We start from the raw sequence: 461,373 nt of genomic DNA on the forward strand, positions 1-461,373 counted from the left end.
CACCATAGCTGCGTAACGCTTATCCGGTCCTAAGTAGCCGACCTTGATGGTCGTTCCATTCAGATTCCCCGCCTGCGCCAGATCGGTACCCTGGTGCTCCTTACCCACTTTGTCGAGGCCGCCGGCAACCGGGTTGGTGACGGAAACGGTGCGCACATAAGCCGGTGGCACCTCTACGCCAGAGGCCGCGGAGCTTGCCTGAGCCACCGCCTGCTGATCGACGCACGCAGCGAAGCTCTCGCGCGCCCACGGCTCGGCGAATACCCCAGCCTCAGACAGCGTCAGCGTATCCGTTAGCTCGCCTACCATTGGGGTAGCTTCATAGGAGTCCTCCCCTGACTCACTTTGATTCCGGTCAAGCCAGTCAGGGGTTGCATTGGCGGCGTCGACCACGCGCAGTGCCCCCTTATCTACCAGCTTGTGCGCGTCAGCATCCGCTGGCCACACCACAACGTGGTCCTCGGCTGGCGCATCCCCAAAGTATTTTTCGTTCGCTTTGAGGATAACCTCGCCCTCATCGCCTATCTTGTCGATGACATAGGGGCCAAAAGACACTTGCAGTTTTGGATCGAGTTGATCCTTTGCCACAGAGAAGCCATACCGCCATGCCTGGGCAACTGGATCTAGCGCTTGCATATCTTCGGCTGCCAGCGCCGCATTAAGCTCCTCAAGGCTCAACCCAGCCTTTTCTGCCAGCGCATGGGCGGGCATGACCGTTCCGGCGCCAAACATATGGCGCCAGCGCTGCCCCTGATCCTTATTAAAGGTCAACGTAAACGATTTGCTGTGGGGTTCGCAGCTGAAATTCGCAATGTCATTCATCAGCGGCATATGGGAGGCGAATTCAGCCGGATGGGTGCCGGCAACGTAAGTCAAATAGTAATCATCACAGGTCACGGGAGTGCCATCGGAAAAGACGGCATCCTCGGCCAAGGTCAGCTGGACGCTGCGCTGGTCGCTGCCCTCAGCGGGCGGGAGCTCTTCCGTTTCTACTAGGTCTGCATTGGGGATCAATTCGCCCGCGGGACCAGGTACGAAAAGGCCAGGATATAGGCGCGTGGATAACAGTCCGGCGGAGCTGGCAGAACCAAAGGAGGTGCCTGCGTTGGTAGTGGCCAGACGGGAATTTACCTGGTACCCAAAGTATCCATAGGATTCTGGTTCCTGGGGCGCAGCCGAAGACTCATCCTCGCCACCCTGCCCGCTGCAGGCAGATGCAGCCAGGGCGAGTGCGGATACGCATGAAGCAAGGGCCCGCCTCCCCCTATGACGTCCTCCAGAACTGCTCTTTTCCTTAAGCATGGTTATGTGCCCTCACTTCAGCTAGCGATCCGCCTGAATTTTACTACCGGAAGTTACCTGCCTGGCCGCCACGTTGCGCCAGGGTGTCCGGTGGACTCCGCCGATTCGGCCTCATTGCCAGCCGGGGTGGACTGAGCACTTACTGGCGAAACCACGGTGCGCCCCGCTGCGGGTGCGTCATCTTCTGCAGCACCCTTCTCATCCTTACCAGCACGGTAGTCCGCTACTCGCTTATTGTGGCGCTTAGTCTTCTTGGACATATTGGCGAAGGTGACAACCAATGGCGTAGCGAAGAAGATGGAGGAGAAAATACCCTCAACCACACCGATGAGCTGGATGAGTGCCAAATCGCGCAGGGTACCAATGCCCATGAGCCACACGGCCACCACGAAGAGCGCGATAATCGGCAGCGCAGAAATCACCGAGGTAGAAATCGAGCGCATGACCGTCTGGTTAATCGCCAGGTTCGTCAGCTCAGCAAAGGTCTTCTTGCGCTGTCCCTCCAGGCCTTCCGTGTTCTCGTTGATCTTGTCAAAGACGATGACCGAGTCATACATGGAGAAGGTCAGGACGGTAAGCAGACCGATAATGACAGCAGGGGAAACCTGGAATCCGAAGAGCGCATAAATGCCGGCAATAATCACGCCGTCTGCAATCAGGGCGATGATAGCGGCAAAAGCCATGTTCTTCTGCAAGCGAATGGCCACATAAACGGTGGCAGCTACCAAGAAGACCAGCATGGCGATAAGCATGCGCTGGGTAATGGCAGAACCCCAAGACTCAGATACCGTGGACGAACCGATGGCATCCGGGGTGGCCTTACCTTCTTCATCCTTCGGCTTAAAGTCCTCGTAGATAGCGGTACGAGCCGCATTCACCTCTTCTTGGCTGAGGCGTTCGGAGACAATCTCCAAGGTCTCGGAGTTGCCGGAGCCTACGATATGTACCTGCTCGGGTTCTACGCCGCTGGAATCTTCAAAGACGCGTCCTACTTCTTCTTCCTTAAGGTCCCCTGCCGGCATGGACAGCGTAGTGCCGCCTTCGAAGTCAATCGAGAGGCTGAAGCCGCGAATTAGGATTGCGGCCACGGCCGCCACGATCAGCGCGGCGGTGATGCCGTACCACAGCTTGGTGCGGCCAATGAAGTCATAACCGCGCTCATCCTCGTAGAGGCGGTCCATTCGGGAAATCTTGTGCTTAGTCGAAACAGCCATGCTTATTTCTCCTCATCTTCCGCAGCATCAACGGGACGTGCGGTTCCTGCGGCAGTATGTGCTGCCGTTTCTGTGGTGGCTGCCTCCTTGGTTGCGGAGGTTTTAGTGGAGCCTGCTTTGCGATGCCCCGAGCCGAAATAGCCGCGTTCACGACGCTCTTCCACCAAGGCGTAGATACCGCCAAGGCCGTTCATCGAAGGCTTGGCTGCAGCTGGACGGCGGCCCACCAACTGCATCAGTGGTGCCATAACCAAGAAGGATACGACAAGGTCGAAGACCGTGGTCAGGCCCATGGTAAAGGCGAAGCCCTTAACCTCACCGATGGCGAGGAAGTAGACCACTACGGAGCCGATGAGGGTCACCGCGTTACCGGTCACGATGGTCGCACGAGCACGCTCCCACGCCTTTTGCGTAGCGGAGCGGAAAGTGCGTCCCTCTAGCAGCTCATCCTTGATGCGTTCGTAGTAGACCACGAAGGAGTCAGCCGTTGCACCCACACCGATGACCAGACCGGCAATACCGGAGAGATCCAGTGAGTAGCCGATCCAACGACCCAGCAGCACCAAAGCACCATAGGTCAACAGGCCAGAAGAAATGAGGAAGACGAGGGAGACGCCGGCCAGTGCGCGGAAGTAATACAGCGAATAAGCCATCACGAGTACCAAGCCGACTAGGCCCGCGATAAGGCCGGCCTGCAGGGCGGCCTTACCCAGTGTCGGCGGAATGGACTCAATGGTACCGCCCGGCTCGCCATTTTCACCGGCGAAGGACAGCGGCAGTGCGCCATACTTCAAGTTATTGGCCAGGTTCTGTGCTTCCTCCTGGCTGAAATCACCAGTAATAGAGGTTGCGGACCCAACTGGAGTTGCGCCCTGGATCACCGGTGCAGAGATAACTGCGGAGTCAAGGGTAATGGCGACTTGGTCGTTGAGGTGTTCCTTGGTGAGGTCCGCCCACGTCTGGGAACCGTTTGGTCCATCTCCGGTCTTGAAAGAGAAGTTGATCTCCATTTGGCCGGTTTTGTTGTTCATACCGCCTTCGATAGGACCATTGGTATTGATCTCATTGCCGGTTAGGCGGGTGCCATTTTCATCCTTGATGCCGTTAAGAAGTGGCGCGGGCTCGAGGACGTACGGGTTGCCCTTGGAATAATCACAGGTAACAAATGGCTTAGCCGGATCGTCCGCGCCAGCCAGCGGATCGGTATCGCCCTGACAGGTCATCAGCATCGAAGCTGCGGCTTGGGTCGTCGGATCCTCGGACTGGCGGTCCTTGAGCAACATCTCCGTGATTTCATCACGGCGCTTCGACTGCTCAATGGAGTTGCTTGGCTCATCCAGGGGCTTAGCGCTGACCTTTGGAGCCTTCTTCTCCTTTGGCTTCTGTCCGGTCATCTGCGCTTCCTGCGCAGAGATGGCCTTGACGCCTTGATCCATCTGCTTGTTCGCTTCGTCTGCGCTTAGCACGCCATACTTTACCCAGCGGTTGGCCATGTCTTCTAGCTCCTTATTGAGCTTGCCCATATCCGGCATGGATGGCTTAGCCACTGGGCGGAAGAAGAGCTGCGAGGTCTTACCTACGGCCTGTGCTTGGGAAGCGTCCTCTCCTGGCACGGTAATAACCAGGGTATTGCCGTTAATGACAACCTCAGAGCCAGAAACGCCCATACCATTGACACGCTGTTCCAAGATGGTGCGTGCTTGTTTGAGCTGGTCCTGAGTGGGTTCCTCGCCTTGCGGAGCAAGCGTTACGCGAGTACCGCCCTGCAGGTCAATGCCGAGCTTCGGCGTGCTTTGACGGCTACCAGTAAGAAAGATAAGCGCATAGATAACAACCACAATGAGGACGAATAACGCGATAGCGCGCTTCGGCCATTGGCGTTGGCTATTTTTCATAGCGCGACGGGGTGATGCGGACAACGATAATCTCCTGTGCTGCTTATAACAGGGTGCTTAGACAATAAATACGGCCCGACCGGATGGCGCAGGCACGTCAACAACGCACAATCGTACGTCATGAGACGGAATTTTCCTTAACGAGGGCCAGATAAGGCCCAAAGTGTGATGGGGTCTACGCTCCACAAAGTTCCCACCACCTAGCAAACGTTAAGATAACTCTCAGGAAAGACGGGGTTAGTTCTTCCCCTCGCCGCCGAACGGAGGGACATTCTAATCAGGCAGGTTATCTTCCGTATCGCCTTGTGCTTCCCCAGCAGCCGCAGGGCGCTCGAGCTTATTGGCCTCCTGCTCGGTGCGAATCACGGCCATCTTGTCAAAAGTAACCACCACTCCTGGGGCAATTTCTAGATCCACATCCTTGTCACTGGTGTTACGCACCACGCCGTGTACACCGCCCGCGGTAACGATGGAATCGCCCGGCTTGAGGGAGTTTTGTAGGGCCTGCATATCATTTTGGCGCTGGCGCTGCTTTCGCATGGCCATGAAGGAGGGGATGACGAACAGGATGCCAATAATGATGAGAATGATGATTTCCATAGCTCCCTAGTGTGCCAGACGGAAGTGAACACAAAAACCCAGAGTGCTTGACCAAGCAGGCTGGCGCCTGGAATTAAAACAGGCCGGCTGCCCCCTCAGGAGGAGTTAGCCCCAAGTGCCGCCACGCGGCGGCGGTAGCTACGCGGCCGCGTCCTGTCCGCGCAATCATTCCCGCACGCACCAGGTAGGGCTCACACACCTCCTCCACCGTCGAGGGCTCCTCGCCCACCGCAATGGCAAGGGTGCTCACGCCGACCGGTCCGCCGCCGTGCCCCTTAATTAAGGCATCGAGTACCGCCCGGTCCAAGCGATCGAGGCCCATTTCATCCACGTCGAAGACCTCGAGCGCCCCCTGGGCCGCACTAAGATCAATCAGACCCGAGCCGTTGACCTCGGCATAGTCGCGAACGCGGCGCAACAGACGGTTAGCAATACGCGGGGTGCCACGCGAACGAGAACCAATTTCTACCGCTGCATCATGGTCAATATCTACGTCTAAGATGTGCGCCGCACGCTTAATCACCTGAGTTAAGTCAGCCGTGTCGTAGTACTCCATTTGCGCAGTAAAGCCGAATCGATCACGCAGGGGGCCAGTAAGCATGCCGGCGCGGGTTGTAGCCCCTACCAGGGTAAAAGGCGGGATTTCCAGCGGAATGGAGGTAGCACCAGGCCCCTTGCCTACGATGACGTCAATACGGAAATCTTCCATCGCCATATACAGCATTTCTTCTGCTGGCCGGGCAATGCGGTGGATCTCATCGATGAAAAGCACGTCGCCTTCCATCAGATTTGAAAGCATGGCGGCCAAATCGCCGGCGCGCTCTAAGGCAGGCCCCGAAGTCATACGCAGCGAGGTCCCCAACTCCTGGGAAATAATCATCGCCATGGTGGTCTTACCCAGGCCAGGCGGGCCAGAGAGCAGAACGTGGTCCGGCGTAACTCCACGATTCTTAGCGCCTTTGAGCACCAAGGAAAGCTGCTCGCGCACCTTGGGCTGGCCTATAAACTCATCTAGCGACTTCGGGCGCAATGACCGCTCAATATCATGTTCCTCGGAGTGTGCGGTCGCTTCGACGTCGCTATTGCGCTGCGAATAATGCGCCGCGTCGATGCCGTCGGGGAGGTTAAATTCGGTGCGCTCAATATCGGACATGATTGTTCAGCCTTCCTGCCTGCCGTTACTTTTTCTTGCCCAGCTGCGCTAGAGCCGCACGCAAGAGGGAAGACGTATCGGCATCAGGGTTCTCCGCGTATGCCGCTTCCACCACAGGCCGCGCTCCCTTATCAGTAAACCCAAGACCAATGAGCGCTTCCGTCACGCTTTCTACCACGGCCCCGCCGGCTGGCGCGACGGCGGTATCGCTGGCACCTGCAGTAGAGGGCTCGCTTGGCGCAAAGGCCGCCACCTTATCTTTCAGCTCCAATGCCAAGCGCTGAGCCATACGCTTACCGACGCCCGGGATAGATTGCAGCGCCTTCACGTCTTCCGCACCAATTGCAGCTGCGAGCTCCCCTGCGCCCATGACCGAAAGCGCCGCCAAAGCAAGCTTTGGTCCGAGCCCCGACACGGATTGCAGAACTTGGAACATCTCGCGGTCCTCATCAGCGCTAAAGCCATAAAGAGTCAGGGAGTCTTCCTTGACCACCAAGTTGGTGAGAACCGTAGCTGCTTCCCCGCGGCGCAAAGTGCCCAGCGTTTTTGGGGTGGCCAAGAACTTGTATCCCACGCCTGCACAATCGATGACCCCATGGTCGAGTCCAATATGGATTACCTCTCCACGCAGTGCAGCAATCATTGGCTTCCTATCCTTTTCTCTCAGTAAATTTCTCTACCGCTTCTTAGCTTGTCCGCGCACGCCACTTGTCTTGGCTCCAAGCCCAAGACCATTCTGGTCCATCCGCGCAATGGCAGGGGCGCGCCAGCAATGACACACCGCCAAGGCGAGTGCATCGGCGGCGTCGGCAGGCTTGGGCGGCTCCGTCAACCCCAGAATACGGGTGATCATAGCGGTCATCTGCTTTTTATCGGCGCGTCCATTTCCAGAGATTGCCTTTTTCACCTCGGATGGGGTGTACATATACACCGGAATATCGCGCTCAGCTGCAGCCAGCACCAACACCCCTACCACGTGGGCAGTTTGCATGACCGTGGAGACCTGGCCGCGTTCGAAGACTCGCTCGATCGCTACCACATCCGGCGTATAGTCATCCATCCATTCTTTCGCTGCCACTGAAAGACGCAGGAGGCGCTCCGTTAAGTCTTTATCGCTAGGGGTACGAACCACACCTACAGAAACCGGGAGAATTGCTCGGCCGCGACCAGCTTGAACCACGGAAAGTCCGCAACGCGTCAAGCCTGGGTCAATCCCCATTACGCGCATTCCTTCTAGGTTCATCTCTCCCCCATTGTCATGTCAGCGCCTTATCGCACCGCCTACTGCCCCCATTATGGACTACACACAGGTGTTCTACAAACGTAGTAGTCCACCCCACCATAGCGAAGCGCCGGCAGCGCCTCCGGCGAGCAATTCTCGCGGAGCGCTCCCGGCGCTACATAGCCGCCGCTCTTGCGGCGAAGAGGTGATTAACCCTCGTTCAACTCGGCTAGTACCTCATCGGACAGGTCCATGTTGGTGTAGACGTTTTGCACGTCATAGCATCAATGAGGCGGAAAATCTTCTTGGCATCATTGGCATCAAGCGGCACCTCAACAGAAGCGCGGAAGTCATTATCAGAGTCATCGACCTCAATATCGGCTTCCTTGAGCGCGTCCTTAACGGCCTGCACATCCGTCGGAGCGCAGACGATTTCGAACTTCTCGCCCTGGTCCTTTACCTCTTCCGCGCCAGCTTCTAGCACGGCCATCAAAACATCGTCTTCCGTCAGCTCGCCCTTTTCTATTAGGACGTAGCCGGTACGGGTGAACATATAGGCCACGGAGCCGGATTCGCCCAAGTTGCCGCCGTTTTTAGACATAGCGGTACGCACGTCGGTCGCCGCACGGTTGCGGTTATCCGTAAGGCACTCAATGAGCATGGCCACGCCGTTGGGGCCATAGCCTTCGTACATGATGGTTTCCCAGTCGGCGCCGCCGGCTTCCTCACCGGATCCACGCTTGCGAGCACGCTCAATATTGTCATTGGGGACGGAGGCCTTCTTGGCCTTCTTGATCATGTCATCAAGGGTTGGGTTAGCCGCTGGGTCACCACCGCCGGTGCGGGCCGCCACTTCGATATTCTTGATCAGCTTGGCAAATTCCTTGCCACGCTTTGCATCGTTGGCAGCCTTCTTATGCTTGGTAGTTGCCCATTTCGAGTGGCCTGACATGTAGTCCCTTTCTAATCGGGTGCTGAAACTGGTGGCAATTATACGTGTGCTGCATGAATGCGTGAAAGCGACCCCCTTATAAGCGGGGCATATTTACACGTTGTGCCAATTGCCATGGGCGGAGCCGCTGCCCAGCTTTTCATCCAAGAAGCGCGTGAGGCCCTCTTGATTGACCAACGCCACCAATTCGCCCTCCTCCGTAAAGAGCTTGCCGCGCGCAATTGCCGTTCCTTGAAATGCTGAGGGTGATACTTGCTCATATAAGAGCCATTCATCCACGCGAATAGGACGCAGGAACCAAATGGCATGGTCGAGGCTGGCCAACTGCACTTTCTCTCCCTGATGCGGAAGGAGCGCGGAGCGGATGAGAGTCATATCCGACATGTAGGTCAGCGCGGCGCGGTGGAAAGCCGGATCCTGCGGAAGCTCACCGGTATTGCGAAACCAGATATGACGAAATCCTGCACCGGTGCGTTCCGCTGCCACAGGGGCTCGGCCTTCCTCTGGTACCAAGCGGATATCCCATTCCTCCCACTCTTTGAGGATGATGCGGGTGGAGTAAGGCGCACCGCCACCGGAACGAGCTGTTTCTTCGGGCCCAGGTACCTCCGGCATGGGATCTTGGTGCTGCGGTCCGCAGTCCCCGTTGCGGTGGAAGCTCGCCATGGCAGAGAAAAGTAGCGTGCCCCCTTGGTAGGCGCGTACCTGCCGGTTGGCAAAGGATCTACCGTCCCGAATGCGCTCGACCCGCAACTCAATCGGCCGGCTCGCGTCACCAGGCCCCACAAAATAGCCGTGCAGGGAGTGGACCTCTTTCCCGGAAACGGTGCGTTGGGCCGCAGCCACTGCTTGGCCAGCAATATGTCCGCCGAAAGTACGCTCAATCCGCGACTCCACCGCCGGGCCACTAAAGACATCGTCCGCTCCCGTTTCCTCTATGTTCAAAATCTCGCGGATGGCCGCCATCTCCACACTCCCAATGTCCTAAATCACTACCGCTAGCAATTGTCGTCCACACTACTAAAAGGTCGAGCCGCCGATTCCTTTTCTCATTATCTCTCCCCCATTTTTTGGCATAAGTGGAAGAATTTTCTAGAAGAAACTATGTCCGCCACCGAAGTGAGCGCTCTTTGAATAAAGTCTTTTGGGTGAAACGCCTCGCTTCTGTTCCTGCAGTTTGGATTGGGTGGGTTATCGCCCGCCTGTGCCTTGTATATCTACTCAAGATTGACCACAGTCCCAGGGGCGATGTCGCATATTATTTTGCGGGTATCTACGGCGACGACCCAACTCAAATGACCGAGTACCCTCATGCAGGCACGTGGCCTACGGTGCTTTTGGGGTGGCTCACCGGTGAAAATATCACCGCTTTCTATATCGGCTTTACCATCATGACGCTGCTTGTCGACGCCGCGTTTTTAGCCCTGCTGCTGCGCCACCATCCCACCCAACCGCGCGCTTTTTGGGCCGCTTGGTTCTGGGTTTTCTTCGGCACCGCGGCCGGCCATGCCTTTGTGTGGCGCCTCGATATTTTCCCCGCCCTAGCCGTCGCCGGAGCAGCCGCCCTTCTGGCTACCCATCCCCTTATTGCCTCGGCGTTACTGGGCTTTGCCACCACCATGAAGCTTTGGCCCGGAGTGCTCGCCGCAGGCTTAGTGGGCCGCTTCAATAGGTCTGCGACCTGGCAACGCCTGCTCGTCTTCTTCTGCACCATCATTGCAGTCTGCGCCATAACGGTTGCCACCTGTGGCACCGAACGCTTACTTTCACCTTTAAACTACCAGGGCGTGCGCGGTCTCCAGTTGGAGTCCATCCCGGCGACCTTCCTGTTGCTGCAAGCGCATCGCCACCCCGGCCGCTGGGATTTGGGCTACGCCGCTTCCAAGAGCTTTGAGATCTCCGGGCCCGGCGTGGATACCGCCATCAGGTGGAGCACCATAGCGATCATTATCATCCTGGTGTTTGCGGTGGGATGGGCGCTCTACCGGCTGTGTGCCGGCGGATGGACTACGCGCACCACCATGGCGTTCTTTAGCGTTATGGTCTTGCTCCTTATCGCGACCAATAAGGTTTTCTCCCCGCAATACATCGTCTGGCTCGGCCCGCTGCTTGCAGTGGTGATCCGCCAGCGACTTCCACAAGGGTTTACTACCTTGCGGGTAGTCCAGCGCCTGCTAGCGGTCTGCGCCATTATCGCCGCTGCGCTGGGTACTTTGGTCTATCCGTTTAACTACGACTACATCTGGCATTACGTGGGCGAGAATATGTTCCCCGTTTATCTCTTGGTGGCCCGCAATATTCTCATCGTGGTTATGGCCATCATTGGGCTTATATGGTTTGCGCTCGAGGTGGCGCTGGCTGGAAAACTGGAACGCCCAGGAATTCACCAGCCACACGCGCCAAGCGCCCTGGCACAGCCGGTTTTACGCCGCCGAGGCGGCCGGCACTCGCTTCGGTCATAAAACCGCTCAGCAGGCTACTCAGCCAGCATGTAGTCAAAGTATTCCGGCAGCTTTGCGGTGCCGCCCAGATGGAAAAGCCGCACCGCAGGGCGCAGACGCAAAGCGCGAGTATCGCTGACCGCTTCGTTATAAAAGCGGTGGGCGAGCTGGATTCGCCCTTCGGCGTCGGCAAGCGCGGCGGGGCGGCGCTCTGCGGGAAACTCTTGCACAATGGCGGCAGAAAGCTCCCGCTCGGCCAGCGTGCGCGGTTCGAAGTGGCCTTGGTAGAGTTCGGTGGATTCGGCTCTTTGGGCCAGGGCCGCCAGCCCTGGTGCTACTGCCGCTGTGACCGCTGCCCTGCGGTCTAGGGCCGCCTGTAGCTGTGCCAGCGAGGCATCGGTGCGAATGTGCAGTGAGTTGAGCCGCTGAGCGGTAAAAAGCGCCCAGGAGCCCACGATGATGAGCAGAAAGAGGACTAGCGCAATTTCAATGGCCATTAGCGCTTCACCCTCACCTTGGTTCCGTCCTGGACGGTTTCATAGACCTGCATAACAGCTGCTGCCACATGGTCCCAGTCATACGTGCTGGCACGCTCGACGCCATTGCGTGTCAGCCGAACCCGGTACTCGGCATCATCAAGCACCTCACTTAAGACGCGCACCAGATCTTCACTATCCTCATTGCGGAAGAGTGCGCCGGCAGGCTCATCAGAATCGGCGTTGCACACCGCGCGGAAGGCTTCAAGGTCAGAAGCAACTACTGCCGCGCCGGCCGCCATGGCCTCTACTAACACAATGCCGAAACTTTCGCCCCCGGTATTTGGGGCCACGTATACATCGGCGCGGCCGAGGATCTCGGCCTTTTCGGCATCGCTGACTCGGCCGACAAAATCTACGCCTTCTACCTCGCGAGCACGGCCGCCACCCATGATGGTAACGCGGAGGGGGTGGTCTATCTGGCGGAGCGCACGAAGCAGGATATCCAGCCCCTTGCGCGGCTCGTCGAGCCTGCCTAAGAAGACTACTTCTAAAGGATCTCCGGGGGCCTTGGCTGGGCTGCGGCGCCGTGCCTGCGCGTATACCGATGTATCCACGCCGTTGGGAATGAGGACTGGGTCTCCGCCCAATTGCTCCACCTGCCAGCGGCGCGCCATATCTGAAACCGCGATACCGCCGCGGATCTTTTCCAAAAAAGGCGCGAGGAAAGGCTTGGCAAGGGTCAAGACCAGCGAGCTCGACGCGGAGGCGTGATACGTGGCCACCAACGGTCCCTGCGCTACGGCCAGCGCGGTCATGGAAAAGCTCGGGGAATTGGGCTCATGGATGTGCAAAACATCAAAGTCGCCATCTTTGATAAAGCGTTTGACCTTGCGCGTTACCTGAGGTCCGACGGACAGGCGGGCCACCGAACCGTTATAAGCAATGGGAAAAGCCGGGCCTCCCTTGACCACAAAATCAGGCAGCGGCGTGGAGTCAGAAGCGGGGCCGATGACTTGAACATAGTGCCCTTGCTCTATATATACAGTGGCTAGATCAAGGATATGGGCTTGAACTCCGCCCGGTTCATCAAAGGAGTAGGGGCACACGATGCCGATCCGCATTATTTCTCGCCTTCCTGCCGTGCACCAGCGTGGCGGCTATCACGGGCCTTGTGCGCGGCGCGCGCTTGCCGACGCCTCTCAATATCGACATTCCACTGCGGCTGCAGCATATGCCAATCCTCCGGATGCCGGCGAATATTGGCAGCGAAGCCATCGGCCATGCGTTGCGTAGTCTCTTGTACGTTTGTTACCTCAAGTTCCGGAGACACCGATAGGCCCCAGCCCTCTCCCTTAAACCATGAGTGCACCACATGGAGGGCGGCACCAGTCTCCAGCGCAAGGCGGGCGGGTCCGGCGGCCATATTGGCCTCCTCCCCCATGAAATCTACGCTCACACCACTTCGAGTCAGGTCACGCTCGGCCAGCAGGCACACCACGCCGCCAGCTTCTAATACTTCTTTGAGGCGAGCAAAAGGCGAGGCTTCGCCTCCGGTGAGGGGAAGGACCTCAAAACCGAGGGTTTCGCGGTAGTCCACAAAGGCGTCGAAAAGCACTGCGGGCTTCAAGCGCTCTGCGACAGTGGTGAACTGGCCATAGTGGCCCACGAGGAAGACACCCGCCATATCCCAATTACCCGAATGTGGGAGGGCCAAAATAGTGCCGCGTCCGGATTGAGCGGAAGCATCAAAATGCTCGAGACCTTCCAAGCCGCTGAGCAAGCGCTCGTGCAGGCTGGCATCGCCGTGCATAGCCGGCAGGCGGAAGGCCTCCATCCAATAGCGCATATAGGAGCGAACGGAATCGCGTACCAGCGCGCGGGTAACGTTTTCCGGCCCCACCACCCGGGCAAGGTTGCGGCGCAAGCCTTCCATTCCGCGGCCATTGCTGCTGGCAAAATCTGCGCCCCACCGAAACAGCGTGCGCGCAATGGGCTCAGGCAGCCGACGCACCACCTTCCACCCCGCGAGGTAGCCCGCCGCGGAGAGGTCTTCTTTATCCCACATGGTGTTAAAACCTCCTGGTTTTTCGGTGGTGCTCAGCGAGCTAGTGCTGCTCCTGGCGGGCAGCGATGACCATGCGCTGGCACACGGTAAAGATGGAGCCAACGGCAAGGATCCACAGCGCTACCTCGATAGCATGCGGAACGCCAAGGCCCTCAAGGCCAATGCCGCCCAAGCCCAAGAGAAGCCGCTCAGGGCGCTCGATGAGGCCGCCGACCATCTTGAATCCAGACGCCTCTCCCCTAGCCTTGATATAGGAAATGACCTGAGAACATACCAAGGTGACAAAGCAAGCGATGACCGTAATGCGGGAAGAATCCGCGGAATAAATCAGCCACCACGCAATAGCGCTAAACAAGGCACCATCGGTGATTCGATCGCAGGAAGCATCCAAGGTCGCGCCAAAGGCGGTGGCTTTGCCAGTCAGACGCGCCATGGTGCCGTCGAGCATGTCAAAGGCAGCAAAGAGGCCGGATAATACGGCAGCGGAAAACAGGTGACCGGTAGGAATGAGGATCACCGAAATAGCAATGGTGACAATGGTTCCCACAATAGTCACCACATTCGGGGTCAGGCCCAGCTTTAAAAAGGCCTTCGCTATAGGTTCCACCACCACGGCGGCGGGCTTTCGCCCATGCACGCTAAGCACGCGAATCCTCCTCTTCCATCTCGCGCCAACCTTCTGCCAGCACGCGGCGTGTATCCTGCAGAAGCTGCGGTAATACCTTAGTCCCATCGAGGACAGTCATAAAGTTACTATCCCCAGGCCACCTTGGCACCACATGCAGGTGCAGGTGATCTCCCACGGAGCCTCCTGAAGAGCGCCCCAAGTTCAAACCTACGTTAATGGCCTCGGGGTGAGAGACGCGTTTGAGTACCCGGATAGCCTTTTGCGCAAACTCCATCAGCTCTTGAGATTCCTCTTGCGTTAGGTTCTCAAGCTGAGATTCTTTACGGTACGGCACCACCATGAGGTGTCCAGCGTTGTACGGAAAGAGGTTTAGCAATGCATAAACACTCTTGCCACGGGCGATGATGAGCCCGTCTTCGTCGCTACCCTGCGGGGCGGCAACGAAGGGGTCCTCAGAGCGCTTGGCTATATAAGCCATGCGATAAGGTGCCCACAGCCGCTCTAGACGGTCCGGTTCGCCCGCGCCTGAGTCAACGAAGGTCCCCTCCGCCGCTCCATTGTCGAAAGCGGCGGAGCTTTTGGTCTCGCGCGTCTTTTTAGCGTCGGGCACTGATGAGCTCTTCAGTCGGCTGCTCGTTATTGCGTTCTGCGACCCACGCAGTGATGAGCTCCACAGCCTCATTCACCGGCACACCATTGACCTGGGTGCCATCTAGGAAGCGGAAGGACACGGCGCCGGCTTCCACATCGCGAGCACCGGCGACCAGCATGAATGGGACCTTTCCGGTGGTGTGATTGCGAATCTTTTTCTGCATGCGGTCATCGGAGGTATCCACATCGGCGCGGATTCCCTTCTGGCGCAGCTGTGCGGCAACTTCTTCAAGGTGCGGGGAGAATTCATCGGCCACCGGGATGCCCACCACCTGGTGCGGAGCCAGCCAAGCTGGGAATGCGCCAGCGTAGTGCTCCAGCAGCACACCAAAGAAACGTTCAATGGAGCCAAAGAGCGCACGGTGAATCATGATCGGGCGCTTCTTTGTTCCGTCCGAAGCGGTGTATTCCAGCTCGAAGCGCTCGGGCAAGTTGAAGTCCAATTGCACGGTAGACATCTGCCAGGTACGGCCAATGGCATCGCGGGCCTGGACCGAAATCTTTGGACCGTAGAAAGCTGCGCCTGCTGGGTCCGGTACCAGCTCCAAGCCAGACTTTTCCGCGACCGACTGCAAGATGGAAGTCGAGCGCTCCCAAATCTCGTCGGAACCGACGAACTTATTCGGATCCTTGGTGGAAAGCTCCAGGTAGAAATCAGACAGGCCATAGTCCTTCAGCAGGGAGATGATGAAGTCCAGGACCTTGGTGAGTTCTTCTTCCAGCTGTTCTTCAGTGCAGTAAATGTGCGCGTCGTCCTGGGTAAAGCCGCGGGCACGGGTGAGACCGTGGACCACGCCCGACTTTTCGTAGCGGTAGACGGTGCCGAACTCAAAGAGGCGCAGCGGCAACTCGCGGTAGGAACGGCCACGGGATGCAAAAATCAGGTTGTGCATCGGGCAGTTCATGGGCTTGGCGTAGTAGTCCTGCGGCTCCTTGACGGTATTGCCCTCTTCGTCATACTCGCCATCGAGCTGCATTGGCGGGAACATGCCATCAGCGTAGAAGTCCAGGTGGCCCGACTTCTTGAAAAGATCGCCCTTGGTGATATGCGGGGTGTTGACAAAAGAATAGCCGGCCTGGACGTGGCGGTTGCGAGAGTGGTTTTCCATCTCCATGCGCACGGTAGCGCCATTCGGGTGGAATACCGGGAAACCGGACCCAATCTCATCTGGGAAGGAGAAGAGGTCAAGTTCTTGGCCCAAGCGGCGATGGTCGCGCTTTTCAGCCTCTTCCACCATGGTCTGGTAGGCCTCCAGGGCCTCCTTGGACTCAAAAGCGGTGCCGTAAATGCGCTGCAGGCCAGCCTTAGACTGGTCTCCGCGCCAGTATGCAGCAGAAGAGCGGGTTAGCGTGAAGGCCGGGATGTACTTGGTGGTTGGAACGTGCGGTCCGCGGCAGAGGTCGAACCACTCTACTTCCCCGGTGCGCGGGTTGATGTTGTCATAGTGGGTCAGATCGCCGGAACCAACCTCGGCGGCCTCATCGGAGTCAGGGTCAACGTTGCCCTTGTCCTGGACCAGCTCGAGCTTGAAGGGTTCTCCGGCAAGCGCCTGCTCCGCTTCTGCAGCGGATTCGTAAACGTGGCGCTCAAAACGCTGGCCTCCCTTAATGATCTTCTTCATGCGCTTTTCAATCGCCTTGAGATCTTCCGGGGTGAAAGGCTCCGCGGTTTGAAAATCGAAGTAGAAGCCATTTTCAATGGCCGGGCCGATGCCCAGCTTGGTGCCGGGGAATTCGGCCTGCACGGCCTGCGCCATAACGTGGCCGCAGGAGTGGCGGATTACCGCGCGACCGTCTTCCTCGCAGGCGGCTACCGGGGTGAAGGTGGATTCCGTGTCGGGGGTGTGCGACAAATCAAAGAGAGTGCCGTCTTCACCGCGAACGACTACGACAGCCTCAGGGCCCTTATTGGGAAGATTGAGCTCTCGCATTGCTGCGCCCACGGCCTGGCCGGCGGGCACGGTGAAGGAATCGTAATTGACCGGTACTACGGGAATGAGTTCCGCCATAATCGCGCTCCTTTATGCGCTCGTGCGTCGGCGGCATACCTGGCCGCGTCCGCTATTTAAATTTACGGATAGCTATTCTACAACCCTGCATACTCGCAAAGCGATTTCGCCCACCAAGATTCACGCCCATCCGCGTCGAGGGTGCCCGGCGGGCAGAAATACATAGCGGAGCCGATATGGGTCAGCCACTCATTCATCAGGTCAGATTTATCCAAACGGGCCTGGATAGGCTCGAATTGCTTGGTGGGATCCTGCTGATAGCAGATGAAAACCTGGCCGATATTGGAAAGCTGCCCATCCTTGCCATCGGGGGCCAGCTCATAGTTATACGGCCGGCGTAGGATGCGTTGCTCCGGATGATCAGCAGGTGGCGCGGCCACGGCCATGTGCGAGTTTTTATCAATCACCGGCAAGCCGTAGTCATCTACCGCATCGAAATCTGCAGCATCAAATTCTTCTTCACCGGTAAGCGGGGCGCCGGTGTCAAGCTTACGGCCCACCGCATTTTCACGGGAGGAGCGATCCAGCTTCTCCCACGTATCCACGTTCATGCGAATGCGACGCACCACCATGGCCGTTCCCCCTTGCGCCCACTTCGGCCCTTCATCGATCCACACTTGGGCTGCAAAATCTTCCTCGCTGCGCGGGTTAACGGTGCCGTCCTTTTGCCCGAACATATTGCGCGCAGTAGCGCCCTTTTCGTGGCTGCCATAGGCATTAATAAATCCCTGCTGCAGCCACTTCACACTGGCATAGTGCTCACCGGCTCGCACCATGTGGCGCAGTGCATAAGTATTCATCAACGGGTCATCGCAACAAATCTGAAGGACAATATCGCTTTGTCCCCATTGTCGTTGCAGCTCATCACGCTTAAAGGAACGCACATCTCCCAACCAGTGTGGTTTCTCCACGCCGAGCAGGGAGAATACCTTCTGGCCTAGACCGCAGGTGATGGTCAAGTTGGCGGGCTGTTGCACCATTTCCGGTTCCAGGGTGCCCAGCGGCGGCTCCCCCGTACACAGCGCGCGGGCGTCCTCGGTCCACAGCTTCATGAGGTTGGCAAACTCTCGCTTGTCGACGCCCCTTTTAAAGTCAAACCCCACCAGATTCAGGTGAGCCTGCTCTGCGGTAGCAATGCCCGCCTGATGCTCGCCGTCAAAAGCCACGAGGGCGTCGGCAAGCGCAGGCTGTTCCTGTGCCCCAGCATCCGGGGAAGAGCCCTGGTTATTGCAGCCTGCCAACGCGAAGGCGCTGGTCGATACCGCAGCGCCAGTGAGAAATCCCCTTCTGCTGAACCCAGACATGGTTAGTGGTCGTGGCCTTCCTTATTGTGGGACATATCTCCGTGCTCCATGTGGGACATATCGTGGCCTTCCATATCGCCGTAGTCCTCATCCCCGGAAGGCATGCTACGCGTTTGGGTCTCGCCCAGATCGAGCTCTTCGCCGCCTTCTAGCTTCACCTTAAGGTCAAGGGATTCGCCGGGAGCGATGTGGTTTCCCATTTCCATGAGCATGAAGTGGTCACCGCCTGGTGCAAGTTCGTGGGACTCGCCGGCCTTGACCACCAACGGGCTCGACATTTCCTGCATCTTGCCATCGACGGTCTCATGGATCTGGTTCACCTTGGCATTAAGACTGGTGGAAAAACCGGTGATAGCGATGTCCTTATCGGTGTGGTTCACCAAGGTGCCAAAAATAGCAGTCATGTCTTTATCTTCGTTGGCACGCACGACCGCGTCTTCGAAGGTCAGGTCCTCGGCTGCGGCGGGGGAGGACTTCTCCGCAGCGCTGGAGGTGGCATCAACCTTCGACTCGGTGGAGTCATTTTGGTTCTGCGGGGAGCAACCCGCCAGGGCAAGGCCGGCCACAGTTAACCCCACAAGGGCAATGCTAGAAATCTTGGACATTATTTTTCACCTTCCGAATCAATGCGACGAGACTTGCCAATAAATAGGGCAACTACTGCGGCAATTGCCAAAACGCCGCCCACGCCCAAAATGATTTTCAGCGACATCGGCAGCCCCTCGGTTGCTTCCTGGTCTGTCGCGTCAGACTCGCCAGCCTCGGGGTTTTCGGCCCCGTCACCTTTAACGGAAAATTCCACACCACCGCGAGTAGCGTGTCCATCCGAAGACGTGATTTGGAAACCCACCTGGTAGTTGCCCGGCCCAGGGTTAACCCCCTCAGGAGTCTCAATTGTGAGGTCTCGTTCATGGAGCTGCGGTTCCTGGCTAAAGAGCTTCTCACCGGTATCGGCGTTGGTTACGGCAAAGGTGTTGAAGTCCTCTTTGGGGATGCCAGAAAACTCAAGGGTGATTTCCTTAGGGAACTCATCGAGTTGATCGCCGTCTTTGACCGAACCGCCAATAACGGAGTCGTGCGCGAATGCGGCAGGCATCGACCCGCCCAAGACCAGTGCGGCTGTGCCCACTGCTGCGGCTGTGCGGCGCAGCCAAGGTACGCGGTAGCCCATAGATAGCTCCTTTGTGATGTTGGAAAAGCACAAGTTGAATTGTCAGACATACTAGCCCCGCGACTTGCCATAGCGGCAATCACAAAAAGCAGCGCGTCGAGTCATATGTCGGCTTGAACTGGGCTCGAGTTCCGCTTCCTTAATAAAAAGAGGTATTTATCACTATTTAAGCCAAGTTGACTCAATTCCAGCGGACCTAGCCTTAGGACCTCTCCCCCTGCCGGGCATTAAAAAACGGACCAGAAACCATCAGAGCAAAAATAACCAGGGCGACGCCAACACCGATGAGCGTCAAAGGCCACGCCCCGCTGCCACTGCCTCCAGCCGCATCTGCCGCAGTAAGGCCCATAAAGAAAAGCACAGTCCCCGAAACAAAAGACGCGAAGCCGCAGGCTCCAACCAATAGCGGTACCACTAGTGCGCGTGACATCTTTCCTCCTCCGCTTTGGGTTATGACTCTTCAAAGGCAAGCGTATCGCACAGCACACGGAAGGAGACAAGAAAAAAGCCGCCCCGTCTCTGGGGCGGCTACATGGAGCGGATGACGAGACTCGAACTCGCGACCCTCACCTTGGCAAGGTGATGCGCTACCAACTGCGCTACATCCGCACAACAAACCGGAGTTTGCTACAGAGCCTAAAAAGAGACTCTCGTGCGCGATACTGGGATTGAACCAGTGACCTCTTCCGTGTCAGGGAAGCGCTCTCCCACTGAGCTAATCGCGCTTAATGCCCGAAGGCATTAAGAAGTTGAGGTGGAAACGGGAATCGAACCCGTGTGCACGGTTTTGCAGACCGTTGCCTCACCACTCGGCCATTCCACCGTGGCGATACCGCCTCACACAATACAGTGCTGGAGCGGATGACGAGACTCGAACTCGCGACCCTCACCTTGGCAAGGTGATGCGCTACCAACTGCGCTACATCCGCATGCGAAACCAGGCCCGGTTTCTAGGACAAAGTCCTTGTGCGCGATACTGGGATTGAACCAGTGACCTCTTCCGTGTCAGGGAAGCGCTCTCCCACTGAGCTAATCGCGCGCTATTCACTTAGAATCACTCTTCACAGGTAGCCCTTTGAAAAGCGTGGAGCGGATGACGAGACTCGAACTCGCGACCCTCACCTTGGCAAGGTGATGCGCTACCAACTGCGCTACATCCGCATTGCGCCGCAAACTTTTATTCCGTTGCGGTGCGAGAAGAAACATTATCGTGCTCCGCGCCAGTTTCCAAATCCCCAGCCCAGCGCCTTGCTTTTAACCGCCGATATTCCACGTTTGTACGTTCCCAAATCACACCGGTGTGATTCTTGTGGACCGCAGGCGCCCAGCCGCCTCCCGCTCATGAGTAGCCCTACGCAGCCAATTAGGTATTTGAATTTCAAGCGGTGTACATTTAGCCACCGCACGGTCCTATAGCTCAGTGGGAGAGCGTTCCGTTCACACCGGAAAGGTCACTGGTTCAATCCCAGTTAGGACCACCACTTCCCCGCCCAGCGCTCCTCTTCACAAGTAGCCTGGGCGGGTTACTTTGTGTGCCGGTAAAGTGTTCCGTCGTGTTGTGGATCCTTTTAGGCGTTATCGCTGGGCTCGTTTTGCCCGTACAGACCCTGGTTAATACGCGCTTGCGCTTGTCAACAGGCACGCCCTTTTCTTCTTCGCTTATCTCTTTCGCCGTGGGCACGGTGACCTTGCTCGTTATCGCCACCGCTGTCACCGGCGGTGAATTCGGCCTTTCCCGCACAGCTGGCCAACCACTGTGGATATGGTTCGGCGGTTTGCTCGGCGTAGTTGCGCTTACTGGGAATATTCTCCTATTTCCCCACTTGGGTGCCGTCCAGACCGTAGTTCTTCCCATCGCCGGTCAGATCATCATGGGGCTCGTCATCGATCACCTTGGGCTCTTTGACTCCCCTATATCCCCGCTGACCGTGGTTCGCATGCTAGGGGCTCTCATCGTCCTAGGCGGAGTAATCGCCATCGTCGCCGGCCCCGGCGCGCCCACGAAGCGTGAGGACAGTGCCACAGCGCTGTGGATGTGGCGCTTAGCGGGGTTTGTTTTTGGCTGTTTTACTGCAAGCCAATCCGCGATCAATGGTCACCTGGGCCAGATTACTGGCTCACCTGTTAGCGCGGCTTTAGTTTCTTTTAGCGTCGGGGTATCTGCCCTTGCCATTGTGAATATTGTTCTACGCTGGCGACCTCGCATTGAGCGCCCCGAGGGGAAGAACAATCCCTGGTGGATGTGGGTTGGTGGCGTCCTGGGTGCGTTGTTTGTTTTTGGCAACGCGGCTTTGGTACCACAACTGGGCACGGGGCTTACCGTGGTCGCGGCTCTGCTCGGCTCCATGCTGGGGTCCCTACTCATTGATCGCTTGCGTGGCGCCCGCGTAACGCTGCGCCAGGTAGCCGGCATTGCAGTGATACTGGTCGGCGTGATTCTCATCCGTCTGGTGTAGCCCGTCTTGCTGAGGTTATGGCGCTGTTATTGCCATGCTGGGCACTCGCCGCTCTGGCTACACTGGGATGACATGGATATCTCTTCGCTTTTGGGTCCTGATTCCCGCGGCACATTCACCATCCGTACGAATATGGTCAGCACATTGACCGGATCGGCGACGATGAACCATGTCTCAGAAGACATGGGAAATGACACCGATGGACAACTTTTTGCAGCTCTACGGGACTGGGCAGACGTGGTGTTGGTGGGCGCGCAAACGGTGCGCGCAGAAGATTACTCCGGCGTTGTTCCTAGCACCGATGGCTCGCGCCCAGCTCCTATTGCAGTGCCTTCTCGCAGCCTTGATTTCGATATCGACTCGGACTTTTTTACAGACTTTACTACCCCACCTGTCATCTTGGCCCCACACAGCAGCTGGGAGGATGAAGACATCGTTACCCGAATCGAGGCTATTGAAAGCACGGGGGCGGAGGTCTGCGATGCCGGTGAAGGAAGCGTGCGCGACTACATATCCGTCCTGAAGGATCGCGGGTTTAAGCGCGTGCTATGTGAAGGCGGACCAGGAATGATTGGGCAATTAGTGGACGCCGATGCGATTGACCAGATGTATTTGACCCTGGATCCGCATCTGTCTACCGGCGTAGAGACTCCGATGGCTACTTTTAAGGGCGAGCATTCCCACCGGCGCATGCAGTTGGAAAATGTCGCGGCCGATACGGATGGCACGGTGTTTCTGCGGTATTCCCGCACCCGCGAGGACGTAGACTAAGGCGCCGTGAATTCCCGAATCAGTGTTGCCGCTTGGCCCGTGGCCGTATTGCTCGTTGTGCACCGCGTATTCATCATTGCGCGCAACGGCACGCCAACGGATGATTTCACCACCGTGTATAACGCGGTGGCGCGCATGTCCAGCAGCCAGCCGGTCTACGAGCAGGCCTATAACCACGTTGACCCGCTGTATCTGTATACCCCGGGAGCCACGCTGCTGCTTGCGCCATTAGGGCACCTAGACTTCTCACTTGCGCGAGGACTATTCATCGTGGCGAATGCGGCCGCGATCATCGCGGCACTGGCGGTGCTTACCCTTATAGTGGACCGCAAGCTCACCTCGCCCGTGTGGCCGGTATCTATTGCGCTGGCGTTTGTCACGGAGTCAGTGACCAATACGCTTGCCTTTACCAATATCAACGGCGTTCTCTTGCTGTGTCTGGCCGTGTTTTTGTGGGCCTTTTTGCGGGCCGAGCGCACCCCGCAGTTGGGCTGGGTGGCAGGCGTGGTCATTGGCCTTGCCATCGTCATTAAGCCGCAGTTTGCGCCGCTGCTCTTCCTGCCCTTGGTAAAGCTCCAGTGGCGCAGTCTCGCCGAGGGCATCGGAGTTCCGGTGATTCTCAATCTACTGGCGTGGCCGGTGGTGCCGGGCGCCAGCGGCTTTTTCGAAAAGCTGCTGCCCTATCTTTCGGAAACTCGTGACTATGCCAATTCTTCCTGGGCGGGTTTCCACGCCTACGTTAATTTTGGCGCCGGGTTGTATTGGACCGTGTGGCTGATTTTTGCCGGTCTTACGGCCGCAGCGATTCTCGGGCTTTTACGCTGGCGCAACTCCGACCCAACCTTGTGGGCACTGACCACTAGCGGGGCGATAATGGTGGGAATTTTCTTCCTGTCTTCCCTAGGCCAGCAGTACTATTCCATGTGGCTTTTCCCGCTGATGTTTACCGTTGTGCTCCCGCGCTCGGTATTTCATTCCGCAGGAACGTGGTTGGCCGCATTTCTCTTTTTGGCTCCGGTCTCGTGGGCGTCTGCATCGCACCCGGATGCTGGGCGGTGGATGAATTTTTTCACGGCCACGGCAGGATGGGCGCTGCTTATCGTCGCAATTTTCGCTACGGTCGCTGGCTGGTGGCGTGCCGCGCGCAGAGCGGTTTAGACTCGGCCCATGACCGATTTCAAGCTCATTGCTGATACCGAATGGCGCCAGCGCTTAAGCCCCGAGGAATACTATGTTCTGCGTGAGGCAGGTACGGAGCCGCCCCATGTAGGCGAGTACACCAATACCACTACCGAGGGTGTCTATTCTTGCCGCGCGTGTGGAGCGGAGCTTTTCCGTTCCACGGAAAAGTTTGAGTCCCATTGTGGCTGGCCGTCTTTCTTCTCCCCGCTTGCCGGAGACAAGATCATCGAGCGAGAAGATAACTCGCTAGGCATGCGCCGAGTAGAGGTCTTGTGTGCCAACTGCGAATCGCACCTAGGCCACGTCTTTGAGGGCGAGGGCTACGACACCCCTACTGACCTTCGCTATTGCATTAACTCCATTTGCCTTGACCTGGAGGAAAAACCGGTAGAAGGTGGCACCGCTTAAAGGGCCCCGCCACAACTTACGCCCCGTCAACAGCCTGGCTGCCAGGCTAGTGAAGGGGCGCAGCCCGGGACGTCGCCAAGCAGTGCTTCTGCTAGGCGGCGTTTCCTTTAGGGCAGTACTGCAATGAGTTCTGCCACGTCCTTGACGCGACGGCCGGTGTGGAAAGGAATTTCCTCGCGCACGTGGTGACGGGCTTCGGTATAGCGCATCAGGTACATCAGGTCGACGATACGGTGGAGCTCATCCGCCTCAAAGGCCAGAATCCACTCGTAGTCACCCAACGCAAAAGCCGGTACGGTATTAGCTCGCACATCAGGATAATCACGCGCTTGCATGCCGTGCTCCATAAGGATGCGGCGGCGCTTTTCCTCGTCCATGGTGTACCAGTCATAGGAGCGCACGAAGGGATAGACCGAGATCCACTCCTTTGGCTCCTCGCCCATGATGAAAGACGGCAGGTGCGACTTATTAAACTCCGCTGGACGGTGCAAAGCGTTGCCTACCCAGGTCACTTCGCTAACCTGGCCCAAGGTGGTCTCGCGGCGAAAGTCCCCAAAGACCTTCTGCAGGTCAGAGAATTCCTCGGCGTGCCACCAGATCATAAAATCAGCAGAATCGCGCATAGCCGTGAGGTCATAGATACCGCGCACCGTCACTTTGCCAGCCTCTTCAACGTCGGCGAAGAACTTCTGCGCTTGGGCGATGATTTCCGCTCGCTCGGTGCCGAGCGCCCCCGGGATCACCTTAAAAACTGCGTGCTGGGAATATTGCTGAACCGCATTGAGTTCCTTGTAGTCTAGCTTCGCCATTGCGTTCTCCTTTGCCAAAGCCTCTGGGTAATCGGACATATCCATCATAAGTTGGATATGAAACCTTGTCACTTCCCCCGCCGCGGGGATGCCGACACGCTCTCGCATCGGCGCGCCTCCCCCAGCTAGAGGCTGGGAAACTATAGCTTGAACGTCGTGAGCAATTCCGAATCGACCACCCCACGCAGCGCCGAGGCTTCCGCCCCCACTCCTTTGCACAGGCAAGCGGAAAGCCACGAACCAGCTACCCCCGCCGCATTCACCCAAGCAGTGGAGTCAATGCACGCGGCCGACCTGCGCCCCGAGATAACCCTGGGCTCCATTCGCCCACCGCAGCGCCTTGCGCCGTTTAGCCACGCTATCGGCCTCGAGGTGGGAGGCGAAGACAATCCAGACATCGTGCCCACTGATGCGGAAGGCGATGCATTTGGCCGCCTTATCTTGCTCCACGATCCGGGTGCTGAGGAAGCCTGGGAGGGCGCTATGCGCCTTGTGGCGTATATTCAGGCCGATATGGATGATGCCGTAGCAGGAGATCCGCTCTTGCCCGATGTGGCTTGGCAGTGGCTCAATGAAGGCCTAGAAGAGGAAGGCGCCGACCACACCAACTTGGGTGGCACCGTCACCTCTACCGCGTCCGTTCGATTTGGGGAGATTGGTGGCCCACCGCGCGCCTATCAAATTGAAATGCGTGCTTCGTGGACCGCTGAAGGCCTCGATCTGGCGCCTCACGTGCAGGCTTTTGCAAAGGTATTGGCTAACGTTGCCGGCCTCCCTCCTGAGGGCGTTACCAAGCTCGGCCACTAGAATGCCAGAATTGCGCAGCCGGCCGGTAGAGGGCATCCCGGCGGTCCTTGCTACCCGGGATGAATTCACCGCTGCCGCCGCACGCCTAGCTGCAGGTACGGGCCCGTTTGCCATCGATACTGAACGCGCCTCTGGTTATCGCTACGATGACCGCGCCTTCGTAGTTCAAATTCGCCGCTGCGGCGCAGGCACCATGCTTTTTGCCCCTGAAGGCCATCGCGCGGAGCTCACCGCTGCCCTCGCCCCAGTACTCAACGGGGCGGAATGGATAATTCATGCCGCGCATTCGGATTTGCCCTGCCTAGGGTGGCTTGGGCTATTCCCCGGCTCCATCTTTGATACCGAGCTAGCGGCGCGGCTCGCTGGTTTCGACCGCCCGAATCTGGGCACAATGGTTGCAGAGCTTTTTGATATCGAATTAGAAAAAGGCTACGGCGACGCTGACTGGTCAACCCCGCAGCTCAGCGAGGAACTCAAGGCCTATGCCGCACTAGATGTGGAGCTGCTCCTCGAGCTTGCCGATTCACTACGCGATATCTTGGCCGAACAAGACAAAATGGATTGGGCGCTAGAGGAATTTTCCTCCATTGTCCGCGAGCATGCCGGTGATACTCACCCGCAGCCACCTACTTGGCGCGACCTAAAGGGAGTCTCCAACCTGCGCAACGGCAGCCAGCTTACCGCCGCTCGTGCGCTATGGCTCAAACGGGACGCAATAGCTCGGCGCACCGATACTGCACCCGGCCGGGTTTTAGCGAATAAGACGCTGGTAGAAATTGCGCGCGCTCTCCCCACCTCTGGCAGCGATTTGGCCCGCATCAAGGGTTTTCCCCGCCGGCGCAAGGGGGCCACCGCCCGCTGGATGGCGGTGCTAAACCAGGCGCGCGCCATTCCCCCGCACCAGCGGCCTCGCGTGCACCGTACCCCGCATCCGGTCCCTTCCAAGACCATCTGGACTAAGGACTACCCTGATCTCTGGGAGATATATCAAACTATTCGCGCCGACATCGCGGAACTAGGCGATGATCTTGGAATGTCCTCCGAGCTTATTATCCGCCCCGCCACCGTGCGCGCCGCAGTATGGGCGAAGGTAGGGGTACGTGCTGATAAACGCCACCGCGGACCTGATTCTGTTGCCGGTTCCATCCGCCAGCCAGACGACGTCGCTGCGTTTCTCCGCGCGGAAGGCGCGCGCGAATGGCAAATAGAATTGACCGCCCCGCTTATCGTGGACGGTCTTTTCTAGAAGATATTTATCAGGACAGGCCTAGCCTTCATTTCCCAGCTCATTGGCATCAGCAGTGAAGTTTTCTACCCACTCGCTAATCGAGGCCGCCATAAGTTCAGGGGTAAGCCCGAATTCCTCTAGGACCTCGCCGCGCGAGCCGTGCTTAGGGAAGTATCCCGGAACGCCAAGTCGGCGCACAGGGGTATTTACCTCGGCTGCGCTGAGGGCTTCAGAAATCATGGAGCCAATACCGCCGCGTACAAGGCCGTCTTCTGCCGTAACCACCAGATCGTGGTCAGCGGCGAGTGCCACAATAGAACTTGGAACCGGCACAACCCAACGCGGGTCAACGACGGTTACGTTAACGCCTTGCTCTCCGAGCAGCTTCGCTGCCTCGATGCTGCGCGCGGACATGGCACCGATAGAGACGATAAGCACCTCTGGGGTGTCCTCGCCAGCGTCGGCTTCGCCGTAGTGGAGGATGTCGACGCCATCCCCCAAGGTTTCTACCGCATCCATATCCGGCAGCAGGTTGCCTTTAGGGAAACGAACTACGGAGGGGCCGGATTCGATTTCTAGCGACTCCCGTAAGAGCTCCCGCAGGCGCGCGCCATCGCGCGGGGCGGCAATGTGTATGCCCGGTACGATGCTCATCAGCGCCATATCCCACACACCATTGTGTGATGCTCCATCGGAACCGGTAACCCCGGACCGGTCGAGCACGATGGTTACTGGCAGCTTCAGCAGCGCAATATCCATAATGACCTGATCCACGGCTCGATTTAAAAAGGTGGAATATACCGCCACGACCGGGTGCATACCCCCGAGCGCGAGACCAGAGGCGGAGGTCATCGCGTGCTGCTCTGCGATTCCCACGTCAAAGAAGCGTTCAGGAAAGCGCTCTTGGAACGGCGTGAGCCCAGTCGGCCCTGCCATGGCAGCGGTAATGGCCACAATGTCTTCGCGTTTTTCAGCAGCGGCTACAAGCTCTTCTGAAAAAGCTGCGGTCCAGCCAGGCTGCTTAGTTCCTTTTGCCACACCGGTGACCGGATCAATAGCACCGGTTGAGTGCATCTGATCCTTTGGCTCATTGACGGCTGGGGCAAACCCATGGCCCTTTTCAGTAACCACATGCACAATGATGGGTCCGTCATAATCGCGGGCATAGGTCAGGGCATGCACCAAGCTATCGATATCGTGCCCGTTAATGGGACCGATGTACTTCATGCCTAGTTCCGGGAACATCTCGGTTGGCAAGACCGTAGACTTGACGCCTTCTTTCATGGCATGCAGGGCATCGAAGGCCCGCTCGCCTACCCAACCCATTTGTTTCAGGCGGCGCTTGCCCTGCTCCATAAGTTCGTCATAGCCGTGCTGAGAGCGGATACGACCAAGATTTTCCGAGAGGCCACCGATGGTGGGCGAATAGCTGCGGCCATTGTCATTGACCACAATCACCGCATTGCGGTCCTTGTCCTCGGAGATATTGTTGAGTGCCTCCCAGCACATACCGCCGGTCAGGGCGCCATCACCAACGACGCCGATAACGTTGCGGTGACCATCGCCGCGGATTTTAAAGGCCTTTGACAAGCCATCCACCGTAGACAGCGAGGCCGAAGCGTGCGAGGACTCGGTCCAGTCATGCTCGGACTCGCCGCGGTCCGTGTACCCCGAAAGACCATCTTTTTGCCGCAAGGTATCGAATTGATCGGTGCGACCGGTAAGCATTTTATGCACATAAGACTGGTGCGAGGTATCAAAAATAATGGGCTCGCGCGGGGAATCAAATACGCGGTGCAACGCTATGGTCAGTTCCACCACGCCCAAGTTGGGACCCAAATGTCCGCCTGTGACGGAAACCTTATCAATGAGACGCTGCCGAATCTCTGCCGCAAGCTCTTCAAGCTTGTCTGCGGACAGTGCCTTGAGATCCTGCGGCGAGTTAATGGTATCCAAGATAGTCATGGAGCGGCCTTCAACTCCTTCTGTGCTTAGTTCTTCTTTTCTACCGTACCCGCGGCGGGCGGTGAATATTATATTCCGGCTAGGGCGCGGCACCGTACCCGGCCGCGCCTGGGCACCTATGCGGCGCATTAGGCAGGGGTAATGAGCGCAATCGTTTCGAAGTGATGCGTTCCGGGAAACGCGTTAATGAGCGCCATTTTTTCAATCCCGTACCCGTGTTCGTCCCAGTAATGCAGATCGCGAGCAAAGGTGGCTGGGTCACATCCCACGTGCACGACCGCTTGGGGTGCAGCGGCCGCCACGGAACGAATCACGTCTTTGCCTGCGCCGGTGCGTGGGGGATCGAGGACTACAGCGCCTGGTTTAGGTAACTGCGCAGCAACCTGCTCCACCTTCGCGGATTTTAGTTCCACATCGCAGTCCGCCAGGCAGGGCTGCTCCGCTGCCGTTGCCGCTGGCGAATAATCCACGGAGATGACCTTGCCCTGCACGGCTGCTGCCAGTGCTGGAACGAAAAGCCCAACGCCGCCATAAAGATCCCAGGCGGTACGTTCCTGGTACTCACGTTGACCGAGCCACTCAGTTACCAGCTGGGTATACGCTGCCGGCGCCTGACTATGGGCTTGCCAAAAGGCAGTGGCGGGGAAGCTAAACGTCCTACTACCCACATGTTCTTGCACTTGGCCGCTGCCTTCTACCACCTCACGGATGGTCTCTACGCGGCGTCCGCGCGGGGCTTTGCGGGTTTCTACTACATGGCGGTCTCCCGCGCCATCGACAACAGCAATGACCTCTGCACCTGGGGTAAAACGACGTGCGCCTTCTCCGACGAGGCCGTCTGCCAATCCCGGAGCCAGCTGCGTACAGGCGGCTGCCGTAACGAGCTCATTGGACCGACGCTCACGGGTTCCAGCACGCCCTTGCTTGTCGACGCCCCACCGAACCCGAGTGCGCCAGCCCCTCACCGGCTCTAGGGTGTGTTGTTCAATGTCTAGGCCCGCACTGGTTTTAACGCCAGTGCGGCGCAGCTGCTCCGCTAAGATTTCTGCCTTAATCCCAGTTTCGGCCGCAGGATCTAGCTCTGCAAAATCGCAGCAGCCTGCCCCTTGTTCCGCAGCTGGGCACGACGATGGCACGCGCAGCGCACCCGGGGTCACTACACTGTCCAGGTCCGCCTTAATGAACGACTTCTTGACTCGGCCGGCCTTAGCCTTAACGACGTCTCCTGGAAATGCGCGTGGAACAAATACAACTCGCCCATCAGGCGCCTGGCCGATTCCTTCCCCGCCGTGTGCCATGCGGTCAATTCTCACCTCAAGAATATCGCCCCGGCTAATCGTAGGTTCAGTCATTTTCTACCTCGGCCTCTTGTAGTGGTTCTGGTTGTGCCTGCGTACGCTCACCCGCGCCTGTAGCTTCCTCCACAGCTGTGTCCGCGCGCCGCACCATCCACACGGTAAGCGCCGTTACCAGAAGGGTCAGGGGCCATCCCATTAGGATTCTGGTCACTCCCAATGCTGTAGTTGCATCGGCATCATAGATGGCGCGCTGGACAATAAAACGGGCGAGAAAGATTACCGCCCACCCACCGGTAGCTATGGCATAGGCCCGGCGCGCTGGGGTAATCTTCTGCCACTGCATTTCCTCGCCGTTAATCCCCTTCCAGATAACGCCCACCGCGGGCCACCGGAATAGGATCGAGAGTACGGCGGCAATGCATAGCGCCAACGACATCCAGATACCGTACAAGAAATACCCTTTGGCATCACCGGTAAACCAGGCGATTGCCGCACACAGAGCGACGCCCAAAAGCCCCGATATGGCTGGCTGAAGGGTCTCTTTGCGAAGCACCCTCCAGATAGCGATAGCAACGGCTACACCAAGCGCCGCTCCGAGGGCTGGGCCCAGCCCAAAAAAGTTATTGACTGGAATCAGCACAAGGACCGGCAAGGTAGCGGAAACGAGCCCGGATAGCCCACCCATTTGTTCCAATAGGGTGGGTTCGGCTTGAGACTCATTAGCGTCAAGGTTCTTTGCGTCCTGGGAGGACTGCGGCGAGGAAGAATGTGTCACGTGGTTTACTGCTTTGCCTAGTCTTTGGAAGTAGGTGCAGAACCCTCATCGGGGTCCTGCGGGGACGATCCATTCTCCCCCTCCTGTGGGGTGCCGCCCAAATCGCGCAAGTGCTGTTCCGCCTCTGCTTCTGCTGCAGGGTCTGGACCGCCAACGCCGTTTTCTGGGTGGTTCTGGGCATTAGCGGCTGCCTGCTGCTCCTGCTGGCGCTGGTCCATGGCCTGCTTGACTTGCTCTACGAGCTGCTCGGGCATGATGACCGGCAAAGCGTTTCCGGCCAAGATGGGGTCTTCTCCACGGTAGACAAAGGTGCGCGCGGCTACCTCGCGGGCCATTTCTGCCAGGTCAGCTTCCATTCCTGCCGGTGCCGCCAGCGTCATGCGCAGCATCCACCGTGGGCCATCTGCACCGATGACGCGAACCTGGCCATTGTCGTTTTTACCCACGACCTCAGCACCCCACGGGCCTGGCTCGGTAGTAACGGTGAGACCGTCGCGGCTCATGCCTTCCCTGATCTCCTCGACGGATTCTGCCCACTGGCCCGGCTTGCGTGGGGCGGCAAAGGCTACGGGGGTAATTCGGCCCACCTTGGTTACGATGTGCAGCATTCGCGGGCCTTGCTCGCCCATTTCTACTTGTACCTGGGACTCCTTTGGCAGTGGGATGCGCAGAGAGCCCAAATCTAAAATGCCGATGGAAAAGTCGCTGAAATCGAAAGTTTCGATATCTACGGAGTCACCATCAAAGGGGCCGGTCTGACCGTTGATAGCGTCATGGGCAAATTCGCGTGGTTCATTGCCAGAAGCTACCGCAGCATCGGCTGCGGTATCTTCTACCGGAGCATATGATTCCTGGGCATCTTTATCCACGGACTCGGGGCCCGCCGGCTTTTCGCCCTTTGCTGCAGGCTGTGCCTGCTCCTTCTTCGCATCCTCGTTCTTCTTGCCAAAGGGCCAGATTCCCATGGTTGCTACATCCTTTCTAGAAGTTTCGTTAAGTCTCTATTGCTTTAGCTACACGCCGGTAGAGCCATAGCCACCGGCTCCCCGGTCCGTGTCCTCCAATTCTTCGACCTCAGCAAATCCCACTAGCTCAACGCGCTGGACCACGAGCTGAGCGATACGCATTCCGCGTTCGATTTCGATAGGGGTATGCCGGTCATGGTTGATAAGGCAGACTTTGATTTCCCCGCGGTAGTCAGCATCCACTGTCCCCGGAGTATTAACTACCGAAAGCCCTTGTTTAGCAGCCAACCCGGACCGTGGATGAATCAAACCGACTGTTCCTAGTGGCAGCGCAATTGCAATCCCGGTGCCTACAAGGGCGCGCTCGCCGGGTTGCAACGTAAGTGCTTCTGCTGCGTAGAGGTCCGCACCGGCGTCGCCGCGATGGGCGCGTTTCGGCAGCGGAAGCTCCTTGTCTAGACGCTTGACTTTAATATCGCCGAAAGGGCTTTCTGGCTGAGAATATGGAAACGAGTCAGTCACCTGGCCAATCCTACCTGCCTTAGCAGGTTCATTCTGTGGTGCGTGTGGACTAGACTAGCTAGACGTGTCTGATACATCTGCTTCTTCCGCAACTCCGGCACCGTCGAGCTCCGCTTCTGCACAGGGCACGATGGCCCCTCAGGTGCTCTACCGCGAACGCCAATGGGTGCCTTGGTACTTTTGGCTTTTTGCCGCCGGCATCGTGGCACTTACTTCTGCTACCGCCGGGCTAAACCGCTCCATGTGGTGGACCATTATTCCTGCAATACTCCTTGGCGCCATCGCCGTGTGGGTACTTATTACGTGGTCCAATACGGTCATCGTGGTAGAGCGTGACCCAGACGGAACGCGTTGGCTCTCAGTCAAAGACGCCCAACTACCCAACGACGTGGTCTCGCGGTCTATCACGGTTCCCAAATCTGCACGGCGTAATGCGCTAGGCCCGCAATTCGATCCCGCGGCGTTCTTGGTCTCCCACGCTTGGGTGGATGAGCACGCCATGATGGTGCTCAATGATCCTGAGGACGATACCCCTTATTGGCTCATCGCTTCGAAGGACCCAGAAGCTTTACTCCATGCCTTCCTGCCGGAACAGCACTAAATTTTAAAGATTTTGTAGGCATCCTCGAACCGGCAGATTCGAGACGGCCACAACACCAAACCCCGCACTCGGCTTTAAGCAAGTTGCCGTGTGCGGGGTTTCTTTACTGCTGCGACTTCCTTTAAGCACAGTCCTTACAGATAGGCTGGCCATCCTCATCGTGGGAATAGCGCTTATTGGACTGCACTAGGAAACAAGAGCCGCAAGTAAACTCGTCTTCTTGGCGGGGAACTACCTCAACATTGAGCTCCTCACCGGTAAGGTCAACTGTTGGCGGCTGGAACGATTCGACGATTTCTCCGTCATCGTCCATGCCGTTGTTGTCGCTTTCAGCGGCTTTGAGCCCCTCTAGGGAGTCAGTTTCGAGTTCATCTTCCGCGCGCCGGCGCGGTGCGTCATAATCGGTGGCCATAATGCACGCCCCTAATGGTCAAATTGCTTTAAGGAATGGGTAATTATCGATCGCGCATAGTAAAGCACAAATGGCTAGATGTCATCTCACCGGCCGTTAGCGTGGAAAACTATTACCCCCGCAACGCGCCTGTGGCGTTGTGTGCTGCCAAAAGTTCCTCAAAGGCGGGGGCCAAATCTGCCCCCGCGGCCCAGGTAAGTTCGCCCTGAGCAGACCCCTTCTCAAAGCCTGGATGGTGCACCACCGCGCCTGCTTCGCGGGCAATAATTGCCCCGGCGGCAAAATCCCAAGCATTGATGCCGTGCTCAAAGTAGGCATCAACCGTGCCCTCAGCTACGCGACATAAATCCAGCGCGGCAGCACCGATGCGGCGAATATCTCGTACCTGGGGCAAGAGCTTGGTGAGCAGCTCGGCTTGCGCTGCTCTCCGTTGGGCATCGTATCCGAAGCCAGTGGCTACCAATGCCAACGCGGGATTTTTGGTGTGGGCGCACTGCAATGGGTGCGCCTTCCCGTCCGGGCCGGTGACCGTGGCGCCCTGACCGGCCGCGGCTGCATAAGTGCGCCCGCGGGCCACGTTGACCACCGCGCCAGCTACCAGGCGCCCCTGATATTCCGCACCGATAGAAACTGCAAAATCCGGCACCCCGTAGAGGAAATTTACGGTGCCATCAATCGGATCCACTATCCAGGTAACACCGCTGGTGGATTCCACATTGGCGCCTTCTTCCCCAAAGATTCCATCCCCTGGGCGTTGGGTACGAATGGTGGTGGCAATGAATTCCTCTGTGGCGGTGTCGACCTCAGTTACCGGATCCACATCACTGGACTTGGTGCTGGTTTGCGCCGCGATGCCATCACCGGCGACAAGCTCTGCGCGCCGGGCGGCAATTAGTTCGGCCGCTCGCGTGGCGGTAGAGACGGCAAAATCCCGCAATTGGAGAAAATCGATGTGCTCAGTCATGCCAACTATTGTGCCTTCTTCTACACTGTCGGGCATGACTACTCTTTCTGGACATTCTTTTGGCGTCGATGTCGGCGGTTCGGGCATTAAGGGCGCAGAGGTGGACCTTGCCACCGGCGAATTCGTGGGCGAGCGTATGAAAATCGCCACGCCGCAGCCATCGACTCCGCACGATGTTGCCAAGGTGGTAGCCCAGATCATCCAGGAAAAGCAGTGGGAAGGCCCAGTAGGCATTACCCTGCCTTCCGTTGTCCGCAACCAAGAGGTAGAAACGGCAGCGAATATTTCCAAGGAATGGATTGGCATTAATGCTACAGAGCTATTCGCTGATTACTTGGATGCGGATTTTGCCGTGCTTAACGACGCCGACGCGGCGGGACTAGCCGAGGTTGCCTACGGAGAGGACATCGCCAAGCAGGGCTCCGTAATCTTTTTGACTCTGGGGACCGGCATTGGTTCGGCCTTCTTCTTGAATGGTCAGCTCTTTCCCAATACCGAGCTAGGGCACATGCTGGTGGGCGATGATGAAGCCGAAAGGATTGCATCTTCGGCCGTCAAGGACCGCGAAGGGCTCAAGTACAAGCACTGGGCTAAGCGGTTAAATAAGGTCCTTGCGGAGTATGAAAAGCTTTTTAACCCGCAGGCTTTCCTCATTGGGGGTGGTATCTCGCGCAAGTTTGAAAAGTGGGGCCCGCACCTTGACATTGCCACCCCCGTCATGCCTGCACAATTGCGCAATCGTGCAGGGATTGTTGGTGCCGCAATGGCGGCGGTAGAGGGCTTGAAACCATAAAATTTATGCACTGCTGGTGACCCTATCCACCGGCAGAGTAGAAAGATCCTCTATACTGGGCGGTCGATCCTAAGTTAAATAGCTCTAAGGCGTGTCTGGCCTGCATAAGGCCACAGCGCGTTAACATCACAGTGATGGACGAGCGCCCAGCTAGGGCGCACTGAGCTGTTTTAATCAAGAAGTAAGTCGAAAGGGCGTACGTGGCAGCCACTGAATCTTCAGACCAGGCACTCGGCGAGGGCGAAAACGCCGCCGGGGCATCTACTCCTGCAAAGAAGACCGCCAAGAAGACGGCAAAGAAAACCGCGAAGAAGACGGCTAAAAAGACGGCCAAGAAGACCGCTAAGAAAACAGCCAAAAAGACTGCGAAAAAGACCGCTAAGAAGTCGGCCAAGAAGACCACTAAAAAGTCTGCTAAGAAGGCCACGAAGAAGACGGTCCGCAAGTCCGCGGCGAAAAAGCAGGAATCCCCCGCTGAGTCCGAAAAGCAAGCACAGCCGGAGGTAGATGAAGAGCTCGACGAGGACGAGCACGACGAAGACGTCGACTTCGATCCCACCAATGCGGACATCGAGGAAGATGATGACTTCGCAGGCGGTGAAGACCTCGAGGACGAGGACCTCGAAGAGGACTTGGACGAAGACGATGAGGACGATGACGAAGAAGAGGACTCCTCCTCCGTCTGGGACGAGGAAGAATCCGCTGCACTGCGTCAGGCACGCAAGGATGCGCAGCTGACTGCCTCTGCTGACTCCGTTCGTGCCTACCTCAAGCAGATTGGTAAGGTGGCCCTGCTCAACGCCGAGCAAGAGGTTTCCTTGGCCAAGCGCATCGAGGCTGGTCTTTACGCACAGCACCGCATGGATGAGATGGAAAAAGCCCGCGCCGAAGGCGATAAGGCCGCTAAGCTCTCCCCCATGGAAAAGCGCGACCTGCGCAGCATCGCCCGCGATGGCCGCAAGGCCAAAAACCACCTGTTGGAGGCGAACCTGCGTCTGGTGGTTTCCTTGGCAAAGCGCTACACCGGCCGCGGCATGGCTTTCTTGGACCTCATCCAAGAAGGCAACTTGGGACTTATCCGCGCTGTGGAGAAGTTCGACTACACCAAGGGCTATAAGTTCTCTACTTACGCCACGTGGTGGATCCGCCAGGCTATTACCCGCGCCATGGCTGATCAGGCTCGTACCATCCGCATCCCGGTCCACATGGTGGAAGTCATCAACAAGCTGGGCCGTATCCAGCGCGAGTTGCTGCAGGACCTGGGCCGCGAGCCTACCCCGCAGGAGCTGGCAAAGGAGATGGATATCACCGAGGAAAAGGTGCTCGAAATCCAGCAGTACGCCCGCGAGCCCATTTCCTTGGATCAGACCATTGGCGACGAAGGCGACTCCCAGTTGGGTGACTTCATCGAGGACTCCGAAGCCGTTATTGCGGTCGACGCTGTCTCCTTCACTTTGCTGCAGGATCAGCTCCAAGACGTGCTGACCACCCTCTCCGAGCGCGAAGCCGGTGTGGTGCGCCTGCGCTTCGGCTTGACCGATGGCATGCCGCGCACTTTAGACGAAATCGGCCAAGTCTACGGCGTTACCCGCGAGCGCATTCGCCAGATCGAATCCAAGACCATGTCGAAGCTGCGCCACCCCTCTCGCTCCCAGGTATTGCGCGATTATCTCGACTAATCGTTTTACGTGGACAAGAACAAAGCCCGCACCTTTCTGGTGCGGGCTTTTGCGTAGCTGCCCTCAGGCGGTTGTGGCCAAACTACCACTTGCGCAGGTATTCGATGCGCTCGCGTAGCTGCTCAGCGTTGCACAGCGCGGTGGGCGGTCCACCGCAGGCCTTGCGGACCTCGGTGTGAATAGCACCGTGGGGGCGGCCAGAGCGTTGGGCGGCGATAGAAACCACCGTGTTGAGCTCCTTGCGCAGCTGGCCTAGCTCATCGACGACTCCGGTATCGCTTGACTCAGCTTCCACAGCCTTTTTCCGCGAGGCCGGGGCATAGTCCATGCCATAGAGCTTGCGACGGTGAGCCTCCTCGGCCTCAGCCGCGCGCCGCGCCTTTTCCTCCGCCTCGCGGCGGTCCATTTCCTCAGATTGCTTCTTGCGCAGCAGGTCCTTGACTTGTTCCGCATCGAGCAATCCGGGAATACCAAGGAAGTCGGCTTCTTCATCCGTGGTCATGTCCCCAGTGTTGAACTGAGAACCGTTATAAAGCAGGCCTGAGAACTCTGCCTCGGCACCAAGCGACTCATAAGACTTCTCCAGCATGTCCGGTTCGGTCTTCTTCTGATTCGCTTGCTCTAGCAGCTCATCGTCCCAGCCCTCCTTGTCCGGCTTTTCCTCACCCAAAACGTGATCGCGGGACTTTTCCATATTTTCGGCCAAGCCCAGCAAGACAGGCACCGAGGGAAGGAAAACGGACGCCGTCTCACCCGGCATGCGCGAGCGCACGAAACGGCCAATGGCTTGGGCGAAAAATAGTGGGGTCGATGCGGACGTCGCATACACGCCCACTGCTAGGCGCGGGACGTCCACTCCCTCGGACACCATGCGCACAGCCACCATCCACTCATCGGTGGACTCAGAAAACTCCTGAATGCGATCAGAGGAGCCGGGATCATCAGACAAAATCACCGACACCGGAGTATTGGACAGCTGTTTGAGGATCTTGGCGTACGCGCGTGCGGTCGTCGTATCCGATGCCAACACGAGGCCACCGGCATCCGGCATATTGCGCCGCATTTGCATGAGCCGGGTATGCGCTGCCTGCAGCACTGCAGGGATCCATTCGCCCTTGGGGTCCAACGCGGTGCGCCACGCACGGGCGGTTTGCTCCGCATTCATAATGTCACCCAAGCGCGCGGCATGTTCCTCGCCAGCCGAATCCCGCCAGCGGGCCTCGCCGGAGTAAGAGAGGAAAACAACGGGGCGCACGACGCCGTCGGCAAGCGCATCGCCATAGCCATAGGTATGGTCCGAGCGAGAGACCTTGTGTCCCTCCCCGTCGTCTACATACTGAACAAAGGGAATGGGCGAGTCATCGGAACGAAACGGCGTACCCGTCAGCGCCAAGCGATGGTTAACGTCATCGTAGGCCTCCTTGACACCATCACCCCAGCTCTTGGCATCACCGGCGTGGTGAATCTCATCCAGGATCACCAAAGTGCGCCGGGCAGAGGCCACCGCGCGGTGCTTGAAGGGGTGCATTCCTACCTGCGCATAGGTCACCACAATGCCATCCATCGAGGGATTGACAGCAGAAGAATTGCTAAACGCAGGATCCAACGCTAAACCTACTCGCGCGGCAGCGCTAGACCACTGGGTCTTGAGGTGTTCGGTAGGCACCACCACGATAACGCGTTCGACCGTGCGGTCTTCCATAAGCTCGGTTGCGATGCGCAGCGCGAAGGTAGTTTTGCCGGCGCCCGGAGTCGCCACCGCCATAAAATCCTGCGGCTTAGTGGCGAGGAATTTATCAAGGGCGGATTGCTGCCAAGCGCGAAGGTTAGTCTTTTTAAAAGTCCTCACTTGCGGCGCAGACCCTTATACACACGCTCACAATCGGGGCATACCGGAGAACCCGGCTTTGCCTGCTTGGTCACCGGGAAGGTCTCGCCGCATAGGGCAACGACATACTTGCCGTTGACCGCGGAATCGAGGATGTGATCCTTTTTGACGTAATGGAAGAACTTCGGCGTGTCATTATCCGTCGTCGAAGTGTCTTCACGAATATCTGGCCGTTCAATTGTCTTCGTAGTCGTAGTCACGCCCTCTATTTTGCCGCATCGGCATCGAACTTTGCGAGTCATGCGTCTACCCTTGGAGAACATGGACACCTCATGCACGCCAGCCACTGCGCCCCTTTCCCCATATCGAGGGATGACCACCGCGCGCGAGGGGAGCCGAGTTTAGGTTGTTTGGCAAAAAAGAGCGCTACCTCATCACAGATGCCAAGCTCACGCCTGGCCAGGACCGTAAGCGCCGCGAAATTCAGTACGGAATCTTCCAGTTCTTGCGCGTTCCTTCCTTGCTCATCGCCGGCTTTTTCCTCTATATGCATTGGTGGCTGCTAGCCGCAATCGTTGTGGGCGTGACTTTTCCCCTCCCGTGGATCGCCGTGGTAATTGGGAACGGCCGAGGAGAAAAGAAGGATAAGCGCGAAAAGAATGTGTACAAGCCAGCCGTAAATCGGCAGCTTTATGGCCAGACACACGCACCACAGGTCTCCAGCGGCACGGCGCGGCCGATTGAGGCTAAACACGACATCATCGACCACGAAGAAGAGTAAAGGAATCCTGCCCACATGACGACTACTTTTGGACCCGATTTCGATGCCGCGGCACTGGCCACGTTGGCCCCTGAACTTGCGGACGTCTTTACCGCCGCAGGCTTTACCACCGATGGCGTGGCCGGGTACCTAGGGCCGGAGGTTACTGAAGCCCTATTCCGCGGCGAGCCGGCACCTGTTTCGCTAGCCGCGCAAAGCGAATCTCAGATGGACTTGTTGATCCGCTTTTTCCTCCTGCACGAGCACCTGCCTGCCACGCTTTTGGGTGAGGCCGTAGGAGCGCGCCTGGCTACCCAGTTGCTGGATGCCAAGGTTGCGCTTGCCGACGCCCACGGCATGGCCTACATTGCCCTCGACATCCGCCCCCACACCATCGTGGGCGCTAACCGGCTCATCTTCTCCGACGTCGATGCCTCCCTCGTGGATCACGTACCCGGCCCTGACCATGTGCTGGGAGTAGGCGCGGCGAGTCTCTCTTTGCTGCAGTCCACGCCAGTAAGTCCAGTCAGCAGCGTTCTCGATCTGGGCACCGGCTCGGGTGTTCAATTGCTGGGGCAAATCGAATGCGCAGAAAAAATCACCGCGACCGATGTGCATGAGCGTGCCTTGGATTTGGCCACGGCCACCATCGCGGCCGCTGGTGAGGGCGACAAAGTGGAATTGCTCCCTGGGTCATGGTTTGAGCCCGTAGCTGGTCGCCGCTTTGACCGTCTAGTAGCTAACCCGCCTTTTGTTGTAGGCCTTCCCGAAGTGGGCCACGTCTACCGCGATTCCGGATTAAACCTCGACGGAGCCAGTGAATTGGTTGTCTCTCAAGCCACCGATCACCTGACGCCCGGCGGAACCGCTCACCTTCTGGCTGCATGGGTACACACCAGTGGCGAAACATGGCAGCAACGCGTTGCTTCCTGGTTGCCGGATAAAGGGATCGCCGCCTGGGTCATTCAGCGCGACGTTGCCGATCCCGCACTTTATGTGTCCACCTGGCTCGAAGATGAATCCCTCGATATTCGCTGCCCTGAGGGGCAAGAGCGCTCTCGCGCCTGGCTCGAACATTTCCAGGAACACGAAGTAAACGGCATTGGTTTTGGTTTCGTAGCTATTCAACGCATCGGTGACGATGAGCCTGCAGATATCTTGGCCGAAGAAATGCCGCAGGCCTTCAGCGATCCGCTTGGCCCCGAAGTAGAAGAATACTTTGCCCGTGTGGCGTGGCTGCGCGATCTTGTGCCGGGAGAACTGCAGGGAAAGCACTTCCAAGTAAGGCCCGGCTTGGCACGCGAAGATATCGGCACCCCAGATGAAGATTTGGGACAGGGATTCACCCGCGCCGCCTTGCGCCTAACCCGCACAGACGGCCCGCGTTGGAGCCACGAGGTAGATGAACACATTGCCGCAATTGTCGCTGGTCTCAACCCACAGGGTCTGAACCTAGAAGAGACAATTGGGCTGTATGCGGCGGCGCACGGATTCGATGAGGAAGAACTCACCGCCGCTGCCCTCCCCGCAGTCATCGATATGGTCCGCCACGGTCTGCTTATCCCAGCAGATCTCCTCTTGGACACCGGTTCAACGAACCTTAGCTGATACCGCATTTTCAACCCACTGGATAGATAAGGAGAAGTAAGCGGTGCGCGCAGTTTTGACTCGAGTTTCAGAGGCCACAGTAACCGTCGATGGAGAGACCGTCGGGGCCATTGATTGTCCCGATACCGGCGGTCTTCTCGCGCTCGTCGGCGTCTCGCGCGAGGATATGGATGATTGGCAGCCTCGAGCAGAGAAAATGGCGCGCAAAATTGCAGAACTGCGCATTCTTGACGGCGAGGTCTCGGTGATCGATGCCGCAGCTCCGGTACTAGTAGTGAGCCAATTTACTTTGTATGGTCGCACTGCCAAGGGGCGACGCCCTGCATGGGCGGATGCCGCGCCAGGTCCGGAAGCTGAGCCGGTTGTTTCAACGATTATCAACCACCTCAAGGAACGCGGCGTGTCAGTAGAAACAGGCCAATTCGGGGCTAAAATGCGCGTCTCCTCTGTAAATGAAGGCCCTTTCACCGTTTTAGTTGAGACGTAATTTGCGCGCCCTTCTCCCGCCCCAACGATCCTCAAAACGTATTAAGCAGTACTTTCATTAGAGCACTTGTGACTGGTGCCACTCTCGGTGAAATTATATGGAACAAGCCATAAAGAACGGCAGATTGCAAATTTTTCGAGAGTGATAAATGCCTTACCTGTAGTGCAATAATTTATTATCATCCTGCAAGTTTCTGTTCTATACTGAAGGCACAGCGAAGCAAAAGGGCTGGACAAGCAGGATGAGAGAAATTTTCTCAAGGTCCTACTAACGCAAAGTTGAATGAGAATCGTTTTCTCAGTCACGGTTGCAGAAGCCCAAACGCTTCGGCCGACCAACTAGATGTAGGAAAGAAAATGTCCCACTCACTCAAGCGGCGCAATTCAGCCCAGCACCCAGAAAACAGGGCAGAAATGCCCGAACCCCCCAAGACAGCCGCACCGGCTCCTGGCATCGACACCCCCTTCGATGGCCAGAAGGGCGCACCGAAGTGGAATAAGGAAGACACCGTATGGATGCTCTCCCTGTTCGGCACCGCCATCGGCGCCGGCGTCCTCTTCCTCCCCATCAACGCCGGTATCGGCGGTATCATCCCGCTGCTCATCATGACGGTCGTAGCACTGCCTATGACCTACTGGGCTCACCGCGGAATGACCCGCTTGGTACTGTCCAGCTCCAAGCCAGACGGTGACCTCACGGACGTCGTCGAAGAGCACTTTGGCAAGAAGGCCGGTGTTCTCATGAACATCCTGTACTTCCTGTCGGTCTACCCCATCCTGCTGGTTTACTCAGTCACCATCACCAACACGGTCAACTCTTTCCTGGAGCACCAGCTCGGCGTTACCCCGCCGCACCGCTGGCTAACCTCTCTCTTGCTCGTTGGTGGACTCATCTTGATTGTCCGCATGGGCAAGGACGTCGTGGTTCACGTCATGTCCTACCTGGTATACCCGTTCATCGGCATCCTGGTTCTCCTTTCCCTTTACCTCATCCCGAAGTGGAACACCGCACTCTTCGATTCCTTTGACCTAAACGTTGCTCGCGAAGCCTCTGGTCACGGCATGGGCGTTACCCTGATGCTCTTGGTTCCGGTTATGGTCTTCTCCTTCAACCACTCCCCGATGATTTCTTCCTTCGCCGTTGACCGCCGCCAGACCTACGGCAAGTTCGCAGAAGCCAAGTCCCGCAAGACCCTGCTCCGCGCTGAGATCCTCATGGTCGTCGTGGTTATGTTCTTCGTCTTCTCCTGCGCCCTGAGCCTCTCCCCGGCTGATATGGCAGAAGCTAAGGCACAAAACATCACCATCTTGTCCTACCTGGCCAACCACTTCGATACCCCACTTATCCAGTGGATTGCTCCTATCATCGCCATGATTGCAGTTGCTAAGTCCTTCCTTGGCCACTACCTCGGCGCAGCCGAAGGCTTCGAGGGTCTCATCGTCAAGGGCAGCAAGAACGCAAGCAAGGATGACGCACAGTCGGCTCACAAGCTCGACACCATCACCCTCATCTTCATGCTGGTTACCGCTTGGCTCGTCGCTTGGGCTGACCCGTCCATCCTGGGCATGATTGAAACCCTGTGTGGTCCAACGATTGCCATCATGCTCTTCATCATCCCGATGGTCGCTATCCACAAGGTTCCTGCTCTCCAGCGCTACAAGGGCAAGGCTTCCAACTACTTCGTCTTCTTCATGGGCCTCGTCGCCCTAGCAACCATCATCTACTCCATCGTCCACGCCTTCTAAGCACCGCCGTAGACGAGAAATTCGCAGAGGATTCAAGGAAAGAACAATGTTCATCAGCATCTTCGATATGTTCAAGATTGGTATCGGCCCCTCAAGCTCACACACCCTAGGGCCAATGAAGGCCGGCAAGGCTTTCGTAGACGAGCTCAAGGAAAAAGACCTCTTTGACAAGGTCACTCGAGTGCAGGCAAATGTCTACGGTTCCCTCTCCCTCACGGGTATCGGCCACTCCACCGACAAGGCCATCCTCCTCGGCTTGGCCGGTGAAGAGCCAGAGACCGTTGATATCGACGGCATCTCCGAATTCATGAAGAACGTCCGCAGCAGCGAGAAGCTCATGCTGGGCGGCACCCACGAGGTAGAATTCCCCAAGGACGGCGGCTTCTTCTTCCACGACGAATACCTCCCGATGCACGAAAATGGTATGTGTCTTATCGCCTTCGCCGGCGAAGAAAACATCCTGCACAAGACCTACTACTCGGTCGGCGGCGGTTTCATCGTCAAGCAGGAAGACTTTGCAAAGCGGCAGGACGTCAAGGTTGATATCCCCTTCCCATATGCCAGCGCTGCAGAAATGCTCGAACTGTGCGAAAAGAACGATATGACCCTCCCCGAGCTGGGCTTGGCCAACGAATTGGCACTGCGCTCTGAAAATGAGGTCAATGAGCACCTGCGCAAGGTTCGCGATGTCATGTACACCGGCATCAAGCGCGGTTCCTCCACCGATGGTCCGCTGCCTGGTTCCCTGCTCGTTCCGCGTCGCGCGGCTGCCCTTAAGCGTCGTCTTGAGCAGTCCGAACCGCACGATGGTTTGAACATCCTCAGCTGGGTAAACATGTTTGCACTGGCTATCTCCGAAGAGAATGCAGCCTGCGGCCGCGTTGTTACCGCTCCTACGAACGGCGCCTGTGGTGTCGTCCCCGCAGTCCTGGCTTACTACGACAAGTTTGTCGAGCCAGTTACCACGGAGATGTTCGCTGACTACATCTTCGCCTGCAACCAGATTGCTTCCCTGTACAAGATGAACGCTTCCATCTCTGGCGCTGAGGTCGGCTGCCAAGGTGAAGTTGGTGTGGCGTGCTCCATGGCTGCCGGCGGACTCGCCCAGCTCATGGGCGCTACCCCAGAGCAGGTATGCATCGCAGCTGAGATTGGCATGGAACACAAGCTTGGCTTGACCTGTGACCCAGTCCTCGGACAGGTTCAGGTACCCTGCATTGAGCGTAACGCCGTTGCTGCGGTCGACTCCATCACCAGTGCTCGCATGGCGCTAGAGCGTGAGAGCAAGCCGTGTGTTTCTTTGGACGAAGTCATCTGGACCATGTACAAGACTGGTAAGGATATGAATGCCAAGTACAGGGAGACCTCACAAGGTGGTCTGGCCCTAGCAGTTCACCCACCAGTCCCGGTGTGTGGATAAAGAACACCCTGTAATGAAGCGATGAGCCGGGTGAGCACAGCGCTAAGCCGCTAGTGTTCACCCGGCTTTCTTCGGACTATTCCCTTTCTTCCACCGAGTCGCTTCCATGTGGTACCTTCGCTATAACCTGACAGGAATTAAAGGACATGCTTCAGCTAATGAATTTTCCTAGCGGCAGTGCCTCCGAAGAAAACTTCCTCGAGCAGTATATTCCCCTCGTCGAATTCCTCGGTAAGGCAATGGGCCCCAACACCGAAATCGTCCTCCACGATCTCGACGTTCCCGATAAATCCATCATGGCCATCGCCAATGGGCACATCTCCGGCCGGCAACTTGGCGGCCCGGTGACCGACTTCGCTCTATGGTTTATGAAACAGGGCGATGCCGCAGCAATCCCCATGATGACCGGCTACCGCGCCGTCAATGCGGAAGGCAAGATTTGCCGCTCCTCTAGCTACTTCATCCGAGACGACTCCGGGCATATGCGCGGCATGCTGTGCATCAATGTTGATGTATCCGAATTAGTACACATTCGCGATGCGGCCGCAGCACTCATCGGCAAGGCCGATGATCCCGCATTCGATAAGTCAAAGGCTTTCGGCGGCTACCCAGGTGAAACTGAGCTACCCAACCGCCCCGTTGCAGTACCAGACCCAGTTCCAGATAAGGAACCGGTAGAGGAAGAAGCGGACAAGGAAGGAGTCAGCGAGTCTTTGCGTTCCAACGTGGAACACCTTCTGGACTCAATGTTGGACTCCGCCATTTCTAACCAAAACACCCCTGCCCCTCGCATGCAGCGCGAGGAGCGCCTCGAGGTGGTCTCAGATTTGGAGGATGCAGGATTCTTCCTTCTTAAGGGAGGAATTGCCGCAGCAGCAGAGCGGCTAGGTGTTTCCGAACCCACCATCTACCGCTATCTCGTACAGGTACGCGGATAGTACTTCTACGTACCTGCCCCATCGCAGAGCGCGGCGTTCTCCGTGGCACATCTCCCCCGAAAAGGTGGAGTCGTACCACGGGGAACGCCGCGTTTTATCAATTCTTTCCACATTGGGAACTAAATCTCTAAAGACTCCGTTGTACTTTGTGAAACCGGCGACAAATTCAGGAGGCTTCACTATGACGAAGACATCTGCCACCACCGCCAAGGGCGCTTCAGCTGCCACTACTAATGAAGAACAGGAAGTAGATCGCGGATCTCGCCGCAACCAAACCAACGACAACCCCTCTGCCGACCTCGTTCGTGTTTATCTCAACGGCATTGGCAAGACCGCACTGCTCAGCGCGGAAGATGAGGTAGAACTCGCTCAGGCCATCGAAGTTGGACTGTACGCGGAGTACAAGCTCAATAACGCTGAAAAGCTCACCCGTGCAGAAAAGCGTGACCTTAAAATCCTCGCCCGCGAAGGCAAAAAGGCACGCTCCCACCTGCTTGAAGCCAACCTGCGCCTCGTGGTCTCGCTGGCAAAGCGCTACACCGGCCGCGGTATGCCATTGCTGGATCTCATCCAGGAGGGAAACCTCGGCCTCATCCGCGCGATGGAAAAGTTCGATTACGCCAAGGGCTTTAAATTCTCCACCTATGCCACGTGGTGGATCCGCCAGGCAATTACCCGCGGCATGGCTGACCAGTCTCGCACCATTCGCCTCCCAGTCCACTTGGTAGAACAGGTCAACAAGCTGTCCCGCATTAAGCGCGAGATGTATCAATCCCTGGGCCGTGAAGCTACCAATGAAGAGCTTTCGGAGGAATCAGGCATTGACGAAAACAAGATTGAGATGCTGCTGCGCCAGTCGCGCGACCCAGTCTCTCTCGATATGCCGGTAGGTACCGATGAAGAAGCTCCTTTGGGTGACTTCATTGAAGACGCCGAAGCTACCGATGCAGAAACCGCGGTCGTAGCCTCCATGCGCCATTCCGATATTCGCGGAGTGATTGACACCTTGGAAAAGCGCGAGCAGGACGTAATTCGTCTGCGCTACGGCCTCGATGATGGTGTTCCGCGCACCTTGGATCAGATTGGTCGCCGCTTCGGTCTTTCGCGCGAACGTGTACGCCAAATTGAGCGCGAAGTTATGGCAAAGCTGCGCGATGGCAACCGCGCCGATCGCCTGCGCGAGTACGCTCTTTAATCTGGGCTGGCAGCGCTCCGCGCCCAGTCCCCCTCCCCGAGTCCATTCGGCACAATACTGCCACGGGCTCGGGGTTTGGCGTTAGAAAGGCAGCGGCTTAGTTCGACGCGGCGAGCAAGGGCTTAGGTAGGCTAATCTGGACTGCAGAGTCTAGAAAGCGCTTTCCCGTCCTTGGTCGGGAGATTAGCCGCGAAACTGTATTCACACAGAAAGGTATGCCCACGTGAGGGACCTAGTTGATACAACGGAGATGTATCTACGCACCATCTACGAGCTAGAGGAAGAAGGTATTACTCCCCTTCGCGCCCGCATCGCGGAGCGTTTGGAGCAGTCTGGGCCTACGGTTTCTCAAACTGTAGCTCGCATGGAACGCGACGGCCTTTTGCACGTGCGTACCGACCGCAGTTTGGATCTCACGGACAAGGGCCGCGACCTGGCTACCGCAGTCATGCGCAAGCACCGTTTGGCAGAGCGTTTGCTTACCGACGTCCTCGGGCTCGACATCGCAAAAGTTCACGACGAGGCCTGCCGTTGGGAGCATGTGATGAGCGAAGAAGTAGAAAAACGCATGGTCGCGGTTCTCGATGATCCAACCCGGTCACCATTCGGCAACCCTATCCCGGCGCTGTCTGCACTGGGCTTCGATGCTCCGCAGCCGGACCAGGGCACCCGCGCAGTCGATCTCCCCAATGGTGAGGAGGTCTCCGCCACCGTCATCCAGGTCAATGAGATTTTGCAGGTTGATGATGGCACCTTCCAGGAACTCACCGCTGCCGGAATCCGCGTGGGAGCAAAGGTATCGGTAGTCAATAACAGCGGCACGATTACGTTGTCGACACCGGATGGCGGCAGCGTCGTGCTTTCCGACGACTTGGCGCACGCAGTGCGCGTGGAGGTATAACCATGAAACTTCTTGTCACCGGTGGCGCCGGCTATGTCGGCAGCGTGTGCGCCGCTGTATTGGTCGAACAAGGCCATGATGTAACCATCATTGACAATTTCTCCACCGGAAACCGCGAAGCCGTTCCAGAAACAGCCCGCGTCGTCGAGGGCGACGTGGCGGATAAGGCCGCCGAGGTCCTGGGAGAAGGTGGTTTCGAGGGTGTCATCCACTTCGCGGCGCGCTCGTTGGTGGGCGAATCCGTGGAAAAGCCCGATGAGTATTGGCAGCACAATGTCGTTACTACCCTGACGCTGCTCAATGCCATGCGGGATAACGAGGTCAAAAATCTCGTCTTCTCCTCCACCGCTGCAACCTACGGTGAGCCGGACCAAGTGCCGATTACAGAGGATATGCCAACCCAGCCCACCAATCCCTATGGTGCAACCAAGCTTGCCATCGACTACATGATCACCTCTTTCGCCCACGCCTATGGATTGGGGGCGACCTCCCTGCGCTACTTCAATGTGGCTGGAGCCTACGGAAACATCGGTGAGAACCGCGAGGTAGAAACCCACCTCATCCCCATCGTGTTGCAGGTGGCCTTGGGCCACCGCGATAAGATCTTCATGTTCGGTGATGACTGGGATACCGCAGACGGCACCCCAGTGCGTGACTATATCCATATCCGTGATCTGGCCGATGCCCATGTGCTTGCTCTCGAATCCAATGAATCTGGTAGTCACCGCATTTACAACCTGGGTTCTGGTGATGGCTACTCCGTCAAGCAGGTCATTGAGATGTGCCGCAAGGTCACCGGCCACGACATTCCTGCTGAGGTGGCTCCGCGCCGCGCAGGCGACCCCGCCACCCTCATCGCTTCCTCAGAGAAGATCAAGCGGGAACTCGGATGGAACCCCACCCGCACGGATCTGGAAACGATCGTTACCGATGCATGGAATTTCACCCGCCAGCTAGGCGATAAGGCACATTCAGCGAAGCGGGCCTAGCCTCCGAAGCTACTTTGCGGGGCATCGGCGCCAAGCCCCGCCGCGTCGCGGGCTAGCTCACAGCCATGGCAGAGGCTCGTGACCAACCGCCTTCCCATGCCGCTGCGATACCCCTGCGCTATGAGGCGCCCCAAATTATGATGGGGCGCCTCTTCTACTAGTACAGAAAGCGCCGGACCCGCATAGATTCCGAATTCATGGGATACCTGGCTAGCTGCGTATAAGGCTAGGGCGTTATAGCGGATGGACCCCTGGAATGTACGTGCCACCGCTAGGAGGAGGTCCCCTGCTTCCCGCGGCGCAGACACCAGCTCTGTGATAACCAGGTCACGGGTCCACGTGGTAGACATCCACATGGCTGCTGCACACAGCAATTCCTCATTTTCCAAAGTCTCCTCCAGCGATTCCACCTCACTGAGCACGAAGCGGACATCAGCGATAAGGCGCTTCACCACCTGCACTGGATCTGAAGTTTGGTAACCGCGCCCGGCGCGCAGTTGGCGGGCGATTTCTCTGCAGCATCGCTCCATTGCGCTAATTTCTTCTTTCCCAAAGTATGGGTTGTGGTCCTTAAAACGCTGAACCAAATCATTGCGGCTGAGTTCAGGAAGCATGCCATTATTCACGCACGCACGCATGGAGTGGCTCGTCGATATGGCGGGAATGGTTCCTTCCATCCAATTCTGCAGCGGACCCTCGCCGTCCTCGGACGCGTGGCCAAAAATGAGGTCGTAGGCGGTATCAGTAGATAGCTCTTCGGCCAGCCAGCAAGCGTCAATGCCCACACCAGAGCGATCCTGAAAGCGGTAGAGGGAGTGCAAGATATCCCATAAATCTTCTTCTTGGCGTTGAGAGAGAACGAAACCAAAGATGCTTTCGGGGTTGCCGCAGTGAAATGCATCCATCACTTCTTGCAAGGCGGCAGGGACATCGTTCAGATTGAGGCGGGCTACCGGCCCCATACTGAATCCGTGTGGGCTGGGCTGGATGGAGATGAGGATGACTGATTCGGAGGGGAAGAATCCGAGAATTCCTGGGATATTGGCGAGGATATCGCCGGGCGTACGAATGGGCTGAGTTGGTGTTGAGATGTTCATGGCCCCAGCTTCAGCCACGCGCGCAACCATGTATAGGACAAGCATCGAGAAGTGGTAAGAATCTGGGGATAGGCGGGGTGAGGGGGCGTCGGCAAGCGGCTTGTCCACACCCCGCCCGGGATTGCGCTGGCAATGTGCGGCGATTTGGGGCACAATCAGTTATTTAACCTCCCAGTGCGCGCGGGAATACTGAGCCCGCCTGCGGCGTTGGGGTAGGTAAGAAAGCAAGGAGGTAACACAACATGCACGAAGAAGATCGCCGCATGTATGAGCTGGAGTATCCAGCCCCGGTGATTAGGGATGATTCCGGTGACGGACAAGGCCCCACCATGATTGTTGCCATGCACGGCTATGCAGACGCCGGCCAGGCCATCGAGGCTAGTGCGGACCATTTGAAGGCAGCTTTGGAAGGCCGCCAACTGGCCTCGTTTAACTCTGATGAGCTGATTGATTACCGCTCGCGCCGGCCAGCCGTCACCATCGATAAGGATCGGGCGCTAGAAATTGAATCGATGGACCTGGGTATCAAGGTCCTGCGCGATAATTCCGGCAAAACCTTCCTACTGCTGTCTGGCCCAGAGCCCGACATGCGCTGGGAGGCTTTTACTACTGCTGTGGTCAAGCTGGTGGAAAAGTTCAATATCAATGACACCATCATGCTCTATGCAGCACCTATGCCGGTTCCGCACACCCGCCCCACGGTGGTCACGGCGCATGGCACTTCCTCCCGTCTGACTGAGCATATGTTGTCGATGGATTCCACCATGATGGTCCCAGGCTCTGCTGCACTGTATCTGGAAAAAGCACTGGCGGATAAGCAGCGCACCGTAGCCGGATATACCGTCCACGTGCCGCATTATCTTGCGGCTTCGCCCTACCCGCAAGCCACGTTCCAGTTATTGGATTCGGTAGCTCGGGCCGCGCACCTCAATATTCCTTTGGGCAGCATCGAGGCTGATATTTCCCGCGTAGAAAACCAACTGGAAGAACAAGTTGGTGGCTCGGATGAGATAGAAAGCGTGGTTCAGCAACTCGAGCAGCAGTATGACGCCTATATGGAGCGCTACCGCAAGGAACACCCGCAGGCTATCATGCCCGGCGAGGAAGCTGTGCCTACCGGCGAGGAAATCAGCGAGGAGTTCCAAGCCTTCTTGGCTTCTTTGGATAAGGAAGAAAGCCAGCAGATCATTAACTCTGACATAGATGACCGCGAAGATTCCGCCGATGGCGAGGGCTCTCAAGCCGATAACGGCACGGATGATTCAGATTCCGCTCAGGGCGATGGCGACTTAGGTGACGATATCTAACTAACCCACCCTCATCACCGCTAAGGTGGTGGGGGTGAACTTATCTCAGCTGCTGCCAGATTTATCGGAAGTGCCCGAGTCCCTCGTAGATGAGGCAATCTGGGATACCTTTACCTCGTGGACCACCGGCCGGGGCATTAATTTGTATCCAGCGCAGGAGGAGGCCTCGCTGGGGATCTTGGCCGGCGATAATGTCATCCTCGCTACCCCGACTGGCTCCGGAAAGTCCATGGTGGCCAATGCCGCACACTTTATCGCCTTGGCCCGTGGCCAGCGCAGTTTTTATACGGCGCCCATCAAGGCTCTAGTAAGTGAGAAGTTCTTTGCTCTCTGCGATATCTTTGGCGCGGAAAATGTGGGCATGATGACTGGTGACGCCACCGTCAACGGCAATGCCCCCATCATCGCCGCTACGGCTGAGATTGTGGCTAATATTGCGCTTCGCGATGGCGCCGAGGCCAATATCGACCAGGTGGTGATGGACGAGTTCCACTACTACTCTGAACCGGACCGCGGCTGGGCCTGGCAGGTGCCGCTACTAGAGCTGTCCAAGGCGCAGTTCTTGCTTATGTCCGCCACCCTGGGCGATACCACGTGGTTGGAAGAAGACCTTAGCCGTCGTACCGGCCGCGCTACCGACCTGGTTGCTGGTACTACGCGCCCCGTGCCGCTAGATTTTTCCTATGTCTTTAGCGCGGTGCACGAGACCATCGAGGAGCTCTTGGCCGATAAGAAGGCACCCATCTACGTGGTGCACTTCTCGCAGCGTGAAGCGGCCGAGCGCGCCCAGGCGCTCACCTCTCTTTCGGGGATCATCACTAAGGAAGAAAAGGAAGCGATTGCCCAGGAAATCGGTGGGTTCCGCTTCACCACTGCCTTTGGCAAGGATTTATCCAAGCTGCTGCGCAAGGGCATCGGCATCCACCACGCGGGCATGCTGCCCAAATACCGCCGTTTAGTAGAGCGCCTGGCACAAAAGGGCCTGCTTAAGGTCATTTGCGGCACCGATACCCTGGGGGTGGGCATTAACGTGCCCATCCGTACCGTACTGATGACGGGGCTGGCTAAGTTCGATGGACAGCGCCAACGCATCCTCAAGTCGCGCGAATTCCACCAGATTGCTGGGCGTGCCGGCCGCGCCGGCTATGACACCGAGGGCACCGTGGTGGTCGAGGCCCCCGAGCACGAGATCGAAAATGCTAAGGAACGCCGCCGCATCGGTGATGACCCCAAGCGCTTGAAGAAGCTAAAGAAAAAGTCCGCTCGAGAGGGCGAGGTTTCGTGGTCCGAAAAGACCTTTGCGCGCCTTACTGAGGCTGAGCCTGAGCAGCTGACGTCTCAATTCCGCGTCTCTAACTCGATGCTGCTTAATGTATTGGCGCGGCATGGCAATGGCTATGAACACATGCGCCATCTGCTGCGGGATAATCACGATAATCGCAGCAAGCAGAATAAGGACATTCTCACAGCCCTCGACCTTTTCCGCGGGCTGGTGGATTCTGGCGTAGTGCAAAAATCCACCAAGGGCTTGGATATCTACGGCCGACCCTATCATTTGGTGCGAGAACTCCCCCGCGATTTCGCGCTTAACCAACCGCTGGGACCATTCGCCCTAGCCGCGCTCTCGCTGCTGGATCCGGAGGCGGACACTTATAACTTGGACGTTATTTCCGTATTCGAGTCCATCCTGGATGACCCGCGCCAGGTGCTCATCGCGCAGCAGAAACAGCGCCGCGGCGAGGAAATTGCCGCGCTGAAGGCGGATGGAGTGGACTACACCGATCGTATGAATATCGTGGAGGATATCACCTGGCCCAAACCGCTCGAGGAGCTTTTGGAGCAGGCCTACGATACTTTTGCGGAGACCAATGCGTGGGTCAAGGAATTCGAGTTGCGCCCCAAGTCCGTAGTCCGGGACATGCTCGAAAATGCAATGACCTTCTCGGATTTGGTCGCCACCTACGGCTTAGCCCGCTCCGAGGGCGTGATTTTGCGTTACTTGACCGATGCCTGGCGTACCCTCAAACAATCCATCCCCGATGAGTACAACACCCCGGAGCTCGAGGACATCGTCATCTGGCTGGGTGAACTTATCCGCCAGGTGGATTCCTCGCTTGTCGACGAATGGGCGCAGATGGCCGGCGAAGACTCCCCCATCGACCAAGACACAGTGGACCGCGAGCTGGCCTTTGGCGTGGAGGACCCCTCCGCGCTCACGGCCAATCGCCGCGCCTTTACCATCATGGTGCGCAATTACATGTTCCGCTTGGTGCAGCTCTTTGCTTTGGAAAAGGAAGACCGCTTGGCGGAGCTGCTCGATTACCTGGACGAGGTGCCGGACTTCGGCGCTATCCTAGATGATTACTTCGATGAGTATGATGACATCGATTCCGGCCCCGAGGCCCGCGGCCCGGAGTTTTTCCGCCTAGGCGATACTGACTCGCGTGCGTGGTCCGTGCGCCAGATCATCAAGGACCCAGACGGCGACCACGCCTACCAGTTCGTCGCTACGGTAGATCTCGATGCCTCCGATGAGGCTGGCGAAGTCCGACTGTCGGACCTGCGCGTGGAGTACTAGCCAGCCAAAACGACAAAGCCGCCCTAGCTGCCACGCCCCGAGTGAGGGGGACGTCGGCAAGCGCGAGGGCGGCTAAAGGCCGGCTATTTTAGCGTGCGGCCTCAATCTGAACAGCCTGTGCCACAGCCTGAACCACGGCAGCGACCTTGACGGCCTCCCAGACCTGCTCCTTGCTCAGACCAGCCTCGTTGAGCTCGTGAGCGTGAGCGCCCAGGCAGTGCTCGCAGCCATTGATGGCGGAGACTGCGGTATTCCACAGCTCGAAGTTGGCCTTGTCCACGCCTGGCTTGGAGATGATGTTCATGCGCAGGCCAAACTTTACCTGTGCGTAGTCATCGCCCAACCAGCCCTTGGCGCGGTAAGCAACGTTATTCATCGCCATGACGGTGGCTGCGCCGTAGGCTGCCTCGATAGCCTCCCCGGAGAGGTGCTCTTTTGCTTCCTCAGCGATTTCTGCCAGCACGGTGTCATTGCGCGTTGCTGCAGCAGATGCCAGCAGGCAGCCCCACAGCTGCTCTTCGTCCAAGTCCTTGGAACGGGTCAGCGCACCGAGGTTGAGCTTCTGGTCCTTGGCGTACTCCGGCAGTGCAGACTTCAGATTATCAATAGACATAGCTTTTCTCCTTTTAGGTTTTGATAGGAATTTACTGCGCTGGATTCAAAAGGAAACCCCGCCACGAAAGCGGGGTTAACCTGCATCTCAGTGAGATTTAGAGCGCGGACTGAACGACGTCCATCTTGTTGATGTTCTTGGTGGGGTCGTTCTTCTCCCAGTTGCAAGCGCAGACCTCTTCGGACTGCAGAGCGTCAAGTACGCGCAGAACCTCGTCTACATTGCGGCCGACAGCATCCGGGGTGACGGATACGAACTGGATAACGCCGTCTGGGTCAATGATGAAGGTAGCGCGGTCAGCAACACCATCAGCGTTCTCTACGCCCAATGCGCGGATGAGGTCGTGGCGCACGTCGGAGAACATTGGGAATGGAACTTCCTTCAGCTCCGGGTGGGTTGCGCGCCAGTTGAAGTGAGCGAACTCGTTATCGGTGGAGCCGCCGAGAATCTGGGTATCGCGGTCCTGGAATTCCTCGTCCAGCTTGCCAAAGGCAGCGATCTCGGTCGGGCAGACGAAGGTGAAGTCCTTCGGGTAGAAGAAGACGACCTTCCACTTGCCCTCGTACTTGTCCAAGGATACCTGCTCGAAGTAGTCCTCCGGCTGGTTAGCGTTGACGTCATGCAGGTCGCCACCGGTCAGGGCGGTGAGGTTGAACTCTGGGAACTTCTCGCCGACAGTCAAAATAGGCATAGTCTTCAACTCCTTTATTAAAGGCTCTTCCTCTAAGTTTCCAGCCACTTGGTTTATAAGCAGCGGGGCCGGACCGTATCCGGCCCAACACGATCAGTTATACCATCTTTTTCGCTCGCGTCAATAGCAAATCCTATAGGTGAGTGTTAGAGTGATAGGCATGCATAATAAAGAGTATCGCCCTACACTTGCTCAGCTGCGCACTTTCGTCACCATTGCGGAAAATAAGCACTTCGGAACCGCAGCCGCCAAGCTCGAAATCTCCCAACCCTCGCTCTCCCAAGGTCTCGTCGCCCTCGAACAGGGATTAGGCCTTCAGCTCATCGAGCGTTCCACCCGCAAGGTCATTGTCACCTCGGCCGGTGAAAAGCTTCTCCCCTATGCCAAAGCCACCCTCGAGGCAGCCGATACTTTCCTGGCCCACGCACGCGGTGCCAACGGCACCCTCGCAGGCCCGCTAACCATCGGCGTTATCCCCACCGTCGCCCCCTACATCCTCCCCGATCTGCTCTCTATGCTTGCGGAGGCCTACCCGGATCTCGAGCCACGCTTTGTAGAAGAGCAAACCCAGCACCTCATTACCCGCCTGCGTAGCGGCAACTTGGACCTTGCCATCATGGCCCTTCCTTCAGAGGCCACCGGCATGGTAGATAGCCCGCTGTACACGGAGAAATTCTCCATCGTCTGCCCACCCGATCACCCCATCGCCGGCCGCGAGGACGTCCAGCTCGCAGAGCTTAAGGACCTAGATTTGCTGCTGCTTGACGACGGCCACTGCTTGCGCGACCAAATCGTCGATCTCTGCCGCCATGCCGACGTCAACCCGGCCGAGGCCACCAATTCGGTCACCCGCGCCTCCTCCCTGACCACCATCATGCAGCTGGTCATGGGCGGGCTGGGCTGCACCCTCGTCCCAGAATCCGCCCTGGCAACCGAATGCCACGGCAAGGATGTAGCCGTAGCCCACTTCGCCCCCGACGTCACAGCCGAACGCGAGGTCGGCCTCGTATTCCGCTCCTCCGCTGCCCGCGCCGAGGAATTCCGCGAATTCGGCACGCTCATCACCGCCGCCTATAACAAGGCGATTGAGCGCTCCCGGCAGTAATCGTTCACGGCAAGCCCCACGGGGGCGTCGCCAAGCACACCAAAGGCCACCGCCCCTAACTGGAACGGTGGCCTTTAACTGTGGTGCGCTACGCCTGCGGGAGAGTATTGCGCCCCGCGCACTGGCGGAACATGTGCGCCTGTGCCAAGAGCGTAACCGGATACGCCACGATAAGGCCGATGCCCAAAAGCAAGAAGCCGGCAACAATGATGAAAAAGTTCAAAATGGCAAGCAGCAACATCTGGCCATAGTTGTCCTTGCCTGCCTTAAAGCCATTCTTTACTGCTTCGCCAACGCCATCGCCGTCAGCCGCAAACCACTGCATCAGTGAGAAAAGTGGTTGAATAAAGAAACTAATCACCAAAAGTACGCCCATGATGCCCATGACGCTTAATACTGCCGCAACTGCTTCTTCCTCCGTGAGATTCTCGGCGTCACCAAGCAGCCCAGTGACGGTTCCACCTACTACAGAGAATACAATGAACATCGACACCGCCCCGATGACGAGCATGATGACCAGCGGCTGCCACCAACGCACGTTCTTAAACAGGTAGCCCCAACCGGTGCGAGAGTCATCAATCTGGAAAAGCGCCAGGCGCATAACTACCAGCGACAAAACAAGGCTTAGGACAGTCGAAATGAGTTGAGAGACCAAAGAGCCTGCGGTTGCCTGACCCGCGCCGGAGTCGCCCGCAGCATTGATGCCAGCTGCAATAACAACAAAAACAATGCCTAGCGCAAAAAGCGCTAGAGATCCCAAAATCCACAGCTTCCAATTGCTAAAGACGGTCCTAAACGCCCAAGAAACGGCGTCTACGGCAGAGACCTTGCCGGTATATGGGCGCTGGCCTGCTTGGTAGCCCACATAGCCCTGGGTGTTTTCTTCATGGCTTCCGCCATAGGACGGAAGCTGTCCGTAGTTTGGTCGGTCCTCGGGGTGATCGGTCGGTTCGTAGCGCGGAAAATCATCATTTCCACCCGAATACGGGTTCGTCATAACCGGGGTTCCTCCTTAAGGAATGCGAATCAGTGCATGGATAAGTATTTTCACTTTAACAACTTTTCCTCATTTCAGGCGGGCAGGTAAACTCTGTGCCTAGTCATGACTATGAATGAAACCCCTTCCCGCGACGAGCTTTTCGCCGCACTCGAAAATGTCACCTTGGCCGAAGCCCGCTCCTTCCGCCGCCGCCTGAAAAAGGCCCGTGCCCCGAAAGCGCTCCAAGAAATCGGCGCTGAAATCCACGCTGCGGCTGAGCGCGTCGCGCTTACCGACGCCGCCGTCCCCACCATCACCTACCCGGACGCCCTCCCCGTCACAGCCCGTAAGGACGATATTGCCGAAGCCATCCGTGACAACCAAGTAGTCATCATTGCGGGCGAGACTGGCTCCGGTAAGACCACCCAGATCCCAAAAATCTGTCTTGATCTGGGCCGCGGCCGCCGCGGATTAATCGGCCATACCCAGCCACGCCGCATTGCAGCGCGCACCGTGGCCGAACGCATCGCCTCAGAACTGGACCAAAAGATTGGCGAATCCGTCGGCTACGCCATCCGCTTTGATGATCGCGTCTCTGAGACCACCGCGGTTAAGCTCATGACCGATGGCATCCTACTCGCCGAGATGCAGCGTGACCGCTTCCTCAACAAGTACGACACCATCATCATCGATGAGGCCCACGAGCGCTCCCTCAACATCGACTTTTTATTGGGCTATCTCAAGCGTCTTTTGCCCAAGCGCGCCGATCTCAAGGTCATCATTACCTCCGCAACCATCGATCCGGAAAGCTTCGCTGCCCATTTTGCCGACGCCGACGGAAACCCTGCCCCCATTATCGAGGTCTCCGGCCGCACCTACCCGGTAGAAATCCGTTACCGGCCCCTCGAGTTCGAGGCCGGCGGAAAGGTGGTGGACCAAGACCCGCTCGACGGTTTGACCGAGGCAATCGAAGAGCTGATGCACGAAGGCGACGGCGATATCCTTTGCTTCTTCCCTGGCGAACGCGATATCCGCGATGCCATGGAGGCCATCGAAGGCAAGAAGTGGAAAAACGTCGAGGTCACTCCCCTCTTTGGCCGCTTATCTAATCAAGAACAGCATCGCGTTTTCAGCGAACACCGTGGCCGCCGCATCGTGCTGGCCACGAATATCGCCGAAACCTCGCTTACTGTGCCCGGCATCCGCTATGTGGTTGATACCGGCACCGCCCGTATCTCGCGCTATTCCACGCGCACCAAAGTCCAGCGCCTGCCTATCGAGCCTATCTCGCAGGCCTCCGCCAACCAGCGCTCCGGCCGCTGCGGCCGCGTTGCCGATGGCATCGCCATTCGCCTCTATAGCGAACAGGACTTTGAAAGCCGCTCCGAATTCACCGACCCAGAAATTCTGCGCACCAACCTCGCCAGCGTCATCTTGCAGATGGTCTCGCTCAAGCTAGGCGACATCGAACAATTCCCGTTCATCCAACCGCCCGAGCACAAGGCCATCCGCGATGGCCTTAACCTCCTGCACGAGCTCGGCGCTCTCCACGACAAGCAGGATAAGCCCACGCTGACCGCTACTGGCCGCGACCTAGCGCGCATCCCGCTAGATCCGCGTATGGCACGCATGCTCATTGAGGCCAATACCAACGGATGCCTGGATGATGTCATGATCATCGTCGCCGCCATGACCATCCAGGACGTTCGCGAACGCCCCCTTGATTTCCAGGCCCAGGCCGACCAAGCCCACGCCCGCTTCAAGGACAAGTCCTCGGATTTCTTGTCCATGCTTAAGCTCTGGGATTACATTAAACAAACCCGCAACGAGCAATCCGGCAATAAATTCCGCAAACGCATGAAGCAGGAGTTTCTCCATTACATGCGCATTCGCGAGTGGTTTGACCTGGTACGCCAGCTCAAGGACGTCGCCAAGCAGCTGGGCTGGACATACCAGGAAGGTACCGAGCGCCGCGCCGATGATATCCACATGACACTCCTGTCAGGCTTGCTATCCAATATCGGCGCCCGCGATGGCAACTCCAAAGAATTCCAAGGCGCGCGCAACACCCGATTCCTGGTATTTCCTGGCTCCGCCTTGGCCAAAAAGCCGCCGGAGTTCCTCATGGCCGCCGAGCTGGTGGAAACTTCCCGCCTCTGGGCACGCGACGTCGCCACCATCGATCCCGCCTGGGTAGAAAAGCTTGGCGCAGACCTGCTCAAGCACAACTATTCCGAGCCCACCTGGTCCCGCAAACGCGCCGCCGCCATCGCTCACCAGAAGTCCACACTCTACGGTGTACCCATTGTGGCCGACCGCACCGTGCCCTACCACCGCGTCGATCCCACCGCCGCGCGCGATATGTTCATCCGCAACGCGCTCGTTGCCGGCGACTGGAATACCCACCACGCCTTCTTCAAAACCAATGCCCAAGCGCTTGACGACGCCGCCGCATACGAAGAAAAAGCCCGCCGCCGCGGCCTCATCGTAGACGAAGACACCCTCTTCGACTTTTATGACCAGCGCATCCCAGCAAAGGTAACAACCGGCCGTCATTTCGACTCGTGGTGGAAAAAAGAACGCCGTCGCAACCCTGAATTGCTGGATTTCGATCCGGCAAAGCTCATCGATGACTCCCACGAGGTCACCGAAGAATCCTTCCCCGACCACTGGAGAAAGGGTTCCATCGACTACGAACTAACCTATAAATTTGAACCCGGCGATCCACTCGATGGCGTTACCGTGATGGTGCCCATCCCCATGCTCGCCGGCTTAGATACCGAAGGCTTCGATTGGCTCGTCCCTGGCCTGCGTCTCGAGCTCGTAACCGAACTCATCCGCAGCCTGCCCAAGGCCCTGCGCCGCACTGTTGTTCCCGCACCCGAATTCGCTGAGCGCGCCATCGACCGCCTCGTCCCTTATGAAGGCACCATCACCCAGCAGCTTGCCGACGTCCTCCATGAACTCGGCGGCCAAGGCATCAACGCCACCGATTTCCAGCCCGGCAAGCTGCCGATGCACCTGAGGATGAACTACGGGGCCATCGACAAGCGCGGCAAGATCGTCGACTCCGACCGCGACCTCGCAGCGCTTATCCGCCGCCAGTCCGGGCATATCAAATCCTCTGTGTCCCGTGTCTCTCGCACCGCTGAGTCCACCGCTGTCAGCGAGTGGACCGACGATACTCTAGGTGCCATCGATGACACGGTTACCACCAACGTCGACGGCCACGAAGTCACGGCTTACCCCGCCCTCGTCGCCACAAAGGACGGCGTTGAACTCAAGGTACATCCCACCAAGGCCGCAGCCGATGCCGCTATGGTTACCACCACCCTTACCCTGCTTATGCGCGACATTGCGGTCAATACTGCACAAATGGTCAAGGGCCTGCCGCTGCAACAACGCGTCGCCGTCGATTCCTATCCCCACGGCGGTGCCGATGGCCTGGTCAACGACGCCCGCGTCGCTGCCATACGCGACCTGATGCTAGAGGCCGGCGGACCCGTCCGCACTCCTTCCGCTTTCCAGAAGCTCAAAGACACCATCAAGCCCCAGGTTCCGGGCCGTGTGCGTCAAGCGGTGGTGGCTATCGCCCCAGGACTCGCCGAGTATTCCAACCTGCGAGCCGAACTCGCCCACTGGGACGGTGCGACCATCGATGACATGCGCGAGCAATTGGAGCTCCTCCTACCCCGTAATGCCATCACAATCCATGGCATGTCCCACCTGCGTCATCTACCACGCTATATCCAAGCCATGCGCATTCGCTTGGAGGACATGAACCTTGACCCTGACCGCGACGCAGACCGCCAGGCCGAGGTAGATAACGCCAAGGCCTACCTCGCCAACCGGCTGCGCAGCCTACCACCTGGCCGCGAAAAGACGCGCGAAGTCAAGGACATTCGCTGGATGGTGGAGGAACTTCGCGTTTCACTATTCGCCCAACGCCTCGGCACCGCTCACGCAGTGTCACTCCGCCGCATCCAGAAGGCCGTTGACAAATTGCGCTAGAAATCCTCTCGGTCGCGCCTTCGCATGAGACGAATTTCAGATTCGAAATCATCAGCGCTTTCAAAGGACTTGTAGACCGAGGCAAAACGCAGATAGGCCACCTCATCAAGATCGCGAAGCGGTTCCAAGATGGCCAGGCCAATCTCATTCGCGTTGACCTGAGAGGAACCATGCCCGCGTACGGTTTCTTCCACTTCTTGCGCCAGTTTTTTCAGGGCATCGTCACCCACATCTCGCCCCTGACAGGCGCGCCGTACGCCGCGAATCAGTTTATCTCGACTAAAAGGTTCCGTGAGTCCGTTCCGCTTGACCACCAACAACACGGCCTTTTCGACCGTGGTAAAACGCCCCTTACACGAAGCACACTCACGCCGGCGCCGAATCGACGCTCCAGCATCGACGACGCGGGAGTCAATGACACGGGATTGCTCATTATGGCAGAAGGGGCAATACACAGAGGTCCTTTCACTGACGTTGTTACCCCAGTAGTTTACTCGCCCAGCAGTCCGCCCAACCACCGAGCATAAGGCCACCGCCTCACTAATGCACTACAGCAGCCTCGACCTGTTGAATGTCTGAGGTCGGCGGTTGCGGTGCACTACTTCCTTCCGCCCCTCCCAATCCGCCTAGGAGCGTGCCCAAAAAGACCGCGATTCCAAACACGCCACCTAAAACGTAGTTACCTGTGTTCGACTTCACCGCGCTACGTTGAGCTCTCTGTGAAAGACCGTCGCCCCCGCCAGATTTCACTCGATTCGAACGATATGTCGTTCGATCTTCCACGCGGAGAGTTCGAACATACCGCGAATCACCGCTCCCTCGCGCTGCGCGAAAAGCATATCGATCCACATCCCATACAGATGCGGGAGAAACCACTAGAGCGTCTGCAGAATTACGCTTTGCCAGGTCATTTCGAGAATTAATAAGTAGAGACATGTTTTTCCTTTCGACGACCGAACTCACCATAGGCATCCCACTGGACACTTAATTTGAAACAGTCGCCATAATGTTCGATTTAGTTGGTACGTTCGATTTATAGCACCGCTTCGAATACTTGTCCACCCGTGGACACAAATCTCGAACATCTGTACTTTTCGTGCTACAAATGACTTGTGGCACTCTAAATCCGCCCACTAATAGACCGACAACGAAGTCACCCGACCCTACGTAGGAGCCAGCAATGGGCCGCAAGCCAAAAAAGTCCGCCGAGAAGACCGATTACGCATCCCTATCCGACCGCCAACGACGAATCCTCAATGTCATTAGTGACGCCGTCATGCTGCGTGGCTACCCACCAAGCATTCGCGAAATCGGCGATGCAGCAGGCCTGCAGTCCACATCCTCAGTTGCCTATCAGCTGAAGCAATTGGAAGAAAAGGGATTTCTGCGGCGCGACCCAAATAAGCCGCGTGCCGTAGATGTTCGACACCTCAACACAGACGAAGGCACCAAGAAGCCTGGCCGCAAGCCCGCTAAGCCCGAACAGCAGGTTCCCGAGGACGCAGGCGCTGTGTCTTATATTCCTGTGGTCGGTCGCATCGCTGCGGGAGCACCCATTACCGCTGAGGAAAACGTCGACACGTACTTCCCCATGCCTGACGAGGTTGTCGGCAGCGGCGACCTATATATGCTGCAGGTAGTCGGCGATTCAATGAAGGATGCAGGGATTCTCGACGGTGACTGGGTGATTATTCGCTCCCAGTCAGTTGCTGAGGAAGGCGAATTTGTCGCAGCGCTGCTGGACGGTTCCGAGGCCACCGTTAAGGAATTCCACCGCGATTCCTCGGGCGTATGGCTACTTCCCCACAACGATGCTTACTCACCCATTAATGGCGATGATGCAGAAATTATGGGCAAGGTTGTATCCGTGTTCCGCAAACTTTAAACACTCACCCAGCTTCACTCCGCCCCGCAACGGCCACCCCGGGCCGTGCGGGGCTTATTTGTGCGCATTTCTCATTAATATAGCCTCTCCGCCAGCCACCCCCATTTTGGCGCCATTTTGGACCCAGACAGCAAAGGAGACGAAAATCCCACTTTCCCACTTTTTGCCGTGACCAGCTATTTTCGTACTTCGTAGCGCGGTGATAGCTGTGCAAATTTTTGCTTTAGTCCGGTTATTCCCGATTTTTGAGACAATGGACTAAGAAAAACAACATCGCGGGACTTTCCTATCCACAAAATCCGGGAATTTTTACCCCCGCTACTCCCCGCGGTGTGCTTAAGTCCAAGGAGGAATAATGTACGCAGAAGAGCGGCGCCGCCAGATAGCGTCTCTCACCGCCGTTGAAGGTCGCGTCAACGTCACTGAGCTATCCGAGCGCTTCGAAGTCACGGCCGAAACCATTCGACGCGATCTAGCGGTGTTGGATCGAGAGGGCGTCGTCCATCGCGTGCATGGCGGCGCAGTAGCATCCCAGTCCTTTCAAACTGCGGAACTTACCCTAGACACTCGGCAGCGTTCCGCCTCCGGCGCGAAAGCCGCCATCGCCCGAGCTGCGCTGGATTTTCTACCCCACGGCGGCGGCAGCATTTTCCTCGACGCGGGCACTACGATTAATGCATTTGCTGAGCTGATAGGACAGCAATACCCCCAAGGCCAGTTCAACATCGTCTCCAATAGTCTGCCCATCGCCTTGTCCTTAGCAGGCAGCGGAGTACCGGACGTCCAGCTGCTTGGCGGCACGGTTCGCGCGATCACCCAAGCTGTCGTCGGCGACACCGCCCTGCGCACGCTAGCGCTCATGCGCGCCGACGTCGCCTTCATCGGAACCAATGCCCTGACCCTGGATCACGGGCTTTCCACGGCCGATCCCCAAGAAGCAGCCATCAAGTCTGCCTTTGTCACCAACGCCCACAAGGTCGTAGTGATGTGCGATTCCAGCAAACTGGGCAATGACTACTTGGTAAGCTTCGCCCCCGCCGCTGATATCGATGTCGTCATCACTGACGCCGCAGCCCCCGATTCCTTTGTGGAGGCGCTGCGCGAGCACGAAATTGAAGTCGTACTCGCCAGCGAATAAATCCCGCTCCTTCGCCTCAAGCTAGGCGAAGGATGCCATGGTTTCTACCACTGCAGTACGGGCGGCATCAGGGCTTTCCGCATCCAATGCCACCTCAGCGAGCTGTTGGCACTGTTCCAAGGTAATTTCTGCCAACTGTGCGCCTACGCCTGCTACTGCAGTAGACGCTGCGGACAGCGAATTCACGCCCAAGCCCGTAAGCACGCAGGCCAGCATGGGGTCGGCCGCTGCTTCTCCGCATACGCCTACTGCAACGTTATTGGCCTGGCCCACAATGCAGGTGTGCTGGATAAGTCGCAGCACGGCCGGCTGCCACGGGTCGGTCAGGTAGGCCAACTGCGGGGACAGACGGTCTGCAGCCATCGTGTACTGAGTCAGGTCATTGGTGCCGATGGATACGAAGTCGAGGTGCGGCATGATTTTATCCGCCATAAGCGCTGCGGCGGGAACCTCAATCATGGCGCCAGCAGTCAGGCCGCGTTCACGACACAAGTTGGCAAACCACTGCGCTTCGGTAGAAGTGGCAACCATGGGAGCCATCACCCACGTAGAGGCTTTATCATCACGGGCTTCGGCAGCCTGCGCAATTGCATCAAGCTGCCGGGTCAGCAAAGCTTCATTGTCGCGCGCGATACGCAGACCGCGAACGCCCAATGCCGGGTTTTCCTCAGAGCTTAGCGTGGCATAGGAAATTGGCTTATCGGAGCCTGCGTCCAATGTGCGCACAACAACCTTGGATTCGGGGAAGGCCTTGAAAACCTTTCCGTAGATCTTTGCTTGTTCCTCCACGCTGGGCTCTTCGCTGGCCGAAAGGAAGGACAACTCCGTGCGATACAGGCCGATGCCTTCTGCCTGAGACTCCGAAGCGATGCGGGCGGCATTGCCATCAGCAACATTTGCCAGCAGCTGCACGCTGTGACCGTCCTTGGTCTTAGCTGGTCCGCGCCACTGAGCAACGCGTGCTGCACGCTCACGGTATTCAGCAACGGCCTTGGTGGAGGTCTCCGCATCAGCACCACAAGTCACGGTTCCTACTGCGCCATCGACAAATACCAGCGTGCCGCTTTCAATGTCGCCAAGCGAAGCGCCCACCGCCACGATGCACGGAATGTCCAATTGGCGCGCGATGATGGCCGTATGGCTAGTGGGGCCACCGAGCTCCGTAACAAGGGCTTTAATGTGTTTGGTATCTAGCGTTGCGGTATCGGCCGGGGCCAAATCATCTGCAAACAAGACGGCCTCGCCATCTACCAAAGGGAGGCCTGGCTCATCCTCACCACGTAGCTCAGCGATGACGCGGTCGCGTACGTCCTTCAAGTCGGTCGTGCGCTCGGCCATCACGCCACCAGCGGCTTCGAACATGGTGACAAACTTGTCAGTCGCGCCAACAGTGGCAAATTCCGCATTCCTACCGGTGCGGATATTCTTGCGCACTGTTTTGTGCCAGCCACGGTCCTTGACCATACCGGCGGTTGCAGTGAGAACCTCGGCCGCTTGGCCCTCTGCGGCTGCCGCGCGCTTCTCCAATCGATTAGCAACCGTATCTACGGCCGCAAGAAAGCGGTTGTACTCGGATTCACTCGCTTGCTCTGGGTCAATGCTTCCCTCGGTAGGCAGGGCCGGGCGAGGGCGGACCCACACGGCTTCGGCGTAGGCGACTCCGGCAACGACACCGGTGCCTTTGATTGTGGACTGAGACGCGTTTTCCATGAGCATACTTCCTTCGAAGATAGCGGTTATTGACTTCCAGAACACCACAAAACGGATAGAAAAGCAATGTATACCACAGTTTTCTGTTGACTTTCGGACACATTCGGACAAGAATCAACATTAAGGGCGGGCCATTCCCAAAGGTTCTCTCCAGCGGCGTTCGGCCCCAATATATAACCTGCGAAAGGGACAACTTGATTCTCACGCTGACCCCCAATCCCAGTATCGACGCCACCCTCGTACTCAGCGGGCCTTTAACTTCCGGTGGTGTCCACCGTGCCAGCGAGGTCACACAGGTTGCAGGCGGCAAGGGCGTAAACGTCACCCATGCCGTGCACCTAGCCGGCGAGCAAACCCTGGCACTTTTTCCGTCCCACGACTCCGATTCCTTCCTGAATCTCATCCACGCGGCCGGATTGCCTTCTTCGGCTACTGCTATGGATGGCTCCATTCGCGTCAACACCACCATCACCGAGCCCGACGGCACCACCACCAAGGTCAACGGCCCAGGCCCCGTGCTTTCCGACGCCGATGCCCAAGCCATTACCTCCACCCTCACCGCCCGCGCCCTCGCGGCCGACTGGGTGGTGCTGGCAGGTTCCTTACCGCGCGGCGTGGACACCGATTGGTATTGCGAGCTCATCTCCGCTGTCCGTGCGGCCGCACCACAGGCCCGCATCGCGGTAGATACCTCCGATGCTCCGATGCTGGCCATCGGGAAAAATCTCGAGTCTTCGGCACCCGATCTTATAAAGCCCAATGGTCTAGAGCTCGGCCAACTCACCGGCACCGACGGCCGCGAGCTGGAAGCACAAGCTGCACGCGGTGACTATACGGGAGTGGTTAGCGCGGCACGCGACGTCGTCAAGCGAGGCATCGCAGAAGTGCTCGTCACCCTCGGTGGCGCCGGTGCCGTACTGGTTACGGCTGAAGGAGCATGGGCTGCCACTCCCCCTCCAGCCACCGTGAAATCCACCGTAGGTGCTGGAGACGCAGCGCTCGCCGGATACCTTCTCGGCCGCACCGCTGGTAAATCTCCGGCCGCAAGCCTTGCCCGATCCGTGGCCTACGGGACCGCGGCTGCATCCAAGCAAGGCACGCAATTTCCTCGTCCTGAAGAAATAGATGTCGCTAATACCACCGTTAACTCGCTAGCCTAAGGAGCGCCCCAAAATGGCTTCCGAACTCATTACTACGGAACTTGTCGCCCTTGATGCCGACTTTGGCGACAGTGTTGACTCCGTCATTACCAACCTAGCCACGCTAGTCCACGACACCGGCCGAGCCACCGACGTCGCCGGATTGGCCCAACCCGCCATCGACCGCGAGGCTAAAGCCGGCACCGGCGTACCCGGCGGTGTTGCCATCCCGCACTGCCGTTCCGAGGCTGTCACCGAACCAACCCTCGCATTCGCCCGCCTAGGCCGCGGTGTAGATTTCTCCGGCCCTGATGGAGACGCCCAGTTGGTCTTCCTCATCGCCGCTCCGGCCGGTGGCGGCAAGGCTCACCTAAAGATTTTGTCCAAGCTAGCCCGCGCCCTTGTCCGAAAAGACTTCCTCGAGGCACTGCGCAGCGCCCCCACCAAGGAAGAAATTGTTCGCCTTGTCTTGGATGTAGTCAACGCAGAAAAGCCAAAGAAGAAACCGGCCGCCGAGTCGGCTGCCCCCGCCGCTGGTGCCGCCGGTACAGGCTCCTCCGCCGCCCCCAACGGCTCGTCCTCGGCGACCCCAACTACCGCGGATTCTTCGGACAACGTCACCCGCATCGTGGCCATCACCGCCTGCCCTACCGGCATCGCCCACACCTACATGGCGGCCGACGCCCTCACACAGACCGCGGCCGAACGCGATGACGTAGCGCTGACCGTAGAAACGCAAGGTTCGTCGAATAATGAGTCCGTCTCCCAAGCCACCATCGATGCGGCCGATGCGGTCATCTTCGCCACGGACGTTGGCGTACGCGACCGGGAGCGATTCGCTGGCAAACCGGTAATTGAGTCTGGCGTCAAGCGCGCCATCAACGAGCCTGGCACCATGCTCGACGAGGCCATCGCCGCCGCCCGAAACCCCCACGCGCACAGGGTATCCGGCACCGCTACCCGGGCCGATGCAGAAGAAGAGGGAAAGTCTCTCGGTTGGGGCAAGCGCATCCAGCAGGCCATCATGACCGGCGTATCCTATATGGTTCCATTCGTCGCGGCCGGTGGTCTTCTGCTTGCCCTTGGCTTCCTTTTTGGCGGCGCCGATATGGCAAACGGTTGGCAGGCACTGTCGACGGACTTTTCACTAGGCAATCTTCCTGGTCATGACGTAACCGTGGACGGCGAACTTATGCATTTCGAGCGCTCCGGGTTCTTGCTGTATCTCGGCGCTGTTCTTTTCGCCATTGGCCAAGCAGCGATGGGCTTTATCGTTGCTGCTCTTTCCGGTTATATCGCCTACGCGCTCGCCGGCCGTCCAGGCATCGCCCCAGGCTTCGCGGGCGGCGCGATCGCGGTTACCCTAGGTGCTGGTTTTATCGGTGGCCTGGTAACTGGTCTTCTGGCGGGCTTCGTCGCTTTGTGGATTGGCAATTGGAAGGTACCACGCTGGCTGGGCTCGCTCATGCCAGTTGTCATCATCCCACTACTGACCTCGCTCGTCGTCGGCCTTGCGATGTACCTACTGCTGGGCGCACCGCTGGCAGCCATCATGGATGGCCTGCAGGATTGGCTTTCGTCGATGTCCGGTTCCTCGGCCGTGCTCCTAGGAATCATCCTCGGCTTGATGATGTGCTTTGATTTGGGCGGCCCTGTCAATAAGGCGGCTTATCTCTTCGCTACGGCCGGACTTTCTACCGGCGACGAGTCCTCCATGCAGATCATGGCCGCGGTTATGGCCTCCGGCATGGTTGCACCGATTGCGCTCTCCCTGGCCACGTTCATCCGCAAGTCGCTGTTTACTCCGGCCGAGCAGGAAAACGGCAAGTCCGCTTGGTTGCTGGGCCTGTCCTTCGTCTCGGAGGGTGCCATCCCGTTCGCCGCGGCCGACCCCTTCCGCGTTATCCCTTCGATGATGGCCGGCGGCGCGGTGACAGGCGCGGTTTCGATGGCCTTGTCGGTCGGCTCCCGAGCTCCACACGGCGGTGTGTTCGTCCTCTTCGCCATCGACCCGTTCTGGGGCTATCTCGTCGCTATCGCGGCCGGTGTGGTTGTCTCGACCGCAGCGGTGCTGGCAATGAAGCAGTTCTGGCCTAGTAAAGCCGTCGAAGAAGCTGCTCAGAACGTGGCGGCATAAACCAAACACTCGTACACTGGATTGCAACAATCCCCATAAGAAAGGATCTTTTCCATGGCTTCCAAGACTGTAAAGGTAGGTTCCTCTGTAGGCCTGCACGCACGTCCCGCCTCCATTATCGCGGACGCAGCTGGCGAGTTCGACGAAGACATCTTCCTCAACCTCGTTGGCGATGACGATGAAGATGAGACCGATGCGGCCTCTTCTTTGATGATTATGGCTCTTGGCGCAGAACAGGGCGATGAGGTTACTGTTACTTCCGACAACGAAGAAGCGGTAGAAAAGATTGCTGCCCTCATCGAAAAGGACCTAGACGCTTCCTAAGCCCTAAAACGGTTCGCTTTAAAGCTCCCCGCCTGTGTGGTGGGGAGCTTTTCGCTTGCCGACGCCACCTATCCCCACGGTGGCACCCAGCTCACCTGCCCGTTTATCCGGGCCAGCCGTCCTCTGCGAGGTGGGGCATTGGGGGCATCGTCATTGACTCCATTATGGTAGGGACAACAAGTCGCGAGGTTCGCAGCGTTAGTCTCACCGCCGTGCTTCCACGCCTTCAGGTGGTGGACCTGGCATTCATCCGCGGGAAAATTACAGCTCTCCCACGGGCACACCGGGTTTAGCGCAGCCGCCATCAGCCGCTGCTTGTCGTTGGCTAGCCGCGAGGTTCGATAGAGGTTTACCGGCCCCTCGTGCGGGTGAACGAGTGTGACATAGCCGTGATCGCTTAGTGTCCGCGCCACGAGCTCCGCTCCCGTCATTTGAGCGCCATTGGTCAACTGCAGGGTAATTTCTTCGCCCCCACCGTCGACTATTCGGTCGAGCTCATCGAGGGTGAGCACTACCTGTGTCGTTACCGTCGTGCGTGCTGCATTCGCTTTCCCGAAAAAGAGGTCTTTGGCAGATTCCAGCGGCTTATTGGCATCCAATGCGGCGTGCATATCTGCTACATCGGCTGAATCCCCAGTAATGGTCAGCGACCACGGGCCGCCGGAACGACGGGTAATGCGCACGCCTTTTTCCGGTGTGCGGCGCGGGCGCAGCTCGCGGACCAAGGCCCGAGCACGCTTTTCTAGTGCTGTAGCACTGCCACGAAAGGCACACAGTTCGCAGCGTAGGGTCCAGGCATCTCGCTGCGTCGGCAAGCGCAGGGCGTATTTTTCAATGAGCAGCAGCACGTCGAGGGAATGAGTAGTCTGTCGCGCTGCTCGCTGTTTGGCAGAAAAGCCGCACTTGCCAAAGTAAGTATCGCACAGTCGTAGCAGGTCACGCGCGGCAATGTCGGAAGCACCTTGCGCGATGAGCTCGCGATCACTGAGCCCTTGAGCGGCGGCGACGATATCCATTCCGGCGCTCATGGCGTCTAAGTATGCGTCCAATGCGGTCATGCCGCTGAGTTAAACAGCCTGCGCAAGCCCATGCGAGCCAGGCACAAGAGCGGTGTGGATAACCCGCGTTGCCCCGTCAACAACATAGCCCGCCGCGGGCGCGCGGCGGGCAACTATCCACAGCAGAAAAATTAGTACTTGGCGGCGTGGCCTTCGCCGACGGAATCGTATAGCTTCTTCATGATCGGATAGGCGACGATAATGCCCACTGAACCCCACGCGATGCCTTCCAGGGAAACCCCACCAACGCTGAGAGTCAGGTTGCCGATACCCGCGATGAGCGCCACTGCGGCCGCGGTCAGGTTAACCGGGTTATTGAAATTGACCTTATTGTCCATCCAAATGCGCACACCCAACATGCCGATGAGCCCGTAAAGCACGATGCAGGCCCCACCAAGAACGCCGGTAGGAATGGTGAAAATCAGCGCGCCAAACTTCGGCACGAAAGCCAGAAGGATGGCGGTAAATGCTGCTACCCAGTACGCGGCGGTGGAATAGACCCGGGTAGCGGCCATCACTCCAATATTTTCAGCATAGGTCGTGGTGCCAGAGCCGCCGAAGCCGCCAGCGAGGGTAGATGCGAGGCCATCGGCGATAAGGGCGTCACCGGCCAAGTCATCGAGATCGCGCTTTGTCATCTCGGAAACGGCCTTGACATGGCCGACGTTTTCCGCGATGAGGACCACCAGCACGGGAAGCGCGACGGCAATGGCGGAGACGTTGAAGGAAGGTGCGTGGAATTGCGGCAGGCCCACCCACGGGGCGGCATCAATGGCCGCGACGGCGTCATCGCCGAGGTTGCCGGTGAGAGCGGCGAAAATCCAGCCCACGACCACGCCGAGGAGAATGGACAGGCGCGAGACCATGCCGCGGCCGGCGACGGTGGCCAGCAGGATTACCAGCAGCGTCACTGCCGCCACGAGCGGCTGAGAGGCGAAGTTCTCGGCCGCATTCGGCGCCAAGTTCAGGCCGATAAGTGCCACAATCGCACCGGTTACGGCCGGTGGCATGACGGCGTCCAACACGCGGCGACCGGCGAACTTTACGGCGACGCCCACCGCGGCAAGGACAAGGCCAGTAACCAAAATGGAGCCGGCCTGCGCGGCGATGCCGTACTGCTGCGACGCCGAAAGAGGTGCGATGAACGCGAACGAGGAGCCGAGGTAGGACGGCAACCGGTTGCGCGTGATAAGCAGGAACAAAATTGTGCCGAGGCCGGAAAAGAGCAGCGTCGTATTGACGGGGAATCCGGTCAAGGTGGGAACCAAAAGCGTAGCTCCGAACATGGCCACCACGTGCTGCATACCGATGCCGATGGTGCGACCCCAGCTGAGTCGTTCTTCCGGCGCCACCACCGCGCCTGGGGCAATCTTTTTACCGTCTCCGTGGACGGTCCAACCTTTTAAGCTCACGAGCCTTAATTATGGATCACCGGAGCTGGTTTAGGAAACTTCCTCCACGATGAATTCAGCGAGCTCACGGGCGGTGGGTGAGGGAAGGCGGACGTCGACAAGCGTGCCATCGGCCGTATACTCCTCGTGGCGCACCGTGCCCTCGGCATGCACGCGTGCCACCACATCCCCGCGCGTGAAGGGAACCTGCAGCTTAACGTGACTATCGCGGGAGTTGAGGAAGAGTTCCACACGCGCGGTAAGCTCGTCGATTCCCTCACCGGTACGGGCAGATACGTAGACGACGTCCTCATGGTCAAGAACGTGGCGCAGCTCAGCAAGCACCAGCGGATCGGCCTGGTCGATCTTATTGATCACGATAATTTCGGGCGGGGCCTGCTCCCCTGTCTCAGAGACGATGTCATAGATGACCTGATTGACCGCCTCAATCTGTTTTAGTGGGAACGGGTCTGAGCCATCGACCACGTGCAGCATAATATCGGCGGCTAGTACCTCTTCCAGGGTGGATTTAAAGGCCTCCACTAGCTGCGTAGGCAGGTGGCGGACGAAGCCGACGGTATCGGTGAAGACGACCTGGCGGCCGTCGGCAAGCGTGGCACGGCGAGTGGTGGGGTCCAATGTGGCAAAGAGCGCGTCTTCCACCAATACCCCGGCGCCGGTCATGGCGTTAATGAGGGAGGACTTTCCGGCATTGGTGTAGCCCGCAATAGCTATCTGTGCAATGGTTGAGCGTTGGCGCTTGGAACGCTTGACCTCACGTGCGGTCTTCATGGCGCGCAGTTCCTTGCGCAGGCGGGCCATCTCCGTGCGGATGCGGCGACGGTCTGTCTCAATTTTGGTCTCACCGGGACCACGCAGGCCCACGCCGCCATTGGAACCGGCGCGGCCGCCTGCCTGACGCGAGAGGTTGCCACCCCAACCACGGGTATGCGTATACAAGTATTCCAACTGCGCCAATGAGACTTGGGCCTTACCCTCTTTTGATTTCGCATGCTGGGCAAAGATGTCAAGGATGAGCATGGTGCGGTCAATGACCTTGGTGTTAAGCGCACGCTCGAGTGCGGTGAGCTGGCCGGGGTTAAGCTCACCATCGCAGACCACGGTATCGGCACCGGTGGCCTCGACGATATCGCGCAATTCCTTCACCTTGCCGGAGCCGATGTAGGTGCCGGAGTCCGGCTTATCGCGCTTTTGGTAAATCATCTCCACTACTTCGGCGCCGGCGGTTTCGGTTAGCGCGGCCAGCTCGTCCATGGTGGCTTCCACTTCGGCCACGGTGCCTTCGGTCCACACGCCGACCAAAATGACTCGCTCGAGGCGCAGCTTTCGGTACTCCACCTCGTAGCCATCGGTAGTGTCCTCGGCGCGGATGGTGGTCTCACGGGTAACGCGGCGGAAGGCATTGCGCTCTGCCAGATCGAGGTCACCGGTGGTGGGCGTCGCCTCCGGCGTGGCCGGGGCGTCGTTATCGCGAAAGGCGCGGGCGAGGAGATCGTCGTTATTATGCTGGGAAAATTCGGTCATACTACCTTTCATTTTTGCATGTTGCGGCCGAAAGCGGGAATTTCGGATTCTTAGCTGGGTGGACAAGGCGATACAATGGCGGGCATGAACGTTAAGGACACTGGGGTGAAGCAGAATACCGAGATGCAGGCCATTGGCCTCAATTTCGAGCGCTGGCAGGATGCGGTCGAGGCGGCCATCGCCAGCGACCGCTTAGCCGTTACCGGTGAGGTGCGCGGTGGCCAGCTCATTCAGTTCACCGATCCGTCGGGCGCGCAGCTTAATATCCTCGCGGTAGAGCCTTTTGCCACCTTCATCGGCTTCGATGCCGTCACGCAAGGGTTTGCCCACGTGGAGATGGTCAACGATGTCCTGGCCCTGCTGGAAATCATCGATCCTTTCGGCACCACCATCGCCCAGGCCACCGCAAACCTGGCGCAAGGGCCTTTGCTTGTCGACGAACCCTTGCAGCAGTGGCAGCAAATTTCCCTAACCGCCATGGGGCTGGATGTGCGCACCTACGATTCCGCCGCTGCCTATGAGGCGGCCGAGGGCGAGTTCCCCGCGCTCTTCGAATCCGCGGGGGCCAAGGTTATTTCCTCCGGCTCCGGTGCCAAGGTCCCGACCCCTGCCGCCTCCTTTGCCGCACGCGTCATGGAATCTGAGTGGCGCACCAACGAGCTGACCGGGGAGAAATTCGCTCACCTCGTCATGGATGGACTATTCCCCTTCGACCTCTGCCTGCCAGTGGGAGCCGGCGAGCTGCCGGCGAAGGACTCTATCGTGGCCGGTACCGCGATGCTTACGGCGTCTATTGAGCTGCCCAGCGGCGGTTGCGGCGATGGCGCTGGCTGCGGTTGTGGCTCCGGTGGCTGCGGCTGCGGCGGCCATTAGAACGGACATAAAGGCCTGGTGAAATAGCTGTGTGGATGCCCTTCCCTGAAAATGCGAGGAACCGGCGGGTAATGGTTCTCGTGCTGATCCTGGTGGGATCAGTGGCGGTTGTGGCAACCCTGAAAGTCTCCGGGGTTTTCATTGCAGCGCTGCTCATCGCGGCGGCGCTGCTTATGCTGCATACCCGGCCGGATGCCTCAGAGCAGGCAGCCCTGCGCAGTTCTATTCGCCTTTCGGCGGAAGACATCGAAGACGTCGTGGCGGAATACGAGGACTTCCGCTCCTCCGCGGACGCAGAGAAAATGGCTGACCGCACGCTCTACCGGCCGGCGCTTTTAGATTTGGATTGTTCCGACCCCACCATCCAAGCCTTCCATTACGAGCTTTCCGGCGCCCGGCGGTTCCTGCGTCGGTTGAACTTGCGCGTTAATGCGGAAGAAATTAGCACCAACGAGTTGGAATCTTTGCTCAGGGTCACCGATGAGCGCGCCCGCGAACTGAAAGAAACGTGGTTGTCTGCCCGCCGTGCTGCCTTCGCGCTCGGGCCGAAGTATGAAAAGAACGAAGTAGAAAATCGCGCGCTGCGCCGCCAAGAACTCGAAGAGCAAGCCTTCGAGGAAGGCGAAGGGCGCAGCGCCTAAACACTAGCCAGACACGAGGCGGTCTACAGCGAGGTCTCGCCGGTAGCGACGATCGCGGAAGGTCCGGTCAAGCGCGAGCCGCCCTCGTAAATATCGACGATAACTTCCCCGCCCGGTACGTGTACGTGCACGGTGCCGTGGGGGGTGCTGGTGTGGTCAACGGCGGCGTCGGCAAGCGCGGCGGTCGCTGCCGCCACAGTGCCGGTGCCGCAGGAGCGAGTCTCTCCTACTCCGCGCTCGAAGACACGCATGTGCACGTGGCCGTCGCACAGTGGAGTCACCAGCTCGACGTTTACGCCATCCGGGAAGAAAGCATCATCGATGACGGGCTTTTCCAGAGTCTTTGCCGCAAGCTCCTTAGCCTCCAGCCCCGGCAACACGGCCGCCAGGTGGGGATTTCCCATGTCTACGCCCAAACCGGCATATTTTTCCCCCGCCATGGATGCGGTGGACACGCCAATTACTTCGGCCGAGCCCATCTCCACCGTGACCTCGGCCGCGTGTGCATCACACGAATGGACAGTAACGAGCTTGGCACCCGCCCGAGTGCCGATGGTGAACTTATCTTCGTCCACCAGACCGCGCGAGCGCAGCCAGTGGGCGAATACGCGGGTTCCGTTGCCGCACATTTCGGCCACGGAGCCATCGGCATTGCGGTAATCCATGAACCAATCATCGGGCGCAATGCCCTCGACCAGTTCGGCGATTTCACCGGCTGCGAGCAAAGCATCGGCGCGCACGACGCGCAGCAAACCATCGCCTCCGATACCGGCGCGGCGATCGCACAGCGCCGCTACGCGCTCGGGACTAAGCGGCGTGGCAGCCGCGTGGTCTTCCACGATGACGAAGTCATTTTCAGTTCCATGACCCTTGGCAAATTTCATGTTCCCTACCCTAGCGCGCGCAACGCCTGGGCGGCCGTATCGCCTGCAGCATCCAGCCATGTAATGCGCTTATCGCGGTTGAACCAGGAGCGCTGACGGCGCACATACCGCCGCGTCCCGGTAATGGTGCGCTCTACCGCCTCATCCCACGTGAGTTCGCCGCGCTGGGCTTGAAATACCTGGGCATAGCCGATGGCGCGGCCAGCGGTGGAATCAGCCACCAAGCCTTGTCCTTGGAGATTCTCCACTTCCTCGATAAGCCCACGCTCAAACATCTGGCGCGTGCGCAGCTCAATGCGCGGATTCAACCAGTCCGCGGTGGTGCGCAGCCCCAAGAGGCGGGTTCCCCACCGCGGCGGGGCGTCCTTCGGCGGCTGGCTGGCCTTATAAGGCTTGCCGGTTAGTTCAATGACCTCGAGCGCGCGGACAGTACGGCGTGGGTCCTTATCTTCAATAATGGCGGCCGCGGCCGGATCCACCTGCGCCAGCTCCTCATGCAACGCGTCCGTGCCGATTTCTACGCGCCGCGCCTCGTACTTGGCGCGCACGGCAGGGTCGGTGGGTGGGAACTGCCAGTCGTCGACAAGCGCTTGGGCATAAAGCATGGAGCCACCGACCAGAATAGGCGTTTTGCCGCGGTCCATGATGCCTTCCACGTCCGCGATAGCATCGCGCTGGTAGCGCGCCACGGAAGCGGTCTCGGTCACCTCCCACACATCGAGCTGATGGTGCGGGATCCCCTCGCGCTCGGCCGGGGTGAGCTTGGCGGTGCCAATATCCATGCCGCGATATAACTGCATGGAATCGACGTTGACCACCTCTCCGTCTAGTTCATGCGCAAGCGCCAGACCTAAGGCAGATTTTCCGGAGGCGGTGGGACCAAAGACTGCAATCGGGTGCATTAGACCTCCCATCCTGCGACATAGCGGCCAACGCCCAAGGTGGCATCGGTGGCCAAAAGCTGTGCTTTCTTTGGCCGCAAGCCCGCCAATTCCTCCCACATTGCGGGTTCTATGACGCCGCGCTGGGAAAGCCACTCACCTGCCCTGCTTGCCGACGCCCCCATCAGCACCTCCTCGCACCACTCGTGCGCCGCCTGGGCGTCTGGAACAAGCGCCAAGGGGGCGCGATCGGTTAGGCCTGCACTGCCATCTGCCACGACGATGGTCAGCGCCGCTGGATCCGGCTGGCCGATAGCCTCCCGACTACCGCGGACGCTAAGCTGCGGCACGCTGTGTAGTACGTAGCGCGCCATTATCTCGGGCAAAAAATTGCCGCCGCCCAGGTCCGTGGCTGCTCCCCAGGCCTGCAAACTGCCGGTATGGGCGGTATACCAGCGCTGGTCTTGGCTGCCAACGATATCCACGGCTGTGATACCGTCCGCGGCAGCCTCCACCGCAAGGGAGCGAGCAGCGGCGAGCAGTGCGCGAGAGGCAGCGTCATGAGCGGAAAGCTCCACGGCCAGCGCTGGTGAGGCTGGCATTACCATGAGATTGAACATTATTTCTCCATACTATCTACCCAAGTGGAGGTAATTAAATAGAATCTGGGCGCGCGCGAGATATTCGCGGTAATGTATCCAATGATTTTATCCGGCAGCCGTGACGCGCGGCGATCTATGCATAGGAGGGCTTGTCATGTCTCCCATCCCTACCCCAGGTTCCATGCCCAAAAAGGGCCCTCGCCCCACCGCAAAGCCTGTTCCCGTTCAGGCCCCACGCAACAATGACCCGGCCAAGTGGGGCCGGGTCGATGCAGATGGTTCCGTCTTCGTTTCTGCTCCAGAGGGCGAACGCAAGATCGGCGAGTGGAAAGCCGGTACCCCCGAGGAGGGCCTTAAGCACTACGGCGCGCGTTATGACGATCTATCTACCGAAATCGAGCTGCTCGAGGCACGCCTACGCGCCAATCCTGATGAGGCCGTCGGCATTAAAAAGACCGCAGCGCAGTTGCGCGAAACCCTAGCTACTGCTTCGGTCATCGGAGACATCGCTGCCTTGGATCGGCGCCTTAGCGCGGTGATTGAACACTCGGTAGAAGCCGGCGAGCAGGCGCAGGCCGATAAGGAGCGTCGCCGCGAAGAAGCAATCGCTGCCAAGGAAAAGCTGGCGGCTGAAGCAGAAGAAATTGCTGAAAACTCCACCGAGTGGAAGGCCGCTGGCGACCGCATCCGCGCCATCTTGGAGGAGTGGAAGCAGATTAAGGGTATCGACCGTAAGACCGATGATGCCCTGTGGAAGCGCTACTCTCGCGCCCGCGATTCCTTCAACCGCCGCCGCGGCTCCCACTTTGCTGAGCTGGACCGCGCCCGTGCGGTTGCCCGCAAAAAGAAAGAGGAGCTCGTCGAGCGAGCCGAGGCCATCCAGGATTCTACCGATTGGGGTCCCACCGCCCGCGCCTACCGCGATTTGATGACCGAATGGAAGGCCGCCGGCCGCGCTCCACGCGAGGTGGACGATAAACTCTGGGCCCGCTTCCGCGCCGCCCAGGACAAGTTCTTCAATGCTCGCAATGCCGTCAATGACGAGCGCGACCGCGAATTCGCAGAAAATGCCAAGGCCAAAGACGCCTTGATTGCAGAATACGACGGTCAAATCGATCCTGCTAAGGGAATCGAGGGAGCTAAGGCCAAGCTGCGCGAGTTGCAGGAAAAGTGGGAAGAGATCGGCTTCGTTCCCCGCAAGCAGGTGCGCGAATACGAGTCCAAGATCGCGGCGCTGGAGCAGCGCGTAACCGATGCGGAGAAATCTGAATGGCGCCGCACCGACCCAGAGGCGCAGGCACGTGTGGCACAATTCCAGGCGAAAGTCGATGAGTTTAAGTCTCAGGCCGAGGCGGCTGAAGCCAAGGGCAATGCAAAGAAAGCCGCTGATTTGCGCGCTCAGGCCGAGCAATGGCAGGCTTTTGCCGACGCCGCCGCTAACGCCGTCAACGATAAGTAGTGCACCTCGTCCACATTGCGCGTCCACCGCGGCCGCCGCACGCATCTCCCGCTGACGCACGGCCCAGCGAACCAGCGGATTGCATTCGCAGCTTCGTCTTTTGGGCCAACTTGGCGGCCCAAGAAGCAAGCGGCGATGCCGCGGCATCGACGTCACCGGGCCGCGTGGTCCAGCGCCTGCAGGGTTCTAGCGAATCACAGACCCATCTCTTTGCCGTAGTGGACGGCGACTCCACTCTGGGCGAGGTCTCTGAGCTTGGGCTGCCGCTAATACCTGCGGTGGAGCCCAGCCCAGAGCTGGACTACCTCGGATTCATCCACCTCAGCCTGCCGCTTTTAGAAGAGCGCGAAACCGCCGAGATCGAATCCGTGCTGTGCGATCTGCCTCTCCCTGGGCAAGAACTCGAGGAGGAAGGGCAGAAAGTAGCCGAGTGGATGGGCATAAAGGCGCTGGAGCTTGCCCGGAAGCTCGGCCGCACCATTGCGCACGTCGGTCTTCTGCATCCACCGGGGACGGACCCAGACTACGATGTCATGGGAAGCGTCTACCGCCAGCTGGGGTTTAAGCACCGGCATGCGGAACACCAACTCGTGATGGACATCCCCGAAAGCCCCGTGGCGGCACTCCTTCCAGCGGGAATCACCTCGCAAGCGTGGGCTGATTACGACATCCCAGAAAGCTACCTCGACGAGGTCATGCGGCTGCTTACCCTAGCCTCCCAAGACGCGGAGACCGGGGATTTGACGGTGGAGCCCATCGTCTGGACTCGCACGCGGTTGCGCGAAGCCCACAGCCGGCTGCGTTCTCGCCGCGGACATACGTTACTTATCGCACTCACCAGCGAAGAGGGGAAAATCTTCGCGCTGGCAGAAGTAGCCAGGCACGAGGATGCGAATCCTGAGGTAGCCGAGTGGACTTTGACCGTCACCGATCGTCCGCACCGGCGCCGCGGACTCGCGCAATTAGCCAAGCTCACAGCGCTTCACGCCGTTGCACGCCATTGGCCACAAGTACGTCGTTGCTACGGCTCCGTGGCGGACAAAGACGAAGCGATGAATGCCATCTACCGTAGATTGGGTGCCCGAGAGCTTTCCCGCTCTTGTGCATGGGAGTTGCGATTGCGAGACTAGAGCCGCAGGCGTCACAGATAAAGGCGCGGCGGCGCGCTTTTTACTCGCCGCGTTGGGCGCGGTGACGCTCAGCAGCTTGCTTGCGGCGATTATCCACAATTGGCACCTGCCGCGGCGCCGCGTTAATAGCAGGTTGGAATTCGCCCACCTCATCGAGCTGTCCGGCGGTGGCACGCACTTGAGCCTCGGCAGCCTTTTGCTCTGGGCTGCGGCGCAACGCCACTAAGCAATAGGCCAAAAATGCTAGGAAGGTAGCCAGCATTCCTACCCACATTCCCAGCGATGCCCCGTCAGCGGTAGACCCGCGGAACCAGAAACCCCACAGGTTGGCAAAGAAGGACACAGTCACCAGCATCCAAGCGACAAGTCCAGGCGTAGCTCGGCGGGTAAACAGTGTCACCGGGGTGAGAACGCCCAATCCAAGGAGAGCGAGCCACGCGGAGACGGTTTCCATGAGGGATATTCTGACTCCGCTGGACGTGGTACCGAAGGTCAACGCTTCCCAACCGTGTGAGGGGCCGGCGTAGGGCAAAACCAGGTAGAGGATATAAGCCACCACCGCGATGCACAGTGTGACTTTGTGGCCGCCGAGGTCCATTGTTTGTGCTGCGCGGCGCTCCGCGGTAGCTGCTTTCTGGGCGGCGGTGGTGGGCTTTTCCTCAGTCATGGGTCCCTAGCCTACTCCCCTCTTAGCAACCGCAAGAATCGCCGGATTCAGCGGCCGCTGGCTTTCCAATAGACGGCAATCCCAGACCCACGCCGATGGGCGCCGTCGTCGGGGTCTCACCGGCGGCCGACATGTCGCCGGCCTTGGTGCGGGTGTGGGAGGTAACGGCGGCGTCGGCAAGCAAGAAGAAAGAACCCGCACCGGTGACCTGAGTATGGACCACATCGCCCGGGCGAATCGCGGTGGAGATGTCCGCACCGTCAGAATCAACCGGGGTGAAGTGCACTAAGCGCCCATCACGAGCGCGACCAGTCATGCGGTGGGTCTCATCGTTCTTGCGGCCGCCCTCTGCCTGGACCAAAAGTTCAACGTCTGTGCCGATGAGCTTCTTGTTCTCCTCGGCCTGGATGCTATCGTGCAAAGCAACGAGGCGCTCGAAGCGATCTTGGACGACGTCCTTAGGAATCTGGTCCTCCATATCCGCGGCCGGGGTGCCTGGGCGCGGCGAATACTGGAAGGTAAAGGCAGAGGCAAAGCGGGCGCGGCGCACCAGTTCCATCGTGTCTTGGAAGTCTTCCTCGGTCTCGCCTGGGAAACCCACGATGATATCCGTGGTAATCGCGGCGTGCGGAATCTTCTCCCGTACCTCATCCAAAATCCGCAGGAATTTCTTCGTGCGGTAGGAACGGCGCATGTCCTTAAGAACCTTGTCGGAGCCAGACTGCAGCGGCATGTGCAACTGCGGGCACACGGACGGGGTCTCCGCCATGGCGTCGATAACATCAGAAGTAAATTCCGCCGGGTGCGGGGAGGTAAACCGCAGGCGCTCAAGGCCTTCGATCTTGCCTACCTCGCGCAGCAGCTTAGAGAAAGCGAAGCGGTCGCGCGGCATCTCCGGATCGGCGAAATTAACGCCATAGGCATTAACGTTTTGTCCCAGCAAGGTGACCTCAGATACGCCCTGATCCACCAGCGCTTGGACTTCGGCCAAAATGTCGCCCGGCCGACGGTCCTCTTCTTTACCGCGCAGGGAAGGAACGATGCAGAAGGTACAGGTGTTATTGCAGCCTACTGAAACAGAAACCCAGCCGGCATAGGCAGACTCACGCTTGGCCGGCAAGACGGACGGAAACGCCTCGAGGGAATCGACAATCTCCACTTGGGCTTCATCGTTGTGGCGAGCGCGCTCTAGCAGGGTCGGAAGAGCCGCCATGTTGTGGGTGCCAAAGACGGCATCGACCCACGGTGCATTATCAAGGACAGTGTCCTTGTCCTTTTGCGCCAGGCAACCGCCCACGGCAATCTGCATGCCTGGGTGGTTTTCCTTGGTTTTCTTCAAAGCGCCCAAGGTGCCATAGAGCCGCTTATCGGCATTCTCACGCACGGCGCAGGTATTAAAGACGATAAGGTCTGGCTCTACACCTTCGCCGGCGGCCGAGTAGCCTGCCTCCTCCAAAAGGCCAGAGATGCGCTCGGAATCATGCACATTCATCTGGCAGCCGAAGGTTCGGACTTCATAAGTACGGGTATCTGCGATTGTCTGCTCCACGTCGGCATAGTTTAGCCATGTAGTTAGGCATCTCATAACTGCCGGACTTGGCCATTCCGGCGCTACCCTTCCTTGGCCGTATCAGTCCTCTGCGCGCAGTTCCGCGCACCGCGCGTCAAGCGCTGCGATTGCGATCTGCAATGACATTCCTTCATTGAAGCCGCGGCGTGCCAGCACACCCACGATGCGGCGTAGGGCCTTGTCGCGCTCCTTGCGATCCGGCGGGACAGTCTTAATGGAGCGAGCCTTCTTTTCCGCAAGGGCCTGCGCCATGGCTTGTTCATCGGCAGGGTCAATTTGCTCGAGGGCCTCAGCACGGTCGGCCTCGCTCACGCCCTTTTCCCGCAATTCCCTGTTGAGAACCGAGCTGGACTTGCCGCGCCGCTTATGCCGTTGGCGCACCCACTCGTGTGCAAAGGCTGCGTCATTCACCAGCCCCGCGTGGGCTAAATCATCTAGCACGTCCTCAACGACATCTGGCTCAAACTCGGCCTTTACCAGACGATCATAGAGCTCTTTCCGGGACCTAGAACGCTGATCCAAAAGGCCCAGCGCCCGAGAGCGGACCTTGGCCTTGGCTTCCTCTGCCTCTCGATCAAAAAGCCCGCCCCCAGCTGCTCCATTCTCATAGGCCTCGAGGGCCTGACGGAGTTGGGCGAGCTTTTCGGGGGCGGGCTGATTCATGATGCAGATTCAAATGGTACGCGGTGTGCGGGTGCGGGTTAGACGATTCTAGTCGTCGTCAAAATCGACGTTTGGAACGAGATCAACGGACTCATCGGTCAATGGGTCATCGGCGCCAGGAACATCCATCGCGGCAGCCTCTTCACCCTCGGCCGCAGCCTCGCCGATGCCAAGCTTCTGGAAAATCTTCTGCTCGATTTCATTGGCAAGGTCCGGATTATCCTTCAGGAAATTACGCGCCTTCTCCTTACCCTGGCCCAGCTGGTCGCCTTCGTAGGTAAACCAGGACCCGGACTTGCGGATGAAGCCGTTTTCGACGCCAAGGTCGATGATGGACGACTCGCGAGAGATGCCTTCGCCATACATGATGTCGAACTCGGCAATCTTAAATGGTGGCGAGACCTTGTTTTTTACTACCTTGAGCTTGGTGCGGTTACCGATGGCATCCTGGCCATCTTTTAAGGTCTGGATGCGGCGGATATCGCAGCGCACGGAAGAGTAGAACTTGAGCGCCTTACCACCGGTGGTGGTCTCTGGCGAGCCGAACATCACGCCAATCTTTTCGCGCAGCTGGTTAATGAAGATAGCGGTGGTACCGGAGTTGTACAGGGCACCGGTCATCTTGCGCAGCGCCTGCGACATCAGGCGGGCCTGGAGGCCGACGTGGCTATCGCCCATTTCACCTTCAATTTCCGCCTTCGGGGTAAGTGCAGCAACGGAGTCAACGACAATGATGTCAATTGCGCCAGAGCGTACCAGCATATCGGCGATCTCCAAGGCCTGTTCGCCGGTATCTGGCTGGGAAACCAAAAGGTTATCGGTATCCACGCCAAGCAGGCGAGCATACTGTGGGTCAAGGGCGTGCTCGGCATCGATAAAGGCGGCAATGCCGCCCTCCTTTTGCGCAGATGCGATGGCGTGCAGCGCGACGGTGGTCTTACCAGAAGACTCCGGGCCATAAATTTCTACGATGCGCCCGCGCGGGAAACCACCAATACCCAGAGCAACATCGATTGCGGTATTACCGGAAGAAATGGCCTTAATCGGTGGGCGGTTGTCATCACCCAGGCGCATCACAGCGCCTTTGCCGTAATCCTTCTCAATCATGGCCATTGCGGCATCGAGGGCCTTTTGGCGGTCATCTCCCTTAGAGGCGGCAGAAGAAGACTTCTTTTTGGTTGCCATTAACTTTCATCCTTATCTTTAACGACGATGTACTAACGCATTATTAGACTGCCGTGGAACTCAAACGGTTCCCTCCGTCAACGCCATCCCACTGTAGACGACTGCATCGACACCTCCGCCATATTACATACATCTGTTCGAATTTTGAAAGTGAACACGCCAGTCCGCCAAATTCGACGGCGCTATAAAGTAGGGTAATCGACCCCCAACCTGCGCTCCTTCGGTACATCAAAGTCATCGCACAGGCTCAGCCAGACGCGACGCGGATCGACGCCGCGTTCGATAAGCTCATCGGGCGTTGCCCCGAGGTCGGGCAAGACATGGGAGTGACTAATCCACTTTCCCTTAGACTCGCCAAATTCGTCCACAATGAGCTGGTGATACTCAGTCAATCGCATGCGCGCCATCCTACTCAGCACTAAAGCACGGGCGCCAGCGGTCCAGAAAGTGTCGATTGGGAGCCCGCCGCAATGGCCCCACCTCACAATTATCAGCCTCAGATGAACACCGTTCAAAACCCTCAATTGTCTGCAGTTTTCATGCAGTGCTAACCTCTTGAACATGAAAAAGAACTCTCTGGCAACGACCATTGCCTATGTTGCCGTGTTTACCGCTCTCGTCATCGTCCTTGCCTTCGTGTCCATTCCCATCGGTTCGGCCGGCGTGCCCATCGTGTTGCAAAACGCAGCGCTGATCCTCGCCGGCCTTATTTTGGGTAGCAAGCGCGGCGGTTACGTGGGACTCCTCTTTTTGTTCCTGGGCCTTGCCCTCCCAGTTTTAGCAGGTGGCGGTACCACGCTGCGTGCCTTGGCAGGCCCAACCGCGGGCTACATCATCGGCTATGTTCTCTCGCCAGCGGTTGCAGGTGCAATTGCCTACCGCTCCCCTAAGAACAAGGGTGGCATGGCGGTCATACTTGCCATTGCTGCCATTGTCGGCCTTGCCGTCCAATACATCTGCGGCGCCTTTGGTCTCATGATCCGCTCTGGCTTGGAAATTGGGCCAGCCTTCGCAGCCCAATTGCCCTTCATCCCTGTCGATGCCGGAAAGCTTGTCGTTGCCGTCATCATCGCTCTCGGTGTTCACTCGGCCTTCCCCGATCTGATGGGACGAAAGGCCGCCTAGTGCCCACGATCGAATTTTCCTCGGTTTCGGTAGCTTTTGATGACACCGTGGTGCTCGAGGACATTAACCTCACCCTCACCGAACAACGCATTGGCATCATCGGCCAGAATGGTGGCGGAAAATCCACCTTGACCAGGCTCATTAATGGGTTGGGCGAGCCTAGTGCCGGTACGGTGACGGTGGACCAGATGGACGTCGCCAAGCAGGGCAAAAAGGTGCGCGAAAAGGTGGGCTTTGTCTTTTCGGATGCCGAAAACCAGATTGTCATGCCCAATGTGCGCGATGACGTCGCCTTTTCGCTCCGCCGTTTTAAGCTGCCCAAACACGAGCGCCTCGCCCGCGTGGATGCTGCCCTCGAGCGCTTCGGACTCGCCGAATTTGCTGAGCGCTCACCGCATACGCTCTCCGGCGGACAAAAGCAGCTCCTCGCGCTGGCAGCGGTCATGGTCATCGACCCGATTCTCATCATCGCTGATGAGCCCACTACCCTGCTGGATCTGCGTAACCGCGATCGAATCAAAAGAGAATTCGCGCGATTGGAACAGCAACTAATTGTGGTGACGCACGATCTGGAATTTCTGCGCGATTTTAATCGGGTCATTTGCATCGATGACCACCGCATCGCCGCGGATGGCCGACCGGCGGAGGTCATAGATTTTTACCAAGACCTCATGGCCCAGCGGCCGCTGTAGGGAGAATTGTCATGCAACGACGCACGAATCTCCCACTTTCCGTCTATGTTGATGGCACCAGTTTTGTTCATCGCATCAAACCCAGTTGGAAGATCGCATTCCTCTTAGTCTTTATCCTTGTTACCAGCATCTTTTTCAAGTCCATTCCGTGGGCAGCAGGCGGGGTCATCTTCGTTGTCATCCTTTATGCTTGCGCTCGGATCCCACTGGGCATTGCGTGGAGTCAAATCTGGCCGCCTCTCTTTTTCCTAGTCCCGTTGGCAGGCTTTCAATGGTGGGCAAAGGACTTCGACTATGCGGCGGTGATGTTCCTCAATGTCTTCGCCGCTATGATGGCTGCCTTCTTGCTCACGCTGACCTCCACGGTAGATGAAATCATGGAGTCGCTGGAAGAGTCGCTGCAGCCCCTAAAGCGACTAGGAATACCGGTAGAAAACATCAGCTTGGCTATGTCACTGACTATTCGGCTCATCCCGCTGATGTTTGAAACCGTCTATGAAGTCCTAGATGCCCGCAAAGCGCGCGGTGCCGGGATGTCCCCGCTGGCGTTTGGCACCCCCGTTATTATTCGCTCCATCCGGCGAGCGCGCGCGATGGGGGAAGCGTTGCAGGCCCGCGGCGTCGGTGACTAGCAGCGTAAGTTATCGCCTCCCTTGCACCACCAAATGATGGCCAAGGGAGGCGATAACTTTTTAAAAGACAGTCGAGGGTTTTACTCCCCACGCAACTCACGCAGACGGGCCTGTACAGCATCGTTGTTGGCACTGCCTGGCTGGGCAGCGCTGTCGGCAGCAGAGCCAGAAGCTTTATTGCCCTCAATGGCCTGAGCCTTATTGGCTTCCACGGACTTAGAGGAGTTCATTTCACTGCGAATCTGCTCCAAGCGGGAATGACCGGCCATCTGTATGCCCGCCTGCTGAACCTCGGCCATGCGGTTTTCCACGGAGTTCTCAGCAAGCTCGGCCTGGCCTAGCGCCTTGGAGTAACGGCGCTCAATCTTATCGCGCACAGCATCCAGAGACGGCGTATTGCCATTGGCAGTTAGCTCGTTCATGGAGTTCAAAGACTCAGAGACCTTTTCCTGCATTTTTGCCTGCTCCAGCTGGGAAAGCAGCTTGGAGCGCTCATTGACCTTTTCGCGCAGCGCGGCGTTATTACGCTGAACCGCATTCTTGGCCTTTTCTGCCTGCTGTAGTGCCTGGTCGTGCAGCTTCTTGGTATCCTCCACGGACTCCTCAGCCGTAACCAGCTGGGCGGCGAAGGCCTCTGCCGCGTTCTCGTACTCCACGGCCTTATTTTCATCGCCCTTAGCACGGGCCTGATCAGCCAATTCCAGAGCCTGGCGAGCATTGCCCTGCAGCTTTTCTACCTCTGCCAAGCGGCGGTTAAGCTGCATTTCCAGCTGACGCTGGTTACCAATCACGGCGGCCGCCTGCTGAGACAGCTCCTGGTGCTGGCGCTGAGCATCCTCAATAGCCTGCTCGATCTGCACCTTCGGATCGGCGTTTTCCTCGATCTTACTATCGAAGAGTGCCATCAGGTACTTCCAGCCCTTAACAAATGGGTTCGCCATGGTGTGCTTCAACCTTTCTAGGTTAAAAATGTGCGTAATGTTCTGCTGTTTATACTAGCGAAGCGCTGTTTCCACCGCTTGCACTCCCCGCGGTCGCGGGCGCTTGCCGACGCCCCCTTAACCACCACAGCCGACCCTCCTCGCGAGAGAATAGGCCGGCTGTTGACATAGACCGCTGTGTGCTAGAGCTCTGATGCGGCAGGTGCCGTATGGGCTAGCTCCTCATCCATAGAGGGCAGGGCCATGTAACCGGCTGCTTCAATCAATACGTCAGAGACCGAGCAATCTAGCGCGTGGCACACAGACGCAAGGAGCTCAGAGGAGACCTCCTTGCGACCGCGTTCGAGCTCTGAAAGGTAACCCGGCGACACGCGGGCCACCCCGGCCAATTCGCGCAGGGTCACTCCCTTGTCCGCGCGGAAGGCGCGCAGCGTCAACCCAAGAGCCTCACGCAAAAGCGGCTCAGGAGTACGAGCAGTGGCGGGCGCCGCTGGTGCAGTAGCGCCGTTTACCGAGTGTTCGAGGACTGCAGTAGAAGTGTTCATCACTATGGTCAACGCTCCTTGTCTCGCTATTGTTCCCGCAGTGCCGGATTTTCTTCCACAGTTGCGCACAGTAGACGAAAGGCGGCTGCGACCGTGGCCTCTCTAATTTCGTTGCGCTCCTTGCCCAAACCGGATAGCAGCTGGGAGAAAGCGACTCTAGCAGGAGAATAGATGCCGATATATACGGTGCCCGCCGGCTTGCCTTCTTGTAGGTCTGGTCCTGCCACTCCGGTAAGGCCTATTCCCCAGTCCGCAGCGGTTTCTGCCACCGCTGCGCGGGCCATTGCAAGGGCGGTCTCCCCAGAAACCACTCCGGCAGCTTCGATATCGGCTACCGGTTGATGCAAAAAGTGGGATTTCACCTCGGTGGCATATGTTATAAGCCCTCCGCGCAATACAGCCGAAGCTCCAGGGACAGAAGCGACCGTGGCGCTGGCCAACCCAGCAGTAAGTGACTCACAAAAGGACAAAGTCTCGCCGCGCTCGGTGAGCTCGGACACGAGGCGGGTTGCCATGGTGCTCATGAACTACCTAGCTATTCTGCTTCTTGCCGTCAATGAGGTACTGGACGCCGGTAACTAAGGTCACCACTGCAGCCAACAGCATCACTAGGAAGGTAGGAACGTTCATCCACTCCGGCAACGGCCACAGATACAGCCCGACTGCCAAGGATTGCAATACAGTCTTCAGTTTGCCGCCCTTCGAAGCAGGTACCACCTTGCCGCGGCGCAACAACACCATACGCCAGATGGTGATACCGAACTCACGGATGAGAATGACCACGGTAATCCACACTGGCAGCACCCCGATGATGTTGAGGCATACCAGTGCGGTAGTCATAAGCGCTTTGTCCGCGATGGGATCAGCAATCTTGCCAAAATTGGTGATAAGGCCACGGGCACGTGCGATGTCCCCGTCGAGCTTATCTGTGAGCATTAAGGCCGTGAATAGGCCAAAAGCCCACCATTCATGGCCGGCAATGACCAGCCATGCGAAAACCGGAATGAAAAGAATGCGCAGGCTGGTGAGAATATTTGGCAGGTTCCAATTGGACACCTGCGGATTCACATCCGAGGATTGCGCTGACTGTGTTCCGGGTTGATTCACGTTATACATACTACCTGTTAGCACCAAGCACCTGCGCTTGGATGCCCCTGCATTTTAAAATGCGAAGCATGAAGTATTTTGCTGTTAGCTACGACTACAACCCCAATAATCCTGAGATTGCTAAGGCTCGCCCCGCGCACCGCGAGTTTACCGCGCAACTTTTTGAGGAGGGCACCATCATTGCCACCGGCCCCTTGACGGATTCCAAGGGCGGCGCGCTCATCATTGCGGGGCTTGCCGACGACGCCGTGGTCGCCGACGCCATCGCCCTCATGGACAAAGACCCCTTCTACCAAGCCGGCTGCATCACCGGCCGCAGCTTCCGCGAATGGAATCCCGTAAACGCCCGCTTCTAGTGTGGTAGCTCTTCCTTGGGCAGGTCTTCGGCCTTGCCCACGAATTCGCCCTTCTTGTTCCGGACGATCTTATTGCCCTCCTCGTCCCAGTCGAAGTGATTGTGCGATACCGGTACTCCGCCTTGGTTCTCATCGCGTTTGTTTTTAATAATCGAGGCGATAACCGTAATAACCAGGACGCCCACGATCACGATAAGTGAGGTGATGGTGGAAAATTCTGGGATCGACTCCACGTTCTCGCCGCCGTTGACAAACGGCAAGTTATTCTCATGCAGCGCATGGAACATGAGCTTTACACCGATGAAGCCCAAAATGATGCCCAAACCATAGGGCAGGTACACCAAGCGGTCCAGTAGGCCATCCAGCAGGAAGTACATCTGGCGCAAGCCCATGAGGGAGAAAGCATTCGTGGTAAAGACCAAGAACGCTTCCGAGGTAATACCGTAAATGGCCGGAATGGAGTCGAAGGCAAACATCACGTCGATAAGGCCGATGGACACCAACGCAATAAAAAGCGGGGTGAACGCGAATTTACGCTTGCCCGAAGAATCTTCCACGCGGTGCGTAAGCTTATCGCCGTGGTAGCGCGGGGTGACGTGGACTACCTTGCGGATCAGCTTGATGATGCCCATATCATTGGGATCGGTTTCGGGGGCGTCCCGAATCTCGTCGACGATGAGCTTGATTGCTGTGTAGATAAGAAATATCGCGAACAGGTAGAAGATATCGGACCATGCCGCGATGACCGCAGCACCCAAAAGGATAAACACCAGGCGGCATGCCAAGGCAATAACGATGCCGATGAGCAATACCTTTTGCTGGTACTTGCGCGGGATCTTGAAGGCGCCCATGATAAGCGCGAAAACAAAGAGGTTATCTACGGATAGCGCCTTCTCTGTCACGTAACCCGTGAGGTATTGGATGCCGTGCTCGTGGTCCCATATGGCCCATACGCCGGCACCAAAAAGTAAAGCAATACCGACATAGAATAGGGTCCAGAACCCGGATTCCTTCAGCGTCGGCTCGTGCGGGGTGCGCACGTGGGAGTAGAAATCAAAAACAAAGAATCCAAGAATGGCGACGATGGAAATCGCCCAGATCCACAATGGCACATGCATTGGTACATCCCTCCGGTCGAAGATACAACAAAGTGACCGGAGGTCTCCCCCGCCCGGCTAGATAGCTGCAGCCGGGCCGGCACGACCGGGAGCATAACGCTTCCGTGCTGACGATCGGTGCCGAAGGATGGGGTACTCCCCTCCAAGACCCGTCCAACTTTACACGATCTTAGAAGGCACCTGTCGAAGGGTTATACGTTGCCTGGACGGTACGAGTGTCGCCAGCATCGCCCTGCGGGGAGGAATCGGAGCCTGCGGAGGAGGCGTCGGAAGTAGCGGCAGCTTCGTCCTCCTCTTGCTGTTGCATCTCCTCCTGAATTTCCTTTGGCGCCTCGGCAGGGTCGGCGCCCTTGATCATCCAAATGATGGTATCGAGCTCTTCCGGCTTCACTAGGACCTCGCGGGCCTTGGAGCCCTCGGACGGTCCGACGACGCCACGAGATTCCATCAGGTCCATCAGACGACCGGCCTTGGCAAAACCGATGCGCAGCTTGCGCTGCAGCATCGAGGTCGAGCCCAACTGGGCGGTGACCACCAGCTCGACGGCTTCGAGGAGGTCGTCCATGTCCTTGCCAATTTCCTCATCGATTTCCTGCTTGGCCTCGGATTGCTTCTCTTCAGTCACGCCCTCGGTGTAGTTCGGCGCGGCCTGCGACTTGGCGGCATCGACAACCGCCATAACCTCATCATCTGAGACGAATGCGCCCTGCATACGCACAGGACGCTTACCCTGCGGAATGAAGAGGCCATCGCCCATACCAATGAGCTTTTCCGCGCCACCCTGGTCCAAGATAACGCGAGAGTCCGTCAGTGAGGACGTCGCGAAGGCCAAGCGTGAAGGCACGTTGGTCTTAATCAGACCGGTCACCACGTCAACGGACGGGCGCTGGGTTGCCAGGACCAGGTGAATTCCGGCGGCACGCGCCTTCTGAGTGATGCGGACGATGGAGTCCTCAATCTCCTTTGGCGCAGTCATCATCAGGTCCGCCAGCTCGTCGACGACACAGACGATGTACGGGTACGGGCGTACCTCGCGCTCGGAGCCTGCCGGTGCTTGGTATTCGCCGGAGACCACCTTGCGGTTATAGTCCTCAATCTTGCGCACGCGAGCAGCCTTCATATCCATGTAGCGCTGCTCCATCTCCTCCACCAGCCACTGCAGGGCTGCTGCGGCCTTCTTCGGCTGGGTAATGATGGGCGTGATCAAGTGCGGAATGCCCTCGTACGGGGTAAGTTCCACCATCTTCGGGTCCACCAGGATGAGGCGAACCTGCTCAGGGGTGGCTCGGGTTAGCAGCGAGACCAACATGGAGTTGACGAAAGCGGACTTACCGGAACCGGTAGCACCGGCGACCAGCAAGTGCGGCATCTTTTGTACCGAGAACGAGGTGTATTCGCCTTCGATATCCTTGCCCAATCCAATAAGCATCGGGTCAGGAGAGCTAGTCATGCTGGGCGCATCAAGCACCTCACGCAGGTGTACCATCTCGCGGTCTGGGTTGGGAACTTCAATGCCAACAGCTGACTTGCCGGGGATAGGCGTCAGCAAGCGCAGGTTGTCCGTGGCTACGGCGTAGGCGAGATTGGACTGCAAATTCGTAATCTTGGATACCTTGACGCCTGGCCCCAGCTCGATTTCATAACGGGTCACTGTTGGACCACGGCTGAAACCGGTGACTTGCGCATCCACCTTGAACTCTTCAAAGACATCAGTAATGGCCTCGATAATGCGGTCATTAATCTCGGTGCGCTCCTTGGCTGGGGTTCCCGGAGTCAACAAATCCGTAGAAGGAACCGCGTAATTCTCGTTGCCAAACTGTGCGGCGGGCGCGGCGGCGGGCGCCTCAGCTGGCGCGGGCGCACCGGCACTACCCGTTCCCGCTCCTGGTTCGGCCGTCGGTTGAGAGCTATCCACCTGCGCGCCGGTCGTTGCATCGCGTCCAGAACGTTCACGGAAGAGCTGGCGAGCCTTCTCGTGCGCGGACGATACTGCATCCGCGCCTCCTTGTGCAGCGGACCCAGCGGCACCTGCGGCAGCACCTGCTACCGCGGCTCCAGCGGCTCCGGCAGCACCGGCACCTGCAGCCTTAGCTGCGCCACGTGCCGCCCCTACAGCTCCCGCAGCGCCAGCGGCTGCCCCCGCAGCCGATCCCACAGCGGAACCGGCGGCGGTACCCGCTGCTGAAGCAGAGCGAGCAGAGTCAAATGCGGAGCGCTGGCCAGCGGTGCCCAGAACGCGGGTCGGCTCCGAGTCTACGGAGTCTGGCTGGGCCGGCGAAGACGCAGCAGGACCTTCTACGACTGGAATCTCATCGGTATCCTCAATATCGCGCGAAACTGGCTTCTCCGCCGGAGTGGACACGGACTGAAAGCCGCCACGCGTTGGCGCGCTAAAGGTACGGGTTGCTTCGTCCTCCTCCGCCGCAGCGGGGGACTCTGTGGGATAAGAGGAACCACGCGGAGAGGGGCCTTCAGTGCGGCCTCGGAAAGCGCGCAGGCTTCCACCGCGTTCAGAGGTTCGGCGCTTGGCTGCAGGTCGGGCCGGGCGGGTGCTGCGCTCACGCCCTTCCGCAATATCATCGATATCGCCGGTGACGTGTCCATAGAGGTCATCGCCTTCGTCTTCGTAATAATCTTCATCCGCACCGCCAAAGCGAGAGAAAGCTGCAGCGATGGCATCAGCCACCAACTCATAAGCCTCGCGGATGGTGATTCCGGTGACCAAAAGGGCGCCGTAGATAATGACGAGGAAAAGCAACGGCACTGCAACGAAGGAGGTAAAGGCAGTCTCCAACAGGCCACCAATGGCATAGCCGATTACTCCGCCCGCGCCACCGGCACTTTCCGGGGTAAAGCCAAGTTCAGGGGTGCCAGCAAAGATATGGATCAAGCTGAGCATGGCCAATACAATGACGCTAATTCCGCCCACAATGCGCGGCTTAAAATGCCCCGCCGGGCCGGAGATATCCATCATCAAGGCAATGGCCAAAGCCACTAAGGCCACTGGCAGCACCCATGCGCCCGCACCAATGACATAGCGCACGATATTGCCCACCCAGGCACCTACTTGGCCAGCGACACCGAACCAGACCGTAGCCGCGAGCACGATGGCAATACCGATGAGCACGAGTGCCACCGCATCGGGATTTTTCACCTGAATGCCGCGCGACTCCGACTCACCCAATTCCATGGTCGAAGGGTGTTCTTCCGCTGCTTCATCATTGGCACGAGTAACCTTGCTTTTCTTTTTATTCTCCCCGCGTGCAGAAATTTCTTCCGGCTCCCTTGTCGTCTCGTACTCCTCGGTGTCATATACGTCTTCGCTCGGCTTCAGCCCGGCCATTCCATGGCTTACACCTCGCGCCATGTTTCCCATGCCGCGCGCCGTGGCACCAAACACTGCGCCCAAGCCCTTGCCGACGGCCCGGAACGCACTACCAGTGCGCTCCTGTGAGGTCGCTGCAGCACGCCGATGCGAGGACGTCATAGCCAAGGTTTCCGGCATGCCAGCACCGGACCGGCTGCGGCCAGATGGCCGTGAACGATTCGTCTTTCGGCGCGTCCCGCGCGAAGAGGCATTTTTGACAGACATGCCTCTACCTTAACCGTGACACCCCATAAATCACATTAGCCACACGCGTTTCCCCCGAGGCCTAGGGGCATAATCTAAAGTCACACCCCAACGGCGCACGACGATTGCGATAATAGTACTCATTCAAGGCTAGAGAGTTGACCGTACGGCGGCTTTGGCATCTCCCTCGAGCGCGACTTCGGCAGCGTCACGTCCGAAGGACCACAGAATCAGTTCGCCTACCTCCCCCGATACTCGGACTACGGCATCTCCCTTATCTGCTACGCCGTGCTTATCCGCGGCGACAATGCGCGGTAATCCTTCGGGCTGCATAATGACCGGGCGAGTCGAGTTTCGCAGGGCCACCTTAGCTAAGAGCTTCAGGTAGCTATGCATCTGCTGTTTGATTCGTGCCGAGAAATCTCGCGGACCCATGCCATTAGCCCGGCGAATGTCCTCGTGGTGAACAAAATGCTCTACAAAGTTTTGCTGTGCATCCACGAAACGAACGGGGTTATAGGTAGCCGGTCCCCTCCCCCAGTCATCAACGAGCTCATCAAAGTCGCGTTCGGAAACCTTGCGCGATTCCTTTTCAAGGTGGCCGGACAATGCCTTGACAAAAATTCCAGCGGCTGCATCGGGGCGATTTTCCCGCACCCACAGATGTACGGCTAGGTCACGGGTAGTCCAACCCTCGCACAAAGTAGGGGCATCAGGACCAAGCTTATGAAATAGCGCGACCATTTTGGCGCGCTCAGCAGAACAAAACGACATAGGCCCCAGCATACCGAGCTAGCTAGCATGCTGGGGCTGCGTCTGCCTTTATACGAAGAACCCTGCTATTTACAGGGACTCACGAGAAGCATCTACGTCTTCATCATCGGTAACCAATGGGCCGGAGTTGGTCGGCACGATGGTCGGCAGAATGACCGGCTCGCGCTTGTACTTCGAATCCATAAGTTTAGATACCTTGCGGCGCAGTTTCTGCACCATGCGGTAGGTATCGTTCTCGCCCTCGGCGGCGAGATCATTCATGGTGTTTTCTACCATTTCTGCGACCTCCGGCACGATGCCGCGGTCATCATCGGAAAAGCCTGTGGTAGATACCGTTGGGTGCTCCAATAGGCGCGAGGTGCGGTTATCAATCACGCACGTGATAGATACCACGCCACCAGTTCCCAGGTTGGTGCGGTCGGCCAAGGTATCGGCATCCACATCGCCCATGGACACACCATCGACGTAGAGGTTGCCCACCTGCATCTGGCCTACGACCTCGGCGCGGCCCTTGCGCAAATCCACGACGACGCCGTTTTGTGCCAGCACCGTACGATCGCGGTCCACACCGGTGGAAATGGCCAGCTCCTTATTGGCACGAAGGTGGCGCCACTCGCCGTGCACCGGCATAGCGTTGCGCGGGCGCGCTGCGTTGTACAGGAATAGCAGCTCACCGGCATAACCGTGGCCCGAGGCGTGCACCTTGACGTCTTGGTTAGTAATGACGTTGGCGCCAATCTGAGACAGCATATTAATCACGCCGTAGACCGCTTCCTCATTGCCCGGGATAAGCGAGGAGGAGAAGATGATGGTATCGCCATCACGTACGGTAATTTGGCGGTGCTCGCGACGAGCCATGCGCGATAGAGCGGCCATTGGCTCACCCTGCGTACCGGTGGTAATGAGCATGGTCTTGTGCGGAGCCATCTTGGCAGCCTCATCAATGGGGATAATGGTGCCGCGAGGGACCTTCAAAAAGCCCATCTTTTCCGCGATTTCCATGTTGCGCATCATCGAACGGCCGTTGAAAGCCACCTTGCGGCCATTTGCCACGGCAGCGTCGATGGCAGCCTGCACGCGGTAGACGTTGGATGCAAAGGAAGCCAAGATAACGCGCTGCTTCGCGCCGGCAACGAGACGCTTAAAGTTGGCGGGGATATCTCCCTCAGATGCAGATACACCAGGCACGGTGGCATTGGTGGAATCACACAGCATGAGGTCGACGCCCTCATCACCGTAACGAGACAGGGCTGGCAGATCGGTTGGACGATTATCCAGTGGGGTCTGATCCAGCTTGATATCACCGGTATGGATGATATTGCCCGCTGGGGTTCCCAACATGATGCCCAAGGCGTCCGGTACGGAGTGGTTAACTGCCCAGAAGCGAACCCGGAATGGTCCATAAGTCACGTCGGATTTTTCATTAACCTCGACGAACTTCGGCTTCTGACGATGTTCCTTACACTTCGCGGCAATGAGCGCGATGGTAAAGCGGGAAGCAACAATAGGGATATCTGGGCGCAGCTTCAGCAGCCACGGAATAGCTCCGATGTGATCCTCGTGCGCGTGAGTAACGACGAGGGCCTTGACCTTGTGGATCTTCTTCTCGATGGGGCCAAAGTCAGGCAGGATAAGATCCACGCCCGGCTCACCGGAAGACGGGAAGAGCACACCGCAGTCAATGATGAGGAGGTCATCACCGTACTCGAAGACGGTCATATTGCGACCGATCTCCGAGATTCCGCCCAAAGCATAAATGCGGAGTGCATCCTTCGGCTGCTTTGGTGGCTCTGGCAAACGCTTGGTTAGATCCGCACCCTGCATCGACTTGGGCACGTTGCGGCGACCACGGTTATTGCGGCCGCGGCCCTTACCGTTGCCATTTTTGTTGTTGCCGCCATGGTTATTATTTCCACCATGGTTATTGCCGTTGCCGTTACCACCACGGCCACGGCCGCGGCTACCACGGGAACGGGAGCGGCGGTTGTTACCGCCGCCATCATGGTGGTTATCGGAAGAATTCTTTTTGCCAGAGTTGTCCTTATCGCCCTTAGCCGGCTTATCCTGTGCGGAATTGCCAGCATCAGTAGCTGGGGCTTGGAAAACTGGCGAAGCCGCCTCGTTGGAGGCGGTTTCGTTTTCCGCCGGTGGGCCCGCCTTGCGGGTCACCTTGCGGGAACGGTTACGGGGTTCATTCATTCTTAAAGGGCTCCAGATTGTTCCAGATCACGGCGAAGTACCTCGCGTTCCTCCTCGCTCGCAGCGGTAATAGGAAGACGGGTATCGCCAACTTCGATGCCCTGCAGGCGCAGGGCTTCCTTTGCAAACGTCGCTCCGCCCAACCGTGCTTGTGCCCGGGTAAGCGGAAGGAGCGTTGTGGTATTGATTTCTCGGGCGCGGGCCATATCGCTCGCGTCGAAAGCTTCATAAAGTTCTGCCAAGGCACGCGGCACAACATGGCCGATGACGGAGATGAAACCAGAAGCGCCGAGGGAAAGCCACGGCAGGTTAATCGGATCATCACCGGAATACCAGGCCAGACCGGTTTCTTGGATCAGTTCTGCGGCCGCAGGAAGGTCGCCCTTGGCGTCCTTCACGGCTTGGATATTCGGCAAATCCGCAAGGCGGCGGAGGGTATCCGGCGCCACTGGGATGCCCGAGCGGCCAGGAATGTCATAGACACAGATTGGTAGATCCGTGGCTTGCGCGACTGCGGCGAAGTGCTCATAAACCCCCTTTTGGGAGGGCTTCGAGTAGTACGGAGTCACCACCAATAGGCTATCTGCCCCCGCATCCGCGGTGGCCTTGGCCAACTTGATGGAAGCTGCGGTGTCATTCGTTCCGGCACCGGCGCATAGCTTTGCGCGGTCTCCGACTTCTTCCTTTACGGCTTTGAGCAGCTCCAGCTTCTCTTCAACCGACGTGGTCGGTGATTCGCCCGTGGTTCCACCTAGGATGAGCGAATCAACGCCATTGTCTACGAGATGAGCCGCTAGGCGACGACCTGCTGCAACGTCCAGCGCACCGTCACGGTCAAACGGGGTAACCATGGCGACGCCGATGCGTCCAAAGGTGTCGACGCCAGTCTTTGCTGTCATACCTGTGCTCATAGGCGTCAAGATTACCCTTTTGGCTAACAATTAGCCGCATCGGGGTCTCGCGCGTGTTAGGCGTAGGGGCTTGCCGCCATCTGGGTGCCATCAGCCAACGTGGTGATATTGAAGTCATTAAAGAGCACCGGCGCCTTGCTCTGCAGCAACTTCAAGCACTCTACCGCGACGTGGCGCAGCTCTTCATCGGCCTGTTCCGCGGCACGTGCACCGATAAAATGCCGCCACGCGCGATAATTGCCGGTGACAACGATGCGGGTTTCTGTTGCGTTGGGAAGCACGGCACGGGCCGCCTGGCGAGCCTGCTTTTTACGCAGGAGTGCATTAGGCTCATCCAGTTTCTCTTCGAGCGCGCTAAGCAGCTCGTCATAGACAAAGCGAGTTTCATCTACAGCCTGCATGACCAACCGGCTAAGCTGCTCGTCTTCGGCCACCAATTTAGGCAAAACCACTTCAGTTTCATCTGGGTGGACAAAGCGCTGGGAAAGCTGCGAGAAGGAAAAGTGCCGGTGGCGTACAAGCTCATGGCTTGCCGAACGCGACAGCCCCGCGATGTACATCGTTGCTGTGGCATGCTCAAGCAATGCGGTATGACCTACCTCCATGATGTGGTGCAGATAGGCTTCATTCGTTGCCGTGCGAGGGTTGGGTTTGTCAAAAGACTCGTAGCACGCTCTTCCAGCAAACTCGACTAGAGCTTCCCCATCTGAGGCCGAATCATCCGCAGTCCAGTCCACAGTGCGCGGGGCGTGAAATTGCGTTGCGGCAATGAGCTGAATGTCTAGCTCACTTGCTTTAGCCATAGCTTAAAGCCCCAAGTACTTATCTAGGCCGACGACCAAACCTGGGTGTTGCGCAATCTGGCGCACGCCCACCAGTACGCCCGGGGTAAAGGACGCACGGTCATAAGAATCTTGGCGAATAGTCAGAGACTGACCTTGGGCACCGAAAATAACCTCTTCGTGTGCGACCATGCCGCGAGTGCGTACCGCGTGTACCGGAATGCCATCGACATTGGCTCCGCGTGCACCGTCCAGTTGCTTTTCCGTGGCATCCGGCATCTCGCCTAAGCCTGCCTCCTTGCGAGCGGCTGCAATCCCTTCAGCGGTATGTATGGCGGTACCGGACGGCGCATCCAGCTTTGTCGGGTGGTGGAATTCAATGACCTCTGCGGTTTCAAAGAACTTAGCGGCCTGCTTTGCCAACACCATGGTGAGCACAGCGGAGATGGCAAAATTCGGCGCAATCAGGACATTGCCAGCACCGTCTTGCTTAGTCCACTCCTCTACCTGCGCCAAGCGTTCCTTATCAAAGCCAGTGGTCCCCACCACACAGTGAATGCCTTGGGCAATGCAGAATTCCAAGTTTCCCATGACGGAGTCCGGCTGAGTAAAGTCCACGATGACCTCCGCGTGGGCGTCGACAAGCTGCTGCAAATCATCACCGCGGTTGATTTCTGCCACCAGCTCTAGATCATCTTCTGCGTTTACACCTTCGACGATTGCCTGACCCACGCGCCCGTGAGCACCTAGTACGCCAACCTTGATAGCCATGGTGTGTTCTCCTTATTTCAGCCACATCGTTAATACTTTTCTCCCCATCCTAACGCGCATGATAGCTGCGCAATTCCTCGCCTGCTGCAAAGAACGTGTTCTCCTAAACGGTGCCCGAGCTTCATCACTAGGATGGCCTGCATGCAGATATATCGCTTCCGTTCCCGTAGATGACGTTGCACGCGCTCACGATTTCTATGTCAACACGCTAGGATTCCGCGTTAAGGATGACGTTACCCACGGCGATTTCCGCTGGCTTACCGTCACCAATGCCGATGGCGAGGGAGACACCGAGCTACTTCTCGAGCCGAAAGGCCACCCCGCAGCAAAAGACTATGCCGCGGCGCTAAAGGCCGATGGAATTCCGGTCACCCAATTTCTCTCCACGGACATAGAAAGCGAATACAAGGAGCTCAGCGACAAGGGCGTGCACTTTACCATGGAGCCCACCGATGTTGGCCCCTCCATCATTGCCGCTTTTGATGACACCGTGGGAAACCTTATTCAGCTCGTACAGTTAAAGAAGTAGGCCTACTTCCCGCTTCCGCAACGTGCCTCTTAGGACGTTTAACAATTGCATCACTTTCTAACCCCTGCCCCATCAGCCTCAGTAGGATGGGGTTTATAGCACGGTAAGCACCAAGGAAGTGATGAACTTGTCTCGTTCAATTTTCTCTCGCACTCTCGCCCTAGCCACCAGCGCAGGATGCGCATTAGCGCTTGCCGCTTGTTCCGCAGAGGACTCCACGCAGCAAAGCTCACCGGCACTTAGCGAGGTTCAGTCAACTGTCGACACGGCTGAGGCCGCAGCCAGCACCACCCCACCTACTACTTCCGCCCCGCAAAGCACCTCAGCGGCGGATGCTGGCCAGCAATCAATCCCACAAGTCGCGTCCCCAGTTGCGTTTGCGGGCATGGGCACAGCCTCGCTCGAGGACCATCAACATATGCCGGAAGGACTTGGAAACCTCATCCCCACGGGTGTGCGAGTGGGAGCTCATGATGGGTTTACGCGCGTTGTTATCGACTTGGAGGGCGAAGGTGAACCGGGGTGGTTTACCTCCTATACCGATGCCCCTGCCCAACAGGCATCCGGCAAGCCAGTTGAGGTTCAGGGCACTACCTTTCTAAACCTAGGCATTGAGGGAACGCCATGGCCTTCAACCCCTGAGCTCAAGGAAAAATACATGTCCCCAGGCACTACTCTGGGTGCCGGGGTGGTGAGCGAAATCAACTACACCACCACATTTGAGGCACAAACCCAGCTCATTATCGGCCTTAAGAAAAAGACTCCCTACTCGGTGACTTTTCTGCAAGAACCATCGCGCGTGGTGATTGATTTCCAGAATTAAAGTTCTGACATCACCGCTCGGGGTACGCAAACATCAAGAAAGGCCCTGACTTCCAGTGGGTGAACTGGAGCTCAGGGCCTTTTAGGCTTGAGGATTAATCCTCAACCGGAACCAGGGAAATCTTGCCGCGGTTATCGATGTCAGCGATTTCTACCTGAACCTTATCGCCAACGTTGATGACATCTTCTACCTTTTCGATGCGCTCATCGCCACCCAGGTTGGAAATGTGAATCAGGCCGTCGCGACCCGGGGTCAGGGAAACGAATGCGCCGAACGGAACGGTCTTTACCACGGTGCCTAGGAAGCGCTCTCCTACCTTCGGCAGCTGCGGGTTAGCAATGGAATTGACCTTTTCGATGGCAGCATCTGCAGCTTCACCGGTAGCAGCGGAAACATAGACGGTTCCGTCATCTTCGATGGAGACATCTGCGCCGGTCTCCTCGGTGATCTGGTTGATGGTCTTGCCCTTTGGCCCAATGAGCTCACCAATCTTATTGACCGGGATCTTCACAGAGGTGATCTTCGGGGCGAGGCCAGACATCTCATCCGGCGTATCGATGACCTCAGCCATGGTTTCCAGGATGGTAGAGCGGGCATCACGAGCTTGCTCCAATGCCTGAGCCAAGACCTTAGACGGGATACCATCCAGTTTGGTGTCTAGCTGCAGGGCGGTGATGTACTCGGAAGTACCTGCGACCTTGAAGTCCATATCGCCAAAGGCGTCCTCGGCACCGAGGATATCGGTCAGGGCGACGAACTTCTCCTTACCGTTGACCTCACCGGAAACCAAGCCCATTGCGATGCCGGCTACGGGTGCCTTCAGCGGAACACCGGCGTTGTAGAGGGACAAGGTAGAGGCGCATACGGAACCCATGGAGGTAGAGCCGTTGGAGCCCAAGGCCTCAGAGACCTGACGGATGGCGTATGGGAAGTCCTCGCGGGAGGGGATGACCGGAAGCAGGGCGCGCTCGGCTAGTGCACCGTGACCAATCTCGCGGCGCTTCGGGGAACCTACACGGCCGGTTTCACCTGTGGAGTATGGCGGGAAATTGTAGTGGTGCATATAACGCTTGGATTCCACTGGGGTCAGGGAATCGATCTGCTGCTCCATCTTGAGCATGTCTAGCGTGGTAACGCCCAAAATCTGAGTTTCTCCGCGCTCAAACAAGGACGAACCGTGAGCGCGTGGCACCAAATCCACCTCAACGGAAAGGTCACGGATATCGGTAACGCCGCGGCCATCAATGCGGAAGCCCTCAGAGAGGATCTTCTGGCGCACGATCTGCTTCATCAGGGCGTTATACGCGCCACGGATCTGCTTCGAGGCGTTGTCCTCATCCAAATCTTCGAACTGGTCCAAGAGCTTTTCTTCGACCTGCTCCATGTATTCATTGGTAGCATCGTCGCGTTCCTGCTTGCCCGGAATAGTCAGCAGCTTCTCTAGCTTCTTGGTAGCAGCGCTTTCCACAGCTTCGAAGACGTCATCACTATAGGCTGGGAAGAGGGGGAATTCCTGAGTTTCCTTGGCGGTACGCTCCGCCAGACCGTTCTGGGCCTCACACAGGGTCTTAATGAATGGCTTGGCTGCTTCCAGGCCTGCAGCGACGGTTGCTTCCTGCGGCGCAGGGGCGCCTTCAGCAATGCGCTCTGCAACGTTGGTGCCGGCACCGGCCTCGACCATCATGATGGCCACGTCGTCCTTGCGGCCCTTCTTTACCATGCGGCCGGCAACAACCATCTCAAAGAGCGCGCGCTCGTGCTGCTCGTGGTTCGGGAAAGCCACCCACTGGCCTTCCGGGTGCTTATCGTCGGCGATAAGAGCCATGCGGACGCCGCCTACAGCACCAGAGACGGGCAAGCCAGACAGCTGGGTAGCGGCGGAAGCGCCGTTGATGGCAACGACGTCGTAGTACTCTTCCGGATCCTGGGACATGACGGTGACGACAACCTGGACCTCATTGCGCAGGCCCTTGACAAAGGTCGGGCGCAGCGGGCGGTCGATGAGGCGGCAGGCCAGGATAGCCTCAGAGGAAGGGCGTCCCTCTCGGCGGAAGAAGGAGCCCGGAATCTTGCCAGCGGCGTACATTCGTTCTTCTACGTCAACGGTCAAGGGGAAGAAGTCGAATCCCTCGCGCGGCTGGTTAGAAGCGGTGGTGGTGGCCAACAACATGGTGTCATCGTCCAAGTAGGTGGTCACGGAGCCGTCTGCCTGGCGGGCTAGCTGGCCGGTTTCAAAGCGCAACGTGCGGGTACCAAAGTCACCATTGTCTAGCGTGGCAATGGCTTCGGTAATGCCAAAGTCCTCGTCAATGTTGAACTCGACGGAGTTCTGAACGCTCATTAAAAAATGTCTCCTTGAGTGGTTTAGGCGATCGTCGGTGCCGCCTGGTCAATTTTGTCTACGACAACGCTGTCAAATTCTAACAGAAAAACCACAAAAAGCCCCGCCTAAGGGCGGGGCGAGAGGGCCAAAGCTGAGCCGAAATTAACGACGCAGGCCCAGGCGAGAGATCAGATCACGGTAGCGATCGACATTGTTCTCAGCCAGGTACTTCAGCAGGCCACGACGGCGACCAACCATCAGCAACAGACCACGACGGGAGTGGTGATCGTGCTTGTGGAACTTCAGGTGCTCGGTCAAGGTATTGATGCGGGAGGTCAGCAGGGCAACCTGTGCCTCGGGGGAACCGGTATCGGTTTCGTGCAGGCCGTACTCCTTGAGGATTTCAGCCTTCTTCTCAGTGGTCAAAGCCATGAGTATTTCTCCTTTATTTCAGTCCACATTATCGTGACGCATAAGCCTGCGCGGTGCGCGGGACTTGTACGTGCCGCAACTGCTGTGAACCGCAGTCGCTAAGCCAAAGAAACACCTTACAGCGTTCGGACACAGAAAATCAAAACCACCTGCCCCTTAAGTCTGGCTTGCTAGAGCTCGCTAAAGAGGGTTTCCAGTAGTTCTACAAACTCCCGCACAAAGCGCTCGCTATCTACACCCACAGCTACTTTCGCGGTTGCCGGTGTCGAAAGCCGGGTTTCGTCTGCGATTGTCCGACCGCGGGTAGGGCCGGTGGTATCGGTCTTGAGGTTTATCGAAAGGACGTCGACAAGCGAGGCATCTGCCGCCACCGCCACGGCCAGTGGATCGTGCAGGCCGCAACCGCCCAAATACGGCGACGTAGTGGCATAGGCACCAATATAATAATCGACCATATCCGCGAAGATGCGGCCGGCACGGGTACCCGAAGCGCGCCAACGAGCGGATTCCTCCGCAGTCAACAACGTGCGCAAAGTGACATCCAGGCCCACCATGGTGATATCGCCGGCATGGCGGAATAGGTAATCGGTAGCCTCCGGATCCTGGGAAATATTAGCCTCAGACCACGGGGTGACATTTCCAGGTACTGTGAGCGCCCCGCCCATCATCACCAGGTGCGCGTTCGCGGCAAAACTGGGGTCTTGGCGCATTGCGGCCGCAATCGTGGTGGAAGGACCGGTAGGAATAATGACCAAATCAGCGCCATGCTCATGGACGGCTTGGATGAGGAATTCTGCCGCGGGTTGAGACTGGACCTGCCCGGTTGCCGGCGGCAGGAGGACCTCGCCTACGCCGTTGCGGCCATGGATAAAAGAAGAAATCTCGCTCGGCCGAAAGCCATCCGGGCTGGGGCCGGCAAAAACCGGAATATCGCCTTTACCCAGCAGCTCCAGGAGGGCAAGTGTATTGCGCACGGCCAAGGGCACAGTCACGTTGCCGTACGTACAGGTCACACCGATTAGCTCCAAGTCTGGATGGGCTATGGCATACGCCAGCGCCAAGGCATCATCAATGCCGGTATCGAGATCGAGAATGGCCTTCATTTATTTCTCCCGTAGGAAATAGTCTTTGGCAGTCCAGCCTTGTGCCTTAGCATCGGCGGCAAGCACCTGGCGCGCCTTGGCTACGTCATTGGCCATGGCCTCTAGCAGCTCATCCACGGAATTAAATTTCACCATATCGCGAAGGTGACCGACGAAATGCACCGTGGCCTCATATCCATACAGATCCGCATCGCGGTCGAGCACGAAGGACTCGATGGAGCGCTCCTCGTCACCAAAAGTGGGGTTGGTGCCCACGGAAATAGCAGCCGCGTAGGCCACGCCAGGGCGCATGTCGCCGTCTATGGAAGCGTCAGAGTGAACAATAAACCACCCTGCATAAACACCATCGGCCGGGATGGCCACCGTATCCGGGAAGTACTGATTGGCCGTAGGAAATCCCAGTTCCTTTCCTCCCCGACCCGCGCCGCGTACCACGGGCCCAGTCACGGTGAAATGGCGGCCGAGCGCCCAATTAGCGGATTCAATGTCCCCGTTCGCAAGACACTCGCGAATATGGGTAGAACAAATCCGCACGCCGGCATCATCCAGCAACGGGACGATATCTACGCTAAAGCCAAACTCGGCACCAAAATCTTGCATGGCCCGGGCGGTTCCGGTGGCGCCAGCGCCAAAGGTGAAGTTCTCCCCCACCACTATGTGCTGCGCATTGAGCTTTCCCACCAACAGTTCTTCCACGTAGGGCCGCGGCTCCACGCCGGCTAGGTCTTTGGTGAAGTCGATGACAAGCACGGCATCAATGCCTAGCTCTTCGGCCAATTCCAGCCGGCGCTCAAAGCTGAGTACTGCCAGTGGGGCACGCTCCGGCAAGAATACCGACACCGGGTGCGGGTCAAAGGTCACCATGACAGGGCGCTCGCCATTGGCGCGAGCGTGCTCCACACAGGCGGAGATAAGCTGCTGATGGCCGCGGTGTAGGCCGTCAAAAACGCCGATTGTTACTGACGTTGGGCCTAATTCCGCAGGGATGTCATCGATTCCATACCAAATATCCACGCAGACCATCGTAGAGCATAGACTTAGAGGCTATGACTGATGCGCTCGCAAACTCCGGACTCGTCATCGTAGACAAACCCGCCGGTATGACCTCCCACGATGTTGTCGGCCGCCTACGCAGGTATTTTCACACCAAAAAGGTGGGCCATGCCGGCACCTTGGATCCCATGGCCACCGGCGTGCTTGTCCTTGGCCTGGAGCGGGGCACCAAGTTCTTGGCCCACATGGTTGCCTCCACTAAGTCCTACGACGCCACTATCCGGCTCGGCGCCGCCACCACCACCGATGACGCCGAGGGGGAATACTCCTGGGGCGCTAGCGCTGCAGGCGTTGACCGCCCTGCAATTGACGCTGAAATTACCAAGCTCACTGGCGATATCATGCAAAAGCCCGCGGCCGTATCAGCCATTAAGATTAATGGCCGCCGCGCCCATGAGCTCGTACGCGAGGGCCACGAGGTAGACATTCCCGCGCGTCCGGTAACGGTGGATACATTCGACGTTCTCGCACAGCGCCGCGAGGGCGACTATATCGACTTAGATGTCACGGTAGATTGCTCCTCTGGCACCTATATCCGCTCCCTGGCCCGTGATTTGGGCGAGGCGCTTCAGGTAGGCGGGCACCTTACTGCTTTGCGCCGCACAAAGGTGGGCCCTTTTACGCTTGCCGACGCCCTCTCGCTCGACGACCTTGCCGATTCCCCGCGCCTTTCCTTGAGCTTGGACGAAGCCTTGGCTCGCTGCTTCCCGGTTCTATCCGTCACCGAGGATGAGGCGGCGGCTCTAGCTATGGGCAAATGGCTCGAACCCCGCGGGCTTAAAGGCGTGCATGCTGCCGTGGCTCCCAATGGTCAGGCGGTCGCGCTCATCAAGGAAAAGGGCAAGCGCCTAGCCACCGTGTTTGTCGCACGGCCTTCTACCCTTTAATGGCTAAAGTCTAGGGCCGGAACCGATGTGGACACGATGACGTAGCCATCTCGAATCACCCAGCGCCCAGTGATAAACGGCACCGGAGTGGGCCGGGCCAAAATATAGGAAATGAGCGTGCCATCCTCGCGCAGATCAATTTCAGCTTGATCAAAGTCGAGCCAGCGGAAGGTCATGGGAAACCACGATTTATACGTGGCTTCCTTGGCGCAAAAGAGCAATCGGTCTGCGCAGTTAATCCCCGCCTTACTTAGCCGCAAGAGCTGCGGCATCTCCCCGGCTCGGGCAATCATGGCAAGAACATGATCCGGCAGCGGCTCGGCGGGTTCTGCGTCCAAGCCCACAGATTTTAGGGCGGAGGTTGGAGCAACCACCGCGGCCCGCATTCCCTCAGTATGCGTCATCGATCCGATAAAGCCTTCTGGCCATAGCGGCATGCCCCGCTCGCCGCGCAAAATCGGCGTCGCCGGGTTAGCACCCAATTCCTGCAAGGCTCGGTGCGCGCACCACCTAGCATCGCCGAACTCGGCCTTGCGCGCATCAACTGCCTGAGAAACGAGAGACTTTTCTTCAGCCTCAAGGTCTTCAAAGTTCGCCAAATCCGCGTAACTCGAATCCGTGCGCACATAGCAATATCGCGCACTGTCAGGAAATAGCTCTGGATACATCATGGTGTCCCCTCCTCCGCAAAGGAACGCAGTACCGGATAGGGCCACGCCTGGGCGGTCTCGCGGCCCTGCCACTCTCGGGGATACCCCAACGATGTCTCTATGTGGTCCACGCCGTCCACATTGATGCGGGAGGACATGTGCAAGTGTCCATAGATTACGGATTCGGCGTTATAGCGGCGCGGCCACGACCGTGTATGCCGCGTTCCGCACCATAAGGCAATCTCGGGAAAGCGCAACAGCATCGTCGGCTCTTGCACCAACGGCCAATGGTTGACCAGCACCGTAGGACCATTCACGCGGGAAAGACGTTTAATGGAATAGGCCAATCTATCCCAGCACCACGCCCGAATGTCTACATAGGGGGCAATGGCGAACTCATCCGTCATCATCAGTTGCTTTGCACGTGCCGCTGCAATAGCTTGGTCCACGCTAAGACCATGTGGACGGAAGCTATAGTCATACAACGTAAAAAGCGGCACGATAGTAGTCCCGTGGAATACCGGATACGGGTCTTCGGGAGTGATAACTCCGATTTCCCTACACCTATCTACCAGGTGCGTGTATTTGTCTCGGCCTTGATATTGCTCTTGTGAGCGCGAGAAAAGTTCATGATTGCCAGGCACCCAGATGACTCTGGCATAGCGGTCTTTGAGCTGCCGCAGAATTCGAATGATGAGATCGGTGCGCTCTGCTACGTCTCCAGCCACGATGAGCCAATCCGCGGGATCTGGCGGCGTGAGCTGAGCAATGCGCTCACTATTGGCGCTTACCGCACCATGCAGGTCAGAAACCGCCCACACTGTTGGCATAGGTTCTACCTGCCTTCCAAACAACTGCGCACTGCACGGAGACGTGCATCACCCGCGAATATCAATACGCCCACTTTAGCGCAGCTAGTTCTCTTGTACTACGGCCCATTTCATGGATCGGAACCGGTAGACCACGCCCACCATACGGAAAGCAATGAATGCAGCAAGGCCGCACCACACGCCAGTCAACCCTGTGCCCATAAAATGCGCCAAGATGACGCCTGGCAAAAATCCCACCAAGACCGAAGAAATGGTCAAAGTGCGCAAGAACGCAGCATCGCCGGCGCCCAGCAGGACACCATCGAGCGCGAAGACTACGCCACCGCCAATGACCATGGCTACCAAGATCCACCACGGCTGGCCAATGGCATCGAGTACCTCCGGAGCGGAGGTAAAGATGCGTGGAATAATTCCCGCGCCGGCAGCGAAAACGGCGGCCAGCAGTCCCGAAAAAATCGTAGAGTACAACACGACCTTGCTGCCTACACCGCGTGCATGCTTAGCAGAGCCAGCGCCTAGGGCCGCTCCCGTCAAAGATTGTGCGGCAATGGCCAAAGAATCCAAGATGAGGGACATAAAGTTCCACAACTGCATCATGATCTGGTGACCGGCCAGAGAAGCGGTACCCACCCGGGAGACCACGGCCGTGGCGGTGAGGAAGGCCACCTGGAAGCTAGCCGAGCGCAGAATAAGATCGCGGCCCAAAATCAACTGCTCCCGTATTACATGCCATTGAATGTGCCAGGAGCCGGTATGTTCCTTGTGTAATTCGCGGACAAATAGCGCAGCAATAATGCTCATCCCCAGTACCGTGGCTATAGCGGAGCCGGCCAGCCCCCAGAAATGGACAAAGATGGGCACTGCAATCGCGCCGGGAATCATGCCAGCCAAGGTGAAATACAGCGGTTTCTTTGTATCTTGGACTCCGCGCATCCACCCGTTGCCAGCCATTTCCACCAATGTAACGGGAATGGCAAGTGCCGCGATGCGCAGCCACAACGCCGTTCCGGCAGCCGTGGCGGGATCACCAGTTAAAGCACGAGCAAATACGCCGCCGAAAATCCACATGATAACCGCGAGAAGCCCGCCTACTCCCAAGGCCACATAGGTAGCTTGTACGCCCTCAGCAACCGCAGCCTCGCGTTTTCCGGAGCCAAAGAGGCGAGCAGAGCGAGCGGTCGTGCCGTAGGACAAAAATGTCAACTGCGTAGTCACCACGGAGTGAATCGTGGTCGCTGCGGCCAGAGAAGCTAGCTCTTGCGCGCCAAGGCGGCCGACCACCGCGGTATCCAACAGAAGATAGAGTGGCATCGCCGCTAGCACGCCAAGCGCAGGAAACGCGAGGCCAAAGACCTCGCGTGCGGTTACTGTGCCGGCGGTGGAGCGATCCTGGGTGTTCAATCCATCCGTCTGCCCTGTACTCATTGAATAGCGGCCACCAATTCCTTAATGATTTCTTCTGGAGCTCCGTGAGCGGTATACCCTGCGGCTGGAACATGCCCGCCGCCGCCAAAGTTAAGCGCAACGGAGGAGCAATCAATCCTAGAGGAACGCAGGGATACCGCCCATACCTCCGGAGCTTGCTCTTTAAACACCACGCCTATGGTGGTTCCTTCTAGCGCACGGACGAATTCCACCAGTGACTCCACGGCCGAATCTGAGTGGCCGTGGATATCATCCCTTCGCGCGACAAGGATGCCTAGGGTGTGCTCCCCTGCTTCCTCAATACGCAGACCAGCCAGTACCCTACCAATCATCTGTAGATCGTCCGGTGTGTTGGAATCCAAGAGGTCAGCGGCGATCTGCTTGGTATCGAGATCATAATGCATAAGGCGGGTGGCAATATCGTGCATTGCCGGCCTACCCCAGCGGAAGCTGCCGGTATCAGTCATCAAACCAGCATAAAGGCAGTGCGCGATATGACGGTCAACTTGAATTTCTAGAGAATCCAGGATGCTCAGCAAGACCACGGTGGTGGATTCACATTCGGTATCCACCACATTGATGGCACCGAATCCTGGATTAGAAGAATGGTGGTCAATGCACAGAACCCGGCCTTGCTGGGCTAGCTGCTCAATGTGGTCTGCAAAAAATCCCGTCCGGTCCAAGGAACCACAATCAACGGTGACATAAAGGTCGTAGCCTTCGGGCAGTTCGCGGCTGACGATGACGTCCTCGGCACCGGGAATGGTGTATAAGTTCCGGGAGATTTCCCGATCTTGGCCCACGACGGCGCACACGTCTTTGCCCTGTTGCCGCAACGCGAGCAGCAACGCCGCAGCAGAACCGATAGCATCGGCGTCCGGCCGCAGATGCGTGACAATGCAGATGCTGTGGGCATCCTGCAGGGCAGCAACGGCCGGCTGGTATTGCTTTTTAGTCACTTAAGCCTCGTCTTCATCGGAGGTCTTATATGGGTTTGCGTCCCCTGCGGGCTGGGCGTTTTCCTTCAGCTTCGCCAACTCCTCGTCGCGGGCACGGGCACGAGCTAATAGTTCTTCCATATGAGCTGAAGCTTCTGGGACGGTATCGACCTCGAAGGTCAGCGTCGGGGTAAAGCGCACGGAGAGTTGATCTCCTACAATCTTGCGCAGCTGCCCCTTAGCGCGCTTGAGAGCTTCTTCTGCTTGCTGGAAATCCGGCTCGGAGTCAATGTCTTTTCCGCGCACGGTATAAAAAACGGTGGCATCGTGCAGGTCGCCTGTGACTCGAGTATCCGTGATGGTCACCAGCTCAAGGCGGCGATCCTTAATCTGGCGTTCGATGGCGCTTGCCACGATTTCCTGAATGCGCTTGGCCATACGCGCTGCGCGTGCGTGATCAACCATGTGAACCTCCCAGCTCAAAAAGAATCCATCTTTAAAATTACCGCCAACCGGTATAGAAACCACCAGTTTAGTGCGCAATACCGGACAATGAAAACCCGTACCGCTTGCACAGGTACGAAGTGGGCCATGCAAAATCATCGCTATAAACAAGCTGCTAAAGCAAAAGGCCCACTTCCACTCTCCCCAATCCTCCCCACCTGTGTGCTGGAAGCACATTCAGTGGAGAGACGGTGAGTGTAGAAGTGGGCCTTGCGGCGGCGTCATTTAGTCGCGCGGAACCTCGACCTCTTCGTAGGCCTGGATGATGTCGCCTACCTGGATATCCGGGTAAGAGAGCACCATACCGCACTCATAGCCGGCCTTGATCTCGGTTGCGTCGTCCTTCTCGTGACGCAGGGACTCAATCTTGGCGTCGGCAGTGATGACGTTGTTATCGCGCAGCAAGCGAACCTTGCCGTTGCGGACAACCTTGCCCTCGGTGACCATGCAGCCGGCGATGGTACCCACTGCGGAGGACTTAAACAGGGCACGGATCTCGGCCGCGCCGGTGTCGCGTTCCTCGTAAATCGGCTTGAGCATGCCCTTAAGCGCAGCCTCGACCTCTTCGATGGCCTTGTAGATGATCGTGTAGTAACGAATATCCACGCCCTCTTGGGTGGCCATCTCCGTCGCCTTGCCTTCCGCACGAGTGTTGAAGGCAATGATAACGGCGTCGGAAGCCGCAGCCAGGGAGACGTTGGTCTCGGTCACAGCGCCCACACCACGGTCGATGATGTTGAGCTCGACTTCGTCCTCGGTCTTGATATCCAGCAAGGCGTCTTCCAGTGCCTCGACGGAACCGGCATTGTCGCCCTTGAGGATGAGGTTGAGGGTCGAAGTCTCCTGCAATACCTTGTCCAGATCCTCCAAGGAGACGCGCTTGCGCTGCTTGGCCTGCAGGGCAGAGCGCTTGCGGGCGTCACGCTGATTGGCAATCTGGCGGGCAACGCGGTCGTCTTCCACCACGAGCAGGTTATCGCCAGCGCCAGGCACACCAGACAGGCCTTGGACCTGAACCGGGCGGGATGGACCGGCCTCTTCGACGTCGCCGCCGAATTCATCGAGCATGCGGCGCACACGGCCGTGTGCATCGCCCACGACGATGGAATCGCCCACGTGCAAGGTACCGCGCTGGACAATGACGGTAGCAACCGGACCACGGCCGCGGTCGAGGTGTGCCTCAATTGCCACACCCTGTGCGTCCATATCTGGGTTAGCGGTCAGCTCCAAGGCCGCATCCGCGGTCAGGATGACGGACTCGAGCAGCTGATCGATGTTCTTACCCTGCTTCGCGGAGATGTCCACGAACATGGTGTCGCCACCGTATTCCTCCGGAACCAAACCGTATTCGGTGAGCTGGCCACGGATCTTGTCCGGCTGCGCTTCCGGCTTATCCACCTTGTTGACCGCCACGACTACCGGAATATCCGCAGCCTTGGCGTGGTTGATGGCCTCCACGGTCTGTGGCATGACGCCGTCATCGGCAGCAACCACGAGGATAGCCAAATCGGTGGACTTAGCACCACGAGCACGCATGGCGGTAAAGGCCTCGTGACCCGGGGTATCCAGGAAGGTAATGGTGCGTTCGCCGTCCACGTCTACCGTGGTCTGGTATGCACCAATGCCCTGGGTGATGCCGCCTTCCTCGCGGGCGCCCTCGTTGGTCTTGCGGATGGCGTCCAGCAGGCGGGTCTTACCGTGGTCAACGTGACCCATGACGGAGACGACTGGAGGACGATTCTCCAGCGCTTCCTCGCCGCCTTCGTCCTCACCGAACTGCAGGTCGAAGGATTCGAGGAGCTCGCGGTCCTCATCCTCAGGGGAGACGACCTCGACGTTGTAGTTAATCTCAGAGCCGAGCAGCTGCAGCGTATCTTCCGATACCGAAGCGGTCGCCGTCACCATTTCGCCAAGGTTAAACAGCGCCTGCACCAGTGCTGCTGGATCCGCACCGATCTTCTCAGCGAAGTCCGAAAGGGAAGCGCCACGACGCAGGCGGACGGTCTTGCCCTTGCCATCTGGCAAGCGCACGCCGCCTACGACATGCTTCTGCTGCTCTTCGTACTCATGACGCTTCTGACGCTTAGACTTCTTGCCCTTGCGTGGAGCGCCACCTGGACGGCCGAATGCACCTGCGGTGCCACCGCGACGTCCGCCGCGTCCGCCGCCACGGAAACCGCCTGGACGGCCGCCACCTGGCCGACCGCCGCCTGGTCCTCCGTGACCACCACGGCCACGGCCACCGCGTCCACCACCGCTCGGTGCCTTAGACGGCATCGATGCAGGATTCGGATGGGAAGGCATCATCGCTGGGGATGGACGACGACCGCCGCCACCCTGGCTATTGCCGCCCTGGCGGTTATTTCCGCCCTCGTTTTGGCCGCCGCGCTTGCCGCGGTTATCAGGCTTGTTACCGCCACGCGGGCCCTTAGAGCCGCCTGGACGTGGGCCCGGCCGGTTATCGCCGCCGCCCGTGGAGAACGGGTTATTGGCTACGCGGCGGGTACCGCCTGGCTTCGGCATCGGGCGAGGCATGGAATTGCCTGGGGTCGGGCGCTCGCCCGTCTTCTTGCCACCAGCCTGGCCGGGCTTAGGCGCGCCCTGGCCGGGTTTTGGTGCGGCAGACTTGGCCCCCGGCTTCGGAGCCTGTGCGCCTGGCTTCGGTGCAGCTGGCTGTGCGCCGGGCTTAGGAGCGCCCTGACCTGGCTTTGGTGCGGCAGGCTTGGCCCCCGGCTTCGGAGCCTGTGCGCCTGGCTTCGGTGCGGCAGCCTTTGCCCCGGGCTTGGCCGCAGCGGACTGCGCCCCTGGCTTAGGAGCACTTGCCTTGGCAGTGCTCTTAGCAGCACCCTTGGCAGGCTTTTTGTCTTGCTTCTTCTCGGCGGACTCATCTCCACCGGACTGTGCTTCATAATGAGCTCGCATCTTCTTAACCACCGGCGGTTCGATGGTGGAAGAAGCAGTCTTTACAAACTCACCCTGTTCTTTCAGGGTGGCGAGCAGTTCCTTGCTGGTTACTCCGAGCTGCTTTGCTAGCTCGTGAACACGTAGCTTTCCGGGCACTTGTCTCCTCTTGGTATCGACTAGGAGCCAAGGCCACGGAAACTGGCCTGACCCCTAGTTAGGTTTGTTGGACGTTCATCGCTGATGCTTCATCGTTGTGCGCTCATCAGTGTTCGGTCTTCCTTTGTAACTCTGGTTTGTACGAATCTAACGCGGTGTCTTCCGCCTTAGTTACTTGTCCGCTCTGCGCTTCCAAGTATTGACGTACCTGACCTGTGTCCACGGGTGCGGACGTGCGAAGCGCGCGCTTGAAAGCACGTTTGCGCTCCGCCAGCTCGAGTGCAGAAAGGGTGGGGCTAATCCACGCCCCACGACCGGGAAGCCGGCGCTGGGGATCTGCTACCAGACGGCGGCCATGCGGATCATCTCGGTCGATAACCACCCGTAGCAAGTCCGTATCTGGCAGGCGGCGGCGAGTAGCGATGCAGGTCCGGAGTCTTAGCCTCTCAGACATTCAACTCCTTACTTTTCGCGTCGCCACTATGCCCCATTCTGCAACTGGGCCATTTACTAGACTACGCTACAACCGCGCAGATCCTTAATTAGCGTCAGCGTCCGAGTGAATATCAATCTTCCAACCGGTCAAACGAGCAGCTAGTCGGGCATTTTGCCCCTCTTTACCAATGGCCAGGGAGAGCTGGTAATCCGGCACTACCACACGGGCGACCTGTGCCTCGTTGTCCACGACGGTGACCTTAACCACCTTTGAGGGGGCTAGCGCATTGCCCACATAGACCGTGGGGTCCTCACTGAAGTCAATGATGTCAATCTTCTCACCGCCGAGCTGACGCATGATGTTGTTGACGCGCTGGCCGCGGGGCCCGATGCAAGCGCCCTTCGCGTTCAGGCCCTTCGCGTGGCCCACAACCGCCACCTTGGAGCGGTGACCCGCCTCGCGGGCGATAGCAATCATTTCTACGGTTTCATCGGCAACTTCTGGAACTTCCAGCTCGAAAAGGCCACGCACCAATTCAGGGTGGGTACGCGAGAGGTTGATCTGCACCTGGGCACCATTGCGATTCACGCCGACAACGTAGGCCTTAATGCGGTCACCGTGCTCCAGCTTTTCACCGGGAATCTGCTCGGCAGGCAGTAGAATGCCGTCCTGGGATTCCAGCTCAGAGCCCAACTGGACCACGACGATGCCGCGGGCATTAGCGCGGGCATCGCGCTGGACGATGCCACTGACCACGCGGCCGGTAAGCCCCGAGTAGGAATCATAGGTGCGCTCTGCCTCCGCCTCGCGCAGCTTGCGCAAGATGGCCTCGCGCACGGCCTGTGCGCCTACGCGGCCAAAGTTCTCTGGGGTGTCATCGTATTCGGTGGTTACTTCCCCAGTTTCCGGGTCGCGCTCCGAGACGATGACGCTGACTGCACCAGTGGTGGTATCGATATCGACGCGGGACTTGGCGCCTTCCACCTTGCCGCCAGCATTAGACTCGCGGTAATCCAGGTAGGAATACAACAAGGCACCCGCAATCGCTTCCAGCAAGTCCTTTACCGGGACGTTGCGTTCGGATTCGATGGTGCGAAGTGCCTGCAGATCAATATTCACTTGTCATTCCTCTCGGTTGCCGGTTAATTCTCGGCTTCTTCAAACGTCTTGTGCACCGCCGCTATTTCCTGTTCGGACGGCTGCGCAAATTCAATTTCTACCACTGCCCGGGCAATGTTTTCCAATCGCTCTGCGCGCGTCTGCACGTCCTTTTTATTTGCCGTGATGAGGATTACGGCATCGGCGGCGTCGTTAAGCGCGCCAATGCGAGCTGTCTGAGACTTGCCATCGCCAAGGTCGAAGGAAACCTTGCGCCCCCGATTGCGGCGCCAGTGGCGTGGAGCGGTCAACGGCAAATCCACTCCAGGGGTGGAAACCTCCAGGGTGTAGCCGGCACCAAAATTGAGCTCCCCTGCTTCTTCCTTGGCGTCAAAGAAAGCAGAAATCTCATTAGATACTTCCTCCAGCACGTCCGAGCTAGGGCGCTTATCACCATCAATACGGATAACCACCTGGGATTTCTTCCCCGCCTTGGTGGTCTTAATGTCTTCTACATCCAATCCCCGCTCAGCTAGCTTTGGCTGCAAGAGTTCGGTCAATTGTTGTGCATCTGGGAAAGCCATGCCCACTAGCCTACGTGCTACCGGGTACAGTCTTTTGCGTGAACCGCCGACGTATAGCTTTGATCCTCGTAGCCACAACCGCCACCCTGCCCGCCTTAACCGGGTGCGAGGCAGTTGATTCCGTCGTCGACTATTTCGGCCCCCGGCCGGAAAATAGGCTGCTCGCGCTTGCCGACGCCGCCGCAACCGACGCCCTTACTTTAAACGGCGTCGACGATCACGCCGCGGGGATCCGCAGTTCCCAGGCCGATGCCCTCTATGCCGAAATTACGCGCCTCTGCGGTACCGACGATGCCGGCAATCCCCCACGCTCGTGTGAGGTAGAGCGCCCCACTAAAGCTAACCGCGCCGCGGATTCTTCCGAAGTCATGGAAAATGCCGCCTCTGCTACGACAGCGGCAGCCGATGAAGTCACCGTTGAATCGCGCATCCTAGTGACCGAGCAAGCCATCGCACTCAATGCTTGGCTGCCAGGCGATGCTCCCGCTATCCCAGAGCTTTCCCAACCAGAGCAAAAAAGTGCTGCCGATCTCCTTGCCTGGGAGTATGAACAGGTTTATGCGCTGGATTTCGCGCGAGCCTACGTCGGCGCAGAGCACGAGGACAACGTGGACCACCGCTTAGAAGTCCACCACCGCCGCATCGATGCCCTGCAGGAGGCCTTAGGCCGGTATGGCACCGTGCCGCAACCCGAGCCGGCTTATTCTTCCGGCGACCAAGAACTTCCCCATGATTCCGCATCTGCGCTGGACTTTTTAGGCGGCCTCGCCGAACAGGACGGCCGGAAATGGTCCGCCGCTGCTGCGCAGGCGGCGCAAGAAGAATCACCAGATCAAGACTGGATCACCTGGCTCATCGGCATCGCGGCCGAATCCCACGGCATGCGCTAGAACGCGACGCCTGCCTGTCAATCCCCTGAACGCCGGACAGTGAAAATATAGCGAGCTCTACGACGCTATGCATTGCTTCTGCTCTACAAGCGTGCGTAGGTTGGTGCACCATGAGCTTGCAGGAGATACCGCGAGCCTAAAAGACACAAAGAGAAGGAGTTTCCTCTCAATGCGTTCTAAGAAGACCATTTTGACTGTATCCGCCGCCGCACTGGGCCTTGCTGGCCTTGCCGCCCCTGCCGCTACTGCCGCACCGGCTAGCGCTTGGGATCAGGTTGCCGCCTGCGAGTCCGGCGGTGACTGGCATATCAATACCGGAAACGGTTACCAGGGTGGCCTGCAGTTCAACGCGCAAACCTGGGCTGCCAATGGCGGCACCCAGTACGCTGCAACCGCTGACCAGGCAACGCGAGAGCAGCAGATTGCCGTGGCCGAAAACGTTCTGGCCACCCAGGGCGCTGGCGCATGGCCTAACTGCAGCGGCCCAGTTGCCGGCTAAGTCCTAGGCTCCGGCACGAAAGCGAAAACCGGCCCCTCCTCCCCACCCTGCGGCGTTTCCGCGGGGTTGAGGACGGGGCCGGCTTTTCTGCTGCGTCTTCCTGGCTAGCGCACAGCAATGCCAATTCCTTTTAAGCCTCGTGCTTGGCGATATTCCAGGCATACATCATAAGCAGCACCTGCAGCGGCTGACGGATGATGTGGTAGATCTTTTTCGGCCATCCTGCCTTGCGCTCAATCCAGGCGTGGTACATATTGGCTGGCCATACAGCGGCAAAGAGCGCAAGCGCAGAAGCACCGCCGAACCCACGGGTAGCGCGGCGCCGCAGCAACGCGCCAGTGACTATCTCCCAGAGACCAGAAGCAAAGTTATAAAACCGTGCGGGGCCGGGCAGCTGCGGCGGAACGATGGATTCGAAAGTTTGCGCCTTCACAAAGTGCAATACGCCCATGGCGGAAAGCACCGTGGAAAGTCCATTCTTTTGGAAATTCATGCCTTCCACGGTACCCCGACGCGAATCATTGCGCGCTTTTCTAACCGCGAACCAGCTCAAGAATCTTGTCCACGATTTCCTCCGCCGGGACCTCTAGGGTCTCTCCGCCGCGGATGCGCAGCTCTATCTTGCCTTCCTTGAAGGCACGGCCCAAGACTGCCACAAATGGCATGCCTAGCAGCTCTGCATCCTTGAACTTCACGCCTGGGGAGACCTTCGGGCGGTCATCAAAAAGCACCTCGATCCCCTTGGCGGACAGCTCTTCCACCAATGTGTCGCCGGCCTCCATGGCTGCGGCGTCCTTATTAGCCACTGCCACATGGACCTGGTACGGCGCGACAGCTACCGGCCAGTTAAGGCCCTTGTCATCATGGCGCTGCTCGGCTAGCACAGCCAGCATACGAGTGATGCCGATGCCATAAGACCCCATGGTGGGAACCGCACGCTTGCCGTTTTCATCCAAAATCTGGACGTCGAAGGCCTCGGTGTATTTGCGGCCCAGCTGGAAGATGTGGCCCAGCTCGATGCCGCGCTCCAAGGTCAACGTGCCCTGGTTATCCGGGGCAAGATCGCCTTCCTTGACCTCTGCGGCCTCAATGAACTCATCCACGGTGAAATCGCGGCCAGCCACGCAACCAACCACGTGGCGCTCGCTTGCGTCAGCGCCGGTAATCCACGCTGTGCCCTTGACCACGCGCGGATCGGCCAAGATTTTAATGTCATTGGCGTTCAATACGCGCGGTCCAACATAGCCCTTGACTAGGAAGTCATTGTCAGCAAAGTCCTTGTCCCCGGCCAATTCAAACTCCACCGGCTCGAGTGCAGCCTCGAGGCGCTTTTCATCCAGTTCACGATCGCCCGGGATGAGCACGGCGGCCAACTCGGACTCGCGCTTTTCGCTCTCAGCAGCTGGGTGGAAGAGCTTTACCATCATGCATTTGAGGGTATCTGCGGCCGTTGCCTCGCGGCCGTCGATAGTAATGCCTGCTTGCTTTGCCCAGGAAACGAGTGAATCAATGCTCTCTGCATTCGGGGTGTCGTATTCCTGCGCCTCTGGCTGGCCCTCGATGTCCTTCTCCGCAGGTGCTGGGGTAACTACGGCTTCCACGTTGGCAGCATAATCGCCTTCAGTAGAGCGCACGAAGGTATCTTCACCGACTTCAGAGACGGCGAGGAACTCCTCCGAGGCAGAACCACCCATCGCGCCAGAGGTGGCCTTACAAATGGCGTAATCAATCTCTAGACGGTTGAAAATATTTTGATACGCCTTCCGGTGGCGGCCATAGGACTCATCCAATCCTTCATCGGTCATGTCGAAGGAGTATGAGTCCTTCATGGTGAACTCGCGGCCGCGCAGCACACCGGCGCGGGGGCGTTCCTCATCGCGATACTTGGTCTGAATCTGATACAGCGTAACCGGAAAATCCTTATAAGAGGAGTACATGTCCTTTACTGCGCTGGCAAACATCTCCTCGTGGGTAGGGCCGAGTAGCATGTCTGCGTTCTTGCGGTCCTTCAGGCGGAAGAGATTATCGCCGTATTCAACCCAACGGTTGGTCTTTTCATAAGGCTCGCGCGGCAACAAAGCAGGAAAAAGCATTTCCTGACCGCCAATAGCATCCATTTCCTGACGGACTACGTCTTCAATCTTGCGCAGCGTGCGCAGGCCCAACGGCAGCCAGGTATAAACGCCCGGCGCAACGCGGCGGACATAGCCGGCGCGCACGAGCAGCTTATGGCTGGGGACCTCAGCATCAGCCGGGTCCTCACGAAGGGTACGGAGAAATAGTTCAGAAAGGCGGGTAATCATGCACAAAAATATACCTCGCTACCCTGTATATATGCTCATTATCCTCCCTCCTTCAGAAACTAAGGACCACGGCGGCACAGGCCACGCGCTTGATTTCGCGCAGCTTTCCTTTCCGGGACTAAACGAAACCCGGCGCGAAATTGCAGCTGAGCTGCAGTCTCTTTCGGTAGATGAGGCAATGAAGGTGCTGAAACTCTCAGAAAAGCTGCGCGGTGAAGCCGAGTCCAACCAGGGGCTTTTTACCACCCCCACCATGCCGGCCGTGTTGCGTTATACTGGCGTGCTTTTTGATGCCCTAGACGCTCCCACCCTCCCCACATGGGATCGCCTTGCCATTGGCGACGCCCTTTTTGGCATCCTCCGCGCCAGCGATCCCATCCCTCATTACCGGCTTTCGGGCGGGACAAAACTTAGCGGCCGCACCATGAAATCGCACTGGGGCAAGCAGATTACGCAGGCTCTCGAGGGGGTAGACGAGCTTATTGTTGATCTGCGCTCGGGTACGTACCAACAATTGGGCCGGGTGAAAGACGCGGTAACGGTGCGGGTAGAAAGCGTGCAAGAAGATGGCTCGCGCAAGGTAGTCAGCCACTTTAATAAGCACTACAAGGGCCTCCTCGCCCGCGAGCTAGCGCTCTCTCCTGCCGATGCCTATAGCGCCGCCGACGTTGCTGCTATCGCGCGCGCCGCAGGTATGACCGTTGAAGAACCGCGGCCGGGTTCGTGCGAGCTCACGCTCCTGGTCAGGCGCTGAGCCGACCACCGTTTGCCCAGCGCGGTCTGTTTAGCGCAACTGCGGGTTATATAGCAGGCTATTGCGTTGCACCGAGCACTCCGTCGCCACGCGTATTGAGCCGGAAACATGTCCGGATTCGCGCAGGGGGTAAAGCTGGCCTACTACCCTATCGCGCAGGTCCCAGGGCGAAATGGTGTTGAGGTAGATCTTGGTACCGCCTTCGAATCCAGCGAGCGTAGAAATACGTAACTTGATAAGAATGCGCCATGGTTGGGCAACATCGACGTCTGCGGGCTTGTGGTGCCATTCCTCATTGCAGGGCACCTCGCGGCCTACTGCGGCGTGGGCAGCGTGGACTAGATCGCTCATGGCACGAATTTCTTCTTCCGACTGCAGCCACGGCTCGCAGGTTGCGGACTTGGAGTACACCTCCAATGTGGGATAACGGTGTCCGAAGCCGGCGAAGAGGACAGCACGGTCGTTTTCCGCGATGACGAGATTGCGGCTAGCGGCATAATCCACCGCCCACTCGTTGTACATGTTCATATTGCTGCGCAGCATCTGGACCTCTCGGTGAGAAGCCATACCGCGATCATCAATAGCAACGAGCTGCTTGTGCAGGTGCTCGAAGGAAGCACCGGCTGGCTGCAACCAGTTTTGGAATGCCACCACGTACGGGGCGTAGCGGTTGCGCTCGTAGAGATCCCGCATGGCGTCGATAGTCAGCTGCATAAAGAGCAGGTGTTCTTCAGCGCTTAGCGTGCCCGAAGATGCCAACTGCGAATCATCCTGTGCGCCGCGCTCAAAATGGCGGCCAGCCACGATGACGTCGTGACCGCCGGCGAAGAATCCAGCAGCCTGGTCCACCAGTTCTTCTTCGCTTGTCTCAGGCAAGTGCGCTGCTTTGCGCTTCGTGCGCACTATCTTGAGCACATGTTCCCGGCCGACCGGATCGCTAAGGTAGTTCTCCATGCGCTGGCGGGTTTCGGCATCCATCTCAAAGCCGTAATTGGCATGCCAATAGTCATAAGAGACGATTTCAAACAGATTGGGGATGCGCCGAAAGGCCGGCACTGTGTGATCGTATTCCTGCAAGGGCAATCCACGCACAATCCCGCCGGAAGGCAGAATGCGTGCCTTTTCCGGCGGGGTATCGGTCAAGCGCCCAGAGCAAAAGGCGCAGCGATGGCTAAAGTCTTCCTCTTGCAGTGGCTGCGGGTTAGCTACTGGTACAGACAGCGGGCGGTTGCCGCGGCCTGGCACGGTCCATACCTCGGTTCCCGAGAACGGGTTGACCTGTTTGACCGTGCCATCCCGCATGGTTTGGATGGGCTCAATGCGGGCAAAAAGTGCATCACTCATGCCCACTAGGGTAGTAACGTCTAGTACCTATTTCGCAACAGAGCGACGACGCGCCACCGCACAGGACCCACCAACGGTGAGCACGATCATCACGATTAGAACGACAGCGGCGACAGCTCGAGATTGCTCATCACCACTGCGGTTGGCGCCCATTACTAGCCCCCAAGCGTTGGCATCAGGTAGCACGCGGAGGATAGCCTTAGCCCAAGGAGCGCTAACGGCATCGAGGGCGGTTTCAATGACGAAATACTCTGCCACGAGAATCATCGCTGCGAATGCACCACTGCGCAAAAGGTAGGCCAAGCTGGTAGCTAACAGGATAAAGACAGTCCACTCAACGTAGGCAAGGATGAACCCATTGTTATCCGGCCAATGCATAAAGCTGTCAAAATTGAAATCACCTCCGAAGGCAGTAATCAACAGCGTGGCTACCACCATGCCCAGTGTGGCCGCGAGCAGTAGCGAAAAGGTGATGATGAAAAATTGGCTCAGCACTATACCTACGCGGCGATTTGATGAGAGGTATGACCATGAAACTGTTCCTTTACTTTGGTCGCCGCCTACCATCATGGCGGCAGCAAACACCATCACGACAATGGCGAGTGAACCGGAAATAGACACATCGACAGCCTCGAACTTGCCGTCGACCGTACCATTGAAGTCATTCGCCCAAGCCAACAAGACAGCGCCGGCAGCCATGCCAGCTGAAACTACGGCGAGGTATATCCAAGTAGAGCGGAGCGAAAATAGTTTCCGGGATTCAGAAATCAGAGCGTTCATGTGAATCTATCCTTTGCAGATGGAGCGTGTTGTGCAGGTGAAAAACTATGCAGAGCGGTAGGCCACGTGGTCGGCTGTCGCGCCGAGGTAGGCCTCTTCCAGGGAGGGCTGCTTGCGTTCCAAGCTGGAGATGAGAATGCGGTTATCCAGACAGATGCGGCCGATGTCGGAGCCTTCGAGGCCGCGCACGCGCAGGACCTCACCGTCAAAGGAGGTCTCCGCATCGGTGCCGTGCAACAGCCGCAGGAGTGCATCGGGCTGGTCCACAATCACTTCGAGGCTTGCGCCTCCCGTGCCATTGACAAACTCCTCCACGGTGCCCTCGCCCAGCAACTTGCCCTTGCCGATGACCACGAGGCGGTCTGCGGTGAGCTGCATCTCCGAAAGAAGGTGGGAGGAAACCAACACGGAGCAGCCGGCCTCGGCGAATTCGCGGATGCGGGCACGCATCCAGTGCACGCCTTCGGGGTCGAGGCCGTTGACGGGTTCGTCAAGAAGCAAGTGCTTCGGCTCGCCGATGAGCGCACAAGCAAGGCCCAGGCGCTGCTTCATGCCTAGCGAATAGCCGCCCACGCGCTTGGTGGCTACCTGGGTCAGGCCGACGCGGTCCAGGGTGTCATCCACGTGGTTCATGGACACGCCCTGCAACGCGGCCATGTAGCCCAGGTGAGCACGGGCGCTGCGGCCTGGGTGGAACCAGGTGGCGTCCAACAAGGTGCCCACCGTGGTAGCGGGATTGGACAGCCCGCGGAAGGGCGTGCCATCAAAAGTCGCGGTGCCGGAAGTCGGATTCTCCAACCCCACGCACATGCGCATGGTGGTGGATTTGCCAGAACCATTCGGTCCGAGGAAGCCGGTGACTTGACCGTCTGGGACCTCAAAGGAGAGGTCATCTACTGCTTTAAAGGAACGGAAATTCTTGGAAAGGTGTGAAACTTTGAGCATGGTTTCCATCGTGCCGCCTGACCAGCACGAAGTAACCATCCTCGGGAGTGATTTAGCGGGTCATACCTAGGGATGAGACAGCAGCTCCTCCACCGAGACCACGCCATGAGTTAGGGCATACAGCACGGCATGCACACGGTCGCGCGAGCTGGTCTTAGTAAGAATATGGCGCACGTGGGTCTTGACCGTGGCCATGGACACGAACTCGCACTCCGCGATTTCGGTATTCGAATACCCCAGTGCCATCAGCTTGAGGACGTCCAGCTCGCGTGGCGTGAGATCTTCGGCCGGAGGGGCGGTAGCTGCTGCCGCAACAGGGGTGGCATGTAAATCGGGCTGTGCTGCAGACTGTTCGCTGCGCAGTTGCTGCAGCACCTGGGCGGTAATGCGCGGTGAAAGGACGGCCTCGCCGGAATGTACGGTACGAATAGCGGCGAGGAGTTCCTCCGGTTCGACGTCTTTGAGCAGGAATCCAGAGGCCCCAGCGGAAATTGCTCCGTGGACAAAATTCTGGTCATCGAAGGTGGTTAACATAATGACCTGGGTGTCCGGGAATTCCGGCAGCAGCCTTTCTGTGGCGGCGATGCCATTGACGCGGGCCATCTGGACATCCATAAGCACAATATCGGCAGGTTGCGCGCGGGCGAGGTCGAGGACTTCATCGCCATCGGAGGCCTGCCAGGCAACGTCCAAATCCTCTTGGGAGCCAAGGAGCATGGCGAACCCGGCGCGCACGAGGGGCTGATCATCGACTAGGCCGATACGGATGGGGCCAGCGGGCGCACCTGTTGGCTGCTCAGGGTTAGTCATTGGGTACCTCCACGGTAATAAAGAAGTGTCCATCCTCGGTGCGGGTAGCAACGCTGCCGCCATAGGCCTTGACACGCTCGCTCATTCCAATAAGTCCGTAGCCGGGCTTGTGATTATCCGGCATGCGTGCGGCCGGATTTTCGGCACTCAATACTAGGCCGTTTCCAGTAGAGCGGAAACGCAGTACTCCCCTTTTATCACGCGAATGCTTGATCATATTGGTCAAAAGTTCTTGCACCACGCGGTAGACGGTGAATTGGTAGAGTTCGTCGCTTTCGGTCGGCAGGTCCTCCAGCCCGTGCACGGTGATATCGAAACCGGTCCGGCGCGCTTCCGAGATGAGACCGGCAATATCGCTCGCGCCGGGCGCCTTGGTATCGGCGCGGGAATCACCATCTCGCAGCACGGAGAGCAAACCGCGCATCTGTTTGAGGGAATCGCGGGAGGTAGAGGCGATGGTCTCCAAGGCTTCTGTGGCCGCTGCGGGATTTTTGGCGGCGGCGAACCGGGCGCCGTCGGCAAGGGCAATAACGCCCGCTAAATTATGCGCCACGATGTCATGCATCTCGCGGGCAATGCGGTTGCGCTCTACCGCGCCGGCCATCTCCGCACGTTCAATCAGCAGCTGCTGGTCGTCGCGCTTTTTGCGGTCATTGGTGCCCAGCAAGAAGAAAAATCCCATGACCGGCCACGCGATGATAACGACGAAGCCGAAAGCAGGCAGAGGGCCGATGCTGTTGGCATCTTCCAGACCAAAGTCGATGCCATCCATGAGTCTCCGCCCATAAAGGTCCGCTGCAGTGGCCGCCAAGGTGCCTAAGGCAATCCACCCTATCCAGAACCGTTGTAAGCGCTTGGGTGAATGTGCACCTATAAGAAATACGCAGTATGCAACTGGGAAGAAGTGAGCGTTACCCATGGCAGCCAGCGGGGTAAAGATACACACCGTTAGTATTACTGCGATGAAGCCAATGGCGTACTCCTTGAGCTTGGGGTGCAGCCATAATGCTAGTGGAATACCGACTGCATAAAGCACGAGGACCAACATTTGGAAAGGCGAGGATCCATCAATAACACCTTCTGCCACCCGCACCGAAGAAGTCCAGAAAAACAGCGGAATGAGAATTCTCCACGGTGGGCCTACCCACGCGCGAAGTGCATCGGGCCATAGCTTCTTCATGACCTTATAGGCTAGCGCAGGCTTTAGGCTATAGTCCTCATCCCTGGGGCTGACTAGACTGGCGGGCATGCAGCACGAGTTCTTTGAGGTTGATGTTTTTGCCACGGGTGCCTTTAGCGGCAACGCCCTAGCGGTGTTAGCCGGCGCCGATGGGCTTAGCGCCCAGCAGATGCAAGCAATCGCGAACTGGACCAACTTTTCTGAGACCACCTTCTTGCTCGAACCTCACGACGCCCGCGCGGACTACCGCGTGCGCATTTTCACCCCGTACGAAGAGTTTGACTTCGCTGGCCATCCCACCTTGGGCAGCGCCGCTGCATGGCGCGCCCTAGGCAATCACCCGCAGTCGGAGGGAACTATCGTCCAAGAATGCGGCGTGGGCTTGGTAACCGTCCGCCAAGAGGGCGAAGTCTTTTCCTTTGCTACCCCGCCGCTGCGCCGCGAAGAACCGCTGACCCCAGCGGAGCTAGAGGAGGCCTGCGAGGGGTTGGGGCTAGAAAGCGCCGACATTGTGGACCATGGCTGGGTGGACAATGGCCCAGGCTGGCGCTTGCTCCAATTGCGCGATACCGCCGCGGTGCGCGCAGTTAAGCCGCGGGCCAAGAGCCCCAAGGTCGGCATTGTAGGGCTCAATGCCGCAGCCGCGGAAGGAGAACCTGCTTATGAAGTTCGGGCATTTACCACCCAATTCGAGGATCCTGTTACGGGTTCTTTCAATGGCGGCGCCGCGCAGTTTATGCGCTCGCGAAACCTGGTGCCAACGCGTTATACCGCAACACAAGGCAGCCAGATAGGCCGAGCGGGCGAAGTATTTATCAACGATGACGGCACGGATATCTGGGTAGGCGGGCGCGCCCATATTCGCGTGCGCGGAACACTGGAGGTTTAGATGCAGCTACACCACGATTTTGCCCAGAAGCTTCCCCACCTGGTTCGCCCCACCGAGGGTGAGGAGCAGCCGAACCCAGAGATGGTCATCCTCAACGAGGAACTGGCCAGGCAGTTGGGCTTTGACCCGGACTGGCTGCGCTCCTCCGAGGGAATCGAGTTCCTCACGGGTCGCGCGGGCGGACACGCCATGGCCTATTCTGGCTTCCAATTCGGTGCGTTTAATCCGCAGATGGGAGACGGCCGCGCCATGCTTTTAGGCGAGGTGGAAAATGACGGCCAGCTGTGGGATCTCCATGCCAAGGGAACTGGGCTGACCCCCTTTTCCCGCCTAGGCTCTGATGGCCGCGGAACGCTTTCTTCCATGCTGCGCGAATACCTAGTTTCCGAAGCCATGCATGCCTTGGGCGTGCCCACCACCCGAGCACTAGCGGTAATCTCCACCGGCCGGCCCATCCAGCGCGGCCACGTACAGCCCGCCGGAATTGTGGTGCGCGTGGCTGCGAGCCATATCCGGGTGGGCACCTTCCACCTAGCCGCGCAGACGGATTACACACGTCAGCTGGCCGACTACGCCATCGCCCGCCATTATCCCGGGTGCGACTACCGGGACTTTTTCCTCCAGCTGATGGATGCACAAATTCGCACTGTATCCCAGTGGATGCGCTTAGGCTTCATCCATGGCGTGATGAATACGGATAACACCACCATCTCCGGCGAGACGATTGACTATGGACCGTGTGCCTTCATGGAGTCCTATTCCCCGAGCACGGTATTTTCCAGCATCGATACCCAAGGCCGCTATGCCTTTGGCAATCAACCCTCCATCCTGGGCTGGAATCTAGCGCGCTTGGCGGAGTCCCTCCTACTGCTCTTTGACTTGGATTTGAATAAGGCCATGGACTTTGCGCAAGAGTCAATCAACGGCTTCACAGATCGCTTTGAGGCCCAGCGCAAGGCAGACATGGTAGCAGCATTGGATACCTCTCCAGACATCCTCTCTGCTTATTCCGCTGCTATGCAGCTCAACGGCCCAGATATTACGCTGGCCCACCGCGCTCTTGCCGACGCCGCCGCGGGCCACCCCACCCCCGCCCGTGAGCTTTTGCCCGAGGGAGACTTTTTGGATGAGTACCTAGCGTCCTCGCCCGATCCATCCCGCGTTAATAGCGCGATGCCGCGGGTTATCCCGCGCAACCTCGCGGTGGAAGCTGCCCTTAACGCTGCAGAACGCGGGGACATGAGCCCCTATCAAGAACTCCTCCACGCGGTAACCCACCCGTGGGAGCCCAACCCCTCATTCGAATCGCCGGACCCTAATGGTCTGGAGGGATACCTCACCTACTGCGGCACCTAGCTCCTGTCCACCGGGCCCAGACCGAATAACCCCCTGTACCGTCTCATTGCGGTACAGGGGGTTGCCTAGGCAGAAGCTGATTCTAGCGGTCTAGCTTCAAGGTCTTCTGGGTGTACTCCCACATCTCGTCATAGAGCTTTTCATCGTTGCGCAGCTTGATGCCATAAGACGGAACCATCTCGCGGATCTTATCCGCCCAATCGATCATGTGCTCGCCGAAGCAACGCTCCAGCAGCTCCAACATGACGGCAGGGGTAATGGATGCGCCCGGGGATGCACCGAGCAGGCCGGCGATATTGCCCTCCTGGTTATTGACCAGGGTGGTACCGAACTCGAGGGAGCCGAACTGCGGGGCACCTGCAGGCTTGATCACCTGGACGCGCTGGCCGGCGATGACGGTCTCCCAGTCGCTTTCCTTTGCCTCCGGGACGTACTCGCGCAGGGTCTCAACGCGGTCGGAGAAGTTCTTGCGTACCTCGTCTACCAAGTACTTGGTCAGGCCGAACTCCTGGACGGCAACGCCAAGGTAAGAAGTGATGTTATCCGGGCGGATGGACTTAAATAGGTCCAGGTAGCTGCCCTTCTTCAGGAACTTCGGGCTCCAGCCGCCGTAGGGGCCGAATAGCAGGCCCTTCTCGCCGTCGATAACGCGGGTATCCAGGTGAGGCACGGACATTGGCGGGGCGCCCACAGCAGCCTTACCGTAGACCTTCGCCTGGTGCTGCTCGATAAGCTCCGGGTTCTTGGAACGCAGCCACAGACCGGATACTGGGAAGCCTGCGTAACCGGCAACTTCCTTCACCTTGGCCTTGCGCAGCAGATCCAAGGCATAACCGCCAGCACCCACGAAGACGAACTTAGCCTTGACTACCGTGATGTCACCGGTGTGCTTGTTCTTGGAATAGACCTTCCAGGAAGAGCCATCGCGCTTGATGTCGATGACCTCATGTCCGTAGCGGATCTCGGTGCCGGAGGCCTTAGCCGCGGTCAGGAACTGCTTGGTCAGCGCGCCGAAGTTAACGTCAGTGCCGGCATCGGTCCAGGAGATGGCTACCTTATTGGAGAAATCACGGCCCTGCGCCATCAGGGGCAGCTTCTCCGCAAAGACAGAATCATCAGCGGAGAACTGCATGCCTGGGAACATGTGCTTCTCGCTCAAAACGTCATAGCGACGCTTAAGGTAGTCAACCTGAATTTCGCCCTGTGCGAAGGACACGTGCGGAACCGGGTTAATAAATTCGCTCGGGTCGGTAAGAATACCGTTGTTGAGCTGGTGAGACCAGAACTGGCGAGACTTCTGGAACTTCTCATTAATCCCCAGAGCCTTGGAGATATCAATGCGACCATTCTTCTCCGGGGTGTAGTTCAGCTCGCACAGTGCGGAGTGGCCGGTGCCGGCGTTATTCCACGGGGAGGAGGACTCCAATGCGGGGCCGTCGAGACGCTCAAAGACCATCTGGGTCCAGCTAGGCTCCAGCTCGCGGAGCATTGCGCCCAAGGTGGCGCTCATGATGCCGGCACCAATAAGTGCTACGTCGACCTCGTCTACAACCTGTGCTGTCTTCTTAGCGGAGGACACTCTGTTATTACCTCTTCGAATTGAAAATAGATATCCATCGGCGCGGTCTACGCCTTGACTTATAGCGCTTAGCGCCCCGCGCCACCATCGTTGCACTAAGACAACCTGGCAGTGCGTCACGCGTTAAGGCCTTACTCTACGCTTTTCTTATGCAATTTGGGATTTCTCCCCCAGACCAGTGACAAAAATGTGGGAATTTCCGCCCCCACTATCTACACCCCAGCACCAGCACCATAAATCCTTTATTACACCTAGAATCGAGGCATGGTTACACACTCCCCGGTATGGGGCCCAGACAAACTCGGCCCCGACTATGAAGCTGCCACCATTGACTTGGGCGCAGACCCCGACGGCGAGGGCAACGTGGTCACCACGCTGGTGCACTACGCGCCCCAGCAGGCGGGCGATGCGGCACGCGAACCATCCGCTGCCTCATCGCGCCCGGCATTGGTGTGGCTACACGGTATGACCGACTATTTCTTCCACACCCACGTAGCCGAGCACTTTGCCGCCCAAGGTTATGACTTTTATGCTGTCGATCTGCGCAAGTGTGGTCGCTCGCGCCGCTCCGGCCAGTCATGGCACTATGTATCGGACTTGGCGTTCTACTTTGCTGACCTCACCGCTGCACTCGATGCCATCCCTAATGATGAGGTTATCTTCATCGCTCACTCCACCGGTGGCCTCATCGCCCCGCTATGGATGGATCATCTGCGCCGAACCGACTACGAACGCCACCAGCGCTTGAAGGGGCTCATCCTCAATAGCCCGTGGCTCGACATGATGGGCGTACCCGGCCAGGTTCTTACCCCGCTCAAACCGCTGTTGTACGCACTTGGCCGCATCGTCCCCAGGACTCCCCTGCCCGGTGGCAACTTCACCGCCTACGGCGAGTCTGTTCACCAAGATTTCTACGGCGAGTGGGAATTTGACCTCCGCTTTAAGCCACTGGCTGGCCATAAGAAGTATGTTGGCTGGCTAGCCGCAGTATTCCATGGCTTTGATGCCATCCATAGCGGTCGTATCGATGCCGGCGTACCAATTTTGACGCTGCAGTCCACTCGCACTCAACTGGGCCGGCCTTATTCCGATAGCGCGAACCACGCGGATGTCATCATCGACGTTGCCCAAACGCGCCGCTGGGCAAAGGAACTAAGCGCCCACTACACCTTGCACCCCATCAAGGGCGCTAGGCACGATGTTTTTCTATCCCTTCCGGATCCACTGCAAGAGGCCTTCAACGCCTGCGATGAGTGGTTGCCCACCGTCTTAGATTCCGCTAAACCCGTCCAGTAATTTAGTCCCTATATATAAGGAATAAACGTGACTTCTTCACACCAGAACCATACGCCCGCGGCCGAGGAACATTTTGACCTCATCATCATCGGCACCGGCTCCGGAAACTCCATCCCTAGCCCGGAGTTTGATGACCAAAAGATCGCCATCATTGAAAAGGGTACTTTTGGCGGTACCTGCCTCAACGTGGGCTGCATTCCCACTAAAATGTATGTCTATGCCGCCGATATCGCCGTGGCCGCGCGCGAGGCCGGCCGTCTAGGCCTAGATGCTCAGGTCAATAGCGTGGATTGGGATTCCATCGTGGACCGCGTCTTCACCAACCGCATCGACCAGATTGCCAGGGGCGGCGAGCAGTACCGCCGCGGGGAGGAAACCCCAAATATCACCGTATTTGACGAGCACGCCCGCTTTATTGGCCCGAAGACTATTCAGACCGGCGAACATGTCATCACTGGCGAGCAAATCGTCATCGCGGCCGGCTCCCGCCCGGTCATTCCAGAGGTCTATGCCAAGTCTGGCGTGAAGTACTACACCAATGAAGACATCATGCGCATGGACCATCAGCCACAAAGCCTCATTGTGGTGGGCGGTGGCTATATCGCCATGGAGTTTGCCCATGTCTTTGACGGGCTCGGCACGGAGGTCACCGTGGTCAATCGCTCCGAGACTTTGCTGCGCCACCTTGATGATGATCTATCTAGTCGCTTCAATCAGATTGCTCGCGAGCGCTTCGACGTCCGCATTGCCAATGGCACCCAGCTCGAGAAGACCGACAAGGGAGTGCGGTTGGAGCTAGATGATGGCACCTCTATTGAGGCAGAGGCCATTCTGGTTGCCACTGGGCGCACCCCCAATGGCGATCAGATGGATGTGGATAAGGCAGGCATTGAGCTGCTTGCCGACGGCCGCGTAAAAACCGATGAGTTCGGCCGCACCACTGCCGAGGGCGTATGGGCGCTTGGCGACGTCTCTTCGCCGTACATGCTCAAGCACGTAGCCAATGCCGAGATGCGCTCCGTACAGCACAACCTGCTGCACCCAGAAGACCTCCGCCCGCTCCCCCATGACAATGTCCCTGCCGCCGTCTTTACCCACCCGCAGATCGCAACGGTGGGCCGGACCGAAAAGCAGGCTCGCGAGGAAGGCTTCGATGTCACCGTCAAGGTGCAGAACTTTGGCGATGTTGCCTACGGCTGGGCCATGGAAGATAAAACCGGTATATGCAAGCTAGTGGCAGACCGCGCTACCGGGCAGCTTCTCGGAGCTCACTTGATGGGACCGCAGGCTTCTACCCTCATCCAGCAATTGATTACCGCGATGGCCTACTCGTTGGACATGCGGGAGTTCACCCGCAACCAATATTGGATTCACCCCGCGCTACCAGAAGTAGTGGAAAACGCCCTTTTGGGACTGGAGTGGCAAAAGTAAATTGTTACGTGACCTTCCTCATACATACCCAGATTTTCCCAGCTTCCAGGGCATATTCCCATTTCACGCCAAGGAAGTCACATTCGTGACTGCAGGAAATTCACCACCATTTAGGGACACACGTTATTTTAATGGATGAAATTCCGGTCTTTGACGCGCAAAAGGACAAGAGTTTTACTAGATTTACTGGGGGCACCGGCTCGAGCCGATACGAACACGGCTACCGCGTGTTTCTGTATGTTCCCTGTACATTCAATAACACTTTGGTTTCCCAGTGTGGAAGCCTTGCAAGTACGACCTTTAAGGAATTTTGATATGCGTATCCGCAATGCAGCTATCGCTGGCGCAACCGCTCTCGCCGTTGCCTTCGGTGGCACCACCGTTGCTTCCGCTGACGAGACCGTCAACCAGAACGGCAACGAAATCACCGTCCAACCGCAGAACCCATCCAACACCGCAAAGGGCGGCGACGACGACAACGGCAAGTCCGGCGGCTCCCTGTCCTCCGAGCTTGGCCACAAGCTTGAAGGTGACAAGGCAGCTAACGCTGTTGGCATCTTCGGTTCTTCCAAGGACTTCTCCGGCCAGCCAGCATGGGCAAAGGTCTTCTACGGTGCTACCGTTCTAGCAGGCGTTGGCGCCCTGCTCGGCGGCATCATCGGCCCTGTTTACAACTTCTTCGTACACGGCCCTTCCTTCTAAGCAACAGCCACTCGGCTCAATCAAAAATTCCGAAAGGTATTTTCACAATGCGTAACTTCCGCACCGCAGCCGTTGCTGCTGCTACCGCAGTCACCGTAGCTTTCGGCGGCACCGCAGTTGCTTCTGCAGAGACCCCCTCCACCAACGAGAACACCACCTCCTCCTCTTCTTCCAGCTCCCTCACCCAGCTGGGCAAGGACTGGCGCGCATGGACCGAGGGCGAGGACGGCAAGCCTGTCGTAACTCCTGACGACCAGGTCACCGGCGAGGACATGTTCGGCACCGAAACCTCCGAAAACATCCCGGAGTGGGCTTCCAACTGGAAGAAGGGTGCTACTGCACTGGGCATCACCTCCATTGTCGGCGCAATCATCGGCGCTTACAACTACGCCGTTTACACCGGCATCGTCCCGCAGCACATCTTGGACCCAATCTTCCGCCGCTAATTATTAGCCGCAGGTTGGCTCTAGATAGCTAGGGCTTGCAGGGGCCCCTTTGCTATGTGCAGCTACGTGCTGAGTGCTGATGCCTTGCGCGGGACGTCGGCAAGCAAAGTACGCAAAAGGCCGCCTCCACTTCCCCGCTTGGGGTCGTGGAGGCGGCTTTCGTTAGCGAAGCTTAGTCTTCATCGGGGATGGTAAGGATTTCGTTGCCGGCCTCAGTAATGACGAGGGTGTGCTCAAACTGGGCGGTGAACTTGCCGTCCGTGTTTTGGACGGTCCAGTCATCATCCCAGATCTCGTAATCCAGCGAGCCAAGATTAATCATCGGCTCGACGGTAAGCGTCATACCCGGCTCGAGGATATCGCGGTAGACGGTCGAGTCATGGTGCAAGACAACTAGGCCGTTGTGGAAAGTCGGGCCGACGCCGTGGCCGGTAAAGTCGCGCACGACGTTATAACCAAAACGCTTGGCATAAGACTCGATAACTCGACCGATGACGTTAATCTCACGGCCAGGCTTGGCAGCCTTAATGCCGCGCATCGTGGCCTCTTTCGTGCGCTCTACCAGCAGGCGGTGCTCCTCGGAGACATCGCCGGCAAGGAAGGTAGCGTTATTATCGCCGTGCACCCCGTTCTTATACGCGGTGATATCGATATTGACGATGTCACCATCTTCAATCACGGTGGTGTCTGGGATGCCGTGGCAGACAATCTCATTAAGGGATACGCAGCTGGACTTAGGGAAGCCGCGGTACCCCAGCGTAGAAGGGTAAGCGCCGTGGTCACACATGTATTCGTGTGCCACGCGGTCTACATAATCAGTAGTTACCCCCGGCTTAACGGCCTTTCCAGCCTCCTTGAGGGCGTTGGCCGCAATCTTGCAGGCCTCGCGCATCTTCTCAATGACCTCTGGGGACTGGACATAGGGCTCGCCAATGCCCTCTTGTACCTCGTCCTTCCACACGTACTCTGGGCGCTCAATGCTTTCCGGAACGGTGAGGATCGGAGTGGGCTTGCCTGGCTTTAGCTTTCCTCGATTGCTCATGGTTTCCCATGGTAGTCCTCTCCACCGCAAAGGCGAGAGCCGGGGTCGGGAGCGCGACTATAGGGGTAGCGTGGCCGCGCTACCCCTCGGCCGGCGGCGCTGCACCTTCGTGCGGACCGGAGCGGTAGGCATCGACCTTCTGCAAGAAATTGCTGGTGATATTGACCGAGGCATCGGAGCCGCCACCCAAAACCACGAGGGTGGCAAAGGCAATATCATCTTCTTCCCGGTAGCCGGTAAACCAGGCGTGCGAGCCTTCATTGATTTCCGCCTCACCGGTCTTGCCATAAATGGTGCCGCCAGCAGCCATGCTGCGCGCGGTACCGCTGGTGACCACTTGGCGCATCATGGCACGGACATTGTCCAGCACGGGCTTGGGAATCTGCTGCGGTTTATCGGATGCTTTGGTCTTGTGCCCCTCGATAAGCGTCGGTGTGGGCGTTTTGCCGTTGGCAACCGTGGCAGAAACAAGGGCCATGCCAAAAGGACTTGCCAAGTCGTAGCCCTGACCATATCCGGATTCAGTGCGTTCCAATGGCTCCTTTCCGTCTGGAATAGAGCCAGTGATGGTCGTCAACCCGGGGATGTCGTACTCAACGCCGAAGCCAAACTTCTTGCCCATATCCTTCAACTCACCAGGCTTGAGCTTGGTGGAGATATCCGCAAAGGTGGTGTTACAGGACTGCGCGAAGGCTTGGCTAAGCGGAACACTGCCCAAAGAAAAGGAATTGTAGTTGGTCACTACGCGGCCATAGATATCCATAGTGCCCGGGCACGGAACGATGGTATCGGTATTTAGGCCCTGTTTGTCCACGCCAGCCGCGGCGGTGAGAATTTTGAAAACAGAACCGGGTGGGTACTGGCCTTGGAGGGCGACGTCGCCGTCCTCATCAGCCTTCTCGGTTTGCGCTACGGCCAAAATATCGCCATTGGAAGGTCGGATGGCTACGAGCATTGCCTGCGAATCGGCACGCTCGTTTACCGCTTCTTGCGCAGCGCGCTGCACATCGTAATCGAGACCAACCTTGATCGATGGCGCAGCATTGGGATCATGCTTTTCGACGTCCGAGAGTGCCGCACCATTTTCATTGACCACGGAAATGGACCAGCCAGTTTGACCATCGACCTCGTCTTGGACCGCAGAACGCACGCGCGACATGAGATCGGGCGCAAGACCGCGGTCGCGGGTAACCAAGGCTGGCTCCTCGTTGAGGCGCACACCGTCCATGCCTTCCACCTTGGGACGCACAGCCTTGGCTTGGTCTTCTGTGAACATAGTTACGGAGAAAGAACCATCCGCATCCTCCAATTTCTTGGCCAAATCCTTGGCATCAATCTCTGCAATTGAATCATCCTGACGATGGGCAGCTGCCAACGCACCGCTAATCTTTGCCGCGGTAGGGCGCACATCCTCCAAGGAACTGGTATCTACCACCAGCCGGTAGTTCAGCCCTGGGCTCATCAATTCCACTCCATTGGAAGAGACCACGCTGGCACGCTTTGCCTCCAATGCGCGCAGTTCCAAGTGCTGGTTTGCGCCCAAGTCTGGGTGGATAAGGCTCGGCTTCCAGCGCACCGTCCACTCATCCTCGGTCTTAGTAAGCGTCATCTGCGTGTCATAGCTCAAGGTGCGTTCCTTGGGCAGATCCCAGGTGACCTTGTAGTTCGCCGTAGCGAGGTTCTCGTCTTGATCGACACCTTCTAGCTCAATATCGAGCCCCTCGGCCTGCAGGCCGGAGTAGGTGGCGTCCAGGGCGGCGGTGGCGTCAGAGGGGGAATCGGTAAGCGCGGCCAAACCGTCGTTATTGCGAGATTCCATCCCTTCGAGGAATTCCTCCGCCACCGGTTCTGCAGATACCGGCTTCGGGGTACAAGCAACCACGCTGGTGGAAGCGAGCGTGATAGTTGCAACCAGCGCGACCAACTTCTTCATGTCTTGGCACTCTAGCAGCGCAAGAGCTAAAAAAGACTGCCCCACACCGAAGTGCGGGGCAGTCTACTTAATGTGGGTGGATTACTGGGTTACGCGAACCTCAGCCTTAGCGCCTTCCACGGCCTCCATGCCCTGCTCATCGGCAATGCGCATGGCTTCTTCAATGAGGGTTTCTACAATCTTGTCTTCCGGCACGGTGCGAACGACCTCGCCCTTGACAAAGATCTGGCCCTTACCATTGCCGGAAGCAACGCCGAGGTCAGCATCGCGTGCCTCGCCCGGACCGTTGACAACGCAACCCATAACGGCAACGCGCAGCGGGAACTCCATGCCCTCCAAGCCAGCGGTAACTTCCTCTGCCAGCTTGTAGACGTCCACCTGAGCGCGGCCGCAGGAAGGGCAGGACACGATCTCCAACTTGCGCGGGCGCAAATTGAGCGACTGCAAGATCTGGTCGCCTACCTTGATCTCCTCTACTGGCGGCGCGGACAAGGACACGCGAATGGTATCGCCAATGCCCTCTGCCAGTAGCGCGCCGAAGGCAACCGAGGACTTGATGGTTCCCATGAACTTCGGGCCTGCCTCGGTCACACCCAAGTGCAACGGATAGTCAGTCTTTTCCGCCAGCTGGCGGTACGCCTCCACCATCAGGACAGGGTCGGAGTGCTTGACGGAAATAGCGATATCGCCGTAGCCGTGCTCCTCAAACAGGCCAGCTTCCCAAATGGCGGACTCGACGAGTGCCTCCGGGGTGGCTTTGCCGTACTTTTCCAGCAGGCGCTTATCCAAAGAACCACCATTAACTCCGATGCGGATAGGAATGCCGGCATCGCCTGCAGCCTTTGCAACTTCCTTCACGCGACCGTCGAACTCGCGGATATTGCCCGGGTTAACACGGATGGCGGCACAGCCGGCATCGATGGCTTGGAAGATGTACTTAGGCTGGAAGTGGATATCCGCAATCACCGGGATGGGCGACTTCTTAGCAATGGCCGGAAGTGCTTCCGCATCGATGGGCTTAGGACAAGCCACACGCACGATATCGCAGCCGGAAGCGGTCAGCTGCGCAATCTGCTGCAGTGTGCCATTGATGTCGTGCGTCTTCGTATTGGTCATCGACTGCACCGAAATTGGGGAGTCAGAGCCGACACCGACCGGGCCCACCTGCAACTGCCGAGTCTTACGGCGCGGGTGCAGTACTGGTGGCGGGCCGTCTGGGATTCCTAGACCGATGGGGGTCGACATGAATTCTCCTTGTTGAAGCACAGAAATTTATAAGGTGGGTGATTAACGCCCCCACTCTAGCACTGCTTGCTTTATGCCTGAAGTGCGCGCTGTGGGGACACGGCTGCTAACCAAATAGCCGGATAGGGTTAACTACATCGGCGACGATAACGATGACGCCGACGCCCATCAGCAGTGCGGCCATCACATAGGTCACCGGCATCAACTTGGTGTAATCGGCCGGGCCCAAGGCCGGCTTGCCCGCGAGCTTGCGGATACCATCGCGCAGCTTTTCATAGATGATGACGGCGATATGCCCGCCGTCGAAAGGCGGCAACGGAACTAGGTTAAATAGAGCGAGGAAGAAGTTCAGCGTTGCCAGCATCATAAAGAACATCGACCACAGGGAACGCTCCGCCAATTCGCCGCCCACACGGGAAGCGCCGACAACGGACATCGGGCCGTCAGCTTCGCGTTCGTGGCCAAAGATGGAGGCCACCACGCCCGGCACCTTGCCAGGAAATTGCTTGAGGCCATCTACCGTTGCTTCCAACGAGTAGGTACTAAACCGCCACGTTGCTGGTAGCGCGTCAACAGGGCCGTGCTTTTCGACGACATCGATAAGCTGATTGCTCAACCCGATAGAGCCGGCATCTATAAGTTCTCCGTCCTTATTGAGCCGCTTAACGGTATCCAGGTGGACTGGGATGTCTTTATCTTTTCCATCGCGCTCAACTGTCAGCGTGATGGTGTCACCAGGACGCTGCATTACCTCATCGCGCAGCTGGGTAAAAGAGTCTATCTTCTGGCCCTCGAAGGCGACGATGATATCGCCCTCCCGCACACCGGCCTTTCCGGCGGGGCCTGGACCCGTACACTTTTCCAGCTCTTGGTTCGGCTTCTGATTGGCCGAGCAGGTCACCTCGCCTACGCGGGGGCGCACATCGGCATCCGGGTTGGGCAGGCCAGCCGTCATCGCGACAAAATAGAGAATGATAAAGCCCAAAATCAGGTTGACGACAATACCGCCTGCCATCACAATGATGCGCTGCCACCATGGCTTTTTATACATGGCGTGGGGTTCTTCGTCCTCGGTGAGGAATTCATCCTGGGCAGTCATTCCGGCGATATCGCAAAAGCCGCCCACAGGGAAGGCCGCCAGCCCGTATTCCGTGTGCCCCTGCCGGAAGGAAAATACGCGCGGACCAAAGCCGATAAAGTAGCGGCGCACGCGCATACCAAAGGCACGCGCGCTAAGCATATGGCCTGCTTCATGCAGCGCTACGGTAAGCCCGATGCCAAGGGCGAAAAACACAATGCCCAGCAAATTTGCCATGGTGTGAAAAGCTTTCTAGTCAGCCAGCGAATCAATCAGCGCGTTCGCGCGCCTGCGCGCCTCGCCTTCTACTGCGAGGATTTCATCGAGGCTAGAGACTACACCAGCAAACTCAGAAGCGGAATCAAGGACCTTGCCCACTACGTCCACGATTTCTGGAAAATGGATACGCCTGGATAAAAATGCGGCCGCCGCTTCCTCATTGGCCGCGTTATAAATGACCCCCGTTCCCTCGGCCGCGGCGCGCCGGGCGAGATCGACGGCGGGAAAGGCGGCATCGTCAAGCGGCTCAAAGCGCCACTCATGCGCCTGCGCAAAATCTAAGGAAGGCTGCGCACCCGGCACGCGGTGCGGCCAATTCAGCGCCAGCGAAATCGGCAGCTTCATCGACGGCGGCGAAACTTGGGCGATGGTGCAGCCATCTTTGAAAGTAGCCATAGAGTGAATAATGGACTGTGGATGCACGGTGACATCGATACGCTCAGGGTCGATGTCAAAGAGCAGCGTCGCCTCAATGAGCTCCAGACCTTTATTCATGAGCGTTGCTGAATTGAGGGTATTCATCTGGCCCATAGACCAGGTCGGGTGCTGCGCCGCCTGCTCTGGGGTCACGTCCCACATCTCTTCGCGCGACCAACCACGGAAGGGACCGCCTGAGGCGGTAAGAACAAGCTTATCCAGCTCCCCTTCCTCGCCGGCGCGCAGACACTGCGCCATGGCGGAATGTTCCGAATCGACGGGAATGATTTGACCAGGGCGCGCGGCCTGGGTGACGAGCGTGCCACCGGCGACGAGGGATTCCTTATTGGCCAAGGCCAAGTACTCCCCCATCTCCAGCGTCGCTAGAGTGGCTTTAAGGCCGAGGGATCCCACTAGAGCATTGAGCACAGTATCGGCCGGAGTCGAACGCACTAGGTTCTCTGCAGCATCGGCGCCACTTAATACCGAACCGCCTAAGGCAGCGGAAACCTCGGCAGCAGCATCCTCTTTAGCCACTGCAACGTGGTCAAACGAAAGGTTGAGGCGACGAGCCTGTTCAATGATGAGCTGCGGGTTGGAGCCGCCCGCCGCGATTCCCACCACGTCGAATTTATCGGGATTATCCGCAATAACTTCCAGAGCCTGCGTGCCGATTGAACCGGTGGAACCAAGAATGAGTATTCGCTGTGTAGTCACCCTTCCACCCTAGCGCCCATCACCACGGGGCGGGCATGGCAGGTAACCAGTACTGCGGCGGGGGTGTTTAATCGCCATCTAAGGCGCGATGATTTAGAATGTGTAGCAGACAAATGGCATTGGTGTGCCCGCACGCCCATCGCGCAGACGGGCATACGCAGAAGCGAAGGAGAGCAAGTGTCTTCCCACAAGCCGGTACCGCAGGTATATGACGGTGTTTCTACTGAGGACGTCCCATCCGCAGGATTCGGTTGGTCCCGCATCAGCCGCTCGGGCGTGCAGATCGCCGGTTGGATTTCCGTTCTCTTCTTGATCGCCTACCACTTTGGTAATCACAAGGGCCACGTTGAGACTGTCTGGCTCGTCGTACTGACTGTCCTGCTGGTAATCGGCCTGCTCATTCATGCTTTCCAGCCTAAGCTGCACCAGGTGCGCACCGTGACCGCCCGCAACCAGCCGGTGGGCCACCAGGAGCCAGACTGGGTCTACGACCAAAAGACCAACACCGGTGTGTACGCCGAGCTGAGTGATTCCCAGCTGCGCGCGCTGAATATCGAGCCTTCCCGCGTTTCTCACCTGCGCGTTGAGCCAGGCACTAACAACGCCACCCCGGTTTCCTCCAGCAAGCACGCGCTCTAAGCTTTCAGCACACTTTAGCTACCGCCGCCCTTCCCCGCGAAGGTCGGCGGTTTCTTTTAGCCTCCGCTTGCCGACGCCTCTCCCCTTACTCAGCGCTCACTCTGCTGGGTGCCGCCCTGCCCACACCCACCCTTAGCAAGAGCGCGGTGTGGGCGATACTTGCTAAGAAGCGCCCGAGTTTTAAGACACCCAGTGGCCCACCTTGGCGTAGATCTCGGGCAGGGTGTTATCGACGCGCTTGCCACTGACCCGCAGTGCGAGGACATAACACGCAACAGGCACGGCTATGACGAGTACAAACCCCAGCGCGACCAGCACCATGTTCGAGCCGTAGCCGATAGCCATTGGGATGACGCCTGGGATGATGGGCGTCCAGCCAATAAACAAACTCAAAATAGCGCTTAAGAAGGCGCTAGCCGAGTAGCCGGATTTATCCGCCCACATATTCCCGCCAGGCCGCGCGGTGGCAAAGGGATTAAAGGTGGTGAGCAGCAATGACAATCCGGCGGAAGAAATGAAGATTCCCAGGGCAGCAACCACCAAACAGGCAGTGAGAGCTTTATCCGCGCTTAGCGCAAAAAGCAGCATCGCCGTGAGCACAACAATTATGGCTGAAAGCACCACGTGCGCCCAGTGCCGCGCGTAGAGCAGCGTGCGCGGACGAACTGGGGCGGCCATCTTTACCCACAGGCTTGGACCGTCATAACCAAAATCATTGGTGGCGACGATTCCGCCTATCAGCCCGAGGAATAACAAACCTACTGAAGATAAATCGGAGTCAGTAGCAAAGCCCTGGATAATCAAGACGACTGCCAGAATTGGCTGCATGATAATGCTGCCAATAAGGCGGGAGTCACGGAAAATATAGCGCAGCGAGCGCGTAAATTCCATGGCAGCAGGGCTGCTATAGGAAAAGGAACCAAGGGAAAAGCGGCTTATCCCCTTGGACTTCTCACGGTGATTGCGTGCCGACGGGGAAACCGTACGGTGCTCGAATTGCCGCCGCAGCAATTGATGCCACGCCCACACAGCTACGCCCAGCGTTACTACGGCGATGAGAAATTGTGCGCAGGCTTCCACCATTTCGCCCTGAGCAAGCGCAAGCGCCCAACCCACCGGTGGTCCAACAGGCGTCCACGCTAGTCCTTCACCTACCGTTCCCAAAGGGAAGTCAGAGCCCGCGAGGGAAGAAAGTTTAGTCGAGCCGAAGATAAGCACGAACACCGCCACCGAGCCCAAGGCCTTAAGCTTCGTGGAACTAAGCTCCGCGACAGTTGACCCGACATGAACCGCAAGATCCACCAGCACCAGCGTCAGTACAAGGGCGAAAAGCATTCCTAGACAGAAAGGCAAGATGAACAATGCCTTCCCGTTTGCCGCCAGGATCACGCTTCCGGCCACCGCATAAGCAATGGACAGCAAGACTGAGACCGGGGCACGCAGATTAAGCACCGAGGCGATAGCGAGTGCCGGTGTGATGTCTTTCAGCCGCAGCGGAAACGCGGAAAGCTCGCGGGCAGATAGCTGGTTCTCTCCGCTGGGCATGATGAGGGTGATAACGATGAAAGCCAGCGTGCCAAGACCAGGGGCCACGGTTAAGGCTTGCACGTTCCCAGTTCCGGTGGAAATATCTGCCGCAGCAAGAGCGGCGAGCGATGCTAGCCCGATGAGTCCATAGAGCAAAAGGCAGATCGGGATCATAACCGCTGCAGCATTCGCTTTAAGGCTTCGCACCCATAGTGTGCGGTGCAGCTTGAGAAGCGTCGAAGTCATTGCGTCTACAACTCCCCTTCCCCGCGCTGCGTTGTGCTGCCTTCGCTGCGCAACCACTCGAAAGAGTCCGCATCAAATTCACTTCCGCCGGCGAAGTGAATGAAGGCATCCGTCAGGCTGCCGCCTTGGCGCACATCTTCCACGTGGCCGGCGGAGAGCACCTGGCCACCGGCGATGATGGCTACGTGATCGCATAAGCCTTCCACTAATTGCATAACATGTGAAGACAGGATTACTGTGCCTCCGCGGGCGACATAGGCGCGCAGGATCTCTTGAATAAGCTGCCCCGAAACGGGATCCACTGCCTCTAGGGGCTCATCTAGTATCACGACCTCTGGGTTATGCAGGAGCGCGCCCGCCAGAAGTATCTTTTTAGTCATGCCGGCGGAGTAGTCCGCGATGGGTTTATCGGCGGCGTCGGCAAGCTGCAAGGCATCCAAAAGCTGTGCGCTGCGGTGCTCGACTTCGGCTTGATTCATGCGGCGCAATGCGCCGAGATAGAACAAGTACTCTGGGCCCGATAAACGGTCGAAGACCGGAGCGCCGTCGACAAGCAGGCCCATGGCCGCCTTGGCTGGCAGTGGCTCCTGCCAGGTATTGTGCCCGGCGATAAAGGCCTCGCCGCTATTTGGGCGCAGGAGGCCACACGCCATGGTCAACATGGTGGTTTTGCCCGCGCCATTGGGGCCAACGATGCCATAAATAGAGCCCCGCGGGATGTCGAGGCTCAAATTCGACACCACGGGGCGTCCAGCGAAAATTTTGTTCAGACCGCGCACGGCAAAGGCCTGCGTGGTCGGATCATCTGCAAGTGGCGGATAATTCGGAACAATCATGTCCGCCAATCTTATCAGTTAGGCTGACTTATCTTCCCGCTCATCCGCTGCAAGCTGACCACAAGCCGCCGCAATCTCATCGCCCTTTGTATCGCGCACCGTGCAGGGAACGCCTTGGGCTTGCACGCGACGCACGAACTCGTCCTGGCGGTCTTGCGGGGCCGCATCCCATTCTGAGCCCGGCGTGGGGTTCAGCGGAATAACATTAACGTGGACCTTGGAGCCCAACTTCTGGTGCAACTTGCGCCCCAGCATATCGGCGCGGAAATCCTGGTCATTCTTATCGCGAATCAGGGCGTACTCAATGGACACGCGGCGGGCGGACTTATCCGCATAGTAGCGCGCGGCATCCAGCACCTCATCAACAGACCACCGGTTGTTGACCGGCACTAGACCGTCACGCAGCTCATCGTCCGGAGTGTGCAAGGAAACGGCCAGAGTGCAGGCCAAGTCTTCGTCCGCAAGCTTGCGAATTGCCGGAGCCAAGCCCACGGTGGAGACGGTCACGTTGCGCTGGGAAAGGCCAAAACCCGTACCATCCTGGCCAGTAATCTGACGTACGGCCTGGACCACGCGCTTATAGTTGGCCAGCGGCTCACCCATGCCCATAAAGACAACGTTGGACAAACGCCCACCTTCTGCAGCCATGGCGGACGCAGCGTGGCGGAATTGCTCGACAATCTCGCCCGTGGACAAGTTACGATCAAGGCCGCCCTGGCCAGTAGCGCAGAACGGGCAGGCCATGCCGCACCCTGCCTGGGAAGAAATACACAAAGTAGCGCGACCTGGGTAGCGCATCAGCACTGATTCCAGTAGCGTGCCGTCGTGCAACCGCCACAGGGACTTAGTGGTCTCGCCGTCGTCCGTGGAGGTGGTCCGGATGGGTTTCATCAGCTCAGGGAAGAAGGCTTCCTTGACTGCTTCGCGCTTGCCGGCGGGGATATCGGTCATATCCTCGACGTTGTCGGTGTAGTGCTCGTAATAGTGCTTAGCCAGCTGCTTCGCACGGAATTTAGGTAGGCCAATTTCTGCGAGCTTGTCAATGCGCTCGTCTTCGGTCAGGTCCGCAAAATGCTTAGGAGGCAATCCGCGGCGCGGGGCGGAAAAGTTAAGTTTCACTGGTTGAGCCATAATATTGCCCATCTTTCCACGGTCTGCGTGGGATTTTCCAATTGGAGGCCGTGCCAAGTGGCATAATCGACAGGATTAAAGAAATAATGGATACATGACAAATCCAAATTATCCTGCAGATGATTTTTCTTCTTCCGACGCAGACCTCTCCTCGGCGGAGCTGAACGCTTCTGCACCGGAGACTAGTTCTGACCTAGAACCAGCCGTTTCTGACTCTACTTCTCACTCCACCCAGCCCTCTGGCAAGGCGAAGGGATCTTTCGCGGCCAGCACGTGGATGGCGCTTATCGTAGGATTCCTGCTGCTGATTGTCCTCATTGTGTTCATCATGCAAAACCAGCACGAGGTTCCTATGAACTTCCTGGGCTGGTCTGGCGAGTTCCCCGCCGGAATTGCTTTCCTCATTTTTGCTATCGGCGGCGCACTCATCATGGCGCTAGTCGGTGGCTGGCGCATGTTTGAGTTGCGTCGCCAGCTACGCAAGCAAGCGCAGCAGGTATAAATCTATATAAAAGCCGCCTCTCCCCTGTTCTGCCGTCTTTTTCGGGCAGTTTATACGGGAGAGGCGGCTTTTGTTTGTCTGATGTTCCTATGGTGTAAACGTAGACAGGAAGCTAATCGCTACCCAGGTGACCATGGCAGAAGGTAGCATGCCATCCAAACGGTCCATGAGGCCGCCGTGGCCGGGCAATAATGCCGACATGTCTTTAATACCCAGCTCGCGCTTAAATTGGGATTCCACCAAGTCTCCCAAGGTGGCACAGATAACTAGACCGAGCCCCATCAGGCCACCCACCCAGGCATCGTGATGGAGCAGAAATTTCACCGTGAGCGCACCGGTCACCACGCCGAAGATGATGGACCCACAAAACCCCTCCCACGATTTTTTAGGGCTCACCGCAGGTGCCATGGGGTGCGAACCAAACATCACGCCCGCAACATATCCGCCGGTATCGGAAGCCACAACGCACAGCATAAAGACGACGATGGAGGCAGCCCCACTGGAAAATGGAGTCGACACCAGCGACAACATGGCTGCGAAGGTGGCAAAAAGCGGAATCCACGTCAGCACAAAAATACCGACGGACATATCGCGCAGGTAGTTGATAGGCGGACGATGACGACCGTTATGGAAAAGGCGGCCAAACATAAGTGCCAGCACCGCGGTGACATAGACTGCTACCAAGCCCGGCGCCCCCAGGGGCCATGAGATCCACACCATGGCTTGGCCCAGAATGATAAGCAGCGTACGCGGAACATAGTAGGAATGCTCCCGCAGGCGGCTGAGGACCTCCCACATGGCAACGCCTACTGCAAGCGCTACGACCGCATACCAAGCCAGCGGACCAGCCCACACGGCAAGCACCACAAGAGCGCCGAGCCCCACGCCAACACCGATAGCGGCCGGCAAGTCGCGGCCTGCACCATTCTTTGGCTGTGGCAATCGGCGGTTTATGGCGTCACTCACCGTGACCGGCTCCTTTCGCTGTCTTGTGTGATTCCCCGGCTAACTTGCTCAGTTCCGCCGGCTCTGCCCCGTTTGTGGGAGCGGCGGGCCTTGGAACAGAAAAAGCGCCGCCGGCCGGGGAGACAGGCACGGCGGCAACAAAGCGGAGGTCCTAGACCTCCATCAGCTCGTTTTCCTTATTCTCTACCAAGCTGTCTACCTGCTCGATGTAGCCGGAGGTAATCTTTTCCATTTCCTTTTCTGCTGCGATGACTTCGTCCTCGCCGGCATCGCCGTCCTTTTGCAGCTTCTTCAACTGCTCCATGGCCTTGCGGCGAATATTACGGATAGCGATCTTGCCATCCTCACCCTTGCTCTTAGCCAGCTTCACCATTTCTTTACGGCGTTCCTCCGTCAACTGCGGGACAGTCACGCGAAGAACCTGACCATCGTTGGTGGGATTGACGCCCAAATCCGAGTTGCGGATGGAATTTTCAATCTCATGGATCATGGACTGCTCATAAGGCTTGATGAGCAGCATGCGCGGCTCTGGTACGGAGATGGTAGCCATTTGGGTAATCGGGGTGGGAACACCGTAGTATTCGGCTACCAAGCCGTTGAACATGGCGGGGTTCGCGCGGCCGGTACGAATGGTCACCAGCTGCTCGCGGGTGTGCTCGACGGAAGCGGTCATGTGCTCTTCTGCTTCGAGCTGAATCTCATCGATCATGAGGCTAAATCATCCTTAAACGAATAGGGGTGGCTGTATAAAAAGGTAGCAGGTTCGCAGCCGCTACAGTATTAGGACTGCACCAGCGTGCCGATAACTTCACCGCCAGCTGCGCGGGCAATATTGCCCTCCTCCAGCAGGTTAAAGACCAAAATCGGCATATCATTGTCCATGCACAGGCTAAAGGCCGTTGCATCTGCCACCTTTAGGCCCTTTTCAATGACCTCACGCGGGGTAATTTCGGAGTACAACTCTGCATCCGGATTGGTGCGCGGGTCATCCGAATAGACGCCGTCGACTGCCTTGGCTAGGAACAGAACCTCGGCGCCAATTTCCAAGGCGCGCTGCGCGGCGGTGGTATCCGTGGAGAAGTACGGCATACCCATGCCAGCGCCGAAGATAACTACGCGGCCCTTTTCCAAATGGCGGTCCGCACGCAGCGGCAGGTACGGCTCAGCAATCTGCGCCATGTTGATGGAGGTCTGTACGCGGCAATCAACACCTTGCTGCTTGAGGAAATCCTGCAGTGCGAGGGAATTCATTACCGTGCCGAGCATGCCCATGTAATCCGAGCGTGCCCGGTCCATACCGCGCTGGGATAGCTCCGCGCCGCGGAAGAAGTTTCCGCCGCCAATCACCACTGCAATCTCGATTCCTTGGCGGGAGACCTCGGCGATTTGGCGGGCAACGTTTTCAACCACATCCGGATCGATACCGACCTTACCGCCGCCGAACATCTCACCGCCCAGCTTCAGCATTACTCGCTTATATCCGGTTCGCTTAATATCTGCAGCAGTCACGCCTACTTCGTCTCCTTAACGCGGGGCAGTTTCAATCTCCGCCCCATCTTACCCATATATCTTTCGCATCCTCACACCACCTGCCGATGCAGCCCGGTGGGTTTAAGCTAGGCATCAAAAAGGCACCTAGAGAAGAGAGAACCTCGCGCCGGTCACCCCATTAGCGCACAACAAAGCCCACAAAGGACGGTCCTTTGTGGGCTAGGTTTTAAAAGCGAGAGCGTGCTTAAGCGCCAACCTCGTAGCGAACGAAGCCAGTGATGGTGGTGCCAGCCTCTTCCGCAACCTGCTTTACGGTCTTCTTGTTATCAGACAAGGAAGCCTGCTCCAGCAGAACGATGGACTTGAAGAAGCCGTTCAGGCGGCCTTCCACGATCTTCGGCAGGGCTGCCTCCGGCTTGCCCTCCTCACGAGTAGTGGCCTCAGCGATCTCGCGCTCCTTTTCGACGATCTCTGCAGGAACGTCTTCGCGGGTGAGGTACTCAGCGTTCATTGCAGCAATCTGCAGGGCGGCAGCGTGAGCGCCTTCCTCGTTGCCCTCGTAGGAAACCAGAACGCCCACTGCCGGCGGCAGATCAGCGGAACGCTGGTGCAGGTAAACAGCAATGTTGTCACCCTCTACGGTAACTGCACGGCGTGCCTGCAGCTTCTCACCGGTCTTAGCGGACTCCTCGTCCACTACCTCGGAAACCTTCTTGCCGTCGATCTCAATGTTGTTGAGTTCGTCTGCGGAGTTTGCCTTGGCCTCAGCGGCAGCGTCAGCAATCTTGGCTGCGAAGGTCTTGAAAGCCTCGTTCTTAGCAACGAAGTCGGTCTCACAGTTGATCTCGACCATAGTGTTGCCAGAAACAGCAATCAGGCCTTCGGTTGCCTCGCGGTCAGCGCGCTTGGAGACGTTCTTAGCGCCCTTGATGCGCAGGTACTCAACGGCCTTATCGTAGTCGCCGTTGGACTCTTCCAGAGCCTTCTTGCAATCGAGCATGCCGGAGCCGGTAGCTTCGCGCAGTGCCTTGACGTCTGCAGCAGTGTAGTTCGCCATAGTTGGGGCGATCCTCCTTGAAAATCAAACAGTGTTCGTTCAAACAGCGTAGTCGACGCGGTGAAATCGCGCCGCTTTAGGGTGGCAGAAACCACCCCTTTTCTCACCTATGCATGAAGGTGGAGCTGGCTTCAGCAGCACCCAGCATAGATAAAACCAACCCCCGCCGCCGTTTGAGCACGGTGGCGGGGGTTGGTAAACAGCCTTGGGCAGGTATTACTCCCTTGCTGCCCCACACCAAAAGTGCGTGGGGTATTCAGTTAAACGCAGGTAAGGAAGGTTCCTACCAAGAAAGTACGATTACTTCTCGGCCTTGTCTGCGGATGCTTCCTCAGACTTTTCTGCGGAAGCCGGATCGGAAGCTGCGGCAGCCGCCTCAGCGTCACGCTTTTCCTTTTCAGCAGAGTCGCCGGCAGCTTCCTTGGCTGCAGCCAGCTGACGCTCCTCACGAGCCTTCTTGCCTTCCTCTACAGCGGAAGCAACGATGCCAGAAAGCAGCTTGGTGGAACGGATGGCGTCGTCGTTGCCCGGAATCGGGAAGTCAACGTCGTCCGGATCGCAGTTGGTGTCCAAGATGGCAACAACTGGGATGTTCAGCTTGTGAGCTTCCTTGACCGCGATGTGCTCCTTGTTGGTATCAACAATCCACAGAGCGGACGGGGTCTTAGCCATATCGGAGATGCCGCCCAGAACGCGCTCGAGCTTGGCGCGCTCACGGTTGAGCATGAGAACTTCCTTCTTGGTGCGGCCTTTGTAGCCGTCCTCACGCTCGTCCATTGCCTGAAGCTCCTTCATGCGCTTCAGACGCTTGGACACGGTCTGGAAGTTGGTGAGCATGCCGCCCAACCAGCGGTGGTTTACGTAAGGCATACCGACGCGGGTTGCTTCCTCAGCAACTGCTTCCTGAGCCTGCTTCTTGGTACCAACGAACAGGATGGTGCCGCCGTGTGCAACGGTTTCCTTGACGAACTCATAAGCCTCGTCAATGTAGGTCAGCGTCTGCTGCAGGTCGATGATGTAGATGCCGTTACGGTCAGTGAAGATGAAACGACGCATCTTCGGATTCCAGCGACGGGTCTGGTGGCCAAAGTGCACACCAGCGTCGAGGAGCTCGCGCATGGTTACAACTGCCATGATTCGCTCGCTTTCTTTTATCTTGTCTTTCGGTTTTCCAATTGTGCGGTGTTTTATTCCGCACCCTAGCAACGAAGGCCCCGCTGACACCTTGTTTCCAAGGACCACGTCAGCCGCTAGGCTGTCTCTTCCTTCCAGCAGGAAGCGACAACTTCGCCGCGCGTAGTCAATGCCTCCACACGGTGGACACACTGCTGCCTCAAAGAATAATCCCTCTACGCTGGTTTTTCCAAACCGAATACAACTTATTCACACTAGGGTCGAAGCTGCTAAGCATCATGCGCCACATTCACCCCAATTGGACCATCCGCTACTCGTAATCCACAGCCCCACAGGCAAGGGCTTTCTGACAGCTCACCTCTGGTTAATGCTTTTCCCATGAGCCATTTTTCTGTGTCTTTTTCAAAGCCCGCTTTCCGACGCCCCACCTTCACCACCACTGCCTTCCTCGTCGTTTCTTCCCTCCTACTACTGTGCTGCCCGCCGGCCACGGCCTACGTTGATCCTGCCTCGGGTAAGCCAAACCCGGCGCGGGTTTTGCGCGGGTTTGAAGCTCCCGAACAAAAGTGGAGTCCCGGCCACCGCGGTGTAGACATGGCCCTTGCCGTGGGTTCTCCGGTGGTAGCCGCTGAAGATGGCGTTGTCGCGTTTGTCGGCACGGTGGCAGGAAAACCGGTCGTTTCCATCACCCATGCAGACGGGGTAAGGACGACTTATCAGCCCGTACACGGCACCGTAAAACAAGGCCAAGAAGTTCGCGAAGGACAAGTCATTGGCCGCTTGGGCAATCCCGTCGATGGCTATCCCGGCCTGCACTGGGGCGCCCTCATTGCAAAAGATACCTATATCGATCCTTTAACCTTGCTGGATATGCCAGTGATACGCCTCAAGCCACTTTAAGCTCGAGGATGCGCCTGGTTATATACGCGTTGCAATCTTTGCGCAGATACGTGGGTATAGATCTGCGTGGTATTAAGCGAGGAATGCCCCAATAGTTCTTGCACAACCCGCAAATCTGCCCCGCCTTCTAGGAGGTGGGTGGCAGCCGAGTGCCGCACTCCGTGCGGGGTAAGCCCTTGTGCACCGCTAACTTTGGCGGCCCTATCCACAATGCGCCGCACCTGGCGCTGGTCAATGCGCCCTCCCCTGCTGCCTACGAATACGGCTTTAGTTCCTTCCTCAGCGAGTTGTCCACGGCCCTTTTCTATCCACTGCCGCAAGGCGTCGTCCGCCGCATGACCAAAAGGCACCACGCGCTGCTTATCTCCCTTACCGGTTACGTGCAAGGTGCCGCGATGAAAATCAATATCGCTCAGGTCTAGGCGCACCAGCTCCGCCACGCGCATCCCGGAGGCATACAGCAACTCCAAGATGGCACTATCGCGCAGGAAGTGAGCTTCGTCTGCAGAAACCGCATTGCCCATGAGCTCACCGGCCTGCTCGGGGGATAGAACCGTCGGTAGGTGACGGCCCACCTTGGGCGTGACTAGCCGTGCGGCTACATCTCGCTCGAGGTGCCCTTCGCGCACTGCCCAAGTGGAAAATCCTTTGACCGCTGCGGTGCGCCGCGCCAAGGTGGAGCGCGACTTTCCTTCCGCCACGGCCTCTGCCAGCCATTGGCGCAGGTTGTTGAGGTTAAATTCCGCAAAGGTAGGAACGCTGCGAGCAAGGTCGCGCAGATCTGAGCGATACCCACGTACCGTTGCCTCCGCACGGCCTTTCACGTGCAGTTGGAAATCCACGAAATCCTCGATAGCCTCAGCCATCTGCCCTTGAATATCCGGCGCTTTCGCGGAAACTCCATCTTCACTCATGTCACAGCAGTGTACTCGCCTTTCACTGGGGTTATCTATTCCGTTTCCCTGCGCGCCCAGGTATTGCCGTGGCGGACAACGACACACATCTTCTCTAACGCCAATAAAAGGTGAACTGTCAACGGCAGACGAAATCCCGCGTCGCGGGCAATGTCCTCTGCCGTAGCTTTTTCTTGGCCTGGCGGCGGTGTTGCATCAAAGACTCGCAACTCATTGCGGGAGAGACGTTGTGTCATTGTTGCCGCAAAATTGATTTCATATTGTGCACCTGGATCTACTTCCCCGGCGCGGCTGACTAAGGCGCGAATTTCATCGGCGCTGGTGACCAACTGTGCACGGCCTTCCTGAATGCGCTGGTGACAGCCCAGCGAGCCGCTAGTGGTTATCGGCCCCGGTACAGCCATGGCCACACGTCCTAGCGCTTCTGCCCAGTTGAGAGTATTAAGTGCGCCGGATCGAAAAGCCGCCTCCATAACTACGGTGCCGTGACTGAGTGCTGCTACTAAACGATTGCGCGTTAGGAACCGGTGTCGCTTCGGTGCGGTTTCCGGTGCGAATTCAGAAATAACGCACCCGTTATCCGCGATCTTGGCAAATAGGTTGGCATTGCGAGCCGGATAGTCCCTATCGATGCCGCACGCTGCTATAGCTACCGTGTGCCCGTTGTTGTGCAAAGCAGTTTCATGCGCCACGGTATCAACGCCTAGGGCGCCGCCAGATATAGGAGTCCATTCGTGTTGAACCAATCCGGACACTACGTTTTGGGTTGCCTGCCAGCCATAGCGAGAAATGGCGCGAGTGCCAACAATCGCTACAGCCTGAGCAACCTCCTGTTTCACAGGGGCGCCACGCACCCAGAGGCTGTGCGGCGGCAGTGCTTGGTCATCAAAGGTAGCTGGGGCTTCCCCGCTGTTTTGATAAAAGCCGAATGCGGAATCAAACTCCTCCGTTGGCCATTCTGGGCTTTCTGCCGTGATGAGCCGAGCCCCAACGCGTTCTGCTGCTGCCATATCCTCCGCTTGACGCAGCCAATCATAACGGGAGGCCGTGCGCGCAAGCAGCGGTCCTATCCATTCGGCACGATGGTAGATTCCATGGGCGATTTCCTCGGCCGGATACTGCGTAAGCAGGGCCTGCAAGGCAGCGGAAGGGCCTTCTACCACGCGGTTGAGGTATACCCAGGTGGCATAAGGGGTGGAGAGATCTAATTCGCTCATGCCGCGAGCCTTCCCACGTTGATGGAGCCACGCAGGTCGAGTGCGCGTCCCACCTCATCCAAGTCCGGCTGCATCTTTCCTGCTAAATCAGCTAAGGTCCACGAAAGCCTGAGCACACGGTCCACCCCGCGCTGGGAAATTTCGCCTTCCGCCAGGTAGGCGGACAACATGACCATTGCAGCATCTGCAGCCGGCCGCTTTCGGCGCAAGTAGGACGAAGGGACCTCGCCATTGGTCCGCGCGGAAATGCCATCCGCCCACCACCGCGCAGCGGCACGCTCGCGGGCAGCGGCAACTCGCTCGGCAATGACTGCGGAGTCTTCTTCGCCCTCCGCGTTAATCGTCGCCGCCTGCCCACTTAAGGTGACCACCATATCTAGACGGTCCCGGAGCGGACCGGAGAGGTTGGACAGATAATTCATGCGCTCGTGCGGGTTACACCTGCACTGCGAAGGATCTTCTGCCGAGCACCTACACGGGTTTGCTGCCATGACCAATTGGAAGCGAGCGGGATAGATAACTTCTCGGCGCGAGCGCGCTAGCCGTACTTGTCCTTCTTCCAACGGGGCACGCAGGCCATCGAGTACCGGTGCGGCAACCTCGCTGACCTCGTCGAGGAAGAGCACACCATTGTGAGCCAGGCTTACCGCTCCTGGGCGCGGATACCCGGATCCGCCACCCAGCAGCGCGGCCCGAGTAACCGAGGCATGCGGGGCGATAAACGGAGCATGCTCAATGACCTCACCTGGCGTTCCGGTAAGCGAATGAATCGCGGTGGTCTCTACCTGCTGATCCGGGGTAAGTGTAGGCAGGATGGTGGGCAGACGGGAGGCAATCATGGACTTTCCCGCCCCGGGAGGGCCAATCATCATAAGGTGGTGTCCACCGGCCGCAGCAACCTCGGCGGCCCATTTTGCATTCGCTTGGCCCGCGATATCGCAAAAGTCCGGGCGCGCTGCAGCTGCAGGCGCGGGGTCGGGCGATCCGGGAAAACTCGCCGCCTGCGGTAACCCGCGGTTTCCGCACGCCCAGCTAAAAGCCTCTTTCAAAGATGCTGCGACGAGTACGTCCAAATCCGGCACCAAGGTTGCCTCGGCTGCGTTACCCGGCGGCACGATAAGAGTTGATATTCCCTGCTCCCTTGCGGCTAGGAGGGCCGGAATAATACCTGCGACGGGCCGAACGGATCCGTCGAGACCGAGCTCTCCCAAAACCAAGGTGCGCTGCAGCCGCCTCGCGGGCGAAGGCGAATTGCCAAAGCGCGGAAAGTCACCTTCTGCCTGCGCCGCCAGGATCGCGAGCGCTATGGGTAAGTCAAAGTGGGAACCGGATTTGGGAAGCGACGCTGGAGACATCGAGACGACCACCTTGGTCTTGGGCCAAGGAAGGTGGGAGTTAAAGGCTGCAGTCTTGATCCTATCCCGCGATTCAGAGATCGCGGTATCCGTCTGCCCTACAACATGTATCCCTGGCAGGCCGTGGCCAACGTTCGCTTCTACATCGACTAGCTGTGCTAGAACTCCGTTGAGGGACATCGTTAAGCAATTACCTAGAGCCATCTTCAACCCCCTTGAAGTGTTCTAGCGCAAATCCCTGCCCGCGCTCCAACAACGTTATAACGTCGAATCGCACCGAAGACAGTGGCTTTCCATCGAGCCACTGCGCTGCAGCCTTGCGAAGGCGCGCTAGCTTCTGCGGGGTTACGGCTTCTGCTACCCCGAAGCTGGGAGTGGCACGCGTTTTAACCTCGACAAAGACGATGGTTCCGTCCGCCTCGCGCGCGATGAGGTCAATTTCTCCTACCCTATAAGAGACATTAGCGGCAATAATTTCGGCCCCGCGTGCACGGAGGTAGCGCGCGGCGAAGGCTTCTCCCCTTTTCCCTAAGACTTGCTTATGGCGAGGCTTCTTCGTGGCTAGGTGGTGTTCTGAACTAAATTGCATTGCAGTTTATCCTTGTGCGTCGTGAAATTCATCGGCCTGCACAGAACACCGCAGCTAGCATGGGGTGCACAAGGTGTACAAAACGGAAAGTGCCCAGGCTGTGGATAACTAGGCTTCGAGGCACTGTTATCCACAGCCAGGGCACAACGCTTGTAGTGCCGAGTTGACAAAATTACTCCGGCATCATGAATTCAGGCTTATCCAGCTCTTCGATATTGACGTCCTTGTAGGTAATGACGCGAACATAGCGCACAAAGCGGGCGGAGCGGTACATATCCCATACCCAAGCATCGGACATGCGCACCTCGTAGTACACATCAGGCCCAGAGGTATGCGGAATGAGCTCTACCGCATTAGCAAGGTAAAAGCGCCGCTCAGTTTCAACGACATAGGAAAACTGACTGACAACGTCTCGGTACTCGCGGTAGAGGGACAGCTCTACCTCAGCCTCGTAGTTATCGAGTTCCTCTGCACTCACGGTGGACCTCCAGGTTGTGGGTTAGCTCGCTTAAGCTTAGCGTGCAGGAGGCTAGATTTTCGCTAGGCACGCGCGGCGAACTCCGCATGAGCGCGGCGGACATTGTCATAGCTCATCCGGTGTTCCGGGCACGCTCCCAGCGCCGAAATTGCGGCCTCGTGTGCCTTAGTCCCATAGCCTTTGTGCTTGGCTAATTCATAACCGGGGTAGCGCGCATCAAGGTCGCGCATCAGGTGGTCGCGACTCACTTTTGCCAAGACACTTGCCGCGGCGATACACCGCGCGGCTGCATCGCCGCCGATGATGGGCAGCTGGGGTTGGGTAAGGCCGGGGATAAAGAGGGCGTCGCTAAGCACATAGCCCGGGCGGACATCCAGGCGTGCTACCGCCCTGCGCATACCGGAAATATTAGCGTGCTGGATGCCGCGCTTATCGATGTCCCCAGCGCTAATGTGCACCACAGACCAGTCCACAGCCTTGTCCTTAATGAGTGGAAAGAGCCGCTCGCGCTGCCGGGGAGTCAGCTTTTTGGAATCGCTAAGCTCCGCCAGCTCCTTGATCGGGCGATCAGGCATAATGCAGGCCGCGATGGTGATCGGCCCGCAACACGCGCCGCGCCCGGCCTCATCCACTCCAGCCACCGGCCCGAGCCCAGCCTTGCTCAACGCCAGCTCATAGGTGCGTCGTTGCTTAAGCCGCCGCATGCGAAATCTCTGGGTGTTCCACCCCACCCCACCGCGACAGAGGCAAGATGACAGCCTCAACTCGGCCGCGAATATTGTCCACTGGCACGGTGCCTTGTAGGTTATCGCCCAAGTGCGCACGCGAATCGAGGGAGTTGGTGCGATTATCTCCCATTACCCAGAGATGCCCCTCCGGGACGGTGACGGGGCCGAAGTACTCGCCGCCACACTCCTGCGAGCCAACGCCGGGGTCTACGGGAATCTCCGGTGGATCAAGCACGAATGATTGATCTATCGGCTGACCATCCACCATCACCGAAGGATCACCAGCTTCACAGCTCACCGTTTGTCCGCCGGTAGCAATTACCCGCTTGACGAGGATATTTTCCCCGTTGGGCAATAGTCCTACGGCTGCCAAGGCATTCTGCGCACCACGCACAATAATGTTGCCCGAGCGTTTTACCTGAAACTCGTTATTCCACGACTCCGGCCCTTCGAAGACAACCACCTCCCCAGGTTGTGGGTCTGTGAAGTAATAGCTGACCTTCTGCACTACGATGCGATCATTTTCGCAGCCGGCACAACCATGCAGGGTAGGTTCCATCGACGCAGAAGGAATGACATACATCCGTCCCACCAATGCTTGTAACAGCACCAGCAGGACAAAACCTGCCACCACGGGGAAGAAAAAATCCCGGGTGCGCAGGCGTTGGGAAGAAGGCTTATTCCTGGATGTCCGGGTCATCGATGCCACCGATGCGGGTAAACGGCCAGAAGACGAACTTCACCTTGCCGCGGACATTTTCCACCGGTACTGTGCCGTGGAATTTATCGGTCATGTGATAGCGAGAATCTGCCGAGGCCGTGCGATTATCACCCATGACCCAGATATTGCCCTCCGGTACTTCCACGGGACCAAAGTACGGGCCTCCACAAGCTTCCGAGCCTGTCGACTTATCTACCGGGTACGTTGGCGGGTCTTGCACGTAGTCTTGCTCGATGGGCTTGCCATCAACCATGACTGCAGGATCGCCCTCCTGGCAAGACACTGTCTGCCCACCGGTGGCAATCACGCGCTTAACCAGGGTATTTTCATCGGGCGGCGCCAAGGATACAAAGCTCAACGCATCCTGCACCCCGTGGATTACCGGGTTGGACGAGCGCGGCGAGACATAGCTGGAATTCCAGTCCTCGGTGCCTTTGAAGACGACAACATCGCCTGGTTCTGGCTCTCCATCGCCGTAATAGGAGATCTTTTCCGTAAAGATACGGTCATTCGTACAGCCCTCGCAGCCATGCAGTGTCGGCTCCATCGAGCCGGAAGGGATCACATACTGCCGTCCGATAAAGTTCTGGAAAAGGCCCACGATAACAAGGACCGTTGCCACGACCAGAAGGGTTTCCAGCAGCCACGGCATGTCTTTTTTCTTGGTTGCCCCTTCGCCTTGCGGGGAAGCGTTCCCCTCTACGGGGTTGGCCCCCTCACCTTCAGGCGACTGTTCCTGCGAGATGCTGTCTTTATTCACGCGCTAAATCCTAGCAACCCCACGTCCCGGTTCCCGCCTTATCCCCCTCGCGGCTGGAGAATTCACAGGCAACTATCCGGTTAAAGCCTGCCGGCTGACACCAGGAAATAGCTGGCAATAGGCACAAAAATCCCCCTTACACCCACAAGGGTGCAAGGGGGATGGTGGCGCGCAGCGCACTACTACTAGCGACGCTCCTTGATGCGAGCCTTCTTACCGCGCAGATCGCGCAGGTAGTACAGCTTCGCACGGCGAACGCGGCCGCGGCGGGAGACCTTGATGGACTCCAGGTTCGGGGAGTGAACCGGGAAGGTACGCTCAACGCCGATACCGAAGGAGACCTTACGGACGGTGAAGGTCTCACGGATGCCGGAACCCTGACGACGGATGCAGATGCCCTTGAACAGCTGTGCACGCTCGTTGTTACCCTCAATAACCTTTACGTTAACGTCGAGGGTATCGCCTGGGCGGAAGGACGGGATATCGTCGCGCAGCTGTGCTGCATCGACCTTGTCAATAATGTTGGACATGCCAATATTCCTTTTCAGTTTGGGACAGAGGACCCTAGCGGCGTGAAGCCTAACCGGTTCGTGCCCGTTACATAGAACGGTGCACTATTTTTCCACATGCACTGGCAGGAACCAAATTTCCTTCCCGGCACTACTTTTCTTCCCTGCCTAAGTTACGCCGCCACAGCAGCCGGGGAGCGGACAAGGTGCTCATCGAGGATTTTCGCCGTACCCAAGTGACGCGCGCGGAAGACCATATATGAGGCGAAAAGCGCGATCAGGGTAAATCCGAGCAACGCTGCCATTCCAGTCCAGAAGGTCGCGTCATGAATCCCATCAGTGGCACGCGTGAAAGCATCTTTTGCGTAGGTCATCGGATGGAAAGAGTGCATAATGCTCAACGGGCGGGGAATCGCGGCCACCGGCCACACGCCGCCAAAGACCATCACGCCGAGGGCAAAGAGTCCCGCGGCGAAGATGCCACCAATCTTTCGGCCAAAAGTCACGTGGAAAAACTGGTAAGTCGCCGCGCCCACCGCCGCGATGGCCGCTACTACCCCGAGAATCATCGGCCAGCTAGCCGGTGACCACCCCAAAGTCGCTGACATCAGCGCCATAAAGGCAAGGACAATGAAGTTGAGCGCAGTCAGCGTGAAGAACGCAAGAAGTATCCTGCGCGCAGGATGCGTGACTGGAATTCCCTTACGTCCGAGGTAATAGGGGAACACCATAGCCACCAGCAGCATGACAAGGAAGCCGAAGACAAGCACTAAGAGCAAAGAGGCGCCGCCGGTGATGTCTTTGCGGGTAGGGTCCGCGGAGCTTATTACAGTTTGGACTGGGTGCACATTGGAAGCGGTGAAGTTGATGGGAACGGCCATGTTTTGAGCCGAGTCTTCCGGTTTGGAGATAGATGGCGCTTTGTCTGCACCATCTGCCAGCTTCTGCGAGAGCTCACCAGAACCAGCCTTTAGCTTATCCATGCCTCCCTTGAGCTCGGCACCGCCGGCCGCCAAGCGGTCTGTTCCTGCCTTCAGGGTGCCGGTTCCATCGTGGAGGCGGCTCGTTCCATCGTGCAGCTGAGCAGCGCCGTTGCTGAGTTCTCCAACGCCGCTGTGCAGCTCTTTGGTGCCATCAGCGAGACGGTGCGCCCCGCCATTGAGTTTGTTCATACCGCCCAGATATTCCGAGTTGGGATCTGAAAGGTTGTAGTACAGCTGGCCGGTACCATGAGAAAGCTGTTCTAGTTTCTCCACCATGTTTCCACTCGTCGCCGGATCTAGCTTGGATACGAGCGAGTGGAGCTGTTCAGCCTGTTGCCCCATACCCAAGTTACGCAGTACCTCTACCAGTTGCGAAAGGGCAGGAACCACGACTTGGGCCTGTTTGAGCACTGGGATGAGCATTCCCGTGAGCTGATTAACCCCACCATCGATCTGGCCTGCACCATCGGCGAGACGGCCAGTGCCAGCGAGCAGCTTATCGGAGCCTTCGGCAAGTTGCGTTGCACCATCATCCAGGCGAGCGGCACCATCATCGAGTCGCCCGACTCCCTCATTGAGGCGGGTTGTGCCATCAAGGAGCGCACCAGTTCCATCATGCAGCTTTCCTGCGCCGGCCCCCAGCTCACCTATGCCGGCGACCACACGACCACCACCTTCTTGCAGCTTTCCGGCACCTTCATCAAGACGCCCAGCGCCATCGGCGGCAGTTCCCAATCCATCGCTTAGCTTTTTGAGCCCTTCGATTACCTGGTCAGCATATTTTTTCGAGATTGCATTTTCCACGCTGGTTTGCACCTGCGGGATGAGGCTGGAAGAAATCACGGAGCCGTTCGTGCCGTAATAGTCATTGCTCGCGAAATGAATTTCAGGTTTGACGGGTTTATCGCTGATGATGGTCACCGCCTGTTTGGAAAAGTCCTGAGGGATGGTCACCACCAGCAGATATTTTCCCTTTATCAGCCCTTGGTCCCCCTCCTCCTTATTCACCTCTGCGAAATTTAGGTAATCGGTATCCAGCAGACCTTCTACCACCTGATCTCCGTAATTGGTATATGCGCCTTGCTTGTTGACGCCCGCGTCTTCATTCACCACCGCTAGGTCAATTTTGCGCATGTATTTGGACGGGTCCCACATAGCCCACATCATGGTTCCGGCAACAATAATGGGCGCAACCAGGAAGAACACGATGAGTACTCGTGCCAATGCACTGCGCGGACGCCAATCCAATACGCGGTGCCAACCCAATACTCCCCTGCCATGGCTGGATGTAGCCGCTTTGCTCATTTCCTTCTCCTTGCAATTGACATGGCACCACGCGCCTTTTACTTAGTTTTGCCAAACTTACCATTGTGAGACAATATGGGCACGCAATGGACTCCACGGCGTGGAGGAAATCTCTCCCCCCCAGGCATGCAAAAGCTCCCACCGTAGGCAACGATGGGAGCAAAAGCAGCAGTTAAAAAGGCTAGCCCACAGCGGCTAAAAGCCTGCTTTCTTCAGGGCATCGGCCATGGCACCACCACCGCCGGAGCCACCTCGTCCGCCAGTGCGGCCGCGCGAGCCGCCCCGGGAACCGCGCCCGGATTTGTGTCCGGAGCGCTTCCCTTCTCCCCTGGCGGCAGAGTTTGCGGCATGTTGCGCATCGCCACGGCGCTTGGGAGCCTGCTGCCCCGGTTCATCATCGAGGCGCAAAGACAAGCCGATGCGCTGCCGCTCGACGTCGACCTCCATGACTTTTACCTTGACCACTTGGCCAGAGCGCACGACCTCGTGCGGATCAGAGACGAACTTGTGGCTCATGGCAGAAACATGGACGAGGCCGTCCTGATGTACTCCAACGTCCACAAAAGCGCCAAAGGCCGCCACGTTGGTAACTGTGCCCTCAAGGATCATTCCCGGGGTGAGATCGGAGACCTTATGTACCCCCTCTTTGAAGGTTGCGGTCTTAAATTCCGGACGCGGGTCGCGGCCGGGTTTATCCAGCTCAGCGATGATATCGGTCACCGTAGGGATACCAAAGGTCTCATCTGCAAAATCTGCTGGCGCAAGCTTGGAAAGTACGCGGGTATTGCCAATAAGCTCGGAAATGCCCAGACCGGTCTTTTCCGCAATGCGGGAGACAACTGGATAAGCCTCAGGGTGCACGGCGGAGGCATCCAATGGATCGGTGCCGCCATTGATGCGAAGGAAGCCGGCTGACTGCTCAAACGCCTTAGGTCCGAGACGCGGCACCTTCTTCAGTTCCTTACGGGAAGCAAAGGAGCCGTTTTCATTGCGGTAAGCCACGATATTGGCAGCGATGGTGGAATTAACTCCAGCCACCCGCTCCAGCAGCGGGACGGAAGCAGTGTTGAGATCTACGCCCACGCCGTTCACGGCACTTTCCACCACACCATCAAGGGTGCGAGCGAGCGCGGTCTGGTTAACATCGTGCTGATACTGCCCCACCCCAATAGCCTTCGGATCGATCTTTACCAGCTCCGCCAGAGGATCCTGCAAACGACGAGCGATGGAGACTGCACCACGCAGCGAGACATCCATATCGGGGAATTCCGCCGCCGCCAGCTGCGAGGCAGAATACACCGAAGCGCCGGACTCTGAGACTACGACGGGCGTGGGACGCTGGCCTCCGGCCTGCTTGATGAGGTCCGCAATCTCCTGGGCGAGCTTCTCGGTCTCACGGGAGGCAGTACCATTTCCGATGGCCAAAAGGTCCACCGAATGCTTGGCGCACAAGGTAGACAAGGTCTGTAACGCCTGGCTCCACTGATTCTGCGGCTGGTGCGGGTAGACAATAGTGGTATCGAGCACTTTGCCGGTTTTGTCTACAACCGCACACTTGACGCCATTGCGGTATCCCGGATCCAGGCCAATGGTGGCACGCTGACCTGCCGGCGCAGCAAGTAGCACATCCCGCAAATTGGTGGCAAAAATCTTGAGCGCACCTTCCTCTGCCACTTCTTTCAGGCGCATACGTACATCCAGGCTGGAGGAAATATAAAGCTTGGTGCGCCAGCCCCAATGGACTGCGTCAGCAAGCCACTTGGAGGAGCGATCCAGTTCGAAACGGGAGGCAATAACGTCCTCATAGTCCGCGTCATCGCCAGCATCAAGCTGCAATTGCAATACGCCTTCATTCTCGCCCCGCAGGAGCGCCAAAATGCGGTGCGAGGGCAATGTGTGGAAAGGCTCGTTGAAGGAGAAGTAATCCTTAAACTTCGCCCCTTCTGCTTCCTTGCCCTCAATGACGTGCGCGCCCATAACACCCTTAGTAAACATGCGCTCTCGCACCTCACCCACCAGGTCAGCGTCCAGTGCTAAGCGATCCACCAGGATGGCGCGGGCGCCGTCGAGGGCTTTCTTTGTATCTTCAAAGCCCTCGCAAAGGAAGGCCTGCGCTAGGTCTTCTGGGGTGGCGTGAGGATCCGCGATGAGCTTATCGGTCAGCTCTTCTAGGCCGGCCTCGCGGGCAATATCCGCCTTAGTTTTGCGGCGCTTCTTATACGGCAGGTACAGGTCCTCCAGGCGCGCCTTGGTTTCGCAGGCAAGGATTTGTTTCTTCAGGGCGTCGCTAAGCTTGCCCTGCTCCTCAATCGCCGCAAGGATGGTCTCCTTACGCTCCTGCAATTCCTTCAGGTAGTTCGCGCGCTCCTCAATAGTGCGCAGCTGGGAGTCATCCAGCCCGCCGGTGGCCTCCTTGCGGTAGCGGGCAATAAAAGGCACAGTATTGCCCTCCGCAAGGAGCTGCAACGCGGTGGAAATCTGTGTTTCCTTCACATTGAGCTCGGCGGCGATGGTTGCCGCAATATTCACGTGGTCTCCTCACTCTTTTCTCGAGGTTTGGGATTAGACCCACCCAATTTACCGCACGGCCCTTACACCGCCTTCGCTTGCCGACGCCCCTCTCAACGCAAAACCTCCTTTCCAGCAAGGAAAGGAGGAAGGTGCGGCGCGTGCTTAGTGGATAACCACGCGGGCGTTATCGCCGCCGGTGCAAGTAACCCGGGCGGAGCTGCCGGAGCAGTACATGGTGTAGGTACGACCGGTGCTCGGCGAATAGACACTCAAGGTGACGTTGGTGCCGCCACCCGCAACCCAGTTATTCATAAAAGCGGTGTAGACGTTGCGAGCAAAAGGACTGGAAGTCGGGCCAGTCGCATAATAGTTAGGGTAATCACCCCAGGAATGTCCATTGCTGGAGCCAGCGGAACCAGCCTGTGCCGGTGCTGGTGCCGGGGCTTCCTTGGTCTCGGTCACCGTGACCGGGCTGGAGTCCTCATCCTCTGCAGAATCCTTGGAGGAACCGGACTTCTTGCCGGACCCCGACCCAGTTCCGGATCCGCTATTCGCATCCGCCTGCTGGAATTGGCTATCCCCTGCAGCGCTATCCGTAGAATCGCTCTGGTTATTAGTCACGAACATAATGACCATGGCAGCCACCGCGATTACCGCCACAATGGCTGCGATAATCGCAGCGATCGTGGCACCGCTGACGCCGCCATTGTTCTGCTGGGGATAATACTGTTGGTTGTACTGGGGCGGCTGCTGGTTAAATCCACCGTAATTATTGCCATTGGGAGCCGTCATGGTTTAGGGACCACCTTGGGAATAGAAAATTGGAGGGAATGTCCCCCTAACTATAACCCCAGACGGCCTAAGCGCTGCAGATTTAGCGTGAAAATGCGGCAATTAATTTCCTCGTCGGCGCCTATTACGCAGCTTCCGCTCGCCATACCGCTGGGGTACCAAGCCCCATCTCTGTAAAACCGATTTCCGCGCTCCCCAACCACAGCGCTTCCGGGGGCAAACATTCCGCCACAGTGGGGGCCACGGTGGCTAAGGGGTGTGCGGTCTCACCGTTAACTATAAGCCGCCACACCGGAATTCCCTGCGGTCGCTGACCAAACCTGAAACGGTATTCCTGCGCTAACGGGCTGCTCTCCGGGCATGATTCCGCTACCTGAATGACGAAAATGCTAGCTGGATGAAAGCCCTGAGCACGTAGCCTGTCAGGCAGGCCTGCGAGGCAATCCTCATTCTCTCGAGTTCCTAGAAGCACGGAAAGATCAGCACTAACCTCCATTAGCCTTCACCCTTAGCCTTAGCTTCCTGCTCCAACTGCGCAATGAAAGCCCTATCATCCTTGTCTAGCTCTGCTACTTCCAGCAGCTCGGGACGGCGCTGCCAGGTGCGCAATAATACTTGTTCGCGCCGCCACTTATCCACCAAGGCGTGGTTTCCCGAGGTCAAAACGTCCGGTACGGCCAGACCCCGCCACTCTCGCGGCTTGGTATAGCTCGGGCCCTCCAAGAGACCATCAGAAAAGGAATCCTCTTCATGGGAGCGCTTATTGCCCAGCACGCCTGGAATGAGTCGCACGACGGCCTCTGCAATTACCAACGTCGCTACTTCCCCACCGATCAACACATAATCACCGATGGATACCTCGCGGACGCGGTAGCGACGCGCGGCATCATCCACCACACGCTGATCGATTCCCTCATAACGCCCGCAAGCAAAGACGATATGCTCCTCAGTCGACCACGCACGCGCATCCGCTTGACTAAACGGCTGTCCCGTTGGGGTAGGCACAATGAGCAGTGGGAGGTCACTATCCTCCTCGGGCTGGGCGTCAACCGCATAGGCGTGCGCCTCTACTCCTTCAAGCTCATCGTGGCGGGGACGGTTCAAGTGCGGAAGGGCCGATTCTAGGTTCGGTGCACTTTCCTGAGCAGCAACACTATCGAGTGCCGGCCCCCATACTTCCGGCTTCATAACCATGCCAGGGCCACCGCCGACCGGCGAATCATCGACAGACTTATGCGCATCAGTCGCCCACTGCCGCAGATCATGTACGCCTACTTCAAGGCGACCTTGTTCAATGGCTTTTCCTAAAAGTGCATGCCGCAACGGCTCCAAGTACTCCGGAAAGATGGTGACAACATCAAGCCTCATAGGTCCAGCAATCCTTCCGGCGGGTCAATGGTGCACGTCCCTGCTGCAAGGTCCACGTCAGGAACAATGGCATGCACGAAAGGAATGAGTGCTTCCTTGCCAGTGTCGAGATTTACCTCTAGCAAATCTTGGCTTCCACCGTGGATGACCGACGTAACCTCACCAATGTTCTTGCCCGCCAGAAGTACGCGTAGTCCTTCCAGCTCATGGTCATAAAAACCGCCATCATCGTTATCGAGCGGCGCGGCGAAAAACTTCGTGCCGCGCAGGCTATCCGCCACATTGCGGTCTTTTACTTCTTCGAAGGTAACGAGCAGCCTTCCCTTGTGAGTGCGGACTGCCTTGATAGTTAGCGTGTGCTCTTTTTTGCCCTGCGTGCCATGGAGCGCTTCCCCCACCGCAAAGCGCACCTCCGGTTCGTCAGTAGTGGCCTCGATTACTACTTCACCCTTCACGCCGTGCGATTTAATCACGCGACCAATCATCAATTCCATAGCGGAAATTCTACAGCACGAGCCTTTTCCCTTGTCAGTGATGGGTTTTCAGCTACTTCGAAAAAGTTCCAGTTTCTGGGGCTCATTGTCGTTAAAGTAGGCACATGAGCGATTTACCTACCAATTTCCCGGATACTTTTGGCACGGCTTCCCATCTGGGCACTGCTTCCGCTATGACTACACTTAATTTGCTCGATATCGCACCGGATACGGATCCGCAGCGGCCCCGCCCAGGCGTACAGCGCGTCTTGAGCACCGATGGCGCTAATCTCATTCTCTTTAGCTTTGCACCAGGACAGTCCCTACCGGACCACAAGGCCGCTCATCCCATTATCGTGCAGACGCTCCGCGGGCAGCTCAACTTCACTTATGGTGAAGAAACCGTCACCCTTACGCCGGACACGATCGTGCATCTTCCTGCATATGAGGTGCATAAAGTCGAGGCTGCAGCTGCGGATTCCGGTACCTCTACCCCCGCAATTTTGTTGCTCACTATGCTGACAAAATAGTTTATAGGAACATAAGTTTCGGTGATAAAATGACTCTCATGGAATCGCATAATAAGCCTTACCATCATGGAAACCTCCACGATGAGCTGCTCCGCATCGCAGTCCAGCTAGGCAAGCGAAGCGGCCCCAATGCCATCACGGTCCGTGCCGTTACCCGCGAAGCCGGAGTATCCCCTACCTCCGCCTACCGCCACTTCAAGGATCAAGAAGAACTACACGATAAGGTAGCAGAGCTTGCCACCGACGAACTGGTCCGGCGCCTGCATGAGACTACTGAGGCTGCCGGGCACTTGGATTTTCCAGAGCACTTGGTGCAAATCGGTTACACTTACCTCGAGTTTGCCTTGGATGAGACCAATTTCTTCCGTTGCATGTTGGAATGGAAGGCGCTGCGCTTCATGCTCGGTGTGGATCCACACACCGAAGATGATCCGAAGATGGATCACCTTCAGCAGATTCGCGATTTCTTCGCCCTTCTCGCCCGCCACGCGCAAGCTTTGGACAATACTACTGACCCCACATATTTCATGCAGAACGCCCTTTTGGCATGGTCTACCATCCATGGCTTTACCGTTCTTGCCGTCAACGGCCCCATGTCACAGCTACCACGCGAGCAAATCCTAGAACTTTTTGCTCCGGTTGTTGCCGGCGGCCTGCGTGGCATGGACTTTAAAGATCCGTCTAATGTCTACAGTCGCTATGCCGACTACAAGCCACAGAGCTAAGGGAAACATTCACCCTCCCCCACCCGTTGTAGCTTGCAGGGTTTCAACGTACCTTTTCTAAAAATGACCGCGCACGCACCTCCACCAAGGACATGCGTGCGCGGTCATCTCTTTGGGCCGGTTGATTTCATCCACACAACACAAAGGCCCCGCCTACACAACTTGCACAGTGGTGTAGGCAGGGCCCGAAGTTAGAAGCGCTGCGCGTTTAGCAAAGGAAGGCAGATTACTCTGCAGACTCCTCGGAAGCTTCCTCAGCCTTCTCCTCGGCCTCGGCATCAGCTTCGCCGGCAGCAGCAGCGGCAGCCTCTGCAGCAGCAGCTTCCTCAGCGGCCTTCTTCTCAGCCTCTTCCTTGGCCTTCTTCTTCTTTTCGGTGATGGCCTCGATGGTCGGACCGTTGTTAGCCTCAGCCAGTGCCTCGTTGAAGATCTCCAGCTTGGACTTCTTCTCCTCAGCAACCTTCAGGGTGCCTTCTGCACCAGGCAGACCCTTGTGCTTCTGCCAGTCACCGGTGACCTTCAACAGAGCAAGAACCGGCTCGGTTGGCTGCGCGCCGACGGACAGCCAGTGCTGCGCACGCTCAGAATCGATCTGGATGAGGGAAGGCTCTTCCTTCGGGTGGTAAATACCAATGTTCTCGATTACCTTGCCGTTACGACGGGTGCGGGCATCAGCAATAACAACGCGGTACTCAGCAGCGCGGACCTTGCCCAAACGCTGCAGCTTAATCTTGACAGCCATGACGGCTCCTTTTCTAGTCACTGGGCAGTACAGACGCGCACCAGGTAGTGCGCCGGTTCAACCCTTGGATTTAATCTGCGCGTGACATACCGGCCGACCGTAGACGGGAACGGTGCTACGCAGAATATTACGTTCTGTGGATTACCTAGCCCGGAGTATCCGAGTAGATAACCTGAAGTATTTTAGCGCAAGTATCTGCAATTTTAAAAATCACGACGCCACTCACGCAGGTTCGTTATGCCATCGATGCTAAAGCAGAGTAGCCTTAAGGGCCGAATATAGACATTTGGTTCCATATGTATGGCGCGCTTTCTGCCTCACTGTAAAGGCGTTGGCGCACGAAAAGACAGTTTATGACTAAAGAATCACCGCGAAATTTCCGGTACCGCTATGACCTTGATGGTCTACGCGGTATTGCCATCGGCCTAGTAGTTATCTACCACGTCTTCGTTGGACGCGTTTCCGGCGGCGTGGACGTATTCTTGCTGCTATCCGGCTACTTCTTCTTGGGCTCCCAGCTGCGCTACGCCAGCAAGCCCAACGCTTCTTTAAACCCTTGGTGGCCCATCTGGCGCACCCTGCGACGTTTGGTACCCAGCTTAGTTTTGGTCATTGGCGTGACCTACATTCTGGTGCGCATTTTCACCCCACAGCTCATGCGCACCGAGCTCACCCAGCAGATCACCGCCACCATGCTGTACTACCAAAACTGGGAGTTAGCGGAACAAAACGCCGACTACACGGCGGCCGCAGCGGATACCTCCCCGCTGCAGCACATGTGGTCCATGGCCGTACAGGGCCAGTTCTACATCATGGGCATTGCCTTTGCGATCATCTTGGCAGCCATCATGAAGTTCCGGCCGAAGCACCAACCACTGGGTAAGCGCAGCTTCCCCACAGTCAACCAGATTGCGGGCCCGATCCTCATTGTGGCCACCATTGCCTCCTTCGCCTATGCTTCACGCCACGGCCTCTACGGCACCCCGGAGAACTACTACTCCACCTGGTCACGCGCTTGGGAGTTGACCTTGGGTGCTGTCCTAGCCATCTACGGTTCCGCCTGGAAGATTCCGCCCCGCCTTTATGACCTCTTTACGGGTTTGGGCCTTGTGATGCTCATCTTTACCGGTGCCATCATCGCCGATACCACCGCGTATCCTGGCCCGCTTTCGCTCTTGCCGCTGGGCGGCGCCGTGCTCATCATCTTGGGTGGCGGTGGCAAGATTTCCAAGGCCATGGCCTCCAAACAGGCCCGCTGGCTGGGCGATGTAGCCTATCCGCTCTACCTATGGCACTGGCCTCTGCTTATCCTGTCCACCTCTTATTTGGGTCAAGAAACCCCATCGTGGTGGCTGGGCGTTATCATTATCGCCATTTCACTGGTGCTGGCGGACCTCACGCACCGCTTTTTGGAGCGGCCACTGCGCCAGCATCGCAAGCGCCCCACCGCCGAGGATCTGCCGGTACGCAAGGGCCTATCGACATTGCGGAAGCCGGCAGGCGCTGCTCGCGGCGTCGGTGGTGTCGTGGTTGCTGCGGCCGTTGTCGGCCTTCTGGCCATTCAGCCGCTGTGGATGCGCACGCTTGATGATGCCGACGCAGAACTTCTGAATCCTTCCCTCTACCCCGGTGCGACGACGTTCATCAATCACCTCACCCCACCGGATAATGTAGAGATTAAGCCTGACCCAATTCTGGCCGGCGGCATCCAGCCACCAGTGGCTGCTAATTGGTGCTTTGTTCCGGATAACCAGCCCGCTGATTTCTTCTTCGAAACCCGCAAAGACGGCAAAACTCCGTGCATTTTCGGTGACACAAACGCAGAAAAGGAAGTCTATTTGGTTGGCGGCTCCCACGCGGAACAGTATTCTTCCGCGCTTGACCGCCTGGGCAAAGAAATGGGCTTTAAATTGGTTCCGTTGCTACGCCAAGGTTGCCCCATCGAGCTGGGTGACGATGTCACCGTGACCCCTGAGTGCGCCGAATGGGGCAAACTGGTGATGGATCGCATCGAAGAAGCAAACCCAGCATTGGTGATTTCAAATACCACGCGCCCGCAAAATGAGTACGGCACGGGCCCCGATGCTGTTCCCGCTGGATACCAGGCTTTTTGGGATGAATTAGCCGAGCGCGATATCCCCTTCTTAGGCTTCCGCGATAACCCGTGGGGCTTCGATGAGGAAGGCCGTCCGCGCGAGTTCGATGAGTGCTATGTAGCCACCGAAGATGCCTATGGTTGCGGCATGCGCTTTGAGCAGGTCTACCAGCCCTATGACCCCGGTGCAGTAGTGCTCTCGAAGTACCAGAATATGCTCTCGGTAGATACCGCCCCGTGGTTCTGCGATGACAATGGTGACTGCCCAGTCATCATCGGCAATACGATGGTCTACCGCGACATGCACCACATCACCAATGCCTTCGCAGAATCGGCTATGCCCATGATTCGCGAGGCCCTGAAGCCATTCCTCAACGGGGAAAAGGTCCAACAGCAAGCCCCTGATATCCCCCCGGAGCAGGCCGCAGCAGCTGTGGAGCCGGCACCCTCCGCACCTACCGACGCCGGCAAGCCACATGCCAACCCAGTCCCCTACCCCAACACTGTGCACGACGACGCCGTCTAGGCCATAGCGCGCGAACACGCGCCAACGCCTACGAGCACGGGCGCTGGGGATAAGGCACCCAACTGCCTGCATAGAACGAAGGAGGCTCCCACGTATTGTGGGAGCCTCCTTTGCTATGTCTTAAGACTGAGGCAGACTAGTTTTTGCCCTTGCCAAAGTCCAAGTTGTTGAGATCAATATTTTCCATTCCCTTCGGCATCTTTGGCATGCCCGGCATTCCCGGCATGCCACCGCCGCCGCCCATTTGCTGCTGGAGTTTTTGCAGTTCTTCCATGGACGGCATGCCGCCACCACCGGGCATACCTGGCATTCCGCCCATGCCCGGCATTCCGCCCGGCATCTTCGGGCCGCGGTTTCCACCGCCGCCCTTGCCCTTCTTGCGCTTGCCGTTTTTACCCTTGCGGCCCTTCGGCTTCTTCTTGGTAGCAGAGCGGCCACCCATACCACCCATGCCGAATTGGCCAGCCATCTTAGACATCATCTTCTTAGCTTGGTTGAAGCGCTCGATGAGCTGGTTGACCTCAGAAACGCTCACGCCAGAGCCATTAGCAATACGCTTGCGGCGCGAAGCATTGAGGATCTTCGGATCCTCACGCTCCTGCGGAGTCATACCACGAATGATGGCCTGGATGCGGTCCAGCTGCTTTTCATCCACCATGGCAGCCATCTCATTCATCTGCTTGCCGCCGGGCATCATCTTCAGCAGGTTGCCGATGGGCCCCATCTTGCGGATCATCAGCATCTGCTCAAGGAAGTCATTCAGCGTCAGCTCACCAGAACCAAGCTTGGAGGCGGCCTCCTCGGCCTTCTGATGATCCAAGGTGGCCTCGGCCTGCTCGATGAGGGAAAGCAAGTCACCCATGCCCAAAATGCGGCTGGACATGCGCTCGGGGTGGAAGACATCGAAATCATCGAGCTTCTCACCGGTAGAGGCATACATAATGGGCTTGCCGGTGACCTCACGAATAGACAGGGCCGCGCCACCGCGGGCATCACCGTCCAACTTGGTGAGAACCACACCGGTAAAGTCCACGCCATCGCGGAAAGCCTCGGCAGTCTGAACGGCATCTTGGCCGATCATGGAGTCGATGACAAAGAGGACTTCGTCTGGGTTCACGGCATTGCGGATATTGCGCGCCTGCGTCATCAGTGTCTCATCAATGCCCAAGCGGCCGGCGGTATCGATGATGACCACATCGTGCTGTTTCTGTTTGGCCTCAGCAATACCGCGCTTGGCGACGTCCACCGGGTCCCCGTGGGAGGTACCCATTTCATGCTCATTGGAGTCCAGGGAGGTACCCGGATCTGGCGCGAAGGTCGGCACCTCGGCGCGCTCGCCGACGATCTGTAGCTGCTGCACCGCACCTGGGCGCTGCAAGTCACAGGCCACCAGCATCGGGGTATGCCCTTGCTTGGCCAGGTGCTTGGCCAGCTTGCCGGCCAACGTGGTCTTACCGGCACCCTGCAAACCGGCGAGCATGATCACTGTCGGCGGGTTCTTCGCTAGGTTCAGGCGGCGAGTTTCGCCGCCGAGGATCTCAATGAGCTCTTCATTGACGATCTTAACTACCTGTTGGGCTGGGTTGAGCGCCTCAGAGACTTCCGCGCCACGGGCACGTTCCTTGATGCGCTTGATAAAGCCACGGACGACGGTCAAAGACACGTCAGCTTCCAGCAGCGCGAGGCGGATCTCGCGGGCGGTGGCATTAATGTCAGCCTCGGTCAGTTTGCCCTTACCGCGCAGGCCCGCCAGGGCTGACTGTAGGCGGTCTGATAGTGAGTCAAACACTACGGATGCGCTCCCTTAATTTAGATCGATCTAAAGTTCAACTATTTAATCTTAGTCCCTTGCCAGGGCCCTGGTCACATTCCCCACCACCGTAGCGCGGGAAGCCTCCCCGGCAAGGAAGACATTGACGATCATTGTCGCGCCCATAATCTCATGGCGCAGCCACACAAAGTCTGGCAATGCCTCTATCAAGTGCCCCAAAGCACCAATGCGCTCGACGGTACGGATCACCAAGATGCCGCCCACATCAAAAGCCGCGGTGGTTACTTCTCCCTCGATATCTGGCAGCTCCGTATAGGTACGGGAGTTATAAGACTGGATAAACCTTATCTCCTGGGCCGCTTCCTTTAGGGTCTGTTGTACGGTGCGGATGAAAAACTCCGCCTTATAAGTACCTTCATCCTCTTTGAGGATATTGGCCCGCACGATGGTCCACCCCAAAGCGGACAGCAAGGCAAAAATGCGCTTGAGCTCCCCTTTGGAGGAGCCACACCAGGACACGGTGACTTCTTGGTCTTCCCAATCCACCGTAAGTGCAACGCCCTCAGTAGATAGCGGCACGTGCACCGCGGGGCGCTGAAGGACGCCTGGTTTGAGTGCTTCCAGAGCGCGCGAGACGATAAGCTTCTGCGCTTGCTCTACCCGCGGTGTCCAGACGCTAGGCCCTGTCGATTGTGCATCAGCCTTAGCCAATACCGCCAGCAGCGAAATAATCAGCGGATCGTAATGCGCTGCGGCCAACAATGCGTCGCGAGCGGCATCGGAGAACGGGTCCATTGTCGCAGCTAGCCGCGCTAAGGTGGTATGTTCTGCTACCAGAATTTGAGCACGCGACCTATCGGCCACGCTCAACCGCATGCGGGCTGCCTGGCGAGCTATCATTTCCGCGCCTACCTGAGCGTGGGGGCGCTCGTAGCCCTTACCAATGTCATGGTAAAGCGCGGCCAGCAATAATAGATCAGGGCGAGCTACCGAGGTGCGCACCTCCGCGCACCGAGTAACCGTCGCAATGAGATGATGGTCCACCGCTCTGACGTGGCTGCGCTCGCGCGGCAACAAACCGCGCACATGCCCCCATTCCGGCACTAGACGTTCCCACAGGCCATAGCGGTCCAAATCCTGAATAACCCGCGGCGTATATTGCGGGGACGACAAAATGGCGAAGAAATCATCCACCGCTGCTCGCGGCCAGCGTGGCGGCAGATTCGGCAATTTTTGGAACTGGTGCCAGGTGGTCTCGGCGATGGTATATCCCGTGCGTGCTGCGGCAGCTGCCACGCGCGTAAGCAACCACGGGTCCTCCACATTAGGTTTGCGCGAAAGGTAGATAACGCCGCCTTCTGCCACCACGTCCACATCGAGTGGACGGCGCTGCCCGCGGCCCGCCGCCAGCGCATTTCTCCCCAGCACCCCTCGGGCGGTGGCCAGGCCGCGTTCTACGGCCTTATTAACAGTGGCTGCAGCGCCTACCAAAGCGGCGGTTAAGGCATAGCGGTTTTCAAAGCCCAAATCCGCAGCCACGTCCGCGGCGAACTCGGGGTCTAAGATATCGCGGTGGCGTCGGGCTTTGACATGCAGGAGTGTGCGGACGTCGAGAAGCAGCTGCTTTTCGACGTCTAGATCAGGAAAGTCGCACAGGTTACCCAAAGCCATCGCGCGCAGAAGCTGAATATCGCGCAGTCCCCCACGGCCATTTTTCAAGTCTGGATTCGTCATTGCTGCTACCGCGCCCGAGCGCTTCCAGCGAATAATCGCGGTATCCACAAAGTCATCAAAGCCGCGCTGCAGCTGGCGCCGCCACGCTGCGAGCAGCTGTGCCCGCGCTTCATCCACTAATATCTTGCGCCCTGCGACAAAGGCCAAGTCCAACTGTGCAAAGCCAGCAGAAGCATCTTCTGCAGCAATTGCCGCACACTCCTGCGGGGTGCGCAGGGCATAATCTAGGCGATACTTGGCATCCCATACGGGCAACCACAGCTTCTCCACCAGCGCTGGGTCTGGATCGTGGCCCTCCGGATAGATAAGGATGACGTCAATATCCGATTGCGGGGTCATCTCATTGCGGGCGAAGGACCCGGTGGCAGCGAGCGCAGTCCCCGCTGGGAGCTCGAGGCTGCGCAATACACGAAGCGCCGAGGCATGGGCCTCGGCGCGAATCTGTGCGGCGTTAAGCATGCTGGTTTTACAGTGCCGCCTCGCCGCGCTCCCCGGTGCGTACACGAATGGCATCTTCTACTGGGGTTACCCACAGCTTGCCATCGCCGATTTTGCCAGTGTAGGCAGCATCCACAATGGCATTGATGATGTCTTCAGCGTGGTCATCCGCGGCTACTACTTCCAGCTTGACCTTAGGCACAAAATCGGTGGCGTATTCTGCTCCGCGATATACCTCGCTATGCCCTCGCTGCTGCCCAAAGCCCTGGCTTTCAGTAACAGTGAGGCCGCGTATTTCCTGCTGCTCTAGCGCCTGGCGGATTTCCGGCAGGGTAAAGGGCTTAACGATGGCCGTGATGAGTTTCATTGTTACTCCTTGTTTTCTCTTCGGGGCGGGCTAGAAGCACCGAATAGTGTGCATCCATTCTAGCCCGAGCACGGCAGTTGCTGTGCACTATTTTCGCGTCATGAATCTGGGGACCGGTGAATGCCACAATCCAGTAAAACCAAAAGGCGGCGAGCTCGTCTGCATTTCCGCCATTGAGCGCTATTTCAGATAAGACTCGCCGCCAGAAGGCGCTGAGGGTGACTAGATATCGTCTTCCTTGGCTTGCACGGTTTGGACTTTTTTGTGGTTATGCTTGGCGTGTTTGACGTCAGTAACTGTTACGCCGTAGATGGAACGTCCCAGGTAGAAGGAACCTACTGAACTGATAATCCACACGCCGAAGCAGGCGATCAGGGCTTGAATGAGCAGCCACAGGGAAAAGCCATCGCGGCCAAAATCTACAACTAGTTTGGCCACGATAATCAGCGGTACCGCAAGACCCACGGTGGGCCCCAGCAGGTTAGCGCGCGTCAATGCGTCGGGCGCCCGCCACAGGGATATAACCGTCGCGACCACCAAAATGGTGGCGATAATAAGCAGCACCGAGGCGATAATCTCAGAAATAGCCATTGCCTATCGCCTGCCCTTCGAGATAATGCGGGCCATAGATAGCGTGGGCAGCACGCCTGCGGCAATGGCGCCGAGGAGTGCAATGTAGTAGGCCATCGGGGCGTTATTGGTCATCGACCATGCCAAGTACATGCAGATCATGCCGTAGAACACGATGTCAGACGTAATTGCGCGAGTGAGCTCATCGCGTGTGCGCAGTGCAAGCAGCACGCCGCACCATGTGGCGATGCCAATGATGAATACGCATACAAATACGACCCAGCCGAACGGGGACAGTGTGGCAAAATCAATCATCGCTCGGTCTCCTTCCTGCGTTTTATGTTCCGGGCATGACGCTTCGGCTTTTCGACGTCCGCTTCGCTTTCTGAAAGCGGAGTGTCCTCCGCCCGCGCCAAGTCAGGCGAGCGCATAAAGCGACCGACAGATTCGAGGGGATACTCGTAGAAAGCCTCATCCAATTCCGTCGTCTCTCCTTGGCCTGGGACGCCGTAGTCGATGTCTTTCACCCGTGGGGCAAGGCGCTGCTCCATATCAGCCAAGTCAGCCACGATTGCCGCCGGGTCAGATCCCTGAACGGCCTGCACCAGCACGATGCGCGGCAGCCCCTTGCGGGGTGGCTCGCGCAAACCCAACGAAAGCGTTCCCGGCGTTGCGGTAATAGAAGAAGTAAACCAGAAGATCTCCCATGCGCCAGTCACACGCAGTGGATAACGAATGATAACCGGGTGGTATTCGTTATCTGGCTTAAAGGCCGCCATCGCCAGGCTAATGCCGGCCACAAAGATTTCCTTAATGAGCCACAATGCATACACCACTGCGTTCATTTAACGGCCCTCCTGAATTTCATCGATATTGGGAACGGCAATCGGCTCGTCTCCCAAGACGGTTTCAGTATAAGCGGTGGTATCAAGCAGCTGCTCCGAGGCGCTATCCACAACGTCCAGAACGATTCCAGAGAAAATGAACATGCACAGCGAACCAAGGATGAGTGCGGCAGAGGGGGCCATGAGCTTTTTGCGGATGATCAGTTCATCCGGAACCTTATCTTCCGGCAAGCCCTTGCCCCAGAAAACCTTGCGCCATACGCGCAGCATGGCCAAGAAGGCGGCAAAGGAGGCAATGATGATAGCCGCGATAGCGATCCACGCCCACGCGCCTCCTACCCGGGCAATCTCGAAGACGATCATCAGCTTGCCCCACATGCCGGAGAACGGCGGGAAGCCTACGACGGAGAATGCACCGGCAGCGAAAATCCACGCGATAATGGGGTCCCGACGAGCGAGACCGGACAGCTTGGTTAGCAGGCCCGTGCCGTAGGTTTCCTCAATGGCGCCAGAAGCCAAGATCAGCGAACCAACAGTCAACATGTGGTGAATCGTGTACATAATGCCGGCTGCTAGTGCGCGGCGTGGGTCATCAGAGGTAAAAGCAAGCATTACCAAGATGAAAGGCATGCCGTTGAGCATCTGATAGCCGAGCACGCGGCGAATGGAGTTCTCCGCTAGGCCGCCAAAGGCACCGATCATCATGGAGATGATCATGATCACGATGATCAACACATTCCAGCGCTGATCCAGACCGAATAGCTGCTCGTAGAGGCGATAGAGCATGTACACGGCCACCTTGGTGTGCAGGCCGGAAAACAGGCCCATCACCGCAGCTGAGGTCCCCGGGTAAGTGCGAGGCAACCACGACTGCACAGGGAATACGCCGGCCTTGGCGGTGATTGCAATGAGAATCAAACCCGCGGCGACGGTGACGGGCCCGTTACCTGCTGCCGCACCCTTCAATGCGCCAAGGTTAACCGCGCCGGTAACCGAATACATATAACCCACGCCAACGACCAGCAAGGTGGAGGCGAAAAGGTTCACCAAGACGAAGGCACGTCCGGCTGCCAGACGCGACCAAGTACCAGACATGGTGATAAGGCCATAAGACGGCAGAAGCATAACCTCAATAAAGACGAAGAAGTTAAAGAGGTCAGCAGTAAGCAACGCACCGCAGACACCGGTAATCAAAATCAAGGTGAGCGATGGATAAAAGCGAGACTTGGTCTCCCCGCCCGCAATGGCAAACCAGTTGGCACCAAAAGCGACAATCATCGTGGTGATGATCATCAACGCGGAGAAAGCATCCGCAGCAAACGGGATACCCACATTGCCTTGGTATAGGCCCACTGTGTGGGCAACTACCCCGTTATTCATGGTGTACATCAGCAGCCCCAGGCCAGCGAAGATTCCCATGCCCGGGATGATCAACATGATGGAATCGCGCACCGCACGCCACGGTGCTAGCAGTGCAAAGGCTGCTGCAATCAGCGGGACCGCTGGGAATAGCGGAAGGAGTTGAGCTACAGCGTCAGTCATTATTTATCATCCTCCTTCTGTTCAGCTGCCCCGCGCTCTGCTACGGGAGTGTCGTGGTCCACCTGACCGATACGGTCAAGTTGGTTGGTGGATTCTTCCAGAATCTGGCGATTTTGGGCGTCACGGCCCAAGGTTGAAAAGGCATGGTCGATGGTGTTGTCATCAACCGGCTCCACCACATCGGTGTCGTCGTTCTTGCCCATTGCCGCCATCGTCAACAGGATGGTCGAGGTTGCCATGGAAATAACCACCGCGGTCAACACGAAGGCCTGCGGCAGCGGATCTGCCATCTGGTCGTGTGGAACCTGGGAGGGGAAGGACTCGCCGCGGTAGGAGTACACGCCCGTCGCCAGCAGCATTAGGTTTGCTCCGTGTCCGAAGGCCATCATGCCCAACACGATGCGCACCAAACCGCGCTGCTGGATGAGGTAGACGGCACTGCCTATGAGCAAAGCAATAGTCAATGCAAGGATCATTACTTCTCTCCTCCCCGTTTAGGCATGGACCGTTTATTTTTCCTCTTCGTCCTTGCTTCCGATGGCGTCAGCAAAGCCAGAGGATCGGTCGAGGGGTTAATCGGGTCCGGATACGGATCGTCGACATCCTCAAGCGAAATGCGCGGCGTGGTTGGCAGCGCGGAATTATCATCATGAATCCACGGTAGGAAGTCACGCTCCGTGCCAGGGCGCAGGTAACCGCCCAGGGCATTAATCGCCATGGTCAACATGCCCAACACCGCGAGGTAGATGCCCAAATCGAAGATGAGCGAGGTAGTCCAGTGCTGACCAAAGGCCTCGGCGTGGATGGCCGCGAGGAAGCCACCGTTGCCAAGGCCGTGGTGCAAGTAGCCCACGAAGCCTGCAGCCAAGGCTGTGATAATACCGATACCAGTCAAGTGAATCGGAGTCATGCGGCCAAAGACGATTTCATCAGATCCTCGGGACAGGTAGATAAGCCCGATTGCTGCGCCCATAATCAATGCTGCCGGGAAGCCACCACCAGTGGCATTATGGCCGCGGAAGAAAACGATGACAGACATGATTACTAGCAACGGGATCACCGCGTTTACGCCCTTGCGCAATGGCACAGAGTTCAGCTGTGACTGGCCAAATGGCGCGGGACGTGTACCTGACTTGAATGGGAACCGCGGCAACGTTGTAGTAATGGCTGCGATAACCACTGCAGCCATGCCCAGCACGGAAAGCTCGCCCAATGTATCGAGCGCACGGAATTCCACGATGATGGTAGCCACGACGTTATCGCCGCCGGTAATATCCGGCGCATTATCGAGATACCACATGGCCAGATCCGAACGCTCGTGTCGGCCCATGAGGCCCCACACGCCCAAGAATGCAGCAACACCGGCCAAAACTGCGATGATAATAGAGCCGGTCTTGCGGGATTTATTCTTCACCGGTTGGAAGGTTTCCGGCAGGTAGCGCAGCACCATCATCATAACGATGACGGATAGGGCTTCCACCATAAACTGGGTCAAAGCTACGTCCGGCGCCCCGAGCAGGAACATCTGCAGGGTTACACCAGTGCCGGCAATGCCGATCATGATGGCACCGGTCAAGCGGTTCTGAGTTCGCACCAAACCAAACATGGCCAGCGCGATGATTCCCAATGGCAGCAGATCCCATGGGTTATCCAGACCATCTACCCGCGGCTGCAGCGCTACCCCATCGACGCCATCGCGGATGAGGGTGGTCGCGGCCAACACGATAATCAAAATGACAATGGGCACCATGTGGCGGGACGGATTATGCGAATCGGACATCTTGCCCAGGACGCGCCCCAACTGGGAGCAACCCTTCATCAGGGAATACAGCAAATCATTGCCGCTGCGCGGCATAAACTCCCTGTCCTCAAAGCTTGCCCACATCTTCTTGCGGGCAAAGATACCGGCGATACCGGCGATAAGGACCACGAGCGAGATAAGGAAAGGAACATTAAGCCCGTGCCAGAGGGCAAGGTGCGAATGGTGCTCTAGACCAACAGCAGCCACTGCATGGTCAATCGGGTTATTAAAGATTCCGAGTACAAATACCAGCGGCAGGGACATAAAGCCCGGTAGTGCGGCAGGCAGCCACAGGGAAACCGGAGCCTCATGGACATGTCCCATATCGCGAGGTCCATCAAAGAAGGCGCCGAAAACGATCTTGGCGGAGTAGGTAAAGGTAAAGAAGGCGCCGATGGCCGCAACGATAAGCAAGATGACCTGGCCAGTGCCACCAATCGGGGCGTCTTCAAACGCAGTGAGCATGCCTTCCTTGGATACAAAGCCCAAAAGCGGTGGTACCGCGGCCATAGAGGCCACGCCGATGACTACCGAGCAAAATGTCCACGGCATCTTATTCCACAGTGGTCCGAGGCGGCGAATATCGCGCGAACCGGCCTCGTGGTCGATGACGCCAATAAGCATAAACAGCGAGGACTTAAATAGCGCGTGCGCCAACGTGTGTACCAACGCTGCGGCGATAGCGAATGGGGTTCCCACACCAATGGTGGCGACAATCCAGCCCAAATGGGAGACGGTCGAATAAGCCGTGAGCTTCTTCAAATCCGTCTTTTGCACTGCAAAGACCGCGGACATTACCGCGGTACCCATTCCAACCACGATGAGCAGCCAATTCCATACCGCCACATCGTGGAAGATCGTGGAAAAGCGAATCAGCAGGTACACGCCAGCCTTGACCACTGCGGCTGCGTGAAGGAAAGCCGAAACCGGAGTGGCGGCGGCCATAGCCTCAGGAAGCCAAAAGTGGAATGGGAATTGCGCCGATTTGGTAAATGCAGACGCCGCGATCAACACGGCTACGGCCGCTGTTACACCGGGGCGCTGTGTCCATACCGGCGACGCCAGAATCTCAGATACCGCAGTCGATCCGGTCACTGTCGCAGCAATACCCAACCCGGTCAGCAGGGTCAATCCACCAACGAAGGTCAGGATCAAGGTGCGCTGCGAACCAGCTTCGCCGCCCGAACCGGAGCGCGCAATCAGCATAAAGGAAGCCAAGGAGACTAGCTCCCAGGCAAGGAACAAAACCACAACGTCATTGGCCAAAACCAGCAATAAAATGGACAGCGTAAACGCTGTCATCAAGGTGTAGAAGCTGGTATTACCCTCATTCTTAGGCAGATAAGCCGCCGAATACGTAAAGACGACGGCACCAATGACCAGCGCCAACATAGCAAAGAAAATACTCAACGCATCCCCGCGGAGAGCAAAACTTACGTCGACGCCCGGTGCGATAAAATCGCGCACCCAAGTGGCGTGGAAACTCAATTCCTCCCCGGCTGCAATGGCAGGAAATTCCTTGGCAATAAGGACCGCTGCAATAACAAAAAGGCCAGCTAGTAGATAGCCTGCCTTTCGGTCAATAACCTTTACGGTTACCGGTGCCAAGATCACTGCCAGCGCCGCGAGGAGGACTGCATAAAGTAGCGTCACGAAATACTTGCCTCACGAACCTTGGTCTAGGTTTAATGCGAATTTCGCATTAAATACAGCCCCTTCAGGCTACCATTCCCACCAAGGCCAAACCACATTGCAGCATTCCCTGGCGACTGATAAAAGGCGAGCACAACCGCCCCAATTACGCTTATAGTCAGAAAAACCACAGGCACTTAGCAGGACATTCTTCCATAGCAATTGAATTGCCCATTCCGCATAGTTTGCGAAGTGGTGATCCCAAATCGACGAAAAGAATTCGCGAGCAAGGTACACGCTGGAACTCAGCCAGGAAAACGAAGAACTCCCCCAGCACACCGTGGCGCACGCTCGCGCTTCCCGATATGCAGGGGGAGCTTTGAAGTTAGGCGTTATTTCTCGCCCAAGAGAGCGTCGACAAAGCCTTCGACCTCAAACGGTGCGAGATCATCGGCGCCTTCGCCCAAGCCCACAAGCTTGACCGGAACGCCCAATTCCTCTTGCACCTGGAAGACGATTCCGCCCTTGGCAGTACCATCCAGCTTGGTTAGGACGACGCCGGTGATATCTACTACCTCGCGGAATATGCGGGCCTGAGTCAGACCATTTTGTCCCACGGTAGCGTCCAGTACCAGCAGAACCTCGTCCACATCGGTCTTCTTTTCCACCACGCGCTTGACCTTGCCCAACTGGTCCATCAAGTCTGTGGAGGTATGCAGGCGGCCTGCGGTATCTACCAAGACCACATCTACTTGCTGTTCTACACCGCGAGCTACCGCGTCGAAGGCGACCGATGCTGGGTCAGCGCCCTCCTTGCCGCGCACGGTATCGGCGCCAACGCGGCGACCCCATGTCTCGAGCTGATCAGCGGCCGCAGCACGGAAAGTATCCGCCGCGCCCAGAAGTACCTTATGACCCATGGCTACAAGCACACGGGCAAGCTTGCCCGTGGTGGTGGTTTTGCCGGTGCCGTTAACGCCGACAACCATAACGATGGCTGGCTTACCCTCATTCGGCATGGCCTTAATGGAACGGTCCAACTCTGGGTGGCCTGCCTCGATGAGGCATTCACGCAGCATGGCACGGGCCTCGTCCTCGCTGGAGACGCCGCGCTCAGCAATCTTCTCGCGCAGGGAGTCAGTCACTTTCATAGTGGACTTGGTGCCTAGGTCCGCCATGATGAGAGTATCTTCTACTTCCTCCCAGGCATCTTCATCCAGATCGCCTGCGGAAAGAATTCCCATAAGTCCCTGGCCGATGGCATTTTGCGAACGGGACAGGCGTCCACGCAAACGCCCAAGGCGCCCACCTGCGGGGGCGATGTCTTCCTGTGGTGCTGGCGCTGGGGCCGGCTCTCCCTCTGGAACTTCGGTCTGCTCCTTGGCTGCTTCGGCCGCGCCGGTTTGTGCCTCGGCTGCAGCCGCAGCCTCTTCGGCCTCCTCGCGGTCATCGACGCGCTCTTCAATGTCTTCCGCGTTCTTGTCTTCAACGACCTCGTCAAAGACTGGGGATTCCTCTGCTGCTGCGGCGTCTTTCACATCGACGGTATCTTCAGGAGCTTCTGCCTTTTCAGCAGCTGGCGAAGCCTCCTCCGCTGACTTATCTGCCTGCGGCGTCGCTGGCTCCTTCGGCTCGGATGTTGCTTCTGGCTGCTCGACCGACTCTGCGACATTATCCGCAGGCGTTTCTTTACTTTCTGCAGCCGCAGCTGCCGTACCCGCTATCCCTGCTGCACCGGCAGCGGTTGCCGCCGTGGCTCCAGCGCCCGTGGACGGGTTCTTTTCGGACTTATCTGGGAGAGAGTCAGTCGGCTGCTCTTTGACATCTGCCGGCTTATTGGTCTCAGTAGCTTTATTGGTTTCTGCCGGCTTTGCCTGCTGTTGTGGTGCCGGCTTATTTTCCTTTGGTTGCTCTACCGCGGGCTTGTCGGCCGCAGCATCGGTCTTAGCCTGAGCAGGCTGTGGCTTGTCCGCAGGTGCTTGCGGCTTGGCCTGTGGTTGTGGGGTCTTGCCGCTAAGCTGCTCGTTGGCAATGTCGGTAGCATTAGGCTCTGCCTTTGCCTCCTGATGTGCCGGAGCTGACTTATCCGCAGCTGGCTGGTTCTTCACGGGCTTTTCCGCTTGCACCGGGCTTTTCTGCTTTTCCTTGGCACTACCGGCAGGAGCGAAGTTAAAGCCGGACTTAGCTTGATAATTGCCGGACTTTTGCTCCTGAGTAAGCTGCTTCGGTTCTTCCTCAGTGGGCTTGTCAAAGGACACCTTCTTGGCGTCGCCGCGTTTTTTGCCGATTACTACGAGAAGAATAATCAGCACAATGACGACGATCGCAATGCCGATCCATAACCATAAAGAATTCATGTCTCTATAGTGCCAGTCTTGCGGGCTCGCGGCACGCCAAACCCCCTCCTATCCCGGATAGAGGGGCCTACCGGCAGGCGACGCCCGCGGCTACCACCCTGGCTAGTCGCCCCGTGGAGCATCAACGCCCAGGCGGGTAGCGTCCTCGCTGGCTTGCTCTGTTCCAGGGGCACTACCTGCGGGATTCATGCGCTGCGAAATAACACGGGTGATACCGTCGCCGCGCATGGTCACGCCATACAGCACGTTAGCTACATCCATCGTCGGCTTTTGGTGCGTAATGACGATAAGCTGCGAATCCTTGCGCAACTCTTCAAAAAGGGCGATGAGGCGGCGCAGGTTGACATCATCAAGCGCTGCCTCAACCTCATCCATGACGTAGAACGGGCTGGGGCGGGCGCGGAAGATTGCTACCAGCATTGCCAGCGCGGTGAGCGACTTCTCACCACCAGAAAGCAAGGACAGGCGCTTGACCTTCTTGCCCGGTGGGCGCGCTTCCACCTCGATACCGGTGGTAAGCATGTCCTCCGGCTCCGTGAGGATGAGGCGGCCCTCGCCACCAGGGAAAAGGGTCTGGAAGACCTTGGGGAATTCCGCTTCCACGTCATGCCAGGCATCGGTGAAAAGCTGTAAAATCTGCGCATCCACGTCCTCGATCACCCCGGCAAGATCCTTGCGGGCTTGGATGACATCTTCCAACTGGGTGGACAGGAAGGAATAACGTTCCTCCAAAGCCTTATATTCTTCCAACGCAAGCGGATTAACCTTGCCCAAAGAATTCAAGTCCTTTTCTGCTTGCTTCAGGCGCGCATTTTCCGCCCCGCGATCGAAATCCTCGCCCGGGGTGTAGTCCTGCAAAAGGTCCGAAATCGCAATGCCGAGTTGCTCTACGATCTTGGATTCTGCTTCATCGACGCGCACCTGTGCTTGTGAGCGAGCAATTTCTGAGTCATGAGCGCGGTTGGTTAGCCGGTCCAGCTGCTGTCGCGCGGCCGAGACCTGTTGTTTTACTTGCTGCAGCTGCGCGTTCAAGGAGGTGCGCTGCGCAAAGTAGTCATCGCGCTCAGCGGTGGCGCGCTCTAGCAATTGCGTGGCGCGCGCGGCCAAATCACGCGAATGCCTTGCCACTGCACCGGCCAATTCCCCTTGCGCTTTGCGCCGGGCCATGGCCTGCTCATGGCGAGCCTTGGCTTGGCGCTCATGCTGCGCTTGGCGACGCAATGCCTCGCCCTTCCCCGCTACCTGACCCACCTGGTCTTGAGCAGAGCGGGCTGCAACCTGCGCCTCCATCTCCATCGACTTAACCTGTTCTAATGCGGCCGAAGCCTCATCACGTTCCGCCGAAGAAGGCTCATCTGGCTGCTCGTCCGCATCGACGCGGGCGAGCCTATCGCGGGCGTCGGCAAGCTGCTTGCGGGCTTCTGCGATCTTTACCTCAATCTCGGTCGCCCGCGCAGCGGCCTTTTCGTGTTCCGATTTATTGGCCTCGTATTGCTTAAGCAGGCGCTGATGATCACGCTTCCACGCGTCAACCTCGGTATCGTGTTCGCGCAAAGCAGCCTTCGCCGAAGCGGCGGTCACGCGGGCATCTTCTGCTGCAATCTTTGCACCTTCAAGCGTGCCGGATAGCTCTTCTAGCTCCTGCGTCGCAGATTCCAGCTGTTCCTCTGCCTCTGCGATGCGAGCGGTGACCTCTACGGTAGACGAGGCACCGGTGCCTACTTCTACCCAACCTTCGCCCAGCACCACGCCCGATTCGGTAACGGCGCGCAGGCGAGGATCCTCTGCCACCAATTTTTTCGCCGCCGCGAAATCGGGAACGAGCACGACATCCGCAAGGAGGCGGTGCAACGCGGCGGATACCTCCGGAACCACAGCAATGTGGTCGAGCAACCACGAGGTTCCGGTGGGCAAAGTTGCATCCACGCGCCAGGAAGTGGCGGGGGCGGCCACGGAGACATCGATAAGCGCGGAACGCGTACCTTTTTCCAGGTCCGCAATGAGCTGACCGGAAATCTCGCCGGCCTGAGCCTCAGCGAAGGCGCCCAATGCGGCAGCAACCGCTGTCTCATATGAGGTGCTGATGAATGTGGCCAGCGGCTGGAACTGCTCACCTACATCGATTTTTTCTGGTGCGGTCTGGGCCAAGGTATCGATGCGGGAGCGCAACGTGTACACGGCGCGCTCGCGTTCGCGCTGCTCATCGCGCAGCTGTTCCAAGCGCTTATCAGCCGCACCCGATTCACTGGCCGCGCGCACATGTGCCTCCTCGAGCGGCTCGCGCTCGCCAGCCAAAGATTGCAGTTTATCCGCCACCTCATCCGCCTCTGCCTGGGCAGATTGAGTGCGCTGACTGGTAGAAGCAAGGGTTTCTTCTTGCCGCGCTAGCTCCTCTTCCGCCGAAGTAACCTGGCCTGCCGCCTTTTCCTCCGCCGCGATAAGGCGGACTACGCCCTCGCGCCTATCAGCAATGGCGCGCAGCTGGGCCATGTGTTCGCGCTCGGCCGCCTCGAAGGCTTCGCGGCGCTCTGCTACCTCTTCGCGGATCGCTTCCAGGCGTTCTGCAGCTTCTTCCGCCGCGGCGAGAAGCTCCGCATGCTCCTCATCTGCACGGGTGGCCCGTGCCTCTAGGTCCTCCGGATCTTGGCCAGAATAAGCCACCTGCGCACCAGCATTGGCCGCTCGCTCTTCCGCGATGCGCTGCGTGGCGGAAATGCGCTCAGAAAGCGTAGACAGATCGAACCATAGTTTTTGGGCGGCATCTGCCTTGGGGCTTATTTCTTCTAGTTGGGCTTCTACCTCTAGCTGGGAGCCTGTCGCTTCTTCCAGCTGCGCCGTAACTTCTTCAACCTGCTCGGCGAGAACTTCGGCTGTGCGCTCGGCCTCCTGAAACTTGCTGCGCAGCCGCACTACCCTATCGCCGGCTAAGCGCAGGCGGGCATCGCGCAGATCAGCTTGCACCGTGGCCGCACGCTGCGCGGCCTCGGCCTGGCGGGCCAAAGGCTTAAGCTGCTTTCCTAGCTCATCCGTAAGGTCCTGCAGGCGATCCAAATTGGCCTGCATGCCAGTGAGCTTTCGCTGCGCCTTTTCCTTGCGGCGGCGGTGTTTGAGCACACCCGCTGCCTCTTCGATATAAGAGCGCCGATCTTCGGGCCGCGATTCGAGGATTTCAGAAAGCTTGCCTTGGCCGACGATAATATGCATCTCGCGGCCAATGCCCGAATCAGAGAGCAGCTCCTGGATATCCATGAGGCGCGCTTTGGCACCATTGATTTCGTATTCGCTGGCACCGTCACGGAACATTCGGCGGGTGACCGAAACTTCCGAATACTCGATCGGCAGCGCGCCGTCCGCATTATCGATGGTGAGAGTTACCTCGGCGCGGCCCAAGGCTTTGCGATCGCCGGCGCCGGCGAAAATGACGTCTTGCATCTTTCCGCCACGCAGCGTCTTGGCGCTTCCCTCGCCCATGACCCAAGCTAGCGCATCGACCACATTGGACTTGCCGGAACCATTCGGTCCGACAACAGCGCAAATGCCCGGCTCAAATTTCAGAGACGTCGCCGACGCAAATGATTTAAAGCCTTTGAGCGTCAGCGATTTCAGGTGCATTTGGGTTAGTTTAGCAAGCTTAGAGCACGCCTGCCCAGCCGAGCCTCAAGGCTCGAAACTGCGGGCGTGTGCTATGCATTAGCGTTCAATGAAGCCAGACTCTCCCTTGGGGGCAGCCCACTGCTCGACTACTAGGTCCACCGTTCCTGGCCGGCGAGTCATACTGGGCTGTTCTTTGAGGAGTCCTAGCAATTCTTCACATTTCTCCCGCGGTCCCTCGGCTACAACCTGAACCCGACCGTCGGCCAAATTAGTAGCATGCCCCTTCAAGCCTAGCTCGAGGGCACGGGAGCGCGTCCACCATCGAAAGCCCACGCCTTGGACGTGCCCGTGGACAAAAGCGGTCATTCTTTCCATGGTCAAGCGGCCTCCCTAGCTCCTAGTAGTGATCTTGTTGACCCTTATCGCGCAGGATGCGGCGGTCCTCTTCGCTGCGACGAGTGACGGGGTCGGAGCCGTCCCAGCACTCCACGCCTTTAAGCTCCGGCAGCATATCGCGGTGGAATACCGGGTCTATGCCATGGCTGCGCTGCTCGTTGTAGTTCTTGAGCAGTTTGATGGCCACCCCGGATAGCGGCACGATGGCGAGGATATTGAGGATAACCATGGTTGCCGCGCCGGTATCGGCCAAGGCAAAGACCAGCGGCAAGGAGCCCACCGCACCGAACCAGACAAAGAAAAGTACGACGAGGCGGAAAATCACCAGCGCAGGCTTGCTCTGGGTGAGGTACTCCAGGTTAGACTCCGCCAAGTAGTAATTGCCCAGGATGGAAGAGAAGGCCAGGAAGAAGAGGATAAAGCTGACGAAGTGGATTCCCCACTCGCCCACCTCAGAAGATAGGGCTGCCTGGGTCAAGGACACGCCTTCTGCTTCTGCACCATAGGCAATCTCTGGTCCCAGCAAGATAATGAAAGCGGTGATGGTACATACCACCAAGGTGTCAAAGTACACGCCGAGGGTCTGCACCAAGCCTTGCTTGACTGGGTGAGATACGGCCGCAGTTGCCGCCGCGTTAGGGGCAGAGCCTTCGCCGGCCTCATTTGAAAACAGACCGCGCTGAATACCCTTCATCATGGCCGCGCCAAGACCGGCTCCCGCAATTTCCTTGATTCCTAGGGCGTGACCGACGATATCGCCAATCATTCCCGGTACCTTGTCAAAATTGGTAATGACGACAAAACCACCGATGAGCAGGTAAGCCACCGCCATAAATGGCACGATGACCTGGGTGATATTGGCAATGCGGTTCACACCGCCAAAGATGATAAGACCCGCAACCACGGCGATAACAATGCCGATAATGGAGCGGAACATCGTGTCATCGCGGTCAAAGGAAAAGGACACCGCATCCGCAATGGCGTTGGTCTGGAAGGCGTTATATACCAAGCCAAAGGTAAAGGCGATGGCGATGGAGAAAAGCACGCCGAGCGGTCCCCACCCCAAACCGCGCTTCATATAATACGCCGGACCACCGCGGTACCCATTGCCATCGCGGACCTTCCACAGCTGGGCCAAGGTTGACTCGATGAACGCAGTAGCGCCACCCAGGATGGCAATCAGCCACATCCAGAAGACGGCACCTGGGCCGCCAACGGAAATGGCCACTGCCACGCCGGCAACGTTACCGGTGCCAACGCGGGAAGCAGCTGAAATGGTGAAGGCCTTAAACGCGGAGATTCCGCCATAGTCTTCGTCCTCATCGCGGCCCTCCCCCTTGGGGCGCTCGACGACGGCGCGGAACATATCCGGCACCATGCGCACTTGCACCAAAGCAGTACGGATGCCGAAGAATAGGCCCGCAGCAATCAGCAGCCACGGCAAAATCCACGACCACACGCCGTCATTAAATGTCGTTACGACATTTTCAAGAAAATCCATGCAGAATAATTTACTGCCTTAAGGTTCACAACGTGAACCCCATGCGCCATAAATTATTGACAATGGGGGCAAAAATGGGTGGACCGCCCTGAAATTATGCAGCGCTCCAAGGGCGTTCCACACCGCAGACAGGGCTGGCCAGCACGCCCATACGCGGCCAAAGAACGCGAAAAATACCCCGATTCGCCGTTCACATTTACGTACAGGGAATCAAAACTCGTGCCACCCACTTTTAGGGCCGCTGTCATGACCTCCTGAGCTGCCGAAAGCAGAGCAACAGCATCTTTTTGCCGCAAGGTCGAGGCTTTCTTGCGGGGTGAGATTTGCGCGGCCCACAGGGATTCATCAGCGTAAATATTGCCGATTCCAGAGGTCAGCGTTTGATCCAAAAGCGCGGTCTTCACTGCGGTCCTCTTCGCACGCAGGCGCCGTGCTGTAGCCGCACTATCGAAATCCGGTTCCAGCGGGTCAATGCCAATGTGCGCAATCTTGTCCCACGGCGCATACAACCAATACCCAAAGGTGCGCTGGTCAACAAAGCACACCTCTACCCCACCGCTCAGCTGGGCGGTAATGCGAAGGTGCGAAGATTCGGTGGCACCTATTCGGATCTGACCCGACATACCTAGGTGGATAAAGAGGACGTCACGGTGGGGGTCCATGGCATCTTCGCCCACAAATTCCAGCCACATAAACTTCCCGCGCCTGGCCACCGCAGAGATCTCTTTGCCCTCAAGGAGACCGGAAAGCGGCTCATCTTGGCCACGATTGGAACGCGGGTGTAACACCTCTACAGACTCAAAAGTCCGTCCCACCACGTGTGGTGCAAGGCCACGGCGGACGGACTCGACTTCCGGCAATTCCGGCATGCTCAGCCCTCTTTATGTGCAGTGCCTTGCACCAAAAGCGGAGTTTCGCGCAGGGTCTGGCAGGCCTCCTGAGCTGCCTGCTGCTCGGCCAACTTTTTATTGTGGCCCACACCATTTCCTACGGTCAGACCAGCCACAGTAGCTACTGCATTAAAGGTCTGGTCATGCTCTGGTCCGGTGGAAGTAGCCGAATAAACCGGCATCGGCGCCTTTAGCTCCGCGCACAGCTCCTGCAAAGTGGTCTTCCAATCCAAGTGGCGCCCGCTCACAGTCGCATTTTCGATCTTTTCCGCAAATAAGCGCAAGATGACGTCACGCGCCGTTTCAAAACCATGCTCGCGGTAAATGGCACCAAAGATTGCCTCAGTGGTATCCGCAAGAATGGAATCTTTATCGCGGCCACCGGTGGACTGCTCGCCCTTACCCAACAAAATGTGCGGTCCTAGGTTTATTTCCCGGGCGATATCAGACAGGCCGTAGCGCGAGACAATCGATGCGCGCATCTTGGAAATATCCGATTCCGGACGGGACGGGTAGGTGATGTAGAGCTGAGAGGCTACCGAAAGGCCCAGCACCGCATCGCCCAAGAACTCCAAGCGCTCGTTGTTTGGCAAGTGCCCATTTTCATTAGCAAATGAACGGTGGGTCAATGCTAGGCACAGGTGCTCTGGTTGCAATTCCACACCGAGCGATTCCAACAACGGGGAATGGTCTACTGCAGCGAACTCGGCAGCCAGTGCCTCTTCCCCAGTTAGCTTCTTCTTGCGGCTCATAGGAACTTCTCCAAACCAGCCCAACGGGGATCGACCTTTTCTTCGTCCTCTTCGCCAGAGATACCCGTGGTCACGCCCTCAGGCGTGTCAATCTCGCAGCCATCTTCGCATACCGGGGCAAAGGGAAGATTAAGGCCTGCCTCATCGATCACGGCCTGCAAAAGATCCAGCTCATCATCTTCAATCTCTGGAATCTCATCTCCGGATCCTTCGTCACCGTCTGAAGGGGTATCTCCCGAGACAAAGGATTCGTCGGCTGCAAAGACCTGTGTGACGTGCAAGTCCAACTGTGGGTGCAATTCCTTCAAGCAGCGAGCGCATTCCCCGGTCAGCTGTCCGGATACGTTGGCATCCACTAAGACACCTGCACCAAGAGGGGTCAAGGTAGCGTCTACGGTGAGCTCTTCGCCCTGCGGGATGGCGATCATCTCCACGCCGATCCTCTCAGGTGAGGGGCCGGTTTGGGTGCGTTGTTCCGGCAGTGCGTCAGCGCCTTGGGCGTTCAACAATTCGCCCACATCGAACTTCAATGGTGATGTCATAACACTAGGTAGTCTACCTTGCCCCGCAAACTCCGCCTAGCGGCCCGCGCGAGGAAAGTTTCTGTCAAGAATCTGGCGTTTAATGTAAAAGGACATATGCCTTTGCGGATTAGCCTTTTCCCGAGCGAAAGCCGTCCTTAGTCTGGAAGCATGACCTACCACTTGGCACTAGCCTCCACGGATCTACGCAGCATAGCGCTCGGTTTCACCGTGTTTAGCTGTCTTCCCGCTGCGGTATTAGCTACTGCCGGTATGCTCGTTCACGCCACTCCACGCCCGGACCGTTCAGGCATGTACGGCGCGCGTGGCATTCGCCTCTTTACCGCACTCATCTGTAGCGTCGTTGCCGGTTTGGTAGCCGGCGCCATTTTAGTATTGCCCACCGGCATGGACCTTTCGGTCCTTACCGGCGCGCTCATCTTTTCCCTAAGCGCAGGTGCTATTACTTGGTTCTCCCGCGCGACCATTCCTACCGCGCTCATTTCTGTGGGCACGATGGTGCTAGCTACCGGTGCGCTCCTTAGCGTGTGTGCCGTGTGCTTTCCACAAAATTTCAGTGATAATCCCTTGACATCATTGTCTTCCTATTTCTTCACTGCACTCGTTGCGTTCCTTTTTCCAGGCTTGGTAACCGCGATTATCGCAGCATGCATGGCCGTCCAATCCGCCGCGCCTGCACACCTTCTCCCGCAGCAGGAAGACATCTCCGTTCCCCTACACACCCACATAACGCCTACTCCCCATGAAAAAGGAAAGGCCATTGCCGCTAAGCAACCTCGCACTCGTGCCACCACCTAATTTACTCAGACCAGCGGCGATGAATAAAGGCCCTATTTGGTGAGTAGACGGTGTACGACGAACCGCCTGCTCACCAAATAGGGCCTTTGGCCGTGCCTAGTGTATAGGTCTTTCCTAGCCCCTTACTCTACGGCCCGGTGTGCACCGAACCATAGAGCTTAAGGCCGATAAAGAAACTAAAGTTTTAGCGCTCGTTATAGCGGCGCTCATAGGTCTCGCCTTCCGCGTAACGTGTGTTGCTTGCGGCGCCGCCGGCGCGTCCCGGAGCCGAATAGTCGCCGCCACGGGAGCGCACTCCGGCGCCGCCGCGCAGGGCAGAGCGGTCGGAGTTTACTGTACGCAGCAGACCATTAAGGGTGGTTTCAAATTCGCTTAGCTTGCCATCCACAAATTCATCGCATTCACTGCGCAGACGGTTAGATTCGGTGTGGGCGGATTCCACAATGCGATGTGCTTCTTCATCGGCGCGGCGAACAACTTCTGATTCCGAAACCAGACGCTCTTGCTCTGCGCGGCCTTCAGCGACGGAACGCTCATATTCATCATTCGCCTGAGCGATAGTACGGTCTGCTTCCGCGCGGGCCTGCTCCACCATGGACTGAGCGCGAGCTTCAGCATCAGCCACCAGCTTGGCGGCATGCTGCTCTGCATGGGACACCGTGGCATCCGCCTCTTCGCGTGCGTGGCCCACAATGTCATCTGCTTGAGCATTAGCATCATTGATGGTTTGGTCCGCGCGCTCCTCAGCGCCGTGCAGGATTTCATCCTGCTTATCCAACACATCCTGCGCGTCATCAATCTCAACGGGCAGCGCGTTACGGAGGTCGTCGAGAAGCGCGAGCATTTCATGGCGCGGAACTACGCAATTAGAGGTCATGGGGAAGCCATGGGCCCCCTCCAAGTGCTGAACTAATTCATCTAGAGACTCAAAGACACGGTACATACCGCGAATTTTACATACCCTCACCCGCCATGCGTGGAGGCCACGCACCGAGTGTGTACTGCAGATTTTACTTCCACAACCGGTCTTGCCAGTCCGCGCCCACACATACAGAATTTATGGCACGCATATACAAAAACAAGCGCCCCTTTTACCGCCACGCTCTGTGGCGCAAAAGGGGAGCTTGAATAAAGGCCGATTTTTAGATGACGCCCTGTGCCAGCATGGCATCCGCTACCTTCTTGAAGCCGGCGATATTTGCGCCGGCTACGTAATCGCCTTCGCGGTCGTATTCCTTCGCCGTGTTGTCGATGTTTTTAAAGATATTAGACATGATCGCGTGGAGGCGGTCATCGGTGTAGTCAAAGGACCAAGAATCACGGGACGCATTTTGCTGCATTTCCAGCGCGGAGGTAGCAACACCACCAGCATTAGCGGCCTTGCCCGGCGCGAAGTTGATCTTGGATTCTTGGAATATGTGGACGGCCTCCGGGGTGGACGGCATATTGGCACCTTCGGCCACGTAGCGCACGCCGCCTTCCACAAGCTTTTTGGCCGAGTCGCCGTCCAGCTCATTTTGGGTAGCACACGGCAGTGCCACGTCCGCCCTTACTTCCCAGATATTTCCGCCCTCATGGAATTCCACGCCGCTGCCAGCCTCTTGTGCATAAGTGGAAATACGCTCACGACGAGTTTCTTTGACGTTCTTGAGAAGCTCGATGTCCACGCCTTGTGGGGTGGTGATATAGCCGGAAGAATCGGACATGGCCACCACGGTGGCGCCCAGTTCTTGGGCCTTCGCTGCGGCGTAGATGGCAACATTGCCCGAGCCAGAGACAATGACCTTGGCACCATCAAAGGACTCGCCATGGGTCTTCATCATTTCATTGGTGAAATAGACCGTGCCAAAGCCTGTGGCCTCGGTACGAACCAGGGAACCGCCCCAGGTCAGGCCTTTGCCAGTAAGGACACCGGATTCATGCTGGGTAGTCAGGCGGCGGTACTGACCAAAGAGGAAGCCGATCTCGCGGCCGCCGACGCCAATATCACCAGCTGGAACATCGCGGTATTCTCCGATGTGGCGGTGCAACTCCGTCATAAAAGACTGGCAGAAGCGCATGATTTCCACCTCGGACCTGCCCTTGGGATCAAAGTCAGAACCGCCCTTGCCACCGCCAATGGGCAGGCCGGTCAGGGAATTTTTGAAGATCTGCTCAAAACCGAGGAACTTAATGATGCCCAGGTTGACCGAAGGATGGAAACGCAGTCCGCCCTTGTAGGGGCCGAGCGCAGAATTGAACTGGACGCGAAAACCGCGATTGACTTGGATATCACCATTGTCATCGATCCACGGCACGCGGAAGATGAGCTGGCGCTCAGGTTCACAGAGACGCTCCACCAAGCCGTAGTCCGCGTACTGCGGGTCTTTTTCTAGGACAATCTTCAGCGAGTCCAGAACCTCAGAAACCGCTTGGTGGAATTCTGGTTCTCCCGCATTGCGCTTGAGCAATTTGTCGTAGTACTCAGAAATTTGGCTATCTACTGACATGGCGTGCATTCCATTCTGTGGACGTATAAGAACAGATACCAGTTTCCTATCAAACTACCGATAAAGCAAGCAGTTTCTAGACCTTGCATAGATCCGAACCGTCTTTACCAGCGACAATAAAGTAAAATATTTTCTGTAGAACGTTCGGATCTTCAGCCGCACAGACTCCTTTCCCAGGCGGGCTTTATAATCACGGGCATGCATATTGTCGTCGCGCCAGACTCGTTTAAAGGCACCGCCTCCGCGCCCGAGGCCGCAGCAGCCATTGCTATGGGGGTGCGCCAGGTTCTTCCCGAGGCCACGGTTACCACCCTGCCCATGGCCGATGGTGGCGAGGGAACCGCCGCCGTCCTCGCACAAGCGGCCGCAGCCGGCGGACAATCCGTCGAAAACATCACCCTGCCTACCACCGACGCCATCGGCCGCTTGACTCAGGCAAGCTATGCTCTGGCCGGAACCACTGCGTTTATCGACGTCGCCTCTGCCACCGGCCTGCCCGCAGTGCAGGACAGCCTTGATCCGCTGCACGCCGATTCTTATGGCACCGGCGTGCTGATTGCGGATGCAGAAACACGCGGCGCCACCTCGATTGTGCTCGGATTGGGAGGAACTGCCAGCATCGACGCCGGTATGGGCATCCTTACCGCGCTCGGCGCTGCCGCGCACGACGCCCGCGGCTACGCCCTGCCCAAGGGCGGCGCTCCCCTAGTTCAGCTCGATCACATTGACACCGCGCAGCTCAATATCAAGGCGGGCATGCTTGATTTCACATTGCTGGCAGATACCCGCGCTACTCCAGTACAGGCGGCAACCATGTACGGCCCCCAAAAAGGAGCGCAAGGCGAGCAGGTAGCCCTGCTGGCCGGTGCCATGTTGCAAACATGCGAAGTCACCGGCGCCGATGCGGACTCCGAATATTTCGGTGCCGCGGGTGGCCTTCCCATCGGCCTGCACTGGCTTTCTCGCACGCTCTGGGGCTCAGATGAGCATATTCGCGTCTTATCCGGCGGCGCACATGTCGCCACTGCACTCGGGCTGCCAGAAAAAATATCCTCCGCCGATCTCGTCATTACCGGCGAGGGCCGGTTTGACGAGCAATCTTTGACCGGAAAGGCCGTCGGAACCATTGCGGGTCTCGCCCAGGACGCAGGCACGCCTATGGGCATTATCGCCGGTTCCTTCGAGCATGACATGGACGCCTACTGCGCATCGCTTAGCCAAGAAGGCCCCCTGGCGCAACAGCTGGCGGCGGCCGCCAGGGACATCGTCAAGCAGCTCTAAGGCCGGATAGACAGCGACCACGGGAAGATAGCTGGCTGCTCATGCGCCAGCTCATCTTCCAGCAAGACGTGGTCTTTCGGCAGCACTGCATGCGGGGTAAGAAGGCGCGAGAGCACCATGCCTAGTTGGTTAACCGAGCCGCTCACCCCTGTTACCGCAATGTCGTAGCGGTACACGCTCGCGTCCTCAAGGTCGCGGTCCTCATGCTCATCGCGATAATTTTGCCGCAGCTGTTCTTCCAACCCCTCTGGAAACTGCGGCGCATCGGGGCGAGTAACCTCAGCGGAGGCTAATGAACCGCTTTCTACCAACTTGTCGGTGGCAGTGGTAAAGATATCCGCGACGCGCTCTGCTTGTGCGTTGGGAACCAAAACATCAAATTGAATAACCGGCATAGCGCTAACCCTACCCAATTCCTAAGGTGTGAAACCATGTCTGATTCTGCCCGCATCGCCCAGCTCGTCACTTCCCAGCAGGCCGATCTGGAGTGGCAGCAGGACTTTTATGAGGACCTGCACCGCCACCCCGAGCTTTCCCACGAGGAAGAGCGAACCGCCGGTCGCATCCGCGCCAAGCTCGCCGATTTTGACTGCGAGGTAGTAGAGAACATCGGGGGTTATGGGATGGTCGCCATCTTCCGCAATGGCGATGGACCCACCGCTTTGCTGCGCGCGGATTTCGATGGTCTGCCGGTAGAGGAGGCCACCGGTGTTTCCTATTCCGCTGCCAATGGAAATATGCACGCCTGCGGACACGACATGCACACCACCGCGCTGCTAGGTGCCTGCGCGCTTCTCGACGCCTCCCGTAGTTCCTGGTCCGGCACCTTCCTCGCCCTTTTCCAACCGGCCGAAGAATCCTCCATGGGGGCTAAATTCATGCTGGCCGATAACCTCATTGAACGCGTCCCGCGCCCCGATATTTGCCTTGGCCAGCACATCATGCCCGGCCGCGCCGGCACGGTTCGCCACACCGCCGGCCCGATCATGGCCGGATGCGACTCCCTGCGTATCCGCGTCTTTGGCAAATCCGCCCACGCCTCCATGCCCCATAACTCCATCGACCCGACCTACATCGCGGCTATGATCGTCACCCGCCTCCAAGCCATTGTGGGCCGCGAGGTCGCCCCGCACGAGTTCTTTGTCATCTCCGTAGGCGAGCTTCACTCCGGCGATAAAAACAACATCATCCCCGACTCCGCCGAGCTGGTACTCAATACTCGCTACTATGATCCCGCGTTGGCAGAAAAGGTCTACCACTCCCTCGAACGCATGGTTAAGGCCGAGTGTGTCGCCTCCGGAAGCGAGCAGGACCCTATTTTTGAGTACTACGCCCACGGCGAGGTCACCGATAATGACGCCGCTGCCCATGCCCCAGTAGGCGAGGTTTTCGACGCCGCTTTTGGCTCCGACTCAGTCATCGCGGCCCCCTCCACCGCCTCCGAGGACTTTTGCTACCTGCCGCAGGCGTGGGGGGTACCTTATGTCTTTTGGCACATCGGCTGCACCCCGGAAGATGAGTTGCAGGATCCTCCGGTCAACCACCAAGCAACCTTCCTGCCTGACTATGCCCCCACCGTTTATGCCTCCACCCGGGCGGCATATGGTGCGGCAATGACCTACTTGGCCACGCCCTAGGTGCCCGAGACGCGTATTCTCATTCCCCCGCCTGCGGCGCAGGGCCAATGCTATTAAGCTGGCAGGCGTTTCGTGACTCCCCACAAACTTAAGGTTGAAAATGAGCCAGCCACGGCATTCTGCTTTCGAATCCACTGTTCCCTCCCATGTCCGCGCGGCCTCTGGCGTGAGCCCGCACAGCGCTTCCAACCGTAAGTTCTGGTCGGGCCTCTCCGGTGCCGTCATGGAGCAGATTGCCGATAATTGGGAGCGCACCCGTACTGCCTACGCGGAAACGCGCCAACAGCACTACTTCTCTGCGGAATTCCTGCAGGGACGCGCGCTGCTCAATAACCTCACCAACTTGGGTCTTGTTGACGATGCCAAGACCGCGGCCAAGGCAACCGATCACGAGCTGAGCGATGTCCTCGAAGCCGAGCATGATGCCGCGCTCGGCAACGGCGGCCTCGGACGCCTTGCCGCCTGCTTCCTCGATTCCGCTGTCACTCAGGACTACCCCGTAGCCGGCTATGGCCTTCTCTACCGCTACGGCCTTTTCCGACAGTCCTTTGAGAATGGCTTCCAGAAAGAACAGCCAGATGCGTGGATGGAAAACGGCTATGACTTTGTCATCCGCCGTGCCTCTGAACAGCGCCGCGTCCACTTCGATGACATGGACGTGCGCGCAATTCCCTATGACATGCCTATCACCGGCTACGGGACCGATAACGTAGGCACCCTGCGCCTATGGAAGTCCGAGCCCATCGATGACTTCGATTACGATGCCTTTAACTCCCAGCGCTTTACCGAGGCCATCGTCGAGCGCGAGCGTGTTATGGACATCTGCCGCGTGCTCTACCCCAATGACACCACGTACGAGGGCAAGGTATTGCGCGTGCGCCAGCAGTACTTCTTTGTCTCCGCATCCCTGCAAACCATGGTGGATAACTACATTGCCCAGCACGGCGAGGACCTCACCGGTTTTGCGCAGTACAACTCCATCCAGCTCAATGACACTCACCCAGTGCTCGCCATCCCAGAGCTCTTGCGCATATTGCTCGATGACCATGGTCTGAGCTGGGATGCGGCGTGGAAAATCGTCACCGAGACCTTCGCCTACACCAACCACACCGTGCTCGCAGAGGCACTGGAGAGCTGGGAAGTGTCCATCTTCCAAAAGCTGTTCTGGCGCATCTGGCAGTTGGTGGAAGAAATCGATCGCCGCTTCCGCGAAGATATGGCCCATCGCGGCCTGGATCAGGGTCGCATTGACTACATGGCGCCGGTGTCCAACGGACAGGTTCACATGGCCTGGATCGCCTGCTACGCCGCTTACTCCATTAACGGTGTCGCCGCCCTGCATACCGAAATCATCAAGGCCGATACGCTGTCCGAATGGCATGAGCTCTGGCCAGAAAAATTCAACAATAAGACCAATGGCGTCACCCCGCGCCGCTGGCTGAAGATGTGCAACCCCCGCCTGGCAGAACTGCTCACCCAGCAGGCTGGTTCCGATGCGTGGGTTACTGACCTCACCCAGCTGGCCAGACTCGCCGATAAGGCCGACGATGCTGACCTACTACGAGAACTGATCGCCATCAAGCAGGCCAATAAGCGCGACTTTGCGCAGTGGGTAAACGACCACCAAGACGCTGAAATCGACCCTGATTCCATCTTTGACGTGCAGATTAAGCGCTTGCACGAGTACAAGCGCCAGCTGATGAACGCCCTCTACGTCCTTGACCTCTACTTCCGCATCAAGGACGAGGGCGAAACCGTGCCGAAGCGTACTTTCATCTTTGGTGCCAAGGCCGCGCCGGGCTACGACCGCGCCAAGGCGATTATTAAGCTCATCAACACCATCGCAGACCTGATTAATAACGACCCGGACACCAAGGACATCATCCGCGTCGTCTTCGTAGAGAATTACAACGTCTCCCCCGCAGAGCACATCATCCCAGCCGCTGATATCTCCGAGCAGATTTCTGTGGCTGGCAAGGAAGCCTCCGGCACGTCCAATATGAAGTTCATGATGAATGGTGCACTGACCTTGGGCACCATGGATGGAGCAAACGTAGAAATCGTCGAGGCGGTTGGCGAGGACAACGCTTATATCTTCGGCGCCCGCAATGAGGAGTTGCCGCAGCTGCGCGCCGAGTACAACCCGGGCGAGCTTTACCAGAGCGTGCCAGGCTTGGCCCGCGTACTGGATGCGCTTGTCGACAGCACCCTGGGCGCAAACAATGCCGGTATCTTCGGCGATCTGCGCGCCTCGCTTCTCGACGGCTTCGGGGAGCACGCCCAAGACCAGTACTACGTCCTAGGTGACTTCGCCGACTACCGCGAGACCCGCGACCGCATGGCCGCAGAGTATAAAGAGGACGAGCTTGCGTGGGCAAAGAAGGCGTGGCTAAATATCTGTTATTCCGGTCGTTTCTCCTCGGACCGAACCATCGCGGACTACGCGAACGAGGTGTGGAAGATCCAGCCGACCCCGATTTCCCAGCGCTAAGAAAAGGTCCTGCCCTTCGCTTCCACGGCGAAGGGCAGGACCTTTAGGTAAGGCGGTGTGCCTGATTCTGTTTAGCGCAGGTCCACGCGCTTGAGCTGCTCATAAATGGGCTTCAAGTCAATGTTAAGCACGCCCATCTGCGTAGCTAGGAAACCGAGTCCACCAACGACAGCGCCCAAGATTCCTAGGCCTGTAGCTAGGCCTGCGGCAAATTCCTTGCTGCTGCCTTCCTTGCCGGCGTCATCGGACGGGTTGGCAGCGTCTTCTGGCTGCTCTGGGTCGTCTGCTTGGCCGGTGCCATCGTTCCACCACTCATCAAAGGTCAAGTTGGCTACCAGGGTGTTGTCGATGTAGTCACCGCGGACCGAATCGGTCCCAAAGATACGGGCCATGATGTCCCCGGAGCCGGCGCCCTTGAAGAAGAACGGCACCAACTGGTTGGTGTGCTGACCGGAGTACCAACCGTGGCGAGCAACCTTGCCCTTCTCACCTTCCATAGCGTTGAAGCGGTTATCCGCCTCAGGGTTATCCTCAGTCGAAGCCTCGTTCGCACCGGAGAGATAGCCGGTTTCGTGGTCTGCGGTAACAACCAGCAGGGTCTCCTCCCAGGAAGAATTCTCCTCGACCCATTTGATGGCGGCATCGACCGATTTGTTGAAGTCCTGGGTTTCTTCGATATCGCGCACCGGGTTATTGCCGTGTCCGGCCCAGTCGATGGCACCACCCTCGATCATGACGGAGAATCCATCTTCATCCTGTCCCAGTGCGTTGAGTGCGCCGGTGGTCATGGTGGGGAGATCCACGACGTCGTTAAGCGGATCAGAGTACGGCTCCTTCGCCTCGCCAGAGCGGGAGTTCTGCAAGGTGGATCCTACCTGTGCGATACCCCAGTACTTCTGATCCGGCTTGACGTCGCCTTCCGCCATCTTCTTGAAGTCATCGTTGGACTCAAAGTAGTTCCAGTCGGTCTCGCCAGCGGAAAGCTTGGCGTAGTCCTCCTCATACATGAAGCTGTAATCCGGAGTATCGACCTTTTGGTGGTCATTGTCGTAGAACGGGTGACCAGCTGCCATGACCACGTCGAGGTCGCTGCCAAGCATCTCGCGGCTGATGTCCGGCAACTTATTGCGGTCCATGTTGTGCGCGGCCCACGCCGCCGGAGTGGCTTCGGAATAGAGAGTGTCTGATGGTTTGTGTGTGGGTTCCCAACCTGCATAAGGAGATAAGCCAGAATGACTACTGTGACAAGACGAGATCCGGCTGATAAGGCCAAGATTGATGCGATTGAAAAGAAGTTGCTTGCTAACCCAGAAATCGCGAAACTGATTGATGACCTAGGCACGTCCACGACGGATGCCAATGACCTGGTTCGCGGCATGTTACAGGCCTCGATTACCAGAGGCCTCAACGCTGAAATGGATGCCCACCTGGGCTACGAGTCTGGCGACAGGAGCGCTAAAGCTGCTGCTGGGACAGACAATCACCGCAACGGGTCGTATCCAAAGACTGTGGATTCTAACTACGGGCCAGTTGCCGTTGATGTCCCGAGAGATCGGGCTGGAACATTCTTGCCAACTATGGTCCCTAAAGGTTCTAGGCGCTTGACTGATGTCGATGACATGATTGTCAGCTTGTACGCCGGTGGGATGACAATTAGGGATATCCAGCATCATATGGCAACGGCGATGCGTGTTGATATTTCTCATGAGACGATTTCCGCAGTCACCGATGCCGTCCTCGATGAGGTCATGGTCTGGCAAAACCGCCAGCTAGACGAGTTCTACCCGGTCATTTTCCTGGACGCGCTGCGCATTAAAATCCGCGATGGCGGCCTAGTGGTCAATAAGTCCGCGTACATGGCAATCGGCGTGGCTCTCGACGGTATCAAGCACTTTTTGGAATCGTGGATTGCCAAAGAAGAAAGCGCTTCATCCTGGGCGCAAGTATGCGCCAATCTTTCTAACCGTGGGGTTAAAGACGTCTTTATCGTTTGCTGTAACGGGTTCAAAGGCTTGCCGGAAGAAGTAAAGGCAACCTGGCCGAACTCTATGGTGCAAACCTGTATCGTGCACCTGATTCGTGCCGCTAACCGATGGGTAGCCTACAGGGATCGCCGGGGCGTATCGGCCGCGTTGAAAAAGATTTACACCGCCACGGACGAGTCCACAGCTCAGGCTGCCTTAGACGAATTTGAAGCCTCTGAATTGGCAGAAAAGTATCCACGCTCAGTCAAAGTCTGGCGAGATGCATGGGCGCGTTTCGTACCGTTTCTCCAGTTCCCACCAGCAGCCAGCAAGGTCATTTACACGAAGAATTCGATTGAATCATTCAACAATGAACTGCGGAAAGCTACCCGCAACAGGGTGCAGTTCACTAACAATGAATCAGCGCTCAAGACGCTATGGTTGATGATCTGCAATATCGAAGACAGACGAGCTGCCAAGAGAGCGAAGCAGGGCAAACGAGTCTCAGCGACAACCGGCAGACTCATGGAAGGGACCCGAGTTTCCGGCTGGAAACAAGCCATTAACCAAATGGCCGTGGCCTACCCCGACAGCTTCGACAAATACCTATAAACCTAGCCCCACACACAAACAACTTGACACCCTCCGAACAAGCAAGCATTGATAGATGCAGGTCTGCACTACATTTTGTCGGTGAAACCCCACCGTGCCTGAGGTGATTGAAACCTGGCGGCGGGAAATCCCTGGTGAAGCCTACGCCCACGGCCAGATCTGGACACAAGCCTCGGCAAGCGATGCGCGCAAACACACAACCCCGAATACGGTGACCCACTTCCAGTACTCCTATGATCGGGCCAGACGCGGCCTGCGCGGAATCAAAGAGCAAGTCGCAAAAGCCAAACGCGCTGTTGACGGCGAAATCGCCATTAAGCGCAACCGCTATTTCGATCTTTCCACCCCGAACAAGAAGGTCAACTACGCTCTTGCTGCCAAACACCGAGCCCTAGCCGGAATTAAAGGCTATGAAACCGACCTGACCGCTCTTCCCGCCCAGGAGGTTATCGGGCATTACCGCAGGCTATTCCACATTGAAAATGTCGTATCGGATGTCGAAATCAGACCTGAAAGCACGCCCAATCTATGCGAGGAAACAAAACTCGATCACAGCACATCTCAATATTGTGATGGCAGCACTAGCCGTGACCCACCTGATGGAGACCCGCAGTGGTCACTTCATCAAACGCCTCGTGAGAACACTCAAGAAATACCGCAGCTTTCAACTCGTCGTTGGCGGCGAAACCATTCACGCCGCCGTACCATTCCCGCCCGACCTCACTGCCACCATCCAAGTAATCACCGGCCGCGAACTTCCGCACAAAATTGGCCTAAGTCAGGTTAGAAGGGAATCAGCACACCGTCTCGTGGGATTCGTGCTCTGGGTGCTCAATCTGGATGGTGGAGTGCTCGATACCGTGTTCGCGCAGGGCCTGCTGGGCGGCATCCAACAGCGGGCCGGTGCCGACGGTGCCGTCGCGCACGATATGCACGGTCGTGAGCACGTTCACGCCGTCCAGGCTCCACAGGTGCAGGTCGTGGATGTCAGCAACGCCCTCGACCTGCCGCAGCGCGGGCTCGATCGCACTGGCGTCGAAGTCCGCCGGGACTTGCTCGAGCAGCACGCTCGCCGAAAGCCGCATGAGCTGCCAGGCGCGCGGCAGCACCATCGCCGCGATCGCTAGGGAGGCGATCACGTCCGCCGCCACAAACCCCGTGGTCAGTACCACGATGCCGGCTACGATTACTGCGACCGAGCCGAGCATATCCACTAACACGTGCAAGAACGCGCCCTCCACGTTGATCGAGGATTTGCGGTGCCGGTGCAGAACCCACGCCGATAGCGCATTCGCCACCAGGCCGATCACCGCGATGATCAGCATCGTTTTTCCCTGCACTTCGGCCGGGCTCTGCAGGCGGCGCACCGCCTCGACGACAATCCACACCGAGATCGCCAGCACCATCACTGCGTTCGCCAGTGCAGCAAGCACCTCCACTCGTCGGTAGCCGTACGTGGCCTGAGCCGATGCTTGTCGGCGCCCAACCAACACCGCTAACACCGCGATGATCAACCCCGCAGCGTCGGAAAGCATGTGCATCGCATCCGCCATCAGCGCCATCGAACCCGCCAACCAGCCGCCGATCAGCTCCGCGAAGAAGACGGTGCCGGTAATGCCTAGCGCAATCAAGAGTGCGCGCAGCGGCGTGCTGGAGTGATCGTGGTCGTGGTGCTCGTGTGCCATGCACTCAGCCTATCCCCGTCGACGCTTATTGACAATTAAATGAAAATGGATGGCGGTAAGCGCAGCCACTGAGGCCAAGTCGGCCTGATTTAGGTCATTGTGCAGTTGTCCTTTGAATGTGTAGAGAAGCTGAAACATGAACAACCAAAAAGTACTGCAGCCGCATGTCAGGAAAGCAACCGCTGAGTGTACTCGAGGTAAATATAAATCTACATTTGTATAAATGTATATAGAAAAGCGCCGCGACCCGTGGAACGTGTTAAAGGGTGGGTCGCGGCGCTCGTGCCAAAAATCTACTTCTTGGTTTCACCCAACAAGTGACACTGAATCATGTTGGTATTGCCGGCAATTCCTGGAGGGGTACCAGCAATGACGACAATCATGTCACCTTCTTCGTACTTATCCATCTCCAGCAATGCGTCATCGATGGCTGCCATCATGTCATCGGTGGACTTAACGTGCGGACTCAAGAAAGTCTCAGCACCCCAGGTCAACGCGAGCTCAGAACGCACGGCCGGATCCGGGGTAAACGCCAACAGCGGCAGGTGGGAATGCAGGCGGGCTACACGCTTGGCAGTATCACCGGAGGTGGTGAAGGCCACGATGGCCTTAGCATTAAGGCGCTCTGCAATATCGCGAGCGGAGTAGGACACCACACCACGCTTGGTGCGTGGAACGTGGGTAAGCGGTGGAACCTTGCCGCCGTCTTCAGCATTAGCCACAATCTTGGACATGGTGCGCACAACGTTCTGCGGGTCAATGCCCACGGAAGTCTCACCAGAGAGCATGACAGCATCGGCGCCATCGAGCACGGCGTTGGCAACGTCGGATGCCTCTGCACGGGTCGGGCGCAGGTTGGAAATCATCGAATCCAGCATCTGGGTAGCCACGATGACCGGCTTAGCGTTTTCACGCGCAATCTGGATAGCGCGCTTCTGGAACAGCGGCACACGCTCCAGCGGCACCTCGACGCCGAGGTCACCACGGGCAATCATAATGGCATCGAATGCCAGCACGATGGACTCGAGGGCATCGACTGCCTCCGGCTTTTCCAGCTTCGCAATAACCGGAACGCGGCGACCTTCTTCATCCATAATCTCGTGGACCTTATCCACGTCAGCTGGGGAGCGAACGAAGGAAAGCGCGACAAGATCTACGCCAAGCTTCAGAGCGAAGCGCAGGTCGGCGATATCCTTCTCCGACAGGGCCGGCACGGAGATATCCATGCCAGGAAGGGAAACGCCCTTGTTATTGGAAACTGGGCCGCCCTCGGTAACCTCACACACGACGTCATTGCCGTCGACTTCCTTACAGACAACGGCGACCTTTCCGTCGTCGATAAGCAGGCGGTCACCCGGCTTGGCGTCCTTGGCCAAGCCCTTATAAGTGGTAGATACTCGGTCGTGGGTGCCTTCGATATCGTCCACGGTAATGCGGACGATTTCACCGTTATCCCACTGCTCCTCGCCGTTAATAAAGCGGCCAAGGCGAATCTTGGGGCCCTGCAGGTCCGCCAAAATACCGACGGCGCGGCCGGTCTTATCAGTAGCCTGGCGCACCCAGTTGTAATTCGCCTCGTGGTCCGCGTGCTCGCCGTGAGACATATTCAAGCGGGCAACGTCCATGCCGTCTTGAACGAGGCGCAAAATGCCATCCTCGCTAGCAACGGCAGGGCCGAGAGTACAGACAATCTTTGTTCTTCTATCCAGCATTATTGGCCTATTCCGTCGGGGAAACTGAACACTCCCCAACCTACTCCTTCGTATGGATTGCGGCCACAATTTTGGACCCCCATTTTCCGAACGGACACTCAAAAATGCCCTAGCCCCCACACAATCAAACCTATTCGGAAATACCGGGGTAGAACCTACGGTGATGCAGAGTCCGAATGCTGCCCCTCAGGTACCGCGCTACCATCGCCACCCCCGTTACTATCGCGGCGCTCGGCCCAATACTTAGGATCTACCTCTGCGGGAGATTCTGGGCCTTGGCGGCGCCTATCAAGCAAGAAAAAGACGACCGCAGAGATGATGAAAATCACCAGGGAGACGATGATATTCACGCGCAGCCCGAAGATATGGGTGGCTTCATCGGAACGCATTCCTTCGATAAAGAACCGGCCCAACGTATAGCCCATGACATAGAGGGCAAAGACTCGTCCGTGCCCCAACTTCCATGCCTTGTGCGCCCACAAGAGGAATAGACATACAAGGACGTTCCACACCAGCTCGTAGAGAAAGGTCGGATGCACCGAAGTCATAACCTCACCCGTGGAGTGCCCGGAGACCGGCGCAAAACCGCCGTTGTCATTGACTCGGTAGTAAATATCTAAAGCCCATGGAACGTCGGTCGGGCGCCCGTAGAGTTCTTGGTTAAACCAGTTGCCTAGCCGCCCAATCGCCTGCGCGAGGACCAGGCCCGGGGCCACGGCATCAGCGAAGGGGCCGAGTGGCACCTTCTTCACTTTGAAAAGTATCCACAAGGCCAGCGCGCCGAGAGCAACAGCGCCCCAGATGCCAAGGCCGCCATTGGTAATCTTTAGCGCATCCGCGGGGCTGCAACTATCGCAGAAGTACTTCTGATTATCGGTAATCACGTGGTAGAGCCGCCCGCCAATGATGCCGGCTGGGATAACCACGATGGCAGCATCCCATACTGTGTCTGGGTTGCCGCCGCGAGCGGTATAACGGCGCAAGGTCATGCGCAGGCCGACGATAATGCCCACGATGATGCACAGCGCGTAGGCACGGATGGGAAGTGGCCCCACCTGCCACACGCCCTGCGGCGGAGACGGAATATTTGCAAGAATTTCTGTGTGCACGTAGCCAGTGTGCCTTATCCCCCACCCCGCCAGCTAGTCGGGGTATTACTCTAATTTGCGCGCGGGGCACGCTGGGTGCTGGCCGGCGGCAACCAGCGACCGAGCCAACGCTGTAGGGTCTTGGGCCGCCATGACTGATTCGCCGACGAGCACCGCATCGGCGCCCCGGGAAGCATAGTGAAAAAGGTTGCGCGCGTTGTTTACCCCACCTACTGCAATGCGCAGGATGGATTCGGGCAGGCCCGGGGCAATATCGTTGAACGCCTCACGGTTAATCGCGTCCGAGGCTAAAGACCACGCATTGATGGAGATAACGCTACTTCCAGCCTTAATTGCGCGGTCGACCTCGGCGCAGTTGCGTACCTCGACGATGGCGGTCATACCGAGAGATTCCACGCGGTCTAATAGTGCCTCCAAGCGAGCCTGCTCCAGCAGCTCTACTTGCAGTGGAATAGCATCGGCCCCATAACAGCGGGCCTCATGAATTTGGTAGGGATCTACGATGAGATCTCGTGACATCATGGGCACATCAATCGCTGCGCGGGCAGCCGCCATGTCCTCCAAAGAACCGTGGAAGCGGCGGAAATCAGTCTGGCACGCCATAAGGTGTACGCCGCAGTCTTCAAAGGTGCGGGCCCATTGCGCCATGTGCTCCGCAGAACCAACATGTGCAATCTCGCCGCCGTAGGGAACGGCACGCTTGAGTTCCGTGATAACGGAGCAGCCGGGGCGCAAGAGAGCTGCGCGCACATCCCGGGGAGATTCCATGTCACGCGAGCGTGCCTTTACTTCCTGAAACGACACACGGGACTCCCGCGCAGCGACGTCCTCTAAGACTCCTGCTACTAGGTGGTCAACGGCAATGGGCGTAGGCATCAGCACCTCCCTCCACGGGCGATTGAAATCACACTTAGGTTAACCCGCTCCCGTGCAGTTGCGGAAATTGCACAGACTACGGGGCTATTTTTTATCCATATCAGTGGGATCGATATCACTATCAAGCGCGTCCCACATCACGCGGCCAGAATCAGAGGAGGTTTCCAAATCCTCCTCCAATTTCGCTTGCCGCGCTGCCGGCGTCTCGTATTTGCTAGATGCCTTCACTTTATCCTCGCCTGGGTTGCGAGCTAGCATAACCGCACCAAAAAGAGCCATTGCCGCTCCTACCAGGGCCAGAATCGGCCCCCAGGCATGCACCTCGGTGGAAACCACTGTGGCCCATTGAGAAATTTGCGCGGAATCTACTGCATTCTTATTAGCCGAGGCACCTTGCAGGATCTTCTGCGCGCGCTCAACATCCGCGCCCGCCGTCAGCAAGCTAACCGGGGTCCATGCACTGGCCGCTGCTGCGAGGGCACAAATAATGCCCACTACGCGCCTACCGATGCGGCGCAGAGCCAACCCTGCGACGGCGCCGGCAACCAATACTAGAGTCAAGGCCATAATCTCTAGCGACCATGCCGAACCTATGATGTCATTGGCGGCGGAGCCGGTCTTATCATCTTCGCTGGCAGCAACCACCCACGTGGCACGGGAAGACAGCCACAATACGATGGCTCCTACAGCGATAAGTAGCGGTCCAAGGCGTTTAGCCTTCACGATTGTCCTCCTAGGAGATCTGTGGCGTCAAAGCACGTGCGGTCACCGGTATGGCAGGCGCCGCCACGCTGCCGCACGGTCAGCAGGATAGTATCTCCATCACAGTCAAGGCGAACGCCCAGCACCTCTTGGGTGTGGCCAGAAGTCTCACCCTTGACCCAGTACTCATTGCGCGAGCGCGAAAAATACGTGGCCTTGCGCGTGGCAAGGGTATGCGCCAAAGCATGGTCATCCATCCATGCCATCATCAGCACCTCACCGGACTCAGCCTGGGCAATGGCCGGCACCAAGCCTTGGTCATTGCGCTTGAGCTGCTTGGCGATGCCCCCATCTAGTTCATAGTCGGCCGGGTTACTCATCGGCGCACCTCGTAACCTGCGGCATCTAGGGTGTCCTTTACGTCGCAAATTTCTACCTCACCAAAATGGAAAATGCTTGCGGCCAAAACGGCATCGGCACCGGCCGCAACGGCCGGTGGGAAATCCGCGGCGCTGCCCGCACCGCCAGAAGCGATGATGGGAATAGTCACTGCCTCGCGCACGGCATACAGCAGGTCCACATCAAATCCTTGCTTGGTGCCATCGCCATCCATCGAGTTGAGGAGAATCTCCCCTACTCCGAGTTCCTCGCCACGGCGAGCCCACTCAATGGCGTCTATTCCGGCCGACTTCGTGCCACCATGCGTGGTGACCTCGTAACCAGAGGGCGCAAACTCCTCCCGGCACCGGCGGGCATCAACGGACAGCACGATGCATTGGGTCCCGAAAACCTCGGCCATTTCGCGCAGCACTTCCGGATTCTTAATCGCTGCAGTATTTACGGAAACCTTATCTGCACCGGCGCGCAGTAGCTCCCGGACGTCGTCGACGCTGCGTACCCCGCCGCCGACTGTTAGTGGGATAAATACCTGGTCCGCAGTGCGGCGTACAACCTCTAGCATGGTTGAACGCCCTTGCTTTGAGGCAGATACATCCAAAAATGTAAGTTCGTCAGCGCCTAAGGAGTCATAACGCGCGGCCAACTCCACCGGGTCACCGGCATCGCGCAGGTTTTCAAAGTTAACGCCCTTGACCACCCGGCCTTGGTCCACGTCTAGGCAGGGGATAACACGTACGGCTACAGCCATATCGGCCGCCTCCTTTGTGAGAATGAAGTCTTAGCGGTGAAAGGAACCGCTATGACGGGACAGGATGTCCACGATAGTGGCATGGACCTGCGGGGTACCTGCGACCAAGCCACGCGACTGCGCAGTCCACGGATTTCCTTCCGGATCAGTCACTACTCCGCCGGCGGTTTGAATTTGCAGTGCACCAGCGGCGTTATCCCACGGGTGTGGGGAGAAGTTAATCGCGCCATCAAATACGCCCTGCGCAACAAAGGCATTATCCAGCCCCACTGAACCGGTCATCCGCGGGCGCAGGCCGGTTTCGCGCAGCTCGTGGAAGATCTCAGTGGGCAGATGAGAAGAGCAGCCCACGTGTCCGCGCGCTTCATCGAAGCCCATCGCGTCCTCCCCACCGCCGAAGCCAGTAGCAGGCCCGCCTACTGAGCGCAGAGGAGAGCCATCGCAAGTGACCAAACGTCGCCCCAATAATGGGAAATCAGACACCGCTACAACAGGTGCGCCCTTATGGATGAGCGCCACCAAGATGCCGGCTAAAGGGTTTCCAGCGGAGTAATTTGCGGTGCCATCAATCGGATCTACTACCCAGACGGTATCTAGCACGCTGCCGCCGGATTCTTCTCCGTACACTGGGATGCCGGTCATTTGAGTCAAAATATCCCGCAGCTGTTGCTCGATGACGAGATCTACCTCGGTGGCAAAATCTCCCTGCCCTTTAAAGCGGGCGGGCTGCGCACCGAGGCCGGAACGAAAAATGGGTTCTACTTGGTCTACGGCCGCCTCCGCGAAGGCCACCAACTCGCGGGGTTCCATCATGGCTTAGTTGTCCTCAGGGTCGAACGGGTCAATGGTTTCTTCCGCCGGCAGCGGCTCTACCTCGGCCACTGCTGTGAGAGCTTCTTCGAGGCTGAATTTCCCCTCGTAGAGGGCTTTTCCAATAATGGCGGAATCAATGCCCTCATTTTCATAGAGAGCAAGCTCGCGCAGGTCTTCCACGCTAGAGATACCACCGGAGGCGGTGATTTTAGCTTCCGTAGCCATGGCGACCTCGCGCAGCAGCTCGATATTCGGTCCGCTTAGCGTGCCGTCTTTAGATACGTCTGTCACCACAAAGCGCTGGCATCCGGCAGCATCGAGGCGCTCGAGCACCTCCCACAGGTCGCCGCCATCGGAAACCCAACCATTGCCCGCAGTGCGCCACTCGCCGCCTTCCTCGCGCACGGCGAGATCCACGGCAACCTTATCGCCATAGCGCGCAAGGATATCTTCTATCCATTCCGGCTGTTCAAGAGCAGCGGTGCCAATATTAATGCGCTGCGCGCCGGTAGCCAGTGCTTGCTCTACTGCGGCATCGTCTCGGATGCCGCCACTAAGTTCCACGTTTATGCCCAGCTCTGCGGTGATATTCGCCATCTGCTCGTGGTTGGAACCGCGGCCGAATGCCGCATCCAAGTCCACAAAATGCAGCCATTGCGCGCCGTGGGACTGCCACTTCAATGCGGCATCGCGCGGCGCACCGTAGGAGGTTTCGGTGCCTGCTTCGCCTTTGTCCAAGCGCACCGCTTGACCTTGAGAGACATCAACTGCGGGCAAGAGCGTAAAAGTCATAGTCATCATCCTACCTAGAGCGTGCGCATCCAGTTTTCCAAAAGCTGTGCGCCAGCGTCCCCGGATTTTTCCGGGTGGAATTGGGTCGCCCACAAAGCGCCATTTTCCACCGCCGCGACAAACCTATCACCCGCGTGCTCGGCCCAGCTGACCAAGGGTGGACGGGTGATTTCCGTTTCCAACTCCCAGCGGCGGACGCCATAGGAATGCACAAAATAGAACCGCTCGTCTTCGGACAAGCCTGCAAACATATCGCTGCCGACGGGAACCGCAACGGTATTCCACCCCATATGCGGCAGGACTGTAGAGTGAAGTTTTTCAACGGTGCCGGGCCACTCGCCGCAGCCGGTGGAATTGATGTTGTGCTCCACCCCGACGTCGAAAAGCACCTGCATACCTACGCAAATACCCAGCACTGGCCGCTCCCCTGCCAGGCGCTGGCCGATGACCCTTGGCCCCTGAACCTCGTTTAGCCCGCGCATACATGCGTCAAAAGCGCCAACGCCGGGGACAAGCAGACCGTCTGCGTCCACCGCTGCTTTGGGATCCGCAGTCACGGCAACTTCCGCGCCTACTCGCTCCAGCGCGCGCTGTGCCGAGCGCACATTGCCCGCGCCGTAATCCAATAATGCGACCGTCTTTGCCATGGGCTATACCTTACGCATGCGACGCAGACGCGTTCGGATATCGTTGGTTTCACTCACGCGGGTGCGCCCAAGGATAAAATCTGCCAGCGTCATTAGTACGCCAACGCCGAGGATAGCCACACCGGCGCCAAACGCCCCCGCGTAGCCGTAGCCGGCAACCAACGCACCCAAAAGGGTCGAGCCCAAGCCGGTGCCGCCATCATAGAAGATATTCCAAATGGCCGAAGCCTCCGAGACACGCTCGCGCGGTAGACGGTCAAACATCGACAACAGGGCTTCATTTTGGGCAATGCCAAAGGCCCCGCCGAATAGGAAGGCACCCAGCACAAGCCACCACACGGAGCCGTCGAGGTAGAGCGGGACGGCGATGGCGAGCACACCCACAATGGCCATGATCTGGCTGGGGATATACAACCGGCCGGGAGTGCCCACGCGGTCTGCCACCATGCCGGCGAAGTAGCGGAAAATCATGGCCGCGCCACCCACGATGGACAGCATGATGCCGGCAAGGCTGGCGCCACGCTCTGCATCTAGTTCCTGCACCGCCGGCGGCAGGAAGGACGACACGGCGCCGTAGCTCATGGAGAAAGTCGTTAACGCTAGTGCAGGCACTGCCACCAGCTTCCACGTGGGAACGCGGATTAGGTTGGGCTCGTCTTCGGTATCAGAAGCCAGCGTGACCTTTATCTTGGGAATGCGCAAGCACAAACCAAAGCCCACGAAGCCAATGATGCCGGCAGTGATATACGTCGAGGCATAACCCAGCTTTTCCGCCATGACCAAGCCCAAGGGCAAAAAGACCATTTGGCCTAGTCCCGTAAACACACCGATCATGCCGGTGGCCTTGCCCAAAAGGCGAACAGGTGCCAACTCGGCAATAAGCGCAGACTCGGAAACGGTCAGCGCGCCAAAGCCCACCCCGCGCAAAGCGGAAAAGAGTAGGACAACCCAAGCATCTGTTCCCAAAAGATGTCCGAAGGCAGGGACGCCCAAGGTAAAGGCGGAAAGTGCCATCACGCGGCGATAGCCCCAACGGCGCAAAAGCCACGGGGAAATGATCTGCGTAAGCACGGTAAAGGCCATGAAGATGCCGGTGGATGAGCCCGCCAAAGTAGCTGAGCCGCCGGAATCAATGACAGCGAGCGGCACCACCGGAAGGAGGATGGACCAAGCGCCGAAAGCAGCGGCAATGGCCATCATAGTGGCGGTATAGCCCGGGATCTTCCAAATATTAGTCTCTTGGGTTTTGCTCACTTACCAAACGCTCCTACCATCCACGAAATTGCTGCTACCACGGTAATTGCGGCCAAAAGGGAGGCTACTACTGTCATTGCCTTCGACCCCTGTTGGTAGGCAGTCCATGCACCGCCTACTAACATGCCTGCCACGAGGAAAAGAACCAAGATCATAACATGCATGCTTTTTAGAGTGCTCCCTTCGTCGAAGGAATTCCAGTCCGACGGGGGTCGGGTTCCACGGCAGCGCGCAGCGCACGCGCCACGGCTTTAAACTCCGCCTCCGTAAGGTGGTGCGGATCGCGCCCATAGCGCACGTTGAGGTGCAGCGTTATCGCAGCGTGGGCAGCAAGCGTTTCAAAAAAGTGGCGGTTAATCACCGTGGCGTAGTGGCCACCAATTATGTGCCACTGCAGGTGCTCTGGCTCGCCGTTCATCACGAAATAAGCGCGGCCAGAAAAATCCACCACCGCTTCAACCAACGTTTCATCCATGGGCAGTAGCTGGGAGCCGAAACGACGAATGCCGGCCTTATCCCCCACTGCTTCCCGCAGTGCGGTACCGAGCACGATGGCGGTATCTTCCACGGTGTGGTGGGCATCGATCTCGGTATCACCCGCTGCCTGCACGGTGAGATCAAAGCTGCCGTGGGTGGCAAACGAGGTCAGCATATGATCGAAAAAGGGCAGGCCGGTGGAAATATCGCTGCGTCCCGTGCCGTCTAGGTCGATGACCACGGAAATCTGCGATTCAGAGGTAGACCGCTGGGCGCGTCCTACACGGTTGCTCATGGTTCGCTCCTTTCTCCTCCGGCCGGATTATCCGCTACTACTGTATCCGCAAGGTCCTCAGCTACTGCCAAAAAGGCCGAGTTTTCTTCCGGCAGGCCCACGGTCATGCGCAGGTGCCCGGCAATCCCGACATCCCGGATGAGTACTTCTTTATCCAAGAACTGCTGCCATACGCGCTGCTGGTCAGCAAAGCGGCCGAAGAAGAGGAAATTGGATTCACTAGGCAGGACCGTATAGCCCAGTTCCCGCAAGCGAGCTGCCACGCGCTCGCGCTCGCTGGCGATCTTTTCCACGGTGGCGAGCGTATCCGCGCTATGGCGCAACGCCACTGTCGCCGCAGCTTGGGAGAGCACAGACAGGTGATACGGAAGTCGCACTAACATGACGGCTTCTACAAAGGCCGGATCTGCCACAAAATAGCCAAGGCGGCCACCGGCGAAGTCGAAGGCCTTGGACATGGTGCGCGAGACCACCAACTTTGTGGGGTATTTATCCAGCAGCGTCACTGCGGAGGGCGAAGAGGAGAATTCGCCGTAGGCTTCATCGACGATGAGGATTCCCGGCGCGGCGTCGGCAAGCGCGGCAATATCGTCCAGACTAGTCACCCCGCCGGTGGGGTTATTCGGCGTTGTCACAAAGATGATATCCGGCTGGTGCCGCGCCACGGCCGCCAGAGCCCGGTCCATGTCTATGCGGAAATCCTCGTCCCGCGGGCACTCCACAAACTGCGTGTAGGTTCCGTCCGCAAGGATGGGGTGCATGGAATAAGACGGCGTAAAGCCGAGCACGCTGCGGCTTGGACCACCAAAGGCCTGTAGAAGCTGCTGCAAAATCTCATTCGATCCGTTCGCCGCCCATACCTGCTCATAATTAACCCCCACCCCGGTCTGTTCGGAAACGTAATGGGCCAAGGCTTTACGCAGCTCTACGGCATCGCGTTCCGGATAGCGATTGAGCGTGGAGGCAAGGCGCTGAGTCTCCGCCACCAAATCAGCAACGAGCGCTGGAGAGGGCGGATAGGGATTTTCATTGGTATTGAGTTGGTAGGCCACAGTGAGTTGCGGCGCACCATAGGCGGACTTGCCGCGCAATTCCTCGCGCAGGGGAAGATCTGTCAATTGCGTCATTTAGTTCTCCTCGAATCGGGCGCGGATTGCTTCGCCGTGGGCAGGCAGCCCCTCAGCCTTAGCAAAGGCGATGACCTGCGGGGCAATTTCTTCCAGCGCAGCTCGGTCATAGTTAATGAGGTTGACCGGCCGCATAAAGGTGTGGGTAGACAGGCCAGCCGAAAAGCGCGCCGTGCCGGAGGTGGGCAGCACGTGATTGGAACCGGCAGCGTAGTCCCCGAGTGGTACAGGGGCGAAGTCCCCCACAAAGATGGCACCAGCGTGTTTAATCCGCTCAGCTACCGTGCCGGGTTCTGCGGTGTGGATCTCCAGGTGCTCGGCAGCATAGGCATTAGCCACCGCAATCGCTGCGTCCAGGGAATCGACCACCACAATGCCGGATTGCTCGCCGCCCAAGGCCGCGGCCGCCCGCTCCGCATTAGCGGTAGCGCCGTAGCGCGCCTCCACCTCCGCGTTCACCCGCTGAGCGAGGCTTTCTGATTCCGTTATAAGCACACTCGCTGCCATCGGATCATGCTCGGCCTGGGAGATAAGGTCATAAGCCACATACACGGGGTTTGCGGTGTCATCGGCGATGATGGCAATTTCGGTCGGACCTGCTTCTGCATCTGTCCCCACTACCCCGCGCACCAAGCGCTTGGCTGCGGTAACGAAAATATTTCCCGGCCCCGTAATCATGTCTACTGGTGCAAGCTCGGCATCATCATCGCCGTAGGCCATCAGCGCAATGGCCTGGCCACCGCCTATAGCCCACACCTCATCTACGCCAAGCATCTGGCACACGGCTAGCACAGTGGGGTGCGGTAGACCACCGAACTCCTTTTGCGGGGGCGAGGCCACCACTAAGCTTTCTGCGCCGGCCGCCTGCGCCGGCACCGCGTTCATGATCACAGACGAGGGATAGACGGCCTTGCCTCCCGGCACGTACAAACCGACGCGCTCGATGGGGCGAAAGACCTCGGTCACCGTGGCGCCCCGAGCCAGTTCGGTGGTATGTGCGGTCGGCTTTTGTTCGAGGTGGACCTTGCGGACGCGCTCAATCGAGGCCTCAATTGCTCGGCGCACCTGCGGGTCTAAGCCAGCGACGGCCTTGTCCAATTCCGCTTGCGGTACCCGCAGGTGGCGCGGGCGCACGCCATCAAAAAGTTCGCTGTAGTCCAGTGCCGCCGCGGCGCCTTCTTGACGGACGCGATGAACCATTGGCGCCACTTTGTCCACTACAGCGGCGACGTCGGTGCCGCCGCGTGGCAGGACTCGCCGCAGCTGGGCAGGGCGCAGCTTTGTGCCGCGCAAATCGATGGTCCGAAGCATTTCCGGCTCCCATTATTCTTATCGGATTTCTATTATTAAACCAATATCCTAATGTCCAAATGCCAGCGAGGGGGCGGGTTTGGACGATAGACTCGGACTCAACACAGCTTTAAGGTGGTGGCAGTGATGAGCGAGAGTGATCCTTCCCTTCTGCTTGCGCATGTCCGCGCCATCGCCCGCGAACATGGCTTGTCCTGCTGGGCGCTACCCTCAGGCGAACTTTTAGTACCCCACTCAGCCGGCGGATCTACCTTCATCTTTATAGACCAACTAGAAGAACCGGTACTCCACCTACACACCAGCCCCCGCGGCGGCGTGGACCTCAGTGAGATATCCGAACTAGCGCATGTGGCCAACGAGTGGAACCACGATTGCCTCTCACCGGCGATAGTGGTTGATTTTGACCAGCCTGAGTGCGTAAGCGTATCCGGTCATAGTTATCTACCGGCGGATAACTCCCCGAGCCGGGAACAGCTCGCGGCGTTTGTCTTACCGGCACTGCGCAATGCCGAGGTCCTCATGGACTTGCTCGCCCAATCCCATCCCGGCCTCGTGCGCGAAGCCTCACCGGAGCTAGACCCGCTTGCCGACGCCCCCTTAGAGCCCTTTACCCTCGATAGCCTGGCCGAAATCCTGCCGCTTATCGGAATCCAACGCTTCCAAAGCGACGGCGCCACGGCTATCTACGCGTGGGTCAATGATGTTCTCTTTTCCTTCGCTTTAGACAACGGCCCCAGCCTTATCATCAAGGGACATTGGGACCCTAGCTTGGAGGAAGCGGAATTTACCCGCCTGTTCCTTATTTGCAATGACTGGAATCGCGCCCATCACGGCGCCGTTGCATATTGCCACCACACCGCCGAAGGCCTGCAGGTGCGGATGGATGCCACCACCATTGCCGCCGCCGGCCTAACGCGGCCCCAACTCTTTAGCGCTATCGGCCGCGGCCTTAAACACATCCTGCACGGAATCGATGACATCGCGCAGGAAGTTACCGGCGCCTCCCCCGTAGAATGGCCCTAGGCGCGCGGCTTACCAATCATCATCGGAACTCACAAAAGCCGTGGACCAGTAGGAAAACATCGCCATAAATGGCGCCACCGCCCAAGAGATGGCCGGGGAGAATTTCGGTGCAAATTCTACGAACTCTCCTGGGTTTTCGGGCGGATGCGTGGCGGTGACCCCGCCAAATACGTAAAACGAGGCCGCGCCTGCCAAGGCGCACACGCCGACCCACAAGAGCATCGACAAGCCCCGCTCTTGCCGTCGCAGATACGCACCCAAGCCCAAGAGCAGTCCGAGTAGGCCGGTAATGAGGGCAAAGGTAATGAAGGCGATGAACTGGGCGCTGCCCATCGCTTCGATGGCATAACCACCATCGTCTACCTCATGGCCGGCAAGCGTCGGACGGAAAAGCCCCCACAGCGCACCTGCCACGCCAAAGACCAAGAGCGCACACGCGAGTAACCCCGCACCAAAACCTAGGGTGCGGGGTAAGCGGCGCTGGGAAAGAGACAATTTAGTTGCAGAAGGTCCAGTTGCCATTCTCGCGACGGAAGCGAACCGTAGAGGTCTCATTGCCCTCAGAGTTGGACACGCTCACGGTTGCAGAAGCATCGTCACCGTTGACCACAATGTCGTTAACAGACTGCAGCTTGGTCGACTGCGGGATGGACTCCAGCTGGCTAGCGAACTTCTCTACCTCACCGTTGCCTCCGCCCTGCTGGCGCATGGTGTTGGCGTACTCAGCGAAGGACTGGTTCGGCAGGCTATCGACGTACTGCTGGTACTGGCCAAACTCCTTGGCCTGGCCTTCACGCACGGCTTGGCAGGCGTGCTGCGGCATGTAGTTGAAGTATTCCTTCACATTATCGATTTCGTGCTGACCGCGGACCAGCTGCTCGATGGCCTGCTTGTCAGCATCATTTGCGTCCTGGCCACCTTCAATCGGCTTGATGTCCTTCGCCCCAGCGAAAGGATCCTCGCCATTATTTAGCGGGTTGGCCATCTGATCTGGGCCCTCGCCGTCTTGGCCCTCTGCACCAGCAGCGCCGTCCTTGTTTTCGCCGTCCTTGTCTTTATCCTTATCCTTGTTTTTGTCCTTGTCCTTATCGGCGTCTTTGTCCTGGGACTTGTCTGCAGACTTATCCTCAGAAGACTTGGAGGCAGTGGTGGCGGCAGCCTTCTTAGAATCGTCGTTGTTGTCATCCGAACCACATGCAGCCAGCGCCAAGGGGGCAACCAGCGCTACTGCGATAAGGGACTTCTTAGCAGGGGTCAAAAAGGACAAGGGAAAACTCCTGAATCAATCTTGCGAATGTGAAGCGCCTTAAGGCAGCTTCTTTTTGTCTTCGCAATACTAACAACACCACGATGGAAATGACATTGATACTCCATTAAAGGAACCTGTGAGCTACCGCCCCGCTAGTCCTAGTCCGTACAATCACCAAGGTGCATATCAATCGCGAGAGTATTATCGACGCCGCTATTTCCTTGCTTGATACCTATGGGCTGGGCGACGTCACCATGCGCCGCGTTGCATCCTCCCTCGGCGTTGCCCCCGGCGCGCTTTACTGGCACATTGCCAATAAACAGGCGCTCATTGCGGCTTTGGCTGAGTACATTATTTCCCCCGTTTCTGGGGAGTCGCTCGAGGAGCTCAGCCTCAGCCTGCGCGATGCGCTACTTGCCCACCGCGACGGCGCTGAGGTAGTCATTGCCGGTCTCTCCCTGCCTCAGGCCCCCGCCTGGGACTACCTCTTATCCGTCTTTTGCTCTGCCGCAGCGCGTGGTGCCTATGAAGCCGACAGTACCCACCGCGCCGCCGCCCTATCGGCTATTCACCTCGTACTCGGTGCCACCTTGATGGAACAGTCCCAACGCCAGCTTGCAGAAACCACCGGCGAGGCTCCTGGCTCTAATTATCGCGACGACCTCCATCGCGGCATTCGTATTATTCACGCTGGGCTTACGCACGGCACTGGAGACTAAAAAGTGGTTATGCTCGTGAGCATGAACACTCCCGCCATGGACGCAGTCCCCACGCCCACCGAGCGCTACGGCCGCCAAATCTGGCCTGGCAAACCTACCCCACTGGGATCCACCTTTGACGGATCCGGCACCAATTTTGCCCTATTTTCTGAGGTTGCAGACAAGGTCGAGCTCTGCCTCATCGACAAAGAAGGCAGTGAAGAGCGCATAGAAATGTCAGAGGTCACCGCCCATGTGTGGCATGTCTACCTCCCCAATGTCACCCCTGGCCAGCGCTATGGCTACCGCGTTTATGGCCCCTATGAACCTGAAAACGGCCTGCGCTGCGATCCTTCCAAGCTCCTCGTAGATCCATATGCCCGCGCCTTCGACGGCGAATTCGACGGCGATGCCTCCCTATATTCCTATGACATCCACGCCGAAGAACCTGGCACCGGCCGCAACGAAGAAGATTCGCTGGGCCACACCATGCTCTCCGTGGTCATCAACCCTTTCTTTGACTGGCGCAGCGACCATCGCCCGCACATTCCAGACAACGAGAAGGTCATTTACGAAACCCACGTCAAGGGCATGACTATGACCCACCCAGACGTGCCGGAAGAACTGCGCGGTACCTACGCCGGCATGGCGCACCCCGCCATCATTGACTACTTCAAGGAGCTCGGCGTCACCACCGTCGAGCTCATGCCCGTCCACCAATTCTTGCAAGACGATCGGCTGCGCAACTTGGGCCTGCGCAACTACTGGGGCTATAACACCTTCGGCTTTTTCGCCCCGCACCATGACTACGCCTATGCCAAAAAGCCAGGCGAGGTGGTCTCCGAATTCAAGACCATGGTCCGTGCCTTCCACGAGGCAGGCATCGAGGTAATCCTCGACGTGGTTTATAACCACACCGCCGAAGGCAACCACATGGGGCCCACCATTGCCTTCCGCGGCATTGACAATGGCGCTTACTATCGCCTCGTCGAAGGCGATGAAGCCCACTACATGGACTACACCGGCACCGGCAATTCCCTCAATGTCCGCAACCCGCACTCGCTGCAACTGATTATGGATTCCCTGCGCTACTGGGTCACCGAGATGCGAGTCGACGGCTTCCGCTTCGACCTGGCGGCGACTTTGGCGCGGGAGCTTGACGACGTCGATAAGCTCGCTACCTTCTTCGACCTTGTCCAACAAGACCCCATTGTCAGCCAGGTCAAGCTCATCGCCGAGCCCTGGGACATTGGCCACGATGGCTACCAGGTAGGCAACTTCCCACCTATTTGGAGCGAATGGAACGGCAAGTACCGCGATACCGTCCGCGATTTCTGGCGCGGTGAGCCCGCTACCCTGGGTGAATTCGCCTCCCGACTGACCGGCTCTTCGGATCTTTATGCCGATAATGACCGCCGCCCCACCGCTTCTATCAACTTCATCACCGCCCACGATGGCTTTACTCTGCGCGACCTCGTGTCCTATAACGACAAGCACAACGAGGCCAATGGCGAGGACAACCGCGACGGCGAGTCCTTCAACCGCTCCTGGAACTGCGGTGAAGAAGGCCCCACCGATAACGAAGAAATTCGCAAGCTGCGCCGCCGCCAGGTGCGCAACTTCCTGACCACTCTCCTACTCTCCCAAGGCACTCCGATGCTCTCGCACGGCGATGAGTTCGGCCGCACCCAAGACGGAAATAATAACGTCTACTGCCAGGACAACGAGCTGGCATGGATGGACTGGTCCATGCTGAAAGAAGAAAAGTCCGCCGCCATGCTGGGATTTACCAAGCGCGTGCTGGCCATTCGCAACCACCACCCCGTATTCCGCCGCAAACGCTTCTTGGCCGGTGGCCCGCTAGGCGCGGATGTAAAAGAACGCGATATCGCCTGGCTGGTCCCCTCTGGTCGCCTGATGACCCAAGACGACTGGGACCACGATTTCGGCCGCGCTCTTATGGTCTACCTCAATGGCAATGCCATCACGGAGACCACCTCCCGCGGCGAACGTATCACCGATGATTCCTTCATCATGATATTCAACTCCCACGACGGCGAAATCGAGTTCACCCTGCCTACCAAGGATCTCGGCGCCACCTGGCGGCTGATGGTCGATACCGCCGATTCCGGCGGCTACCCCGCGGAGGAAACCCTCATTGAGGCAGAGGGTACGATCACGGTGCAACCGCGTTCAACGCTGATCTTGCGTCAGGTTGAGCCGCCCGTTTTTGACTCCTAGAGAAAGGCCCCTCGTGTCATTTCCCGCGCACGGCGTACTCATCGATGTCACAGCGGATAAACTCGTGCTCCACCGCACGCTGCTGGCCACCAGCCTTGGCGCCCCCGCCACGCAGGATATCCCGCTCGATTCCATCGACACTGTGCGCGTGAATGAACCGACCGCCACCGGCTTTGGCGCCCTCGACCTTGGCGCCGCCGGTTCCATCGCTTTCGCCCCGCACCAAGACCCGCAGGCCGTCGCCCGCGCCATCGCCGCCGCCCAGCGCGGCGAGGCCCCCTCCGCCACCGCCACCATCCCGGGGCTCGATTTCACCGCCGTGGATGTAGAAACGGCCAATGATAACTGGGGCTCTATCTGCCAAATCGGCGCGGTTCGCTTCCGCGATGGCCAAGAGACCGACTCCCGTTCCTGGCTGTGCACCCCTCCGCCGGGCCTAGAGCACTTTGCGGATATCAACGTCTCCATCCACGGCATAACCGCGAGCGATGTGGAAGGGGCGCCAGCTTTTGCCGACGTCGCCAAGGAGCTCTTCGACTTCCTCGGCGGCGACGTACTTGTCGCGCACAACGCCCAATTCGATTCCACCGCACTGCGCTCCGGCCTGCTTGCCGCCGGCGCCGAGGTACCCACGGTGCCGCTGGCATGCTCCCTCGCGCTAGCCCGCGACGCCTCTAAAGCCAAGGTAATTTCGGTGCGCAATCACAAGCTGCCCACCGTCGCAGCCCACCTTTCCGCTCCGGATTTTAGCCACCACGACGCCACCGAAGATGCCCGCGCAGCCGGCGAAATCATCGCCCGCTTGGCAGAGCGCTTCGGACACACCGGCAGCATCCGCGATCTATTCACCGCCCGCGAGTTCACCCTTGGCCGCCTCGAGTCCACGGCCGTCCTTCCCGTCCTGCGCGCCCACACGGCCCCGACCTCCGGCGCCGACCTCGGCGCAGGCACCGACTTCCGCGACCAAACCCGTGCGGCCGGCTCGGCAAAAAAGAAGTCCGGTGGCCCCGCCCCCTGGCAGTCTGTCGCCACGCCGGATACTATCCCCGAGCCCAATCCAGACGCTGATCCGGAAGGCGCACTTTATGGCAAGCATGTCACCCTCACCGGTGATTTCGAGCCCTATGACAAGGGGGTGCTGTGGCAGGGCATCGCCGAGCGCGGCGGCCAGGTAGCCAAAAACGTCACCAAAAAGACCACGCTGCTTATCGTGGGCGAATGGGCCAAGAAAACCTCCAAGGAAAAGCGTGCGGAGGAACTGCAGGCCAAGGGCCAAAAAATCGACATCTGGCCGGCCGATAAGCTCTTTGCCGAACTCCAACTCGACGCCGAGCCGCCCTTTTAATTTTCCCGGGAACCAAACGGCGGTTTCTCCAGTCCAATAAAGGCGACTGCACCCTACCCCACTGGAGAGCCCCGTCGTGACCGTCGCCCTGCGTTCGCCGCGTCCTACCACCGCAAACCTGCTGCCTGCCCTCTTTGCCCGTTCCTGGCTGAAAGAACAGCGGCTTTCCGACGACGGCTTTTGCGATTCCCTTGCCACCATCCAGCTCTCCCCCAGCCTGTCCATGGCGCTTGTCTTTCCAGGCAAGCGTAGCTTTCGCCGACTAAGCCACCGCGGCTTGGCAGACATGGACATTTCCACGCGCCGGGCGTGGAACCACGCCTCACATAACCTGCAACGCGCCGCCCTCGATTCGCAGGGACTGCGTTTCTGGACTCGTCCGGCTGCCTGCGAGCTCCCTTCCGCCTCCCACCTCGGGGGCCTACAGGTTCGCTCCCACGGCGCACCGATTTCCTCCTGGATCGCTCACCCAGAAACATTTACTGTGCTGGACAAGCACATGCGCCGCCTCCTGCGTTCGCACTCGCTGACCTACCTTGTCCCAGACTCCGCCACCCTCTTCGTTTTTGCCCGCCTGCCGGACACCTATGCCTGCCAGCTGGCTGCCGATGCCGTCGCGCGCGTGCCCTACCATCGCACCGTGCTCCACCCGCGCCCGCTAGTATGGTCTAACGGATTCCCGCGGGAGTTATGAAAGGAGCACCATGCCAGAAAGTAGGATGTCGCGGCTAAGCAACCAGTACCACGACTGGGCGCGCAACCACCCCACCGCTGCGGGGGACTTCCGCACCGCCATCGAGGATCTCCTCAACGACGCCGGCATCATCTTCGACCGCGTTTCTACCCGCGTCAAGACTTGGCCCTCGCTTAAGGCAAAGGCCAAAAAGCGCCGCGAGAACGGCGATTTTGTCTACCCCCAGCCGTGGCAGGAGATCCACGATGTGATGGGGGTGCGGGTCACGCTGTTTCACTCCACCGCGATTCCAGAAGCGCTGAGCGTTTTTGGTGAATCGTTTAAAGTCGAGCGTTCCGTTGATAAAGCAGCCGAGACCCGCATTTCCGGCGGCTTTGGCTACGGCTCCCACCACCTCGTGCTCACCGTGACCGAAGATAGCGCTGCCGCAATGGAAGAGCTCGCGAACTACGTAGGTTGGACCTTTGAGGTGCAGATTCGCACCGTTCTGCAGCACGCATGGGCGGAGTTTGAACACGATATCCGCTACAAGCAAGGGCCCAACCCACCCTCACCTGAAGTGGACCGCCTCTTTACCTTGGCCGCGGGGCTTATCGAGCTTGCGGACCAGCAATTCGACGAGATTGCTGCACTCAAGGCCCCAGGTACGGAAACCGATCGGGACGTCGAGCTTACCGCCGAGACCCTACCGGGCGTGCTGGCCATTATCCTGGGCAACCGTTTCCCGCTCTCGCGCTCGGAGCACTACCGATTCTTGGCGGAGTTATTGGAGCAAAACGGCGTGCGCCACTTGAGCCAGCTCGAGCAGCTGCTTGACGATACTGCCATTGCCCACGTCCACGACGCCATGCGCTACCGCTTTCGTCCCGGCCAGGTGCGGCTTATCGACGACTTGCTGCTCAACAAATTTGGCAAGCAGCATATCGAGGCCACCGCCGAATCCGGCGACCGCCCGGGCCGCAAGCGTCGGCTTACTGCGCGCCTGAAGGCCTTGCGCGCTGCCCACTAGTTTCGGCTGATTATCGGAAACCGCCGCGGAATTTCTCCATATCGCGTCGTTCCTTCTTCGTCGGTCGGCCCGCCCCGCGTGGGCGCACGGGTACCGACGGCATAAACTCCTTGGGTGGAGGCGGCGGCGCATGGTCCGTGTAGCACGTACGCGCCACGGGTGCGCCCACGCGCTTGGCCACAGTCGCTAAGACCTCAAGGTCATGCTCGTGGTGATTGCGCCACACGCGCACACGGTCGCCCGGCACCACCTGCTGGGAGGGCTTGACAGCCTCGCCATTTATCTTGACATGCCCGGCGCGCACGGCCGTCGCGGCCGCCGAACGGGTCTTAAACATGCGCACGGCCCACACCCAGGCATCAATCCGGACGGGGCGGCCGCTAGGTTGCGGTGCCGGCATCTAATACTGGTTGTGGTTCTCGTTGACGATTTTCTGGATCTTCAGCCAGTTATAGCCGCCACCGACTACGGCGACGATGGCACCCACCAACATCCAGGCCCAGAAACTTGCCGCAGATAGCACGCCCAGCACTGCGCCCACGCCGAGGCCGGCAACCACGCACACAACGGCGTTGCGGGAGTGCTTGCGCACCTGCTGCTTGCGCTGCGCAATGGGGTTATTCGGTCGCTGCTGCATACTCATGTTCAGGATCTTACCTCAACCCACGCGCTGCCAGCTTCTGCCGCCGCGAGCTGGCCCTGTGAGATCGCTGCCAGCGTTGCTTCCAGCTCTTCCAGCCCACCTGGGCGCACGGCCACGGTAAAGGTTACTGCGGCCGCGTAGGCGGTATCGGTTATCTCATAGCCGCGCCCGCGCAGGTCCGCCTCCACCCGCCCGGCAGTTGCATGTGGGCACTCCACGGCATAAAGCTCCCGGCGCGCCCGGGTTACCGCACGCACCTTTTCCATGGCCTCACTCACCGCGCCACCATAGGCATGCACGAGGCCGCCGGCGCCTAACTTGATGCCACCAAAGTAGCGCACTACCACTGCGCAGACATCGAGCATGCCGGAGCCTTTGACCACATCCAGCATGGGTTTTCCGGCAGTGCCGGAGGGCTCGCCATCATCGGAGGAGCGCTCCACCGGGTTTGCGCCGTCGACGTGATAGACGTAGGCGGAGCAATGGTGACGGGCGTCGGGAAAGCGGGTGCGGGCGGCGTCGATAAACGCGCGGGCCTCTTCCTCATTGGTGACGCGACCGATCAAAGTAATAAATCGGGAACGCTTGATTTCAATGTCGTGTTCAACCTGGCCTACGGGGCGACGATAAGAATTTTGCATTAGGCTACGAGGAATTCATACTCGGGGGTGCCGGGCTTGAGGTACTGCACCGAAATCTTGGATTCACCCATGCGTTGCAGCAAGCCGTCGAGGTCCTCGGCGCGGCTAAGCTGCAAGCCTACCAACGCAGCACCAGTTTCCCGGTTATTGCGCTTGAGATACTCAAAGAGTGTGATGTCATCGGTCGGACCCAAAATCTCGTGCAAAAAGTGGCGCAGCTGCCCGGGCTCCTGCGGGAAGTTCACCAGGAAGTAGTGCTTGAGGCCCCGGTGAACTAGGGAGCGCTCCATGATTTCTGCATAGCGCAGCACGTCATTATTGCCGCCTGAAATCACGCATACCACCGTCGAGCCCGGTTTCAGGTCCAGCTGATGCAGGCCCGCCACCGACAATGCACCGGCCGGCTCGGCAATGATGCCCTCATTTTGATACAGGTTGAGCAAGTCCGTGCACACCGCGCCTTCGGACACGGTGTCAAAGCTCAGGCGCTCGCGATTGGCGTCCAAAATCTCATAGGGCAGCGCGCCCAAGCGCTTTACGGCCGCGCCATCAACGAAGGGGTCGACCGCATCCAGCGTGACTGGGCCCCCGTGGTCAAATGCCGCTCTTAGCGACGCCGCCCCTTCCGGCTCCATGCCCACCACCCGAGTATCCGGTGCCATATCCGCCAGATAGGAGGTGATGCCAGAAATCAGGCCACCGCCTCCTACGGGAACGACAACGGCATCGGGCGACTTGCCCTTGGCCGAAAGCTGCGCGAGAACCTCTGCGGCTACGGTGCCCTGCCCGGTGATGGTATCGCGGGCGTCGAAGGGCTCGATGAAGGCGGCGTCGCGCTCGGCGGCGTCGGCATGCGCGGCTGCGGCTGCCTCATCGAAGTTGGAACCAACTACCACCAGTTCTACTTGGTCGCCGCCGTGAACCAGGATGCGGTCGCGCTTTTGCATTGGCGTGGGCTCTGGCACAAAAATCTTGCCGGCGATTCCCATTGTGCGGCAGGCATAAGCCACGCCCTGCGCATGATTGCCGGCCGAGGCCGTAACAATTCCCCGGTGCCGCTGCTCTTGCGGCAGATTCGACATCCCGTTTAACGCGCCACGAATCTTATAGGAGCGCACGTCCTGCAGATCCTCCCGCTTGAGGTAGACCTCGCAGCCCGTCTCGGCCGAAAGCCGGGCGCAATACTGCAGCGGAGTCGGGGCGATTTCCGAGCTAATCCGTGCCTGCGCCTGCTGGATATCGGATGCATGGATGGTCGAATCAGTCATGTCTTGACAGTCTACCCATTCACTGGAAATTCACTGGCCTTTAGTTGCACCGTTACCTACGTAGGCAATAGTGGACATAACCACAAGAAAGGAAATCTATGCTCAAACGCATCTCTCTCTGCGTTACCTCCTCGCTCGTCCTCGCCTGCTCCCCTGCCGCGCATGCCCACGTCGTGGATAACGTGCTGGAGCATTCCGCGCCCACCGCTGCGCTGCAGCTTAACCCCATCGGTTCTCATGAATCGGGTGTGCTGGGCAAATCGGCCGCCGAAATCGTCGCTTATCACGCCGCGTCCCAGCGCATCCTCACCGTCAATGCGCGCTCCGGCGAGGTCGATATCTTAGATGGTTCCGATCCCTCCCACCCGCACAAGATCGGCGCCATCTCCGCCGGTGGTAACAGGGAGATTAACTCTGTGTCCGCGCGCCCCGTTGGCCTGGCCGCCACCGCCGTGGCAGCAGGCCTCGTCGCACCAGCTACAGCTTCTGCCACAGAAGAGTAGCCAAAGCAACTTTCGGCTGAGTGCCAGGCCGAGGTCGACAACGCCAAGAAAGAGCACCTCAAGAAGATCGAAAACGGCGAATTCGGTTCTTCCGCCCGCACCCCGCAGGAGCTTATGCAGGGCCTTGCCAATGGCTACGGTTCTTCCGGAATGCCCAAAGAGCCGGACTGCGTAGCCAAGGAGGCGGAGCAGCACCAGATCGAGGCACTTGAGCGTCTGCCTATTTGGGGCTCTTCCACCCCCGAAAAGTTCCTCGAGGTCATGAGCTGGGTGACCGTGGCCGCCAGCCTCGTGGCTGCGCTGCTGCAGGCCTTCAACATGGTTGCCACGGTAAACCCGGCTGTGCTGGAGCCGATGAAGAACGCCCTCAAGCAGCTGGGCGTGCGCTTCTAAACGCCACAGATTAAGCCGCTCCGGAGTTTCGGAGCGGCTTTCGGCGTTTTAGAACAGTTCGCGGGTAGCGATGTCAGCGCCTTCTACCAAAGATTGCAGCTTCGCCCACGCAATCTGGGGGTGCAGGCGACCGCCCAAACCGCAATCGGTCGACGCGATAACATTTTCAGGGCCTACTACCTCGGCGAATTGGATGATGCGATCTGCCACGAGGCGCGGATGCTCTACCGCGTTGGTGGAGTGCGAAACCACGCCTGGGTAAATCACGGTGCCTTCCGGCAGCGCGTGGTCCTGCCACACGCGCCATTCGTGCGCGTGACGCGGTGACGCGGCTTCGAAAGAGAATCCGCCGACCTCGGCCCGCAAAATTTCCTCGATGATATCTGCAAATGGGACGTCGGTTACGTGCGGGCCGTGCCAGGAGCCCCAGCAGATGTGCAGGCGCGTTTGTTCCTTGGGCAGGCCGGCGATGGAATCATTAAGGACGTCGATGCGCTCACGAATGAAGCCACGGAAGTCCTCTACGGTTGGCTCCGGGTTGATTTGGTCCCAGGCCTCGGCCAGGTCGGGTGCATCGAATTGCACAGTGAGCCCGGCATCGGTGATGGCTTGGTATTCAGTGCGCATGGCACGGCCGACGTCGGCAAGCAGCTGGTGCTCATCGTCGTAGTAACGATTGTTAAGGCGCGCAGCCGAACCGGGGGAAAGGGCGGCGATGAAGCCTGGGGTGCCGGAAGGTAGGGCGTCGGCAAGCAGGCGGACATCGGCGGCGACCTCATCTTGTCCAATGTAGGTTACCGGGCCGGTAAATTCTGGGTTTGCCACCTTGGCTCGGCCGGTGAAGATGCCAGAATCCGGGTCATTGTAGGCCTCCGAAAACAGCGCGCGGTCGCGGCGATCAATGAACGACGTCAGCCGCGGCTCCCCCGGTTTCGAGCGCACTACCTCAGCCGATTCCCAGCGGTCGGTATCCGTCATCGTCAGCCCGCCCAGGCGGCTAAATGAGTAATTCCACCATGCGCCATAGTCCACAGCGCCCGAGGTGATATGGCCGTATTCGCCCTCGTTAATGATATCGAGGCCCAGATCAAGCTGCCGCTTGACGACGTCCGCCACCGCAGCCTCCAAAATCCCCTGGAACTCCGCGGCCGGCAGCTCCCCGCGCTTCAGGTTGGCCTCCAGGAGCTCCGGGGTGCGCGGCAGCGAGCCGACATGGGTAGTGCGAATCTTAGCAACCATCAGGTTTCCTCCATCAAAAATAGACTGTGCTGTCTATATTAGTGGAGGGGGTCGCCGGCCACCGAAATTAGATTCAGCCTAAGATGCCCGCGCCCATGGTGGCTTTGAGATCGCCCATGAGGTTGCCGGAGCGTTCCACGCGCAGGTGGTCGCCGAGGATCATGGTGGTGGACTCGGAGCCGTCGACAAGCTCGAGATACACGTCCGACTCGCCCTGGTTTTTGAGCAGAACCTGCTTGAGCCGGGCAATATTTTCCATGGTGCACTGGTCCGTGCGCATAGTCAGGCGCAGCGGCAGGCCCGCACCCCCGCCCGGGCCGAGGTCTGGGACGCGAATATCGGAGCAGAACAGGGAACGCCGCTCATCGCGAATCTTGACGTTCACGCGCGCCAAGATGATGTTGTCCTCCACAATCTGTGGGGCGACGAGAGAGTAGACCTTGTTGAATACCAAGATTTCCACCTGTGCGCCGTTGTGGTCTTCCACCGTGACAATGGCCCATGGGGAGCCATCGCGCTTGGAGAAGCGGCGGTCCACGCCCGAGATGATGCCACCGATGATGAGCTCTTGGCCGTTGCGCACCTCATCGTTGAGGATCTTAGTCAGCGGGGTATCCGTTTGCGCGGCCAGCGCCTCTTCGAAGCCATCGAGCGGGTGGCCGGACACGTACAAGCCAAGCATCTCGCGTTCGAGGGCAAGCTCGTGTTTTCGGTCCCACTCATCTTCTGGGATATCCATGGCAAAGGCATTTGCGACCTCGTTATCTTCTCCTCCGCCGATTCCGGCGAAAAGATCGAACTGGCCCTTATCCGCGGCCTTCTTGGTGGTTTGCACCGCATCCACCGCGTCTTCATGAATGAGCATGAGACCCTTGCGCGGGTGGTTCAAGTCATCGAAGGCACCGGCCTTGATGAGCGCTTCTGTTACGCGCTTAGTGCAGGCGGTCAGCTCGATCTTGTCCAGGTAGTCACCAAACGAGGTAAACGCGCCCTTGTCGTGGCGCGACTTAATGATGGATTCCACCACTTCCGAGCCGACGTTGCGGATAGCGCCCATGCCGAAGCGGATATCCTCTCCCACCGCCTGGAAGTCTTCTTCGGATTCGTTGACGGAAGGCGGGAGCACCTTAATGCCCAGGTGGCGGCAGTCCGAAAGGTAGATGGCAGACTTGTCTTTCTTATCGCCCACCGAAGTCAACAGCGCGGCCATGTATTCCGGTGCGTAGTAGGCCTTGAGGTAGGCCGTCCAGAAAGACACCAGGCCATAGCCCGCGGCGTGGGACTTATTAAACGCGTAGGACGCGAAGGGCTCGATGGTGCCCCAAAGCGCATCCATGGCGGACTTTGAATAGCCGTTTTCTTGCATGCCGCCCCAGAACTTGTCGTACTGCTGGGCGAGCACCTCGGGCTTTTTCTTACCCATCGCCTTACGGAAGCCATCCGCCTCACCGGCCGTGTAGTTGGCGACCTTCTGCGAGATACGCATGATCTGCTCCTGGTAGACGATGAGGCCGTAGGTCTCATCCAGGATTTCCTTCAGCGGCTCTTCCAGCTCGGGGTGAATCGGGGTGATTTCCTTCCGGCCGTTTTTACGATCCGCATAGTCCCAGTGGGCGTTCACACCCATCGGGCCGGGGCGGTAGAGCGCAAGGGATGCCACAATATCTTTAAAGCCGGTTGGCTTCATGCGTTTGAGCAGCTCTTGCATGCCGCCGGAGTCGAGCTGGAAGACGCCCAGCGTATCGCCGCGCGAGAGCAGGTCATAGACCTTGGAGACTTTGGGGTCGTCGGCATGCAGCTGCTCCAAGTGGATTTCTTCGCCGCGGTTGCGCTTGATGTTTTCGATGGCATCGCCGATAACGGTGAGGTTGCGCAGGCCCAGGAAGTCCATCTTCAGCAGGCCGATGGCCTCACACGCTGGGTAGTCCCAGCCGGTGATATAGGCGCCGTCGGCCGGGCGCTTCCACATGGGGATGTGGTCCATGAGGCGGACCGAGGCCATAATCACCGCACAGGCGTGCACGCCCGCCTGCCTGACGACGCCTTCCAAGCCCCTAGCCGTGTCATAAATCTTTTTCACATCCGGGTCGGATTCCACCATCTGGCGAACCTCGGTGGCCTCAGAATAGCGCTCGTGATCCGGGTCCGTGATGCCCCTAAGCGGAATATCCTTGGCCATGATCGCAGGTGGCAACGCCGCGTTGATGCGGTCGGCCATCTGGAAGCCAGGCTGGCCAAAGTGCACCTTGGCGGAGTCTTTAATGGCCTGCTTCGTCTTCACCGTGCCGAAGGTAATCACCTGCGCCACCTTGTCCTCGCCCCAGCGCTCGGCCGCGTAGGTGATCATTTCGCCGCGGCGGCGGTCATCGAAGTCGATATCGATATCGGGGGCGGACGGGCGCTCGGGATTCAAGAATCGCTCGAAGAGGAGATCATGTTCCAGGGGGTCGATATTGGTAATGGTCAGCGCGTAAGCGACAAGCGCGCCGGCCGCCGAACCACGGCCTGGCCCCACACGAATGCCCACCGAGCGCGCGTGCTTGATGAGCTCGGCCACGATAAGGAAGTAGGACGGGTATCCCTTCATCTCAATAACGGAAATCTCATACTTCGCGCGCTCGATGTACTCCTCCGGAACATCCTGACCGGGGAAGCGAGCTTGCAGGCCCTCCATAACCTCGTGGGTGAGCCAGGAAGTTGGGGTGTGGCCCTCGGGGACGTCGGCAATAGGCATGCGATCGTGGGTGTGCTCTTCCCAAATCTCGCCATAGTCTTGTACACGCTCGGCAATCCACAGCGTGTTATCGCAGCCATCTGGAATCATATCGTCCCAGGTCTCGCGCATCTGCGCGGCCGATTTAATGTAGTAGCCGGTGCCGCCGAACTTGAAGCGATCAGGGTCCATAAAGGTCTTGCCGGTCTGCACGCACAACATCGCCTCGTGCGCCGGCGCCTGGGATTCCAAAACGTAGTGGCAGTCGTTGGTCACCAGCGGCGGCAGGTCCAGCTTGCGGCCGATCTCTAATAGGCCATCGCGCGTGCGCTTTTCGATGTCCAGCCCATGGTCCATCAACTCCAAAAAGAAGTTATCTTTGCCGTAGATGTCTTGCCACATGGCCGCAGCCTCAAGCGCCTCATTGAACTGGCCTAGGCGCAGTCGGGTCTGGACATCGCCCGAAGGACAGCCGGTGGTGGCAATGATGCCGTCAGCATGCTCCGCGATGAGCTCAGCATCCATGCGCGGCCACTTGCCCAGCTGGCCCTCATAGGAGGCCAACGAGGACAGGGTAAAAAGGTTGCGCAGGCCGGTCGCGTTTTCCGCAATCATTGTCTGGTGGAGGTAGGCGCCGGAAGCGGAAACATCGTCGCGCTTTTGGTCCGGTGTGCCCCACAGCACGCGCTTTTTATTGAAGCGAGACTCCGGTGCCATATACGCCTCGATGCCGATAATGGGCTTGATACCGGCGCCGGTCATGCGGCGGTAGAAGGCATCGGAGCCGTACATATTGCCGTGGTCGGTCATGCCTACGGCCGGCATTTTCTGGCGGACCACCTCGTCTGCCAGCATATCGACCTTGGCCATGCCGTCCAGCATGGAAAACTCGGTGTGGTTGTGCAGGTGGACGAAGGAGGAGTTTTTGGCCATGCGGCTCATCATAGCGGGGCGGTCAAAATGGGCTATTATTTTGTGATGCTCTACACGCTGGCCGCCTACATCATGTGGGGATTTTCCCCGCGTTCTTCCCTCTCTTGTTGCCGGCATCGCCTTTAGAAATCTTGGCCCACCGCGTGCTGTGGACCGCGGTGTTGGTCACGGGATTTTTGTGCCTCGCCGGCCGATGGCGCGAGTTAGTGCGCATGGACAAGCGCACGTGGGGCTGGCTCGCGGCCGCGGGAGTATTCATCACGGCTAATTGGGGCACCTACGTGGTGGCGATTAATAGCAACCACGTAGCCGATGCGGCGCTGGGGTACTTCATCAATCCCCTCGTATCAGTTGCCCTCGGCATGGTGTTTTTGAAAGAGCGGCTGCGGCCGTGGCAGGCCGGCGCGGTGGGGGTTGCGGCCATCGCGGTGCTGTATTTGACATTCTTTACCGGCCAGGCGCCCTATATTTCGCTGTTATTGGCCTTCAGCTTCGGGATTTATGGGCTGCTCAAAAAGCAGGTGCGGGTATCCTCGGCCGTCTCGGTGGCAGCGGAGGCGCTCGTGATGTCACCACTAGCGGTGGGCTACATCCTGTGGCTAGAAAGTAGCGGCCAGGGCACCTTCGCTAGCGAAGGAACCGGCCACGCGCTGCTTTTGGTGAGCGCCGGCTTAATCACCGCACTGCCGCTTCTTTGCTTTGCAGAGGGCGCGCGGACGCTACGCTTATCGACGATCGGCATGCTCCAATACCTCACCCCCATCATGCAAATGCTATGGGCGCTTTTCGTCACCCACGAGCACTTTTCGACCCACCGGTGGATCGGTTTCGGCATCATCGGCTTAGCCGTAGCAATCTACGTGGTCGACCTAGTGCGCATGGCTAGGAGCGCTTGAGTTCCTCGCGGGCAGCGCGAGCACGGCGTCGGGCGGCCTGCTCTTCCTCCGCTTTTAGTGCCCAGCGGGGCATCACTGCGATAAGGAAGATGCCATAGGCACACACGATCCCCGAAAACACCAGCGTCATCGGGGTGCCGCCGGAAACGAGGCCAATAAGCAGTGCGATGCCGGAGACCACCGCCGCTACCCAGGCGGCGATATAAGCAAACTTGTAGTTGGGCATCCACTGCGAAAAAGGCTGCTGCGAGAACATAGGTCTAGCCTACCTAGGTAGGGCTAGTGTCAACCAGATCCGGCGGGGGCTCTTAACAGGGGTTGACCCAGCGCACGCCGCGGGCCGTGCGCTCGAAGCGGCCGTTGCGCGGCGGGCCGGTGCGATGATCGTCATTGCGGCCATTGTGATAAGCGCAGGCGGTGGTGAGGTTCTTCGCGTTCGTCCACCCGCCGCCGGCCCAGCTGAATATGTGGTGGACTTGGCACTCATCGGCAGGCTTGTGGCAGCCCTTAACCGGGCAGGTGGGGTTTTCCGCCGCAGCCATCATAAACTGCTTCCAGGTCGCCCCGCGGCGCATGCGGTACAGATTCACCGGACCTTCCACGGGATGCAGCAGGGTGACAAACCCCTCCTCTGCCAGCGCGCGCTGGGCCAATTCGGCACCGGTTATCTGCGCGCCGTTGGTCATAGTCAGCACCACATCATCACTGCCATGGGCCACGCCGACCAATTTATCTAGTGGCACCACAACATTAGTGCGCACGGTAGAGGTAGAGGCACCGGTGCGGAAGAGGGAGGCGACGTCGGCAAGCGAGCCGGCATGCTGGTGAAGTTCCGCAATGAGCGCGGAAGGACCGGTGATAGAAAGCGTCCACGGCTTTCCGGCGTCGCGGCGCCGCAGCCGCACGCCAGGCTTGGGCTCGCGTGGCGCGCGCATCTTGCGCAGCTTTGTGCGGGCGAGCTTTTCCATCTCCCGCGTGTCACAAGAGATATGGGCAAGCTCGGCGCGCAGGGCCCAGGCGCGAGCTTGGGTGGGCGCGCGACGCGCATGCTTTTCGATGACCTCCAGCGTCGGCAGTGAATGCCTGTTAAGACGCGCCCCATCCACCGCGCGCCGTTGGCGGCGGCGAAAGCTGGTGGGGCCGAAGTAGACCTGCGCGAGCTGCGCAATAGAGTCCGCTGCGGCATCGGGCATGCCGGCGGCGGCAAGGTCGGCAGCAGAAACGGAGGCGGCCTCGGCGAGGATATCCATTGCCGAGTTCAGTGCCGCGATATAGGCCCGAATATGTTCCATGCCCCTGATGCTAAAAGCGCTGCGGGGGCACTGCGCGCTGCGGGAGCACAGAAGGCGAAATTAGCTGGGAGGGCGGATGGCGAAGCTGCCCCAGGCGGCGTCGGCAGGCGCGGGTTCGACGGCGGCAACGGAGGGGGTGGAGGCGACGTCGGCAAGCTGGGCGCCCGATCCCCACACCACAACTGCGCTTACCGCGCTGGGCCGCTGCCCATAGGAAGCATCGATGCGGTCGAAGGCGCGCTGGATGACGGCGGCTCGGTCCTCACCAGCGCTCGGTTCGGGGACGTCGATGGGGGCGGTGGAGCCAATGAGGATGGCATCCATGCGCGGGGCCGCTGCAACGGCGGCCGCGGCGGCTACGGGCGGTAGATCCTCGTCGAAAGTAACCAGGGCGTAGGCAGGCTCATTGGGAATGTCGCTGCCCGCCACGCGCGCAATATACTCCGCGCGCGATTCCCCATCGGGGCCCAGCTGGTCTCCTTGCACCTGCGAGGTAGCCTGGGTTCCCAACGCGCCGAAGAGCGCGAGCACCGCCAGAAAAAGCATCGCGAGCACCGCCAACGCCGCTAGCCGACGCCGCCGGTAGACCTCCCTCATCCCCGCAGCACCTCCAAGGCATGGTCAAGATCGGCTGGATACGGTGCCTGAATCTCAAACCATTTGCTGGTGCCGGGGTGGGTAAAGCCGAGTTTTACCGCGTGGAGCCACTGCCGCTCGAGTCCAAGGCGCTTGGCCAGGTTCGGATCGGAGCCGTACATGGGATCGCCCACGCATGGGTGCCCGGTGGCGGACATGTGCACGCGGATCTGGTGGGTACGGCCGGTCTCTAGGTGCACCTCGATGAGGCTGGCCTCACGAAAGGCCTCGATAAGACTGTAGTGGGTAACGGCCGCTTTGCCGTCGTCAAGCACGGCGAATTTCCAGCCGGACTTGGGATGGCGGCCGATGGGGGCATCGATGGTGCCCTCGATGGGATCTGGCAGGCCTTGGACCACGGCGTGGTAGGTCTTTTTCACGCTGCGGTACTTAAAGGCATGCTTGAGCGCGGAGTAAGCGCGCTCCGAAGAGGCCACGACCATCACGCCGGACGTACCCACATCGAGGCGGTGCACGATTCCCTGGCGCTCGGTCGGCCCGGACGAAGCCACGGTATAGCCGGCCGCGCGCAGCCCGCCGATCACCGTCGGCCCGTCCCAACCCACGCTGGGGTGCGCGGCCACGCCCACCGGCTTATGCACGCAGATGATATCGGCATCGCTGTAGAGCACGTCCATGCCCTCGACCAGCTCTTCGCGCGGCAGCAGCGGCTTTTCTGGCTCCGGCAAAAGCACGGAGACCACGTTGCCGGAAATCAAACGCTCGGACTTGCCCAGCTCCTGGGAATCGATGGTGACGCTGCCTTCGGCACATAGCTGCGCGGTGGCGCTGCGGGAGAGGCCAAGGAGCTTGGCTAGGGCGGCGTCGGCACGCATGCCTTCTAGCCCTTCGGGGATGGGGAAGCTGCGCATCTGCCTATTCATGCTCGGCCTTCCTTTCCTCCAGCACCATGGTGATAATGAAAAGCACCACTCCGCAGGTGATAGCCGCATCTGCGATATTGAACACGGCGAAAGAGCCAACCGAAATATAGTCCACCACGTGCCCGAACCAGAAGCCGGGGGCGCGGAAGATGCGGTCGGCAAAATTACCCAGCGCACCGCCAGCAATGAGCGCTAGGCCTACTGCCTGACCGGAGTGGGTAATGCGCGGGGCGGCTACGGCCACGCCGAGCACAAAGACCAATTGGATGGTAGTAAACAGCCACGTAGATCCCTCCCCGCCCATGGAAAAGGCGGCACCAGGATTAAAAAGCAGCGTAAAACGGAACCAGTCCCCAATCACCGGCAGGGGTTCGCCCTCGTTAAGGATGGAGAGCATTACCTGCTTCACGGCTTGATCCACCAGCGCCACGGCAATGACTACTGCGGCGATAAGTCCTGTCTTGCTCCTTCGTTTTTGACTCACCCGGTCTATTCTAAACGGGAGCGTCCGGTATTTTGGTAAGCGTGTTTCGAGTCAAAGTTTTTGCAGCCCTGACCACAGCCGCCGTAGCGCTTACGGCGTGTTCCTCTGAAAAGCCAGGCCCGGCGGTGGAACAACCCGTAGGCCTGACCATCGACGCCCCGCGCGTCACCGTGGATAATCCCGGAACCGGAGAGAAAAAACTCCTGGAATACCGCGATATCGACTCCACGCAGGACCTAAACTACCGCGTTACCGAGGGCTTTGCGCAGGACCTGCTCAAAAAGTCCGCAGCTGAGAAGTTTCAGGCCGCCGACGTCGATTCCACCACTACTACCCTGCCGCTATCGGCCAAGGTAGAAAAGGCCAGCGAGGACGTCGAAGACCAGCTACCAGCCAGCCGCAATGCCTTCGTCACGGCCGGAACTCCAGAATCTACCGGAGATAAAGACGTCTCCTCGGCGGAGGGATTCCAATTTGGTTGGCGTGGCCAGGACACCGGCCAGATGAATTCGCTGCGCTTAGCCGCGCCCCAGAATGCCACGGATGATGCCCGCGGCTCCGTCGAACAAGCAATTATGAAGCTGACGGCCCTACCCGTAGTTTTCCCTACCGAGGAGGTGGGCAAGGGCGCGAGCTGGTCGGTGGATTCGCGCGTGACCGGCGAGTCTACCCTGCTGCAGACCACGCGCTATACGGTCGATTCCATCGATGGCGACCGAGTGAAACTAAACGTAGAGGTAGAACAGCGGCCCTCGCTAGGCGCACTGTCCTTTGAAGGCCAAGCCCAGGGCACGGAGCTGGAGAACAAAGAGCTCAAGGTTTTAGATTCCAGCACCAAATCCAAGGGCAGCATCACGGTGGATTTGAGCAAGCCGCTGCCCGTAGACGGTGACGTGTCCTTCGACACTAAGGTCATTTATGGTGCCGCCGGCTCGGAGCTGCGCGTGGTGCAGTCGAGCCTGACGGAGCTGAACTTTTCCTAGTTACTCGGCCGGGGCTTCTACAGGAGCCTCTGCCGGGGCCTGCTCGGCACCAGCAGCGGGGGCATCGCCTTCCGCGGGTGCACCGTCGCCCTCGGCCGGAGCCGGGGCAGGTGCGGAGGCACCGGCGCCAGTGTCCGCACACATTTCTGGAACTTGCTCTGGCGGCACCGTGTTTTGGATAAGCGTGCAAGCCCAAGCCTTGGAAAGCTTCCAGGTGCCATTTTCATACACAAACTCCACCTGGTCTGCGGTCTGCTGCTGACCATCAGCGGTGGTGAAGTTCACGGTGGTAAGCACGGACTGCGGGTCATAGCCCGGCAGTACAGGATCCACGACCTCGAATTCAGCGCCGGATTCCGCCTTGGATTTTGCCATGGTGTCAAAGATTTCCGGCGCGGTCTCGCCGCCTTGCACGGTGGAGGTCTTTTCTTGCTCGGAGGCATTGGGGTCGGTGGCCTTGGCCAAAATTGCGTTTAGGTCGGCCGGGGACGGCAGCGCGGGGGCGGCGGAATCGCCGTCCGAGGAAGCGGATTCCTTTGCCTCGGTGTTGGCGGCGGCGGAATTGTCCTGCTCATCGTCGGAAGAGCAGGCGGCCAGGGCGGTAGCCGCGGTCAGTGCGAGGCACGCGGCGCTAAACTTGCGGAATTTCAATTCTAACTCCTCACGTGTGGGTTCCAAACTCCCATCAGTTTACAGCTGCACCACCCTTTTCCGGATTGCGCCCGCCGCGTGGACGCAGATTTCTTTAACCTTAGGTACATGACCCGAATTGCTTTGATCGCCACCGGCGGCACAATAGCGTGTACCACCACAGCCGATGGTTCCCTTGTTCCCACCGTCTCCGGCGCGACCCTAGCCGCCGATATCGACGCCGAGGTAGTGGAGTTTCGGCAACTCGACTCCTCCTCTATCACTTTGGCGGACCTCGATGAGCTCATCGCGGTGGTTAATTCCCAAACGTCGCGGGAGGACATCGACGGTGTAATCATCACCCATGGCACCGACTCGATGGAAGAGACCGCGTTGGCACTGGAGATTTTCTGTAGCGGTGCAAAGCCCATCGTGCTCACGGGTGCGCAGCGTTCCCACGATCACCCCGCGGCGGACGGCCCTAGCAACCTGCGCGATGCCCGCAATCTTGCAGCCAGCGGGCGCGCCGGGGTATTCCTCTGCTTTGGGGGTGCGAGCATTCCGGCGCGCGGTGCGCGCAAGCGGCACACTAGTGACCTGCGCGGGTTTGAATCCTTAGGAGTCCCAGGCACTACGCCGCGCCTAGCTCCTGCCCCGCTGGCGCCGCATCCGGTGGAGATCATCCCAGCCTATCCGGGAGCTGGCCGCCTGCTGGTTGATGCCGCCGCCAATTCCCCTGCCAGCGGCCTCATTATCGAGGCCATGGGCTCGGGCAATATGGGCGAGGACATGGGCCGCGCGCTTGCCGACGCCCTCCGCGCCGGCCTCCCCGTCGTCATTTCTACCCGCACGCCCTACGGCCCAACAGCGCTGGCCTACGGCGGCGACGGCGGTGGCGCGAGCCTTGGGAAACTGGGCGCTATTAACGCCGGGTCTTTCCGCCCGAGCCAGGCGCGAATCTTGCTGGCAGCGGCACTGGCCACTGGCACCGACCCAGCTGAGCTATTCCGACAGTAAATGCTTAGTCTTCGGTGGTGAGCCAATCCTGCCAATCAAGCGAGTCGAGCGGATCCGCCGGCACAAGCGCGGGGTCATCGGCCGCGAAAGACTTGGTCCGGCCGGGCCCTGTGGCACGGGTTTCAAAGCGCACGCTCACTACTCCATGCCCGGCGCCCTGAATCCAGCCGTGGCCGTATTCGGGGTGGAATACGTCTTGCGTTGCGTGCCACTGGTTATCGGTTTCTTCTTCCACCGTCACCGTCGGTGTCGGTACTGGCGGCGCAACGTCGTCGCTCACTCCGGTTTCATAGTCCGTATCTGCCGGCGCGGGCCGCACGATTTCGCGGTCCAATTCCGGGAAGAGCACGTCCTGGCGGGCGGTTTCTAACCCGGAATAGCTCACTCCCACTAGGCGAATGGGCCCGAGCTCATCGGGATAGCGGGCGAGCTTGAAGGCGGCGGCGGTGAGCACGGCGGCGTCGTCAGTCGCGTACGGCAAGGTAGTTGAGCGTGACTCAATGTGAAAGTCCGCCATGCGCAGCTTCACCGTCACGGTGCGTGCGCCACGCCCATCCTTAAGCAGCCGGCGGTGCGCGCCCTCCGCCGCGCGGGCTATAGCTGCATCGACCTCCGGCACGGTTAGCAGATCCTTCGGGTAGGTGTGCTCGGTGGAAATCTGCTTAGAAATAGCGCGCGGCGCTACCTCTCGGTCATCAATACCGCGGGCCAGCTGCCACAGCTGCAGACCTACCACGCTGCCGATAGAAATCTCCACTTCCTTGCGCGTCATCGCCGCGAGCTGTCCAATGGTTTCCACCCCAATGGAATTCAGCTTCGCGCCGGTCACTGGGCCGACTCCCCATAACTTGTTCACCGCAAGCGGGTGCAACATCTCAAGCTGGCGCTCGGCCGGGATGACGAAGGTGCCATCGGGTTTCGCCTCGCCTGAGCCAATCTTGGCAAATTGCTTACCCGAACCCGCACCGATGGAGCACGGCAGCCCCGTTTCCTTACGGATGAGCGCGCGCAATTCATCCGCCCAGCGCTTGACCTCATCCGCGCTCGCGCCTTGCAGGGCGGCGGGCTCCATAAAGGCCTCGTCGATGGAAAGTTGCTCGATGACCTCCACGTGTTGCGCGATGATGTCGAATACCCGGCGCGAGGCCGCCGAATAGACCACCCGGCGCGGCTGCACCACTACCGCACGGAGCCCAACGAGCTGCTGCGCGCGGTACATCGGCATGGCCGAATGCGCACCGTACACGCGCGCCTCGTAGGAGGCGCCTGCCACCACGCCGCGTCCGCTGATTCCGCCCACCAAAACCGGACGCCCCCGCAGCGTAGGCCGGGTCAGCTGCTCGACGGAGGCGAAAAACGCGTCCATGTCGATATGTAAAACCCAGCGTTGCATGCGGCCCAGTCTAATAGGCGTACCTCAGAGCGTTTATGTGCCGTTAATTAAAGCTTTGATTGCTTTCCATCTTCGGGCCACTCCCCTGCAATGTCACGGTTTTATCTTTTACGCGTTCTTTTAAGGAAGGCATTTTCTAGATATGAACTCACCACACGTAGTCTTGCGCGGCAGAAAGCGCGAATTCGCCGGCAATAAGGGCTGCCCCGAGACCAATCTCCGCGGCAAGTCCGCCGTTGACTTGGTAACTAGCACGTGGTGGCGCACCCGAAAGACCGCGCATGCCCGCTAGCATCTTTGTCTTTGCCGATCTGCACCTAGGCCACCCTGACTCCCCTGGACTGCGCTGGGCCCTTCAGGAACTTGAGGCTGCCGCCAATAGCGGTGCCACGGCGTGCGTGTGCCTAGGCGATATCATCGACCGTAATGCCACAGCGTGCGAGTGTGTGCCCCAGGTCCGCACCGTTTTGGACCGTGCTGTCGAGCTTTTCAACGAAGTCCACTTCATTTCCGGAAATCACGATACTCACCATGACCTAGACTTCCCACCCGAGGTCACCTTGCATAGCACGCAAGTACATACCTTTCAGATTGGGGAGACCACGGTGCTTAGCGCTGCGGCCGCGACCGATCCGGACCTGCGCCGCCTCCAGCTCCCACCGCGCCCCAGCGACGCACCCTTTCTTGGCCTCCTGCACTCCTCCGTCACCGGCGAGTTTTCCCACGCCGTCTGCCTACCACTTTCTGTAGACCAGCTACAGGCCTGCGAGGCCGATGCCTGGATCCTTGGGCACGTCCACACCCCGCACACGCTTGCCGACGCCCCCTTCATCGGCTGGGTCGGCATGGGCCACGGCTTACTCTTCGACCCCGATACGTGCCACGTCACACGATTGCCTAACTAGATTCGTTCCCCACAAAGTACACCTTCACGCTTGCTTGCATGCAAGCTTGTATGCAAGATGGATGCATGTCCAATGAACGAATGCAACCCGCTGCGGAGCGTGCCTATGACTTCGTCAAAGAGAAGATCATTGACGGCTCCTTCGAGCCCTCGCAGATGCTTTCCGAGGCCTCACTCGCTACCGAGATGGGGATTAGCCGCACCCCGATGCATGAAGCCTTTTTGCGCCTAGAGGTCGAAGGCTTCCTCCAGCTCTACCCCAGGCGAGGTGCACTTATCGTGCCGATTAGCCCGCAGGAAATCCGCGAGGTCTATGAGGCGCGCTTACTCGTAGACAGGCACTGCGCCGAAAAAATCTGTGCAATGTCAGATGCCGAGCGCGCGGACATTGCTGATCAGCTGGATGCGACCATCGCGGAGCAAGACACCGCCCTAGACGGCGCAGACCTACGCGCCTATGCCCAGCTGGACGCACGTTTCCACCAGATCATCATGGATGGCGGGGCAAATAGCCTGCTAGCCGGGCTGGGACACCAGCTGCGCGAACGCCAGCAGCGCTTTACCGCCACAGCCATTGGCCGCAATGTGGCCCGTGCCCGCACCTTCGTGGACCAGCACCGCACGCTTGCCGATGCCCTCCGCACCGGCGACCTCGACGCCTACCTCTCCACATTGGACACCCACCTAACCAACTCAAGGAATCAACTATGACCGAAAAGTTTGCCCAGCACTCATGGTTTCCCGTCGCCGGCAGCATGGTTGCCGTGGCGTGGGGCGGCAATGAGTTCACCCCCCTCCTAGTTATGTACCGCGAGCAATCACACTTCTCGCAGGTCACTGTCAACGGGCTCCTAGCCGCTTATGTGCTCGGCATCGTGCCGGCGCTGCTCATCTCTGGCCCGCTTTCGGACTACATCGGGCGCCGCCCCACAATGCTGCCTGCCGCACCCCTATCACTGCTGGGTTCATTCCTACTCTCCATCGCGCCGAATGAGCCCCTCGTCATCGCCGTGGGCCGCATCATGTGTGGCTTGGCTCTAGGCATCGTCATGGCGGTCGGCTCCACGTGGGTGGCGGAGCTTATCACCCGCGCCGGCGGCGACCCCGCTGCTGGCCCGCGCCACGCTTCGATGTGCCTAACCCTAGGCTTTCTCATCGGCGCTGGCCTCGCATCGGTGCTGGCCCAATGGGGCCCGTGGCCAACCCATCTGGCCTATATCCTGCACATTCTCCTCACCGTAGCCACCGCCATCTGGTTGATGAATACCCCGGAGACTCGCCCACCACGTGGCGCCACAGTAAAAGATACCTTCCTCGACCTGAGCATCCGCGACATGCTGCGCATGCTGCACATTCCCTCCGCAGCCCACCGCCGCTTCGTGCGCATCGTCTTGCCGGTAGCACCGTGGGTCTTCGGCTGCGCTGGTGCCGCCTACGCGCTCTTGCCCCAACTTTTGTCCAAGTCTGCCAGTGAAGCACCCATTGCTTTCTCCGGCCTCATGACTGTTATCACCTTGGGCTGCGGCGTTGGCGTCCAAATGCTCGGCAAGGTCATTGACACCAGCCGGTCCGCCCGTGCTTCCGCGGTGGCAATGGGAGTTATCACCGTAGGCACCATCCTCGGTGCGGTTGCCTCTAGTACCCGTTCGCTGCCGCTCGGTATCGCCGGCGCAGCCGTCATGGGTGCAGGATATGGCCTAGCCCTTGTCGCCGGTCTATCCGAGGTCCAGCGCATCGCCCGCCCTGAAGAACTCGCTGGCCTCACCGCCGTGTACTACTCGGTGTCCTACACCGGCTTCTTTATCCCCATGGCCTTCAGCGCGCTCGCCCCGCTGCTCGGCTTTACCACCCTATTCCTCATTGGCGCCGTGCTTGCACTGTGCTGCCTAGTTAACGCGGTCCTCGGCTGGCGCGCTCACCTGCCCGGTCCAGTCCGCTAAGTCCTATCACTCATAAAAATTGCCCAGCCACGCCGGCTGGGCAATTATTTTTAGGTGGCAGCTAGCGCGCTACTGCTTGACGACGGTAGCGCTAACCCCCTTAACCACCTCGTGCACGCCCTCGCCATCAAGCGCCTCGGTGGTCACTTGGAAGTCGGTGGCGAGTACTTCACCGGCTATATGGTCGGCGTGACGCTCAGCCCATGCCTTCTTCGCCTCCGGTACGGCAAGTACGGCCGCGATGCGATCCGAGACCTCGAACCCAGAAGCCTTGCGGGCATCCTGGAGGCCACGGATAACGTCCGCCGCCCAGCCTTCAGCCTCGAGCTCTTCGGTCACTTCAGTATCGAGTACCACAAGGCCATCGAGCCCTTCGATACGCGCGGTCGACTTCGGGTTCGCTGCCTGGAGGCGCTCCGTGTACTCATCCGGACCAAGCACAATATCGCCGTCAACCACGACCTCATCGCCGCGGCGCTCATAATTGCCCGCCTTGAGGTTCTTGATGGCGCGCTGCACGTCCTTGCCCAAGCGCGGGCCGGCGACCTTGGCGTTGCAGACTACCTGGAAGGTGCCCACCGAATCGACATCATCGGTAAGCTCAACTTCCTTAACGTTGACCTCGTCGCGAATGATATCGGCAAAGCCCGCCAAACGCTGTGCCCCTGCAAGAGCCACCGTCAGCTTCGGCAGCGGCAACCGGTTGCGCAACTTATTGGACTTGCGCACCGACGATGCCGCCGAGGCCACCGCACGGGTCGCATCCATCGCAGACACCAGATCTGCATCGGCTGGGTAATCCGCGGCCTGCGGGAAATCCGCCAAGTGCACAGAACGCTCGCCGGTTAGCCCGCGGTAGATAACTTCCGCCACGTGCGGCAAAAGCGGCGCGACCACGCGAGTCACGGTTTCCAACACGGTGTACAAGGTATTGAAGGCCTCAGGATGGGCTTCCTCGCCCTCCCAGAATCGCTCGCGCGAGCGACGCACGTACCAGTTGGTCAAAACGTCTGCAAACAGGCGTACCTCTTCGGTTGCCGTAGCGATATCGGTATCGGCAAGCGCCGCGTCCACCTTAGCTACGACATCGTGGGTTTTGGCCAAGATATAGCGGTCCAAAACATGCGTAGAGGTGGTGTCGAACTTGGCTTCTTTTTCCGCGTAGAGCTGCAGGAAAGTATAGGCGTTCCAAATAGGCAAGATAGCCTGGCGCACGCCCTCGCGGATGCCCTGCTCGGTCACGATGAGGTTGCCACCGCGCAGGATAGGCGAAGACATCAGGAACCAGCGCATGGCATCCGAACCGTCACGGTCAAAGACTTCATCGACGTTTGGATAATTGCCCTTGGACTTGGACATCTTGAGGCCATCGTTGCCCAGCACGATGCCATGGGCTACGACCTTCTTGTATGCCGGACGATCAAACAGCGCGGTGGACAGCGCGTGCATCACATAGAACCAGCCACGCGTTTGACCGGAGTACTCCACGATGAAGTCAGACGGCGAGTGGGTTTCAAACCACTCTTTATTCTCGAAGGGGTAGTGCTTCTGCGCGAACGGCATCGAGCCGGACTCGAACCAGCAGTCCAATACGTCCGGCACGCGACGCATCATAGACTTGCCGGTTGGATCGTCCGGGTTCGGGCGCACCAACTCATCGATGTGCGGGCGGTGCAGGGACTCCGGGCGGACGCCGAAGTCACGCTCCAGCTCATCCAAGGAGCCGTAGACATCCATGCGTGGGTAATTGTCATCATCGGACATCCACACCGGGATAGGCGCACCCCAGTAGCGGGTACGCGAGATATTCCAGTCGCGCGCACCCTCGAGCCACTTGCCAAACTGACCGTCCCGAATGTGCTCCGGCAGCCACTCGATCTCATTGTGGTTGAGCTCCACCATGCGATCGCGGAACTCGGTTACCTTCACAAACCAGGCTGGCAGAGCCATGTAGATTAGCGGCTCACCCGAGCGCCACGAATGCGGGTAAGAGTGCTCGATGGTCACGTGGCGCACCACTCGCCCAGCGGCCTTCAAGTCCTTGATGATGTCCTTATTGGCATCAAAAACCAGCTGTCCCTCATACGGCGGTACCTGCGAGGTGAACTTGCCGTCCTCGTCCACTGGGATAACCAGCTCGATATCGTACTGGTTAGTGGTATTCATATCGTCTTCACCAAACGCCGGAGCCTGGTGAACCACGCCGGTGCCATCCTCGGTAGTGACATAATCAGCGACCAATACCTGGTAAGCATTGCGCAAATCCGGGAAGAAACCAAAGATCGGCTCATAGGTAAAGCCCTCGAGCTGCGCGCCGGTAAAGGTCTCCAGTACCTCGGCCTCACCTAGTTCCTTTTCCAAGGTAGCCAGCAGGTTTTCCGCCATGATGAAGGTACGGCCAGCGAAATCACCCTCGGTGGCCTTAAAGAGCGCGTAGGTAACCTCTGGGTGAACCGCCAAAGCCTCATTAGAAGGCAAGGTCCAGGGGGTGGTAGTCCAGGCGAGGAAGGAGGCGTCGGCAAGCGCGGGGTGCTCCGCCAGCGTCTTTTCTGCCGCGCTTCCCTCACGAGCACCCTCCACAGGGAAGGTAACCGTCAGGGTCGGATCCTGGCGCATCTTATAGGAATCATCCAGTCGGGTCTCCTGGTTGGACAGAGAAGTATGCTCTGCCCAAGAGTAAGGCAGGACACGGAATCCCTTGTAGATCAGGCCTTTGTCATAAAGCTCCTTGAACGCCCACATGACCGATTCCATGTAGTTGATGTCCATGGTCTTGTAGCCGTTATCAAAGTCCACCCAGCGGGCCTGGCGGTTGACGTATTCTTCCCACTCGTCGGTGTATTCCAACACGGACTTAGCGCAGTATTCATTGAACTTTTCCAAGCCCATGTCCTCGATCTGCGCTTTATCAGTAATACCCAGCTGCTTTTCCGCTTCCAGCTCGGCGGGCAGACCGTGGGTATCCCAGCCGAAGACACGAGGCACGTAGTTGCCTGCCATGGTGCGATAGCGCGGAACGATATCTTTTACATAACCGGTCAACAGGTGACCATAGTGCGGCAAGCCATTAGCAAAGGGAGGGCCATCATAGAAGATGTATTCTGGGCAATCCTTTGTCTTTTCTAGCGAAGCCTGGAAGGTATCATCCTGCTTCCAGTACTTCTGAACTTCCTCTTCCATATCCGGGAAGCGACTTGAGCCTCCGGTCATGTCAACCTTGGGGTAAATCTTTTTCGCCATTACAATCCTTCACTCATCACTCGGTGCAGGGACGCGCCTGTCGGGCTCGCGGTACCACCCTGCTTGAGCCCGAAGGCTCCGCTTCGTTTCGGTGAAGGAGTTGACGGTCCCACCCGTTCAGTTCTACTAGGCCGCACTGGCTGTTCTTCTGAATTGCTCCCCGGTGATGGCCGGATCACTGCATGTAGCACAAAGTATAGCGCCCCAGAATCTTCGTGCACAATAAGTTATCCACAGGCTAAAAATTTTCCCTTGTGGGGGCTTGCGCGGGGCAATAAATTGTGAGTCGTGAACGCGCTAGATACTTACCTCGCAGCCATGGCACCTGGGATGGACATCGTCCTTGGGTGCGCAGGCATGTCTGAGGACGACCTCTGCGCACGGGGCGCTGCCGAAAAGACTGCCCGCGAGCTGGCCTTGTTAAAGGAAGCATACTGCGGCACGACCAAGTTCACGGGGAAACGTCGCCGCGCTATCGAAGGCGCCCAGCACAATGGGCATTCCATTGTTGCCTTATCCATCATTGAAAAGTATGCGCGGAAAATGCCTACGCTTTTCGACGCCTGGGTTCTCCGCGAACAACTCTGCACTACCAAGGCCACAGCAGGGGCGCTGGAGAAGCTGGCTCAGTCCAAAGTCCCGAAGAAAAAGCGCACCGTGAAACCAGGCGTGCGCATCATCCGACGCAAAGATGCTCCGTGGACGCTTGCGATCGATGGATCGTCTTCGTTTATTGCGGATTTGCACGCAGCGGTAGAAAACCAGAATAAAAAGCCGCTAGATGTGGTGGAAGATACCTTCTTCGGGGACGATAGCGCACAACGGAGCACCGTAGTAACCAATGTCATCGTGCGGCTGGAAGATTACGTACGCATCGTCAACGGTGACGGTGAGGAAATCACCCTGCAGATGACAAACGGGGCAACGCTTTCGGGTGCGCAATACTTGCGCCGCACGTTAAAGGAACATGGACTCATCACGCTGGTCAGCCCCTACGAAGGCGCGGTGAACCTGTATCGCACGGAGCGCTTCGCCAATGCTAAGCAGCGATTGATGGCGGGTGCAGAAAATCCTGTGTGCCCGTGGCCGCGGTGCGCTAAGCCCGCCGACGAATGCCAAATTCACCATTTGGACCCCTGGCTACAGGGCGGATTGACCAATATCGCAAACTTATCCACAGCCTGCGCCTACCACAATGGAGCCAACGATGACGATCCCAATGCCCCACCGCTACGCGGGCGACTTAGCCGCACGAATGGACAGATTCGGTGGCAGCCCCCTGACTGCTAAGACAAGACCGCGAAATAAGGCACCTCGAGCGCCTTTTTGGCGTGCCATTTTAGTTCTCGCGTAAAGCCTCGCGCAAGGAATCTTGCTCAAGGTGTTGTGCTGCCCGGGCTTTATCGCTGCGATGCTTATGCGCCCAATCCAGAATAAAGCACACCAGACCGAGACCAGCGGCAGCGAAGACGATATACAGCGACCAGTCGGCACCCGAGATGACGAAATTGACCAAGGCTACGAATGCCACGAGGGCGAGAACTAAGGCGGCAACAAGCACGATGGTTCCTTTCGGTCAGGGCGGGATAGGGCACGACGGTCTAAAACAACAATAGCGCCCCCGCGGCGGTGGCGGGGACGCTAAAGAGAACGCGGTGGCTTAGTTATTGCCAGCTTCGCCGTTCGGTGCGGCGGTGCCGCGAGTAGCCAGCTCTTCCAGCTGAGACTCGAGCAGGGTCTTCAGGCGAGTGCGGTACTCGCGTTCGAAGGTGCGCAGCTCGGAGATACGAGCCTCCAGTGCGGTCTGCTGCTGCTTGACCGTGTTCATAACCTCGGTGTGCTTGCGCTCAGCATCGGCCTGCAAGGAAGCAGCCTTCTCCTCAGCCTGACGGATTTGTGCCTCAGCACGGGAGGACGCATCGGACTCGGTCTGCTTTGCCTTAGCCTCGGCGTCAGACACCAGCTTCTTGGAGCGGGAATCCGCGTCCTGCAGCTGGGCATCGTACTTCTTCTGGGCGTCGGCAAGCTGCGCCTTGGAACGAGAGTCTGCGTCGGTCAGCTGCTTCTCGGCGGCGGTGCGTGCCTCCGACAGCATGGACTCGGACTCCGCACGAGCCTCGGAGGTCAGGCGGTCTGCCATCTCCTGTGCCAGACCCAGAACGCGAGCGGCCTGCATGTGGGTTTCTGGGGTAGCCAGACCATCTGCAGTCTGAGCTGCACCAGCGCCTGCAAGGCCTGCAGCTGCAACGCCGGCCTTGGAAGAACCAGCTGCGGAAGCGGACTTCTTCAGCTCATCATTTTCCTTCTTGGAAGCCTCAAGGTCCTTCTTTGCCTGCGCAGCCTCCGCACGAGCTGCCTCAGCTTCCTTCTTTGCCTGTGCTGCCTCATCGCGGGCGGCCTTCAGGTCTGCAGAAGCGGAAGCAGCAGCAGAGCCGGTCTCCTGTGCCTTGGAAGCCTCAGCTTGGGCTGCCTTTACCTGCTCGCGTGCCTTCTTGGTTTCTTCCTTAGCACGGGACAGCTCGGACTTGGAGTCCGCCAGCTTGGTTTCGTACTCGGCGCGCAGCTTGGCCTCAATCTCCTTGCGCAGTGCAGCCTCATCGGTACGAGCGGACGCTGCCGTTGTGGTACCAGCGGCACCGGCGCCAGCGCCAGCCTTGGCCTGAGAGTTGAGATCGCTGACCTGTGCCTGTAGGTCTTCGTTCTCATCCTGCAGCTGGGCGAGCGCATCCTCTACGAGGTCGAGGAACTGATCCACCTCGTCTTCGTTGTAGCCGCGCTTGCCAATGGGCGGCTTGCTGAACGCGACGTTGTGAACATCAGCTGGTGACAGTGGCATGTCTTCTCTTCCCCTTCAGGTTGATACAACCCCGGAGGTTCCAGGGCCTTAGGAGCTGCGGTTCAGGTCTAACTAAACCTTCCCCACAAAGGTACATGTGGTTCATAATACGGGTTATCGCGATTTATCGTAACCAAACGACCACAATAATCGACGCCCCGCCGAGTCTCAACGTTTACCACAGGTTGCGAGGCGACGGGGGTGCTAACCGAAAAATACGATTTGCAAGATTCGTGTAAGTATCGAAAGCAAAATAAATAGCACGAGCACCGATACGTCGAGGGCCACCCCGCCCATCTGGAGCGGCGGGATCAAACGGCGTAGCGCCTTTACCGGCGGATCCGTAATTACAAACAGTGGCTCCGCCACAACCATAAACCAACGTGGCGGGTTAAACTGCCGGGAGAAGGATTGAATCATCTCAATGATGATGCGGGCGATGAGAACCCACGTATAAATCCGCACGAGCAGGATAAGAATAATTCCGAGTTGTGTCACAATAACCGAGCCTATCTAATAGACCCCCGCAGGTGCCCAATCGGCACCCCACGGGGGTCAAGAAAAACTTACCGCTTTAGCGCAGGCCAGCGGCGCGCTCGAGCTCGTGCCTAGCGATGTCCGCAGACTTCGGCACGATAGAAAAGACCTTGCGCTCGGTATCCAATCCCTTGGTGAGGTTAAGCATGCGCCCTTCCAAGCCGAAGCAGAGACCGGCAGCGAAGTCGATGAAGCGCTTTGCGGTGGCCTTGTCGGCGTCGGTAAGCTCAAAGACCACTGCGTCGCCGTCGCGGAAAGGCTCGCCCACCTTGGCAGCGTCATTGAAAGACGTCAGCGAAATAGCCACGATGGTCGGCACAAACTCTTCTTTCACCGGAGCAGGCTCATAAGACTGCGGAGCACGACGCGGGGCGTAGGCGGAGGAGGCATTTTCGGAATAACGCGGCTCCTCGCTGTAGTAGGCATCGTCTTCTTCGATGTCCACCGGGCCCAGCCCGAAGAAATCCTTCGTCTTATCAATGAATGACATTTTTGGGTCTCCCTCTGACCTAAATTTGTACAAGTCTAAACGCGCAAAATGTGTCTAGTGTGACTCATGTGATTTACGCTGTGAAATGCGCTTTTGCAATGCTTTCAACCTACTGGCCGCGGCCCCATGATACTGGTTCCGACACGCACGATATCGCTGCCCGCAGCAATTGCTTCGGCCATGTCCGCGCTCATTCCAGCAGACAATTTCAGCGGGCGCTTCAGCGCGGCAGATAGCCGGTCGACCTCATCTCGCACACCGCGAAAGACCTCGCCCGCATCGGCGTCGAGGGGCGGGACTACCATGAGGCCAGCGAAGTCGAGGTGTTCGCTTCCTTCTACTGCTTCGACGAGCTCGTCGAGCGCGTGGCGTGAAACGCCTCCGCGAGCGTCATCGCCATCGGCAGACACTTGGACAAAGACCGGCAGGTTGCTCTCGCGTTCCCCTCGTTCCTTTGCCAAGGCGACGCCCCGTTCCAAAGCCTGAGCAAGTTTGAGGGAATCAAGCGAATGAACGCTGGCCGCCCAACGAGCCACGTGATTGGCCTTTTTGGTCTGGATCTGGCCGATCATATGGAAACGCAGCTGTGGCAATTCGGCAGCTTTGGCGCGAGCTTCTTGCTCCCGGTTTTCGGCAACGTCACTAACCCCGAGTTCAGCAAGTAGGGCGATATCCGCAGCTGGATGAAACTTCGTCACCGGCAGTAGCTGCGGGGGCTTGCGGTCTGCTTGCGCCGATAGCCGTTCAATCTCAGCTCGAGTAGCGGCGAGATTTTCTCGTAGCTGTGCTTTACGGTCTGCCATTAGTTAGCCTCCAACCAGATCAGCCCGGCCTGGCGGCCGGTAGTGCCTTCGCGGCGATAGGAAAAGAAATTTTCGTCTTCAATTGTGCAGCGCGGATCGGATTCAATCGCGGTGATGCCGAGGCCCATGAGCTGGCGAATCAAACCTGCGCGAACGTCAATTCCCCAGGTTCCTTTCGACGTCCGCGTCTTCGAACCGGGCAGCCGACGTTCTACATCCTCAGCCATCTCTTTCGGCACCTCGTAGTTTTTGCCGGAGGCAGCTGGTCCCATAACCACCTGGATGCGCTCGGGCTGAGCGCCGAGTTTCTCCATTTCGCGCACGGTATTGACGATGATGCCGTTGCGGGCGCCCAAGCGGCCAGCGTGGGCGGCGGCGATGACACCAGCGGCGACGTCGACAAACAGAACCGGCGTGCAATCTGCAACAAGGACGCCCAGCCCAAGGCGGCGCTGCGTGGTGACAATCGCGTCGGTGGCTGGCACAGGTTCATCCTGTGGACCATCGATAACGGTGACTGTATTGGTGTGTAGTTGTTCCATCCACACGATATCGTCCACGCCGGTCACGCGTTTTAGGCGATCTCGATTCGCAGCAACCGCGGCGGGGTCATCGCCAACATGGTGCCCTAAATTAAAAGAGTCATATGGAATAGCAGACGCCCCGCCGGCACGGCTGGTAAAGACCATGCGGACGGGGCGTTTGGTGCGATGTTCCTCGTTTACTGGCATGCACACCAGCGTAGCGCTTTGCGCTTAGCGCATGAAGGAAGGCACGTCCAGATCGTCGTCGCCATCATCATCGCGGCGCTGGGATGGGCGAGACAAACGGTAGTCATCACGACGCTCCTCGCGGGAGAAACGGTCAGAATTGGTGAACAGACCGGTAGATTCTGGGCGGCGCTCCTCGGCAGGGCGCTCTGGGGTGTAGCGCTCCCGCTCCTGGCCGGCACGCGGCTCGTAGGAGTGGCGCGGGGAGTAATCATCTTGTACCGGCTCGGCCGCACCAGGCTGTGCCGGAGCCGGGGTGACGGGCTCTGCGGCCGCGCGCTGGCGATTGTCAAAAAGGGACCCTGGCTTGCGCTGTTCCTGCTGCTTCTGCGGTTGTGCAGCGGCCTGGGTCATATTGGCCTCGGCATCAAAGCCGGTGGCAATGATGGTGATGCGGATTTCATCACCCAAGGTGTCATCGATGATGGTACCGAAGATAAGGTTGACGTCTTCGTCAGCGCGCTCCTCCACCATGGAAGCCGCGGCATTAACCTCGTGCAGGCCAAGGTCGGAGCCGCCGGCGATGGACAACAGCACGCCCTTGGCGCCTTCCATCGTCGATTCCAATAGCGGGGAATTAATGGCCTGCTCGGCAGCGGTCATGGCGCGATTATCGCCGCGGGCAGAGCCGATGCCCATCAGGGCAGAGCCGGCGTCGGACATGACGGAGCGGACGTCGGCAAAGTCGACGTTGATCATGCCTGGGATGGTGATCAGATTGGTAATACCCTGCACACCATTGTGAAGCACCTCATCGGCGGCGCGGAAAGCCTCAACAATGGAAAGCTCTTCCCCACCGAGCTGCATCAGGCGGTCATTCGGAATAACGATAAGCGTATCGCATACCTCACGCAGCTCTTCGATGCCGGCCATAGCCTGGCGGGTACGGCGGGCACCCTCGAACTTGAACGGACGGGTGACAACGCCCACGGTCAACGCGCCCATCTTCTTCGCGATGGATGCCACAACCGGAGCGGCACCGGTGCCGGTACCGCCGCCTTCGCCAGCAGTCACGAAGACCATATCGGAGCCTTGCAGGGCGTCTTCGATTTCGGACTTATGATCTTCTGCGGAGGTCTTGCCCACCTCAGGATTAGCGCCGGCACCGAGGCCACGGGTGGCCTCGCGGCCGATATCCAGCTTGGTATCGGCATCAGAGAAGATGAGGGCCTGAGAGTCAGTGTTGATGGCGACGAACTGAACGCCCTTGAGGCCTTCTTCGATCATGCGGTTGACGGCGTTGACGCCGCCACCGCCGACGCCGACGACCTTGATATCCGCGAGATTGTTATTGGAAGAGATCATGTGAGTTGGTCTCACCTTTCGCTACTTTAAGTCTGCACGTGCATTAAACGAGGAATGTAATGCGGTCCGCCGAAGGCGAATCGCGTTCCTTTCCATCTTTAACGACAGCCGTGTAATTTTCACGCACATTTTGCGCGTGTCGAGACCCTCAAGTTGCACTTTAGGGTTGTTCACCTGCGGTTTTGTTAGTCACACCCGCACCATCCGCCCCACGTTGGTGCCAGAGCAAAAGGCCCCTGCAGCGCACGCGCTTAAGCGGCGCTGCAGAGACCAGAGAGGGGATAAAAAATGCGCGCGGGGGCACCCGTCCCCTATCCGCGGGTGGTGACCAACTCAGGGTTGGAAATATTCCACTCGCGACCTTCCATCTTCAACACGGTGGCAAAGGCACGCGCCTTGTCATCATCATTGGAGTCGCTCGCGCCCCAAAAGACGCGGCGGCCATCCTTAGTGGTAAAGATGAGCGAGTATTCATCGGCCACATCAAGGGTTCCTACTTGGTTGCGCACATCATCCGATAACGCAGCGATCGCGCGCACCGCGTCTTGGGTTTGGCGGGAGCCGCTATCAACAGAACCAGTAACCTCAACCGCGCCAGCGGGAGGCTCCGCGGAGGTAAATTCCTCGCCCTTATCATCAATCAGGAAAGGCTTATTATCGCGTTTTACAAAAGCCACAGCCTTGTGTTCTTCCACATTGATAGTCAAGGTGGAGGGAAAATCGCGCGAGACAGTTACCGAATCAACCCAATCCAATCCAGCAACACCGGAGGCTGCCTTGCCTGCATCTACGCGCAGGAGGTTTTCTCCTTCGGCAACCCCAGCGGCCTCCTCTACCTGCGCGGCATCAAGCTGGTGGGTACCTTCCACCTGAAAATGGCGGACTTTTAAGATGGGCACCGTCCACACTACGACGGCAATGATCAAGGCTACGACAACGACAGCTGCACTGATCCCGGCAATGAGCTTAGTGGATACGCGCACTAGCTCGCCCGCAATTCATCGAGAATTTCTGCCGCGACCATAGTTACCGAGCCAGCACCGATGGTCAGCACGACATCGCCAGGTTCTACGAGCGAAACAACGTCGCGGGCAGCGGCAGAAAAATCTGGTTCGAAGATGACCTGCATGTCGCTTGGCATCTTATCGGTAATGATGCGGGAGGTAATTCCCTCCACAGGTTGTTCGCGCGCGCCGTAGATGTCGAGGACTACGGCGGCGTCGGCAAGCGAGAGCGCTTGGGCAAACTCGGCGTCGAATTCCATGGTGCGCGAGTACAGGTGCGGCTGGAAGCAGGCGATGACACGGCCGCCGTGGCCTTCGGCCTCAACCTTTGCCCGAGCGGCGCGCAGAACTGCAGCAACCTCGGTGGGATGGTGCGCATAGTCATCAAAGACGCGCACGGGCTTTCCCTGCTTGTCGACGCTCCCCCGGTATTCAAAGCGCCGGCGCACACCGCTAAAATCAGCCAATCCCTCAGCAATGGCAGCCGGGGCGCCACCAGAAAGCACACCAGCCAACAAGGCACCCATCGAGTTAAGCACCATGTGGTGTCCCGGGATCTGCAGCTCGTAGCGCACAGTTTCAGAGATGCCAGGAAGGTTAACCTTTACGGTGGTGTCCATCCCTTCAGCGGTGGTCTCCTCGCGTTCCAGCTCAGCGGCCAGCGGCACGGTAGAGGTAAAAGACTTGTCCGCTGCGCCATAGGCCACGACGTTGATGCCGCGCTCCTGCGCACGCTCGCCTGCTTGGGCGGCGTGCTCATCCTCGGCGCAGACAACAAGATAGCCGGTATCTGGGGTGACCAGGCCAGCAAAGTCATCGAAGACCTTGAAGTAAGCCTCCTCGCTGTGGAAGAAGTCGAGGTGATCGGGCTCGATGGTCGTCAGCACCGCAACATCGGGGCTGTAGCGCAGCAGGGAGGCATCGGATTCATCAGCCTCGGCGACAAAGGCCTCACCGGTGCCGCCGTGGGCGTTGGTGCCCGCGCGATTGAGCTGGCCGCCGATGGCAAAGGAAGGATCGAGACCTGCGTGTTGCATCGCACTCACGGTCATCGACGTCGTGGACGTTTTGCCGTGCGTGCCGGCTAGCAATACCTGCTTGTGGCCTTCCATCAATGCGGCGAGCAAATCGGAGCGGCGGATGACGGGGATATCGTTTTCCTGCGCGGCTACTAGCTCCGGATTGTCTTGCGGAATGGCAGCGAAGGAAGTCACCACGACGGTCGGCAGTTCACCCGATAGGCGCAGGTTTTCGGCAGCGTGCCCGATGGCGATCTTCGCGCCCATGGTGCGCAGCACCTCCACCGGGGTGGAGTCTTTTACATCGGAACCGGTAACCACGGCGCCGCGCGTGGCAAGAATTCGCGCCAGCCCCGACATGCCAGAGCCACCAATGCCGATAAGGTGAACGCGGTGGAGATCGTAGTGTGCGGGATCAGTCATTTATTTTTCCTTCCTTCCGGCGGCGGTTTCGGCCTCGGACACGCGGGCAGCGATGCGGTCTGCGATGGTATTGGCCACGTCGCCGGCGCTGGCGTGGGCGGCGGCATGCGTCATCGATGCTAGACGTTTAGGGTCATCGAGAATGCCGCGCACCTCAGAGATAAGACGCTCAGGGGTCAGCTCCGCATCGGGAATCTGGATGGCAGCGCCCGCCTCGACCACTTCACGGGAATTGAGCGCTTGTTCACCGTTACCATGCGGCAACGGCACGTAAATCGCTGGCAGCCCTGCGGAAGATACTTCGGCAACGGTCATAGCACCGGAGCGACATACGACGAGATCGGCTACCGCAAGGGCCGAGCCCATATCCTCGATATACGGCAAAGCAGCGTAGTTCGGATGTGCTGCGGGCTCGTCATTCTTCTTGCCATAAGCATGCAGGAGCTGGAAGTCCTTGGCTAGGTCCTCCACTGCCCCAGCAACCGCGCGGTTGATGCTGGCTGCGCCTTGGGAGCCGCCGGTAATGAGGACGGTGGGAAGCTCGGCCAAGTTCCACTTGGTGCGCGCGCCTGCAGCAAGGGACCCGTCCGGGTCCTCCGCCAAGCTCGGGCGCACGGGAATGCCCACGACCTCACCTGGCATTCCGGAATCCGGGTGGGCGTTGAGACCGATGCCGCCCATTTTCACGCCGAGTTTATTGGCGATTCCGGCTAAGGCATTGGTCTCCAAAACATAGAACGGGATCCCGAGGGAGCGCGCAGCAATATAGGCTGGGCCCGCCACGTATCCGCCGGTGCCAAAGACAACGTCTGCTTCGACGTCCTTGAGTACCTGCTTGGCCTCCCTCACCGCGCGGGAGAGGTTAAACGGTAGCTTGAAAAGCTGCGCGTTGATTTTGCGCGGAATCGGCACGGGGGTAATTAGGCTAAGGTCCACGCCTCGGGCGGGAATGATATCGCGCTCAAGGCCTTTTTCGGTACCGAGAGCGGTGATGCGAGCGCCGTGGCGCTCGCGCAAAGCTTCGCCCACGGCAAGGGCGGGTTCAATGTGTCCGGCAGTGCCGCCACCTGCAATGACGACGGAAATAGGCGTGGAATTCATAGCCTAAAGGCTACCAGCGCCACCTATCGATAGCGGCGCTCGGCGCGCGGATAGCGGCGGCCGCTTCCAGTCACCGGGCGACCAAATTGCTCTTCGCGCACACGGGAGCGCGGCTCCTGCGGGCGGGCGTGACGCCCCCGCTGCTTCTTTTTCGGCTTAGATACCGGCTGCGGCTCGCCAATGAAAAAGAGGCGATCAAAAAACGGGCGGCCAAAGTTCTGCATTGCGGAAATCTGCATCGGCTCGTGGCGCGCTACATTGCACAGCACGCCCATCGAACCGATGGTGATAATCGCCGCGGTACCGCCGGCGGAGATCATGGGCAGCTGAATACCGGTCACTGGCAGCAGGCCAATGACATAGCCAATATTGACGAAGGCCTGGGTAACCACACCGATGGTCAACGAGGCGGCGAGCAAAGATTGGAACTGATTCTGTGCCCGCATCGCGGTGCGCAGGCCCACATATCCCAAAGCGGCAAAGAGGAAGATAACGAGCGCGCCGCCCCACCAGCCAAGCTCCTCACCCACGATGGCGTAAATAAAGTCATTCTTCGCCTCTGGCAGGTAGAACCACTTGGCGCGGGATTGGCCGATGCCAACGCCCCAGAAGCCGCCGTCGGCAAGCGAGAGAAAGCCCTGGTAAGACTGGAAACCAGTGCCTTGAGTATCAGAGATATTGCCCAACAAGGCATCGAAATAGGTGTGGAAGCGATTCGAGCGGAAACCGCCTTTCAAGAAAATCCCGATCAACCCCAAGACCGCGGCAACGCCGATCGTTGCGGGGACTCTCCAGTCAACGCCGGCGAAAATGAGGGTAAAGACCACCACGATGGCGAAGGACAGCGCCATGCCCATGTCCCCTTGACCGACGATGAGCAAAAACATTCCTGCAGAAATAAAGGAATACATCATGAAGGGGTCAGAAAGCTTCATGGATTTGTGTTCCTTGTCGGCCAGGACGCTCGCACCAAACATGCCTACGGCAATGCGCGCGAGCTCCGAGGGCTGCAAGGAAAACGGACCGAGGTAAATCCACGACTGCGAACCCACCTCTTCACGGCCGGTGCCTACACCGGGGATGAGCACCGCAATGAGCAAAATAATAGAAAGACCCACGATCCACGGCACGCATTTGCGCAACGTATGTGGCGAGACCTGCAGGCCCAGCCAAAAGGCAAGGAGACCAAAAAACACCATGACGCACTGCCGTAGCGCCTGGTTCCACACCCCGCCGTCCTCCGTCAATGACGTGGCCATTGAAGAGGAAAAGACCATGAGCACACCAATGCCCACGAGCGTGAAAATGATAAAGCGCAACAGCTGATAATCCAGGCCGGCCTGCTGGCGGGCTTGCTCGCGCAGCTCACGAACGCGGTCGCCAAAGCTCTTGGAGCGCGGGCGCTGCTGGGAGGTGGCCGTCATATGTTCTCCTGATCTTCAATATCTAGCTCTAGTCGCGGGTGAGCTCCCGCGCGGCTGCGGCAAAGAAGTCACCGCGTTGAGCCATGCCGGTATACATATCCAACGATGCCGCAGCCGGTGCCAAAAGGACGGTATCCCCGGCTTCGGCGTGTTGCAGTGCAGCATCCACCGCTGCATTCATGGCCGCGGCAGGGTCGTTGCTTTCGATAACGTCTACAGGTGCATGTGGTGCGTGTTCGGCCAGTGCCTGGGCGATTTCTTGCCTATCCGCGCCGAGAACTACCGCGGCCTTGATCTGGGCGGCGTGCTTGGCGACGAGCCCGTCTACCTCCGCCCCCTTCAACTGCCCGCCGGCAATCCATACAACGGAATTGAGCCCTTTTAGCGCTGCATCCGCTGCGTGTGGGTTGGTGGCCTTGGAGTTATCGATGAAACTGATACCGGAATGCTCATGAATCACAGCGCCACGGTGCCCGGCGACGGTATACGCTGCCAGCCCCTGCGCGATGGAGCGCGGGCTAGCGCCTGCCAAGCGCGCGACGCTTGCTGCGGCCGCAGCGTCCAAGACTCCTGCCAAGCCAGCGGGCTCGATACCCTCGGCGGAAGCGAGATCCTCCCGCTCCTGGGTGAGCCGAGAGAGAAGGCGGCCGGCGCTTACGCCTACCTCCCCCTCTGCAGGTTCAACGGCGGTAAAGCCGTATAGATTAGCTGTATTCTCGGCGTAGCGCACCGCCGCGGCATCGTCCTTGCCCACGACGGCGGCTTGGCCGTCGAGCACCTTGGCTTTGGCCTGCGCATAAGCGTCGAACGAGCCATGCCAATCGAGGTGGTCTTCTGCCAAGTTCAACAGCACGCCCACATCTGGGCGCAACTGGCTAGACCAGTGCAGCTGGAAAGAAGAAAGCTCGGCACAAAGGACGTCGACGCGAGGGGTGGCGGTGAGGGCGTCGAAAAGCGAAACGCCAATATTGCCCACCGCCAGTGCGCGCTTGCCGGTGCGCTCGGCATCGGCCTGCATAATCTGGGCCAACATTCCGGTGGTGGTGGTTTTGCCGTTAGTTCCGGTGACCACTAACCAGGTGCGCGGTGCCCCGAAGACGCCGGATCGGTCCAAGCGATAGGCAAGCTCCACATCGCCGATCACCTCTACCCCAGCGTTCTGAAAAGCAACCAACAAAGGCGAGTCAGGACGCCAGCCGGGCGAGGTAATCACGAGGTCAAACTCGCTTTGGGCAGCGGAGTCAACGGAAACCGTAGCTACGCCGTAGTCCTCCGCCAACGCCTCTAGAGCATCTTCGTTGGAATCTGCCACGGTAGTATCCACGCCGAGTCTGGTGAGCATAGCGACGCAACCGCGCCCGGATACTCCCGCCCCAGCCACGAGCACGCGACCGCGCAAGGAGGATGGCAACTCGGTCATCTGTTTTTCCTCTTTCCTCGATAAAACTAGAAGGCGTGAGTCTTAAGAACTAAAACCGACCGCGGACAGCCAGTCACCATAAAAGATGCATACGCCGGCAATGGCGGCCATGGCGCTGAGCAACCAAAAGCGAGTGACCACGGCGGTCTCTGCCCAGCCACCGTTTTCAAAGTGATGGTGGATGGGCGCCATGCGGAAAAAGCGCTTTCCGGTGCTGCGGAAGACGATGATCTGGATAACCACGGAGACCGTCTCAATAACGAAGATGGCGCCGATGATGATCATGAGCAGCTCGGTACGGGTGGTCACGGACAGGCCAGCGACGAGACCACCGAGTGCTAGTGAGCCGGTATCGCCCATAAAGATTTTCGCCGGTGCGGCATTCCACCACAAAAAGCCCAAGCAACCACCCAGGCCAGCTGCAGCCAGCACTGCGAGGTCGAGTGGATCACGGACCTCATAGCACCCCGCCGCAGGCGACACCGCGCAAGAATTGCGGAACTGCCAGAAGGAAATGAGCGCGTAGGCTCCCATGACCATCGCAGTGGTGCCGGCGGCCAAGCCGTCGAGGCCGTCGGTGAGGTTTACGGCATTCGACCACGCCGCGATGAGTAGATAGAGAAAGACCAAGAAAACGATGGTGCCGATAATGGCGCCGCCTACGGCGATATCGAAGGTGTCAAAATCGCGGACGAAGGACAGGTTTGTCGACGCCGGGGTCAAGCCGTGTGCATCGGGGAACTGCAGTGCCAAGATGCCGAAGATAAGCGCGACGGCTAGTTGACCTACCAGCTTGGCGGTCTTATTGAGGCCGAGGTTACGCTTTTTAAACAGCTTGATGAAGTCATCGGCAAAGCCCAGTCCGCCCAAGCCCATGGTGAGGAAGTAGACCAAGAGACCGGAGGGGCTAAAGCCACCGTTGCCCGTCACGCGGGCGTAAATGCCCACCACAAGGTAGGCCACAGTGATGGCGAGCAAAATCGCCAGTCCGCCCATAGTTGGGGTGCCGCGCTTGCGTAGGTGCAGCTGTGGCCCGTCCTCACGGATTTCCTGCCCCTTGCCTACGCCGGAAAAATAGCGGACCAACATGGGAGTGGTAAAAATCGCGACGAGGAAGCTGAGGATGCCCGCGATAATGATCTGAGTCATTGCTAGAGGTCTTTCTCCTTGTACTGAGGACTAACGGCGATTGAGCTTTTCTGCCACGCGCCACAGGCGCTGGGCATTCGATGACTTTATGAGGACAACGTCTTTGGCCTCGCGCTCCGCCCAGTCTTCAATGCCGGCAGGCGCTACCCTAATGATGTCTTCGACCGCCGCCGCAGCGGTGTCAACATCTGGGCTGATAGTAGTATTTATACCCTGCGCCCGTGCGGCCTCGACCATCGCCCTCATATTCTCGTTATCTCCCACGGCCACGAGGTAGCCAACGTGGTATTTGGAAAGGACCTCGCCCAATGTGCGGTGGGCAGCCACCGCTTCGCCGCCGAGTTCTCCCATCTCACCGAGCACGGCGATGGCACGGGCATCCGGACGGGCGGCTGAGGTATAGGCCAGCGCGGCAGTCGCCGCGTGCATGGAATCGGGATTGGCATTATAGGAGTCATCGATGGTGGTGACTCCATCGCGGCGGGTGCGTACGTCCATGCGGTGTTCGGAGGCATTTTGGTGCCCCGATAGCGCGCTGGCTACCACCTGCGGGTCCATGCCTGATTCAATGGCTGCGGCCGCCGCTGCCAAAGCATTGGATACTTGGTGCCGGCCAAAGACCTGCAGTTTTACTGGAAGCGGGTCTGTGCCCGGCGCATGCAGCACGAACGAGGGGCGGGCCACATCATCGAGCTGGATATCGCTGGCGTAGTACTGGGCGTCGGCAGCCGGCGGCTTATTTGCCGAGTAGTAAACCACCTTTGCTGAGGTGCGTGGCGCCATGCCGGCGACAAAGGGATCATCGGCATTGAGCACAGCGACCCCGCCCTCAGCGGCCGAGGGCAGGGCCTCCACAAGCTCGCCTTTGGCTTGGGCGATGTTTTCACGCGAGCCAAACTCGCCTAGGTGAGCGGTGCCGACGTTGAGCACTACGCCCACGGTGGGTGCGGTAATAGTTGTCAGGTGGCGGATATGGCCAATTCCGCGGGCAGACATTTCGGCAACAAGGAAGCGAGTGTGCTCATCACAGCGCAAAGCGGTATAGGGCAGACCGACCTCGTTATTAAAGGAACCAGGAGGGGCAACGGTATCGCCCTCTGCGCGGAAAATAGTGGCCAGCAGGTCCTTGGTGGAGGTCTTTCCGGCTGAGCCGGTCACACCGACTATCTCTAGGCCCTGCTCCGCGGTCAGGCGGCGGGTGACTTCCCTGGCAATATCGGACAGCGCCTGGACAACCGCAGCGGCAGAGCCGTCCTCGTCGTGAGCATAGATATCCGCGTTCGCAGCATCACCGGTAACGCGGCCTTGAGGCTTGACGACGACCGCCGGAACGCCGACCGGCCGCGCGGCAAGCACCGCTACAGCGCCCTGCTCAATGGCCTTTTCCGCATAGTCGTGGCCATCCACTCGGGCGCCGGGCAGGGCAAGAAACAACCCGCCTGTGGTTACCTTCCGGGAATCGAATTCGATGAACCCGGTAACGCGCTGGTCTGGGTCAGAAACGCAATCGAGGCTGCCCCCGGTGATTTCGGCAATATCGGCAATAGAAAGTGGAATCATGACTACTCCTTCGCATCCCTAAGGGTATCGCGCTGTAGGGTTCCGGCCAGTTTCTCCTCGATGGCGCGTGCCATTTCTTCGCGGTCATCAAAGTGCAAGGTTTTCCCGTTAATAAGCTGGCCCACCTCGTGGCCCTTGCCGACGACGATGACGGCATCGCCTGGCTCGGCCCAGTCAACGACTTCATCGATGGCACGGGCACGAGAACCTACCTCACGAATATCGCCCTGGGGCGCGGCTTCGCGTGCACCGTCCACCACCGCAGCACGAATAGTGGCAGGGTCCTCAGAGCGTGGGTTGTCATCGGTGACCACAGTGAGGTCAGCGCGGGTGGCCGCGGCAGCGCCCATGATGGGGCGTTTTGAGCTATCACGGTCTCCGCCGGCACCGACGACGATGCCGACGCGCCCCTTGGTTCCTTCTAGTTGGCCGCGCAGAGTATCAAGCACCGCGGCGATAGCTGCCGGCTTATGGGCATAGTCCACCACGGCCACAAAGTCTTGGCCCCGGTCAATACGCTCCATACGACCGGGAACAGCGACCTTTTCCACGCCCGAGAGGAACTCCGCCGGCTCCTCTCCTACCGCTACGGCCATGCCCAGCGCCAAGCAGGCATTGGCGATATTGAACTCGCCAGGCAGTGGCAACCGGAAGGAGAAATCGGCACCGTCATAGTTCAAGGCGACCTCTTGGGCGCCGGTAGCCTCGGTGGCGGTTTGGTGCGCAGAAATCGTGGCCGCAGCCCCCTGAGTGGCCACCGTGGTTACGGGGTGGCCAGCGCTCTCGGCGACGCCGCGCATGCGCCCGCCCCACTCATCATCGAGGCAGATTACAGCCTGCTCGGCCGCCTGTTCCCCAGCAAAGAGCTTGGCCTTAGCTTCAAAGTAGTCCTCCATGGTGGGGTGAAAATCAAGGTGATCCTGGCTTAAATTCGTAAACCCGCCCACGGCAAACCGGGTTCCGCGAACACGCCCCAACTCCAGTGCATGCGAAGATACCTCCATCACCACGTGGGTGACGCCCTCGCTTTTCATGCGCGCGAATAGCTCTTGCAAGGTAGGTGCCTCGGGAGTAGTAAGCGAGGTAGGAACCGGGGTGCGGTTAATACGAGTACCGGTGGTACCGATAAGCCCCACGGAATGCCCAGCATGGAGCAGGCCAGCTTCAAGCAGGTAGCTCGTGGTGGTCTTGCCGGAGGTACCGGTGACGCCAATGACCGTCAGTTCCCGGGTGGGGTGGCCATAAATTTCAGCGGAAATCGGACCGAGCACGGCACGAATATCGTCCACCACCACAATGGGGCGGGTCTCTTGGGCCCGGCTGAGCAGGTCGAGTCCGGCGGCGTCGGTAAGCACAGCCGCAGCCTTAGTATCGCGGGCGAACTGCGCGCCGTGTGCACGGGTACCCGGCAGGGCGGCAAAGAGCGCGCCCTCAGGCAGACGGGAAGAATCCAGCCCGCACGCGGAGACCTCCACGGAGGCATCACCAATGACGCGCCCGCCAGAAAGCTGGGCGAGAGTATCCAATGAAACGGTCATACTAAGCTCCTATTGTGCCCGCAGGGTCAGCCGCGGTGCTGGTTTCGAAGTCGGAATATTGTCACGGTTGAGCAGCCAGGAGGCGATGTCTCGGAAAATCGGCGCTGCCGATTGGCCGCCGCCTCCATTGTCCTCCACACCGGATTTGGGTTCATCCAACATGACGGCAACGACGAAGCGCGGATCATCGGCCGGTGCGATACCGGCAAAGGTGATCCAATAGGCGGAGTTCGAATAGGCCCCGGTATTCGGATCGACCTTTTGAGCTGTACCAGTCTTGCCGGAGAGCTGATAACCCTTGAGTTGCGCATTACCGGCCGTGCCATTTTGCAGGCCAGCGTCATCGTCTTGGAAGACGGCCCGGAACATATCCACCGTTGTCTTGGCGGTTTCAGGGCTTATCACCTGGGTCTTTTTTGGCTCCTCCAGCTTTTCTTCCTTGCCGTCTGGCCCCTTCACAGAGTCAATGATGCGCGGCTCGATGCGCTCGCCGCCATTTGCCAATGTTTGGTACACGCTCGCCATCTGCAAGGTGGTCCAGGACTGGCCCTGACCAATGGGCAGGTTGGCGAAGGTGCCGCCGGACCATTGCTCCAGGTCCGGCACGCTACCGGCAGATTCATTCGGTAGTTCTACGCCGGTGGTATTACCCAAACCAAACTTTTCCAAGTACTTCGCGTACTTTTCTTGGCCCAATTTATCGGCAAGCATCAAGGTGCCCACATTGGAGGATTTACCAAAGATGCCGGTCGTTGTATAGGGCTCGGTGCCGTGCTGCCACGCATCGTTAACGGTCACACCCGCCATATCGATGGATCCCGGAACCTGGTGCACCTCGTCCGGGGTGGTCACTCCCTCTTGCAATGCGGCAGCAGCGGTAACCACCTTGGCTACAGAGCCTGGCTCATAAGGGTGCGAGACGCTGTGGTTTTCAAAGTCTTTGCCCTCATCGAGCTGATCCTCAATATTCTTGTTGGGATCTACGGTATCGGTATTGGCCATGGCGAGAACTTGGCCGGTCGCAGCATCAAGGACCACAGCCTCCGCGCCAGAAGCCTTGGAGTTGGCCTTGGCCTTCTCCAGCTTTTGCTGCACATAAGTCTGCAGGTCCAAATCGAGGGTGAGGGTGACATCGCGGCCATCAACGGTATCAACGACATCACGGAGCGTGCCGGGGATAACCTGGCCATCCGCGGATACGTCCTCGGTTGACTGGCCGTCAATGCCGGTTAGTTCCGTATCGCGCGCGGCCTCGAAGCCAAATTGGCCATGGCCATCCATGGATACCTTGCCCACGACATTCTCCCCAATAGCGCCATTGGGGTACTGGCGAATGTCTTGCCGGTCCGCTGCCACTCCGTGGTACTTATTGGAAATCTCTACGGCTACATCCGGATCGACATTGCGCACCAATACCTCGTATTGGGTATCGGCCTTGAGCTTATTAAGAATGTCTTCCTTTTCCACCTTGGAGGTCGAAGCTCCCGAATCCTCAATCATCTTCGGGATTCCCTCCGCCATGTCTTTGAGGGTCTCCTCCATTTTCTGGTTGAGGAAGCTATCGAGCTTCTTATCGTCCATACCCTCAGTCGAGCCGTCATTCTGGGCCTCGATTTCGGCCTTGTCTTTTAGCTCATCGCGCAGACGAGTAGGTGAGACGGTCAAGGACCGAGACTTCATCGTATAAGCCAAGCGCTGGCCGTCGCGGTCTAAAATCTCTCCCCTACGGGCCGGCTCAATATAGACGCGCTCGCGCTGAGTTACGGCCTTGGCGGAAAGGTCCGGACCCCATACGAGCTGCACCCAGGCTAGTCGGCCGACAAGGACAACCATAGCCACGAGCACCACGGAGACGATAATGCGCAGACGCTTGCGCATCAGCTTCTTTTGCGGCACCGCGGAGCTGGTGGTGCGGCGCGGGCGGCGCCTAGCCCTACTTGGCGTAGTCACAGTCCAATGTCACCTTCCCTATTTCCGCCACAATTTCTTGCGTGTATTGATTGTGCCCTACAAAAGTCAGAATGCCCGCGCCACCACGCGCGAGCATCATCATTTTCACCGAATATTCTTTCCTAGCTTCTCCGGCTACTCGGCGCGGCTGGCGTACGGCGCACGTGCGGGAAGGTTGGGGCGCGCGTTATCCTGCGCGGCGCCGGTATTCCTGTCATCACCGCCGCGGGTGGTGCGCTGTTGGCCTTGCGGCACGGCGTTTAAGGAATCCGAGAGGCCTTCAGTATCCTTCGGGTCGCTGGAAGCTTGGCTGGGGCGGATAGGTTCTCCGTTTACGTCAATAAGCTTTTCCGTATCCGGGGTGCCTTCGCGCTTATCGACGATCTTTCCATCGCCGCCGACTTCCGCAATACCTGGCTGCTTAGGAATGGCCATGCCCATTTCATCCGCACGGCGCGCGATGTCTGCAGAAGAGCTGAGATTTTCTGCATCACGGTTGAGGGTTTCAATCTGGTTATCCAGTTGGGAATCCTGAACGGTGAGCTGTTGGATGGCAAAGGTTTGCTTGGTAGACAAACCGGACAGCCACATTGCCACAGCTACGCCGACGATGAGAAGCGTAAGCGCGATGACAGACAGGCGGGCAAACAACCCGCTCTTCTTAGTCTGCGGCTGCAGCTGCCGGCCGCGGAAGCTAACAACCTGCTTCGATCCCAGGCGGTTTGTGCTGCGGCTGCGGTGCGGCACCCGGGTGCGGCTCGGGGCACGCTTCGTGCTGGGACGCTCACGCAGCGCCGTCGGGGCTCCGGTATCGATTCCGGTGGTGAAGTCTCGGCTGGCGCCCATGGTGCGAGTGGCCTCTCTGTCGCGGCTGTCAGTCTTTAGGTGGTTTCGACGTGGGATTGTGCTCATGGCCTGCCTCCCGGCGGTAGAAATTCTGGCATTCCCTCGAGCCTTTCGATGGCACGAACACGCACCGACGCGGCCCGGGAATTTTCTGCAATCTCCTCTTCGGAGGCCTTTTCCGCGCCTCGCGTCACGATTGTGAACTTCGGCGCGGTGCCAGGAAGGTCCATTGGCAGTCCGGCCGGAGTTGTGGACGTGGTCAATTCTTTAAAGGCCGCCTTCACGATGCGGTCTTCCAAGGACTGGTAACTCATAAATACGGCACGGCCGCCTACCGATAGTGCTTGGGTAATAACCGGCAGCACATTTTCGATAGCCTCCAACTCGCGGTTGACCTCGACGCGCAAGGCTTGAAAGGTGCGCTTCGCGGGGTGTCCCCCTGTACGCCGGGTCGCGGCCGGAATGGCGTCGTAAAGCAGCTCAACTAAGCGCGCGGAGTTAGTAAAAGGCTCCTTATCGCGCTCCTTCAGTACAGCCGAGGCAATTTTCCCGGCAAAACGCTCATCGCCATAGGTCTTGAGGATCCGAGCCAAATCACCGTGCGAATAGGTGTTGAGCACATCCGCCGCAGTAATCCCCTGCGAGGGATCCATACGCATATCCAGCGGTGCATCCGTCTTGTACGCGAATCCGCGGTCCGCCTGGTCGAGCTGCATCGAAGAAACGCCAAGGTCAAAGAGGGCTCCGGCAAGGCCAACGCTGCGGGCCAGATCAAAGTTATAGCCCTCGCCTTCCGCAATGGCACTGCCCAACTCATCAAAGCGAGCGTTGACGCCAATGAAGCGATCGCCATAAGGAGCTAGACGTTCGGTTGCGTTGCGCAGCGCCTGCTGATCGCGGTCTACGCCAATCACTCGGACATTGGGGAAAGCTTCTAGAAAATAGCGGGTGTGGCCGCCGGCGCCCAAGGTGGCGTCAACAAGCACGGCATTATCCCCCGCCGTTTCTACTTGGGGGCGCAGGAGATCGGCCATGCGCTCGCGCATGACAGGCACATGGCCGTGATTATCAGCCACGTCATAATTTAGGTTTTCAATAGCCATGTCTCCCCGCAACCCCCTTTCTTCGAATCCCGGACTTCCAGTGGTGGAAAGCATGCGAGTGCGTATAGGGCCCTGTCCGAGGCAGGTTTCTGGTATCGGGGAAGTACACCAGAATCATCCGCCTCGGACAGAGTCCTTACACGCACTCTTGTGCAGGCTTAGAGCAAGCCCGCCAGTACGTCATCGGCATCTGCGGCCGAATAAGCATCTTCAGTTTGCGACTGGTACTCGGCCCACGCGGCCGCGTCCCAAATTTCGAGAAAGTCCACAGAGCCAACCACAACGCATTCCTTGGACAGGTTCGCGTACTCCCGATGCCCCGCGGACAACGTGATTCGACCATGCCCGTCCGGTCGCTGTTCGTCCGCACTTGCTGCCAAGTTGCGAATGAAAGCGCGTGCTTCTGGGTTGGTTCGAGAAACCGCCGCTGCCTTCCGTGCTCGTGCCGCAAACTCCTCCCGTGGGTACACGGCCAACGAGTGGTCCTGCCCCTTGGTGACCATAAGGCCACCCGCGAGTTCATCGCGAAACTTTGCCGGAAGCGTAAGACGTCCTTTGTCATCGAGCTTCGGAGTGTAGGTTCCGAGAAACATCCCGGCATCCACCTTCCTTACTCGAAAACTCCGGATTCTCTCACTTCAGAATCGAGACGTTGAAGCCCCTCTTTCCTCCGCTGCGCCCCACTCTACCCCACTTTCCCCCACCTAACCCACTTATTGCCGCGTGTCTTTCAGTTAGTCCACAATTTCCCGCAGCTAGATAGCGGTTTCTTCAGTGGGAAGAAATCCCCTAAAAGACCTTGACAGCCCACTACAGCCACCCCTTACGCACCACCCGCAACACCAATATAATGCGCCCCGATTCCCTCACCTCCCCCATATCCTGTGTTATCAAGGCGTTTTGACTGGACTAACGGGAAAGCTACCCCACAACAGCCCACCGAACGCTTCTCCGGTGGGGCAAAGTGGGGAATTTTGGTTGGATACAAAAATCCCCGGTCAACCTTTACTGGGTCGACCGGGGTGAGCTTGAAAATGAAAAGCGCTAACGCCCCTCAAAACGGCGGCGGAAGTTTTCCTCCAGCTTATCGCTGACTCCACCCCTACGGGCGGCAGACTTCTTTGCACGGACACCAGAATCACGCTTCTCCACCGAATAGCCGGAGCCATCACCGCGCAGCATCCACACACCAGCGGCAAACATCACTAAAAAGCCCGCAATGGAAAGCGCAATAAACCACAGGCTCTGTTGTGCGAGGGCAACACCGCCAATGAGCATGCATAGACCGACAACAACGAGTGCTACGCCACGCAGGGTTACCGCGCCGCCAGAGCCACCGAACGACGCAGGCTCAGAAACGGAAGCGCCAAACTTAGGATCATCAGCAAGTAACGATTCCTCAATTTCACGGAGCGTACGCTGCTCCTGTTCAGAAAGAGACACTGTTCCTCCAACTAGGGTTTGGGCTTCGGGCGGCAATAGTTCTACTTATACTAACGCCCAGAATAATCAGTATGTTCCCTAAAAGGTAGTGAGCGCCCCCACGCAGTGACTACGCAGCAAAAGAGCCAAAAGAAGTCTCTAACTCACTTTCATCCAAGAACTGTGCAGCACGCTGCATAAGACCGTAGACAAAATCCCCGCCCGGGACTTCATCCAAGCCCGACGCTACGCGAGCGCGGGTACGCGAATAGCCCTTAAAAGATTCAGCCCACCGCTTTTCCTCCACACCTACGAGCGCTAGCCGGTCCCATGCGCTAGAGGGGAGGCGGCGACGTCGAGCCACCGCCGATACAGCTACCCGCGCCCCCGCGGTGCGAAGGGCCGATTGGTACGCCACCTCTAAAGCTTGATCGAACCGCCCTTCAGCCGCATAACCGCGTGCGGCATCCAATAATTCTCGAGCCTGAAAGAGGAACCGCGCTCGCTTGCCGCCCGCCCGGCCATAAGAACGGGTACGCGTTGCCGAAATAATCTGTGCCATTGCCTTTGTCCTTAACTAAATAAATAACGTCGTTGGTTTTGCCCATTGACCCTAAGGAAGCCGCCGGACATTTCACCCTTAAGAATAGTGCACCTGTTCGAATTAGACAAGGGTATACCCTGCGCACAAGGTTCTATAAGGCCGATTGTTCGACTTTTTAACACCGCGTCCGAAAGACAGAGTTCGCCCCACTGTCCGCCTCTGGGCCAGACTTCTGGTGTCATAGATACTGTGAGCTTTGAAATTCGCCGCCTAACCCCGCCGGAGTTTTCCTTACTGGCCCCTCAATTGGTTGAAATCCATATCGAGGCAATGAACTACAACCCCGCCATCGTGCACAGCCGCATCTCCAGCTGGCGACGTGACTTGACGCGCCCTGGATTCAGCGCGCAGATAGCCACCCAGGACGACGGCATCGTTGGGGTGTCCTATGGGTTTCTAGGTTCTCCGGATAGCTGGTGGGACGCTGAGCTTCGTCGCGGGCTACGTTTGCAAGGCGGTCCCACTGAAGAGCAGTGGGACATCGTACGCAACTACTACGAATTGGCGGAGATCCACGTATTGCCGCAATACCAGGGACACGGCCTGGGTAAAAAGCTCTTAGAGGGATTGTTATGGAATGCCCCGGCGCGTTATGCCCTATTGTCCACGCCTGAAGTACCAAACGAGGACAACGGTGCCTTCCGCCTCTATAGGTCCGCCGGTTTTTTCGATGTCCTCCGCAATCACCTCTACCCCGCCGATGCCCGCCCTTTTGCCATCTTGGGCGCTAGGCTGCCGCTGTAAACCTCTGTTATTTCTTAAGTGCTCTAGGCGGTATCGTGTGGGATGTGACTATGCAAAATATTCCTGAGCTGGCGGACATTCCCGGTGCGGTACGCGAAGAACTCGCTGCCTTTCTTGATCAACGCCGAGAGCAGGTGGCCGCAACTGGTGCCCCTGTAACTAAGGCCGTGAGCTTTTTGGAATCCTTCGTGCTTGACGGCGGCAAGCGGGTGCGCCCCACCTATGCCTGGGCAGGATACCTCGCTGCTGGTCGCGGAGAAGAAGACCCGGAGGCCATGCTCCGTGCGGCCGCTTCCCTGGAATTTATCCAGGCATGTGCGCTCATCCATGATGACATTATCGATGCTTCAAATACCCGGCGCGGCAATCCTACGGTGCACCGAGGCGTCGAAAAGCTGCACCGCGAGTCGGGATACTTGGGGGACCCAGAATTTTTTGGCACGTCCGTAGCAATCTTGGTCGGCGATCTAGCGCTGGTGTATGCGGAGGACATGTTCCAGGACTCCGGTCTTAGTGCGGCAGCTTTACACCGAGCTCGCAGCCCGTGGCGCGGCATGCGAACTGAAGTCATTGGCGGACAACTTTTAGATATCTCTTTGGAGGCGGCCGGTTCCGAATCCGTAGAGCTTGCCAATTCCGTCAACCGCTATAAAACGGCCGCCTATACCATTGAACGCCCATTGCACTTGGGCGCCTCGATTGCCGGTGCTAGCGAAGAACTTATCGCAGCCTTCCGCGGCTACGGGCAAGATATCGGCATTGCCTACCAGTTGCGCGACGATCAATTGGGTGTCTTTGGCGATCCCGCCGTAACCGGCAAACCTGCCGGTGATGATCTGCGCGAAGGAAAACGCACCGAGCTTTTGGCGCTAGCGCTTCGTCGCGCGGATGAATCCGACCCGCAGGCTGCGGCCACCCTACGCAAGCTCATCGGTCACACCTCAGATCCCCAGGAGCTATCGCGCTTAGCGCAGATTATCGCTGATTCGGGCGCACCGGAAGAGATTGAGCGCCGCATCGCATCACTGACGCAATCCGGTTTGCAGCACCTGCGCGCCGCACGAGTAGATCCCGCGGTAACCGAAACCCTAGAGCAGTTGGCAATCAAGGCCACGGCTCGCCACAAGTAGGTTTTTGCCGTGTCAAAGACGTACTCCTTTCCCATTCCGCGCGCGCTACCACTGGGATTATCGGCATCCTGTATTTTGCTGTTTGCCTCATTCTCCGGCGGCGCTACCCGGAACCGCGGCGGGCTCCTTGAGGCGCTAAATATTGGCTTCTTGTCTTATGGTCACGGGCGCAATCTCGGTCTTGCGCTGTACTGGGTGGGCATTTTCCTCTTAGCTGCGGCTTGGGTACTCGCTGGGCGCACCATTATTCGCCCGCAGCTTACTAACCCTCGCCCCAAGGGCGGCTTACGCGATATCCAGCGCATCCTCTTTGCCTGGGTCACTCCCCTTGTATTTGCCGGTCCCCTGGCTTCGCGCGATGTGTATTCCTATCTCATGCAGGGCGCAATGGTCCGCGACGGCTTCGATCCTTATGCCGAAGGTGCTGCTGTCAATCCAGGCCCCTTCCTTCTTGAGGTTTCCCAGGACTGGCGCAATACCACCACGCCCTATGGCCCCCTTCATTTATGGATAGGTGAATTGGTCACCGGCTTGGTGGGTGACAACGTCACCGCAGGTGTCGCCGCGTATAAGGTTCTTTCCCTATTAGGTTTTATCACCATCGCTTGGTCTATCCCCCGCATCGCTTCGAAACTCGGCGCTGATCCGGCGGTAGCTTTGTGGCTCGGCGTGGCAAACCCAGTCATTATCTTGCACCTCATCGGCGGCATGCACAATGAATCTCTCATGGTGGGTCTCGTATCTATCGGGCTGCTAGCAGCTTTGAACAGGCATTTCCACGCCGCCCTCCTCCTCGTAGGCACGGCAGTGGCGATGAAGGCCACTGCCGTCATTGCGGCACCTTTCATTGTATGGATGATGCTTCACTACTACGCGCCCAAAGGCTCTAGCAAGTGGCGGTCGCTATTCGTCTTTGTGCTTTCTGGCCTAACTGCGCTGGTAGAAATCATCGCTGCGGTAGCCCTCATCACATGGATTTCGGGAACGTCTTGGGGCTGGTTGTCTCAGGTAAGCGGCAATTCCAAGGTGATCAACCCGCTTGCGGGGCCAACCCTAGCCACTGATGTAATCTTCCCCGCCGTGCAAATCTTTATGCCGGATGCTTCCTATAACGCCATCCTGGCTGTCTTGCGCAGCATCGCAATGGTCTGCATGCTCATCGGACTGGTGGCGGTGTGGTGGCTATGCCGCAAGGACGACCGTGACGCTGTCATGGGCACCGCAGCCGCCTACCAGGTCGCCTTTGTCTTCAATGCCGTGACCTTGCCGTGGTATTACGCCTCCATCTTTACCCTGATGGGCACGTTCCGGCCGCCATTATGGCTTATTAAATTCGCCTCCGGCGTGGCCCTGTTTATCGGCGTCTCCTTCTCCGGCGATGGCAATCACCAGCTCTACAACTGGTTCTGGGTCATCGGGATGATCGTGGTGGCATGGTTTGCCATTCAGTGGATATTTGAAGGCGTGCCTAAAAAGCGGCAGCCTGAGCACGCCGGATAACCTCGCGGGCGAGGTGACCATGCAAGGCATCGATGGGGCGGCCCGGCAGTGAATCATCCTCAGTAAAGAGGTGCTTGAAGATTTCGGTGTCCTTATAGCCGCCGTCGGTCAATACGGTAATCGCCGCGGTCACATGCTTGGCAATGACACCTTTATCATTGAAGAAGGCCAGCGGCACCCGCTTTCCTTCTGGGGAATCCCAGGCGATGAACTTTCGGTCCTGCAGCAGGTCATAGGCGCGCGTAATGGGCAAGTCTAGCTTTTCTGCTACTTGCTGCATGCTGAGCAGTTCTTCGTTAGCGAGCAAGGTATCTAGGGATTTTTCTGCATTAGTCACGTTCTCTACTTTAACGCGGGCTAGAGGATCAGCCATACTGGGAAGCATGACTAGGTTGGAAATTGGTGACGTGCTGGAAAACCGTTACCGCATCGATCGCCCCATTGCCCGCGGTGGCATGTCTACCGTCTATCGTTGCGTGGACATGCGGCTTGGGCGAGCGGTAGCGGCCAAGGTCATGGACGAGCGCTATTCCGATGACCCAGTCTTTATCAAGCGCTTTTCGCGCGAGGCCCGCGCCATGGCTCGTTTGCAGCATCCCAACCTCGTGGCTATTCACGATTTTTCGGCCGATGGTGAGCCCATCTACCTCATCATGGAACTCATCGATGGCGGTACGCTGCGCGAGCTTCTGGCCGAAGGCGGCCCCTTCCCAGTGCAGGCGGCCACCTCTACCCTGCGCAATGTTCTCCGCGGCCTAGAGGAGGTGCATTCCACCGGGCTCATCCACCGCGACATCAAACCCGATAATGTGCTTATTACCTCCCACCACCGAGTAAAGGTGGGCGATTTTGGGCTGGTGCGCGCCACCAATGCCGAAGCCACGACAAACATGATTGTGGGCACCGTGTCCTACCTTGCGCCAGAGCAAGTAACAGGTGAGGAAATTACCCCAGCCTCGGATGTATATTCAGCCGGTATCGTCCTCTTCGAGCTGCTTACCGGCACCGTTCCCTTCTCTGGCGATACTCCCATGGCGCATGCCACGGCCCGCTTAAATTCCGACGTCCCCGCGCCGTCGTCGCGTATCTCTGGTGTGCCCAAGCTTGTCGACGCCCTCGTGGCCACCGCCACCGCCCGTGATCCCCGTGAGCGCTTCTCCGACGCCGGCGAGTTTCTCGAGGCACTCGATGACGTCTGCCGAGAGCTCGATCTCCCAGACGTGACCATCCCCGTGCCAAGGAACGCTGCGGCAGCGCGCACGGCACAGGCTCCTACGGATTTTTCTGGCACAGGAGCCACCGAGATCTTTGAGCCCACTCGCAGCATCTCGCAGGACGAAACGGAGCATCTTGACGGTGGCCCGACAGAAGTCATCCCGCCGCAGCGCCTTAGTTTTGAAACAAAACTGGATATGCCTCAGGCGGAGGCCGCTCCAGGGCCGCAGCCACAACCGCAGCCATATTCCACGGCCGAGTCCCCCCTCGAACCGTTTGCCCCGGCAGCTGCATCTGCGCCACCACCGGTGCCGGCGTCTGTCCCTGAGCAACCGGTCCACAGCGCACAAGAAGAACCCGCCGAGCGTCCGCTGACCAACCGCAATCCGCTTTCACTAGTTCTTTTCCTACTAGTGGTAGCGATTGCTGTTGGCGCGGTGGCGATCGGCGGGTGGTGGTTCGGTTCTTCGCTTTATGGCATGACGCCGAACCTGTGGATTTAGTTACGCAGCATCTCCGCAATGAGGAAGGACAGCTCTAGCGATTGCTGTGTATTCAAGCGCGGATCTACGGCAGACTCATAGCGGCCCGGCAGGTCCACGTCGGTGATGTCCTCGGCACCGCCCAGGCATTCAGTGACGTCCTCACCGGTGAACTCGAGGTGCACTCCACCCGGATGGGTGCCCAGTTCACGGTGGACCTCAAAGAATCCTTGAACCTCGTCCACAATCTTGTCAAAGTGGCGAGTCTTATAACCGTTGGATGCGGTGAAGGTATTGCCGTGCATCGGATCGGACTGCCAAACCACCTTGTGGCCTGAGTCTTCCACTGCCTTCACGATGGCAGGTAGAACGCTGCGGACCTTATCGTGGCCCATGCGCGAAATCATGGTCAGGCGACCAGGTTCGCGGTTCGGGTCGAGCCTTTCTGCGTACTCCACGGCCTGCTCTGGGGTTACCCCTGGCCCCAGCTTGATGCCCACTGGGTTGCCAATCATCGCCGCAAAATTCACGTGGAAATCCTCGATACCTCGAGTGCGCTCACCAATCCATACTTGGTGCGCAGAAAGATCGTAGAGCTTGGTATCGCCGTTATTATCCAAGCCCAAGCGCAGCATGGAGCGCTCGTAGTCCTTCAGCAATGCTTCGTGCGAGCAGTAGATATCGGCAGAGCGCAAGGTGTCATCGTGCACGCCGCAGGCATTCATAAAGTTCAGTCCGTTTTCGATCTCACGGGCTAGGTCCTGGTAGCGGGCACCAGCGCGAGATTTACGCACGAACTCACGGTTCCACTCATGCAGGCGGTAGAGATCCGCAGTTCCAGACGAGGTTAGCGAACGTACCAGGTTCATTGCCGCCGAAGAGTTTGCGTAGGCGCGGATCATGCGGGCGGGGTCGTGACGGCGCGCCTCCTCGCTTGGCTCCACGCCATTGACAATGTCACCGCGGTAGTTCAACAGACCGTTAGAATCCGTATCAGAGGAACGCGGCTTGGCGTACTGGCCGGCGATGCGGCCCAGTTTCACCACGGGAACCGAGGCACCATAGGTCAACACCACGGCCATCTGCAGCAGCGTTTTCACATTGCCGCGGATATGCGGCTCGGTATTTGACTCAAACGTTTCTGCACAGTCGCCGCCTTGCAGCAAAAAAGCCTTGCCTAGGGCAACGTCTGCCAGCTTCTTCTTGAGCGCTTCAATCTCGGGCGCAACCACGATAGGAGGCACGGATTCGAGAATTTTGCGCACGTTATTGGCCTGGGAGGGATCCCAGCTTGGCTGCTGCTTTGCATCACGCTTGATGACGTCTTGGAAGACTTCCTCGATGCCCTCAGGCAATGGTGGAAGGTCCGGGAGAACGCCTTGCGGAATATCTACTGTCCAACTCACACTGCTATTTAACCATTAAGGACCTATAGCGCGTTAGTTAAATTCTAGATATTGATTCTATTGCCCTTAGAGAGCGGAAGCACCTGGGCGCAGACACGGAACTTGGCAAGGTTATGGCGGGCGTCGACAAGCGCATCATGATTGCCCTTTGGCACGGCGGGCAAGCTTGGTCGTCCTGCAAACTCCCAGTACTGCTTGAGCTCGCGGGTATAGCGCGGCATCCGCCTAGGCAGCCCGGCCATATCTCCCCACAACTGCGCCAATACCACGTGATCGTAGGCTCCCACCCACGCCCACAGCTCTATCGGAGTGGAACTTTGGGTCAGGAATTCAAAGACCTCCGTGCGGATGGTCTCCAAAGGTTTCCACACTGGATCCCGGGGGCTGGGCAACTTGGCTAATACATTGTCTTTTACCCAAGAATTGGCCTTTGCCGGATCAAAATCCGTAGACACAGCGTAGTACTCGCTGCCATTCTCACCGACGATGCCGATGGAGACCAATTCAATGGTCTGTCCATCTTCGATAAATTCGGTGTCATAGAAGTAGCGCACGTCTCCCAAGCCTAGCGTCGCCTTATCCGGGGCGGTAAATTGGCCCCTTAAAGAGACAGTTGTACACTTCTGGCGTGAAGAAGTCTGTGTGGTTTACTGCATTTCCCTTGTGCCTATCTGCCCTCGTGGCCCTTTGGTGGCTGATTGATATTCCGGAGCTTTTCTCCGGCCATTTCTCCACCTACTACCACATTGACCTCGACGTTTACCGCGAAGGCGGTGCCGGCTTTGGCAGCGATTTATATGCCAAAGATTACCTAGTCGGCAGCAATCGCGATGTCTCTCTCCCCTTTACCTACCCGCCGTTTGCGGCGCTGCTTTTTGTCCCATTGAGCTGGATTCCCCTCACCGCCGCAAGCATCCTCATATCTATCGCTTCCTTTGCTGCGCTTTGGGGCTGCGTAGCCCTCGTTCTGCGTGCTTTGCGCTGCCCTGGCTGGGCAGGTTGGGCGCTTTTGGCCGCAATGCTTACTGAGCCGATCACGGAGACCTTTAGCTTCGGGCAGGTCAATATCTTGCTGACCGCACTAGTGGTGGTGGATATCCTCTGGCTTAGCCCCAGCCGTGGCCGCGGCGTGCTGACCGGTATTGCAATGGCTATCAAGCTCACCCCCGCAGTATTCCTCGCCGTGTTCTTTGTCCGCAGGGAATGGCGCGCATTTTTCAGCGCGCTAGGCGCCTTCCTAGCCGCGGGTCTCCTTGCCTTTGCTTGCAATCCGCATAGTTCCATCCAGTACTGGAGCGATACGTTGCGCGATTCCAACCGCATTGGCGGCCTTGCCTATAGCTCCAACCAATCTCTGCGCGGATTCTTCAGCCGCCTAGCCCCAGAACACGCCGAAAAGCTATGGCTCGTAGCTGTTCTCCTCGTCATTGCCCTCGTCTGGTTTACCATGGAGCGTCTCTCACAGGAGAACCAAGCGGTGCTCATGCTTCTGGCCGCATCAGTTTCGCTGCTGTGCTCGCCGGTGTCGTGGTCGCACCACTTTACCTGGCTCGTTTTGGCGGGAGTGCTTCTGGTGGCCCGTCGCCACTGGGGGCTTGCCGCACTAACGTGGCTGGCGCTTCTGGCTCGCGGGCACTGGCTCGTGCCTCATGCCAATGACCAAGAGCTAAGCTGGGCCTGGTGGCAGCACATCGTGGGCAATGATTACGCCATCGTTACTGCCCTGCTGGTTCTTTGTTCGCTACCATTGGCTCTACGACGGGCCGGCGCTTATCAATCCGCGGTGGAACCAGCGTCCACCCAAGGATAGGTACCTTGCCCAGCGCCCAAAGTGCCACCGAGGCCGCTGCCGAGTAGAAAAAGCAGGCGCCAATCCAGAACCAGGTATTTTCCATGGGCCACGCGCCGGCCAGGCTCACCGCGTAGTCACGGTGGGCCATGAAGAACCCGAATCCCACCGTCATGCCGATGGGGTGGGCCAAGTAAATGGGCAACGTGTGCCGGCCGACAAATTTTACGAAGGTGGAAAGCGCCGGAATATGGCTGATGATGACCGCACCGACGATGCCCGCTGGGGTTTCGAGCGTTTGCTCTGCAAAGCGAATCAAGAGATCTAAATCGCCCCGGCCGAGGACGTCCCCACCTGGCAATGGCCACTGCACAGCTACGTCACCTTCGATAGCATTCCAGGTTTGGCGGAGGGACAGTCCCGTGATGTAGCTAATGATGGCCGCACAATATACCCATAGCGATCCTGTGTGGAAGTTGCCCTTGAAGGGTGCTTCGGCGGCGTCGGCAAACCGCGTAATTGGTCCACGCAAATAGGCCGCCCCCACGAAAATGGGCAAGAACATAATTGCCTTGCCGATGAAAAAATAGTGGTCCTGCCAGGCTATAAAAAGCAGCGGTGCAAAACTTAGTCCTATGCCCGCCCACGCTGGCAGCTTGCGCACGGCCCACAAAAATATATTGAACAAAATGAGCGAGTGAATAAACCAAGCCATCGTGTGCCCCAAAAGCAGGTTATACAGTAGCTCAGTAACCTGGAGATAGGGATCACCGAAAACCCAGTGATATTCGATGCGCTTGGTCCATAGTTCAACGGTCATCCACACCGTATAGGGAACGAGGAAAAACCACAGGCGTCGAGTAAATAGCTCGCTAAAAGAATAGCGAAAAATCTTGGTAGAGAAATAGCCGGATACGAGAAAGAACAAGGGTAGGCGGAGCGGGTCCAGCCATACGTTTAGGGCAGCCAACCACGTTAGCTCACCTTCTGGAACTACCAGCGTGACGTGCAGCAGCACGACGCCGATAATGGATACGCCTTTAGCGGTATCTGGCCAGGCTAAGCGGGCCTTGGGAATAGTGATTACCTCCCCTTGTATTCTGCGCCGGCGGGGTAACCATGGCCAGCTTTGAGTGAAGCCTTCACATCGGAGGCGTACACATCAACATAAGGCTTATCGCTCATCTCGGCCAAATTGCGCATCACAAAATCAGTAAAGGCACGGATCGTCTCATGCTCTTTTGGATTCATACCGCGCTCTTTGGCCCACTCATGCGGCCAGATGGCGTCGCCCACCCGCACGCCGACCTTGAAGGGGCGAGGAATCCACGAGCCAATGGGATTAGCTTTGCGCGTGTTGATCATCGCAATGGGGAAAACCGGTTGGTTAGTCTCCATCGCAATGCGCGCCATGCCGGTGCGGCCCTTATAAACGCGACCATCCGGAGAACGGGTGCCTTCCGGGTAAATACCGAAAAGGTCCCCGCGGGACAAGATGCTTTCTGCGGTTTGCACAATGGCATCGCCAGCGTCTTCACTATCGCGCTCGATGGGGACTTGGCCTACCGAAGTAAAAAACCACTTCTGCAAGCTACCGACGAACCCAGGGGTGGTGAAATATTCCGACTTAGCTGGAAAGGTAATCTGGCGAGGGCATACCAAAGGAAAGAAGAAAGAATCCATCACAGCTTGGTGATTCGAGACCAAAATCGCGGGCCCTTCCGCTGGGATGTTTTCAATTCCCTCGGTCCACGGGCGATTCCATACGCGCAGGACAGGTCCGAAGAATATGTACTTAAAAGCCCAGTACCACTTGTTTTTCATCGCCAGGTCGTCCTTTGTTCGTTCTAACGGCCGCTACGGGCCAAATCGGCTACGCCAATCATACCCGCTGCAGACCCCAATTCCGCGGTGGCAACACGTGCGAGGGGGCGATGCCCTGCCCCGACAATATCTTGCCCCATGGCTTTGGTGGCCCCTTCGAGGTACAAGTCCGCGTCTTGAGATACGCCGCCGCCAAGCACTATGAGCTCTGGATCGAGGACATCGGCCACAATGGACAGGCCTTGACCTAGCCACCGGCTGAAGTCTTCCATCACCGCTACAGCAAGCGGGTCTCCCCTACGCGCTGCCTGGGTAATTTCTTTACCTGTAGGCTCCGCCGGCAACGAAGTCTCATAATGTTCACGCAGATCGGCGCAGGTATCCGGCAAGGCAGTCCCGGAGGCATAACGCTCCAAACAGCCACGCTTGCCACACGAGCACTGCCGCCCATTAGGAGACACCACGATATGCCCAAACTCTGGTGCGGTGCCGAACGCACCGCGGTAAATGGTGTCATGCGTCATCAGCGTGGCGCCGATTCCGGTTCCCACTGCAAAAAAGACCCAATCTTCCGCGCCACGACCAGCACCAAAGCGCCATTCTCCCCACGCAGCAGAATTTGCATCATGCTCCAAGCGCACGTGCATGTCTAGCTTGCGCGAAAGCGACTCCTGCACGTGGGCTTTCCGCCATGGAAGATGCGGGGCAAAGCGCACTACTTCGCACGAAGGATCCAGAAATCCCGCCAATGCGAGGCCAACCGCATCCACTGTATATTCAGCGCGCAGTTCCTCGACGATACCCACTATGTCCGCTTCCAGTTGCTCGACGTCCATAGAAGTGGGAACGGTACGGCTCGCGAGAATTTCCCCTTCCCGAGTGATCACTCCACCGCGCACGTTGGTGCCACCGACGTCAAAGCCGATAGTGAGATCGGCGGAGTTGTTCTTAAGCATGCATAACAGAATATACCGACAACCTGGTTAGGGTCACATCAGGACATCAGCCGACGCAATCGCTGGCCCATAATCCGCCAGGTCCAATGAGCTTCTACATGGCGACGCCCCGCTTGCCCCATGCTGAGCCTACGCTGCGGATCAGCCAAAAGAGCCTTTACTGCCTCTGCCAGTTCCTGCACCGATGAGCCATTGACGACGACTCCGGTATCCTCCGTCATTGTCTCCGGTGCTCCGCCGGAGTTTCCGGCAATAACCGGCAGGCCGCACGCTTGGGCCTCCAAGTAGACAATGCCTAGGCCCTCAACATCCAGACCGCCGCCGCGAGTGCGCGCCGGCATGGCAAAGATATCCGCCGCGTGCAAGGCAGTCTCAATGCTCTCTGCTTCTTGAATCACTGCATCCGGGCAGTAGATATCCGCCAGTTCCTCTAAGGCCCGGCGATAGCGCCCGCGCCCGATAAGAAGTAGCTGCGTATCGGGGAATTCTCCACGTACTAAGGGCATGGCGCGTAGGAGCTGATCCTGGCCTTTGCGGGGTACGAACCGCGATATGCACACGATAGTCGGCCCGCTGACACCGAACTCAGCCTTTGCAGCTGCACGTTGCTCCGGTGTGGCCGGGAAAAGTCCTTCTACACTCACGCCGGAAGGCAAATGCTCCCACCGCGGATTCGGCCCAAATGCTCGGCGCAACCGACGCAGGGTGTATTCAGAGATATAAGTAATGACGTCGGCGTGATCACCAATGCGGCGCAGGCACTGCCTGGCGACGGGCAGCATCGACCACCCCACCTCGTGTCCGTGGGTTGTAGCAACCACACGGGTGGCTCCTGCCTCTTTAGCGGCCTTGCCCATCAAGGCAAGGGGCGCAGCTGCACCGAACCACACGATGTCAATGCCCTCGGCGCGGATAATCTCCTGCATGCGGCGCACCGTGGCCGGCGTCGGCAGCATCACTCGGCGAGGCCAACGGATAACCTTGTAGTCCACCGCGGCATCGAATTCCGCCGGCGACTCCTGAGTCGAGGCAAATACCACGACGCCGCGCGGATCTAAGGTTGCTAAAAAATCCCGGAGGTAAGACTGAATCCCGCCGATCTTGGGCGGGAAATCATTGGTTACCAGCAGAACGCGGGCCACTTAGTACCGCGCCGTTCCGGTAATCGGCATGGACTTCAACGGCACCACCTGAACAGGCACGCCATAGGTAGAGGCATGGACCACCTGCCCATTACCGATGTACATACCCACGTGAGTGACACCAGGGTAATAACCCACAATATCGCCCGGCTGCAGGTCCTCTAGCGGTACCGAGGTGCCGCCAGCAATCTGAGCCTGCGACGTACGTGGAATCCACTTGCCAATCTGCTGATACGCCCAGAACATCAGCCCAGAGCAATCAAATTGATCTGGGCCTGCAGCGCCCCAGCCATAAGGTGCACCCAGCTTCGACAGAGCAGCGGAAGCGGCACCATCAGCAACCTCGCCCAAATCCATATCAGGCTTATCGGTACCGCCGAACTGCCCTTCCCAGGCCTGACGCTGTTGCTCATCGAGGGCGTCTACCTGCTTCTCGATGTCCTCTTGCTGCTTTTCCAGCTCCTCCTTTTCCTTGAGGAGCTTCTCGCGCTGCTCTTCTAGCGCCTTCTTTTCCTCGCGTACCTTAGTAGCGGCTTCAGCAGCCTTGTGCCTTTCTCCCTCCGCCGTTGAAGCGGCGCTCGCCTTTGCATCAAGGGTGCGCTGCGCCTGCCGAGAAAGCGCGCCGAGGTAACCCATGCGCTCAACTGCATCGGAAGGATTTTCTGCAGCCAGCGCTCCCGATACAGCGGAGCGAGAATCACCGCGGTAGCGCGACTGAGCGAGGTCATCGACGCGGCTCTGCTGCGCGGTAACGTCCCCCTTCGCCTCATCCGCCCGAGTTTGTGCCTCAGCGGCTGCGGTTTCGGAATCAGAGACTTCCGCCTGCTTCTCCTCGAGCTTGATTTCTAGCTCTTTTACTTCTTCATTCTTGGCGGAAACCTTGCGCGCAACCTCGCCAACGCGTTCCACCAACGCGTCCATATCTTCCGTGGCGTTTTGCTGTTGCGGCGCCGCTTCCTGCGCAACTACCTGCGAAATCCCAGAAACCGACGACACAGCAAGAGCTGCCACGATTGCAGCTACGGGAAGTACTCGTTTAGACACGTAAGGACCCTTAGACTAAGAGGAATTTAAAAATCGCATCAATTATAGCGGGTTTTACCCCCTAATGCACAACAAAGCCCTCCCACGGAAGGGAGGGCTCTATCCGCTGCCTATTAGAAGCGGACAGCGGAGTGAATCGGCATGTAGTTCATGTCGCGCTCCTGAACCGGAACACCGGAGTTCAAAGCGTCAATGATGGTGCCGTGGCCGGTGTAGATGCCGACGTGGGATGCACCACCGTAGTAAGCGATGATGTCACCCGGCTGCAGCTGATCCAGCGGTACCGGAGTACCAGCGGAGGCCTGTGCCTGAGAGGTACGCGGAATCGGCTTGCCAGCCTGAGCGTATGCCCAGCTGGTCAGGCCGGAGCAATCGAAGGCGTTCGGGCCTGCAGCGCCGTAAACGTACGGGGAGCCGATAACGGAGCGAGCTGCTGCCAGCGCCTTCTGACCCACGGTCTGCTGTGCCGGAGCTGCCTGCTTGTGGCCGGCGGGTGCATAGGTGGTGTTCTGCTGGTCAGAAACCTGGCCCAAAGACGGAACGTAGCGGTCAATGTTCGGGACCTGGTCAATGTTCGGGACGGTTTCCAGACCTGCTACCTCGAAGCGGTAGTCAGTATTAGGTACGACGACCTCTGCCGCCTGTGCTACGCCTGGCGCAACGACAGCTGCGGTGGCAGCCAATGCTGCGGTAGATGCGATTCGACGGGTGTTCTTAATGCCCTGACGACGGTGCTGTGCCATGAGAAAAACTCCAAATCTTCCTGCGCGCCTACTTCTCTACTAAGAGAAGCTCTGACCCTGGGGGACTAGCGTTCGTTGGAAATCCGTTCCTTTAGGAATTCCTCCACTCGGCCCCTCAGTAGGAGGAGCCAGATGCGGCGCTGTAATTCTTCTGTTTAGATTGAGCACCTTTTCGGGCGGTAACTCAATGTCTCAAATAGGTTACGAAATCATTACAACCGATGTCCATTCGCTCTACCCAATTTCGCTTTGTTATCGGTTCGTTACCTTCCCTTGACCTAGACGAGACTTATCGCCCATAGAAGGAAATAAGTTCACCGCTAGCAGAACCTATAAACCCACTAGCTGCAAAAATGTCAAAGCTCAGACCACACCTCCTCAAAGCAGCACGTTCGCAAAGCAGACACTCAACAATTAAGTGAGTCCTAATTTGTGACTTTAGCCACTAGCGCCTTTGGTGGCCCTATTCAGCCTTAAATTGGCCCCTTCTACTCCACCGCAAGGTAGCTCCTTCACGGCAGTCGCGCCTCCCTACATAGCCGGGCAGTATCGGCCTCTCGCCGCGTACAGATCTTTAACCGAAACCCATAGTGAAGGTCACCGCGAGACTAGAAAATAGGGCGTAACTACAAGGAACTTGAGAAAGCCCCTACAAGAAGCAGCATCGAAGCCTGACTGCCCGTAGGGACAACGCCAAACGAAAACAACAAGCCTGGCTATGAACGCCTGCCGAGGAACTCCATGGACTTCTCACGCGTTTATCGTCTAAACATTGCTCCTCCATGCTCCAAGGCCGCTCACCGCGCAGGGGCTCCATTCCAGTACTCTTTCTGCGCTTCGGCATTACACCTCAATAACAACAGCACCTAGAGAAGTATTGGCCCAGCAAAACGCAAAACCCACCCTTGCTCCTTCAGCAGGAGCAGGGTGGGTCTATGAGCGTGTTTCGAGTAATCCTCAGGACAAGGTCTTAGATGCGGCCGTTTTCCTCGTCCTCGCGGCGGTTAGCCTCGTTGAGGCGACGGAACATCTCCGCTTCCTCATCGTGGTTATCCGAGTGGATTTCATGGACGCGGTGCATGAGCGCCTCATCGTCAGGGCTAAAGGTGCCCTGAGTCTCGGAATCCGCCAAGCCGAGCTGGTTGAGCTGCTTTGGAACCTGAGCACCTGCGTACTCGAGGGGAACTGGGTGACCATCGGCATCAACCGGGCCGAGCGGCTGGTGAACCTCAATGAAGGCACCATTCGGCATCTGCTTGATAACGCCGGTCTCGATACCGTGCTCCAGAACCTCACGGTCAGAGCGCTGCAGACCAACGCAGATGCGGTAGGTCATGAAGTATGCAATCGGAGGCAAGATGATCAAGCCGATACGACCAACCCAGGTCATCGCGTTGAGCGAAATCTGGAAGAAGTGCGCTACGTGGTCGTTACCACCGGACAGCGTGACCAGCAAGAAGAATACGATGGCAGCTGCGCCGATAGCGGAACGGGTAGGAACATCGCGCGGACGCTGCAATAGGTTGTGGTGTGCATCGTCACCGGTGAACTTCTTCTCCAAGAATGGGTATGCCATAAGCAGTACGACCATCAGACCACACAGCAGAGCAACCCAGAACGCGGAAGGAATGGTGTAGTTGCCAATGTAGAGCTCCCAAGCTGGCATGACACGGGCAACACCATCAGTCCACAGCATGTAGATATCCGGCTGAGAACCGGCGGAAACCTGGGACGGGTTGTATGGTCCAAGCGTCCAGATGGCGTTGATGGTCAGCAGACCAGACATCAGAGCGAGTACGCCGGCGACCATCATGCCCATGCCAATTGCCTTGGTAGCAAAGACCGGCATAATGCGGACACCAACGACGTTGTTCTCGGCACGGCCCGGTCCCGGGAACTGGGTGTGCTTCTGGAACCAAACCATAATCAGGTGGGCAGCAATCAGACCGAGGATGATGCCCGGAATGACCAGAACGTGCAGGATGTAGAAACGGTCCAGCATCAGGTCAGACGGGAAGTCACCGCTGAAGATTGCCCAGTGCAGCCAAGTGCCGATAATAGGCAGGCCGAGGATGATGGCGGACATGATTCGCAGACCAACACCGGAAAGCAGGTCATCCGGCAGGGAGTAACCGAGGAAGCCCTCGATCATGCCCAGCAGGATGAGTGCGCAGCCGATGATCCAGTTTGCTTCACGTGGACGGCGGAATGCGCCGGTGAAGAAGATGCGGAGCATGTGAGCCACCATGGACATCATGAACAGCAGGGCTGCCCAGTGGTGCATCTGGCGCACAAACAGACCGCCACGAACCTCAAAAGAGATGTCCAGCGCAGTGGCGTAGGCGCGAGACATTTCCACACCGTTCAACGGTGCGTAGGTGCCGTCGTAAATGACCTTCGTAATGGAAGGGTCGAAGAACAACGCCAAGTAGATACCGGTCAGTACAAGAATGATGAAGCTGTACAGCGCCATCTCACCGAGCATGAAGGACCAGTGGGTCGGGAAGACCTTGTTCAGCTGAGTCCTCAGCACACCGGCGGCGCTATAACGCTCATCCATATTGTTGCCCATTTGGGCGAGTTTATTGCTCATTATGACTTACGCTCCCAGAATGCCGGGCCGACAGGCTCAATGAAGTTGCCCTGTGCAACGAGGTAGCCCTCGTCGTCCACCGTGATAGGCAGCTGTGGCAGTGCACGGGCTGCAGGACCGAAGACCGGCTTGCCGTAGTGCAAAGCGTCGAACTGCGACTGGTGGCATGGACACAGGATTCGGTTGGTCTGAGCCTCATAGAGAGAGGTCGGGCAACCGATGTGAGTACAGATCTTGGAGTAGGCGTAGTAGTCGCCGTGGTGGAAGTCTTCTTGACCTTCGCGCTCGATGGCCTTCTGCGCATCGTTGTGACGCAGTCGGATCAACATCACGGCGTTGCGGTTGCCGTGAATTGAGTGCATGTGGTGCTCGTAGACATCGCGCTCGGCATCGTACTTATCGCCATCGTTGACGTCTTCTTCTGCCAGCGGGAAGACGGTCTCCATACCGCCTGCTGCCAGATCCTCCGGACGCACGCGAACCAGGCGGGTAACGCCCTTGGTGCTGTAGTGCTCGCCGGTTTCACCGGAGTGCTTCTCAGCGATGGTACCGGTGTCGCGGGCCAGGTAAAGCTTGACACCTTCATTATGAAGGGTCCAGCCGGAGGTCCACAGAGTTCCGTCACCGGCGTAGTTCAGGTTGTGGCGAACCTTCCATGGGTTCTTGATTGCGCCGCCCAGCGGTGCAATCACAGTCAGGCCGAACAGAACGCCGGCTCCGCCCAACAGCCCCTGAACGGTCTTACGGCGACCAAGGGTGGAAGTCTTCCAAGAATCATTCAGCAACGCGGTCAAGGTACGACGGTCAACCTCTTCGGAAGGACCGTCATGGCGACGCTGTACGGAAATCTCCTCTGGGAGGATCTTCTTAACGTACTGAACAATGGCGATACCCAACGCACAAATTGCTAGTGCGGCGGTAATACCCAGCAAAGGAGTGTAGAGGGTGTGCCAAATGTGGCCCTCCTCCCCTAGCTGCTTGTACTGCCACGGCCAGAACAGGTAAACGCCGAGGAATCCCAGCCCGCCGATGACCGACAGGAAAAGCCAGATGGCGACGTTGCGGCCCGCACGCTTTTCAGCCGGGTCGCCTTCAACCGGGAAGCGCTCCTTGCGGAACGCGACGGTGACATCATCGAGCTCGGTACCTAGAGCAGCGAGTTCATCGTTGCTCATCTTATCGAGCTCAGCATTAGTGTAATTCTTCTTTACATTGCTCATGAGCGCGATCCAATCCACATAGCGGCGGCGCACAGGGCGCTAATGCCGATAATCCACATTGCCAGGCCTTCCGCTACGGGGCCGAGGCTACCAAGGTCCCAACCTGCTGGGGAAGGAGTTTCCTTCGCAGACTTGAGGTAGGCAATGATGTCCTTTTTCTCGTCTGCAGTCAGCTGGCGGTCGGAGAACTTAGGCATGTTCTGCGGGCCGGTCAACATGGCCTGGTAAATCTCCTGCTCGCTTGCCGGGGCAAGCTCAGGAGCGAACTTACCGGAGGACAGCGCGCCACCCTGGCCGGTGAAGTTGTGGCAAGATGCACAGTTCATGCGGAAGAGCTCAGAGCCCTTCGCTACGTCTTCTGCTTGGATTTCGCCATTGTAGTTAGCACCACGCAGGGATTCCTGGGCAACGCTTCCGTCATCGTTGTAAACGATGTCTGCGCCGCCACCATTGGCTGCTACGTATGCAGCCAATGCCAGAGTCTGCTGCTCGGTGTAACGCGGAGCCTTGCGCTCTGCCTGCGCATCGTTAGACATCATTGGCATACGGCCAGAGTGCACCTGGAAGTACACGGAACCAGCGCCGATGCCAACGAGGGACGGACCGCGGCCTTCGATGCCCTGCAGATTGGCACCGTGGCAAGTGATACAAGCGGTGTCATAGATGTCCTTGCCCTCCTGAACGAGGGCTTGGTCATCTTTTTCCGCCGTGGCGACCTGTGCGTCTGGGGTCAAGGCAGAAGCCAAGACGCCCGCACCGGACAGGCCAACCGCCAAAGCGAAGCCACCGGCGATGGTGCGCTTCGCCTTGCGGCGACGGCGGGTCTTCTTAGCCGCCGCAGTGGTCTGCTCCACTGCCACGGACTGCGAATTGTTATCCATCATTTTCCTTTAGATAACTCGAACACGGGAGGACTGTTTGGGGATAGTGGCCAGATCTACTGGACCAAGTAAATAACGGTGAAGACGCCGATCCACACAACGTCAACGAAGTGCCAGTAGTAAGACACTGCCATTGCGGCGGTCGCCTGCGCCGGCGTGAACTTGGACTTAGCAACGCGCGCCAGGATGATTGCAAAAGAAATCAGACCCGCGGTCACGTGCGCAGCGTGGAAGCCGGTGATGATGTAGAACACCGAACCGAAGACGCTGGACTGCACAGTCACACCTGCGTGAATCAACTCGGTCCACTCGAATGCCATGATGCACAGGAACACAACGCCCAGTACCAGCGTCACGGTGTACCAGAGTCGAAGCTTGTAAACGTCACCCCTTTCTGCGGCAAACACGCCGAACTGAGAGGTCACAGAAGAAGTAATCAGCACTGCCGTAATGAGGAAACCCATGGGCAGGTTGATATGGGCGGTGTGCTCCGCCCAGTCGCCTTCTTGACCGTTTGCTCGCGAGGTGAACCACATCGCGAACAGTCCGGCAAAGAACATCAATTCCTGAGACAGGAACACGATGGTGCCCACACTGACCATATTTGGTCGGTTCAGTGAGGCAGCACGTGGTGCTGTCATACCTTGGTTAGAAACTACGCTCGTCACAGAGGCCATTATGGCTGTTCTGGGCGGCAAAGTCACCTCGATTCCCCCCGTTATCACTATTCATTTTTGATGCTTTAGCCAGCAGACGTTCAGCCAGTTCCCTGCGATATTTTTATTTTTTCCGCCGGGAACTTTTTGCTCTGCTTTACGACGCCCCATCGATGCAGGTGACAACACACGACGCCCCACGCTTAGAAATTCCCGAGCGCCCCCACCTCAGTAATTCTGACCTGTAGATGCATTAACAAGTACGTGGGATTTATACTTTCTGGAGAGATAAATCACACCCACTCAGCACCCCAAACCCGCAGGTCTACAACTTTCGGTCGACCCCCGCGAAAAGATGCCTCTACGTGGCCGAATAGCACAGACGGTTAGGAAACTTCCTTGTTGGATGTGCGGCCACTACCCCACCTCCTAAAAGTTTTTTGGAATCTAGGGAACTTTTTGGCGGAACATCCGACTACCGATCGCCAAAGCCCTCCTAGCTTCCAAAGCTAGGAGGGCGAAGAAGTTTTAGGCGGGGATTTCTTCAGAGTGAAGAATTAGTGCTTTTCCTTTGGCAGACCGTACTGCAGGGAAAGGCCGGTACATGCTGCGATCAGGCAGACAGCGCCGAGAGCGATCAGCCAGAAGTAAAGGAAGATGACACCCAGGCCAAGGAGCGCGATAGCACCGGTCATAGCCAGCGGCCAGATGGAGCCTGGAGAGAAGAAGCCTAGGATGCCAGCCGCGTCCTCGGTCTCTGCCTCTTCCCAATCCTCTGGCAGGACGTCGCTGCGGTTATCGGTGAAGTGCAGGTAAGCACCGAGCATCATGCACAGCAGGAAGGCAAGGAACATACCCACGATGCCAACCCACTCGGCACCATACAGGTAGCCGTCGTCCTTAACGAAGGTAACGCCGAAGATGTAGACAATCAGCGAGACAAGAAGGTAGGTCGCGATTGAGTAAAAGACTTTCGATGTTGCACGCATTGTGTTGTGTCCTTATCTCTTATGCCGCCGTGTTGACGAAGTTGTCACCATTAGCGGTATCACGCTCGCCGGAGAACGGGTGGGTGGTAACCGCGTATGGGTCCTGACCGATTTCCTTGAGAGCCTCGGCGTTGGTAGCTTCCGGATTGTTCTCGCGGAACTTCATGTACTTGTTGAAGTCCTCTGGGGATACAACGCGGATTTCAAAGTTCATCATCGAGTGGTAGGTACCGCACATCTCGGCACAGCGACCAACGAATGCGCCCTGCTTCTCAATCTTTTCCACCTGGAAGCTACGCTCCTGAGCGTTTGCCTCTGGGTGTGCGTAGACGTCGCGCTTAAATAGGAACTCCGGTACCCAGAAAGCGTGGGATACGTCGCCAGAAGCGAGACGGAATTCAATCGCGGTATCGGAAGGAAGAACCAGAACCGGAACCTCTTCGGTAGTACCGACGGTCTCAATCTTGTTGTAGTTCAGGTAAGAAAGGTCGCCCATGGACTTGCCGTGGATTGGGTTCGGGTTATCGATACCCTCTGGGTCGTGAGCAGACTTTTCTGCCTCGGCCTGACGTTCCTTATCAGCACCGTCATAGTTCTCACCGTTAACGTGGTTCTCCGCGTAACCGAACTTCCAGTTCCACTGGAAAGCGGTGACGTCGACGACGACCTTCGGATCCTTATCCAAGGCGGTAACCTTCTGCTGGGTCTGAACGGTAAAGAAGAACAGGCCCATGATAATGAGGATCGGAACGATGGTCAGAACCATCTCAAGCGGTACGTTGTACTGAATCTGGCGCGGGAACTCGCCCTTGCCATCCTTCTTCGCCTTCTTCGCGCTCCAGCGGAAGATAGCGGTGAGGAACAGGCCCCACATAATAAAACCAACGATCCACGCAGCAACCCAGACCCAAATCCAGAAGTTGTACATGGCCTCTGCCTCAGGGGTAATACCCTTTGGCCAACCGAATCCCAGGAGGTTCTCTACAACAGTTGGCGCCTGAACGTCACAACCTGCCAGAGCGAGTCCACCCAGGGCAAGTGCGCCAGCTACGCCCGCCTTGCGGGCAAAGGTGCGCTTATTACGCTGTCCCACGTGTGTTCTGCCTTTCTGTCCACACAAAACTTCTCGAATACTCACAGAGCACTCTTACCCAATCAGAATAGAGGAAAATTGCCAGATTCCCAGCCTGTTTAAAGGCATAAAAGGGCACCTAGTGCGCTCATTTCATATTCTCCTTCTTGTAGGTTACCGCCCCACCTGCACAATGTTCCAACCGGACCCTAAGGTTCTAACACGGCCATGTGTGTCAATTCACAGCTTGCCCGGGGATACATCAACCGAAAGTTCGCACCCTATCGGGGAAGCTATTTCCAAGGCAGCCAACAGCTTTCCTTAAGCCGTGGCGTGTTCTAGTTTGCACCTCTCGAGCCGTAAAGTGGGTGACTAGCAATAGACGCTTATATTAAGGAGCAATCTTTACATGTGCGGACTTCTTGGCATGCTCGCCGCCACGGGCGACGTAGATAAGTACGTTGACGCGCTAGAACGTTCCCTGCCTTGCATGCGCCACCGCGGCCCAGATGCGGCAGGCACCTGGCACGACGGCGATGCTGCCTTTGGCTTCAATCGCCTGTCCATCATTGACCTAGAACACTCCCACCAGCCCCTTCGCTGGGGTCCGGAGGACCAGCCTGACCGCTACGCCTTGACCTTCAACGGCGAAATCTACAACTACGTAGAACTACGGGAAGAGCTCAAGGGCCTCGGCTATACCTTCCATACCGAAGGCGATGGTGAGCCTATCGTGGTGGGCTACCACCACTGGGGCAAGGACGTGGTCAACCACCTGCGCGGCATGTTCGGCATCGTCATCTGGGACACCCACACTAAGACGATGTTTGCTGCCCGCGACCAATTCGGCATCAAGCCGCTGTACTACGCCACCACCGACGCTGGCACTGTCTTTGCCTCCGAGATGAAGTGCATTCTGGAAATGGCAGACGAGATCGGTCTAGAGCTCAACCTTGACCGCCGCGCCATTGAGCATTACGTCGACCTGCAATACGTCCCGGAGCCGGAGTCCCTCCACGCGAATATCCGCCGCGTGGAATCCGGCTGCACCGTTACCCTTCGTCCAGGCGAAGAGGTTGTCTCCGAGCGCTACTTTAAGCCCCGCTTCCCTGTTCAACAGGTAAAGCAAGGTGAAGAGCAGCAACTCTTTAACCGGATTGCGGAGGCGCTGGAGGATTCCGTAGCTAAGCACATGCGCGCCGACGTCACCGTAGGCTCCTTCTTGTCGGGCGGCATTGACTCCACAGCTATTGCCACCCTGGCTAAGCGCCACAACCCTGATCTGCTGACTTTCACCACCGGCTTCGAGCGCGAGGGCTACTCTGAGGTCGATGTCGCGGCAGAGTCCGCGGAAGCTATTGGCGTGGAGCACATCGTCAAGATTGTCTCCCCGGAGGAGTATGCCGAGTCCATCCCGAAGATCATGTGGTACCTGGACAATCCGGTAGCTGACCCTTCGCTGGTGCCGCTCTATTTCGTGGCCCAAGAAGCCCGCAAGCACGTCAAGGTTGTTCTTTCCGGTGAGGGCGCGGACGAACTCTTTGGTGGTTACACCATCTATAAGGAGCCACTGTCCCTCGCTCCCTTTGAGAAGATCCCTTCCCCACTGCGCCGAGGGTTGGGCAAGCTCTCCCAGGTGCTGCCAGAAGGCATGAAGGGCAAGTCTTTGCTCAACCGTGGCTCGATGACCATGGAAGAGCGCTACTATGGCAACGCACGTTCCTTCAATTTTGAGCAGATGCAACGGGTTATCCCGTGGGCGAAGCGCGAATGGGACCACCGCGAGGTAACTGCGCCCATCTACGCGCAGTCCGAGGGCTTTGACCCGGTCGCACGCATGCAGCATCTCGACCTATTTACCTGGATGCGCGGTGATATCTTGGTCAAGGCCGATAAGATCAATATGGCCAACTCGCTTGAGCTTCGCGTGCCCTTCTTGGACAAGAAAGTCTTCAAGGTGGCCGAGTCCATCCCTTATGACCTGAAGATTTCCCACGGCACCACCAAGTACGCACTCCGCAAAGCCATGGAGCAGATCGTCCCGTCCCATGTTCTGCACCGCAAGAAGCTGGGCTTCCCTGTGCCGATGCGCCACTGGTTGGCCGGCGACGAGCTCTACGGCTGGGCCCAAGACACCATCAACGAAGCCCAGACCGAGGACATCTTCAATAAGAAGGAAGTTCTCGAGATGCTCAAGGAGCACCGCGACGGCGTCTCCGACCACTCCCGCCGTTTGTGGACCGTACTGTCCTTTATGATTTGGCACGGCATCTTTGTGGAAAAGCGCATCGATCCGCAGATCGAGCAGCGCGACTATCCAGTCAAGCTCTAAGAGCCTTCCACACATACACAAGAGGGTGGGTGCCATCGGCACCCACCCTCTTTGCTGTCCTTCTTTTTAGTTGAAGGAATCGCCACAGGCGCAAGAACCGGTGGCATTCGGGTTATCGATGGTAAAACCCTGGGACTCGATGGTGTCAGCGAAGTCAATCTTGGCACCGGTCAGGTAAGGAACGGACATCTTGTCCACGACGAGGTTTACGCCGCCTACCTGGTCGACCTTGTCACCATCCAAGGTGCGATCATCAAAGTAAAGCTGGTAGCGCAGGCCAGCGCAGCCGCCAGGCTGAACGGCAATGCGCAGGGAGAGATCGTCGCGGCCTTCCTGATCAAGCAGCGCCTTTGCCTTAGCGGCTGCTGCTTCAGTCAGAATGACGCCGGTTGCGGAAGCTGGAGCGGTCATCACTTCTCCTCAATAAGTATTGGTTTCGTTGCCACTACCCTACCCGCTTCTTTCAGGTGGGAAAAGGTAGCCCACTGCTACAACATCTACTGGGCCGGGCCTATTCCCCTATTCGCGCCTAAACCTTGTAGTGTGAGGAGCGTGAAACTCCCGTGGCAAAAAGATGACAAGACCTCCACTGAGCCCGCTCCTGCGCAGGACAAGGCGCAGGAAGAAGTTCAGAAAGAGCCCCAGCGCAAGGGCTATACCCCACCGAAGGGTCGTCCTACGCCAAAGCGCTCCGAACAAGAGATCGCGCGCGGCGTAAAGCGCGATCCTCATGGCATGTCCGAAGCACAGCGTTACCAGCACCGCAAGGACATGAAGAAGTCCATGAGCAAGGACGAGTGGAAGGAATATAAGAAAAAGGAGCGCCAAGAGCGCCAGCAGGCCAACCGTGAGCAGCAGGCCCGCATGGCTGACGGTGATCCGCGCTTCCTTCCCGCTCGCGATCAGGGCGCAGAACGCGCCTATGTGCGCGATTGGGTAGATGCGCGCCGCAGCTTGAGCAATTGGGTTATGCCAATGGCCCTAGTTCTCATCGTGGTCGTGTTCTTGACTTACGCGGTACCAAGCATCGCGACGGTCATTAACGCGGTGGCGATGGTTATCCTCATTATCTTTGCCATCGAGGGCATCATCTTGGCCCGCCGCTGCAATAATGCCGTGCGTACCAAGTTCCCTGGCACCACTGAAGCCGGCTTTAGCCTGGGCTTTTATGCATATTCCCGCGCCAGCCAGCCGCGCAAGTGGCGCATTCCGCGCCCCCGCGTGGAGCTCGGTGCTGACGTTTAGGGAGATGTGCTCATGGCCATTCCGCAGCCCGATTCTCAGGCACGTACCGCACACGACGCACAGCTCGCGCCTTATGGGCGCCTGACCGAAGCCGCCCAATGGCTAGCCGCCTGCCAAGGCAGCGCCCCCGCTCAGGAGCCGCAGCGTATACGAGCCATCGTCTTTGCTGAGCAGGAGCCCCAGCTACCGGCTCCCGAGACCGCTGCGCGTCGGGCCGGGGCCGGACTGAATGTAGTCACGGTGACGGATCTATCCCAGGCATATGACTTGGGAGCCGCTACCGCAGATGCGGAAATTGATGCCGGTGCGGACCTACTGATTCCCGGCGGCGTGGAAAGCGCCCGCGTCCCCGCCGTGGTCATGGCGACGATGACGCAGACGGAGCCGGTAGTGATCGTCGGCAAGCAGCCCAGCGTGGAAGACTGGAAGCGAGAGGTCTCTGCCATTCGAGATGCTATGTTCCGCGCCCGCAACCTCGAGGGCATGGAGCTCGTAGCCTCCTGCCAGTCTGCGGTGCTGGCCGCTGCGGTGGGGCTCATTACCCGAGCCGCGGAGCGTCGCACGCCTCTCCTTATCGATGCCCCCTTAACCGCAACCGCGGCGCTCCTTGCCGAGCGCGATAACCCTGGGGTGAAAGAGTGGCTCTTTGCCACTACCCTTTCCACCGCCCCTGCCCATGAGTTGGCGCTAAGAAAACTGGGCCTCCAGCCACTGCACCAACTGGCAATGGAGCCGGAGCCCACCCTCGGCGCCCTAGCGGCGCTGCCGATGCTACTTACCGGAGTCGAGATCGCCACAGACGCCTAAGCCGCGGCCTATTTCACCAGGGTATGCAGCCAGCCATGGGTATCTTCCACGGCACCGCGCTGAATTCCGGTTAGGTGCTCGCGCAAGGTCATGGTGATCTCGCCTGCTTCATTGCCATTGACCTGGAAATCGGCGGAATCGCCCAGCACGTGGCCCACCGGGGTGATAACCGCGGCAGTACCGCAGGCAAAGGCCTCCGACATTGCGCCGGATTCTGCATCGCGCTGCCATTCCTCGGCCGTAATGCGGCGTTCGGTGACCTTGTAGCCCAGGTCTTGGGCAACTTGCAGAAGAGATTCGCGCGTGATGCCCGGCAACAAGGAACCGGATAGTTCTGGCGTAACAATCTCCACATTCTCGCCGGAGCCATAGACAAACATGAGGTTCATTCCGCCCATTTCTTCGATGTAGCGGCGTTCAATAGCGTCCAACCAGACCACCTGGTCACAGCCCTTTTCATCCGCCTGAGCTTGGGCCAATAGCGAGCCCGCATAGTTGCCCGCAAACTTGGCCGCGCCGGTGCCGCCGGGCGCTGCGCGCACGTAGTCGGTGGACAGCCAGACGGATACCGGTTTGATGCCACCACTGAAGTAGGAACCCGCTGGGGAGGCTATAAGCACGTAGCGGTAGGACTTGGCCGGGTGAACCCCCAAGGAAACCTCGGTGGAGATCATAAAGGGACGCAGATACAACGCCGCTTCTCCACCGGCTTCCGGTACCCAGTCCTTATCTACTTCCACCAACTGGCGCAAAGACTCAATAAACTCCTCCTGCGGCAGCTCCGGCATAGCCAAGCGTTCAGCAGAGTTGATAAACCGCTGGGCATTATGGTCGGGGCGGAAGGTGGCAATGGAATCATCGGGCTGACGATAGGCCTTGATGCCTTCAAAGATTGCCTGCCCGTAGTGGAATACGTTGCTGGCCGGTTCCATTGTCATGGGCCCGTACGGTCTTACCTGAGCATCGTGCCAGCCCTTTTCTTCGGTCCAATTAATGGTGACCATGTGGTCCGTAAAGTGCTTGCCAAAGCCGGGGTTGGCGAGAATTTCGCTCAATTCCTCCGCAGACGTGGGATTATCGGTCCGAGTAATCGTGTAATCAAGCATGCCCACAATCTACCCCTTTATCTATAGCGAGGCAGGAATAAGTTCACCGCTGCGCGGTACAGTAGAGGGAAGATTGATAAGCCTTTTTATAAAGGAGGACACTATGGCACAAAACGAATTGCCCGCACGCGGTCACTTTCCCAAGCTAAAGCTGGGGAAGAAGGCTCCTAAGAAGGCGGACGCGCTACTAATCGCTGCGTTCCAGGGCGAAGGCGGGCTAGAACTGCCGGGTACCGAATTGCTAGGGGCTGCCGCACTTCGCTCCACCTATGAGGCACTGGTGGCCGTAGGGGCTTCCGGCACGGCCGGCGAGGTCACGCGCGTACCGGCTCCAGCTAAGGCTGGCGTAGCCTCCATCATCGCCGTGGGATTGGGCGAAGCAGAAGAAGTAGACGATGAAACGCTGCGCCGCGCTGCAGGCCATGCCGCCCGCTCCATTAACAAGATTGAACAGGTAGCTACCTCTCTGGGCGATTTTGGCATCGCCCCAGTGGTAGAAGGCCTCATCCTCGGCGGCTATAAGTACTCCGGCCTACGCAGCGAGCCATCTACGGTGCCCACCACCTTTACCGTAGTGGCCGAGAAGTCAGCCCAAGAGGAATTTGAAAACGCGAAGATTACCGCTGAATCCGTTCTTCTCGCCCGCGATCTGGTCAATTCTCCATCCAACCTGCTCTACCCAGAAAGCTACGCCGCTTTCCTTTCCGCCCAAGCAGCAGAGGCGGGCCTTGAGGTAGAGGTCTTGGATGAAAAGGCCCTAGAAAAGCAGGGCTTTGGCGGCATCCTAGCGGTCGGCCGTGGCTCTGCACGTCCGCCGCGTTTGGTCCGCTTGAGCTGGCGCCCGAAGAAGGCCAAGCGCCACGTCGCGCTGGTGGGCAAGGGCATTACCTTTGATACCGGCGGCATTTCCTTGAAGCCAGGCGCCAAGATGTGGGACATGATTTCCGATATGGGCGGTTCCGCCGCAATGGCCGCTGCCATCATCGCTGCGGCAAAGCTGAACCTCAAGGTGGGTATCACCGCTACCCTGCCACTGGCAGAAAACATGCCAGGCAGCGATGCCACCCGCCCAGGTGACGTCATCACCCACTACGGCGGCATTACCTCCGAGGTACTCAACACCGATGCGGAAGGTCGCCTCGTGCTTGCTGATGCCATTGCGCGCGCCAGCGAGGACAACCCTGACTACCTCATTGAAACGGCTACTCTCACCGGCGCCCAGATGGTTGCTCTAGGTGAGCGGACCGCCGGCGTTATGGGTTCCGAGGAATTCCGTGACCGCATGGCCGAAATCGGCCGCGAGGTGGGCGAGAAGGCTTGGGCCATGCCGCTACTGGAGGAACACGAGGAATCGGTAAAATCCGCCAGCGCCGATATCCGTAATATCAACGCTAAGCGTGAGGGCGGCATGGAATATGCCGGCACCTACCTCCAACACTTTGTGGGTGAAGGAATCGAATGGGCCCATATCGATGTGGCCGGCCCTTCCTTCAACACCACTGGCGCTTATGGATACACCCCAAAGATGGGCACCGGCGTGCCCACCCGCACGGTGGTAGCAGCCCTGCGCGAAATTGCTGAATTAAAGTAGCACCACAGCAGGCTTTATGCGATTAAACTCCTAAAGGCATGAAGCCTGCTCTGATTATCGTTGACGTTCAATATGACTTTTGCCCCGGCGGTGCCTTAGGCACCGAACGAGGCAATGAAGTCGCCGCCAAAATCGCGACTCTGCAACAGGATTATGACACCGTCGTAGCCACGCAGGATTGGCATATAGATCCGGGCTCTCACTTTTCGCAGAGTCCGGATTTTGTTGATTCCTGGCCCGTGCACTGTGTAGCCGAGTCCCACGGCGCGGCCATGCATGAGGCTATCGGGCCGGCCCAAGCCTACTTCCGCAAGGGCGAATACACCGCCGCCTATTCCGGATTTGAGGGTGCTGCTAACGGCACCCTGCTTGCTGACTGGTTGCGCGAGCACCACATCGATGCCGTAGACATCGTGGGCATTGCCACCGATCATTGTGTTCGTGCCACCGCTACTGATGCCCTACAGGAGGGGTTCACCGTCCGCGTTCTGCGTGACTATTGCTCCCCGGTAAATGAATCTCGCGGTGAGGTGGCGTTGCAAGAGTTAGCCGCTGCCGGCGCCACGATCTGCTAGGCAAAAGAAAACGCCTGCGGCCCTCGAACCGAAAGTGGTCCGAGGGCCGCAGGCGTCTCTCTACAAGGTGTTTCCATGTATCGGCAAAACAGCCGCCCTCTGGAAACATGAGGGGTTCTCTCTATCTCTCTCGCATGCGCTCTCTCAAACGCATAAATTCAGTATGGGTTACCGATATTGGATACGGGTGGAAGAATCCTGAAAGTTTCCTGTTGACCTAGCAGCCACATTCCTTCACCCTCCCACCAGGCATCACTAGGCCTAGACCAAATGCGGAAAACCCTGCGCTGGGTGAAGCGTTTGTTATACGGTGATCTGCGTCCCCACGGGTGCCCGAGCACGGGCTGAGAGTGCGCTACAGCTGCGTATCTACCGTTCGAACCTGTTTGGTTAATACCTACGAAGGAAGAGAGGAGAGCCTGCCATGACGGCTACCCCAGAAAACCACCCCAAGCATTCCTACTCCCCTATTCGACACAACGGTTTAGAGGTCCCAGAGACCGAAATCCACTTGGACGATTCCCCTCATGCCCCTAACGAGCCCTTCCGCGTTTACCGCACGCGTGGTCCTGAATGCGCACCGGAGCAGGGGCTTCCAGCGTTGCGCACCGAGTGGATTCAAAAACGCGCGGATACCGAAGAATACCAAGGCCGCAACCGAGAGCTCGCTGATGACGGCCGCGCCGCACAGCGCCGCGGTGCTGCCTCCCAAGAATGGAAGGGCTCTAAGCGCCTGCCGCTTAAGGCGAAGGCAGGCCAACGCGTTACGCAGATGCATTATGCCCGCCAGGGCATCATTACCCGAGAAATGGAATTTGTAGCTCTGCGCGAGCATTGCGATGCGGAATTCGTACGTCAGGAGGTCGCTCGCGGCCGCGCGATTATTCCCAATAATGTCAACCACCCCGAGTCCGAGCCCATGATCATTGGCCGCAAATTTCTTACCAAGATTAACGCCAATATCGGCAACTCAGCAGTATCCTCCTCCATCGATGAGGAAGTATCCAAACTGCGCTGGGCTACCCAATGGGGTGCGGATACCGTCATGGACCTGTCTACGGGTGACGATATCCACACCACCCGTGAGTGGATCTTGCGCAACTCCCCGGTTCCCATCGGCACCGTCCCGATTTACCAAGCATTGGAAAAGGTCAATGGCGTAGCGGAGGACCTCTCGTGGGAAATCTTCCGTGATACCGTCATCGAGCAATGTGAGCAGGGCGTGGACTATATGACGATTCACGCTGGTGTGCTTTTGGCCTATGTGCCTCTAGCTAGCAATCGCGTGACTGGCATTGTAAGCCGCGGCGGCTCGATTATGGCGGGCTGGTGCTTGGCCCACCATAAAGAATCTTTCCTTTACGAGCACTTTGATGAGTTATGCGAGATTTTTGCGCAGTACGATGTTGCATTTTCGCTTGGCGACGGCCTGCGGCCCGGCAGCCTAGCCGATGCGAACGACGCAGCCCAGTTCGCTGAGCTTAAAACGATTGGTGAACTTACCCGCCAGGCTTGGGAGTATGACGTCCAAGTCATGGTGGAAGGCCCCGGGCATGTCCCGCTCAACATGATTCAAGAAAATAACGAGCTCGAGCAAGATTGGGCCTCTGACGCGCCCTTTTATACTCTCGGCCCGCTAGTTACCGATATCGCTCCCGGCTATGACCACATCACTTCTGCCATCGGCGCCGCCCATATCGCTATGGGTGGCACGGCGATGCTGTGCTACGTGACCCCGAAAGAGCACTTGGGCCTACCCAACCGAGATGACGTAAAAACTGGTGTCATTACCTATAAGATTGCCGCGCACTCCGCGGACGTGGCCAAAGGTCACCCTGGCGCCCGTGCCTGGGATGACGCGATGAGCAAGGCCCGCTTTGAATTCCGCTGGAATGATCAGTTTGCGCTTTCCCTCGATCCGGAAACCGCGCAGGCTTACCATGACGAAACCTTGCCTGCCGAGCCAGCAAAGACCGCCCACTTTTGTTCCATGTGTGGCCCCAAGTTCTGCTCTATGCGCATCAGCCAAGACATTCGGGATATGTTTGGCGGGCAGATGGCCGAGCTAGGCATGCCAACGCTAGGTGAGCAAGTCCGCGAGGCCGTCGACGGCACTGCACCGGAGAAAGGCATGCAAGAAAAGTCTGCCGAATTCCGCCGCCGCGGCTCCCAGGTCTACCTACGTGAAGAGAGCGATCTAGCTTAATTCAGTCCCCGTATCGGGGTTCTCGCCGCGCTCGAACCGGGCGCGGCGTTTTCTTTGTTCTTCCCTTTTACGCAGAATGCGGTTTCGCTCCAGGCGTTCACGCATGCGCTGCGGGTAGCCGGTTTCTTCCACGTCATAAATATCGCAGCTCAATAATGCGGCCACCGCGTCGATACCCTTTGGCCCGCCGATGCGACGGCGGATGAACTCGCCGTTTTCATCGACAACGACAACCGACATCTCGTTGACCACTGTTTCCGGCTCCACAAAGGCCTCTACATACATTCTTCCGGCGGCCCACTGTTGCAAATCCTGCGCGTCTTCTGGGCGGATGGTCTCCCCCGGTCCGCGGGGTGGTCGCAGTGACGATCTGGACTTGTTGCGGCGGAAGGGGTTGAACATAATTCCCTAGCTTACCCGGAAGGAGGGTAGTTACTAACCCCACATCTGCACGAGGGTGAGCATCACGCTGTAAGATTGTCGGGTAGCGATAGAACACTTCCAACTTTCGAGGAGTCTTATAACTCATGGCGAACTCCGTTGAGATGCCCGAGCTGGGCGAATCCGTAACCGAAGGCACCATCACGCAGTGGCTCAAGTCCGTCGGCGACACCGTCGAAGTAGACGAGCCTTTGCTCGAGGTCTCCACCGACAAGGTCGATACCGAAATCCCCTCCCCCGTAGCCGGCACCATTATTGAAATTAAGGCTGACGAGGATGACACCATCGAGGTTGGCGAGGTCATTGCCATCATCGGTGACGAGGATGAGGCAGGCTCCGCATCCAACGACTCCTCCGCTGACAAGGACGAGGAAGAAGCAGAAGAAGCTCAGGTAGAGTCAAAGGCTGACTCTTCTAACGGCGGCTCCGGCGACGCATCCGACGTGGAAATGCCAGAACTTGGCGAGTCCGTCACCGAAGGCACCATCACCCAGTGGCTCAAGTCCGTCGGCGACACCGTCGAAGTAGACGAGCCACTGCTCGAGGTCTCCACCGACAAGGTCGACACCGAAATTCCATCCCCAGTAGCAGGCACCCTGGTAGAAATCCTCGCCGACGAAGATGACACCATCGAGGTAGGCGCAGTCATCGCCCGCATCGGCGACGAAAACGCCACCGCATCCTCCTCCGACTCCAAGCCAGAACCACAGGCCGAAGAAAAGAAGGAAGAGCCGAAGGCTGACTCTTCTAACGGCGGCTCCGGCGATGCATCCGACGTGGAAATGCCAGAACTTGGCGAGTCCGTCACCGAAGGCACCATCACCCAGTGGCTCAAGTCCGTCGGCGACACCGTCGAAGTAGACGAGCCTTTGCTCGAGGTCTCCACCGACAAGGTCGACACCGAAATTCCATCCCCAGTAGCAGGCACCCTGGTAGAAATCCTCGCCGACGAAGATGACACCATCGAGGTAGGCGCAGTCATCGCCCGCATCGGCGACGAAAACGCCACCGCATCCTCCTCCGACTCCAAGCCAGAACCACAGGCCGAAGAAAAGAAGGAAGAGGAAAAGAAGGAAGAGCCAAAGGCAGAGGAAGATAAGAAGCCGGAGCCAAAGGCAGAGGACAAGAAGGAAACCCAGCAGGATTCTTCTCTCAATACCTCCGCGAAGGTCAACAACGGCGACAACGTTCCTTATGTCACCCCACTGGTACGCAAGCTGGCTGACAAGCACGGCGTAGACCTCAACAACGTTGAGGGCACCGGCGTCGGTGGCCGTATCCGCAAGCAGGACGTGCTTGCTGCCGCTGGCGAAGGAGACGCACCTGCCAAGTCTGGTGCGCAATCCGACAACTCCCCACGCGCTCGTTGGTCCACCAAGTCTGTGGATCCGGCCAAGCAGGAGCTTATCGGCACCACCCAGAAGGTTAACCGCATTCGCGAAATCACCGCTTCCAAGATGGTAGAGGCGCTGCAGATTTCCGCACAGCTTACCCACGTGCAGGAAGTCGACATGACTGCCATCTGGGATATGCGCAAGAAGAACAAGCAGGCATTCATCGACAAGCACGGTGCCAACCTGTCCTTCCTGCCATTCATCGTGAAGGCTACCGCTGAGGCCCTAGTCTCCCACCCGAACGTCAATGCGTCTTATAACCCAGAAACCAAGGAGATGACCTACCACGCGGACGTCAACATCGCTATCGCTGTTGATACGCCGAAGGGTCTGCTCACCCCGGTCATCCACAAGGCACAGGACATGACCCTGCCGCAGATCGCGCAGCAGATTGCGGAGCTGGCTGATAAGGCCCGCAATAACAAGCTGAAGCCGAACGATCTGACCGGTGCTACCTTCACCGTGACCAACATCGGTTCCGAGGGCGCCATGCTCGATACCCCGATCTTGGTTCCGCCACAGGCCGGCATTCTGGGTACCGCAGCCATTGAGAAGCGTCCGGTGGTTGTCAACGAAAACGGCCAGGATGCCATTGCCATCCGCCAGATGTGCTACCTGCCATTCACCTACGATCACCAGGTGGTTGACGGTGCGGACGCAGGCCGCTTCATCACCACCATCAAGGATCGCCTGCAGACCGCGGACTTCCAGGCAGACCTCGAAGTCTAAAGGTTCTATCGCCGCTTAAAGCCTTCCAGCCCTACTGCGGGGCTGGAAGGCTTTTGCCATGTCTGGGGTGCCAAGTGGGGGTGATAGTTCCGCCTTTAGCTGAACCATCCATCCCGTTTTATTCGAGGCTTTTCGCGGTCGTTCCCCCTAAGCCCGTGGTGAGCGCCTTAGGAGCCACCTTAGACAGTGATGCGGTGCATAAAAGTTTCTCAAGGGGGATCGGCTCACCCATTATTAAACATATAATTAGGGCGGTTATAGCCATTGTCCCTCACTAAGGAGTCTCACTGACATGGAATTCATCTCCCGCCACCTAGGGCCGGATTCTACGGAGCAGGCCACCATGCTTGCGAAGGTAGGCTACGACAGCGTGGACGCGCTGGTCGATGCCGCCATTCCCTCCAAGATCCGCGCCGCAGAATTGCCTCAGCTTCCTGAGGCACTCTCGGAGGATGAAGCACAGGCTACGTTGCGGGAGTACGCCAACCAGAACACTGTGCTAAAGCCTTTCTATGGTCAGGGCTTTTCAGATACCCTCACCCCAGCGGTCATCCGCCGCGGTCTGCTAGAAGATGCTGGTTGGTATACCGCTTATACGCCGTACCAGCCGGAGATTTCCCAGGGGCGTCTGGAAGCGCTGCTGAATTTCCAGACCATGATTGAATCCCTCACTGGACTTCCGATTGCGAATGCCTCTCTCTTGGATGAGGCTTCTGCTGCGGCTGAGGCCGTGGGCCTTATGTCCCGTGCGGTAAAGAAGGGCCGCCGTGTAGTGCTCGATTCCCGCCTGCACCCGCAGGTGCTTACCGTCGCCGCGGAGCGTGCCCGCGCGATTGACCTCGAGGTGGAAATCGTCGACCTGCGCGAAGGCCTCGTAGGCGAGGACCTCATTGGCGCCGTCATTGCCTACACCGGCACCGAGGGCGACATTTTTGATCCCTCTTCCCTCATCGAAGAGCTGCATACCCGCGGCGCGCTAGCCGCTGTGGTCACCGACCCGCTTTCCCTGCTTCTCTTGGAAGGCCCTGGCTCACTGGGCGCCGATATTGTACTAGGTTCCTCCCAGCGCTTCGGCGTGCCGCTCTTCTTCGGTGGCCCGCACGCTGCTTATATGGCGGTTACAGAAAAACTCAAGCGGCAGATGCCTGGCCGCATCGTCGGTGTTTCTAAGGACGCGGATGGTCGCCCGGCCTACCGCTTGGCACTGCAGACTCGCGAGCAGCACATTCGCCGCGAGCGCGCCACCTCTAATATCTGTACTGCGCAGGCGTTGCTAGCTAATGTCGCCTCCATGTACGCCGTCTACCACGGTCCGCAAGGCCTCAAGGCTATCGCACAGCGCGTGCATGGGCTTGCCTCCAGCTTCGCCCAATCCGTCAAGGATGCCGGAAAGCAGCTGGTATCTGAAGACTTCTTCGATACAGTCACCGTCGCCGGCGTGGATGCCACCAGCATCAAGGAAAACCTCCAGAAGGAGGGATACCTCGTGCGCGCGATCGGTGAGGACAAGGTATCGGTGTCCTTCGGTGAGTCGGCGACTAAGGAGGACGTCGCCAAGCTCGCCCAAGCCTTCGGCGCTGAGGCGACTGAGGCTGACTTCGACCTGCCTAAGAGCCTGCAGCGCAGCCAGGAGCCGCTCCAGCACGAGGTATTCAACCGCATCCACTCCGAAACCCAGATGTTGCGCTACCTGCGCAAGCTGGCTGATAAGGACTTAGCACTTGACCGCACCATGATCCCGCTGGGGTCTTGCACCATGAAGCTCAACCCCACCGCCGCCATGGAGCCGATTTCCTGGCCGGAATTTGCTGGCATCCACCCCTACGCCCCGGAAGAGACAACCACTGGCTGGCGCGCACTGGTCGAGGAGATTGAAGGTTGGTTGGCCGAGATTACCGGCTATGCCAAGGTCTCCATCCAGCCCAACGCCGGATCCCAGGGCGAGCTGGCCGGCCTTTTGGCCATCCGCCGCTACCACGTAGCCAATGGCGATAACGAGCGCGATGTAGTACTCATCCCGGCTTCCGCACACGGCACGAATGCGGCCTCGGCTACGCTGGCTAACCTGCGCGTTGTGGTGGTAAAGACCGCGGACGACGGCTCTATTGATCTGGCGGATTTGGATGAAAAGATTGCCAAGCATGGCAACCACATCGCCGGCATCATGGTGACCTACCCGTCCACCCACGGGGTCTTTGACCCAGAGGTTCGCGATGTTTGCGATAAAGTCCACGCGGTGGGCGGCCAGGTCTACATTGACGGTGCGAATATGAACGCACTGACCGGTTGGGCCCGCCCAGGGCAGTTCGGCGGCGATGTGTCCCACCTCAACCTGCACAAGACCTTTACCATTCCGCATGGCGGTGGCGGCCCAGGCGTGGGTCCAGTAGCAGTGGCCGAGCACCTTATCCCGTTCCTGCCCACCAATGCCGCGGATCCGCAGCTGGATGCAACCACTGCTACCCCGGTTGGGCAAGGCGTGCCTATTACCAGTACCAAGTACGGCTCGGCCGGTGTGCTGCCGATTTCCTGGGCATACCTAGCTATGAGCGGCGCGCAGGGACTTGCTCAAGCCTCCGCCCACGCAATTTTGGGCGCAAATTACCTGGCCAAGTCCCTGGAAGATTCCTTCCCTGTGCTCTACACCGGCAATGCTGGCTTGGTGGCCCATGAATGCATCCTGGATCTGCGCGCGCTTACCGACGCCTCTGGGGTCACCGCCGCGGACGTCGCCAAGCGCCTCGTAGACTTTGGCTTCCACGCCCCGACCCTGGCTTTCCCGGTGGCCGGCACCCTCATGGTGGAGCCCACCGAGTCCGAGGACTTGGGCGAGCTGGATCGTTTCATCGAGGCAATGCGCACCATCCGCGCCGAGATCCAAGAAATCATCGACGGCCAGGTGTCCTACGAAGGCTCCGTCATCCACCATGCTCCGTTTACCGCGGAGTCCGTTAGCGCCGATACGTGGGACTTTGTCTTCAGCCGAGAAAAGGCCGCTTGGCCAGTGAAATCCCTGCGCCACAGCTACAAGTACTTCCCGCCGGTGCGCCGCATCGACGAGGCCTATGGTGATCGCAACTTGGTCTGCAGCTGCCCGCCGCCGGAAGCATTCGATATCGACGATTCTGAGGAGTAAACATGACCGAACTACTTACCTCCCCACTCAATGCCGAGCACGAGAAGCTCGGCGCCACCTTTACGGCCTTCGGCCCATGGAACATGCCGCTGAAGTACCAGAACGAGCTAGACGAGCACCGCGCCGTACGCAACAGCGCCGGTCTATTTGACCTGTCTCATATGGGCGAAATCTGGGTCAACGGCGCCGACGCCGGCAAGTTCTTGTCTTATGCCTTCATCTCCAACTTTGAGCCCCTCAAGGTGGGCAAGGCCAAGTACTCCATGATCACCGCCGAGGACGGCGGCATCATCGATGACCTCATTACCTACCGCTTTGAGGAAGATAAATTCCTCGTCGTCCCGAATGCCGGCAACGCCGATACCGTGTGGGACGAGCTCAACAAGCGCGCCGAGAGCTTCGATGTCACCTTGAAGAACGAGTCCCGTGACGTGGCCATGATCGCCGTCCAGGGCCCTAAGGCCGCAGAAATCCTCGTCCCGTTGGTGGAAGACAATAAGCAGGACGAGGTCTACAACCTCGGCTATTACGCCGCCACCATGGGTAAGGTGGCGCGCACCTTTGCCATCATCGCGCGCACCGGCTACACCGGTGAGGATGGCTTCGAGCTCATTGTGTACAACTCCGATGCCGCGCAGCTGTGGGAAGAGCTGCTCAAGGCCGGTACAGAATACGACCTCAAGCCGTGCGGCCTCGCCGCCCGCGATTCCCTACGCCTCGAGGCCGGCATGCCTCTTTACGGCAACGAGCTCTCCCGCGACATCACCCCGGTAGAGGCGGGCATGGCCCGTGCCTTTGCCAAAAAGGAAGCCGATTTCGTCGGCTCCGAGGTCGTCCGCCAACGCGCCGCCGAAGGCCCGCAGGTAGCGATCACCGGTCTCACCTCCGAGCAGCGCCGCGCAGCCCGCGCCGGTGCCGAGGTTTTCGTGGGCGATGAGAAGGTAGGCACGGTCACCTCCGGCCAGCCTTCCCCCACTCTGGGACACCCAGTGGCCATCGCGCTGCTGAATACCGGCGCGAACCTCGAGCCCGGCTCCGCTGTGGAGGTGGAGATTCGCGGTAAGCGCTATCCTTTTGAAGTAACCGCGTTGCCGTTCTATAAGCGCGACAAGTAAGCATCTTTTCAACCAGCCCGAAAGGACCACATCACCATGGCTAACCTTCCTCAAGATTTTTCCTACTCCGAAGACCACGAGTGGGTCAACGCTGCCGCCGATGCCGTTGCTGGCGCTACCGTGCGCATCGGCATTACTTCCGTGGCTGCTGACCGCCTCGGTGAGGTCGTCTTCGCCGAACTGCCGGAGGTAGGCGATACCGTTACCGCCGGCGAGTCTTGTGGCGAGGTCGAATCCACGAAGTCCGTCTCTGACCTCTACTCCCCTGTCACCGGCACCGTAAAGGCCGTTAACGAGGATGTGCACGATGACTACGCTGTCATCAACAACGACCCGTTCGGCGAGGGCTGGCTTTTCGAGGTTGAGGTTGATGAGGCCGGCGAGCTCATGGATGCTGCCGCTTATGCATCCGCCAACGGCCTAGATTAATTCGACCCCACGCGGGAGGGTGTGCCACGCGCACCCTCCCGCTTTGCTTTGCCCACCGCACCAGAGGAAACTTTGAGTCTATGACTGCACCACGCGATCCTTTCTTCCCCGCCGAGCGTTCTATCCGCGCCTCCGATAAACCACTAGAGGTCCGTTTCTTGGGCCGGATGGACTACCAGGAGGCCTGGGACTACCAGGCCGAGGTAGCAGCCGCGCGCGCCAAGGGGGAACAAGACGATGTGGTGCTCGTAGTCGAACACCCCAATATCTATACCGCCGGCAAGCGCACCCAACCGGAAGATATGCCAGATAACGGCCTGCCCGTTATCACCGTTGACCGTGGCGGGCGCATCACCTGGCATGGCGAAGGCCAGCTGGTCATCTACCCCATTATCAAATTGGCCGAGCCCGTCGACGTCGTCGACTACGTCCGCCGCCTCGAGGAGGCCACCATCCAGACGGTCCGCCAGATGGGGGTAACCACCGCCGGGCGCATCGATGGCCGCTCGGGCGTGTGGGTTCCTTCCACTACCGAAGCCAAGGATCCCTCCGCTCCGAAGCGTGACCGCAAGATTGCCGCTCTTGGAATCCGCATTACTCGCGGGGTGACCATGCACGGTTTGGCGCTTAACTGCTGCAATACGCTGGAATACTACGACCACATCGTGGCATGTGGCATCGATGACGCCGATGTCACCACCCTATCGCTGGAGCTCGGACGCCAGGTCAGCCTCGAGGATGCCACCCAACCGCTTTTGCAGGCGCTTGATGACGCCCTCTCGGGCCGCCTCATTGTCGCCGACCACACCTTTGGCTCAGCCCCTGATCCCACGAAGTTAGCGAATGAAAGGGCTAGACAGAGGCGTCGGCAAGCGCGGCAAGAACCCTAGTTTGGGGCTGGCGCGGAATAGGATGTGACCGCGGCGACTTATACCTAGAAGAGCTATTAGCCATCACCACCATCAACCGATAAAGTGAGTTTTTGTGACTGTTAAGCCTGAAGGACGCAAGATGCTCCGCATTGAAAAGAAGAATGCGGAGTCACCCATCGAACAAAAGCCACGCTGGATCCGCAACCAGGTTCGCACTGGCCCGGGCTATGAGGACATGAAGTCCCGCGTGGCTGGGGCCTCCCTGCACACCGTGTGCCAGGAGGCAGGTTGCCCGAATATCCACGAGTGCTGGGAATCCCGCGAGGCTACCTTCCTCATCGGTGGCGATAAGTGCACCCGCCGCTGCGACTTCTGCGATATTGCCACCGGCAAGCCGGAAGAACTAGACCGCGATGAACCGCGCCGCGTAGCCGAAAATATCCGGGAAATGGACCTTAACTACACCACCATTACCGGTGTTACCCGCGATGATCTCCCCGATGAGGGTGCATGGCTCTACGCCGAGGTCGTGCGCAAGATTCACGAGCTTAACCCCCACACCGGCGTGGAAAACCTCACCCCGGATTTCTCTGGCAAGCCAGACCTGCTGGAGGAGGTCTTCGAGGCCAAGCCGGAGGTCTTCGCGCACAACCTGGAGACCGTGCCGCGCATCTTTAAGCGCATCCGCCCGGCCTTCCGCTACGAGCGCTCCTTGGACGTCATCCGCCAGGCACATGATTATGGCCTCATTACCAAGTCCAACCTGATTTTGGGCATGGGCGAGACCGAGGAAGAGGTCGAGGAAGCTTTACGTGACCTGCGCTCTGCTGGCTGCGATATCATCACCATCACCCAGTACCTGCGCCCCGGCCCGCGCTTCCACCCGATTGAGCGCTGGGTGCGCCCAGAGGAGTTTGTGGCTCACTCCAAGCTGGCAAAGGAGCTCGGCTTCGGCGGCGTCATGTCCGGCCCACTGGTGCGCTCGTCCTACCGCGCCGGCCGTCTCTACGTGCAGGCCATGGAAAAGCGCGGCTTCGAGCTGCCGGAAAACCTCAAGCACTTGGCGGAAACCTCCCAGGGTGCTACCGCCCAAGAGGCCTCCACCCTGCTGGAGAAATACGGCCCATCGGAAGAAACACCCGTGACCACCCGCATGGCCAAGGCTCCGGCTAATGCGAATTCGGCGGCGGCCACCGTCCGCTAAACCACACGTTTTCATAACGGCCTGCGCTTTCCGCGTGGGCCGTTTTAACATTCATGCCCATTGACCTTTAAAGTAGGAGCCATGGCGAAAGATGACAAGGCAGCACTAAAGGCTGCAAAGAAGCAAGAACGCGCGGCCAAGCGCCAGCAGCGTAAGCAAACCTGGTCCCAAATGTGGCAAGCATTTAATATGCAGCGCAAGCAGGATAAGGCGCTTATCCCCATCATGCTGGGCGCCTTCCTGGGCATGGGCTTGCTCTTCTTCCTGATCGGCTCGCTTTTCAACGGCCAGTGGTTCATGCTCATCCTGGGCTTGGGCATCGGCGCGCTGCTCGCAATGTTCCTATTTACCCGCCGCCTTGAGCGCGATATGTACAAGCGCGTGGAAGACCAGCCGGGTGCTGCGGGCTGGGCACTCGAGCAGCAGCTGCGCAATACCGTGGGCATCGTCTGGTCCGTCAAAACCGGCGTGGCCGCCACCCGCCAGCAGGATCTTATCCACCGCGTCATCGGCAATGCCGGCGTCATCTTCGTGTGCGAGGGCAATAAGAACCGCGTGCGCCCTACCCTCAACCAGCTTAAGAAGCGCGTAGACAAGATCGCCGGCGGCGTTCCCATCTACGAGATCTTCGTAGGCAACGGCGAGGACGAGGTCCCCGTATCCAAGCTGCGCAATAAGGTCATGAAGCTGCCGCGCAACTTCAATAAGAACGAGACCTATGAAAACATCCGCCGAATCGAAGCCATGGATTCCATGCCGGGCACCACCCCGGGCATGCCCAAGGGTCCAATGCCCCACCAGGCGCAGAACATGGCCGGCATGAACCGCCGCATGCGCCGCGCCCAGCAGCGCAAAAAGAATAAGTAGGGCGCCTAAAGCGAATCCCTGCCGCACCATATGAGGTGTGGCAGGGATTTTCTCTTGCCCGGAAAATCCGGGCGACTTAGGAGCGAATAACGATGGTACCGGTGGCGCGGTCATGCATTCCGCGTCCATCCGCATCAACCATGGCCGCTGGGAACAGCACACCGGTGAGCACCGTGCGCAACGCCGCGCGCCATAGGCCCACGCGGGCGCCGGGGACGTCGAGTCGCGCCACGCCCATACCCAACAGCAGCATGCCGGGGGTGCGAGCAAAGAGCCAACCACACACGATGCCCATGATGACCCAGAGGGCGTAGCCCAAGAAAGCCACACCGCCGAGTTCCGTAGTAAACATGTGGATGAGGTTGGCGATGAGCATGCACACGATCCAGTCAATCGCCACAGCGCCGGCGCGGCGGCCAACGGAAGCTAGTGACCCCGGTCCGGACTCCGGAAGACCCAGCTTTTCTCCCGGCCAGCGACCGGGGCCTTCCATATCATCGTATTCGCCCGGAATATTTGGGCCGTCGAGCCACGTACGCTTATCTGCCATGCTCACCAATCTAGCGGGCGGAAAGTGAGATGTGAAACGAGGGGAATCGCGATGCCTAAGGCGAGAACCTAGTAGGCTATAGAGAGACAATTCACCGGTCAACAACGAGGAGACAAACGTGTCTTTCGAGACAGTGCAGGACATCGTCCAATTTATTCAGGACGAGGACGTAAAATTCGTCGATATCCGTTTTACGGACGTCCCAGGCACCGAGCACCACTTTTCCATCCCAGCAGAAGAGTTCACCGTAGAAGATGCCGAAAGCGGCCTCGCTTTCGACGGCTCCTCTATCCGCGGATTCACCACCATCGATGAGTCCGATATGACCCTGCTGCCGGATCCAGCCACCGCGCATATTGATCCGTTCCGCACGGCCAAGACCCTGAATATCAAGTTCTTCGTCCACGACCCATTTACCTTTGAACCGTTCTCCCGCGACCCGCGCAACATCGCGCGCAAGGCGGAAGAGTACCTGCAGTCCACCGGCATCGCCGATACCTGCAACTTTGGCGCTGAGGCCGAGTTCTACCTCTTTGACTCCGTACGCTTTGGCACCGACGTCCAGCACGGCTTTTACGAAGTTGATTCCGATGAAGGTTGGTGGAACCGCGATAGCGAAACCAACTTCGACGGCACCCCGAACACCGGCTACAAGACCCGCCTGAAGGGCGGCTACTTCCCCACCGCGCCGTATGACAAGCACGGTGAAGTGCGCGACGCCATGGTGGAAAACCTGCAAAAGGTAGGCTTCCACATCGAGCGCTTCCACCACGAGGTGGGCGCCGGCCAGAACGAAATCAACTACCGCTTCAATTCCATGTTGCACGCGGGCGATGACATTCAGACCTTCAAGTACGTGGTCAAGCAGACCGCAGCGCAGTGGGGCAAGACCGCCACCTTCATGCCCAAGCCGTTGGCTGGCGATAATGGTTCCGGCATGCACGCCCACATGTCCCTGTGGAAGGACGGCAAGCCGCTGTTCCACGATGAAGCCGGCTACGCAGGTCTTTCCGATATCGCCCGCTACTATATTGGCGGCATCCTCCACCACGCTGGTGCTGTGCTTGCGTTCACCAACCCAACGCTGAACTCCTATCACCGTCTGGTCCCAGGCTTCGAGGCTCCGATTAACCTGGTCTACTCCCAGCGCAATCGCTCCGCTGCAATCCGTATCCCGATTACCGGTTCCAACCCGAAGGCTAAGCGCATCGAATTCCGCGCTCCGGACCCATCCGGCAACCCGTACTTGGGCTTTGCCGCCATGATGATGGCCGGCATCGACGGCGTAAAGAACCGCATCGAGCCACACGCTCCGGTAGATAAGGACCTCTACGAGCTGCCGCCTGCAGAAGCTGAATCCATCCCGCAGGCCCCGACCTCCCTCGAGGCTTCCCTCAAGGCCCTGCAGGAGGACATGGACTTCCTCACCGAAGGCGATGTTTTCACCGAGGATCTCATCGAGACCTACATCAACTACAAGTACGAGAACGAGATTAACCCCGTTCGCCTGCGCCCGACCCCGCAGGAATTTGAGATGTATTTCGATTGCTAAAGCTGCGCTAGCCAGCGTCCTATAGGGGACGAAAGGGCACGCGCCTACAAAGCTCAGTCCCGAGACCTTCAGTGGGTCTCGGGACTTGCTTTTTCTAAGCCGACCCCGCGAGATGCGATCGATGCCACAAGATGATCTAGGCTTGACCCCCGCCCCTAAATCCATACTTAGCGAGAGTTCTCACCAGCCCAAACGAGAGCAAAATTCTGATAACCCGACCGAAAGAAATTAACATGTGGGTGTGACTGATAGATTCCGCCAACTCCCAGCCCCTGGCCCCGCGTGGGGAGGCAGCCTCATGGGCACCTCCATCGTTTCGCGCCTACTCGTGGAAGAAGGCATGATGATCCTGGCCGGCATTTTTGCCGCCATTGCGTGCGTCATCTTTGTCGTCCTCACCGCGGGTTTCTTGCGCTACCGCCATCCCAGCTTCGAGCGCACCACGATGGCGGAATGGTCGATGTTTTTCATCGGAATCTTGGCGCTCGGCGCCGCGCTTTCCGGGCTCACGGACATTCCTACTTTCCGCCTCATAGGCTTTTGGATCGGTGGCCCAATTACGGTTATCACGTGGGCTATCCAGCTCACACGCTTTGATGGCGAGCCGAAGTTCACCTGGGGCCTGCCACTGGTTGGCCCCATGATTTCGGCCTCGGTTTCTGGTTGGCTGGCTCACGATTACGGCCAGTTCTACCACGTAATGGGCACGATATTTTTCTTCATGTCCCTGGTAACGGCGGTGCCGACCTTTGCTCGCGTGTACTGGGCCGCATGGCACGGGAAGGTGGATTTTACCGGCGCGAAATCAGCCACTGCCTGGGTACCACTAGGCGTGGTAGGCCAGTCCACCACGGCTATGCAGATTCTTTTCCCCGGCCCGGTATCCATTTATTACGGCCTGACTGCCCTCATCATCGCCATTCCGCTATCCATCTACGCGATGTTTACCTTCTATCCCAATGTAGCTCGGTGGGTCCCCTATTCCCCTGCCTGGTGGTCGTGCACCTTCCCGCCGGGAACCGTCAGCATGGGCGGCCACCAGCTGGCATTGGTCAATGGCTCCGAGCTTATCGACGCCATTGCGCTCACCATCCCGGTTCTCCTCACCGCACACTGGATGCTGTGCTCCACCCGCTTCCTGAGCTGGGTATGGGAAGGCAAAAAGGAAACAGGCCCTGAAGAGCCACTTATCACTACAGGCCAATAAAAGGAGCAAAGAGGAGCAGCCACTATGCGATACTCCAGCTTTGAAGATTCGAAGCGCCGCAACGGTCGCCGGTGATGTATAGTTCCTCCCCCATCACCTTCATCGCTTGGGAATGCGCGGACCTGACTGCAGTAAGACAGGTACTCGCCGGCGTGCAGCGAAACGGCATCTATCTCTACGGCGAGCACCTGCTCTTGGAGACGTCGTGGCTGGGCCAAGGCGCACGGGACTTCTACGCCACAGCATGGCGCTGGAGTGCAGATGATTGCCCGCTTTTCTATGAGTTGGCGCGACAGGGCAAGGTCCTCATCACCATTAATACTGCGGTGATTGCCTGCGGCGATAAAGAAGACATCGCCACTGCGCGCGACTGCATTGCACAAGAGCTTATCGCCGCCCGCAATCCGCAGCATCTGTGCAAGCTGCTTGCCGACGCCGCAACAAAGCCGACCTAAAGCCCTGGTTGCTCGCTGCGCTTCATCCAGCCCATACGTGGAACAAAGCCGCGGGGATGTTTCATCTGGGCTACTGCGTCAGCAATCATGAGGCGGTGGCGGCGCGAAACGCTATCGGGAAGCTTCGCCACCGAGAACCAATCCGCCTCGGTATTTTCTTCATCACTAATGACCGGCTCTGCGCCCTCTGCTACCGATACACGCAGCGCCGTTCCCATGAAGGTGCACTCATCGCCATTGGGATAGGTCACTGGGCCGGTTTGCCCTACGCCCAAAAGCGCTTCCACCTTGGCCTCGAGTCCGACTTCTTCTTTGACCTCTCGCAGCGCAGTGGTGGTAATTTCCTCGCCCGGCTCACAGATTCCTTCCACCGGTGTCCACGCACCATTATCGGAGCGCTTGACTAGGAGCACGGAAGGAACCTCCCACAATGCGGCGTCTGCGGGCACATCGCGGAGGATAATGGCGCTACAGGCCGGCACGAAGATCTGATCGTGGCCAATCTTTTCGCGCAGCTGAACAATGAAATCTGGAGTCGGCATGCCACCTAGCGTAGACCAGTGCCGCCGATCTAGGCCATCGGGCCCAACACCTTTTTGGCAAGCCGGTGAATATCGGTAGCCAAGGTGAAAGTCAGCTCCATATCCGTCTGTGTGTTCTCGCAGGAGCGTCCTTCTTCGAGAGATTGCGTCGTCCCAGAGACCACGCCCACGATGGTCTGTTTGCCTTCTACCTCGCCATAGACCGGCCCGCCCGAATCGCCATTGGTACTGCACACATGTGCCCGTGCAGCAAGCGAATCCCACTGGCGGTCCTGCCAGGTAAGCTGCGCAATTTCCGCATCATGGGATAGCGATCCACACGTCTCATTAGTAACCACGCCCAGCTTGCACACCTTCTGTGGCAGATGAGCCAGCGAGGTGGCGACGGTATTGTCCACTTCCCTGGGGACATAGTAATCAGCACTGCCGGTGATTTCGATAAAAGCTACGTCGAGGTCATAACTCTTTTCGGCGTAGATATCAGAATAAATGACCTCACCAATGGGCTCGGCGGGGTATTTGAACTCACCGTCGGCAAAGCCAGCCCAGACCTTATCGTGAGGTTTGCCGCAATGGCCGGCGGTAACGGCGATGGTGCGGGCGTCGGCAAGCGTAAATGACCATGCCGCCGTACAAGAGTGGTACTGGAAATAAGCGCCTGGCTGCGGGTCATCGCCGGAGAGCTCAAGAGCCGTGCCCGGCGCGATAGGCGCCACGGCCGGGGAATAGACCTCATTAGGAATGAGGTTTTTATAAGACAGGGCAGAAAAACTTGGTTCTTCCCCACCCCGAATCGGGCTGCAGGCCGCGAGGAGCACGGCCGTGCAGACTGCACCAACGCTAGTTGCTATCCGCGCCCGCATCCCCGGCGTCGTCCTTAGCGTCTTCATCCTTAGCCATCTCCGCCTGGGCCTTGAGATCGCGGATGAACTTTTCTGGGTCAAACTCGGTGTAGTGTTCCGGGCCGGCAAAATTTTCTAGGGCCATGAGCTAAACCTCCGTTTTCTGAATCGACGTGGTGATGTAATCCTTGACCACCGCAGCATCATTGGGCAAGTCCTTAACATGCCGCTCAGTATCGAGAATGCCAGCAAAACGCTCAGGCGGCTCGGGGGCAGAGCCAGTGGCCTCTGTGATGGTCTCTGCAAACTTCACCGGCAGTGCAGTCTCCAAGCATACGATGGGCGTCTCCAAGCCTTCGCGCTGCGCCCCGCGGGCGACCTTAATGCCATCGGCCGTGTGCGGATCCACCAGGTAGTTGAAACGCTCGTGCACGTCTTTGATGGTGGCGAGGCGATCGGCGTGGGTGGAGGAGCCGGATAGGAATCCGTACTCTTGACCGGCGGCGGCGATCTTCTCTTGGTTGAGGCTGAAACCGCCCTCTTTGACCTTCGTGCCAAAAAGCTCCGCTGCTTGGGCTGCATCGCGGCCGAGCAAGTCGAACACAAACCGCTCAAAATTAGAGGCACGCGAGATATCCATCGACGGCGAAGACGTAGCCACGGTTTCTGCGGCAGGGCGCGGACGGTAGTTTCCGGTGCGGAAAAACTCATCTAGCACGTCATTTTCATTGGTAGCCACGATGAGGCGATCGATGGGAAGCCCCATCTGGCGGGCGATGTGGCCGGCGCAGATATCGCCAAAGTTGCCGGTAGGAACGCTGAAGGAAACCTTCTGCTCGGCATTGTCGGTGACCTTCAGCCAGCAGGAGATGTAGTAGACCACCTGGGCCATAAGCCGCGCCCAGTTAATGGAATTGACCGCACCGATACGGTAGGTGGACTTAAAGTCGGCATCTCCCGAGACCGCCTTGACCACATCCTGGCAATCATCAAAGACGCCATCAAGGGCGATATTGAAGATATTCGGGTCATCCAGGCCAAACATCTGTGCCTGCTGGAAGGCCGTCATGCGGCCGGCCGGGGTGAGCATAAAAACGCGAATGCCCTGGCGACCTCGCATCGCATACTCTGCTGAAGAACCCGTATCACCAGAGGTAGCGCCCAAAATATTCAGCGTCTCACCGCGGCGGGCGAGCTCATATTCAAAAAGCTCCCCCAAAAGCTGCATGGCCATGTCTTTAAATGCCGCAGTAGGTCCTTCAGAAAGGTGCCCGATAAAAAGGCCCTCCCCCAGTTCGGTAACGGGGACGATCTCGGGGTGTGCAAACTTGGGGCTGGTATAGGCCCGGGCGGCGATATCCTCGATATCTTGCGCTGGAATATCGTCAATGAAAAGCTTGAGCACCTCGGCCGCGAGTGCCGCATAGCCTTCATCCGCAAGGAGCGTCCGCCATGAATTTAAAGTGGCGAAATCCAACTGCGGGTAGCTCTCTGGCAGGTACAAACCTCCATCGGGGGCAAGCCCGCCAAGGAGAATATCCGTAAAAGATGCGGGCTGACGGGCGGTATCGCGGGTCGAAATATACTTCACACAAAAGAATCTTAGTAGTTAAGGCGTAAGGTATCAGCCATGTCGCAGCCGAATCCCAGAGAAGTCATTACCACTCAAGCTTTAGGCATTTGGGTGGCCGCCATGGCGGTCTACCTCGTAGCGATTACTGGCCGTACCTCTTTTGGCGTTGCCGGCCTGGACGCTATTGAGCGCTTCGATGTTGATGCCGGCCGTATCGCTGTTTTTACTTCCGTGCAGCTGGGCGTGTATGCCTTAGCCCAAATTCCTACCGGCATATTGATCGATAAATTTGGCCCACGCCTGCTCTTGGTAGTCGGCGCCGTCATCATGGGCATCGGCCAGGTAGTGCTGGGTTTTACTACTAGCTATGGCGTAGCCATCGCAGCCCGCGTGCTCATTGGCGCGGGCGATGCCACGGCGTTTCTCTCCGTAATGCGCATCCTGCCCTATTGGTTCCCGCTGCACCGCACGCCTATGTTTACCCAGGTAACCTCGTCGCTAGGGCAGATGGGCCAGTTCATCTCCGCGGTGCCTTTCTTGTGGTTACTGGGCGCAGCCGGCTGGACCGCCGCCTTCGTTACCCTTGGTGCGGTGGGCATTCTCGTGGCCATCGCCGCGATTGTGGCGGTGGCAGATTCACCGGAAAAGCTGGGCATTATCCCCACGGAAAAAGAACCGCCCAACTCTCAGGCCACCAGCATCCCGGCGCGCCTGAAGAAAGTATTCCGCTCCCCAGTGGCATGGCAGGCCTACTTCATTCACTACATCGGTATGCTCCCGCTCATCGTCTTTGTCATGCTCTGGGGAATGCCCATGATGACCCAAGGAATGGAGCTATCCAAGGCGAAGTCCAGCCTGGTGCTTACCTTGTTGGCGGTATTTTTGGTCCTCGTCGGCCCATTGCACGGCAAGATTTCCTCCCGCGCACAGCATATTCGCCCGTGGCTCAGCCTGGGTTTTGTAGCGGTCCACGTTCTGACCTGGCTCATTTTCTTTACCTTCGGCACCGACAGTGGTCTGGCCGCGATTTTGGTGGTGTCCTTCGTTACCGCGCTCTGCACGCCGACGGCTAACTATGGCTTCGATATCGTGCGCGAGCGCATGGATCGATCCGTGGTGGCCACTGCTACGGGCCTGGGCAATATGGGCGGGTTTACCTCCGGCATGCTGGGCGCTCAGCTCTTCGGCATGGTGCTGGACCATTCCTCTGCTGCCCCTAACTACTCCATGCCGGATTTCACTGCAGCCTCCGCGGCGGTGCTAGCCGTGTGGGTGGTCGGCATGATTGGTGTGGTAGTCACCCACTTCCTGCGGCGCCGCGCTGGCGAGGATGGGCCTTCTGTTACCATCGTGGAGGTTTCTTAAAGGCCAGAGCTTGGTTACTCGGGGTTGACAATAAAGCGGATGGTTCCTTCAGGATCCGCTAAAAGCTCACGGGTAGCCGCCACGGCTTCCGCCTCATCGAAGGCGATGCGTTCAAAGCCAGTATCGTTTAGTTCCACAATGTCTGCCCCCGGGCAGGCCAAAAGAATTGGCGAGTGCGTGGCGATGATTATCTGCGCGCCGCGGTCAACCGCTTGGGCTATTTCCCCCACTAGGACCAGCTGCCGGATAACGGAAAGACCCGATTCTGGCTCATCAAGGACATATACGCCTTGGCCATTGATGTGCTCATAGAGCATGTCGAAGACGGATTGTCCGTGCGAGCGGCGAGATAAATCTACGTTCTGGGACAAGGTGGAGCGGCCTGCGCGTTCGTCTGATGAATCTCCGCGTGCAATCAGATGCTCGTGTTTTTCAGCGCGTAGGAAATAGGCGCGTTGGATGACTTTATCCGTGACGCAGCGAATGGGGCTGCGGGGAACGATTTCATCGGGATCGTCCATCCGTCCGCCTTCGGGAGAGCAGCCCAAATCACTGGCCACACCGGCGAGCAAACTAGATTTACCAATGCCGTTTTCCCCCACGAAGACGGTTACCGGCCTCCGCAGCTTAAAGCTTCCTAGGTCGGCCAAGTAATCGAAAACCGGCAGCTTTGCCCTGTAGTCATCGGGCTTAAATTTCAGGCTTAGGGCATCAATCAGCATGGCCTCTAGACTAATTCAGCTCATCCAATATGCGCAGCGCGTCTTCACGTGTAGCTTCCGCACCAAAGTTTTTCAGGTGGCCAGCCAGTTCACCAGTGGGAAGTGATTGGGCGATGGTATCGGCCGGCACGGTATTGACGGCATAGGCCACTCCTACCCCACCGGTGATGGGGATGGCGATGGCGGCGATTACTCCCACCGCGGTCGATAGCGTGGACTTGAAAGTCATAGTCTCCTCCAAAGGCTTCGGCACCGAGCACTATGCCCGTTACCAATTTGTGATGTTTTACCTTAGGAAGAGTTACTGCCAAGGCGATGCCTCGCAGCTGCGGGTTTCCTGGATTTTCGTCCCCAACTTGCACGGTAAAGACTGGTTAGTTTGCCGGGTAGCTTTCTGCGACGATGCCATCGCTAGCCGGCATAACAAGGCCTCGCTCAAAGGCCACGAGAACCGCTTTTTCATCGGATTCGCTGATGTCACCGGCTTCCACTGCACTGCTCAGCTCACGCTCAAGGTACACGCGCACATCAGACTTACCGTTTTCGGTCTGGGTAATATCTCGCGGGACGGATTTTAGGGGAATGCCCAATGCCTTAGCTAGGGAGGTCACCCGGTTAGCATCGGTGGAATTATCGTCCTTAAAGGCACCATTGACCTGCGCAGGAACGTCTTCTTGGACTACGCCACCGGCCACGGCCTCGCCCACGGTCTTTGTCCCTTTGGGTGGATTGTCGCGGTTGGTTGCCCATACCCCTACTGCGATGGCCACGATGACGGCCACGGCCACAAAGACCCACAGATAGATGAGCTTGCGGCGGTGCGCCCCACTGATTTTAGCCATGGAAACCAGCGCCATCGCTAAAAGAACCGTAGTCATTGCCGCGCTGGTTTTCGCCGCGATCATTGAGGGCATCAATGATGGAGCGAATGGTGGCCTCCCCTATGCGGTCGGCGCGGCCCCATGAGCGAGGGGTTTGGCGGGAATTTTGCGGCGTTGATTCCGGGCTCGGCGGTGTGGGTTTTTGTTCCCGGGGTGTGGAGACCTCAATGGTCACTGTGGTGCCATCAAGGTGCAGGGCGTCGCCGTCGCGCACGCCCGCGGCACGCGCAGCGGAAAGCAATGCGGATAGCTCGCCTACCGTGGCGTTATCCACATCAAGTTGCAGCTTAAAAGACATAACTAGCCAGTCCTTCCTCTTTCCCATCCCACTCTAGAGTCCGGCAGTGCAAAAAGTAAGGCCGCAGTGCTCACACCGGGGATTTTCAAGGGCAACTCTAAGAATGCTCGAAGGATTCCTCCTCGCCCCAAAAGACTTCATCGACTACCTTGCGGGCATGCCGGGTTAGTTTCAAATAGTGTTCCAAAAACTCCTGGTTATCTTCCGGTGCCCATCCGGCGGCACCGGCTACTTGGGCCAGCTGCGGGCCAGGTCCAGGCAGTTGGTCCACGCGCTTGCCGCGCACAAGCACTAGCGCATTGCGGGCGTCGGTAGCCATAAGCCAGGCTTCGCGAAGGTCAGATACCTGCCCGGCGGAAAGGATAGCGGTTTCTTCCAAAGCATCAAGCACGCGCAGCGTAGACGGATCATGGAGTTCGGCGTACTCGTGGGCATGCATCATCGTCAGTAGCTGAACGGTCCATTCAATATCGGTTAGCGCACCGCGGCCAAGCTTGGTGTGAGTATTGCGGTCCGCGCCGCGCGGTAGGCGCTCATTGTCCACACGTGCCTTCATGCGCCGAATATCGCGAATGGTAGATGCGCTGGCGCCGCCTTCTGGATAGCGGAAGCTATCCACCATGGAAATAAAGCGCTCGCCTACCTCTTTATCCCCAGCAACGAAGGCCGCGCGCAATAAAGCCTGTAGCTCCCAGGACTCGCCCCATTCGCGGTAGTAACGCTCATAGGAGGAGATAGTGCGCGCCACCGCACCGGAGCGACCTTCGGGACGCAGGCCTAAGTCGACATCCAGTGGCGGGTCTCCCGAGGGTTTAGACAAGCGGCGCCGGAGCTTATCGACGATCCCGATGGCCCACTTCACTGCCTCCCCTTCTGCAGCAGAGTCAGCATCCTGTTCGGCGGGTTCTGCGACCACGAGCACGTCCGCATCTGAACCGAAGCCCAGCTCCATGCCTCCCAGCCGGCCCATGCCAATGACGGCAATGCGCGCTGGTGGCTCCGCATCCTCGTTGGCTAGGCGCCATGCCCGCACCTCGGCGCGAAGGGCAGCTTCCAGCACGGCATCCCAAATGGTAGATAGCTCATAACACACCTGCTTGACCGGCATAAAGCCCAGCAAATCCGCACTAGCAATGCGGGCAAGCTCTACCCGGCGCAGCGAGCGAGCCACCGCCACCGCCTTATCTGGGTCGGCGTGGCGCTTGCTGGAATTAACCAGTGCTTTGGAGACCTGCTCGGGCTTGGTTTCCAGTAGCTTGGGGCCAGTGGCGCCGTCGGAAAGCTGCTTTAGCGAATCCGGCGCGCTAATAATCAGATCCGAGGTAAACGGTGACGTGCCCAGGATGTGCATGAGCCGCTGGCCCACAATTCCTTCATCGCGCAGCATGCGCAAGAACCACGACCTATCGTTCGCAGCCTCGGAAAGTTTGCGATAGTTCAGCAGGCCCATGTCTGGGTCTGCGGTATCGGAAAGCCATTCCATCAAGGTGGGCAGCAAGATCGCCTGGATGCGTGCTTTGCGTGAGGTTCCTGCCGCCAGAGAAGTCAGGTGCTCGAATGCGCGGTCCGGGTGGTTATAACCCAGCGCGGCCAGCTGCAGCTTGGCGGCCTCGGGCGAGAGCTTCAGCTCATCGGCGGACATGGTGACCACAGAATTAAGAAGCGGCCGATAAAACAGGCGCGAATGCAGCTCGGAGATGCGCAGGCGAATCCGGCGCAGGTGCGAAAGCATGCGCTCGGCTGCGGATTGAGTGCCCTGCGGGTAGAAACCGGCGATGCGTGCTAGCCACTTCATCCCGTCTTCATCATCGCTATCGGGCAGCGTGTGCGTTCGCCGGAAGCGCTCCAATTGCAATCGGTGCTCAAGCAAGCGTAAAAACTCATAGGCTTCAATGAGCTGGGTGCCGTCCTCACGTCCGACGTACCCTGCCGAAACCAATGCCTCCAGCGCATCCACTGTGGATAATGCGCGAAGCGTTTCATCGGAACGCCCGTGCACCAATTGCAAGAGCTGGACTGCAAATTCAATATCACGCAGGCCACCCACGCCCAGCTTCAGCTCGCGATGCTTGAGTTCTGCAGGAACATTAGCCAACACGCGGCGGCGCATGGCCTGGACGTCTTCTACAAAGGACTCGCGCTGGGAGGCCGTCCACACCATCGGGCGGATCTGATCCAGATAGTCCTGCCCCAGTGGTAGGTAACCGGTCATGGCGCGCGCTTTCAGGAGCGCCTGGAATTCCCAAGTCTCCGCCCACCGCTTGTAGTAGGCAACGTGTGATTCCAAAGTGCGCACCAAAGCACCCGATTTTCCTTCTGGGCGTAAATTCGCATCTACTTCGAAGAAGGTGGTGGAGCCAATGCGATTGAACTCCGCCGCCAGGCGTATTGCCCGTGGGGTTGCCTCACTGCCGACGAAAATGACGTCCACATCAGAGATATAGTTCAGCTCCCCCGCACCGCACTTTCCCATCGCCATGACTGCTAGTTGTGCGTCTACAGGCTCGTCCCCGTAGATGGTGCGCACAGCGCAGGCGAGGGAGGCGGTTAAGGCAGCGTCGGCAAGCGCGGTGGTCAGAGCCGTAATCTGGCGGAATCCTACCTCCGGCTGGGGTGTGGTCTGGCCCTTGCGTGCATGGAAGGTACCGGCCACATCGCAAGCGGCAATGCGCATCATTAACGTGCGGTAGGTCGTGCGCAGCGCCTGCTTATGCTCTCCCTCGCCGGCGCGGTAGGTGCCCGGCGCGCTAAGATCCTCACGCGCCGGATCGGGCCGATCAATATCCTGAGCAAATTCCGCGGGCTGGGCATCGACGGCGCCGAGCAGGCTCTGCAGCATCTCTTCGGGCTGTGGGAGGGGCTTTTCTAGCTCTCGCCACAACTCAGGGTTTGCCGCGAGGTGATCACCAAAGGCGGTCGAAGCACCCAGCAGGGCAAAAAGGCGCACACGCACCGTTTCATTGGCGCGCACAGCCTCATCGAGCTCTGGGACTTGTTCATAGATGCGGATGAGATTGTTGAGGGCCAGGTCTGGATCCCCCACGGCCGCAAGGGTCCACAAAAGATTGACCGATTCAGGGTTATTCCAGCCCAGCTGCTCAATATCCGAAGCAGCATGCGGGCGGGTAAGGCCAAGCGTGGCCGGTGAAGGTACAGCAGCAGGACGCATTATTCTCCTAGAAGTTCAGGTTATTGCGCAGCTCAAAGGTGGTGATCTGGCTCTGATAGTGATGCCACTCATCCCACTTGGAGCGCAGGAAGAACTCAAAGACGTGCTCGCCCAACACCTCCGCCATGAACTCGGATTTTTCAAACTCGCGCAAAGCCTGGTCCAGGCTGGTGGGCAGATCCTTATATCCCATTGCCCGGCGTTCGCGGCGGGTGAGCTGGTGGACATCGTCCTCAGCTGGATCATCGAGTTCGTAGCCTTCCCGGATTCCTCGCAGACCGGCTGCCAAGAGCACCGCATAACCCAAGTACGGGTTCATGGAGGCATCAATGGAACGAATTTCTACCCGGCGGGAATCTTCCTTAGTAAGCCGGTAGGTGGGCACGCGGACCAACGCAGAGCGATTAGACACACCCCAGGTTGCTGAACCCGGTGCCTCGTTGCCAAACATCAGGCGCTTATAGGAATTTGTCCACTGATTAACAATGGCGGACATCTCCGTGGAGTGTTCCAGGATTCCGGCGATGAACTGTCGGCCAGTCTGCGATAAGGAAAATTCATCGTCCGGATCGTGGAAGGCATTGGATTGGCCTTCAAAAAGGCTCAAGTGGGTGTGCATGCCGGAGCCTGGCAGATGCTCGAAAGGCTTAGGCATGAAGGTGGCGCGCACGTTGGAGTTGGTTGCCACCTGTTTGATTACGTGCCGGAAGGTCATGATGTTATCAGCCATGGTCAGCACGTCCGCATGGCGCAGATCAATTTCTTGCTGCCCCGGTGCGGTTTCGTGATGGCTAAACTCCGTGGCAATTCCCAGTGATTCCAGCGCCAGCATCGCCTTCCTACGGAAAAGCGGGGCGGTATCATGAGTAGCCTGGTCGAAATAACCACCATTATCGGTCGGTACCAAGTCCGTGAGTTCGCGGCCACGCTCAAAAAGGTAGAACTCGATTTCTGGCGAGGCCATGCAGGTAAATCCATCATTGGCGGCCTCGGTAACCTGGCGGCGCAGGATATGGCGCGGATCCACCATGGAGGGCTGGCCGTCCGGCTGCGCGATATCGCAGAACATGCGGGCCGATTGCAGGTCCGGCTCATCCATATCAAAGGGCAGAATCTGGAAGGTGGAGGGATCTGGCAACGCGATGGTGTCAGACTCAGAGATACGAGAGAACCCTTCCACGGAAGAACCATCGAAGCCAACACCTTCTTCAAAGGCCGATTCCAGCTCGGATGGGCTCATGACCACGGATTTAAGGGCGCCCAAAATATCCGTAAACCACAGGCGGATAAAGCGGATATCGCGTTCCTCAACGGTTCGTAGGACAAATTCGTGTTGGCTATTCATGCCTTAGACCTTACCGGCTCACCTCCGAGGGATGTGCAGTTCATGCGACAGTTTTTCCAGGGCGAAATGCGCAGGTCGCAAGAGTATCTAGGGGGTATCAAGCGGGGGCTTTTCCTTCACGGGCCTACTGATGTGCATGCTTTGCTGAGGAAGCAAGCGAACACACGTACACCTTTTAAAGGACGAAGTTTTATGACCACCCACTGCGATGACCTTTCTGCTCACGTAATCGAACGCCTCATCACCGCCGCGCAACATGGTTGGGCACCGGCGGATTTAGAGCACGTCTTAGGCCCGCATGCTTACCCCATTATCTACCGTGCTAGCCCCCATGTGCCGGCACGGATTACCTCCCCTGCCTTACGCAAGGCTTGGCTACAAATGGCTCCGCCGGACGAAAATTTCATTCCGCGCGATAAGCTGCGCGCCATTATGAAAGAGCTAATTCACCTTCCTAGGCTGCGCGATACTGAACTTTTGGCCTTTGGCGAATCCTTGCGAGAAGACGGGCTTAGCGATAAACAACGCAAAATTCGTGCAAAGGTCCTAGGACTTTTACGCAAGGCTGAGTCCACCAGTTTTGAAGACGAGGCCGAGGTTCTGATTTCTAAGGCGCAGTCCCTGCAACAGAAGTATCGCATCGAGGATCTGCTTACTTCCGAGCTCCCCAATCTCATTTCCCACCGCGTGCACATCCACCCGCCCTATATCAAGCACCAGGCTTCCCTGCTCAGCACCATTTCTGACGCCAATGGATGCACCACGCTCCTCATCCATGACAAAGGCCTAGCCTGTGTCATCGGTGCTCCTGCCGACGCCGCCCATTGCGCCGACCTCTTTGCCTCCCTCAACCGCCAATGCGACTGGTTTATGCGTAACGGCGATGGCGCGGAAATCGCCCGCGCTACTAATTCCACTGCCGCATATCGCCGCAGCTTCCGCCTGTCTTATGCCGCCCGCATCGGTGAATTGCTCACCCAAGCCAATGAGGACGGAATTGCTGAAAACCTGCGTGAGTCTCAGTATTGCTCTCACCATGCAGAGGCTGTAGCCACCCAAACCCTTCCCGCTTTGCAAGCACGCACCGATCACGCCATCGATACCCGCAACCGCCTCTTTCCCAATCTCACAGAGATGTCGCTATCAATGAACAGTCTGCACGGCATCAACGATGGCATTGCCGCTGCCGATAAATCTCACTTGGGAGGTGACGCCTCAGGGCTCGGTTCAGTTCCAGAAATTACACGGTAATTTCCCCTGTTTGATACGGTTCTTGGCCCCCGTTCCCTGCTAGCGAACGGGGGCAGAGTATGGCACCGCAACGAGGTCATTACAGGTAAGATCACCGATGAGATTGATTAGGTCTAGAAAGTAGAAGGTACGTGAATGTCTACACAGTCTTTTCTCGAAGTTGAAGCGAAATTCTCCGTAGCCGAGTCCACTCAGCTCCCTGAACTGACCCGCCTTGAGGGAGTTGACCGCGTCGCAGACACGCGCCACCACGCACTTTCGGCCATCTACTACGACACTGAAGACCTCCGCCTCACCCACGCTAAGGTCACCCTCCGCCGCCGCACCGGAGGAAATGATGATGGCTGGCATATCAAGATCCCTAGCGAGGCTGGCCGTACCGAAATCCACGCAGAATTGGGAGAGCCTGTCGATGGCCGCTATGAAGTTCCTAGCGAGCTGCTCCATCAGGTTCGCTCCATTGTCCGCCACAACGACCTCACCCCAATTGCTCAGGTAGACAACAAGCGCACCGAGATGGTCTTGGCAGATGCCGATAATAAGCCAGTGGCAGAGTTTTGCGATGACCATGTCACCGCCTTTTCCTTCCTTCCCGGCGGCGAGCAACAGTCGTGGCGCGAATGGGAAGTAGAGCTCGCAGGTGAGCTACCTGGTACCGAGGAAGGAACGCAGTTCATTCGCCGTGCTACCTCTCTTCTCATCGGTGCCGGTGCACGCGTATCTTCTTCCCCATCCAAGCTGAAATCGGCCTTGGGTGATTCTTATGCCAACGCCCCGCTTCCCCCGGCCCTGGTATCGCCGGACGTGGACCCGGATTCCCCTGCCGCCGCCGTGATCACCGCACTGCAAGCTAACCGCGACAAGCTGGTTGATTATGATCCACGTGTTCGCCGCGATGAGTGGGACTCGGTGCATCAGATGCGTGTAGCTACCCGCGAGCTGCGCAGCCACCTTCAGACCTTCCATGGCATCGTGGTCGGACCAGAAATCGAAAAAATTGAAGCCGATCTGAAGGAGCTCGCTGGCATTTTGGGGGTTGCTCGCGATGCGGAGGTTGTTGAAGAGCGCTGGCAGAAGCTGTTGGAGTCCGAAGATTCTGACACCTTGGATGATTCCACCCGCGAGCACATTGCGCAGGATATGGGCACCGCCTACCGCCGTGCGCACCGTCGCGTTATCGCCGCCCTTGATTCCGAGCGTTACCTCGAGCTGCTGGAGTCGCTCGACCGCTTGCTCGCGGATCCGCCAACGGCCGATAAGCAACAAGAATCCGCTCCGGTAAATGATGATGCGGAGCAGACGGAAGAACAGTCCTCTACGGAGGAAGGCGCTGCTTCTTCCGAGTCCCGCGAGGATAACGCGGCTGCTGCAGAGAAGGCCAAAAAGAAGCCAGAGAAGAAGTCCAAGGACAAGTCCGCGGACATGGACACCGTGATGGCGCAACACCTTGAAAAGGCCTATAACAAGCTGGTCAAGCGCCATAAGAAGGCCGTAGAGAATTGGGATAACCCGGAGCTGTCCCTACACGAGCGCGAGGACTATTTCCACGATATGCGTAAGGCTGCAAAGAAGCTGCGTTATGCAGCAGAAGCAGCTGGTTCTGCCACCAACCTTAAGACCAAGCGTCTCTATAAGGCCTGCAAGCAGATGCAGTCGGTGCTCGGTGATTTCCAAGATTCCGTGACCTCGCGCGATAAGCTGCTCGAACTGGCAGATTCCGCTCGCCGCCGTGGGGAAAATACCTTTGGCTACGGTCTGCTCTATCAGCGCGAGCGCACCATCGGGCTGAAGGCGCTGGATGATTACGCCGAGTCTTTCAAAGACATCAAGGCGGCGTTTAAGCCGCTGCGTAAGAAGCTAAAGTAGCCGCGCTTCCCGGGCAGTTACCGGGAAACACGGCGTAGAAAAGATGGCTGGAGGTTATTTACTTCCAGTCATCTTCTTTGTCTGCGGCATCTGCCGCATCGTTGCGGGCGTGGGCAATCTCGATAGCGTTTTCTGCTTCTTCACGGGTGTCATACGGGCCCATTCGGTTTTCCCAGCCAGAGGTCTTGCCTTGGCTGACTTCCTTGGTGGTTGGATCGAAGAACCACTTCTGGTCTGCATCGCTCATAAAACTATCCTCTCAGTCGTAGCGCCAGCGGCACCGGCTGATCGCTGCCGCTGGTATGGTTTGTGTCCACACTACCCACGCCGTCTAAGCGATGCCCGCTAGAATGTGGGGCAGCACATTTCTTTTATACGATTCCATGTCGTATTCCCCGCCGCCGCACCAAAAGATGGCGGGCATTCGTTGCTTTAAGCGCACCGCCGCGTGCGAGTAGCAACGAAGACTACTGGTCCCAGAACCTGGAAAAGGAGCTTTAGCACCCATGCCACTGTGGTCAACGCCTGCAGAGCCTGTAGCCGAGCGCGCCGCCCAAGCACATACTGATCTCACGGGCAGCGCTCCAACTCATACCGCTAGCGCGCCGGCAACGTGGTCCCTTATTGGTGAACACATTGACCACTTCGGCGGCATTGTTGCCATGTGCGTGGACAAGCTACGTGCCGCTGCGGCAGTAAGCTCGCGCACCGATGGCGTGGTAGCGGTACATTTTCACCCGGCAGAAGGTGAGCCTGCCCATGATTCGATAAGCCTGCAAGCGCTCGCAGAGCTGGCAACAGCGCAACAACCCACCACGGATGCAGAGGGCCAGCCAATCATTCCGCCGGCTCCGGAGGGAGGGCTGGCTGCCCGCGTGGGTGGCATTGTCCACACGATGATTAACCGCCAGTTGCTCTCTCGTGAGACAGCCGGTGCGGATATCACCATCGCCTCCGACATTCCGGAAGGTGCTGGTTTGGGTGCGGATGCCGCCGCGGACGTCGCGGTAGCGCTGGCACTCATGGGGGCTGATGCGGACCTGGATGCGCCGCTAAGGGCCCGGGTGGCAGATGTATGCACCCAGGCCGTTACTACCTTTGGTGCGCGGCCGCCTTTGCGTGCCCGCCATAGCGCGGCTCTGCGCAGCACGGGTGAGGGCGTATGCATCATGGATTACGCCGACGGTTCTGTCACCCACGCACCGCACCTTGTTGGTCGCGAGATAGCTGCCTTCGCGGTGGCGGTGCCGGAAGATTTTTCCGCGCAGGAAGAAAAGGCCATCGCCGATATCCGCCAGCGGGAGCGCTTTATTGATGATGCCTGCCATTCCTTTGGCACCGATTCGCTGCGCTTGCTTCCAGACGCCCAACAGCGCGTCCTCGATTGGCTCAAGGCCGTCCACAAGGTCTACGGCGAGGAGGGACACCCGAGCATCAGCGCCGCTACGGAATGGATGGCCTTTTATGAGGAAGAAACCCAGCGGGTAGAAAAGTTCACCCGTTTCCTGCGCTCGCATCGCGGCGCGGAGCTCTTCCCCATCCTTTTGCAATCACAGTCCTCCCTAGCCAATATCTACGGCTTGGACTCGGCAGAAAAACTCGCCGAGCTAGTCACGGTCCGCGGTGCCGTAGCGGGGCGTTCGGCACACGCGGGCACATCGAACGCAGTCATTGCCTACGTGCCGGCGAAGAGCGCGCATAATTTTGCGGCCGACCTGGCAGACGATGGCCTGCTCGTAGTCGAATTACAGCCGGGCGAGGCCGCACGCGGCGAGAGCTAGTAGCCTCACCAGCTAGTCAGCAGGCCACGCAAAGAGTACCTCGCGCGAATCGGTATCCGCTGTCACCAGCGAGACTGTGGTTTCGCTGCCGGTTTCTGGCGCGCCTACAGATTGGGCGAAGACTGGTGGCTCCGGCACAAAAATCCGAGCTTTGTCCCGCTTCGCATCGCCGCTTACGACGGTGGCCGGGAAATTAGTGCCGAGCCAGGGGCGCAGCACGGTGGCCTCGGTGAGGTTGAGGCAGGCCTTATCCACTTGGGAGGCAAGCTGCGAGGTAGAACGCATTGCGCCAATGACCTCCGTGGCGCGCTCCCCCACCCAGCCGGGAACCTCGTAGTCGCCGCAGAGGGCTAGACAAACCTCGGTGGCGAACCTATCGGACAGGCGCCGCAGCGGCGCGGTCACATGTGCATAGTAGCCGCCTATCCCGGCATGCACCTGCGCTTCCTGCTCTCCTAGCCACGCATAATCGGCGCCTCGCAGGAGGCTTTGGGCCCCGCGCATGACTGCCATGCCGCGTGGGGAATCGGCGTCGACGGTGAGGAGAAACTGGGGAATGGGGGCATCGCCAAGCGCAAAGCCCAGGGCTTGGGCCTCGGCGCGAAATTGGCGCTCGTGCTCCGGTTCGGCGGCGGGCAAAGTACGCAGAAAACCCACGCCCGCTTCCTGCATGAGGCGTCCCGCGCACATGCCGGCAAGCAGAGAGATCTCCGAGTTATAGTCCATGACCTCATAGCGAGGCTCGATAATGAGCTCAAAGGTGCCATCAGAATTTTCCACTACGCGCTGGGAGGGCAGGCGCAAGGAAATGGCCTCGCGGCGCAGGGAGGACTCCTGGCGCAATCGTCCCACCTCCGGCAGCAATGCAATAGACGGGTGCAGGTTACCGGCCGCCAAGTCCGCGTGCGCGCCCTCATAGTCCAGGCGGGCCTGGGAGTAGATGAGCGCGCGCTCGACGTGGAAAGACTCCACCTCACCGGCGTCATCTAGATCAAAGGTCCACAGCACGGCCGGTTTATCGGTTTTAGGCAGCAGTGAGGCACGGTCTTCGGAAAGCTCGGGCGGGTGCAGGCGAGCTGGCGCATCGGGAAGATAAATAGTCTGGCCGCGGCGGAAGGACTCGCGCTCCAGCTCGCTGCCGGGCTCAATAAAGGCGGCGACATCCGCAATGGCATAAAAGACGCGGTAGCCACCATCGCGCTTTTCCAGGTAAACCGCCTGATCCAAGTCCATGGAGCCGGCGGGATCGAGGGTTACGAAGGGAATATCGCGGGCGTCGCGGCGCGAGTCGGCATACCGGTCTTGCGCGTGGGCGGCCTGGTGGGTGACCGCAGCCGGAAAATCGATGGCTACCGAAAATTCTGCGGCGATGGCGCGGAAATCAAGCGGGGCGGCGTAGAGCTTCATGCCCACCACCATAAACGTCTTGGGGCGAATGAGTCGGCCTATAAGCCGGATTCTGTCTAATCGCGGCACTCCCAAGGGAGCACCGTGCGGTGAACATCCATCTAGACCAACCGTTGCCAGTTGGTTCCAGCAGCTACCTTCAGGCTCGAGCGAGCAGCCTTAAAACGCCTGATCGGGCCCCGCAACGTGGCGGGGCCGTGATGCCTTGCTCCCGGTGGGGTTTACCCAGCCACCGCCATCACTGACGGTGCTGGTGCGCTCTTAACGCACCGTTTCACCCTTACCTTGTTGCTCCAACTTGGGCCGAAGCTCAAGCGGAGGCACAAGGCGGTCTACTTTCTGTTGCACTTGCCCGCGGGTTTCCCCGGGTTGCCGTTAGCAACCACCGTGCTCTATGGAGTCCGGACTTTCCTCGGCGCCCACGCGGCAGCAGCTCGCTGCCCGTATGAAGCGACGCGATCACCCGGCCGGCTCATTCGCGTTCCTTATTCTAGCGCAGGCCTGCCAGGTGGCCCACATCGTTAAATCCGTGCACCATAGAGCCGCCTTCCCAGAATTCCACCTGGGAAATGGCAGCCAGGTCTAAAAAGAGATGACCAAAGGTAGCCGGCCCAGCATCAAGCGCCTGGCGGATAAAGGACTTAATCGGATTGACGTGGCTTACTACCAGCACGGTTTTGCCCGCAAAGCGCTCTTGTAGCTCCTTGCGGGTAGTGCGCACGCGGCGGTTGACTGCCTGCAGCGATTCGCCGCCCGGACAGGCGACGCTCGCGTCATGCAGCCATTGCTCGTGCAGTTCCGGATCGCGCTGGTGGGCCTCGGCCGCAGTCTTGCCTTCCCATGCGCCGAAGTCCACCTCGATGAGTCCTTCCACGGTCTCTACCTCGATATCGCGGCCATTGGCCACGGCCGCCGCTGTCTCTTGGCAGCGGCGCAGGGGCGAGCAGACGATGGCATCAAAGTGGGCGTCGGCAAGCGCTTGGGCTGCGGCCAGCGCCTGCTTTTGCCCGAGCTGCGTAAGCCCCGGGTTGGCGCGCCCGGAGTACTGCTTAGCGGCCGACATGTCCGTCTGCCCGTGGCGCAGCAGGATAAAGCGAGTGGTAGGTCCGCGGTCCCCAAGCCAATCGGTGGGATGCGGCGCGGTGGTGTCGTGTTCCGTAGCCTGTGCCGGTTCGGCAGTATCTTTCTCCCCGGCAACGATGCCTTCAGGATGTCCGGCGGCCGCGGCGTCCATGGCGTCATTGGATAGGGCGTCTGCCACCTTATTCTTAGCGCGCGGCACCCAGTCCAAGCTGAAGGAAGAAAAGCCGTTGATGTAGTCGCGGGCGCGCAGGGCCAGCTTCTGCATGTCCGGGTGCTTTATCTTCCAGCGGCCGTTGATTTGCTCTACCACCAGCTTGGAATCCATGTGGAACTCCACTTCGGTAGCGCCCATTTCGGTGGCGGCTTCTAGGCCGCGCAATAAGCCGTTGTACTCAGCGACGTTATTGGTGGACTTGGTACCTACTACGTAGACGATTTCGCGCAGGATGCGCTGCCCGCTGCCGTCATAAATAACGGTGCCGGAACCGGCCACACCAGGGTTGCCGCGGGAGCCGCCATCGGCATAGATAATGACCTTCATTAGACCAAACGCACCAGGTAGGAGCCGCAATCGCCGCACTGCGGCAATTCATCGGCCGGGGCATTGCGCACCGCGTTTTGCTCCGCCGGCGGCAGGACAATGAAGCAGCCGCCACAAGCGCGGTTGGCCTTGAACTGGGCGGCGCCCACGCCGTTTTCCTCGCGCTGGGTATCGTACTCGCTCAGTACCCCGGCAGGCAGCTGATGGCGCAACTCGCCGATGCGCACGGCCGGGTCTTCCTGGTTGGCAGCCGCCTCCTGTGCCGCCTCGGCCGCGCGACGCAGCTTTTCCAGCTTGCGCTCGGACTCAGAAACGCGCGCACCGTGCACGTCCAGGTTAGAACGCAGCGCGTGCACCTCATTATGTGCTTCTTGTAGCTCGCTCATGAGATCTGCGATGCGGGACTTGGCGGCGTAGAGATCGTGCTCTAGGTCCTTGCGCGTTTCTGGATCTACGGCAGCACCTAGCTGGCGCTTATCATCGCGCTCGCGCTGGCGCAGCTTGCGCTCATCGGCCTGGATGCGCAGGATTTCAGTCTCCATGTCATCGACGGCCATCTGCGCGGAGCCGGATGCATCCAGTAGGCGCTTGTGTTCTTCTTTAGCCTTGTCATACTCGGCTTGTTCCGGGATTTCCTTCTTCGCGCCATGGCCCTGCGAGCGTTCCAGGTTGGCCAGCTCCAGCAATACCGGCTGTAGTTCTTGCGATAGTTTCACTTATGACTCCTTTGGGTGCGCAGAGATAGTCCACGGGTCGGTGCGCAGGCTGATAATTTCCGTATCCAGTTCTAAAGCATTCTCTACGATATCGCGCGCCTGGGCCGTCCACGGAAATTCGCTGGCCCAGTGGGCAGTATCGATGACGGCCGGGCCACCGGCGCGCAAGTGCTCATCCACTGGGTGGTGGCGCAGATCCGACGTGACATACACGTCTACGCCCAGCTTCGCGGCCGCGGAGAGGAAGGAATCTCCCGAGCCGGAAGAAACCGCGACGGTGCGCACCTTTTGTTCCGGATCCCCGGCGGCGCGGATGCCCCAGGCGGTCTCCGGCAGGGCATTAGCCACCTGCTGGGTGAACTCGCGCAGGGTCATCTCCTGCGGCAGTTCTCCCACGCGTCCGAGGCCGAGCGCCTTATCCAGGTCTTGGTGACCGGCGGTTTCCGTGATGTCATAGGCCGGTACTTCATAAGGGTGCGCGGCGTGCAGGGCCTGCAGCAAGGCGGAGCGAAGCGCGGCCGGCGCGACGAACTCGACGCGGATTTCCTCGCCGCGGTGCAGGGCGCCAATTTCTCCCTCCGCCGGGTCTGCTCCCTCTTCCGGCTGGAATTGGCCCGTGCCCGCAATATCGAAGGAGCAGTGGGAGTAGGCACCGATGTGGCCCGCGCCGGCGTCGAAAAGCGCCTGCTTCACCTCCTCGGCCGCGGCAACCGGCACGTGCACGCCCCACTTATCCACGCCCTGGGGCTCCGGCACGATGGGCCGGCCTGGGTTAATGCCCACCAGCTCCGCGAGCTTGTCGTTGACGCCCGGCCGCGCCTTATCGGCATTGGTATGGGCCGCAAAAAGCGCAACACCATTGCTCAGCAGCGTGTGTATGACCTTGCCCTTGGGCGTATCGGCCGCCACGGACTCCACCCCGCGCAAGAGCAATGGATGGTGGACCACGAGCATATCCGCGCCGAGTTCAACCGCCCGCTCCGCTACCGCTTGGGTGCAGTCCAAGGCAAAAGCCACGCGCTTGACCTCCGCGGTCGGATCACCGCAGATAAGCCCCACGGCGTCCCACTTTTCCGCCAGGTGCGGCGGGTAGGCCTCATCGAGTACGCGGCGGACATCGCCCACGCTCACAGCGGACATGGAGGTACTCCTTTATGCTCGTTTCATGGAATAGTTACTACTGCTATATCCTATCTTCCGCACCACAGTACTATTCGCGCGAAGGGGTTTTCCGCATGACCGAATCCGCTGCCCGCTCCGGCCTCTACCTCGTCTTTGTTTGCACCGGAAATATCTGCCGCTCCCCCATGGCAGAAATCATCGCGCGCGATGAGATGGAAAAGGACATGCTTGACCTTGTCGCCACCGTGGACTCCTGCGGCCTCGGCGGCTGGCATGTGGGTCAAGGAGCGGATCCGCGCGCCATTGCCGAGCTGCGCCGCGGCGGCCACGATGGTGGTTCCCACCGCGCGGCCAAGCTGGGGCCCGAGCACATGGATGCTGATCTCTTCATCGCTATGGACAAAGGCCACCGCGACGCCCTTATTGAGCGCAGCATCGACCCGGACAAGATCCGCTTGATGCGCAGCTTCGATCCCAACTCCCCGGAAGACGCGGACGTAGCAGACCCGTATTACGGTTCTGCCGCCGATTTCGAAACCACCCGCAACAATATCGAGGCCGCCGTACCTGGCCTGCTGGATTGGATTCGCGCTCACCACGACTAAACTAGGCCCCATGCTAAAGACGTTCCTTAAGCCGGGTTGGGTTCTACTGCTGCTGTTCGTCGTAGCCTTTTCCTACCTCGCTTTTACCGTCCTCGCCCCGTGGCAGCTGGGCAAGGACGATGACATTGTGGAACGCAACGAGCTCATCACTCACGCCTATGAGGCTGACCCCCAGCCGGTAGAAGACCTCGTGGATGACCACGGCGCTATCAAAGACGATGAGTGGTCCCGCGCCACCTTGCACGGCCGCTACCTGCCGCAGGATGAAGTCCTGCTGCGCCTGCGCCCAGCCGAGTCTGGCCCGTCTTACCAGTCCTTGGTCCCCTTCCGTACCGATTCCGGGCTGACCATCTTGGTTAACCGCGGCTGGGTCAAGGCCGGCGAGGCCAACGCCGTGCCGGATATTCCCGCCGCTCCTTCGGGCGAGACCACTATTACCGGCATGATCCGCGCCGACGAGGCCGAGCACCCGTCCGCACCCATTAAGCAGGAGGGCTACCAGCAGGTCTATTCCATCCACACGGAGCAGATTGCCTCGCTTATCGACGCCCCCTTAGCCCACGACTACATCCAGCTTTCCGCGGACCAGCCCGGCGTGCTCAACCCCATGCCCATCCCGCAGCTCGACCGCGGCAACCACCTCTCCTACGGCTACCAATGGATTGCCTTTGGCATCATGGCCCCGCTGGGCTTGGGCTATTTCGTGTGGTCGGAAATCCGTGAGCGACGCCGCCTGCGCGAAGAGGAAGAGGCCCTCGCCGCCCTCGACGCCGATGCCTCTACCCCCTCCGAGCCTGCCTCTAGTGACGCCTCCGCTGCGGACCACACGCCCGCAGAACCAACGGCCGGCGTTGACTCCGCACCCAGCGAGCACGAAGCCGCGAACGACGATTCCACGGCCGTTCCCGCCGCGTCCTCCTCGCACGCTGCCAGCCGCCGCAATCGCTCCCGCTACGGCGACTCCAAACCAGATCACTACGCCAAACTAAACCAGCGCCGCCGCGAGCGCTACTAAGCCGACAACCCGCAGCCGTGGCTGAAGTGCCTGAGTACTTAGCCGAAGCCTAAGAAGCAGCCACGCTAATAGGGCTACTTCCCCAACTGCCATGCACAACGTGGCCGAAAGTTGGCCCACAGGCGCCTTAAGCCTTGAGTCCCTCCCGGGCTAGCCCGTGCCCATGCATACGGAAAAGACCGCCTCCCGGAAATCAATCCGAGAGGCGGTCTGTGTTGTGCGGCCTGAGGGGATCGAACCCCCGACCTATTGGGTGTAAACCAATTGCTCTTCCAGCTGAGCTAAAGCCGCATGCGCTCTTGCGCTGTTAGAAACAGTAGCGCAGGTTGCTAGAGCAACACAAATCAGCAGGTAAAGCCCTACTTCTTGGTGTATCCGCGCTGCACCAAGCAAGAGCCTTGCCACTCGCCTAGGCGCTCTGCCTTGGTCTGCACCAAGCCGGCCAGCTGAGCGGACTCAGAGATGAGCCCTGGCTCTACGGTGCCAGGCTTTCCGGCACCCGGGGTAAGCAGCCAGACCGCACCGTTATCGGCCAGCGGACGGCTCGCGTCAACGAGTCCATCCACAAGGTCGCCATCCTCGTCGCGCCACCAAAGAAGGACTACATCGCACAGCTCGTCATTTTCTTCTTCCAAGAAATCATCGCCGAGCACGGCTTCGATCGATTCAGAGATCGCGGTATCGCAATCCTCGTCCCAACCAAGCTCTAGGGCGATTTGCCCTTCCTTGATTCCGAGCTTGACTGCAGCGTCAGCCACTATGCATTTCCTTCCTAATTTGGTGAATGTCCGGTCCGCGCATCCCCCGCATCCTGCGGGTAAATCGCGGCTTAATAGAAGTATTTTAACGCCCACCGGCCCCTTTTACCCGCCTAAGGGGCGCAATTCCCCCATTTTGCAGGCCCTCCCGCCACTTCGCCCAGTTCCGCAGAGTTTGCAAACTACCCTCTTTTACCCCAATAAACCCGGCAAAGATACTGGTTATGGCGATGTAACGTACCGCACGTCCCCTTAAGTCGGGCTTCACAACCATTGTGGATCTGTGAGCGCGTATCCTAGTAAGCAAACTGTGCAGACCCTTATACAGGAGGTTTAAATGGCCGAGAAGGACGCCACCAAGGGCGACTCCAACTTCCCGCTCATCCGCGACGGCGTTGCATCGTATCTTCACGATAATGATCCAGAAGAGACCCGCGAGTGGATGGATTCCCTCGATGGTCTGCTGGAGCACTCCGATCCGGAGCGCGCACGCTACTTGATGCTGCGCCTGCTCGAGCGCGCTACCGCTAAGCGCGTTGAACTGCCTTCGTTGACGTCCACGGACTTCGTCAACACCATCCCAACCTCCATGGAGCCAGAGTTTCCTGGTGACGAGGAACTGGAAAAGCGCTACCGCCGCTGGATCCGCTGGAATGCGGCCATCATGGTGCACCGTGCACAGCGCCCAGGAATTGGCGTAGGTGGCCACATCTCGACCTACGCGGGTGCTGCCCCGCTCTATGAGGTGGGCTTGAACCACTTCTTCAAGGGCAAGGATGATCCTTCGGGCGGCGACCAAGTCTTTTTCCAAGGCCATGCCTCACCGGGCATGTACGCACGTGCTTTCATGGAAGGCCGCCTGACTGAAAAGGACCTTGATAGCTTCCGCCAGGAGGTATCCCGTGGCGAGGGCGAGGGGCTGCCGTCCTACCCGCACCCACGCCTGATGCCATGGTTCTGGGAATTCCCCACCGTGTCCATGGGCTTGGGCCCGATTAACGCTATCTACCAGGCACGCTTTAATAAGTACCTGGAGACTCGCGGCATCAAGGACACCTCCAAGCAGCACGTATGGGCTTTCTTGGGCGATGGCGAGATGGACGAGCCAGAATCTCGTGGCCTACTGCAGATCGCGTCGCTCTACGAGCTGGATAACCTCACCTTCGTGGTCAACTGCAACCTGCAGCGCCTCGATGGCCCGGTTCGCGGTAATACCCAGATCATCCAAGAGCTAGAATCCTTCTTCCGCGGTGCCGGCTGGGAGGTCATCAAGGTCATTTGGGGTCGTGGCTGGGATAAGCTGCTGGAAAAGGACACCGAAGGTGCCTTGGTCAACGTCATGAACACCACCTCTGACGGTGACTACCAGACCTTCAAGGCCAACGATGGCGCCTATGTGCGCGAGCACTTCTTCGGCCGCGATGAGCGCACGGCCAAGCTGGTAGAAGACATGTCCGATGATGAGATTTGGGCACTGCGCCGCGGCGGCCACGATTACCGCAAGGTCTACGCCGCCTATGCTCGCGCGCTGGAGAACAAGGGCACCGGCAAGCCAACCGTCATCCTCGCGCACACCATTAAGGGTTACGGCTTGGGCCACAACTTCGAGGGCCGCAACGCTACCCACCAGATGAAGAAGCTGACCCTGGATGACCTGAAGCGCTTCCGCGATAAGCAGGAAATTCCTTTCTCCGATGCGGAGCTGGAAAAGGATCCATACCTGCCGCCGTACTACCACCCAGGCAAGGACTCCCCGGAGATCAAGTACATGCTGGAGCGTCGTAAAGAGCTCGGCGGCTTCCTGCCGGAGCGCCGCGAGGACTTCACCCCGCTGGAGGCACCGGCTCTGGACAAGCTGCGCTCTGTACGCAAGGGCTCTGGCAAGCAAGAAGTAGCCACCACCATGGCCTTGGTGCGCACCTTCAAGGAAATTATGCGCAACAAGGAGCTGGGCAAGCGCGTCGTGCCGATCATTCCGGATGAGGCCCGCACCTTTGGTATGGACTCCTGGTTCCCGACCATGAAGATTTGGAACCCCCGCGGCCAGAACTACGTGCCGGTGGACCACGACCTCATGCTCTCCTACCGCGAAGCTACTGACGGCCAGATCATGCACGAGGGTATTTCTGAGGCCGGCGCCGCTGCCTCCTTTACCGCTGCGGCAACGTCCTACGCTACCCAGGGCGAGGCCATGATTCCGCTCTACATCTTCTACTCGATGTTCGGCTTCCAGCGCACCGGCGATGCCTTCTGGGCAGCCGGCGACCAGATGGGCCGCGGCTTCATCATTGGCGCAACCGCCGGCCGCACCACCCTGACCGGTGAGGGCCTGCAGCACATGGACGGCCACTCCCCTGTCTTGGCTGCGACCAACCCAGCCGTGGTTTCTTATGACCCGGCCTTCGGCTACGAGGTTGCCCACTTGGTTTCCCGCGGTATTGAGCGCATGTATGGCAAGGACAACGAGGCCATCATGTACTACCTCACCGTCTACAACGAGCCGGTACACCAGCCGGCCGAGCCGGAGGATTTGGACGTGGAGGGCCTGCACAAGGGCATCTACCACTTCAATACCGCAGAGAGCGGCTCCATTGCTGCCAATATCCTGGCTTCCGGTGTAGGCGTGCACGAGGCGCTGCGCGCACAGCAGATGCTTGCCGACGACTTCGATGTCAAGGCCTCCATCTTCTCCGTCACCTCTTGGAACGAGCTGGCCCGCGACGGCGCCCGCCGTAACAAGGAAGCCCTGCGAAAGGGCGAGGAGCCGAGCGAGGCTTTTGCTACCTCCCAGCTCAAGGGCTACGAGGGTCCGTTCGTTGGTGTCTCTGACTTCACCACCGAGCTGCAGGAGCAAATCCGCCCGTATGTTCCAGGCACCTACATCACCTTGGGCGCGGACGGCTTCGGCTTCTCCGATACGCGCGAGGGCGCTCGCCGCTACTTCAATATCGACGCCGAGTCCATCGTCGTCGCAGTGCTCGATGGCTTGGCTCGCGAGGGCAAGATTGAGCGCTCCGTTGTGGAGAAGGCAGCCAAGGATCTCAAGCTGGATGATCCGACCGTGACCACCCACATCGAAGACTAATCCCCGCTTTGGTGCTGGCTAGGCCCGCGCCACGCGCTACAAGAAAGGCGCCGCCGGCTTCCCCGCCGCGGCGCCTTTTGCGTACCCAGCAAACGGGCTTATGCATCCGGCCCGTCTATATCGCATCAAGGACGCGGCCAAGGGCCGCGGAGATAGCCTCGGGGTCTTCGAGGATCACCATGTGTCCGGAGCCTTCCACCGTTTGCAGGTTCGCGGCGGGCCAATGCTTACAGAGCACCTCGGATTGTGAACGCGGGGTGACAATATCGGCGGTTCCGACTACCACCTCGCCCTTGAGCTTCGCCAGCCGTGGGGCGGCGCCGTACTCGGCGTGTTCCAAAAGGTCGTCGAAGAAGCCGGAGTAGGAGGCCAAGGGGGTATCGAGAAGCATGGCAACGTGAAATTGCAGCTTCTCCATTTGTGGAAAGCCGGCCAAGGTCGCAGCAAAAAGTGGCGCAATGAACCGGGCGGCCTCAAAGCGCGCGCTATCGACGCGACCAGGCAGGCGCAGACAGAGGCGGTAGAGCGCATGCAGAGATTTCGACTGCAGAATCTGCGCTACGCCCTTTGCTGCAAAGCGGCGCATCGAAGTTGAAATTAGCAGCGCGCCCTTGATGCGCTCATAAACCTCGGCTGGAGCACGGCGGATGAGGTTTAAGGCAACCATGCCGCCCAGGGAATGACCGACGATGACCAGGTTGCCACGGGGAGCGCGCTCTCGAATGACGGCGAGGACGTCGTCAGCCGCCGTATCAACGGTGCACTCCTCTGGGGCGACCGTGGAGGACTGGCCGTGCCCGCGCAAATCCACCAAGAGTGCACGCGCATTGCGACCGCGGAGATAATTGGCCTGGTCATAATAGGCTTCCGCGGATAAGCAATAGCCGTGAATGAAGACCACGGTTACTGGCGCGTCTTCGCGCCCCACCTCGTACCAGGCAATATCTAGGCCATCGTGTTCCACAGTGCCGGAAGCGCTGACCTGGGTAAGGCCCGGCTCGGTGGAGGGATCATGCAATCCGCCATAGAGTTTTTCTAGCTCGGCGCGGTGCGAGGGGCGCAGGCGCTTGAGCCAACTACGCGCCACAACGGAAGAACGTTTTCTCAATGCCATAACGGGATCAATACTAGACTGGTGGGCATGGCAAACGACCTCAGCGCCCAATTACAGGCAAAGTTCAACGCGAGCGCGCCGGAAAAGGAGCCGGAGCGCGATACGCTCGGCCAGCTCCTCGCGCTCATAAACAAGGTCACCGGTACCGAGGAAGATCTGAGCCGGGATAAGCGGCTGAAGGATATTGGCGTCGAATCGCTAGATCTAGTGGAGCTGACCGTGCGCGCGGAAGAGACCTTCCAGGTGCGTTTTTCTGAGGAAACGATGCTCAACTGCGAAACCATCGGCGATATTGCCGAGTATGTGGAGGACCACCAATGATTTCTTATCTATCCGATATGGACGGCGTACTCATCAAAGAAGGCGAGATGATCCCTGGCGCCGATAAATTTATCCAAGCGCTCAAGGATAATGACATCGAGTACATGGTGCTGACCAATAACTCCATGTCTACTCCACGGGATCTTTCTGCCCGCCTGCGCAATACCGGCTTGGATATTCCTGCCGAGCGCATCTGGACCTCCGCCACCGCCACCGCGAATTTTCTTTCCAGCCAGGTAAGCTCCAGCAAGGCCTATGTAGTGGGTGAATCCGGCCTTACCACCGCCATGCACGAGGCTGGGTGGATCCTTACCAACGATGACCCTGATTTTGTGGTGCTTGGTGAGACCCGCACCTATTCTTTTGAGGCCATCACCAACGCGATTAACCTCATCCGCAATGGTGCTCGTTTTATCGCCACCAACCCAGATGTCACCGGCCCTGCCCCAGAAGGAGTATTGCCGGCCACCGGTGCCGTGGCTGCACTGATTACCGCCGCCACCAACCGCGAGCCTTATTACGTGGGCAAGCCCAACCCAGTCATGATGCGCTCGGCGCTCAATCATATTGGTGCCCACTCGGAGCACACCGTAATGATTGGTGACCGCATGGATACAGACGTTAAGGCCGGTCTCGAGGCCGGCATGCGCACTGTATTGGTGCGCTCCGGCATCTCCGATGACCGAGAGATTTCTCGCTACCCCTACCGCCCTTCTGCCGTGCTGAAATCGGTGGCCGAGCTGCCGGACAAAATCTTTGATCCCTTCGCCGAGGAGGAATAGGCCGCCCTCAACCGGCCCTACTTATGGCAGAAGGAAAAGGGAGGGTGGACCAGCAGCTGTTGGTCCACCCTCCCTGTGCTTTCTACGGCAGGCGCACGGCAGCAGTAAAGCCGTGGCGCTGTGCAAGGTAGCGCACGACGCAGTCCAGCGCATCTAGCTCTTCGCGGGTGCCGGTCAGCACCTGGTGGCAGCCAATACCGCTGTCTGAGTGGGCACAGGCTTTGCCGCCTCGAGCAAGCGCCGCGACAGAAAGCCCATCCCGGAACCAGCGAGTGCACCACTGAGCGGTCAGTGGGTCATCGCCCGGAATGATAAATTCCGACTCGGTACGGATGCACCGATCCATGGCGCGTTCAATCTCCGAGCGCAGCGAGCGCGGCATCCCGGAAATCTTGAGCACACCGGTAACCACGGTGGCACCACCGTTGACGGAGGGCCACGCGGAGGTGGAGGCCGGCTGTTCAACCGGCGCAGGGTTAACGCACGTATTCATAGCCGATTCTCCCTCGACATAGATCACCACCGCACGAGGCCTGCCGGCCCGGCGCGATGCAAGACGAGCTTCGTCTTCCCCAACGAACTGTCTGATGCGTCTGCACACAATTTTCCTGCGTCACACCTCCCCCTACAACCCTCAACTTTCACTTCAACCCCCGTTTGCTAAACCTCAACCCCAGGTACAGACTGGGATTAAAGTTGCAGGTGAAACCAGTGTTATTAATGTGAAACTTGGCCTTTTCTGTGAACTTCCTAGGCTTGTTCTATATTCTCCACCAGACGGCCTGCTCATGGGCGCGAAAACCCTATTTGACTTACCTCCAACAGCGGCTAGTTACAGGCACGCCGCGATCCCAAGTTTTATGGCTCGTACCGCACAAAAATCCTCGATTTTCCCACCCTGCGGGGGAGCCTTCCACCGTGCCGCTTCCCCGATAAAAGGTTATAGACACGCGCTAGCGCACTGGAGGCGCTAGCTCCGCCGAGTCCGGACGCCTACAAGGCGTTCCAGATGGAGGTATTCGTATCGTGCCAGAGTGGCTTGCACCATTCGCCAAAGTCACGGTCCGTGAGCGCCACCATGGCATACTCGCCGGCCACCCAGAGGTAGGTGCCGGACATGCCAAAGTGACCGACGGCGTCGGCAGGCAGGGCGCCCATCCAGTGTTCTTTGTCGCCGTGGATTTCAAAACCAAGGCCCCAGGTACAATCTTTAAAATTGCCGTAGCCCGGGACAATGCCGCGCAGGCCACCAAAATGGACGCGGCGCATATCGGCCACGGTGGATGGGTGCAGCAGCTGCGGATCCTGGACTTCCGCAGCAAAGGCCGCCAAATCTTTCACCGTGGAGACCAAGCCGTGACCGGCCGAACCTTCGAGACGAGTGGAATCCATGCCCGACGGGGTAAGTACACCCTCGCGTAGGTACTCGGCAAAGTCCATGCCCGTGGCATCGGCCACGGTATCTGCGGCCCACTCATAACCGGCCGAGGAATAGATGCGGCGTTCGCCTACCGGCTTCTGCGGCTCTCGGGAGTCAAAGGAAATGCCAGAGGCGTGTGCAAGCAGGTGTTCCAGGGTCGAGCCCTCCGGACCGGCCGGCTGCCCCAATTCCACCGCGCCTTCTTCCACGGCAAGCATCACGCCATAGGCCGCAACCAGCTTGGTCACCGATGCCACTGGAAACTCGCGGGCGGTATCTCCTACCGTTTCTATGACCTCGCCGCGATGCAGCAAAGCACCGGCCACCGTATCCGCGGGCCATTGGCTGATCTGGCTAAATTCACTCATGCCCTCCAGCCTACTGAGCCAAGCCCGCCCAAGGCCCGCACTCTAGGGCCGGGCGAGGGGGCAAGGAAGTTAACCGCCAGTTAAGACAAAAAGAACTCTTTATGTAATTGGCCTAGGATCGCTTGCACAGGCGGCAAACATGACGAAGCTTTAAATCATGCCTAATAATTCTCAGAATCAGTCCGCTTCTGCCCGCGGAAACGTCAATCGCCGCCGCTTCCTGCAAACCACCGGCACCGCCGGCGCCGCCATCGCTTTGTCCACCGCCGCCGCCAACTCTGCCAATGCCCAAAGCAGCCTCTCCCCGCGCGTGGAGCAGCACATGGTAGAGCCCCAACTGGGCGAGCGCCCCTTCCTCCACGGCGTTGCCTCGGGCGATCCTATTCCGGATTCGGTCATTTTGTGGACCCGCGTAACCCCGGATGCCGATGCCATGCCGGGATCCGGCCTGGGCGAGGCCACCCGGGTGGAGTGGGAAATTGCCAAGGACGAGGGCTTTGGGGACGTCGTCAAGCAGGGCGAAGTGACCACCGATGCCAACCAGGACCACACCGTGCACGTGGACCCGCACGGCTTGGAGCCGGAGACCGTGTACTTTTACCGCTTTAAGGCGCAGGATAAGTACTCGCCCATTGGCCGTACCAAGACCGCCCCGGCGCTGAGCGCCTCCCCAGAAAAGCTCACCTTCGGTGTGGCTAGCTGTGCAAACTGGGAGTCCGGCTTCTTTAACGCCTATGGCGATATTGCCCAGCGCGGCCGCGCCGACCAGCTGGATTATATGATCTTCTTGGGCGACTATATCTACGAATACCCGCAGCGCGAGTACGCCGGTAATGGCCCGGTGCGCCTGCACCACCCTGCGCACGAGATTATCTCGTTAGAGGATTACCGGATTCGCTTCGGCCGCTACCGCACCGATGAAAACCTGCAAGCCGCACACGGGGCACTGCCGTGGGTTGTGGTGTGGGATGACCACGAGGTGGCCAACGATAACTGGCGCGAGGGCGCCGAAAACCACACCGAGGGCAAGGAGGGCGCCTTCCTCGACCGCCGCAAGGCCGCAATGCAGGCCTACTTCGAGTGGATGCCGGTGCGCGCAACCAATCCTTCCGAGCAGGGCCACCTCTACCGCAGCCTGACTTTTGGTGACCTGGTGGAACTAACCATGATGGACCTGCGCACCTACCGCGATGAGCAGGTGCGCTTTGGCCCGCACAAGATGGCCGCAGAAGGCCGCACGATGCTCGGATCCGAGCAATATAATTGGCTGCTCAATAAGATTGAGACCTCTTCTGCGAAGTGGAATATGCTGGGCAATTCCGTCATGTTCTCCCCCATGAACCTGGCTACCCTGCAAAAGGATGACAAGACCAAGCCGGTTTCTTCCTCGCTGTCTTCCAATATCACCGGCATTCCGGTCAATGGCGACCAGTGGGATGGCTACTCTGCAGAGCGCCGCCTGCTTATCGACGCCCTTTCCAAGCACGATGCCCACCCCCTCTTTGTCACCGGCGATATCCATTCCGAGTGGGCGCATAATATCAGCAAGGATGGCCGCATCTTTGGCGCCGAGCTGGTCTGCGCCTCCGTTTCTGCGCCCAATGTCAACGAGCAGCTCAAGCTGCCGGAAGGCAACGAGCTTTCCAAGCTGGCTGAGCGTTACCTGCTAGGTGCCAACCCGCACACCCGCCACGTGGACTTGGACCACCACGGCTATAGCTTTGTAACCGTGCGCCCGGATTCCGCAGAAATGCACTGGCTGCGTGTGGATAACCTGCTGTCCGCTAAGTCCCCGGTGCGCGAGGCTGTGACCATGACCTGGCGCCCAGGCAAGGGCTATACCAAGTAGTTGTAAGTTCTGTCACATGACAGGCACTTGGTGTTAACGAACGGGTAGTACACCTTCGATAGGCATAGTGAAAGACCCTCTCTGGGGAATTTCACTACCTATCACTCTGATGCCTCTCGGCCCCCCTTTATGCCGCGGATTTTTCCCTAGTCCGCGGCATATTCATAATCAATGTAGCCACGCTCGCCGCCCAGGTAGAACGTATCCTGGTCCGGCTCGTTGAGCTCCAAGCCCTCACGCCAGCGGCGCACTAGGTCCGGGTTGGCGATGAGCTGGCGGCCCACCACTGCGGCATCCACGTAGTCCAGCTCGATTTCACGCTGCGCGTCTTCCTTAGAAGTCACCGTAGGGAAGCCGTCATTCATCAGCACCTTGGTCACGCCATTTGCGCGGGCTTTTTGCGCCAGCGTGGCGATAAGCTCGCTTTCCGGCTCACCGTGCAGCAGGGACACATAAGCCAGGTTCAGCGGTGCCAGGGCATCGAGCAGTCCGCCGTAGGTGGCCAGCATATCGTCCTGGTCATCCTCGATGACCTCCTGCACATTGTGGGCCGGCGAGAATCGCACACCTACGCGGTCGGCGCCGATTTCCTCCGCCACGGCGCGGATAACCATCTCCGGCAGGCGCCAGCGATTTTCCGGGCTGCCGCCGAATTCATCCTCGCGCTTATTGGACGAGGCCGCCATAAACTCGTGCAGCAGGTAGCCATTCGCGCCGTGGATTTCCACGCCGTCAACGCCGGCATCGATAGCCCGGCGCGCACCCTGGCGGAATTCCTCCACGATGCGCGGCAGCTCTTCCTTCTTCAGCTCCCGCGGGACCGGCGCATCCATTTTGCCGGAAAAGCCACGCACGGTTCCGCCCCAATCGAAGGAGCTCGGGGCCTCTGGATCTGCACCGTCAATCAGATCTGGGTGGCTGGTGCGGCCACCGTGCATGATCTGCATGAACAAGGTGCCGCCGGCCTCGTGAACGCGGTCTGCTACCGCACGCCAACCTTCTGCCTGCTCCTCGGTGGCAATGCCTGCCTGGCCTGGAAATGCGCGGTTGGTCCACGCGGGGAAGGTGCCCTCCGTGACAACCAGCCCGGCCGTGGCACGCTGCGAGTAGTACTTCTGGTGCAGCTCAGTAGGTATTCCGCTTTCACCCGCGCGCTGGCGGGTCAACGCCGCCATGGTCACGCGATTATCTATCGTGTATCGGCCAAGTTCCAGAGGTTCAAATAGTGAAGTCATGCCAAGTGCAACGCGCAGCCGGCTCGCACTATTTCATCTTTGCCACACAAAATCATTCCTGCACGTCAAGAGCTACGACATGAGCGATCATGCCGGCTTTGCCAACCACGAAAGGAAGCAGTGGTCGAAATGGAGGGCACATCCTACTGACGAGGCTCTGCCGGAATCTCTGTGCCTGCGCTACCGGCCGTTCCGGAAGCTTGGGCGCCGTCGCCGGCGTCGCCTCCCGCAGTGGGCGCAGTGCCGGCGCCGGTCCCGGAATCTGTCCCCACGTTGTCTGCGCCATTGGGGGCACTCGGGGCCGGGGAGGCATTACCAGTAGCGCCTGTTCCCTGCCTGCCGCCGGCAGGCGTATCAGTCACGCCTGTGTCATTAGTGCCCTGTGGGTAGTCGGTCTCCGTGGGAGCGGCACTATCTTCCGTTGGTTCGGACTGTGTACCGGTCTCGGTGGTTGCTGGGGTGGGTTGGTTTGAGGGGGCGTCGGAAAGCTGTGAGGAGGAGGTTTCCTTGCCGCTATCGCGCCAGTGCTCGGGCGAGAGCCAGCCCGCGTCCGCGTTATCGGGATTGCTCGAGGCCAAGGCCAAGGCACCGACGACAAACAGCGCGAGGACAAGGCCCGTGGTGGAGGCGCGGACTCGGCCGCCGAATGTGGCGATCTTTTGGAACTTGCTATTGGCCTCCAAGCCACGCCAGATGCCCTGGGAGGGCTCTGGTTCTTGATCGTCCGCATCAGACAGCGCGGGTTTTCCGGGGCCGTCACTAGCCGGGCCATCCACCTCAGCGTCCGCGGTGGCGGCACTGCGCTCCACCTTCGTCTCAGGGTGGTGGCCCTCCCCTGCGGTGGAAGCATCCTTTACGGATTCTTGAGCCGCGGTATTTCCCTGCGGTGGGGTCAGCGGGCGCTGCAGTTCATCGAGATCGGCCACATTGTAGTGATCCCAGAACTCCGAGAGCAGCGCCGAGCGAATGGCGCGTTCCACCGCCCATTGGCGGGCCGGGTTAACGGTGACCAGTACGCGGTAGGTCACGTGCCACGATTGGCCGGCGGCCTGCGGGGAAACCAGCTGCGTGGCTGGCAGCACCTCGAGCTCGCCGTTGACATCCACGGCGATGGACGGCTCTTGGATGGCTTGCTCAGAAATGGTGCGCACTCGGCGGGTAATCTCTGGCAGGGTCTCTCCTTCTTGCACGGGTACGTCGAAGTTGACCACGGCGCGCGACCATTCCTGGGAATAGTTTGTTACCGCCCCGGCAGAACTATTGGGCACGGTGACGAGCTCGCCGGTGGGAGTGCGCACCTTGGTGGTGCGCAAAGTCAGCATCACCACGGTGCCTTCCACATCGGTTACGCCATCGAAGCTGACGTAATCGCCTACGCCAAATTGTTTTTCTGACAGGATGAAAAAGCCGGAGAGGAAATCGGCGATGATGGACTGGGCACCAAAGCCCACGGCGGCCGAAACTATCGTCGCCGGCACCGCCGCGCCTACCGCGGGCACGCCAATATTGGTCAGCGCCGCCCAAATGATGAGGAAGTACGCGATGGCCTGCACGATGTAGACCAGCGCACCGGTCAGCGCCAGGCGCGCCTTGGTGGATTCTTCATCTTCATCGAGGCGGCGCTCTATGATGCGGATCGCCAGCCTGCCGATGCGCGGGATCAAAATGCCGATCAGCAGCAGCGCGATAAGCGGTAAGCCGTGGTCAACGAAGATGCTCCACAGCTCGTAGAAGTAATACTTCAGATTCATGTCTCTAGATTAGTGCGCACACCTGAAAACTAGATGCCAGTTCACTGCCAGCCACCATGCAAACACTCCCCCTCGCACAGCCCGTTTCCCCCTATGCCCTGCACAGACTCCGGCACCCGCCGCCTTGTTTGGCTACGGTATGGGGCATGAAGAAATCATTCCTTATTCCCTTCTTTTCCCTAGCCCTTTTTGCCACCGGTTGCGGCGGCAGCGACGAGACCGCCACCACCATTTCCACGGTGAAAGAAACCGTTACGGAAACGGCCAATGAAACGAGCTCTACAGAATCCAGCACCGAGGAAACGTCCACAGAAAAAACGACCACGGAAGTAGCAACTACAGATGCCGCGCAGCACGCCGAACCACAAACAGAAAATCAGGAAGCCGTGCAACCGCCTACCGAAAACCGGCAGCAGGAAAACACCGCGCAGTACCAATGCGCGGACGGCACCTGGGTGGAGTTTGCCGCGTTGTGCAAGGAATCAAACGCTCAACCGCCAGTACAAGCGCCCAATGGGCCGAGTGCGGAGTGTCCGGCCTACCTGTGCGGCTATGGCAACGATGCCAACGGCAACCGGAATAAGAGCTCCGGAGAAATCCAGACCCAATATGGCTGCGAGCAAGGCTATATCACGGACCCGCAGGTTTGCGGCGCGGTTGGGCGCTAAGCCGCCGCGCTAAAGAACCGCGGGCTAGTCGCGGGAGTCATAGCGCTTCATGAGGCGATCAATGAGTTCATCCGTAAGCTTGTCATCTTCCAGAATGGCATCAAGGAGGCGTTGGGATTCCTCCTGGGAGGCCTGTTCCTCCTCGGTGTAGGAATCACCGGTGAGGTCCACGCCGAAGTCCGTATCATCGCCTTCTGCTACCACTGCACTGAGCTGATCCACATCGGATTCGAAGGACTCCAGAAATTCGCTGGCCTCCGCCGCAGCTTCTTTGCGCCGCTTACCAGAGCGCACTTCCTTTTCAATGCGCCGCTGCAGCGCTGCCTCCATCTGGCGGTGACGCCAAGCACGTAAGCGGTGCGGCTCGAGGCGGCGGCCGACGGCACGGCTTTTATTCTCGGCCTTTTTCGCTAGGACCTTCACCTGTGCGGCGGTGTCATTAATAGGTGCCCAGTCTTGGTAGGCCGGCACGCGCCACCCCGCCCAAATGCCCAGCAGCGCCAAGAAGATGGAGACCAAAGGCCCAATGATCATGCCCACGGCCATCATGTCGAAATGGTGGCCAACCAGCACAATAATCGCACAAGCCACGGCCGGAATAACTGTTGGCTGGTTATCACCAAAGACGCTCGGCTCGCGCCCCATCACGATGTCACGAATCATCGAACCACCCGTGGCGGTAAACACGCCCATCATGATGCAGGGAATAAGCGGCAGGCCGTAGGTAATGGCCTTCACCGCGCCGGTGGCGGCCCACAGGCCGGAAACGACGGCGTCGCCATGCGCTTGCAGATAATCCCAGGTCTTGCCTCTGAAGTACACAAAGCGAGCAATCAGCGCGCCGGTAAAGGCCAAGTAGAGATATTCTGGTTGGCTCATTGCCGCGACGGTGCCACGGTTAATGAGCACGTCGCGCACCATGCCGCCGCCTAGCGACGAGAACATCGCAATGAAGAAAAAGCCGATGATATCGTAGCCACGTTTGCGCGCCATAGTGCCACCGATGATTCCCATCAGCAGCACACCACTGATATCGGACCAGCGGTAGAGAGATTCAATGAGCGGATCTACTTCAACCATATAGTTATTAGACTTCACCGTCCGCCCTTGCGCAATCAGCACACCCATATGCGCAGATAAGCACAAGGAGGCGCCAGCACTGCTTGCCGACGCCTCCCTATCACCGTGGGGCCAGCGGGGCTCGAACCCGCGACCAACGGATTATGAGTCCGTAGCTCTAACCGACTGAGCTATAGCCCCACGCAGATTGCACGCCCACTTGGGCGACTCTCTGCCCTGAAAAGATTAGTCAAAGAGCGGCCAAAGACCAATTTGCCCCCTTCGCTATTGAGTATTTGTACGCTTCCTACCCCCTGCGGGTAGAAGTTAATTATGCGCAAACTACTCTCTTCTCTCATTCTCGTCTCTGCTCTCGCGCTTACCTCCTGCTCGGATAGCGGTAGTGACAGCTCAAAGACGAGCGACTCCAGTAACTCCGCGTCCGATGCACAGGCCGATGCGAAGTCCGTAATTGGGACGTGGAAGCAAGAGGACAGCGCTTCTGAAGATGGCTGGATGGAGGCCAGCATCACCGACGACGTCATCACCATCGAATGGGTCATGGACAACGGCGAAAATCGTATGATCTACTGGATTGGCACCTTTGACGCTCAAGCCGCTGCATCCGGTGAGACCGTTACTTCAAACCGCGATACCGTTGCCACCGCCTCTGAGTGGATGGCTGCTTCGTCCGACAAGAAAGATTTCTCTATCGATGACGACGCCTTAACTTTCAAGGTCGCGATTGAAGATAAGGAATTCACCACACACATGAAGAAAGTGAAGGATGATCCGACAACCATTAGAGAGCTAAAGAGCACGGATTTTGGCCAAACCTTTAAAAATGGAGTCCTGGATGTTCCAGCCGCCAAGTTCGAAATAACCGATCACCGTGTTATCAAGCCCGGTGAGCCTGGTAATGAAATAGGTGAAAAGCCACTTCTCGTCTTTAACTATGACGTAACCAATAAAACGGATGAAACTCTAACCACCACCGACTTTGTCGTGTACTTCACCGCCATCCAAGACAATGATCCGAATAAAGTAAACGAGCTCGACCTCGGTTCCTACATTGATCCTGAAACTGACGATACTCAGCTTGAGCAGATTAAAAAGGGAGGCACTGTCGCTGGAACCATAGCCTACGAGCTCGATGATCTAACTACCCCTGTGGACCTTGTTGCAACTAAGTCCTTCAGCCAAGATGAAATCGGACGCCAAACTTTCGAGCTCAATTAACTGCCCGTATACAACGCGCTTAAATCTCCCGTTCTAGCCGATACAGGAAGCGAAGCCCGCCGAGATACAACGCCCAAAGGAAATCGAGCCCATTTCTCACTGAGGCAGGCAGTACTTGACAGGCGTAGCCAGGCCCCTCCTGTATCCAATGGGAGGGGCCTGTTGTAGTGCGCAAAGCAGCACTTTAGCTGTGTTTCTCCCCGCGCCGGCGGGGATTTCTCATTTCCCTTCCCCTTAGCACAGGTCCATTTCCAGGTCCGGCCTTTCCGAGAACACACGGTCCCCTTTGCATTGCGACCACGCTAAAGACCGATAGAGCCAATTCGACCGCTCCTTGAGCGGTTGCAACTCCCCCAGTGCAAACGTTACCCCTGCATTTACCTCCCGTTTCTCCGCGGCATAAAATCAAGAGTGACATTGACCTTGATGTCACAGCATTTGTGATGGGAGATACATATGGCGACACTAGATTCCCTCTTGGTGCCCGGTGCCGTGGACTTGCACGGCACCGCCAAGGACTGGCGAGCAGCTATCCATCTTGCGGGATCGCTGCTTGAAGAAGCTGGCACGATAACCGCAGACTACACGGAAGCAATGGTGCACTCCGTGGAAGAAACGGGCCCATATATTGTCGTGGCTCCCGGTTTCGCTTTTGCGCACGCGCGCCCTTCGGAGGCGGTAAAAGAAACCTCACTGTCGTGGGTGCGCCTGGATAAGCCGGTGGAATTCGGGCATGATTCCAATGACCCTGTAGACCTCGTCGTAGCGTTTGCCGCACGGAGTGACTCCGAGCATCTGCAGGCGATGAAACAGCTCGCAAAGCTGCTGGCCACCAAACGCGACGAGCTTGATAGCGCAGAATCTGAAGAGGGGCTCCGCGCAGTCCTCACGGCATCGACGTCGAGTAAGAAACGCGCAGCTTCCACAGCAACGTCGGGGCCAAAGGCGCAACCAGCGAAGCAAACGGCCGCCGATTCTGTTGCCTCCAAAGGAAAAATTCTCACGGTATGCGGCAACGGGCTAGGTACGTCATTGTTCCTCAAAAACACCCTCGAGCAGGTGCTCGATGAGTGGGGTTGGGGCCCTTACCTCACCGTGGAAGCCACGGATACCATCTCAGCCAAAGGACGAGCTGGTGAGGCGGATTTCTTGCTCACCTCCGGCGAAATTGCTGCAACGCTAGGTGATGTCGGGGTTCCTGTCTACGTCATCCAAGACTTCACCTCCATGTCTGAAATCGATGGGGCTCTGCGCGAGCTCTATGACATCTAAGGAGCATCCTCATGGACTTTCTTCTTGCTATAGCGAATTTCCTTGTTAATGAAATTCTCTCCGTGCCAGCGTTTCTCATCGGCATCATCACCGCGGTGGGGCTGGCAGCGATGGGCCGCGGAACCGGCAAAACCATTGGCGGCGCCATCAAGGCCACGCTCGGCTTCCTCCTTATCGGCGCCGGTGCAGGCCTAGTCACCGATTCCTTAGAGCCGCTGGGGGCCATGATTACTGGCGCGACCGGGGCTCAGGGAGTGGTTCCCACCAATGAAGCCATCGTAGGTATTGCGCAAGATCAGTTCGGCAGCCAAGTCGCTTGGATCATGATCTTAGGCTTTGTGGTTTCGCTGCTGCTTGCCCGCTTTACGCCAATGAGCTACGTATTTCTTACCGGTCATCATGTTCTCTTTATGGCGACTCTTCTCACCATGGTGCTTGCACCGGCCGGGTATTCCTCGTGGATTGTCATCGCCTTCGGCGCAGTTCTGCTCGGCATCCTTATGGTCTCCCTCCCCGCCATCGCGCACCCATTTACCCGCCGAATCACCGGCGATGACTCCGTGGCCATCGGACATTTTGGCACTGCGGGGTATTTGGCTGCGGGCGGCGTCGGCAAGCTGGTGGGCGGCAAGGGTAAGAAAATGTCGCCCTCCACTGAGGACCTGAAATTGCCGGAAGGCCTGCGCTTCTTGCGCGATTCCATGGTGGCAACCGCGCTATCCATGGCGCTGATGTACGTGGTCCTCGCCGTGCTCTTCATTGCTCGCGCCGGTTCCGAGGAAGCCTTCACGGCCTTTCCAGATGGCGCCACTAATGTGAGCAATTTCTTGATGCAGTCCGTGACCCAAGGACTCCAGTTTGGCGTAGCCGTGGCCGTCATCCTGTTTGGCGTCCGCACCATCCTGGGCGAGCTCGTGCCTGCTTTCCAGGGCATCGCAGCCAAGGTGGTGCCCGGCGCGATCCCTGCACTGGATGCCCCCATCGTCTTTCCTTATGCCCAGAACGCAGTGCTCATCGGATTCATTTCTTCCTTCCTCGGCGGACTTGTCGGCCTCGCCGTCCTGTCTACCTGGCTCAATCCAGCCTTTGGCATTGCGCTGATTCTGCCCGGTTTGGTGCCGCACTTCTTCACCGGCGGTGCAGCAGGCGTTTATGGCAATGCCACCGGCGGCCGCCGTGGTGCCGCGCTCGGTGCTTTTGTCAACGGCCTCATCATTACTTTCCTGCCGGCATTCCTCCTCGGTGTCCTTGGTTCCTTCGGCTCCGCGAATACCACTTTCGGCGACGCTGACTTTGGCTGGCTCGGCCTGCTGCTGGGCTGGTCCATTCACGCCGATGGCGCCCTGGGCCTCGTCTTCATTGCCTTCATTGCGCTGGCCATTCTGGCCTTGGGGTGGGTGTGCCAGCGCAAGCTTGTCGACGTCCACTGGGACCCCACTCCCCACCGTCCTTCCCCCACCAGCAACGCCGATGCCGCCGCAACCAGCGGTGCAACCGGCGCGGCCACTTCCTCTGGCACAGCCACAAAGTACCCGAAGGTTCTGCCACCCGAAGGTGCGCCAGTTCCACCCGCTCGTATAGACCATTAGCCGCGCGCCACACCCCGAAGGGCGCTACAGTATCCCTATGCAACGCCCTTCCATTCTCCCTCTCGCGTCCGTGCTCCTCGCTACCGGTCTTGTGCTAAGCGCCTGCGGCTCCGGTTCAGACTCCAACTCTGATTCCACCCCAGCAGAAGAGCCAGCCTTCTCCACCGCGCAAGATAGCAACTCCCCGGCTGGTGAAAATGCAGAAGAAACCAGCCCGGAGAAGGAAACGAAGCAACGTCGCACCGAAACGGTCACCAAAGAGGCAGCCCCAGAGCAGCCCACACCACCGGCCGGCGGCAAACACAACATCCATGTAGGCCAGATTGGCGGCTACTGTGGCACATCATCGTCGGGCGATTCCATCGACGCCGGCGATGCGACCTCCTGCGAATTCGCCGCCGCGGTCTTTGATGCCGCGATGCAGGCCAGCTACACTCTGCGCTCCCCAGATCCCACGGTGACAGCGGTATACCACGCGGATGTCTCCGCCAGCAGCCCGGTGACCAAGCAATCCTATGACCTTGACTGCCGCATGGGCAGCGACCAGCGAGTTCTCACATGCGAAAGGCCCGGAGACAAAACAGTTCGCGCCTCATTCGAAACCGCCGACAAAAGCATATGGTCCAGGCGCGTGGCCACGACGAACTAAGCCCCCCTACCTCACAAAGTCTTCTTCGGACGGCCACGGTAGCTCCACGTCGACGGGAGTAGCGGCAAGGACATCGAGAGACTCTTTAAATTCCACTAGGTCGAGGCCCAACTTCTCATAAGCCTCGGCCATTGCTTCGGGGATGCACTCGGCGCGGGAGCGCAGGGCGTCGCCGTCGGCGGTGAGGCTAGCGAGGGTGCGGCGCTCGTCGGCGGGATCACGGCGCCGCTCCACAAACCCCTGCTTTTCTAGGCGCTTAAGCAGCGGGGTAAGCGTGCCGCTATCCAGACCGAGGCGGGAATCAATGAACTTAAGTGGCACCGGTTCGTCGGCCTCCCACAGCACCAACATGACCAAGTACTGGGGGTAGGTCAGCCCCAGCTCATCGAGGAGTGGCCGATAGGAACGCACTACCGCCCTACTCGCACGGTAAATCGAGAAGCACAGCTGACTATCGAGAGAAAGGTAATCAGTGGGCGCGTCATTCATAGCCAAAAGTATAGACGCCAAGAAAATATTGTCCGCAATTTAATTGTGTACAATCAAAAGTGGATATTAAAACCGGATTGTAAAATCGAAAGGAGCAATCATGGACGCCATGTACACCACCGAGGCACTAGCCACCGGAGCAGGCCGCAATGGCCACGCCACCGTCAAGGACTCTGACCTCGACTTCGCCCTAGCCATCCCGAAGGAAATGGGCGGCAGCGGCGAAGGTGCCAACCCAGAGCAGCTTTTTGCCGCCGGCTACGCCGCTTGCTTCCACTCCGCTCTGCAGGCCGTGGCCCGCAACCAGAAGGTCGAGTTGGGTGACTCTGCGGTGGGTGCACGAGTGGGCATCGGAAAGCAGGGCGAAGGCTTCCAGCTCGCAGTGGACTTGGAGGTTTCCATCCCAGCTCAAGACAAGGCCACAGCCCAGCAGCTTGCCGACGCCGCCCACCAGGTCTGCCCCTACTCCAATGCCACCCGGGGCAATATTGAGGTCACCGTCAACGTCGTCGAGGACTAGAATTCTTGCGTACAATCGGCGGACGTACAAAGACCCGATAGAAAAGGAGTCATTATGGACGCCGTATACACCACCGAAGCACTGTCCACCGGAGCAGGCCGCGACGGCCGCGCCGTAGTCAAGGATTCCGATCTGGACTTCACCATGACCGCCCCAAAGGAAATGGGCGGCAGCGGTGAGGGCGCTAACCCGGAGCAGCTTTTCGCTGCCGGTTACGCCGCCTGCTACCACTCCGCACTCAAGGCAGTGGCCAAGGACAAGGGTGTTGACGTGGAGAATTCCTCCGTCGGCGCCCGCGTTAAGCTGGGCAAGAACGACGAGGGCTTCTTCCTCGGCGTTGACCTCGAGGTCACCATCCCAGGCGTTGAGGATGACAAGGCACAGGAGCTTGCCGACGCCGCACACCAGATGTGCCCTTACTCCAAGGCCACCCGCGGCAACATCGAAGTCAACGTTGGTGTTGCACAGGACTAATCCTTCAAGATTTTGTCCCAGCCCACGCCGCGCCAATGTGCGCCGCGTGGGCCCTCTTTTATGCCTGCTGGCACACCACCGGCCTACAGATGGAGAGATTCCAGTTCATTGCAAAGCGCATCAATCTGTGTCTTGGTGTGGGTAGCCATTAAAGTCACCCGCAAGATTGCGGCTCCGTGAGGTACGGTAGGCCACCGAATTGCGGGGACTATGAATCCTCGTTCAAGCAGCGCGGCGCTCGCTTCCATCGCTACAGATTCATCACCCACGTGAATAGGAATGATAGGCCCTTCTGGCTTCAAGGTTCCCCTGCGTTGATGCCAATAAGAAAAATTGTCCTGCAGACCGCCGACTAGATTCGGATTGGTTTCCAATAGGTTTACGCCCGCAATAATAGCGGCGCAATTAGCCGGCGTGGGCGAAGTGGAAAATACAAAAGAACGCGCTTGCTGGCGCAATAGTTGGGCTACTGGCCCGCTTGTTGCCACCAAGGCGCCTTCGGCCCCGAGAGCTTTACTGGCGGTAATGAGCTGAATATCGGGCCGAATGCCAAAGTGCTCTGGAAGCCCACGGCCAGTAGCTCCTATAGTGCCAAAGGCGTGGGCATCATCCACCATCAACCAAGCCCCGTGGTTGTCTGTGACTTTATATAGGTCGGACAAAGGGGCGAGCACGCCATCCATAGAAAACAGACCGTCTGTAACCACGAGTGCGTATTCGGTTGTTCTGGTGGATAAAGCCTTGTCCACGGCCTCTACATCGCGGTGCGGGGTCACAACCACGGTCGCGCCGTTCGCCTTGGCCAGCCTGCAGCCATCGATAATGCTGGCGTGATTTCGAGCGTCTGAGACAATAGTGAGCTCTGGTGACGCTAGGGCCTGCAATGTAGAAATATTGGCCTGATAGCCACTGGCAAAAAGCACCGCATCGGGATAGCCGGTGAAGCTTGCTACAGCAGCTTCCGCTTCTATGTGCAGTTTCCCCGAGCCAGTGGTCAACCGCGAGCCACCGGATCCAACGCCGTATTCATCGATGGCTTCTTTTGCCGCATGAGCGATGTCTGGGTGCTCAGCTAAGCCCAAATAGTTAGAAGAGCTAAAAAGAACTGCCTCGCGGACACAGTAGTCTCCCGCCTGCTGCACTATCGCGTTAGGGGTTTGCCCACTTGCAAAGACAGAAGGACTCCGCCAAAGGCCGTCCTCATCCCATTGTTGGAGTCGAGCCTGTACGGCCTGTTCAAGACTAGGGGTCATGCTATCGAGTTCACTTCTACTAGGACGGGTTGGCTTTCCAGATACTCAATGAGCGCTAAGACATCAGCTCCTGGCCGGATAATAAAAGCGCGCCCTCCAGCCCGCGAGCCAGGTTCTTTGATGTGCGGCACCCGATGATATGTGCCAGCCACACAAACATAGCCCGTGGTGTAGTCGGGGTCATCGGAGATACATAGCTCCGCTAGAACATCTGGGTGCGCAGCAACTTTACTGGCGAGAATTACTGCCTCGAGAGCCGCGTTTTTGCCTACGCACTCCGTGGAAAAGGCCACCTTAGCACCAATATGGCTTACGCGTATCCCCCTTTGCAGATCGGGTTCAAGGCGCTCGGTTTGGGCGGCATCGATAAGCATGGCACCGCGCATATCGCGGACCGCAAAGGTTGTTTCAATAATGCGTTCCACATGTGGGGTATGACCACGCAACAAATCCCGTATAACCGTTTGCGCGTGCTCCGGAGATTCCACCTCCAGGTTTTTAATGCTCACCTGGGGTACTCGCCAAATCTCTTCTTCCTTTAAGGCTTCTACCGTGATGGTTGTGTTTTCCGCGCTGCCTTTGGGGTGGTTAAGAGCGCGTTGCGCCAGGGCCGCGCACGTCGCAACCACGTCATTGGCGCTTACGATATCCTCCGCACCGGATATGTGCTGGCCCGCTGTGTTTGCGCGCATACGCACAGAGTAGAAATTCATGTATAGATAGTATCGAAGAGTTGAACACTGTTCAGTAGATATATGAGTTTACTTGGACCTGACCCCTAGTAGGTGGACACCTGATATCTAGCCCAGTCGGGCTGGGAAGAAAGGTAATCTACCACCATGTCCAGGTATTCCGAACAGTTTAAACGCGATGCCGTGGCCCTCTATGAAAACAATGAGGACCTCTCGTTGAACTCAGCATCAGCAGAGCTCGGTGTTAACCGAGCCTCGCTACATTCTTGGGTCAAGAAGTACGGCACCGGCAAACGTGCCCGCATTAAAGCCGTGCATGATAAAGCCCAAGCGGCGAATGATTCTGAGCGAATCCGCCAGCTAGAAAAAGAAAACGCGAAGCTGCGCGCGGAACGCGATATTCTACGTAAAGCTGCTAAGTATTTTGCCGAAGAGACACGCTGGTGATCCGCTTCCAGTTTGTCTATGACCACCGAACCGAATACTCGGTTAAGCGGATGTGCCACGTTTTAAAGCTCAATCGGTCCTCGTTCTACAAATGGGTCCACACCCGTAAAAAGCGCAGGTTAAAGATGTATTCCGATGCCCTTATTGGTGCAAGAATCACAACCATCTTCGATGATGAGCACGGGCTTTATGGGGCTAAACGCATCGCTGCCAGCCTCAACGACGATACGGACTTCGGCCCGATCAGCCATAAGAAGGTTGCGCGCATCATGAAATCCATGGGTTTGAAAGGCTTTAGCAAACGGTGTCGATGCATCACCACCAGGCGCAAGCCTGGTCACCGTGTCATGCCAGATCTAGTAGGCCGTACATTCACAGCTGACGAGCCGAACCGTGTGAATGTCGGCGACATTACCTATCTGCCGTGTAAGGGCGGCAAGAACATGTATTTGGCCACAGTCATTGACACCTATTCACGGAAACTTGCAGGTTATGCACTCGCAGACCACATGCGTGTCTCACTGGTCGTCGATGCAATAGCCCACGGGCACAGTGTGCGTGACAGTCTTGACCGGGTTGTATTCCATTCCGATCACGGCAGTGTGTACACCTGACAAACCTTTAGGAGCTATTGCTCGTCGCTGGGTGTACGCCAATCCATGGGCGCGGTAGGAATGAGTGCGGATAACGCCCTAGCAGAATCGTGTAACGCCACCTTAAAGCGGGAAGTGCTGCGAGAGCGGAAAGTCTTTGATAATCCGATCGCCTGTCGTCAGGAAGTCTTTCGGTGGTGCATGCGTTATAACACGCGCCGACGGCACTCCTGGTGCAATCTTATAGCTCCTGATGTCTTTGAAGCCAAGACTTCAGCTACACTAACTAAAGCAGCATAGCCAACCCCCGACGTGTCCACTTTCCGGGGGTCAGGCCCTTCCTGATGCCGTGCTGGACTCGATCCTCAGTGTGGGTAGTCGAATTGGTCATCGTTCCTCCGATCTGAGTCTTCGTAATTCTTTAATGGGGTTGCCCGCAAATGGTGGACATGTAGTGAAGCTACCTACTGGTTAGGCAGCGATTTCTTTTCTGCCGGTGATTAGACCAATGTGGTTCTCGAAGTCGACGGGGCTGACTATCCCGAGTGCAGAGTTCTGTCGTATTGTCGGATCCTCGCGATTTTCGAACATGCACGATAGTTCCGAGTTCAGCCATATCAATCCTATCCTCAATGATTTCGGCATTTTCATCAGGGTCCGGGTATGGCTCCGCCTTGTCTGGTGACATGCTGATGTCTGCCAGACGGTAGTTCTTCTTGTTGATATTGGGCGGCACGTCTGAAGAGTATAGCCCGTCTGGCGACTCTTACTAAGACCAATATCTCATTTACGCCCACCAAACCTTGCTTTGTTCTCAGGCTGATGGAACTCCACTGTAATGGTGAAATTTTCCAACGGACTTCGACCCCTAGATAAGTCGCCAATCCTATCCTCCCTCTTCCCTTTTCCTGACTTCTCTGCGCTCGTGCCTTCGAGCACGTTTTGCTTTGCGGATGTCTACGACCCAACGCGGAACAAAAGGCCACGGAAGCGGAACCCCGACCCCACCTGTAAATCCAATACATCCGATGACGAGAGCTGCCGGTACCGCAATCTTCAGCACCACGTAGACAAACTCGGGAGGATTAGCACTCTCGACCAACCCTGCTACACCGCCAACGCCCAAAACTAGCGTGGAGTAAGGATAATAGAAAAGCACGCCATCACTTGCTGCACCTTCCACATCGGCTGAGTCGTACCACTTTTCCGATCTGGGATTCCTCCGCACGCACCGGATGTAGTAGGCCCAGTAGAGCACCATGACAAGCACTAACCCGGCGTATACGAGCAGCTCAGTAATATCGCCGTCCATAGAATAGGCCTCCCGTGGCTGCCGGCTGCGGTATGTAATAAAACGCTACCAGCGTCTGCTGGGGTAAGGCAGGAGACGAAACCAACTTATAGATACACACAAGCACCCTAACCAACGACAATGAATAAGACCGGCCCATTATGATGTTTGTAGCCTTGCACCCTTTAGGCTCCTTCCCTTTAACGTGACCAGCTTCGGCAGCATCCGCACCACGCAGAACCCCCGCCTTCACTCTGCTCACCATCGGGTCCGCGCCACCGCCTCGCTTGCCGACGCCCTTTTCACCTCCACCCTCGCTCACAGCGCCTACCCAGTACTTTTGGGCTGGAGATGGCACTTGAGGGTGTGCGCTGTTTGATGGATAAGGGTGCGTCGCTAAGCGGGGCCCGTTGCGAAGGCCTTCCGCATCACCACCTTCATCCGCACCGGCGCACTGCACCTCCATGAGCTGCTGACCTGCGCCCGGAGAGTTTCTGGTCCGTGGAGAAGACCAACAACGGTGAATAGGAACTCAATAACCTCGGTGGAGCATTGGCCGCGCTGCGGGGGCTCGTTAAGGCTGGGTATAGAAGGAGCGGGCGCTTGGCGACGTCGCAGCTGCCAAGCGCCCGCCGCCACAAGCGCGGATTCCCCGTTTATTCTCCATCTCACGGGAAAGGCCCAACTCTGCACCTAGTGTGAAACCAGTTCATTCCACCGCAGAGTTCACACTCGCTTGTCCCCCTACCCAAATCACCGGAAGTCAGTTATTGCGCCGGAAGATCATGACGCAGGGTTCGCTCCCCAGTCGGCTTTCGCTTGAAGAACTTCACCGCAGATACGCCCATTCGCGTAGCTCGCGACCATGATTCCGATCCAGGCAAATTCTTTTGGAACGTCTCCTCAAGATACACGTTGTCACCTGGACACAGGTTATCTATGGAGAAGTTGATCGGACCACCGTATTCCGCTCCGTCAATCGCGAACATCGAATTACCATTAACTACGATTGCTAATTGCATGTAGTTCTTCGCGCCTGGATTTGTGTACGGTTGGTGGACTCGGAAACAAAGGGTTCCGCCCATCCTCACAGTGTGCAGGAAGACGCGCATCCGGTTTCCTGCCTGCAATGTATTCGGCGGCATCCTGAATGACTTCTTGATTTCGACATCGCAAAGATGATCACCCTGAGTGCTTACAACCTCTGCTGACAAAGGCGCGCGACCCGAGCCATTGTTGAGCTGTTCCCTCTTTAAGTCACGCCATGCAGAATATAGAGTCTCCTGGGAATTAACAGGGTACCGGTTGAGCTCTGGGGCATTTCTTTCAATTAAGTCCCTAACGATCAGACCTCCCCGAACTTCTTGTTCGTCGAATGCCGCCATTAAGTCCCTAACGCGGCGAATTCCTGCCGGAGCCCACGTATCAAACGCTGCATCAAGTTCATTATGAATCTCTCCGAGCCATTTGCCATGCCTGAATTCCCAGTAGGTGAGAGCACCGCGGCCGTATCCATAAAGATTCGAGTCAAAGCCCAAAGCCTTTAGCCTCGAAGAAACGTCTTCTGGGAAGTCACCCTGGCATTTTTCTACTAGGGCAGCAAACGACAGGTTCGTATTCCCTGTACGAGAAAGCTCGATGGCATTTCCACGGATGTTCAGCCATGCCCCTTCAAAAACTTTGCGATACGAAGCAACCAAGCGGTTCCCGTGGAAGCCCACCGTATTATTTTCTAGGAGTTGTTCTAGTTGGTCATCCACCATTTCGAGTGACTCCATGTCGAAATAAACATGGTCCTTCAAGTCGCAGGATGACAGCATTTGGCGCACGATCGACTCGTCATTTTCCATCGTTCGGCCAAAGAAAGAGCCTCGTTGTGCTAGGCCTTCCTCGCGTTTTGCAAGACCGTAGGTATACCCCACGATACGGTCCCAGTAAGGCTTGGCCATTGCAAGAACGAGCCGACTATCGACCCCGCCGCTAATTGAAAATGCAATCCTCGGATAGCGGTCAAAGTACTGCGACTGTGCTGCACGCCAAACGCGCTCAATTTCGGCGTACTTGGATTCCGAATCCCACTCATAAAAGGGATTAGCTTCACGCGGATAGAAGCGCACAGTTTCCCTCTCGTCCCAATTCAATTTGTGATTGGGGAGCAAGTGTCGTACTCCCTTGTACGGTGTTAAATCCGCAGCCCACTGGTACTCGGCAACACGAGCATTCTTGAGAGAATTGGAAAGTAACTCGTGTGGGGAAACTTGGTTCAAAAGGTGCAAGTGGGAAGCCGCAACTGGCTGGTCAGCCGAGTAATACACCGTCCTGTTTCCAATTGCGTCATTGTAGATCCAGGTTTTTCCGTGAAGGTGCAAAACAATAAGATAACGACCGCACAGATAGTCGAGCTCGTCTTCGAACAATTCAATCGACTCTTGTGCCAACCGCAAAAGGCGATGTGCCGAAGGGTCATCCTTTCCATCCTCCGAGCCCGAAGCCCAGTGCCCCCTAATGATCAAGAAATCTCCATTTTCAGCAGAGGCTTGATCTTCGTCTACGAAGCTATCACTCCACCACCAAAGACCATTCGGTAAAGCTCGCTTTTCAAAATGGACGATAGAGCCAAAGTCCCTGTTGGACAATACAAAACCACTGGCAAACGGAAGGCTTTTCTGAGTCATGCACGTAAGCTTAGCTTGGCAAACCTGCGCTTTGCCGAATACCCCAGAAAATCGGTTTCTACTAGAAACAATGTGCTGAAGTCCCGCTCGGCATACTCCTCCCCCGCCAAGTGCACTCGTTTACCACTTCCCCATAGGCTGCCACTGCTTCTGGAAAACAGTTAACCAAGACTAGGCAGCAAAATTGGTTGGCGCCTCCTCTATTACCCACCTCAAGACCCCGTTCCCGCGGCATCTAGACGTCGATTCTCAAAAGCGACGGTCCAAAGGAGATGCCACCGTCGCTCGTGGTGTCTGAGTGCACCTACAATGAAAACTCAGTTGCTACTGTTTTGGAGCAGAGCCGCAGCTTCACGCAAGGTTCCTCTACTTCCCCATTCCAGCTCCATTTGCGGAGAACAATGCGGACTCCCGTAGCAGACTCTGGGATTTGGAAGTCTTGATGCTGGCTCCAACGAGTTTCGGTTACTGGTTGTGAATAAACGAAGGCACTCTGAAGCCCATCAGACCAGCTTAGTCCTAGCTTTTTCGCCAGGTGCTTATCCATCTCTGCCTCATCAAAATGGATTTCTACCGCAAATGTTTTCGCAGGTAGCTCAACCGAAGAGCCAAGGTCCACTGAGCACACTCTGGTTAATGGAGGAAGCTGATACGTCTGTTCGAAAAGAACCGGATACTGTTCATCGATAACGCCAGCAGGAAGAGCAGCCGACCGACTGACTTTGATTTCCTTGTTAACGCCGCTCGATTTAATTTCCACACCTGCCAGATTGGCCCGCAATTCACTAGCGGATTTCGATGCAATCGTTGTTTCCAAAATCTGTACCAGTGATTCTTTAGCCGGAGCCATGTGCCCTTCCCCCAAGTCCGGCAGCAGTTCAACTAGCTTGTCTGGATTGCCGCACGTAGTTCTAAAGGTCGCAAAATGCTCGTTGAGATGATGAGAATCTCCCTCATTCTGCACGTAGACAACCATCGAATCGTTGTCCTCGGCATAATCACGCGCCACGTTGCCTTCAAACGGAAGGCGTTCGCTCCCCTCTTCAGCATGCCAAGCTTTACGCAGGTAGTAAGGAAAGTACATGTACCGTGCTATATCAACCTGGGGGTTTACCGCCACAGCAACTGCCTCCGCGAGACGCGCAGCATATTTAAGGGCGGCCCAGCCACCAGCAGAAGCGCCAAAGAAAATAGGGCGAGTACCTTGTGATACGACTCGGAAAACCTCCGTTAGTGTCTCAATCAAGTCCGGTTGTTCCAGACTTCCCGCATACCACCCCAGGCTAAGCGTTCGGTCAAGAATCATGGAGGGATCCGACACTAGGAGGACGTTTGCGTCGAGAGAAGAGGCCAGCCCGCGACCGGTCCAGAATGGAACCTCTCGAACCTTCGAGGACGCAGCGCTAAAACAAATTACTGTGCTTTCAGCCTGCTTGTTCGTCCAATGAAGGTGAATAGGAAGCTTATCTTCAATCGATATTGCACCACTGGAACTAGAATCCCAGTGTCGCCGAAACTCTTCTACCGACGAGAACTCTTGAAAGCTCAGGTTTTTGACCGCTCGGCGAGCCATACGCACGTCATTCCTTCTGCGCTGTTCAGCGCTTTTCCTCACATTAAATCTCGAGACCAGCATTGCTTTACCCGCGAAATTCTAAACAGAAATCCACCTGGCATCAGCAAAATTTTATCCTAGTTCTGGTCGGTATTTTTCCAACAATGCTTCCAAATCCCCAAACAATGCTGGGCCATACTTGGGGTGGCGAAGGCCAAACTCGACGCTAGCTGGAATGAAGCCAGCGGGATTGCCAAGGTCATGGCGGATGCCATCATGGACGACGACGTGAACGGGATGCCCCCCCGGAAATGAGGAGATCAATGGCGTCGGTAAGCTGCAGCTCCCCGCCCTTGCCCGGCTCGATCCGGCGCAATGCATCAAAAATGGCGCGATCCAGCAGATAGCGTCCTGTAGCGACCAAATTCGACGGCGCGTCCTCAACCGCAGGCTTCTCTACCATACCCACGACTTTCTTAACCCAGTCATCTTCGGTGCGCTCAACATCGAACACGCCATAACTTGATACGTGCGCAGGGTCCACTTCCACTGCCAAGAGCACCGACCCGCCGTGCTCTTTGCGCACCCGAATCATCTCACTCATCGCGGCAGTGGGCTCAATAACGTCATCGGGGAGCATGACCGCAAAGCAGTCTTCATCCTCATCCAAAACAGGCTCGGCCAAACCTACAGCATGTCCTAGCCCTAAAGGCTTCTCCTGAGTCACAGCAACTGGATGAATTCTCCGCGGCGCGCTGTACCTTCGCCGCCTGCTCATCCTTGCCCCGATCACGCAAAATTTCAACAAGCTCAGGGAACTCATCAAAATGACGCATAACCTCGTCTTTGCTCGGCGACGTCACAATAGCCAGTCTCGAGGCACCCGCTGCTGCGGCTTCTTCTGCGATCATCTCGATACCAGGCGTATCAACCACAGGAAGAAGCTCCTTTGGAACAGTCTTCGTAGCGGGAAGGAAACGGGTGCCCATGCCGGCGGCTGGGACGACGACGGTACGGACAGCAGTAAAATTAATTGGCATAGGCCTTACAATAAACGAATAGTCATCTTCCAAGTTCAACTGGCATAATTCCAACCGTTCAACTGGCATAATTCCAACCGCGAGGTCATTAAGAGCCCATTTTACCGTAACGATGTCGACTCCACGGTGCGCGGCTTAAAATAGTATTTTAAGCGAAAATCTGTTCTTAATTATAAAACGAGCCGATACTCAAATCTCCAATGCTACAAGAATGATAATTCAAATCTCTGAAGGACTAATCGCGAAATACAAACACGGATACGACCGAGATTAATCCACTCGTTAACCGAAAAGCTGCGGAGCTGCGTATACTTTGGCGGCATTTCAGCATCGCGCGGTGGCGCATGTTTGCCAATCATCCGCACAAATCAGAATGTCTAGAAATGTTCAATTCCCACTCCCTATTAGACACATCCACGGTCGGTGCAAAAGCGGACCGCCCGAACCGTAGCCTTGACAGGCACATGGCTGCTAACAACAAATTGGTATCTATGAAGGATTCCTTTAGTGGCAGGTCACCCGAAATGCACCGACAACAGATTGCGTTACCCGAAATCTAAAAATAGCCCCACTGACAAATGCAAAAAGGCATCTAGCCTAATAAGTCCACCTGCGCTGATGTACGGACCAGAATACAGACTAGGCCACCAATCTCCGTTCCGCACCTGTCACTCATTCTGGCTTCGCTTAATTTACGGCTCGCATCAACGCGCATTGATTTTATAATCCAGTTGCTTACGCTGCTTGCCCTTTTCGGAGTTAATTTCCGAAATAATTCGAATATTCCACTCGCCAACGTTGAAGTTTCCAGCTAACGCAAAATCTCCTGAATCTGCGTCCAGTGCCACTCTAGCCATTTCGCGGTAGATCCCGGTTTTTCCGGTCACATGAAGAGAAACCGTGGCTCCGTTGTTAGTCAGGCCAGTAAATTTGACGCGCCCCGCACTCACCTTGGCTTTGTGCATGGGCTGATACACATAAAGAAATGGAACAGTCGGATCAAAAATGGAGGAATTAGTCTTTACAATCTCCCGTTTTAGCTGTTTCATTGAAGCCTTGAGCTGTTCCATCTTCCACAGTTCGCCCTGAGCTCGGCGCCATGTCAGGCCGATAGTTGCAGGCATGGAGGCTTGAAGTTCCACCCACTCTCGCAAAGCTTCGAGGTCGATGCCGAATCGCTCCACATCTGCTGCAGAAATCTTTCTCCAGGCATCAATGCCGCCTACTCGCTTCTCATACGAACCGTCAGCTTGTTTATGGTAGGTGTACAGAAACTGTGGGCTTCCAACATCCGATGCGACTGACCTATACCCAAGGCGCTTTGCGACCGAGAGCCACTTGACATGATTCTGGAACATGACCTTGTCAAGTTCGGTCAGTTTCCCATAAAAAACTGTATTGCACGGATGCGATACATAGGTCAGATTACCTACTTCTTGGTCTGGAGCATTCAGCGCAAATCCCTTGGCCATAGAAACTACGGCAGGCTGGTCAGGTTCCTTTGCAATCTCATTAAAAACGTTGTCAAAGAAATCGGCAGCGATTGCATCATCATCGTCAATTCGAAGTACTGCGACCCTTTTTGACGGCGGAACTAAGGCTTTCACAGCGTTCATGATTGCATCTCTAGTTTGAGAGTTACTTTCCACGAAGACAAATCGGACAAAATCCTGAGCTCCGCCGGACACGATAGAATGCAATTCCTCATAAACTTGGGTAGGGATTGCACTATCTAGAACGACGTACCAATGGAAATTCCGCCCCCTGAAGCGAGACAAACTAGGTACCGTAATCGCTTTCAATAATCGCAGACGAGCTGCCCACCATTTCTTATCAAAAACACCGATTCCGCACCGTGTTACAGCAACGATTGGAGTTTCCCGGACAGACAAACTTTCCTCCACAAGGTGACGAGGTCGTGAGCATTTACGAAATGGCTGATAGACAGCAAGGCGGTGCAAAGCTGAACGAGCCCAACTCCACGATAATGACTTAGTCTACTTCAGTCTTCCGTAGACGTCACTCTGGTATGTTGAATCTGTAACTTTCACCTCGGCTAACCGTTTCAACGGCTAAAGGCACTTGTTTATGAACCAAACTCCTTTCACTAACGACGATGTCGCGAAACGAGCTCTCGAAGTCATCAATTCACTCTCGACTGAGCTGTCGACAACTTACAAAGACTTAGCCGCGGAAGCCGACCGCAGCGGCAAGCTCCTCGACGCCATCGAGAAACAGCAGAAAGAGATTTCATTCCTCAAACAACGCGTTGAGACGCTCGAGAGCACAAAGGCACTAAAGCTTCAACGCCGTTACTGGAAGTTAAAAGAAGGACTCCCCCTCGGGAAGGGAAAGAATGCGTAAAGAAGAGATTCAAGCTGAGCACAAGCGCCTACGAAAGGTAAAGAAAAACGCTGATGCCGGCCAGGTTCGTGCCGAGAGCTTTGGCAAGTCCAGCCAAACTCCGATGTTTCGCAATTACCTGACGGGTGTAGGCCCGCTGGTCAAACCGATTATTAAACGCAACGACTACCTTCGTGAATTTTCAAAATTCGAAAAAGATAACGCTTCCGCTATGCAGAAGCTCCTTGTGGAAGCAGAAGAGCTACCAAAAGCCATCACACAAAATTGGAACACCAAGCGAGAAGCAAAGATCGGAATCATCGCCGATCGCTTTCTCTATGAATCACTTGAAGTAGCTGCTGATTTCATCCCGATCACACCCGAGAACTTTCGCGAAGCCATTCCTCAGACTGACGTCCTCTTAGTCGTATCTGCTTGGCGCGGACTGAATGAAGAGTGGGTTAATCTACCGCGCAGGACCTCCGGAAAGCGAGAGCTCCTAGAAAAGACGATCATCCCTTTCGCGAAGGATCAAGGAATACCTGTGGTCTTCTATTCCAAAGAAGACCCACCGAACTATGAATCGTTTGTAAGCATGGCCCGTCTTGCAGATCACGTTTTCACTTCTGCCGAAGAGGTTATTCCCAAGTACAGGAAAGATATTCCAGATGGTATTCCTGTTGAGCCATTGCGGTTCGGAGTAAATTACAAAATCCACAACCCGCTAGGCTCTATGCGCCATATGGGGCGTGAGATGGTTTTCGCTGGCTCATGGATGAGCCACAAGTATCCTTCTCGTGCTGCAAGTACTGAGAAGATGTTTGACGGAGCACTTCGCGCAGGACTGCCTTTGTATGTTGTCGACAGGAACTTGGATCTTGACCCAAAGTCTTTTAAGAATTTGGAAAAGTACATGTTCCCCGACCGCTTTGTAGCTAATCTTCACCGGCCGCTACCCCACGATCAGCTGCTCCGTCTGCAGAAGCTTCTTCCTCTGGCATTCAATCTGAATTCTGTTTTGGGTAGCCAGACGATGTTCGCGAACCGAGTCGTTGAACTTCTCGCAATGGGAACGCTGCTGATTTCAAACTACAGCGCGGGCGTCAATACTCGTTACCCTTCGGTAGCCATAATGGATACCGAGCTCGACACACAACAGTTCCTCGAAACCCTGAGCGATGACTACCTCAGGTACTGCCAGGTCGAGGGCATTCGTGAAGTCTTCCTTCATGACACTGCCTTCGACAGGGTTGACAAGATCTTAAATTCCGTAGGCATCAACACCTCCGCGGACGACCACCGGATTCTCGTTGTTGCAAACAGCCAAGCCGAATTCGAGCAATTCCAACAGGCGCAAGCATCTGATTTTGAGTGCACTTACGTCCCCTCAAGCGAAGCCTCGAATATTAAGGGTTCCGAGCACGGTGACCTAGTTATCTTCGCCAATCGCCTCGAGGCTTTCGGCCCTGACATCATTAATGATGCCGTAGCTGCATATCGTTACTCAGCACCGGACGCGCTTTACATCACGGCTTTCGACTCAGAAGCCGAAGCTTACGAGCCTACGACCCACAACAATGGCATCTCAAAACCAGCTACTGCTTACTGGATCAACGCCGGAGAAATGGTGGACGATGCCACTGTTGAATCGTCAATGACCATCAAGTCAAGTTTCACCAGCAACAATGGAGCAAAGAAGACCCACCAGGAGGCTGAGCTTTCAGTAATTGTCCCCGCCTACAATAACGGTAAACACTTAATCCATAAATGTTGCCAATCCATTTTCCGAAGCAGCATTAACAAGCTAGCGAAGGTAATTATTGTCGATGACGGCTCCACAGACCCCAAAACACAGGCTACTTTGAGCCTTTTGGAGAAGACGAAGCTTAACGTTGAGGTATTCAGGTTCCCTCCTGGAGGCTCAGGCAGCGCCTCGCGTCCTCGCAACAAAGGACTGGAGCTAACCCAAACTCCATACGTGACGTATCTCGACCCAGACAACGAACAGGTTAATGACACCTATATTAGGTTGCTGGACCGAGTAAAAGACACCGGTGCGGACTTTGCTATTGGAAACATGGTTCGTTTTAAAGGAAAGCGTAACCGCATCAATAATTCCAAAGAACTCAAAAAGGCAATTGCGAAGAGCGCTGCTCTAGACGGAAATAACGCCGATCTCCTTGAGAAGCTCGGCTTCAAGCCGATGAGTATCCAGGCCCTTGTAGCCGATACTGCTTGGTTGAAGTCCCTCAACCTTGAACAGCCAGTGGGCGCAGTTGGGCAAGATTCTTATTTCTTCCAACAAATGCTGTACTACGCAAGGAAGGTTTCAATCACCAGTCGTGCAGCACATATCTACTATGCCGAAATTTCTACATCTACGGTTAATGCAATTTCGCCGAAGTATTACAGGAAATACCTCCCTCTAGAAGAGGATAGAGCTAAGTGGTTAGAGGAGGTTGGTCTGCTTCGCGCATACCAGGAGGATCGCTTCACCCAGTTCCTTGAGCATTGGTATGTAAAGAAACTGGAGAACGTTGATCCCGATGACCTCGATGAATGCATTGACCTCATCGGGGAGATTAATGGCATCTACGGATTATCGGAGGACTCGAACCCTGAAATCCAACGAATCATGGATAAGGCCCGCGCGCTGAAAAAGTAAGTAGCCCGATCTGGCTCCGTCACCCGTACCTTGTGTGTAACGCAGCCAGATTTACTAATTCCCTCTTTCAACTCGATGAACCAGACTTTTCAACGAACATTTTCTAAAGAGCCGAGCCACACCTTCTCGTCCGTCTCAGACTTCTTGTCTAATTGGAATTTCACCAAAGACACCGGGGATATCGAAGTGGAAATGGAAAAAGGAATTCCACTTCGAGTGCATTGGAGTTTTAGGGATTCCTCGCAAACTCTGGTTCGGTTCTTGCCAGCACCAGCCGGACATTTCAGGCTTCCTGGCTGGCAAGATGATTCCACTTTTCCGAGGCTTAAGTGCAACATCTTGCTTTTATCGGACCCTACCCTTCTGGCAGACGCCGGTCTCAGCCATACTTGGTTTGAATCCACAGAATTTTGCCCGAACCTTGAATCAAGCATCAATTCAATTCTGAGCCGTATAGGAGAAGAAAGCGAGCTCCTGACTTTTGGAGAGCTCTCCAGTGGTTTCGCCGCGATAAAATACGGAGCGGTCAACAACTCTCGCATCATAGCTATAGAGCCCAGTCTTACGCGTCACCACCTCCAAGGCTGGGACGACTATGTAGATTCGCTCAACCCTAAAGAGTCAGATTTAGACTGTGCCGCGACGGTACTTCCAGAAAGCTACTCACAGCGCTTGTGGGTGTTTACAAACCGCAGTGATTTTGAGTACAAGAAGGCGATGCTGGCTCCATTTTTGGAGACTACCCCGTTGAGCGTCGATCTGAAGCATGTGTCCTTCGCTGTTCAGCCCTCAGACAGGCTACTCACCAATAGCTCACTTGAAAGAATTGTCGAAGAATTGGTCTCCGCGGACCAGCAAAACTCCCCCTCAGGAAGCGGACTCCTAGTTGAACTCTCCAAGTCTAGAACGAAGCCATCCTTTGCGCGGGCTAGGTTACCAAGAAGAAAAATGGAAGTTCTTTTTGATGAAAATTTTTCTTTCACTAATCAGCTGAAGTCCTGCACCGTGAAGCTGCGTTCGACCAAGGCCTTGAATCACAAGGACCTAGTACTTCTCTTTGACCTCCATTCAACTCGCGAGAAACTCGCACCCAATGATGTTTCGCTTGGTTGGTCACCGAGCTTAGACTCCTTTTTCCACTACGTGGAAAGCCTTGCCCCCAATCAAGCCACCGCGGTTTCAGACTTGAGCCTTCCACCGTCGGTAACCGGTTTTCGCCTACGCTTAGCAAGGTGGGATATACCGGACGACCAGGAAATTGAAATTGATCTAGAAGCTGGTTTCGGATTTCAGACGACATCCTCTTAGGACATGCGCTGGCTGCTCTTCAAAATCGCCTCCTTACCGGTCGAAGGGGTTCTTCTTTCGGGCAAAACTTCGGATTTCCTTGTCGAGCTCCTGGTACAGCCCCTTTTCATAATGAAACGGGGCGCTACCCCATTTATGCTCCGGGTCACTGATCGTATTAGCTAAGCGCACAATCCTAATACCAAGGGTTTCAAGATGGGCCAGGTAATTTGAAAAGACATCGTTGTAGAACTCAATAGATTTTCCAGCAACCTTCTTATTCTTTTTACCGTGAGTATCTCTTACAGCCCACTCTGGGGCTAACACCAAGAGTCGTTCCTTGAGTTCTAGTTCCTGCAGAATCGCGACGAACATCGTAGCTGCTGCACACCACCGTGCATAATGCTCTTCTGAACCAAAAGCAATGAATCTCGCGTCTTCTAGGACCGGCGCTACTCTTTCGACGCGTTTAAGCTCTGCACTGTTAGTAACAACCGTCCCGTCACTGAATTGCCAGACACCAGAACGCTCTATGTTTAGGTCCCACAGGATCACATCCACACCGCGCATTTTCCTGAGCTCTTGTAAAAGCGCGCCGGAAGCATCTAAGTCCACCATCTTCTTCTGAAATGCACTAGGGAGGGATAACTCCGGTAAGTTAACGCGCGCATCTGTCCCCACAGAGAGCAAAGAGTTTCTCGCAACATATTTCGCAAGACTATAAGCATGGGGGTCGGCGAACGCCACGGTGTCGCGGCTCACGCAGCCCCCATATACAAAAACTCTCCATGCCTCTTTAGACAGGTCAAAAGCCTCTGCCGAATCTTGCATACCGCCCAGCATATAACACTGACACAGACCTATAGCTTAACGGCGCATGGCTCTGCTAAGCACTGGTTGTCTTAACTCGTACTATGGTAAGGAAAGTTGTTTTGGTCAGGAGTTCGTTACCGCATGATTAGACGCCGTTCTGGGAGCACACCCGCCCAATCTTCCAGCTCTATTGATGTACAAAGCTTAGTTCTGAGCAATGAGCTGGAAAAGGGGAAAGAAGCAGCAGTCCTAGTGTCTCGCGAGCCACTCGAGACTATTAACGCACTCCCGCGTTTTTCAGACTACGTTTCCCAATTATGGAAGCTGCGGCACTTTATTTATTTCGACGCACGTAGCAAAGCATTTAAGTCATCCCGCGATTTACTGCTGGGTAGAGCATGGATCATCATTCAGCCGCTTATCGACGTCATGGTTTATGCGTTTATCTTCGGTGTCATCCTCAAGACTTCTAGGGGAATTGACAACTTTCTTGGATACCTAACAATTGGCGTAATCTTCTTCGGATTCATCACGACTGGTTTAAACAGTGGTACTAAGCTCATTCAAAGTAGTTACGGTCTTATATCCTCATTTTCTTTCCCCAAAGCGGCTCTCCCGATTGCCTTAGTTACAAAGCAGTTCATTGACAACCTTCCTCCCGCAATTATCTCAATTGTCCTGTCTTTCGCTTTCCAGTGGCCACAGGGCCCCACTTGGGAGATTTTTCTCATTATCCCCCTATATATCCTGGCCCACCTACTAATTTTGGGCGTAATTTTTATCATTGCCCGGATAACAGCTTTCATCCCAGATCTGAAAGCACTAGTCGGTGTTCTCAGCCGCGCGCTGTTTTTCACCTCAGGCGTGTTTTTCTCTGTCGATAGGTTTAGCGGTAGCCCGACGGCGCAAAAAATCATGGAGAACAATCCAGGGTATATCTTCCTTCAGGCGTGCAGAGACGTCACGATCTACAATAAGCTTCCTGATCTATCCTCCTGGATCCATTTGGTTGCTTGGAGTTTTGGTCTCCTCATCATTGGGTTTATATTCTTCTGGAAGGCCGAAGAAAGGTACGCGAGTGTCAAATAAGACAACTGTTGTCGCCAGGAAGCTTGGCAAGTCTTATTTCGTTTCTAAAAACGGGTCCAATGTAGGCCTTTTCCGTAGCCGAATGAAGGAAGTGCGCGCCCTGAAGTCAGCTTCTTTTGTTGCTCACTCGGGCGAATCCATTGGTATCTTAGGAAAAAATGGCTCGGGAAAATCAACCCTGATTCGCCTAATGGCTGGGGCAGAATCCCCCTCTAAAGGTGAGGTTTATGTCTCCGCCAAACCGACCATGTTGGGCGTATCCGCTGCGCTCCAGCGGCAAATGTCGGGTCGCGATAATACGAAGCTAGGTCTACTAGCTATGGGCCTTCAACCTGATGAAGTTAACGAGCTTATTCCTAGCGTAATTGAATGGGCGGACCTTGAAGACGCCATTGATAGACCGCTAAAGACCTACTCATCGGGTATGACAGCTCGCTTAAAATTTGCGATTGCCACGTCAGTCAAACGGGAGATTCTCCTTATTGATGAGGCACTATCAACTGGTGACTCGACATTCGCTGCAAAGGCCAAGGAGCGAATGAACGACTTCTTAGACACAGCCGGAACCGTTTTCTTGGTGTCCCATGGTGCCACCACTATTCAGGAACATTGCTCACGGGCAATTTGGCTTCACGAGGGAGAAATGATTGCTGATGGGCCTGCTCACCAAGTTGCTAAATCTTACCGAGTCTGGGGCAACCGCGCCGCGACTGGGAAGGATGAAGAAGCAGACGCCATCATCGAAAAGATGCGAAGTAGATTCGAAGAGCCAAAAATAATCTTCGACGACGAAGCGGAGAAAGCCCTAAATAAGGGCTCCGCTCAGAAATCGAAATGATCTCTGAAGGTATTAAAAAGTACTACCTCGCTATTGGCTAAAAATTCTAGGTCTTTAGAACCCCAAGTATGATTTGTTTTTCCTCGGACCTGTAGGAAATTAAAACGATCCGCAGAATAGATGCGCCTTCCTGCCTTAACAAGACTAGACAGAAAGGCAGAATCTTCACCATTTGTTCTATCTTCAAAACGGTGAGTTTCAAATGTAGAACGAGGTCCAAATAAGGTTGGGCCAGCGACGAAGTCAGTCCAACGATGTTCCTTTACCGAGTTTTTTAGCGCAATAATTGAGCTTTCCTCTAAGGACACATACACAGCCTGCTTGCCAACTAGATCGGCCCCAGAGTATTTCAGAGAATAGTACTGGTCAAGAAGATAATGCCGGCCGTATTCATCATCATCATCCATTTTCGCAATGAAGTCCCCAGTGGAAAGCTCAACCAGGCGGTTTAAACAATTACCGAGGCTCTCGGCGGAGGAAACTTCCACCACTTTAAGATTTCGAACATTACTTTGCGCTTGCAATTGAGGAAGATCGACTTCTTGTTCATCAAAACCGTGAAGCGCCAAGCACAGTTCAATTTCCACACCACATTGTCGCCCGACTTGTTCAAGCAAATGCTGAATTTGGTTGGGCCGGTTAGTAGAACTTATAACAGAAATCCGCGGCTTTTCAGTCTGCTCGTTAGCGAAACCAAGTGTCTTTTCAAGCACAAACTTAGCTCGCTTTTCATAAGTGTGCTGAGCCCAAATTTTCCGCTGCGCTTTATGGACTATTCGGTCACGCAGTTCTTTCGAATTTACTAGAGCCCGCAGCAGGTGTTGCGCCTCGACTCCATCGCTCACTGTTGGTAGCTCTTCTTTGTTGAAAAATTGATGTATCGCTTCGCTGGGGGTACTCACAACGACAGTTCCAGAAGCCAAGATTTCAAAAACTCTCCTAGAACACATCGAAGTGCTGTCCACAACCGAATTAACGTTCAGAAATACCTTGTGTTGGCGGTATGCCGAGACCATTTTCTTATAAGGCAAGCCGCCGACTACGTACTTATCAAATGGCGTGGGGAACTGATAGCGCTCATCACCACCTGAATATCGCGAATAGATAGCCAATCCTGCCTGCATCCGCGGAGCCACAGCTGCGGCGGCGCCCAGGAGCAAGTCCATCTGCTCCCTGCGTTGTCGGAACTTGTGCTTAAAATACATACCCGCAAAAGCAATATCTCCAGACTTTTCATCGCCGCTGAGCCGGATGGGATTATGCAGCTTTGGCTGGGCTGCAAAAGGCAGACAATAGATCCTGTCATGCCCTAATTCTTCGATATATTCAGGAATTTTTTCTTCAGCGGTGGTAAAAACGACGTCGAAAAGCTTTGCTGTTCCCAAGAAATCGTGGAAATGAGGCGGATCCTCCTTATTCCAGAATGCCGTCGGAATTCCCCAACGTTTGCATGCTCTAATGAGCTCTCCCAGCTTTTCAGAGGGAGCGTTCTGTCCTGCGAGTTGATATTTCCACTTTCCGTTATTTCCATTCCAAGAAGACTCTACGAAAAGAAGGTCAATTTTCGGCGAATTCCCATCAGCCAGTTGTGACTCAAATTTTTCCGAGTCGAGAGGAATAGTATGGAATTCCTTACTCCATACTTCGAGGGAAAAATCATCCATGATGACTCCAACTTTTACAGCGCCAAAGCGTTGGCTTTTAAAACTTGGAGGAAGTGGTTTCACATGTAGTGGGTCGTGAGCATTCCTCAAAACCAGTTTATTATTTAATAGCCTGAATGCTTTCTGCCGAGTATTACGAATTCCGTTCGCCTTTGTATTTCGAACTGCTTTTGTAAGACCACTGCGAACAGTGGTCAAATAGTATTCAAAATTCATCTACTTACCTCCAGTCAGTTCGCTATACAACGCTTCTAGTTTCTTCACGTTATGTTCCCAGGTTCTGGTTCGCAGCCACTGGTCAACTCGTTCTTGGTCTATCTCGACGTTGCCGTCAAGAATCATCTTTATCTTTCTTACAAAATCTTCCAATTGCTCGGGTGCAAAATAGACCGCAAATTCTCCAGTGACTTCATGAAGTGCTGGGAGATCTGATGCCAGGACTGGAATTCCTACTCGCATGGCTTCTAGAGGTTTGATTGGGGTTACCCTCGCAGTAACTAGGCTAGAAATTCGTGGTACAACAAAAACGTCAAGCGCACGATACCACTCACCTATCGATTCAGTTGGTTGCTTCCCAGCGAAAACTACCCTGTCGTGTACTCCCAATGATCTTGCGAGTGCTTCAAGCCGACGTCGCTCTATTCCATCACCTACAAAAAGAGCATTAACTTCCACTGGCAAGTAGGGCAATGCCCGTATAACGATAGTTAAGCCCTCGTAATGCACAAGACTAGACACGGTCCCGATATATTTCTTGTTGTTATCGAGCAATGATGAAACAAGCTTTTGGGCCGAATCATGGCTTTCCGCGGCTTTACCGCCTTCAGGCAGACTATTCGGAATTACCCAAGCCAGGCGTGGGTCAATTCCATTTGAAACAGCATATTCTTTCGCCACCTCACTGAGAAAAATGGCACGGCCCGCTTTCCCCACCGCTTCCATTTCTTTTTCGTGGGCATAGTTATAGTATCCGGACGCAGCAGCCGCTTTTCTCTCCGCAGCTTCAAACTGGCTTAGCCACGTATTCTCCCGTTCTCCCCTCACTTCATAAACCCACGGAATCGAAAGCCGCTTCGCCACCTGAGATGCTACGTATGCATTTCTAAAATCAGTTGTCGTATGAATGACTCCGACCTGCTCTGCCTCAGCAATTTTCGTCAGTTCTCGAATTTCCTCTCGAGCACGAAGCCGACTGCTCGGAGGGAAAAACCGCGGAACGATCCTACGATAAGTAACGCCGTCGAGAACATCTTCCCTAGACTTTGGGATGCGGCCCACGACCAAAGGATAGCCAAGACGAGTAACGCAAATTATCTTTCTTGAGTTTATTTTGTTATGCGTCCTGAGCATGCCATGAGTCCGTACGGTGTAACCCGATTGTGTATAGGGCGTCGAATTATTGGCGAAATAAAGCACTGCCTTCCGCTCATCTTTCGAGCCCCTCGTGCTTCGATGAATTTGTCCCGGCAATTCATAGTTGTGCGGTTCCTTAGTACTCCAAAAAGGCGCAGAAGTTTCATTTTTAGAGGCCATCCAAAAACGAATCCCAAACCGCTGCTGTACCTTCAGGCAGAATTCGATGGGATTTTCCCACAACAGGCTGATGATGGTTGATGGAAGGGAAAAGTAGGGACGAAGCCACATCCTACTTATCTCCAATAACGTTACGAATGAAGGAATGAAGTTTTTCCGGGGCGATTCTAGTCCTTTCTTTTTCGACCCATTCTTTGCCGAGACTTCCTACACGGAGCTGACTAGGATTTTTTGCTAACCGTATCCACAGGGCGGCAAGCTCTTCGGGCTTCTCAGGAGGAACAACTTCACCTGCATTGCAGCTTTCAATGATCTCCGCGGCTTCTCCCGCCACTACACCGGAAATGTGCAGGCCGGATGACATTAACTCATAAGTTTTTGAAGGAACGGCTCGCTCTAGAGGCTCCCAATCGGTTAGATGCACCAACGCAGTATCGGCCCATTCGTAATGTTCATCGAGCGCATCAGCTGGCCGGCGAAAATAGAATTCAGCACGAACCTTGAGTTCCTCAGCCATTTCGCTCAAAGCTTCTTTCGCAGCCCCGGCACCCACAAATCTTAAATGAACGTCAACACCGGCGGTAGCGGCTATCCTAGCCGCTTCAACGGCATTGGCAAGGTTTTGAGCTCTACCGATGGTCCCTGCATAAAGGACATTCAAAGCTCGCTTGTCATCTTCACTCACATAACGGTGTACAAAATCAGTCCGCGAGGGGAACACATTCCGGATAGTTACTAAGGGTATTTCACGACCGATATTGGAAAATCTATTCCTTAGGTTTTTCTCCAAGTGGCTCGAGGTCACCATCACTCCGCTCGAATGTTCAAGGACCCAATTAACCGATCGGTCCGTCAACCATGAAGCACCTTGCAGGGATCCATGCGAAAGGAGTAACTCTCGAAACGAGCGGGAACCGACGCTTCTATTCCACTGGTCAGATTGAGAAAGAAGATCTGGCCAAGCGTCGCGCAAATCAATTACGTACGGAGCATGCAATACCTTCGACGCAAAATAAGTAACTACGGCTGTAGGCAATGCAGGTACAGTACCGACGATTACATCTGGCTTTCTAGACGAACGGCTAAAACTCAAAGCGGACAGTTTTAGCATCATTCCCATGGCGACCGTAAGCTGATTCAGTGCCTTCTGCGTTAATGAATTTCCACTTGGAATGAAAAAGGTTCGATGAATTCTTTCACCTGAGGGTCCGAACTCTAAATCTCTCCAGCCACGCCCAACAACCTGCCTTACCCAAGCTAGAAGCTTCAGATTTCTACGATAGTGCGGGGGTGGAGCAATGACTTCAAGTGCAAATTCGTCCCTAAGCAAATCTGAAAGCCAAGTCCAACGCCGTTGAGGTACGCCATTTTCCGGATACCAATACTGCGATATCACCAGGATTTTCAAGAAAGGCTCCCACCTTCGCTCAGACCAAAAGGGAACTAATATCCTAACCAAAAATTGTCTACTCAAAGACCAATTTGCGCTTATCAGAACAGTATAAGCCACGGTTGCAAAGGAGCGTGGCTTAGGGGAGTACTTCAACTTTGTAAAGAGACTGGGAGGCACCAAATTATTTTGGCGCCTCCCACGAATCACTATTAAGAGCGCCAGATTCCCTTAGTGTCGATAACTGACTTTCCCTCAAGCAAGGTAGTGTCCATCTGGAGAAACTCCTTGTGGTTAACCAAAAGTAGAACCACATCTGCGTCATGTACGGCAGTTTCTAGGTCCTGCTTTTTCAAATTAGGTACTGAGGAGAGCGAATCAGGCAGTTCCGCAACATTCGGTTCGACTACTCGGATATCTAGATCTGGGTTCTCCTCACCAAGCGTTTTCACAATACTCAGCGAAGGGGACTCTCGAAGATCGTCGATATCGTTCTTAAAGGCGATACCAAGGGCCGCAACTGTGGAGCTCTCCTTACCTTCAAACGCGGCCTTAACTTGCTCAATTACCCAAGCTGGCTTTCCATCATTAACGTCTCGAGCCATCTTGATAATCTTCGCTTCTTCAGGAACGGAGGAGACGATGAACCACGGATCGACTGCAATGCAATGGCCGCCAACTCCAGGTCCCGGTTGCAGGATATTAACTCGTGGATGGTGGTTAGCCAGATCAATGAGCTCCCACACGTCGATTCCCAAGCGGTCACTGATCAGCGATAACTCATTAGCGAATGCGATATTCACGTCCCTAAAGGAATTCTCGGTGAGCTTGGCCATCTCAGCTGTCGTGGCATTGGTCTGCAGCAACTCAGCAGTACAGAAGGTGCCATACAAATCAACAGCAAGCTGCGTACCCCGTGGGGTCAAACCACCGATGACACGATCGTTGTTTTCCATCTCTTCCATAATCTGCCCCGGCAGCACTCGCTCAGGACAGTGGGCTACGAAAATTGCATTTTCGTCGTCTTCATCAAGAGACAGGTCAGGGCGAAGCTCAAGGATGTAATTCGCCATATCTTCGGTAGTTCCTGGAGGAGAAGTAGACTCCAGAACAACCAATGCACCAGGGCGCAGGTGCGGGGCCATAGCCTCAACCGCGGAATCGATGAACTTGGTATCAACCTTGTGGTCTTCCTTGAAAGGGGTAGGAACGCAGACGATATATGCATCCGCTTCAACCTGTTCGGTCTGGGCTACCAAGTACCCTTCATCTACGACTCGCTTTAGAAGAACATCGAACCCTGGCTCAAAGAAAGGTACTTCCCCTTTGTTGATTGACTCTACGAACTTAGAATTCACATCAACGCCGGTGACGTGAACTCCCTTGGAAGCAATGAACGCAGCGGTGGGCAATCCGATATAGCCCAATCCAACCACACAAACTTTTTCAAATGTCTGAGGAGACTTTTCAGAATGCATGAATACCTTTCTCGAATACTTTCAAACCCATACCCTACACAGAATTTAAACCTGGCTCAGCGGGAAAGTCCTACTGATCTTCCGGGGAGAACCTAACCGCCTCCGCAGGCTCCTGTTTATTAGCTTCTTACAGGCGATTTGTACCTAACCCTTCATTCCCTATATAGTTAATTCTCGTTGCACAGAGAACAGCAAGTTCGATGTACAGCATACGCATAATCCTCCATAGCTCAGTTGGCAGAGCATTCGACTGTTAATCGAAGGGTCACTGGTTCGAGCCCAGTTGGAGGAGCGGTGTATCCACCCCCTCTTACCAGCATAAATGCTGGTAAGAGGGGGTTTCTTATTTTTTGGCTTCCAGTAGTTTCCAGTCGTTTCCAGTCGTTTCCAGTGGCTTATGTCGTCAAAATGTCGTCACGTTTTCGCCCCAAAACACGCCGTCAAAACCACTTACACCAGCACCTTCCCCTACGCATAAAAATGACTCCGAGCCGAAATCGACCCGGAGTCATCTCCCCCGAACGGCAGCTGCCACCAAGAAGTATAGCACACTATAATAGAACTAGACATCTAAAAACAGCCGAACAATTTGGGGGAAGTAATGGCAGGACGCGGTCCCGCACCAAAGAATCCAAAATCCCGTGCGAGAAGAAACCAACAAAACATCGAACAACGAGAAATCGTTGTCACCTTCGTACCGCAGCCTAAACTCACCGACATCTACGGCCCCACCAACCCGGCCACAGACGAGCCCTGGACAAACCAAACTCTCCGCTTCTGGGACACCTTGTCTGAATTCCCACCATTGAAGACTCAAGGCCTCCAAGAAACTCAGTGGCTCGACTTAGCACGCACCATGATTCTCGACGATGCCTACAACCGCGGCGACACCAAACTCGGCCCAGAACGTCGCCTACAACTCGCCCAATACGGCATCACACCAGACAGCCTCGCTCGCCACCGCATCACCATGGCAACCGCAGACGAAGCTGAAGACAAGCGCCGCGCTTCCCGCGCCGCAGCAGACGTACGCGGACGCTACCGCAGCCTGAAGGCGGTGGACTAACCCTATGCCTTTTAAGCCCCGAGAACCTGGAGAATTCCCCTCGCTCGGCTGGGAGTGCCTGGCATGGATAGAAGAAAACCTCGCCCAGCCAGACTGCGCCGAATACCAACCCCTGGTACTTACACCTGAACAAGCTCGCTTTATTCTGCACTACTACAGACTCGACCCTGAGACCGGACAACGTGTCTATACACGCGGCATTCTCTCCCGCCCTAAAGGCTGGGGTAAGTCGCCAATCATGGGCGCTATTGGCGCCCTCGAAGCACTAGGCCCAGTGTGCTTCGGCGGGTGGGACGCATCAGGGCAGCCTGTGGGAGTTCCATGGTCTGAATTCACCACACCGAAAGTACAGTTTGCCGCGGTCAACGAGGACCAATCCAAGAATGCCTATGGACCACTGCTAGAGATGCTGCGAGACGGACCAGCTATGCGAAATTATGACATTGACCCTATGGAGACGTTTGTCGCTCTTCCTAAAGGCCGCATAGAATTCATTACCGCGGGCGCATTGTCAAAAGAAGGCGGCAGGCCTGTGTGGTTTTCCGCCGACCAGACCGAGGCGTGGACTCAGAGTAACGGTGGCGTGAAGCTAGCTGCAGTGCTACGCCGCAACACAGGCAAGCTAGGTGGCCATTCTATCGAGACTCCTAACGCCTATAGGCCCGGCAGTGGCTCAGTTGCTGAGGAAACCTTTAAAGCTCTCGAGCTGCAGCAGCAGGGGCGGCTTAAGCGAGAAACGATTCTGGTAGACCACCGAGAAGCCCCTGAGGATACGGACTTAGCTGACCATGATTCCCTTTACCGCGGGCTGGTTCATGCTTATGGCGATTCCGCTAGAGACAATGGCGGCTGGGTTGATATTGAGCGCATCATTACCGAGATTTGGGACCCGTCGACTGACCCTTCTGATGCGCGACAGTTTTACCTTAATCAGATTGTCTCTTCGTCCGATTCTTTCCTCTCCCACCTCGAGGTAGATGCGATTGAGGATAGGGATAAGGCTATACGGCCAGGAGATAAGATAGTGCTGGGCTTTGACGGCTCAAGAGGCCGTGTGCGTGGTAATGCGGATGCGACCGCGCTAATTGGCATGCGCGTAACAGATGGACATTTATTCGAAGTTGCGGTGTGGCAGTCGAAGAACCCACGAGACCCGGACTGGGAGCCAGATACGCGGCAGGTAGATGCAGTCGTGCGTGATTGTTTCTCTCGTTATCGTGTCGTCGGCATGTACTGTGACCCATCCGGCTGGACTGAGCATGTTTCAGCGTGGGAAGCAGAATTCGCCCCGAAGCTAAAGGTTAAGGCCACCTCGTCGCATCCGTTGATGGCGTGGCCGCGGGGTAAAAGCGCCGCGGTGTATCAATCATTAAGTGAGTTTCGGCAGGCGGTGGTCAACCGGGATATTACCTACGATGGCGGCCCGTATTTGCGCGCTCATCTTCTGAATGCCAAACGTAGGGAAACGCGGACCGGATATTTGCTTTATAAGTCGTCACCGGAGTCTGCTGATAAAATTGACGCAGCGTATGCAGCAGTCATGGCCTATAAGTGCTACTTGGATGCTGTGTCTCGAGGGGTGTCAAAGCCGAAGAAGAAGAGGGGGTCATTCGTTTTATGATTCGGGGGCTAACGCAAAATGAAGAAGACATTCTAGGTGTATTAACGACTGAGGTCACAGGACACCAGCAGGGTAATAAGCAGCTGGCGTCATACTATGATGGAACGCATCGTGTGCAGCGCATTGGCGTGGCTGTGCCTCGTACATTGTCGGATATTGGGGTTGTTTCCGGATGGCCGGCAACCGTGGTGGATACCTACGGTGATTTGCTACGCATGGATGGGTTTATCTCACCGGACTATGGCGAGGAGATGCGTCTGGTGACTCGTCGTTTTAATGTTCCGCTCCGCGTGTCGGAAGCTATTTTGGACATGTTGATTTTTGGGCTGGGTCTACTAGCTATAGAGCCCGACCCACACGGCGTATTCCGCCTGCGGTCAGTATCGCCCTTATCTGGCTCACTGCTGTGGGATGACGCCACAAACGGGCCAGTAGCCGGGTACCGCCGCTCTGGGGTTAATTCCGACGGCGTGTATCGCGAGGTACTCTACCTGCAGGGCGAAGTCATCGTTATTTCCAAAGACTCAACCGACATGGGCACGGTGCGCTCAGTGGAGCGATTCGACGTTCCTGGAGGCGGGTTCCCGATGTTCCGCCTGCGCAATCGCCTGCGCACTTCGCATTGGTCTGGACAATCAGAAATAACACCAGCCGTGCGGTATCTTACCGACGCTGCCGCCCGTACTTTGGAAAACATGGAGTACAATTCCGAGTTTTATGCTTCTCCTCAACGCTGGGCCACCGGCGCCTCACCTGAGGATTTCGGCTACGACCCGGAAGGCATGACGGAGTTCGACCGCGTTGAAATGGGCTGGCGTACCTCTATCGGCAAGATGCTTGTCATCAATGGCGAGGAGGACGACCCCAAGCAGCCCAGCGTCGGACAATTCGCGTCGTCTCCTCCTACTCCATTTATCGAGCAGGTACGTGCCTATTCTCAGCTGATTGCTTCTGAGTCAAAGATTCCTGCACAGTATTTTGGTTTCATGACGGAGAACCCACCCTCGGGCGATTCGATTCGCGTGTGGAAAGAGCAACTGATTCGCGCATCTGAAATTAAGACGGAGTTAATGAATCCAGACCTGCTGGAGATGGCTCGCGTACTCGTGCAGATTTCCGACTTCGACCAGGACGTCGACATTGAGGGCCTCGTCGACGGGCTCGAGGTGGATTGGCGTGACCCGGCTACTGCGTCCAAGGCGGCTGATGCTGATTGGGCTCTAAAGCTACTGACTTCTGGAGTACTCGCACCTGATTCCGAAGTACTGCTGAAGAACCTGCACTTTTCAGCCGCCGACCGACTCCAAATCGAGCAAGAAAACCGCAGCAAACGACTCTCCCAGCTGGCACAGGTACTCCAAGCCTCGACATCACAAGACCAAGAAAATACCGAAACTCCACCCCAAAACTCCGACCAGGTGGCACCGTCACCGCGTGAAAACGCCAGCGACGACGCCAGGGAGGCTCGCTAAATGAACGCGGTAGACCCACAACGGCCTTGGTCCTCGATTACACCCGTCGTCGACTCTATCGCCCGCCAGGCTATTGCGGACCTCAATTCACGCGCCCTCGTGATACCGGACTTGACGGCGGACCCTTACCGACAAAAAGAGTTGTTACGGCAAATGGTGCGCGAAACCATTGACTCCTACGGCACCGCCGTCTCCGACGCCACGATGGCGTGGTTAGAAGAACAGGAAGACTACATGGGGATGCGGCCGGTGGAGTGGAAGCCTCGTCGGGTGGATTCTCACCAGGTTGAGGCGCGTATGGCGCATGATTTCGCACCGCTGTTTTTCGAGGAGCAGGGTTATAATCGGACGTTAAATTCGATGGGGTTTATCGTCGCCGATGAGTTGTATTCCCGTCAGCGGAAGAATGCAGAGCATACGGCCTGGAAGGGTGGGGGTTCGTGGGCTCGTGTTGCGCATCCTGGGGCGTGTGCGTTTTGCACCCTTTTGGCCTCGCGCGGGTTTGATTACACGTCCCGGTCTGCTGCTGGTGGTGGTTATTCCGGTGCTCACTTTCATGACCATTGCCGGTGCCTTGTGATATGCCGTAAGCGCGGCCATGTTGAGCTTCCAGAATCGACGATTAGAGCGCAAAAGATTTATAAGAAAGCTCACGATGAAGTCGGTAGTACGGAGCCGGATGTTTTGTTGCGGGCGATGCGTCAGGTGGGTGACCTGAGTAAATGAACGTGTGTGCTATTATTTTGGGTGGTTACGGTTTGTATCCGGAAGGGATGAATGAGGCCGTAGTCCACAAACTGAACATTTAGGGGGACGCTGTGTCGCACGAGGACGCAAACGCTGAAAATTCCGAAAAGGAAACCACCATCCAGGATTCCGCAACCAACGCCGCAAAGGCGGAAACCGAAACCGCATCAACTGACTACCGTAAAAAGTACGAAGACATGCGGGCCCACTCTCGCACGTGGGAAAACCGGGCGGAAAAATCGTTAGCGCAAGTTGAGCAACTTACCGCAGATAAAGAGGAACTCGAGTCCACGATTAAAGACCTACAATCCGAGCTTTCAACAGCACATAGCCAAGTTGAAGATGCTCAGCATAATCGTGATTTGATTATCCACATTGCGGCACTCGGCGGCGACGTAGAGCAATTATTCGACTCGAAAAGCTTCTGCGCAGCCGTCGATAAGCTCGACGCTGACGATGACGATTACGAATCCACGCTTAAAGACCTCATCGGCAAGCACTCCCCCGCCGCCCCTTCACCGTCGCGGCTTACCTGGGAATCTCCGAATCAGGGCATTTCTCGGGGTGAGGAGCTGTGGCAGCGGCGCCAACAGCGCCAGGGGGCGTAGTCCACATTCATCACATCATCGGGGGATATTATGCACTTTCGGCCAGAATTTGACCATTACTCTCCCAGCGACCTGTCGTGGCTGGGCTCTCGCCACGCAGTAGACAACGCCGAAACCGGCACGCTGGGCGAAAAGACTACCCATATTCGCACGTCCGTCCTGCCCTCTGGCACCGCCTTGCACCGCGAAGGCGACTACTGGGTACCAGTGACGTCAAAGACGCAGTCCGTGGACGGGTTTCTGCTGACGGACCAGGACAACAATCCAGGCGAGGTTGTGCCGATTGTCTGGCATGGCCGTGTTCGCGTTGACCGTCTTCCGGATTCCAACAACCGCGTGAACATCGCAGATTGCGACCATGCAGAGTTCACATTCGTGCACGAACCGCACGGTTCCTTGTGGAATGAAGATGGTTCCACCAACTTCGATGCCATCGGCGACGTACGGGAGGATTAATTATGGGTTCTACGCACATTTGGAACGAGGTCCTCTCGCCTGAGGACCTGACTATCTACGCAAACCACTACCTGAACGACCTGCAGACCGCCGGCGGCTCCCTGTCAGCTTACTTCCCCGACCAGATCATCAACGACATGTTCTTTAGCTGGATGACCGAGCAGGACACCAGCCGCCTGGCAGAGGTGCGCTCTGCAGACGCTGAGACGCCGATTGGTTCTATGGGCGGCGGTCATAAGGCCATGATGCAGATGCCTCTGATTGGTCAGAAGGTCCGCATCAACGAGATGGACCAGCTGCGTAGCTTCCGCCAGGGTGATTCTCGCTTCCAGGAAGATGACATGACCAAGGCCACCGAGACGGTTGTGCGCGCAGTTGCTAACCGTGTCGAGGTCGCCCGCGGTGACGTTCTCACTACTGGCCGTGTGCGCTATTCGGAGAACGGCGCCATCGTTGACGCCGGCATTGGCCGCGATGAAGAATTTGAGGTCACCCCGAAGAAGCACTGGGATGACCAAGACTCCGGAGCCTTAGAAGACATCATTTCATGGGCTATGGACTATGAGGATGCCAACGGTACTAAGCCGGGCACCATTATTGCTTCTCCAAAGGTTATCCAGAAGCTGCAGACGAATAAGCAGTTCCGCGATGCGGCCAACACTACGGGCGAATTGGCGCGCGTATCGTCTGGCGCTATCAACGCCGTGCTGCAGGACCAAGGCCTTCCGGGGATTACGTCGTATTCTCGTTCGGTGCGTGATGGTAAGGCTGCTCGCCGCATTCTCGATGAGAATACGTTGTACTTCCTTCCGCCGGAGACTCAGTCTGGTCTTTTGGGCTATACCGTGTGGGGCCAGACGGTGGAGATGCATTCGCCGGAGTACAACCTGTCTGGTGCAGGCCAGATTGCGGTCGGCGCGTGGCGTGAAAACGACCCGATGGCCTATTGGGTGCGCGCTAACTGTGCTGTGCAGCCCATTTTGACGAATCCGAATATGGCCATGGTGGCCCACGTGGTTAAGCCGGGGCCGTCGAAGAAGACTGGCCGCGGCGCTAAGTAGTTCAGTTACTCTTTGGGGGTTCATGTGGACGCGTACTGCACGATTGACGACGTTACTGACCGTTTAACCATTGAGCCGGATAAGGACGATAAACGTCTTATTGTGGCGATGGTGGAAGAGGCGACTGTCGCTGTTGATGCTTACTTGGGTAAGCACTTTGATAGGTCAGTTCCGGCGGCGGTTCGTGTGGTGTGCGCTCGTGTGGCTGCTCGAGCTGTGTCTCGTGGCTTGTCGTCTGCTCCTGTGGGGGCTGAGTCTCAGTCGTTTACTGCGGGTCCGTTTTCGACGAGTCAGAATTTTGGGTCGAATTCGAATGCCGGCGGTGTTTTTCTAACGGCTGAGGATAAGCGCATGTTGCGTTCGGTTGGGGGTGGTCGTCGTGGCGCGTTCACGGTCTCACTCTACTAAGTCGGGGTATCCGCTTCCTTTCCGCGTGCAGGTTCGCCGGCGTGTGGATTCTAGGGAGGATTCTTTCGGTAATCCGGTAACCAGGTGGGGTAAGCCTCGGACTGTGCGGGTTGCTGGTTGGTCTATTGATCAGTCTGCCGAGCATGGTCCGGATGATAAGGATATTCGTCGTGTGGATTGGGCTGGGGCGTTGTTTGCGATTCCTGGTGATGTATCTGCCGGTGATGTCATCCACTTGGGTGGTGTGGATTTCGTGATTGCCGATGGTGGTCATGATTTCACGCACGGACCGTGGTGGGACCCGGGTTTGGCGGAGTACAAGCTGCGCATTTTGAGGGGGTTGAGCGTGGCTGACAGCTTTAAGTTCAAGATGAATCACCAGTTTTTTAATCGCGTGCTCAAGGAATCATCGGAGACTAAGCATCTGGTTGATAACAAAGCCGAGGAGTTCCGGTCGAAGGTCGGCGAACACTACGTCGTCAAGGAAGCGGAACCTGGTCATCGTAGGTGGCGTGCGCTTATCGTGCCGACTCCGTATGACTGGGAGGCCTACGGTCACGAGAAAAAGCATAATGCTTTGCAAAAGGCCGTAGGTACCTACCCAGTCGCGTCGAAGTCACCGAAGAAGGGGGCTTAAGTGATGCGGCATCCGTCTGCGATTGTTGTTTCTTGTTTGAAACGCTGGTTTCAAGGCTCAGAGTTTGATGGGGTGTATGTGGCAACGAAGGTTCCAGATAAGTTATCTGGGCCGATGGTTCGTGTCGATGCTGCTGCCCCTAGCCGGGAAACGCCGGTGACTGACCGTACTCGGATTATGTTTCAGGCTTACGGCACAGATGATGAGTACTGTGTGGACCTCTTGTCTGCTTGTTTAGAAGGCATGGAGGTCTCCTATCGCGCGGAGGGGGATATTTTGGATTGGGATACTGATACCGACCCGTATATTTTCCCTGACCCAGATAGACCATCTGCAATGCGGTGGCAGGCTGGTGGCACATTGTGGACAGCGTTAAGTTAAGTATTTTTCATGTATAATATGTGGTAACTGCCCTGCTTGGGGTGGTTACTCGGGGTAAAAAAATTTGGGGGAATTCGCATGTCACGTATGCGACAAAATATCGTTGTCGGCGCGCCCGAGGTCAAAAGCGGCGGCGCCGCATGGATTGGCATGGCGGGCATCAACCCGCTACAGACGCCACACTCTGCTTCTGTCAGGGTGGCTGCACTTCCAGCAGTCAACAAGTTCAGCCCGGCTGGCTATATCAGCGAGGACGGACTAACCAAGACTGTCGACCGTGACACGGAGAAAGTCATGGACTGGGATGGCGACACCATGGCAGTGCTGCAGTCCAACCACTCGGTGCAAATCAAGTGCAAGTTCCACGAGATTGTCAATTCTCATGTGGCTACTGCTGTTATGGGCGAAGGCAACTTCCGTTCCCGTCATGATGGACGAGCAGTCCAGATGATTGACAACGCTACGGAGACTCCCTATCGCTCATTCATCTTTGACATTCACGGCGGCGAAGACCTGAAGGGACGCTTGTTCATCCCGAATGGTCGCGTCACTGAGCTCGACGACCAGGTGTTCTCGCGAGGAGAAGTCGTAGGCTTTGATGCCACGATTGAGTGCTTCCCGGATGAAAAGGGAAACAACCTCTACACCTACATTGACCGCCGCAACGTTAAGAAGGATGATGATGACCGCTTCCCAGATGATGGGCTACCGGTTGTATCCCTGGCAGAAATTGAAGATATTGTGCGCAATGCCCTCGATGGTCTGCCAATCTCGCCGGATTTGGTTGCGGGTCTTTTCTACTCGCTCATTGACGGTAAGGGCGGCCTGGACTTGGAGTTCATCGACAAGCTGGCCCGGCACTTAGCGCCGCTCAATGGTGTAGACGATGTGCTACAGCTGTTGTCTGACTTGGTTCAAGGCAAGGACGCCGCCACGCTGATTAAGGACGTGGAAGCACTACCGTTTACTCCGCTGAATCGTCATAACCGGTGGGCTCAGGCCGTTGTTGACCTGCTGACTGGCTCCGGCGGACGTCAAACAATTGATGACCTGACCGGCGGCATCATCTAAACACTCACCTATTCGGGTAATTTTAAACACTACATTTTGGGGGAATATTTCATGGCTGATAAGGATAGCCTACTTTCTCAAATCACTAACTCCATCCGCGACCTGCAGCAGGAAGGCGGAGTGGAAAAGGACACCGCTGATTCTCTTACCGGCATGTTCTCTAATTTCAACGGAATCATTGACAAGATTTCCGAGTCCATTCCGCAGCAGGTCTCCATGCTGGGCCGCACTGTCAAAGACGCGAAGACGCTCGTAGATGACCTCAAGCAGATTCTCGGCGGACCATTGGTATTCCCAGGCACTGGCGTTCCTTCAGCTATCAAGGGCATTGATGACGCACAGACTCGCCTGCACGACTTAGTCTCCGAGCAGTTCGGTGATACTGACATTCTGCCGGAGAAGGCTGCCGAGCGTGTCAAGGAGCTAGCAGACCACGCCAGCAAGGTCGGTTCCGCTATTGACGAGTTTGTCGGCTCTTCCTACGCAAAGAAGCTGTTCGACGGAATCACCCCGGGCGATGGCTTCCCAGAACTAGTCAGCAAGTTCGATGCTCTTCCCGAGGCTGACCGCAAGAAGCTCACGGACTTGGTCACCGGCATTGGTTCCTCCGCCCAGCCAATCGGTTCCACCCTCGTAGGCATTCTTCGCGCATTCAACGAGGACACCAAGGAGGAAAAGTAATGGAATACAAGTACACTGACCGCGATACCTATGGTGAGTTCAACCCCACCCATCTCGTGGACCGCCTCGAGTCGGCCGGCGTTATTCCACACGAAATGGCAGACGCACTCACCCAGGCTTCTAGCGCACTGCTGAACCTGGGTGACGATACTCGCAGTGAAGTGGAAAAGGCTATTTCTACCCTGGTGGATGAAGCTGAAACCGGCCAGGAAGTCCTGGATACCCTCAAGGCGAATATCGATACCGCTATTCATGAGCCGGACCCGCTGAAGAAGGTTGCCGACTTTAAGTCCGCGGCTGATGAGCTCGTTGATGGGCTTGAGGGCCAGCTGAAGGACCTTGGCTTGGAGAAGGTCTCTGACCTTTCTGAGATTCGTTCTGTTGCCCGTGACTTTGCTGAGGCGTTGGATACGCTGAATGCTTCGGCACCGATTGCACAGGTGGTTAAGAAGCTGCCTGGTGGTGCACTGCCTGGCCATGTGTTGGAGGCTTTGGCTGAGCTGCGGCAGGATGAGCTTGATGAGCTGGCGAAGCACTTTGACGCTGTCACTGAGCGTGGCGGCAAGCTTATTGGCGAGTTGGCTTCCTTGGGCGCTGATGAGGCTGTGCACAAGGCTGTGAAGGCTGCTGAGGGGCTATCTCCTTTGCTGGCTGTGGCTTTGGCAGCGGGCTCTGTTGTTGCCCAGGGCGCTGAGGCGGTCAAGGGCATTGTTGATTTGGGTGTGGCCTTAAAGGCTGCTGTGGTCAAGGGCTTGTTTACCGCGGGTAAGGGTCTTTTGGCTGCTCCGGTTATCGCGCAGTTTAAGGCGGCGAAGAAGCTTCCGTTTATTGTTGTCGCACTTCAGATGTTTAATCACCATGAGGTACGTCAGGCGCTGCTGCACGTATTTAACGAGGTGCTTATTAACGCGCTGACAGCGTTTAACACTAAGGCCGTGGTCAAGGCTGTTCGTGCTGCGGTGGACTTCCTTGTTCTGTCTACTCCGATTCGCGTTGCGGTGCGTGGCAATAACCTGTTGAAGATTCTCAATGGGCTGAATATTGGCCGTATCCTCTTCAACGTGTTCTTGCTGTCTCGCGTTCCTCAGTTGGGTCATTTGCCGGTTCGTGGCTTGGGCCTGCGTGGCGTGGAGACTTTGGCGGCTGGTTTGTTCGCTAACTGGCGTGTGCTGAAGACTGTGTTGACTCCGCTGGCGTTGAAGCCGGGCGTTCTTATCGGCGATGTGGTAGCGTTAACCGTGGTCGCGTACCTGGTCGTTGGTGCGTTGACTATTTAGGGAATAATGTCCATGGAGCCAAGGGGCTGAAGGAATCCTCCTTCGGCCCCTTACTTCTTGGTTAACTCGGCGTAGCTAACAAACAGTAGCTCTTGGCGCTGGCGCTCGGTAGTAAGTTTGCGTGGAGCGCCAAAGGCTTTGTCTACTTCTCGGTCAAGCGCGTTGTGAGCCTTAACCAACTCCGGGGACATTGCAAGGGGGTTGTAGTGCTCGGCCAGTGAGCGTTCTGGGTGCAGCGCGCGAGCTTCGAGCACCTTCTTGCCTGCTTTAATAATGCGCTGGCGCGTCTTCTCGTCCAACTCTGGCACAGGGAAAGTGTTCCACGTCAAGGTATTAGCAAAGCGGATTCGCGATTCAAGTCTGCCGCCGATGGTTTTCTGCCATGTGATGAACATCGACGACGACGCTAGCGCAAACATCAGGCCGTCTGGATCTTGAGCATGAAATACCAGGTCAGAAGCAATTACGTTTGATGGATACCTTTGTACGGTGAAATACGAGCGGCGTTCGCTTACTACCTTCGGCAAGCAAAGGTAGTCAGTATCCGGTTGCGACCGCTGGCCGAATAAGTGCGGAGTTTCAGCCATTTTCCGTGTACTTGCCGCTTTACTGTCGGCCCGGAAAGCTTTGACTGCTTCTAGACGCCTTTTCAGCACCGGACTCTGAGCAATGTCTGACGGTGCTACATCTACAAGCCATAGACACCACCGATCTAAGCCGTTCATTAGCTCTCGACTACCCCGGAAAGGACGAACATACTTTGCCGCTACGGGGTCACTCATAACCCCGTTGTATTCGTCTACCTCAACTAGAAGGTTGCCGCCATCTCGCGCCATATTTCCGAAGGTTGCGGGCGATATTTCCGACGAAATAGGATGCCGGGATTTATCGACAAGAACATTAGGGCCGTCAACCAGATAGCCATTAATGGACTGGCCTACTTCCACTGAGACTGGCTCGCCCTTTACATCGGGATAATCCCACAGACGTGGACGTGGTTGACTCTCCTTATCGAAACCAACAATAACGCAGTGAACAGCAGCTTTACCGGGTGCCTCAGAGTCCCAAGCAAACGTGCGGTGAGCGAAACGAATACGCCACCCTGCTTTGAAGATAGGGCCAAACAGCCGTGGCACTTGATCGCCTTGAGTAATTGAATTGGTGGTGACAAACGCAAAACGACCTTCTCGGGACTCAAAGAAGTCCAAGCACTTCGCATGCCAGCCCGTGACGTAGTCCAAGCGTGATATATCCTTAGTGCCCCACAAGTCTCGGAGTTCTTGAGTTTGTTCAGCAGTTCTCGTCGCATGCCCCAAAAACGGTGGGTTGCCGAAGATATAGGTCTTGGTGGCAGAAGCTGGGAGTATGTCTGCCCAATCAAGTTGCAGGGCGTTGCCATGGTGAATGTGTGCGGTAATCTTAATCGGCAACCGCTCAGGAGGCCTACCCACAGCGTTGGCAAGCTCCTTGTTGGCCTGATGGTCTACAAGGAACATGGCAGTCTCAGCAATTTTGGCAGGCCACCAGTTCAACTCGAAGCCGTAGAACTGCCCAATTGATAGCTTCTGCTCCCACTCAATATTTAGCGACATACCAGTCTCACCACGGCGTTGGCGGATAGCGACAATGATGTCTGTTTCAATCCGGCGCAGTTCCCGATAGGCCACTAGGAGAAAGTTTCCTGAGCCGCAGGCTGGGTCGCAAAAGACCAGCTCGGCCAAAGAGTCACGGAAGCGCTCCAACGCGGCCACCGACGTCGACGGAGAAGACACTAGTTTGTCCGCCTCAGCCCGAAGCTCGTCTAGGAAAAGCGGCCCGATGGTCTTCATGATGTTGGTCTTAGACGTGTAGTGCTCACCGTCGCTGCGGCGGGCCTCCTTCGATTTCACCAACTGGAACAACGAACCAAAGACAGAGACGTCGATAGTCGACCAGTCGAAGTCGCAGGCAGCAAGCAGGGCTTTACGCATCTGGTAGTCGAAGTACTCCGAGGCCAACGGCTCAGCAAATAAGGCACCGTTGACGTACGGGAATTTCGCCAACGTTGACGGCAAACGCTTAGGCCGCTTTTCTGGGGCGGTATTGAGCACGGTAAATAGCTCGTTGAGCTGTGGGCCGAGCGTTTCTGGGGTGGTTTCATTGCGCACAAAGTCGGCAAATAGGTGCGGGGTATCCCAGAGTCCTGCGTCGTCGCCGAAGAGAAGGAAGAGGATACGGGTGAGGTAGATAGAGGTGCGCATGACGCGCTCGTCTTCTTCGTCTGGATTGGTGGGAGCGTCATCGCCTACTTCCTCGTCGACGTCGTCGCCGTTCATGGCGCGGAACAGCTCAACCATTAACCGGGAGGCTTCCAGGGACGCCTTTTCTTCTTCCCGGTAGGCGGTGGTTTCATAGTCGGCGAGGAACGCAAGTTCGTCGACGTGCTCGTCAATCTCCGCTAAAGGGAATGTGATGTCCCAGTCTGCGCTATCGCCGACATAGGTGCGGTTCAGGCGGGTTACTCGTAGGGTCTCGAAGTTGGAGCAGATTACGTAGGCCGGCATGTGCGAGTTCGCGATAGTACCGCCCAGCAGGTAATCGAGGGCTTGGGCGTGGGCGTCGTCGAGTGGGACGCCGAGGGACTTGGCCTCACCTATGACTTTGCCGGGCATGAACATGTCGATTTTGCCGGTGCGCCCGGTTGAGGCGCGTTTTGCGCTGCGTTGGTACAGGTACAAATCGCGGGCGTTGACACCGAAACAGTCGAGTAGGTCGCCCCAGAATTGTTGGTCGTGACTCGACTCGGTCGCGAGACGGTTTTCCGCCTTCCACTGCTTAATGTGGGCAAGCCACCGGAGTTTGAATTCGGTGAGGTTGTGGCGAATAGTGGCGCGGTCGAAGGCGGTGGTCGTTGTTGGCATTTTAGTATGTTGATTCTAGAGGGTTAGTTTCGTTCGATAATGATGCGTGGTTCGACGAGTTCTTCGTTTAGGGATAAGGGTTCTCCATCGTGGCCTGTGTTGTAGTCGACTAGGTGGAATTGTTCTGGGCTGTAGTCGGCTAGGAACGTGACTGGTACGCCCATGAGCCCGGTGTAGTCGGAGGGTATGTTGTCAGTGTTGGGGATGTCTAAAGCGTTGAGGTTGTCGTATCTCGGATAGAGAGATTTATTGTGCGCCCAGGTCTTGGTCAGTGGAATGGGTTGGTGGCGTTTAAAGTGGTCAATGTTGGTCAGCCATATGAAGCTTTCTGGAGTAATAATTCGGTTGCCTTTTTGGTTGTACCCTGGGTAAGTTTTCAGGACTTTTATTTTTTCCGGTAATACGAAACCTGAGAAATCGTGGTCGGAATTGTAGCCCAACCATAGTTGGTCATTTTGGAATAGCTTAAATACGTCCTTGCGTTTGATTGAATCAATATGCGATATGAATAGAAAATTTTTCCGAAATATCTCCATATAGTTGAGGTAATCGTGGGCCAGGGAATATGGTGGGTGAGTGACCACAATGTCGGATTGATAAAGAAATTCCAAGCATTCGTCGCTTCGGAAGTCGCCGTTTTTCGTTAACTTCCATTCTGAGCCGTTGTCTCCATCGTAAATGTATAGGCTTCCTTGGCGCCTATAATTGGAAGGTCCTGTTGCAATAAGTTTCTTGAGTCTAAGTTGATGGAAATGGTTTTGAAAGTAGCGGACAAAGCTTGATTCTTTTGAGGATTCAGCGTTGCAGTACACCACTTTTTCTTCGAACACGGAGGTGTAGTGCCTGAGCTCCTTTTCGATGTCGGTTTCTTGGGTAAGTAGGTCATCGTTTCGGGCCAGTCGAGCACGCCTCCATGCACGTAAGTCTTCGGGATTAGTCAATGCTTTCTCCTGTTGTTTCTTGAAACTTTGCTAATGCACAATCTTTCTGATTGCACGAAGTAATCGTTTGGTTAGTGGGACCTTCGCATTTTGGGAGGCTGAGACTCCTTGCGAAGATTATAGGAGCTGTGTGCGAGATGGCGCCTATCGGGCAGAGTAGTAAGAACCGTGTTTTATACTGGTGTAAGTGTTGTGACGCTATTTTGGGGGTTTCATGCGTAATCGGGGGAATCTTGTCCATGGTGTGCCGAATGTTTCGGCCGGTGGTGGTGCGTGGATTGGCCGGCCGGTGTCGAGTCCTTTTGCGGTGCCTTTATCGGCGAGTGAGCCCTTGCGTCGGCTTCCAGGCGTCGGGATGGCCCCTGCGGGTTATGTATCTGCTGATGGTGTGTCTGTCGATGCGTCGGTAGATACTGAGGAGTCTAAATCGTGGTCTGGTTTGTCGATGAGTACTGTCTCCTCACCGGATGGGGTGAGCCTGTCGGTGGCTTTTATGGAGTTGGGGAATTCGGCGGTGATGCGGCTGACTCACCCTGATGGTGGCGTCAAAGAGTTGTTTGATTCTTCGCGTGTGAGGGTTGAGGAGCGACTTGATGGGGCGTTGCCTTATCGTTCGTTGAATTTTGATTTGTTGGCTTCTGATGGGCAGCGTGTGCGTTTGTTTGTCCCGCGTGCGGTGGTGACGTCGATTGATTCGCAGGCGTTTAATCGCAGTGAGTTGGCTGGCAGTGTGGTGACGCTGTCGTGTACGCCGGATGCGAATGGTGTGTGTTTGTACCGTCTGGTGGATAGGAATCCTCAGGAGCCTACCGGGCGCGACGATATAGGGCCGGCTTTTGCGTTCGCTGGCAAGGTACGCGAGTGGGTGGACTATATTACTGGCGATGGCAGGTTGACGAATCTTGGTGCTATCCGGGTGAATGTGTCTACTGCTCTGGATATTATTTCTCGTCTTTCTGAGAGGTCATTGTTGGATGCGGTGGATCAGTTGATTAATCGTGTCGAGCACACGGTTGCGGATATGACTGATTCAGAGTTGCTGCGCATCATTGCGGATTGGGCTCCGCGGGACCTTATTAGCGGCGCTAACTTGGATAACTTTCGCGCGGCTTTTGACCATGCAATGTCGTGGCTGCGCCGGCGGAGTAAGTCGGTGGCGCATGCGCTGAAAAAGATTGCCACACTGTGGTCGAGTGTTGGCGTTGGTGGTCTGGTTGCCGGCTTGGCTAATGGTGATGTGCAGCAGGCTATTGGTGATTTCCTGTCGACGGCGGGGGCGAATTGGCAGGATTGGTTGGATGCCATTCTGCGTGGCGATGTTGACCATCTTGTCGAGAATGCTATTTCGTCGGTGAATTTCCCTGCTTTGGGTGATGCTTTGGCGAATATGGTGTCCTCTGCTGGTTTTTCGCAGTGGGCTGGGCCTATTCGTGCGTGGGCTGGTCGTTTGGGCCAGATGTCTGGCGATGTTGGCAAAATGATTGGTGACGCACTGCGTGGCTTTTTGAATCGTCAGAACATCACGGACGTTAATGAGTTCATTCGTGATGCTATGCGTCGGTGGGATGATATTTCCGGGGATTTCATCAAGCGTATGACCTCGGGGGAGATTCTGTCTAATATTGCTCGTGCGGGTAGTAATCTTTACCGCGCGGCGCAGCAGCTGTGGGGCACGGTAGTTGACATTGTTCGGGATAATTGGGGTGTTTTTAACCCGTCGAATCTTGTGAAGGCGTGGAATGCGTTTATTGGTGCGCTGGACCCGGCTCAGTATGGCGATATTGCGAACAGGTTTTTAACGGACTGGTCGAATCCTCCTGCTCTTGCCAATGACGTGGGCTTGTTGGTTACTGCGGTGGCTAGTGACATTGGCCAGGGCTGGATTGCTGCGTTGAATGCTTTGAATTTGGGTCAGGTGCTTCCACAGCTTACTGGGGCGTGGGATGCGTTTCTTGATGGCGTCAATAAGGCTATTGCACAGCTTTCGACACAGGATTTGATTCTTGTGGGTGCGATGTTGGCGTTGCCGGTGATGGCTTTGGCGGCCGGGGTGGCGTTGACGTTGGTGCTGCTGGTGTTTGGCAAACCATTGCTTGCAGTTCCGGTTGCTTTATCGACCGCGGGACTGTTGTTGGGCATGTTGGTTGTGGCCTTGAAGTTTTTCGGCTTTGGGCTCAGCGGTGTGGTGTTGCCGTGGGCGGCGGACTTGATTGTGATTGCTCTTCTGACTGGGCATCCGCTGGCGGCGTTGTTTATTTTTTGGTCGGTGGTCAATGGTGCGAAGTTCATTATTTTGGACTTCCCGCTAGTTGTTATTGCTGGTGCGTTGCCGGTGACGTTGAAGGCCATCGTGTTGTTTTTGGCTGCTGGGTGGGCGCTATCTCATCTTGCGGTATTAGCCGCGGTTGTGTTGTTCGTAGTGGCGAAGATTCGTGTGCTGATGAGAATTACTCAGCCGTTGCGGACGACGGCGCTGGAAAAAGCTGTTATTGCGGTCGCTATTGCTGTGACTACGTTCGTCATTGTGGCGTTGTTTGCCTCTACTGTTGTGGGGCTGATTATCTTTCTGATGATTCGTAGCTCTACTCTTTCTGGCCGGTCATTGTTGTTGAATTTGGTGCGCACGGTCATTATTGGTGGGGTTTTTGTCCCGTTTGTTGGGATTAGTATCGTCGTGTCGTTGCTGCGGTTGTTGCGGTTCAGGTTGGATACTATTCCTCCGGTTGTTACTGCGGTTGCGGTGTCGTTGCCGATTGTTCAGGTTTTGGTATTTCGGTCTTTGGTGACGGCTCGCTTGGCGGGTAAGCAGCTTCGTGCGGCAGTTAGTGTCATTCGACCATTAGTGCGTTTTGTGCTGGCTGCACTGTTTTTGATGTTTACCACGGTGAGGGCCTTGTTGCCTGTGGCCGGGTCTGGGGTGACGGCGTTTGTTACGGCGATTGTTGCTATTCCGGCGTCGATTATTTTTTATGTGGCTTCTGTGGCGTGGGTGGCGTCGAATGTAGCGGCGTTTCCGTTGCTGAAGAAAGCTGTCGCTCCTGTCATTCTGGCGTTGGGGGCTGTGGTTGCTGTGTCGCTTTTGGCAATGGCTGTAGCGACGCTTTTGCTTCTTCCTGTTTTGGCGCCGCCGGTTGTTTCTGCTGTTGCTGCGGTAGCTGCAGCCTTGGCCACAGTGGGTGCTACTGTGGCGGCGTTTGTCGCCCATCAGCTGTCCTTGCTGGTCACGGGTCTGTTTGGTGCGGGCCAGTTACTTTTACGTGCGGTGACTGCCGGTGTGATGCTTGTCGGCGTTGCGTTTATGGCTACTGGTGTTTTTGCTGCCGTCGGGCCATGGGTTGTCCGGCTAGTGTTTCAAGGTGTGCGGGTAGTGCGCTCTGTAGCTTCTGTAGGTTTTATTCCCCTTTTTGCATCGCCAACGCGGCTTTTATATCCAGTGCGTGCTGTAGACACCACTGTGGTTAGCCTAATCTCTGCAGTAGTACTGATAGTGGCGTTGTTGACGCTTCCTGCACTGTTTTTGCCGTACAGAGGCCTGCTGTATCGCGTATTGATTCCCCTGTCCATGAATGTGTTCTTGCTGAAGTGGAATTTTTACAGCATCAGCGTACAAGTTGTTGCCTGGGGGCTTTTGGTAATCTTTGCTAGCGTGTCCGCAGCAGCATGGGCTGCGTGGGCTGCGGCTGGTGGACCAGCGAATCCGGCAACGAATACCATTTGGCTTGTCGCCGGCGGCGCAGGAAATTTGGGCATCGCCCAGTTGGTAATCATGCTTGTGGGCTATGTGGTGGCTAAGCCTCAACGTGTGCTTCGCCGCCTACTGACTCCTTTTGTCCTTCCGTGGACTTTCTTGGATGCTTTCGGCATTGACACTGTCACTACGTTGGGAGTCGCGCTAGCGCATGTTGTAGCACATACACGAGGAATCATTGGGCGTATTCTCCGCCCTATCCTCCCGCTTATGGTAGGTATTCTCGGGTCGAGTGTTATTGCGGCAGCACGTTGGATGGGGTGGAAGGTTCCTGTCATTGCGGCGCGGTTGCTTACCCCTGCCGCCGTTGTGTTGGGTATTCACCACCGTTTTCTTATCGCCGCGCTTGTTGCTTTGACGTGGATTGGTCAGCGTTTGAAGAGGTGGCCTAAATTTGCGCTCAGCAGCATAGCCACCGTTATATCCGCTGTTATCGTTGCTTTAGTCACGGCCCGTAGTGTGCGCCGCCTACTGCTCGACGCCGCGGTCATCGCCGGGGCATTCCCGTGGATGAAGGCTCAAAGGCTCGAGCGACTCGCATTGGGGTTGATGATTTCTGCTGTAGTTACAGTGTTCGTGGGTGTGCCCTTGCTGCTTGTGTCGTGGAAGTTGGCGAGGCCGTGGAGGATATTAGCCAAGGTGTCACTGTTGACGATTGCGGTGACGTTTTCTGCGGCGGCGTTGACGATTGTGCCAGGTGTTGCCGGTGCCATTATTTTGTTCTTGTCGGTGGCGACGTTTCTGAGCATGGTCGCAACGCACCCTCGAGTACTTCTAGCCCCGTTGGCTGCACTGCTCACGGCGGTGTCAGGGCTTGTTCTAGCTGCCGCTTTGGCCTTTCTTGCCGCTGGTACCCCGGTGCGTGCTGGTAGGCGACTGTTTAGGCGTCTTCGTGTGGCTGGTCTTGTGGCAGCGGCGCCTATCCTTGTGTGGGCCGTGTTGATTTTGTCTGCTGCCCTGTTGATTGTGACAGTTGCAAGCATTTCCCATGCATTTCGGACCGTTGACCTTATATCTTCCATTGCGGTATTTGCCGCGGTGGTGGGGCTTTTGGGTATTGTTTTAGGCTCGCTGGCGCTGACTCTGTTCAACCGTGTAACAGGAGTGGTCATTGCCGGAATCGTGACTGTCACGTTTATTGCGGTAGCTGGGCTGATTATCATGTTGAGCTTAGTGCCGATTTACCTTCGGGTGGTCAATACAATCGCGTTTCCTCTGGCGGGTATCCCGTTGGATATTTTCAACCTGTTAACGCGTCATTCGCCGTTAGGCAGGTTGTTGCGTCTATGGGTGGTTGCTCATTTGGCGGTGCTGGCAGTCGTGTCTTTGGGGCTAGTGGCCGTAGTGATTATCCTCAACATTGCTGGGACGTTAACCGGGTTTGTTGCTGTGTCGGGTATTGCTATCACCATTGTGCTGGCGTACCTGTACGTGTTTATTCCAATTGTCGCTGTACTCATTTTGGCTTACTTCGCAATCGCAGCCGGTTTGGGATGGTTGCTAGCTAGCTTTGGGCCGTAAACAGCCGTACATAAGTGCTGCTATCATGAGGGTGCAAGGATTGCAGTAGTCTCCTTCCAGCAAGGTAGGAGGCTGCGCAAGTCCGCATGTAAAACACGTATTCGATTCGGGGGAATTGTTTCTTATGGCTGCAAAGAAGAACGCCAAGAAAAACACTAAGCCGACCAACGACTGGTTTAACTACACCACCTCTAACGGCGACGACATCACTCTGCCGCCGATTGACTCCATCATCACCGTCGGCGACCGCCGCCGCGCCAAGCGAGACGGCCTTGATGATGAAGACTTCTCCTGGATGATTCTCGAGCGCGCCGCCGACAAGTCTGATGACGGCACACTCGATGTCATCGATAACATGCACATGGACGAGTTCAACACGTTCATGCAGGACTGGAGCGAAGGCGGCGACAAAAGCTAGCCTTGGCGAAATCGTCTCCCTCATCGACGCCGTAGACACCGACACCCGATTCGCTATGGCAGTCGAAAGAGAACTCATCGAAGCCGGCATCAGGTGGAGGTGGATAAACGACGGCACAGACCGTGTCACGTGGAATGATGCCATCGCTTTGATTGCCACCGCTGGCCCAGAGTCGGCACTGGTACGCAATTCGCTTAAAAAAGATTGGGAGTGGAACCTCACCAACCAGCTCTTAGCCCAAATCGCTGACCAGCAGGCGATGAGTGCCTGGGGAGGTAAGGGGCAAAAGCCTAAGCCTATCCCCCGCCCCGGAGTCGACGACAAGAAAACCGAAACTGCTGGTATTCAGGCAGAAGGACTTACGAAACAAGAAATGGACGAATGGCTAGGCGATGACTGGCCTGGCGTTGACGGGGGTTAATCATGGGTGCAAACTTCGACGTTGGTACCGGCTGGGTCAGTATCGTGCCGAAAATGGGAGATTTCTCCCAGGTACGCAAGCAGATTGATAAAGCGGTCGTCAGCCCTTCTGGCTCGTGGGGTGAAAAGCTGGGAAGTAAAATCACCGGCGGGTTGAAGAAGACCATGAAGGCTGGTGCGGTTGCTACTACTGCGGCTGCTGGTGTGAGTGCTGGCAAAGCCTTTAGTGATGGTTTTAACCGTCTTGCTTCGACTGACAAGGCAGAAAAGGCCCTTGAGGGTTTGGGTTACAAGGGCAAAGACATCGACCAGATTATGGGCAATGTCAATAAGTCCATTGAGGGCACCTCCTTCCTCATGGGTGATACCGCCCAGGTTGCCTCCGTCATGCTCAGCTCGGGAATTAAGCCGGGCCAGGACCTCCAGGACACGCTAAGTCGAGTTGCCGACTCTGCCGCCCACTCAGGCGTGTCCATGGGCGAGATGGGGTCAATCTGGTCCAAGGTTGCTGCCCGTGGCCACGTTGATGGTGAAGTTATGGCCCAGTTGATGGACCGAGGAATCGGCCTGCAGCAAAAACTCGCCGACCAGATGGGCGTGACTAAAGAAGAAGTCACCGACATGATTAGCTCGGGCAAGGTCTCATTCGAGGACTTTTCTAACGCCATGAACGACATGTTCGATGGCGCCGCCCAAAAGCAACGCGAAACATTCAAAGGCTCCTTTGACACCATGGCCGCGTTCGCATCCCACGTGACCGCAGCGTTCATCCAGCCTTTCTACGATGGAATGATTCCCGTCTTTAACGCATTGGCGGATGGCTTTGACAACATCACCCCGCAGATTAGTGATTTCGCTGAACAGCTTTCGGACAAAATCGCCCCAATATTTGACTACCTGGCCGATGAAGTCATTCCGAAAATGTTCGACGCGATTTCGAACATTGATTTTAATTCGGTGATGAATTCGTTCACGTCGATGGGGAATTTAGCAGTCCAAGCATGGCCTGCAGTTGAACAACTAGGCAGTTCAGTAGCCCAGCTTCTCAGCGCCATCGCACCTATTCTGCCTTCCATTGTCACTGCCATGGGCTCTATTGCTGTCGGTAGTCTGCCTGCTATTGTCGACCTGTTAAATGCTCTCGCGCCGCTGATTTCTAACGTGGTTGTCCCGGCCATTGAGATGCTCACCGACCAGATGGCCAAGCACCCAGGATTGGCTGCTGCGGCTGCTGGTGGGTTTATGACGTGGGCTAAGGTTATTGCACCTATTACTCGTGGGTTTAAGGCGTTTAAGGCAGGCGGCGACATTATCGCATCATTCGGGCCGAAGTTGGGCCCTGCGATAAAGGGGTTTATGGGGTTCCGTAAGGCTTTGGGCGGAATCATTAAGGTCGGGCGCATCATCTTCACTGGGCTGCGTACCTTGCCTGCACTGTTGGCGGCTATTTTTGACACGAACCCAATTGGCCTTATTGTCACAGCTATTGCCGCCGTCGTTGCAGGCATTACACTCTTTTTGACAAAGACCGAGGTCGGGCATCAAATCTTGTCGAAGATTGGTGACGCGCTCCGCAGCTTCTGGGAATGGATTCAGCCTGTATTTTCGGCTATTGGTGAGTGGTTTTCGAAAGAGTGGGCAGTTATCCAACAGGTAGCGCCCTACATCATCACGGCACTTCTGACACCTATCATGATGCAGTTCATGCTGGTTAAGTCCATAGTGATGGTGGGGTTCGAGGCCATCAAAGCAGGCTGGGAGCTACTCGTAACCGGCATTCAAGCCCTGTGGGAAAACGTACTCAAACCCGCATGGGACGCTGTCGCACAAGCAGTGCACATCCTATGGGAAGCAGCTATCCAACCAATCCTCAACCTGATAAAGCAGCTCTGGGAAGCTGTCGTAAATAGCATCAAGGCCCTCATCGATACGGTACTTATCCCAGCGTGGAACGCGATGAGCCAATTCCTGTCCGCTATCTGGAATAACGCTATTCAGCCAGTATTTAACGGGATTAAAGCCGTGTGGAACATGGTTGTCGACGGTATCAAGGCCATTATTGACAACGTCCTTCTTCCTGCCTGGCAACACATGTCAGACTTCATTAAAGGCATTGTCGATGCACACGTTCGCCCTGCTTTCGACCGCATGAAGCAAGGGGTCGACCAAGTTAAGCAGTGGTTTGAAAAAGCCGCTGATGGAATCAAGTCCGCATGGAACAGTGTCTGGGAAACTATTAAGTCAATTGCCGGCAAAATTGCCAACGTCGCCTACAACAACGGCATTCGCCCCGCATGGAACGCTGTATCCAAGGTAACTGGTGTAGACGAGCTTCCTGAGGTTAGCTTCGCCAGCGGTGGCGTCATGCCCGGCTACACCCCAGGCCGCGACATACACACCTTCTTCTCGCCTACCGGCGGAACGCTCAACCTCTCCGGTGGTGAGGCCATCATGCGCCCAGAATGGACCAGAGCAGTCGGCGGCCCAGCGGCTGTCGCACGTATGAACGCTACAGCACGAGCTGGAAAAGGCACCGGACTTTCCGGCTCCTTCGCTGACGGCGGTGTTATCGGCGCCATCAAATCCACAGCAGGCAAAGCATGGAACGTCACTGACGACGTCATCAACAAAGCTATCGAGCTCGGTGGTGATTTCGCCAACGCAGCAAAGAAACTCTTCGATGGCAAAATCAACGCTGTTAAAGACAAACTCGGCATCAGCAGCGGAACCGACCTAGCCAAATCCGTCGCACCCGCCTACCTCACTAAAGGCGCCGAAAACGCATGGAACTGGCTCAAAGACAAAGTCACCGCCGTAGCCAAGAAAGTCAAAGAACACCTAAGCGTCGGCGGCGACGTCAACAATTACCGCGGACTTGTCACCCGCCTACTGAAAGAAAAAGGCCAACCAACATCCCTCGTCGACAGTGTCCTACGCCGCATGCAACAAGAATCCGGCGGCAACCCGCACGCAATTAATAATTGGGACTCCAACGCCACCAAAGGCACCCCATCCAAGGGACTAATGCAAACCATCGACCCCACATTCCAATCCTACAAAGACCCCGGATTCGACGACATCTGGGACCCGGAGGCCAACATCCGCGCCTCCATGAACTACGCCATGGCTACCTACGGTTCTCTCTCCGCGGCCTACGACCGCGCCGGAGGCTACAAAAAAGGCGGTGTACTACCTGCATTCCTGCGCGACTCCGGTGGTGTACTCCCCAATAACTCTGTTGCAGTCAACACGTCCGGCCAATCAGAATGGGTACTTAACTCCCAACAGATGACTAATTTCGCTGAAGGCATTACTTATGCCGCCAAGCACCTGGACGCCACCGCTAAGACCTTCTCAGAAGGCGTCGAAGCATGGCTTAACGGTCAAGAAGAACGCGTCGGCGCCCCCATCGAATGGGGCTCACAATTCCTCGGCGACGTACTTGCCGACATCACCGACGACCTCGGCTCCCCCTGGGGCATTGACGGGGTCAACGCCCCAGACATTCTTGACAATCAAGGCCGTGTCAAAGTCGCTGTCGCCGGAACAGCCGACGACCCCGGAAAAAACGCCCTCCCACCAGTCGAGGTTCACCTCAACATGAATGGCGACAATATGGAAGTCTCCTCCGACGACGTCCGCCGCGGCGTCAACCAAGCCCTCGACGATTATCAACGTCGAATCGAAGCACTCGAACGCGGAGTCAAAATCAACACCTTCACCACCCCAATGGTCGTCTAGCAGGAGGAGAGCACAGTGGACATCCAACTAACCGACTACAAAGGCCACACCTGGCACCTCGCCGGCGCCCAGGAAGGCGACGAAGGCGTCACCCTACATAAAATCTCCGGCACCGACGGGAAACTATCTGACCACCCAGTACCAACCACCCAGCACTTCCCCACCCACACCTACGATACGGCCACCCCAGAGCCCATCAGCCCAACACTGACAGTCAGCATCACCCACACCACCAGCCTGACCACTGAAACCACTATCCGCCGCTTCCTCGACGGCCTCGACTTCTACAAACCCGCCATACTCACCTTCCACCAACCTCGCCAACCCGAACTCCAACTCTTCGTCCACCTCGAGTCCCCCATCGGACTTCCCGAAGAAACCGCCCCCACAGACACCACCACCCTCGAAATACACCTCACCGCCCAAGACGGCCGATACTTCGGCCCAGAACACACCTCCACCGGAATCACCACCATCGAAAACACCGGACAACTCCCCCTCTGGCCCACCATCCACTGGAAAGGCCTCACAGCCCGCGTCACCGAAGACAAAAACGGCCCCATCATCCTCCCACCAGCACTCGGCACAACCGGCCTCATCTACCACACCAACCCCGACACCGGAGGCCTTATCACCGACACACACGGCTACCCCAACCACAACGCCTGGGCCACACTACGAGGAGTCGCCTGGACACGCCCCATCATGCCCGGCGACGCCACCACCATCGACTGCCACAAATGCCACATCCACTGGCGCAACCAATACCTACAACCCTGGGCACAAACAGGAGGAATAGTAAGCAATGCAAGAACATCAAACAATTCAAATGGCCGCACTTGGGCAACAGCATCGGGACGACCACACGCCATTCGTCTATTTGACTGACAAATACCTCACCCCACAAACCATCATCACCGGCTACACCCAACTCAAAGCAAACGACAAAGTCAACGACGCCGGCACCGTCACCCTCGAAGTACCAGCCGAACACCCCATCGTCGGCCTCCTCATCCCACCACTAGCCTTCGACGGAGACCCCAACTCCACCCTGCGCAAGCTCACCGACATCCAACAATTTCTCGTCGTCGAATACGGCCACACCCGATACACCTGCTTCGTCGACACCATTATCGACCACGCCCAACAACACAACCCCACCGTCGAAATCACCGGCACCTCCATCCACGACATGGCCAACTACCTCGTCATGGAATCCAACCCACTAGCCATCAAGGCCATCCAACCCAAGTACATGGACGTCCGCGCCGGCGACTCCCTCCGAGTCATTAAAACATTCATCCTGATGAACCTACGCCGCCTCTACCAATTCGACCTCCTCCCCGACGCCGACCCCTGGTCCCCCATCGCCTGGCGCGACTACGCCGACTGGCCGATTATGGTCAACCCACTGCACAAATCCACCACCACCCCATGGACCGTGCTTGCCGCCCGCTTCGACTCACTAGCAGACCTAACAAAAGAAACACTCGACGCGGCCGGACTCCGCCTAACCATCACCCTCTGGATGCCATGGGACAAACAACCATTCCCCACCCACACCCGACTGTGGAAACCCACCTTCATCATCGACATCATCCCACTGACCAACGACTCCTCAGTCGCCGGACACGTCCACGAAGGCGTCAAAAACATCACCCGCAAATGGGACCCCGAAGACAACGTCTCCACCGTCGGACTCGGCGACCGCACCAACCCAGACGGCTACAAACCCTGGATACTTATCCGACCCACCCACATCGACTACGCCACCAGCGACATCACCATCACCCGCTCCAAATACGCAGACGTCACCGTCGGTGGAAAATCCCCCAACGCCATCAACCAGCTCCTCAAACGCGCCACCGCCACCTTCGTAGGCGGAGCCATCGCCGGAGCCAAAAACGCCTGGCCCGGAAACGACAAACAACTCGACGACCTACAAAACAAACTCGAAAAAGCCACCGGCAAACTCACCGAAGACAAACTACTCGCCTTCACACACCACCAAGCCACCCGCAGAGCACGACACCTCGGCCCCTACCGACGCCGCGAGCTTGTCGCCTCCGGAGAAGGCTTCACCATCGAAGGCCAACAACAAGCCTTTGAGGCACTCGCCAAAGGCAAAGGCAACCTCTCAGCCTCATTCAAACTCACCGACACTTGCCCCTACCAACTCGGCTACGAAATAAACGTCGGCGACCAAATCGGCATCCAATGGCGAAACATGAACCTCTCCACCTGGATTGATGAAGCCACCATCAGCCACACGCCCGGCACACCACCCAAAACCGAACTAGCTGTCGGCGAAGCACAACCCCGCCAATCCGCCCTACAACAACTCAACGAAAACCAAAAACACATCTCCGCCACAACCAAACGACTCAAAACCCTCATAGGGTAAAATCACCACACAGGAACACCAGTTCCACACACAACGGGGGATAAAACATGGGAGTATGCCTAAACCGCAACACACCACCAGGCGCATGGGTCGTCAACCAACCCATACTCAACGCCACCAACCAACTACACGCGCTCTTCTTCGGCCCAGATGACTACACCACCGGCCGAAACACCATCGAAGCGCTCACACCAGCCCTACACAGCTGGCTCAACAACTAAAACCACAAAACAAGGGGGAAAATAATCATGCCACTGTACGGACTCGACGTGTCTGAACACAACAACGGACTCAACCTACACACCGCACAACAAGAAGGCTACGACTTCGCCATCATCCGCATCTGCGACGGAACCTACAAAGACCCCATCTTCAACTCCCACCTGAAGGACGCAGAAAACGCAGGACTCATCACCAGCGGATACTGGTACCTCCGCGCCCCCTCCGAAGGCACCACCATCGCACAACAAGTCGACACCATCGACCAACAATTACAAGGCCGCAAAGACCTCCCCATCTGGATAGACGTCGAATCCATCGACCCTTCAGGCAACGCCCTCCTCTCCGGAAACGACGTCTGGGCAGCAAAACACGAACTCGAATGCCGCGGCTACACCGTCCCCGGCATCTACTCCGGCGCCTGGTACTGGGAGAAAATGATAGGCGGCGAACCCTCCATGGACGGCCTCGGCGCCCTCTGGGTCTCCAACTACGGAGCTCAAAACAGTCACGGCACCGCCGCACAACTCTACCCAGGCGACGACAGCCCACGCTGGAACTACCCACTCGGCGACCACACCCCCGACATCCTCCAATACGGCTCCAACGGCCACGCCGCCGGATACCCCGGAGTCGTAGACATCAACGCCTACCGCGGCACCCACGACGACCTCAAACACCTACTCAACCAATAACCCCGTACACACCAGAAAGGAGAAACAACTATGCCAAAGCACGCACAAAACATCATCCACCCACAACAATTCCAACTCGACCGCGGCATCACCCACTCCCCCTGGTACATCCGACAAACCATCTACACCATCACCGGTATCATCGCCCTCACCGTCACCGCATTCGGTATTGCCAGCCCCGACCAAGTTGATACCTGGCTACAAAACACCAGTGGTATCACTGCCACCATTGCCAGCACCCTCGCCGCCATCACCACCGGCGAACACTCTGACTATCGGCCCACTCCAGCCCAGCCACCACAGGAGACTCAACCAACCCCACACACCACTGCGCCACCACGTCCTACGCCCACCACCCCACAAGGAGCAACGCCAGGACACCCCTCACCCAACCCACAACAACCACCCCAATAACCCAACAACACGCAAAGGAGGCACACCATGACACCACTAACAACCATCATCGCCACAGGCACCACCAGCACCATCACCGGCATAGCCTCCTGGATCACCGCCACCATCAACGCCCGCTCAAAAGAAAAACAAACCCAAGAACAAACCCGCTACCCCGAATGGAAAGCATTCGTCGACACCATCCAACAAGAAACCCATCAACTCACCGACCGAGTCAACAATCTCCAGGACCAAGTGGACACACTCCGCGGCCGCGTCAACACACTCAGCCACAAGTACAACTCCGCACTCAGCCACATCACCGAATGGCGACAGGCACACCCAGAAGAAATCCCCCACCACCCAGCACCAACAGCAATCAAACCCGACCTCTAAACCACCATGAGCAACAAAAACCCACACCACCCAGGAACACCACACCACCTACGCCAACAAATCCGAAACCGCGACAACCACACCTGCCAACAATGCGGACAACCAGGACACGAAGTAGACCACATCACCCCAATAAGCCAAGGCGGAACCCACAACCTAGAAAACCTCCGCGTCCTCTGCCACCAATGCCACACCAACAAAACCACCCAAGAAACCCGCACCGGCAAACACAAAAAGAAAAAACTCCTCCACCTCCCACAACAACCCCACCCCGGACTAGCCAACTAACCACAATCACCACACCAGCAACACTCAAAACATTTCACTCAAAACCAAAATTCTGGCATTCCACTGAAAAACCGATATCCTAGACAAAGGAAACTCAAGCAAACAGCAAACTAAAAGGAAACTAAAGATGAAATCCCCCACTAAATACACAGCAGCAATACTAGCCACCACCACCGCCCTGGCCGCAGGAAACACCACCGCACTCGCAGCCACACCAGGCAACACCGTACTAGTCGGCGACAGCGTAGTAGCCAACCCAACATTCTCCGACTACTGGAAAAACAAGGCAAACGCCAAAACCAACACCGGAGTAGGCTGCGTCACCGACGGCTCCATCGCCGACGAAATCGCAAATGCTTCCGGCGGCGCCCACGTAGACCAATACCAATGCGCCGGCGCCTCCTTCGCAACCGGCGGCCACCACATTGACGATTCACTTCGCACAGCCGCACAACACGGCGACCTTAACCCACAAACCAAAAACGTCGTCATCGTCGCCGGCGCCAACGACACCTACCCATACAAACAAGACATCCAAGCATCAGACCACGCAATCCGAAACGGCCTACGCAGCGCACTGCAAGTAGCACACAAAAACGCCCCCAACGCCAAAATCACCGTCGTCGGCTACCCACACATATCCGACGGCGCCAACACCTGCCTCACATCAGCAACCATTCCACTACCCGCCGCAGCCGTTGCAAAAAATGAAAAACGAGTCCAAAACACCCTGCGCGAAGTTTCAGACCAAAACGACGCAACCTTCCTAGACGCACAGCCGATGTCCACCGGACACGACAACTGCTCCCGAGACCGCTGGTGGGTCAACCTAATCGATCTCTTGCCACCAGCACCAGGAAACCTACCCCTCCACCTCAACGCCAACGGCACCCACGCCTACGGCCAATACATCGGAAAAAATATCGCAAAATAGACCCCACCCCACCCAAATTCCCGTGCACCACACCCACCACACGGGAATTTCCCATCAGCAAAAAGGAACAACCCCCGTGAAACCAACAAAAATAAGCGCCGCACTCGCCACCGCAACAATCACAACCACACTCCTAACCCCCACAGCACAAGCCCTCCAACCAGGAGACAAATACGTAGCACTCGGAGACTCCTACGCCTCAACCGGCACAATCACACAACCTGTCCCTGGCAGCACACCAGCCTGCGTCAAAGACCAAGACAACTACCCACACCAACTAGCCAAACAACTCAACCTACAACTCGACGACGCCTCCTGCGCCTGGGCATTCACCTACCAATACGACAACCCCCAACACCACGCACTCCCCCTCACCGCCCCAACCCCACAAAAACAACACCTGACACCCGACACCAAACTCGTCACCATCACACTCGGAGGAAACGACGCCGGACTAGCAGCACTGTTCACCGCCTGCGCACCCCACATCCAAATCCCCGGACTCCCCGACTGCTCCCCCACCGCCAAACCCATAACAGACGCCAGCATCCACAACCCCGACACCACCGGCCGAAACTTAAAACAACGCCTCATCGACATCGCAAACGACACCAAAAAACGAGCCCCCCAAGCCCAAATCCTCTTCACCGGCTACTACACAGCAGCCACCCCAGAACACCGCTGCCCCGAAAGCGGCTACCTCTCCCTCAACGACCGCAAATACATCAACAGCTTCCTCACCGAAGTCAACAACACCATCCAGCAAGCAGCACAAGAAACACACACCACCTACATCACCCCACCAAACGACCCCGAAGGATGGTGCAAACCCCCACAACAACGAAACACCAACTACTACGGCATGCCTGAACACAATCTCATCGCACACCCCACCCCACTAGGCCAAAAACACATGGCCCAAAAAATAGCCCAAAACACCCACTAAAACCACAACTTGGCACGCACCCCACCAACTCATGTACGATGAAAAACGCGCGCAAAAAGCGCGCAACCACCTCCCGAACCAGAAAGGAAACTAAAATGATCGCAGACATCGTATCCAACGCACAAGAAACAGCACACACCGCCGTATCCAACGGCTGGGACATCCTCGAACAGGCAAGCCTCTTCGTACGCAACCTGCCATACCTCATCCCAGACGCACTCAACGAATTCAACCGCAACATCACCGGCTTCTAAAACACAAGCGCACAACAGCCCCCGAGACCACCAAACCTCGGGGGCTTACTCATACCCCCACCCAGGGGCAACCCCTGCCCCCACAACTCCCCAACCCACGGGCGACCAAGGCGTTTAGGGCGTGTACGGGTCTCGAGGTTAGTTGGGCGCATCTCTTGGTTAATGCGCTGGTTTCTATTGCAGAACGCTTGGCGACACAGTAATGGCCTCAAAGGAAGTTCTCCTTTGAGGCCATTAGTGGTCTATTTAGCGTCCGAAGTTTTGAACTGCAAAGAGTTTGCCTTGTGGGTTGACGGCTATTCCTGTGCCGACGGTTTTGGCTTCGGGGTCTAGAAGAATTTCGCGGTGTGAGGGTGAATTAACCCAGAGTTTAACGAGTTGTGCGTCTGAGTAGTCGTTCCATGCTTGGAGGATGTTTTCTCCTCCGGGTGGTACATCGGCTGGGTAAGTCTTCCAGTGTTCTGGGCGGTGGTGGAGGTTGTCGGTTTGGCAGACGTGGTCTGCCCAGTTTTGAGCAATATTGTTTAGGGCCGGGTTTTCAGTTACGGGTTTGAGTCCGTGTTGTGCTCTTACTTCATTGATTTTGAGGACGATTGAGTGTGCGCGGACTCCTTCTGGTTTTAGTTCATTGACCGTTGCGGGGTTTGGCCCTCCTGGTCCTTGGGCTTGCGCTGGTGGGGTTGGTATTGCGAGTTCGCCGCCGACTAGTGCTGCGGCTGCGGCAGCTGGTGCTGCGATTTTTTCTACTGGTTCGGGCATGATTTCATCCGACATTGGTAATTCCTCCTTGAATTTCGGGGTGGGAGTGATACCGGTTTTAAGTCTACAGTGCTTCGTGGGTTTTTATTTTTGGAAGAATCTTGGGCTGTAGATGTCGACTTGCTCCCAGTTGCCTTTGTTATCGCTGATCGTTACTCTTCCTGGCGGTAGGTTTGTGGGTTTGGGGTCGAGGTCTGTTGGTTTTCGGCCAAGTACGTGTGCGGCTTGGTTTGTGGTTGATACGTTGGCGCATATTTGGGTGTTGGTTTGGTCTCGTATGGGGGTTGGCAGTGTTGTTGGTGTGGGGTTCGCGGTGACGATGATGACGATGATTCCCACTTGGTGGCAGTTTTGCATCGCCTTTGTGGCTTTTGCGATTTTTATTTCTGTCTGGGGTGCTGGCGTATTCTTTTTGTCTTTTGTTTGGAAGTATTCCTGGATTTCGTCGAAGATAAAGATTGCTAGGTGCTGGTTGTCGTTTTTCTCTCGCCAGTAGTCGATGCCGTCTTGTAGACGTTGTTGTTTTAGTTCTTCTAGTTGTTTTAGGCTTTTGGCGATTTCTGTTGTGTCGCCGGCTGATCCGTTGAAGTAGAGTACGTGAGCGTTTGGCCGTACTGCGTCCATGATTCCTTTTAGGAGTGTTGTTTTCCCGGTTCCGGGCTGGCCGGCGACTACTATGTTGGAGGTTGTTTCGAGTTGCAGGTGGGCTTTCTTTTTTGTTTGGGTGTTGCGACCTAGTGTGAGTAGGTCGGTATTTGGGTCGTAGGTCATTTTTCCGGGTATTGATGTAGAGTTTGGAATTAGCGTTGCTATTTGTACTCGTTGATTTGAGATTTTGATTCTGGTTGGGATTTTGAGGATATCGTCAAGTTGTCGGGTTTTGGCTAGCAGTTCCCACCATTCTTTGTCTTTTGGTGCCATTTTAATCCAGCCTTTGGGGCTGATTTCTTTAATTCTCACGTTTGCTTTGTATTCGACTGCTGCTTTGCGTTTGGCTAGGCGACGTACGGCTGGGTCTCGGTATCGGGTGAAAAAGTAGATTTGCCGTGCGGCTATTACGAGTAGGGTTGTTATTGCAATAGTGCTTAGTAGGATAAGTGAAATATTGTTGACTTGGTCTCTGAGTGCGTCTAGGTGTGGCGTGTTGAGTGGGTTTGTCGGGGTTTTTGTGCTCATTTCAGGGTTGCCTTTCGGTGTTATTTAGGGTTGAGCTTTAGCCTACTAGTTTGGCATGGTGCTGAGCGGATGATGGGTTTGTCAGTTAGGCTTGCTGGTGTTCACTTCCCTTAGACCGAGTTGACTATGGTTTGTCGGGGTTTCGGGGTAGTGAAGTTTCGTTGTTTTGTCGATTTTGGAAGGTATTGCTGTGCTGTATATTTTGGCTGAGCAAGGTTCTGACCCGAACAATACGTGGTGGGGCATCGTACCTATTTTGCTTGTTGTTGTGCCGCTTGTTTTTTGGTTTTGCGCTGTGGTGTCAATTGTGCGGTCTGGTTTTGGTTGGGGCGTTAAGCTTTTGTTGGTTTTGGCAGCACTTGCGTATCCGCTCATTGGCCCTTTGCTGTGGTTTGTGGTTGGTCGGGGCACGGAGTTTAAGACACAGCTAGATGTTGGGCGTGGCTGAAATTATTTCGTTGCTGAGTGATTTTGAGGAGTAGGTTTTGGGTATGAGTAAGTTTAGTGAGTATTTTACTGCTGGTGTTCTTGGTGGGTTTATGTCGTTTGCTGGTGTGTCACATTTGACTCATCAGCGTGAGGAGTTTCAGGCTCAGGTTCCTGATTGGTTTCCTGGTTCCAAGGATGCTGTTGTTGTGGCGTCCGGTGTAGCGGAGATTGTGTTAGGGGCAGGTTTGTTGCTGTCGCGGCGCCGTCGCGCTGATTTTGGTGTTGCGTTGGCGGCTTTTTATACCGCTATCTTCCCTGGGAATATTGCTCAATATGCGGAGCGGCATAATGGGTTCGGGTTGGATACTGATACTAAGCGCTTTGTGCGTCTGTTGTTTCAGCCGGTGTTGATTGCTGGGGCGTTGCATGCGGCTGGGCTGCCGGCCAAGAAGTAGGGATTTGATTGTTGTGCCTTGTTCCAGTCGTGAGCTGGTGGCCTGCGCCTCGGGTGTTGCTCAGAGCTGTTCTAACTTTCAATGCTTAATGGTTAGTTACAGGGTGAGGTGGCTACAAGGCTTGGTTAAAGCGACGAATGCCCCCAACGTGTGTTGAGGGCATATTGTGTCGTCGCGTCGACGATTATAGCACACAGCGTGACAATCACCAGCTGGAATGCCGCCGAGCAGGAGGACACCCAGTTTCTGGTGGGGTCACTTTGAAACCTAAGCGTTCTAAAGCATCCATCGCGACGGCGGGGTTATCTCGAACAGATGCCTGGAGTTGAATGTCAAACCACTTTTCTCGAGAATCTTTCAGCGCTACCTCCCAACCGTTCTTTCCTCGAAACCCGCATTCCTGAATTACGAAATACAGGAATTCCTCAAGCGATGGCCGGAATCGATGGCCCCCTACCGGTACATTGAAGTGTCCCAGGTTTTGTTCCGTCTGAGTAGATGGGAAAATCTGGAATATGCCAAGAAAATTTGACCAGGATGCGAAGGACCGTGTGGTCCGTCTTGTAGAGGACCGTATCTTGGCGGAAAATATGTCGATGCAAGCCGCGTGCAAGGCAGTAGCTCCAAAGTTGGGGGTTTCATGGCACACGGCTCGTCAGTGGACCCAGCAGGCCCGTCGTGCGGGAAGCATCCCAGAACCTGTGCCTGAAGACTTGGCCGCGGAAAACGCGAGGCTACGCCGTGAAAATCAAGAGCTACGCGACACCAATGAGCTACTGAAGGCTGCCTCGGCTTTTTTCGCGTCGGAACTCGACCCAAAACGTCGGAAATGATCCGGTTCATCGATGAGTATCGGGATCGTTTCTCCATCGAGTTCATTTGCGAGACGTTAAACACCCACCGTGTTGGCGGTTTCATCACGTCCCGTGGATACCGCCAATCAAAAGCCCGTGGTATGAGTGCCCGCAGTCTTCGTGACGCTGCTCTAGTCGCGCACATCGCCGAGGTCCATGAAGAAAATTTTGGCGTCTACGGCATCCGTAAGATGTGGCATACTCTGCGCCGTGAAGGAATCGACATTGGCCGTGAGCAGACCGCACGCCTGATGCGTCTTGCTGGAGTCAGAGGCAAAGGTAAAGGTAAGTCTCCTATTACTACCCGCAAGCCGAAGGGACCAGATCTGCGTCCTGATTTAGTTAATCGCAAGTTCAACGCCCCGGCACCGGCCCGATTGTGGGTGGCCGATATTACTTATGTGCGCACTAGAAAAGGATTCGTGTACACCGCTTTTGTTACCGACGTGTTCTCCCGAAGGATCGTCGGGTGGGCACTATCTGATTCAATGCGTACCGAGGCGCTGCCGCTGCAGGCGCTTAATCAGGCGATTGTCAGCGCGAAGGAAACAACGGGGCTGATTCATCATTCAGATCATGGCTCACAGTACGTCAGCATTGTCTACAACGAACGGCTGGCTGAGTATGGAATTGCTGCCTCTACCGGGACAGTAGGAGATTCCTATGACAATGCTTTGGCCGAAAACGTCAACGGTTCCTACAAAAATGAGCTGATTCATCGGCGGTCGTGGGACAGCGTGGTTGACGTGGAGATCGCGACGTTTGAATGGGTTAATTGGTGGAACGAGGTACGGCTTCACCAAAGTCTCGGCTATCGCACGCCAGCTGAGGTTGAGTCAGAGTTTTGGGAAACCAACCCGGCCCAAGAAATAATGGAAATCAAGGCAAATGCCTAGGAACAAAACCCGGGGCACTTCACATGGAGTGGGCTTATGTCTCCGTCTTTCCGTTTATCGGTTTTACTAGTCCGTCCATTTTTCATTAGGGCTGGGCTAAGCAGCCCCCCAATGCCCGAAAAGTGAATATGGGCAGCTGGAACCCGCTCCTTGTTGCGCTCGTATTCAAATTTGATTGCAGATTGTGTATGGACGCGGATTGAATAATCACTGTGTCTAACAGTCAGGTACTGCCCACTTCGGTCACTTTGCAGCTTGTAAGTAACAGCTAGGGTATATAGATCACAGGTGCTGAGGCATTCGCATTCTTCAATGCTTGAGGTCCCCCGACCGTAATGCAGCGGTGCATGAAACGAAATGACGTAAACGCCAGACTGGTCATTTACGTCAAGGTGTTTCTTGAATTGTGATTCCCGCAGCGGCAACGCTGCCATCAATATTGCAAGCACTTCGGAAGCGAAATCTTGTGCTGATTTGTCGCTGAATTCTCGTTGCGTGACTGAGCTACTTGTCAATGTCAAGCATCATTTCTACGCGACGAAGTTCGTCATAAAGTTCACGTTCTTCCGTCGAAAGGCAACCCATTGAAGCCAAGTCACGAAGGTCTCGGAGGCTGATCGGAGCGCCTTCAACTGAGGAATATGCACTAGTAAGTTGTCTCGAAAGCTCATCGTGGCGACGGTACAAATCTTCCGGTGTGTGGCGCCTGATTGTAAGTGACATTTTTAGGACCTCCTCTGCTTCAAGTATGTCTGAATATAGTCTGTGGCACGGACATTGGGTACCAGCGGGTCATGGTCGCATTTCTCGATTTTGCTTCACTCCTGCTTTTTGTAAAGCAATCTCTGCACGTCATTTAGCAAATACCGGTTAGTTCCGTTGATTGTCCTTTTCGAATTTTTTCTCTTTCTGCCTATTTCCGCAGTAGTTCGGGTGTGATTTGATACCCCTGTTATCTCAACCCGTAGGTGAGGGTTTTGCTGTGAGCCAGACTTCTTGCGGGTCCTTTATGGGTTCTGGTGGTCGAGTTCGGTTTTGTGCCTTGTTCTGGTCGTGAACCAGTGGCCTGCATCTCATTGGTCAGTTACTGAATTTGCCGTTTTAGTGGTCGTTGAGTCAGGCAACAAGGCTTGGTGTCCGCTGGTCATTCTAGCGGATCATTGGGGGTTAGTGGGTGCGGGGTGTGGTGCTCATGCTTCCTCCCACTCCCCTGTTGGCGGTGTGCCGTCTGGATTCCAGGCGCGAGGTAGGTCGGGGCGTGGAGTGACTTTGGACAGATCCGCTTCAAAATAGCCATGCCCAGGTTTGAGCATCGTCGGTTCCTTAGTCCATCTGGACTGGTCGTAAATCGCTAACTCTGGCCCTACCGGTGTGTCTATTTCGCACCATGTTCCTCGGTATTCGGCGCGTTCCTGTACGGTCATGTCTGCGAGGGTTTTCATGCTTCCTCCGCGTAGTCAGCTGCTGCGAGTAGTCCTGCTTGGGCGAGGGTTTGCGCTATCCGGGTGGCGGCTATCTTCGATAGGTCGTTTTCGATGTCTAGGTGGTTTCTCACTAGGTGATAGATAGTCTGCGCTGCCTGGTCTTGGTTATTCATCGTGGTCTGCTAACGCTTCGTTGATGTGGTCTACTACGCGGGCTGCGAGGTTCTGCTCTATTGGAGTGCGCTCCGGGTCAGTGCTGGCGTACTTCCAGATTTGGATAACGTCTGCCAAAGCGTCTCTCAGGATTAGCAACTCGCGGGCGAGTTCTGGGGCGGCTGCTTTGAGTTGCGGGCCACCGTCGTCGAGTAGGTGTTGGAGGCGGGTGGTGGTGAGGTCAGTCATTGGTTTTCTACCTGTTTCTTGGCTAGTTCTACGGGCACACACCCTGTGTAAAGGTTGTTGCTTTCTGCGGCTTCTACTGTGCCTGGCGGACGGTCATCTCCGGAGTCCGCAGCAGCCCCTACAAAACCTCCTAGGCCTGCTCCTGCCAACGTCGCACCAGCAACTATGGCAGCTGCTCTCCAAAAAGGTTCGGGTTCGGACGCGGTAATCGCAATAGTTGCTCCGCAACAAACGATCGCTCCGATGATTGCGGCGGTAATCATTCTTGCACCTCCGTAAGTGTGTAGCGCTTGCCAGTCGGGGTGAGGTCCGTTGCGTATAGCGAACTCACTTTATTGCGCATTCCCGAGAAGTAGAACACGTCAATCAGTAGGTTTCCTTTCCTGCCGACCATGATTACTTTTCCGTGGTCGGGGTGTGCTGCTTCTGCGAGGTAATGCTTATCGTCGTCCCATTCGACCTCGGCCATTGTGGGGCGTGGGAGCGGTGGTAGGGCGCGGAGGATGGTTTGGCGCAGCTCTCTAGTTTCGTCGAGTCTTCCGGAAATGGAGGATAGGTAAGTGTCGGCCAAGTAGGTGATATCGCTTAGCGCTTCGTATGCGTTGACGATTTCTTGGCGGGTTGGGTTGGTCATTGGTGTTGTCCTTGTTGGTGTTTATTTGTCTGCCCAGAGGTCGTAGGCGCGGTCTTGCCAGGAGTCGTCTTCTTGTTCTTCGTCTGGGTTGGGTTCGTCTGTGTCATCAAAGGGCCAGGGGTAAATCATTGGGTGTTTCCTTGGGGTGGGGTGAGGAGTTGGATTAGGTCGTTTACGGTCATTGCGACCCACTGGTCGGCGGGGTCGGTTGTCCCTCTTCGCTTCGCTATGACGAGACCTACGTGAGCGCCATCATTTTCGGCTTCTTGGTGGGCTTCTTTGGTCCATTGGGGGAGGTTGAGTTTGCCGCCATAATCCTTTGCCTCTATGACGATGCGGCGGTTGTGGGAGTCTCGGACGTTGGCGATGTCGCCGCAATCTTTAGCCCCGGTTTTTATTCTTCGGTCTATGTGGTCGTCGAGGTTGTCGCGTAGGAAGTCGGCGATGATTCTTTCGAAGCGTGCGCCTGCTTGTTTTGCGCTGTTTCTGTTTCGTGCCATCTGTGTTCCTTTCTGCGGGGTGAATTGTCTTTCTGGACTGATTTTGTGTTTGTCGCCCTGTGGGGCTTTTAGGGGGTGTTTTGGGGTGGTTGTGTGTCTTCTCCTGGTTCGGGTAGGCGATTCTTGTCGATGTTGCGTTTGAGGCGTGCGAAGAATTCCTCGGGTTGCATCTCCACCTCTGGGGGTTGTTGTTGGGCGCGGTGCCACCCTGCGCGGGCTATTTCCACCACGTCGAGGCCGTCTGGGTCTTGGGTGGCGTCGATGCCGGTCCAGTGTGGCGGTGGAACCACTTTGTGCATCTCAAACTCTGGGCCGTAGTTGCGTTTGGCGCGGGCTACGCGGTGTTTCCACCTGTGGGCTTCGAGGATGTATTTCTTTGATTCGTCGCGTTCCCACTGTTTGATGACCTGCTTTGCCGCGTGGATGATGTCCCAGGGGCCGGCCATGGTGTCGGTGTGTGTGGTTGCGGCCCAGTAGCGGATTGCTTCGGGCCATACGTCTTCGGGGACGTTAATGGTTTCGAGGACGTCTGCCCAGACGTTGAGGACGATGGGGTCGTCTTTGGGGAATTTGCTGGGGGCTGCTGCGGAGCCGTAGGCGATGATTTGGGATGCGAGTCGCATGTTTTCGGCTTGTGGCATGGGTGTCTCCTAGAAGGGCGGTTCGAGTTGTTTCGTTCCGGTGGGTTGTGGTTTTTGCGCTTCTTGGGCTTCGAGTTCGCGTGCCATGCGTTCGCCTAGTTCGATGTAGCGCTGGGATTTGGATTTTTGAGGCTGGCCGGTGGTGTTTTGTTTTTGTCGGCGCATCCAGACTCGCCATGTTGCGTCCCAGTCGGCTTTCCGTGCCTTGGCTCCAGTGATGGAGTGCCAGTAGTCGCAGAAGTTCTCGTGTTCGGTGGCGAGGTCGAGGTCTGGTCGTTCTGTGCGGATTTTGTTGACGGTCTCCGGTTTTGGTTCCCAGCCTCTGGGGAGGGGGTGATTCTTTTTGGGTTTGGTGGTTGTGTCTGGGCTGGGGCCACCATCCGCTTTTGCGGTGGTGGTCTCTACTACAGAACCTTTAGGTTCTGTGGTCGGGCCGGGTCGGGTCGGGTCGGGGCGGTGTGACACCGTTCTGTGACTCACAGCGATGTCACGTTGACCTGTCACATGTGAGTCACGCGTGACATTTTCGCGTTCTCCCTGCTCTTGGCGTTTTCGGTAGCGCGATTTGCGTTGCCTTTCGGCGGCTTCTTCGCGCTCTTTTAGCTTCTGTTCGCGACTGGGTTGCCACCCATTCCAGTCGTGAAAGCGGAACACTTTCGCACCGTTTTCGGACCTACCTTCAACCCAAATGCCCGCAGAAACGAGCGCATTTATTTGAGATTTCGTGCCTTTAAATCGTTTGACTTGGCTTGCCGGGATGACTCCGTCGGTTAGATGTTTGCCGCACCATGCGCCCGATTTAGTCCACAAACCGATAGCAGCGTTAGGCACGTCAAGAAACTTCGGATGGTCGTAGAAGCCATCGTCAACCTTGAACCAAGTCATCGTCTTGTACCTCCTTTTCTATGGATTGGAATAACTGGATTAATGCATCGAGGAAGTCCGGCCTAGCGCAGTACACGTCTTGGGATTCCAAGTAGGCGCGCATGTCCTGGCGGGCACGGTGGTCAGGGTCAGTCATGGATAAAGTCCGTTGGGGTTAGAAATAGACCCCGCCTGTGGACTATTGAGGTCCTGAACAAAACGGGGTTATGTGGTGGGGTCGACGAGGACGGTGGAGGTTGCTTTGAGAGTGAAGCGTCCGTCTCTGGTGACCCCGTGAACTGTGCCGTCGTATTCGGCGGCGTAGGTGATGCGGTCGGCAATCTTCTCTGGGTCAAAGGTAGAGGGGAAAAGAACCACCCTTTTGCCCTTGTATTCGGGAAGTTCGGCGGCTTGAATCTTTACATTCCCCATTTAAAATGGTGGCTCCTGATTCTGCTGTCCCGATTGTGCCGGCGGGGTCGACCACGCCCCGCTAGCAGCGGTTTGTCCATTCTGCGCGGCGTTATCCCACGACTGCTGCGCCTGGCTGGGCTGCTGCTGCGGCGCGGCGGGGAGCGTGTAGTAGCGCATCGCGTTGAACTCTATCTTGCTGCGCTTTTCACCGTCCTTGGTTTCCCACGAGCGGGTTACGAGCTTGCCTGTGACGGCTACCTGGTCACCCTTTTTCAAATCAGCGGCCATCTCAGCCCACGGGGTGGGATTCTGCTTATTGCCTTGCTCGTTCCAGATGGTTACATCTAGGTACATGTTGCGAGTCTTTACCCACTGGTTCTGCTCCTGGTCAAACCTATTGTCTGAGCTAGCGAGGGTGAAGTTAGCCACCGCGGCGCCCTGCGGGGTGAATCGTAGTTCTGCGTCGCGTGGGAGTCCGCCGGTGAGTGTAATGAGGTCAATCATTTATTTGTTCTCCTGCAGTTCGTTCCAGCGGTCGCGGCCAAGGTTGATTACTTTTTGGGGCACATCACTTTCTTCGCGGATTTCGTTCATGAAGTCGGTGACTGCCTCAGCACTAGTCAGCTCTGCGAGGGCGGCTTTTACATCCCGCACGAACTGGTCATCTTCCGGTTCCGGTTCTTGCTTCTTCTTCGGCGCCGGTGCCGACAGGGCCTGCTGCGCCACATCCTGACGAGTAGCCTTTTGCCGAATGGGTTCCGACGTATCCACAAAGCTCTCGGAATCGAAGTACACATCCCCTAGTTCATCGGGGAACGCCTTTCGGAAGGCGCCAGCGGCTGCGTTCTTTCCCAGCATGAAGGTTGGCTTCGCATCCCACATTGGCGTTAGGTTTCCTTCTCGGCCCCAAGTTTGCTTGGACTCATCCCAAGTAACGACATGCGGGAATGGTTCACCGTCTCGGTACACAATGACCTTGGCGAACTCCGGATACCCCATGCGGGCCACGTTCCACGTGTCGCGCCATTCTGTCTCCTGCCCTGTGGAATGGTCGATTCCCTTATACAGCCAGTCGCCTTCGCGGTAGGTGCCGCCCTCCTGCTTAGCGATACGTCGAGCTGTTCGACGTGCTCCGCCGATACCGACTTGGAGGGTGTAGGTCTTACCGTTCTTCGTCTTGCGCTCAATGAGCGCGATTTGCGACGGGTCTTGAGGGTTCAGGCCCAACGCTTCGGCGCGGGCGAAGAACATTTTCAGGTGATTGGCTGGAATTTGCTTGTACCCTAGCTGCTCAATGAGTGTCATTTCCTGCTCGTTGAACTTAGCGATTTCATTACTCATTTAGATGTTCCTTTCATCGTCGAATCGGTCGAGGGTGATTTCTGTGAGTGCGAGGGCGGTTTCCTCATCATGGCCGCGGGCGGTGAAGCACTCCATGAGGTAATGCGCCTGGTCGGCAAAAGCAGTCAGCGCCGCATAGTTTGCTTCTGTCACGGTGCGCGCGACTTCGAGTCGTCGCCGCGGCATATCACTCGGAATAGGAGTCATAGTTTCTGGCGCTCCTTGTCTGCTTGGTCGTGGATTTGCTGGTAGAGGTCACGCATTTCTGGGAACGTGTCTCCGTGGTCGCGCATCCAGTCGAAGGCCTCGCATTGTGCTCTGTTTAGGGCGCGGTTCTTTGCTCCCTTGCTTGGTTCTGTGGTGTAGATGCTCATTAGTTCACGACCTTTGTTAGGCGGAGGCGTGTGGAGCCTCGGCGGGTTTTGGTGTTGAACTCGGCGTAGAGGTCTGGGTGGACGGTCTTAAACGCCTTACTGTCGAAAGTCTTAGAATCCTTGGTGGTGGAAACACTCACCTTGTAGCCGGCGTGCGTACCCGCGTAGGAATCACCGAGTAGTTTCAAAAGGTCTTTCTTGTAGGTCTTGGCTAGGTCAGACCAGCTGGCGGATTTTTCTTCCGCGTCTGCTAGTTGCGCTACGAGGTCTTCTACCTCGTCGGCGTCTTCTAGGCTGGTGACCTCACCCATCCAATCCGGGGTGGTGCCTTCCAGCCAGGCGAACCATTGCGCGGCGGTGCGTTGCATGTCCTCCACCACCTTGGGGTCATAGTGGATTACCTGATACTCGTACCCGTCCGGGGTGAACTCCCCGTCCTGCTCCTGGTAGTACTCCACCAGCAGCACGCACGCCTCGGCGCCCGCATGCCACATGTTTGCCTGCACCTGCAGGTAGTACCCGTCGGGGCACCAATCATGCCAATACCCACCAGTGAATTGGTGTTTAGCGGTTTTAATCTCACCAATGACCTCCCCGTCCTCACTGAAAAGGTCTGGGGTGCCACACAGGCGCTCATCATCTTTGTTGATGATGATGGTTTGCGGGTCCGCGTTGTACACAAGACGCGAATCAACCTCCGCCACAAGCGGCGCCAGCACGGGTTCGCGGGCAGTGCCCCAAACCGTGTAGTCATTACCGCCCCACCGCTTCCCTGTTTCTTTCTGCTCGCGCAGTTCCTGCCACTGTCTAGCAGTCCTGCTTAAATGCAGGTCCCTTAGCTCCGTTGAGGTGAGGTGCTGGCGGCGGAACTCGAACCATTCATCATTATTCTCTGGTTTGAATGTCCTCAATTTAGTTCTTCCTCTTAAAACTCGTGGTGCCCTTATTCGACTCACGCAGAATTTTCTTCGCATTCCTCGCATGGCGCTCACAGAACCGGAACCCAACCCCCATACCAGGAATGTCCTCACCCTCAAGTAGGCAGTTCGCGTAAAGGCGGCGGTCCCGCTGCTCATAGCAGCGCTTGATATACTCCCTCGCTGCCCTCAACGTCTGATACCTACGCGGCGCATCCCCAAGGTTCACCACCCACTCCCCCTTATAGAGGACAGGGTGAAACTTCTGGTATGCCTGTTCTAACGTAATTCCTACATCCATACTGGCGGCACCGAAATAACCCAATGGAAAACAAATCCAACCATGCCGCCAAACACGCCAGTAGCCCAACACAGGCGCACCCGCTTAGCGGCAACATCCTGCCAATACGCCAACTCCTTATACGTCGGCTCGCGGCGCTCCGAGCGATTACTTACGCACATGACAAAACCTCCTCTCATAAGCAGAAATCTGGCCGGTCACACTATTGGCACCACTAGCAAGCGTGAGAATTTGACGACGAGTCTTCTCAGGAAGATGAGCAAGGTTGTAAATCGTCTTCAACCGAGCCTCAACATCCCTCATATAAGCCTTCGCCTCAGAAGCCGTAATCTGACGCATCATCTACCTCCAAATCATTACAAAAGTTCGATTAGTTCGTTGGAACATGCGTTTTATAAAGCCCATTGGTTCTCCCCCATCAAAAAAGCATCGCACCACTCAGGCTTGACGCGGTACGTGCGCCCAGTCTTCACCGAACGCAATTCCTTACGCTGCAAAAATCGATACACCGTCTCCAGATGCATACCCATATACTCAGCAGACTCCTTCGCGGTAAACCATTTACTGATACAATCCATAACGCCCTTTCTGAAAAAAGAGGTTGAATCACGGGTAAGGCCCCTGCACTTCTCAGTTCACGCAGGGGCCTTCACCATGAAAACTTCCGAAAAATAAACGGGGATGCAGGTGCAGCAGAGCGCAGCAGCGGCAAGTGCTGAAACCGCCAAATCCTGGGATACTGCCCTTGAAGCGGTCAGTGTCCAACCCGCCGTTGACAACCCCTAGTGCGCAGCCGGGGAGTTGCACCCCAGTGGTCTTTTGTAAGCACAAATTTCTTTAGCCCCTGTAGTAGGTACAAGAAAAATGTGAATAGTTACTACTCTGCGCTAGCACGCCCCTTCAGGCCACCTGAAGAGGCCAGATAAAATGTGAAAGCATGAACGCGTTCGAAATAATTTCCACGCTCATCGCCTCAGTCTCCGCCGGCATCGCACTCTGGCAAGCAATAGACGCATCAAAATCACGCAAATCAGCAGAGACTGCACAAGCCGAAGCCGCAGAAAGCTCCGACCGAGCCGCCCGCAGCGCCGAAAAGGCCGCAGCAGAACAACGAAAAATCGCCGAAGCACAAGCAACAATCTCCGCATACACGCAGAAACTCGCCGCAGCAAACCGACGAAACGTCACCCTGCACCACGAGAGCAAACAGCTCTACGTCATCGCCAACGAAACCGGCGAAACCATCACCAACGTCAGCATTAACGCGACCAGAGACGACCAAGCAGCCACCATGAACGCTGACACCGCCGCCGCCCTCAACCACGGAGACGTCATCGAAGTACTCCTTGGCTTCCAGGGAAAATACGTCCTACAGTGGACAGACAGCGACGGTAAACAGCAACAAAAAGCAGTAATTGCTAGCGCCGATTGATGTAGCTGACATAGATAGCGCACCCCACAGAAATCAAGGCGCACACCGAAATAACAATCGGAGCAACCATACCGAAACACCTCCCCTCCACAATCAACTATCCGCCTCACACACCGTGAGGCTAGTGCCGCGCCCGGGACTCGCACCCGGGGAGTAGCTCATCCACGGCCTAGTTTTTACGTCCTTGGTGGTTCCCTCCCGCTTACGGCGGGGTTCCTGCCTGTCGGCTTGGCCAATGCTTCACGGACACGTCACGTGGTTCTTGGCCCGGTATCTTCTATCAGGACAATTCACTAATTCAGTTCTCAATACAGCTCGGGCCTTTAGACCCTGTGCGCTACCGGGGCCACGCTCCCCGGATGGACTACCTAGCGCTTAAAGTCTCGTGACGTTATTAGCTGGTACTGATACACCCTCGATGTGACGAAAAGTGACGCTATTTCAGCGCCTGCTAAGTCGGGCTAAAATAAATCCATGGCAATAACCGCACTCATAAGCGCAATAACCGGACTTGCCGCACTACTACTAGGAATCAAACAACTCCAACACGCCCGCCAATACGACGGTGCACACCAAATAGCAATGGGCTTCAGCAACTACGGAACCCCCACCGTCATCTCAGGAATGAAAGAGCCCATTGACGAAATCGAAATACAACTCCACTACCAGGGCTTCCAACCCCTCTACGGAGTCAAGATGTCCCTCCTCTGGGACAATGGCGAACACTGGGACCTCTGCCCCGAGACTCAGCTTCAGCCTGGAGAAAAATTCGGCCCGAAGGTTCTAAAAATACCGTGTAGCGACCTGGATAAAGTACACCTACATGTCGCATGGCAGACTCCACATCCTGCCATTCTGAAAAACAAGATTCGGTATCAAGCACTCCGGATGAACCTGGCTCAAGAGGCTCAACAATGGCGATGGCGTCCATTCGAACACCTCCATCGGCGCCGGCACTCGCCACTCGGAAAGTGGAAGGCAATTCATAATTCCCCAACCGACCAACAGACCTTCCCCGGCTGGCCCCACGGCCCCGCAGCCAAGACCATAGACTGGTAAACATCAACAACACTCCTCTAAACGCATTCGACCAATACCGCCCACACACGTGGCTTTTACATATGCGCTAGGCGTAGTACTCATCCCACACCTGCTGCATCAGCTCCCGGTCGGCCTCGGTGTAGCCGTTAACCTGGCGCACCTGACCGTTAGGCAGGGTAAGGTCATACTTTCCTGGTTCGCGTCCCTTTTCCAGCGTGTACAGTGCCTTCATGCGCTTACCGAACATCGGGGCCACGGACTTCATCTTCTTGTTGGACAGGTTCTTCGACTTCAAAAAATCCGCCGTGTACAAGGGGCGGGTTTCCGGGTCCAACTCCGGCACCTCACCCAAACCACGAGCCAAAACAATCCGCGCCTTCGCCTCCAAATGGTCAGGGTGGATAAGACCCTTCGCCGCCTGACACAACTCCATCCGCATCTGCGACTCACGCATCAGAGCGTTCAACTGGTGCTCAGCCTGCACCAGTTGGTTTTCCATAGCTACGAAGGCCTTAATGAGATTCTTCTTGAAGTCAACCACCACCGGCGTATTGCGGAACAGGGTCATGGCGAACATTGCCTGCTCACGATTCAGAACCGCGATGTTGGTCTTTTGTGCTCCGCCTGCGGTTTGACGGGTCCGCGTTTCAAACGCGACCCTTCCAAACTCCTCGAAGTCTGCTTGGTTCTTACGAATCGTTTCCAGAACGTTCTTGTGCTGAATACCGACACCGCCGGCAATAATCTCCGAAGTGGTAGTTAGGGTTCCGTCATTGTTGGCATGAACCAGTTGATTGTCCATTATGTTAAACTCCTTATTGAGTGATCGTCTTGGCTCGGTGTTCTGGCACCGGGCCTTTTTCTTTTAGGCCGCTGCTGCGAGTTCAGCTCCGTCAACAACGACTAGAATCTTCGAGGCTTTTGCACCGAGTCGGACTAGACCGTTGATAACTTCGTTGTCCAACTCCCTGCTTTTTAGGTATTTGCGAAGCGTGTTGCGGTGAACGCCGATTTTGTCTGCAAGTTCGGCGTTTGAGGTGATGTGGTTGATTCGTCGGACTCGGTCTACTTCATCCAAACTGATTAAAACCTTGGGCACTTTTCTCCTCCTCTCGAGTACATGCACAGAGCTTAGTGCACTTTTGGGAGAATTACAAACTTGTCATGCAAGTTCTTGTGCACATAATTTAAATTGCCCAGCATATGGGCCATTTGCTGCACACATATTTGTGCACTACTGTGTTTGGTATGGATAAAGAAAAAGACTGGTTTAGCTCAATGGCAGACCGCAAAATCACCGTCGTGGAAATCGCAAAGCACCTAGAGGTATCCCGCAATACTGCACGTTCTCGACTCGACGAAGGATTAACCAGCGATGAGATAATTCAGCTGGCACGCGCCCTACACCTCAACCCGGTAACTGCCCTAAATGAATTAGGGAAACTGGAAGGGCAGGAAATCTTTGACTTCCTAGACAGTGACGGCACCCTTCTAGCCACGGCCTCACCCCAACAGCTGATTTACCAGTTAGCACAGGACTCCCTTGGGCACGAGGAGAAAGGACGACTCTGGAAGGAGGTATCCGACCCCCGTGGTTATCGCGATGACCTGGCCGCTCGTCGTGCGGGTGCCCCCGTGTCGGACTCGTCTGCTTCACTACCAGATGACGATGACGGCATTGTCCGTGAATTTGACTACTCCCCCGACGAGTACGCCGCCGATTCATCACCCAACGAGCAGGAAGAACGCGAGAAACGAGGTGAAGACCCCATTGACTGAGCAGGAAGGAATGAATACAAGCGATACAGTCAAACGCCTCACCGAGAAGAGTAAAGAATCCTTCTCGCTCGCAATCGAGCTATATAACCGGCCAACCTTGAAGTATCACGCAGAAGCATGCTCAATATTCCTATGCAATGCTTGGGAACTCATGCTCAAGGCATACCTCATCAAAACACAAGGCATCTCATCAATCTATTTCAAAGACAACCCAGAACGCACAATTTCTCTAGATGACTGCCTTGGCAAGGTATTCACAAACAGCAAATCGCCATTAAGAATCAACATGCGTGAGCTGATTGACTTTAGAAACACCAACACACACTTCATTACTGATGAGTGGGAGATCTTTTACGGACCGTTTTTGCAAGCTGCAGTGACCAACTATGCCCAACAACTCGAAGAACTACTTAATGAGTCAGTCAGTGATTTGATGCCTGAAAATCATCTCACGTTGGCAGTAAGACGCGGTGACGTCCAACCAGATATCATCCACGCCAAGTATGACCCAGCCGTAGCAAAACGGCTTCTGAAGAAAAGCCATGAGCTAGCCGAAGCTGCAGGTACAGGCGGAAATGAAAACATCGCTGCGATTTATGAGACAACGTTGCGTATCGTCAAAAAGGAAAGAGACGCAGACCTAAACGTCTATTTTTCAAAAGGATCCGATATCCCAGTAAACGTTATCCGCGACGTTAAAGACTCGAGAAGCTATTACCCTTACACCGCAAAATTGGTTCTCGAAAAAGTCAACCATCGCTTGAAACGAGAAAATATAGACCTAATTCGAGATGGGAAACCGCATGAGCGCTTCAATAAGTACGACTTCGGGTTGTTCACAAGCGGTCACAATATGAAAGGCGACGAGCGATTCAGTTACGACAGGAGTTCACCCCATGAATCAAATCCTGCCTACATCTACAACGACAACACTGTTAACTTCATTGTCCAAAGACTTAAAGAAGAGCCTGACTACTTGGACAATCTGAAACAGAAGTCATCAAAAAATAATCGACACTGACCCCAGGGGCAAAGGAATTCTCGACCTAATGTCTTACTCCCATTCGGGAACCCAGCCTGATCCGTCACGAGTCAGTGTCTCTAAGTCAGACAGTACCTCATCTACTCACGAACAAACAACCTTTAACACGCCAATGATTGAAGCTCTTATTCAGGCCGCTGAGTCCCGGGGTTACCGAATCCGGTGGCATCGTGGCGGGCCGAAGGCGGCGTGGGTGCCCGCACAGAACGCAATCACCGTACAGATAGGCATGGATGACGTCACCACCCTATGCTCACTGGCCCACGAGCTAGGCCACGCGCATTATGGTGACCCTCCCGGCCACCACGGCGCCCATGAAATCCGCGCAGACCGCTTCGCAGCCCGACTCCTCATCAACCCCACCGAATACGCCACAGCAGAAGCAATCTACGGACCACACCCAGCCGCCATCGCAGCAGAGTTAGGAGTGACCGTCAATATTTTGAAATCATGGCAACAGCTGTACACAGCACTAATGGTGAAAAGCAGTTAGCAGCAAAAGGAGGGGCCATGAGTTTCACAAACTATGCCCCTCCTCTTTTACCACTATCCCAGATAGAGCAGAAAAGGCCGCCGGATGCCTTTCTACAAGGATGAACTACGTAGCCCCCAGCGGCCTTTCCTAGTCCCGCCGCTAGAGTACAGAAGGAAGGCGGCGGGATTTAGGGTAAGAGTGCCCCTAACGTCAGCCAGCGTAAGAATTCTGACCGACAGCACTAAGCCTAATATTACTAACTAAAAATAGCTACATCTCTCTCTGTGAAATTGACTTCATACCACAAGAAACAAATCCATACGCAGGATATTCAAAGTAAAGTATGGCCCACCACAATCAGAGGAAGTTAGCCTAGTAAAACGTAAAAGGCCGCTAAGAGTGCAAGGGGTACCAGCACTACTTAGCGGCCGCAACATGAGCTACTTTTCTACATTAATACAACCAACGTAGAAAAGATCAGGAGAGCGGAATCGAACTCTCAACCGGCCAGTACGTACATCCCCAGCCGGTGTCGAAAACACTAGCCGACTAAAGCTAACCCCGCAACCATTATTCAGCACGACATCAAATTAAAGAACTAGGCGAACTACTACAACCGACTTACCACCCTCATACCAAGAATTTAATGTAAGCGTCAACACTAAACACTTAGGAGTTCACCGAGGCCATCCATGGACGCCTACACGCTTCGACCAAGCCCTCCCATTTCAGTTCCTGTGCATTCCACCACAAAACCTGACTTTTACTTTAAAATAAGCTAGCATTCCTTTTTGCGTGCTTAACACCCCCATACGACTCAAGGAGACACAATGCTACGCAAGGCAACCATCGGCCTGACCACCTTGGCCATCGCCACCACCACCGCCATCGCACCAGCAATGGCAGACGACACCGTCACCTCTGAAACTACCTCTGCCGACGCTGTCGCCACTACCGAAGCCACCCCTGAACAAAACGACGCAGCTTCCTCCAAGCTCGACAAAGAAGGCATCCACGCCAAGTTCGAGGAGCTCTCCAGCAAGCACAAGGAAAACAAGCAAGACCTAGACGCTAAGCACGAAGAGCACAAGAAGAACTTCGACGCAAAGCTCGACCAGCTCTCCAGCAAGACTGAAGACTTCAACGCTAAGGTCGATAAGTTCGTCAAGAACATTGACTTCAGCAAAATCGAGGACGCACTGAAGGTCGTAGAAAAGATCATCGTAATCGCCGGCAAGCTCGCCTAACACACGTCTTTCAACTCCACCATTGCCTCGGGCACAACACTAGTGCTCAAGGCAATTTTTTATTCCCCCATTCACCTCAAACTTGTGCAGACTGACACAAAAGAATGCAGTTTCCCCGCACAGGCACTACCCTTCTTACTGGGTAAACCTACCCTGAAAGCACCCCCCGATAAGGAGACACAATGCTACGTAAAGCAACCATCGGCCTGACCACCTTGGCCATCGCCACCACCACCGCCATCGCACCAGCAATGGCAGACGACGCAGCCCCCACCAAAGAAACCACTGCAACAACAACTACCACCACGGAAGGCAACTCCTCTCAGCCAGAGAACGCTAAGCACCAAAAGAAGGAAAAGACCCCCGAAGAAAAGCTGCAACAAGCAGAAATCGCTGCCAAGCGACTCGATAACGCTAAGAAAGGCATTGAAGTAACCAAAACCATTGTTGAGATTGGCCTCAAAGTCGGCGAATTTCTATTCCCAGTAGCCGCATAGCCCTATCTCTCCACCGGGCCCCGGCAATCCACAGTATTTGGATTGCCGGGGCTTTTATACAACACAAAGATCTCTATCATGTCTTCAATCAAGTCCTATAAGACCGCAAAAGGAAAGTCCTGGCGGGTCCAGTACCGCGACCCAAACGGCACATCCCACACAAAACGAGGATTCCGCACCAAAAACGAAGCGCGAGCATGGGCCGACAAAAACGCAGTCAATATACGCGAAAACGACTGGATAAATCCCACCGCCGGCAAAATCACCGTCGAACAAATGGCTGTCCCATGGCTCACGAACATCACCCACCTCAAACCAAAGACTAAATACGACATGCTCGCTATATGGCGAAACCACGTGAAACCACAATGGGGGAACCGCCAAATATCAAGCATCAAACCATCAGAAGTACAAGTCTGGGTCTCATCACTGGACAAATCAGCCTCACTCGTACGACAAGCACACGCCGTACTAGCCCAAATCCTCGACTTAGCGGTAATGGACAAAGCCATACGAAACAACCCAGCCCGAGGAATTAAACTACCCCGCAAAACCGCCGCAAAAAAGATATACCTCACCGCAGAACAACTCGGACTACTCGTTAACGAATGCACTAAGTACAAAGAACTCGTATGGCTACTAGGCACCGTGGGGCTTCGCTGGGGCGAAGCAGCAGCCCTCAGAGTCCGCGACATAGACGTCACGCGAAACCGAATCAGCATTGAACGAAACGCCGTCACAGTAGGCACCGAAGTGGTTATTGGCACGCCTAAGACGCATGAGGTACGCGAAGTGGCTGTGCCGGCGTCGGTGATGCGGATGCTTATACCGGTAATGGAAGGTAAAAGCCCGGATGAGTTGTTATGGCCGCGTCGTGATGGTTCGCCGATGAAGCCGCCTACGCATGGCAAGTGGTACTACAACGCGTTGGATAGGTGTATGGATAAGTACCCGGATTTTCCGCGTGTGACTCCGCATGGTCTTAGGCATGTGGCCGCCGGGTTGATGGTGTCGGCTGGGGCGAATGTGAAAGTTATCCAGCGTGAGCTCGGCCATTCTTCAGCGGCGATGACGCTTGATATTTACGCTGAATTGTTTGATGAGGATTTGGAGGCGGTGGGCAGCGCTGTGGATGAAAAGATTTCAGATGTCGTCAGATTGTCGTCACGTAGGGCTTGAAAAGGGTGTTTATGCAGGTTAAATAGGGTTTAGGTCACTGGTTCGAGCCCAGTTGGAGGAGCAAAAATCCCGCTTAGCTTTGCTAAGCGGGTACTTTTGTATTGAGCCCTATTACCTCTGAGCTAGAACGGCTTGTGGCCTAGTCGTTGATGTACAGATACTGCTTATTTACGAACTCATCTAGGGCAAAGACAGAAAGTTCGCGGCCGTAGCCGGAATTCTTGATTCCGCCGAAAGGCAGCACTGGGGAGAAGTACTGTCCTAGGTTGACGTGGATCATTCCGGTATCGATCTGGTCAGCCACGTTGGTGGCACGCTCGGTGTCCTCAGAGAAGACGGCGCCGCCCAGACCGTAGTTGGAGTTATTGGCTAGCTCCACTGCTTCCTTTTCGGAAGAGACCTTATAGATTTCGGCCACAGGGCCGAAGAACTCCTCATAGTAGGAGTCGGAGCCTACGGGGACGTCGGTAAGCACGGTTGGCGTGTAATAGGCCGCGGTTTCATGCAGCTCGCCACCGGTACGGATGGTGGCGCCATTGTCCACGGCGCGCTGGACCTGCTTGTCTAAGTTCTCTGCGGCGCTGCGCGAGGACATTGGGTAGTACTGGTTATCCGCTGGGCTGGAAGGATCACCTTGTGCCATTCCCTCGGCGATGCGCACCATTTCATCAACAAACTCGTCGTAGATATCCTCCATGACGATGATGCGCTTATTGGAGGTGCAGGCCTGGCCGACGTTCTCGATGCGCTTGACCCAGGCTTCCTCAGCCGCCTTAGTGATATCGGCGGCATCGAGAATAATATACGGATCAGTGCCGCCGAGCTCCAGCACAGCCTTCTTAAGGTTGCGGCCGGCGATTTCCGCAATGGCGGCGCCGGCACGCTCAGAACCAGTGAGAGAAACACCCTGGACGCGCGGATCAGCAATAACGTCCGCAATCTGGTCATGGTCGGCATAAATATTGATGTACACCCCTCGGGCAGGCCAGCCTCGCGGAAGATCTCCTCGATAGCAGCGGCGGACTTCGGGGTAATTTCGGCATGCTTTAGCAAAATGCAATTGCCGTTCATCAGGTTCGGTCCGGCAAAGCGGGCGACCTGGTAGATGGGATAGTTCCACGGCATGATGCCCAGGAGGGAGCCAACGGGAAGGCGGCGAACCACGGCCTTTCCGCCGGGTACATCGACTGGCTTGTCTTTATTGTGCTCTGCCGCATTATCCGCATAGAACTGCAGGATATCGCCGGAGAAGTTGATCTCCCACTCCCCTTCCGGGGTGGCCTTGCCCATTTCTTGGGCCTCAATCTTGGCTAGTTCGCCCTTACGCTCCTTAAAGAGCTCGGCAGCACGGGAGACAATCTTGGCGCGCTCGTCAATTGGGGTCTTACGCCAGGTTTGAAAGGCCTCGTGAGACTTGGCTAGTGCATCCTGGATCTGCTCGTCGGTAAAGGTATCGAAGGTTTCTACCACTTCATTTGTGGCGGGGTTGGTAACTGCGTAGCCCTTAGACATCGGGACTTCCTTCCTATGGGGTGTTGATATTGATGTACATCGCGAAGGCATTGTGCCTGTCACAACAGTACGCGACTTTTGTTATCCATGTCACCGATTTAAGCGCCGACGGCCATCGAGCCGTCCTTCATTTTCACGCCCTCATCCTGCTTCATGTAGGTGGCATCACGGGTAAGCATCTGGCGGACCATGTCCTCATTCTTCTGGATTTCCGCCTCGAGGGCTTCTTTGTCTTGGCGCAGCAGGTCAAAACGTTCTTGTACTAGTGGGGCTTCCATCTCCAAGATGGGCTGCATCACGGACTGCGCCACGCCACAGGCATCAGCCACCTCATCGCCGTGGATGATGCGCACATGCGCAGCGGTCCAATCTGCAAGTGTGTCTTCTGGGAAACCAGTGAGTTCCCTAGCATTGACAACGAAGCCAGACATCAAGGCATCGACAAGCTGGCGGGCAGCCTCGTTAATCTCGCCGTCGACGGCATGGATGGCGTCCATGGTCTCTTGTGAGGCCTCTACGCCATCCTCGCCGCGGAAGAGATCGGGACGGATTCCCAACATGCGGCCGACTATCTTCCACAGATAGAACACCTCCTTTTCTTCTTCCGCGGTGAGTTGCCAGCCCATACGACGCAGCCCGGCATATGGGATATACGTGAAGTCGAACCAGGTGCGCAGCATGTCGAATTCACTAATCGGCGCACCATAGTCGGAATAGTCCAAACCCTTGCGGTTATGTACGCGGCGCACATGAGCGTGAATCGCGCGCACCATGCCTGTATGAATAAAGCCTTCCCCTCCTGGCTGCAAAGCATCCGGCAGGTAGAGCGAATAGGTCCAGTTTGTGGTGTAGGCAAGGCGCTTGACGGCACCGTCAGTAAGCTCGCCGGTGTTAACCAAAAGGTCAGCGATGGCCGGGGTAGCATACGTATGTACCAAGGAACCAGGGCCCAATGCCAGACCATGGCTCAACGGCGGGATGGATAGGTAGGTGCGGCGACCGCGCTCAAGCTTTTCCGCGTCTAGACCCGCAAGTGCCTTGGTCATATCCTCAATCAATGCCGCTACCTCAGGCAGGGTATTGTCATCGGCGGTGCCGCGAGCTAAGGCCTCGCGCAGGTTGGGCATGATTTCCTTAACCGTATGACCGCTGGTGAATAGAGCGTCTGCCACGGGATCCATAGCCCAGAAGGCCTCTTGGTAGCGGTCTGCGCGCTGCGTGCCATACTTGGCCACAAATTCTTCGCGGCTACCGCGGCCGGCCGGCCATTCATTTACGGCACTCAACGGTGCTGGTGCATTCATTGTGGTTTCTCCTTATAGTCTGGTGAGAGTTGGTGAAGCCGGTTTAGCTGCGGGCTTCTTTCGAGTCATCGTGCAAGGTGTAATCGGACTTGGTATCTGGTTCGTTCTTAGCGATGTAGTCTTTGATCACCTCCGTCACCGCAGTCCAAGGGGGTTTGCCATTATTGGCACGCTTTATCCTGGCCCTTTTCGCACCTGGCAGCTTGTCCCGAACTCGGGCCGCACGAGCTTCCGCTTTAGCGGCCGCCTTGAAGAGGATGGCCCAAGGCCTAAAGTTGATCTTTTCCCAGCGTGTGCCCTGCACCATAAACTTGGTGTCTTTCTCGCCGCAGATGGTAGATAGTGCGCCAAGGGCAACGTGCGGCACGAGGGGGTTGAGGCTTTCCAGGATGGACATCAGCGCGGTAGCCACACGCTCGTGGTAAGCAGAGGAATATCCGCCATTGCCATAGATGTAATCAGTCATCTTGCGCATTTCATCGCCAGTTTTAGGGATAAGGCGTTCCTCCGCTCCCATCATGTAGAGGATGTATCCCCAATACTGAGCCACGTCATCCCACTCCTGGCCGCTATGCGGACGGCCAAAGAACTCGTCGATTGCAAGCGGCATCATGCCAAACCAGCCTTCTCCAGAGACGAGGAAACTGGAGCCGATTGGACGCCCGAATTCGTTATAGTGCTCCGGACCCCACATCTTTTCCAATCCGCGGTTTGCCTGGGCATGGAGCAAACGCACGCGAACCGCCGCCTTACGGCCCTCACCAAAACGCTCGAAGACGTTCTTTTTGCCCAAATCCACAAAGAACTGTGCAGTCTCGATGGACCGCTGCATGGCTTGGAACTCAAACATGCCGGTCTCACCCGTGGCCGCAGAGGTGCGATCCTCCAACGTAGTTGCCCAATAAGCAAAGGCGATAGCAAGAATCTCTGAGGTGCGGGTGACGTTGTAATAGGCTACGCGCCCGCGTTCGGCGGCCTCGAGATCTAGCCAACTTGGGATCCGATCTACTTCTTGGAAAAACTCCACCAACTCAGGGGCAGGTTCACGCACAGTATCGATACCCTGATTTAGCGCCTGCTCGAATTTCTTCCGCGATTCCTTCGCACCATCGCGACGGAAGGCTTGGGCGAGCTTCTCACCCGTCTCATCGGTTTGCCACATGTGGTCATCTAAAAGGCGGGTTTGCGCAGTACCGTAGCCCTCCCAAGAATCTTCCACTGAGTGCCAAGAATCAAAAATATTATGGCGCAGCACGGACCAGCTCGGGGTGGGGGTGCGCCGCTTAGGTGCCGGGCGCAGCGGCATTCCATCGCGGTAAAAATAGCGGAAATCCTCATAAGGATTATCGGACATCGGCAAAATCTCTGGCTGCGTGGCTTCGCTCGCCAAGGGCTTGGTGGGAGTTGACATTGCAGTGACTCTCTTTCTTAGTTCAAGTGTCATGCCACACACTGTTGAACAATGTGTGCTCCATGTCACCTTTAATACGTAGTGGTCATCGTATAGATAGTCAGATCGCACCGCAATGGAATTCGCGGAGGTTTACCCATTTTGCTCTGCTTTAAACTTTCAATAGTGGACAGAAGGGGTTGAATTACACCCCCTACCATGAGAAATAAGACAGAAGGATGCGCCAGGAAATCTTTTAATTTGAAGCCTTCACCCACCCATGTGGGTGTATCGAATGCGCTTAACTGGCCCAGTGTTACTACATTAGTGACATAGACCTCAGTTAGTGGCTACTATGTCCTCAATTACTTTAAAAGCTGAATGGCGTGAAGTGGTGCCGCGAAATGCGAATGAGCCGCACAGCGTTAGAACGCTTCACAGGCTTCCCTCGCTCCGCCCACGCCATTTAGCAGAAAGGGGCCACGATGGACGAAACTTCCTTAAAACACTCTCCGGCACGAGGCACAGCAAAAAGGAGCGAAGGTTCGCGGCTGCGGGCCACAGTGCAACAGGTCACCCCGGTCGCTGATGACCTTATGGTGCTGGAATTCTGCTTAAAGGATGGAGAGGAACTCCCCGACTACTCCCCCGGCTGCCACGTAGACGTCACGCTCACCGGGCCAGAAGAAATAGAATTAGTGCGCCAGTACTCCGTTTTTGAAATGCCATCCAAGGAGATCTCCAGTTATAACGCCGGTGCACACTTAACTTACGGCATCGCCGTCAAACGCGAAGAGAATTCGCGGGGTGGCTCCCTTGTCATGATGCAACTTCGCGCGGGCGATGAGTTACTTATCTCCCCAGCGCACAATAACTTCGAACTCGTTGACACCGCCAGCTACTATGTGCTCGCCGGCGCCGGTGTTGGTATTGCGCCTATGCTTTCCATGGCCCAATCGCTACAGCGCCAAGGCAAACCCTTCATGGTTCTCTACTTCGCCTCTAGCATTACCCGCGCCGTACTGCTGCCCCAATTGCGCAGCATATGCGGTGATAGTCTCATTGAAGTTTTTGGCTCACCCCGTGCACGGCAAGAAGAAATCTACCGACACCTGTTATCCCAAGCCCCGCAGGAAACAGTGTTTTATGTATGCGGTCCGCAAGGGTTCATGTCCGGCGCAAAGGAGGTAGTGCTGGACTATCTTCCCCACCAGAATTTCCACTGGGAAAACTTCCACCCTGATATGGAAGCGCTTAGCGGAGAGAAAAATGCCGGTGCAGGCGATTGCGCTTTCGACGTGGAATTTTGTGGGGAAACCGTACACGTTCCAGCCAATGTCACTGTACTCGAGGCACTCGAGGAAGCTGACTTGCCGGTGATGTCACGTTGTTTAGAAGGCACCTGCAGCACCTGCGTTATGAAAGTGATAGAAGGCGAGCCAGATCATCGAGATTCCGTCTTTAATGAGCAAATGCATGCAGACGGCGCCTTTGCGCCCTGCGTTTCACGGTCACTGGATAGACGCCTGGTGCTCGAGCGCTGGCGCCGCTAAGGCACTACGTTTTAGAGCGAACGCACCATCACGACCCCAATGATGACTAAGGCCAGTCCCACTACGCGGTGAATAGGGGGCAGTCCCCGGCGCGCATGCCCCCAGCCGAGCGACTCTACTACCTGACCGCACACAATTGATCCCACCAGCGATCCAATCACGGTTGTTCCCGTGCCCAAGATGGGAGAAAGCGTAGCCCCGCCAACCACGAAGAGAGCCCCTAGCACTCCACCGAACCACATCCACCATGGACCAGGGGCGGGACGGGTGAAAAGAGCACGCCGCGGACCAAGGGGGACAATAGACAGCACTGCAAGCAAAAGCACGCCGACCGCTAGAGAAATCTCGCCGGCGGGAAGGGGGCTGCCCAATGCACGGCCGAGGAAGCCGTTGACAGCAGTTTGGGTTGCTGAGCCCATTCCAATAAGAACCCCAAAAAGCCGCCACAACCACAGCTTCACACCACTGGCTGTGGCGTGCGTAGTAGCGGCACCGCGCCCGATTTCCAATACCAACGCGATTCCCACCAACACCACGGCCACCCCGAGGATGCGCAGCGGGCCGACTCCAACGTGTGGGGAATTAAATATGCCGGTGGTATCGCAAAGCAGGCCCATTGTTACCTGCCCCAAGATAGGCAAGATAACGGTCTCCACGCTGCCGATGCGAGGGAAAAGCAGAATATTTCCCACGATGAAGGAAACTCCCATAAACCCGCCGAGCCACACCCACCAAGGCTGTTGCGCAGCGGTGGCTAAATCCGGAATTAGGTGGCCGGTGAGCGCAAGAGCAATAAGCGCAGAAACGAACAAGCCAATAATAAAGGAAAAGAATCCCGCCACAATTGGGGAGCCAACGCTTTCACGAAACCGCGTATTAATGGCCGTCTGTACCGGCACTATGGCGCCGACCAGCAGGGCGGCAATGACCAACATAGGGCGTCCTTTCTTATAAGCAGCTGGGGCATCGCCAAGCATGGTTTCTGCCACATTGCACAATGCAGAAACACTGAAAGTGCAGGCCCAGGGTTGTGGGACCTGCACTCTCGGAGTGGCGGCAGCACTGCCATGAGATGGTGCGGGCTAGCTACCAGAAGATTTATTAATCCGCGGGAATGGAGTCAGTGTTCTCCAGTAGCTTGGCCACATAACCGGTATTGAACTCACCGCTGCGGAACTTTTCGCTATCGAGCAACATCGCCTGGAACGGCGCAGTCGTCACCACGCCCTCCACCTCTAACTCATCGATAGCGCGCAGCATTCGAGCGATGGCTTCATCGCGATCTTCTGCCCACACGATAAGTTTGCCGACCATAGAATCATAGAAAGGTGGGATGGTGTAGCCGGTTTCGATGTGGGTATCCATGCGTACACCAAAGCCGCCTGGAACGCGATAGTGTTCGATCTTGCCGGGGCGAGGAGCGAAGTTTTGGTTCGGGTCCTCAGCATTGATGCGGCATTCAATAGCGTGGCCGCGTATCTCAATATCGTCCTGCCTGATGGACAACTTCTGTCCGGAGGCAATGCGTAGCTGCTCCTTGATGAGGTCCACGCCGGTGATCATTTCCGTGACCGGGTGCTCGACTTGGATACGGGTATTCATCTCGATGAAGTAGTACTTGTTTTCCGTGTTGTCGAAGACGAACTCGATGGTACCGGCGTTTTTGTATTTAACTTCCTTGCACAGGTTGATGGCAGCTTCCTGCATACCCGCTCGGAGTTCCTCGGTCAGGACCGGGGACGGGCCTTCCTCAATAAGCTTCTGGTTACGGCGCTGGGAGGTACAGTCACGCTCTCCCAAGGCCACGACGTTCTCTCCATCCGAAAGCACCTGAATCTCAATGTGCCTAATATCGGTGAGATAGCGCTCGATGTACACCGAGGGATCGTTGAACGCCGATTCGGCCTCGTTCATGATCTCATTGAGATCTTTTTCCAGCGTGTCCTCGGATTCAACCACACGCATGCCACGACCACCGCCGCCGGCTGCCGCCTTAATAAGCAGCGGGAAGCCCGTATTTCGGGCAACTTCCATTGCCTCATCAATTTCGGTGACTACGCCATCGGAGCCGGGCACAGTAGGCACGCCGGCGGCTTGCGCGATGCGCTTTGCCTCGATCTTATCTCCCATCAAACCGATGTGTTCGGCAGAGGGGCCGACAAAGCCGATGTTTTCTTCTTCTACCATTCGTACAAAGTCAGGCTTTTCAGATAGGAATCCGTAGCCGGGGTGAATGGCGTCGGCCTTAAAAGCCATTGCTGCAGAAAGGATGAGCTCGGGGCTGTTATAGCTTTTCGCGGCGTTGGCTGGGCCGATGCAAACGGCCTTATCAGCTAGTTTAACGGGCAAGGAATCCTTATCACCCTCAGAGTAGACGAGGATGGATTTTATCCCCAGCTCCTTGCAGGCGCGGATAACACGCAATGCGATCTCACCGCGGTTGGCAATCAGAACGCTATTTAAGAGATCTGACATGTTTTCCTCCAGATCGTTGTGCGGGAACGGGGCTTACTTTGGTTCGATGATCATAAGTGGCTGGCCGTGCTCAACGGCATCCTCGTTATCCACGAGGATTTCCTTGACCGTTCCGGCGAACTTGGCCTCAATATTGTTCATCAGCTTCATAACCTCGACGATGCACAGCACCTGTCCTACCTCGACCTCATCGCCAACCTTGACGAATGGGTCTGCGCCCGGCTTCGGGGAAGCATAGTAGGTACCAACCATAGGCGCGGTGACAGTCTCGCCCTCTGCTGCCGGAGCTCCGGAAGCCTTTGGCTCCTCCTGAGCAGCGGGTTCTTGTGCAGCGGGAGCTGGTGCAGGCTCCGCTTGGGCCGGCGCCTGCTGTACGGGAGCTTGCTCTGCTGGGGATGCGGATGGAGCAGCTGCAGGCGCGGCAGCTGGTGCCGGAGCCGGGGCTGGGCGGTCGAGGCCGCCAGGCGTGCGGGACATGGCGAGTTCGATGTCGCCATACTTGATCTGCAGCTCCTGGATGTCATCGGAAAGGTTGGCCCACTTCAGGAGGGCCTTCAGATCCTGCAGGTTGGTGGTATCAGTCATGATTACTTTTCTCCTTTAGTGAGGTTAATTTCCAGGTCAGAGGTCTTGAGGTGGAAGTCGGTGGTATCGGAAGAGTTGTAGATTTGCTGGACGAGGGAGGTCAAGACGCCTCCTTTGACGCCTTCGCCCTCGCCGGCGCGGCCCTCAGCTACGAAGCGCTTCATTTCATCGACTTGGCTGCCGGCGAACATAACGCGCAAAAGCAGGGTGTCGATGTCCTCGTCCGGATGCGCCTCTTTCAGGCCCGGCAGTACTGGCTTGAGTTCTGGGATTTCCTCGGTGATTTCGGAGGAACCGTTGGCCAGGATCTTTTCCAATACCTCTGGGTCCAGCGGGGCCAGAGGTTCACCGTAGTAGCCCAGGGCATACTTCTTAATCTCATTTGGGACCACGGAGTAGCGCTCACCAGTCATCACATTCATGACGGCCTGTGTACCCACGAACTGGGCAAATGGCGTAATCATGATGGGGTATGCCAGCTCTTCTCGCACGCGAGCCACCTCATAGAGAAGCTCCTCAAATCGGTCTCCTAGGCCCGCAGTTTCCAGCTGAGATTCGAAGTTCGTCAGCATGCCGCCTGGCAGCTGGTGCATGTAGTGGAGGCCGTCGAAAGCACGCGGCACACCCACCGGCTTATCCTCAGTATCGGCGATTTCTTGGATCCGGTCGCTGGCAGAGGCGATGCGATCATCGTCAACGTTGACGGTATAGCCGAGCGCCCGCAGATCTCGTACCAAGGCCTGGGTCGCAGGCTGACCGGGGCCGTTGGCAAGCGGAGCGATGGAGGTGTGAATGGAATCCACGCCCAACTCCGCGCCAAAGAGATAGGTCAATGGGGACAAGCCGGTCAGGGAGTGGGTGTGTACCTCCAGCGGGATATCTTCTCCAATGGAGCTGCGGATAGCCGGGATAAGGGTTCTCATGCGGTCCGGAGTGAGCAATCCGCCGGCGTCCTTCAGCATGATGCGGTCGACGTCGGTGCGTTCAAGCAGCTCCTCCGCCTTTTGCTTGTAGAGCTCATCGGTGTGCACTGGGCTAAGGCAGTAGGACAGCGCACCAAAGGTCTCAGCGCCAAGTTCCTTGGCAAGCTTGAGGCCCTTGTCAATGTTGTCGATGTCATTGAGCCCATCAAAAGAACCAATGACACGGAAGCCGTTGGCATAAAGGCGTTCAGTCCAGTTAAGGATGGCATCATCCGGCAGGAAGTCAAAGGATGCTAGATTCTTGGAGCGAATCAGCGCGCGGAACTTAGTACCGGGGGCGGCATGCTCGTGGACGAGGCGCACACGTTCCCACGGATCCTCTTTGAGATACCGCACGGCCACGTCGAACTGAATGGGGGCAACTAGGTCAACGTGCTCGAACCCGGCATTGGTGATGTCATCCAGCAGAGAAAGGATGTGTTCCGTGGTCATGCGGGTGGCCCAGATACTCTGGTGCGCATCGCGCAGGGTGGTATCGATGATCTTAATTTCACGCTCGCTATCGGCTGGGCGTCCGCCCGCGGCCATGACTTCGGCGAGGCTTTCTGTGCTCAATTCCTCGGGACTAAGAGCAGTCATAAATCCCTCCTTAGGGTGTGGCTCCGACAAGACTCGGGTGGCTTAGGACTCATACCTTTCCGTCCGTGTCATGTGTCACACGCTACACCAGTGTCCACCACTGTGAACCTAAAACTTTTACCTAAGGAGGGCTTTCCCGCCGTTATCCAAGCTCAGAAACGCTAGACATTTACCCAACTACCCCCAAGTGGGGTCACAATGCGCACCCAAGTTCACAATGCGAACCATAAATCTAACCACAGGTTGTCCCCGAAAGGGGTTCATCACGTGCAGTTTCTCACGCGGTAAACAACATCAATAGCGTCAGACGATCTCAATACTTTGGATCCTCGCCGCCCATTTGTGTGATCTAGGTAATATTTTTCCCAACCGTCCCGGTCCCATTACAAGGAGAACTCATGACATCCACCACCAAACCGACATCGCCACCAGATACCGAATCCGGCAAAAACGCAGCTTCTACCACCGACGTCAAATCCCTAGGAGCCAGCCTTACCGGGCAAATCCTAGAGTGGTATGAGTGGAGCTCCTATGCAGTCTTTGCCCCATTCATTGCCACCGCAATGTTCAATAAGGGCGACTCCACCTCCGCCCTTTTAGCTACCTTCGGCGTTTTTGCCGTTGGTTTCCTGGTGCGTCCACTCGGAGGAATCGTCTTCGGCCGCGTAGCAGATAAGCGCGGCCGAAAATCCGTACTTATGATGACCATCATCATGATGGCCATCGCCTCCGCGATCATCGGAGTCATGCCCACCTATGAGCAGATCGGCATTTGGTCCTCTGTGGGTCTTTTGGTGATCCGTATCCTGCAGGGCTTCGCCCACGGCGGTGAATCAGCTGCCGCCAATAGCTATATCCCAGAAATCGCCCCCAACGCCCACCGCGGTAAATGGGGCTCTATGGTCTACGTTTCCATTTTCGGTGGCTCCGTCATCGCCTACGTGCTCGGCGGCCTAATCTCCCTCGTACTCAATGATGACCAACTTGCCTCATGGGGTTGGCGCATCCCCTTCTTCCTCTGCGCGCTCTCTGCCTGTGTAGCGCTATACCTACGCCGCCACATGAAAGAGTCTGATCACTTCAAGGAAATTGACAGTTCCGAGCCCAGCGTAGACACCCCAGCGCGCAAGGAGCGCGCAGCAATCCCTCAATCTGCCTCCGCTACTCGTCCGGCTTGGATCAATATCCTGCTCGTTATCGGCATGGTCTCCGGCGTTACTTCCGCGCACTACACGTGGACCTCCTACGTTTCTACCTATGCCATTAGCCACGAAGGAATGACCACACAAGGCGCGTACTGGGTCACGGTGGTTGCTCAAGTTGCTGGCCTTATCGCTCTACCGCTGTGGGGCAGTCTCTCGGACAAGATTGGGCGCAAACCCGTCATCTATATCTGCGCGGTAGGTATGGCCGTTTTGCAAATCCCACTCATGGCGTTGATCGATTCCCGTCCGTGGACCCTGTTCGTCGCTTCTACTGTAGGCGTGATTATCGTCGCCGCCGGTGGTGCGCTGCTATCTTCCATCATGTCCGAGGTCTTCCCTACCGCCCAGCGCACGCATAGTATCGGTCTTGCATACTCCCTCTCTGTAGCTGTCTTTGGCGGAACCGCGCCCTATATCTACCAGTGGTTTGTCGCGCACGATCTGGCGTGGGCCTCTGGCTTTTATGTCATCGCCCTATGCGTCCTCACCATCATTAGCATGTACATTCTCCCTGAAACCAAGGGTGTAGACCTACGCGATGTCTAACTAGTACCTCTCTCATTCCCACCTAGGGCTGGGCCGAAGCATAAATCATTTCGGCCCAGCCTTTAGCTAATTCAGCACCAAAGAACCCCACTCATTAGAAATGAAAAAGAAAGCCCGCCTTCCGGGTGCTAGAAGGCGGGCTTTCGGGAACAGTTCAGGACTAAGACAGGTCCAGCGTGAATGGGGCATCAGTAACCTCGCGGATGGAGTCCTCAGTCTCCCCCTCAGCCATCTGAACTAAGGTCAGACCTTCTAACTCATCAACCTCGAAGACGGCGCGGTCCGTAATAATAAGATCCACGCAACGCGCGCCGGTGAGCGGCAGTTGGCATTCTGAAAGGATTTTGGACTTGCCATGTTTGGACACGTGCTGCATCATCACCACGATGCGTTTGGCGCCATGAACCAAATCCATGGCACCGCCCATACCTTTGATCATCTTGCCCGGAATCATCCAATTGGCAAGGTCTCCGAATTGGGATACTTCCATGGCACCAAGTACCGCTACGTCGATAGCGCGTGATCGAATCATTCCAAAGGATTCCGAAGAAGAAAAGAATGAAGCTCCGGGAGCAGCAGTGATGGTCTCTTTGCCAGCATTGATAAGTTCCGGGTCCACCTTATCTTCGGCCGGGTACGGACCTACGCCCAAGATGCCATTTTCAGAATGAAGCACCACTTCGAGGCCCTCTGGGAGGAATCCAGGAATCAACGTTGGCATGCCAATTCCTAGGTTGACGTAGTCGCCGTTTTTCAATTCCTGTGCGGCCCGAGCCGCCATTTCTTCACGTGACCAGGTCATTTACTTGCTCACCGTCCTAAATTCGATTCCAGTTTCTTGCTTTCCCACTTCTACGACGCGATCGACGTAGATGCCCGGCACGTCAACCTCGGCCGGCGGAATCGCCTCCACCAATTCTTCTGCCTGCACAATGGTGATATCAGCGCAACGAGCGGCATCCGGGTTAAAGTTCTGCGCAGTCTTGGCAAAAGCTAGGTTGCCGTATCGATCTGCGCGAGCGGCATGAACGAAGGCAAAATCTGGGGTCAGTGCCTCCTCCAGCACGTAGAGCTCGCCGTTAAACTCACGAGTTTCCTTCGGCTTAGAAGTCTGTGCTATGGACCCATCCGGGTTATAGCGGGTGGGGATATCCCCTTCCGCAAGCGGGGTTCCCACGCCGGCCTTGGTATAGAAGGCGGGAATGCCAGCACCGCCGGCACGCATACGCTCTGCCAACGTTCCCTGCGGGGTAAATTCCACAGTCAGTTCTCCTTCGAGATACTGGCGGGCGTACTCCTTATTCGTTCCGAGATAGGAACCAATAGAGCGGGAAATGCGATGATCTTTAAGCAAGAGCCCGAGCCCGAAATCGTCGGTACCAAGATTATTGGAAATGATGGTGAGGTCTCCAGAGCCGAGTTCACGCAGAGCATCAATTAGACGCGCCGGAATTCCCACGAGCCCGAATCCGCCCACCGCAATGGAAGCGCCGTCTGGAATATCTGCTACGGCATTTTCTACTGAGTCGATGACTTTATCTAACATGGCTTCAGCCTACGTGTGGTTCATATGTTGCACAAGGGTTCACAATGCGAACACTTTTGGATACAATTACGAGATGTAGGCCACTTCATCAATTTCTAGAATCGGAGACCACACCTTGAACGACACCCCCACGGTGCAGTCACTCGCCCGCGGATTAGCCGTTTTGCACTCTTTTAATGGCGAGCGCCCACGCCAGACTCTGGCCCAGGTTGCCGAGGTCACAGGGCTAGCACGTGCCACTGCACGTCGTTTTTTGCACACCTTGGTAACGGAGGGGTACGCGCGCACGGATGGCTCTGAGTTTTGGCTTACCCCCCGGGTTTTGGAACTGGGCTATTCCTACTTATCGAGTTTGGGTCTTCCCGATATTGCCCAGCCCCATTTGAGGGAGTTATCCACCAAACTCGATGAATCCTGCTCTGTCAGTGTGTTGGATAGGGACACCGTGGTTTATATTGCCCGCGCCGCTGCACACCGCATCATGGCCACCAATATCACCATCGGCACCCGCTTTCCCGCGCACGCGACCTCAATGGGACAGGTACTGTTAGCGGATCTCACTCCATCGCAGTTGGACGAATTCCTAGAAACGGCGTCGCTGGAGAAAGTCACCCCTCACACGCTCACCGCACCCGCAGATCTTCAGGCGCGCCTAGCGGAGATCCGGAAACGCGGTTGGGTCATCGTAGACCAAGAGCTGGAGAAGGGCCTGCGTTCCATTGCAGTTCCTATTCGCGATGGTTCGGGCCGCACTGCTGCAGCCATCAATGTCTCAACCCAAACATCCGTCTATTCCACTGAGGATCTCACCACGCGCATCCTGCCGGAGCTCATCGCAACCTGCAAGGCAATCTCCCATGACCTTGCCACCACCGAACTTTCTTAAAGGAGAATTATCATGCACACCCGCGACGTAGTCCTTTGCTACCCCAAGCGCACCCCCGTCGGCCGTTATGGTGGCGCGCTAAAGTCCGTCCCCGTCCAAGAATTAGCTAGCCTCGTGGTCAAGACCATTGTGGAAGAGTCCGGTATCGACCCCACCAAAATCGATGACGTCATCTTGGGCCAAGGCTCCCCTAATGGTGCCGCACCCGCTTTGGGCCGCGTGGCTGCCTTAGACGCTGGCCTGCCCACCACCGTGCCTGGTATGCAGCTCGATCGCCGCTGCGGATCGGGTCTGCAGGCCATTATTACCGCAGGTGCCCACATTGCTACTGGCGCTGCCGATGTCATCATCGCCGGCGGCGCGGAGTCTATGTCCCGCACCGAATACACCGTTGATGCGGATGTACGCTGGGGAGCAAAGGGAGGAAATATGATCTTTCGCGATCGCCTCCAAGAAGCCCGCGAGGCCGCCGGCGGAAAGCACCACCCGATTGCCGGCGGCATGATTGAGACCGCCGAAAATCTCCGCCGCGAATACTCCATCGAGCGCGTCGCCCAAGACGAGCTCGCTGCACGTTCCCACCGCAATGCCGCCGCTGCACAGGAACAATCGCTTTTCGACGCCGAAATCATCCCCGTCACCGTCCCCCAGCGCAAGGGGGAGCCTATCGTCGTAGACAAGGATGAACATGTCCGCCCAGATTCCAGTACAGACAAGCTATCTAAACTGCGCGCGGTCATGCGCAAGGAGGACGAAGAGGCAACGGTTACCGCCGGTAATGCCTCGGGCCAAAACGATGGTGCCGCGGCCGTCCTAGTGACTACCCGTGAAAAAGCCGAGGAGCTGGGTCTTACCCCAATGGTCACGCTCAAGGGATGGGCCCTAGCCGGCGTGGATCCGGAACGCATGGGTATCGGCCCGGTGGAGGCTTCCCGCAAGGTTATGGATCGCCTCGGCATCACCTTCGATGATCTTGACCTCATTGAGCTCAATGAGGCCTTTGCCGCCCAAGCGCTGGCTGTACTCAAAGAATGGGACATTTCGGCAGATGATCCGCGCTTCAACCCTCACGGTTCTGGCATTTCGCTCGGCCATCCCGTGGGTGCTACCGGTGCCCGCATCGTCGTCACCGCCGCGCATCACCTTCACCGCACCGGCGGTAAGCTCGCGCTGGTTACCATGTGCATTGGAGGCGGACAAGGTCTAGCAGCGATCATCGAGGCCGACTAAGCACTGGCCCACGCTCATTAGTGCAAGTGGTTGCTTGCACTACAATCGCGCTTGGTTACTCGCCGTAGCGGCGCCCCACGTGAACGTCTACGCCGCCGAAGAGGCTATAGCAGTTCACAATAATTTCTGGCGCGTCTACTGGGAGGTCATTCGGATGGATGGCGCCGTTCTCTACCTTGAGGTCATGTCCGCCAAAGAGTCCAACGCCGCTGACGTGGACGCGGAAGCCTTCGGGAATATAAACATCGACGCCACCAAAGACGCCCGCCGCGTTGATGGTGGTAGTACGACTGTGCAGGGCGACGCCCGTGAGATCGATGTCCACGCCACCGAAAAAGCCCAACGCCGTCAGAGAACGAGCTACTGCCCCGCCGCTGACAGTAGACCCGCCGAAGATCCCCACCGCAAGGGAGCGGGTCTCCTGCACGCTCGGCTGCACCTGGCGGATAGCCTGCTCCACCTTGGCGATGGCTTTGGATTCTTGCTGGCCCGCATAGGCCTTTGCGATTTTTCGTTCTTGCCCGAACAGGAGAATTTCTGGGTCCTCTACAAGGTCAGCCAGCGGCTCGATGAGCTCAGCGCGAGTCGTCGCATTAACGCAGGCGGCCGAGCGTTTTTCAAAATCATCGAGGTCAATCTGCCCTGCCGAAAGCGCATCTCCTAAAATGTCTGCAGCTTTCATGCGCTCTCGGTGGTTACAGCGGATATCCAGCGGTTTCATACCTTTAATATATCCGCTTTCTCCGGCAGGCGCGCGAGTGATTCCTCGCCTTTGGGCCCCTTAGAGGAACCTGCCTCCGGCAGAAAATCCTCTACGCGCTCGCCTACCCCGGTCAACTCTGCGATAGCCGCAATAGCACGCTGCGCGCCCTTGCCGTCACCATAAGGATTGACGGCGTTGGCCATGGCGTCGAATGCGGCGGCGTCGGAAAGCAAAAGCTTTGCCTCTGCCACAATGAGCTCGCGATTAGTGCCCACCAGCTTAACCGTGCCGGCAACGACGGCTTCGGGGCGCTCGGTGTTTTGGCGCATGACTAGCACCGGCTTGCCCAATGCTGGTGCCTCCTCCTGGACTCCGCCAGAGTCAGTCAGGATGATGGTGGCACGGTTTTGTAGCTGCGTGAACTGGTCATAAGGCAGCGGATCCGTGATGATGATATTTGGCAGGTGCTCGACCTCCGGCAGGACCGCCTGGCGCACCTTGGGGTTGAGGTGCAGCGGCAATGCGAAGTTAATCTCCGGATAGGCTTTTGCCAAGTCCTTAACTGCGCCACCGATCTCCTTCATCGCCTCAAGGTTCTCGCGGCGGTGGGTGGTAACTACTACAAGCCGCTTATCGGACTCTGCGGCTTCCTGCAGGGCAGGGTCTGCGAACTTCGTGTCCCACGATGCTGCTTCCAGCAGAGCGTCAATGACGGTATTACCGGTGACCACAATGTCCTTGGAACGCACATTCTCGCGGCGCAGGTTCTCCATCGAGCCTGCGGTTGGAGCCAGATGCAGCTCGGCTACCTGGCCAATGAGCTTACGGTTAGCTTCTTCTGGGAACGGCGAGTGGATATCGCCGGTACGCAAACCGGCTTCAAGGTGAACGATCTTGACCCCGCGATGGAAACCGGCAAGTGCTGCAGCCATAGCCGTAGAGGTATCGCCCTGGGAGATAATGACGTCCGGCTTTTCTTCTTCGATGATGGAATCCAGACCCGCAATTGCGCGGGACACAATCTCATTGAGTCCCTGGCCCGGCTTCATAAGCCCCAAATCATGCTTCGGGGTAATGCCAAACATGGTGTTGACCTGCTCCAGCATCTCCTTGTGCTGACCAGTAGAAACCGGAATGGATTCAAAGCGCTCATCATTATCCAGCGCCTTAACGACGGGGGCGACCTTAATGGCCTCCGGCCGGGTGCCGTAAACGGTCATTATTTTGGGCTTAGTCACTAATCTTTTCCTTTAGAGTGACGGAGATATTTCTAAATTGAACCATGTGCGGGAGAGCTGTACCCCCGCTCAGGTATTGGAGCGTTCTAGCCGCTGACGCTCACGCCGCCGTCTGGGGCGATGGTCACCCTGGCCGCCATGGCGCGGGCTAGATCGAGACGCTGCCACGAGCCTCCCTCTGCTTGCCAATCCAATGGGTTGCCGGCTGGACGCGCGGTCTGGCGCAGCACCTCGGCGCGCTGGTCCCAGCTGAGCTCTGGATGGGATGCGGCAAGCAGCACTGGAGCGGCCTGCGGAACTACCATCGGGGCGTCGGTTCGGTAGCGCGGGGCAAAGTCATAGTCCATGAGCTTGGAGTATTGCTCCACCGCATCCTGGGTGGACCGATAGTCGGTGCCCTCTACCCGATCCTGGGCCACCAATTCTTCCACCGTCTTGCCGGTGCGCCACTTAATTTCCTTGCGCACTTCCATCGAGGCTTGCCACAGGGCATTGCGCATGCGCTTGTCATTCAAGCGGTCAGCCGCGGCGGCCTGGCCTGTCATGCGCCCACCGATGACATCCAGCGGGTAATGCACGCCCAGTACTACGCGGTGGTTGCCGGCCTCCGCGCCGCGCAGCATGAGCTGTGGGCCTACCTCAGGCAGCATGAAGGACATCAGCGTGGTAATCCACGTTGCCTGATTGGTATGGCCCGAAGGGAAGGCTGGCGAGGTGGGATAGAGATCCTTGGAGCCATCGTCATAGCGCTTAATCGCCTGCGGCGCGCGCTGGTACGGGCGTTGATAGTTGAAGTAGTACTTCTCCGACATCGTGGAATTGGCCAGTCCGCCTGCGCGGGCCGCATAGCCATTTCCTAGGAGGTATTCGGTCTTGGGCAGGCGGTGCTCGGCCAAGGCAGCGCGGAAGGCATCGCCTAGGTTCTTGCCCATCGAGTCAGAAACGGCGTTGAGCACGCTCGTCGAGCTGGCCTTGGCATCGGCCTGCGCGCGGCGGATCAAAGCGGGGTCACCGGCTGCGGCGTTATTGATGGCCACGGCCTTGTCCATATTTTCTTGGCGGATTTCTGGCTGAGCCTTGATGTGATCAAAAAGCTGGACTACCTGCCAGTAGTTGCCAAATTGATAAGAGGAAACATCGGATTCAAAGCCCGCGATATAGTCCGTGCTAAACGGCTCTGGAACCGGGGCACCGGGGTGCTGGACCGGAGGAGCGCCGGTGGTCTGCTGGGTAACAGGCTCGCGGAGCTGTGGCACGGCCACGGGGAGGGCGGCGCTGGCAGCCGGTGCCAGCGTTATGGTCAGTCCGGTGGCCGCGCACAAGGCGAGTGCGCGAACTGCCGGGCGGAGTTTATTCCGATAGTTCAACGTGGAAACCTTTCACTAGTAACGAATTCCCACGCATAATATCTAGCTAAAGTTACAAAAAGGTGAACGTGACGCTAAACCCGCATGCACAAAGCTGGGACGGTGACTACACCTTCCCGGTACTATCTAGCAATCCTCGGACCAAGCTGAAGCTTTCTGCGTAGTAGCAACACCGGTGTTCTGGTTACTCGATTCTGCCGAAATACTCGCGGTAAATAGCGCGGCCAGCGCTACTGCTGAGGCCGCGGCCGAGTCCCTACGCGCGTTTATGTCCACCTCTTTAAACTAGCGCGAATTCCTGTTTATGAAAAGAGCTGTTCTACAGCAAATCGAGCTTTACCCCTTAACGGTGGCTAGCAGCGAGCGACGGGCCTTCGCGGTAGGCTGGTGGAGAACTTTTACTCGTACTGGAATAAGGGGACACGCTAAATAATGATCCAATTCGTCTTCGGCGCCGCAGCAGGATACGTTTTTGGCACCAAAGCAGGCCGCAAGCGCTACCACCAGATCAAGGGCGCCTACGAGAAGGCTATCAACTCCCCCGTGACCAAATCTGCCGTCACTTCTGCACGCAAGGCAGTAGCCAACCGCTTGGATCCGGAACCGCGCATGCGCGAGGTTCGCGATCTCTCCTCCAAGCGCAAGGGCAAAGGCCGGCTGCGCGGCTCCCAGGTAGACAACGCGGACCGCATTTATGAACCTGATGAGGACTAAATTAGTTTCAGCCTCTTCCCTCCCCTCGCTGCGCACCTAAATCGGTGACAGGGCGAGGGGATATTTTTAACCTTGGGGAGGCGTGCCGCGGAAGGCGCGGTCATTGAGATCGCGACGGGCTTGCTCTAAAGCGACGAGGTCAGCAAAAAGCGAGTTATAGCTAGCCTCATCATCGGAGGGACGCATGCGGCCAAGACGAGCCTTCAACTGGGCGATTTGATCGCCCACCACCGTCTCTTGCAATCGGGAGAGCACGGAGTCGGCGTATTTTTCGGGACCGACGTCGGTTGGCAAAATGGCCTCTACGGCAAGCTCCGAGACGAAGTTGCGGCCGGTAAGGTCCTGCATTTCGCCGGCCACCGCGGCGATCCACTCCACGGCCGGCATGGTGGCGCCCTGAGCTGCGCCACCCACGGTAGAAATGGCTTGGCGCACGAGGCGGTAGGCGTCGTTGGTATAGGCGTCGGCAGTAATGCCATCGAAATAGGAACCTGCCACCTGCGGCATCTGCAAGGCCAGCTTGAGGGCCTCGCGCTGAGGCCACAGGTGGGTCTCCTTCGGGCTCGGCGGATGGATCATCGGCACGTCCTGCTGTGCCGGCTGCTGCTTCGCATTGTCGAAGCGACGAATGGTGGGCTTTTCGGCTTTCTTGGGCTTGCGTGCCTCCGCGCGCACCTGCCGGAGAACCTCTTCCGGATCCGGCCAGCCCACCCAACCTGCTAGACGCCGGGCATATTCACGCTGCAAAGGTTGATCACGGATCTGTGCGACCACGGGTACCGCGCGGCGCAGGGCCTGCAGGCGCCCCTCGGCGCTGTCAATGCTGTATTCCGCGATGACGGACTGGATAACGAACTCGAACATGGGGATGCGGTCCGCGATGAGCTCGCGCACGGCGGCATCGCCTTTGTGCAGACGCAGATCGCACGGATCCATGCCGTCGGGCGCTACGGAGACAAAGGATTGACCGGTGAACTTTTGCTCGCCGTCAAAGGCGCGCATGGCGGCCTTCTGCCCTGCCTCATCGCCGTCAAAGGTATAGATGAGCTCGCCATTGAAGTAGGAATCATCCAGCATGAGTCGGCGCAGCACCTGCAGGTGCTCGCCGCCAAAGGCGGTGCCACAGGAAGCAACAGCGGTCTTGACGCCTGCGGCATACATGGCCATGACATCCGTGTAGCCTTCTACCACCACGGCTTGGTGGTTTTCGGCGATATTGCGCTTGGCCAAATCGAGGCCAAAGAGCACCTTGGACTTGCGGTAGAGCATGGTCTCAGAGGTGTTCATGTACTTGCCGAGCTTGTCGTCGTCGAAAAGCTTGCGGGCGCCAAAGCCAATGACGTTGCCGGAAAGGTCCTTAATCGGCCACAGCAAACGACGATGGAAGCGGTCGATGGGACCACGCTTGCCCATCTTGGAAATGCCAGCTGCTTCCAGCTCTTCAAAGGAAAAGCCTAGGCGCAGCAGGTGTTTGGTAGCCGTATCCCATCCCTCTGGGGCATAGCCGCACTCGAAGTCATAGATGACCTCGCGGGAAAAACCGCGATCCAGCAGGAAATCGCGGGCTGTAGCCGCTTGTGGGGTCTCCAACTGCTGGCGGTAAAACTCGTGGGCGGCTTTATTGGCAGCGATGAGGCGCTGCCGCGTGCCCGGCTTCTCATTGCGCGCGCCCGTAGAACCGCCCTGGTAGTTGATGTGATAGCCGATCTTCTGCGCTACCGCTTCAACCGCTTCTGGGAAGGAGACCTGCTCCATTTCCATCAGGAAGCTGAATACATCGCCACCCTTGCCGGTGGAAAAGCAGTGGTAGTAGCCGCGCTGCGGGCGCACGTGAAAGGACGGAGTCTTTTCATCCTTGAAGGGGCTAAGGCCCTTAAGCGAATCGTGCCCGGCGGGCTTGAGCTGCACGTACTCGCCGACGATTTCTTCTAAAGGCGCGCGTTCACGGATAGCTTGGATATCGCTGTCCGGAATTCTGCCTTTTGCCATGCGTACAGACTACCCCGCGCGCGGTGGGAATGTTCAAATAGCTAGGGCAGGATGGTGACGTTGAACAGGGTTCACAGTTTGGACGCAAATTACCCTCTGTTGGGGTACTTTCCACATACTGTTACCTACCCCCGTGACGGGGCAATTTTTGACCTCGCCATTGTCTCGGGCCAATTTCCACTTTTAGCGCCGCACCTGCAACAATAAAGGTATGCCCAAGTCCAAAGCGTCCAAGAAATCGCTCCCCGTTGCCCTCGGCGGCCTTGCGCTTGTCGTCGTAGCAAGCTACTTCGGCTTCGATCTCGGCGGCGATGGTGATTCCGCTGCTTCCTCCACTTCTGAGTCGACCCAAGCGGCCGCGACTGGCGACGCCGATACTTGCGAGATGTCTTCCCTACCCGCCGAGGCCAAAGACACCGCAGACGATATCTTGGCCGGTGGCCCCTACGACTACCCGGATAATGACAACGCCCGCTTTGGCAATTACGAGGGCCGGCTGCCCCAGCAGGACAAGAATTACTACCGCGAATACACGGTAGAAACCCCAGGCAGCCACAACCGCGGCGCCCGCCGCATTATCACCGGTGGCGGCAGCGAGACCGACCCAGACGTGTGGTACTACACCGATGACCACTATGAAAGCTTCTGTTCTATTCCGGACGCAGAGGAGTAATCATGCGACGCATCCTCATTACTGAACACATCCGCACCCGCGCGGACTTCTTTAACGCACTCGGCCGCACCCGCGGCTGCGAAGACTGCGGCCCGCGCAACCTCGATGACCTAGCGGATTTCCTACGCGAGCAGCGCACCAGCGTCATCGTTGCCTCCAATATGGATATCGAAGGCGAGGACCTAGCGGCGGTAGCTAGCGTGCTCGAGGACCAAGGTGTCGCGTTGGTGCGCTAGCGACTCGGGCCCTGGGGTTGGAGCTGAGGCGTTAGGTCCATAGATATGAGGCCGAATTGAAGTTTTTGAGCTCTCAATTCGGCCTTTTCGCGCTCAGATCGGCCTGATGACTCTCGACCTAACTCTAGCGCGGTGGTGGGCAAGCCAGGTTTAGCTGAGGAACCCAGACAGCTCCGCGCTCCGGCGGGCCAAGCGCTCGAGGCGGGACTCCGTCATGGACGCAATTTGGTCGATGATGGCGCGGTCACGAGCGGCATCAGAATCGGCTTGCTCCCACCACAGCCGAAAGGTGGCATCGAGGGAGCCGGGGGCGCCGGCGACGAGGTAATCGTAGACGCGGTAGATGCGCTCGCGCTGGCGGTCTTGGCGTGCGAGGTGGGCGGGCTCGTCCATAACGTAGAGGACGGCGATGGTTTTCAGTAGCTTGACCTCGGCCTCGGCTTTTTTAGGCACGACGAGGTCACCGTGCATGCGGCCAAGGGTATTGGAGGCGATGAGCTCGGCGTTGGCCTCGCTGGTGGCGCCAACGGTCGCACCGACATAGCGGCCTACGAGCTCAGAGGTCATCTTCTTCAAATTGGCATAGTCGCGCAAGGAGTAATCAAAATCGCCGATGGCGTTGATGACGCTTAAGTTGCGCAGGCTATCGGCCGCCTCCAAGAGCTCATCGGCGGTGCCGCCAAAAGCTTTAGCGCCCTTTTCTGCCAGCTGGGCTAGCTCAACTAGGTCCCACAGAACATTGAGGGAGATGCGCCGGGAAATAATGCCGTCTTCCACATCATGCACGGAGTAGGCGATGTCATCGGACCAGTCCATGACCTGAGCTTCGATGCATTTGCGATCATCGCTATGGCCCTCACGCAGCCACTCGAGCAGATCCGCGTCCTCGTCATAAGCACCGTATTTGCGGTTGGCGCTGCCATCGGGATTGGTTTTGGTCCAGGGGTATTTGCAGGCACCGTCGAGGGCGGCGCGGGTGAGGTTGAGGCCGAAGCTGCGCGGCACGCCGCTGGCATCGTCCACGATGATCTTGGGCTCTAGGCGGGTGAGGATGCGCAGGGTCTGCGCGTTTCCTTCAAAGCCGTTGAGGGCGACCTCATTGAGTGCGTTTTCGCCATTGTGCCCGTAGGGCGGGTGGCCGATGTCATGGGTCAGCCCTGCCATGTCGCACAGATCAGGATCGAGTCCAAGTCCAGCACCGATGCTCCGCGCAATTTGGCCCACCTCCAGCGAGTGGGTCAGACGGGTGCGTGGAGTATCGCCATCGCGCGGCCCGACGACCTGAGTTTTATCGGCCAGACGCCGCAAGGCTGCCGAGTGCAGCACGCGGGCGCGGTCACGGGCAAAGACGCCGCGATGTTCTTCCACGGTATGGAAGGCTGAGCCCTTCGGCTTTTCATCGGCCAGGCGGGCGAAGTCGGCGGCGGAATAAGAATAGGACACGACCCAAGCATATTCCGTGAACTGGCCTTTTGGGTGAGCAACGTGGCCGCCTAGTTTTTAGCAGGCCGCGGGCCTTTCACAAAGTTGCTGCCCACCGCTGCCAGGCCCACAACCACCACCAAGAAAAATATGAGTCCAAATGGGACATCCGGAAAGTGCAATACAAGTTTATGCGCTATATAAGAGTCCATATACGTGCTCAGTAGAGCAGCTGCTCCTAGCGACAAAGCCAACGCAAAAGCCGAAGGCAAACAATTGGCCAATTTCCTGTTTCTGTGCGCTTCTGCAACTGAGACGCCTTGTTCCCAAATGGTTTTAGTGAAGCGGATAAGCCGACCTTGTTGTGCTAAGGCCAGTCCGAAGATGAGAACTGCTCCCCCAACAATCACGTAGGCAAACAACGGAATAAATTCGCTTGTACCGGTACCGTTTGGACCGTAAAGCAACGTTGAAGGTAGGTTTTCTGCCCATTGCTGAGCGCCTACAACCTCCATCGCTTGGCTGTCGCTCAATTCCACTTGCTTCGAAAAAATGGCTACAGCATAACCTTCGTCTTGCCTTTCGCCCGTTCCCCAAGAAGGATCTGCTTCAGAATTAAAGGTTTTATCCCATGGCCGCATCCACGTTTGGTCAAACGGCGATCGGGGTTCCGTCTCAACTACCTCTCGGTCATTAACCAAGGAACTTACTGTTCCGTCCCGATCTTCTACCAGCGCAAAGACAGCGCCTTCTTCCATGGTGGAAGGTTGGAGCTCTTCCGAGTCTTGGTCAGCAGGCACCCAGCTAAGAACTCCTAGGCAATCTGCGGCGTGATCCTGACAAATGTTTTGGGCAGTGGATGTGCTGATAGTTTGTTCATCCTGCGGCGACCCTACATACACGTTCTTCACATTGTCAGCTAATTCTTCCCTTGCTGAGTAGAGTGCCGAATCATTCGCAATAAAAGGAATGATGGGAAACAAGATAAAAATACAAGAGACCCGCAATATGGTGGTGGCGATAAAAGATCGCGCATATCGGACTCCCAAAATCGGAGGATTCCATCCCCCAAACTTGAGGGAGAGGTATTCGGCGGAATATAAGACAACCGCGTAGACAAATACAGAGGCAGCACTCACCAAGAAGGGCACGCAGTAGACGAAAATAAACGGCCACCTACTAGATGGATCCGCTTGGGGCATCGCCACAAATCCCACTAGCAATACAACACAGGCTGCTATCCCCAGCGGATATCGAAGGAGTTCTGCAGCCCGCGGATTCCTTGGAGTTGGATCTATGCGAGTTGGGCCTTGGCTCAAATCCTCCAAAACTCTCGTTTCCTGTTGGAAAGGAACGAAGCTCAGACAAACGATAGCGCACCATGAGATCACAGCGACGAGTAGTGGTGAAGGGAGTCCTTGAGGAAGATCAATGCCAAAACCCGAATACAGAACCAGGAAGATTGGCTTCATCAGCACTGGAACCAGAACTGCGCTAACTATTGAAAAGAAAAAATAAACCGTAAGTAGCTCAAGGAATAGCACTCGGCGAATTCGTTTTAATGTTAACCCAAATAAACGAAGCGCCTCATAGTGGTGGCGCCTCCCCTCCACCACATGCCTAAAGCAGTATTTGAGCGCCAGAGCAAAGGGAATGATCGATATGAAAGCCGAATACATCAGCCCCATTGACATAGATTCGGCTACCTTGTCCGCCGCTACTGTGGAGACTAACAGACAGACAAAGAAGAAAAGCACAAACGAGGAAGCTAGTAACGGGATACTCTCCACAAAAGTGCTCTTACGGATCCTCGCTTCCACAGCGCGAAAATTCATTGGTTTACCCCGATTTCCAAAACCTGATCACAAAACTGCGCTAAACGATCATCGTGGGAAACTACCAAGGCGATTGCGTGGTTTCTTACTGTGTAATTATGCAGATATCGCAACACTGAATATGTGTTGTCCTCATCCAAGGCACTCGT

Annotated in this window: 428 protein-coding genes, 10 tRNA genes, 1 other RNA gene and 6 pseudogenes (2 of these 445 running past the window's edge); 166 read left to right on the forward strand and 279 right to left on the reverse strand. The window is 57.3% G+C overall.

Annotated elements, in window-relative coordinates; translation table 11 throughout:
* From ACP8J1_RS06595 to ACP8J1_RS06635, 9 genes and pseudogenes are all read right to left on the reverse strand, one after another.
* Positions 1-1,302 carry the 5' portion of an ABC transporter substrate-binding protein gene (locus ACP8J1_RS06595; RefSeq protein WP_023021437.1) on the reverse strand. It extends 366 nt beyond the left edge of the window, so the window shows 1,302 of its 1,668 coding nt (coding positions 1-1,302); it begins with the start codon at positions 1,300-1,302; its stop codon lies off the left edge, out of view.
* 53 nt (positions 1,303-1,355) lie between these two features.
* Complete coding sequence (gene secF, locus ACP8J1_RS06600; RefSeq protein ID WP_023021436.1) at positions 1,356-2,516, reverse strand: protein translocase subunit SecF; 1,161 nt, start codon at positions 2,514-2,516, stop codon at positions 1,356-1,358.
* A 2-nt stretch (positions 2,517-2,518) separates the two neighbouring features.
* Positions 2,519-4,411 (reverse strand): protein translocase subunit SecD, encoded by a 1,893-nt coding sequence (gene secD, locus ACP8J1_RS06605; protein WP_051138332.1) that lies wholly within the window; start codon positions 4,409-4,411, stop codon positions 2,519-2,521.
* A gap of 273 nt (positions 4,412-4,684) precedes the next feature.
* A complete protein-coding gene (yajC, locus tag ACP8J1_RS06610) occupies positions 4,685-5,011 on the reverse strand; it encodes a preprotein translocase subunit YajC (protein WP_023021434.1) in 327 nt (108 codons plus the stop codon).
* Between the two features lie 73 nt (positions 5,012-5,084).
* Positions 5,085-6,164: a Holliday junction branch migration DNA helicase RuvB gene (ruvB, locus tag ACP8J1_RS06615; RefSeq protein ID WP_023021433.1), complete on the reverse strand. Its 1,080-nt coding sequence runs from the start codon at positions 6,162-6,164 to the stop codon at positions 5,085-5,087.
* A 25-nt stretch (positions 6,165-6,189) separates the two neighbouring features.
* On the reverse strand, positions 6,190-6,807 hold the full coding sequence (gene ruvA / locus ACP8J1_RS06620; protein ID WP_023021432.1) for a Holliday junction branch migration protein RuvA: 618 nt from the start codon (positions 6,805-6,807) through the stop codon (positions 6,190-6,192).
* 33 nt (positions 6,808-6,840) lie between these two features.
* Positions 6,841-7,407: a crossover junction endodeoxyribonuclease RuvC gene (ruvC, locus tag ACP8J1_RS06625; protein WP_034655377.1), complete on the reverse strand. Its 567-nt coding sequence runs from the start codon at positions 7,405-7,407 to the stop codon at positions 6,841-6,843.
* Positions 7,408-7,595: 188 nt separating this feature from the next.
* Positions 7,596-8,338, reverse strand: a pseudogene (locus ACP8J1_RS06630) (YebC/PmpR family DNA-binding transcriptional regulator).
* Positions 8,339-8,431: 93 nt separating this feature from the next.
* On the reverse strand, positions 8,432-9,304 hold the full coding sequence (locus tag ACP8J1_RS06635; RefSeq protein ID WP_023027862.1) for an acyl-CoA thioesterase: 873 nt from the start codon (positions 9,302-9,304) through the stop codon (positions 8,432-8,434).
* Positions 9,305-9,633: 329 nt separating this feature from the next.
* On the opposite strand from ACP8J1_RS06635, the gene ACP8J1_RS06640 reads away from it, so the two are divergent.
* Positions 9,634-10,800, forward strand: coding sequence for a DUF2029 domain-containing protein (locus ACP8J1_RS06640; RefSeq protein ID WP_232212594.1), 1,167 nt, complete (start codon positions 9,634-9,636; stop codon positions 10,798-10,800).
* A 14-nt stretch (positions 10,801-10,814) separates the two neighbouring features.
* On the opposite strand, the gene ACP8J1_RS06645 is transcribed toward ACP8J1_RS06640, so the two are convergent.
* From ACP8J1_RS06645 to ACP8J1_RS06720, 16 genes are all read right to left on the reverse strand, one after another.
* Positions 10,815-11,276 carry a hypothetical protein gene (locus tag ACP8J1_RS06645; RefSeq protein ID WP_023021427.1) on the reverse strand — a complete coding sequence of 154 codons (462 nt, stop codon included), beginning with the start codon at positions 11,274-11,276 and terminating at the stop codon, positions 10,815-10,817.
* The gene (locus tag ACP8J1_RS06650) at positions 11,276-12,379 is read right to left on the reverse strand and encodes a glycosyltransferase family 4 protein (RefSeq protein ID WP_023021426.1); all 1,104 of its coding nucleotides are present in this window, start codon (positions 12,377-12,379) and stop codon (positions 11,276-11,278) included. Before ACP8J1_RS06650 ends, ACP8J1_RS06645 begins: the two co-directional genes overlap by 1 nt.
* The gene (locus ACP8J1_RS06655) at positions 12,379-13,323 is read right to left on the reverse strand and encodes a phosphatidylinositol mannoside acyltransferase (protein ID WP_023021425.1); all 945 of its coding nucleotides are present in this window, start codon (positions 13,321-13,323) and stop codon (positions 12,379-12,381) included. Before ACP8J1_RS06655 ends, ACP8J1_RS06650 begins: the two co-directional genes overlap by 1 nt.
* Positions 13,324-13,363: 40 nt before the next feature.
* Positions 13,364-13,969, reverse strand: coding sequence for a phosphatidylinositol phosphate synthase (gene pgsA / locus ACP8J1_RS06660; protein ID WP_023021424.1), 606 nt, complete (start codon positions 13,967-13,969; stop codon positions 13,364-13,366).
* Positions 13,962-14,561: an HIT family protein gene (locus ACP8J1_RS06665; protein ID WP_023021423.1), complete on the reverse strand. Its 600-nt coding sequence runs from the start codon at positions 14,559-14,561 to the stop codon at positions 13,962-13,964. Before ACP8J1_RS06665 ends, pgsA (ACP8J1_RS06660) begins: the two co-directional genes overlap by 8 nt.
* A complete protein-coding gene (gene thrS, locus ACP8J1_RS06670; RefSeq protein WP_486696449.1) occupies positions 14,548-16,611 on the reverse strand; it encodes a threonine--tRNA ligase in 2,064 nt (687 codons plus the stop codon). The genes ACP8J1_RS06665 and thrS overlap by 14 nt, the downstream gene beginning before the upstream one ends.
* A gap of 77 nt (positions 16,612-16,688) precedes the next feature.
* Positions 16,689-17,915, reverse strand: coding sequence for a Dyp-type peroxidase (locus tag ACP8J1_RS06675; protein WP_023021421.1), 1,227 nt, complete (start codon positions 17,913-17,915; stop codon positions 16,689-16,691).
* A gap of 2 nt (positions 17,916-17,917) precedes the next feature.
* Positions 17,918-18,520 carry a copper chaperone PCu(A)C gene (locus tag ACP8J1_RS06680; protein WP_023021420.1) on the reverse strand — a complete coding sequence of 201 codons (603 nt, stop codon included), beginning with the start codon at positions 18,518-18,520 and terminating at the stop codon, positions 17,918-17,920.
* Positions 18,520-19,086 (reverse strand): copper resistance CopC family protein, encoded by a 567-nt coding sequence (locus ACP8J1_RS06685; RefSeq protein WP_023021419.1) that lies wholly within the window; start codon positions 19,084-19,086, stop codon positions 18,520-18,522. The genes ACP8J1_RS06680 and ACP8J1_RS06685 overlap by 1 nt, the downstream gene beginning before the upstream one ends.
* Before the next feature lie 202 nt (positions 19,087-19,288).
* Positions 19,289-19,516, reverse strand: a complete 228-nt coding sequence (locus ACP8J1_RS06690; protein ID WP_023021418.1) for a hypothetical protein — start codon at positions 19,514-19,516, stop codon at positions 19,289-19,291.
* Between the two features lie 103 nt (positions 19,517-19,619).
* Positions 19,620-19,695 (reverse strand) — tRNA-Gly (locus ACP8J1_RS06695).
* Positions 19,696-19,739: 44 nt separating this feature from the next.
* A tRNA-Val gene (locus ACP8J1_RS06700) sits at positions 19,740-19,811 on the reverse strand.
* A 27-nt stretch (positions 19,812-19,838) separates the two neighbouring features.
* Positions 19,839-19,909, reverse strand: a tRNA-Cys gene (locus ACP8J1_RS06705).
* 30 nt (positions 19,910-19,939) lie between these two features.
* Positions 19,940-20,015, reverse strand: a tRNA-Gly gene (locus tag ACP8J1_RS06710).
* A gap of 38 nt (positions 20,016-20,053) precedes the next feature.
* Positions 20,054-20,125, reverse strand: a tRNA-Val gene (locus tag ACP8J1_RS06715).
* 46 nt (positions 20,126-20,171) lie between these two features.
* Positions 20,172-20,247 (reverse strand) — tRNA-Gly (locus ACP8J1_RS06720).
* Positions 20,248-20,492: 245 nt separating this feature from the next.
* Between ACP8J1_RS06720 and ACP8J1_RS06725 the strand changes: the two genes are divergently transcribed.
* The 5 genes from ACP8J1_RS06725 (at position 20,493) to msrB (ending at position 23,903) form a co-directional block, all read left to right on the forward strand.
* A tRNA-Val gene (locus ACP8J1_RS06725) sits at positions 20,493-20,567 on the forward strand.
* 72 nt (positions 20,568-20,639) lie between these two features.
* Positions 20,640-21,542, forward strand: a complete 903-nt coding sequence (locus tag ACP8J1_RS06730; RefSeq protein WP_034655382.1) for a DMT family transporter — start codon at positions 20,640-20,642, stop codon at positions 21,540-21,542.
* A gap of 72 nt (positions 21,543-21,614) precedes the next feature.
* Positions 21,615-22,313, forward strand: coding sequence for a pyrimidine reductase family protein (locus ACP8J1_RS06735; RefSeq protein ID WP_023021416.1), 699 nt, complete (start codon positions 21,615-21,617; stop codon positions 22,311-22,313).
* Between the two features lie 6 nt (positions 22,314-22,319).
* Positions 22,320-23,471 (forward strand): glycosyltransferase family 87 protein, encoded by a 1,152-nt coding sequence (locus ACP8J1_RS06740; protein ID WP_023021415.1) that lies wholly within the window; start codon positions 22,320-22,322, stop codon positions 23,469-23,471.
* Positions 23,472-23,480: 9 nt separating this feature from the next.
* The gene (gene msrB / locus ACP8J1_RS06745) at positions 23,481-23,903 is read left to right on the forward strand and encodes a peptide-methionine (R)-S-oxide reductase MsrB (RefSeq protein ID WP_023021414.1); all 423 of its coding nucleotides are present in this window, start codon (positions 23,481-23,483) and stop codon (positions 23,901-23,903) included.
* A gap of 107 nt (positions 23,904-24,010) precedes the next feature.
* Here the strand turns inward: msrB and hemQ are convergent, their stop codons facing one another.
* On the reverse strand, positions 24,011-24,712 hold the full coding sequence (gene hemQ / locus ACP8J1_RS06750) for a hydrogen peroxide-dependent heme synthase (RefSeq protein ID WP_034655844.1): 702 nt from the start codon (positions 24,710-24,712) through the stop codon (positions 24,011-24,013).
* A 213-nt stretch (positions 24,713-24,925) separates the two neighbouring features.
* Here hemQ and ACP8J1_RS06755 point away from each other — a divergent pair, with 213 nt between their 5' ends.
* The gene (locus tag ACP8J1_RS06755; RefSeq protein ID WP_232212620.1) at positions 24,926-25,519 is read left to right on the forward strand and encodes a DUF3000 domain-containing protein; all 594 of its coding nucleotides are present in this window, start codon (positions 24,926-24,928) and stop codon (positions 25,517-25,519) included.
* A 1-nt stretch (position 25,520) separates the two neighbouring features.
* On the forward strand, positions 25,521-26,765 hold the full coding sequence (locus tag ACP8J1_RS06760) for an HRDC domain-containing protein (protein WP_023021411.1): 1,245 nt from the start codon (positions 25,521-25,523) through the stop codon (positions 26,763-26,765).
* A 21-nt stretch (positions 26,766-26,786) separates the two neighbouring features.
* Here the strand turns inward: ACP8J1_RS06760 and dxs are convergent, their stop codons facing one another.
* The 5 genes from dxs to dut all read right to left on the reverse strand — a co-directional run bounded on the left by dxs (position 26,787) and on the right by dut (position 32,272).
* Positions 26,787-28,712 carry a 1-deoxy-D-xylulose-5-phosphate synthase gene (gene dxs, locus ACP8J1_RS06765; protein WP_023021410.1) on the reverse strand — a complete coding sequence of 642 codons (1,926 nt, stop codon included), beginning with the start codon at positions 28,710-28,712 and terminating at the stop codon, positions 26,787-26,789.
* Positions 28,713-28,840: 128 nt separating this feature from the next.
* Complete coding sequence (locus tag ACP8J1_RS06770) at positions 28,841-30,064, reverse strand: class I SAM-dependent RNA methyltransferase (protein ID WP_023021409.1); 1,224 nt, start codon at positions 30,062-30,064, stop codon at positions 28,841-28,843.
* Positions 30,057-30,785, reverse strand: coding sequence for a DUF3159 domain-containing protein (locus ACP8J1_RS06775; RefSeq protein ID WP_023021408.1), 729 nt, complete (start codon positions 30,783-30,785; stop codon positions 30,057-30,059). The genes ACP8J1_RS06770 and ACP8J1_RS06775 overlap by 8 nt, the downstream gene beginning before the upstream one ends.
* Before the next feature lie 17 nt (positions 30,786-30,802).
* Positions 30,803-31,750 (reverse strand): DUF3710 domain-containing protein, encoded by a 948-nt coding sequence (locus ACP8J1_RS06780; RefSeq protein ID WP_023021407.1) that lies wholly within the window; start codon positions 31,748-31,750, stop codon positions 30,803-30,805.
* A 48-nt stretch (positions 31,751-31,798) separates the two neighbouring features.
* The gene (gene dut, locus ACP8J1_RS06785) at positions 31,799-32,272 is read right to left on the reverse strand and encodes a dUTP diphosphatase (protein ID WP_023021406.1); all 474 of its coding nucleotides are present in this window, start codon (positions 32,270-32,272) and stop codon (positions 31,799-31,801) included.
* A gap of 64 nt (positions 32,273-32,336) precedes the next feature.
* On the opposite strand from dut, the gene ACP8J1_RS06790 reads away from it, so the two are divergent.
* The gene (locus ACP8J1_RS06790; RefSeq protein ID WP_034655386.1) at positions 32,337-32,873 is read left to right on the forward strand and encodes a DUF3093 domain-containing protein; all 537 of its coding nucleotides are present in this window, start codon (positions 32,337-32,339) and stop codon (positions 32,871-32,873) included.
* Positions 32,874-32,994: 121 nt separating this feature from the next.
* On the opposite strand, the gene ACP8J1_RS06795 is transcribed toward ACP8J1_RS06790, so the two are convergent.
* Both ACP8J1_RS06795 and ACP8J1_RS06800 read right to left on the reverse strand, forming a co-directional pair.
* Entirely contained in the window at positions 32,995-33,285 is a 291-nt protein-coding gene (locus tag ACP8J1_RS06795; protein ID WP_023021404.1) for a DUF4193 domain-containing protein, read from the reverse strand.
* 112 nt (positions 33,286-33,397) lie between these two features.
* Positions 33,398-34,285, reverse strand: a complete 888-nt coding sequence (locus tag ACP8J1_RS06800; protein ID WP_034655389.1) for an inositol monophosphatase family protein — start codon at positions 34,283-34,285, stop codon at positions 33,398-33,400.
* Here ACP8J1_RS06800 and ppgK point away from each other — a divergent pair.
* The gene (gene ppgK, locus ACP8J1_RS06805) at positions 34,284-35,042 is read left to right on the forward strand and encodes a polyphosphate--glucose phosphotransferase (protein WP_023021402.1); all 759 of its coding nucleotides are present in this window, start codon (positions 34,284-34,286) and stop codon (positions 35,040-35,042) included. The two genes, ACP8J1_RS06800 and ppgK, sit on opposite strands and share 2 nt — an antisense overlap.
* Before the next feature lie 200 nt (positions 35,043-35,242).
* Positions 35,243-36,721, forward strand: coding sequence for an RNA polymerase sigma factor (locus ACP8J1_RS06810; RefSeq protein ID WP_023021401.1), 1,479 nt, complete (start codon positions 35,243-35,245; stop codon positions 36,719-36,721).
* A gap of 82 nt (positions 36,722-36,803) precedes the next feature.
* Here the strand turns inward: ACP8J1_RS06810 and ACP8J1_RS06815 are convergent, their stop codons facing one another.
* Entirely contained in the window at positions 36,804-38,570 is a 1,767-nt protein-coding gene (locus tag ACP8J1_RS06815) for a DEAD/DEAH box helicase (RefSeq protein WP_023027865.1), read from the reverse strand.
* Complete coding sequence (locus ACP8J1_RS06820; protein ID WP_049361236.1) at positions 38,567-38,851, reverse strand: DUF3039 domain-containing protein; 285 nt, start codon at positions 38,849-38,851, stop codon at positions 38,567-38,569. Before ACP8J1_RS06820 ends, ACP8J1_RS06815 begins: the two co-directional genes overlap by 4 nt.
* Positions 38,852-38,955: 104 nt before the next feature.
* On the opposite strand from ACP8J1_RS06820, the gene ACP8J1_RS06825 reads away from it, so the two are divergent.
* The 9 genes from ACP8J1_RS06825 to galE all read left to right on the forward strand — a co-directional run bounded on the left by ACP8J1_RS06825 (position 38,956) and on the right by galE (position 48,592).
* Positions 38,956-39,330 carry a DUF3099 domain-containing protein gene (locus tag ACP8J1_RS06825; protein WP_023021398.1) on the forward strand — a complete coding sequence of 125 codons (375 nt, stop codon included), beginning with the start codon at positions 38,956-38,958 and terminating at the stop codon, positions 39,328-39,330.
* A 15-nt stretch (positions 39,331-39,345) separates the two neighbouring features.
* Complete coding sequence (locus tag ACP8J1_RS06830; RefSeq protein WP_023021397.1) at positions 39,346-40,917, forward strand: DUF7782 domain-containing protein; 1,572 nt, start codon at positions 39,346-39,348, stop codon at positions 40,915-40,917.
* Between the two features lie 43 nt (positions 40,918-40,960).
* A complete protein-coding gene (dtd, locus tag ACP8J1_RS06835) occupies positions 40,961-41,404 on the forward strand; it encodes a D-aminoacyl-tRNA deacylase (protein WP_023021396.1) in 444 nt (147 codons plus the stop codon).
* Positions 41,405-41,760: 356 nt separating this feature from the next.
* Positions 41,761-43,149, forward strand: a complete 1,389-nt coding sequence (locus tag ACP8J1_RS06840) for an SLC5/6 family protein (RefSeq protein ID WP_023021395.1) — start codon at positions 41,761-41,763, stop codon at positions 43,147-43,149.
* Positions 43,150-43,195: 46 nt separating this feature from the next.
* A complete protein-coding gene (locus tag ACP8J1_RS06845; protein WP_023021394.1) occupies positions 43,196-44,569 on the forward strand; it encodes an L-serine ammonia-lyase in 1,374 nt (457 codons plus the stop codon).
* A 146-nt stretch (positions 44,570-44,715) separates the two neighbouring features.
* Positions 44,716-45,507: a helix-turn-helix transcriptional regulator gene (locus ACP8J1_RS06850; protein ID WP_023021393.1), complete on the forward strand. Its 792-nt coding sequence runs from the start codon at positions 44,716-44,718 to the stop codon at positions 45,505-45,507.
* Positions 45,508-45,688: 181 nt separating this feature from the next.
* Entirely contained in the window at positions 45,689-46,702 is a 1,014-nt protein-coding gene (locus ACP8J1_RS06855; protein ID WP_023021392.1) for a sigma-70 family RNA polymerase sigma factor, read from the forward strand.
* Between the two features lie 223 nt (positions 46,703-46,925).
* Positions 46,926-47,603 (forward strand): metal-dependent transcriptional regulator, encoded by a 678-nt coding sequence (locus ACP8J1_RS06860; protein ID WP_023021391.1) that lies wholly within the window; start codon positions 46,926-46,928, stop codon positions 47,601-47,603.
* 2 nt (positions 47,604-47,605) lie between these two features.
* A complete protein-coding gene (gene galE / locus ACP8J1_RS06865) occupies positions 47,606-48,592 on the forward strand; it encodes a UDP-glucose 4-epimerase GalE (RefSeq protein WP_023021390.1) in 987 nt (328 codons plus the stop codon).
* Here the strand turns inward: galE and ACP8J1_RS06870 are convergent.
* Entirely contained in the window at positions 48,589-49,689 is a 1,101-nt protein-coding gene (locus ACP8J1_RS06870) for a DUF4192 domain-containing protein (protein WP_084279100.1), read from the reverse strand. The genes galE and ACP8J1_RS06870 overlap by 4 nt on opposite strands.
* Positions 49,690-49,931: 242 nt before the next feature.
* On the opposite strand from ACP8J1_RS06870, the gene ACP8J1_RS06875 reads away from it, so the two are divergent.
* Both ACP8J1_RS06875 and ACP8J1_RS06880 read left to right on the forward strand, forming a co-directional pair.
* Entirely contained in the window at positions 49,932-50,996 is a 1,065-nt protein-coding gene (locus ACP8J1_RS06875) for a proteasome assembly chaperone family protein (protein ID WP_023021388.1), read from the forward strand.
* 34 nt (positions 50,997-51,030) lie between these two features.
* Positions 51,031-53,574 (forward strand): DEAD/DEAH box helicase, encoded by a 2,544-nt coding sequence (locus ACP8J1_RS06880; RefSeq protein WP_023021387.1) that lies wholly within the window; start codon positions 51,031-51,033, stop codon positions 53,572-53,574.
* An 88-nt stretch (positions 53,575-53,662) separates the two neighbouring features.
* Here the strand turns inward: ACP8J1_RS06880 and ahpD are convergent, their stop codons facing one another.
* Both ahpD and ACP8J1_RS06890 read right to left on the reverse strand, forming a co-directional pair.
* Positions 53,663-54,187, reverse strand: coding sequence for an alkylhydroperoxidase, AhpD family (gene ahpD / locus ACP8J1_RS06885; RefSeq protein ID WP_023021386.1), 525 nt, complete (start codon positions 54,185-54,187; stop codon positions 53,663-53,665).
* 97 nt (positions 54,188-54,284) lie between these two features.
* Positions 54,285-54,878, reverse strand: a complete 594-nt coding sequence (locus tag ACP8J1_RS06890; RefSeq protein WP_023021385.1) for a peroxiredoxin — start codon at positions 54,876-54,878, stop codon at positions 54,285-54,287.
* Positions 54,879-55,038: 160 nt separating this feature from the next.
* On the opposite strand from ACP8J1_RS06890, the gene ACP8J1_RS06895 reads away from it, so the two are divergent.
* Positions 55,039-55,983 (forward strand): hydrogen peroxide-inducible genes activator, encoded by a 945-nt coding sequence (locus tag ACP8J1_RS06895; protein WP_023021384.1) that lies wholly within the window; start codon positions 55,039-55,041, stop codon positions 55,981-55,983.
* 88 nt (positions 55,984-56,071) lie between these two features.
* Here ACP8J1_RS06895 and ACP8J1_RS06900 read toward each other — a convergent pair whose 3' ends face one another.
* Entirely contained in the window at positions 56,072-56,980 is a 909-nt protein-coding gene (locus tag ACP8J1_RS06900) for a hypothetical protein (RefSeq protein WP_023021383.1), read from the reverse strand.
* 105 nt (positions 56,981-57,085) lie between these two features.
* Between ACP8J1_RS06900 and hrpA the strand changes: the two genes are divergently transcribed.
* Positions 57,086-60,973, forward strand: a complete 3,888-nt coding sequence (hrpA, locus tag ACP8J1_RS06905) for an ATP-dependent RNA helicase HrpA (protein ID WP_023021382.1) — start codon at positions 57,086-57,088, stop codon at positions 60,971-60,973.
* Here the strand turns inward: hrpA and nrdR are convergent.
* Entirely contained in the window at positions 60,970-61,428 is a 459-nt protein-coding gene (nrdR, locus tag ACP8J1_RS06910; protein WP_023021381.1) for a transcriptional regulator NrdR, read from the reverse strand. The genes hrpA and nrdR overlap by 4 nt on opposite strands.
* A 725-nt stretch (positions 61,429-62,153) precedes the next feature.
* Here nrdR and lexA point away from each other — a divergent pair.
* Together lexA and ACP8J1_RS06920 are read left to right on the forward strand one after the other, a co-directional pair.
* Positions 62,154-62,858, forward strand: coding sequence for a transcriptional repressor LexA (gene lexA / locus ACP8J1_RS06915; protein WP_023021380.1), 705 nt, complete (start codon positions 62,154-62,156; stop codon positions 62,856-62,858).
* 355 nt (positions 62,859-63,213) lie between these two features.
* Entirely contained in the window at positions 63,214-63,996 is a 783-nt protein-coding gene (locus ACP8J1_RS06920; protein WP_023021379.1) for a DeoR/GlpR family DNA-binding transcription regulator, read from the forward strand.
* 21 nt (positions 63,997-64,017) lie between these two features.
* Here ACP8J1_RS06920 and ptsP read toward each other — a convergent pair whose 3' ends face one another.
* A complete protein-coding gene (gene ptsP, locus ACP8J1_RS06925; protein WP_023021378.1) occupies positions 64,018-65,706 on the reverse strand; it encodes a phosphoenolpyruvate--protein phosphotransferase in 1,689 nt (562 codons plus the stop codon).
* Positions 65,707-65,900: 194 nt separating this feature from the next.
* Here ptsP and ACP8J1_RS06930 point away from each other — a divergent pair, with 194 nt between their 5' ends.
* From ACP8J1_RS06930 to ACP8J1_RS06940, 3 genes are read left to right on the forward strand one after another with little or no spacing between them, the layout of a single operon-like run.
* Positions 65,901-66,866 carry a 1-phosphofructokinase family hexose kinase gene (locus tag ACP8J1_RS06930; RefSeq protein ID WP_023021377.1) on the forward strand — a complete coding sequence of 322 codons (966 nt, stop codon included), beginning with the start codon at positions 65,901-65,903 and terminating at the stop codon, positions 66,864-66,866.
* Positions 66,867-66,879: 13 nt separating this feature from the next.
* A complete protein-coding gene (locus tag ACP8J1_RS06935) occupies positions 66,880-68,982 on the forward strand; it encodes a PTS fructose transporter subunit IIABC (RefSeq protein ID WP_023021376.1) in 2,103 nt (700 codons plus the stop codon).
* A gap of 54 nt (positions 68,983-69,036) precedes the next feature.
* Positions 69,037-69,306 (forward strand): HPr family phosphocarrier protein, encoded by a 270-nt coding sequence (locus ACP8J1_RS06940; RefSeq protein ID WP_023021375.1) that lies wholly within the window; start codon positions 69,037-69,039, stop codon positions 69,304-69,306.
* Between the two features lie 68 nt (positions 69,307-69,374).
* Here the strand turns inward: ACP8J1_RS06940 and ACP8J1_RS06945 are convergent, their stop codons facing one another.
* The 3 genes from ACP8J1_RS06945 to hflX all read right to left on the reverse strand — a co-directional run bounded on the left by ACP8J1_RS06945 (position 69,375) and on the right by hflX (position 73,300).
* Complete coding sequence (locus tag ACP8J1_RS06945) at positions 69,375-70,364, reverse strand: HNH endonuclease signature motif containing protein (protein WP_023021374.1); 990 nt, start codon at positions 70,362-70,364, stop codon at positions 69,375-69,377.
* A 131-nt stretch (positions 70,365-70,495) separates the two neighbouring features.
* A complete protein-coding gene (locus ACP8J1_RS06950; RefSeq protein WP_023021373.1) occupies positions 70,496-71,776 on the reverse strand; it encodes a uracil-xanthine permease family protein in 1,281 nt (426 codons plus the stop codon).
* 30 nt (positions 71,777-71,806) lie between these two features.
* Positions 71,807-73,300 (reverse strand): GTPase HflX, encoded by a 1,494-nt coding sequence (gene hflX, locus ACP8J1_RS06955; protein WP_023021372.1) that lies wholly within the window; start codon positions 73,298-73,300, stop codon positions 71,807-71,809.
* A 75-nt stretch (positions 73,301-73,375) separates the two neighbouring features.
* Between hflX and ACP8J1_RS06960 the strand changes: the two genes are divergently transcribed.
* The gene (locus ACP8J1_RS06960) at positions 73,376-74,173 is read left to right on the forward strand and encodes a hypothetical protein (RefSeq protein WP_023021371.1); all 798 of its coding nucleotides are present in this window, start codon (positions 73,376-73,378) and stop codon (positions 74,171-74,173) included.
* Between the two features lie 35 nt (positions 74,174-74,208).
* Complete coding sequence (locus tag ACP8J1_RS06965) at positions 74,209-74,814, forward strand: hypothetical protein (protein WP_034655392.1); 606 nt, start codon at positions 74,209-74,211, stop codon at positions 74,812-74,814.
* A 23-nt stretch (positions 74,815-74,837) separates the two neighbouring features.
* Here the strand turns inward: ACP8J1_RS06965 and dapF are convergent, their stop codons facing one another.
* The 3 genes from dapF to ACP8J1_RS06980 are packed head-to-tail and all read right to left on the reverse strand — an operon-like array spanning position 74,838 to position 77,199.
* Complete coding sequence (gene dapF, locus ACP8J1_RS06970; protein ID WP_023021369.1) at positions 74,838-75,698, reverse strand: diaminopimelate epimerase; 861 nt, start codon at positions 75,696-75,698, stop codon at positions 74,838-74,840.
* Between the two features lie 5 nt (positions 75,699-75,703).
* Positions 75,704-76,600 (reverse strand): tRNA (adenosine(37)-N6)-dimethylallyltransferase MiaA, encoded by an 897-nt coding sequence (gene miaA / locus ACP8J1_RS06975; protein WP_023021368.1) that lies wholly within the window; start codon positions 76,598-76,600, stop codon positions 75,704-75,706.
* The gene (locus ACP8J1_RS06980) at positions 76,600-77,199 is read right to left on the reverse strand and encodes a hypothetical protein (RefSeq protein WP_023021367.1); all 600 of its coding nucleotides are present in this window, start codon (positions 77,197-77,199) and stop codon (positions 76,600-76,602) included. The genes miaA and ACP8J1_RS06980 overlap by 1 nt, the downstream gene beginning before the upstream one ends.
* A 136-nt stretch (positions 77,200-77,335) precedes the next feature.
* Here ACP8J1_RS06980 and ACP8J1_RS06985 point away from each other — a divergent pair, with 136 nt between their 5' ends.
* Both ACP8J1_RS06985 and ACP8J1_RS06990 read left to right on the forward strand, forming a co-directional pair.
* Positions 77,336-78,640 carry a DUF349 domain-containing protein gene (locus tag ACP8J1_RS06985; RefSeq protein WP_023021366.1) on the forward strand — a complete coding sequence of 435 codons (1,305 nt, stop codon included), beginning with the start codon at positions 77,336-77,338 and terminating at the stop codon, positions 78,638-78,640.
* A complete protein-coding gene (locus ACP8J1_RS06990) occupies positions 78,640-79,770 on the forward strand; it encodes a GNAT family N-acetyltransferase (RefSeq protein WP_023021365.1) in 1,131 nt (376 codons plus the stop codon). The genes ACP8J1_RS06985 and ACP8J1_RS06990 overlap by 1 nt, the downstream gene beginning before the upstream one ends.
* A 40-nt stretch (positions 79,771-79,810) precedes the next feature.
* Here ACP8J1_RS06990 and ACP8J1_RS06995 read toward each other — a convergent pair whose 3' ends face one another.
* The 5 genes from ACP8J1_RS06995 to ACP8J1_RS07015 form a co-directional block, all read right to left on the reverse strand.
* Positions 79,811-80,437, reverse strand: a complete 627-nt coding sequence (locus tag ACP8J1_RS06995; protein WP_023021364.1) for an Rv2732c family membrane protein — start codon at positions 80,435-80,437, stop codon at positions 79,811-79,813.
* A 22-nt stretch (positions 80,438-80,459) separates the two neighbouring features.
* Entirely contained in the window at positions 80,460-82,022 is a 1,563-nt protein-coding gene (gene miaB, locus ACP8J1_RS07000; RefSeq protein WP_486696472.1) for a tRNA (N6-isopentenyl adenosine(37)-C2)-methylthiotransferase MiaB, read from the reverse strand.
* A 45-nt stretch (positions 82,023-82,067) separates the two neighbouring features.
* Positions 82,068-82,670: a recombination regulator RecX gene (gene recX, locus ACP8J1_RS07005; RefSeq protein WP_023021362.1), complete on the reverse strand. Its 603-nt coding sequence runs from the start codon at positions 82,668-82,670 to the stop codon at positions 82,068-82,070.
* 48 nt (positions 82,671-82,718) lie between these two features.
* Positions 82,719-83,855 carry a recombinase RecA gene (gene recA / locus ACP8J1_RS07010; RefSeq protein ID WP_023021361.1) on the reverse strand — a complete coding sequence of 379 codons (1,137 nt, stop codon included), beginning with the start codon at positions 83,853-83,855 and terminating at the stop codon, positions 82,719-82,721.
* A 182-nt stretch (positions 83,856-84,037) separates the two neighbouring features.
* Entirely contained in the window at positions 84,038-84,253 is a 216-nt protein-coding gene (locus ACP8J1_RS07015) for a DUF3046 domain-containing protein (protein WP_005325117.1), read from the reverse strand.
* 163 nt (positions 84,254-84,416) lie between these two features.
* On the opposite strand from ACP8J1_RS07015, the gene ACP8J1_RS07020 reads away from it, so the two are divergent.
* Genes ACP8J1_RS07020 through ACP8J1_RS07030 form a run of 3 tightly spaced genes read left to right on the forward strand, consistent with a single transcriptional unit; the run spans position 84,417 to position 86,304 of the window.
* On the forward strand, positions 84,417-84,980 hold the full coding sequence (locus ACP8J1_RS07020; RefSeq protein WP_023021360.1) for a biotin transporter BioY: 564 nt from the start codon (positions 84,417-84,419) through the stop codon (positions 84,978-84,980).
* Entirely contained in the window at positions 84,980-85,672 is a 693-nt protein-coding gene (locus ACP8J1_RS07025) for an energy-coupling factor ABC transporter ATP-binding protein (protein WP_023021359.1), read from the forward strand. The genes ACP8J1_RS07020 and ACP8J1_RS07025 overlap by 1 nt, the downstream gene beginning before the upstream one ends.
* 11 nt (positions 85,673-85,683) lie before the next feature.
* Complete coding sequence (locus tag ACP8J1_RS07030; RefSeq protein WP_023021358.1) at positions 85,684-86,304, forward strand: energy-coupling factor transporter transmembrane component T family protein; 621 nt, start codon at positions 85,684-85,686, stop codon at positions 86,302-86,304.
* A gap of 80 nt (positions 86,305-86,384) precedes the next feature.
* On the opposite strand, the gene ACP8J1_RS07035 is transcribed toward ACP8J1_RS07030, so the two are convergent.
* From ACP8J1_RS07035 to pgsA (ACP8J1_RS07050), 4 genes are all read right to left on the reverse strand, one after another.
* Positions 86,385-87,245 carry a PspA/IM30 family protein gene (locus ACP8J1_RS07035; protein WP_023021357.1) on the reverse strand — a complete coding sequence of 287 codons (861 nt, stop codon included), beginning with the start codon at positions 87,243-87,245 and terminating at the stop codon, positions 86,385-86,387.
* A gap of 182 nt (positions 87,246-87,427) precedes the next feature.
* Positions 87,428-87,790: a helix-turn-helix domain-containing protein gene (locus ACP8J1_RS07040; protein ID WP_023021356.1), complete on the reverse strand. Its 363-nt coding sequence runs from the start codon at positions 87,788-87,790 to the stop codon at positions 87,428-87,430.
* 26 nt (positions 87,791-87,816) lie between these two features.
* Positions 87,817-88,314 carry a CinA family protein gene (locus ACP8J1_RS07045; RefSeq protein WP_023021355.1) on the reverse strand — a complete coding sequence of 166 codons (498 nt, stop codon included), beginning with the start codon at positions 88,312-88,314 and terminating at the stop codon, positions 87,817-87,819.
* Between the two features lie 7 nt (positions 88,315-88,321).
* Positions 88,322-88,906, reverse strand: coding sequence for a CDP-diacylglycerol--glycerol-3-phosphate 3-phosphatidyltransferase (gene pgsA, locus ACP8J1_RS07050; protein WP_023021354.1), 585 nt, complete (start codon positions 88,904-88,906; stop codon positions 88,322-88,324).
* A 59-nt stretch (positions 88,907-88,965) separates the two neighbouring features.
* Here pgsA (ACP8J1_RS07050) and ACP8J1_RS07055 point away from each other — a divergent pair, with 59 nt between their 5' ends.
* Positions 88,966-89,253, forward strand: a complete 288-nt coding sequence (locus ACP8J1_RS07055; RefSeq protein ID WP_023021353.1) for a YciI family protein — start codon at positions 88,966-88,968, stop codon at positions 89,251-89,253.
* Here the strand turns inward: ACP8J1_RS07055 and ACP8J1_RS07060 are convergent.
* The 7 genes from ACP8J1_RS07060 to dapB form a co-directional block, all read right to left on the reverse strand.
* Positions 89,250-90,371, reverse strand: coding sequence for a TerC family protein (locus ACP8J1_RS07060; RefSeq protein ID WP_486696478.1), 1,122 nt, complete (start codon positions 90,369-90,371; stop codon positions 89,250-89,252). The genes ACP8J1_RS07055 and ACP8J1_RS07060 overlap by 4 nt on opposite strands.
* A gap of 169 nt (positions 90,372-90,540) precedes the next feature.
* Positions 90,541-93,876: an FtsK/SpoIIIE family DNA translocase gene (locus ACP8J1_RS07065; protein ID WP_034655851.1), complete on the reverse strand. Its 3,336-nt coding sequence runs from the start codon at positions 93,874-93,876 to the stop codon at positions 90,541-90,543.
* A 216-nt stretch (positions 93,877-94,092) separates the two neighbouring features.
* Complete coding sequence (locus ACP8J1_RS07070) at positions 94,093-94,728, reverse strand: TIGR03085 family metal-binding protein (RefSeq protein WP_034655396.1); 636 nt, start codon at positions 94,726-94,728, stop codon at positions 94,093-94,095.
* Between the two features lie 57 nt (positions 94,729-94,785).
* Complete coding sequence (locus tag ACP8J1_RS07075) at positions 94,786-96,915, reverse strand: ribonuclease J (RefSeq protein WP_023021349.1); 2,130 nt, start codon at positions 96,913-96,915, stop codon at positions 94,786-94,788.
* A 2-nt stretch (positions 96,916-96,917) separates the two neighbouring features.
* Positions 96,918-97,826 (reverse strand): 4-hydroxy-tetrahydrodipicolinate synthase, encoded by a 909-nt coding sequence (gene dapA / locus ACP8J1_RS07080; protein ID WP_034655398.1) that lies wholly within the window; start codon positions 97,824-97,826, stop codon positions 96,918-96,920.
* A 56-nt stretch (positions 97,827-97,882) separates the two neighbouring features.
* Positions 97,883-98,629, reverse strand: coding sequence for an FAD-dependent thymidylate synthase (thyX, locus tag ACP8J1_RS07085; RefSeq protein ID WP_023021347.1), 747 nt, complete (start codon positions 98,627-98,629; stop codon positions 97,883-97,885).
* A gap of 3 nt (positions 98,630-98,632) precedes the next feature.
* Positions 98,633-99,379 (reverse strand): 4-hydroxy-tetrahydrodipicolinate reductase, encoded by a 747-nt coding sequence (dapB, locus tag ACP8J1_RS07090; RefSeq protein WP_023021346.1) that lies wholly within the window; start codon positions 99,377-99,379, stop codon positions 98,633-98,635.
* 58 nt (positions 99,380-99,437) lie between these two features.
* Here dapB and ACP8J1_RS07095 point away from each other — a divergent pair, with 58 nt between their 5' ends.
* Positions 99,438-99,908, forward strand: a complete 471-nt coding sequence (locus tag ACP8J1_RS07095; protein ID WP_023021345.1) for a VOC family protein — start codon at positions 99,438-99,440, stop codon at positions 99,906-99,908.
* A 127-nt stretch (positions 99,909-100,035) separates the two neighbouring features.
* Positions 100,036-100,731, forward strand: a complete 696-nt coding sequence (locus ACP8J1_RS07100) for an AMIN-like domain-containing (lipo)protein (protein WP_034655855.1) — start codon at positions 100,036-100,038, stop codon at positions 100,729-100,731.
* A 94-nt stretch (positions 100,732-100,825) separates the two neighbouring features.
* On the opposite strand, the gene ACP8J1_RS07105 is transcribed toward ACP8J1_RS07100, so the two are convergent.
* The 4 genes from ACP8J1_RS07105 to ACP8J1_RS07120 all read right to left on the reverse strand — a co-directional run bounded on the left by ACP8J1_RS07105 (position 100,826) and on the right by ACP8J1_RS07120 (position 105,612).
* Entirely contained in the window at positions 100,826-103,072 is a 2,247-nt protein-coding gene (locus ACP8J1_RS07105) for a polyribonucleotide nucleotidyltransferase (RefSeq protein WP_023021343.1), read from the reverse strand.
* Positions 103,073-103,216: 144 nt separating this feature from the next.
* On the reverse strand, positions 103,217-103,486 hold the full coding sequence (gene rpsO / locus ACP8J1_RS07110) for a 30S ribosomal protein S15 (protein WP_005278802.1): 270 nt from the start codon (positions 103,484-103,486) through the stop codon (positions 103,217-103,219).
* A 170-nt stretch (positions 103,487-103,656) separates the two neighbouring features.
* Positions 103,657-104,589, reverse strand: a complete 933-nt coding sequence (locus ACP8J1_RS07115) for a nucleoside hydrolase (protein WP_023021342.1) — start codon at positions 104,587-104,589, stop codon at positions 103,657-103,659.
* On the reverse strand, positions 104,590-105,612 hold the full coding sequence (locus ACP8J1_RS07120) for a bifunctional riboflavin kinase/FAD synthetase (protein WP_023021341.1): 1,023 nt from the start codon (positions 105,610-105,612) through the stop codon (positions 104,590-104,592).
* 23 nt (positions 105,613-105,635) lie between these two features.
* On the opposite strand from ACP8J1_RS07120, the gene truB reads away from it, so the two are divergent.
* Positions 105,636-106,529, forward strand: a complete 894-nt coding sequence (gene truB / locus ACP8J1_RS07125; RefSeq protein WP_023021340.1) for a tRNA pseudouridine(55) synthase TruB — start codon at positions 105,636-105,638, stop codon at positions 106,527-106,529.
* Here the strand turns inward: truB and ACP8J1_RS07130 are convergent.
* The 9 genes from ACP8J1_RS07130 to rimP form a co-directional block, all read right to left on the reverse strand.
* Entirely contained in the window at positions 106,526-107,200 is a 675-nt protein-coding gene (locus ACP8J1_RS07130) for a 4'-phosphopantetheinyl transferase family protein (protein WP_023021339.1), read from the reverse strand. The genes truB and ACP8J1_RS07130 overlap by 4 nt on opposite strands.
* On the reverse strand, positions 107,197-108,009 hold the full coding sequence (locus tag ACP8J1_RS07135) for a metallophosphoesterase family protein (protein WP_023021338.1): 813 nt from the start codon (positions 108,007-108,009) through the stop codon (positions 107,197-107,199). Before ACP8J1_RS07135 ends, ACP8J1_RS07130 begins: the two co-directional genes overlap by 4 nt.
* Positions 108,010-108,093: 84 nt before the next feature.
* Positions 108,094-109,434, reverse strand: coding sequence for an MATE family efflux transporter (locus ACP8J1_RS07140; protein WP_023021337.1), 1,341 nt, complete (start codon positions 109,432-109,434; stop codon positions 108,094-108,096).
* A complete protein-coding gene (locus ACP8J1_RS07145; protein ID WP_023021336.1) occupies positions 109,431-110,393 on the reverse strand; it encodes a DHH family phosphoesterase in 963 nt (320 codons plus the stop codon). Before ACP8J1_RS07145 ends, ACP8J1_RS07140 begins: the two co-directional genes overlap by 4 nt.
* Positions 110,394-110,837, reverse strand: a complete 444-nt coding sequence (gene rbfA, locus ACP8J1_RS07150) for a 30S ribosome-binding factor RbfA (protein WP_023021335.1) — start codon at positions 110,835-110,837, stop codon at positions 110,394-110,396.
* Positions 110,838-111,101: 264 nt separating this feature from the next.
* Positions 111,102-113,936 carry a translation initiation factor IF-2 gene (gene infB / locus ACP8J1_RS07155; RefSeq protein WP_023021334.1) on the reverse strand — a complete coding sequence of 945 codons (2,835 nt, stop codon included), beginning with the start codon at positions 113,934-113,936 and terminating at the stop codon, positions 111,102-111,104.
* A gap of 106 nt (positions 113,937-114,042) precedes the next feature.
* Complete coding sequence (locus ACP8J1_RS07160; RefSeq protein WP_023021333.1) at positions 114,043-114,390, reverse strand: YlxR family protein; 348 nt, start codon at positions 114,388-114,390, stop codon at positions 114,043-114,045.
* An 84-nt stretch (positions 114,391-114,474) separates the two neighbouring features.
* Positions 114,475-115,491 carry a transcription termination factor NusA gene (gene nusA / locus ACP8J1_RS07165; RefSeq protein ID WP_023021332.1) on the reverse strand — a complete coding sequence of 339 codons (1,017 nt, stop codon included), beginning with the start codon at positions 115,489-115,491 and terminating at the stop codon, positions 114,475-114,477.
* 23 nt (positions 115,492-115,514) lie between these two features.
* Positions 115,515-116,054: a ribosome maturation factor RimP gene (gene rimP, locus ACP8J1_RS07170; RefSeq protein WP_023021331.1), complete on the reverse strand. Its 540-nt coding sequence runs from the start codon at positions 116,052-116,054 to the stop codon at positions 115,515-115,517.
* A gap of 38 nt (positions 116,055-116,092) precedes the next feature.
* On the opposite strand from rimP, the gene ACP8J1_RS07175 reads away from it, so the two are divergent.
* Together ACP8J1_RS07175 and ACP8J1_RS07180 are read left to right on the forward strand one after the other, a co-directional pair.
* Positions 116,093-116,944 carry a DUF4439 domain-containing protein gene (locus tag ACP8J1_RS07175; protein ID WP_034655402.1) on the forward strand — a complete coding sequence of 284 codons (852 nt, stop codon included), beginning with the start codon at positions 116,093-116,095 and terminating at the stop codon, positions 116,942-116,944.
* 169 nt (positions 116,945-117,113) lie between these two features.
* The gene (locus ACP8J1_RS07180) at positions 117,114-117,443 is read left to right on the forward strand and encodes a transglycosylase family protein (protein WP_023021329.1); all 330 of its coding nucleotides are present in this window, start codon (positions 117,114-117,116) and stop codon (positions 117,441-117,443) included.
* A gap of 130 nt (positions 117,444-117,573) precedes the next feature.
* Here ACP8J1_RS07180 and ACP8J1_RS07185 read toward each other — a convergent pair whose 3' ends face one another.
* Both ACP8J1_RS07185 and ACP8J1_RS07190 read right to left on the reverse strand, forming a co-directional pair.
* Positions 117,574-117,936 carry a DoxX family protein gene (locus tag ACP8J1_RS07185; protein ID WP_034655866.1) on the reverse strand — a complete coding sequence of 121 codons (363 nt, stop codon included), beginning with the start codon at positions 117,934-117,936 and terminating at the stop codon, positions 117,574-117,576.
* 40 nt (positions 117,937-117,976) lie between these two features.
* Positions 117,977-119,746, reverse strand: a complete 1,770-nt coding sequence (locus ACP8J1_RS07190) for a proline--tRNA ligase (protein ID WP_023027868.1) — start codon at positions 119,744-119,746, stop codon at positions 117,977-117,979.
* A 31-nt stretch (positions 119,747-119,777) separates the two neighbouring features.
* Here ACP8J1_RS07190 and yaaA point away from each other — a divergent pair, with 31 nt between their 5' ends.
* The gene (gene yaaA / locus ACP8J1_RS07195) at positions 119,778-120,500 is read left to right on the forward strand and encodes a peroxide stress protein YaaA (RefSeq protein WP_023021326.1); all 723 of its coding nucleotides are present in this window, start codon (positions 119,778-119,780) and stop codon (positions 120,498-120,500) included.
* 30 nt (positions 120,501-120,530) lie between these two features.
* Here yaaA and ACP8J1_RS07200 read toward each other — a convergent pair whose 3' ends face one another.
* From ACP8J1_RS07200 to ACP8J1_RS07220, 5 genes are all read right to left on the reverse strand, one after another.
* Positions 120,531-121,844 (reverse strand): DUF4921 family protein, encoded by a 1,314-nt coding sequence (locus ACP8J1_RS07200; RefSeq protein ID WP_023021325.1) that lies wholly within the window; start codon positions 121,842-121,844, stop codon positions 120,531-120,533.
* A gap of 27 nt (positions 121,845-121,871) precedes the next feature.
* On the reverse strand, positions 121,872-122,624 hold the full coding sequence (locus tag ACP8J1_RS07205) for an ABC transporter permease (protein WP_023021324.1): 753 nt from the start codon (positions 122,622-122,624) through the stop codon (positions 121,872-121,874).
* Positions 122,625-122,669: 45 nt separating this feature from the next.
* Positions 122,670-123,569 carry an ABC transporter ATP-binding protein gene (locus ACP8J1_RS07210; RefSeq protein WP_034655868.1) on the reverse strand — a complete coding sequence of 300 codons (900 nt, stop codon included), beginning with the start codon at positions 123,567-123,569 and terminating at the stop codon, positions 122,670-122,672.
* 66 nt (positions 123,570-123,635) lie between these two features.
* The gene (locus ACP8J1_RS07215; RefSeq protein WP_023021322.1) at positions 123,636-124,379 is read right to left on the reverse strand and encodes a response regulator; all 744 of its coding nucleotides are present in this window, start codon (positions 124,377-124,379) and stop codon (positions 123,636-123,638) included.
* A complete protein-coding gene (locus ACP8J1_RS07220) occupies positions 124,372-125,559 on the reverse strand; it encodes a sensor histidine kinase (protein ID WP_023021321.1) in 1,188 nt (395 codons plus the stop codon). The genes ACP8J1_RS07215 and ACP8J1_RS07220 overlap by 8 nt, the downstream gene beginning before the upstream one ends.
* Positions 125,560-125,626: 67 nt before the next feature.
* Here ACP8J1_RS07220 and ACP8J1_RS07225 point away from each other — a divergent pair, with 67 nt between their 5' ends.
* Both ACP8J1_RS07225 and ACP8J1_RS07230 read left to right on the forward strand, forming a co-directional pair.
* Positions 125,627-126,448, forward strand: coding sequence for a PhzF family phenazine biosynthesis protein (locus ACP8J1_RS07225; RefSeq protein ID WP_486696497.1), 822 nt, complete (start codon positions 125,627-125,629; stop codon positions 126,446-126,448).
* The gene (locus ACP8J1_RS07230; RefSeq protein WP_023027870.1) at positions 126,449-127,804 is read left to right on the forward strand and encodes a protein adenylyltransferase SelO family protein; all 1,356 of its coding nucleotides are present in this window, start codon (positions 126,449-126,451) and stop codon (positions 127,802-127,804) included.
* Positions 127,805-127,886: 82 nt separating this feature from the next.
* Here the strand turns inward: ACP8J1_RS07230 and mqo are convergent, their stop codons facing one another.
* Positions 127,887-129,383 carry a malate dehydrogenase (quinone) gene (gene mqo / locus ACP8J1_RS07235; RefSeq protein WP_023021318.1) on the reverse strand — a complete coding sequence of 499 codons (1,497 nt, stop codon included), beginning with the start codon at positions 129,381-129,383 and terminating at the stop codon, positions 127,887-127,889.
* Between the two features lie 264 nt (positions 129,384-129,647).
* Here mqo and ACP8J1_RS07240 point away from each other — a divergent pair, with 264 nt between their 5' ends.
* The 4 genes from ACP8J1_RS07240 (at position 129,648) to ACP8J1_RS07255 (ending at position 133,258) form a co-directional block, all read left to right on the forward strand.
* A complete protein-coding gene (locus ACP8J1_RS07240) occupies positions 129,648-130,679 on the forward strand; it encodes an alpha/beta hydrolase (RefSeq protein WP_023021317.1) in 1,032 nt (343 codons plus the stop codon).
* A 27-nt stretch (positions 130,680-130,706) separates the two neighbouring features.
* Entirely contained in the window at positions 130,707-132,110 is a 1,404-nt protein-coding gene (mtr, locus tag ACP8J1_RS07245; protein ID WP_023021316.1) for a mycothione reductase, read from the forward strand.
* A gap of 315 nt (positions 132,111-132,425) precedes the next feature.
* Positions 132,426-132,812 (forward strand): hypothetical protein, encoded by a 387-nt coding sequence (locus ACP8J1_RS07250; RefSeq protein ID WP_023021314.1) that lies wholly within the window; start codon positions 132,426-132,428, stop codon positions 132,810-132,812.
* Positions 132,813-132,859: 47 nt separating this feature from the next.
* Positions 132,860-133,258, forward strand: coding sequence for a hypothetical protein (locus ACP8J1_RS07255; protein WP_023021313.1), 399 nt, complete (start codon positions 132,860-132,862; stop codon positions 133,256-133,258).
* Positions 133,259-133,430: 172 nt separating this feature from the next.
* Here the strand turns inward: ACP8J1_RS07255 and map are convergent, their stop codons facing one another.
* From map to dxr, 5 genes are all read right to left on the reverse strand, one after another.
* Entirely contained in the window at positions 133,431-134,300 is an 870-nt protein-coding gene (map, locus tag ACP8J1_RS07260) for a type I methionyl aminopeptidase (RefSeq protein WP_023021312.1), read from the reverse strand.
* A gap of 79 nt (positions 134,301-134,379) precedes the next feature.
* Positions 134,380-136,233, reverse strand: coding sequence for a penicillin-binding transpeptidase domain-containing protein (locus tag ACP8J1_RS07265; RefSeq protein WP_023021311.1), 1,854 nt, complete (start codon positions 136,231-136,233; stop codon positions 134,380-134,382).
* An 81-nt stretch (positions 136,234-136,314) separates the two neighbouring features.
* The gene (ispG, locus tag ACP8J1_RS07270) at positions 136,315-137,478 is read right to left on the reverse strand and encodes a flavodoxin-dependent (E)-4-hydroxy-3-methylbut-2-enyl-diphosphate synthase (protein WP_023021310.1); all 1,164 of its coding nucleotides are present in this window, start codon (positions 137,476-137,478) and stop codon (positions 136,315-136,317) included.
* A gap of 106 nt (positions 137,479-137,584) precedes the next feature.
* Positions 137,585-138,793 (reverse strand): M50 family metallopeptidase, encoded by a 1,209-nt coding sequence (locus tag ACP8J1_RS07275; RefSeq protein WP_023021309.1) that lies wholly within the window; start codon positions 138,791-138,793, stop codon positions 137,585-137,587.
* Between the two features lie 15 nt (positions 138,794-138,808).
* Entirely contained in the window at positions 138,809-139,969 is a 1,161-nt protein-coding gene (gene dxr, locus ACP8J1_RS07280) for a 1-deoxy-D-xylulose-5-phosphate reductoisomerase (protein WP_023021308.1), read from the reverse strand.
* Positions 139,970-140,146: 177 nt separating this feature from the next.
* On the opposite strand from dxr, the gene ACP8J1_RS07285 reads away from it, so the two are divergent.
* On the forward strand, positions 140,147-140,608 hold the full coding sequence (locus tag ACP8J1_RS07285; protein ID WP_023021307.1) for a DUF2631 domain-containing protein: 462 nt from the start codon (positions 140,147-140,149) through the stop codon (positions 140,606-140,608).
* Positions 140,609-140,788: 180 nt separating this feature from the next.
* Here ACP8J1_RS07285 and ACP8J1_RS07290 read toward each other — a convergent pair whose 3' ends face one another.
* The 3 genes from ACP8J1_RS07290 to rlmN are packed head-to-tail and all read right to left on the reverse strand — an operon-like array spanning position 140,789 to position 144,348.
* Positions 140,789-142,381: a hypothetical protein gene (locus tag ACP8J1_RS07290; protein ID WP_023027871.1), complete on the reverse strand. Its 1,593-nt coding sequence runs from the start codon at positions 142,379-142,381 to the stop codon at positions 140,789-140,791.
* Between the two features lie 5 nt (positions 142,382-142,386).
* Positions 142,387-143,217 carry an ABC transporter ATP-binding protein gene (locus tag ACP8J1_RS07295; RefSeq protein WP_023021305.1) on the reverse strand — a complete coding sequence of 277 codons (831 nt, stop codon included), beginning with the start codon at positions 143,215-143,217 and terminating at the stop codon, positions 142,387-142,389.
* Between the two features lie 18 nt (positions 143,218-143,235).
* Positions 143,236-144,348 carry a dual-specificity RNA methyltransferase RlmN gene (gene rlmN, locus ACP8J1_RS07300; RefSeq protein ID WP_023021304.1) on the reverse strand — a complete coding sequence of 371 codons (1,113 nt, stop codon included), beginning with the start codon at positions 144,346-144,348 and terminating at the stop codon, positions 143,236-143,238.
* Between the two features lie 94 nt (positions 144,349-144,442).
* Here rlmN and ACP8J1_RS07305 point away from each other — a divergent pair, with 94 nt between their 5' ends.
* Positions 144,443-144,850, forward strand: coding sequence for a LapA family protein (locus tag ACP8J1_RS07305; RefSeq protein ID WP_023021303.1), 408 nt, complete (start codon positions 144,443-144,445; stop codon positions 144,848-144,850).
* Between the two features lie 87 nt (positions 144,851-144,937).
* On the opposite strand, the gene ACP8J1_RS07310 is transcribed toward ACP8J1_RS07305, so the two are convergent.
* From ACP8J1_RS07310 to rpsB, 5 genes are all read right to left on the reverse strand, one after another.
* Positions 144,938-145,816 (reverse strand): phosphatidate cytidylyltransferase, encoded by an 879-nt coding sequence (locus ACP8J1_RS07310; RefSeq protein WP_023021302.1) that lies wholly within the window; start codon positions 145,814-145,816, stop codon positions 144,938-144,940.
* Between the two features lie 151 nt (positions 145,817-145,967).
* Positions 145,968-146,525, reverse strand: a complete 558-nt coding sequence (gene frr, locus ACP8J1_RS07315; protein WP_023021301.1) for a ribosome recycling factor — start codon at positions 146,523-146,525, stop codon at positions 145,968-145,970.
* 71 nt (positions 146,526-146,596) lie between these two features.
* Positions 146,597-147,283, reverse strand: a complete 687-nt coding sequence (pyrH, locus tag ACP8J1_RS07320; protein WP_023027755.1) for a UMP kinase — start codon at positions 147,281-147,283, stop codon at positions 146,597-146,599.
* A gap of 268 nt (positions 147,284-147,551) precedes the next feature.
* Positions 147,552-148,364, reverse strand: a complete 813-nt coding sequence (tsf, locus tag ACP8J1_RS07325) for a translation elongation factor Ts (RefSeq protein ID WP_023021300.1) — start codon at positions 148,362-148,364, stop codon at positions 147,552-147,554.
* A 300-nt stretch (positions 148,365-148,664) separates the two neighbouring features.
* Positions 148,665-149,498, reverse strand: a complete 834-nt coding sequence (gene rpsB, locus ACP8J1_RS07330) for a 30S ribosomal protein S2 (RefSeq protein WP_005325233.1) — start codon at positions 149,496-149,498, stop codon at positions 148,665-148,667.
* 393 nt (positions 149,499-149,891) lie between these two features.
* On the opposite strand from rpsB, the gene ACP8J1_RS07335 reads away from it, so the two are divergent.
* Positions 149,892-150,398: a M23 family metallopeptidase gene (locus ACP8J1_RS07335; protein WP_308767530.1), complete on the forward strand. Its 507-nt coding sequence runs from the start codon at positions 149,892-149,894 to the stop codon at positions 150,396-150,398.
* Here the strand turns inward: ACP8J1_RS07335 and ACP8J1_RS07340 are convergent.
* The 14 genes from ACP8J1_RS07340 to rimM all read right to left on the reverse strand — a co-directional run bounded on the left by ACP8J1_RS07340 (position 150,395) and on the right by rimM (position 165,122).
* Complete coding sequence (locus ACP8J1_RS07340) at positions 150,395-151,312, reverse strand: tyrosine recombinase XerC (RefSeq protein ID WP_023021298.1); 918 nt, start codon at positions 151,310-151,312, stop codon at positions 150,395-150,397. The genes ACP8J1_RS07335 and ACP8J1_RS07340 overlap by 4 nt on opposite strands.
* Before the next feature lie 35 nt (positions 151,313-151,347).
* The gene (dprA, locus tag ACP8J1_RS07345) at positions 151,348-152,529 is read right to left on the reverse strand and encodes a DNA-processing protein DprA (protein WP_023021297.1); all 1,182 of its coding nucleotides are present in this window, start codon (positions 152,527-152,529) and stop codon (positions 151,348-151,350) included.
* Positions 152,526-154,088 carry a YifB family Mg chelatase-like AAA ATPase gene (locus tag ACP8J1_RS07350; RefSeq protein WP_023021296.1) on the reverse strand — a complete coding sequence of 521 codons (1,563 nt, stop codon included), beginning with the start codon at positions 154,086-154,088 and terminating at the stop codon, positions 152,526-152,528. Before ACP8J1_RS07350 ends, dprA begins: the two co-directional genes overlap by 4 nt.
* Positions 154,075-154,473, reverse strand: a complete 399-nt coding sequence (locus ACP8J1_RS07355; protein ID WP_023021295.1) for a YraN family protein — start codon at positions 154,471-154,473, stop codon at positions 154,075-154,077. The genes ACP8J1_RS07350 and ACP8J1_RS07355 overlap by 14 nt, the downstream gene beginning before the upstream one ends.
* A gap of 172 nt (positions 154,474-154,645) precedes the next feature.
* Positions 154,646-154,951 (reverse strand): DUF2469 domain-containing protein, encoded by a 306-nt coding sequence (locus ACP8J1_RS07360; protein ID WP_005325239.1) that lies wholly within the window; start codon positions 154,949-154,951, stop codon positions 154,646-154,648.
* A 62-nt stretch (positions 154,952-155,013) separates the two neighbouring features.
* The gene (locus ACP8J1_RS07365; RefSeq protein WP_023021294.1) at positions 155,014-155,655 is read right to left on the reverse strand and encodes a ribonuclease HII; all 642 of its coding nucleotides are present in this window, start codon (positions 155,653-155,655) and stop codon (positions 155,014-155,016) included.
* Positions 155,642-156,379 carry a signal peptidase I gene (lepB, locus tag ACP8J1_RS07370; RefSeq protein WP_023021293.1) on the reverse strand — a complete coding sequence of 246 codons (738 nt, stop codon included), beginning with the start codon at positions 156,377-156,379 and terminating at the stop codon, positions 155,642-155,644. Before lepB (ACP8J1_RS07370) ends, ACP8J1_RS07365 begins: the two co-directional genes overlap by 14 nt.
* On the reverse strand, positions 156,357-157,160 hold the full coding sequence (gene lepB, locus ACP8J1_RS07375) for a signal peptidase I (RefSeq protein ID WP_023021292.1): 804 nt from the start codon (positions 157,158-157,160) through the stop codon (positions 156,357-156,359). Before lepB (ACP8J1_RS07375) ends, lepB (ACP8J1_RS07370) begins: the two co-directional genes overlap by 23 nt.
* A 185-nt stretch (positions 157,161-157,345) precedes the next feature.
* Positions 157,346-157,690 carry a 50S ribosomal protein L19 gene (rplS, locus tag ACP8J1_RS07380; protein ID WP_005325245.1) on the reverse strand — a complete coding sequence of 115 codons (345 nt, stop codon included), beginning with the start codon at positions 157,688-157,690 and terminating at the stop codon, positions 157,346-157,348.
* A gap of 152 nt (positions 157,691-157,842) precedes the next feature.
* Entirely contained in the window at positions 157,843-159,957 is a 2,115-nt protein-coding gene (locus ACP8J1_RS07385) for a YhgE/Pip domain-containing protein (RefSeq protein ID WP_023021291.1), read from the reverse strand.
* Between the two features lie 195 nt (positions 159,958-160,152).
* A complete protein-coding gene (locus ACP8J1_RS07390) occupies positions 160,153-162,486 on the reverse strand; it encodes a Tex family protein (protein WP_023021290.1) in 2,334 nt (777 codons plus the stop codon).
* A gap of 144 nt (positions 162,487-162,630) precedes the next feature.
* Positions 162,631-163,260, reverse strand: coding sequence for a hypothetical protein (locus tag ACP8J1_RS07395; RefSeq protein WP_023021289.1), 630 nt, complete (start codon positions 163,258-163,260; stop codon positions 162,631-162,633).
* 495 nt (positions 163,261-163,755) lie between these two features.
* Positions 163,756-164,628 (reverse strand): tRNA (guanosine(37)-N1)-methyltransferase TrmD, encoded by an 873-nt coding sequence (gene trmD / locus ACP8J1_RS07400; protein ID WP_023021287.1) that lies wholly within the window; start codon positions 164,626-164,628, stop codon positions 163,756-163,758.
* Positions 164,625-165,122 (reverse strand): ribosome maturation factor RimM, encoded by a 498-nt coding sequence (rimM, locus tag ACP8J1_RS07405; protein ID WP_034655408.1) that lies wholly within the window; start codon positions 165,120-165,122, stop codon positions 164,625-164,627. Before rimM ends, trmD begins: the two co-directional genes overlap by 4 nt.
* 104 nt (positions 165,123-165,226) lie before the next feature.
* Here rimM and ACP8J1_RS07410 point away from each other — a divergent pair, with 104 nt between their 5' ends.
* Together ACP8J1_RS07410 and ACP8J1_RS07415 are read left to right on the forward strand one after the other, a co-directional pair.
* Positions 165,227-165,631 carry a cupin domain-containing protein gene (locus ACP8J1_RS07410; protein ID WP_023021285.1) on the forward strand — a complete coding sequence of 135 codons (405 nt, stop codon included), beginning with the start codon at positions 165,227-165,229 and terminating at the stop codon, positions 165,629-165,631.
* Positions 165,632-165,669: 38 nt separating this feature from the next.
* Positions 165,670-166,356: a TetR/AcrR family transcriptional regulator gene (locus ACP8J1_RS07415; RefSeq protein WP_232212596.1), complete on the forward strand. Its 687-nt coding sequence runs from the start codon at positions 165,670-165,672 to the stop codon at positions 166,354-166,356.
* Between the two features lie 226 nt (positions 166,357-166,582).
* Here ACP8J1_RS07415 and rpsP read toward each other — a convergent pair whose 3' ends face one another.
* Positions 166,583-167,098, reverse strand: a complete 516-nt coding sequence (gene rpsP, locus ACP8J1_RS07420) for a 30S ribosomal protein S16 (protein WP_005325261.1) — start codon at positions 167,096-167,098, stop codon at positions 166,583-166,585.
* 353 nt (positions 167,099-167,451) lie between these two features.
* Between rpsP and ACP8J1_RS07425 the strand changes: the two genes are divergently transcribed.
* Entirely contained in the window at positions 167,452-169,719 is a 2,268-nt protein-coding gene (locus ACP8J1_RS07425) for an acyltransferase family protein (RefSeq protein ID WP_302518130.1), read from the forward strand.
* 136 nt (positions 169,720-169,855) lie between these two features.
* Here the strand turns inward: ACP8J1_RS07425 and ffh are convergent, their stop codons facing one another.
* The 16 genes from ffh to ACP8J1_RS07505 form a co-directional block, all read right to left on the reverse strand.
* A complete protein-coding gene (gene ffh, locus ACP8J1_RS07430) occupies positions 169,856-171,508 on the reverse strand; it encodes a signal recognition particle protein (protein ID WP_023021282.1) in 1,653 nt (550 codons plus the stop codon).
* A 51-nt stretch (positions 171,509-171,559) separates the two neighbouring features.
* Positions 171,560-173,683, reverse strand: coding sequence for a [protein-PII] uridylyltransferase (locus tag ACP8J1_RS07435; RefSeq protein ID WP_023021281.1), 2,124 nt, complete (start codon positions 173,681-173,683; stop codon positions 171,560-171,562).
* Between the two features lie 7 nt (positions 173,684-173,690).
* Positions 173,691-174,029 (reverse strand): P-II family nitrogen regulator, encoded by a 339-nt coding sequence (locus ACP8J1_RS07440; protein WP_023021280.1) that lies wholly within the window; start codon positions 174,027-174,029, stop codon positions 173,691-173,693.
* 222 nt (positions 174,030-174,251) lie between these two features.
* Positions 174,252-174,620 (reverse strand): Na+/H+ antiporter subunit G, encoded by a 369-nt coding sequence (locus tag ACP8J1_RS07445; protein WP_023021279.1) that lies wholly within the window; start codon positions 174,618-174,620, stop codon positions 174,252-174,254.
* A 3-nt stretch (positions 174,621-174,623) separates the two neighbouring features.
* Positions 174,624-174,914: a hypothetical protein gene (locus ACP8J1_RS07450; RefSeq protein ID WP_023021278.1), complete on the reverse strand. Its 291-nt coding sequence runs from the start codon at positions 174,912-174,914 to the stop codon at positions 174,624-174,626.
* The gene (locus ACP8J1_RS07455) at positions 174,911-175,444 is read right to left on the reverse strand and encodes a monovalent cation/H+ antiporter subunit E (protein WP_023021277.1); all 534 of its coding nucleotides are present in this window, start codon (positions 175,442-175,444) and stop codon (positions 174,911-174,913) included. Before ACP8J1_RS07455 ends, ACP8J1_RS07450 begins: the two co-directional genes overlap by 4 nt.
* Complete coding sequence (locus ACP8J1_RS07460) at positions 175,445-176,986, reverse strand: monovalent cation/H+ antiporter subunit D family protein (RefSeq protein ID WP_486696514.1); 1,542 nt, start codon at positions 176,984-176,986, stop codon at positions 175,445-175,447.
* Entirely contained in the window at positions 176,986-177,462 is a 477-nt protein-coding gene (locus ACP8J1_RS07465; RefSeq protein ID WP_023021275.1) for a sodium:proton antiporter, read from the reverse strand. Before ACP8J1_RS07465 ends, ACP8J1_RS07460 begins: the two co-directional genes overlap by 1 nt.
* Positions 177,462-180,440, reverse strand: a complete 2,979-nt coding sequence (locus tag ACP8J1_RS07470) for a DUF4040 family protein (RefSeq protein ID WP_023021274.1) — start codon at positions 180,438-180,440, stop codon at positions 177,462-177,464. The genes ACP8J1_RS07465 and ACP8J1_RS07470 overlap by 1 nt, the downstream gene beginning before the upstream one ends.
* 371 nt (positions 180,441-180,811) lie before the next feature.
* Positions 180,812-182,776, reverse strand: a complete 1,965-nt coding sequence (gene ftsY / locus ACP8J1_RS07475) for a signal recognition particle-docking protein FtsY (RefSeq protein WP_023021273.1) — start codon at positions 182,774-182,776, stop codon at positions 180,812-180,814.
* Between the two features lie 102 nt (positions 182,777-182,878).
* Complete coding sequence (gene smc / locus ACP8J1_RS07480; RefSeq protein WP_023021272.1) at positions 182,879-186,388, reverse strand: chromosome segregation protein SMC; 3,510 nt, start codon at positions 186,386-186,388, stop codon at positions 182,879-182,881.
* A gap of 78 nt (positions 186,389-186,466) precedes the next feature.
* Positions 186,467-186,745 carry an acylphosphatase gene (locus tag ACP8J1_RS07485; protein ID WP_023021271.1) on the reverse strand — a complete coding sequence of 93 codons (279 nt, stop codon included), beginning with the start codon at positions 186,743-186,745 and terminating at the stop codon, positions 186,467-186,469.
* Between the two features lie 22 nt (positions 186,746-186,767).
* Positions 186,768-188,267 carry an alanine/glycine:cation symporter family protein gene (locus ACP8J1_RS07490; protein WP_023021270.1) on the reverse strand — a complete coding sequence of 500 codons (1,500 nt, stop codon included), beginning with the start codon at positions 188,265-188,267 and terminating at the stop codon, positions 186,768-186,770.
* 53 nt (positions 188,268-188,320) lie between these two features.
* Positions 188,321-189,136, reverse strand: coding sequence for a bifunctional DNA-formamidopyrimidine glycosylase/DNA-(apurinic or apyrimidinic site) lyase (gene mutM / locus ACP8J1_RS07495; RefSeq protein ID WP_023021269.1), 816 nt, complete (start codon positions 189,134-189,136; stop codon positions 188,321-188,323).
* Positions 189,137-189,138: 2 nt separating this feature from the next.
* Complete coding sequence (gene rnc, locus ACP8J1_RS07500) at positions 189,139-189,909, reverse strand: ribonuclease III (protein WP_023021268.1); 771 nt, start codon at positions 189,907-189,909, stop codon at positions 189,139-189,141.
* Positions 189,906-190,451, reverse strand: a complete 546-nt coding sequence (locus ACP8J1_RS07505) for a YceD family protein (protein ID WP_023021267.1) — start codon at positions 190,449-190,451, stop codon at positions 189,906-189,908. Before ACP8J1_RS07505 ends, rnc begins: the two co-directional genes overlap by 4 nt.
* A gap of 150 nt (positions 190,452-190,601) precedes the next feature.
* Between ACP8J1_RS07505 and ACP8J1_RS07510 the strand changes: the two genes are divergently transcribed.
* Positions 190,602-191,249, forward strand: coding sequence for a hypothetical protein (locus tag ACP8J1_RS07510; RefSeq protein ID WP_023021266.1), 648 nt, complete (start codon positions 190,602-190,604; stop codon positions 191,247-191,249).
* A 184-nt stretch (positions 191,250-191,433) separates the two neighbouring features.
* On the opposite strand, the gene ACP8J1_RS07515 is transcribed toward ACP8J1_RS07510, so the two are convergent.
* Both ACP8J1_RS07515 and gdhA read right to left on the reverse strand, forming a co-directional pair.
* Positions 191,434-192,192 (reverse strand): DivIVA domain-containing protein, encoded by a 759-nt coding sequence (locus ACP8J1_RS07515; RefSeq protein WP_023021265.1) that lies wholly within the window; start codon positions 192,190-192,192, stop codon positions 191,434-191,436.
* Between the two features lie 199 nt (positions 192,193-192,391).
* Positions 192,392-193,738 carry an NADP-specific glutamate dehydrogenase gene (gene gdhA / locus ACP8J1_RS07520; RefSeq protein ID WP_023021264.1) on the reverse strand — a complete coding sequence of 449 codons (1,347 nt, stop codon included), beginning with the start codon at positions 193,736-193,738 and terminating at the stop codon, positions 192,392-192,394.
* A 198-nt stretch (positions 193,739-193,936) separates the two neighbouring features.
* Between gdhA and ACP8J1_RS07525 the strand changes: the two genes are divergently transcribed.
* Positions 193,937-195,019 (forward strand): glycerate kinase family protein, encoded by a 1,083-nt coding sequence (locus ACP8J1_RS07525; protein WP_023021263.1) that lies wholly within the window; start codon positions 193,937-193,939, stop codon positions 195,017-195,019.
* On the opposite strand, the gene ACP8J1_RS07530 is transcribed toward ACP8J1_RS07525, so the two are convergent.
* Positions 195,016-195,414 carry a hypothetical protein gene (locus ACP8J1_RS07530; RefSeq protein WP_023021262.1) on the reverse strand — a complete coding sequence of 133 codons (399 nt, stop codon included), beginning with the start codon at positions 195,412-195,414 and terminating at the stop codon, positions 195,016-195,018. The two genes, ACP8J1_RS07525 and ACP8J1_RS07530, sit on opposite strands and share 4 nt — an antisense overlap.
* Positions 195,415-195,450: 36 nt before the next feature.
* Here ACP8J1_RS07530 and ACP8J1_RS07535 point away from each other — a divergent pair, with 36 nt between their 5' ends.
* Both ACP8J1_RS07535 and ACP8J1_RS07540 read left to right on the forward strand, forming a co-directional pair.
* On the forward strand, positions 195,451-196,656 hold the full coding sequence (locus ACP8J1_RS07535; protein WP_023021261.1) for an amidohydrolase: 1,206 nt from the start codon (positions 195,451-195,453) through the stop codon (positions 196,654-196,656).
* A 100-nt stretch (positions 196,657-196,756) separates the two neighbouring features.
* On the forward strand, positions 196,757-199,147 hold the full coding sequence (locus ACP8J1_RS07540) for a glycogen/starch/alpha-glucan phosphorylase (RefSeq protein ID WP_023021260.1): 2,391 nt from the start codon (positions 196,757-196,759) through the stop codon (positions 199,145-199,147).
* 71 nt (positions 199,148-199,218) lie between these two features.
* Here ACP8J1_RS07540 and ACP8J1_RS07545 read toward each other — a convergent pair whose 3' ends face one another.
* A complete protein-coding gene (locus ACP8J1_RS07545) occupies positions 199,219-200,478 on the reverse strand; it encodes an alkaline phosphatase (protein WP_486697366.1) in 1,260 nt (419 codons plus the stop codon).
* On the opposite strand from ACP8J1_RS07545, the gene ACP8J1_RS07550 reads away from it, so the two are divergent.
* Positions 200,380-201,723 (forward strand): IS256 family transposase, encoded by a 1,344-nt coding sequence (locus tag ACP8J1_RS07550; RefSeq protein ID WP_023021258.1) that lies wholly within the window; start codon positions 200,380-200,382, stop codon positions 201,721-201,723. The two genes, ACP8J1_RS07545 and ACP8J1_RS07550, sit on opposite strands and share 99 nt — an antisense overlap.
* Before the next feature lie 36 nt (positions 201,724-201,759).
* Positions 201,760-202,487 (forward strand): annotated as a pseudogene (locus ACP8J1_RS07555) (IS1634 family transposase); the annotation flags it as partial.
* 30 nt (positions 202,488-202,517) lie between these two features.
* On the opposite strand, the gene ACP8J1_RS07560 reads toward ACP8J1_RS07555, so the two are convergent.
* The 15 genes from ACP8J1_RS07560 to hisD all read right to left on the reverse strand — a co-directional run bounded on the left by ACP8J1_RS07560 (position 202,518) and on the right by hisD (position 215,670).
* Entirely contained in the window at positions 202,518-203,408 is an 891-nt protein-coding gene (locus ACP8J1_RS07560) for a cation diffusion facilitator family transporter (protein WP_005328806.1), read from the reverse strand.
* 293 nt (positions 203,409-203,701) lie between these two features.
* Complete coding sequence (pyk, locus tag ACP8J1_RS07565) at positions 203,702-205,117, reverse strand: pyruvate kinase (protein WP_198010468.1); 1,416 nt, start codon at positions 205,115-205,117, stop codon at positions 203,702-203,704.
* A gap of 158 nt (positions 205,118-205,275) precedes the next feature.
* Entirely contained in the window at positions 205,276-206,229 is a 954-nt protein-coding gene (gene lgt, locus ACP8J1_RS07570) for a prolipoprotein diacylglyceryl transferase (RefSeq protein ID WP_023021256.1), read from the reverse strand.
* Between the two features lie 45 nt (positions 206,230-206,274).
* Positions 206,275-207,105, reverse strand: coding sequence for an indole-3-glycerol phosphate synthase TrpC (locus tag ACP8J1_RS07575; RefSeq protein ID WP_023021255.1), 831 nt, complete (start codon positions 207,103-207,105; stop codon positions 206,275-206,277).
* Between the two features lie 84 nt (positions 207,106-207,189).
* Positions 207,190-207,828 (reverse strand): TIGR02234 family membrane protein, encoded by a 639-nt coding sequence (locus tag ACP8J1_RS07580; protein WP_023021254.1) that lies wholly within the window; start codon positions 207,826-207,828, stop codon positions 207,190-207,192.
* Positions 207,825-208,187, reverse strand: a complete 363-nt coding sequence (gene hisI, locus ACP8J1_RS07585; RefSeq protein ID WP_023021253.1) for a phosphoribosyl-AMP cyclohydrolase — start codon at positions 208,185-208,187, stop codon at positions 207,825-207,827. The genes ACP8J1_RS07580 and hisI overlap by 4 nt, the downstream gene beginning before the upstream one ends.
* Positions 208,184-208,954 carry an imidazole glycerol phosphate synthase subunit HisF gene (gene hisF / locus ACP8J1_RS07590; protein WP_023021252.1) on the reverse strand — a complete coding sequence of 257 codons (771 nt, stop codon included), beginning with the start codon at positions 208,952-208,954 and terminating at the stop codon, positions 208,184-208,186. The genes hisI and hisF overlap by 4 nt, the downstream gene beginning before the upstream one ends.
* 30 nt (positions 208,955-208,984) lie before the next feature.
* Entirely contained in the window at positions 208,985-209,767 is a 783-nt protein-coding gene (locus ACP8J1_RS07595) for an inositol monophosphatase family protein (protein WP_023021251.1), read from the reverse strand.
* A gap of 3 nt (positions 209,768-209,770) precedes the next feature.
* Entirely contained in the window at positions 209,771-210,559 is a 789-nt protein-coding gene (priA, locus tag ACP8J1_RS07600; protein WP_023021250.1) for a bifunctional 1-(5-phosphoribosyl)-5-((5-phosphoribosylamino)methylideneamino)imidazole-4-carboxamide isomerase/phosphoribosylanthranilate isomerase PriA, read from the reverse strand.
* Positions 210,560-210,573: 14 nt separating this feature from the next.
* Positions 210,574-211,206: an imidazole glycerol phosphate synthase subunit HisH gene (hisH, locus tag ACP8J1_RS07605; RefSeq protein WP_023021249.1), complete on the reverse strand. Its 633-nt coding sequence runs from the start codon at positions 211,204-211,206 to the stop codon at positions 210,574-210,576.
* 3 nt (positions 211,207-211,209) lie between these two features.
* Complete coding sequence (locus ACP8J1_RS07610; protein ID WP_023021248.1) at positions 211,210-212,460, reverse strand: MFS transporter; 1,251 nt, start codon at positions 212,458-212,460, stop codon at positions 211,210-211,212.
* Positions 212,457-212,615: a hypothetical protein gene (locus ACP8J1_RS07615; RefSeq protein WP_198010475.1), complete on the reverse strand. Its 159-nt coding sequence runs from the start codon at positions 212,613-212,615 to the stop codon at positions 212,457-212,459. Before ACP8J1_RS07615 ends, ACP8J1_RS07610 begins: the two co-directional genes overlap by 4 nt.
* A gap of 14 nt (positions 212,616-212,629) precedes the next feature.
* A complete protein-coding gene (gene hisB / locus ACP8J1_RS07620) occupies positions 212,630-213,232 on the reverse strand; it encodes an imidazoleglycerol-phosphate dehydratase HisB (protein ID WP_023021246.1) in 603 nt (200 codons plus the stop codon).
* Positions 213,229-214,359, reverse strand: coding sequence for a histidinol-phosphate transaminase (locus ACP8J1_RS07625; protein ID WP_023021245.1), 1,131 nt, complete (start codon positions 214,357-214,359; stop codon positions 213,229-213,231). Before ACP8J1_RS07625 ends, hisB begins: the two co-directional genes overlap by 4 nt.
* Positions 214,360-215,670 carry a histidinol dehydrogenase gene (gene hisD / locus ACP8J1_RS07630; protein WP_023021244.1) on the reverse strand — a complete coding sequence of 437 codons (1,311 nt, stop codon included), beginning with the start codon at positions 215,668-215,670 and terminating at the stop codon, positions 214,360-214,362.
* Between the two features lie 126 nt (positions 215,671-215,796).
* Between hisD and ACP8J1_RS07635 the strand changes: the two genes are divergently transcribed.
* Positions 215,797-216,693 (forward strand): type III secretion system chaperone family protein, encoded by an 897-nt coding sequence (locus ACP8J1_RS07635; RefSeq protein ID WP_023021243.1) that lies wholly within the window; start codon positions 215,797-215,799, stop codon positions 216,691-216,693.
* Between the two features lie 9 nt (positions 216,694-216,702).
* Here ACP8J1_RS07635 and ACP8J1_RS07640 read toward each other — a convergent pair whose 3' ends face one another.
* On the reverse strand, positions 216,703-217,215 hold the full coding sequence (locus ACP8J1_RS07640) for a hypothetical protein (protein ID WP_232212597.1): 513 nt from the start codon (positions 217,213-217,215) through the stop codon (positions 216,703-216,705).
* Complete coding sequence (locus ACP8J1_RS07645) at positions 217,190-217,960, reverse strand: hypothetical protein (RefSeq protein ID WP_023021241.1); 771 nt, start codon at positions 217,958-217,960, stop codon at positions 217,190-217,192. Before ACP8J1_RS07645 ends, ACP8J1_RS07640 begins: the two co-directional genes overlap by 26 nt.
* Before the next feature lie 161 nt (positions 217,961-218,121).
* On the opposite strand from ACP8J1_RS07645, the gene ACP8J1_RS07650 reads away from it, so the two are divergent.
* From ACP8J1_RS07650 to ACP8J1_RS07670, 5 genes are all read left to right on the forward strand, one after another.
* The gene (locus ACP8J1_RS07650) at positions 218,122-218,661 is read left to right on the forward strand and encodes a TetR family transcriptional regulator (protein ID WP_023021240.1); all 540 of its coding nucleotides are present in this window, start codon (positions 218,122-218,124) and stop codon (positions 218,659-218,661) included.
* A gap of 21 nt (positions 218,662-218,682) precedes the next feature.
* Positions 218,683-220,881: a glycogen debranching protein GlgX gene (glgX, locus tag ACP8J1_RS07655; RefSeq protein WP_232212598.1), complete on the forward strand. Its 2,199-nt coding sequence runs from the start codon at positions 218,683-218,685 to the stop codon at positions 220,879-220,881.
* 13 nt (positions 220,882-220,894) lie between these two features.
* A complete protein-coding gene (locus tag ACP8J1_RS07660; RefSeq protein WP_023021238.1) occupies positions 220,895-222,226 on the forward strand; it encodes an exonuclease domain-containing protein in 1,332 nt (443 codons plus the stop codon).
* 76 nt (positions 222,227-222,302) lie between these two features.
* Complete coding sequence (locus ACP8J1_RS07665; RefSeq protein WP_023021237.1) at positions 222,303-222,920, forward strand: hypothetical protein; 618 nt, start codon at positions 222,303-222,305, stop codon at positions 222,918-222,920.
* A gap of 10 nt (positions 222,921-222,930) precedes the next feature.
* Entirely contained in the window at positions 222,931-223,929 is a 999-nt protein-coding gene (locus ACP8J1_RS07670) for a GTP pyrophosphokinase (RefSeq protein WP_023027873.1), read from the forward strand.
* A gap of 10 nt (positions 223,930-223,939) precedes the next feature.
* Here the strand turns inward: ACP8J1_RS07670 and ACP8J1_RS07675 are convergent, their stop codons facing one another.
* From ACP8J1_RS07675 to ilvA, 4 genes are read right to left on the reverse strand one after another with little or no spacing between them, the layout of a single operon-like run.
* Complete coding sequence (locus tag ACP8J1_RS07675; RefSeq protein ID WP_023021235.1) at positions 223,940-224,329, reverse strand: RNA-binding S4 domain-containing protein; 390 nt, start codon at positions 224,327-224,329, stop codon at positions 223,940-223,942.
* Entirely contained in the window at positions 224,330-224,572 is a 243-nt protein-coding gene (locus ACP8J1_RS07680) for a hypothetical protein (protein WP_023021234.1), read from the reverse strand.
* A 2-nt stretch (positions 224,573-224,574) separates the two neighbouring features.
* Positions 224,575-225,213, reverse strand: coding sequence for a YigZ family protein (locus ACP8J1_RS07685; RefSeq protein ID WP_023021233.1), 639 nt, complete (start codon positions 225,211-225,213; stop codon positions 224,575-224,577).
* A complete protein-coding gene (ilvA, locus tag ACP8J1_RS07690) occupies positions 225,213-226,481 on the reverse strand; it encodes a threonine ammonia-lyase IlvA (RefSeq protein WP_023021232.1) in 1,269 nt (422 codons plus the stop codon). The genes ACP8J1_RS07685 and ilvA overlap by 1 nt, the downstream gene beginning before the upstream one ends.
* Positions 226,482-226,579: 98 nt before the next feature.
* On the opposite strand from ilvA, the gene ACP8J1_RS07695 reads away from it, so the two are divergent.
* Entirely contained in the window at positions 226,580-226,984 is a 405-nt protein-coding gene (locus tag ACP8J1_RS07695; RefSeq protein ID WP_023021231.1) for a hypothetical protein, read from the forward strand.
* A 114-nt stretch (positions 226,985-227,098) separates the two neighbouring features.
* Entirely contained in the window at positions 227,099-227,377 is a 279-nt protein-coding gene (locus ACP8J1_RS07700; protein WP_023021230.1) for a hypothetical protein, read from the forward strand.
* Positions 227,378-227,425: 48 nt separating this feature from the next.
* Here ACP8J1_RS07700 and ACP8J1_RS07705 read toward each other — a convergent pair whose 3' ends face one another.
* Positions 227,426-228,616, reverse strand: a complete 1,191-nt coding sequence (locus ACP8J1_RS07705; RefSeq protein ID WP_023021229.1) for a cobalamin-independent methionine synthase II family protein — start codon at positions 228,614-228,616, stop codon at positions 227,426-227,428.
* 73 nt (positions 228,617-228,689) lie between these two features.
* On the reverse strand, positions 228,690-232,262 hold the full coding sequence (gene dnaE / locus ACP8J1_RS07710; protein ID WP_023021228.1) for a DNA polymerase III subunit alpha: 3,573 nt from the start codon (positions 232,260-232,262) through the stop codon (positions 228,690-228,692).
* A gap of 45 nt (positions 232,263-232,307) precedes the next feature.
* Here dnaE and rarD point away from each other — a divergent pair.
* A pseudogene (gene rarD, locus ACP8J1_RS07715) lies at positions 232,308-233,158 on the forward strand (EamA family transporter RarD).
* On the opposite strand, the gene ACP8J1_RS07720 reads toward rarD, so the two are convergent.
* The 5 genes from ACP8J1_RS07720 to lspA are packed head-to-tail and all read right to left on the reverse strand — an operon-like array spanning position 233,145 to position 236,454.
* Positions 233,145-233,414: a hypothetical protein gene (locus tag ACP8J1_RS07720; RefSeq protein WP_023021226.1), complete on the reverse strand. Its 270-nt coding sequence runs from the start codon at positions 233,412-233,414 to the stop codon at positions 233,145-233,147. The pseudogene rarD and the gene ACP8J1_RS07720 overlap by 14 nt on opposite strands.
* A 52-nt stretch (positions 233,415-233,466) precedes the next feature.
* Positions 233,467-234,450 (reverse strand): HNH endonuclease signature motif containing protein, encoded by a 984-nt coding sequence (locus tag ACP8J1_RS07725; protein ID WP_302518106.1) that lies wholly within the window; start codon positions 234,448-234,450, stop codon positions 233,467-233,469.
* A gap of 60 nt (positions 234,451-234,510) precedes the next feature.
* Positions 234,511-235,047 carry a hypothetical protein gene (locus tag ACP8J1_RS07730; protein WP_023021224.1) on the reverse strand — a complete coding sequence of 179 codons (537 nt, stop codon included), beginning with the start codon at positions 235,045-235,047 and terminating at the stop codon, positions 234,511-234,513.
* Complete coding sequence (locus ACP8J1_RS07735) at positions 235,044-235,970, reverse strand: RluA family pseudouridine synthase (RefSeq protein ID WP_023021223.1); 927 nt, start codon at positions 235,968-235,970, stop codon at positions 235,044-235,046. The genes ACP8J1_RS07730 and ACP8J1_RS07735 overlap by 4 nt, the downstream gene beginning before the upstream one ends.
* On the reverse strand, positions 235,963-236,454 hold the full coding sequence (lspA, locus tag ACP8J1_RS07740; protein WP_034655419.1) for a signal peptidase II: 492 nt from the start codon (positions 236,452-236,454) through the stop codon (positions 235,963-235,965). Before lspA ends, ACP8J1_RS07735 begins: the two co-directional genes overlap by 8 nt.
* Before the next feature lie 41 nt (positions 236,455-236,495).
* On the opposite strand from lspA, the gene ACP8J1_RS07745 reads away from it, so the two are divergent.
* On the forward strand, positions 236,496-237,437 hold the full coding sequence (locus tag ACP8J1_RS07745) for a hypothetical protein (RefSeq protein WP_023021221.1): 942 nt from the start codon (positions 236,496-236,498) through the stop codon (positions 237,435-237,437).
* Here ACP8J1_RS07745 and ACP8J1_RS07750 read toward each other — a convergent pair whose 3' ends face one another.
* Entirely contained in the window at positions 237,438-238,088 is a 651-nt protein-coding gene (locus tag ACP8J1_RS07750; protein ID WP_023021220.1) for a WKL family lipoprotein, read from the reverse strand.
* 108 nt (positions 238,089-238,196) lie between these two features.
* Between ACP8J1_RS07750 and ACP8J1_RS07755 the strand changes: the two genes are divergently transcribed.
* Positions 238,197-239,084, forward strand: coding sequence for an asparaginase (locus tag ACP8J1_RS07755; RefSeq protein WP_034655420.1), 888 nt, complete (start codon positions 238,197-238,199; stop codon positions 239,082-239,084).
* A gap of 4 nt (positions 239,085-239,088) precedes the next feature.
* On the opposite strand, the gene ACP8J1_RS07760 is transcribed toward ACP8J1_RS07755, so the two are convergent.
* Positions 239,089-240,477 carry a DNA polymerase IV gene (locus ACP8J1_RS07760; protein ID WP_023021218.1) on the reverse strand — a complete coding sequence of 463 codons (1,389 nt, stop codon included), beginning with the start codon at positions 240,475-240,477 and terminating at the stop codon, positions 239,089-239,091.
* Between the two features lie 142 nt (positions 240,478-240,619).
* Here ACP8J1_RS07760 and ACP8J1_RS07765 point away from each other — a divergent pair, with 142 nt between their 5' ends.
* The 4 genes from ACP8J1_RS07765 to ACP8J1_RS07780 all read left to right on the forward strand — a co-directional run bounded on the left by ACP8J1_RS07765 (position 240,620) and on the right by ACP8J1_RS07780 (position 243,321).
* Entirely contained in the window at positions 240,620-240,769 is a 150-nt protein-coding gene (locus ACP8J1_RS07765; protein WP_023021217.1) for a hypothetical protein, read from the forward strand.
* A complete protein-coding gene (locus tag ACP8J1_RS07770) occupies positions 240,759-241,382 on the forward strand; it encodes a metallophosphoesterase (protein ID WP_023021216.1) in 624 nt (207 codons plus the stop codon). Before ACP8J1_RS07765 ends, ACP8J1_RS07770 begins: the two co-directional genes overlap by 11 nt.
* 65 nt (positions 241,383-241,447) lie before the next feature.
* On the forward strand, positions 241,448-242,092 hold the full coding sequence (locus tag ACP8J1_RS07775) for a GntR family transcriptional regulator (protein ID WP_023021215.1): 645 nt from the start codon (positions 241,448-241,450) through the stop codon (positions 242,090-242,092).
* Positions 242,089-243,321, forward strand: coding sequence for an MFS transporter (locus ACP8J1_RS07780; RefSeq protein WP_023021214.1), 1,233 nt, complete (start codon positions 242,089-242,091; stop codon positions 243,319-243,321). Before ACP8J1_RS07775 ends, ACP8J1_RS07780 begins: the two co-directional genes overlap by 4 nt.
* Before the next feature lie 69 nt (positions 243,322-243,390).
* On the opposite strand, the gene ileS is transcribed toward ACP8J1_RS07780, so the two are convergent.
* The gene (gene ileS, locus ACP8J1_RS07785; RefSeq protein WP_023021213.1) at positions 243,391-246,561 is read right to left on the reverse strand and encodes an isoleucine--tRNA ligase; all 3,171 of its coding nucleotides are present in this window, start codon (positions 246,559-246,561) and stop codon (positions 243,391-243,393) included.
* Between the two features lie 288 nt (positions 246,562-246,849).
* Here ileS and ACP8J1_RS07790 point away from each other — a divergent pair, with 288 nt between their 5' ends.
* A complete protein-coding gene (locus ACP8J1_RS07790) occupies positions 246,850-247,851 on the forward strand; it encodes an HNH endonuclease signature motif containing protein (protein ID WP_023021212.1) in 1,002 nt (333 codons plus the stop codon).
* Positions 247,852-247,900: 49 nt separating this feature from the next.
* On the opposite strand, the gene ACP8J1_RS07795 is transcribed toward ACP8J1_RS07790, so the two are convergent.
* The 21 genes from ACP8J1_RS07795 to ACP8J1_RS07895 all read right to left on the reverse strand — a co-directional run bounded on the left by ACP8J1_RS07795 (position 247,901) and on the right by ACP8J1_RS07895 (position 269,823).
* On the reverse strand, positions 247,901-248,122 hold the full coding sequence (locus tag ACP8J1_RS07795) for a hypothetical protein (RefSeq protein WP_023021211.1): 222 nt from the start codon (positions 248,120-248,122) through the stop codon (positions 247,901-247,903).
* A 99-nt stretch (positions 248,123-248,221) separates the two neighbouring features.
* The gene (locus ACP8J1_RS07800) at positions 248,222-249,397 is read right to left on the reverse strand and encodes a DivIVA domain-containing protein (RefSeq protein WP_023021210.1); all 1,176 of its coding nucleotides are present in this window, start codon (positions 249,395-249,397) and stop codon (positions 248,222-248,224) included.
* Between the two features lie 204 nt (positions 249,398-249,601).
* Positions 249,602-249,895, reverse strand: a complete 294-nt coding sequence (locus tag ACP8J1_RS07805; protein WP_023021209.1) for a YggT family protein — start codon at positions 249,893-249,895, stop codon at positions 249,602-249,604.
* Positions 249,896-249,971: 76 nt separating this feature from the next.
* Positions 249,972-250,424: a cell division protein SepF gene (locus tag ACP8J1_RS07810; protein ID WP_023021208.1), complete on the reverse strand. Its 453-nt coding sequence runs from the start codon at positions 250,422-250,424 to the stop codon at positions 249,972-249,974.
* Positions 250,425-250,528: 104 nt separating this feature from the next.
* Positions 250,529-251,227 carry a YggS family pyridoxal phosphate-dependent enzyme gene (locus ACP8J1_RS07815; RefSeq protein ID WP_023021207.1) on the reverse strand — a complete coding sequence of 233 codons (699 nt, stop codon included), beginning with the start codon at positions 251,225-251,227 and terminating at the stop codon, positions 250,529-250,531.
* The gene (pgeF, locus tag ACP8J1_RS07820; protein ID WP_023021206.1) at positions 251,227-251,958 is read right to left on the reverse strand and encodes a peptidoglycan editing factor PgeF; all 732 of its coding nucleotides are present in this window, start codon (positions 251,956-251,958) and stop codon (positions 251,227-251,229) included. The genes ACP8J1_RS07815 and pgeF overlap by 1 nt, the downstream gene beginning before the upstream one ends.
* Before the next feature lie 24 nt (positions 251,959-251,982).
* Positions 251,983-253,302, reverse strand: coding sequence for a cell division protein FtsZ (ftsZ, locus tag ACP8J1_RS07825; protein ID WP_023021205.1), 1,320 nt, complete (start codon positions 253,300-253,302; stop codon positions 251,983-251,985).
* Between the two features lie 311 nt (positions 253,303-253,613).
* Positions 253,614-254,285 (reverse strand): cell division protein FtsQ/DivIB, encoded by a 672-nt coding sequence (locus ACP8J1_RS07830; protein WP_023021204.1) that lies wholly within the window; start codon positions 254,283-254,285, stop codon positions 253,614-253,616.
* Entirely contained in the window at positions 254,285-255,748 is a 1,464-nt protein-coding gene (gene murC / locus ACP8J1_RS07835; protein WP_023021203.1) for a UDP-N-acetylmuramate--L-alanine ligase, read from the reverse strand. The genes ACP8J1_RS07830 and murC overlap by 1 nt, the downstream gene beginning before the upstream one ends.
* Positions 255,749-256,849: an undecaprenyldiphospho-muramoylpentapeptide beta-N-acetylglucosaminyltransferase gene (gene murG / locus ACP8J1_RS07840; protein WP_023021202.1), complete on the reverse strand. Its 1,101-nt coding sequence runs from the start codon at positions 256,847-256,849 to the stop codon at positions 255,749-255,751.
* 23 nt (positions 256,850-256,872) lie between these two features.
* Complete coding sequence (locus ACP8J1_RS07845; RefSeq protein WP_023021201.1) at positions 256,873-258,273, reverse strand: FtsW/RodA/SpoVE family cell cycle protein; 1,401 nt, start codon at positions 258,271-258,273, stop codon at positions 256,873-256,875.
* A gap of 28 nt (positions 258,274-258,301) precedes the next feature.
* Positions 258,302-259,693, reverse strand: a complete 1,392-nt coding sequence (gene murD, locus ACP8J1_RS07850) for a UDP-N-acetylmuramoyl-L-alanine--D-glutamate ligase (RefSeq protein ID WP_023021200.1) — start codon at positions 259,691-259,693, stop codon at positions 258,302-258,304.
* A 42-nt stretch (positions 259,694-259,735) separates the two neighbouring features.
* Positions 259,736-260,842, reverse strand: a complete 1,107-nt coding sequence (gene mraY, locus ACP8J1_RS07855) for a phospho-N-acetylmuramoyl-pentapeptide-transferase (protein ID WP_023021199.1) — start codon at positions 260,840-260,842, stop codon at positions 259,736-259,738.
* A 30-nt stretch (positions 260,843-260,872) separates the two neighbouring features.
* Complete coding sequence (locus tag ACP8J1_RS07860; RefSeq protein ID WP_302518094.1) at positions 260,873-262,402, reverse strand: UDP-N-acetylmuramoyl-tripeptide--D-alanyl-D-alanine ligase; 1,530 nt, start codon at positions 262,400-262,402, stop codon at positions 260,873-260,875.
* A gap of 2 nt (positions 262,403-262,404) precedes the next feature.
* Positions 262,405-263,940 (reverse strand): UDP-N-acetylmuramoyl-L-alanyl-D-glutamate--2,6-diaminopimelate ligase, encoded by a 1,536-nt coding sequence (locus ACP8J1_RS07865; RefSeq protein ID WP_023021197.1) that lies wholly within the window; start codon positions 263,938-263,940, stop codon positions 262,405-262,407.
* A gap of 9 nt (positions 263,941-263,949) precedes the next feature.
* On the reverse strand, positions 263,950-265,818 hold the full coding sequence (locus ACP8J1_RS07870) for a peptidoglycan D,D-transpeptidase FtsI family protein (protein ID WP_034655422.1): 1,869 nt from the start codon (positions 265,816-265,818) through the stop codon (positions 263,950-263,952).
* Positions 265,819-266,025: 207 nt separating this feature from the next.
* Complete coding sequence (gene ftsL / locus ACP8J1_RS07875; protein WP_023021195.1) at positions 266,026-266,802, reverse strand: cell division protein FtsL; 777 nt, start codon at positions 266,800-266,802, stop codon at positions 266,026-266,028.
* Positions 266,799-267,839: a 16S rRNA (cytosine(1402)-N(4))-methyltransferase RsmH gene (gene rsmH, locus ACP8J1_RS07880; protein ID WP_023021194.1), complete on the reverse strand. Its 1,041-nt coding sequence runs from the start codon at positions 267,837-267,839 to the stop codon at positions 266,799-266,801. Before rsmH ends, ftsL begins: the two co-directional genes overlap by 4 nt.
* A 158-nt stretch (positions 267,840-267,997) precedes the next feature.
* Positions 267,998-268,432, reverse strand: coding sequence for a division/cell wall cluster transcriptional repressor MraZ (mraZ, locus tag ACP8J1_RS07885; protein WP_005324499.1), 435 nt, complete (start codon positions 268,430-268,432; stop codon positions 267,998-268,000).
* A gap of 451 nt (positions 268,433-268,883) precedes the next feature.
* Entirely contained in the window at positions 268,884-269,282 is a 399-nt protein-coding gene (locus tag ACP8J1_RS07890; protein WP_023021193.1) for a DUF3040 domain-containing protein, read from the reverse strand.
* A gap of 109 nt (positions 269,283-269,391) precedes the next feature.
* Positions 269,392-269,823, reverse strand: a complete 432-nt coding sequence (locus ACP8J1_RS07895; RefSeq protein WP_023021192.1) for an SAV_6107 family HEPN domain-containing protein — start codon at positions 269,821-269,823, stop codon at positions 269,392-269,394.
* Between the two features lie 231 nt (positions 269,824-270,054).
* Between ACP8J1_RS07895 and ACP8J1_RS07900 the strand changes: the two genes are divergently transcribed.
* Genes ACP8J1_RS07900 through ACP8J1_RS07910 form a run of 3 tightly spaced genes read left to right on the forward strand, consistent with a single transcriptional unit; the run spans position 270,055 to position 273,239 of the window.
* Positions 270,055-270,609, forward strand: coding sequence for a GNAT family N-acetyltransferase (locus ACP8J1_RS07900; RefSeq protein WP_023021191.1), 555 nt, complete (start codon positions 270,055-270,057; stop codon positions 270,607-270,609).
* Between the two features lie 50 nt (positions 270,610-270,659).
* Positions 270,660-271,739, forward strand: a complete 1,080-nt coding sequence (locus ACP8J1_RS07905) for a polyprenyl synthetase family protein (RefSeq protein ID WP_486697370.1) — start codon at positions 270,660-270,662, stop codon at positions 271,737-271,739.
* 9 nt (positions 271,740-271,748) lie between these two features.
* Entirely contained in the window at positions 271,749-273,239 is a 1,491-nt protein-coding gene (locus ACP8J1_RS07910; protein WP_486696536.1) for an alpha-(1->6)-mannopyranosyltransferase A, read from the forward strand.
* Here the strand turns inward: ACP8J1_RS07910 and ACP8J1_RS07915 are convergent.
* A complete protein-coding gene (locus ACP8J1_RS07915; protein ID WP_023021188.1) occupies positions 273,208-273,612 on the reverse strand; it encodes an Rv2175c family DNA-binding protein in 405 nt (134 codons plus the stop codon). The two genes, ACP8J1_RS07910 and ACP8J1_RS07915, sit on opposite strands and share 32 nt — an antisense overlap.
* Before the next feature lie 10 nt (positions 273,613-273,622).
* On the opposite strand from ACP8J1_RS07915, the gene ACP8J1_RS07920 reads away from it, so the two are divergent.
* Complete coding sequence (locus tag ACP8J1_RS07920; RefSeq protein ID WP_023021187.1) at positions 273,623-274,957, forward strand: protein kinase domain-containing protein; 1,335 nt, start codon at positions 273,623-273,625, stop codon at positions 274,955-274,957.
* On the opposite strand, the gene ACP8J1_RS07925 is transcribed toward ACP8J1_RS07920, so the two are convergent.
* Positions 274,954-276,342, reverse strand: a complete 1,389-nt coding sequence (locus ACP8J1_RS07925; protein ID WP_023021186.1) for a class II 3-deoxy-7-phosphoheptulonate synthase — start codon at positions 276,340-276,342, stop codon at positions 274,954-274,956. The two genes, ACP8J1_RS07920 and ACP8J1_RS07925, sit on opposite strands and share 4 nt — an antisense overlap.
* A gap of 44 nt (positions 276,343-276,386) precedes the next feature.
* Positions 276,387-276,896 carry a polyadenylate-specific 3'-exoribonuclease AS gene (locus tag ACP8J1_RS07930; protein WP_023021185.1) on the reverse strand — a complete coding sequence of 170 codons (510 nt, stop codon included), beginning with the start codon at positions 276,894-276,896 and terminating at the stop codon, positions 276,387-276,389.
* A 74-nt stretch (positions 276,897-276,970) separates the two neighbouring features.
* Between ACP8J1_RS07930 and ACP8J1_RS07935 the strand changes: the two genes are divergently transcribed.
* On the forward strand, positions 276,971-278,152 hold the full coding sequence (locus ACP8J1_RS07935; protein WP_023021184.1) for a glycosyltransferase 87 family protein: 1,182 nt from the start codon (positions 276,971-276,973) through the stop codon (positions 278,150-278,152).
* Here the strand turns inward: ACP8J1_RS07935 and ACP8J1_RS07940 are convergent.
* From ACP8J1_RS07940 to ctaC, 12 genes are all read right to left on the reverse strand, one after another.
* Positions 278,058-279,149, reverse strand: a complete 1,092-nt coding sequence (locus tag ACP8J1_RS07940) for a hypothetical protein (protein ID WP_023021183.1) — start codon at positions 279,147-279,149, stop codon at positions 278,058-278,060. The two genes, ACP8J1_RS07935 and ACP8J1_RS07940, sit on opposite strands and share 95 nt — an antisense overlap.
* Before the next feature lie 65 nt (positions 279,150-279,214).
* Positions 279,215-279,955: a lysophospholipid acyltransferase family protein gene (locus ACP8J1_RS07945; protein ID WP_023021182.1), complete on the reverse strand. Its 741-nt coding sequence runs from the start codon at positions 279,953-279,955 to the stop codon at positions 279,215-279,217.
* Between the two features lie 23 nt (positions 279,956-279,978).
* Complete coding sequence (locus ACP8J1_RS07950; RefSeq protein WP_023021181.1) at positions 279,979-280,911, reverse strand: ROK family protein; 933 nt, start codon at positions 280,909-280,911, stop codon at positions 279,979-279,981.
* Between the two features lie 38 nt (positions 280,912-280,949).
* Positions 280,950-282,053, reverse strand: coding sequence for a glycosyltransferase family 4 protein (locus ACP8J1_RS07955; protein ID WP_023021180.1), 1,104 nt, complete (start codon positions 282,051-282,053; stop codon positions 280,950-280,952).
* Entirely contained in the window at positions 282,054-283,097 is a 1,044-nt protein-coding gene (locus ACP8J1_RS07960) for a C40 family peptidase (RefSeq protein WP_302518080.1), read from the reverse strand.
* A gap of 113 nt (positions 283,098-283,210) precedes the next feature.
* On the reverse strand, positions 283,211-283,840 hold the full coding sequence (locus tag ACP8J1_RS07965; protein ID WP_023021178.1) for a C40 family peptidase: 630 nt from the start codon (positions 283,838-283,840) through the stop codon (positions 283,211-283,213).
* A gap of 970 nt (positions 283,841-284,810) precedes the next feature.
* Complete coding sequence (gene qcrB / locus ACP8J1_RS07970) at positions 284,811-286,433, reverse strand: cytochrome bc1 complex cytochrome b subunit (protein WP_023021177.1); 1,623 nt, start codon at positions 286,431-286,433, stop codon at positions 284,811-284,813.
* Complete coding sequence (gene qcrA / locus ACP8J1_RS07975; protein ID WP_023021176.1) at positions 286,433-287,653, reverse strand: cytochrome bc1 complex Rieske iron-sulfur subunit; 1,221 nt, start codon at positions 287,651-287,653, stop codon at positions 286,433-286,435. The genes qcrB and qcrA overlap by 1 nt, the downstream gene beginning before the upstream one ends.
* Positions 287,650-288,537 (reverse strand): cytochrome bc1 complex diheme cytochrome c subunit, encoded by an 888-nt coding sequence (gene qcrC / locus ACP8J1_RS07980; protein ID WP_034655431.1) that lies wholly within the window; start codon positions 288,535-288,537, stop codon positions 287,650-287,652. Before qcrC ends, qcrA begins: the two co-directional genes overlap by 4 nt.
* A gap of 53 nt (positions 288,538-288,590) precedes the next feature.
* Positions 288,591-289,202 carry an aa3-type cytochrome oxidase subunit III gene (ctaE, locus tag ACP8J1_RS07985; protein ID WP_432417960.1) on the reverse strand — a complete coding sequence of 204 codons (612 nt, stop codon included), beginning with the start codon at positions 289,200-289,202 and terminating at the stop codon, positions 288,591-288,593.
* 545 nt (positions 289,203-289,747) lie between these two features.
* Complete coding sequence (gene ctaF / locus ACP8J1_RS07990) at positions 289,748-290,179, reverse strand: aa3-type cytochrome oxidase subunit IV (protein ID WP_023021173.1); 432 nt, start codon at positions 290,177-290,179, stop codon at positions 289,748-289,750.
* A 19-nt stretch (positions 290,180-290,198) separates the two neighbouring features.
* Complete coding sequence (gene ctaC, locus ACP8J1_RS07995) at positions 290,199-291,272, reverse strand: aa3-type cytochrome oxidase subunit II (protein WP_023021172.1); 1,074 nt, start codon at positions 291,270-291,272, stop codon at positions 290,199-290,201.
* Positions 291,273-291,660: 388 nt separating this feature from the next.
* Here ctaC and asnB point away from each other — a divergent pair, with 388 nt between their 5' ends.
* Positions 291,661-293,583, forward strand: coding sequence for an asparagine synthase (glutamine-hydrolyzing) (gene asnB / locus ACP8J1_RS08000; protein WP_023021171.1), 1,923 nt, complete (start codon positions 291,661-291,663; stop codon positions 293,581-293,583).
* Between the two features lie 66 nt (positions 293,584-293,649).
* Here the strand turns inward: asnB and ACP8J1_RS08005 are convergent, their stop codons facing one another.
* Complete coding sequence (locus ACP8J1_RS08005) at positions 293,650-293,994, reverse strand: HesB/IscA family protein (protein WP_005324455.1); 345 nt, start codon at positions 293,992-293,994, stop codon at positions 293,650-293,652.
* A gap of 141 nt (positions 293,995-294,135) precedes the next feature.
* On the opposite strand from ACP8J1_RS08005, the gene ACP8J1_RS08010 reads away from it, so the two are divergent.
* Both ACP8J1_RS08010 and ACP8J1_RS08015 read left to right on the forward strand, forming a co-directional pair.
* Positions 294,136-294,828, forward strand: a complete 693-nt coding sequence (locus ACP8J1_RS08010; protein ID WP_023021170.1) for a DUF3043 domain-containing protein — start codon at positions 294,136-294,138, stop codon at positions 294,826-294,828.
* Between the two features lie 12 nt (positions 294,829-294,840).
* Positions 294,841-295,635 carry a nicotinate-nucleotide--dimethylbenzimidazole phosphoribosyltransferase gene (locus ACP8J1_RS08015; RefSeq protein WP_023021169.1) on the forward strand — a complete coding sequence of 265 codons (795 nt, stop codon included), beginning with the start codon at positions 294,841-294,843 and terminating at the stop codon, positions 295,633-295,635.
* An 8-nt stretch (positions 295,636-295,643) separates the two neighbouring features.
* Here the strand turns inward: ACP8J1_RS08015 and ACP8J1_RS08020 are convergent, their stop codons facing one another.
* A complete protein-coding gene (locus ACP8J1_RS08020) occupies positions 295,644-296,741 on the reverse strand; it encodes a branched-chain amino acid aminotransferase (RefSeq protein WP_023021168.1) in 1,098 nt (365 codons plus the stop codon).
* 103 nt (positions 296,742-296,844) lie between these two features.
* Between ACP8J1_RS08020 and ACP8J1_RS08025 the strand changes: the two genes are divergently transcribed.
* The 3 genes from ACP8J1_RS08025 (at position 296,845) to thiC (ending at position 301,113) form a co-directional block, all read left to right on the forward strand.
* Positions 296,845-298,332, forward strand: coding sequence for a leucyl aminopeptidase (locus tag ACP8J1_RS08025; RefSeq protein WP_023021167.1), 1,488 nt, complete (start codon positions 296,845-296,847; stop codon positions 298,330-298,332).
* A gap of 38 nt (positions 298,333-298,370) precedes the next feature.
* On the forward strand, positions 298,371-298,907 hold the full coding sequence (locus ACP8J1_RS08030; RefSeq protein ID WP_023021166.1) for an isochorismatase family protein: 537 nt from the start codon (positions 298,371-298,373) through the stop codon (positions 298,905-298,907).
* Between the two features lie 424 nt (positions 298,908-299,331).
* Positions 299,332-301,113 (forward strand): phosphomethylpyrimidine synthase ThiC, encoded by a 1,782-nt coding sequence (gene thiC / locus ACP8J1_RS08035; protein ID WP_023021165.1) that lies wholly within the window; start codon positions 299,332-299,334, stop codon positions 301,111-301,113.
* On the opposite strand, the gene ACP8J1_RS08040 is transcribed toward thiC, so the two are convergent.
* Complete coding sequence (locus tag ACP8J1_RS08040) at positions 301,105-301,515, reverse strand: hypothetical protein (RefSeq protein WP_023021164.1); 411 nt, start codon at positions 301,513-301,515, stop codon at positions 301,105-301,107. The genes thiC and ACP8J1_RS08040 overlap by 9 nt on opposite strands.
* Before the next feature lie 125 nt (positions 301,516-301,640).
* Here ACP8J1_RS08040 and sucB point away from each other — a divergent pair, with 125 nt between their 5' ends.
* The 7 genes from sucB to ACP8J1_RS08075 all read left to right on the forward strand — a co-directional run bounded on the left by sucB (position 301,641) and on the right by ACP8J1_RS08075 (position 311,300).
* On the forward strand, positions 301,641-303,677 hold the full coding sequence (gene sucB / locus ACP8J1_RS08045; RefSeq protein WP_248133529.1) for a 2-oxoglutarate dehydrogenase, E2 component, dihydrolipoamide succinyltransferase: 2,037 nt from the start codon (positions 301,641-301,643) through the stop codon (positions 303,675-303,677).
* A gap of 292 nt (positions 303,678-303,969) precedes the next feature.
* Positions 303,970-306,813 (forward strand): aminomethyl-transferring glycine dehydrogenase, encoded by a 2,844-nt coding sequence (gene gcvP / locus ACP8J1_RS08050; protein ID WP_023021161.1) that lies wholly within the window; start codon positions 303,970-303,972, stop codon positions 306,811-306,813.
* A gap of 2 nt (positions 306,814-306,815) precedes the next feature.
* The gene (gene gcvT / locus ACP8J1_RS08055; RefSeq protein ID WP_023021160.1) at positions 306,816-307,928 is read left to right on the forward strand and encodes a glycine cleavage system aminomethyltransferase GcvT; all 1,113 of its coding nucleotides are present in this window, start codon (positions 306,816-306,818) and stop codon (positions 307,926-307,928) included.
* Between the two features lie 36 nt (positions 307,929-307,964).
* A complete protein-coding gene (gcvH, locus tag ACP8J1_RS08060) occupies positions 307,965-308,357 on the forward strand; it encodes a glycine cleavage system protein GcvH (protein WP_023021159.1) in 393 nt (130 codons plus the stop codon).
* 80 nt (positions 308,358-308,437) lie between these two features.
* A complete protein-coding gene (gene lipB / locus ACP8J1_RS08065) occupies positions 308,438-309,247 on the forward strand; it encodes a lipoyl(octanoyl) transferase LipB (RefSeq protein ID WP_023021158.1) in 810 nt (269 codons plus the stop codon).
* A gap of 121 nt (positions 309,248-309,368) precedes the next feature.
* Complete coding sequence (gene lipA / locus ACP8J1_RS08070; protein WP_023021157.1) at positions 309,369-310,433, forward strand: lipoyl synthase; 1,065 nt, start codon at positions 309,369-309,371, stop codon at positions 310,431-310,433.
* Between the two features lie 81 nt (positions 310,434-310,514).
* The gene (locus tag ACP8J1_RS08075; protein ID WP_023021156.1) at positions 310,515-311,300 is read left to right on the forward strand and encodes a DUF4191 domain-containing protein; all 786 of its coding nucleotides are present in this window, start codon (positions 310,515-310,517) and stop codon (positions 311,298-311,300) included.
* A gap of 76 nt (positions 311,301-311,376) precedes the next feature.
* On the opposite strand, the gene ACP8J1_RS08080 is transcribed toward ACP8J1_RS08075, so the two are convergent.
* The gene (locus ACP8J1_RS08080; protein ID WP_023021155.1) at positions 311,377-311,850 is read right to left on the reverse strand and encodes an RDD family protein; all 474 of its coding nucleotides are present in this window, start codon (positions 311,848-311,850) and stop codon (positions 311,377-311,379) included.
* Positions 311,851-311,968: 118 nt separating this feature from the next.
* Between ACP8J1_RS08080 and glnA the strand changes: the two genes are divergently transcribed.
* The 3 genes from glnA to ACP8J1_RS08095 all read left to right on the forward strand — a co-directional run bounded on the left by glnA (position 311,969) and on the right by ACP8J1_RS08095 (position 315,064).
* On the forward strand, positions 311,969-313,402 hold the full coding sequence (glnA, locus tag ACP8J1_RS08085) for a type I glutamate--ammonia ligase (protein ID WP_023021154.1): 1,434 nt from the start codon (positions 311,969-311,971) through the stop codon (positions 313,400-313,402).
* A gap of 241 nt (positions 313,403-313,643) precedes the next feature.
* The gene (locus ACP8J1_RS08090) at positions 313,644-314,609 is read left to right on the forward strand and encodes a TDT family transporter (RefSeq protein WP_084279088.1); all 966 of its coding nucleotides are present in this window, start codon (positions 313,644-313,646) and stop codon (positions 314,607-314,609) included.
* Between the two features lie 74 nt (positions 314,610-314,683).
* Positions 314,684-315,064 carry a hypothetical protein gene (locus ACP8J1_RS08095; RefSeq protein ID WP_023021152.1) on the forward strand — a complete coding sequence of 127 codons (381 nt, stop codon included), beginning with the start codon at positions 314,684-314,686 and terminating at the stop codon, positions 315,062-315,064.
* Here the strand turns inward: ACP8J1_RS08095 and ACP8J1_RS08100 are convergent.
* Genes ACP8J1_RS08100 through thrC form a run of 4 tightly spaced genes read right to left on the reverse strand, consistent with a single transcriptional unit; the run spans position 315,061 to position 318,039 of the window.
* A complete protein-coding gene (locus ACP8J1_RS08100) occupies positions 315,061-315,606 on the reverse strand; it encodes an NUDIX hydrolase (protein WP_023021151.1) in 546 nt (181 codons plus the stop codon). The genes ACP8J1_RS08095 and ACP8J1_RS08100 overlap by 4 nt on opposite strands.
* A 29-nt stretch (positions 315,607-315,635) precedes the next feature.
* Positions 315,636-316,469 (reverse strand): trypsin-like serine protease, encoded by an 834-nt coding sequence (locus ACP8J1_RS08105; protein ID WP_023021150.1) that lies wholly within the window; start codon positions 316,467-316,469, stop codon positions 315,636-315,638.
* On the reverse strand, positions 316,447-316,593 hold the full coding sequence (locus ACP8J1_RS08110) for a hypothetical protein (RefSeq protein WP_023021149.1): 147 nt from the start codon (positions 316,591-316,593) through the stop codon (positions 316,447-316,449). The genes ACP8J1_RS08105 and ACP8J1_RS08110 overlap by 23 nt, the downstream gene beginning before the upstream one ends.
* A 3-nt stretch (positions 316,594-316,596) precedes the next feature.
* Positions 316,597-318,039 carry a threonine synthase gene (gene thrC, locus ACP8J1_RS08115; protein ID WP_023021148.1) on the reverse strand — a complete coding sequence of 481 codons (1,443 nt, stop codon included), beginning with the start codon at positions 318,037-318,039 and terminating at the stop codon, positions 316,597-316,599.
* A 39-nt stretch (positions 318,040-318,078) separates the two neighbouring features.
* On the opposite strand from thrC, the gene ACP8J1_RS08120 reads away from it, so the two are divergent.
* Positions 318,079-319,386, forward strand: coding sequence for an MFS transporter (locus ACP8J1_RS08120; protein ID WP_023021147.1), 1,308 nt, complete (start codon positions 318,079-318,081; stop codon positions 319,384-319,386).
* 14 nt (positions 319,387-319,400) lie between these two features.
* Here ACP8J1_RS08120 and ACP8J1_RS08125 read toward each other — a convergent pair whose 3' ends face one another.
* From ACP8J1_RS08125 to ACP8J1_RS08150, 6 genes are all read right to left on the reverse strand, one after another.
* Positions 319,401-320,108, reverse strand: coding sequence for an AAA family ATPase (locus ACP8J1_RS08125; protein WP_023021146.1), 708 nt, complete (start codon positions 320,106-320,108; stop codon positions 319,401-319,403).
* Between the two features lie 10 nt (positions 320,109-320,118).
* Entirely contained in the window at positions 320,119-320,337 is a 219-nt protein-coding gene (locus tag ACP8J1_RS08130) for a hypothetical protein (protein WP_023021145.1), read from the reverse strand.
* A 145-nt stretch (positions 320,338-320,482) separates the two neighbouring features.
* Positions 320,483-320,986 carry a hypothetical protein gene (locus tag ACP8J1_RS08135; RefSeq protein ID WP_023021144.1) on the reverse strand — a complete coding sequence of 168 codons (504 nt, stop codon included), beginning with the start codon at positions 320,984-320,986 and terminating at the stop codon, positions 320,483-320,485.
* Positions 320,943-321,287 (reverse strand): hypothetical protein, encoded by a 345-nt coding sequence (locus ACP8J1_RS08140; protein ID WP_023021143.1) that lies wholly within the window; start codon positions 321,285-321,287, stop codon positions 320,943-320,945. Before ACP8J1_RS08140 ends, ACP8J1_RS08135 begins: the two co-directional genes overlap by 44 nt.
* A 97-nt stretch (positions 321,288-321,384) precedes the next feature.
* Positions 321,385-324,456, reverse strand: a complete 3,072-nt coding sequence (locus tag ACP8J1_RS08145; RefSeq protein WP_023021142.1) for a bifunctional [glutamine synthetase] adenylyltransferase/[glutamine synthetase]-adenylyl-L-tyrosine phosphorylase — start codon at positions 324,454-324,456, stop codon at positions 321,385-321,387.
* Between the two features lie 7 nt (positions 324,457-324,463).
* A complete protein-coding gene (locus tag ACP8J1_RS08150; protein ID WP_023021141.1) occupies positions 324,464-325,801 on the reverse strand; it encodes a glutamine synthetase family protein in 1,338 nt (445 codons plus the stop codon).
* Positions 325,802-325,993: 192 nt separating this feature from the next.
* Here ACP8J1_RS08150 and ACP8J1_RS08155 point away from each other — a divergent pair, with 192 nt between their 5' ends.
* Both ACP8J1_RS08155 and ACP8J1_RS08160 read left to right on the forward strand, forming a co-directional pair.
* The gene (locus tag ACP8J1_RS08155) at positions 325,994-327,052 is read left to right on the forward strand and encodes a DUF2786 domain-containing protein (protein ID WP_023021140.1); all 1,059 of its coding nucleotides are present in this window, start codon (positions 325,994-325,996) and stop codon (positions 327,050-327,052) included.
* Positions 327,053-327,187: 135 nt separating this feature from the next.
* Positions 327,188-328,918: a CYTH and CHAD domain-containing protein gene (locus tag ACP8J1_RS08160; protein ID WP_023021139.1), complete on the forward strand. Its 1,731-nt coding sequence runs from the start codon at positions 327,188-327,190 to the stop codon at positions 328,916-328,918.
* Between the two features lie 58 nt (positions 328,919-328,976).
* On the opposite strand, the gene ACP8J1_RS08165 is transcribed toward ACP8J1_RS08160, so the two are convergent.
* Entirely contained in the window at positions 328,977-329,165 is a 189-nt protein-coding gene (locus ACP8J1_RS08165; RefSeq protein WP_023021138.1) for a hypothetical protein, read from the reverse strand.
* Positions 329,166-329,424: 259 nt separating this feature from the next.
* Between ACP8J1_RS08165 and ACP8J1_RS08170 the strand changes: the two genes are divergently transcribed.
* Complete coding sequence (locus ACP8J1_RS08170; RefSeq protein ID WP_023021137.1) at positions 329,425-330,699, forward strand: galactokinase family protein; 1,275 nt, start codon at positions 329,425-329,427, stop codon at positions 330,697-330,699.
* A gap of 12 nt (positions 330,700-330,711) precedes the next feature.
* Here ACP8J1_RS08170 and ACP8J1_RS08175 read toward each other — a convergent pair whose 3' ends face one another.
* The 5 genes from ACP8J1_RS08175 to ACP8J1_RS08195 all read right to left on the reverse strand — a co-directional run bounded on the left by ACP8J1_RS08175 (position 330,712) and on the right by ACP8J1_RS08195 (position 335,586).
* The gene (locus ACP8J1_RS08175) at positions 330,712-332,106 is read right to left on the reverse strand and encodes a ribonuclease catalytic domain-containing protein (RefSeq protein WP_023021136.1); all 1,395 of its coding nucleotides are present in this window, start codon (positions 332,104-332,106) and stop codon (positions 330,712-330,714) included.
* A gap of 25 nt (positions 332,107-332,131) precedes the next feature.
* Positions 332,132-332,581, reverse strand: an RNA gene (gene rnpB, locus ACP8J1_RS08180) — RNase P RNA component class A.
* Positions 332,582-332,596: 15 nt separating this feature from the next.
* Positions 332,597-333,730, reverse strand: coding sequence for a bifunctional RNase H/acid phosphatase (locus ACP8J1_RS08185; protein WP_023021135.1), 1,134 nt, complete (start codon positions 333,728-333,730; stop codon positions 332,597-332,599).
* Positions 333,730-334,446: a zinc ribbon domain-containing protein gene (locus tag ACP8J1_RS08190; protein WP_023021134.1), complete on the reverse strand. Its 717-nt coding sequence runs from the start codon at positions 334,444-334,446 to the stop codon at positions 333,730-333,732. The genes ACP8J1_RS08185 and ACP8J1_RS08190 overlap by 1 nt, the downstream gene beginning before the upstream one ends.
* Positions 334,447-335,586, reverse strand: coding sequence for a Nif3-like dinuclear metal center hexameric protein (locus ACP8J1_RS08195; protein WP_023021133.1), 1,140 nt, complete (start codon positions 335,584-335,586; stop codon positions 334,447-334,449).
* 95 nt (positions 335,587-335,681) lie between these two features.
* Here ACP8J1_RS08195 and ACP8J1_RS08200 point away from each other — a divergent pair, with 95 nt between their 5' ends.
* Together ACP8J1_RS08200 and ACP8J1_RS08205 are read left to right on the forward strand one after the other, a co-directional pair.
* Positions 335,682-336,173: a low molecular weight protein-tyrosine-phosphatase gene (locus ACP8J1_RS08200; protein WP_034655439.1), complete on the forward strand. Its 492-nt coding sequence runs from the start codon at positions 335,682-335,684 to the stop codon at positions 336,171-336,173.
* Positions 336,174-336,183: 10 nt separating this feature from the next.
* On the forward strand, positions 336,184-337,188 hold the full coding sequence (locus ACP8J1_RS08205; RefSeq protein ID WP_023021131.1) for an SURF1 family cytochrome oxidase biogenesis protein: 1,005 nt from the start codon (positions 336,184-336,186) through the stop codon (positions 337,186-337,188).
* A gap of 218 nt (positions 337,189-337,406) precedes the next feature.
* Here the strand turns inward: ACP8J1_RS08205 and ACP8J1_RS08210 are convergent.
* A tRNA-Val gene (locus ACP8J1_RS08210) sits at positions 337,407-337,479 on the reverse strand.
* 68 nt (positions 337,480-337,547) lie between these two features.
* Positions 337,548-337,946: a DUF3052 domain-containing protein gene (locus tag ACP8J1_RS08215; protein WP_023021130.1), complete on the reverse strand. Its 399-nt coding sequence runs from the start codon at positions 337,944-337,946 to the stop codon at positions 337,548-337,550.
* Positions 337,947-338,283: 337 nt separating this feature from the next.
* Between ACP8J1_RS08215 and aceE the strand changes: the two genes are divergently transcribed.
* Positions 338,284-341,031, forward strand: coding sequence for a pyruvate dehydrogenase (acetyl-transferring), homodimeric type (gene aceE / locus ACP8J1_RS08220; protein ID WP_023021129.1), 2,748 nt, complete (start codon positions 338,284-338,286; stop codon positions 341,029-341,031).
* A 115-nt stretch (positions 341,032-341,146) separates the two neighbouring features.
* On the opposite strand, the gene ACP8J1_RS08225 is transcribed toward aceE, so the two are convergent.
* The gene (locus ACP8J1_RS08225) at positions 341,147-342,145 is read right to left on the reverse strand and encodes an alpha/beta fold hydrolase (RefSeq protein ID WP_023021128.1); all 999 of its coding nucleotides are present in this window, start codon (positions 342,143-342,145) and stop codon (positions 341,147-341,149) included.
* 27 nt (positions 342,146-342,172) lie between these two features.
* Here ACP8J1_RS08225 and ACP8J1_RS08230 point away from each other — a divergent pair, with 27 nt between their 5' ends.
* Both ACP8J1_RS08230 and ACP8J1_RS08235 read left to right on the forward strand, forming a co-directional pair.
* Positions 342,173-342,466, forward strand: coding sequence for an acyl carrier protein (locus ACP8J1_RS08230; protein WP_023021127.1), 294 nt, complete (start codon positions 342,173-342,175; stop codon positions 342,464-342,466).
* Positions 342,463-343,248 (forward strand): HAD-IIA family hydrolase, encoded by a 786-nt coding sequence (locus ACP8J1_RS08235; protein ID WP_023021126.1) that lies wholly within the window; start codon positions 342,463-342,465, stop codon positions 343,246-343,248. The genes ACP8J1_RS08230 and ACP8J1_RS08235 overlap by 4 nt, the downstream gene beginning before the upstream one ends.
* An 82-nt stretch (positions 343,249-343,330) precedes the next feature.
* Here ACP8J1_RS08235 and ACP8J1_RS08240 read toward each other — a convergent pair whose 3' ends face one another.
* Positions 343,331-343,741, reverse strand: coding sequence for a hypothetical protein (locus tag ACP8J1_RS08240; protein WP_051138330.1), 411 nt, complete (start codon positions 343,739-343,741; stop codon positions 343,331-343,333).
* A 500-nt stretch (positions 343,742-344,241) separates the two neighbouring features.
* Positions 344,242-345,036 (reverse strand): serine hydrolase domain-containing protein, encoded by a 795-nt coding sequence (locus ACP8J1_RS08245; protein ID WP_023021124.1) that lies wholly within the window; start codon positions 345,034-345,036, stop codon positions 344,242-344,244.
* A gap of 157 nt (positions 345,037-345,193) precedes the next feature.
* On the opposite strand from ACP8J1_RS08245, the gene ACP8J1_RS08250 reads away from it, so the two are divergent.
* Positions 345,194-346,885 carry an alkaline phosphatase D family protein gene (locus tag ACP8J1_RS08250; protein ID WP_023021123.1) on the forward strand — a complete coding sequence of 564 codons (1,692 nt, stop codon included), beginning with the start codon at positions 345,194-345,196 and terminating at the stop codon, positions 346,883-346,885.
* A gap of 146 nt (positions 346,886-347,031) precedes the next feature.
* On the opposite strand, the gene ACP8J1_RS08255 is transcribed toward ACP8J1_RS08250, so the two are convergent.
* Both ACP8J1_RS08255 and ACP8J1_RS08260 read right to left on the reverse strand, forming a co-directional pair.
* The gene (locus ACP8J1_RS08255) at positions 347,032-348,120 is read right to left on the reverse strand and encodes an alkene reductase (RefSeq protein WP_023027877.1); all 1,089 of its coding nucleotides are present in this window, start codon (positions 348,118-348,120) and stop codon (positions 347,032-347,034) included.
* Between the two features lie 143 nt (positions 348,121-348,263).
* Complete coding sequence (locus tag ACP8J1_RS08260; protein ID WP_023021121.1) at positions 348,264-349,871, reverse strand: mechanosensitive ion channel domain-containing protein; 1,608 nt, start codon at positions 349,869-349,871, stop codon at positions 348,264-348,266.
* Positions 349,872-350,017: 146 nt separating this feature from the next.
* Here ACP8J1_RS08260 and ACP8J1_RS08265 point away from each other — a divergent pair, with 146 nt between their 5' ends.
* Positions 350,018-350,539: a hypothetical protein gene (locus tag ACP8J1_RS08265; protein ID WP_232212601.1), complete on the forward strand. Its 522-nt coding sequence runs from the start codon at positions 350,018-350,020 to the stop codon at positions 350,537-350,539.
* 24 nt (positions 350,540-350,563) lie between these two features.
* Here the strand turns inward: ACP8J1_RS08265 and ACP8J1_RS08270 are convergent, their stop codons facing one another.
* Together ACP8J1_RS08270 and ACP8J1_RS08275 are read right to left on the reverse strand one after the other, a co-directional pair.
* The gene (locus ACP8J1_RS08270; protein ID WP_486696548.1) at positions 350,564-351,619 is read right to left on the reverse strand and encodes a trimeric intracellular cation channel family protein; all 1,056 of its coding nucleotides are present in this window, start codon (positions 351,617-351,619) and stop codon (positions 350,564-350,566) included.
* A gap of 106 nt (positions 351,620-351,725) precedes the next feature.
* A tRNA-Ile gene (locus ACP8J1_RS08275) sits at positions 351,726-351,799 on the reverse strand.
* 132 nt (positions 351,800-351,931) lie between these two features.
* On the opposite strand from ACP8J1_RS08275, the gene ACP8J1_RS08280 reads away from it, so the two are divergent.
* The 4 genes from ACP8J1_RS08280 (at position 351,932) to ACP8J1_RS08295 (ending at position 356,347) form a co-directional block, all read left to right on the forward strand.
* Positions 351,932-352,837 carry a DUF5067 domain-containing protein gene (locus tag ACP8J1_RS08280; RefSeq protein ID WP_023021118.1) on the forward strand — a complete coding sequence of 302 codons (906 nt, stop codon included), beginning with the start codon at positions 351,932-351,934 and terminating at the stop codon, positions 352,835-352,837.
* Positions 352,838-353,293: 456 nt separating this feature from the next.
* The gene (locus ACP8J1_RS08285) at positions 353,294-354,109 is read left to right on the forward strand and encodes a PTS sugar transporter subunit IIAB (RefSeq protein WP_023021117.1); all 816 of its coding nucleotides are present in this window, start codon (positions 353,294-353,296) and stop codon (positions 354,107-354,109) included.
* Positions 354,110-354,120: 11 nt separating this feature from the next.
* Positions 354,121-355,698: a PTS ascorbate transporter subunit IIC gene (gene ulaA, locus ACP8J1_RS08290; protein WP_023021116.1), complete on the forward strand. Its 1,578-nt coding sequence runs from the start codon at positions 354,121-354,123 to the stop codon at positions 355,696-355,698.
* Between the two features lie 37 nt (positions 355,699-355,735).
* Positions 355,736-356,347: a hypothetical protein gene (locus tag ACP8J1_RS08295; protein WP_023021115.1), complete on the forward strand. Its 612-nt coding sequence runs from the start codon at positions 355,736-355,738 to the stop codon at positions 356,345-356,347.
* A gap of 6 nt (positions 356,348-356,353) precedes the next feature.
* Here the strand turns inward: ACP8J1_RS08295 and ACP8J1_RS08300 are convergent, their stop codons facing one another.
* Positions 356,354-356,836, reverse strand: a complete 483-nt coding sequence (locus ACP8J1_RS08300) for a MarR family winged helix-turn-helix transcriptional regulator (RefSeq protein WP_034655444.1) — start codon at positions 356,834-356,836, stop codon at positions 356,354-356,356.
* Between the two features lie 100 nt (positions 356,837-356,936).
* Between ACP8J1_RS08300 and ACP8J1_RS08305 the strand changes: the two genes are divergently transcribed.
* On the forward strand, positions 356,937-357,356 hold the full coding sequence (locus ACP8J1_RS08305) for an organic hydroperoxide resistance protein (RefSeq protein ID WP_023021113.1): 420 nt from the start codon (positions 356,937-356,939) through the stop codon (positions 357,354-357,356).
* A gap of 54 nt (positions 357,357-357,410) precedes the next feature.
* Complete coding sequence (locus ACP8J1_RS08310) at positions 357,411-357,830, forward strand: organic hydroperoxide resistance protein (protein WP_023021112.1); 420 nt, start codon at positions 357,411-357,413, stop codon at positions 357,828-357,830.
* An 83-nt stretch (positions 357,831-357,913) separates the two neighbouring features.
* Here ACP8J1_RS08310 and ACP8J1_RS08315 read toward each other — a convergent pair whose 3' ends face one another.
* Positions 357,914-359,083: an aminotransferase class I/II-fold pyridoxal phosphate-dependent enzyme gene (locus ACP8J1_RS08315; RefSeq protein ID WP_023021111.1), complete on the reverse strand. Its 1,170-nt coding sequence runs from the start codon at positions 359,081-359,083 to the stop codon at positions 357,914-357,916.
* Positions 359,080-359,796, reverse strand: a complete 717-nt coding sequence (locus ACP8J1_RS08320; protein ID WP_023021110.1) for a 6-carboxyhexanoate--CoA ligase — start codon at positions 359,794-359,796, stop codon at positions 359,080-359,082. The genes ACP8J1_RS08315 and ACP8J1_RS08320 overlap by 4 nt, the downstream gene beginning before the upstream one ends.
* A gap of 126 nt (positions 359,797-359,922) precedes the next feature.
* Here ACP8J1_RS08320 and ACP8J1_RS08325 point away from each other — a divergent pair.
* A pseudogene (locus ACP8J1_RS08325) lies at positions 359,923-361,115 on the forward strand (IS3 family transposase).
* A gap of 586 nt (positions 361,116-361,701) precedes the next feature.
* Here the strand turns inward: ACP8J1_RS08325 and ACP8J1_RS08330 are convergent.
* From ACP8J1_RS08330 to ACP8J1_RS08350, 5 genes and pseudogenes are all read right to left on the reverse strand, one after another.
* Positions 361,702-362,127 carry a hypothetical protein gene (locus tag ACP8J1_RS08330; RefSeq protein WP_023021105.1) on the reverse strand — a complete coding sequence of 142 codons (426 nt, stop codon included), beginning with the start codon at positions 362,125-362,127 and terminating at the stop codon, positions 361,702-361,704.
* A 746-nt stretch (positions 362,128-362,873) separates the two neighbouring features.
* Entirely contained in the window at positions 362,874-364,781 is a 1,908-nt protein-coding gene (locus ACP8J1_RS08335) for a hypothetical protein (protein ID WP_023021104.1), read from the reverse strand.
* 304 nt (positions 364,782-365,085) lie between these two features.
* On the reverse strand, positions 365,086-366,354 hold the full coding sequence (locus ACP8J1_RS08340) for an alpha/beta fold hydrolase (protein WP_034655448.1): 1,269 nt from the start codon (positions 366,352-366,354) through the stop codon (positions 365,086-365,088).
* Positions 366,355-366,468: 114 nt separating this feature from the next.
* A pseudogene (locus tag ACP8J1_RS08345) lies at positions 366,469-367,376 on the reverse strand (UTP--glucose-1-phosphate uridylyltransferase).
* A 704-nt stretch (positions 367,377-368,080) separates the two neighbouring features.
* Positions 368,081-369,280 (reverse strand): glycosyltransferase, encoded by a 1,200-nt coding sequence (locus ACP8J1_RS08350; protein ID WP_232212602.1) that lies wholly within the window; start codon positions 369,278-369,280, stop codon positions 368,081-368,083.
* A gap of 184 nt (positions 369,281-369,464) precedes the next feature.
* Between ACP8J1_RS08350 and ACP8J1_RS08355 the strand changes: the two genes are divergently transcribed.
* The 3 genes from ACP8J1_RS08355 (at position 369,465) to ACP8J1_RS08365 (ending at position 373,692) form a co-directional block, all read left to right on the forward strand.
* A complete protein-coding gene (locus ACP8J1_RS08355) occupies positions 369,465-369,740 on the forward strand; it encodes a hypothetical protein (RefSeq protein WP_005324271.1) in 276 nt (91 codons plus the stop codon).
* A complete protein-coding gene (locus ACP8J1_RS08360; protein ID WP_023021100.1) occupies positions 369,733-372,384 on the forward strand; it encodes a glycosyltransferase family 2 protein in 2,652 nt (883 codons plus the stop codon). The genes ACP8J1_RS08355 and ACP8J1_RS08360 overlap by 8 nt, the downstream gene beginning before the upstream one ends.
* A gap of 75 nt (positions 372,385-372,459) precedes the next feature.
* Positions 372,460-373,692 carry a hypothetical protein gene (locus ACP8J1_RS08365; protein WP_023027881.1) on the forward strand — a complete coding sequence of 411 codons (1,233 nt, stop codon included), beginning with the start codon at positions 372,460-372,462 and terminating at the stop codon, positions 373,690-373,692.
* Between the two features lie 33 nt (positions 373,693-373,725).
* Here the strand turns inward: ACP8J1_RS08365 and ACP8J1_RS08370 are convergent, their stop codons facing one another.
* Positions 373,726-374,502 carry a DUF6270 domain-containing protein gene (locus ACP8J1_RS08370; RefSeq protein WP_156900702.1) on the reverse strand — a complete coding sequence of 259 codons (777 nt, stop codon included), beginning with the start codon at positions 374,500-374,502 and terminating at the stop codon, positions 373,726-373,728.
* A gap of 123 nt (positions 374,503-374,625) precedes the next feature.
* On the opposite strand from ACP8J1_RS08370, the gene ACP8J1_RS08375 reads away from it, so the two are divergent.
* Complete coding sequence (locus ACP8J1_RS08375; protein ID WP_023021097.1) at positions 374,626-375,573, forward strand: ABC transporter permease; 948 nt, start codon at positions 374,626-374,628, stop codon at positions 375,571-375,573.
* A complete protein-coding gene (locus ACP8J1_RS08380) occupies positions 375,563-376,411 on the forward strand; it encodes an ABC transporter ATP-binding protein (protein WP_023021096.1) in 849 nt (282 codons plus the stop codon). Before ACP8J1_RS08375 ends, ACP8J1_RS08380 begins: the two co-directional genes overlap by 11 nt.
* On the opposite strand, the gene ACP8J1_RS08385 is transcribed toward ACP8J1_RS08380, so the two are convergent.
* The 4 genes from ACP8J1_RS08385 to wecC form a co-directional block, all read right to left on the reverse strand.
* Entirely contained in the window at positions 376,396-378,291 is a 1,896-nt protein-coding gene (locus ACP8J1_RS08385; protein WP_023021095.1) for a glycosyltransferase family protein, read from the reverse strand. The two genes, ACP8J1_RS08380 and ACP8J1_RS08385, sit on opposite strands and share 16 nt — an antisense overlap.
* The gene (locus ACP8J1_RS08390; protein ID WP_023021094.1) at positions 378,292-379,719 is read right to left on the reverse strand and encodes a glycosyltransferase family 4 protein; all 1,428 of its coding nucleotides are present in this window, start codon (positions 379,717-379,719) and stop codon (positions 378,292-378,294) included.
* Position 379,720: 1 nt separating this feature from the next.
* Entirely contained in the window at positions 379,721-381,016 is a 1,296-nt protein-coding gene (locus tag ACP8J1_RS08395) for a glycosyltransferase family 4 protein (protein WP_034655454.1), read from the reverse strand.
* A gap of 194 nt (positions 381,017-381,210) precedes the next feature.
* The gene (wecC, locus tag ACP8J1_RS08400; protein ID WP_023021092.1) at positions 381,211-382,476 is read right to left on the reverse strand and encodes a UDP-N-acetyl-D-mannosamine dehydrogenase; all 1,266 of its coding nucleotides are present in this window, start codon (positions 382,474-382,476) and stop codon (positions 381,211-381,213) included.
* Between the two features lie 219 nt (positions 382,477-382,695).
* Between wecC and ACP8J1_RS08405 the strand changes: the two genes are divergently transcribed.
* The 13 genes from ACP8J1_RS08405 to ACP8J1_RS08465 all read left to right on the forward strand — a co-directional run bounded on the left by ACP8J1_RS08405 (position 382,696) and on the right by ACP8J1_RS08465 (position 393,962).
* Positions 382,696-382,768, forward strand: a tRNA-Asn gene (locus ACP8J1_RS08405).
* Positions 382,769-383,077: 309 nt separating this feature from the next.
* The gene (locus ACP8J1_RS08410) at positions 383,078-383,542 is read left to right on the forward strand and encodes a phage terminase small subunit (protein WP_023021091.1); all 465 of its coding nucleotides are present in this window, start codon (positions 383,078-383,080) and stop codon (positions 383,540-383,542) included.
* A 4-nt stretch (positions 383,543-383,546) separates the two neighbouring features.
* A complete protein-coding gene (locus tag ACP8J1_RS08415) occupies positions 383,547-385,163 on the forward strand; it encodes a hypothetical protein (protein ID WP_023021090.1) in 1,617 nt (538 codons plus the stop codon).
* Positions 385,160-386,635, forward strand: coding sequence for a phage portal protein (locus ACP8J1_RS08420; protein WP_023021089.1), 1,476 nt, complete (start codon positions 385,160-385,162; stop codon positions 386,633-386,635). The genes ACP8J1_RS08415 and ACP8J1_RS08420 overlap by 4 nt, the downstream gene beginning before the upstream one ends.
* Entirely contained in the window at positions 386,636-387,361 is a 726-nt protein-coding gene (locus ACP8J1_RS08425; RefSeq protein ID WP_023021088.1) for a VG15 protein, read from the forward strand. It begins immediately after the preceding gene.
* 92 nt (positions 387,362-387,453) lie between these two features.
* Entirely contained in the window at positions 387,454-387,990 is a 537-nt protein-coding gene (locus ACP8J1_RS08430) for a hypothetical protein (protein WP_023021087.1), read from the forward strand.
* Between the two features lie 30 nt (positions 387,991-388,020).
* Entirely contained in the window at positions 388,021-388,446 is a 426-nt protein-coding gene (locus tag ACP8J1_RS08435; RefSeq protein WP_023021086.1) for a hypothetical protein, read from the forward strand.
* Positions 388,447-388,448: 2 nt separating this feature from the next.
* The gene (locus ACP8J1_RS08440) at positions 388,449-389,507 is read left to right on the forward strand and encodes a major capsid protein (protein ID WP_023021085.1); all 1,059 of its coding nucleotides are present in this window, start codon (positions 388,449-388,451) and stop codon (positions 389,505-389,507) included.
* A gap of 511 nt (positions 389,508-390,018) precedes the next feature.
* Positions 390,019-390,552: a hypothetical protein gene (locus tag ACP8J1_RS08445; RefSeq protein WP_156900703.1), complete on the forward strand. Its 534-nt coding sequence runs from the start codon at positions 390,019-390,021 to the stop codon at positions 390,550-390,552.
* Positions 390,553-390,933, forward strand: a complete 381-nt coding sequence (locus tag ACP8J1_RS08450; protein ID WP_034655458.1) for a hypothetical protein — start codon at positions 390,553-390,555, stop codon at positions 390,931-390,933.
* Positions 390,934-391,011: 78 nt separating this feature from the next.
* On the forward strand, positions 391,012-392,004 hold the full coding sequence (locus ACP8J1_RS08455) for a phage tail tube protein (RefSeq protein WP_023021081.1): 993 nt from the start codon (positions 391,012-391,014) through the stop codon (positions 392,002-392,004).
* Positions 392,005-392,055: 51 nt separating this feature from the next.
* Entirely contained in the window at positions 392,056-392,685 is a 630-nt protein-coding gene (locus ACP8J1_RS08460; protein ID WP_023021080.1) for a hypothetical protein, read from the forward strand.
* A complete protein-coding gene (locus ACP8J1_RS08465) occupies positions 392,685-393,962 on the forward strand; it encodes a hypothetical protein (protein WP_023021079.1) in 1,278 nt (425 codons plus the stop codon). The genes ACP8J1_RS08460 and ACP8J1_RS08465 overlap by 1 nt, the downstream gene beginning before the upstream one ends.
* 50 nt (positions 393,963-394,012) lie before the next feature.
* On the opposite strand, the gene ACP8J1_RS08470 is transcribed toward ACP8J1_RS08465, so the two are convergent.
* Positions 394,013-396,862: a DNA methyltransferase gene (locus ACP8J1_RS08470; protein WP_023027885.1), complete on the reverse strand. Its 2,850-nt coding sequence runs from the start codon at positions 396,860-396,862 to the stop codon at positions 394,013-394,015.
* A 23-nt stretch (positions 396,863-396,885) separates the two neighbouring features.
* Entirely contained in the window at positions 396,886-397,803 is a 918-nt protein-coding gene (locus ACP8J1_RS08475; RefSeq protein ID WP_023021077.1) for an adenine-specific methyltransferase EcoRI family protein, read from the reverse strand.
* A gap of 244 nt (positions 397,804-398,047) precedes the next feature.
* Between ACP8J1_RS08475 and ACP8J1_RS08480 the strand changes: the two genes are divergently transcribed.
* The 14 genes from ACP8J1_RS08480 (at position 398,048) to ACP8J1_RS08545 (ending at position 414,180) form a co-directional block, all read left to right on the forward strand.
* Complete coding sequence (locus ACP8J1_RS08480) at positions 398,048-403,072, forward strand: hypothetical protein (RefSeq protein ID WP_156900704.1); 5,025 nt, start codon at positions 398,048-398,050, stop codon at positions 403,070-403,072.
* A 124-nt stretch (positions 403,073-403,196) separates the two neighbouring features.
* The gene (locus ACP8J1_RS08485; protein ID WP_023021075.1) at positions 403,197-403,490 is read left to right on the forward strand and encodes a hypothetical protein; all 294 of its coding nucleotides are present in this window, start codon (positions 403,197-403,199) and stop codon (positions 403,488-403,490) included.
* 55 nt (positions 403,491-403,545) lie between these two features.
* Entirely contained in the window at positions 403,546-403,911 is a 366-nt protein-coding gene (locus ACP8J1_RS08490) for a hypothetical protein (protein WP_023021074.1), read from the forward strand.
* A gap of 53 nt (positions 403,912-403,964) precedes the next feature.
* The gene (locus ACP8J1_RS08495) at positions 403,965-407,651 is read left to right on the forward strand and encodes a tape measure protein (protein ID WP_198010459.1); all 3,687 of its coding nucleotides are present in this window, start codon (positions 403,965-403,967) and stop codon (positions 407,649-407,651) included.
* 15 nt (positions 407,652-407,666) lie between these two features.
* Entirely contained in the window at positions 407,667-408,539 is an 873-nt protein-coding gene (locus ACP8J1_RS08500; RefSeq protein WP_023027886.1) for a hypothetical protein, read from the forward strand.
* Positions 408,481-410,055, forward strand: coding sequence for a Gp37-like protein (locus tag ACP8J1_RS08505; RefSeq protein ID WP_023021071.1), 1,575 nt, complete (start codon positions 408,481-408,483; stop codon positions 410,053-410,055). The genes ACP8J1_RS08500 and ACP8J1_RS08505 overlap by 59 nt, the downstream gene beginning before the upstream one ends.
* Positions 410,056-410,102: 47 nt before the next feature.
* Complete coding sequence (locus ACP8J1_RS08510; RefSeq protein WP_023021070.1) at positions 410,103-410,276, forward strand: hypothetical protein; 174 nt, start codon at positions 410,103-410,105, stop codon at positions 410,274-410,276.
* A gap of 27 nt (positions 410,277-410,303) precedes the next feature.
* A complete protein-coding gene (locus ACP8J1_RS08515) occupies positions 410,304-410,969 on the forward strand; it encodes a glycoside hydrolase family 25 protein (protein WP_023021069.1) in 666 nt (221 codons plus the stop codon).
* Positions 410,970-410,999: 30 nt separating this feature from the next.
* On the forward strand, positions 411,000-411,383 hold the full coding sequence (locus tag ACP8J1_RS08520) for a hypothetical protein (protein ID WP_023021068.1): 384 nt from the start codon (positions 411,000-411,002) through the stop codon (positions 411,381-411,383).
* Positions 411,384-411,410: 27 nt separating this feature from the next.
* Positions 411,411-411,758: an MbeD/MobD family mobilization/exclusion family protein gene (locus ACP8J1_RS08525; RefSeq protein WP_023021067.1), complete on the forward strand. Its 348-nt coding sequence runs from the start codon at positions 411,411-411,413 to the stop codon at positions 411,756-411,758.
* Positions 411,759-411,764: 6 nt separating this feature from the next.
* Positions 411,765-412,046, forward strand: a complete 282-nt coding sequence (locus ACP8J1_RS08530) for an HNH endonuclease (RefSeq protein WP_034655465.1) — start codon at positions 411,765-411,767, stop codon at positions 412,044-412,046.
* A gap of 127 nt (positions 412,047-412,173) precedes the next feature.
* Positions 412,174-412,980, forward strand: a complete 807-nt coding sequence (locus ACP8J1_RS08535) for a GDSL-type esterase/lipase family protein (RefSeq protein WP_486696561.1) — start codon at positions 412,174-412,176, stop codon at positions 412,978-412,980.
* A gap of 76 nt (positions 412,981-413,056) precedes the next feature.
* Positions 413,057-413,926: an SGNH/GDSL hydrolase family protein gene (locus tag ACP8J1_RS08540; RefSeq protein WP_023021065.1), complete on the forward strand. Its 870-nt coding sequence runs from the start codon at positions 413,057-413,059 to the stop codon at positions 413,924-413,926.
* 95 nt (positions 413,927-414,021) lie between these two features.
* Positions 414,022-414,180, forward strand: a complete 159-nt coding sequence (locus ACP8J1_RS08545) for a hypothetical protein (protein WP_023021064.1) — start codon at positions 414,022-414,024, stop codon at positions 414,178-414,180.
* Positions 414,181-414,426: 246 nt separating this feature from the next.
* On the opposite strand, the gene ACP8J1_RS08550 is transcribed toward ACP8J1_RS08545, so the two are convergent.
* Positions 414,427-414,954, reverse strand: a complete 528-nt coding sequence (locus ACP8J1_RS08550; protein ID WP_023021063.1) for a CAP domain-containing protein — start codon at positions 414,952-414,954, stop codon at positions 414,427-414,429.
* A gap of 69 nt (positions 414,955-415,023) precedes the next feature.
* Entirely contained in the window at positions 415,024-416,115 is a 1,092-nt protein-coding gene (locus tag ACP8J1_RS08555; RefSeq protein WP_023021062.1) for an ATP-binding protein, read from the reverse strand.
* Positions 416,116-416,281: 166 nt separating this feature from the next.
* Here ACP8J1_RS08555 and ACP8J1_RS08560 point away from each other — a divergent pair, with 166 nt between their 5' ends.
* From ACP8J1_RS08560 to ACP8J1_RS08570, 3 genes are all read left to right on the forward strand, one after another.
* Positions 416,282-416,563: a hypothetical protein gene (locus ACP8J1_RS08560; protein WP_156900705.1), complete on the forward strand. Its 282-nt coding sequence runs from the start codon at positions 416,282-416,284 to the stop codon at positions 416,561-416,563.
* A 43-nt stretch (positions 416,564-416,606) separates the two neighbouring features.
* On the forward strand, positions 416,607-416,999 hold the full coding sequence (locus ACP8J1_RS08565; protein ID WP_023021060.1) for a DoxX family protein: 393 nt from the start codon (positions 416,607-416,609) through the stop codon (positions 416,997-416,999).
* A 515-nt stretch (positions 417,000-417,514) separates the two neighbouring features.
* A protein-coding gene (locus ACP8J1_RS08570) for an IS3 family transposase (protein ID WP_167315507.1) occupies positions 417,515-418,749 on the forward strand; the annotation gives its coding sequence in 2 pieces (ribosomal slippage) (positions 417,515-417,803 and positions 417,803-418,749; 1,236 coding nt in all).
* Positions 418,750-419,939: 1,190 nt separating this feature from the next.
* Here ACP8J1_RS08570 and ACP8J1_RS08575 read toward each other — a convergent pair.
* The 16 genes from ACP8J1_RS08575 to ACP8J1_RS08650 all read right to left on the reverse strand — a co-directional run bounded on the left by ACP8J1_RS08575 (position 419,940) and on the right by ACP8J1_RS08650 (position 427,139).
* On the reverse strand, positions 419,940-420,191 hold the full coding sequence (locus ACP8J1_RS08575; RefSeq protein ID WP_023021057.1) for a hypothetical protein: 252 nt from the start codon (positions 420,189-420,191) through the stop codon (positions 419,940-419,942).
* Positions 420,188-420,346 (reverse strand): hypothetical protein, encoded by a 159-nt coding sequence (locus ACP8J1_RS08580; protein WP_023021056.1) that lies wholly within the window; start codon positions 420,344-420,346, stop codon positions 420,188-420,190. Before ACP8J1_RS08580 ends, ACP8J1_RS08575 begins: the two co-directional genes overlap by 4 nt.
* A complete protein-coding gene (locus ACP8J1_RS08585) occupies positions 420,339-420,575 on the reverse strand; it encodes a hypothetical protein (protein ID WP_023021055.1) in 237 nt (78 codons plus the stop codon). Before ACP8J1_RS08585 ends, ACP8J1_RS08580 begins: the two co-directional genes overlap by 8 nt.
* A 259-nt stretch (positions 420,576-420,834) precedes the next feature.
* Positions 420,835-421,209: a hypothetical protein gene (locus ACP8J1_RS08590; protein WP_023021053.1), complete on the reverse strand. Its 375-nt coding sequence runs from the start codon at positions 421,207-421,209 to the stop codon at positions 420,835-420,837.
* A gap of 125 nt (positions 421,210-421,334) precedes the next feature.
* Entirely contained in the window at positions 421,335-421,709 is a 375-nt protein-coding gene (locus ACP8J1_RS08595) for a putative PDDEXK endonuclease (protein ID WP_023021051.1), read from the reverse strand.
* Between the two features lie 68 nt (positions 421,710-421,777).
* Complete coding sequence (locus ACP8J1_RS08600) at positions 421,778-422,350, reverse strand: hypothetical protein (RefSeq protein ID WP_023021050.1); 573 nt, start codon at positions 422,348-422,350, stop codon at positions 421,778-421,780.
* A 9-nt stretch (positions 422,351-422,359) separates the two neighbouring features.
* Positions 422,360-423,235, reverse strand: coding sequence for a hypothetical protein (locus ACP8J1_RS08605; RefSeq protein ID WP_023021049.1), 876 nt, complete (start codon positions 423,233-423,235; stop codon positions 422,360-422,362).
* Positions 423,216-423,371 carry a hypothetical protein gene (locus ACP8J1_RS08610; protein ID WP_023021048.1) on the reverse strand — a complete coding sequence of 52 codons (156 nt, stop codon included), beginning with the start codon at positions 423,369-423,371 and terminating at the stop codon, positions 423,216-423,218. Before ACP8J1_RS08610 ends, ACP8J1_RS08605 begins: the two co-directional genes overlap by 20 nt.
* Positions 423,372-423,439: 68 nt before the next feature.
* Entirely contained in the window at positions 423,440-423,646 is a 207-nt protein-coding gene (locus tag ACP8J1_RS08615) for a hypothetical protein (RefSeq protein WP_023021047.1), read from the reverse strand.
* Complete coding sequence (locus ACP8J1_RS08620) at positions 423,647-424,132, reverse strand: single-stranded DNA-binding protein (RefSeq protein WP_023021046.1); 486 nt, start codon at positions 424,130-424,132, stop codon at positions 423,647-423,649. It lies immediately after the preceding gene.
* On the reverse strand, positions 424,133-424,969 hold the full coding sequence (locus ACP8J1_RS08625) for a recombinase RecT (protein ID WP_023021045.1): 837 nt from the start codon (positions 424,967-424,969) through the stop codon (positions 424,133-424,135).
* Positions 424,970-425,176, reverse strand: a complete 207-nt coding sequence (locus ACP8J1_RS08630) for a hypothetical protein (RefSeq protein ID WP_023021044.1) — start codon at positions 425,174-425,176, stop codon at positions 424,970-424,972.
* On the reverse strand, positions 425,173-425,343 hold the full coding sequence (locus tag ACP8J1_RS08635; RefSeq protein WP_023021043.1) for a hypothetical protein: 171 nt from the start codon (positions 425,341-425,343) through the stop codon (positions 425,173-425,175). Before ACP8J1_RS08635 ends, ACP8J1_RS08630 begins: the two co-directional genes overlap by 4 nt.
* Positions 425,343-426,254 (reverse strand): YqaJ viral recombinase family protein, encoded by a 912-nt coding sequence (locus ACP8J1_RS08640; protein WP_023021042.1) that lies wholly within the window; start codon positions 426,252-426,254, stop codon positions 425,343-425,345. Before ACP8J1_RS08640 ends, ACP8J1_RS08635 begins: the two co-directional genes overlap by 1 nt.
* Positions 426,255-426,551: 297 nt before the next feature.
* Positions 426,552-426,722 carry a hypothetical protein gene (locus ACP8J1_RS08645; protein WP_023021040.1) on the reverse strand — a complete coding sequence of 57 codons (171 nt, stop codon included), beginning with the start codon at positions 426,720-426,722 and terminating at the stop codon, positions 426,552-426,554.
* A 231-nt stretch (positions 426,723-426,953) separates the two neighbouring features.
* Positions 426,954-427,139 carry an excisionase family DNA-binding protein gene (locus ACP8J1_RS08650; protein WP_023021038.1) on the reverse strand — a complete coding sequence of 62 codons (186 nt, stop codon included), beginning with the start codon at positions 427,137-427,139 and terminating at the stop codon, positions 426,954-426,956.
* Between the two features lie 359 nt (positions 427,140-427,498).
* On the opposite strand from ACP8J1_RS08650, the gene ACP8J1_RS08655 reads away from it, so the two are divergent.
* The gene (locus ACP8J1_RS08655) at positions 427,499-427,993 is read left to right on the forward strand and encodes a hypothetical protein (RefSeq protein WP_023021037.1); all 495 of its coding nucleotides are present in this window, start codon (positions 427,499-427,501) and stop codon (positions 427,991-427,993) included.
* A 474-nt stretch (positions 427,994-428,467) separates the two neighbouring features.
* The gene (locus ACP8J1_RS08660; RefSeq protein WP_486696575.1) at positions 428,468-429,052 is read left to right on the forward strand and encodes a hypothetical protein; all 585 of its coding nucleotides are present in this window, start codon (positions 428,468-428,470) and stop codon (positions 429,050-429,052) included.
* 67 nt (positions 429,053-429,119) lie between these two features.
* Here the strand turns inward: ACP8J1_RS08660 and ACP8J1_RS08665 are convergent, their stop codons facing one another.
* Entirely contained in the window at positions 429,120-429,836 is a 717-nt protein-coding gene (locus ACP8J1_RS08665; RefSeq protein ID WP_023021035.1) for a Rha family transcriptional regulator, read from the reverse strand.
* Positions 429,837-429,899: 63 nt separating this feature from the next.
* Positions 429,900-430,133 (reverse strand): helix-turn-helix domain-containing protein, encoded by a 234-nt coding sequence (locus ACP8J1_RS08670; protein WP_023021034.1) that lies wholly within the window; start codon positions 430,131-430,133, stop codon positions 429,900-429,902.
* A 149-nt stretch (positions 430,134-430,282) separates the two neighbouring features.
* Between ACP8J1_RS08670 and ACP8J1_RS08675 the strand changes: the two genes are divergently transcribed.
* The 6 genes from ACP8J1_RS08675 (at position 430,283) to ACP8J1_RS08700 (ending at position 435,253) form a co-directional block, all read left to right on the forward strand.
* Entirely contained in the window at positions 430,283-430,813 is a 531-nt protein-coding gene (locus ACP8J1_RS08675; protein WP_034655922.1) for a hypothetical protein, read from the forward strand.
* The gene (locus ACP8J1_RS08680) at positions 430,806-431,834 is read left to right on the forward strand and encodes a DUF3644 domain-containing protein (protein WP_232212604.1); all 1,029 of its coding nucleotides are present in this window, start codon (positions 430,806-430,808) and stop codon (positions 431,832-431,834) included. Before ACP8J1_RS08675 ends, ACP8J1_RS08680 begins: the two co-directional genes overlap by 8 nt.
* 214 nt (positions 431,835-432,048) lie before the next feature.
* Positions 432,049-432,348, forward strand: a complete 300-nt coding sequence (locus ACP8J1_RS08685) for an ImmA/IrrE family metallo-endopeptidase (RefSeq protein ID WP_232212605.1) — start codon at positions 432,049-432,051, stop codon at positions 432,346-432,348.
* Positions 432,349-433,160: 812 nt separating this feature from the next.
* The gene (locus ACP8J1_RS08690) at positions 433,161-433,577 is read left to right on the forward strand and encodes a hypothetical protein (RefSeq protein ID WP_023021030.1); all 417 of its coding nucleotides are present in this window, start codon (positions 433,161-433,163) and stop codon (positions 433,575-433,577) included.
* Between the two features lie 182 nt (positions 433,578-433,759).
* The gene (locus ACP8J1_RS08695; protein WP_023021029.1) at positions 433,760-434,074 is read left to right on the forward strand and encodes a hypothetical protein; all 315 of its coding nucleotides are present in this window, start codon (positions 433,760-433,762) and stop codon (positions 434,072-434,074) included.
* Positions 434,075-434,152: 78 nt separating this feature from the next.
* Positions 434,153-435,253 (forward strand): tyrosine-type recombinase/integrase, encoded by a 1,101-nt coding sequence (locus ACP8J1_RS08700; RefSeq protein WP_023021028.1) that lies wholly within the window; start codon positions 434,153-434,155, stop codon positions 435,251-435,253.
* Between the two features lie 139 nt (positions 435,254-435,392).
* On the opposite strand, the pseudogene ACP8J1_RS08705 reads toward ACP8J1_RS08700, so the two are convergent.
* The 3 genes and pseudogenes from ACP8J1_RS08705 to ACP8J1_RS08715 all read right to left on the reverse strand — a co-directional run bounded on the left by ACP8J1_RS08705 (position 435,393) and on the right by ACP8J1_RS08715 (position 439,480).
* A pseudogene (locus tag ACP8J1_RS08705) lies at positions 435,393-436,816 on the reverse strand (NAD-dependent succinate-semialdehyde dehydrogenase).
* A 47-nt stretch (positions 436,817-436,863) separates the two neighbouring features.
* Positions 436,864-438,069 carry an oxygenase MpaB family protein gene (locus ACP8J1_RS08710; protein ID WP_023021026.1) on the reverse strand — a complete coding sequence of 402 codons (1,206 nt, stop codon included), beginning with the start codon at positions 438,067-438,069 and terminating at the stop codon, positions 436,864-436,866.
* Positions 438,070-438,112: 43 nt separating this feature from the next.
* Positions 438,113-439,480 carry an oxygenase MpaB family protein gene (locus ACP8J1_RS08715; RefSeq protein WP_023021025.1) on the reverse strand — a complete coding sequence of 456 codons (1,368 nt, stop codon included), beginning with the start codon at positions 439,478-439,480 and terminating at the stop codon, positions 438,113-438,115.
* A 464-nt stretch (positions 439,481-439,944) separates the two neighbouring features.
* Between ACP8J1_RS08715 and ACP8J1_RS08720 the strand changes: the two genes are divergently transcribed.
* Complete coding sequence (locus tag ACP8J1_RS08720; protein WP_023021024.1) at positions 439,945-441,012, forward strand: PDR/VanB family oxidoreductase; 1,068 nt, start codon at positions 439,945-439,947, stop codon at positions 441,010-441,012.
* Between the two features lie 11 nt (positions 441,013-441,023).
* Here the strand turns inward: ACP8J1_RS08720 and ACP8J1_RS08725 are convergent, their stop codons facing one another.
* The 4 genes from ACP8J1_RS08725 to ACP8J1_RS08740 all read right to left on the reverse strand — a co-directional run bounded on the left by ACP8J1_RS08725 (position 441,024) and on the right by ACP8J1_RS08740 (position 445,634).
* Positions 441,024-442,001, reverse strand: a complete 978-nt coding sequence (locus tag ACP8J1_RS08725; RefSeq protein WP_232212606.1) for a DMT family transporter — start codon at positions 441,999-442,001, stop codon at positions 441,024-441,026.
* A 112-nt stretch (positions 442,002-442,113) separates the two neighbouring features.
* A complete protein-coding gene (gene accC, locus ACP8J1_RS08730; RefSeq protein WP_023021022.1) occupies positions 442,114-443,487 on the reverse strand; it encodes an acetyl-CoA carboxylase biotin carboxylase subunit in 1,374 nt (457 codons plus the stop codon).
* A 33-nt stretch (positions 443,488-443,520) separates the two neighbouring features.
* Positions 443,521-444,072: an acetyl-CoA carboxylase biotin carboxyl carrier protein gene (accB, locus tag ACP8J1_RS08735; RefSeq protein WP_023021021.1), complete on the reverse strand. Its 552-nt coding sequence runs from the start codon at positions 444,070-444,072 to the stop codon at positions 443,521-443,523.
* Between the two features lie 2 nt (positions 444,073-444,074).
* Entirely contained in the window at positions 444,075-445,634 is a 1,560-nt protein-coding gene (locus tag ACP8J1_RS08740; RefSeq protein WP_023021020.1) for a hypothetical protein, read from the reverse strand.
* 398 nt (positions 445,635-446,032) lie between these two features.
* Between ACP8J1_RS08740 and ACP8J1_RS08745 the strand changes: the two genes are divergently transcribed.
* Complete coding sequence (locus ACP8J1_RS08745) at positions 446,033-447,385, forward strand: MFS transporter (RefSeq protein ID WP_023021019.1); 1,353 nt, start codon at positions 446,033-446,035, stop codon at positions 447,383-447,385.
* Between the two features lie 160 nt (positions 447,386-447,545).
* Here the strand turns inward: ACP8J1_RS08745 and ACP8J1_RS08750 are convergent, their stop codons facing one another.
* Together ACP8J1_RS08750 and ACP8J1_RS08755 are read right to left on the reverse strand one after the other, a co-directional pair.
* Complete coding sequence (locus ACP8J1_RS08750) at positions 447,546-448,187, reverse strand: 3-oxoacid CoA-transferase subunit B (protein ID WP_023021018.1); 642 nt, start codon at positions 448,185-448,187, stop codon at positions 447,546-447,548.
* Positions 448,188-448,931 (reverse strand): CoA transferase subunit A, encoded by a 744-nt coding sequence (locus tag ACP8J1_RS08755; RefSeq protein ID WP_023021017.1) that lies wholly within the window; start codon positions 448,929-448,931, stop codon positions 448,188-448,190.
* 115 nt (positions 448,932-449,046) lie between these two features.
* Here ACP8J1_RS08755 and ACP8J1_RS08760 point away from each other — a divergent pair, with 115 nt between their 5' ends.
* Both ACP8J1_RS08760 and ACP8J1_RS08765 read left to right on the forward strand, forming a co-directional pair.
* Positions 449,047-449,817, forward strand: a complete 771-nt coding sequence (locus tag ACP8J1_RS08760) for an IclR family transcriptional regulator domain-containing protein (RefSeq protein WP_023021016.1) — start codon at positions 449,047-449,049, stop codon at positions 449,815-449,817.
* A gap of 12 nt (positions 449,818-449,829) precedes the next feature.
* Positions 449,830-451,047, forward strand: coding sequence for an acetyl-CoA C-acetyltransferase (locus tag ACP8J1_RS08765; RefSeq protein WP_023021015.1), 1,218 nt, complete (start codon positions 449,830-449,832; stop codon positions 451,045-451,047).
* 55 nt (positions 451,048-451,102) lie between these two features.
* Here the strand turns inward: ACP8J1_RS08765 and ACP8J1_RS08770 are convergent, their stop codons facing one another.
* From ACP8J1_RS08770 to ACP8J1_RS08780, 3 genes are all read right to left on the reverse strand, one after another.
* Complete coding sequence (locus tag ACP8J1_RS08770; protein ID WP_023021014.1) at positions 451,103-451,768, reverse strand: DUF1707 SHOCT-like domain-containing protein; 666 nt, start codon at positions 451,766-451,768, stop codon at positions 451,103-451,105.
* On the reverse strand, positions 451,765-452,988 hold the full coding sequence (wecB, locus tag ACP8J1_RS08775) for a non-hydrolyzing UDP-N-acetylglucosamine 2-epimerase (protein ID WP_023021013.1): 1,224 nt from the start codon (positions 452,986-452,988) through the stop codon (positions 451,765-451,767). Before wecB ends, ACP8J1_RS08770 begins: the two co-directional genes overlap by 4 nt.
* Positions 452,989-453,074: 86 nt before the next feature.
* Positions 453,075-454,355 (reverse strand): acid phosphatase, encoded by a 1,281-nt coding sequence (locus tag ACP8J1_RS08780; protein ID WP_023021012.1) that lies wholly within the window; start codon positions 454,353-454,355, stop codon positions 453,075-453,077.
* 432 nt (positions 454,356-454,787) lie between these two features.
* Here ACP8J1_RS08780 and ACP8J1_RS08785 point away from each other — a divergent pair, with 432 nt between their 5' ends.
* Entirely contained in the window at positions 454,788-455,069 is a 282-nt protein-coding gene (locus ACP8J1_RS08785; protein WP_023021011.1) for a hypothetical protein, read from the forward strand.
* Positions 455,070-455,135: 66 nt separating this feature from the next.
* Here the strand turns inward: ACP8J1_RS08785 and dnaG are convergent, their stop codons facing one another.
* On the reverse strand, positions 455,136-457,058 hold the full coding sequence (gene dnaG / locus ACP8J1_RS08790) for a DNA primase (protein ID WP_023021010.1): 1,923 nt from the start codon (positions 457,056-457,058) through the stop codon (positions 455,136-455,138).
* 211 nt (positions 457,059-457,269) lie between these two features.
* Between dnaG and ACP8J1_RS08795 the strand changes: the two genes are divergently transcribed.
* A complete protein-coding gene (locus tag ACP8J1_RS08795) occupies positions 457,270-457,731 on the forward strand; it encodes a guanyl-specific ribonuclease (protein ID WP_023021009.1) in 462 nt (153 codons plus the stop codon).
* Between the two features lie 2 nt (positions 457,732-457,733).
* Positions 457,734-457,967: a barstar family protein gene (locus tag ACP8J1_RS08800; protein ID WP_023021008.1), complete on the forward strand. Its 234-nt coding sequence runs from the start codon at positions 457,734-457,736 to the stop codon at positions 457,965-457,967.
* 150 nt (positions 457,968-458,117) lie between these two features.
* Here the strand turns inward: ACP8J1_RS08800 and ACP8J1_RS08805 are convergent, their stop codons facing one another.
* The 3 genes in view from ACP8J1_RS08805 to ACP8J1_RS08815 are tightly spaced (at most 50 nt apart) and all read right to left on the reverse strand, a layout consistent with a single transcriptional unit that may run on beyond the window.
* A complete protein-coding gene (locus ACP8J1_RS08805) occupies positions 458,118-459,410 on the reverse strand; it encodes a deoxyguanosinetriphosphate triphosphohydrolase (protein ID WP_023021007.1) in 1,293 nt (430 codons plus the stop codon).
* Between the two features lie 50 nt (positions 459,411-459,460).
* Positions 459,461-461,224, reverse strand: a complete 1,764-nt coding sequence (locus ACP8J1_RS08810; protein ID WP_023021006.1) for an FtsX-like permease family protein — start codon at positions 461,222-461,224, stop codon at positions 459,461-459,463.
* Positions 461,221-461,373, reverse strand: partial view of an ABC transporter ATP-binding protein gene (locus ACP8J1_RS08815; protein WP_023021005.1) — the 3' portion only. 489 nt of this gene lie beyond the right edge of the window; only the last 153 of its 642 coding nucleotides appear in the window; its start codon lies beyond the right edge, outside the window — the gene reads right to left on this strand; the stop codon is at positions 461,221-461,223. The genes ACP8J1_RS08810 and ACP8J1_RS08815 overlap by 4 nt, the downstream gene beginning before the upstream one ends.

The sequence above is a fragment of the Corynebacterium sp. LaCa_205 genome (genome assembly GCF_057458085.1).

Bases quoted from the DNA above. Each gene is read 5' to 3' on its own strand.
- secF (WP_023021436.1), bottom strand. From the start codon at position 2,516: ATGGCTGTTTCGACTAAGCACAAGATTTCCCGAATGGACCGCCTCTAC.
- secD (WP_051138332.1), bottom strand. From the start codon at position 4,411: ATGAAAAATAGCCAACGCCAATGGCCGAAGCGCGCTATCGCGTTATTC.
- yajC (WP_023021434.1), bottom strand. From the start codon at position 5,011: ATGGAAATCATCATTCTCATCATTATTGGCATCCTGTTCGTCATCCCC.
- ruvB (WP_023021433.1), bottom strand. From the start codon at position 6,164: ATGTCCGATATTGAGCGCACCGAATTTAACCTCCCCGACGGCATCGAC.
- ruvA (WP_023021432.1), bottom strand. From the start codon at position 6,807: ATGATTGCTGCACTGCGTGGAGAGGTAATCCATATTGGACTCGACCAT.
- ruvC (WP_034655377.1), bottom strand. From the start codon at position 7,407: ATGAACCTAGAAGGAATGCGCGTAATGGGGATTGACCCAGGCTTGACG.
- ACP8J1_RS06635 (WP_023027862.1), bottom strand. From the start codon at position 9,304: ATGGCGGCCATCCGCGAGATTTTGAACATAGAGGAAACGGGAGCGGAC.
- ACP8J1_RS06640 (WP_232212594.1), top strand. From the start codon at position 9,634: ATGACCGAGTACCCTCATGCAGGCACGTGGCCTACGGTGCTTTTGGGG.
- ACP8J1_RS06645 (WP_023021427.1), bottom strand. From the start codon at position 11,276: ATGGCCATTGAAATTGCGCTAGTCCTCTTTCTGCTCATCATCGTGGGC.
- ACP8J1_RS06650 (WP_023021426.1), bottom strand. From the start codon at position 12,379: ATGCGGATCGGCATCGTGTGCCCCTACTCCTTTGATGAACCGGGCGGA.
- ACP8J1_RS06655 (WP_023021425.1), bottom strand. From the start codon at position 13,323: ATGTGGGATAAAGAAGACCTCTCCGCGGCGGGCTACCTCGCGGGGTGG.
- thrS (WP_486696449.1), bottom strand. From the start codon at position 16,611: ATGGCGGAACTCATTCCCGTAGTACCGGTCAATTACGATTCCTTCACC.
- ACP8J1_RS06675 (WP_023021421.1), bottom strand. From the start codon at position 17,915: ATGTCTGGGTTCAGCAGAAGGGGATTTCTCACTGGCGCTGCGGTATCG.
- ACP8J1_RS06680 (WP_023021420.1), bottom strand. From the start codon at position 18,520: ATGTCCAAGATTTCTAGCATTGCCCTTGTGGGGTTAACTGTGGCCGGC.
- ACP8J1_RS06685 (WP_023021419.1), bottom strand. From the start codon at position 19,086: ATGGGCTACCGCGTACCTTGGCTGCGCCGCACAGCCGCAGCAGTGGGC.
- ACP8J1_RS06690 (WP_023021418.1), bottom strand. From the start codon at position 19,516: ATGTCACGCGCACTAGTGGTACCGCTATTGGTTGGAGCCTGCGGCTTC.
- ACP8J1_RS06735 (WP_023021416.1), top strand. From the start codon at position 21,615: ATGGATATCTCTTCGCTTTTGGGTCCTGATTCCCGCGGCACATTCACC.
- msrB (WP_023021414.1), top strand. From the start codon at position 23,481: ATGACCGATTTCAAGCTCATTGCTGATACCGAATGGCGCCAGCGCTTA.
- hemQ (WP_034655844.1), bottom strand. From the start codon at position 24,712: ATGGCGAAGCTAGACTACAAGGAACTCAATGCGGTTCAGCAATATTCC.
- ACP8J1_RS06760 (WP_023021411.1), top strand. From the start codon at position 25,521: ATGCCAGAATTGCGCAGCCGGCCGGTAGAGGGCATCCCGGCGGTCCTT.
- dxs (WP_023021410.1), bottom strand. From the start codon at position 28,712: ATGACTATCTTGGATACCATTAACTCGCCGCAGGATCTCAAGGCACTG.
- ACP8J1_RS06770 (WP_023021409.1), bottom strand. From the start codon at position 30,064: ATGACTGAACCTACGATTAGCCGGGGCGATATTCTTGAGGTGAGAATT.
- ACP8J1_RS06780 (WP_023021407.1), bottom strand. From the start codon at position 31,750: ATGGGAATCTGGCCCTTTGGCAAGAAGAACGAGGATGCGAAGAAGGAG.
- ACP8J1_RS06795 (WP_023021404.1), bottom strand. From the start codon at position 33,285: ATGGCCACCGATTATGACGCACCGCGCCGGCGCGCGGAAGATGAACTC.
- ppgK (WP_023021402.1), top strand. From the start codon at position 34,284: ATGACTACTCTTTCTGGACATTCTTTTGGCGTCGATGTCGGCGGTTCG.
- ACP8J1_RS06800 (WP_034655389.1), bottom strand. From the start codon at position 34,285: ATGCCCGACAGTGTAGAAGAAGGCACAATAGTTGGCATGACTGAGCAC.
- ACP8J1_RS06820 (WP_049361236.1), bottom strand. From the start codon at position 38,851: ATGACTCGCAAAGTTCGATGCCGATGCGGCAAAATAGAGGGCGTGACT.
- ACP8J1_RS06830 (WP_023021397.1), top strand. From the start codon at position 39,346: ATGACGACTACTTTTGGACCCGATTTCGATGCCGCGGCACTGGCCACG.
- ACP8J1_RS06840 (WP_023021395.1), top strand. From the start codon at position 41,761: ATGTCCCACTCACTCAAGCGGCGCAATTCAGCCCAGCACCCAGAAAAC.
- ACP8J1_RS06845 (WP_023021394.1), top strand. From the start codon at position 43,196: ATGTTCATCAGCATCTTCGATATGTTCAAGATTGGTATCGGCCCCTCA.
- ACP8J1_RS06850 (WP_023021393.1), top strand. From the start codon at position 44,716: ATGCTTCAGCTAATGAATTTTCCTAGCGGCAGTGCCTCCGAAGAAAAC.
- ACP8J1_RS06855 (WP_023021392.1), top strand. From the start codon at position 45,689: ATGACGAAGACATCTGCCACCACCGCCAAGGGCGCTTCAGCTGCCACT.
- galE (WP_023021390.1), top strand. From the start codon at position 47,606: ATGAAACTTCTTGTCACCGGTGGCGCCGGCTATGTCGGCAGCGTGTGC.
- ACP8J1_RS06870 (WP_084279100.1), bottom strand. From the start codon at position 49,689: ATGAACATCTCAACACCAACTCAGCCCATTCGTACGCCCGGCGATATC.
- ACP8J1_RS06875 (WP_023021388.1), top strand. From the start codon at position 49,932: ATGCACGAAGAAGATCGCCGCATGTATGAGCTGGAGTATCCAGCCCCG.
- ahpD (WP_023021386.1), bottom strand. From the start codon at position 54,187: ATGTCTATTGATAATCTGAAGTCTGCACTGCCGGAGTACGCCAAGGAC.
- ACP8J1_RS06890 (WP_023021385.1), bottom strand. From the start codon at position 54,878: ATGCCTATTTTGACTGTCGGCGAGAAGTTCCCAGAGTTCAACCTCACC.
- ACP8J1_RS06895 (WP_023021384.1), top strand. From the start codon at position 55,039: ATGCATAATAAAGAGTATCGCCCTACACTTGCTCAGCTGCGCACTTTC.
- ACP8J1_RS06900 (WP_023021383.1), bottom strand. From the start codon at position 56,980: ATGACGAACCCGTATTCGGGTGGAAATGATGATTTTCCGCGCTACGAA.
- hrpA (WP_023021382.1), top strand. From the start codon at position 57,086: ATGACTATGAATGAAACCCCTTCCCGCGACGAGCTTTTCGCCGCACTC.
- lexA (WP_023021380.1), top strand. From the start codon at position 62,154: ATGGGCCGCAAGCCAAAAAAGTCCGCCGAGAAGACCGATTACGCATCC.
- ACP8J1_RS06920 (WP_023021379.1), top strand. From the start codon at position 63,214: ATGTACGCAGAAGAGCGGCGCCGCCAGATAGCGTCTCTCACCGCCGTT.
- ptsP (WP_023021378.1), bottom strand. From the start codon at position 65,706: ATGGAAAACGCGTCTCAGTCCACAATCAAAGGCACCGGTGTCGTTGCC.
- ACP8J1_RS06935 (WP_023021376.1), top strand. From the start codon at position 66,880: ATGGCTTCCGAACTCATTACTACGGAACTTGTCGCCCTTGATGCCGAC.
- ACP8J1_RS06940 (WP_023021375.1), top strand. From the start codon at position 69,037: ATGGCTTCCAAGACTGTAAAGGTAGGTTCCTCTGTAGGCCTGCACGCA.
- ACP8J1_RS06945 (WP_023021374.1), bottom strand. From the start codon at position 70,364: ATGACCGCATTGGACGCATACTTAGACGCCATGAGCGCCGGAATGGAT.
- hflX (WP_023021372.1), bottom strand. From the start codon at position 73,300: ATGACCGAATTTTCCCAGCATAATAACGACGATCTCCTCGCCCGCGCC.
- ACP8J1_RS06960 (WP_023021371.1), top strand. From the start codon at position 73,376: ATGGCGGGCATGAACGTTAAGGACACTGGGGTGAAGCAGAATACCGAG.
- ACP8J1_RS06965 (WP_034655392.1), top strand. From the start codon at position 74,209: ATGCCCTTCCCTGAAAATGCGAGGAACCGGCGGGTAATGGTTCTCGTG.
- dapF (WP_023021369.1), bottom strand. From the start codon at position 75,698: ATGAAATTTGCCAAGGGTCATGGAACTGAAAATGACTTCGTCATCGTG.
- miaA (WP_023021368.1), bottom strand. From the start codon at position 76,600: ATGCACCCGATTGCAGTCTTTGGTCCCACCGCCTCCGGAAAATCTGCC.
- ACP8J1_RS06980 (WP_023021367.1), bottom strand. From the start codon at position 77,199: ATGTTCAATCTCATGGTAATGCCAGCCTCACCAGCGCTGGCCGTGGAG.
- ACP8J1_RS06985 (WP_023021366.1), top strand. From the start codon at position 77,336: ATGTCTCCCATCCCTACCCCAGGTTCCATGCCCAAAAAGGGCCCTCGC.
- ACP8J1_RS06995 (WP_023021364.1), bottom strand. From the start codon at position 80,437: ATGACTGAGGAAAAGCCCACCACCGCCGCCCAGAAAGCAGCTACCGCG.
- miaB (WP_486696472.1), bottom strand. From the start codon at position 82,022: ATGAGATGCCTAACTACATGGCTAAACTATGCCGACGTGGAGCAGACA.
- recX (WP_023021362.1), bottom strand. From the start codon at position 82,670: ATGAATCAGCCCGCCCCCGAAAAGCTCGCCCAACTCCGTCAGGCCCTC.
- recA (WP_023021361.1), bottom strand. From the start codon at position 83,855: ATGGCAACCAAAAAGAAGTCTTCTTCTGCCGCCTCTAAGGGAGATGAC.
- ACP8J1_RS07015 (WP_005325117.1), bottom strand. From the start codon at position 84,253: ATGCGATTGACTGAGTATCACCAGCTCATTGTGGACGAATTTGGCGAG.
- ACP8J1_RS07020 (WP_023021360.1), top strand. From the start codon at position 84,417: ATGAAAAAGAACTCTCTGGCAACGACCATTGCCTATGTTGCCGTGTTT.
- ACP8J1_RS07030 (WP_023021358.1), top strand. From the start codon at position 85,684: ATGCAACGACGCACGAATCTCCCACTTTCCGTCTATGTTGATGGCACC.
- ACP8J1_RS07035 (WP_023021357.1), bottom strand. From the start codon at position 87,245: ATGGCGAACCCATTTGTTAAGGGCTGGAAGTACCTGATGGCACTCTTC.
- ACP8J1_RS07040 (WP_023021356.1), bottom strand. From the start codon at position 87,790: ATGAACACTTCTACTGCAGTCCTCGAACACTCGGTAAACGGCGCTACT.
- ACP8J1_RS07045 (WP_023021355.1), bottom strand. From the start codon at position 88,314: ATGAGCACCATGGCAACCCGCCTCGTGTCCGAGCTCACCGAGCGCGGC.
- pgsA (WP_023021354.1), bottom strand. From the start codon at position 88,906: ATGTATAACGTGAATCAACCCGGAACACAGTCAGCGCAATCCTCGGAT.
- ACP8J1_RS07055 (WP_023021353.1), top strand. From the start codon at position 88,966: ATGAAGTATTTTGCTGTTAGCTACGACTACAACCCCAATAATCCTGAG.
- ACP8J1_RS07060 (WP_486696478.1), bottom strand. From the start codon at position 90,371: ATGCATGTGCCATTGTGGATCTGGGCGATTTCCATCGTCGCCATTCTT.
- ACP8J1_RS07065 (WP_034655851.1), bottom strand. From the start codon at position 93,876: ATGCCGGAAACCTTGGCTATGACGTCCTCGCATCGGCGTGCTGCAGCG.
- ACP8J1_RS07070 (WP_034655396.1), bottom strand. From the start codon at position 94,728: ATGCTGGGGCCTATGTCGTTTTGTTCTGCTGAGCGCGCCAAAATGGTC.
- ACP8J1_RS07075 (WP_023021349.1), bottom strand. From the start codon at position 96,915: ATGAATGAACCCCGTAACCGTTCCCGCAAGGTGACCCGCAAGGCGGGC.
- dapA (WP_034655398.1), bottom strand. From the start codon at position 97,826: ATGAGCACAGGTATGACAGCAAAGACTGGCGTCGACACCTTTGGACGC.
- thyX (WP_023021347.1), bottom strand. From the start codon at position 98,629: ATGGCTAAAGCAAGTGAGCTAGACATTCAGCTCATTGCCGCAACGCAA.
- dapB (WP_023021346.1), bottom strand. From the start codon at position 99,379: ATGGCTATCAAGGTTGGCGTACTAGGTGCTCACGGGCGCGTGGGTCAG.
- ACP8J1_RS07095 (WP_023021345.1), top strand. From the start codon at position 99,438: ATGATAGCTGCGCAATTCCTCGCCTGCTGCAAAGAACGTGTTCTCCTA.
- ACP8J1_RS07105 (WP_023021343.1), bottom strand. From the start codon at position 103,072: ATGAGCGTTCAGAACTCCGTCGAGTTCAACATTGACGAGGACTTTGGC.
- rpsO (WP_005278802.1), bottom strand. From the start codon at position 103,486: ATGGCTTTGACCACTGAGAAGAAGGCTGAAATCCTCAAGGAGTACGGC.
- ACP8J1_RS07115 (WP_023021342.1), bottom strand. From the start codon at position 104,589: ATGAAGGCCATTCTCGATCTCGATACCGGCATTGATGATGCCTTGGCG.
- ACP8J1_RS07120 (WP_023021341.1), bottom strand. From the start codon at position 105,612: ATGGTCTGCGTGGATATTTGGTATGGAATCGATGACATCCCTGCGGAA.
- truB (WP_023021340.1), top strand. From the start codon at position 105,636: ATGACTGATGCGCTCGCAAACTCCGGACTCGTCATCGTAGACAAACCC.
- ACP8J1_RS07130 (WP_023021339.1), bottom strand. From the start codon at position 107,200: ATGATGTATCCAGAGCTATTTCCTGACAGTGCGCGATATTGCTATGTG.
- ACP8J1_RS07135 (WP_023021338.1), bottom strand. From the start codon at position 108,009: ATGCCAACAGTGTGGGCGGTTTCTGACCTGCATGGTGCGGTAAGCGCC.
- ACP8J1_RS07140 (WP_023021337.1), bottom strand. From the start codon at position 109,434: ATGAGTACAGGGCAGACGGATGGATTGAACACCCAGGATCGCTCCACC.
- rbfA (WP_023021335.1), bottom strand. From the start codon at position 110,837: ATGGTTGATCACGCACGCGCAGCGCGTATGGCCAAGCGCATTCAGGAA.
- ACP8J1_RS07160 (WP_023021333.1), bottom strand. From the start codon at position 114,390: ATGTCTGAGAGGCTAAGACTCCGGACCTGCATCGCTACTCGCCGCCGC.
- rimP (WP_023021331.1), bottom strand. From the start codon at position 116,054: ATGGCTTTCCCAGATGCACAACAATTGACCGAACTCTTGCAGCCAAAG.
- ACP8J1_RS07180 (WP_023021329.1), top strand. From the start codon at position 117,114: ATGCGTTCTAAGAAGACCATTTTGACTGTATCCGCCGCCGCACTGGGC.
- ACP8J1_RS07185 (WP_034655866.1), bottom strand. From the start codon at position 117,936: ATGAATTTCCAAAAGAATGGACTTTCCACGGTGCTTTCCGCCATGGGC.
- ACP8J1_RS07190 (WP_023027868.1), bottom strand. From the start codon at position 119,746: ATGATTACCCGCCTTTCTGAACTATTTCTCCGTACCCTTCGTGAGGAC.
- yaaA (WP_023021326.1), top strand. From the start codon at position 119,778: ATGCTCATTATCCTCCCTCCTTCAGAAACTAAGGACCACGGCGGCACA.
- ACP8J1_RS07200 (WP_023021325.1), bottom strand. From the start codon at position 121,844: ATGAGTGATGCACTTTTTGCCCGCATTGAGCCCATCCAAACCATGCGG.
- ACP8J1_RS07205 (WP_023021324.1), bottom strand. From the start codon at position 122,624: ATGAACGCTCTGATTTCTGAATCCCGGAAACTATTTTCGCTCCGCTCT.
- ACP8J1_RS07210 (WP_034655868.1), bottom strand. From the start codon at position 123,569: ATGCTCAAAGTTTCACACCTTTCCAAGAATTTCCGTTCCTTTAAAGCA.
- ACP8J1_RS07215 (WP_023021322.1), bottom strand. From the start codon at position 124,379: ATGACTAACCCTGAGCAGCCAACAGGTGCGCCCGCTGGCCCCATCCGT.
- ACP8J1_RS07220 (WP_023021321.1), bottom strand. From the start codon at position 125,559: ATGAAGAAGCTATGGCCCGATGCACTTCGCGCGTGGGTAGGCCCACCG.
- ACP8J1_RS07225 (WP_486696497.1), top strand. From the start codon at position 125,627: ATGCAGCACGAGTTCTTTGAGGTTGATGTTTTTGCCACGGGTGCCTTT.
- ACP8J1_RS07230 (WP_023027870.1), top strand. From the start codon at position 126,449: ATGCAGCTACACCACGATTTTGCCCAGAAGCTTCCCCACCTGGTTCGC.
- ACP8J1_RS07240 (WP_023021317.1), top strand. From the start codon at position 129,648: ATGGTTACACACTCCCCGGTATGGGGCCCAGACAAACTCGGCCCCGAC.
- ACP8J1_RS07250 (WP_023021314.1), top strand. From the start codon at position 132,426: ATGCGTATCCGCAATGCAGCTATCGCTGGCGCAACCGCTCTCGCCGTT.
- ACP8J1_RS07255 (WP_023021313.1), top strand. From the start codon at position 132,860: ATGCGTAACTTCCGCACCGCAGCCGTTGCTGCTGCTACCGCAGTCACC.
- map (WP_023021312.1), bottom strand. From the start codon at position 134,300: ATGAGCAATCGAGGAAAGCTAAAGCCAGGCAAGCCCACTCCGATCCTC.
- ACP8J1_RS07265 (WP_023021311.1), bottom strand. From the start codon at position 136,233: ATGAAGAAGTTGGTCGCGCTGGTTGCAACTATCACGCTCGCTTCCACC.
- ispG (WP_023021310.1), bottom strand. From the start codon at position 137,478: ATGTCGACCCCCATCGGTCTAGGAATCCCAGACGGCCCGCCACCAGTA.
- ACP8J1_RS07275 (WP_023021309.1), bottom strand. From the start codon at position 138,793: ATGGCAAATTTGCTGGGCATTGTGTTTTTCGCCCTTGGCATCGGGCTT.
- ACP8J1_RS07290 (WP_023027871.1), bottom strand. From the start codon at position 142,381: ATGACTTCGACGCTTCTCAAGCTGCACCGCACACTATGGGTGCGAAGC.
- ACP8J1_RS07295 (WP_023021305.1), bottom strand. From the start codon at position 143,217: ATGATTGTTCCGAATTATCCGCCACTTGCAGATGATCCGACCACGCAG.
- rlmN (WP_023021304.1), bottom strand. From the start codon at position 144,348: ATGGCTCAACCAGTGAAACTTAACTTTTCCGCCCCGCGCCGCGGATTG.
- ACP8J1_RS07305 (WP_023021303.1), top strand. From the start codon at position 144,443: ATGACAAATCCAAATTATCCTGCAGATGATTTTTCTTCTTCCGACGCA.
- frr (WP_023021301.1), bottom strand. From the start codon at position 146,525: ATGATCGATGAGATTCAGCTCGAAGCAGAAGAGCACATGACCGCTTCC.
- pyrH (WP_023027755.1), bottom strand. From the start codon at position 147,283: ATGCTGAAGCTGGGCGGTGAGATGTTCGGCGGCGGTAAGGTCGGTATC.
- tsf (WP_023021300.1), bottom strand. From the start codon at position 148,364: ATGGCGAACTACACTGCTGCAGACGTCAAGGCACTGCGCGAAGCTACC.
- rpsB (WP_005325233.1), bottom strand. From the start codon at position 149,498: ATGGCAGTTGTAACCATGCGCGAGCTCCTCGACGCTGGTGTGCACTTT.
- ACP8J1_RS07340 (WP_023021298.1), bottom strand. From the start codon at position 151,312: ATGAGTGAAGATGGAGTTTCCGCGAAAGCGCCGGATATTCAAGGGCAG.
- dprA (WP_023021297.1), bottom strand. From the start codon at position 152,529: ATGAGCGAATTAGATCTCTCCACCCCTTATGCCACCTGGGTATACCTC.
- ACP8J1_RS07350 (WP_023021296.1), bottom strand. From the start codon at position 154,088: ATGGCTCTAGGTAATTGCTTAACGATGTCCCTCAACGGAGTTCTAGCA.
- ACP8J1_RS07355 (WP_023021295.1), bottom strand. From the start codon at position 154,473: ATGCAATTTAGTTCAGAACACCACCTAGCCACGAAGAAGCCTCGCCAT.
- ACP8J1_RS07365 (WP_023021294.1), bottom strand. From the start codon at position 155,655: ATGCGGCGGCTTAAGCAACGACGCACCTATGAGCTGGCGTTGAGCAAG.
- lepB (WP_023021293.1), bottom strand. From the start codon at position 156,379: ATGACCCGGACATCCAGGAATAAGCCTTCTTCCCAACGCCTGCGCACC.
- rplS (WP_005325245.1), bottom strand. From the start codon at position 157,690: ATGTCCAACATTATTGACAAGGTCGATGCAGCACAGCTGCGCGACGAT.
- ACP8J1_RS07385 (WP_023021291.1), bottom strand. From the start codon at position 159,957: ATGAGCAAAGCGGCTACATCCAGCCATGGCAGGGGAGTATTGGGTTGG.
- ACP8J1_RS07395 (WP_023021289.1), bottom strand. From the start codon at position 163,260: ATGACGGCTCCCAATGGCAATAATTACGGTGGATTTAACCAGCAGCCG.
- trmD (WP_023021287.1), bottom strand. From the start codon at position 164,628: ATGAGGCTTGATGTTGTCACCATCTTTCCGGAGTACTTGGAGCCGTTG.
- rimM (WP_034655408.1), bottom strand. From the start codon at position 165,122: ATGGAATTGATGATTGGTCGCGTGATTAAATCGCACGGCGTGAAGGGT.
- ACP8J1_RS07410 (WP_023021285.1), top strand. From the start codon at position 165,227: ATGAGCGATTTACCTACCAATTTCCCGGATACTTTTGGCACGGCTTCC.
- ACP8J1_RS07415 (WP_232212596.1), top strand. From the start codon at position 165,670: ATGGAATCGCATAATAAGCCTTACCATCATGGAAACCTCCACGATGAG.
- rpsP (WP_005325261.1), bottom strand. From the start codon at position 167,098: ATGGCTGTCAAGATTAAGCTGCAGCGTTTGGGCAAGGTCCGCGCTGCT.
- ACP8J1_RS07425 (WP_302518130.1), top strand. From the start codon at position 167,452: ATGACTAAAGAATCACCGCGAAATTTCCGGTACCGCTATGACCTTGAT.
- ACP8J1_RS07435 (WP_023021281.1), bottom strand. From the start codon at position 173,683: ATGCTTAACGCCGCACAGATTCGCGCCGAGGCCCATGCCTCGGCGCTT.
- ACP8J1_RS07440 (WP_023021280.1), bottom strand. From the start codon at position 174,029: ATGAAACTCATCACGGCCATCGTTAAGCCCTTTACCCTGCCGGAAATC.
- ACP8J1_RS07445 (WP_023021279.1), bottom strand. From the start codon at position 174,620: ATGGCTATTTCTGAGATTATCGCCTCGGTGCTGCTTATTATCGCCACC.
- ACP8J1_RS07450 (WP_023021278.1), bottom strand. From the start codon at position 174,914: ATGATTGATTTTGCCACACTGTCCCCGTTCGGCTGGGTCGTATTTGTA.
- ACP8J1_RS07455 (WP_023021277.1), bottom strand. From the start codon at position 175,444: ATGAACGCAGTGGTGTATGCATTGTGGCTCATTAAGGAAATCTTTGTG.
- ACP8J1_RS07460 (WP_486696514.1), bottom strand. From the start codon at position 176,986: ATGACTGACGCTGTAGCTCAACTCCTTCCGCTATTCCCAGCGGTCCCG.
- ACP8J1_RS07465 (WP_023021275.1), bottom strand. From the start codon at position 177,462: ATGATCCTTGCATTGACTATTGCTTTGCTCATAGGCAGTGCCGTCTAC.
- ftsY (WP_023021273.1), bottom strand. From the start codon at position 182,776: ATGAATTCTTTATGGTTATGGATCGGCATTGCGATCGTCGTCATTGTG.
- smc (WP_023021272.1), bottom strand. From the start codon at position 186,388: ATGCACCTGAAATCGCTGACGCTCAAAGGCTTTAAATCATTTGCGTCG.
- ACP8J1_RS07485 (WP_023021271.1), bottom strand. From the start codon at position 186,745: ATGGAAAGAATGACCGCTTTTGTCCACGGGCACGTCCAAGGCGTGGGC.
- ACP8J1_RS07490 (WP_023021270.1), bottom strand. From the start codon at position 188,267: ATGGATTTTCTTGAAAATGTCGTAACGACATTTAATGACGGCGTGTGG.
- mutM (WP_023021269.1), bottom strand. From the start codon at position 189,136: ATGCCGGAATTGCCGGAAGTCGAGTCCGTCCGCCGTGGCCTTGCACCA.
- rnc (WP_023021268.1), bottom strand. From the start codon at position 189,909: ATGAGCCGCAAGAAGAAGCTAACTGGGGAAGAGGCACTGGCTGCCGAG.
- ACP8J1_RS07505 (WP_023021267.1), bottom strand. From the start codon at position 190,451: ATGACATCACCATTGAAGTTCGATGTGGGCGAATTGTTGAACGCCCAA.
- ACP8J1_RS07510 (WP_023021266.1), top strand. From the start codon at position 190,602: ATGACCTACCACTTGGCACTAGCCTCCACGGATCTACGCAGCATAGCG.
- ACP8J1_RS07515 (WP_023021265.1), bottom strand. From the start codon at position 192,192: ATGTACCGTGTCTTTGAGTCTCTAGATGAATTAGTTCAGCACTTGGAG.
- gdhA (WP_023021264.1), bottom strand. From the start codon at position 193,738: ATGTCAGTAGATAGCCAAATTTCTGAGTACTACGACAAATTGCTCAAG.
- ACP8J1_RS07525 (WP_023021263.1), top strand. From the start codon at position 193,937: ATGCATATTGTCGTCGCGCCAGACTCGTTTAAAGGCACCGCCTCCGCG.
- ACP8J1_RS07530 (WP_023021262.1), bottom strand. From the start codon at position 195,414: ATGCCGGTTATTCAATTTGATGTTTTGGTTCCCAACGCACAAGCAGAG.
- ACP8J1_RS07535 (WP_023021261.1), top strand. From the start codon at position 195,451: ATGTCTGATTCTGCCCGCATCGCCCAGCTCGTCACTTCCCAGCAGGCC.
- ACP8J1_RS07540 (WP_023021260.1), top strand. From the start codon at position 196,757: ATGAGCCAGCCACGGCATTCTGCTTTCGAATCCACTGTTCCCTCCCAT.
- ACP8J1_RS07550 (WP_023021258.1), top strand. From the start codon at position 200,380: ATGACTACTGTGACAAGACGAGATCCGGCTGATAAGGCCAAGATTGAT.
- ACP8J1_RS07560 (WP_005328806.1), bottom strand. From the start codon at position 203,408: ATGGCACACGAGCACCACGACCACGATCACTCCAGCACGCCGCTGCGC.
- ACP8J1_RS07575 (WP_023021255.1), bottom strand. From the start codon at position 207,105: ATGCCTACGCCCATTGCCGTTGACCACCTAGTAGCAGGAGTCTTAGAG.
- hisI (WP_023021253.1), bottom strand. From the start codon at position 208,187: ATGAGTAACCCGGCCGACTATGAACTAGATGGGGGCATCGCCAAGCAG.
- hisF (WP_023021252.1), bottom strand. From the start codon at position 208,954: ATGGCTGTAGCCGTACGTGTTATCCCCTGCCTAGACGTGGACCAAGGC.
- ACP8J1_RS07595 (WP_023021251.1), bottom strand. From the start codon at position 209,767: ATGATGGAACCCCGCGAGTTGGTGGCCTTCGCGGAGGCGGCCGTAGAC.
- priA (WP_023021250.1), bottom strand. From the start codon at position 210,559: ATGACTTTTACGCTCTTGCCCGCAGTTGATGTCTCTCAAGGTCAAGCG.
- hisH (WP_023021249.1), bottom strand. From the start codon at position 211,206: ATGGCAAAGACGGTCGCATTATTGGATTACGGCGCGGGCAATGTGCGC.
- ACP8J1_RS07615 (WP_198010475.1), bottom strand. From the start codon at position 212,615: ATGATCTTGGTTCTTTTCCTCGTGGCAGGCATGTTAGTAGGCGGTGCA.
- hisB (WP_023021246.1), bottom strand. From the start codon at position 213,232: ATGAGCAACCGTGTAGGACGCGCCCAGCGGTCTACCTCTGAATCGCAG.
- ACP8J1_RS07625 (WP_023021245.1), bottom strand. From the start codon at position 214,359: ATGACGCAATTGACAGATCTTCCCCTGCGCGAGGAATTGCGCGGCAAG.
- hisD (WP_023021244.1), bottom strand. From the start codon at position 215,670: ATGCTTCGGACCATCGATTTGCGCGGCACAAAGCTGCGCCCTGCCCAG.
- ACP8J1_RS07635 (WP_023021243.1), top strand. From the start codon at position 215,797: ATGAGCGAGAGTGATCCTTCCCTTCTGCTTGCGCATGTCCGCGCCATC.
- ACP8J1_RS07640 (WP_232212597.1), bottom strand. From the start codon at position 217,215: ATGGCAACTGGACCTTCTGCAACTAAATTGTCTCTTTCCCAGCGCCGC.
- glgX (WP_232212598.1), top strand. From the start codon at position 218,683: ATGAACACTCCCGCCATGGACGCAGTCCCCACGCCCACCGAGCGCTAC.
- ACP8J1_RS07670 (WP_023027873.1), top strand. From the start codon at position 222,931: ATGCCAGAAAGTAGGATGTCGCGGCTAAGCAACCAGTACCACGACTGG.
- ACP8J1_RS07675 (WP_023021235.1), bottom strand. From the start codon at position 224,329: ATGCCGGCACCGCAACCTAGCGGCCGCCCCGTCCGGATTGATGCCTGG.
- ACP8J1_RS07680 (WP_023021234.1), bottom strand. From the start codon at position 224,572: ATGAGTATGCAGCAGCGACCGAATAACCCCATTGCGCAGCGCAAGCAG.
- ACP8J1_RS07685 (WP_023021233.1), bottom strand. From the start codon at position 225,213: ATGCAAAATTCTTATCGTCGCCCCGTAGGCCAGGTTGAACACGACATT.
- ilvA (WP_023021232.1), bottom strand. From the start codon at position 226,481: ATGACTGATTCGACCATCCATGCATCCGATATCCAGCAGGCGCAGGCA.
- ACP8J1_RS07695 (WP_023021231.1), top strand. From the start codon at position 226,580: ATGCTCAAACGCATCTCTCTCTGCGTTACCTCCTCGCTCGTCCTCGCC.
- ACP8J1_RS07700 (WP_023021230.1), top strand. From the start codon at position 227,099: ATGCAGGGCCTTGCCAATGGCTACGGTTCTTCCGGAATGCCCAAAGAG.
- ACP8J1_RS07705 (WP_023021229.1), bottom strand. From the start codon at position 228,616: ATGGTTGCTAAGATTCGCACTACCCATGTCGGCTCGCTGCCGCGCACC.
- dnaE (WP_023021228.1), bottom strand. From the start codon at position 232,262: ATGGCCAAAAACTCCTCCTTCGTCCACCTGCACAACCACACCGAGTTT.
- ACP8J1_RS07720 (WP_023021226.1), bottom strand. From the start codon at position 233,414: ATGTTCTCGCAGCAGCCTTTTTCGCAGTGGATGCCCAACTACAAGTTT.
- ACP8J1_RS07725 (WP_302518106.1), bottom strand. From the start codon at position 234,450: ATGGAACATATTCGGGCCTATATCGCGGCACTGAACTCGGCAATGGAT.
- ACP8J1_RS07730 (WP_023021224.1), bottom strand. From the start codon at position 235,047: ATGAGGGAGGTCTACCGGCGGCGTCGGCTAGCGGCGTTGGCGGTGCTC.
- ACP8J1_RS07735 (WP_023021223.1), bottom strand. From the start codon at position 235,970: ATGAATAGGCAGATGCGCAGCTTCCCCATCCCCGAAGGGCTAGAAGGC.
- ACP8J1_RS07755 (WP_034655420.1), top strand. From the start codon at position 238,197: ATGACCCGAATTGCTTTGATCGCCACCGGCGGCACAATAGCGTGTACC.
- ACP8J1_RS07760 (WP_023021218.1), bottom strand. From the start codon at position 240,477: ATGCAACGCTGGGTTTTACATATCGACATGGACGCGTTTTTCGCCTCC.
- ACP8J1_RS07765 (WP_023021217.1), top strand. From the start codon at position 240,620: ATGAACTCACCACACGTAGTCTTGCGCGGCAGAAAGCGCGAATTCGCC.
- ACP8J1_RS07770 (WP_023021216.1), top strand. From the start codon at position 240,759: ATGCCCGCTAGCATCTTTGTCTTTGCCGATCTGCACCTAGGCCACCCT.
- ACP8J1_RS07775 (WP_023021215.1), top strand. From the start codon at position 241,448: ATGTCCAATGAACGAATGCAACCCGCTGCGGAGCGTGCCTATGACTTC.
- ACP8J1_RS07780 (WP_023021214.1), top strand. From the start codon at position 242,089: ATGACCGAAAAGTTTGCCCAGCACTCATGGTTTCCCGTCGCCGGCAGC.
- ileS (WP_023021213.1), bottom strand. From the start codon at position 246,561: ATGGCGAAAAAGATTTACCCCAAGGTTGACATGACCGGAGGCTCAAGT.
- ACP8J1_RS07800 (WP_023021210.1), bottom strand. From the start codon at position 249,397: ATGCCACTGTCACCAGCTGATGTTCACAACGTCGCGTTCAGCAAGCCG.
- ACP8J1_RS07810 (WP_023021208.1), bottom strand. From the start codon at position 250,424: ATGTCATTCATTGATAAGACGAAGGATTTCTTCGGGCTGGGCCCGGTG.
- ACP8J1_RS07815 (WP_023021207.1), bottom strand. From the start codon at position 251,227: ATGGCAGACCGTAAAGCACAGCTACGAGAAAATCTCGCCGCTACTCGA.
- pgeF (WP_023021206.1), bottom strand. From the start codon at position 251,958: ATGCCAGTAAACGAGGAACATCGCACCAAACGCCCCGTCCGCATGGTC.
- ftsZ (WP_023021205.1), bottom strand. From the start codon at position 253,302: ATGATCTCTTCCAATAACAATCTCGCGGATATCAAGGTCGTCGGCGTC.
- murC (WP_023021203.1), bottom strand. From the start codon at position 255,748: ATGACTGATCCCGCACACTACGATCTCCACCGCGTTCACCTTATCGGC.
- murG (WP_023021202.1), bottom strand. From the start codon at position 256,849: ATGAATTCCACGCCTATTTCCGTCGTCATTGCAGGTGGCGGCACTGCC.
- ACP8J1_RS07845 (WP_023021201.1), bottom strand. From the start codon at position 258,273: ATGACGGCCACCTCCCAGCAGCGCCCGCGCTCCAAGAGCTTTGGCGAC.
- murD (WP_023021200.1), bottom strand. From the start codon at position 259,693: ATGACCGAGTTGCCATCCTCCTTGCGCGGTCGCGTGCTCGTGGCTGGG.
- mraY (WP_023021199.1), bottom strand. From the start codon at position 260,842: ATGACTCAGATCATTATCGCGGGCATCCTCAGCTTCCTCGTCGCGATT.
- ACP8J1_RS07860 (WP_302518094.1), bottom strand. From the start codon at position 262,402: ATGATTCCACTTTCTATTGCCGATATTGCCGAAATCACCGGGGGCAGC.
- ACP8J1_RS07865 (WP_023021197.1), bottom strand. From the start codon at position 263,940: ATGACCGTTTCATTGGATACTCTCGCCCAGCTTTCTGGCGGGCGCGTC.
- ACP8J1_RS07870 (WP_034655422.1), bottom strand. From the start codon at position 265,818: ATGCGCAAGCGTCTGCGCATTATCGTCTCCGTGGTGCTCGTGGCTATG.
- ftsL (WP_023021195.1), bottom strand. From the start codon at position 266,802: ATGAGCACAATCCCACGTCGAAACCACCTAAAGACTGACAGCCGCGAC.
- rsmH (WP_023021194.1), bottom strand. From the start codon at position 267,839: ATGGCTATTGAAAACCTAAATTATGACGTGGCTGATAATCACGGCCAT.
- mraZ (WP_005324499.1), bottom strand. From the start codon at position 268,432: ATGTTTCTCGGAACCTACACTCCGAAGCTCGATGACAAAGGACGTCTT.
- ACP8J1_RS07895 (WP_023021192.1), bottom strand. From the start codon at position 269,823: ATGGCACAGATTATTTCGGCAACGCGTACCCGTTCTTATGGCCGGGCG.
- ACP8J1_RS07905 (WP_486697370.1), top strand. From the start codon at position 270,660: ATGCAAAATATTCCTGAGCTGGCGGACATTCCCGGTGCGGTACGCGAA.
- ACP8J1_RS07915 (WP_023021188.1), bottom strand. From the start codon at position 273,612: ATGGCTGATCCTCTAGCCCGCGTTAAAGTAGAGAACGTGACTAATGCA.
- ACP8J1_RS07920 (WP_023021187.1), top strand. From the start codon at position 273,623: ATGACTAGGTTGGAAATTGGTGACGTGCTGGAAAACCGTTACCGCATC.
- ACP8J1_RS07945 (WP_023021182.1), bottom strand. From the start codon at position 279,955: ATGAAAAACAAGTGGTACTGGGCTTTTAAGTACATATTCTTCGGACCT.
- ACP8J1_RS07950 (WP_023021181.1), bottom strand. From the start codon at position 280,911: ATGCTTAAGAACAACTCCGCCGATCTCACTATCGGCTTTGACGTCGGT.
- ACP8J1_RS07965 (WP_023021178.1), bottom strand. From the start codon at position 283,840: ATGGCACAGCACCGTCGTCAGGGCATTAAGAACACCCGTCGAATCGCA.
- qcrB (WP_023021177.1), bottom strand. From the start codon at position 286,433: ATGAGCAATAAACTCGCCCAAATGGGCAACAATATGGATGAGCGTTAT.
- qcrA (WP_023021176.1), bottom strand. From the start codon at position 287,653: ATGAGCAATGTAAAGAAGAATTACACTAATGCTGAGCTCGATAAGATG.
- qcrC (WP_034655431.1), bottom strand. From the start codon at position 288,537: ATGATGGATAACAATTCGCAGTCCGTGGCAGTGGAGCAGACCACTGCG.
- ctaF (WP_023021173.1), bottom strand. From the start codon at position 290,179: ATGCGTGCAACATCGAAAGTCTTTTACTCAATCGCGACCTACCTTCTT.
- asnB (WP_023021171.1), top strand. From the start codon at position 291,661: ATGTGCGGACTTCTTGGCATGCTCGCCGCCACGGGCGACGTAGATAAG.
- ACP8J1_RS08005 (WP_005324455.1), bottom strand. From the start codon at position 293,994: ATGACCGCTCCAGCTTCCGCAACCGGCGTCATTCTGACTGAAGCAGCA.
- ACP8J1_RS08015 (WP_023021169.1), top strand. From the start codon at position 294,841: ATGGCCATTCCGCAGCCCGATTCTCAGGCACGTACCGCACACGACGCA.
- ACP8J1_RS08020 (WP_023021168.1), bottom strand. From the start codon at position 296,741: ATGCTTGATTACACGATTACTCGGACCGATAATCCCACGTCTGCGGAG.
- ACP8J1_RS08025 (WP_023021167.1), top strand. From the start codon at position 296,845: ATGGCACAAAACGAATTGCCCGCACGCGGTCACTTTCCCAAGCTAAAG.
- ACP8J1_RS08030 (WP_023021166.1), top strand. From the start codon at position 298,371: ATGAAGCCTGCTCTGATTATCGTTGACGTTCAATATGACTTTTGCCCC.
- thiC (WP_023021165.1), top strand. From the start codon at position 299,332: ATGACGGCTACCCCAGAAAACCACCCCAAGCATTCCTACTCCCCTATT.
- ACP8J1_RS08040 (WP_023021164.1), bottom strand. From the start codon at position 301,515: ATGTTCAACCCCTTCCGCCGCAACAAGTCCAGATCGTCACTGCGACCA.
- sucB (WP_248133529.1), top strand. From the start codon at position 301,641: ATGGCGAACTCCGTTGAGATGCCCGAGCTGGGCGAATCCGTAACCGAA.
- gcvP (WP_023021161.1), top strand. From the start codon at position 303,970: ATGGAATTCATCTCCCGCCACCTAGGGCCGGATTCTACGGAGCAGGCC.
- gcvT (WP_023021160.1), top strand. From the start codon at position 306,816: ATGACCGAACTACTTACCTCCCCACTCAATGCCGAGCACGAGAAGCTC.
- gcvH (WP_023021159.1), top strand. From the start codon at position 307,965: ATGGCTAACCTTCCTCAAGATTTTTCCTACTCCGAAGACCACGAGTGG.
- lipB (WP_023021158.1), top strand. From the start codon at position 308,438: ATGACTGCACCACGCGATCCTTTCTTCCCCGCCGAGCGTTCTATCCGC.
- lipA (WP_023021157.1), top strand. From the start codon at position 309,369: ATGCTCCGCATTGAAAAGAAGAATGCGGAGTCACCCATCGAACAAAAG.
- ACP8J1_RS08075 (WP_023021156.1), top strand. From the start codon at position 310,515: ATGGCGAAAGATGACAAGGCAGCACTAAAGGCTGCAAAGAAGCAAGAA.
- ACP8J1_RS08080 (WP_023021155.1), bottom strand. From the start codon at position 311,850: ATGGCAGATAAGCGTACGTGGCTCGACGGCCCAAATATTCCGGGCGAA.
- ACP8J1_RS08095 (WP_023021152.1), top strand. From the start codon at position 314,684: ATGTATAGTTCCTCCCCCATCACCTTCATCGCTTGGGAATGCGCGGAC.
- ACP8J1_RS08100 (WP_023021151.1), bottom strand. From the start codon at position 315,606: ATGCCGACTCCAGATTTCATTGTTCAGCTGCGCGAAAAGATTGGCCAC.
- ACP8J1_RS08105 (WP_023021150.1), bottom strand. From the start codon at position 316,469: ATGCGGGCGCGGATAGCAACTAGCGTTGGTGCAGTCTGCACGGCCGTG.
- ACP8J1_RS08110 (WP_023021149.1), bottom strand. From the start codon at position 316,593: ATGGCCCTAGAAAATTTTGCCGGCCCGGAACACTACACCGAGTTTGAC.
- ACP8J1_RS08120 (WP_023021147.1), top strand. From the start codon at position 318,079: ATGTCGCAGCCGAATCCCAGAGAAGTCATTACCACTCAAGCTTTAGGC.
- ACP8J1_RS08125 (WP_023021146.1), bottom strand. From the start codon at position 320,108: ATGCTGATTGATGCCCTAAGCCTGAAATTTAAGCCCGATGACTACAGG.
- ACP8J1_RS08130 (WP_023021145.1), bottom strand. From the start codon at position 320,337: ATGACTTTCAAGTCCACGCTATCGACCGCGGTGGGAGTAATCGCCGCC.
- ACP8J1_RS08135 (WP_023021144.1), bottom strand. From the start codon at position 320,986: ATGACTACGGTTCTTTTAGCGATGGCGCTGGTTTCCATGGCTAAAATC.
- ACP8J1_RS08140 (WP_023021143.1), bottom strand. From the start codon at position 321,287: ATGTCTTTTAAGCTGCAACTTGATGTGGATAACGCCACGGTAGGCGAG.
- ACP8J1_RS08145 (WP_023021142.1), bottom strand. From the start codon at position 324,456: ATGCGTCCTGCTGCTGTACCTTCACCGGCCACGCTTGGCCTTACCCGC.
- ACP8J1_RS08150 (WP_023021141.1), bottom strand. From the start codon at position 325,801: ATGAATAGCCAACACGAATTTGTCCTACGAACCGTTGAGGAACGCGAT.
- ACP8J1_RS08155 (WP_023021140.1), top strand. From the start codon at position 325,994: ATGACCACCCACTGCGATGACCTTTCTGCTCACGTAATCGAACGCCTC.
- ACP8J1_RS08160 (WP_023021139.1), top strand. From the start codon at position 327,188: ATGTCTACACAGTCTTTTCTCGAAGTTGAAGCGAAATTCTCCGTAGCC.
- ACP8J1_RS08165 (WP_023021138.1), bottom strand. From the start codon at position 329,165: ATGAGCGATGCAGACCAGAAGTGGTTCTTCGATCCAACCACCAAGGAA.
- ACP8J1_RS08170 (WP_023021137.1), top strand. From the start codon at position 329,425: ATGCCACTGTGGTCAACGCCTGCAGAGCCTGTAGCCGAGCGCGCCGCC.
- ACP8J1_RS08175 (WP_023021136.1), bottom strand. From the start codon at position 332,106: ATGAAGCTCTACGCCGCCCCGCTTGATTTCCGCGCCATCGCCGCAGAA.
- ACP8J1_RS08185 (WP_023021135.1), bottom strand. From the start codon at position 333,730: ATGAAGGTCATTATCTATGCCGATGGCGGCTCCCGCGGCAACCCTGGT.
- ACP8J1_RS08195 (WP_023021133.1), bottom strand. From the start codon at position 335,586: ATGTCCGCTGTGAGCGTGGGCGATGTCCGCCGCGTACTCGATGAGGCC.
- ACP8J1_RS08200 (WP_034655439.1), top strand. From the start codon at position 335,682: ATGACCGAATCCGCTGCCCGCTCCGGCCTCTACCTCGTCTTTGTTTGC.
- ACP8J1_RS08205 (WP_023021131.1), top strand. From the start codon at position 336,184: ATGCTAAAGACGTTCCTTAAGCCGGGTTGGGTTCTACTGCTGCTGTTC.
- aceE (WP_023021129.1), top strand. From the start codon at position 338,284: ATGGCCGAGAAGGACGCCACCAAGGGCGACTCCAACTTCCCGCTCATC.
- ACP8J1_RS08225 (WP_023021128.1), bottom strand. From the start codon at position 342,145: ATGGCATTGAGAAAACGTTCTTCCGTTGTGGCGCGTAGTTGGCTCAAG.
- ACP8J1_RS08230 (WP_023021127.1), top strand. From the start codon at position 342,173: ATGGCAAACGACCTCAGCGCCCAATTACAGGCAAAGTTCAACGCGAGC.
- ACP8J1_RS08235 (WP_023021126.1), top strand. From the start codon at position 342,463: ATGATTTCTTATCTATCCGATATGGACGGCGTACTCATCAAAGAAGGC.
- ACP8J1_RS08240 (WP_051138330.1), bottom strand. From the start codon at position 343,741: ATGAATACGTGCGTTAACCCTGCGCCGGTTGAACAGCCGGCCTCCACC.
- ACP8J1_RS08245 (WP_023021124.1), bottom strand. From the start codon at position 345,036: ATGAGTGAATTTAGCCAGATCAGCCAATGGCCCGCGGATACGGTGGCC.
- ACP8J1_RS08250 (WP_023021123.1), top strand. From the start codon at position 345,194: ATGCCTAATAATTCTCAGAATCAGTCCGCTTCTGCCCGCGGAAACGTC.
- ACP8J1_RS08255 (WP_023027877.1), bottom strand. From the start codon at position 348,120: ATGACTTCACTATTTGAACCTCTGGAACTTGGCCGATACACGATAGAT.
- ACP8J1_RS08260 (WP_023021121.1), bottom strand. From the start codon at position 349,871: ATGAATCTGAAGTATTACTTCTACGAGCTGTGGAGCATCTTCGTTGAC.
- ACP8J1_RS08265 (WP_232212601.1), top strand. From the start codon at position 350,018: ATGAAGAAATCATTCCTTATTCCCTTCTTTTCCCTAGCCCTTTTTGCC.
- ACP8J1_RS08270 (WP_486696548.1), bottom strand. From the start codon at position 351,619: ATGGTTGAAGTAGATCCGCTCATTGAATCTCTCTACCGCTGGTCCGAT.
- ACP8J1_RS08280 (WP_023021118.1), top strand. From the start codon at position 351,932: ATGCGCAAACTACTCTCTTCTCTCATTCTCGTCTCTGCTCTCGCGCTT.
- ACP8J1_RS08285 (WP_023021117.1), top strand. From the start codon at position 353,294: ATGGCGACACTAGATTCCCTCTTGGTGCCCGGTGCCGTGGACTTGCAC.
- ulaA (WP_023021116.1), top strand. From the start codon at position 354,121: ATGGACTTTCTTCTTGCTATAGCGAATTTCCTTGTTAATGAAATTCTC.
- ACP8J1_RS08295 (WP_023021115.1), top strand. From the start codon at position 355,736: ATGCAACGCCCTTCCATTCTCCCTCTCGCGTCCGTGCTCCTCGCTACC.
- ACP8J1_RS08300 (WP_034655444.1), bottom strand. From the start codon at position 356,836: ATGAATGACGCGCCCACTGATTACCTTTCTCTCGATAGTCAGCTGTGC.
- ACP8J1_RS08305 (WP_023021113.1), top strand. From the start codon at position 356,937: ATGGACGCCATGTACACCACCGAGGCACTAGCCACCGGAGCAGGCCGC.
- ACP8J1_RS08310 (WP_023021112.1), top strand. From the start codon at position 357,411: ATGGACGCCGTATACACCACCGAAGCACTGTCCACCGGAGCAGGCCGC.
- ACP8J1_RS08315 (WP_023021111.1), bottom strand. From the start codon at position 359,083: ATGACCCCTAGTCTTGAACAGGCCGTACAGGCTCGACTCCAACAATGG.
- ACP8J1_RS08320 (WP_023021110.1), bottom strand. From the start codon at position 359,796: ATGAATTTCTACTCTGTGCGTATGCGCGCAAACACAGCGGGCCAGCAC.
- ACP8J1_RS08330 (WP_023021105.1), bottom strand. From the start codon at position 362,127: ATGGACGGCGATATTACTGAGCTGCTCGTATACGCCGGGTTAGTGCTT.
- ACP8J1_RS08335 (WP_023021104.1), bottom strand. From the start codon at position 364,781: ATGACTCAGAAAAGCCTTCCGTTTGCCAGTGGTTTTGTATTGTCCAAC.
- ACP8J1_RS08340 (WP_034655448.1), bottom strand. From the start codon at position 366,354: ATGGCTCGCCGAGCGGTCAAAAACCTGAGCTTTCAAGAGTTCTCGTCG.
- ACP8J1_RS08355 (WP_005324271.1), top strand. From the start codon at position 369,465: ATGAACCAAACTCCTTTCACTAACGACGATGTCGCGAAACGAGCTCTC.
- ACP8J1_RS08360 (WP_023021100.1), top strand. From the start codon at position 369,733: ATGCGTAAAGAAGAGATTCAAGCTGAGCACAAGCGCCTACGAAAGGTA.
- ACP8J1_RS08365 (WP_023027881.1), top strand. From the start codon at position 372,460: ATGAACCAGACTTTTCAACGAACATTTTCTAAAGAGCCGAGCCACACC.
- ACP8J1_RS08370 (WP_156900702.1), bottom strand. From the start codon at position 374,502: ATGCAAGATTCGGCAGAGGCTTTTGACCTGTCTAAAGAGGCATGGAGA.
- ACP8J1_RS08375 (WP_023021097.1), top strand. From the start codon at position 374,626: ATGATTAGACGCCGTTCTGGGAGCACACCCGCCCAATCTTCCAGCTCT.
- ACP8J1_RS08385 (WP_023021095.1), bottom strand. From the start codon at position 378,291: ATGAATTTTGAATACTATTTGACCACTGTTCGCAGTGGTCTTACAAAA.
- ACP8J1_RS08390 (WP_023021094.1), bottom strand. From the start codon at position 379,719: ATGTGGCTTCGTCCCTACTTTTCCCTTCCATCAACCATCATCAGCCTG.
- wecC (WP_023021092.1), bottom strand. From the start codon at position 382,476: ATGCATTCTGAAAAGTCTCCTCAGACATTTGAAAAAGTTTGTGTGGTT.
- ACP8J1_RS08410 (WP_023021091.1), top strand. From the start codon at position 383,078: ATGGCAGGACGCGGTCCCGCACCAAAGAATCCAAAATCCCGTGCGAGA.
- ACP8J1_RS08415 (WP_023021090.1), top strand. From the start codon at position 383,547: ATGCCTTTTAAGCCCCGAGAACCTGGAGAATTCCCCTCGCTCGGCTGG.
- ACP8J1_RS08420 (WP_023021089.1), top strand. From the start codon at position 385,160: ATGATTCGGGGGCTAACGCAAAATGAAGAAGACATTCTAGGTGTATTA.
- ACP8J1_RS08425 (WP_023021088.1), top strand. From the start codon at position 386,636: ATGAACGCGGTAGACCCACAACGGCCTTGGTCCTCGATTACACCCGTC.
- ACP8J1_RS08435 (WP_023021086.1), top strand. From the start codon at position 388,021: ATGCACTTTCGGCCAGAATTTGACCATTACTCTCCCAGCGACCTGTCG.
- ACP8J1_RS08440 (WP_023021085.1), top strand. From the start codon at position 388,449: ATGGGTTCTACGCACATTTGGAACGAGGTCCTCTCGCCTGAGGACCTG.
- ACP8J1_RS08455 (WP_023021081.1), top strand. From the start codon at position 391,012: ATGTCACGTATGCGACAAAATATCGTTGTCGGCGCGCCCGAGGTCAAA.
- ACP8J1_RS08460 (WP_023021080.1), top strand. From the start codon at position 392,056: ATGGCTGATAAGGATAGCCTACTTTCTCAAATCACTAACTCCATCCGC.
- ACP8J1_RS08465 (WP_023021079.1), top strand. From the start codon at position 392,685: ATGGAATACAAGTACACTGACCGCGATACCTATGGTGAGTTCAACCCC.
- ACP8J1_RS08470 (WP_023027885.1), bottom strand. From the start codon at position 396,862: ATGCCAACAACGACCACCGCCTTCGACCGCGCCACTATTCGCCACAAC.
- ACP8J1_RS08485 (WP_023021075.1), top strand. From the start codon at position 403,197: ATGGCTGCAAAGAAGAACGCCAAGAAAAACACTAAGCCGACCAACGAC.
- ACP8J1_RS08490 (WP_023021074.1), top strand. From the start codon at position 403,546: ATGGCAGTCGAAAGAGAACTCATCGAAGCCGGCATCAGGTGGAGGTGG.
- ACP8J1_RS08495 (WP_198010459.1), top strand. From the start codon at position 403,965: ATGGGAGATTTCTCCCAGGTACGCAAGCAGATTGATAAAGCGGTCGTC.
- ACP8J1_RS08505 (WP_023021071.1), top strand. From the start codon at position 408,481: ATGGCCGCACTTGGGCAACAGCATCGGGACGACCACACGCCATTCGTC.
- ACP8J1_RS08510 (WP_023021070.1), top strand. From the start codon at position 410,103: ATGGGAGTATGCCTAAACCGCAACACACCACCAGGCGCATGGGTCGTC.
- ACP8J1_RS08515 (WP_023021069.1), top strand. From the start codon at position 410,304: ATGCCACTGTACGGACTCGACGTGTCTGAACACAACAACGGACTCAAC.
- ACP8J1_RS08520 (WP_023021068.1), top strand. From the start codon at position 411,000: ATGCCAAAGCACGCACAAAACATCATCCACCCACAACAATTCCAACTC.
- ACP8J1_RS08525 (WP_023021067.1), top strand. From the start codon at position 411,411: ATGACACCACTAACAACCATCATCGCCACAGGCACCACCAGCACCATC.
- ACP8J1_RS08530 (WP_034655465.1), top strand. From the start codon at position 411,765: ATGAGCAACAAAAACCCACACCACCCAGGAACACCACACCACCTACGC.
- ACP8J1_RS08535 (WP_486696561.1), top strand. From the start codon at position 412,174: ATGAAATCCCCCACTAAATACACAGCAGCAATACTAGCCACCACCACC.
- ACP8J1_RS08545 (WP_023021064.1), top strand. From the start codon at position 414,022: ATGATCGCAGACATCGTATCCAACGCACAAGAAACAGCACACACCGCC.
- ACP8J1_RS08550 (WP_023021063.1), bottom strand. From the start codon at position 414,954: ATGTCGGATGAAATCATGCCCGAACCAGTAGAAAAAATCGCAGCACCA.
- ACP8J1_RS08555 (WP_023021062.1), bottom strand. From the start codon at position 416,115: ATGAGCACAAAAACCCCGACAAACCCACTCAACACGCCACACCTAGAC.
- ACP8J1_RS08565 (WP_023021060.1), top strand. From the start codon at position 416,607: ATGAGTAAGTTTAGTGAGTATTTTACTGCTGGTGTTCTTGGTGGGTTT.
- ACP8J1_RS08575 (WP_023021057.1), bottom strand. From the start codon at position 420,191: ATGAAAACCCTCGCAGACATGACCGTACAGGAACGCGCCGAATACCGA.
- ACP8J1_RS08580 (WP_023021056.1), bottom strand. From the start codon at position 420,346: ATGAATAACCAAGACCAGGCAGCGCAGACTATCTATCACCTAGTGAGA.
- ACP8J1_RS08585 (WP_023021055.1), bottom strand. From the start codon at position 420,575: ATGACTGACCTCACCACCACCCGCCTCCAACACCTACTCGACGACGGT.
- ACP8J1_RS08590 (WP_023021053.1), bottom strand. From the start codon at position 421,209: ATGACCAACCCAACCCGCCAAGAAATCGTCAACGCATACGAAGCGCTA.
- ACP8J1_RS08595 (WP_023021051.1), bottom strand. From the start codon at position 421,709: ATGGCACGAAACAGAAACAGCGCAAAACAAGCAGGCGCACGCTTCGAA.
- ACP8J1_RS08600 (WP_023021050.1), bottom strand. From the start codon at position 422,350: ATGCCACAAGCCGAAAACATGCGACTCGCATCCCAAATCATCGCCTAC.
- ACP8J1_RS08605 (WP_023021049.1), bottom strand. From the start codon at position 423,235: ATGACTTGGTTCAAGGTTGACGATGGCTTCTACGACCATCCGAAGTTT.
- ACP8J1_RS08610 (WP_023021048.1), bottom strand. From the start codon at position 423,371: ATGACTGACCCTGACCACCGTGCCCGCCAGGACATGCGCGCCTACTTG.
- ACP8J1_RS08615 (WP_023021047.1), bottom strand. From the start codon at position 423,646: ATGGGGAATGTAAAGATTCAAGCCGCCGAACTTCCCGAATACAAGGGC.
- ACP8J1_RS08620 (WP_023021046.1), bottom strand. From the start codon at position 424,132: ATGATTGACCTCATTACACTCACCGGCGGACTCCCACGCGACGCAGAA.
- ACP8J1_RS08625 (WP_023021045.1), bottom strand. From the start codon at position 424,969: ATGAGTAATGAAATCGCTAAGTTCAACGAGCAGGAAATGACACTCATT.
- ACP8J1_RS08630 (WP_023021044.1), bottom strand. From the start codon at position 425,176: ATGACTCCTATTCCGAGTGATATGCCGCGGCGACGACTCGAAGTCGCG.
- ACP8J1_RS08635 (WP_023021043.1), bottom strand. From the start codon at position 425,343: ATGAGCATCTACACCACAGAACCAAGCAAGGGAGCAAAGAACCGCGCC.
- ACP8J1_RS08645 (WP_023021040.1), bottom strand. From the start codon at position 426,722: ATGTGCGTAAGTAATCGCTCGGAGCGCCGCGAGCCGACGTATAAGGAG.
- ACP8J1_RS08650 (WP_023021038.1), bottom strand. From the start codon at position 427,139: ATGGATTGTATCAGTAAATGGTTTACCGCGAAGGAGTCTGCTGAGTAT.
- ACP8J1_RS08655 (WP_023021037.1), top strand. From the start codon at position 427,499: ATGAACGCGTTCGAAATAATTTCCACGCTCATCGCCTCAGTCTCCGCC.
- ACP8J1_RS08660 (WP_486696575.1), top strand. From the start codon at position 428,468: ATGGCAATAACCGCACTCATAAGCGCAATAACCGGACTTGCCGCACTA.
- ACP8J1_RS08665 (WP_023021035.1), bottom strand. From the start codon at position 429,836: ATGGACAATCAACTGGTTCATGCCAACAATGACGGAACCCTAACTACC.
- ACP8J1_RS08675 (WP_034655922.1), top strand. From the start codon at position 430,283: ATGGATAAAGAAAAAGACTGGTTTAGCTCAATGGCAGACCGCAAAATC.
- ACP8J1_RS08690 (WP_023021030.1), top strand. From the start codon at position 433,161: ATGCTACGCAAGGCAACCATCGGCCTGACCACCTTGGCCATCGCCACC.
- ACP8J1_RS08695 (WP_023021029.1), top strand. From the start codon at position 433,760: ATGCTACGTAAAGCAACCATCGGCCTGACCACCTTGGCCATCGCCACC.
- ACP8J1_RS08700 (WP_023021028.1), top strand. From the start codon at position 434,153: ATGTCTTCAATCAAGTCCTATAAGACCGCAAAAGGAAAGTCCTGGCGG.
- ACP8J1_RS08710 (WP_023021026.1), bottom strand. From the start codon at position 438,069: ATGAATGCACCAGCACCGTTGAGTGCCGTAAATGAATGGCCGGCCGGC.
- ACP8J1_RS08715 (WP_023021025.1), bottom strand. From the start codon at position 439,480: ATGTCAACTCCCACCAAGCCCTTGGCGAGCGAAGCCACGCAGCCAGAG.
- ACP8J1_RS08720 (WP_023021024.1), top strand. From the start codon at position 439,945: ATGGACGAAACTTCCTTAAAACACTCTCCGGCACGAGGCACAGCAAAA.
- accC (WP_023021022.1), bottom strand. From the start codon at position 443,487: ATGTCAGATCTCTTAAATAGCGTTCTGATTGCCAACCGCGGTGAGATC.
- accB (WP_023021021.1), bottom strand. From the start codon at position 444,072: ATGACTGATACCACCAACCTGCAGGATCTGAAGGCCCTCCTGAAGTGG.
- ACP8J1_RS08740 (WP_023021020.1), bottom strand. From the start codon at position 445,634: ATGACTGCTCTTAGTCCCGAGGAATTGAGCACAGAAAGCCTCGCCGAA.
- ACP8J1_RS08745 (WP_023021019.1), top strand. From the start codon at position 446,033: ATGACATCCACCACCAAACCGACATCGCCACCAGATACCGAATCCGGC.
- ACP8J1_RS08750 (WP_023021018.1), bottom strand. From the start codon at position 448,187: ATGACCTGGTCACGTGAAGAAATGGCGGCTCGGGCCGCACAGGAATTG.
- ACP8J1_RS08755 (WP_023021017.1), bottom strand. From the start codon at position 448,931: ATGTTAGATAAAGTCATCGACTCAGTAGAAAATGCCGTAGCAGATATT.
- ACP8J1_RS08765 (WP_023021015.1), top strand. From the start codon at position 449,830: ATGCACACCCGCGACGTAGTCCTTTGCTACCCCAAGCGCACCCCCGTC.
- ACP8J1_RS08770 (WP_023021014.1), bottom strand. From the start codon at position 451,768: ATGAAACCGCTGGATATCCGCTGTAACCACCGAGAGCGCATGAAAGCT.
- ACP8J1_RS08785 (WP_023021011.1), top strand. From the start codon at position 454,788: ATGATCCAATTCGTCTTCGGCGCCGCAGCAGGATACGTTTTTGGCACC.
- dnaG (WP_023021010.1), bottom strand. From the start codon at position 457,058: ATGGCAAAAGGCAGAATTCCGGACAGCGATATCCAAGCTATCCGTGAA.
- ACP8J1_RS08795 (WP_023021009.1), top strand. From the start codon at position 457,270: ATGCCCAAGTCCAAAGCGTCCAAGAAATCGCTCCCCGTTGCCCTCGGC.
- ACP8J1_RS08800 (WP_023021008.1), top strand. From the start codon at position 457,734: ATGCGACGCATCCTCATTACTGAACACATCCGCACCCGCGCGGACTTC.
- ACP8J1_RS08810 (WP_023021006.1), bottom strand. From the start codon at position 461,224: ATGAATTTTCGCGCTGTGGAAGCGAGGATCCGTAAGAGCACTTTTGTG.